The following is a 461373-nucleotide window of genomic DNA, read 5'->3' as shown; positions in this document are numbered from 1 at the left end:
TCCCGTGATTCAATGCACTCCCGTTCGCTGCATGCCGGAGTTTTTCGGCGACTGGTGATGCCGGCCAGCGGCGTACCCGAGCGGCAGCGTGCGATGTGAGATTTTTGCACCGGCCGGTTGAGCAGGGCACGCGATCCCATACCAGGCCATATCCGCATCGCCGCGCGCCAGCGACAGAACATATCAATGCATGAGGAAACCACGTGCTGAGCGGCAAGACCATTCTCGACCTTACCTGGGTGCTGGGCGGCCCTTTCGCAGGCCAACTGCTGGCGCAGCTCGGTGCCGAAGTCATCAAGATCGAGCCGATAGACGGCGACTTTGCGCGTTCGGTCCCGCCCCTGTCGGACACGCAGGACTCGGCCTTTTTCTTGTCTGTCAACCGCGGCAAGAGGAGTGTCGCGCTGGACCTGAAGACCCCGGAAGGCAACGAGGCCTTCTACGCGCTGGTGCGTACCGCCGATGCCGTGATCTATGGCTTCGCGCCGGATGTGCCGCACCGGCTCGGGTTGGACTACCCGTCCTTGAAGGCTATCAATCCGCGCATCGCGGTTGCGCAGATCGTCGGGCTGGATGACAAGGGTGCGTACGCCAAGGCGCCGGCGTTCGACCTCGTGTTGCAGGCCATGGCGGGCGTGATGGGCATCACGGGCGACGAAGGCGGCCGGCCCGTGCGGGTCGGCTACCAGGTGGCGGACCTTGCCGGCGGGCTGTACCTGGCGCTGGCGACGGTGGCGGCCATGCTGAAGGCGGAATGCACGAACGTGGGCGAACACGTGCAGCTCTCGCTGTTCGACGCACAGATCGCGATGTTGAGCTGGCAGGCGCAGGGCTTCCTGTCGTTCGGAAAAATGCCATCGGCGCTGGGCGCGCGGCACGCGATGATCGCACCGAGCGATGCCTACCCGACAGCCGATGGCCGCTATATTGCCGTGGCACCAACGGGCGAGGCGTTCTGGCAGAAGTTTTGCACCGCCATCGGCCGCGACGGCCTGATCGACGACCCGCGCTTCGCGAGTGCTTCCGCCCGCATCCAGCACGTGGAAGAACTGACGGTGGAACTGTCCAGCACCATGCGTACCCGGGCCGCCGCCGAATGGGAAGCCTTGCTCGCGGATGCGCGCGTGCCGGCAGCGGTGATCAAGCGTGTCGACGAAGCGCTGGCGCACCCCCTCATCGAAGCCCGCAGCATGGTAGAGACCGCGGCAAGCCGCAGCGGCGACAAGTCCGCCCGCCTGCTCGGCAATCCCTTCAAATATGCCGGCGCCGCGCCGCTGAGCTATCCGCCCGCGCTTGGCGAAGACACGGTCGCCGTATTGACGGAGCGGGCGGGATACAACGCCAGCGATATCGAACGCATGGAAGCAGCCGGCGCGATACGTACCGCGCGGGCGGAATCCTGATATGGACCTGACCCAGGAGTTTGACCAACTACTGGACACGAAGGCCCGCCAGTTGATCACGGCGGCCCGTGAGTTTGCCGGGGAAACCGTGTTGCCTGCCTCCCGCCTGGCGGCCGGCGCGCACGAGTGGGCCAGCGCGACGATCCGCGCGGCCTGCGGCATCGGCCTGGGCGGCATGGAAATCCCGGTAGCGCTTGGCGGGCACGGCATGCGCTATTTGGTGCGGGCCCGTGTGGCCGAGGAACTCGCACGTGTCGATTTTCCCTTCGCGTTCGCGCTGATCAACCATCACAATGCCGCAGCCCGGATCGCCGCCCACGGGACCGCGGTGGCCAAGGACCGCTTCCTGCCGCCCATGCTCGCCGGCGACTCGGTGGGTTGCACCGCAATGTCCGAACCGGAGGCTGGCAGCGATTTCGCCGCTATCACCACCACCGCGAGCCGCGTGACTGACGGTTGGCGCCTGGATGGCGCCAAGCGCTGGATCGCCAATGCCGCCCGCGCCGATGTGTTGTTGACCTTCGCCCAGACCAACCTCGCGAAAGGGGCGGCAGGTATCGCCTGCTTCATTGCCGACGGCCGGAATCCGGGTTTCACGCGCGGTCCGCTCGATCCGTTCGCCGCGATGGGTGCGGCCGGCATTGGCGGCTTCACGTTGAGCGCGTACCACGTACCGGACGACCATGTCCTGTATCCGCCGGGCGAGGGATTCGCGCAGGCGATGGCCGGGGTCAACAAGGCTCGCACGCATATTGCGGCCATGGCTTGCGGCATGGTGGCGGCCAGCCTTGATATTGCGCTGGCTTATGCGCGCAAGCGCAAGACATTCGGCAAGTCCCTGCTGGAGCACCAGGGCCTGCGCTGGTCGCTCGCCGATGTGGCTACGACGCTGGAAGCCATGCGCATGTTTACGTATCGCGCCGCCACGCTGATCGACCAGGAGCGCAAGGAAGCCATCCTGGCTGCCGCGATGGCCAAGAAGTTTGCCGGCGAGCAGTGTCTCCCGGCGATCGCCGGATGCATGCAAGCGATGGGTGCGGTCGGGATGGGCGACGACAACGTGCTGGCAAAGCATCTGCTGGCGGCAAAGGCGATCGGATTTGCTGATGGCACAACCGAAATGATGAACGAGAGAATCGGCGCGACCCTGGCGTAGCCCGCCTGAACGCTCGCGTACACCAGACCGGTCCGGCTCGGAAAAAGCCGGCCGACCCCGGGAAGATCCCATTTCAGTAGGAGAGGAGCGTAGATGTTTGATGCAATCGTCCTTGAGAAGGACAGCGGCGGCGCAACCCAGGCCGCCATTTCCCACCTGGATACCAATCGGCTTCCGCCAGGCAATGTGACTGTGAGGGTTGAATTCTCGACGATCAACTACAAGGACGCGCTGGCGATCACAGGCAAAGCCCCCGTGGTACGCAAGTTCCCCATGGTGCCGGGCATCGACTTCGCGGGCGTGGTCGAGCACAGCGACGACGAACGCTTCCGGCCAGGTGACGCTGTCGTCCTGAATGGCTGGGGTGTAGGCGAGACGCACTGGGGCGGGCTGTCGCAGCGCGTCCGTGTTAATGGCGACTGGCTGGTGCCCCTGCCCGCCGGGATGAGCACACGCCAGGCGATGTCGATCGGTACGGCGGGCTATACGGCGATGCTCTGTGTGAATGCGCTGGAGCGACATGGCCTGAGGCCGGATAGCGGGGCCGTCCTGGTGACAGGCGCGAACGGCGGCGTTGGCACCATCGCCATCGCCCTGCTTGCGCTGCGCGGCTATACCGTGACCGCTTCGACCGGCCGTCTTGCCGAAAGCACGTATCTCACCGCGCTCGGGGCCGCGCGGGTGATCGACCGGGCAACGCTCTCGCAGGCCGGCAAGCCACTGCAAAGGGAATGCTGGGCAGGCGCGGTGGACTGCGTCGGCAGCCACACGCTGGCCAATGTCTGCGCCAGCATGAAGTATCGCGGGCTGGTTGCTGCCTGCGGGCTGGCCCAGGGCATCGATTTTCCCGCCAGCGTAGCGCCCTTCATTTTGCGCGGTGTGACACTGCTGGGCATCGACAGTGTCTACGCCCCACGCGCGGAGCGCGTCGAAGCCTGGGAGCGGCTAGCAAAGGAGTTGCCGGTATCGGTACTCGCCGCCAACACCAGCGAGATATCGCTTGCGCAGGCATGCGCCGCGGCTGCGGACCTGATCAGCGGAAAGATCAGGGGACGGCTGGTAGTCAATGTCGGCGGCTGAAGACCCGCTTCGCGACCAGACAGGCCAGCCAATAGGCCAGGGCGCGCGACGTCACCACACAACAAGGAGGAGACAGATCATGAACGAGCCTGGAAAAGTCCGGATGCTGCTGGCAGCGGCCATCCTATCGTCGTTCGCTGCCACGGCAGGGGCCCAAAGCTACCCCAGCCGGCCCATCCGTTTGATCGTGCCGTTCCCGCCTGGCGGCTCGGTCGATCATGTTGCGCGGATCATTGGCCCGACGCTGTCGGAGTACCTGGGCCAGAACGTCATCATCGACAACAGGGGTGGTGCCAGCGGTACGATCGGTACCTACGAAGCGGCCAGGGCTGCGGCCGATGGTTACACGCTGCTGATGGTATTCGACTCCCATGCAGTGAACCAGCATCTCTACAGGAACATCAAGTACGATACCTTCAGTTCGTTCGACTACATCAGCCTGATGGTGAGCGCCCCCATGTTGCTTGCCACCGCGAAGAATTTCGCGCCGCAGACAGTGCCGAAGATGATTGCCTACGCCAAGGCCAATCCGGACAAGGTAACCTACGGATCCTCCGGCGTGGGGGGATCCAACCATCTGTACGGACTGGCGTTTGCCTCGCAGGCCAATTTCTCCGCCACTCACGTTCCCTACAAGGGCGGCGGCCCGATGCTGACTGCAATCCTCGGCGGTGAGATCAACTATGTGGTCACCACGCTTCCGGTAGTGATGCAATACGTTAAGAGCGGCCAGGTCAGGGCGCTCGCCATCGGCAGCCAGGCGCGCGTGCCGCAGTTGCCTGATGTCCCGACCATTGCGGAGTTCGTGCCGGGGTATGAGGCGAACTCATGGGTCGGCATGATGGTGCCCAAGGGCGTGCCCAAGGACGTGCTGGCGAAGATCGAGGCCAGCCTGCGCAAGACGCTGGAGTTCGCGGACATCAACGCGCGGCTCAAGAGTGAGGGCTTCAATGTCATTGCCAGCGACCCGGAGCAATTCCGCGAGAAGGTCAGGATGGAATCGGAGCGGCTTGGCCGGTTGATCAAGGAGAGCAATATTCGGGTGGATTGATCCGGCCGCGGCCGGGCGGGATCCATACGGCCGAACTGTAGGGCGGGGCTATCGACGATGGCCCCGCCGCAACCTATCAAACTTTGCCCGCTCGCCTCCCAATAAACTCAGCCATCACCCGCTGCGGCTCGCCATCGGCATAGCACTCGAGTTGAGCCCGGATGCCTGCCACGCAGGCTTCGTCGAAGCCCGGCTGGCTCATGGCCCGCAGGCGCTGCTTTGACATACGGATCGCCGTTGGCGGCTGTGCTGCCATCGCCTGCGCACGCGCGAGGGCGCGGGTCATCAACTGATCCGCTTCGCAAACCTCGGTGACCAGGCCGATCTCATAGGCGCGCGAACCCGAGATTAGGTCGCCTGACAGCGAAAGCTGCGCGTTATGCGTGTGCCCGACATGCAGGGTCATCAGGTAGGAGCCCACGATGCTGGCCAGGCCGGCTTTCACCTCGGGCTGGCCCAAGCGGCTTTCCGGCGTGGCGATGCGCCAGTCTGCGCACAGCGCGATCTGGAGGCCCGCGCCCGCTGCCACCCCTTGCACCGCGGCAACGCAAGGCTTGTCCAGGTCGCGGATCGCCTGGTACGTAGCCCGTTGATGGGTAAGCCAGCTGGCAATCTGCTTCCAGTCCATCGCTGCGGCCTCGTTCAGGTCCTGACCGGCGCAGAAGGCGCGCGAGCCCTGGCCGGCAAGCACCACGGCGCGCACGTCGTCGCGCCGGTTGAGGTCGCCAAGCGCTGCAATCAGCCCGGCACGCAGTTCCGCATTCACCGCGTTCATTCGCTCGGGCCGATTCAGCGTGACCAGCGCGACCGCGTCCGTCACGGTCACTTCGACGGCATTCTGTGTCATATCCTCACTCCTGCCTGGCGCGGTTGCCCCGTACCAGACTTATTTGAAAAAACCACATTAGTCCAGCGTGGCACCAGTTAGCTTGACCACCTTGGCCCATTTAGCCGTGTCGGCCTGGATCAGCCGGGTATAGTCAGCGGGTGTGCCGGGCATCGGCTGCGCGCCGAGTGCAGACAGTTTTGACTTGACTTCCGGCATGGCGAGCGCCTTCTGCAGCCGCAGGTTCAGGAGCTTGACGACTTCGGGCGGGGTGCCCTTGGGCGCGGATACGCCGAACCAGATCGTCACGTCGAAGTCCGGTAGTCCGGATTCGGCGATGGTCGGGATCTGGGGCAGGGCCTCGGAGCGGTGGGCGCCGGTCAGGGCGATCGGCTTGACTTTGCCCGAAGCGATAAACTGGACCTGGTTGGCGACGGTGTCGAACAACATGGAAATGCGGCCGCCGAACAGGTCGGTCAACGCTGCGCCGGTACCCTTGTATGGGACGTGCGTGATATCGATGCCTGCCATCGACCTGAACAACTCGCCGCTCAGATGGTTCGAACTGCCGTTACCCGCGGAGCCGAAGGTGAGGAGCCCGGCTTCTGCCTGGCAAGCGCGATCAATTCCTTGATGTTGTTGGCCGGCAGGGTTGGCGAGACGACCAGCAGATTGGGTGTCGATGCTACCGAGCCGACAGAGTCGAGGGCCTTGATCGGGTCGGTCTTGAGGTGGCGGTACAAGGACGGATTGATGGCCATCGTACCGGTGGTACCGAAGTACAGGGTATAACCGTCGGCTGGAGATGAGGCCGCCACCTCGGTGGCGATATTGCCGCCCGCGCCGCCGCGATTGTCGACGATGACGGACTGGCTCAATTGCTGTCCGAGGTATTGGGCTACGAGCCTGGCCATCGAGTCGGTCGGGCCGCCTGGCGGGAAGGGCACCACTATCCTGATTGGTTTGTCGGGATAGCTGGGCTGTGCATTGGCCAAGGGCGCTGCGGCGAGCGCACAGGACAGTACGAGAGCGCTCCGGAGTGAAGCTAAGGCATTCAAGGTCGTCTCCATGGATAGATGCTCGCCTCTCTGTGGAGGCGCGCCGGCAAGTGTAGGGATTGCCGGAGTTCAGCCATAGAGAGTGCGCGCTATATCAGATATCCTTTTTTTGCATGCACCGCCGCACTATGCGGACTCAGCCTCGGGCTCGCCGATCAGGCGACGCACGATGCGCGCCACCTCCCGCGCCGCGCGGCTGAGTGGCCGATGCGTGGTGGTGGAAAGCACAACTAGCCGCGGCAGCTCCGGATCGACAATGCGGCGCGCCTCGAACTGGCCAGCGGCAACTTCCTTGGCGACGGTCTGCGGGCTAAGCACGGCGTAGCATCCCTGACGGCTGATGATCGACTTCTGCGCCTCCAGCGAATCTGCCTCGATGACCACGTCGATCCCCACGTGCAGGCGCCGCGCCACGTCGTCGACCGCGACGCGTAAAGCGTTGGGGCTCGCCGGGAGGACCAGCGGCAGCCCGTCCAGTTCACGGAAGCGCACCGTCTTGCCACCACTCTCGCTGTTTCGCATACCTACCAGCATCAATTGCGAGACGGTCAGTACTTCTTCGACGCTCGCTTGCGCATGCCGATAGCGGCTGAGCAACGCGATGTCGGCGCGGCCTTCTGCCAGCCACTCTTCGATCTGGCCGCTGAAGCCCTCCAGCATGCGCAGCCGCACGGCCGGGTACACCCGGCGCACTACCTCGAACAGGTCGCCGGCGATGCCGCGCATCACCGAAGGCAGCAGCGCCAGCGTTACCACGCCCGATGGCGCCTGGCCCAAATCGCGCATATCTGCTACGAGCTGTTCGCCGTTGACCACCATGCTTCTTGCCCTGGGTAGGGCAGCCTCTCCCAGTTCGGTCAGCGTGACGCCGCGCCCGGTACGGTAGAAGAGCGGGCCGCCCAGCTCACTCTCCAGGGTGGCGATGATGCGGCTCAGCGACGGCTGGGTCAGCCCGAGCACGACCGCCGCCTGCGAGATATTCCCAAACTCCGCCACTTCGACAAGAGCGCGGAGCGCCTTGAGTTCCATACGCGTATCCCATTTGAATTTTGTATATCTGGTATCCCGGTGATTCTATAGGAGCATGGCGGCGCCGTTGCTAAACTCGCCGGGTATTTGCTGCCGAGAGGCGTAAAGCTCTGGCAACGCCAAACAAAAAACATATCGGAGACAACCCAAAATGAAGATTCCTCCTTGTCTGCTGCGCGCGATGGTAGTCCTTGCGGCGTTGCCCCTGGCCGCGGTGCAGGCGCACGCCGCTTATCCCGACAAGCCGATCCGGCTGGTGGTGCCCTACACCCCGGGCGGTGTGACCGACCTGCTCGCGCGGGCGGTCGCCAAGGCGCTGTCGGAGCGGGTGCAGCAGTCGGTCATCGTCGATAACCGTGCCGGCGCCGGCGGCAACATCGGTGCCGAGGTGGTCGCCAAATCGCCCGCCGATGGCTACACCTTGTTGATGGGATCGGCCGCGACCCAGGCGATCAATGCAAGCCTGTACAAGCGATTGCCCTATGACCACATCAAGGATTTCGCGCCCATCACCCTGGTGGCCGAAGTGCCGAATATCCTGGTGGTCAATCCGTTGATACCGGCGCGAAACGTGTCCGAACTGATTGCCTACGGGAAGGCAAATCCTGACAAGCTGAGTTTCGGCTCATCGGGCACGGGCGGCACCATTCACCTGTCGGGCGAGCTGTTCAAGAGCATGGCCGGCGTGAAGATGTTGCACGTGCCGTATAAAGGCAGCGCGCCGGCAGTGTCGGACCTGCTTGCCGGGCAGATCAATCTGATGTTCGACAGTTCCGTCGCACCCTATGTGAAGAGTGGCAAGTTGCGCGCACTGGCCGTCACCAGCGCCAAGCGCTCGCCGGTCTTGCCTGATGTGCCGACCATGGCGGAGGCCGGCTTGCCGGGCTATGAGGCCACCGCCTGGTTCGGCATCCTCGCGCCGGCAGGCACGCCGCCCTCCATCGTCGACAAACTGAACAAGAACCTGGTTGCCATCCTACGCGACGCGGAGATGCGCAAATGGATGCAGTCGCAAGGCGCGGATGCTATTGGTGACACTCCGTCCGAGTTTGCCGCTTACATCAAGACCGAAACCGCCAAATGGGCCTGCGTGGTCAAGGAAGCGGGCGTCAGCGCCGACTGAGCTGCGCCGACGTGGCATCACAACTAACAATGCATATGGATACCAGACCCAAGCTCTCTCGCTGCCGCACTGGCACCGAAGTCCGTTGCCATTATCGGCGCATCGGATAATCCGGACAAGGTGGGTGGCCGGCCCGTCGACTACCTCCGGCGTTTCGGCTATGCCGGCAATATCTACCCGGTCAATCCCGCCCGCAGCGTGGTGCAAGGCCTGCCTTGCTACCCCGATGTGGCCTCGCTGCCGGAGGCGCCCGATCTTGCCATCGTGGCGGTAGCCGGCGCCGCGGTGGCAACCACGGTGCGCGCCTGCGCCGCCAGAGGCGTGCGCACGGCCATCATTCTTAGTTCCGGCTTTGGCGAAACCGGTGAAGACGGCCTCCAGCAGCAAGCCGAACTGGCCCAGGTGGCTGCGCGCGCCGGGATGCGCCTGGTCGGCCCCAACTCCCAGGGTCTCGCCAACTTCAGCAACGGCGCCGTGGCCAACTTCAGCACGATGTTCACGCAACTGGCACCGCAAGACGGGCCGGTGGCTATCGTCAGCCAGAGCGGTGCCACCAGCGCTGCCCTGTACACCTTGCTGCGCGAGCGGGGTAGGCGTGCGTTATGTACTGGCGACCGGCAACGAGGCCGACACGACCGTATCGGAGCTGGCACAGGTTGTCACCGAAGACCCGGCGATCAAGCTGATCGTGCTTTACATGGAGAGCCTGCAAGATCCCGAAGTGCTGGTGGCGGCGGCCGCGCAGGCGCGCCGCAAGGGGATTCCCATCGTCATGCTCAAGGCTGGGCGCAGCGCCAGCGGCATGGCGGCGGCGCAGTCCCACACCGGCGCCCTGGTCAATGAAGATGGCGTAGTGGACGCCTTCCTGCACCGCCATGCTATCTGGCGCGTGGCCGATCCTGCGAGTATCGTCAATGTGGCCGAGTTGTACCTCAAGGGCACGCGGTCGCTCGGGCGCGGACTGGTAGTGGTGAGCAATAGCGGCTCGTCGTGCGTGATGTGCGCGGATATGGCGGACGAACTGGGCTTGCAGCTGGGAGAGCTGGCGTCGTCCACACGCGAGCGGATCAAGGAGGCGCTGGCGTCATTTGCGACGTGTTCCAATCCGATCGATCTTACTACGGCGCTGCTCGGTAACAGCGGCGCGCTGGGCGGCGTGCTACGGGCGCTGGGGGAGGATCCCGCGGGCGATCTGTACCTGATCAGCCTGCCGGTGGCGGGCGCCGGCTATGACCTAGAGCGCCTCGCCGAAGATACGGCGGCCTTCGAGGCGGCGACCGGCAAGACCGTGGTGGTGACCGCCACCCTGGCGTCGGCGCTGGCGCCATTCCGGCGGCGCGGCCTGGTCACCTTCACCAGTGAACGGCAAGCCATGCTGGCGCTGGACCAGGCCTCGCGCCACTTCGCGCTGATGCATGCGGTGCTGCCCGCAGCGCCAGATGGCGAAGGCATCGTGCTGCCCGAAGGCGCCGCGCCTTTCCTCAGCGAAGCCGACAGCCTGGCCGTAGCGGCTAGCGCCGGGCTGCCGGTGGCCGCATACCGGGTGTGCCACGACGTGGACCAAGCGCTTGCCGCCTGGCGGCAACTGGGCGGCGCGGTAGCGGTGAAAGCGTGTTCCGAAGCCCTGCCGCACAAATCCGAGTATGGGCTGGTCTTCCTCAATGCCAACAGCGAAGACGCCGTGCGCAGCGCTTTCGAATCCTGCCGCGACGGCATGGCCACGCTGGGGGTGCCGTGGGGCGGCGTGATCGTGGCGCGGATGGAGCGCGGCCGCCGCGAGTTTGCCATCGGCGGCAAGACCGACCCGGTGTTCGGGCCAGTGATCATGGTCAGCGACGGCGGCAAGTACATCGAAGCCATGCCTGACTTCTGCTTGCTGGTGCCGCCGTTCGACGCCGCGGAAGTGCGCACGGCGCTCTCCCGGCTGCGTGTGGCGCCGCTATTTGCCGGCGTGCGCGGCGAAGCCCCGATGGATGTAATGGCACTGTGCGATGCGGTGGTTGCCGTTGCAGCGGTCATGCAGCGCAGCGGTGGCGAGATCGCTTCGATCGACTTGAACCCTGTGATGGTCCGCTCCGCGGGGAAGGCGTAGTGATCGTCGACGCCCTGATCGAGCGCCAGCCGCATGCCCACTCCGTCAGCGTGAGCGGTAGCGCCCCACGCAGCAAAAACCGTTGAGGAAATGAAGCTATGAACACGATGAAACAGTACGTGCGCGTCGAACGCCGGCAAGCGATAGCCCTGGTGACGCTCGATCATCCCGAGTCGCTCAATGCCATCAGCGGCCCGATGCGCGATGCACTGATCGCCGCGCTGGAAGACCTCAATGCCGATGGCGCCATCCGCGCCATCGTGCTGACCGGATCCGGGGATCGCGCTTTCTCTTCCGGGCAAGACCTGGCCGAGGCGGCCAGCTTTAAGACCGAGGAAGTGGAAGGCTGGATGAGGCACCAGCGTGCCATGTTCCAGGCCGTGCGCAATCTTGACAAGCCGCTGGTGGTGGCTTTCAACGGCACCGCAGCCGGCACCGGTTTCCAGATCGGCTTGCTGGCCGATATCCGCGTCGGCTTTGCCGACATGTCGATCGGACAGCCCGAAGTGCGTGTCGGCCTGGCCAGCATTCTCGGCTCCTACCTGATGACGCTGTTCCTAAGCCGGTCGCACAATGTGGAGATGTCCTTGCTCGGCCGCCTGATCACGGGCGAGCGCGCCTATCAGCTTGGCATCCTCAATGTCCTGGCCGAGCGGGGGCAAGTGTTGTCCAAGGCGATGGAGATCGCTAGTGAGTTCGCCGAGCTGCCCGTCAATGCCGTGCGGCTGACCAAGGAGCGTTTCCGCGTGCTGACCCAGCCCGGATTTGACGAGGCCTGTGCCGCGGTGATCCGCTATCACCGCGACGAATATGCCACCGGCGAACCCCAGGCAATCATGCGTGGCTTCCTGGATGCTCGCGGCCGCCGTCGCCGCGAACGCGAAACCGCGGCTTAACGCCAACCGCGCGGACTGCGCCCGCACCCTGTGTGCGCAGTCCGCAGCCGGTGTGGACACTTCTTTATTCCGATTCGAGTTTCAATGCATTACTATCAGCACGCCTATATCGATGGCGCGTCGCGAGATTTTGCGCCGCGTGCGAGCCTGACCCTTCTGGACTCCTTCACAGAACAGCCACTCGCCGAGGTTGCCTTGGCCGGCGAGGGCGAAGCCTGCGCGGCGGTGAACGCGGCGAAACTGGCCTTCGAAGGCTGGTCGCGCACGCCGGTGGCCGAGCGGGCGGCCGCGCTGCGCCGCATTGGCGCGTTGCTGGCGCAGGAGGGGACTTCCTGGCCGAAGCCATCACGCGCGAGGTCGGCATGCCCTTCAAGCTGTCGCGGCGCATCCAGGTACAAGGACCGGTGGCCGCGTGGGCGACGTATGCGGACCTGGCCGAGCGCTTCAACTTCAGCAGCAAGATCGGGCATTCGGTGGTTACCCAGGAAGCCGCCGGCGTGGTGGCGTGCATCACGCCATGGAACTATCCACTGCACCAGATCACGGCCAAGGTGGCGCCAGCGCTCGCTGCCGGCTGCACGGTGGTGCTCAAGCCGTCCGAGCTGGCGCCGGCAGCCGCGTTCGCGCTGGTGCGCGCGGCCGCAGCCGCCGGCCTGCCGCGCGGGGTCTTCAACATGGTGATGGGCGAAGGCGTGGTGGTGGGCGAGACGCTTGCCGCCCATGCCGACGTGGATATGGTGTCGTTCACCGGCTCGACCGCCGCTGGCAGGCGCGTAGCCAGTGTGGCGGGCGCGGGCATCAAGCGGGTAGCGCTCGAACTTGGTGGCAAGTCGGCTTCCGTGGTGCTGCCCGACGCGGATCTTCCGTTGGCGATGCGCCATGCGCTGGGCGCCTGCTTCCTGAATAGCGGACAGACCTGTACCGCGACCACACGCTTGCTGGTACCAGCCACGCACTACGAAACCTGCGTGCAACTGCTGCGGCAGGGCATCTCCGGCTATGTCATGGGCGACCCGATGGCGCCGGCCACCACGCTCGGGCCTCTGCTGTCCGCGCAGCAACGCGAGCGCGTGTTGGGTTACATCGACGCCGCGCTTGCCGAAGGCGCCGAACTGATCGCAGGCGGGCGGGATGCCAGCGAACAACCCTCCGCAGGTTATTTCGTGCCGCCTACCGTGCTCGGAAATGTCGGCGCGCACGCCAGGATTGCCCAGGAGGAGGTGTTCGGCCCGGTACTCACATTGATGACCTACGAATCGCTGGAGGAGGCCATCGCGATTGCCAACGGCACCGTCTACGGACTGGCGGCCGCGGTCTGGTCGAGCGATCCGCAGCAAGCCATGGCGGTGGCCTCGCGCCTGCGTGCCGGCCAGGTCGACATCAACGGCGCCCGGTTCAATTCGCTGGCGCCGTTCGGCGGCTTCAAACAATCCGGTGTGGGCCGCGAGAACGGCGTCGCCGGACTCGAGGAATTCGTCGAACCGCGCGCCATCCAGCTTCCCGCCTGAACACCACAACGCGCATGCAACCACAAGGACACAGTCATGGCCTACGAGCAAGTCAAGTATGAAGTCAGCGACCTGGTCGCCAAGATCACCTTCAACCGCCCCGATCGCCTCAACGCGCTGACCCGGATCATGGAGGCGGAAATCCGCGAGGCAATGCAACAGGCCGACTGCGATCGCGACGTGCGTGCCATCGTCCTGACCGGCGCCGGGCGCGGGTTTTGCGCGGGCATGGATATGGATGAGCTGGAAGTGCTACCTCCGGGCGATATTCGGGAGGAGAAGTGGATGCGCCCCTTTGATATGAACCGCCGCGCCGATTACCAAACGCGCTATTCCTACTTCCCGGCGGTACAGAAGCCAATCATTGCCGCCGTCAACGGCGCGGCCGCCGGGCTGGGCTTGATCATGGCGCTCTACAGCGATATCCGTTTCGCCAGCGAGACTGCGGTCTTCAGCACCGCCTTCGCCAAGCGGGGCCTGATCGCCGAGCACGGCATCGCGTGGATACTGCCGCGCGTGGTCGGCCCGGGGCATGCTGCGGATCTGCTGCTGTCGTCGCGCAAGGTCACGGCTGAAGAGGCGCTGCGCATGGGACTGGTCAACCGGATCACGCCGCCCGATGCGCTCCTGGCCCAGGCGCACAGCTACGCGCGCGATCTCGCCGACAATGTGTCGCCGCGCTCGATTCGCGTGATGAAGCGGCAACTGTGGGAGACCCCGTATCAAAGCCTCGGCGAGGCGATTATGGATGCCAACCAGGAAATGTTCCTAAGCATCCAGAGCGCGGATTTCAAGGAAGGCGTGGCACACTTTCAGCAGCGGCGGCCGGCAGCGTTCACGGGGGAATAGCCGCAGCCGTTGTGTCAGCTTCCCGCAGCCAGCGCTATAGCGTGGCGGGCTGACGCCGAGGCGACGGGCCGCCTCCTGGCGATTGCCGCCGCATAGTGCCAGCACCGTCAGTGCCCGCTCGCGCGGCTGTCCGGCGCCGCCTTGGTCGGTCTGGCCAGCATTGGGGCTATAGAGTTCCGGGCAGTCATGGTGCAGTTCGTCGAAGGCGATCTTTTCCTTGTCTTCCCACTGGGAGAAGAACGCCGCCATCCGTTCGCAGATATTCTCGAGTTCGCGCACATTGCCCGGCCAGGCATAGGACGTGAGAACTGGCTGCGCCGCTGCCAGCAGCCCCGTCTCGTCCAGTTGGAAGCCCAGCCGAAAATTAGCGCAGTTCCTGCAACTGCCGCTTCAATGCCTCGGCCGGCGCTTGCCCGTCTCCTGAGGCGCCTGCGTGCTTGCGTCCGCCTTTTTTCGCGGCAAGGCCTCAGAGTGGCCGTCACACCAACGGAGGAACTAACAAAGCCATCTGATACTGTCGGTTTTGCTGCAACTGGTACTGTTTCCGACTCCACACTTAGTGCATGCCGATTGCGCCCTGGAGGCGCAAGAAACATAGGAACAGCCGCGCATCAGTTGCACATGGCAAAGCCGATACAGCGTTCGGCCGCCTGTGCGACGATCGGCTTTCGAGGCTGCGCATAGTTAAGCCCCACCTGCGTCTCATACGCTTTTTGCCCGAGGGTTTCCGCCGCTAGTGCGTCCGTCGCGCCTCGCATTCACACCTTAATATCAAACCGAACGCCATGAGACTGGAAACCTATCGGCCCGCAGCGGCTGCCGCCATCCGGCAGCGCTTGTTCATGCCCCTGGGGACCGCCATCGCACTGATTGTAGGCATCTGGGTCGCCGTAGCGTTGTGGGCAGGCTGGGACAGAGGTACCTCCATCGGCCGAATCAATGCCGATGCCAGTCGGCTCGCCTTCGCGATCGGCCAGAGTGTCGAACGAACGATGATGGAAGCGGACCAATTGACCTCACTGATCGGGGGTGCTGTGATTGAGCTAGGCCCTGAATTGCCGCTTGCAGAATGGACCCGCAACGGCGATCTCGCCACCGAGCCGTTCCTGCAGACGGCGGTCCTGGACGAGACAGGGCGCATTAGGGCTTCCACCAATCCAGCGTTTGAGCCGCTGGACCTATCCGACCGCGCGCATTTTCGCGTTCACATCGACAATCCCCGGCCGACACTGTATGTGAGCAAGCCCCTGGTCGGCCGCATCTCCGGACGCTGGGTGGTGCAGCTATCCAAAGGCATCGTCGCGCCGAACGGGCGTTTCCGCGGAGTCGTGGTGGTATCGCTCGATCCGCTCTCGCTAACCAATGTCTACAAGAGTATTTACCTCGGTAACAAAGGCGTGATCGGGGTGCTCGGCACTGAAGACTTTATATTCCGGGCGCGCTCGAGCGGGTCGAGCGCCACGCCTGGGCAGTTCGTGCCGGCAAGCTCCGAAGTCCGAAAAGCCCTCTCCGGGCCCGGAGACGCGCAAGTCATTGGTGAGAGCCCCATCGACGGCATCGAGCGCATATTCGGCATCCAACGGCTGTCACGGGGCGATCTCGCCGTGGTGGTGGGCTACAACGTGCATGAGGCCTTGGCGGCGTACCGGAGCAGACTGATGGTGATTGTCATGCTCGCGAGCGCCATTTCTGCGCTTATTGTCTACTTCCAGTTCCGCCAGGCAAAGGCCATCAAAAATCTGGCCTTGCCGGCAGACCGGGAAGCAGTGGTGACCCGCAGCCTGAATGAGAGAAAGCAGCATCTCCATGCGCTCTTTCTTGCCGTTGACGAAGGCATTGGTGTCTTCGACAGGAATCTCGTGATCGATGACGCCAATCCGGCGCTCTGCAGCTTGCTCGGCGTCTCGCTCGGGGAATTGCGCGGCGCTACACCGCAGCAATTTATCAACCACCTGTATCAGGGCCGCCGTCCCTCCCCCGATGCGACCGCTCGCGCGAGTCCAGCGCACAGCGCAGAACGATCTCCCCATTCTTCGTGACCGTGTTGAAAATCCATGCCCTGCGACCATACCAAGGGTGCCAGCGATACAGAACTTACCGTGAGTCGGTAATGTGGGCGTTGTGTTGACGGCTTGTAATCACCTACGCGGCCACACCAAGACCTTCAAGCACTGGAGCCAGCACAGCATGGCCCACGATGTGGAGGCCCGGACCTCTACCCATGAGTTCTGCGATCCGCACCTCTGTGAGCAATCCTGCCGCGCAGTCTTCTTCTATCTGCGCGCCCAATGCGGCTTTGGCCAAGACCAAAGTCGCGTCGGCCTGCCGCGACAAGCCGCTCGCCGATTGAGCATCATGGGCAATTAGACCGTCAAGCACCGGGACAATGGCCTCCAAGTTTCCCTTGATCATTGCTTCCTTCAAGCCCTGAACCACGAACGTGACCATGCGCCAAATTTGCTGCGGCTGCCCGTCGAGCACCTTGTCGATCGATGCTCGCGCCTCAAGTGGCGACATGGTCGAGCACGGCGCAAGGGTAATGCTCATGGCATGTGCGAGCTTGACGAGTTGATGTTCCGCCAAGCGTTCCAGAAGCTTCTCGAATGCACGCGTTTGTGTGCCATTGGCGAGCGCCTCCGCCAGTCCTTCGGTGGTGCGCTGAGGAACATGAACGCGACTCGGCGCGGAGAGCACGTGGTACCTCTCAATGTCATGCGGCGGATGCTCTGCTAGCGGATCGATGTCTACAACGACCTCGCGCGTTGCGGAGCCCGGCGTTGCAGTGCCGAGTCGCATCGAAAAGGTCAAGACATAGCCGAGAGCGTGGAAACCGAGGACCAGCGGGCTAGGCTTATTGCCAGGGAGTACGCCTTGCGCAGGGCCTTCTCTTCGGCCGGCCGATGGCGCATTCGTCCTTGCGCCGCTGGATGGGCGAGCGTGTGCACGGCGTGCCGATATCAAAAGCCGGATATGGAATTTTAAATGACTTTGCGGATTCCGCACCCTAATATGTTAAGGAAGCCCTAATCCCAGCCCGGAGAGGCTCATGCCCCCGGCTTCCCTCTCAATCCGCTCCGTCGATGTCTAACTATCTGGAAGGGTGAACCATGAGGAATGAAAGAGGCGGCCTGCGCAAGGATCTCGATGCATATCGGCTGCAGTGGCGCGTTCTGAGCTTCTATGAGCGCTTCGAGCAGATCGTTGCCCACATCCTGAGCGCAGTGGTTTCAGTGATCATTGTCGTATCGCTTTGGCAACTGATACGCGCGGTCGCCATGTTGCTTATGTCGGGCGCACTGAACCCGCTGGATCATGGGACGTTTCAATCGGTGTTCGGCATGGTCATGACACTGCTGATCGCAATGGAATTCAAGCATTCAATCACCAGGGTTATGGTGCGGCGCGACCACATTGTCCAAGTCAAGACCGTCATCCTCATTGCCCTGTTGGCGATAGCGCGCAAATTCATCATTCTCGACCCGGCCACGCCGCCCGCGCATATCGCCGCTCTTGCGGCTGCATTGGTTGCGCTTGGCATCGTTTACTGGCTGATGCGCCAGCGCGACGACCCGGTTGATGCCGCGATGGCTGAACAAGGCAAATCTGCGCCCATGAAGGCGGCGCATCAACGAGGCATCGAACGGGACGGCAACGATCAGGATGCGAATGCCTGAGCGACTCGTGGCCTTCTCGAAAGCGGACACCCGCGTCATGGTTCTGGTCAGCCTACTGGAAGGACTACAAACATGGGGCCGCAAGCCGGACCATGTCGCTCGCGGCCGACGAATTTCATCCGCCGCTTCCTGCTGCACGTCCTGCCCGACGGCTTCAAGCACATCCGCAGTTACGGCCTGCTGGCCAATCGCCACCGAGCAGCCAAGCTTGCCGCCTGCCGCCTGCCGCCTGCCGCCGGCTGCTCGGCGTCGTGGCCCCAGCGGACGACACCTCCAGCGTCATGGACGACTACCGTGACCGTTACCAGCGACTCACCGGCAGGTCGCTACACGATTGCCCCATCTGCGCCAAGGGTCACATGGTATGCATCGAAACGTTCCTGCCGGGTGCACTTCCGCGTGCGCCGCCCCTCACCATGTTCACTGATCTGTTGGCATTGCCCTCGACCACGTGTCCATTATTCCTGCGGGCAACGCGCCCGGGCTTGCTCCATCCAGGTCTTTCTGCATGGAAATGTCTGAAAGCTGCCCGATTCATCTCGCGATGTCCACCCTTACACTGGCATCGCACGATCGCCATCCTCACTTCACCGCAGTCCCGTGGGCGGCTTACGCGTGTGGATCGCGCCGGATCATCGCGGCGACCTTTCAATGCCCATAGACGCTACCGCCCGTGGAGCGGTTTAGCACAAACGGTTTTTTGGCTACCGGTCGCGTGCTCTCCGCAGGGGCTGTTCATACGCAGCGGCCGCGACCGCTAACCAAGGAACCTCTGCTAAATGTGGTGGACCACATTTAGTGCCTGAATTGGGCACGCCGGGATCCATTGGTATGGACGCCCCCAACTCACAACCCAATCGCGTCAGAGATGCGATAGTGGAAGGGTTGCGTAACCTACTGTAAGAAGGAGGAGCGTTCGACATGAAGATCACGACCGTTGGTATCGACTTGGCGAAAACTGTATTTCAGGTGCATGGTGTTAACGAGGCATGGTAAGACCGTGTTGAGGAAGCAACTCAAGGGCGACCGGGTCGCCGCTTCTTTTGCCAACATGCCGCTGTGTCTGGTTGGCATCATTGGTTAGGCCAGATACTGGCCGAGGTGGGAGCGCTGCATCCCGGTGCCACCGCTGGTTTCCATGATCGTCGGCGCACTGCCAGCACCAACCTTATGCGCCAGCCGGATGCGGAGATTGCCCCCTACGATGCCCGTATGACCGCGGTTCGCGCGGAGATCATGCTCTCGGGCCTGTCGACGGCGATGGCCGGTGCGGCGTGGCCCGACCGGGTCGGCCCGGTCTTCCTCGCCGGTGGCATGCACTACCGTCGGGTGATACGCGCGGCCGAGGAGCGGTGGGCGGATAAAGCCATGCTGCGCGGAGAGGATGATGACCTGGGGCTGCGCATCAGCTCGCACATGCGCGCGAAACGTTTCATACATGACGCCGCGATACAGATCCATGGCGGGGCAGGGCGGTTGAGCTTCGTGGCCGAGCAGGCCATCAGCACCAATGGGCGAGCCGGCGACCGCGCGACGGTTGCGCGAGCGATTTCATCGAAGAGGCTGAGTTGCGTGGGGTGGGCCTGCATCGGAAGCACGGGGGTGATGGAATATACATCCAATCTACAGGGGCAGGCTCGAAGTCAAGGCCGGGCAGCCGGGGGCCGTCAAATGTCCCGTCCGGCACGCTTGGCGTTGCGCGCCCCGACAAGCGAGGCCTTGCTGCGCGTTGCCAACTCGGGGATTGGCACCTGCATCATGTTTCGTGCGGCCTCGTGTATCGCGCTGGTGAGGCACTCACGTCTGCCAGCCACGTCAACATTCCCATGGTTCCGGATCAAGCGGGTCGCGTTGAAACGCCAAGCGGGAAGCCGTGCGGTGGCTCCGGCCTCGGGTGCCGCGCTGATGCCGACGGTGGCGTGGCACACGCGGTCCATTCCCAGCTGTACCGTATCGTAGTGAATCACCAGGACCGTCCCGGCAGCACTAAAAAAGCGCTCGAACTCAGTCGAAATCAGATCCTGCACGACGCCGCCGGGATCACCCACCGGCTCGTCGCCGTAGGCGAGGACGCCGAGCGCTGACGCGGGCGAGGCGGAAAAGGTGAGGGCGGCGCCGATCGCGGCGATGGTGCTAATGCGCTGCGTCAAGGGCAGTAGCTTCTCCGCATCAAAAATGAGCAATCGTCCAAGTTCGCCCTTGGGCGACCGCTTTCAGGAGTCGAACTGCCTCCCGGATGTCGAATGGTTGATGTGAGCCAATGACGGCTCGTGGCCGAACGCGGTCCCATCAAAGCGTTTTCGGCGTGCCCCGCCGACCCACCAGATCAACGAAATCAACGAAATATCACGGCCCGCAGATAGCTCGCGGTACGACTGTCCACGGCGAGCGCCACCGTCTCCGGCACGCCACTCACAACGATCCTCCCGCCGCTTTCTCCCGCACCCGGGCCGATGTCGAGGATCCAGTCGCTTTGCGCCGCGACACGCATGTCGTGCTCGACCAGCACCACAGTATTGCCGGCATCGATGAGCCCATGCAGATGCACCATCAGGCGATCGGTGTCGGCTGGATGCAGACCGGTCGTCGGCTCGTCGAGGATGTAGAGCGTATCCCCGCGTTGCGCACGCTGCAACTCGGTCGCAAGTTTGATGCGTTGCGCTTCGCCTCCGGAGAGCTCGGTGGCCGGCTGACCAAGCCGTAGATAGCCGAGGCCGATATCACGGAGCCCAGTCAGTGAGCGCATCACCTGCGCCTCGTCGACGAAGAAGTCGCATGCGGTGTCCACGGTCATCGCCAGCACCTCGGCAATATTGCGCTCGCGCCAGCGAATCTCGAGCGTCTGCGGGTTGTAGCGGCTGCCCTGACAGGTCGAGCAGGGCGCGTAGACGCTGGGCAAAAACAGCAGCTCGACCATCACGAAGCCTTCGCCCTCGCACGTCGGACATCGCCCCTGCGCGACGTTGAACGAGAACCGGCCGGCGCTGTAGCGATGCTTGCGTGCAGCGGGAGTCGCGGCGAACAGCTTGCGCACAGCGTCGAACAACCCGCAATAGGTCGCGAGATTCGAGCGCGGCGTACGGCCAATCGGCTTCTGGTCGACGCGCACGAGACGTTTGATCTTGTCCATGCCGGCTGTGATCCGCCCGTCGGTCGTGACGGGCAGGGTGGCAAAGAGCGGGTCGACTTCGTCGTCTTCGGCAAGATCGGCTGCGCGCCCGAGATGTTCCGCCACAAGCTCCGTCAGCGCCTGGCTCACGAGGCTGGACTTGCCGGAGCCCGAGATGCCCGTTACCGTGGTCAGGCAACCCAGTGGAAAATCCGCAGCAAGATTGTGCAGATTGTTGCGCGTCACGTCTTCGAGCCGCAGCCAGCCGCGGGACTCGCGGCGCGGACGGGTCGCAGCCTCGCTCGCCTGCGCCTCTAACTCGCCTTGCGCAAACAGGTAGCGGCGTGTGCGCGAGTTTTCGACATCTGCAAGGCCGGCGGGTGGTCCGCTGTAGATCACACGTCCGCCCGCCTCGCCGGCATCCGGGCCCACGTCGACGAGCCAGTCGGCGCGCCGCATCACGCCAATGTCGTGCTCGACCACGAACAGGGAATTGCCCGCAGCCTTCAGGCGCTGCAACGCTTCGAGCAACGCATCGCCGTCCGCGGGATGCAGTCCGGCAGACGGCTCGTCGAGCACGTAAACAACGCCGAATAGTTGTGACGACAACTGCGTCGCGAGCCGCAGCCGTTGCAGTTCTCCGGAGGACAGCGTTGGCGTCGCACGGTCCAGCGCAAGATAGCCGAGACCGAGGTCGATCAAGGTTTTCAGACGTTCGAGCAGTTCGATCGCGAGCCGCTGCGCTGCCACACGCTTCTCGTCGGACAGGTTAGGCGTACGGCGCACGTCAGGCGCCCCCTGGTGAGCCTGTCCGCCGGCCGCGACACGTCTGGCGGTCGCCTTGCGCCGACTGTTCCTGTCGAAAATCGCGCCGTCGGGAGATGTGCTGGAAGACGGCCACTGGCCGCGCGAGACGGGTTCGAGCAACGCGGCGAGCCGAGCGATGGGGAGCTGTGACAGCTCGCCGATATCCATACCGGCGAATGTCACCGAGAGTGCTTCCGCCTTCAGACGCTTACCGTGACACGACGGACATTCGCCGCCGATCATGAACTGCGACACGCGTTTCTTCATCAACGCGCTCTGCGTATTTGCGAAGGTATGTAACACGTACCGGCGCGCGCCGGTGAACGTGCCCTGGTAGCTGGGCTCTGCCTTGCGCCTGAGGGCGGCGCGCGTCTCCTTCGGCGTGAAGCCGGCATAGACCGGCACCGTTGGCTGTTCGTCGGTGAACAGAATCCAGTCGCGGTCTTTCTTCGGCAGATCGCGCCACGGCGTGTCGACGTCGTAACCGAGCGTGACGAGTATGTCGCGCAGATTCTGGCCGTGCCAAGCGGGCGGCCATGGCGCGATCGCGCGCTCGCGAATCGTGAGCGAGTCGTCGGGCACCAGCGAGCGTTCGGTCACGCTATATACGCGGCCGAGCCCATGGCAGGTCGGGCAGGCGCCCTGTACCGTATTCGGCGAGAAGTCCTCCGCATACAGCATTGGCTGCTTCGGCGGGTAGCTGCCGGTTCGCGAGTACATCATCCGGACGAGGCTCGACAGCGTCGTCACGCTGCCCACTGACGAACGCGCGCTCGGCGTGCCACGCTGCTGCTGCAAGGCGACCGCCGGCGGCAGGCCTTCGATCGCATCGACGTCGGGCGCACCGACCTGCTCGATCAGCCGCCGCGCGTAGGGCGCGACCGACTCGAAGTAACGCCGCTGCGCTTCCGCGTACAGCGTGCCGAATGCGAGCGACGACTTGCCGGAACCGGACACGCCGGTAAACACCACCAACGCATCGCGGGGAATGTCGACGTCGACATTCTTCAGGTTGTGCTCCCGTGCGCCGCGAACCTGGACGAAGCCGCGTGGCGCGAGCGTGGGCGACTCAGGGTGATCAACAGAATGCTTGACAGTCGAGGACCGTGAGGGCTTGGTCATGGCAGCAGGGATAGGTGCGGGGGTGACGGTCTTAAACGCACCCCTTTCAAGGTGACGAAAATTAGGGCACCCTCCGTGCTCTCGAACAGAAACCGGAGTCAATGGCGTGATAGTGGACGCAGTGGTGGAACGCTTTCTCGAACACAGCCCGATCAGCGTGATGGCGCGCCTGGGGTTGCAACGCGCCCTTGATCCGGCCTGGATCGACCAGTTGTTCGAGCAAGAGCGTGAAACGCAGTACACGCGGGAGCTATTGTTCTCGACGACGGTGGAAATCATGTCACTGGTCGCCGTGGGGCTGCGCCCGTCGGTGCATGCGGCGGCCAAGGCCAGTCCGGCGTTGCCGGTTTCCATCACCGCGCTGTACGACAAGATCAGCCGGACCGAGCCCGGACTGGTTCGTGCCCTGGTGCAAGGCAGCGCGCGGCGGCTGGGGCCGGTCGTGCAACCGATGTTGCGCAAGCAGCCGCCCTCGGTGGACGGCTATCGCCTGCGCATCGTGGATGGCAGCCATTTGCCGGCGAGCGAAAAGCGCCTGAAACCATTACGTGGGTTTCGGGGCGCGGCCTTGCCGGGGCAGTCATTGGTCGTCTATGACCCGGACACAGCGATGATCGTTGATCTGGTGCCCTGTGAAGATGCGCATGCCCAGGAGCGGGCCATCATGGAAACCCTGCTCGCATCGGCTCAGCCGGCCGAGCTGTGGATCGCCGATCGCAAGCTTCAGCACCCGGGCGATTCTTGCCGGCTGGCAGCGTCGCGGCAGCGCCTTCATCGTGCGGGAGCACGGCCGCAATCCGAGCCCCAGCGAGCTGGAGCCGTTACGCGAAATGGGCCGGGTCGAAACCGGCATCGTGTACGAGCAAGCGGTCAGCATCCCAGATGAATCGAACGCGCCGCTGGTGCTGCGGCGCATCGAGCTACATCTGGATGGCGCCACCGAGGACGGTGACACCGTCATCCGCCTGCTGACCAATGTCCCGGCCGCCCATCTGACGGCCGAGGCCGTCGCCCGGCTATACCGGCGACGCTGGAGCATAGAGAATATGTTTCAGCGGCTGGAATCGGTGCTCAACAGTGAGATTCGTTCGTTGAGCCAACCGCGCGCGGCGCTGCTGGCCTTCGGCGTGGCGGCGCTCGCGTATAACGTACTGAGCGTGATTGCGACTGCGGTGAGAATCCGGCATGAGCTGGATACCAGCGACATCGAGCTCTCACCGTATTACCTCGCCAGCGAAATCCGGGCAACTTATGCCGGCATGATGATCGCGGTGCCGCCCGAGGTGTGGCAGGCCTATGACCTCCTCACCCCAGCTCAGCTCGGTCGCGAGTTGATCAAGATGGCGACGCACGTTGATCCCCGCGCGATGCGCAAACATACGCGGGGACCGAAAGCGCCGAAGAAGAAAGGCTATGTGGCCGGATGCGTAGCACGGCGGCATGTTTCTACCGCCCGTGTCATCAAGGCTGGACGTGTCGTCTAATCACCTTGAAAGGGGTGGGTCTTAAACGTGGTCGCAAGCGGCGTGCCGCTGGGTCCCACCGTACGAGGCGGGCTTGCGATCAGACTCCTTACTCTACTGGATTTTCATGCGTAGGCTCTTGGGCCACGAAATGGTTCGCTGGTTATTTCGACCACGCTACCGTGAAGTTACTTCCTGCGATTGTGAATGTCAGTCTTCGTCCTGAGGTGGCTTGCCAGGAAGCGCCCAGATTCGCCGGCCCTCATCCACCGCGCGCTGCACCACGATGCGTGGCAGCACCGTGGCAAAACGCGTGGCCTCGACGAACTGCACGATGGTGCCGAGGATGTCGATCTCGAATTTTGGCTGCAGCGTGACGTCTTCGATCTGCGTCGCGGCGTCCAGCACGCCGCGCAAGCCATGGCGTTTGGTGGGCAGCACCAGTTCCAGCCCGGGCAGCTTGGTGAGTTCCACCGCCGCCGGCAGTTCCGGGCCATGCTCGGCGCTGGTGGCCAGCACCATTTCCTCGTCTGCTAAGTGGGTCGATTAGGTATCAACGAATCTGTGTAATGTGACTGAGCGTATCATCTTTTTTGCTGCGGCAGGTCTCGGAAAGCCTGGCCGATATATGGGGAAACCCTTATCTTTGACGTGCTGTGAGGCAACATGTGCCCACTAAGGACCGCCCTGCCTGACATCATCGAAAGTGATTAACACAATCAAAAAACAATATTAGAACTAATACCATATTCTCACTAAGCTCCTGTTCAACGTTGCATGAACCGGCGGATTCGCCCACCGGGAGCCCACGGTTTGCGCACGTGCGATGCCTTTGGGTCCGACGCGAACAGATGGCCCCAAACAAAATGGAACGACAGACTGACCCTCCCCGCCCGAAAGATGCCGGCGCCCGACAGCCTGCACCGCCTCACCTTGGTGACATGCTTGATAGCCTGAGCGATGGATTCATGTCGATAGACAGATCGTGGCGCTTCACCTATCTCAACCATACAGCTGAACGATACTTGCAGCAGGAGCGGCAAAACCTGCTGGGACGCGACATCTGGCAGTGTTACCCGGACTTGGTGGACTCCGGCTACTACCGCGTCTATCAGCAGACGGCGACAACTGGACTCCCCGGTCGGCATACTGACTATTACGCACCGCTCGACACCTGGTTTGAGGCTCGCTCATTTGCCCACGACGATGGCATTACGGTACTCTTCCGTGACGTCACGCGCGAACACGAGCACGCGGCGCTGTTGGAGTTTGAAGCTAGTCACGACTATCTGACTGGTTTGCCCAACCGGCGCAAGTGCATGGAAGCGCTATCAGGCGCGGTCGCTGAGGCTGCTTCAGCAGATTTTACGCATGGTGCTTCCCTGGCGGTGCTGTTTATTGACCTGGACCATTTCAAGGAAGTCAACGATGCGTTCGGTCATGCTGTCGGCGATGATCTGCTGCGCGGCTTTGCGAAAAGGCTAGTCGCAATTCTCGCACCTGAATTTTTCGCCGCGCGCGTAGGGGGCGACGAGTTTGTTCTGCTGTTACGCAATACGACCGAAAGCACGGCAGAAGCGTTCGCGCATGCAGTGCTCAGTGAGCTCGCAATGCCATTCGAAGCATGCGGAAGATCCGTCTCCCTGTCGGCTAGCATTGGCATCGCGCTACTGAGAGAAGCGCCGGAATCAGCCGAGGCATTGCTGAGTCGTGCCGACACGGCCATGTACGCAGCGAAGTCATCTGGCCGATTTCAGGTGCGCGCGTACGATGGCGCACTCGACCGGGGCATGCGTGACCGCCTTGCCTTGCGCATGGATCTTCGTGAGGCGTTTGCCGCGAACCAGTTCGAGCTTCATTTCCAGCCTCAGATAGCACTCGCGGATGCTTCCCCAATCGGTGCTGAGGCGCTTCTTCGCTGGCGTCATCCTGAACGAGGATTGCTGATGCCGCACGCATTCCTGGATGTGTTACTTGAGTCCCCATATGAAGGCGCCCTCGTCGAATGGCTACTCAATGCAGTTTGCCAGCATATCGGTGCATGGCGACAGCTGGGTGTATCCATACCGCGGATCAGCCTCAATCTGTCGGCTCGGCAACTTCTCTGTGGGGGACTTACAGACATGATTCTCCGTATCGCGAGGGCATACGAAGTCTCCCCCGCAATGCTCGACATTGAAGTCACGGAGGACAGTCTGGTGAGCGATATCGAAAAGGCAACGTCCGTTCTTGCCGCGCTGAAGCTAGCCGGCATATCCACATCGCTGGACGACTTCGGCTCTGGATACTCCAGTCTCGGCTATCTGGTCCGACTGCCCATCGACACTCTGAAGATCGACAAGTCGTTTGTTCGAGCGCTGGTTGATTCGGAGAAGGCGTCGGCGATCATCCGAAGCATTGTCGGTCTCGCTCGTTCGCTGGGAATGAAAACAATCGCGGAAGGCGTCGAGTGCCAACGCCAGGCGGCGGAGTTGAAGGATGCCGGATGCGATGCCATTCAGGGCTATCTAGTCAGCCGCCCGCTTGACTCGGAGGCCTTTGCGGAATTCATGCTGCGTGTGTGATAGCGCCAAACGGACATTGTTCGCGGGCCGTTGGCGCGGTGAGAGTCGCCAGCGTGAATTGATCAGCCCGATCCCCGACGCTTCACCTTGGCTGGAGGCGTCACTTCTTGGAGGGGCCTGCCATGTGCGAGGTCACCTTGATTGGCATGGATCTCGGAAAACATGTCTTTCCTTTGCATGCCCAGGATCGCGGCAGGCACGAAGTGTGGCGCAGAAGGTAACCCGGAAGCAATTGATCCTCTTAATGAGCAACTTTCCAAGTTGCACCATCGTTTTGGTGGCCTGCGCCGGATCGCATTGCCCCACGCGTGTGCCAGCACTCGGCCACTATGCGAAGCTAATCGTGTTGATTTGCATCCAAACCTGACCCAGGTAAGGCTGGTTTTTGCATCGAATGTTGACCCACATATAGAACACTGTCCTGCTCGGGAACGGGCGGGAGTTCGGAGTGATCGACGTGGCCATATTAAGCATCATTCGACGCTGGCATCTTCGTGATCAGATCTCGCTGCGCGAGATCGCCAGACCCTGGGCATCTCCAGGAACACGGTCAGGCGCTACCTGCGCGCTGATGTTACGGCACCCGCCTACCCGGCCCGCCACTGCCCGGGCCGAACCCTGTACGACTGGCGCCACTATCTGGCGGTGCTGCAGCGCAAGCCAAGGGCGCTGCGCAATGGCGCACCGTTCGGCGAGCTGCCGGAGGGCTTCCGACGCTTGCAGTCCACCTTGCTCAAGCGGGGGGGCGGCGACCGGGAGATGGTCGAGATCCCGGCACTGGTGCGGCTGCGCGATGAGCAGGCGGTGCTGACTGCGGTGGAGCTGGCCCTGGAGGCACCCTCCAAGCAGACGATCCTGCTCATCCTGAGCCGTCTGCTCGAAGGCGAGCCCGTCCCACCCATCACGACGCCTCAGGCGCTCGCCCTGCAGGTCGAGCCCCAGGCCAACGTCGGCCGCTATGAGCGGCTGAGAGATCGGGAGGCGCATCATGCAGCATGAGGTCGTGATGGAGATGCTCAAGTCGCTGAAGCTGCACGGCATGGCGCAAGCCCTCGGCGATCTGGCGGCGCAGGATTCGCCCGCCTACCAGGCTGCCGTAGCCATCCTGTCTCGCCTGCTCAAGGCTGAGCTAACGGAGCGCGAGGTGCGCTCGCTGGCCTATCAGATGAAGGTCGCCTGCTTCCCGGCCTACCGGGATCTGACCGGTTTCGACTTCAGTTGCAGCGTAGTCAACGAGGCCCTGATCCGGCAGCTACACCGCTGCGAGTTCCTGGAGTCCGCCCACAACATCGTCCTGGTGGGCGGCCCAGGTACCGGCAAGACCCATCTGGGCACGGCCATCGGCGCGCAGGCGGTGGAACACCATCATCGCCGGGCGCGCTTCTTCTCGACCGTGGAGCTGGTCAACGCGCTGGAACTGGAGCAGTCGACTGGCAAGCCGGGACATCTGGCTACGCGGCTCATGTATGCCGATCTAGTGATTCTGGATGAACTCGGCTATCTGCCGTTCAGCCAGACCGGTGGCGTCTTGCTGTTTCATCTGATCAGCAAGCTGTACGAGCGCACCAGCCTGATCATCAGCACCAACCTGAGCTTCGCCGAATGGGCCGCCGTCTTCGGCGACGCCAAGACGACCACGGCGCTACTCGACCGCCTCCTCATCACTGCCACATTGTAGAGACCGGCAACGATAGCTATCGTTTCAAGAACAGCACGACCCAACCCAAGAAGGAGAAACGCACCAGCAAACACCCATCACCAAGCGACACCTAAACAGCCTCTCGGGTGGGTCAATATTCAGTGCAAATCCCAGGTCAGGATTCCGTGCAAGTCAACAGTATGTTGCTATGGATCGACCGAACGCAGCTACGGTCGCGCTGCTCCTAACGCGCGTAGTGTTGCCAAAGGACGCTTGGCTTGCAAGCCGGGATACGAATTTAGACTGGCCAATGCATGGGCTGCCTAATTAGGGAGACCATTCAGCATTGAATGGCTGCAACCCACTCCGATCATCCTCCTATGAGATCCCGATTAGTATTACCCAGATGGAGTCGTTTCTATATCCTGGATGCGGAGAACCGGCCTGTCCAGGTGTTGGACCAGGACGAGTGGTCGCGCTGGATGGCTGAAAACGAACTGATCTTCCGCCGCACGCTGATGGAAGACTGCGGCGTCGTGGTCACTACCCGTTTCCGCGGGGTGTCAGAGCCAGCACCTAAGGACACACCGCTGTTCGTGACTCGTGTTGTTGGGAAGGTGGCGGAAGAAAACGAGAGCTACGGAGCCTGCACGCTTGAAGAGGCGCTGGAGCAACATGAACAGCTAGTGCAGAAGCTCATTCGCGCATTGCGCGCCGCTCATCGCTAGATTGAGCCAGGATGTGAGCCGGCGCGAAGGTGTTCGGAATCCGTCTCCGCTTGCCTCAACGCATTCCTGCCGCCCATGGCAAAACGGCGCACCTGAGCGGTACGCCGTTGGAAAATTCACAATCTCGTTGGAAATTCCGCGTCATGAAACGGGATGTTTTCCGTAAGCTCTTGCGCCCGGCGGAAATAAGAGGAAGGCCAGCAGGGGAGCTAGCCCTAACGCGTCCACCCGATCCGGTGACGTTCCTGCGTAGCTTCGTGCCGCGCATCGTCTTCCGTATGCAGGTAGGCGCTGGTGGTCGAGATGGACGCGTGCCCGAAATTGTCCCGCACGAAACGCAGGTCCACCTGCTGGTCCGTCATATGCGACCCCGCAGTATGCCGCAGCCAGTGCGCCGAGGCGCTGGCCAGCACCGCGGCCCGGCTTTCCCAATCCGGTCCGCGCGCGCGCAGGCGCTCGGCCGCCAGCGCGAAGATCTCCTTGAGCACCAGGTGAAGCGCGCCGCGCGACAAGGGTTTTTCCTTGCCAATGACCGGTAGCACGATGGGGCGATCCTCGCCTGGCAATGGCATCGGCGGCAGGCCGTAGGCGGCGCGATAGCGCGCCAGCTCCACCATCATTTCGTCCGTGGCCGGCACCAGCCGCGTCTTGTTGCCTTTGCCCGTCACCTCCAGCCACCAGCGCTCCAGGCCCTGGCTGTCACGCCGGCAAAAAACGCCCCCATGCGCGTGCTGGCCACCTCCGCCGCCCGCAAGCCCCCCAGGTACAGCACGGTCAGCAGCCAGCGGCAGCGCGCCGCGTGCAGGCGGTCGCGCTCGGTCGCACGTTCGAGCGTGCCCGGCATGGCGTCGATGGCGTCCTTGACCGCCTGCCACATGTCGTGACTCAGGTAGCGCGTGATGCGCGGCTTGGGCGCGCCGCGCCGGCTGCGCGCCAGCGAGAGCGGATTGCCGGCCAGGTAGCCGGCGTCGACCAGCCAGGCGAACAGGCCATTGAGGATCACCAGGGTGTGGCGCGCGCTGACCGGGGAAAGCGGCCCGGCGAACGGCCGCCACGCGGGCGCGTCGCGCGCCAGCTTCTTGCGCGACGCCATCACCCAGCGCCAGGCCGGCTGCGGATCGGCCAGGAAGCGCTCGTATCGCAGCAGATCCTCATGGGTGAGCGACGACAGCGGCTTGCCGTGCTGCATCACGGCCCACAGCAGCAGCCGCTCCACCTCGCGCCGATAGGTCTGCAGGGTGGCGGGGGTGTCGGCGTAGCGGGCGAGCCAGGCCGTCACTGCCGCCAGATCGTCGGCGGCCGCGATCTGCGGGGTGCCGCCGCGCGCCCGGTTGCTGCCGGCGGCGCCGGAGAGTTCGGCGGGCAGGCGCAGGCGCTCGAGCGGGGTGGCGGGCAGGGCGTGCAGGGCGGGCAGGGGAGGGCTTCCATCGGGGCAGCGGGCGGCATGGCGTGAGTGTAGCCATCATTATAGACAGAATGACACTTATGTCTAAAGATTTAGAAATTTACTCAAATAATTAACGTATTACGTAGTAATATTTATCGAAAGTGATCTTGTCCGCCGCCCAACCATGACCGCCAGCCCCGCATCCACGCCGCCCATGCCCAGTGAGGCCGCTCCCGACGCCGCCCTGCAGGCCACGCTCGCCGCCGACGTGGCCACGCTGCGCGCGCAGTTCCCCGACACCCGCGCGCTCTACCGCGAGGTCTGCGCCCTGTTGTTCTTCCGGTATGGCATCACGCCCACCGCCAACAAGCTCTACGGCCTGGTGCGCAAGGGCAGCATGGGCACGCCCACCGAGGTGCTGGCGCAGTTCTGGCAGGACCTGCGCGACAAGATGCACGTGACCATCGCGCACCCCGAGCTGCCGGACGCCCTCAAGGCGATCGCCGCCAATGCCGTGCAGTCGATCTGGCAGGCCGCCAACGAGGCCGCCGCCGGCGAACTGGCCGCGCTGCGGGCCGAAGCGCGGTTGCAGGCGAGCGAGGCGCAAGCGCAGCGCGACCAGGCGCGGGCCGCGGTGGTGGTGGCCGAGCAGGAGACGGCGGCAGTGCAGGCAGACTTCGATGCCGCCCAGCAGGCGCGCGCGGCGCTGCAAGGGGAACTGGAAGCCGAGCGCCAGGCCCACGCGGCCGCGCGGGCGCGTCACGAGGAGGGCGTACGCCAGGTCGAGGCGCTCGAGCGGCAGTTGCTGGAGCTGCGCACCCAATTCTCGGCGGAGCTGGAGCGCACCCGCGAGCAGGTGGCCGTCGCGCAGGAGCGGGCCAGCGCCACCGAGCGCCGCGCGCTGCGCGAGATCGACCAGGAGCGCACGTTGCGCCAGAAGGGCGAGCAGGCGCTCGCGGACCTGCGTGCTGAGCTGGCGGCGGTGCAGGCGAGGGCGCAGGACGCCGCCGTCGCCGGCGCCGAGGCGCGGGCGCGGCTGCAGGCTGAGCGCGATACGCTCAGTCGGCAACTGGCGGAGACAGAGCAGGCGCTCGGGCGAGGGCAGGCGGCCCAAGACGGGCTGCGGGCGCAACTGGAAACGGCAGTACGGCGCGCCGAGCGGGCCGATGCGCAAGCCACCGCGACGCGCCGCCTGGCAACGACCAGGCGCCAGGTGCCAGCGACCAAGACCAAATTGAAGTTCAAGGCGGGGCCCGCTTGACGGTGCGTCCGAGGACGAGGATTTGTCCACCGCGCCACGGGATAAACCTGTGGACAAATCGCGCGAGGACCAGATGCCCGGCGGGCTGCTCTGGTCCGATTAATTTTTGAGCGGCGGGGTGACCACGTGATTCCCAACTCCAAGCGAGCGGGTTGCGTTACACCAGCGATCCGCCGGAACATTGTTGAAGCCCAACGGTCTTTGAGACGACAACGCAGGATCCTGCCCCGCAGCTACCTCAAATCTGTGCACCTAGAATGATGTCGATCGAAATCGAGCGCGCCGAAGCGATTACCTGGATCCGCATCCAGATGGCCCAGCACGGCCTGACCCTGGAACATCTGCAGGCCGCCGGCTGCTTTGCCGAGTCGCCTCCGCCCCCAACGCCTGGGGCGGTGCGCTACCGCAACGGGCAGGGCTGGGACGGCCGCGGCGCCATGCCGGACGGCTGCAGCGGGCGGTCAACGCCGGGGGATGGGGGACATTTCCGCGTCGATTCGTAGAGATCAGTCGCTTGTTGACATAGTGACTACTTCCGTACGACAATTACTTATCCCGCCCTTGGCAGTAAGCCGTCCCACCCATCCTGGACGCGCCGAACCCTTGGGCGTTTTGCATTCCAGGGCCACTGTTCTGCCCGATCCCGACCGGATATAGCCATGCCGACAGCGATCCTTATCGACGGCGCCTACTTCATCAAGCGATTCCGGTCACTCGACCCGGAGCACGCCTACGATGCCGCTCGTGTTGCCGACTGCGCTCATCAGTGGGCTTGCGCTCACCTCGTGCCCCAGCGGCGCAATGGGGCGCCGGCTGGGCGCTCGCGCGAACTGTACCGGATCTTCTTCTACGATTGCCCGCCGCTGCAGAAGAAGATGCACCATCCACTCACCGGCAAGGCCATCGATTTCGGCAAGTCCAATGAGGCCGTCTTCCGGCTGGCGCTGCATGACCACCTGAGGGCGAAGCGCAAGTTAGCTCTGCGCTTAGGTCATTTGTCGACCCATACGAGTTGGACCATCAGGCCCGACAAGATCGCCGATCTACTCAAGCGCAAGATCACGTTGGACGAACTGCATCCCGACGACGTCCGCGTGGATACGAAGCAGAAGGGGTCGACATGCGCATCGGCATCGACGTCGCGTCCCTAGCGTTCAAGAAGCAGGTCGACCAGATCGTGCTCATAGCGGGCGATGCGGATTTCGTACCGGCCGCCAAGCAGGCGCGGCGCGAAGGCATTGATTTCATCCTCGACCCGATGTGGCAGGCGATTCCTGAAGGCCTGCAAGAACATATCGACGGACTGCGCTCAACCTGCCCACGACCCAATCGCGGGCGTCAAGCCTTACAGCCGGGGAAGGCCGTACCGCTGGCAGACCCCCAAGGGCCCGAGGCGGGCGAAGTCTAGGTGCTTACTCGCTCCTTTATAGGACCATGTCAGGCTGCAGCTATTACTGAGACCGGCGGCAATTTCAGCGCTCCTGCGCAAATGGAGGGTCGGCCGGTACTCGTGTTACGCCGAGCGGAACGCTTCTATGGTGCGCACGCCTGTGCTGTCGGTGCAACGCGGACGCTGGCGGGTGAGGGCGTCGTGCCGATTCTCGCGGCTGGAGCGTGCCGCAGGCGCATGTGAGCATTCCGAATGCTCTACGAGAGATGGCCGGGGTTCGCAAATATCTGAAGCTTAAGATATTTGCATTAGGCCGACCCTCGAATACTCGCCAACGCGCGCACATGAGGAATTCTGCGACGTTTTCCTCCTGCACTTAGCCGGCAGAACGATCAGAACAGGCCGAGGGAATGCTGCCAGAGGGCGGACCGCCGTGTATCCGCGCAACCGTTAAGGTGGCGGATCGATGCTGCTAGACTGCCCGCTCTGCGCAGCGGAGGAAAGCATGGAATTGGAATCGGGTGTTGTAGCGCTCGGGCGACTAATGGAAGGCGATTTCGACGTCGACGCCACACGTGCGACCGAATACCTTGCGGGGGAGTTAGTGGCCGGAGCCATCACACCCCAGGTTGTCAACGGGCTCGCCTACCAGCTCTTGGACTCCGCGAATCCAGTCGGGGAGGCGGCGGCACGCCGACTTTGGGAAACCCTTTCCGAGGGGCCTTCGCCATTTCCCGAAGCCCTCGCCAACCTGGCCATCGCCTGCCTGAATAGCGCCGGTGGGAATTGTGATGCCGCGTACGCCAATCGCCTTTTCGAGAGGATCCTATCCATTCCAAGCGCGCCCGCGCAAGTCCGTCTGACAGCACTGAGCGGTCTCGGGGACAGTCTAATGCTGGGACGCGGCGCCCAGGTGGATCGCCACCGCGCGCTGGCACTCCACGAGGAAGCCGCGGGCCAAGGGATCTCATCGGCCGCGATGAACGCCGCAGTAACTTGGGACGATTATCCCGGCCAGAGCCGGGATAATTTGCCACCGATCGACTATGAGAAGGCGGCCCATTTCTATGGCCTCGCGGCGGCCGGCGGGATTGTGCACGCGACGGCGCGATTGGCCCTACTGCATCTGCATGGGCGACACTCCGCCGCCGATGCCAATCACGGGTTTTCGCTCTTGCGAAAAGCAGCAAAGCGCGGCGATGCGGCGGCCCGGGCAGCGCTTCAGGAGATTGCGGAACGGATGATGTCATCAGCCTTCCCGTAGACCTTGATGTTGTGACGCAGGCCGGGTGATAGTAAGGCGCGTCACGCGCGCATGGCTCGTCGCGCCATGGCGCGGGCGCGAGCGGAATGGTGGTCAGCCCAGGCGATGGGGTGACCGGCTTTCCAGCTCACAGCGCTTCGAGCCGCGGGGCATCCATATTGCGGCGTCGCTGGCTTGCGGAATCCTGTTTGCGATAGTCAGCGCCTGCCCGCCACCAACCTGTTAGAGCCCGCAAAAGAAAAGCCCTCTGCCGGGCAGGCAAAGGGCTGAACGTCCAATGAAGAAATCGGGCAGCCGTCGCGAGTCTGGGCGGCGACAATCATTTTGTCCGGTCGTGTTTGTCGGCTCAACTTTAGACATTCAGGCCCGCTCAACGAGCGGGTTGGAAACGGATTCAAGAAATCGAAAAATGCTTGACATGGGGCAATGATCGTGTGGCCGCCGCGCTGCTTGCGCGGGTTTTAGCGCAAGCAGCGCGGCGGCCAATGAGGATCGTTTTCGGTCCTCTTGCGATTGCCCATGTCTTTGTCCAACCGTGTACGACTGTGTCTGTCCGAATGGATCAACCTTCTGCTTCTGGCCGTGCCAATTCGCTCTCGCGGGAGCTTTGTCGAGCTGCTGTGCGGCTGTATGGTTTCGCCAGAAGGCTGGGTGACGCGCGCTATCAGCGCCATCGCGCGACGCAGGCACTGGACGACCTACTACAAGCTTCTCGGGCGCGGCAGCTTGCGCACCGTGCGTTTGGCCCGCCAATTGTTCTTGCTGGTGCTCACAGTGCTGCCATGCGATGTGCTGACACTGGTCATCGACGATACACTGGTGCCGCGCTCCTCGGAGCAGGCGCCCGGTTGCGCGTATCGCCACGACCACAGCCGCAAGATCAATCGGCCGCAATTCATACGGGCCCAGTGCTGGGTTACGCTGGGCGTGAGCGCGCTGGGCAACGGCGGGGTCAACCTGGTGCTGCTGTTCGATTCGTGGTTCATGCGCGCCCGCCTGGTATTGCCTTTGCTGCGCAGACAAATGCACGTGATTGGACAGGCGCGCATCGACACCGCGCTGTTTCTCGTGCCGCCACCGCCAACCACACCCAGACGTGGTCGCAAGCGCATCTATGGCGAGCGCCTGAACGCCGAGGCCATCGAAGCACTGCCCGCGATCGAACTGCGCATGCCGCTCTATGGCAAAGACCAGCAGGTTCGCCTGCGCTCTGCCGAGGCCCGCGCGCGCTTCCTCAAGGGCGCGTTGGTGCGTGCCGTCTGGTGCCAGTTCTTCGATGCGAAGAAACAGGCCTGGACCAAGCCCCGTCTGCTGCTCGCGAGCGAAACGGACTTGAGCGCCCAGGAGATCGTGCAGTTGTACGCGCGCCGCTGGGGCATAGAACCGCTGTTTCACAATCTCAAGCGCTGGTTCGGCGTGAGCAATCTCTGGCAGCAATCGCGCACCGTGCTGGAGTTGTGGATGCAAATTCGCTCGATGGCCTGGACTTTGAACCAACTGCTGAGTCTGGTGCTTGTCGAGACCTTCCCGATGAACGCGGTCGCACCATGGCGCATGAATCAGCCCGTCACGGCCGGTCTGGTCACGCAGTGGCTGCGCATGGAATTTACCGGACTTGCGTTTCGCGACGGCCTGAATCGCAAGTCCCAGAAATTCCAGTGGCCAACGCCACGCAACGACACGCGACCGACCTCGTAGGATTGCCCGCTCGCGCTTCTGACGGCGTCTCATCGCTGTTTCCATTGCCAAATCGCCTCGTTGACGACCACCGTCGCAGCCGGTGAGGCAGCCATTCGCATGTCTAATGTTGAGTTTGTCGGTAAACCGGTAACATTCCTTCGTGAGGCAACACGCCCGGACATCCTGCTTGACGCTATCCACGAGCCACCACCGCCACCGGCCGTTCCCACGCATTTGCAGAGATGCGGGCGACCGTGGAGAGCGAGGCACCGATCCCGCGGCCCGTCGCTTGCGGCTGGTGACAACCTGTGGCTGTGGTCTGGCCGCTGGTAGGCCCGGGCGATCAGGGGCGGTCCGCTAATCTGGTTGGGTGGCGTTCCTTATTTTCCCTGTTCTTGAGAAGAAAGATTATCAAGAATAGGGAAAAGTGATGCATTGGCTGCAATCGAATGCCGCAATTGATTTTTGTGGCACATGAGGCGCTTTGTGAGTGTCACGTCTCAAAGTTATTGGGTTTTGTTTCGCAGTTAGTGGGTTGAATTCTCAAAGTTAGTGGGTAAAAGGAACGGCCGGCGGGGCGCCATGCCAAGTGTCACGTCTCAAAGTTGTTGAGTTTTGTCCCGAACGACACATAACCAGAAGTGCAGATGTCGGCATTTTCGTATTGCTGCGTTGGCAGGGAAGCGCTGCCCAGCGTGGTCTTGCCGGAGCCAGAGCCGCCCACCACCGCAACCACTTCGCCGGGCCGGATCGCCAATGAGACCTGGTCCACCGCCAGCTTGGCCGCTGTGCGCGAGAACAGCCGGTGGTTGCCGGGATAGCCCACCGAGACATTGCGGGCCTCGATGATCGGCGGCGCATCCGGCACGGGCGGGCGATTGTCGTCGCGCTTTGGCAGGGCGTCGATCACGCTGCGCGTAGCCGCCTCGCGCGGGTTGCGCAACACATCTTCGACCGGGCCCGATTCGACCTGGCTGCCGCGCCCTAGCACCAGCACCGAGTCGGCGTAGTGGGCGACCAGTTGCAGATCATGCGTCACCAATAGCACGGCGGTGCCACTGGTGCGCGTGAAGTCGGCCATGATTTGCATGACTTCCCGCTGGCTCAACGCGTCCAGCGCTGTGGTCGGTTCGTCGGCGATCAGCAGGCGGGGCTTGAGCAGCATCACCGAGGCCAGCATGATGCGTTGGCGCATGCCGCCCGAGAACGCGTGGGGGTATGACGCCATGCAGTTTTCCGGGTCCGCGATCTGAACGCGCCGCAGCATGGCCACGGCACGCTCGCGCGCGGCCTGCGCCGTCAGCTTCTCGTGCAACATCAAGCCTTCGCGCAGTTGAGCGCCTACCGTCATCGCCGGGTTGATCGAGACCATGGGCTCCTGGATGACCATGCCCGCCACCTGACCGCGCAACCCGCGCATGCCGCGCATGCCGCGCTCCGACAGGATAGCGATGTCGCTGCCCGCAAGCGCGATGGTGCCGCCGGTCTGGTGCACCTGCGCCGGCAAGGGGCGCATCACTGCGCGGCCGGCCATGGTCTTGCCGCTGCCGGATTCGCCGACCAGCGCCAGCACTTCGCCCGGCGCGATGTCGAACGAGATGCCGTTGAGGATCTGGGCGCCGGCCGCGCTGAGCAGCGTCAGCGCTATGCATACGCTCGGGGCAATGCCCAGCCAGGCAGCGGATTCGATATAGGGGCGGCCGGAAGACAGCATGTTGCCCCACGGATGGCCTTCACCCTGCTGATACGCTTCCCACACCTCACATTTTGGAAATACGAAACGGTTTTGTGCCAAGCACAGGGCGCAAGTCGGGGAACTGCCGTCGCAGCCTCTCAGGCGGCGCAGGGGGAGGGTGGCAGTCAGGCGAGGCGGAGGGCAGGGGCGGACGTCGCCGGATGCCGCTGGCTGCGGCGGGTAACGCCGTCCGAAACCCCACTTTCGGAAAGCGAAATTGGCACCCGCGGTGAAATCGCCGATGCTTGGAGCCTGCCAAGCGGAGCCGCCGATCCGGCGCACCGGTCCCGGTCCGCATAGAACAAGGAAGGAGACACCGTATCATGATGCAAACGCGCACCGTCGGCGACCTGAAGGTCACCCGTATCCTCGAATATGCCGGTCCCACGCACGATCCGGCCTTCCTGTTCCCAGACATCGACCGCTCGGTCCTGGATGCGAATGCCGGCCTGATGGCGCCGCACCATTGGATCCCTCACATGAACAAGCTGATCGTGACGATCCAGTTCTGGGTGGTGTACGCGGGGAGCCATATCATCGTCGTCGATACCGGCGTGGGCAACTTCAAGCCGCGCGCGGGCATCGCACGCATGAACATGCTCAACACCCTGGTGCGCGAATGGATGATTGCGGCCGGGGCGCCGCCGGAGAAGGTCACCCACGTGGTCATGACGCACCTGCATGCCGACCACGTCGGCTGGAACACCACTTGGCAGGACAACCGCTGGGTGCCCACCTTCCCCAACGCCCGCTACTACCTCCCCAAGGACGACTTCGTCTTCTGCGAGCAGGGCCGCAACAAGGAGCCGGGCGTGGTGGACGTGTTCGGCGAATCGTTCTTCGACAGCGTGATGCCGGTGGTCGACGCGGGGCTGGCCGAGATGATCGAGCCGGGGCGCGAGATCGCCGATTGCCTGCAGGTAGAGGCCGCCGCCGGCCACAGCCCGGGGCAGGTCGCGTTTCGGGTCCGTTCGCGCGGCGAGGAGGCAATCTTCTGCGGCGACATCCTGCACAGCCCGCTGCAGATCGTGCGCCCGGACGTGAACTCCGGCTACTGTATCCGCCCGGACCTTGCCCGCAGCACGCGCCTGACCTTCCTCAACCAGGCCGCAGACACCGGCGCGCTGGTGCTGCCGGTGCATTTCGGCGAGCCGTATTGTGGCTACGTGCGGCGCCAGGGCCAGGGCTTCCGCTTCGAGCCGGCGGGCTGGTAGCACAAGGCGGCCGGGCTGCGCGCCGGCGCCCGCGCCATGGCGCCAGGTTTCTCCCGCATCGGGGTTATCATTCCCCGCTACATGATTGAGCCGCGAGACCTGCTGCATGGCTATCCCCTTTGACATCACCGACTTCCGCCTTTTCGTCAACGTGGCGGAAACGCGCAGCCTGACCCGCGGCGCCGAGCGTTCGTTTCTTTCGGTGCCGGCGGTCAGCAACCGCATCAAGAACCTCGAGGACACGCTCGGCGTACGGCTGCTGGAGCGCTCGCCGCAGGGCGTGGCGCTGACGGCGGCCGGCGAGGTCTACCTGCACCACGCGCGCGTGGTGCTGGCCGAGCTGGAGCGGCTCACCGGCAACCTGCAGCCCTTCACCGCAGGCCTGAGCGGGCAGGTCAAGCTGGTGGCCAACACCACCGCCATCACCGAATACCTGCCGCCGGTCATCGGGGAGTACCTCGCCACCCATCCGGATGTGCGCATCGACGTGCGCGAGCGCCTGAGCGATGACGTGGTCCGCGTGGTCCGCGAGGGTGGCGCCGATCTCGGCATCATCTCCGGCAATGTGCCCACCGCAGGCCTGCAGGCAGTGCCCTTCGTCAAGAGCGCGCTGATCCTGGTCGCGCCGCTCGGCCATCCGCTGCTCGCGGAGCCGGCCGTGTGGTTCGAGCAGTCGCTTGAGCATGCCTTCGTCGCCTTGCTCGAGGGCAGCGCCTACCAGATGTTCCTGACGCGCGCCGCGGGCGCGCTGCACAAGCCCATGACGATCCGGGTGCACGTGGCCAGCTACGACGCCACCTGCCGCATGGTGGCTGCCGGCGCCGGCATCGCCATCGTGCCCAAGGCCGCCTTCGCGCGCCTCAAGGCCGAGCAGCGCATCGGCTGCAGCGACCTGCGCGATGACTGGGCCCTGCGCACCTTCCAGGTCTGCGCGCGGGACCTGGAGGGCTTGTCCAGCTTCGCGCGCGAGTTCGCCAACCGCCTGATCGGCCACTACGCGCCCGCCGGCGGCGCGGCCTAGCTGCGGGGGCGGCGGGCCACCTGTCGCTCTTCCCACCCACCCAGGGCGCCTTCTCTTTGCCTTCCTTTCACCGTTCGCGGTTGCCCTCGGCACAGCGCGCGAAGCCCCTCGCCGTTCGTCGCGCGGAACGTGTCAATGACTTTGCGTCACCTGGCTTCATGAATTTACTGTGCCGGACTGTGGTGTGTTTGGGGTAATGGCCTCCGATGGCGGCGGGTTGATCCAGACTGCTGTGGGCAGCCGCGGTGGTTCAGGGCGACGCCCTTTAAATCTGTTTGGGGACGCCCGGAATGCTGTGTCGAGTGCTGCCTGACGGGTGAGGTGCAACTCCTGGGCGAGCCCATAATGAACGCTGTGCGGCGTCATGAATCCGATGCCCGAGTGCCGATGCACGGTGTTGTACCAGGCGAAGAATGCCTGGCAGTGGGCGCGCGCATCCTCAATGCAGCCGAAGCGCGCGGGGAAGTCCGGGCGGTACTTCATCGTCTTGAACTGCGACTCCGAGAAGGGATTATCGTCAGATACGTGAGGCCGGCTGTGGCTTTTGGTGATGTCCAGGTCGACCAGCAACGCGGCCACCGGTTTAGAGCGCATGCTGGCACCGCGATCGGCATGAAGCGTGAGCACGCCGGGGGCGATATCGTGGCGTGCCACGCTGTCGGCGATGAGCTGTTCAGCGAGCTCCGCGCTCTCGCGCCCGGCGATCAACCAGCCCACGACATGGCGGCTGAAGATGTCCAGGATGACGTAGAGGTGGAAGCACGTCCACCTGGCTGGCCCCTTGAGTTTGGTGATGTCCCACGACCACACTTGGTTAGGCGCGCGCGCCAGCAACTCGGGCCTGGTGTAGGCCGGATGGACAAGCTGGTTGCGTCGCTCGCGCGAGCCGCCATTGGCCGCCAGCAACCGGTACATGGTGCGCACCGAGCCCAGGTAGCGGCCCTCGTCGAGCAACGTGGCGTGTAGCGCCGCCGGCGCGGTGTCGGCGAAGCGCTCGCTGTTAAGGGTGTCCAGCAGCACCTGGTTTTCCAGGGCATCCAGAGCCAACGGTGGCCGGGGCCGGGCAGTGGACCGTGGCAGTGGACCGATGAAGGCCATGCGACGCAGGTGGGCCCGCTGCCGGGCAGGCGTGCCGCGCGGCACGCCCAGGGCATGGCAGGCCGCGCTCGCGCCCAGGGCCGGAGTGAGCTCTTGCACAGCCGCCATTACGGCTTGTCGGTGTCGTCGTCGATCGGATTGCCCAGCAAGGCTGCAAGTTTTTTGGACGTCGATCACCAGCAGCGCCTTGTCGAGTCGCCTCCTGAGATTATCGCGCTCGCGCGTGAGCTGCGCGATGTGCCGCGCCTCGGCCCGAGTCTCGTCGAATTTGGGTCCGCGCTTTTGTGGGGCAAGGGCAGCCAGTTCGGCAGCCTCGCGCTGGCGCCGCCACGTGCTCAAGGATGACGAGTACACGCCTTCATGGCGCATCAGCGCGCCGATCTCTCCGGGCTTGGTGCAGCGGTCAGCCGCCTCCAGTATGCGGCGCTTGTCGGCGTTGGAAAATTGCCTGCGCCGAGCGCGAGCAACGACCTCTGAATCGGTGCCGGACGCTGACGCCAGCGTCGCCGATCCGGGCGCCTCTTCAGTCGCCCTACGGGCTCCTTGCGTTGCGCCCGGATCGGACACATTCTTGACGGCGGCCATCGTTGCCTTGGATGAGTTGTTGACGGTCATACCTACCTCGTTGCTCACTAATCTATCAGGGATAGGTGACGCACGTCATATTGGCACGGGGGCGGAATGCGCTGCGGGGTATTCCTGATCAACGTCGAAAATCCATCTGACGTTCCCGCTTTTGCTGAACCCTTCTTCCTCAACTTCCAGGCCAACTGCAAGTTCCGCATTGTGATGAGCCAGGAAGACCTGCAAAAGGCTGGTCTGGAGGCGCTAGGGAAGAAGTGGGCGTGATGAGTGGTCGGCGAAATCGGTAATGAACGGCCTCCCGACCGCCCCGTCCGAGAATGCACCGCTATCTTCCGCATAAGCCCCGGCATGAGCCGGTGAGGTTGGCGAAAGGAAGGGACCGCTACCGCGAACGTCAAGGGCAACCCATGGGCGATTGTTAATTTCATGATCATGAAATTATTCTGTTGGGTGCGTAGAGACCAACAGCACCGACGATGGGCACTGATACAAAGAGGTCCGGAGGCAAGTCTTCCTGAATGAGGGCCATGCCACAGCGTCAAAGTGCGGCCGCCCCCCAATGATTGATCGTGGCAAGCCAGTTAATCTTCGGGCCACAGGGGCGCCGGGCCATATAGTACCTAACCGATACCATATTGGTATCCAACAGATACTATTTGACTTCCCATGATGGCCGGATAGGTTGCAGCGGGCCTTCATTTCGAGCAGACGGTAGAAGATCTCCGGGTAGTTTCTCGAGGCAACAGCCGACCACTGCCGCAGCGATGGCCTTACATCGGCGCCGGAGTTGCGAAACCGCCGTAGGTGCACCGTGCAGCGCGGATTTCGTGACAAGCAGCTACGCCTAATTCGCGCCACGCTAATGGTGGGAGCTGCTATCATGCCGCGCACCGCACGCGGGTGTAGCTCAATGGTAGAGCAGAAGCCTTCCAAGCTTATGACGAGGGTTCGATTCCCTTCACCCGCTCCATCGGGCCTCTAGTTCATGCCTGGTTGGAGCAGCGGACTCATAATCCGTTGGTGCCGTGTTCGACTCACGGGAGGCGCACCATTCAAATCAAGGGGTTATCACGTTCTGCGTTGTAGTCCCTTGTCCGTTCTGGCTTCCATCTAACCGCCTGGCGGGCGGGTTCCAACAATGGCAATCCGGTCGGCACCACGACACAGACACCGTCAAAGAGAAAGCCCTCAGCCGCACAGGCTAGGGGCCAAACTTCCAAGAAGAAATCTGGCGACGCTCGCAAGTCACCCACGTTTAGTATCCGCTCGCCCCGCGCCAGCCCGCAACCTTGGTTCAGCAGGGGCACGCCCACCGAGGTGCTGGCGCAGTTCTCGCACAACCTCCGCGACAAGATGCGCGTGACCATCGACCGTCCCGGCCTGCCGGACGCGCGCGGAGGCGCAGCGCGACCACACGCGGACCGCGGTGGTCCTCCGCGACGATGGGCACGCGATGCTTGATGTGTTTGTGCGGCGCCTTGAGAAAGCAACAACCACGCAAAGTTACAGCGAACCGCAGCTCTTCCCGAAAAGAGGGAGTCTCAGTACGTACCCATATAGTCACGCTTGCCAATTTCCACACCGTTATGGCGCAGGATCGCGTATGTGGTGGTGACATGGAAGTAGAACTGGGGAAGCCCGTAACTCAGCAGGTACGACTGGCCAGTGAATTTCTTCTCCTTCGGCGTGCCCGGGCGCGTAACGATTTGGCGCTCCTCGTTGCCATCGATCTGTGCCGACGTGAAGTCTTCGATGAAAGCCAGAGTTTTGCTGATAAGCGCTTGCAACTCCGCGAAAGTCTGTTCGGTGTCCTCGTACTTGGGAACTTCCACACCGGCAAGACGTGCAGACACGCCCCTGGCGAAATCGGCGGCAATCTGCACTTGGCGGATCAAGGGCAACATATCAGGAAACAGGCGGGCTTGCAGTATTGCGCTTGGATCGATGTTCTTCGCAACAGCATGCTCTTCCGTCTTGGCCAGAATAGCGCTAACGCTGTTCAGCATTTGCTTGAAGAGCGGAACAGAGGTGGCGTACAGGGAAATGGTCATGGAACTTCCTTTAGTTGAATGTGACTCAATTATAGACAGGAACCGACGGGCCCTACTTGTGTCGACTCGCCACACCTCCTGATTGCCGAGAGGAAGAACGCTCGGCAAGGGTGGTTTGTTCCCGCCTGCGCTGCGGTCCCGCCGAAGCGGGCTGCAGCAATGTGGCGGTGGCGCTAGTACGTGCACAGGCGGGCCGCCTGTCGTGCGGAGATCGAAACGAAAGGATCTGTCGCAATAAGGAGGTTAATGCGAGTTGGATCGATGCGCTGTGGACCACTTACATCGTCAACGAGTAGAACTGGTCGGCAGCATAGCTAAACTAGAGGCCGTTGTTACCTCCAGCCACGCACCGATGCATTAAACATAACCTTTATGCGGCGAATTTCGCTTGTAGCGGCTAAGCCGCCGGACCTTGGGCCGGCGGTATCAACAGGATAGCGCCGCCGGCTTGCTGAATCGCCACCAAGGGCAACTGGCGAACAGCCGGAGACCGCCGGGCCTTGCGGCGCGGGCGCTTGGCTTGCCTTGTGACAACTATACGGACTCAGGCTCGATCCTAGCCTACGAGAGGCTGCGAGCTCCATTGCATCGGGCTGGCCAATGAGACGGTACGTAGGATGGGAATCCATCGCCCGTACTTGGATCGCCAAATGGCTTCGGTGCTACAGGCTATGTCATCATCGCGCCAAACCACTGCACGAGGCGAACAATGCATCCATCGAGCAATCCCCCGAGGGATACCCACAGCAAAGCCATCGGTTATCTGTTGTGGATCTTCGGCTTCACCGGTTCCCATCGCTTTTACTACGGCAAGCCGGTGACCGGAACGATCTGGTTCTTCACGTTGGGCCTGCTCGGGATCGGCTGGCTCATTGACCTGTTCCTGATCCCCGGCATGGACCGCGAAGCGGACTGTCGGTTTGCGTCCGGCAAGTACGACTACAACGTGGCGTGGATCCTACTGACCTTCCTCGGCATCTTCGGTGTGCATCGGATGTATACCAGCAAATGGATCAGTGGCCTGATCTACCTGTTGACCGGCGGCCTATTCCTGATCGGCGTCCTGTATGACTTCTGGACGCTGAATGAACAGGTGTCGGAGAGGAACAGAATATATCCCTAGTGACGCTCGCGTGCAGCTCTCTACCGGGGCTTGCGCATGCTGCAGGGGCGTATCGAAGCGGAGTCCGCCGAGGCGGTCCAACGGCTCCCCACGCGGCCGCGCAGAGGCGTCACGAGGAAGGCAAGCGCCAGGTCGAGGCGCTCGAGCAGGAGTTGAAGGCGTTGCGTACTCAATTCTCGAAAGATCTGGAGCTGGAGCGCACCCGCGAGCAGGCGGCGGTGGCGCAGGAACGGGCCAGTGCCACCGAGCGCCGCGCGCTGCGCGAAATCGACCAGGAGCGCACGCTGCGGCAGAAGGGCGAGCAGGCGCTCGTGGACCTGCGCGTTGAACTGGCGGCGGTGCAGGCGCGGGCGCGACTGCAGGCACACGCGCAGCCGGCAGCTGGCGGAGGCAGAACAGGCGCTCGGGCAAGGCGAGGCGGCACAGGGAGGTTTGCGAGCCGACAGGTTGACAAGACGGCCTCCACCGGGCCGTTACGTTGAGCCGTCAGACCACGCCGGAGTGAATCAAAGCTCGAGAAGAAACTCAATCAATGCGGAGTTAACGAAATCCGGCGCTTCTTGCTGTAGCCAGTGCCCTGCTCGGAGACCGCGCCAAAGCGGGGGCCAACTAAGCGGCGATGCGGTGGTTTTCTGCTCTGGCGATGGAGGGATACCATCGTTCAACGTGCGATCGGAGCTGGTCATTGAGCACGGCAGTCCGGATTTGTAGCAGTGCGTGCGCGTGCCGCGGCCGCCAGGCCATCTGTTGGCGTTTGACGAACCGCTTGCTGATCACCTGGTTGACGGCCGACTCGACGAAGCCCGATGCAATGGGCTCGCCGTGGCGGTAGCGGTCACCGTAGTTCACGATGAAGCCCCTGTTGTTATCCAGATAAATGATCAACTCCTCGAGCTTGCCAAGGAGCTTGGCCTCCTCGGGACTGGCTTCGGCGTCGAGATCCCAGCCCAGGTTTTCCAGCCGGCGCAACGCTGGATAGGGGCAGCCGTGCCACAAGTGCCACTTGGCACCTTGCAGCGCCTTGATCAATATCGCATTGCTCGGGCCATCGCTGTGTGCTGGCCGGCCCTTGATCATCTGCTCGAGGTTCTGTACCCGCATGGCGATGTGAAACCAATCGAGGATGCACTCACCGCGATCACCAAAGCCGAACTGGGCAGACCGTACGGTATCCCCGCCGTCCGAGAGAAAGGTAACCGGTTGATCCGGTTGCACACCTTCTCGCAGGAGGAAATTCAACATCCGATCGGCCGGCCGATGCTCCAGTTTGTGTACGTAGGCAAAACTGTGGCCGGCACCCTGATCCCGCATGGACTTGCCGACAATCACCTCAAACCAACCGTCCTGGCGACGCTTGCGGCCCGCCAGCCGAAGGTAGCCGCCGTCAATGCCAATCGCGCGCACCGGACTGGGTTCCGGGATGTCGGGCGAACGAATGCTCGCCGCCATCTCCACCTGCTGCCGGGCATCGGCGGCCTGTTCCGCTTCCAGCCGGCGACCGAGCACGGTGACCTGGCGCCGGATCGAGCTGGCTGCCAGCAAGTGATCGAGCGGCAACACCTCCTGCAAAACGTTGACGGTCAGGCCATAGGACATCAACGCTGCAAACTTGACCTCGAGATACTGCAGTTCTGGACTGACCCGCTCAGGCAAAAAGCCGGCGACCGGACTGAAGCTCGGTGCGTCGCCCTTGCACTGCCGGCAGGGGTACAGCCTGGGACTGTCAATCGACAGTCGCCCGAACGCACTACGGAAGACCAGGTGATGGTGGCCCTTGCAAGCCAACTGCGCACCGCACGTGGGGCAAACGCTGGTCCGGGCAACCGCCTCGGCAACCTGCTGTGCCGCGACCATCGTGCGCTGCAGCCGACCCAGCAATGATTTCGCTTCCGCCAAGTGCAGACCCAGCGAGCCGGCATCGAGGCCGGCTCGCTCGAACTGCGCAATCTCGGTGACGGTGGCAGGCGCGTCACCCTCGGTATCCACTACGACTTGCAAGCTGATCCGCATGGCGGCCTCCCACGCATGTCTGGGCAGCCAGTCTATGCCGGGATTTGTTGCAAACGTTCATTGGCGGTCCGACGGTCGAAGCGCCGGTCCAGCCAAACCAGCCATTGGTCGACCTCATCCCGCAGGTCGTCCAGCATAACTGGACCCTCGCGCAGCGACTCGAGCCAGTCGAGGAACTCGTACTCACTGCGTTCGTCCCTGGCCTCCAGATACCTCTCGATCCCGCCGATGTCCTCTGGCGGGCAAGGCCCGCAACCCGCCACGCAGCGTGGCAGCGGCCCAGGACGCTGCCGCAGCATACGCCGCTCGACGCGTATATCGTGCCGCCACCACGCGTTGAAGTCGTACACATAGACGAAGCCTTCGTGTTCTCGCAGACTAAACGCGGCCAGCGTCAGCTCGTTTGCCACCGTGGAAAATTGCAGGACGCCCTCATGGGCCTCGCCGTAACGCCTGCCTCGGATCGTGAACTGGTGCAGATGTTCGTCCGTCCAGCCCATGACTACCTGGATGACACTGTGCAAGTACGCGAGCGTCAAGTGCTCGGGAAAGATGACGCGCCGCCAAACCGGCGGGCTCAAGCCTCGCAGGCTGATTCGCAACTGGAGGACAGAGATCGCCGGTTGAAGATCGAAGGACATGAGCACATTGTAGGTGGCTCATTATGCTCTTGCGTGAAGACTGATCTCAGCCCCCGCTTTGGCGCGGTCTCCCGGTACGGCATCACGCCCACCGCCAACAAGCTCTACGGCCTGGTGCGCAAGGGCAGCATGGGCACGCCCACCGAGGTGCTGGTGCAGTTCTGGCAGGACCTGCGCGACAAGATGCACGTGACCATCGCGCATCCCGAGCTGCCGGACGCGCTCAAGGCGATCGCCGCCAATGCCGTGCAGTCGATCTGGCAGGCCGCCAACGAGGCCGCTAGCGGCGAACTGGCCGCGCTGCGGGCCGAAGCGCGGTTGCAGGCGAGCGAGGCGGAGGCGCAGCGCGACCAGGCGCGCGCCGCGGTGGTAGTGGCCGAGCAGGAGACCGCCGCCGTGCAGGCCGGGCTCGACGCCGTCCAGCGCGCGCGCGCGGCGCTGCAAGGGGAACTGGAAGCCGAGCGCCAGGCCCACGCGGCCGCGCGGGCGCGTCACGAGGAGGGCGTACGCCAGGTCGAGGCGCTCGAGCGGCAGTTGCTGGAGCTGCGTACCCAATTCTCGGCGGAGCTGGAACACACCCGCGAGCAGGTGGCTGTCGCGCAGGAGCGGGCCAGCGCCACCGAGCGCCGCGCGCTGCGCGAGATCGACCAGAAGCGCACGCTGCGCCAGAAGGCCGAGCAGGCGCTCGCGGACCTGCGTGCTGAGTTGGCGGCGGCGCAGGCGCGGGCGCAGGACGCCGCCGTCGCCGGCGCCGAGGCGCGGGCGCGGCTGCAGGCTGAGCGCGATACGCTCAGCCTGCGACTGGCGGAGACAGAGCAGGCGCTCGGGCGAGGGCAGGCGGCCCGAGACGAGCTGCGGGCGCAACTGGAAACGGCGGTACGGCGCGCCGAGCGGGCCGATGCGCAAGCCACCGCGACGCGCCGCCTGGTAGGTGCCAAGCGCCGGGTGCCGGTGACGCGCACCAAGTTCAAGCCCGGGCCAGCCTGAGGGGGTGTCAGATGGAGTTTATCCACCGCGCGAGGGGACAAGCCTGTGGACAAGCCGCGCAGGGGGGCAGAGTGCCGACGGCTTCTGCGGATTTGACTAAAATTTAAGCAGCGAGGGCGGCCGCGTCCTCCAACCGGCACCGATTCTCGCCACGGCCATCCCCAAAACAACCCTGAAATCCAACGCTGTCAGACGACAGCAAGTCGCCGGATCCGGCGTTGCCTCAAATTTCTTCACCTACACCATGTCGATCGAAATCGAGCGCGCGCAAGCGATTACCTGGATCCGCATCCAGATGGCCCAGCATGGGCTGAGCCTGGCTGACTTGCAGGCCGCCGGCTGCTTTGCCGAGCCGCCGCCGACCCCAACGCCAGGAGCGGTGCGCTACCGCAATGCGCACGGGCAAGGCTGGGACGGCCGCGGCGCCATGCCGGACTGGCTGCAGCGGGCGATCCACGCCGGGCAGACGGTGGAACATTTTCGAATCGGCAACGGGACGTCTTGAGGCGCGTCGCAGCCGGGATATCTGATAGCTATCGATTTGGTACCCGTCTGGTACCATTTTTGGCGTAGTCCTTAAAACATATATCGAAAGCAGCTGCCGATGCTGTTGACGCACGCGGCGCGCTGAGCACACGCAGCTCCAGAAGGCCGAGCCGACGCTCGCGGACCTGCGCCGGCTATGCCTTGCAAGCGTGCAACGTGGTTGAATAGCATGGCACATAGTGCTATGATTCATCATCCAATAACAGCAACGGCCTATGACGGCACTCGCGCAGCGGGTTTTCAAAACCAAATGGTTCACCAAGGCGGCAAAGGATGTCGGGATTACGGACAAAGAGTTGTGCAAAGCGGCGCGGCAACTCATCGAAGGTCAGGCCGATGATCTAGGCGGCAACGTTTGGAAGAAGCGGCTCAGCAAGAACACGCCGCGCTCAATCGTCATCAACAAGATCGGGGAATTCTGGGTGTTTGTCTTCCTGTTCGCGAAGTCGGATATGGAAAACATTGATGAGCGAGAGCTGAAAGACTTCAAGAAACTTGCCAAGAACTACGGCAAGTTAACTATGGCTGAAGTCGACGAGTTTGTTGAAGCAAAGAAGTTTGTGGAGATTTGCAATGCCTAAGACACGGTTTAAGAGCGCAGCGTCTGAAGCAATCCATAGCGCGGCGTCGGACCTCTACGACATGAAGGTCATAAGCAAGAAGACCATGCGTGAGTACGACGACCTGTGCATCGAAAAGGCTCCCGAATTCGATGCCAAGGCTATCGCACGCATTCGCAAAGACGTGAAGGTTAGCCAAGCGGTGTTTGCACACTATCTGAACACTAGTGCGTCGACGGTCCAGCAATGGGAGCGTGGCGATAAGAAGCCCAGCGGCATTGCAGCTCGACTGCTGCAAGTTGTTCAGAAGCACGGATTGTCAGTCATAGCCTGAGTGAGGGTCGGCCCCTGGCGGGGCCACTTATGGCCATCACCAGGGCCGCCCAATGTCCTTCCCGACAAGCCGGGATACGCTCCCATGCTCTGTGAGCCGCCGCCCCGGACCGCGGGCAGCCGTCAAGTCGCCTGACTCCGTGAACGAGGCCCCAATGGGAAAAGCCAGCCGCCGCAAGAAAGCTCTGCAATCCGTCGCATCAACACAGCCTGCATCGCTCAGCAACCTCCCGTTCGCTCCCGGATACAACCCGTATGGCAAGATTTCGGCAGCCTTGATTAACCTTATTGATCCATATGCCAGCGATGATCTGCCGCTCGATAGGACGCGCAAGCTGGTCGGCATGGGCGTAATCGCCTGGAACATTGCCTCGACGAGCAACACGCCGGACGAAGCAGAGGCCGATCTTGACCGGTTCATCTGCAATACCCCAGCGCTCGGTGCATCGGACGGCTCCGCTGCACAGGATTTCCGGGAGGCCACCCTGGCTCTCATCCAGCGCAAGCACATTCTGTTTCCCCAGGATAAGCGGGTCGTAACCTCATATGAAGTCAGTCGTGAGCGCTCCGGACTCCATCTGCGTGTAACTGCTGTGCAGCACGGTTAGGCTATATGCTATAGGCAGGTTATCCGGCAGTCTTGATATGGGGCCGCAGCAGTGCCGGAGTCCTACAAGGGGTAATCGTCGGCGGTTTCAAGTCCCAAGTGCAACACCCGCGTCAGTGAATTGAAGTTGGGGGTGAGAAACTTGTTTGAGCATACGAGCGAACACCTCCAGTGGGGAGTGGAACGCGTGCGTAGCACGAGGTCGCTTGTTCAAGCTGTCGGCATTTGCGTATCGCTACGTTGGCAGGGAAGAGTTGCCTGCCCGTTTGGCAGAATTTGACCTGCGGCAATTTTTTCAGCTCACTAGTGCTGACATCGCGGCAATACGGGAGCGGTTTCGGCCAGAAAGATGCGCCGCGGTCGGCCTACAGCTCGTTTGCCTCCGGGCCTTCGGTCGGCCGTTGGACCGGTTTGCTGCCGTTCCGCGCAATCTCCTTCAGTACGTGTGCGAAGCTTTCTCCGCGCAGTTGCTGTCGATCCCCGCGCGTGCTCTCTCCACCCGACCATGCCTTTCCGGTCGTCGTGGCGCTGGTGGTGGCCATCGGTCTGGGGCTGCTCGTGCGCAGCAGGTCCTAGCGGGACTTGGTCGCGCTGGCGCGTAAAGCGAGCGGCCCAGCGGGGCCGCGCACTGGCCGCGCGGGTTGTGTCATAGTTGCGGCATGCGCAATGAATACCACTTCTACATGGACGACTCGGGGTCACGCGATCCCGATCGTAACCGCAGCACCGACCCACAAGGACCTGATTGGTTTGCCCTCGGCGGATTGCTCGTCCGGGCCGACGCGGCGGAGGCCGCGAAAGCCAGCATTGCCGCCTTCCGCGAGCGCTGGCCACAAATGGCCGGCGAGCCGTTCCGCTCCTACGACATCCGCAACAAGACCGGGCGCTTTCGTTGGCTGGAGGCCTTGCCCCGGGACCAGTACCAAGCGTTCATGGGCGAGCTGACCGCGCTGATCGTCGCGCTGCCCATCCACGTACTGGCCTGCGTCATCGATCGGCCGGGGTACAACCAGCGCTACATGGCGCAGTATGGGCCACGCCGCTGGAAGCTGTGCCGAACCGCGTTCAGTATCGCGGTGGAGCGCGCCGCCAAGGTGGCGCATCACCACGGCGGGCGACTGCGCATCTTTGTCGAGCGCAGTGACCAGAAGACCGAGGCGCAGTTCAAGGGCTACTTTGACGACATGCGTCGTGTCGGTGCGCCCTTTAACACGACCACCTCGCAAAAATATGCGCCCCTTGCGGCGGAGACGCTGCACGCGACGCTCTTGGAATTCCGGACGAAGACCAAGTCCTCGGCGCTGATGCAGTTCGCCGATCTGGTGCTCTGGCCGGTGTGCCAAGGGGGCTACGACGCGAACCATCGGGCCTACACGGCGCTGGTGCAGGCCGGCAAGCTGATTGACGTGCTGTGTACCGAGGACAACGGGCTGCAGGGGATCAAGTACAGCTGCTTTGGCTGAAGCAGCGTGGTGGGCCGCGTCGTGGGCGGGGTGGCTTGACGGGGCCCAGACGCACAAAAGCCCGCTGTGTGAGCGGGCTTTAGGCGGCCACCAGTGGGACTGGGGTGACCTCGTAGGCTAGGCCTGTCGTCATTATTGACGGTGCCGCCCCGTCTGTCAAGCCGTGGCGCAGGACGTGGGGCAGGCGCCGGGGTGCGCCCCGGAAACTACTCCCGTTCCGAGATCCATTGACCGCGCCGGGCAGGGCTGTGCACTGACACGTAGTGGCTGCCGTCTCCACGCGACAAACTTACAGTTGCGGGTCTACTCGTCGGTTTGCATAAATGTGTTCCCGCTTGTCGCCCGCCAGCAAGCCGATTGCAGGGCGATGGTAACAATTTTGCTTCAAGAAACGCTGCAAAAAATTGTTCCTCCGGCCGACACTTGAAGCAATTTTGTACCTTCCCCCAACGCATCGGTCAGTCGTCGACCTGAACCCTGCCGACGGCGCGAGGCGATCCTATGGACGGGATTCGGCTGTGCAAAGCGATGACGGTCGCCATCCGGTACACCCCTGCGAGCTAGCTGAGTCACGCCGGTGGTGTCGCGCCGGCCGCCGACGCGCGCTCCCCAGAGCGCCGGCCAGGCTTGCCCATTGGGTCTGGAACAAAATTCTGCAAAAGGCGGGAACAAAATTGTGCAAACCAACGGCGCCTCGGACAGTGGTGGTGCGGGCCCACCGATTTGACATAATGCCCGGTCCGCAAAAAAATGGACTCGACTGTTGGGAGGGGGCGAAACGTACCCACGGCCTGGGATACCGCCCGACCCTCAGTTGTCCGTCGGCGAGCGGGGGGAACCGGTGCAAAGTCGAAATGGGCGGCAGCATACACGGCATTGCACGCCCATACTTCTACCCCATCCTTATAGAACGTGACCCATTTGCCGTCGCTGACGCATTGGGCGCCGGGAAAAACCTCCTCATGGCCGTTTGGACCGTCCAGCGGGAAGGTCGCGTGGGGCGTGGCCCAGTAGTGGCCGTTCGGTAAGGCCGTGATCGATTTTCGGGACATTCTCTTCAGCACCGCGCGCGATCCGACCCGCCGCGGCGAACCGGATTGTGTCAATCCCGCAACGGCGTGGCACCGTCCCGAGACATCCTCGTGTAGTCTCACTGCCAATTACCTCCTGCTATACGGTGGAAGTTCGCCATGGCGCAATACCTCCAAATTGCAGTCCGAGCCTTCGGTGTCGGCGCCATCCTTGTGATCGTCGCCGTTGCCTCCCGGCAAGTATATCTGCGGGTCGCTGCTGAGGCTGGCATTGCCGGCGGTGAAGAGGATCCCGCGGCAATGATGTTGATCCAATGCGAAGCCATGCACAGCCGCCTGCAGAATCGGCATATTTCCGAAGATGCAGCGGACGCTGACGAGGCGCCGCGTGCCCGGTGTATGGAGTCCTGAACTCGCAGAAAACCTAAGCAGTCTGCAGTTCACGCTCCGTGTCTGAGCGCGTATATGGCCGACATGCGGCTGGGCCGGGACGTCTCCGCAAGCGCCCCTCGCACGCGCCCAGCCTTGGCGAATATCCTCGCCAAGGGCGCTTACCGCAGTGGGGTTACTAGGTGAACATCAGAGGCGCGTCATGCCGAGCGGCAAGCGCATGCCGCAACCTAGGCGCGACTGGAGGCTGGGCGGGCGGAGCTGGAGGCAGCTGGTGGAGCTGCGTACCCAATTCTCGACCGAACTGGAACGGGCGCGAGCAGGTGAGCATCGACCAGGAACGCGCCGAAGCCAGCGAGCGGCGCGCGCTGCGCTCCATCAGGAGCCCACCGCGCGGCAGAAGAGCGAGCGCGCGGCCGAAGACCTGCGCACGGAACTGGCGCAGTCGCGCAGCGAGGCCCGGGACGCGGCGGTGGCCCAAGCCGAGAGCCGGGCCCGGCTCGAGGCGCAGACGGCGACGCTGGCCGGTCGGCTCGCGGCCGCCGAGCGGGCGCAGCGCCGGGCCGAGCGGGCCGGAGCCGAAGCGGCGCTGGCGCGCCAGCTACTGGCAGAATTGCGCGTGGCGCCGCGCGAGCGGACGGGCGCGCGGCGGAAGGCCGGTGGCCAAGGGCCGATCGCGAATGAAGAACCGGGTGCGACGGCGCTCCCCTCAACCCACATGACGGCAACGATGGCAACGGAAATTGAGCGGGCGGACGCGATCCGCTGGATCCGGGCGCAGATGCTCGAGTGCGGGCTGACGATGGACGAGTTGGAGGCGGCCGGGTGCTTTGCGCCGCCGCCGAGCCCGCGCTCGGTCTGTTACCGCAATGCCGAGGGGCTGAGCTGGGACGGGACGGGCGAGATGCCGGACTGGCTGCGGCGGGCGGTCAATGCGGGGCAGACGGTAGAGTTTTTCCGCGTCGGGTAGCACAAGAAAACGACCCCGCTAGTTTCGAGGCCTGCGACGGCGTCGAGAATTGGGTACGCCGAGGTGGGGTCCATGTCCGATGGCGTGAAGTTGGGGGCATGCCAAGATCCGCCCAAACCGCTTTCACATGCGCGCGTCCCTCGCGGTGTGGCGACAACTCCCGGGCGCCTGCCATGGCCGTTGTGATAGCGTGCACATCCCCTTCGCGCAGAAAATGGGCCGTGAACTGCCGGCCTAAACTTCCTTCGTGTCGAATATGAGCATGTCAACGCCGGCCTGGGCAAAATTGGCCACGTCAGCTGCTGCGGCTGCGCCCTCAGGCGAAGCCATTGCCTGCTGGAGCGCCGCCAGCGAATCGAAGCTCAGCACCGCAACCAGGTGAAATGGCGAATCGCCGGCCGGGCTTGTAACCGGGTCGCTGCTGACCTCGTAGCGTCGCAGGCCGGCGATCTTTTTGGCGATCGGAACATGGGTCGAGAAGTAATATGAATCGAACGCGGCCGTGTCCGCAGGCTTCTTGTATAACACCACTAGCTTTGCCATCGTGGTTTCTCCAAACGTGAGTTAGATAGAGCCTGAGCTTGCTAGTGTAGCTTTCCTATAGCGCGTGAACCCCATTTCTGTCAGGACACGTATCCTCCGGTGCGCTTGATGCATAACGGTACAAAACTGTGGTTCGCAGCGGGTTCCGGCGTGGGTCAGGAGGGGCACGCGCTGTGGAACGCTACAGAGTCACGCCCCCCCGCCATTCCTCGATGGACAACTAGCTACAGATATTACGGCCGCTGTGCCGAGAGCACTCCGTTTGGTCTTCGGCACAAGCTGACTGACTCTTAACGAATGCGGCGCACGGCTTCGAGCATGGAATGCCCCTGACTTGTCAGGCGGGGGTAGGCATCGCCGCTATCATGACCATGCTCCAACGTGACCAGCTTGTGAACCAACAAGGTGTCCAATTGCTCGGGTTCGAGGTCGTCGATCTCCTGCGTGTCGCCAAGCAGCAGTAGCGCGGCGATTTCATGCGGGCTTAGCATGTCGCCCTCCTTTGTCGTGGTTGGAAAAAGAACTACGACTGCTGCCCCGAGCTCGATTCCACAGTGGACGGTGGCGACGGCAGTGGGTCATCGGTGCGAGGAGCTGGGAGCGTGCACCGAACGGCCACAATAGACTTCTTTATCGCCGGCATCAAGTCGGATATATGCGGCAATGCCGCAAAGTGAAGCAGCGCCAGAGTATCGAAAGGTGGTTGACGCGAGCACGGTATCAATCTGAATCGGCTGCCCATCTCCCATCGCCAAGGAGCGAGTCCTGATCGACGCCCGGCGCAGCCACCTTTACCGCTTGGCCTGCGCTGTTCATGTCGGCTTTGTCTGGCATGACGGCGCACACCCTCGATGCCTACAGACCGCGCCAAATAGAGGGGGCGGCCGGGATTCGCGAAAAATCCGCCCACATCCCTGGCAACCCGTTGATTTATCGAGGCAATCTAGCCCGCCCAGTACCCAGATGACATCCCCTGCTTCTATGTCGCGCTAAAGCACTTTTTCTTGCGATCGCGCCCCGCAATGCCGCGCCAAGCCGTGAGCCATTGCCGCCTGAGCGTCCGGATCCCTCTTGAGGCGGAACTGAAACCCGCTAAGAGACATCTCAGCAGCCCTAGCGGCAGCAGCGAACGTGCCATCAAGGCTTTCCCTCAGCCCTCTGGGCCGCGCGGGGGCTTCTTGGGCACCGGCGCCTGGGGCTCAGGCTCCGGCGTCGTTGCTGCCGCTGGCGCTACCAGATCCAGGGTCCTGGCGAGGGTCGCTTTGAATGCCCCAAGGGCTTGCGTGTAGGCCGGGACGCGGGCAGGGTCGGCGTAGACCATGTCGCCGACGAAGCGTGCGTATTGGTCGGCCAACTCCTCGCTCGCTTTGGCGAACTCCAGCGCGCGGCGCGGTTCGCCGCCGGGGTCGGCCACGAACTGCGGGTGTTGGTTGGCGAAGTCGGCGCGGTCCTTGGCGATCGCCGATTGAACCAGCTTTGCAAGAGCCTCCGCGTCGGCCGCCAGCTCGGGGCGAGCGGCGATCAGCTGCTCGACGTCATAGAGGTGGCGGACCAAGGAGCTGTCCCAGCGATTTTCTGGCCTGAGGGCAACGCGGGGATCCGGATGCCGGCTCAGCTGCAACGCTAGGCGCCGGGGAAAGAGACGAGCTTCTCGGCGAGGGCCTCGATCGGCGAGACGCATTCGATCAGCAGCGGGTCGGGGTAGGCGCCGGTGGCGAGCTTGTCCATCAGGAGTCCCACGGGCATGCGCTGCGTGTCGCCGGCGAGCTTGGTGTGCGTGAGCTCAATGAGCAGGTGGCTGCGAAGGGCGTGCGGCTTGTCGAACGCCGACTCGTATGCGACCTGCAGCGAGATGTAGCTGTTGGAGTCGCGGGCGTTGCGTTCGATGGCGCCCTCGCCGAACCCGCCGTCCACCAGGGCGGCCTCAATGGCGCGGCCGTAGGCGCCCAGCTCTTCGCGCAGGCGCGTCCGGCTCAGATTCTTCGCCGCGGGCGTGGGCGCGATCTTGAAGTCGACGTCCTCGGACATGATCCAACACGCCGTAGGCTTTCGACAGGCACGTGCCGCCGCAGAACACCGGGCGGAAGAGCTCATTCGGAGGCATCTGCGCGATGATCCGCATCGCGTCGACCACATGATGGTCCTTCTCCAGCGCGTAGGGCGGGAGCGAGACCGCCGCTTCGGCGGAGAAATCGACGATGCGGTCAATCGCCGCCTGGGGAAGGCGCTTCATCGTTCGTATTGCAGCGTCTGCTTGCCGACGCCGATCTTGCGTGACACGCGCGAGCGGCCTACCTTGACCACGGTCGACATGGGCATCTGGGTGGTCCTGCCTTCCATGTAGGCCTTCGCGGCCGACCCGAGCTCAACCTCGACGCCGAGCTTGGCGAGGGCTTTGCGGCCGATCTCGCTCAGAGGCAAGACGGGCACGAGATTGCCGGAGAGGCTCGACTTGCGGGCCTTCACATACACTCCATAGCCGGCCTTGACGAGCAGCCCCTTGGCCAGCAGCGTGCGCAGCGCGCGGCTCACCTGGTCGTAGCCGCCGAACTTGTTGAACTCCTTGCGGACGAACACCTCATCGCCCGAGCGAGCCAGGCTCGACTCGATGCGATCCTGAATGCTCATTTTGAGCATGATGAGTCTCCAAAAATACGACATTTAAGTCTTATTTTTGCGCTGAAAACCCTTTCCTGTCAATGGATTGTGACGGATTTGGCGAGGATCCTACCCATTTGACCCCCATCCTGCTGCCAGGCGTTCGAGCAGCTCGGCGGTTTCGGCGGCCGGCGCGTCGCGCCACCTCCGAGAGAGTGATGCATGAGACATTTTTCACCAGGAGATCGATCTGCTCGGGCACCAGGGCAACGATTGCGGCGCGGTCTCCTACAGGGAGAGTTGGAGACCGAGCGCCAGGGCCCACGCAGCCGCGAAGGCGCTTCACGAGGAGGGCAAGCGCCAGGTCTAGGCGCTCGAGCGGCAGTTGCAGGAGCTGCGTACCCAATTCTCGGCGGAGCTGGAGCGCACCCGCGAACGCCATCACGACCACAGGAGGGAGGCCCCATGTCCATTGTTACCGTGGGTATCGATCTGGCCAAAGACGTGTTTGCCGTTCATGGGGTCGATGCGGCAGGCAAAGCACTTCTCGTCAAGCCGAGAGTTACCCGTGATCAGTTGGCCATGCTCCAACGCACGCGTCGTGATGAGGCATCTGGCACGGGATCGGTGCGCGGGTCGGTGCCGCCGTGCCATTTTCCTGCTCCCGCAGCCTGATGCAACTTCCGTGAGCTATGGCATAGATATTGCAAAGGCGACACACAGGCCAACGGCGGCCTTGAAACAATCTGGCAAGTCGCGATGACACGCTCCGAAAAGGAGCATCCCGGGCAACGGCGCCCCGAAGCGAAATGATCACGAACCGGACAACCGGTTTGCAGGCATCTCGCTTCGGGGCGCTTTTTCTTTGCCGGTCAGCGCGGTGCGCGTCTGCGTCGACACTACCTGCAAGGCATGGCATGAACGCTTTCTCTACTCAGTCACCCGATGCGGAAGTGTCCGCCGAAACCATCGGCGGATTGATCAACCTTTCCGGAAGGCAGCGCATGCTGTCGCAACGGATCGTCCTCCAGATATTGCTCGCTTCGCAGGGGACACTGCCGCGCTCGATATCGCGCGCAAGTGCCTGTCAATGTTCGAGTCGGCGCATTCGGATCTCGTAACGGGCAATGAGCGTTTGCCCGGCGCGTTCTCCGGCGCGTTGCATCAACTGTACTTTGGTAGTCCGCGCGCTGACGCGCGTATCCGTGAATTCATCGCCCAGGTCAGGACAGCGATAGACGCACCACTGGCCGACACCAGCCGGCGAGCGCCATCCCTCGACGTGCTGGTGGCGCAAGCCACGCCAATGCTTGAACTGCTGCAGACCGTCACGCAGGCCTACCAGGAGGAGATGCACCGTTGCGAGGTCGCTGTGCGCAAACGCCACACCGACCTCGTCGAGCGCCTCAGCGGTATTTCGATGCAGGCGAACATCGTCGCAATGAATGCGCGCATCTCGGCGGCACGGGCGGGAGAGTACGGCAGGGAGTTCTCGGTGATCACGCTGGTGCTTGCGGACATCATCAAGGAGATGGATCAGCTGATCCGACACGTCGTCGGCTCGAGCGATGCGTCCAAAGGTCCAATCAAAGTTTAACGCGGAGACGCCCTTGAAACGTTACGTCTGTTCCTTCTGCTTGATTGCCTGCAGCGTCCTGGCGCTGGCCTTGGCCGGGACCGCTTCGGCCGAAACGCTAACGATCAACGCGGCGATCAACAAGGCGGGCCGCCAGCGCATGCTGTCTCAGCGCATGGCCAAGGCTTACTGCCAGGCTGGCCTCGGTGTTGAAGTCGAACGTTCGAAGAAGGTCCTCGAACAGTCCGTGGCGCTCTTTGACAAGCAGCTCATGGAGCTGAAGGCGTCCGCGCCCACGCCGGAGATCAAGGACACCTACGCCAGGCTCGAGCAGACATGGATTCCCTATAAGCAGTTGCTGTCCGGTGGCGATCCGAATCTCGATAGCGCGAAAGCAATCGCAAGAATGAGTGAGGACGTGCTGAAGCTTGCGCAACAGGGAACCCTCCTGCTCGAGAAACATTCCGGCACCATGATGGGTAAGCTGATCAACGTTGCCGGCCGCCAGCGGATGCTCTCGCAGAGGATCGCCAAGATCAGCATGTTCCGCGCCTGGGGCATTACCTCCCCCAGATGGCTCAGGATCTGGACACGGCTACCAGGGAATTCGCAGCCGCGCAGGAACTCCTCACCGCGGCACCGCAAAACACAGAAGCAATCCGTCGCGAACTGCAGCTTGCCGGCTCTCAGTGGCTGTTCTTTGAAGAGGCACTCAATCAGACCGGGGTCAGTCGCGCGGAACAGTTGAGAAACATCGCCACGACCAGCGAGCGTATTCTTCAGGTGATGGATGACGTCACCAGCATGTATGAAGGGATGCCCAAGTAACGTGGAAGCCTGAACGAGCTATGCAAGACGCGGCTTTACAGGCAGCCACGCTTGCAATGCCTGCCAGGCGCACAGCTTTTCCGCAGCGACGGCAGGTCCACGCGGATCATATCGCCCACCAGGCGCCAGAACTGATAAGAACGACGCGGCCGATGCCGCGTCGTTCTGTGAGGCGGTGAACTGGATGCCGAGGGCCAGGCCAACTTGGCCGCGCACGCGCGTCGCGCGGAGGGCCCCCAGCTCTAGGCGCTCGAGCGGCAGTTGCAGGAGTTGCGTACCCAATTCTCGACGAAGTTGGAGCGTACCCGCGATCAGGTATCCATCGCGCAGGAGCGGGCCAGCGCTACCTAGCGCCGCGCACTGCGGGAGATCGACCAGCCAGAATGCCGAGCAGGCGCTTGCGGAAATTGCGCGCTGATCTGGCGGCGGTGCAGGCAAGGGCGCGGCGTTTGATATACTTCCACGATAGTGAAATAACCGGGAGAGCAGCCCCAGTGCTGGATCTCCCAGTCTCCCAAATCCCAGACCTCCCCCAATGCCACGACCGCTAGCCGATGCCGCGCCACCATCGCGGGCTGCCATCCGCACCATCGACCAACTGGGTGATCGCATTCGGGCGACGCGGGTTGCCGAGGGGATGCCAATTGACCAGGCGGCCAGGCATTGCGGCGTTTCCGTCGGCATGCTGTCCAAGCTGGAGAACGGCAAAGGGGTGAATCTGGAGCACGCACTACGCGCGCTGGAAGGACTGGGTTTGACGATGCTCGTTGTCCCAAAGGCGCACGCGCCCCTGCTCGAGCAGGCCGCCACCCACGCGGCCAAAGCCTCCCAGTTCGCAATGAGGGCGGATGGCACCCACATGGAAGAGGGCGAAGCCCAGTACTTTTGAGCGGTCACGCTAGAGCGAATCAAAATTCGCCCGCGGCGGGAACCCCTTCGCCGATCAGTTGGCAGTGGCGGCTTTCGCAGTGCGCGGCAATTCCCGTGCTATTGGCTGGTAGCGATGATTACAGAGCGCGCGTCCTGAAACAGCAACGCGCGCAGATATTACTCGCCGCCCTCGTTTTGTGATGCGGCCCAGTCGCGTATTGCCTCCGCTGCTCGCCTGCTTCGGCACCACCGACCCAAGTGGCTAGTTGATGACCCTTCTTGACTGGGTAGCGCCGACAACGGTAGCAAGCAGAGCCGAGGAGGTTGGGGGGCGGTGCTAGATGTGAAGAAGGTCCAAGTCGTGAATCGTCTTGTCGCCTGTCCTGCGTGAACCTGCCCACTTGCGTAAGTTTTCGATGTTGTCGCGAATATGTAGCGCTTCGTTCCGGAGAACATCTCGGCGCCAGATTTCTTCGTCGCCGCGAAACAGTTGCACCGTAAAGTGCGGGGCGTCCCAGTCGGCCATCTTGGCAGCGAGAGGGCCGTTGGCGTGGGAGTGGACTGACAATTCTAGAGGGTGAGATTCAATCTTGTATAGGATATCTGCCGCAGGCACGATTCCGCTAACGTCGACGCCGTTGTGGTGTCCCACAAGGGAAACTTGACGGCCGGGGACGGGAGTGAGCACAAGATCGTCGAGTAGCAGATGGGCCTGGACGCATAGCTTGTACCGGTTTCGCAGGGCCACAAGAAGCGAGAGCAGTGCGGCACCGATGACCGCAGCCAGTACAAGCGCCTCTATCATATCCATACCGTTTCCTCACATCGCGTTCTGGCTACACACAGCGAAGTGTAGTTGAGGACCGTGTGGTGCGGCGGGTTCTGCGCTGCTTGGGGCAGATCATGAGTCCCCCGTTGGAAATGTGCCAGTGCAGCATTGACCGTCTGGGGCGACCGTGCTTTGGATGGGCACATTTCGCTGGCTGCCTCGCTAGCCTCGACGTAACAAGGTAACGATACAAGCAGCTTCAGGGGGCGTCGACCGGCGGCCGAGCCCCTAGCAACACCACGGAATACAAGCTGGCGTGCAAGCGCCCCGGAGCGGCCGATAGCCGATGCACCTGATGGATATGGGCGAAGCAAAACAGAGAAAGGCGGAGATTGATGCGATCAAGCGAGCGTCGGTTGAATGGGGCGCGGGACTTACGCCGAGCGAGCGCTTCGTCGCCGACGTTGTCGAGCGTTTTCACCAGCGTTTGGTAGTCGAGCGCGGATTTGTAGGTGGTTGCTAGGGGCCAATCATGGCCTCCCACGCGTGGATCGAATACAACGGGAAAAAGACGGCCCTTTCCTTGTCGCGTACCGAGCATGGGGAGCATCAGGCGACCGGAGCATTCATCGTGCTCTACCACGTTGTGCGCAGAGGCGAGGCGACGTACACCTATAATCTGGAGCGCACTGCCGATGCGCTGGAAGCCTAGCGCGAATTTGCCCAGACCGACGAAGAGACCGGGCGAATTGTGGCGCACAAAGGTGCCGAACATGCGCTCATGCTGTCGCGGGCAAATGACGACGTGTTGATTCAGCGTTACCTCGCGTCGGCACCTTGGCATCTGAACTACGATGCGCTGGCCGCGTTCGCGAGATGAACGTAGCCCGTATGATCGAGAAAGACATCGGAAAAGCACCAGGCGCGCGAGCGCCCCGCACCGGTTATTCCCCCCAACTATCCATACATAGTTAGGGCTAGATAAGCGACATCTGCCCCCCAACACCCCTGAAGAGGGGTGTCTTTTTGTTCGGGAGTTTGCAAAGCTATTCCCTAAGTACACATACCATGTAGAAAGCACCGTTGTACATCACAGCACTGATTGTTTCGAGTAGCTTGGCTTTCTTTGAAAGCCGAGTAGCCGGTGAGGGTCCGGGGGAGGGACAGATGAGGCGTCGGGCTGTTGATAACTTGACTCTGGAGCGCTGGCGGACGCTAGATGCACTTGGGGTGCTGGAGAAGCTGGGGGGCTATGCGAAAGCCGATAGTACCTACGAGCCAGTCTGTGCGCACGATACGAAGCGCTACCACGTCAGCATAGGGGGACACGACTTTGAGTTGCTTCTTCGGGGTCCCAAGTTCTACGACACCCGGCTTGCCCGTGGCGGTGGTGGCGCGGTGGATTTGGCCATGCATCTGCACAACTTAGACTTCAAGGGCGCCACTGCGCTGCTGCGCAGCCTGGGGGTTTAGGTCGCAGCATGTTCGTGACCGTCAAGGCCCGCGTCTACACCGACGCCACGGGCGTCTACACGGAGCTCCCGGCACTGATAACGTCAGCCGGCGTTCTGGAGCCGTTGCTCGACTACTGCCTCCATCGCAGCCACGACCGGAGCCTGACGTGGATGTCGAAGGTGGCCCGCTCTGTGCGGATGTTCCTCGAATACGCGCAAACCAACCCGGCCGAGCGCGATAGCTTCCGCCTGTTCCAGAACTTCGCCCGGCGGCTCTACACCGGGACCTTCGACCGGGAGACTGGGCTCGACCCCAGCGGCTTGTGTTGGGCGCCACGCTCGCCGCATGATGCGGCCCACATCATCACCCATCTTTCCGACTTCTTCGATTGGCTGGGTGAGATGCGGCCGGAGGCGGCCAAAATAAATCCGCGTTATGCGGGTGGCGCCTTCGACCGACAGACCGACGAGGCTGCCTACCAGTACCGGCGCAGCAGGGCCTTCCTCGGACACACCTGGGCGGCGAACGCATTCCCCGGCGAAATCGGACACCGTGTGCGAGGTCGACGCCAGCCCAAGGTCCAACAGAGTGAACCACCGGCCTTCCCGGAGGAGCGTTTCGAGGAACTGCTGACCAAGGGATTCTGCGTCGCCGGGCGCCATAACTACCGCGGCATGCTCATCACCTTGCTGCTGCACGGCGCGGGCTTCCGCGAATCGGAGCCTTTCCACCTCTACATCCCCGACGTGTTGGCTGCGCAACTCACGCCATCGGAGCGCGAAGCCTTACAGAAAGCGGTGTCGGCTGACTTCCTCGAAGAGCGCGGCTTGCGCGAAGGCAGTCACGGCGAAATTGTCAACGCGCGCGGCCGGACGGTGTTTGAGGTGGGGTTCGCGCGGGCGATTCGAAAAGTGCTCGCGTAGGCAAAGCAACTATGAAAGGAGGACAACATGAGTGTGGCTTATTACCTTGCTTGCCTTGAATCCGGGGAGTATGTCTGGGTAGGGGCACTAGGTCCGAACCGCCAAGCTATGCCGGAAGGGCAAGCCGGCGCGATATCGCGATTTGCGCTGGCCCATCGTGGCAAGCCGCTGGTTGTGGTGAGTGATACCCATCCGATGCTTGATGATGGAGGGGAGTGGGAGGCATCGCCCGAGGCGTAACATTTAGAAAGTTGGACTTGGTCGGACAGACGATGTCAGATCGTCGGTCTCAGTTCGGCCAGGAACTGCCGTTCGCGAGGCGACGTCGAGCGCCTTAGTTACCCGAAGGTACCGCCAAACAAACATAAGCGGCTCGAGATGGCTGCTAACGAACGTCACCACTACGTCCCCCAGTTCTACCAGAACGCACGGTGTACGCATGACGGACAGTCGCAGGGGGAGCGCCACTACCGATTCCAATGGAACGCAACCGCTTTCTTGTAGAGCGCGCCCACCCTCGTTCCACGGGATGTTTAGACGGGCTCTACTCACTCGATAGCATGCCGGCCTGCCGCCAGGCCCGTCCGGATGAGTTCCGCGCGTTGCGCGCCTGAGTGGTATCCGACGGTTACGCCCGTAGCGCCGCCTTCATCATCGCGCCGACGTGATCGAAGAGGCATTCCGCAGTAGGCGCCACGCCGAGCAGGTGGATGCAGGCATGCACCATGCCCGGCAAGCGCTTCTGTTGCACGGCGACGCCCGCGTCGGCGAGACGGCGGGCATAAGCCTCGCCTTCGTCGCGCAGTGGGTCGTACTCGCAGACCAGAATGGTGGCGGGCGCCAGACCACCGAGTCGTCCTGCCTGAAGCGGCGACGCATATGGCGAGCCGTTATCCGCCGGCGCGGGCAGGTAGGCCGACCAGCAGAGTTCCATCACATCCCGCGTCAGGTAGTAGCCCTCGGCAAACTCGCTGTAGGAGTCCGTGTCCATCGCGCGGTCCAAAGCGGGATACAGCAGCAGCTGATGCGCGATGGCAGGACCGTTGCGATCGCGCGCCAACAGGGTTGCAGCGGCTGCCAGGTTGCCGCCGGCGCTGTCGCCGCCCACCGCAATCCGCTTCGGATCGATACCGAGTTCCGCAGCCTGGTCGAATGCCCACACCACCGCGCGATACACGTCCTCCAGCGGCACAGGAAACTTGTGCTCGGGCGCGAGCCACCGACAGCACCACACAGCCGGTGGCGTTGGCCAAGGCACGGCAAGGGTTGTCGTAAAGCGCCATCGAGCAGAGGACCCAGCCTCCGCCGTGAGCGAACACGATGGCGGGCAGCGGCGCGTCAGCTTGCCGCGATGCCGTCGGCCAGTAACCGCGAATCCTGATCTTGTGGCCGTCATCAGCTGTCATGCTGAAATTCTTGATCGCCGCCACTTCCTGCAAGGGGCCGTGCAGCGCAGGCAAGTCGCGTTCGGTGGCGTGGCGCATTTGCTCCAGCGACGTCTCACCGCCGCTTGCTGGTAACGCAGCCAGGAAGCGAGCGATATCCACATCAACGGGCATGCGCATGCCCTCCTGCTCCGCTTCCAGGAACGGCAGCAGTTCAGCCATGAATGCCTCCGGTGCCTCCTCCATGATGAAGTGGCCGCAGTCCGGCACTACCACGCCGCGCAGGTCGATGGCGTTGTCGCGTAGCGTCACCAGCGGCGCGTCGTTGGTCGCGTGCTCCGCGCCGATGGCCAGCACCGGCATCGCCAGCTTGCCCTTTGCGCGTTCGCGGTTCTGTCGCACCGTTTCCGGAATCGCGCGGTAGTAGGCGAAACCGCCGCGCAGACCGCCCGGCGCCGAATAGGCCGCGATGTAGGTGTCCACGGCCACACGGTCGCGGCGATGGGACCACTGGTCGAACATGAAATTCAGGTAGGCGGCCTCGCGCCCGGCTATCAGCGTCTCGGGCAAATCGGCTACCTGGTTGAACATGAAGTGCCACAGGAACTTGTTTTCAGCAGACGGTGCGAAGATGCTCGGCGCTGGCGCAAGTCCAGGGATCACGGCCTCCGTAAGCGCCAGCCGCGTGATTGCGTCGGGATGGTCGCTTGCCAGCGCGTAGGCCACCCACATACCCACATCGTGGCCGACCACCTGATAGCGATCATGGCCTAATGCCGCCATCACGCGGTGCAATGTGTGGGCAGTGGTGCCGGTGTCGTAGCCCGTCAGCGGCCGGTCGGAAATCCCCGTGCCCGGCGGGTCGACCGCGACGGCAAGGAAGCCGCGTCGCGCGAGCGCCGCCATCACATGACGCCAGGCGAACCAGGTTTGCGGCCAGCCGGGAATCAGCAGCACCGGCTGACCGCTGCCTGCGGCGACACAGTGCACGCGGTGGCCGTCAATGCGTACATAGGTGTGGGTGTATTGGAAGTCGTCTTGCATGGATGCCTTCGGTGGGTGCATTGGATGCGTTGTTAATGTCAGGCAATGCCGAGCATGCTGTCGATCTGCGCCTTGTCGACCATGGCGCCAGCAAAATCGTCGAAGATGCGCGAGGTCACGCGGATGATATGGCGGTTGATGAAATCCACGCCTTCGCGCGCGCCGTCTTCCTGGTTCTTCAGGCAGCACTCCCACTCCAGCGTGGCCCAGCCCTGGTAGTCGTATTGCGACAGCTTGGAGAAGATCGACTTGAAGTCGACCTGGCCATCGCCCAGCGAGCGGAAGCGTCCGGCACGCTCGGTCCACGACGTATATCCGCCATAGATGCCCTGCCGCCCGCTCGGGTTGAACTCGGCATCCTTGACGTGGAACATACGGATGCGGTCGCGGTACAAGTCGATGTAGTCCAGGTAGTTCAGCTGTTGCAGCACGAAGTGGCTGGGGTCGAACAGGATGTGGCAGCGCGGATGGTCGCTAACCAGACCGAGGAAGCGCTCGAAGGTGGCGCCGTCGTGCAGGTCTTCGCTAGGGTGGATCTCGTAGCAGAGGTTGACGCCTTCCGCATCGCAGGCATTCAGCACCGGCAACCAGCGTTTGGCGAGCTCTTCGAAGGCGGCTTCGATCAAGCCTTCCGGGCGCTGCGGGAACGGGAACAAGTACGGCCACGCGAACGAGCCGGAGAAGGTGCCCATCTCAGTCAGGCCGAGCCGGCGCGATGCCTTAGCGGCTAGTTGGAGACGCGTCAGCGCCCACACGGAGCGCGCCTGCGGATTGCCGCGCAGCGCGGGCGGCGCGAAGTTGTCGCACATCGAATCGTAGGCGGGATGCACCGCCACTAGCTGCCCGAAGATATGCGTGGTCAGTTCGCTGATGACCAGGCCGTGCTCGGCCAGCGTGCTTTTGACTTCGTCGCAGTATGTCTGGCTTTCCGCTGCCGTCTTCACGTCGAACAGGCGCTCGTCCCACGCTGGAATCTGCAACGCCTTGAAGCCGATGTCGGCGGCCCATTTGGCGATGGCGGGCAGCGTGTCGAACGGCGCTTGCGCGTCGCTGAACTGGGCGAGGTGGAGGCTTGGGCCTTTGATAGTTTGCATTTATTTAACCATCTATTATTTGTCGATCAGCAAAGAATAGATGGGGAAGACGAGGAAGTCAACCGTGTTCGGCGCCGCGACGGTAAAATGCACGTCGCAACAGCATTTACTCACGAGCAGAACATGGCCGGACGCCCCAGAGAATTTGATCGAGACCAAGCCCTGAATGCGGCCATGACCGTGTTCTGGAAGCGCGGCTATGAAGGCGCGTCGATGTCGACGCTGGTCGAGGCGTTGGGCCTGGCCTCGGCGCGCATCTACGCGGCGTTCGGTAGCAAGGAAGCGTTGTTCCGAGAAGCGGTGGCGCTATACGAAGCAGGCGAAGGCGGTTTCGCGGATCGCGCCATGCAGGAAGAAGAGTCGGCCAGACAGGCCATTGCCCGCTTGCTCAACGACGCGGCGCGGACCTACACCAAACGCGGTCGTCCGCATGGCTGTCTGGTGGTGTCCGCGGCCAGCAGCTGCGCACTCGAGAACGAACCGGTGGCCGACTGGCTGGCGGAACACCGCCGCCAGCGCACGCAATCCATCATTGACCGGCTGCATGCGGCGGTGGAAAGCGGTGAACTGCGGCAGGACACCGACATCGCCGCGCTTGGCGATCTCTACGGCGCGCTGCTGCACGGCATCTCCGTACAGGCCCGCGACGGCGTCAGCCGCGCCCGCTTGCAGGCGATGATCGGGCCCGCGATGCTGGCTCTGGATGCTGCCGCAGTCCCTGGCCAAGCCGTCTCCGAAGGTTGATCGGTAAGAATAGCGCGACCATGCGAATCTTCAGCTTGAAGCGCATGCGTGGACTGGCAAGCCAACAGTTTGTTTTCGATGGCCGCATGCGGCCACTTTGAGACATTCGACGTCGCCACCTGAATCGTCGACAATCACAGCCACCCGGTGTCAAGAATGGTTGCCCGTGCAGAACCTTTCGACCGAGCGGAGACCGGCAGGCCGGGATAACAATACCAAAACATGGGAATGACTGTGAAAACGACATTCGAACGAAGGTCAGCACTTGCGGTAAGCGCCGCTGCAGCGTGGTCGCGTGTGACGACGCCGCAAGGAATCAACGACGAACTGTTTCCGTGGTTACACATGACGGTCCCTGCCGCACTGCGAGGCAGGTCGATCGATCAACTCCCACTTGGGCGCTGTCTGGGCCGAAGCTGGCTCCTTGTCTTGGGCGTGCTCCCGATAGATTTCGACGACATCACGCTCGCTGAAGTGGGCCCCGGATTTCGATTCAAGGAGACGTCGCGAATGCTCGGCATTCGGACCTGGATTCACGAACGGAACATCCGCGACATTAGCGGCGGTTGTGAAGTGCACGATAAACTAACTTTTGAATTGCGTTCGCCGACGCGATGGCTGCCAGGGTGGCCACGCGTGATTGGAGGCGTGCTCAAGTTTCTTTTCCGTCATCGCCATGAGCGGTTGTCCAGGTGGGCCACCGCGCATGCTCGCTAAAACACTTCATCGCAAGATCGGCGGGCCAGGAGCGGACCGTCAGCAATGGCTGCAAATTTTTGACAATCCACAGGCTGAAGACGTGGGCGAATCGCGCTGACCGTGGTCGGCTTACCTTAAGGTGTGTGATTCACACACATCGTTTCAACTAAAATGAAGCGATGGACCGTGAGATTGCGACTCGATTGCGGTGGGTGGCGATGTATCACGAGACCGGCAACGCCGGTCTCGTGTGTGCGGTGTGGCATCTCGAGACCGACACTTCGCAAATGGTTACGACGCTACCGGGATGCTGGAGAAGAAGACCTTCGCTCTCAAAGTCGCCGCCCTCTCAACAGTCCAAACCGCAAGGTCTCCCAATCTGATCGGGCGACGATTCTCCGGCTACGCGCCGAGCACAAGGGCGCACGGCGCATCCAGAACGAGTTGCGGCTCCACGGACAAAGAGAACTGTCCCTCGCGACCATTCACAAGGTGCTATGGGAAGCGTCTGTGAAGCCGTTAGTGCGTTCAAGGAGGCCGGCACACCCCAAACGCTATAGCCGCCCGGTTGCTGGCGATCGGGTCCAGATGGACACGATGAAGATCGCGCGAGGCGTCTATCAGTACACGGCCATCGACGACTGCTCGCGCCTCCGCGTACTGGCTGTCTATCCGCGCAGAAATGCCTGTAATGCGTTGCTTTTTCTTCATCGCGTCATCGAGGAGATGCCGCTTCCAATCCAGCGTATCCAGACTGATAGGGGCGGCGAGTTCTTCGCCGAATCAGTGCAGCGGCGTCTGATGAGCGAGTGCATCAAATTTCGACCGATTCCGCCACGCTCGCCACACCTCAATGGCAAGGTCGAGCGCTCACAGCTGACTGACCTAAATGAGTTCTGGTCTCACCATGCTCCGGCCGAGGATGAGATTGACCGGCACATCGAGGAGTGGCAGTTCGACTACAACTGGCGCCGCCCGCACGGCTCACTCGGCGGCAAGACACCCGTCGACCGCATCGCAGAAGTGAGCGGAATCACGCCTCTCGCGGAGCAGGTCGAAAGTGCCTACGGCAAGCGGAAAGAGCGAATCCGGCACCGCGAATGGCGAGTCGACAAGATCCTTGCCGAACATCATCGGCGCGTGCTTGAGCTCGCGTCTTCTACCGGAGCCACGAGCTCAAGCACGCCAAGAAAACAGTCTTCAAGAAAGTGAAACGATGTCTGTGAATCGCACACTTAAGGCGGCGTCAGAACCTTCTTCATTGATGGTGCGGGGTGTAGCACATAGTTCTCTCGCTCGTAGAACGGAACGGCGTCCGGCCGCGCGTCAAGAAATATCGCGGTCATACCACGAGCACGGGCGTCGGCTTCGGCATATTCCATCAAGGATCGGCCAACACCGCTCGCTCGGCGCGTCGCTTCGACCACGAGGTCATCGATATGAAGGTGTGCCCCGCGCGCCAAGGTGTGGACGGGTCTCATGCCCATCACTCCGATAATCTGCCCATCATGGAATGCTGCCACAAGCTCATAGCCCGAATACGATTGCAGGCGGGTCCGCTCCAAGAATTCGGGTTCTTCAAGGGACCGAAGTTGAGCGATGACAGGGTATGCGTGCATCCATTCCGGCGGCGACAGCCTTCTAATTTCCAACCTTCTGCAGCGATGTTCAGTCATGGCTTAAGTCGATCCTCACTCGAAAAATCCAGATTGTTGCACGGGACCGCGTAGTAAGGTTTCTCGATGGGTTAGGGCTACGCTGAAGAAGCCGCCGTTTTCGTCGACGGCCTGTTGCTGAATTTCGGAATGCGAGATCAGCGACGCGATTGGTTCGATTTTCTTGCCCCGAAGGGCCTTGTAAGCGGGTCTCCCGACCCACTTTGGCCGCTCATGGACGCACCTGTGCCATGAGCCGCTCGCGGCTCATGTAGATGTTGCTCAACGCCAGTGCTGTGAAGGCGCGCGTGGCGTTCTTCGCCAGGCCGCGATAGCGCACCTTGACGAAACCCCATAGCCGCTTGACCACCGCAAAGACGTGCTCGACCCGCGCACGTATCTTCGACTTGTTGCGGTTCTTCGAGCGTCTGGCGTCATCGACTTCACCACTGCGCCTGCGCACACGCTGGTTGGTAAAGTCCTTCGCGTGCGGTGCCTTGCTGGCAATGAGTTCCTTCTGGCTCGCATAGGCGCTGTCGCCGTACACACGCCGCTCGGCGCCGTGCAGCAGAGCCGGCAGCGGATGCTTGTCATGCACGTTCGCAGCCGTCACTACCGCGCTGTGTGCCAGTCCCGTCTGGCTATCCACGCCGATGTGCAGCTTCATGCCGAAGTACCACTGCTGGCCTTTCCTCGTCTGATGCATTTCGGGGTCTCGCGCCTTGTCCGCATTCTTCGTGGAACTGGGCGCCCCGATGATGGTGGCATCCACGATCGTGCCGGTGCCAACCTTCAGCCCCCGCCCTTGCAGTACTTCGCCGACCTTGGCGAACAACTGCTCGCCGAGCTTGTTGCGCTCCAGCAGCCGGCGAAACTTCAACAGCGTCGTGCCATCGGGAACGCGCTCGCGCCCCAGGTCAATCCCAACGAATCGCCGCAATGCGGTGCTGTCCAGCAGCGCCTCCTCGCACGCTTCATCCGCCAGGTTGAACCAGTGCTGCACAAAGTGCATGCGCAGCATGCGCTCCAGACCAACTGGCGGGCGACCGCCTTGACCCTTCGGATAGTGCGGCTCGACAACCTCGCACAACTGCGTCCACGGCACGATCTGCTCCATCGTCTCAAGGAACACATCACGTTTGGTTGGCCGACGGTACTGTTCGAATCCGGCGCCTTGATCGGCCGCCATCGCAAGGGTCTGTTGTTTCATCCGCATTTAACGATTCACCGCCCAACGGCGTTGACCTTTTTCAGCGTAGCCTTAGGCATTCGAAGGACCGCTTCCGAGAATAACGATTGGCAGCTTCGGGTCGCATTGTGCCTTTTGCATAACTCGCGCCGTTAGCTTGCCTGCGGAGTCAACTTGTGAGGCAGAGCGCGGCCACGAACGGACATTGAACTGGCGCGTCCAAATCGACGACAATCGCGCCTCCGTAGACGTACCCGTCCGCTCTGACAACTCATCTGTCATGCCCCAGTGGCCAGCTTAAAGCCACTGGTCGTTCTCCACAGTACGCTCGCCTGTCGCGCCGTCGCCCGTGTTCACCACACCTCGCGGTTCGATCAGCAGCAGCTTGACTTCTGCGTTTGCACAGGGCTTGTGCTCGACGCCCTTCGGCACCACTGCCATCTGTCCGGCACGCAGTACGATTGAACCGTCGCCCGAAGGTCCCGCCCTAAAATCGATACGCAACTCACCTTCGAGGACAATGAACGTTTCGTCGGTATCAGCATGCCGGTGCCACTGAAACTCTCCTTCGACCTTCACGACCTTGAACTGATAATCGTTCATTTCAGCGACGACGCGCGGTTGCCAGTGACCGTTAATCTGCGCGATCTTGCCGATCAGATTGATGGTCTGGCACTGGCCGCTGGCGACCGGCACGGTGGGGTAGTTCGAGGATTGGGACATTGTTCTCTCCGTTCAAAGGTTGATGCTTTGAGGATACGCATGCTCCTAGCGGCCGTATTGAACGATCGTGGGTGTTTTCAGCCGCGCTGAAGGCCACCCGCGACTTGGAGCCAGCGCCCCGGCGTCAGTCCAAATGTCTTCGAGAAGTGTCGCGTCATGTGACTCTGATCGGCAAAACCCGCAGCCGCAGCAGCGTGTGCGAGCGCGGTGCCAGCGAGCAGCATATGGCGCACCGCATCGAGGCGCCGCATCGTCAGATAACGGTATGGGCTTGTGCCGTAGAAAGTGCGGAAGTCGTGCGACAGGCTCCAGCGATCGCGGCCTGTCGCCGCTTCGAGTTCGTCGAGCGTGACGACGCGCGCGCAGTTCACATGCAGATAGTCGCGTGCGCGCCGAGCTGCGAGGAAGTTTCCTTTCGAGCGTCGCAGGGGCGTACCGGCAACGGCGGCAAGCGCGTGCGCCAGTTCAGCAAGCGCATCGCTCTGTTCGAGCGGCTCGAGCGTGTAGCCGACGTGCTGTAGCAACGTCGCGGTTGCCGTCGCAAGGCGCGGATCGGTCGTCACGCCTCCTTCGAGGAACGGTAGCGCTCGTCCGCCGAGCACATCCTGAAAGAGGGCCGGTTCTACATAGATCATCCGGTATTGGAACCCTTCCTCGGTGCCCGCCTGGCCATCGTGAGCCTCGTCGGGATGTAGTACGAGCGTGTTGCCGGGCAGGCTGTTTCGCTGGCTGCGCCGATAGCTGAAACTCTGGACGCCGGCGAGCGTGCGACCAATCGCATAGGTGTCATGGCGGTGCATGGCATACGCGCTGCCGTGAAACTGTCGAGATTCATTGAGCCTTGAACTTTGTTCACTCAATGTTGAACCGCCTGCTTAGGCCATGCTTAGGCCGGCAGGCACGATTCACCCAACTTCTCTGGATATTCGCTTAGCGTTGAACGCCCTGCGCACAAGGCCATTTCGTATGGCCTACCCGCTAAAGGTCCCCGCCCCGGACAGTCGGAGACCGATTCTTCTCGATTTTTCAAGAGTCGAACGGCCGAGAAGGCACCTTGAAGCGGCCGTTCACCGGCAATGATGGGCGCTGCATTTGCCCGGTGGCGCGACGTGAAGGCGCTGGTTGCATACGCGCGCGGGGCGGCCGCGGCCTTTGGTCAGGACCGGGGATGTTCCACGTCCCTTGGTTATGAGTTTACAAATTATCCAGATATAGATAATATGAACAGATTGATCGCACCTCTGAGTGCCTGCAAGCAGCAAGAGCTGCTCGAGCAGGAACAAGAAAGCGGCCCGCGATTTGATTGAGGCTTTCGCACCAGTTGCAATCTGACCGACATGGCGCCGCAGGCCATGACGATGGCACGCCTACCCAGCGGCGTGCTATCGATGCTCAGGGGCCCCAGAATCCATCGGCACTGACAGCGCCTTCAATCCAACAAGACTTTAACGATGATGCTGAATCTTCCAACCTTCGATGACGTGGTAGCGGCCGCGCGCCGGATTGAAGGCTTTGCCCACCGCACTCCCGTGATGCGCTCCCAGACCGCCGACAAGGAACTGGGCGCCGCGTTTTTCTTCAAGTGCGAGAACCTGCAGCGCACTGGTGCCTTCAAGTTTCGTGGTGCATTCAATGCGCTGGCGCGCTTCGATGCCGCGCAGCGCCGCCGGGGCGCTCTCGCCTTCTCCGGCGGCAACCACGCGCAGGGCATCGCACTGTCGGCGGCATTGCTGGGGATACCGTCGACGATCCTCATGCCGCACGACGCGCCGGCTGCCAAGGTGGCGGCGACCAAGGGCTACGGGGGCAAGGTGGTGCTCTATGATCGGTACACCGACGACCGCGAGGCAATCGGCCAAAAGCTGGCGGAGGAACAGGGCCTGACGCTGATCGGGTCCTATGACCAGCCGGACGTGATTGCCGGCCAGGGAACCGCCGCCAAGGAATTGTTCGAGGAAACGGGCGAGCTCGATGCCCTGTTCGTCTGCCTGGGCGGCGGCGGCCTACTCTCCGGCTCCGCATTGTCCGCACGCGCACTGGCGCCACGGTGCAAGATCTACGGCGTAGAGCCAGCCACCGGCAACGATGGCCAGCAATCGTTCCGCTCCGGCGCGATCGTGCATATCGATACGCCGAAGACCATCGCCGACGGCGCGCAGGCGCAGCACCTAGGCCGTCACACGTTCGAGATCATTCGCCGTGATGTCGACGATATCCTTACCGCCAGCGACGAGGAGCTGGTCGATGGCATGCGTTTCTTTGCGTCACGCATGAAGCTGGTCGTGGAGCCAACCGGCTGCCTAGGCCTCGCCGCCGCACGCGGCATGAAGGCCGAACTGATGGGCAAGCGCGTGGGCATCATCGTTAGCGGCGGGAACGTGGACATTGACCGTTTCGCGGCGTTTCTTGCGGGCTGAGTTGCGTGATTCGCGCGTGTGCAACCGGTGTGCACGGCACTTGGGGTACTTGGAAAGCGGGGCGGGATTTCCCGCGATTGAAGTGACTATCTCGCAGCGCGAGATGGTTCAAGGTTCAGTGAGACAGGTCGAGAATATTCAAAGATAGGTGAGTCACAAGTTCAAAGCTGAATGAGCGGAATCGCTCCTCGCCGTGGTCGGAGAAGGGAAACCGGTTCAACGTTTAGTGACGCGCCACAGAAACCACGCTTCGATGCGCTCGACGCCTTCTATCGGCTCGGCATGCCTTACCCAGTCGGGGTACAAAGCCGGTGTTTGTCGGTTCATGATGTATGGCCCTGAATGGCCTGACGTGTCGCGGTGCGGCATGGGCGCTCAGGCGCGGCGGGTGCTCAGCCGCTACCCAAATTGTCGCACGGGACGGCCCGTGCGCGACGACGCGCTGCGGGCGCCGGACCAGCTTGAAACGCGACCGTTCGCCTGGTGCGTATTTGCGGCGGCAGCTTCGGGGAAGTTTCAATGGTCGTTCAGTCGAGAAAGGCTGCCGGATCGGACGGCTATAACCGGCCAGTTTGAGACATTCGCGGCTAAGGCCTGGATTGCTGACAATTGCCGGGTGCAGGCGCCGTGTTCACCCCAGCATTGCCGAATCGACGAACGTGGCACCTTCCTTGACCATCCAGCGCTCTCAAAGCTCGTCGAGCTTGATAGCATCGGCAAATGCGCGCAGCGCGCCCCGAACAGGATGCGCGTTTGTCGCAATCGTGCCGCGGGGCGAGCAGGGTTGAGGCGCAGTGTTCCTTTCGGAACCCAATGAAATGTTTTTCACCTTCGCCGACGTATTGACAAGGTGTCGCTATTTCTTGGATTCGTATGCCATCCGCACCGCCAGACCTGTCAGAACGCTTCCCATCAGCCAGCGCTGCACTAATAGCCACTGCGGGCGTCCTGACAGGAAGGTAGATATCGATCCGGCCGTCACGACGATAAGTGCATTCACAGCGAGGCTGATCGAAATCTGAACGCTGCCGAGCGCCAGCGATTGGGTAAGAACACTGCCGTGTCCTGCCGTAATAAATTGGGGAAGCAGAGACAGATACATGACGGCGATTTTTGGATTCGCCAGGTTAGTGATAAACCCCATGCTAAAGAGCTTCCTTGGGGTATCGACCGGTAGGTCGCGCACTGCAAACGCGGACCGTCCGCCCGGTTTGACCGCTTGCCAGGCAAGATATAGAAGGTACAAAGCGCCGCCAAAGCGAAGCGTGTCGTATGCGTAAGGTACCGCAAATACGAAAGCCGTAATTCCGAATGCCGCACAGAGCATATAAAACACAAAGCCCAGAGCAACGCCTCCCAACGAAATGAGGCCTGCGCGTCTACCTTGGCAAATTGAGCGGGAAATTAGATAAATCATGTTCGGCCCCGGCGTTAAAACCATTCCCAACGCCACAAGAGCGAACATGAGCAAATGTGCGAAATCAGGCATAACCCATCTCCAAGGATAGTAGGTAATGCCCAGGCGCGCGGCGGCTAGCAACCTCACGCTCCCCGATAGTGCTCTATCTGTATGCGCCAGTCACGTGAGTGCAGAGACTATAGCATAGGAGAAAATACTTCATGATCGGAGGAGCCGTGGTTGTGCGCTTGCAGACAACCAGCGAACATGGGACGATCACTGGTGTCCGTCGGACTGAAAAAGTGGACCAATCGGTTTTCCGGACTTCAGATTTTGTGCCGAAGAACTAGCCGAAATTGCGCGGTTCCTGCCAGAAGGGGCTGATACTAACGGTGCCCAAAACAGCGTCTTGACAACCAGAGGCGTCGACTTGCTAATCGCGGTGTACCGGTGGCTGCGGCGGTAATCGTGTGTTGTTGTCGATCTTTGGTGCGATGCCTTACCACGCTCTATTCCCGATCATCGGATCGCACGGCAAACGAACGTCCGCTAGCTGGAATGTTGAAAGGCCGTTGTGGGTCGGCTTCTGCCGGCTGGCGCCGGAGTAGCGGATCTCGGGGTCGATCGGGCGCTTGCCGGCCAGCGGACAGTTGGTAGTCGTTGCGCAAAGCGGACACTGGCGGTGTTCGTATGAATCTTGATTGATAAGGAGACCCGGTCTGGGTAATCTCTATGTCATTCAGCACCTTAGGTGCAATCAGCAATTCATTGCAGCGGACGCGCTAAAGCGTGCCGCTGAATTTCAACGGTAGGCGCCTGGAGGCCGCGTGCAAGTCGAAATCGTGACGAAAATCGAGGCGGCCTCACGACAACTGCGCGAGGCGATCCTGCTCTTCTTCGAGGAGCGCGATGCAATCGCGATACACACGATCGTGGCGTCCGCTCATCAGATCTTGAGCGACGTGGGAAAGCGCAAGGGTGTGCAAAGTGCGGTCAAGAACGCCGCGGCACGCCGGGACGATGAAGTTAAGTCGTTCCTTATGAGCGTAAACTACCCGTACAACTTCTTCAAACACGCGGATCGCGATCCAGATGCATCGATTAACGTCGGGCCGCTTCTTCAGCTGACGGCCGAATTCATCATGGATGGCGTGGTGATGCTTCAGCTTCTTGCGGGGAAGATCCCCATCGAAGCGAAAGCGTTTTGGGCCTGGTTCGTTTCCGTCCACCATGACCAATTCGACGACCTTCCGAAAGATGGCGAAATCTCGAAACTGCAAGTGCTCGAGGTCGGAAAGTGGCCCTTTCCAGAAATCGTCGCATTCGTTAAGTTCTCAAAAATCGCAAGCGATGCAGGCCCCTAGCCCCGCTGTGGATCGGACAGCCACAAGCGGGCTTCATACACTGCCGGCTGGCGCTCATCTCAAACGTTGAATGACCGCTTGCGGGAATTGCGAGTGTCTCTTGTGGGTCGGCTGCGGTCCTTCCCTTACCCGTTTCGGTGAATAGAGCGCGCTGAAATGAAGAGGCCGGTGTTTCCACCGGCCTGCTGAGTTTGTATGTATTGCGATGTATCGATACATACATTGCCAGTGTACCTAAGTCCCTTCGCTGGCAAGGCGGCCAGCAGACCATCCGCTTAACTATGCATGGTTAAGGTATAAGTCGAGCGGCCGGTAGCCGGCTCAGGGAGCGAGGCATGTTTGATGACGAGAAGACAAACTATTCCATCGTTGACGAGGGTGGCGAAAGGAGTACGTTGACTTTGGACAAATGGGCGGCCGACATTCTTCAAGCCGAGTTGCCGGACGTGCATACATGGGTGCAGAAGAAGTTCGATCTTGTGACGGCGAAGTTTCCGAATGAGACCAGAAGAAGGCGCGGAGATCTCGTCAGAGCCCTCGCCTACAGGGAGGCCGAGAAAAGTCCCCGCATCGCGGAAATCCTGACACAGCTCTAGTCTAGATTAGGGAGAAAAATCAGCGGCGCAGGGCAAGTGGGGCGCGGGAGGGGTCGCCGGGTGCTTGTTCGCGCCTCGCCTGCGGCATCGCATTCGAAAAGGTAAACTCAACCTCACAAAGCTGCACCTCAAAGATCCCACTGCGCCTGCTGTTTGGAAGGCAGTGCTTTCAGCACGATGATGGAACGGCGATTACGCCGTTTTTCGCTCGCGCCCGCAATTTGCACCAGAGCCGCGGTTGACGCCTGTGCGTGATGGGTTTTTCCACCGCGCGTCACTTCATTTGGAAATGACCGTGAAGCTCGGCACGGCGGCAACAAATGCGTGGACTCATTCTGGAAGATTGGAGAGGGGACGCTCAAGCGATATGTAGTTGTCATCCCATGAGCGATTGGTATAACCTTGCACGATGGGCTGGCAACTACCTTCTCTCGCTGCACTGCGTACCTTCGAGGCCGCGGCGCGACACCTGAGTTTCACCAAGGCGGCTTTGGAGCTGAATCTGACGCAGAGCGCGGTGAGCCGGCAGATTCGCGTCATGGAAGAGTATCTCGGTGTGCTGCTTTTCCAGCGCGTCAAGCAAAGGCTGGTGCTGACCGATGCAGGCCATACTTATGTGCGCGACATTCGCGCGGCGCTGGAGCAGATGCAGGCGGCCACGGTCAACCTGCTGGCCCATCAGGGCAAGGGCGGAATCCTGAACCTGGCGACGCCGCCCGCGTTCTGTGTCAAGTGGCTTATCCCCCGGCTGGAACGCTTCAGCAACGAGCATCCGGAAATCCTGGTCAACCTCGCCACGCGGGCGAGGCCCTTCGATTTCGATACGGATGCCGAGCCACTGGATGCGGCGATTCACTATGGCAACAACGACTGGCCCTCGGTGCTGTCGCACCGCCTGGTAGGGGATGAGGTGGTACCGGTCTGTTCCGCCGCCTACCTCGCCAGCCAGCTCCCGTTGAATGCCCCGGAGGATCTCCGTCGACATGTGCTGTTGCAGCAGACCCGTCGGCCTAACTGGTGGCGCGATTGGCTCGACGCCAAGCTCGTGCAAGACGTCAACGCCTGGGCGGGCCCGCGCTTCGAACACTTCTACATGATCATGCAGGCCGCCGTCGCCGGCCTGGGCGTGGCTCTTCTGCCGCGCCTGCTGGTCAACGACGATGTCCTGCTCGGGCGGCTGCTTGTCCCCTTCGACGAGCCGTTCACCACCGCCGACGCCTATTGCCTGGTCTATCCGGCCGCCAAGCGGAATGACCCCAAGCTGGAAATGTTGCGCCGCTGGCTGTTGCGAGAGGCCGAGGAAGCCAGGCAGGTCGTTTAGCCTGGCCGGCTGGTTCTATCGTCGAGCAGGGCGAACCTCTCGCGCGTAGCCATATCGCACCGGACAGGCCGCTATCCGGCCGGCATGCCATCTCGCCAAGGCAAGCGCGTGCGGCCTGCCTGATGCAAGCGGCGAGTGGACGCCCAGTACAGGGAACGCAAGGCAGGGTCGCGCGAGATCGCGACCTTGCTTGCGCAACGTTCAAGCAGTAACGGGGCTAGCGGCAGCGCGAATTCAGCCGCGCAAGCCACCAGCACCACTGCTTCCCGAACCGCATCGCGCTCAAGGCATCGCCGCAGGTCCAGGTGTACGGCGGCACAGTAAGCTTCCAGCGGAAAGGCAGAGTCGCGACGGGCCACGTTCCACAAGTGCCGCGACCGCGCTCTGACTTCGAGCAGCAATACGCTGCTGGGGCAAAGGAGGCGCCGCGCGCCTTCCCGCTGGCGCGTCTGTTTCATCGTGGAGTTCGCGGCAATGGCATGCGCCTCGAAGTGTAATCCGCTCCGGGCGAGCCACGCGTTTGCAACCGCTCGCATGCCTGCCTTGCTGGTAACGAGCCGCTCATGCCTTGTATATCTGGTCGCCTCGCGGGGCCTTGGATTGGCAAAGTGACGCGGTGCCTAGGCGCGCGGCGTCAGGATCGCACCCTCGCTTTCCAGCCGTGCCTGCAAGGGCTTCACCTGCACTGCCCGGGGATTGGCATCATGCGCCAGGCACATGGCAGCTGCCGTCCCGGCCGCCTCGCCCATGGCGAAGCAGGCGCCACCGATTCGCGCGGAAGCCTGCGCCATATGGGAGGCAGACAGGTTCCTGCCAGCCACAACAAGGTTGTCGGACCCCTTCACCAGCAGGCAGCCATAGGGGATGCCGTACCACTCGCCGTCGGGCAGGAAGTCCCACACGGTGTCGCGGCCGGCACCGTGTTTCTCGAGAGCCCACGAGGAACAGGCAATGCGGTCGTCCGGTTTCACGCACCCGCGCACATCGGCTTCCGTCAGTGTCATGTCTCCACGGATGCGCCGGCTCTCGCGGATGCCGACGCCGGCACCGATATCGATGACCCGGGCCTTGCCGAATCCAGGCACGTACTTGCGGAATACCTCCTCGTACATTGATACCTGGCGTCGACCGGTGCGCTCGGCCTCGGTCAGCTGGGCCGGGTCGAGCAGGTTGAACGGCAGTCCGTCGCCATCGCCCAACTTGGTCACATTGAGATGGAACACGCCGTCGATCGGGTTGATATGCATGCCGATAGTGGTGCGGGGTAGAGGATAGCCTTCGGCGACGGCGCTTTCCAGCAAGTCGCGCATTTGCGGGCGGGTCAGGCGCGCGGCGCGCGCCACGTCCACGTTGACGAAGCGGAACATCGACGATCCGAACTGTCTCTCGTCGCCTTTGCCGACTTCGAAATCCGCGCCGGCATGCGCAGCGACATCGCCGTCGCCGGACGCGTCGATCACCACGCGCGGCACGATGGCGCCGCGGCCCGCCTTGGACTCCACGATCACGGCGGTGACTCGCTGGCCGTCCTTCTGCACGCCGACGGCATAGGTGTGGAGCAGCACGTCTACGCCATGGGCCGCTGCCATGTCATCCGCGACCATCTTGAATGCGACGGATTCATACGGCGAGCCGACGATTTTTCCGTGGCGCAGCGGATCGAGGAAGCCATCGCGTTGCTTCAACCTATCTTCCAGTTCGAGATAGATGCCGCCTACCACGCGCGCCAGCCGCTGTTCGTCAACGATCATATGCGTACCGCAGATGCCGCCGAGCGTCACCGCGGCGAAAGTGCCGCCAAGAAAGCCGTAGCGTTCGATCAGCATCGTCCGCGCGCCGCCGCGCGATGCGGCGCAGGCGGCGGCAAGGCCGGCGGAGCCTCCCCCAACGACGAGGACGTCGGGTTCGGCGATGACCGGGATTTCCCGGGGAATCTCCTGAATGGTCTTGAGTGCCATGGGTCGTGCTCCTTTACTCTTGTGTAGTTGTTTTGCGGCGCCGGTCAATGAATGCGCAAGGTGCTTGCGCGGCACTTGTCCGCTAGCAATGCGTGATGTGTTTGATAACCAGGTAGCCGTCGAAACTCTCCGTACCGCCTTCGCTGCCGACACCGCTGTCCTTGACACCGCCGAACGGCGTTTCCGCCAGGGCGCTGCCGAAATGGTTGATGTTGACCATGCCGGCCTCCAGCGCGCCGCTTGCGTACGTCGCCGTCTTCAGTGATTCGGTAAAGACATAGGACGACAGCCCGAAGGGCAGGGCGTTGGCTCGCGCGATAGCGTCCTGTGGATCGCTGAAGCGCAGCAGTGGCGCGATGGGGCCGAACGGCTCGTTGGTCAGGAGACGAGCATCTGCTGGTAGGTCGGTAACGAGCCGAAGGGCAGGGCGTTGGCTCGCGCGATAGCGTCCTGTGGATCGCTGAAGCGCAGCAGTGGCGCGATGGGGCCGAACGGCTCGTTGGTCAGGAGACGAGCATCTGCTGGTAGGTCGGTAACGACGGTCGGTGCGAAGAAATGGCCGGTGTGACCTAGCCGGGCGCCGCCGGTGGCAATCTTTCCGCCGCGGGCAAGCGCGTCGTCCACGAAGGCTTCCATTTCCACCACGCGGCGGGCGTGGGCGAGTGGGCCCATCTCCACACCGCTGTCCAGGCCATTGCCGACCTTGATCGATGCCAGTGTTTCCGTAAACCGCGCGGCGAAGCGGTCGTACACTTTGCTCTGCACGAAGAAGCGGGACGGCGATACGCAGACCTGCCCTGCATTGCGGACCTTGAAGCGCGCAAGCATGGTGGCCGCGGTGTCCACATCCGCATCGTCGAAGACTAGCACCGGCGAATGGCCCCCGAGTTCCCATGTGCCACGCTTCATGTGGGCACCGGCCAGCGAGGCGAGCTGTTTGCCGACACCGACTGAACCCGTGAAGGATACTTTCCGCACGATCGGCGAGCGGATCAGGTAATCCGAAATTTCAGACGGCACGCCCCACACGATGTTGAGGCAGCCAGGAGGCAGGCCGGCATCGTGGAACAACCTCGCCAGCGCCACGACGGCGCTGGGCGAATCTTCCGGTCCCTTGAGGATCAGCGTGCAACCGCTGCCCAGCGCGGCCACCATCTTTCGCAGGGCCTGGTTGAACGGGAAATTCCATGGGGTGAACGCGGCGCAGACACCCACTGGCTCCCGCACCACGATCTGACGCACATTTGGCTGGCGAGGCGGAATCACGCGGCCGTAAATGCGGCGGCATTCCTCCGCATGCCACTCGGCATGCTCCGCGCAGCTCAGGACTTCGGCGATGGCTTCACTCAACGGCTTGCCCTGGTCTCGCGTGATGTTCCTGCCAATCTCGGAGGCCCGCTCACGCGCGAGCTCGGCGACCTTGCGCAGGATGCGCGAGCGACACAGCGGAGAGTTCTTGCTCCAGGATACGAAGGCGCGTTCGGCCGCGGACAGCGCGCGGTCGAGATCCGCACGGCTGGCGTGCGGCAAGTGCGCAAGGACCTCGCCCGTGGCGGGATTGCGCACCTCCTCAGTCCGGCGGCCATCGGATTCGACAAATTCTCCGTCGATATAGAGCGCAAGTGTTTCGTAGATATCGGACAATTTGAGTCCTTTCATCGGAGACTGGCTGAGTTGGCGGTGCCCGCCACCCGGCCTTACTGAGGGAGGCTCGCCTGAAGGTCGGCGAGAGTGCGGCGCGACGTCACCGCGCGGACATCGGTACGGACTTCGATCAGTGCTGCCTTGCCACTCGATCGTGCGCGTTCGAATGCGGCCGCGAAGTCCTGGGTGGAGGTCACGGTTTCGCCGTGCGCGCCATAGGCGCGCGCCAGTGCGGCGAAGTCCGGATTCACCAGCTGCGTGCCGGATGGCCGCTCGGGGTAGTGCATCTCCTGGTGCATGCGAATGGTCCCGAACACGCCGTTGTTAACAACAATGAAGATCACGGCAGCGTCATGCTGGATAGCCGTGGCCAATTCCTGACCATTCATCATGAAGCAGCCATCGCCCGCGAAACAGACCACGGTTCTCTTCGGCGCAGCCAGCTTGGCCGCCACTGCTGCCGGCACCCCATAGCCCATCGCTCCGTTGGTGGGCGCCAACTGGGTTCGCCAAGGCTTGTACTGGAAGTAGCGGTGGACCCAGCCGGCATAGTTGCCGGCGCCATTGGTGATGATGGCGTCTTGCGGCAGGGCTTGCGCGAGCCCCTTGACGATCAGGGCGAGGTCGACGTCAAACGGTTGCGCCTGTGGCTCGATGTCGGCCAGATACTCGCGGTTGCTGTCGAGGGTCCATTGCCGCCAGGGGCCGCACGGGATATCTTCCAGTTCGGCCAGCTGGCTGGCGAAGCGTGGCATTGCTGCGTTGATCGGCAGGGCCGGCTGGTAAAGGATACCGAGCTCTTCGGCGGCCGCATGGACATGCACGAGCGTCTGGCGCGCGTCAATGGGATCGACCAGGGTGTAGCCATTGGTGGTGGCCTCGCCCAGCCGGGCACCAACCACCAGTAGCAGGTCTGCCTGTTTCACGCGGTCGGTCAGTTGCCGACTCATGCCTAGCCCGATGTTGCCGGCATAGTTGGGATGGCGGTTGTCGAACAGGTCCTGACGGCGGAATGCGGTAGCAACGGGCAGGCCGGCCGCTTCGGCGAAGCGCTGGATGTCGCGGCAGGCTTCGGCGATCCAGCCGCTTCCGCCGAGAATCATCAGCGGGCGCTGGGCGTTGCAGAGCAGGCTGCGCAGCGTCCGCAGGTCCTTGCTGCTCGCCGATGGTTGGGCAATCTGGCATGGTGCGGTGTCCCGCACCGTGGCGCTTGCGGTCAGCATGTCTTCCGGCAGCGCCAGAACGACCGGTCCGGGCCGGCCAGACATGGCGATCTGGAAGGCGCGGTTGACGTATTCGGGAATGCGTTGCGCCGAGTCGATACTGGCAACCCATTTCGTCATCTGGCCGAACATACGCCGGTAGTCGATCTCCTGAAATGCTTCGCGGTCGACGAAATCGCTGCCGACCTGGCCAACGAACAGGATCATCGGCGTCGAGTCCTGGTAGGCGGTGTGGACGCCGATGCTGGCATTGGTCGCGCCAGGCCCGCGCGTGACAAAGCAGATGCCCGGCTTGCCAGTCAGCTTGCCGTAGGCTTCGGCCATGAATGCGGCGCCGCCTTCCTGGCGGCAGGTGACCAGGCGGATCGTGTCTTGCGTGTCGTGCAGTGCGTCCAGCACGGCCAGGTAACTTTCGCCCGGCACACAGAAGGCCATATCGGTGCCTTGCACCTTGAGGGCATCGACCAGGATTTGACCGCCGGAGCGGGTACTCGCGTTGTCAGGCATCGCTTCGATAGATAAAGAGTGGCCATCGGGCACCGCGTGGGGGCCCGGCCTGTAGTCAGGATTCGAGGGGAGAACCCGGCCGGGACGGGCACAGGTCGTGGGAGCTGTCCGGCCGCTATTCGGTTCAGTTCAGTACGGTTCAGCTCAGTTGAGGGTGATCTTGGCTTCCCGGATCACGGCGCGCCATTTCCCGATTTCGTTGCGCACGAAGGTATCGGTCTTCTGCGGCGTGCTGCGCACGGCCTCAGCGCCCAGTTCGGCAAGCTGCTTCCTGAATGCCGGCTCCTCGGCCGCCGCATTCAAGGCGGTGCTCAAGGTGCCGATCACCTGAGGCGAGGTCTTCGCCGGCGCGAACAGCCCGAACCATCCCAGCACTTCGTAGTCACGCAAGCCTGTCTCGACCACCGTTGGCGCGTCGGGCAACAGCTGCGAGCGTTTGCTGCTGGTCACCGCGAGCGGGCGCAGCGAGCCGCTTTTGATGTGCGGCAGCATCACGGCGATGTTGTCGAACATGATTGGCGTGCGGCCGGCGAGCAGGTCGGGCAGGGCGGCGGAACTGCCTTTGTAGGGCACGTGGAGCATGTCGACACCCGCCGCCTTCTTGAACAGTTCGCCGGCCAGGTGCTGGCCCGTTCCCGGGCTCGACGAAGCATAGGCCAGCTTGCCGGGGTGTTCCTTCAGATAAGACACCAGTTCGGGAACCGAGTGTACCGGCAGCTTGGGATTGACGACGAGCACATAGGGCGTGGTTGCCACCAGGCCGACCGCCGCGAAATCCTTCTCGGTGTCGAAGGGCTGGTTGGCGTAGAGCGTCGCGTTGGTCGCGTGACTGCTCGGCGCGAACAGCAGCGTATCGCCATCAGCGGGGGCCTTGGCAACCATGCTTGCGGCGATCGACCCGCTCGCGCCAGCCCGGTTTTCCACAATCACGGTCCGGCCCAGCCTGGCGCCCAGGTTATTGGCAACCAGGCGCGCGATGACGTCTGTCGTGCCGCCCGGCGGAAATCCCACGACGATCCGCACTGGCGGTTCGGCGCGAACAGGCCCCGCCACGCCAGCCATGGCAGCCATCCCAGCCAGCAAGGCAAATACCACGGCGCGTCTGGCCGCTTTGTCGATGTATCGCTTCATGTCTCCTCCTTATTCGATGGTGCCGGGCTTGCAGTTCAGGACACCGCGACCAGTGCGCTCTTGGCCGAGCCTTCCTCGTGCTCATCGGGCAGGACGTAGCCGGATTTTTCGCCCAGCATGGAGCAACGCATCATGTGGCGCGGCTGGGACTGGTCGAAATCCTTCAGCGCGATATGCAGCGTGCAGCGGTTGTCCCACATCACCACGTCGTTGAGATTCCAGCGGTGCCGATAGACAAACTCCGGCGAGGTCGCATGCATGTTGAGGAAATCGAGAATAGGCTGGCTTTCTTCCTCGGTCATGCCGACGAAGTTGCGGACCCGCTCGCTGACGAACAGCGACTTGCGACCGGTGTCGGGATGGACTCGCACCAGGGGATGGACGATGGGTGGGTTCTTGGCCTTCAGGTCAGCGACCTGGGCAGGGTCGCGTCGGTTGAAACCCTTGATCAGCGTGATGTCGTGCACAGCCTCCAGGCCATCGACGAACTTTTGCATGATCGGGCTGAGCGTCTCGTAAGCCATGTACATATTGGCAAACATCGTATCTCCCCCGACATCCGGTTTTTCCTTGCACATCAGCACGGACCCTTTAGCGGGGCGATCGGTGTAGGAGAGGTCGGCGTGCCAGTTGCGGCCGGTGTTCCGCGTCTGGGACGGCTTGCCGTTGACCTGTTTATTGGTGACCAGCAGCACCTCGGGATATTCCGGGTGTCTGTAATAGGGCACATTTTCATTGCGCTCAATGTCACCCAGCTTGCCCGTGAATTCGATCAGTTGCGGCGGCGTCAGATCCTGGCCAGGAAAGACCAGCACGAGGTGTTGGTGCCATGCGGCGTTCACCTGATCCACCTCGGTGCTTGACAGGGGCTTGCGCAGGTCCAATCCAAGAACCTCTGCGCCTGCTGCGTAGCCAAGCGGACGCACTTCGATATTGCTCATCGTTATCTCCGGGACGATTGTTCGATTCCACCTCGCTGGAGGGGTGCAGTCAGTATATTTTGTCGCCTGTCTTATGTCGACAAAAAACATTGATGAGGAGAGGGGCATTCCACAGCATTCGGGCGCGGAGGGTCTGGACGGATATACTTGGCCTCACAAATTCTTGAGCTTTCCTTATGTCCGGCCCCAATTCCTTCTTTGAATCCCAGACGGTCCAAGTCGGCCGCCTGGCCAAGTCGCTTCCCGAGCAAGTAGCGGAACAGTTGCTTGCGGCTGTTGCCGAAGGTGCGTTGGAACCAGGCGAGCGCCTGAAGGAGGAGATGTTCGCGGAACGCTTCGCCGTGAGCAGGAGCACCATCCGGGAAGCCATTGCCCTGCTGGAGCGGCGTGGCATCGTCGAGCGCGTCGCCCGCTATGGTGCCCGCATCGTGATGGTTGACGCCGGCGAGATCGAAGAGATCTTCAATATACGGGCGCAGTTGCTCGGCCTGGCTGCCCGCCTTGCCGTCGAGAAAGGATCGGATGAACTGATCACAACGCTGCAGGCGCAGGCCGCGAAACTGCGCAATCTGGCCAATGACCCGACCACGGAGCCAGCCGACTACGCTAGTACCTCGATCGAAACGCAACGCCTGCTCGTGGCTGCCAACGGGCGCAAGCGGCTAGTCTCGATCTATGAGGATCTGAGCAACCATGCGGTGTGGCGGTATGCCATCCGGGAAAAATCGATCAGCTTCCGCACCGCTCAACGCCGCATGGAGTCGGCGGACGACTGGGAGAGGCTGGTGGCTGCTATTGCTGCGCGCGACGCCGATGGCGCTGAGCGCAACGCGAAGGCTTTGCTGCAGGCGTCATACCTAGCTGTGAAAGATCAGTTGGAAGGCAATGACGCTTGAAACAGTGGGTAAGCTTGGCGCCGAGGATGCGAGCCGTCACGTTCGAGGCGCCACCCGGCGGGTAAGGAACCATGAACCGGATTGGCTGCTTGCCCGGCCATGCCTGTGCCTGCGCGGCTGCCGGGATTGCTAGCGCGGCTGTCAACGCCAGGCCGATCCTTTGCAGGATTGCCGCCTACGTCCTGTTTTTACCTCCGTGAGTCCTATGCTCAAGGGCAGTGCCAGAGCTTGGCTGCGACGCTCCGCGCAGCAGCTTTGCTTGGGCTCCTCGCACGGGCAAGCCGCTGGTGGTGAACAAGGGCTCAACCAATGTCCAGCGTGGTGGTACGGCGCAGTTCCCGGGGATACCTTGTGTCGTCGAAGGGGCGTGCGCGATGCATGGTGGCGCGGTTGTCCCAGATGACGAAATCCTCGGCGCGCCATGCATGCCGGTACACGAATTGCTGCTGGGTGGCGTGCTCGGTCAGGTCCAGCAACACCAGCCTGCCCTCGGGAACAGGCCGCTCGACGATATGGGAGGCATGCGAGGCGAGGTAAAGCGACTTCCGCCCGGAGCCGGAAATGGTACGGACCAGCGGATGAACCGCACCCTTGAGCTTCTGCTTTTCCTCCTCGGTGAAATCGAATCCGATCACATGCCGGGAGTAAGCGATAGAGTGATGGACATTCAGTCCCTCCAGGCCGGCCCGGGTGTCGGCGTCGAGGGCATCGTAGGCGGCACGCATATCGGCGAATTCCGTGTCGGCACTGACCGGCGGCACCACCCGGGCAGACAGCATGGAGTAGCGGCCCGCCGGGTTCTCGAACGATGCATCGGTGTGCCACAGTCGGTTGCTCAGCGTGCTAACGCGGCGGCGATCGTTTGCGTCCAGCAATTCGCCCTTCTCGTTGACGTTCGAGATATCGGTAAGCGCCTCGTTCCCGAAGCGGTTCTTGCCCAGGACCGACACTGAAGTCTTTGCGTGCAGCGTGCCGTCCAAGCGTTGTGCAAAAGCCAACTGCTCCTCATTGCTGAATAGCTGGTTGCGAAACACGAGCACGGCGTATTGGTCCATGCCGGCCCGGATCTGGTCCAGCAGAGCGGGATCGTATGCGTCGCGCAGATCGATAGCGCTGACTTCAGCGGAAAAATGCGGGTGAAGGCTGCGGAACGTTAAAGTCATGCTGAGTCCTTTCAGTGACTGGATGTCTCGGTTCGTCAGTGGCGATGGGAAAGGGATGGACATCGCGGGCGCCGGCATTGCGGATCTTCTCGCCGATGTCCTGTGCTTGCAGCTGGGCAACAGAAGGCTTGCGGTCTCGGATTCACTGTGTCCCCTTTCTATCTGCCCTTCCTTTTTGCCCGCAGGCGTCGCTTCAGTGGAACGCGTCGATACCGGTCAGCTTCCGGCCGATGATGAGCTGGTTTATCTGGGTAGTACCGTCCGGGATCGTCAGCATGCGGGCATTGCGAAAATGCCGTTCGACCGGGAATTCCTTGGTGATGCCGAAAGCCCCGTGGACCTGGATGGCCTTGGAGGTGATCCGCTGCGCGGCCTCGGTGGCAAACGACTTGGCGATGGCGGCTTCCAGTTCGCATCGCTTTCCTGCCGCCATCATCCACAATGCGCGATAGACCAGCAGCCGCGAGGCCTCTAGGTCGCTGGCCATTTCAGCCAGCATCGCTTGTACCAGTTGGTGTCCGGCGATCGGCTTGCCGAACTGCGTGCGCTGCCTGGCGTAATCGATGGCGTCGTCGAGCGCACGCTGCGCGATCCCCAGCGCCAGTGTGGAAACGAAACAGCGCGACCGGTCGAATCCTTTCATGGTTTCACGCAGGCCGGCACCGATGCCGCCCAGCAGGTTCTCTTCCGGCACGACCACGTCGTTGAAGAGCACCTGGCCGAGCGGCCAGCCATTCAGCCCGAGCTTGGGGATTTCCGCCGTTTCGAATCCGTGCTCCTCGCGATCGACGAGAAACATCGAGAACTCGTCGTCGCCGGTGCGGGCGACGACCACAACCATGTCGGCAATCGATGCATTCGACGTCCACATCTTCTCGCCACTGATGCGAAAGTACTTGCCATCGCGCACTGCGCGTGTGCGCATCTCGCGAACGCTCGAGCCGATGCCCGGCTCGCTGATGGCGGAGCAGCCGATCATGTCGCCGCTCATCAGTCTGGGCAGATAGCGCGCCTTGACCGCGTCGGAGCCGTTCGCGTACACCTTCAAGGCAGCCCCCTCGGCCACCCAGGCAAGACCGGCGACGTCTGGCGTTACCCGCGCCAGCGCTTCGAACAGCAGCCCGCTAGTCAGGAAATCGTAGCCCGCGCCGCCGCCGTCCTCAGGCACCCAGCCCGAGCCCACGCCATACGGCACCATGATCTTCATCAAGCGATGCGCCGCCTCTTTCGAGAATGCCTGATCGCGGAACCCAGCAGCGATCGGCGCAATGTCGCGATCGACCAGACGGGTCCAGCCGTCAAGCGCCATCCGCTGCTCTTCAGTGAATTCAAAATCCATGAGCTCTGTCTCCTCTGTTCCTATGTCTCAATGCAGAATCAAGCGATTCACCTAGCCTACTGGATCGCCATCGCTTCCTTGATCATGCGACCCTCGGCATCGCGGCGGAAGCTGGTGTGACGCAGCCAGTTGGCATCGTCGCGGGCGGGGAAATCCGTACGTTGGTGCGCACCCCGGCTCTCGGTACGCGTCAGCGCGGCATCAAGGATCATGTGGGCGGTGGTGGCCATGCGCCGGGCTTCCCCAACTCAATTATGTCGGCGAGGCTTGAGGTGCTCGCATTTGCGAGCCGGTCGGAAATGGTGTGCATTGCCTGCTGGCCCTCGACCAGCGCAGCGTGGCAGCGCCAAATGCCGGCCGCGCGCGAGAGCGTCTGCCGGATCGCTTCCTTGGTCTCGGCGGCGCTAGCGGTGCCGCTGCCGTTTCGCGCGGTGAGATCCGCCACGGCCCGCGCCTCGAATTCGCCCCAGGGACGGTCCTTGCGCTCCAGCAAGCCGGCGGCGGCGGCGGCGGCGCGTCCCGCGATCGCACCGAATACCAGTGTGTCGCTGCACCCGTTTCCCGCCACCCGGCTTGCGCCGTGCACGCCGCCCGCAGCTTCTCCCCCGACGTACAGGCCCGGCACGCCGGTCCAGCCGTTCTCGTCGATGTGGACGCCGCCCATGATGCTGTGCGCGGCCGGCGCGACCAGCGGCGCCTGCCGCGCAGGATCCACGCCTGCGGCACGCAGCCGGCTGCAGTGCGAGACGTAGCTCTCGAGTTGCTCGGTCGTAAGCCGCGTAGTATCGAACAACACGCCACCTTCGGGAAACGCGCGGCCCGCGTCGATTTCTTGCTGGATGTACAGGGCCATCCTCGCCTTCTCAATGCCGCGCTCGGCCAGCGGGGGTTGTAGTGCATCATGAAGCGCTCGCCATGGACATTGCGCAATTGGGCGCCGTCGCCCAGCATGGCGGTCGGCATTTCCATGCCGCGGCATGCTTCGGGCCAGATTGTCACTACCGGCTCGAACTGCACGAACTCCATGTCGATCAGGCGCGCGCCGGCGTCGAAGGCCAGGCCGAACGCATCGGCCCCGACATCGACGGGGTAGGTGCTGTCGGTATAGAGACGGCCTATGCCGCCCATGGCCATCACCACGGCGCGGGCCCGAACCGCGGTCAGTGTCCCGGAATGTGGCCTCCACAGCAGGGCGCCGACGACGTCCTCACCATCGCATAGCAAGTCGACCACTTTGTGGCCGCCAACTGCCTGGATGCCGTCCGCCCTCGCGCGCGTCATCATTGCTTCCAGAATCGCGCGGCCGGTGCCTGCGGGAATGTAGACCGAACGGGGATAGGTATTGCCGGAGAGATGGCGTTGCAGCGCCTTCGGCCTGGCGTCGGCGCAGGCTTGCGGGCTGTACGCGAACGGCACGCCCATCGCGGCGAGTTCCTCGTAGGCGGGGTTCGACTGGTCAGCCAGCGCGCGCACCAGGCGCCGGTCATTCAGGCCGTAGCCGCCGCGGATCATGTCGTCGAAGAAGATCTCCGGCGTATCGCGCGCGTCGGCATGCCCAAGCGGCGCATTGAATCCGATCACGTAAGGCGATGCCCCGTGGCCGCGATAAGCGATCATGACTTGCGCCCCCGCCCTGCGTGCCGCCAGTGCCGCACGATAGCCACTCATGCCGCCGCCAAGGACGAGCACATCCGTGTGCGTGTGTTCAAGCTTCAGCAGCATGGCCAATGCTCCATCGTTGTAGTTTCAAGGCGAGACGGCAAGAAGCGGCAAGGAACGGGAGTGCACATGAGCAGGGATGGAAGTTGAATGCAAGCATGGATTCCGTGGGATCGCCAGGCAAGCGCTCAAGCGATACGTAGTTGTCATCCCATGAGGAATTGGTATAACTTCGCGCCGGGGGCTGCTATCCGGCAGCCAAGCGCAACGACCCGAAACTCGAGATGCTGCGCCGCTGGCTGCTGCGAGAGGCTGAGGAAGCCGGACAGGCAGGCTGACAGCCGGCCTGTCCGGGACAGCCTCGTTCGCCGCGCCGGGCGAGTTCACTTGCGCAAGGCAGTTGCACCCCGTTTGGGGGATGCGCTGCCTGGTTCAGCCGATCAGAAGACTAGTCGACAAAGGCACGCAGATGGACGGCCGATCCCACCGTCTCGCCGCGCTGGTTGGTACAGGTGCATTCGTTGTAGATGCGCTTTTTCTCGAGATCCACCTGGATGATGGTGTACTTGGTCGTGATGGTGTCGCCGAACTTCACCGGAGCCGTGAACCGCACCCTGTCGTACCCGAGCGAGACAGTTCGCCCGATACGCATCCTGGAGGAAGCCGCCGACATGAAGCCGACCATCAACGCCCCGTGGGCGAGTCGCTCGCCGTACATCCCTTGCTTCATGTATTCCTCATCGACGTGGTTCGGCGAGAAATCGCCGGTCACTCCAGAGAACAGGTAGACGTCGCTCTCCGATACCGTCTTGGTGAAATACAAGGTCGTGCCGATTTCAACGTCTTCGAGTTTGCCGGACATCGACTGCACATACTCAATATTTTCCATCGCTTCATCTCCTCCTTCGAAAAACACGCGGCCCGCGCGGGATTCAGATCACCTTCGCTTCCCTTAGCGCGGCAATGCGTTCGCCGCTGAGGCCAAGCCATTCGCGCAACACTTCCTCGCTGTGCTCGCCGAGCAGCGGTGGCGCAGTCCAGTCCATTGCCACGTCGAATGCCGAGAACTTGGTGGCCGATCCCATTTGCGGCAGGGCGCCGTAGGCCTGGTGCTCGACGTGGCGCAGCATGCCGCGGTGCAGGACCTGCCGATGCCGAAAAACGGCTTCCATATCATTGACGGGGGCGCACGGCACTTTTGCCGCTTCGAGCGCGCCGATCAGGTCCATGGTCTTGTATTTGATGACCTCGCAGTCGAGGATAGGGTAGAGCGCCTCCCGGTTGGTGACACGGCCCGCAAGGTCGGTGAAGCGCGGGTCGTCGAGCAGGTCCTCGCGCCCCAGCACGCCGAGGAATGCCGCGAAGATATTCTGGTAGCCGGCGCCGATCACGGCCCACCCGTCCGCCGTCTCGAACGCCTTGTAGGGTGCTTGCTGTGCGTGCTCGGATCCCCATTTCCGCGGATTCGTCCCGGTGAGCAGATATTCCAGCGCGGCGTTCGCCAGGAACGCGACCTGCCCTTCGAGCAGGCTGGTCTCGACCTTTTGCCCCCGACCGGTGGTCGCGCGCTGCAGCAGTGCCGCCAGTACGGCCGACTGACAGTTCATCCCGGCGATCATGTCGAAGGCCGAGGTGCCAAGCTTGATCGGCTTGCCGTCGGGCTCGCCGGTGATGCTCATATAGCCACCGACGGCCTGGATGGTCAGGTCGAACGCGCCTTGTAGCATGTCCGGCCCGTCCGCACCTAGGCCGGAGATGGAAGCAAAGATCAGGCGCGGATTTTCGGCCGACAGGCGTTCGTAGCCCAAGCCCAGGCGCGGCATCACGTCGGGCCTGAAATTCTCCAGTACCACGTCCGCCTCCATGCAGAGTCGGTAGGCGATCTGCTTGCCTTCCGCGGTCTGCATGTCGAGCGTGAGCGAGCGCTTGTTTCGATTGGCTGCGAGGAAGGTGATGCCGATGCCATGGTGGAACGGCGGTCCCTGCGTACGCAACGGATCGCCGCTGCCAGGCAGCTCCACCTTAACCACCTCGGCGCCGAGGTCGGCCAGCAGCATAGCGCAATACGGTCCGGCGAAGACTCGGGTGAAATCGACAATCCTGATACCTGACAGCGGCTTGCTGCCCGCCTCTTGATCCATTTTGATTCCCTTAGTTGAAAGCAGGTTCGGACGCCGTCATGGCGAAGCCGGAGGGGGCGCCATGACGGATCGTTGTTGCGTTTGCGCGAGCCGCGCGCTCAGTCGAGCTTGACGTTGGCAGTCTTGGCGACTTTCGCCCACTTGGCGATTTCCGAGCCAAGGTAGGTCTGGAATTGCTCCGGTGTGCCGCCCATTGCCTCTGCGCCTACCGAAGACAGATGGTTCCTGAACTCCGCCGTGGCGAGGATCCGGTTGATCTCATCGTGCAGCTTGTCGATAATGGGCTTGGGTGTTTGCGCCGGCGCCATTACGCCGCCCCAAGAGACCGCCTCGAAGCCCGGCATGCCTGCCTCGGCAACGGTCGGGACATTGGGTAGGGCGTTGATGCGGTTGGCGGTGGTGACGGCCAGTGCCTTGAGCCGCCCGGATTGGATGTGAGGGGACGCGGCCAGCACGGTGGCGAACATCACGGCGACACGTCCGGCCATCACGTCTTGCAGGGCGGGAATATCGCCCTTGTAGCCGATTGTCTTGATATCGATACCCGCGTTCGTCTTGAACAATTCCATCGCTAGGTGGCCGGCGGTGCCGTTGCCGGAGGCGGCATAGGACAAGGCACCGGGTACCGCTTTCGCCTTGGCGATGAGGTCGCCGACCGAGTTGATGCCAACCGACGGACTCGCCACCATGACGAGGGGTACCAGGCTTGTCAGCGTGACCGGACTGAAATCCTTGACCGCATCGTAGGGCAGCTTGCTATAGACGCTGGGATTGATCGCGCTTGGCCCGATGTTGGTCATCAGGATCGTATAGCCGTCTGGCGCGGCCTTGCCGACCTGGCTCAGCGCGATGATGCCGTTGGCGCCGGCGCGATTCTCAACCACCACCGGTTGCTTGAAGGTTTCGCCCATGCGCTGGGCAATCAGCCGCGCAATGATGTCCGAGGCACCGCCGGGCGGGTAGGGGACGACGAAAGTGATGGCCTTGCTGGGGTAGGCCTCGGCGGACGCCTGCAGCGAGCTGATGGCGAGGCAGACTGCCGCAAGCAGTAACCTGATCGCACGTGACCTCGCTTGAATTTTGAACAACATACGCTCCTCCATTGTTTTCTCAGGGTGTGCTACCTTGACCATCCATCGAAGCTGCCGTAGCAGACCGGATCGTGTGCGAGGCCGGAATCCGCGGGTGAAAACCAGTGAAACATCCATTCCCCTAATGATGCTTCGGCCTCGCTTCAGAACGAAGATGTGTATGCAAAGTATGGTTTAGGGGAGCCGCCCTCACAAACGATATGAAATCGCGAGATCATGAGTAAATGTGCTGATAGCCGCTGCATCCAAGACCCGGCAATCCGTTAACTTCATGGTCGCGACCTGGCCCGATTGGGGGCGCTATCGCGGGCGTGGCCCGGCGCCGCCGAAAAGGGCGAGCTCGTGCGCGTGACTCTTGTGAAGGTTTATCCCGACGCGACACAATCGACGGCGTCCAAATACCGTGCACGATCGTGCGCCGAAGAGCCTGGCTGCCCACCGAGGGGAAGTGAACGGGAGGTCCGACAGGAGCCATTGTGGACCCTTGAATGGGCTAGATCTGGCGCTGCTGTGATGGTATCCCTGACGCGCTGTACCGGCAGCGATTTGGTACGCGGGCCGCCGGCTACCAGAGCCCGATGAAGGAGGAGGCTGGCCGATTAAATGACTACGCCCGGGACCCGCAGACCGTTGGTGCAATGAGTATAGGTCGCATGGGGCTCTCGACAAGCCCCGTTCCGCCGCGAACCAAAGCCGCAAGGTAAGCCGGGCTCCGTCCGAGTGGATGAGCGAGCGGCAAAATGTAGTTGGCAGTCGTCTCGACCAGGCCGCCGATGTCTATCTAGACTCGAGAAGCACGACAGCATCGGCGGGAAGGGTTCGACCGGCTAGCGTAGCCGAGTCTCGATCGATCGATGGCGCCGAGGCCTGCAAGCGCGTTGTCGGTTTCGCTCAGGCCGAGCGTTGGCTGCAAGACCTTCCGAGCTCTTGACGTGATGTGGCGGGGATGCGCTAGACATCCCCGCTGAGTTGTTAGGATCGCATGGCGCCCGCCGTCGCCGCACCAAGCGACAAATCCTCTCGGCGCGCAGCGGGTAGCGCGCCGAGTGCCAGGATCGGCATCGAAAGCGCCATTGGCTCGGCCAACGTGCCCGGCGCTTCACTGGATTGGCGGCACAATGCCAAGCTTTTCGGCCAGCATCCGCTCATACATGCCGAAGTGCGTGTCCACCTCCGTTTGACTGACCACCTCGACCTCCACGTTGACTTGGTCGGGCGCCAGTCCGAACATCGTGGCCAGTGCCAACTCTAGGTGGGGCGCCGCTTCTCGGTCTTTCGCGAAGGTCGTGCCGACACTGATCGTATAGGTCTTCTCGCCTTCTGCCGTGACCTCCACCAAGCGGGCCCGCGCACTCAAGTTATTCTCGATCGCAATTTTGGCCAGCTCCGCCATGCTCCGCGTTCTGTCGGTAGGGAAACCGCGGGCACACCTAAGTCGCACCCGATGTTTGCCCAGCGTTAGCCCTTCAGAATCGAATTCCGTTGAAGTCTCCATCCGGATCGTCTCACTTAACTTCGATCTTCCTGACCGCAGGCTGCGATGAGCCAGTCTTGGGTAGGCGTAGTGTCAATAGTCCTCTTTCGAATTTCGCATCAACGTGATCCACGTCGACACCATCCGGCAGAGGAATACTGCGCATGAATGCGCCGTACGCTCGCTCCAGACGGTAGCAGCCGTTCTCTTCGCTCCGAATGTCCTGCTTCTTATCACCCCGCAAGAGCAGGGCGCCATCTTCGATGGTGGTCTGCAGGTCTTCGCGGTCCATACCGGGCAGCTCAGCCGTGATCCTCAGGGCCTCGCCATCGTCGACCACATCGATCCGAGGTTGAAAGCGAGACGAACTGAAGTCGCCGAACCATCGATCCAAACCACCGAAGCCCGCGCCCGGTTCGTGCAGGAATTCTCCCATCGCTCGCCAGGGATCGCTAGAAAACAGCCGCGAAACGTCAGGCCAGTCGGGCGTGCCGTGCCTCGGCGCGGGGACGTTTGACGCATTCCCCTGTCGTCTTCCGTAGGAACTTGAAGGGGTTCCATTTGCCCAGTTCCGTTTTCATCTTACCCTCCTGCCAAATGCTCATTTGATGGGTACGAATGACTGTCGGCAACGACCGGTCGCGCCCGGCCATCGGCGACGCCGCAAGGCCCAGCCATGGTGGTGGGGCCGCCGATATGGTCATCCGCGTCTTCTTGGGGGCGACGGTGGCGCCCACCCGGACGCCACCTTTTCCAGTGCCGCGGATGGCCCTCCAGCATTCACCCGGCGGTAACCGCAATGCGACGTGGCCGCGCTTCGTCACGGCGTGGGATCGTCAGCTTCAGCACGCCATCCTGCAGGTGCGCGTCAATCTTCGACGTATCGAACTCGGGACTCAGAGAAAACGCGCGTGCGAAGTGCGGCTCGCGAATTTCCGCATGTTGCACCCGCAGGCCAGACGGTGTCGGCACCACGGCTTCCGCCTCGATATGGAGGTTGCCATCGTGGACATTCACATTGAGCTTGTCCTTGGTGACGCCCGGCAGGTCGGCCCAGACGGTGACACCATTGCTGTCCTCGAAGATGTCAACTGCGGGAAGCAGCGTGACTCTGGGCGTTGGCCTGTCTTCCTGGCGTTTTGCAACCGCGCTCTGGTCGCGTTCAACGACTTGGGTAGTGTCGCTCATGGCTTTCTCCTCACATTACTGGACGGTGATCGCCCGAGGCCTCGAGGATTCGCGCTTGCCAATGCTGATCGACAGGCAGCCGTTGGCGTAGCGCGCCTGCACCTTGTCGGGATCAGCGTTCTGCGGCAGTTCGACGACGCGCCGGAACGTGCCGACGAAGCGCTCCTGTGCGTACGGCCGTGCCTCGGGGTCATCCTCCGACTGCGCCGCTTCGCGCTCGCCGCTGATCGTCAGCAACCCCTTGTCGATCGAGACCTCAAGCTTGTCTTGCTTGATGCCCGGGGCAAACGCGACGACTTCGATCGAGTCGTCCGTCGTGCCAATGTTGACGGCTGGGAATGCCCCGAAGCGGCCGGAGCGGATGCTGGACGGGAACCCGCCGAACAAGCTCACCATCTGCCGTTGCAGGCGGTCGAACTCGCTGAACAGATCGGTTCCGAAAAAGAGATCACTCATGGTCGTATCCTCCTGATGCAGCAAGGAGGCGAACGGGCAACGCGCTCCCACCCGCCTGCCAAGCCGCTGGCAAACAAACAGAAACACGCAGCGCGCAACAACGCGACTGCCTGAGCAAAATTAAAATAGGCAATCTGTTGCCGGTTTTCAAGAGGCAAGCGTTCAAGTTTTTTCCCTTGAAGGCAAGCCGGCTATCCCTATCTTTCGTATGTGAACATCTCGCACACGTGGGCGGCCGCCATTCGGCTTGCGGGCTAGCACCGTGGCCAGTTGTGGACGAAAAGACCCTTTGGCCCTCACAGGGAAGCAACGATGATGAGGCAGAATTCGCGCCAACTCCTAGAGGCAACGGCGGGCAGCGGCGGGCAGCGGCGTTCATAGTCAGTGGCCGGCTGCCGGGTGACTACGCCAGAGGGCGACCAAGCTTGACCAGAGCTACGTCCAGGCCGGGCCTGGCGATAGAGTGAGTACCAAGGTCATTGACGTGATGGTCGAGTTCGCGCGGGCGTTGGACCTGACGGTAATAGCCGAGGGCGTGGAAACCGAGGACCAGCGGGCTAGGCTTATTTCCAGGGAGTACGCCTTGCGCAGGGCTACCTCTTCGGCCGGCCGATGGCGCTTTCGTCCTTGCGCCGCTGGCTAGGCGAGCGTGTGCACGGCGTGCCGGTATCAAGAGCCGGATATGGAACTTTAAATGACTTTGGGGATTCCGCACCCTAATATGTTAAGGAAGCCTTAAGCCCAGCCCGGAGAGGCTCATGCCCCCGGCTTCCCTCTCAATTCGCTTCGTCGATGTCTATCTATCAGGAAGGGTGAACCATGAGGAATGAAAGTGGCAGCCTGCGCAAGGATCTCGATGCATTTCGGCTGCAGTGGCGCGTTCTGAACTTCTATGAGCGCTTCGAGCAGATCGTTGCCCACGTCCTGAGCGCAGTGGTTTCCGTGATCATTGTCGTATCGCTTTGGCAACTGATACGCGCGGTCGCCATGTTGCTTATGTCGGGCGCACTGAACCCGCTGGATCATGGGACGTTTCAATCGGTGTTCGGCATGGTCATGACACTGCTGATCGCAATGGAGTTCAAGCATTCAATCACCAGGGTTATGGTGCGGCGCGACCACATTGTCCAGGTCAAGACCGTCATCCTCATTGCCCTGTTGGCGATAGCGCGCAAATTCATCATTCTCGACCCGGCCACGGCGCCCGCGCATATCGCTGCTCTTGCGGCTGCATTGGTTGCGCTCGGCATCGTCTACTGGCTGATGCGCCAGCGCGACGACCCGGTTGATGCCGCGCTAGCTGAGCAAGGCAAACCTGCGTTTATGAAGGCGGCGCATCACCGAGGCATGGAACGGGACGGCAACCATCAGGATGCGAATGCCTGAGCGACTCGTGGCCTTCTCGAAAGCGGACATCCGCGTCATGGTTCTGGTCAGCCTTCGCCAGCGATCCGCGAACGGCTTAAAGGGCCGATGGGATAGGGGTAGGAAACGGCGAGCGCCGTCCCCTCCCTCCGAATCCGGTGTGCGGTTTTCCCGCGACAAATGTGATCGATCACACTTGTCGCGATATGTGGTGTTGGCTCAAATGTGGTCTTGCGGGGACAGTACGAGGTTCGTCAGCGGTGTATGCCTATTGAAGGCCACATAAATTGGCGCCGGAGTAGTGTCGGAGATCCGAAGGTTAACTCGGAGATCCGATCATGTTCAGTACGTTGTTTCATTACCCTCGTGTACTGGCTCGTCATCGCAATGGTCCATCGGCCGATGATCGAGAACGCTATCTGGACCACTGCGCACAGGGCGGTGCAGCCCATTCAACGCTGTTGAGCCTTGCACCTGAGCTCCTGGCAATTTCCCAGCGTATCGCGCTCGACAACGGACGATTGATTCCGTCTGCGGAGGTCGAGATAGCAGCCGATCGCTGGGTTCGTTACCAGCGACGGCATCAGCGAATCCTGACGGGAAGGTTCTCGCGGGAACGGTTTATTCAGACCGCTACGGCCTGGCTTCGCTTCCTGGGACGACTGCAGGAGCAGCAACCTGAAACGCCGCCATTCGTCGATCTTGTTCAACGGTTCGACAGCTACTTGCGCGAGGAGCGCGGCCTGTCGTCACACACGATTCACAATCGATGCTGGCACGTTCAGGCGTTTTTGTCCTGGCTCAGCGAGCAAGGAAGCAGCATCGGCGAGATGCGACTCGAACAGGTCGACGCCTTCTTTGCACTGAGACGAATGCAAGGCTGGTCCCGGGTATCGATGGCCAGCCTTGCTGGCGCGGTGCGAAGTTTCCTCCGCTACGCCGGTGAGCAAACCTGGTGTTCGAAGAGACTCGCCGCCGGTATCGAAGGACCGCGTCTGTTCAGCCACGAGACGCTTCCAGCCGGGCCGAAGTGGGAAGACGTGCAGCGACTCATTCGCAGCACCGATACGGACAGTCCCCATGATATCCGGGACCGCGCCATTCTGTTGCTCCTCGCGGTCTACGGGCTGAGAAGGGGTGAAGTCGTGGCCCTGACACTGGACGACGTGGACTGGGAACATGACATCCTTCACATCAGCCGTCCAAAGCAGCGGAGCAAACAGGACTACCCGCTTGCAGCCGAGGTAGGTGAAGCAATTCTGCGGTATCTGAAACAGGTGCGACCTCATATTGGCTCGCGCTCTTTGTTTCTCACCATACGAGCCCCGTTTTGTCCACTCGCGCCTACGAGTCTGCACTACCTGGTCAACCGACGATTGCGGGTTCTGAATATCAGTTGCCGTCGTGGTGGACCGCATTCACTTCGACACGCGTGCGCGACCCATCTCGTGGCTGAGGGACTCTCACTCAAGGAAATCGGTGACCACCTGGGTCATCGCAGCGCCTATGCGACGCGCACCTATGCCAAGGTCGATCTGGCTGGCCTGAGGCAGGTTGCTGACTTTGCCCTAGGAGACTTGCTATGAAACTGCCTGAAGCGGTTGTCGCGTACGTGGCCTACAAACAGTCACTGGGGATGCGCTTTGCCACTGAGGCGCGTACCTTGAAGTCCTTTTATCGAACGCTCGGCGACATCGATATGCGCGAGATCGACGCCGATCGTGTCTATGCGTTCCTTGCCGGCAAGGGTCCCATCACGGCTTTCTGGCATCGCAAGCTCAGCGCGCTGCGCGGCTTCTACCGCTTTGCCATTGCTCGCGGCTACACCGCCAGTTCACCATTACCCTTAACGGTACCCAAGGAACCCCGAACCTTCGTGCCGTACATCTATTCGCGAGAAGAGATGAAGCGTCTACTGGCGGCGACGGCGGATCGTGAGCGCTGCAATCTGTCATCGCTAACCTGCCGGACGCTCCTGCTACTGCTCTATGGTACTGGGCTTCGCATCGGCGAGGCTGTCAGTCTGAATCTGGCGGATGTGGATCTGGACTCTGGAATCCTTTGCATCCGTGAAAGCAAGTTCTACAACTATGCCGCGTAGTTAACTATGTTCGATTTGGACATGGCGAGCTGCAATTCAAGGACAATGAACGAAACCTGATCGGCATAGTCTGATTGATATTAGACCCTCTTTTACAAGAGGCGCAGGTCATGGAGAAGTTGTACCCCAAAACGCGGTCGCACCCACTCGATACACCCGAGGGCCCCCTTGCTGAACGACTCGGTGCATTTGAAGGTCTGCTGAATGATCAAGGCTACGCGCAAGAGTCTATTCGCAGGCACTTGCTTCTCGTTGCCGATTTCAGCGTGTGGCTCAAGTGCAAGAAAATGTCGATTGAGGAAGTGACTCATGAAACCGCGCAGCGTTATCTGCGCTACCGGGCACACCACCGCTGTCATCGGAACGGCGCAAAATATGCGCTAAGACGCTTTATACAATTGCTGCAAGAAAATGGAATCGTTGCAAAGGACGCGCCCGTTGCGCAGACACCAGTTGAAAAATTGGTAAACGAATACTCTTTGTATCTGCACCAGGAACGAGGCTTGGCAGCCACGACGATCAGGAAATATCGGTGGTGTGCGCATTTGTTTTTAACAAAGCAATTCGGTGATGGGGCGACGCGGCTCTCGGATCTCCGTGCTCGCGAGATCATCGACTTTGTTCAGCATGAGGCCACTCAAAGTCCTGCGCGAGCGCAATCGATCGCAAAGGTCTTGCGCTCGTTTTTGCAGTATGCGCGTTATCGTGGATTGATCAAGCTTGACCTCGCCGCAGCGATCCCCAGGGTCGCCCACTGGTTAATGGCGTTAATCCCCAAAGCGATTTCCCCTGAGTATGCTAGGCGAGCGTTGGCCAGTTGCGACCGCCGTCGCCCCGTCGGCCGCCGGGATTATGCGATTCTGCTCCTCCTTGCCCGGCTGGGATTGCGGAGTGGCGAGGTGGTTTCCTTGACGTTGGATGACATCGATTGGGAAACGGGCACGTTGAACATTCACGGAAAAGGCGGTCAGGATTCGCCGTTGCCATTACTCGCGCCGGTGGGTGAAGCGATCGCCGACTACCTGAAAAACGGTCGCTCGGATTCTGAGAGTCGAAGTGTCTTCCTGCGTATAAACGCGCCGATTCGTGGGTTCAAGACGGAAAAAGCGGTATGCAATGTAGTCAGATACGCTCTGGAGCGGGCTGGTATCGATTCGTCGAGAAAAGGAGCCCATCAATTCCGGCATGCGTTAGCGACGCAGATGCTGCGTCAAGGATCCTCGCTGGCCGAGATTAGCGAAGTCTTGCGCCACAAAAGTCCCGACTCGACGAGAATATACGCGAAGGTCGACCTGGATTCACTGCGGACCTTGGCGCCGCCATGGCCGAGCACCCGATCATGAGTACGCTACGCAAATCAATGGAAGAATACCTGACGATGCGTCGTCGTCTGGGATTCAAACTCCATGAAGCAGGCCAACGTCTGGAAGACTTCGTCTGCTTTATGGAACGACGTCGGGCCTCTCACATCAGCGCGTCACTGGCGTTGACCTGGGCACTAAAGTCCCCGTCGGTTCAACCGGTGATCTGGGCTCAGCGATTAGGTGTGGTGCGTGGCTTTGCACGCTATCTGAGTGCCTTCGATCCGCATACAGAGATTCCACGGGCCGAATTGTTGCCGCACCGGTATCATCGGCGCGCTCCCTACCTTTACACCGATGAGGAAACCCAGAAGATATTGGCTGCCGCGCTGGCTCTTCCTCCGGCATCGGGACTGCGGCGGTGGACATATTTTACGCTGATAGGTCTGCTAAGCGTCACGGGGTTGCGCCCCGGTGAAGCGGTCAATTTGGAACTCGAAGACGTTGACTTGAAAGAAGGCGTACTGACGGTGCGGGGAAGTAAATTTGGAAAGTCGAGGTGGGTTCCTATTCATTCCTCCACTCGAGATGCACTTGCAGACTATCTTCGACGTCGCGGGCGATGTCTTGCGGGGCGCCCGGAAACCCATGTGTTCATCACTTCGCAAGGCAAGCCTCTCAGTGGAGACATGGTTTCTCATACATTTACGGCGCTCACACGGGAAATCGGTCTTCGCGATTCGTCAGCAAAGCGCGCTCCCCGCCTGATCGACTATCGTCATTTATTTGCGGTCACGACGCTGGCGAGATTAGACCGATCGGGTAAAGACCCGGTGCGTTGGTTACCGGTGCTGTCGACGTTCCTCGGGCACCAGTGGGCGAGAGATACGTACTGGTATGTCGAGCAGCACCCAGAGCTCATGAAGCAGGCGATGAAGCGCCTGGAGCGTCGCTGGAAGGATGTGTCATGAAATCTACCGTCGGTTTCCCAGCATTAGTGCAGCGGTTCTTTACGGAACGTCTCATGCAACAGCGGCAGGCCAGTCCGCACACCATCAGTTCCTATCGGGACACGTTCAGGCTGCTGCTTCGCTTTGCCTACAAGCGTCTGCGCAAACCGCCGGATCATCTGGCATTTGAGGACATCAATGCGCCGCTCGTGACAGCATTTCTGAATGATCTGGAGAAGACCCGGGCTATCAGTGTCCGCACCCGGAATCTGCGCCTGACGGCGATTCGCTCGTTCTTCCGTTACGCGGCCTTCGAGGCGCCCGCGTATTCCGCGCAGATCCAGCGCGTGCTGTCGATGCCCGGCAAACGCTACGATCGCAGGCTCATTCACTTTCTGACGCGGCCGGAAGTCAAGGCGCTGCTCGGTGCACCAGATAAGCGCACCTGGTGTGGTCGTCGCGATCATGCTTTACTCCGACTGGGTGTGGAGACGGGACTTCGTGTGTCGGAAATGACCGGCCTCACACGCGAGGACGTGACCCTCGGCACAGGCGCGCACATTGATGTTGTAGGTAAAGGTCGAAAACAGCGCGTTACCCCTTTTAGCAAGCAGACCGCCGCTATTCTAAAAGCTTGGATGAAAGAGCCTCGCACACCCAACAGTGACGCGCTGTTTCCGAGTGTTCGAGGTGGACATCTCAGTTCGGACGCGGTACAACGTCTCCTGAAAAAGTACGCTACCAAGGCTGCCAGGGGATGTCCTTCGCTGCGAAAGAAACGAGTGACGCCGCACGTGCTGAGGCACACGGCAGCCATGGAATTATTGCAAGCTGGCGTGGATCCATTCAACATCGCCCTGTGGATGGGCCATGAATCGCTCCAGACAACCCAGATGTACCTGGATGCCAGTCTGGAGCTGAAGGAACAAATTCTCGCTAATGTCGAACCACATGATGGCAAGCCCGTACGATACCGGCCTGACAGTAAGCTCGCGACGTTTCTCAAGGGTCTTTAGCCATTAAAACTATGCCGATCCGGCGACCTGAGACTGACCTCCTGCTGGGCTCTTTACAAGCATCATCGGGATCCGATCCCAGCTTGATCGGCATTGCCGTGAATTCGGCATAGTTGTGGCTACGCCGCTAGCGGCGTAGCCACAAGACACGGCTGGTGCCGACCGGACCAGATCTAACGTCGGTGCTGGTTCAGTATGCCGCCGAACGCAACAAATGGCCGCCGCTCAACCGCGACGCTGCCTTCCTGTTGACGGAACGCGGACATCGCCTGTCCAGAGCCGGCGCCGAGTATGCCTTCAAACAATTGCGTGAACGCGCACAGGTACGTCGTGACGATAGTGCACGGTATCAGCCACGACTTCATGACATTCGGCACACCTATACGGTTACCCGGTTGGTCTCCTGGTATCGCGAAGGCGCCGATGTACAACGCTTGCTGCCTCAGTTGGCAACCTATCTTGGTCACGTGCATATTGCCGCCACCCAACACTACCTGACCATGACGCCAGAGCTGCTGCAACAGGCGAGCTTACGATTCGAGCGCTACGCCCGGGGAGGTGACGATCATGCGTGACACAATGCTACTTGGCCCATGGGTCCGGCGTTTCCTGCTCGAGTACCTGATTGGCGAGCGGAACCTCGCTCGCAACACCCAGCAGAGCTACCGCGACACGCTGTGCCAACTGATCCCTTTCGTTTCAGGTCAAACCCACAAACCGGTCGACCGGCTGGCAATGACAGATGTGTCGGCCGAGATCGTCCGGGACTTCCTCTCAGACATCGAAGTCTGTCGCGGATGCAGCGTTGCGACGCGGAATCAGCGTCTGGCTGCTATCCATGCTTTGGCTCGATTCGTTGGCGAGCACAGCCCGGAACATATCCAATGGTGCACCCAGTTGCGCTGCATCCCCTACAAGAAGACTACAAGAGCGGTGGTGCCCTATCTCGACAAAGCTGAAATGGATGCGCTCCTTGCTTGTCCAGATCGACGTACATCTCAAGGTCGCCGTGACTACGCCCTGTTGCTGTTTCTCTACAATGCCGGTGCGCGGGCGGACGAGGCGGCCCACCTGACCATCGGCAACGCCGATGCGATCTCCAGCAGCGTGAGCGTTCTCGGCAAGGGACGCAAATGGCGCCAGTGTCCGCTATGGCCCGACACCGTGCAAGAGTTGTGCAACCTCGCTGGCCAACGACCACCGCAGGAACGGGTATTCCTCAATCGCTGTGGGCAACCCCTGACGCGCTTCGGTATTCACGCGGTCGTAGAGCGTTACGCTGTCAAGGCGCGAGCCAATATGCCCTCGCTCGCATCCAAGCGCGTCAGCCCGCACAGCATTAGACATTCAACTGCGACCCACCTGCTTCGATCCGGCGTCGATATCAATACCGTACGGGCGTGGCTTGGTCATGTCTCCATCGATACGACCAACGTTTACGCCGAAATTGATTTGGAGACGAAGGCTAACGCCCTGGCGCGGCTGACTATCCCTAGCGATCGAAAGGCGAATAGGCGGTGGGCCAAAGATCCCGCGCTGATGGCGTTTCTCCGGTCCTTGTAGCAGGCTTTTTATGTGGCGTTCGGCCGGCCGGATCCTGTCAGGATCGCGGCTCGGGCGCCGCAAGACCACATTTGAGCCAACACCACATATCGCGAAGGGCTCTCCAGTCAGTTGTTTGCACATCGGGATTGGCGCGCCCTCGAACATCGCAACTGGGCAAAACAGCGCCTGGACGCAGCGGCGCCGTCGAGGCCCATGCCAGCGCACGAAGGGATGCCTGACCGTCCAGTCCTGCGACAGTCCTGAACGGCCGGGTTTCCCTAACTGCGCAGTCACCCTCACTTTTCCCCAAGGCGGCCGGCGGTCTCCGGAACGATCGCCGCACCGGCCAGGTAAATGGCAGTGACCACCGCGACGAAGATCCCCAGCACTTTTGGCAGGTCGGCGGGGTGCTCGCGCACAGCGACGCAAACGTCGGCATCATGCCGCCGATGGCAAAGCCGATATTCCATGACAGGCCAGTCCCCGTGGCACGGATGCTGGTGGGGAACCGTTCGTTCAGGAAAATGAGGATCGGAGCAAAACCCATGCTGCCCAGCATCGCCAGCGCCACGGCATACATGCCAAGCGTGGTGACATCCGGTACCGCGGGCATCCATTGGTAGATCAACGGCAGCAGCACCACGTTCAAGGCGCCGATCAGCAGGAAGGATCGCTTGCGACCAATCAGCGTGCTGAGGTGACCGGCAAATATCGATGCCACGATAACGCCGACACTGCTGGCCATCAGGATGGCCGCGGATGCGCCCGCCGGAGCCTTTACCACGACCTTGAGGAAGGTCGGCAGATAGCCTGAGGTCAGGTAGTAGGCGCTGCCACCGCCGATCGTGAGCAGGATGTTGACAACAAGGACGCCGCGGTACTTGCTGGAGAACAGGACACGCAACGGGTTCTCAACCGGAGCGGCATGTCCCTTGGCCGCCTGCAACTGCTTCCACAGCGGCGACTCCTCCAGCGAATTGAAGATGAATAGGCCGAGCACCGAGCTGATGATGCCGGAGAAGAACATGCAGCGCCAACCCCAGGTGTCGAACGCATCCCCGGGAAACAGCGCAGTCATTGCCATGTAGGTGATGGAAGCCAGCAGTGCCCCGATACCCGCGCCACCGCCGCCAACCAGCCCCGAGACGGCGCCGCGCCAGGACGGCGGCACCGATTCAGTGCCGATGGTGTGGGTGGATGCCACCACGCCGCCGACAAAGATCCCCTGCACCAGCCGCAGCAGGATGAACAAGGCTGGCGCAAGCAGGCCCACCTGTCCCACCGTGGGCAGCAGCCCGAACGCCGCCGTGGACAAGCCAACGCCGGTAACCGCAACCACCATCGCGCCCTTGCGGCCGTGGCGGTCGGCATAGGAGCCGAAAATCGCCGAGCCGAGCGGCCGCATCAGCAGCGTCACGGCAAACGACGCATACACCGCAGCCAGCGACAGCATCGCGTGCTCCGACGGGAAAAACAGCCTGCCGATCACCGGCGCCACGAACAGCAGGATGAACAGGTCGAACAGGTCCAGCGCCCATCCCATGCAGGACGCCGTCACGGCACCAAACACCTGGCGATTGCTCGCCGCTGGCAGCGCCTCGCTGATCGTCTCTGTACTCTTCTTTGCTACGGCTTCCATTGTTGTCTCCTTTGATTTGGATCTCTGCTTGGATCATTACGGCAGCGATGGCGCCCGGGCGGTGCCTTGCCGGCAGGCGAGCGCTCCCCGCGATGCTTGCGCCGTGGCAGCGGGCATCGTTATCCGGTCAGTTCGTCCGGGATGCGGGCGGCCTTGCCGGCGCGCCCGCGATTTCCATCAGTTGCCGCGGAACGCCGGCTTGCGCTTGCCGTGGAAGGCTTCCACGCCTTCGCGGAAATCGTCCGAGCTGCGCAGGCGGCTATAGCAATGCCCTTCCAGCTCGATGGCGATCGACAGCGGCGCGTCCTCGGTGTCGTTGAGCAGCTTCTTGGCGGTGCGCTGCGCCAGCGGCGAGAAGCCGCGCAGTTCGTCGACCAGCGCATCGGTGGCGGCTTCCAGCTCGGCGTCGGCCACGCATTCCACCGCGATGCCCCACTCGTAGGCTTCTTTGCCCGAGATACGGCGCGAGCGCATCACGATGTCCTTGGTGCGGCCGATGCCTACCATCTTCTGCAGGCGCGCCGAGCCGCCCGAGCCAGGGATTTGCCCGAGCTTCTGCTCCGGCAGCGCGTACTGCGTGGTCTCGGTGGCGATGCGGAAGTCGCAGGCCAGCGACAGCTCAAAGCCCACGCCGAAGCAATAGCCGCGGTTGGCGGCAATCACCGGCTTGCTGCAGCGCGCCGGCGCCGCCACGTTCCAGGCCAACTGCGAGACGTGCTCGGGCGAGGCCTCCAGGAAGCCCTTGATATCGCCGCCGCTGGAGAAATGCTCGCCCTGCGAGCGCAGCACGATCACGCGCACGCGCTCGTCGGCATCCAGTGCTTCGATGACGGCGCGCAGCTGGTCGCGCGCCGCCATGGCGATCACGTTGTACGGCGGACGGTGCAGGATGATGTCCGCGCGCTCGCGCGCGGCATTGATCTCCACGGAGAAGCCGTCGAGCTGTTGCAGGCGTTGCTGGTCGGGATGGATCAGTTCGGTTCCCTGGGTCATGTCTTACTCCTTGATCGTGTCGACAGGCGTGGCGTCCGCTGCCTGGTTGGGGTTGGGGTTGGGGTTGAGATTGAGGTCAGGGTTGCCGGAATGCGAGGCTGGCTCGTACTCGCCGGCGGAGAGCTTGCGGCGCAGGATCTTGCCGACCGGCGACCTGGGGATCTCCTCCACGAAGACGTAATCGCGCGGGCGCTTGAAGTTCACCAGGTCCGAGCCGCGGCAGTAGGTATCCAGTGCCTGCGCATCGACGTTGCCGCGCGACTTGACGAAGGCCACCACCTTCTGGCCCCAGCGCGGGTCCGGCACGCCGGCCACCGCCACTTCGTCCACCGCCGGATGCAGCGACAGCACCGACTCGATATCGACCGGCGAGATGTTCTCGCCGCCGCTGATGATCATGTCGTCGACCCGGCCGCTGACGAAGAGGTCGCCCTCGGCGTCGAAGTAGCCGGTGTCGCCGGTGAAGTACCAGCCGTCGCGCAGCGACTTGGCGTTGGCGTCGTCGCGGTTCCAGTAGCCTTCGAAGGCCTCATCGCCGCGCAGGTCGGCGATGATCTGGCCTTCCTCACCGGTGGCCGCCAGATCGTCGGGCGAGCGGGCGTCCAGGCGCACCACGCGCAGGCGCGTGTTGATGCCGGCGCGCCCCGCGCTGCCGGGCTTGCGGGTGGCGCGCTGGTCGATGCTGAAGGTGTACACCTCCGATGAGCCGTAGTGGTTCACGAACAGCTCCGGCTCGAAGGCCAGCGCAAGGCGGCGCAGCAGGCCGTCGCTCATCGCCGCGCCGGCAAAGCCGAGCTTGGTCGCGGTGCGGATCGCCGAGGGATCGAATCCTGGATCGGCCAGCAGGTCGTGGTACAGCGTCGGCACCAGGTACAGGCAGGTGATCCGGTGGGTGGCGATCTCCTGGAGCGCCTGCCCGGCGTTCCAGCGCCGCACGCAGACGAACAGGCCGTCCACCAGCGCCATCGCCAGCAGCGAGCGCACGCCCATGGTGTGGTAAAGCGGCATCACGCCAAGGGTGCGCTCGCCATGGCGATACAGGTTCTGGGCCACGTGGGCGAGCGCGGCGGCGCGCTCCTGCCGGTGCCGGCGCGGCACGCCCTTGGGCTTGCCGGTGGTGCCCGAGGTGTAGAGCATCAGCGAGACAGCGCTCGCTTCGGCCACCGGGGCGTCATGCAACGCAACGCTGTCCAGCAGCGAGGCGAACGACATCGAGCCGCCCGCCGCGCAGTCCAGCGCAATGCAGGGCACGGCCTGCGCCGCCGGGCTGGCCAGCACGGCATCGGAGCTGACAGGCTCGAACACCAGCGCCTTGACGGCGGCATCCTGCACGCAATAATCAAGCTCCTCAGGCTTGGCGCGCCAGTTCAGGGGCACCATCACGATGCCGGCGAACTGGCAGGCCCAGTGCAGCGTGGCCATTTCCCAGCGGTTTTGCAATACGGCCAGCAGGCGGTCGCCCGGTTCCAGGCCAATCTCGCGCAGGCCGGACGCGACGCAACGGATACGCTCGTACCACTGCGCATAGGTGAGCATCAGGTCGCCATCGACGATGGCGGGCGCATGCGGACTGCGCTCCACGCTCTGCAGGAAGGTGCGGCCGAGATCAAGCATCGCAGGCCTCCTCGGTAACTACGCCGGCAGCAGCAGGGCGAGCCCGTGCACGGATCGCGGCTACGTCGAGCACGGCGGCCACGATGGGGGTGTAGCCCGTACAGCGGCACAGGTGGCCGGACAGCATGTCGCGCACCTGCGCTTCGCTGGGTTCCGGCACGCGCTCCAGGTAGTCCGCGCACGACATCAGAATGCCGGCCGTGCAGAATCCGCACTGCAGCGCGTGGTGGCGGCGGAAGGCCTCCTGCAGGTCGCTTAGCCCATCGGCCGGCGCCAGGCCTTCGACGGTATCGATGGTGCGGTCCTCGGCCTGCACGGCCAGCATCAGGCACGAGCGCGCGGCTACGCCGTCGACCCGCACCGTGCAGGCGCCGCAGACGCCGTGCTCGCAGCCAACGTGGGTGCCGGTGGCGCCGAGCTCGTGGCGCAGGAAATCCGACAGCAGCTCGCGCGGCTCGCAATGGCCGCTGCGTTCGCGGCCGTTCAGGGTCAGGGTGATGCGGCGCCGCTCCTGGCGCTGCATCATCTCGGCGGGCTTGCCGGATTCGGCGCCCTTGGTGGTCTTGCTCATTTTGCCTCCTCGATCACACGCATGCCCAGTTGCCGCACCAGGTGCCGGCGGTACTGCGCGCTGATATGGGCGTCGTCCTGCGCGCCCAGTTTCCAACTGAAATCGTTGATGGCCTCCTCCAGGTCCTTGCCCTGCAGGCGCGGCCAGGTTTCCAGCACCGGCCGGTCCGCCACGCCGCCAACCGCCAGCGCGATGGCGTCATCGGTCACGGTGGCCGCGCAGGCCACCAGCGCAAAATCGCCGTGGCGCGCGGAGAATTCGGCAAAGCCGTAGCGCGCCCCGGGGCGCCGCAGCGGAAAGCGCACCGCCTCCACCAACTCGTCGGGCTCGCGTGCCGTCATCAACATGCCCTGGAGGAAGCTGGCCGCCGGCAATACGCGGCGGCGCCGCGCGGCGCGCAGCACCACCTCGCCGCCCAGCGCGGTCAGCACCAGGGGCAATTCGGCGCTCGGATCGGCATGAGCCACCGAGCCGCACACGGTGCCACGGTTGCGAATCTGGAAATGCGAAATATGCGGAAAGGCCATGGCCAGCAGCGGCACCTCGTCGGCCAGCGTGGCGCGCCATTCGACGCTGCCCTGCGTGGCCGCGGCACCCACCACCAGGTGAGCGTCTTCCACCCGCACCGTGTTCAGCTCGGCGGTGCGCGAGATATCGATCAGCAGTTGCGGCTGCGCCAGGCGCATGTTGAGCACCGCCATCAGCGACTGGCCGCCGGCCAGCACGCGCGCGCCCTCGCCGCCACGGGCCAGCGCGTCGAGCGCGTGCTGCGTGGTTTCGGCGCGCAGATAATCGAAGGCGGATGGTTTCATCGACGGACTCCCAAACGGGCCAGCAGGCGGGCAAGCCAGCCTTGCGGCCGTACCGGCTTGCCGGCGGCCTGGCGGCCGAGCGATTCGAACAACTGGCGCAGCACCACCTTGGCGGCGCCTTCCAGCATGCGTCCGCCCACGGCGGCGACCTTGCCGGATACCTCGGCCTCGTAGTCGTAACTCAGGCGCGTGCCGCTGCCATGCGGGACCAGCTCCACCAGGCCGGCGCCGCGCGCGCTGCCCAGCGAGGACATGCCGGCGCCCGCCAGCCGCAGCCGGCGCGGGGGATCGAGGTCCGACAGGGCGATCTCCGCCTCGAAGCGCGCCTTGATCATCCCGACCCCTACCGTCACGTCGGCGCGGTAGTGGTTCTCGGCGGTGCGCTCCAGCGCGTGGCAGCCGGGCACCACCTTGGCCAGCGCCTGCGGGTCCAGCAGCACGGCGAAGATGGCTTCTGGCGTGGCGTCGAGATCCACCGAGCCGCGCGCGGTGAGCGCCTTGCCACTGCCCTTGCGGGCCGCGGGCACGGCGGCCTCGCGTATGGCTTCCAGCAATTCGGGGCGAGACGGTGGCGGATCGTCGAAGCCCACCATGGCCATCACCTTGGCCGGGGTCAGCGGCAGGCGGATGTCCTGCACGCCGAGCGCGTCCGCCACCGCGTTGGCGATGCAGGGGGCGTGCTCATGTTGTTGCCCTCGCCCAGGCCCTTGGCGCCGAGCGGCGTGAAGGGGCTTGGCGTTTCCAGGTGCACGATCACCGGATCGGGCACCTCGCAGGTGGTCGGCATCAGGTAGTCGGCCAGCGTGCCGGACTGGAAGCTGCCGTCGGCGCCATAGCGGAACTCCTCCATCAGCGCCGCGCCCAGCCCCTGGGCGAAGGCGCCGCGGATCTGACCATCGGCCAGCGCCGGGTTGAGCAGCGTGCCGGCGTCGTGCGCGGTCACGTAGCGATCGATACGCACGCGCCCCGTGGCGCGGTCGATCTCCACGCCGCACATATCGAAGGCAAAGCCGTAGGCGGCCGAGGTGTTGATGCGGTCGTTCTCATCCGGCGCTTCCAGGTTGGGCGGCGACCAGAACACCGTCTCGCGCAGGCCCGGCTCCTCTCCCGCCGGCAACTGCTGCGGTGACCAGTGCGGCGCATTGCTGGCCACGCGCGTGAAGGGCAAGCCGGATTCGGGCGCGCCTTTGCGGGCAATGCGGCCGTCTTCGAACACCACCTCCGCAGGCGTGCAGCCGAACTGCGGCGCCACGATGCGCGCCAGCTTGTCGCGCACCCGCTCGGCGGCCAGATGCACGGTGCCGGCCACCGCGCCGGCAAAGCGGCTAGAGTAATTGCCGGCGGCAACCGACCACGCATCCTTGTGGGTATCGAACTCGACGTTCACCACCACGTCGGCCGGGTCCACGCCAAGCACGTCGGCCACGACCTGCGCGCACACGGTCATATGGCCCTGCCCGGCCGGCGTCGAGGCAATGGTGACCACCACGCCGCCGAGCAGGTCGACGCTGACCGTGGCGCTGGCGATGGCGCCGTTCTTCGGCCCCGCCTTCTTGCGCGCCTCGGCCGGCATGGCGGTGGTGATATAGCCCATGTTGGACACGGACGGCTCGACGATGGCGGCAAAGCCTATGCCATACAGCCGGCCCTCGGCGCGCGCGGCTTCGCGGCGGCACTTCAGCTCGGAGTAGCCGCCTTCTTCCAGCGCGCGCGCCAGCGCCAGCTGGTAGTTGCCGGAGTCCAGCAACGCGCCCGCCGCGGCGCGATAGGGAAAGGCATCGGCGGCAACAAAGTTGCGGCGATACACATCGAGCGGATCGAGGCCGAGCTGCGTCGCGATGCGCTGCACCAGCCGCTCCAGGGCGAAATACACCTGCGGGCCGCCAAAGCCACGCACCAGGCCGGTGGGCGTCTTGTTGGTCATCACCACCCGGTTGCGCACCAGCAGGTTGGGGATGTCGTAGGCGCCGGTCAGGCAGCCGTGCATGCGGTAGAAGGTGGCGGGCTCCGGCGCGCGCAGGTAGCCGCCGCAGTCTTCGACCTGGTCATAGGACAGCGCCACGATGCGGCCATCGGCCTTCACCGCGGCTTCCAGCGTGGACAGCCGCGCGGTGGCGGAGGTGGCGGCGCTGAGATGCTCGAGCCGGTCTTCCACCCACTTCACCGGTGCGCCGGCCTTGCGGGACGCCAGGCACATCAGCACCGCGTAGGGAAACACGGCCTGCTTCACGCCGAAGCTGCCGCCGGAATCGCGCGGGGCTTTGTGGCGCAGCCGGTTGGCCGGCACCTTGAGCGCCATCGCCATCACCGCATGCAGCGAGAACGGCCCCATGAAATTGGAGGTGACGTCGTAGCCCTCGTCACCGGGCAGGAACTCGGCAATCACCACGCCGCATTCGATCGGCGTGCAGGTGTTGCGCGGATAGTGCGCGGTCAGCGTGACCCGGTGCGGCGCCGCGGCAAAGGCGGCTTCAGGCTCGCCGTAGCGGAAGTGGCGGTCGCTCACCACATTGGAGCCTACGCCGGGATGGAGGATGGGCGCATCGTCGGCCAGCGCGGCTTCGATCGATACCACCGGCGGCAGCACGCGGTAAGTGACGCGCACCAGGTCGAGCGCGTCTTCGGCCAGGGCACGGCTCTCGGCCATTACCACGGCCACCGGCTCGCCCACATAGCGCACGCGGTCCATGGCCAGCGCCCATTGCTCCATTGGTGACTTCACGGCGACCACGAAGGGACGCGACCAGGCCGCCAGGTCGGCGCCGGTAAGCACGGCGTGCACGCCCGGCGCGGCAAGCGCGGCGGTGGCATCGACGGTGCCAAGTTCGGCATGCGCATGCGGGGAACGCACGATGGCCGCGTGCAGGGTGCCGGGCTTCACGCCCAGGTCGTCGCCATAGCGGCCACGGCCAGTGAGGATCGCGGCGTCCTCGAGCCGCTCCATCGCGCGGCCCACGTGACGCTGGCGCCCGGCCGCAGCGGATTCAAGGTGGAGGGCCGCTGCTGCTGCCGGCAGGCTGCGCTTGTCGCTCATGACCGGTCCTCCCGCGTGGCGGGACCGGGGCGGTCCATCTGGTTAGCGGGGATTGCGGGCCGGCACGGAAAGCGTGTCGCGGCGCGGGGCAAACACCCGCTGCCGCTGTCTCCTGTGTCGTGCCGGTCATGCCGCCAGCATCGTTTGTTCTCATTCCTGACTCCGTTCTGCGCGCCGGACCCGGTGGGCGAATCCGCCGGTTCATGCAACGTTGAACAGGAGCTTAGTGAGAATATGGTATTAGTTCTAATATTGTTTTTTGATTGTGTTAATCACTTCTGATGATGCCAGGCAGGGCGGTCCTTAGTGGGCGCATGCGGCCTCACCGCATGCGAAAGATAAGGGTTTTCCCCAGATATCGGCCAGGTTTTCCGAGGCCTGCCGCAGCAAAAAAGCTGATACGCTCAGTCCCGTTACACAAATTCGTTGATACCGAATCGACCCACTTAGCATGGACCTCAGACAGATCCAGTACTTCATCGCGCTGTTCGAAGATGGCTCCGTCACACGCGCGGCCAAGCGGCTGAATATCGTGCAGCCGGCGCTGAGCATGCAGATCGCCAAGCTGGAGGAAGAGTTCGGGCAGAAGCTGTTCGATCGCATCCCGCACGGGATGGTGCCGACCGCCGCCGGCCGCATGATGTACCGGCTGTTCCTGCCGATCACGCGGGACCTCGCCAATGCGCGGCAGCAACTGATGCAACGCGAAGAGCAGGTGGCCGGCAGCATCTCCATCGGCATGGTGGCGTCGGAAACGGAAAGCGTGCTGGTGGGGTCGCTGGCGCGCTTCAACGCGCGCTACCCGAATGTGGAGGTATCGGTCGCGGACGGATTCAGCGCCACGCTGATCGACCTGGTCTCCGCCGGCCAGCTCGACGCGGCGGTGGTGCATAAGCCCCGTGGCAAGCTCTCGCTCCATGTGCAATCCCTGCACGACGAGGAAATGGTGCTGGTCACCAGCGCCGAGCATGGCCCGGAACTGCCGGCGGCGGTGGAACTCACCAAGCTGCCCGGGCTGGAACTGGTGCTGCCCACCAAACGCCATGGCTTGCGCGGCGTGCTGGACGCCGCGACGCAGATCGAAGACGTCACGCTGCAGCCAAAATTCGAGATCGACATCCTCGGCACCATCGTGCAGTTCGTCGAGGCCACGCGCTTTGCCACGGTGCTGCCACGCATCGTGGTGCAGCGCGCGGTGGATGAGGGCCGGCTGCGCATGTACCCGATCCTGGCGCCGCGCATCGTGCGCCACCTGGTGTGCGTGAGCCACCCGCAGCGCCCGCTCAGCACGGCCGCCGACGCGCTGATCGCGATCGTGGCCGAGGAGATCCGCAGGGTATCCGGAACGCCAGCCTGATCCTGGCGCAGTGGCCCTGGCTACCGCCGGCCTTCCACCGGGCTGCGCACCTCGCGCGGCGCATCGCTGCGCGTGCCGAACAGCGTGTCGCAGATCGGGAAGGTCAGGTTGAAGTTCTGCGTGGCCATCAGCTCAGGATCGTGATGCGTGACGTGCAGGCGCCGCACGGTCCCCACGAACGGCATCCGGTCCAGCAGCGGGCTATCCGTGATGTGCGACAGCGTATGCAGGCCCTCGTACATCAGGTAGTACGCCGCCATCGTCATCAGCGCGATATAGCCCGCGTTCTTCGAGAACACCACGCCGATCACCAGCGCGAACGGCACGGCCGCCAGCACGAAGGCTACCGGCGCAAAGGGCGGAAACAACAAGGCGCGCCAGTGCTTCTGGCCTTTGTACTCAAGCGTCAGATGTGTGAAGAAGCGATGATGCACCGCGCAATGCCGTTTATAGATCGCGCTGAACAAGCGCGTCGGTCGATGCAATATATAGCGGTGCGCGGCCCACTCGGCCCAGTTCCCGAGCAAGAAGATTGGCACGATCGCGAGCCACTGCGCCAGCGTCGGTGCTTGCAGTTTCATCGCGCACCAGGCAATCACCCCGCCGGTGAATAGCAGCGTGAAGGCCAGATGCAATTCGCCGCGATACCACGCAGGGGTGGCGGCGACATATTCGTCGCGGAAGCGGTAAGAGCGTGCGCGGATTTCGTCATCGTATTTCATCGTTATCTCCTCGTTCCAGCCGCCGGTGGCGCGCCATCGTGCAGCTTCGTTCTTCAGCGTGGATTTGAGCTTCGGTTTTCAACTCGGATGGGCAACTTCGCTCGATGCCAGCCGGACGGCGCGGCGCTCGGCTTGCATGGTGTCGGCAATCTTTTCCGCGAGCATGATGGTGGGGATGTTGGTATTGGCCGTCGGCAGCCGCGGCATCAGCGAAGCGTCAACGACGCGCAGCCTGCCAACATCGTGAACGCGGCCCGCCGCATTCGTCACCGCCCTCCGGTCCGCATGCTCGCCCATCCGGCAAGTGCCGCTGGCATGCCAGACCCCGAAGACGCTCTGGCGCACAAAGCCCTCCAGCGCGGACTCATCCGCCAGCAGGCTGGCCAGGTTTGCCCCGCCCGTGAAAAAGCGCGCGATCAGGCTTCTGCGCAGCGGCCCCGAGACATCAAGCAGTGCCCCCAGCAACTCTGTGAGCAACGCATTGCCGCGGCTCACGCGGCTCAGCGCCTTGACGCGCGGCGAAAACGTAGCGGGGAAGAAATCACCCGGATGCTGATGCAAGGCCGACGCACCCACGATCTGCACCAGCTTGCGTACGCCGGTCACCATGCGCCGCAGATCCCGCTCGTCGTCGAGCAGGTTGAGTTCCACCATGGGCGGCACATCCGGCTGGGCTCCCGCAAGGCTCACCTGCCCGCGCGAGAATGGCCGGTTGCACCACAGGAAGAAGAGGCCGAGCCGATTACCGAGTGCATGCCAACCCGCCCGTGTGGAACTGGACAGGTACATGTCCGACGCCTCGCCACCTGGCACCCCCGATGAGAAGCGCGCCGCCGTCATGCTGGCGCGCCGGCGCGAGAGCGGCATGCGGTACTGGGGCGCGAGGAACTGGCAGAACGTCAGCGCCGGATGATCCTGGAGATTGCGGCCAACGCCGGGCCGGTCGGCCAGGACCTCGATGCCGAGGGCCTGCAGCGCGCCGGCGTCGCCGATCCCCGCGCGCATCAGGATAGCGGGCGACTGCAAGGCGCCCGCGGACACGATGACCTCCCCGGCGTCCAGCGCCAGCCGCGACCCATCGGCCCGGATGGCGATCACCCCACGCGCTTCCCGGCCGGATACGACGAGCTTGCGCACCGTTGTCTCGGCATAGATCCGCAGATTGGCCCGCCGGCGCGTATCCGCGTCGAGATAGGCGATGGCGGTCGAAACCCGCTTGTCATCCAGGTTCGAGAAGGTGGCGGGAAACCAGCCATCGCCGAACTCCGCGTTCTGGTCGGCCAGCGCGGACAAGCCGCTGCGGCCCATCGCGTGCGCAAACTCCGTGCAGAACGGCGGCCAAGCCTGCGGCAGGATGCGGCGGATCGGCACCGGTCCGTGGCTGCCGTGCAGCGGGCTGTTGCCGTAGTCCACATCGCGCTCAAGGTTGCGAAAATACGGCAGCACATCCTGCCACGACCAGCCGGGCGCGCCCGACGCGGCCCACTCGTCGTAGTCGCGCGGCAGCCCGCGGTTTGCGGCCTGCACGTTGATGCTGGAGCCGCCGCCCATGACGCGCCCTTGCTCGTAGACCTTGGACCTGCCCCCTGCCACGGCGCGGGCTTGCAGCGATGGCCAGATATACCGGTCACCGAAGAACAAGGGCATCGGATAGCTGTCGAGGATCTCCACCGGCACAGCGTCCGGCGGTGTATCGACGCCCCCTCGATCAGCGCGACGCGGATGGCCGGGTCCTGCGACAGGCGATTGGCCAATACGCAACCGGCGGACCCGCCGCCAACAATCACGTAGTCGAAACGCTCCCTGGGCGTATCCATGCGGTCTCCCCTTGTCATGTGCGTCGTTGCTCCGTCATTGCAAGGGGATGGCCGCGTCATGCACCACCTGCTTCCACTTCGCCAGTTCCTTGCCGATAAACGCAGAGAAGTCGGCGGGGCTGCCGCCGTCGGGGCGCACGCCCTGCTCGTGGAAGATATTGCGCACATCCGCCGTGCGCAGCGCGTCGTTGATCTGCGCGTTCAGCTTTCGCACGATCTCCGGGGGCGTGCCGGCCGGCGCGACAATGCCGTGCCAGGATGACGCGTCGTAGCCGGGCAGGCCGCTCTCGGCCATGGTGGGCACCGTGGAAAGCGACGCAAAGCGGCTCCGGTCGGCGACGGCAAGCGCGCGCACCTTGCCGGACTTCACGAAAGGCAGCACATGGGGCAACGCGTCGAAGGCCACTTCGACCTGCCCGCCGGCCAGATCGGTCAGCATGGGCGTGCTGCCCTTGTAGGGAACCTGGGCGAGCGTGACGCCGGCACTGCGCTCGAACAGCGCCATGGCAAGGTGGTTGGACGAGCCGCTTCCCGACGAGCCGTAGTTGATCTTGCCGGGCGTGCCCTTAGCGGATTTGACAAGATCGTCCACGGAGCGGATCGGCGATCCGTTGGTCACCACAAGGGTCATCGGCGACTGGCCTGCCAGGATGACGGGCGTGAAGTCCTTGAGGGTGTCGTACGGCAGCGACTTATAGAGCCAGGGATTGGCACCGAAGGGGAACTGCACCACCAGCAGCGTGTAGCCATCGGGCGCGGCCTTGGCCACGAACGAGGTGCCGATGATGGTGCCCGCGCCGGGCTTGTTGTCCACCACCACGGGCTGGCCCCAGGCTGCGGTGAGCCTGCTGCCGACGATGCGGGCCAGCGTGTCGTTGAAGCCGCCGGGCGGGTAGGGCACCACGATGCGGATCGGCTTGGTGGGATAGCCTTGCGCATGGGCAAGCCCCGTCAGCAACAGCAAAGCGAGCCCGGCATGGGCGAGCCAAGTTTTCATGTCTGTCTCCTGCATGTTCAGTATTCAAAGTTCGGCCGGGATCAGCGCCCCGGTCCGCAGCGCTGGCCGTCAGCCGGCAAAGTCGTGAGCGAGGCCCGACCAGCGGCTGGCCAGCGTGTCGTGCTCGATCTGGAACAGGTCCAGGATGCGGCCCACGGTGTGATTGACCACGTCCACGATGCTGGTCGGATGCGCGTAGAAGGCGGGCACGGGCGGCATCACGATCGCGCCCATCTCGGTGGCGTGCAGCATGTTGCGCAGGTGCGCGAGGTTCAGCGGGGTTTCGCGCGCCACCAGCACCAGGCGCCGCCGCTCCTTGAGCACCACGTCCGCGGCGCGGGTCAGCAGGTTGTCGGAAAACCCGTTGGCCACCGACGCTAGTGTCTTCATCGAGCACGGCGCGACCACCATGCCCTCGGTCACGAAAGAGCCGCTGGCTACCGCCGCGCCGATATCGCGCACGTTATGCACTACGTCGGCAAGCGCCTCGAGTTCGCTGCGCTTGATGCCGAGTTCCTGGGTCGCGGTGAGCATGCCGGAAGCCGACACGATGAGGTGCGACTCGACGCCGTCCAGGCTGTGCATCGCCTTGAGGAGATTGACGCCGATGGCCGCGCCGCTGGCGCCGGATATGCCGACAATGATGCGTCTCTGGCTGGCCATGGCATCAAGCTCCATCGCCGAGATACGCTTCCCAGTGCGATGGGTCGACCGACACCAGCGCCTGTAAATCGATGGTTGACTCGCCGGGAATCCGCACGCGCGTGAACACATGCGCCGCGTACTTGACCGGGCGGGTCGCGTCCAGCCCCATCTTGGCGCAGATGCCTTGCAGGTGCGGCTCGGGATTGTCGATGCCGGCGAGGCTGGCCGCGACGGTCGTGGAGGGGTCGAGCACCGAGCCCTGCGCCCCGGCGATCACCACCAGGTCCTGGTCTGCCTGGAAGCGCGTCGCGACGGCCCATTCCACCTCGGCCGGGTCGTGGACGTCGACATCGGTATCCACCACGACCACCTGCTTGATGTCGTAGTGCGCGCCAAACGCCGAGAGAATGACGTTCTTCGCTTCGCCCTCGCGCTTCTTGTCGAGCTTTACATACAAGTGGTACCGGCATACGCCGCCCACCGACAGATGCACATCCTGCACCCCGGGATGGCTGCGCTGCAGATGCGCCAGCAAGGTCGCCTCGCGCGGAATCGCCCCGAGCAGCAGGTGCTCCATCTCCGCAGGCACGATGGTGTGATAGATCGGGCGATGACGGTGCGTGACGGCGTCGACCTGGATGACTTCGCGCGGCTCGGCGCTGCTGTAGTACTTGGGAAACTCGCCGAAGGGCCCTTCCATCTCGCGCTCGCCGGGCAGAAGCCGGCCCTCGATCACGATCTCGGCATTGGCCGGCACACGCACATCGCTGGTACGGCACTTGACCACGGCAAGCGGCGCGCCGTGCAAGGCCCCGGCGATCTCCAGCTCGTCATGGTCGATCGGCGTGATGGCCTGCGAAGCCAGCATGGTGAGAGGATCGACGCCGATGACGATGGCGATGGATAGCGCCTCGCCGCATTCTTCGGCCGCGCGGTAGAACGCATCGAGATGGCGTGGCAGCATCAGGATGGCCATGCGGTCCGGTGCATGCACCTGGATGCGGTGGATCGAGACGTTCTGCACGCCCGTGCGCGGGTTCCGCGCGATGGCCAGACCGGCCGTGATATAGGGACCGTTGTCGTGCTCGCTGTGGGTTGGGATGGGCAACAGTTTGTGCAGGTTCACCTTGTCCAGGTGGATGACCTGCTGGCATGCGGCCTCGCCCTGGGCCACCTCGCTCACCGGCAAAGGCTGCGCGGCGGCGCTGCGCAAGCGCTCGAGCAAGCCGGCCTCGGGCACGCCCATCGCCTCGGCGATCCACGCGCGGCGCGACATGAACCCGCTCACGACCGGAACGGCATGGCCGCCAGGCCGGCGGAAGAACGCCGCGCGCTCGCCATCGAGCCGCTTGGCGACGGCTGCGAGGGTGTGCTCTAGTGCCACCGGCTCGTCGATTGCAGCCAGCCGGTCCGTGTTGCCGAGGTGGCGCAGCCAGCTGCGCAGGGTCAGCGCCCCTTCGGGCAATGGTGCGGCTTGCGGCGCGCTGTTCGTCGTTTCGGCGGGTTGCCTGGGCATAGCGTGACTCCTGGGTCGTCGGTGTGCGGCCCAGGCCAGACTGGTCCAGACTGGCCCGGCCGCACTCAATGTGAGGCAAGCCTAGTCAGGAAGATGCATCAGGTCTAATACTGTTTATTGATCCGAAATATCATAGTTGCTGATATACGTGTTTGACCCGATGACAGGCGACAGGCGCTGAACGCTAATAGAGACCTGAAGCGATCTTCGCTTTAGAGGCTGCGCCCGGTGGATTTTGCACCTCAGGCCGATTGCCGGCGCTGGCATCCGCCGCCTTGGAGATCACTGATTTATATGTATTGATTTCCAAATATCATTTTTAATGATTACACAATGAGGCGACTCGGGCACATGGATTTAAAGCAGATCCAGTACTTTATCGCGCTGTTCGAGGACGGATCGGTCACTCGGGCCGCCAAGCGGCTGCATATCGTGCAGCCCGCGCTGAGCATGCAGATCGCCAGGCTGGAAGAAGAGCTGAATCTAAAACTGTTCGAGCGCGGCGCGCATGGCATGTCGCCGACCGCCGCGGGCCGCCAGATGTATCGGCTGTTCCTGCCCATCATGCGCGACATCACGCATGCGCGCGAACAACTGGTGCAACGGGACGAGGTCGTCTCCGGCAACATCACGATCGGCCTGATCGCCTCCATCGCCGAGGGCGCGCTCGCCGAAGCACTGACCAGCTTTCGTATGCGCTATCCCCAGGTCGAGGTGACCGTGGCCGACGGCTACAGCACCACGCTGATCGACTGGGTAGCGGGTGGCCAGCTGGACGTGGCCATCATCAACAAGCCGCGCGCCCAGTTGTCACTCGACTCCCGGCCGCTGCTCGACGAAGAAATGGTGCTGGCAACGAGCGCGGCCCACGGCCCGGACCTGCCCGGCTCGGTCCAGCTAGCCAGCCTCCCCGCGGTGGAACTGGTGCTGCCCACCAACCGCCACGGCCTGCGCGGCGTGCTCGACAGCGCGGCGCACCAGTTGGACATGATGCTCACGCCCAAGTACGAGATCGACGCGCTCGGCACCATCGTCAAGCTTGTTGCGTCAACCAACATGGCCACGATCCTGCCGCGCATCGCGGTGCAGCGCGCGGTGGACCGGGGCACGTTGCGCGTGCACGCCATCCTGGCGCCACGGCTGATCCGGCACATCGTGCGCATCAGCCACCCCCGCCGCCCCTTGAGCACAGCGGCCGAGGCGCTGGTCAGCATCATTGCCAGCGAGATCCAGCGTACGTCGGACGCGGCAACGCCCGCCGGCAGCCAAGACTTGAACAAGGAGAAGATGGAATGAACGCGCAACACTGGATTGCCGGCGCATGGACCGGCGAGCCTTCCGCCGATAGCGTCAACCCCGCCGACGGGACCCTGATCGGGCAGTTCGCGGACGGCGGCACCTGGCAAGCCGAAGCCGCCATCGCCGCCGCGCGCCATGTCTTCGAGCGCACCACCTGGGGCCAGGATGCCCGCCTGCGCCAGGACGTGCTGCTAGCCTGGGCTGGTGCGCTCGAGGCAGAGCGAGAGCGCCTGGCCAGTCTGCTCACCGCGGAAAACGGCAAGCCGGTCGCACAAGCCCGGGGCGAGGTCGGCGCCGCTATTTCAGAGGTCCGCTATTACGCCGGGCTGGCGCGGCACATCCCGGGTCACGTGCTGGAGCCCGAGCCAGGCACGATATCGACCATCCTGCGCGAGCCGGCCGGCGTCGCCGCCATCATCGTCCCCTGGAACGCGCCGGCGGTGCTGCTCGTGCGCTCCCTCGCGCCAGCGCTTGCCGCGCGCTGCACGGCAGTGGTCAAGTCGGCAGCGCAAACCACGCTGTTCACAGCCGCCATGCTGCGCTTGTTCGAGCGCACGGCCCTGCCGGCCGGCGCCGTCAATCTGGTCTGCGAAACGGGCTATGCGGCAGCGGACCACCTAGTGCGTTCGCACGACGTGCGACGTAGTGAGCTTCACAGGATCGACCGCAACCGGCAAGAAGATCATGATCGCCGCTGCGGACAGCGTGAAAAAACTCTCGCTGGAACTCGGCGGGAAATCGTGCTGCCTGGTGTTCGACGACGTCGACGCGCAAGCGGTCGCGAAACGGCTCGCGCTTGCTGCCACCGTCATCTCGGGCCAGCAATGCACCGCCGCGCGGCGGGTACTGGTGCACGAAGCCATCGCGCCACAGATGCGCCGGCACCTGACCGAGGCCCTTGCCGCGCTGCGCCTCGGGCCCGGCATCGAGCCCAACACGCAAATCGGCCCGCTGATCGACCACCCGACGCGCGCGATGGTGAGCGCGCAAGTCGAGCGCGCCTGCGACGAGGCGGACACGGTCCTGCTGCGCGGCACGATGCCGGGCGGCGCGCTCGCGCGCGGCGCCTTCCTCAGCCCCACACTGGTGGAACACAGCGACCCCAGTGCCTTCTTCTGCCAGGAGGAGATCTTCGGGCCGTTCGTCACATTCGAGACCTTCGCGACCGAAGGCGAGGCGCTGGCCAAGGCCAACAACACCGTCTTCGGCCTGTCCGCCAGCGTCTGGACGCAGCACGGCGAGCGCGCCATGCGCCTCGCGCGGGCGCTGCGCAACGGCACGGTCTGGGTCAACGACCACAACCGCCTGTTCGCCGAAGCGGAGACGGGCGGCTATCGGCAGAGCGGCCTTGGACGGCTCCACGGTTATGACGCCCTCGCGGACTTCACCGAATTGAAGCACATTTGCATCCAGGCGGGCCTGCCGAAAGGGATGTCGCAGGCGGGCTGCAGGCTCAGTGGTGTAGCAGCGCGCGAGCGGATGGGAGTTTCCGTCTAGCACTGACCCAGACGGCGCCAAACGGCCGGTCCCGCTAGGCAACGACGTGAAAACCCGCAGTTGGCTCCCCGCCAACGGTCGGGGACATTTCAAAGCCACGGTATGCACTGTTCCGTTGTTCTTCCATTGCGCCCTCACAGCGCTCCGGGAATCCTAACATGGTGGCCCGTGCAGCCGTCTCTCGCGGTCCACTTTGCTGGATGCGATCCTCTGTTCAACTTTGACCCATTGCTCTTGAAGAGTGGGCCGGCCTGCAGCGATGAGTCTTGCGTTGGCCCGGTCCATTGTCTCGTGCATCTTTTGGGCCAAATCAGCGGCCTGGAGAGCTGCGCCAATGCCAATGGCGTCGGCGACTTCCTGGCTGAAAAATTTCTCGATTTGCGTCATATCGGGGCGGCGGATGGGAAGCTTTGGAGCTAAAGAATGAAGGAGGGTCTGGTCGCACAGCTAAGCCATCAACAGCTTTGTGTCGATGGCTCCCCCTTGCCAAAGCCGCCGCTTCCGCTATTGTCTCCTCTGCGTTCCAGACCAGCCTGGGTTTCTGGCCATCATAGAGAAACTTGAAGGACAGGACCTCCTCCGCGCTCTCCGCTGAACTCTCAGCGCAGGGAAACGCGTAATACGTAGCGACCCAAGGGACTGTAAAGCTTCGCTCCGCAAAGGCCGTCACTTCGAAGTCGCGGTACTCGAAAAATTTGGGAGACATGTGGTGCCAGGCTGACAATAATCCGCTAGTGGGTCCCGACGGGGTACTTTCGCCCCACTGATGCCATTCACGGCTCGTCGGTCGACGCCTTACACATAGCTAAGCTTCGCGAAACTGGGGGTCGCGAAACTCATCGCGGAATTTTTCGCGAATCCGGACGAACTCATCGAGATGGCTCAATAGTAGCGCCAGCAACCTCGGATCGAAGTGGTGACCCGACTGCTCGCGCATAGAGGCCACCACCTTGTCCAGCGGCCACCCTTGCTTGTATGGCCGATCCGAGAGCAGTGCGTCGAAAACGTCACAAATGGCGACGATGCGGCCTTCCAGCGGAATATCTCTGCCGGCCAGGCGATTCGGATAGCCGCTGCCATCCCATTTCTCGTGATGGGTCAGGGCAATCGTACGGGCAAGGACGGTGAACGGCGTATCCATGCCGGAGAGAATGCGGGCACCGATCTCAGGATGACGCTCCATGATGGCGCGTTCTTCGCTGTCGAACCTGCCCGGCTTGAGCAACACATGATCCGGAATGCCGATTTTGCCGATATCGTGCATTTGGCTGGCCACCCGCAGCATGTCCACGTCCTTGTCATCCATGCCGGCAAGCCTGCCCAGGTGGGCGCAGCACAGGCTCATGCGGGATACATGCTGGCCGGTCTCATCGTCGCGGTACTCGGCCGCGCGGCCGAGGGTTCTGACGATCTCGATCTGCGTTTCGCGCAGCAGCGCCTTCTGCTCGCGAACCCTGGCTGCCATTCCCAGAAAGGAAGTCTGAAGATCGCGCACCTCCAGAATGCGATCGCTGACGCTTGTTTCCGGTAACACCTCTGTTTCGCCGAATCTCGATATCTGGCCAACCAGCGCCTGGAGCGGGCGCGTAATGGTGCGTACCGTAAGCAGGCCCAGCAGCGAGAACACCAGGCCCACTAACGCGCAGACGCCGACGATCCGCCACGTCATGCGCGTTATGCTCGCCCTGACGGCCGGTGCGGACTCGCGCAGAACAATGCGCCAGTCGAGGCCGGTAAAGACGTGCCCCAGCGGCAGGGGTGCCGCAACCAGCAGTGACGTCTGCCGCTCCGACGGCCAGGTGGCCTCGATCATCTGCCCGAGCGCGAGCTGCTTGAGCAATGCACGGGCTTCGCCGGTAGCGCCTTGCGTGTCGTAGAGAATCACCCCGTCGGCACTCACCACGGCAGCTGCAAGCGGGGAAGCGTCTGGCGACGTTTCGATGCCGTCACGTACCGCGTCCTCGATCATCCGCCAGTTCAGATGGCCGGCAAGAACACCCGTCGCCTGGCCGTCCGCATTACGCAGAGGCAGCGCGATGTCGAGCAGGCGCAGCGGCGCGCCGTCCGGATTGCGAATATGCTGCTCGAGTAGCTTGGCCGGATGAAGGTTGCCGAAAAATGCCGGGCTGTTGAGCGCGCCCTCGAACCAGTCGCGCTGCGCAACGCTACCGCCTTCCAGCAGCGTTTCAGTGCCGAGTTCGATCTGGCCATTTGCCGAGGCCACGCCCAGCCAGGAGAAGTACGCGTGGGCGGCGCGCATTCGCTCCAGAACTTCACGCTTCTGCTGGATGGTTGCGTCCGCCAGCTCGCGCTCGAACAGGTCGCGAACGGTGCGGGTATCGCGGTACCGTTCGTCGAGATCGAGCGATATCTGCCTGGCTATTATCCGGGCCGTGTCGACAAGACGCTCACTCTCCCGGCTGTGGATATCCTGCGCTCCCCATAGCGCTATGAGGCTAGCGCAGAGAATAGCGATGACGGCGGTGAGCAAGGCGATGTTGGCAATCAGTGCCGAGGTGAGCGAAATTCCCCGCGCTGGAACGCGCCCTCCTGCCATTTTGCTCCGGGGCTCATCCATGAGATCTTCCCTTGGGGCAAGACGGAAGGATAGCGGTTCTTACCCTCGCCTTAGGTCGGAGAGGTGGCCCCGTCCGTCGGCGGAGGCGGTTGCGCCATTCCATGCCAACGAACAATCGCAGCGCCAATACTCGCACCCGTAGCGCGCGGCTCGTCGAGCGGTGGGCTTGGCAGGCAACCCGGGACGACCGATGATAGGTATGCGTGCACCTAGGCTCCAGCTTCATACTCGGGAATTCCGTCATGATTAGGCAGGCCCCTTTCAGAAGGCTGAACGAGCGCCTGCGGGTGAACAACAATTTATGCCACGCTCGGAAGGCTGAGCGTTACCTTTGTGCCTTTGCCGATCTCCGACACAAGACCTACCTGGCCCTGATGAAGCAGCGCGATCTCCCGCGCGATGGTTAAGCCAAGCCCGCTCCCTGCCGAGGCGTCCAGTCGATTCCCACGATAGAACTTGTCAAACGCCATTCTGGCGCTGTCCGCATTCATGCCTGCGCCTCGATCCAGGACGCATAGCGTGACGCTGCCGCTTTCGGTCTCAGCCGTGGAGATCGCGACGTCCACTTCCTTGCCCGCGGGTGAAAAGCGGACCGCATTCTCGATCACGTTACGGAGCGCCCGGCTCAAAGCTGCATGGTCTGCCATCACAAAGAAGGGCCCTCCCTCTGACGCCAGCCTTACGCGGCCGCCATCCGAGAAATCGGTCTCGATGAGCTCTCGCACCAGACGCTCAAGGTCCACCCTGTGGAAGCTCAGTTCTGCAGCGCCGAACGCTTCGAGACGGGTCAAATCCAGCAGGTCGGATGCCAGGCGGTAGGTCCGCTGCGCCTGCGTGCGGATGGTCTGGTAGATGCCGTGACGCTTCTCGGGAGGGATCAGGTCGGCGGCAAGCAAGTCGGCGTAGCCCATGACATTGGTCAAGGGTGTCTTGAGTTCGTGCGGGGCGGCTGATATGAAGTGGGATTTCGTCCGTGCATCGCGCCTGTCCGCAGTCACGTCCCGGATGGACAGAACGCAGCCGGTGCCGCTCGTAAAGTGCACGATACGGACGCTGTACGCCGGCGACGCCGCGATATCGAACGCGATCAGCGCGGTGAACTCGTGGGACAAGGCCGTGCGGCTGAGTTCCGCAAGCAATTCCGCCGGCGCGGTCGCATCGGGGGAGGGACGGCGGCCCTGATACAGGTGGTTGATAAATTGCTGCGGTGTGGCGCCGCGCAATTCCCCGAGCGAGACGCCGAGCAAGCTGCAGAGCGCCGGATTGGCGTCATCGATCACGTGATTCCTGTCGAAGACACCAATGCCTTCGTCAACGGCAAGGAAGAGCGCATGGAGATGCTGCTTTCTCTCATTCAGGCTGCGGGTCACCACTGCTTCCCGGTCTGCCAGCAAGGCCAGATTTTTGATGGCCTTTGCCTGGCGGAACTGAAAGTAGACAATCAGCGCGGAAATGGCGCTCGCGAGCATGACAATCACCATCAGTCTACTCCGGTACGCCGCCAAGGCCTCATGCACGTTGTAGCCCACCACCACGGCGAGATCGCCCCGTGACAGCCGTTGGATGCCGAATATGCGCTCGATGCCGTCGATGGGGCTCTCATCAGTGACTTGCGCGTCTCCGGGCCCGGAGAGGGCTTTTCGGACTTCGGAGCTTGCCGGCACGAACTGCCCAGGGGTGGCGCTCGACCCGCTCAAGCGCGCCCGGAATATAAAGTCTTCAGTGCCGAGCACCCCGATCACGCCTTTGTTACCGAGGTAAATACTCTTGTAGACATTGGTAAGCGAGAGCGGATCGAGCGATACCACCACGACTCCGCGGAAACGCCCGTTCGGCGCGACGATGCCTTTGGATAGCTGCACCACCCAGCGTCCGGAGGTGCGGCCGACCAGGGGCTTGCTCACATACAGAGTCGGCCGGGGATTGTCGATGTGAACGCGAAAATGCGCGCGGTCGGATAGGTCCAGCGGCTCAAACGCTGGATTGGTGGAAGCCCTGATGCGTCCTGTCTCGTCCAGGACCGCCGTCTGCAGGAACGGCTCGGTGGCGAGATAGCCGTTGCGGGTCCATTCTGCAAGCGGCAATTCAGGGCCTAGCTCAATCACGGCTCCCCCGATCAGCGAGGTCAATTGGTCCGCCTCCATCATCGTTCGTTCGACACTCTGGCCGATCGCAAAGGCGAGCCGACTGGCATCGGCATTGATTCGGCCGATGGAGGTACCTCTGTCCCAGCCTGCCCACAACGCTACGGCGACCCAGATGCCTACAATCAGTGCGATGGCGGTCCCCAGGGGCATGAACAAGCGCTGCCGGATGACGGCAGCCGCTGCGGGCCGATAGGTTTCCAGATTCATGGCGTTCCGTTTGATATTAAGGTGTGAATGCGATGCGCGACGGACGCACAGGCGGCGGAAACCCTCGGGCAAAAAGCGTATGAGACGCAGGAGGGGCTTAACTATGCGCAGCCTCGAAAGCCGATCGTCGCTCAGGCGGCCGAACGCTGTATCGGCTTTGCCATGTGCAACTGATGCACGGCTGTTCCTATGTTTCTTGCGCCTCCAGGGCGCATTCAGCATGCACTAAGTGTGGAGTCGGGAACAGTATCAGTTGCAGCGAAACCGACAGTATCAGATGGCTTTGATAGTTCCTCCGTTGGTGTGACGGCCACTCTGAGGCCTTGCCGCGAAGAAAGGCGGACGCAGGCACGCAGGCGCATCAGGAGACGGGCAAGCGCCGCCGAGGCATTGAAAGGAACTGCGCTAATTTCTCTATGGCTTTGAACCGCACGCGATAGTAGGAATCCGGCCTGGCACTACAGCGATAGCCGCGAGACGCGAGTCTTCTGTCCGCGCCGCTATGAGCTGTCCAAGCTGCTACCCGGGTTGGTAGAGGGCTTGGCGGGGCGCCTTTTCCGCACGGGATCACTCAGGCGCAAGCGTTCCCGACCAGAGGATGGTTCAGCTCGCAGCGATGATCGCCTCCCAGGCTCTACGTGAGTACCGGCTCATGCTCGGCGCTGCGCTGAACGTCGGGGTCACCCCGGTGGAGGCCAAGGAGATTGTGTATCAGGCCGTGCCGGATGTGGGTATGGCCAAGGTCTTCGACTTCAGCCACGCCACCAACGAGGTGTTCACCGAGCGCGGCGTCGTACTGCCGCTACCGGACCAATCCACGGCCACGTTCGAGGACCGCGAGGATAAGGGCCTTGAGGTCCAGAGGCGGATCATCGGCAGCGACGTCGTCTACAGGCTCTATGCCTCCTCGCCAGAAGATCAGTCACACATCCAACACTACCTATCAGCCAACTGCTTCGGCGACTACTACACTCGAACCGGCATCGAAGCTCCCACGCGCGAGCTGCTCACCTTCAGCATGCTCGTCGCGCTCGGTGGCTGCGATCCGGAGGTCAAGGGACACGTGGCCGCGAAAGTTCACGTCGGCGACGGCCGCTCGCGTCTGATCGAGGTCGCGACCCAACTGCTGCCCTCCATCGGCTACCAGTCCCTTCGTCGACAACCATTCTGACGCGGGGGAGGTTTCGGCGGCCTCGGCTTGCTGGCGAGAAGCCAGTGCCTGGGCAATGGGAGATGAAGAAATTCCTCTAACCCTCCCGGAGGTGGCATCGGCTTGCAGCGGTCTCACCACGGATGATACTTGGAGATGTCGGTCAACCAGCCGACTGCGGAGATCCCCTGAGATGACAAACACCAAGACCCTGCAGCTTCAAGCCAACGCCCTCGCCGCCACGCTGGACGGAACACCCGGTGCCCTCTTGGCACTCGTGCATGCCGGCTACCGCCAATGGACAAAGGCCCGTCGCCTGTATTTCCAGCCCGAGCGGCGCGACGAGTTGCTGCAGGAGATCCCGCATTTCTGTGCGGACACGCATCTGCTCGAATGCCCGCACGATGACGGGTGCCGCCCGCAGGCGATAGCAGACATGCTGGACGCCCGCTATCCGCGCTACGCACGGCGCAAAGTATTGTCGTACCACAAGCGATGAGTCCTCAGCTATCCGCAGGGCCCACCCCCGCTTTCCTGGGAGAAAATGCCGCCTCGCAGAGGCGGTAACGTGTTGGGTAGGCCAGCTTTCAGTATATAAATACTGGCATACACATATCCATCCATGATATTGGACAAGAAGAGAAATGCCCTCAGCGCGAGACGCCGAGGGCACAATTTCCAGTTTTTCTCTTCCCGTTTCACTGCGGTAGGCGCATCCCCGACTTGCTGTCATGGCGCCTCGCAATGACGAACGGCCTGTAGGACAAAATCCGGCATGAAATCAGTGCGCGCCCGATAGCATTTGCGCATGGCTCGAAGGACACTGGACTACCCACCTCGGACAAGCCCATGCTGCTCTTTGTGATCGTTACCCTCGCGGCAATTGGGGTGATCGCCATTACGATTTCCCTTATGAAATAGTGCGATGCTCCAATCCAGTTCCCCAAAGACGAGACGAGGCGAACGGGGGCGCTGGGTCGGCGAGCATCGCGCCAACGGCCGGTACGCGGGTCGACTCCTACTACAGCGGGGAACCCCACAACGGCAGTCGCTTATCGCAGCCATTCGTTGTGAGAAGCTGCTTCAAGATGAAGTCGGAGTGGCTCAGTCTAAGCGCGCGGTCGCAGATCCTCCCTAGAGATGCTATGACTTTCAAATACACCTTCATTGATGTAACCAACGCCACGCCCGCCGGCGCCCCCGTTCTCGTGGCTGACCTGACCGCAGACGCGCCCATCCCGCATCTCGCTATTGGTGTGGTCATTCGCCTGCCGGACGCTGCCGGCAAGCTTTGGCTGGTAAGGGAACTGAGCCTGAGCCCGACGATCCAGACCAACGTGGTCGGCGCGGACCTGGCGGTCTTGGTCTATGTGACTGCCGAGTAAGCATACGTGTGGATTCCGGACCCCGGCGAGCAACGACTTCTGTTCGTCAGCCCTTCATTTGCCGCGCTCCTGGGCCACACGGCCGAGGAAGTTCTGGAAGATTCGAGCCGCTGTCTCGACCGCGTGCCGCCGGCAGACCGCTCGCGGGTGGAAGCCGCGTTCGCAGACATGCTGCGCGATGGCAGGATGGATATGGAATTTCAGGTGACACGGCCGAGCGGCGAGATTCGCGAAATCCGCGCGCGCGTTCCCGGTCCGCAGTACCCCCGGCCCGGATGGCCGATCGCTGCGCTTGGCAGGCATCTGCCAGGACGTCACAACGCAGAACTGGGCGTTGTGCGCGCTGCGCGAGGAGGAACGCCGCAAGGACCAGTTCCTCGCCATGCTGGCGCACGAGTTGCGCAACCCGCTGGCACCGATGCGCAGCGCCGCCGACCTGCTGCAGCATCTCTCGCCCTCGCGCGAGGACATGTTCCGCGCGCGCGACGTGATCGGGCGCCAGCTCCATCACCTGACACGGCTGGTTGACGAACTGCTCGACATCTCGCGCTTCAACCAGGTCACGCTGCGGCAGGACCTGGTGGAACTGCGCTCGGCGCTGAATACTGCCGTGGAAAGCGTGCGCCCGCTGCTTGAAGCGAACGGCCACTGGCCGGCCGTCAAACGCAAGCACGCCTGAGCTGAGCCGCAGGCCCGCACGACATCTCGCGGCACGAGAACCTCGAGGCCGGGATCGTGGCCTGAGGCTCCGCGCCGCTCAGGTGAGTCTGTCCTGCAGGGTATCCCCGGGGCAGGGCGGTTGCGGACTAGCGCGATAGGACCTTCAACTCGTCGGTCACTGAACTCACGCCCTCAACGCTACGCGTGGCATCGACTGCGAGCTGGTGCTGTTCCTTCGTCGGCACCGAGCCGCTCAGGTTGACCGTGCCGTTCTTGGTCTTCACGTGAATGCCCGTGGACTTCAGGTCCTTGGTGGCAAGCGGCTTGGTCTTCACCTTGGTTGTAATGGCGCTGTCGCTGACGGATTGCGCGGCCTTGTCGCTCATTTCAGTGGTGTCCGCAGGCTGCTGGTCGCGGTCACCCGCGACGCGGCCCGGCATGCCAGGGACCAGTTGGGTGGCGCAGCCGTGGTGGTGTCGGTGGCGACGCGCATGAAGCCGCCTGTATTGAGCGCAGACGCGCCGCCGGTAGCTGCCGCCAGCGCGGCAGCAACACAAGTCATGCGCAGGGTACGTGCAGGAATTTTCATCGCTCTCTCCTGATTGTGGTCACACGGTTCGACATGAGCCGCCGCACACGAGGTGACTTGCGGGCGATGCATGCATCGCAACCACGAGTTCTCGTGAACCGCATGAACGTGAACCGCAAGGAGCGTACCTACCAACAGGGCGCGAAGCAGCAGGCGAACGGCCATGTATATCACACCCCCGCTACGCCGTAATGTGTGAGTTCAGGGCAGGAATTTGTAATTCCGGCCAGCGCACAAACCAAGCCCACGCCGCTTCTGCACGTACACTACGACCTTGCTTGTATCGTGCCTTTTCGGGACGGGGTCCCGCAAAAGAAATACGGAATTAGTTGGACTGCCCTGAACTTGCACCGGAATTGCCCCGCACGTCTAAAAGATACGCATTTGACGCTTATGCTTCACCGTTCGTTTCCGCTCCTCAAAAAAAGCTGCCCTACGCTAGACCTCACGTCCGGCCGACGGCGGATGGCCGAAATAGCTCATGAGGCATATTTGGGAAACCGAATGGAATGCCTCCCATGTGGCTTTGCGACGGACGGCTGGTGATCTCGCCGCCGTCTATTTTTTCCGCATCGCCGCCCGGTCACCTTGGTGTACCCATCCCCCTCATCGAACAAAACGCATTACCCCTGCGCGCGGGGCGGCTCGGGCTCGGGTAACCCGATCTGAACGGCCTCTCGGCGTCCGGGATCGCCTAACTAAAACGATCGATAATATCGATCGACATTGAAATGGCGTCCGGGGGTGCTCAACCAGACCAGCACGGATCGCAACCCCGCCGCTACGTATTCGGTATGCGTAGTTAGCTGTCGACTGTCTCAAGCGCGGCATTTGTGCGAGTGGCCATGTCGTGTACCCCTGCTCCGTCGATGACTTCGATCAAGGTCTAACTGGCCTCGGTGACGTCTCGAACGTTTCGTCAATGGTTCCTATTATTTCTCGGCTAGGGCTCGGGACCGCTCGACTTTGACCTCTCCGACAGCGAGCAACCCTGTGGCAGCCATACAACGTTAGGGTTCGGGCTTTCCTATATGCCTATCAGCGCAATATTGTGGAAGCTCTTGGGCATCAGGAAATACCATGCACGACAACAAGGTGATCGAGGCAGGGACACGGGTAGGGCGACTAGTAACGCTGGGGCCCCAATACAAGGTGGGTGATGCCTATTTCTGCGACTGCCGATGCGATTGTGGCGCGCTGAAGACTATCCGGGCCTCCAACCTCAAGAGAACCAAGTCGTGTGGCTGCCTGCTGAAGGAGCTGAGAGAGGGCGCTATGCGATCAAGCGGCAACCCGGTGCATGCTCGCTGGGGCGCTCGCCTAGGCCGCTGATCTCCTACGTCGCCCCATCGTCGTGAAGCAAGCGTCGTGCTCTGTGCGCGCGACTCAAGATCAAGAATCCCGTTCAGTATCGGCGCTGGATGCCCGCGTGCCTTCATCATCCAATGCGATCCTCGGCCTCGTGGCTGAAGCGGTTTCGTCTTCTGATCCGGCCGCCACGACCGTGAACGACAAGTTCGACCCCGCTCTGCTTCGCCCTCTCTGCGCCAGCGGCAATTGCTTCTTCACGAGATGCGTGCTGTGACGGCGCCTCGTCCGCACCTTCTACCGCGACAGCCCATCGGCCCGCCTCCATGCGAACCACGTGGATATTGCATGGGGACATATTCTTGTTCTCCTGCGTTGGTTTTTTTGATCCTTGTATAGGCCAACGAGCAGGAAACGCCTATCGAATTGCGTCCGACAGTCCTAAGCAAAGATAAGTTGTTACTTACGCGAACAGCGATTGTGTCAGTGCCCTTTGGCTAGGGCGTTGAGCATATCACTGCCGCAGCTCGTGATGCTCGGGCGCTTGTGTCCGGAATCCATGCGTTCTAGGTGCACCAGTTGCCGCTCGACGAGCGCTTCGATGGCCGCGCGGTCGAGGTCGGATATGTTGGGTGCTGCTTCTTCGATCAGCATGAGTGCGGCCACTTCATGAGGTGTCAGCATCGTTGTCTCCATTGACCCGTTCTAATAGGTGTGGCGGATAAAGTCCACTCGGTTGTTCTGGGTGGCCAGGGTACTAAGGACGAGGGATCGCAAAGTTAATGCATCAGCGGCGGGGCGACCATAGGGGCGTGCCCTTACAACTTCGCCATGGGGCCCACGGCTCCTCGCTTGGTGGCTGGTGAGAAGCTGCCTTAAGACCTGCCCGTCGGAGCCTCATAGGCAACAACAGCGAAACTGGGGGGGCCGACGATGCTGAGCCATCCCTGCGATGGATAAACAGTTCGACGTGATTCGCCGTGGCGGCGATGACAGCTGCCGCTGGCTCGGGTAGTGACTGATGGGCCCGTCTCGACCGTCAACGGCCACGGCCCAGCCGCCCTGTCTATCCGAAACCACATGGATATTGGCGGGCGCGCGCTGTACTCAGAGTGCTGAATCAGCTATGCGCCGACGTCAGCTGGATTCGACAAGCGTTCCGATAAGCCGCAACAACTCCGCATGCTCTGGTCCGTGCGCGTCGCACACGAGGAAATCGCCGACGGCTGTTTCGGATGTCTGGCCGCCCGATGGCATGTTGGGCTCATGCCGGATGAACAAGCGTCCTGAATCCAGGTCGCGAACCAGCGACCAACGGTCGCCATTGGCACTCCGATAAAGATCCCGTGCTTGCTGCGTCATGAACCGCCCCTCAATTTTGGCTGGCGACATTCCAAGCATGCATCTATTCGATGCCATACACAACAAGGAGACTGAGGTTTGACCGTCTCTTACGGGTCGACTGCGGCCCGTCGCCGGTGACCTTATCCTTTGGAAACTCGCTGCCCCGCGTCGGCGGACTTTGTCGCAGCATGTGGGATTGCTTCGCGCGCTGGGCTAATGGCGGCGCGGCACTGGAAGACTGTGGACAAGCGGCCCGCTGTAGATCGGGCAAAAAAGAACTCGTAGGAAGGATGCCGAAGCGGTAAGCGAGGGGGCTTCAATAGACCGTCGCCGGCGGATACGATGCCGGCTGAGCCGGCGCCCCGTGTGCCGCTGAGAACAGCATCGTGACCACCTACGTCGTTTCGGCCATTTGCCGCTTTGAACTGAAAAAACGCCGCGCCCGGCAATGCTTAGGCCGGCGGCGAGGGAGCGCGGCCTGATGACGTAGCTATGTGCGTAGGCTCAGTAGCCACTGCTGGTAGTACTTCTTCTGCTCGACCACCGTCGCGGGGCACACGTCAGCGCCGATGGCAAAGGTCTCGACCATGTCCTCCACTACCGGCTGTCGCCCCATCATGAGTCGGTGCGCGAACAAGCCCTTACCGAGCTGCTGGGCGCCATCGATGTAGTACACATCCAGGCTCGCGCCGTAGCAACGTGGGCCTATCCCGGACAACGCCATAATGTCGCGGATCCGGCGGAGTGCCTCGAAGAAATCCGGAGCCATCAGGTCAATGGTCTGATCACGGTAGAGGGCACGCAAGCGACAGACGTCCAATTCTTCGCTCGCCTCGAACCGGATCAGTTCGTCCGGGGAGCCGCCACTGAGCGGAACTATAAGGGTGGGCATGGCAAGTGATTTTTGATTGACGGCCTCACGCAGTGGATTGGAGCCATTGCGAATAGAAATCGCGTTGCTCTGCCACAGTGGCCGGAGTTATCTGGGCGTTGCATCCAAAAGTTTCCACGACATCGAACTGAGTAACCTGCCGGCCCATGGTGAGGCGATAGGCAAGCAATCCACTATTCAGGTTTCTGCTGGAGCCGATGGAGTACACGTCGAGGCTCACTCCGTGGCACAGCGGATATAGCCCCTGCAACGCTAGCGTTTCCCGAATTTGGCACAGGGCCTCAAAAAGTCTGTCGCGGTCACGTCGATGACTCGACCGCGGTAGCAGGCGCGCAAGTGGCAAGTCGCTGACTTGCCACTTGCCTCGAACCGAACGGTCTCGTTGGTTTCGCCTCCGACGAGCATGTTATGAAAGGCTAACATCGTGTGAGCGCCGGGCAGGATGTTGCGCTTCATGTTGTCCATTGTTAACCCAAGTGTAGGGCGGCCTTTTGGACGCCACTAGTAACTTAGGGGCGCAGCGCTCGGCCAACGGGACCTGTCGTAGGTCGTGGCCATGGAAGAAGGGGAGGTCAAAGACGAAGTACTGGATGTCCTCCACCTTCGATCTATCAAACGCATTCTGCAGCGCCTGGAAGTCCGTGGTGCCCTTGTCGCTGAGTATCACGATCTCCCCATCCAGCCAGGCGCAACCGAGGCCAAGAGCGCGTATCTCCGCCGCAAGCGATTTGAGGCGTGATGTCCAGTCATGGCCATTTCTTGTGAAGAGACGGACATCGTCGCCGTCGACCCTTGCCAACAACCGATTGCCGTCGAACTTGATCTCAAAGGCCCATTGTTCGGCGTTGCGCGGCACCGCTGAAGCGAGCGTCGCAAGTTGCGGGGCCAACGCAAGCGGAAGGGGGCGGGGCGTGCTGCAGCGGGCAGTACGAGTCGGCCCTGCCCCGGGCGCGAGCGACGCTGCTTTGGCACGGCAGTCTTCGCGTTACCGCCGGCAGCCGATTTGCTGTTGCCCTGAGCCAGCACGCTGTCCGGTAGGGCCTCGGTGATGTCGTACTCGGCGGCAGAGCGCGCAAACGCATCCCGCTCCTTGATCAAGAGCCAGGGTTCCTGACGCTCGTCGCCGTGGCCGTGCATTCTGACCAAGGTCCAATGACCATGTAGCTTCTCACCTTGCAGCTCGAACTTCAACTTGCCGCTCTGGTAGCCGGCGACCGGATCGCCGACCGGCATCCACGTCCCCCGATCCCAAACGATGACTGTGCCGGCCCCGTACTCCTTGGGCGGGATCACGCCTTCGAAGCTCGCATAATCCAGCGGGTGATCCTCGACATGCACGGCCATCCGCTTCTCTGCGGGATCCAGGCTGGGTCCCTTGGGGACCGCCCAACTCTTGAGGGCACCCTCAAGCTCGAGACGAAAATCGTAGTGGAGCCGGCGAGCCGCATGCTTCTGCACGACAAAGCGCAGTGCGCCGCTGGCGGCGCTCGCGGCGGACACCTGGCCGCTCGGCTCCGTCGTCGCGGCGAAGTCCCGCTTCTGACGGTATCGCTCCAGGCTCCGCGCGTTGGTAGATGCCGACTTAGTCATGGACTGAGTTCACAAGCCGGGCGGCGCGGGCTTTACCCTTTCACGATCGCGAGGATCGTGCCCGTAGCTGTTGCGCATGCGGATCTGCCCGTCTCGCCCATGGATCATCAACTCGACGTTGTCCTGCTTTGCCTCCGTCGTGCCGGCCGCGATGGCGTCCTCTAGGTCGTCATGCGCAGAAGAGGGCTCGTGGGCGCCCTCGCGCACGACATGCCATTTATCGCCGTGTGGAACGACATGCACATTTTTGTTCGCCATGACTGTCTCCGTTTCGTCGTCCTCTGTGATCGCAGTATTTCCCCGTCCTATGCAAACGGCAATAAGCCGCTGTCCGACACTTGGTATCGCACTGGTCACCATGTAAGTCCGACAAAAATTACACGCACATGTTCTGCCACGAAGTGCTCGCCTATCCGCAAAGTGACAGTGGAACGCCGCAGGTTCGTCAGGCACGATCTAAGCTAGATCGATGTACTCCCGACCCGTACGGTGATCGCCATGGCTGCCCGTTCCATTGCCTCCCTCTCTCTCAGCTTTGGCCTCGTGTCGATCCCAGTGCAGATTTATAGCGCTACGGAAAGCAAAACGGGGGTTAGCTTCAATCTGCTACATAAGGGATGCGGCTCAAGGCTCAAACAGCAGTACGTATGCATCCGCGAGGATGTGGTGGTCGAGCGGTCCGACGTGGTCAAGGGCTATGAGTTCGAGCCGGATCACTATGCGGTGTTTGAGCCAGACGAATTGAAGGCGCTGGAGGACGAGGCGAAGCACACGGTCGATATCGTGTCATTCATGCCATCCGGGGCCATCGATCCGATCTACTTTGACAAGGCCTACTACCTGGGCCCAGACAAGCGTGGCGGCAAGCCATATAACTTGCTCGCCGAGGCTATGCGAAAGACAGGGACTTGTGCGCTCGCGCAGTGGACTTGGAAAGGCAAGCAGTACATGGTGCAGGTGCGGGCGACCGACGAGGGCTTGGTGCTACAGCAACTAATCTACGCTGACGAAGTTCGATCGATGGTGGACCTGCACGTGGAGAAGGCCCAGGTCCAGCCAGCCGAACTGGCGTTGGCCCAGCAGCTGATCGAACAGAACTCGGTGGACGGATACGACCCCACGGCATACAAGGATGAGGAGAAATACCGCATCCTGGCGGCCATCGACAAGAAGATCACCGTGAGCGAGGAGCGAAGCGAACCGCGGCAGGGCGCGGAAGTGATAGACCTGATGGAGGCCCTGCGCGCAAGCATGGCCCAGCGCAAACAGGGCGGAACGAAGGCACCGGCCTCAGCGGCTGCAGCGGAGGGCAAGAGCAAGAAGACTGGGAAGCGTGCCACTGCGGCGCCAGCGCCAGCTCCCGCCAAGCGAGCTTCAGCGGCGAAAAAGTGACGGGCCGATGCCGACGTACACCCTGAAGGACGCCGAGACGATGCTGGGCATCCCGCGTTCGGTGGCCACTAGGCTGGTCACCGAGGGGATCATCACGCCCACACGCGGGCCGCGCCGGAAGCTCCTCTTCACGTTTCAGGACATGGTGCTTCTCCGGACAGCAAATTCACTGCATGACGCCAAGATCCCAACGCGGCTGATTGTCCGCGCGCTGGCGAGGGTGAAGGCCGCTCGCGGAGCCGGCCAGCCGCTGACCGGCGTGCGGATTCGCGCGATGGGCAACGAGGTGGCGACAAGGGATGAGGGCAGAGAAGGATGGCAGGCCGTGTCTGGCCAGATGCTGATGGATTTTGAGCCCGGCGACCCGGGCGCCGCGATTGTGCAATCACTGCACGACGCGCGGCCACCAGCTGCCGACGCGCAGGATTGGTTTCTCATCGGTGCCGAACTGGAAACGGAGAAGCCGATCGATGCCGAGGCCGCATACCGGCGGGCCTTGGCGGCAGAACCAACGTTTCTGGATCCGTATCTCAACCTGGGCTGCATGATGTGCGACGCGCGCCGGTTTGGCGACGCGGCCGAACTGTACCGCTCTGGCATCTCACAGCTGCCGAGCGAGCCGTTGCTCCACTTCAACTTGGCCGTAGCGTTGGAGGATCAGGAACGCCCCGGGGAGGCACTCATCAGCTATGAGCGCTGTATCCAATTAGCGCCGGACTTTGCCGACGCGCACTTCAACGCGGCTCGTATCTACGAGACCCTCGGCAACGGGATGCGGGCGATCCGACATTTCAATGAGTATCGGAAGCTGCAGCGTTAGCGCGGGAGGTTGGCACCCTGAAGAAATGAGACAGCGGCCGCATCGTGCTCGACGTCAGTAAGGGGTCGCTTCAGAGAACGGACAATATTGCACGCCAAGCTTTCGTGAACCCGGCCAGAAGCTGGCTACCGGGCAGCAAAGGCCTGATCCATCTGACGTGAGAGGGCTGAGGGAGTAGGTAAGAGGTAAGCCAGCGGCGTTATATCCGACCGGCGTCCCCGTCGGCACAATCTCCTTCATGTTCAGCACGATGGAGATTGGTCATGAATGGGATGCTCGTAAAGCAATCGAATAAGGAAGTGGAATGGCGCCAACGGCTGGCGCGGTTTGCGTCGAGCGGTCAGCAGATCAAATCGTTCTGCCAGGCGGAGTCGGTTTCGACGGCGACGTTCTGCCGCTGGCGCAGGCAGTTGGCCGAAGTCGGCGGCGCGACGCCTTCATCGACGTCGGCGCGATGCCGCTGGCGTCCGAAACGCAGTCGATGATGCAGTGTGCGGCGCTGGAAGTTCGCCTCGACTTGGACCAACGCCTGATGCTATGGTAGCCCATCACGCTCCTCGATACACTCTACTTGTAGTGGGAATTCCTTCTATGAGCAGCACTTTGTCAAGCCCTTTGGTGAACTGGTTAGTATTTGACTGCAATCGAATCCAGCACCTCCATTGCAAACGACGCGCCAGTACCTACGTGCAGCCAGTAGTCTGAAGCCGATTGTGCGCGCGTCGGACGTGACGTCCGACCACCTTCTATCCGCCGGCGCCTGGCCGGCCTCATCCTGCATGCGCGTTACGCCGGAAACGTCGCCGGGAACATGCCCCATCTACATGAATCGGTTGCATCAGCAACCCAGGAATGCCACGGGCATGTCCACTTCAAACCGTGTCTGCTACGTACTGTCTGGCTAAACCTTACCTCCTTCCTGCTAAGCCTGAGGGCTTAGGCCGACTTCAGGTGTGCGCCTTCAGGGATGACGCCGTCCTTCAGATAGCGCCACAGCGCAATCGCGAGGCGTCGGGCGACCGCGACGATGGCGATGCGCCGCGCCCGGCGATTCGGTCCCGTGCCCTGCGTGCGCTGGATGAACCACTGTGTCAGCGCGCTGTCGGGCTGGTAGCGCAGCCAGCACCACGCCATCTCGACCAGTAGAGCGCGGACCCGTCGGTTGCCCTGTTTGCTGATGCCCTGGTCTACCTGGCTCTCGCCGCTATCGTAGGGCTGCGGCACCAGGCCTACGCAGGCACCCACCTGGCATCGGTTGCTGAACTCTCTCCAGAACAGTTCGAGGGCGAGGCGCGACGCACCCACTTCGCCAATCCCCTTTAGGCGTGCCAGGGCATCAATCCGCTTGCGCGCGGGTGCCGGCAGGATTGCTTGTCTCGTCTTCTCGAGCACGGCGAGTTGCTTCTCCGCCAGCGCCAACCGTTCGCACTCGCGCAGCAGCCGTTCACGCAACTCGGGCGGCAGCGGTTCGCCGTCGTGGCACAGCACCTCGTCACGGGCGAGGCGGTTGGCGAAGGCCTTGCTGTCGACGTCATCCCAGCAACCGAGCGTGGCCAGCAGTTTGCGCATCCGGTCGCGATGCTGCAGGACCTCCTTCTGCAGTGCCCCGCGATCGCGCATCATTTGGCGTGACGCCTCGTCCTGCGAAGACGGCACGTGAACCACATGCATGCGGTCGCGCTCGCCTCGCAGCCACGCGCGTAGGTTGATGACGAGCTTAATCGCATCGAGCCGATCGGTCTTGGCCCGTCGCTGATGGCGCTCGACCGGAATGCTGGCCGGATCGACGACATAACAGTCGATCCCTCGTGCCTGCAGCGCGCGATAGATCCAGAACGCGTCCTGGCCGGCTTCGTAGCTCACGGCGAGCCTCACGCCTGCCGGCAGCGACCACTTGCGTTTCTGGTATTCGATCAGGTCCAGCACGGCCTGCAAGCGGGTTGCCGCCTGCGGTTGGGCGACGGTGTGTATCGCCGGTTGCTCGCGCTGCCCGTCGTGTAACGCGACCTTCCACTTCGCGGTTGCCAGTTCAAGCGAGACCGCCAACACCCGCTCCTCTGTACCCGTGTATGCCTGATCTGTACGCATGATGGTCTCCTATGAGCCAAGCTCGGCACGCTGATTCTAGGCCTCGGCGTGGCGAGGCCTAGATGCTTCATAGGATCTACCCCGACGGTCACGCCCGAGATTAAATATGTTGAAAGGGGCGCACGACTCCCTTTATCAGACGATCACTAGCCGGTGCAACTGGAGCGGAGCGATTCCAAGTCCTCCCTAAGCGCTTGGATCTCTCTTGCCAAGAGCAGATTTACGGCTTTTAGGTGGCGAATTTCGTCGTCTCTTCCTCTCAGAGCTTGTCGTGACTGCGCCAAAGCGCGCCTCAAATTGGCAATTTCCTCGCTTTGGGCCAATGCCTCAGCCTCGATACCCTGCTTCATGATTGTACGAATCCGCACCGCTAGGTCTGGATAGCGATTGTGGATCGTAGCGTTTGACACAGCAGCTTCCTCCGCAACTGCGGAAATGCAAAGACGGCGCTCGCTGGCAACGCGCTTTGGCGTGCCTTGGAGGATGCGGCTGATGGCCGCTTCAATTTCGCTTCTGGTGGCTTCCGTGCCCATATAGCTTGTCTCCATCGTGCCAACCGTATTGTGCACCAACACCGGTGAGCGGTGCCTCCGTAGCGCTGCCACGGTTATCTTGTCTCGGACTCGGTTGCTCGGACTCGGTTGCTTTTGGCAGGGATCCGACAATGAGTCGATACGAGATCACGAGCCAATCCAACCGGCTGAGCGAAGGCTCGATCGATTCAACCTCGTCGAATCCGCTGTGCAGAGCGAGGAGCCCAGTCTTCGCTCTGGAGTTTCAGCGCCCCCCGGCAGCGATGCAAATGCCACATGCTTCGACAGATTCCACGGTCTAACAGGCTGCTGAAGTACCTCGGCCCCGAGTCAGCGCATCGCCATGTCGAAACGTTGATCTGAGAACTCGACACGACTCACTCTCCGACATCGCATGCGCGGCGCAGATACCTTCACCGAAAGCTTGTTCACCATGCGGCGGCTGGACGATTTTGTGCCCAAGTCCCATCCACTGTGCCCGATTCGCCACCATGGTCAATCAAGCCTTGGCGAAGATGGATCGGCTGTTCGCGGGGATGTATGAGGCCGACATCAAGGGTGGTCGCCCGAGCATCGCGCTGGAGAAGCTGCTGCGAGCGATGTTGCTGCAGGTGCTCTACAGCATCCGGTCCGAGCGTCAATTGATGGAGCAGACGCAGTACAACCTGCTGTTTCGCTGGTTCATCGGGTTGTCGATGGACGACGCAGTCTGGGTGCCCACGGTCTTCACCAAGAATCGGGCGCGCCTGATCCAGCACGATGCGGTGATTGAATTCTTCAACGAGGTGCTTGCCCTTGCGCAGAAGAAAAACTGGCTGTCGGCCGAGCACTTCAGCGTGGACGGCACGCTGATTCAGGCGTGGGCAGGCCACAAGAGCTTTGTTCGAAAGGATGGCAGCGACGGCGACAACGATAGCGGCGACTTCAGGGGGCACAAGCGCAGCAACGATACGCATCAGTCCAGGACCGATCCCGATGCGAAGCTCTATCGCAAAGGCCCGCTTCGCGACGACCTCCTCCAGTTTCAACGCCAGCGCGTTGTCGTAGAGCCATTCCCCATCGTCGACGTCCTGCACATACATCAGGCCGGCCGGCGGGTCAGCCAGCAGTTTCTGCAGGGCCGCTTTGCGTTTCATCGATAAAAAAAGTGCCGCGACCCGAGGGGAGGAGAGTCGCGGCACTGCGGGTGATCGAGGATGAGGGCCCTTCGCCACACGCAACTAAAGCATAGGAGAGGTACCGTAGGGTTGTTAATTGGCCTTGGAGTTGAAGGGGCTTTCCTACCCCATTGAAGGGACTGTCCTACCCCACTGGTTTGAGCCCGTCACGCCGGGTGAGTAGGCGCTCCTCTGCTACTGCGGCGCTAGCTTTTGCGAGCGCCGCACGCGGCGCCGCCGCGGCATCCATTAGCTCGGGCAGATAGTGCCGCATGAAACTGCGCGCCCGCTCCGGATCCCGGCAGGTCAGTCGTCTCTGTTCACCGCGGCACGGGCAAAAAATCGGGCTGCAGTGTCGGCCGCAGCCCAGGAGACCCACCCTTGGTCAATGGTCGACCGCGCTGCGGTAGTTTTGCGCAGCGGAAGCAGGGCGCGTATCGCCGATCGGGAGGGTACGCTTGTCGGTGGACAAGAAAAAACCCTCGGTCAGTGATGAGCGAGGGCAAAGGTGCAACCAGGGAAGATTGCCGGTTCATGATAGGCCGAGCTATGGAGGGCGCAATCATCCTTTGGGGGTAATCTGCGAGCAGAGGCTCGACGCAAAATCCGGTGGTGCTGGCCGTCCTGCTCGAACGACAGGTCATCGGCCGTCCGCACCATCCTCTCGATGTGGCGCGTCTCGACGCCTTCCACGCCCAAGCCGCGATCGGTGAGGGTCACGCTGTCGCACAGCAGGCGCAGTTCGGCCACGTCACCGGGCAGGAAATGGGATTTGAGGAGAATGGATTCAGTCTGGTAGTTCGTGGCGGGCATGTCCATGTGCCCGCTAGTAGACTTGTTGGCAAGCATCCATGATCGCGCTGAAAGTGATCGGCTGGGCATCGCGCCGAGTGAAATCGGCGGACTGTCGTCTTACGGATAACCGAGGATCGCCGGGCCTGCACCATCCCCAGCGCGGACTGGGGCAGCAGGCCCGTCTCCGCGACGGCGGCCAGCATCCTCTCTCGCACCGCTCGCGGCTCAGTACCACAACGCGTGCTAACCAGCGTCAGCAGTACGACAAGATTACGCCAAAAAATAAAAAAGCCCTTGAAAAACAAGGGCTTTGTTTGGCTTTCGGGTGCCTCCCTCAGGAATCGTTCCCGCGCCTGAAAGTGCTACAAGACTGCCTGTGATCGCCACTCCAGTGAGTTACCTGGCACCGTGCGCGGCGTGGGCCATGGATTTTCAAAATTTGCGCTGGCCCGGCGCCAAACCTCCCCGCGAAGCGCCCTGCCACGGACGCCGCCTCACCCCCCGTCAATCTTTTGTCGTGATGTCTTTGCTGGTGGTTTGAACCCCCTTGGCTCTGGCATCCCTGGCGTACCGTGTTCGTCTTTTCCGGTCGCTCTGATCTTTGTAACGAGGATATGAGCGACGAACGTGCCAGTGGCGTTAAGTGGTTGATTTAATTGATAATGTCATTTTGCAATTTGTAACGCAGAGATACATTTGTAACCAGATGTTTCCATGTTGGTACGAAAGACGCATGGCTTGCGTGCGCCTTAACCTGGATCCGCTTGGTGACTAAAGTAATGCTTTGTATACTTACCAGTCAGTGTTAGTGTGCAATAGGGCACATAGTTGCTTTTCGCGATCCCGCGGCTGCAGTGAATTTAGGCAACTGCACAGAGGGATTCGGGTGGTGGAGCAGTGGCCGCACGAGCGTACGAACTGTTGCAGTCGCGATACGACCCGGCGTCATTTCGTTGTGCGCCTTAATGCACGACAACTGCCGCTAGGGTTGGCATACAGGATGGGACATGCGCTAGAGGAGCGCGGCGGCGACAAAAGACGTAGCCGGATGGGGTATGAATGTTGGCCACCTCACATTGGCACAGCACACTGCTCGCCCTCTTGGATGAGTTGGGAACTTCTTACAACCCCAACCGCATACGATCGAATTGGTTGCATTCCTGATACTGTCTTGTCGCAGACTTGGCCGTTCGGCCAGTGCACTAGCCACCGGTTGCCCCGCCGAGAACCATCAAGAGAACACCCTCAACAAGGCGACATGCCAGCTTTCCCAGCCAAACATTACGCTGCCGAATTGCAGCGGCAACTGCGCAGCCTGGTCGGCCATGAGCAGATCGTCACGCAAGCCTACGGCGTCACCTGCTGATAAAAGGTCCGGACGACGAGGAGCCGACGGTGGTGGCTCGGTTGACCGAGCTCGGCCGTGATCGTTATGGCGCCGACTTCCGCGGCCAAAGGGACGTTGGGAACGTCTACCAGGCGACGGTACACTAGACGAGATTGCCCAGGCGATCGTCAAGCTCCTGCAGCCGAATTTGCAGCAAGCCTATTTAGTGGGGTGTTGGTCGGTACTGCGTAGTCGTTGAAGTACCCTTGGCACCACACGTCGCATCCATCCGCCCTGTCCCGAGACGGACCGGTGTCATCCGCGCCTCAACTCTTCCTTGATTTTCCGTAGCTTGTTGTGGTTTTCATGTCGCTACCGGCTGGGTGCTGGAGAGCGGCGATTCGGTCTGCGCCGAATGCGAGGACATCATTGCGCGGGCAAGGCTCTTAGATGATCAATCGCATTTTTTGCGACGAGGCTATCGTGGAATGCCAATCCAAGCCGATCGTTCCGTCCTTCCCCGAGTCCGCCAAATTCTGCGCTGAGCCGCCACGGCGAGATTCAAAGGAGGGACGATTCGTTCGGATCCCGATCGCCCGAAGATGAGAACAGAGCTCGGAATTGGGGGCGGCCGCAGTTCTCGCGGCTGCTGCGAGGAAACGCGAACAGTTGTCTGCATGTCGACTCAATTGCGCGAGGCTCGTATTGGTTTCTTCGTTGCGTTCCCATTTCATTGCAAAATAAATCCGGTCCAAGGCGCAAAACGGTCGCACCTTAGAGTGTAGGATAGCCAGCAAGAAGTTTCCCCTTGGTGGCCTCGCTCCTTATCCCTAGTCCGAGTGGCTAATTGCAGAGGGAACCTTTCGAAGGCAGTCTCCCTTCTTATCGGGGGGGCTTGACCATGAAGTCTGACACTATCACAGCGGTCCTTAGCTGGCAGAGCGCCGATTTCTGGCAGACAGTGGCTGCGTTCGATACACACAATATCGATTTTGTGATCGAGTCAGAAGAGGGCTGGTATGAGGCGACGTTGGTTTGGTCCCCGGTCGTCCGGCTGCATCTCGTTCCGCGTGCTACCACACGCCGGGGAGCGATTCCTGCGATGATGATCGCTGCGCCCCAATGGCTATGCGACCTTCGCGAGACCATCCCCTCACACAAGCAGCCGCGTAGTCGTCAGTAGGGTGAAGGCCGAGGAAGCACCGGGCTCCAAGTATTATGCCAAGGCCGAGTGCAATGCCAATTGCCCTCGCCGGCTCATCCGTAACTAGTGCTGTAAACCGTTCATTGCATTGGGCCTACCCTTTTTTCCATCGTTCCTGGAGCAGCCAGTTGGCCGCCGCAAGATACTCCACTGCCTGGTCGTGGTGATGCTTGCCGGGCTGCTGTCGGGTTCGATGCCTGCCGATCAATGGCGTTCGCGGATCCCACCTCGCCGGCGTGATCGGCAGTTCGCGTTGCATCAGATACCGGTCGAGCGCCGCGCGAGCCAGCGGCGGCAGCGCCACTTTGGTGGCTTTGCTGCCTTTTCCAACCAGGTGCAGCCAATGATCGCCATGCCCGTCGACCTCGATCTGGCCCTGCGTGGCGCTCACCAATTCGCTGATGCGCAGGCCCGTCGCGTATGCAAAATTGAGCACGAACCGCAGCCGCTGTGCAGCCGGCACTTCCCACTGGTGGCCCAATTCCAACCCTTCGGCCACCGTCTGGTAGCGACCATTCGCCCTCGCTGAAAACCCGAGTGGCGGCCAATGGCTCCGACCGCTGCCAACAACGACTACGAGGGGCGGTGCAGGCCTGGCTCGCGCTGCACGAGTCCGCCGCGACACAGAGGGCGTATCGCAAAGAACTCAGCGTGCAGGTCGCCGTGGGCGCCCGAAACGTCCCGCGCGAGCCGTCGACATCCTGCGGAACATAGAGCCTTTCCCAAGGCACCACGTCATGCTGAGCGCCGACCGGCACCAGCGCACGCGCTTGCGCCAGCAGCGCCCGAACACTCGGATCCATCTGCTCGAACTGAGATGATTGGGATCTCCTTCCGCGCCGTCAAGGCAGGCAAGGCTCAGGCTGGCGGTTGGCAAGCGGCTCGCCGCAACGCCCGGGTCGCAGGTGCATGACGAGAGAGCGAATCGCGTCCAGGCCATCGTGCTGGAGTGCGTGGAAGCACTTGACCAACTGCACACAGCGCTGGAACTTGAACGCGGTCGACGCCATTCGCCTCGAGCCTGAGGTCCTTGATGTGCGAGCCCCTCTGCCGCAGACAATCTCCGAGCTTCTCCGCACCTCGCGCAGCGGACTCTTGGAGGTGACGGTCGGGACGCGCCCGCTCCCGACTGCTGAACCAGCGTACGTTCACTCGGTCTAGAAGGGCTACATCCGGCGGTAGCGTGACTCGAGCATCGCGAACAGGCCGAAGGCCACGAATCCAAGCGCCACGGCCGTAAGCAGAAACCGCCCCAACGGCTGTGCCAGGATCGCATGCAGCGCGCCGTCCAGCCCCGGCGCCTTCTGCCGGTGGAAGGTCAGCGCCGCATAGCTGAGCAGGCCCCCCACCACGCCCAGTGCCACCCCTTGGCGATGTATCCGACTTGGCCCAGTCGCGCCACGCCTTTCCGGGCAACTGGGGACATCGACGAAGTGTCAATCTCCTCGTTGAAGGATTTCTTCACGCCCTTGACCATCCCGGCCACGCCGACGCCAATGATGATCAGCCCCGTGACCACGACGATCACCCGCCCGGCGGGCCACGCCAGCACACCTGAGGTTGTTTGCTGCTGGGACTGCGCGTCCCACGATCCCCAGCCGAGCACGACCGAAGCTGCGCTGACCCCCAGGGCGGCGTAGATCACGGCCTTGGCCCCGCTGGTGACTTGATTGCGGACCCGTTCGGCACCTACGCGGTTGCGATAGCCCCAGATGGCTTCACTGGCCTGCCAGAGCGCGAGCGCCACCATGCCGACCGCAACCAGCCATAGCAGGATCCTGCCAAAGGGCTGATCAGCCAATGTTCTCAGCGCCCCGGAGATGTCGGCGCTCTTGCCGGCCGGCGCGCCCCATGCGATCTGCAGCGCCAGCCAGCCGATCAAGAGGTGCACAACGCCGTAAGCGATCAACCCGACGCGGGCGAGCACCTTCAACGACGCGCTGTCGCCAGCCTGTTCGGCCTTGCCACCGGAATTGGGTGCCATCGCGGGGCCCGCCTCGTGAGTTGTCAAACGCAACCTGGGATCCAACATTTTCTACCTACAACATGTTGTTGAAAACGATCCCAGGTGGGCGAAGACTGGCATTTCGAGGGCTATCGACCCTTTGCTCGACCTGAGCAGCGTAGGTGCGCGCTGAGTCAAGATAGGCGCCGTACGTCCAAAGAAGAGATTTGAAAGTCCGCCGCTGATTCAACCTTAGCTCGGCCCGCAACCTGAGTGCAAGGACTCCTCGTACCCTTGGACTCACGCAGACCGACGCGTCGCCGTCCGGGATTGTTGTAGGAGCGCGTCCGCGTAGCGCTCCACAGGAAAGCGGAAAGTGCCCCGGAAATTGATGTGGCTGAAATGGACCGGGCCCATGCGACGCAGCCAGCCATCTTCGATGACCTGGCCTTCCTTATGCAGCGGGTCGACCACGCTCTGCATCTGGGCGGTGTTCCACGCCAGAACAATGTTGGTCAGCAGCGCATGCGATCCCGAGATTACTTTCATCTCGTCGCGGCGCCGGCCACGCTCGTGTGAGACTTTTCCATGGTAAATCGCGCGCTGAAGATGATGAATAGATTCGCCGCGATTCAACAACGTGTGGATCTCGCGCCTGAACTCTTAAATCGCGATGTAGTCACACAGGAAAGCCGTGCGCAGCAGCCTGCCGAGGCGTTCCGCCGCCCGGTGCAGCGGATCGCCCTGGGCGGCTGCGCCGAAGCGCTGCAGCGCCAGCGAAGCAGAGACACGTCCAGATCTGATCGATGCCGCCAGCCGCAACAGTTCATCCAACCGGGGGTGTCTTAGACCCGAACGGGCCAGGGAACCGGCATCTTGGCGGGGCTGTGCCGCGTCCGGAGTGGCAGCCTTCAGTCTGGTGCGGTCCCAAATATTTCCGTGATCAAGTCGTGCTCGAACTCCGCAGGCCAGAAGTCGCGGGGTCCGGCGGCATACAGCATGGATGCGCCAGTTTCAGGGCGAAGTACGCTGACCAGCCGAACGCCCAACGTGCCTTCATCAGAGGCGTCGCATACGTGAAAGTCGGCCGCAATAAAGCCGTGACGCCGGCATGCGCTAGAGAATGCGCCGCGCTCAATTGGTGAAAATGTCTCCAACTGCAATTCGGAAACCTCCGATGAGAAATCCGTACATACCCCGCCATCCGCCAGCGGACGCGACCAGTCTATGAATCGCTATTCGGCTCCGGCGGCGGCCGCTCGAAGAGCGGTCACATGCCAAAGGGGCTGATCAAAGCAGGTTTGATATTAGCGGCGGCCTTTGGCGTCCTGGACTCTGGTCTGGTCAATAGTACCCCCGCCGGTGCCTTACCGCGCCCTCCCATGCAGCCCATCCGTGTCGGCCTTCCCGGCGCTCTCCGACGCCGGCTTATGATAGGCTTACCGCCCAGTGCGCGCGGCAGCCCACCCTCCGTGTATGGCACGGCCGGCACAGTCGTGGGGATTCTTGGCAAGGCCGCCCGGGTTAGTGGGGTGGCGCCGCCAGGTGTGCTACCGGGCGGCCTGCCGGGTTCGGGAGTGAAGTTGCTTCCTTTCGGGCCCTGGTCGGTGCGCACTTCCGATGACTGGGCCATGGCCAGGCCAGACGCACCGAGCAAAGCGGGGATGATGGCCAATAACAATATGTGTCGCATATTTTCCTCCTTCGGTCGGACCGTACATTCAGCTTGCGTCTTGCAGCAGCACTTCATGACCATGATTGCCCCCGACCGACTGCGTCCTCAGCCCACGCGGCGCTACATGGGAATGCCAAGCCAGATTCCCGTGACCACTAAGACGGTGATCGGGACAGCAGGGCCTGGATAACTGGTTTCGGCAGAGAGTCCAACCACACAAGCATCGGTGCCCGCGCCAGCAGTAGGGACGTTCCCACTGCGCCAACTGCGACTAGCCCGGTGAGCGTCAGCGCGTCTGCGATCCGCATAGCGCCATAGCCCGAGGTCGGCGGCTCGATTGCGTCGTGTGAGTCCTCGAGATGGCTGTCCATCGCACTTGAACTTCAGGGGGCTGGAGCTTGAACGAGCGACCAGCAATTTACGCGCCAGAAGCTTTGCTGCAATGCTGCCGCAAACCGATGGTTATTACTTCGGTGTTGGGCCGGCGCGGCGTGCTGCTGTCGGGGCTTCTTAGCGGGTGAGTGCCTCGTCTGCTTCGGCTGTGACAGCTTCGGAGAAATCGCGTCCGAGCTACTTCCCTTCATACGGCCTGGAGTGCCCATGTCGCTCTAGCAGCAGGAGCGTTCTGGCGATGCCGGCAATGGCTCAACAAGCGCCGCAAAATGCGCCCAACCCCAGTACGCCTCCTGAAGGCTGCACTGTTGCCAGCGCCGCCCGCGGAAATCCGACCATCAATGCGTACGGGAAAGGAGAAAACCGTCTTTCATTTTGGCCTCTTGTCTTCAAAATACAAGGTCAGAAACATTCGGAATTGCGAAGGCAGCCCCCAACGACCTGCGTGAGCCCGCGCCGTGACGTTGTCGTTGGGCAGATAGCTAACGTTGTTAGCGGACGGAACTGGTACCGATGCCCGGCCCCCCGCCAGTGCCGACCTCCGTCCCCACCGGCGCGAAAGGGTCGTTCACGCTGCCGGGAGGCACGCTTCCATGTCCTGGCATTTTGCGTCGATTTCGATGATGTCATAATGGTCTCCTTCGTGTCCGGGTCCCGTGCAAGAGGCATTCCCGCCAGCACGAGGTGCGGCGCCACGCGGCCACCCCTGCCAACCTTCTCGAATTGACAGGGAATTTATGCCGACGGTGTAGAAATACCTCGGCGTGCCGAGCCATTTGCGATGGTTGCCAGAAGCTGCGGGGAACCGGTTCGTTCCGCAAGGCCGGGTGGCCGGGCAGTGGTATGGGTCTTGCGTCCGACGCTAGTGTGGCGCCGCTGTGCGACAGCGCCAATCCTTTTGCGGAGGCCACCCCAAGCTTCGTCTGTGACTACGAGATTCCCGCTAGGGCCACGCCGGCAGCACGTCTTCAATGCAGCCTGGGATTCGCTGCGCGCCATGGAGAAGGGGGCAACAAGGGCACCCCGCCACCCGCTTAGGTGGTGACCGATTTCTTCGATGTTCCCGGCCGCACCTGCCCCTGTCCGAATTCCCGATGTGGCCGAAGTACTGTGGCACGGGCGACATCAATGTGCGATCCAGCAGTTGCGCGCGCACCGCGGAAGTAGGACGCCTTATTCGCGGTAGCCGATTGCCGGTGAAATGTACCGCGATAGATCCGGCGGGCGAGCGGCGGTCGCAGTACCGGCATGTTTCGCTGAACCGCCCGCATAGGTCCAAGCGCGGAACCCGCTGCGGGGCAGTGCGATGGTTAATTTTAGAATTTCGATAGAGATAGAGATAGAGATAGAGATAGAGATAGAGATAGAGATAGAGATAGAGATAGACGTAGGAAACACTAAGATGGCGATTCGATCCCGATGCACGCCACCAAACCGAGACCATGCCATGGAACGTGAACTCAAGCTGGAACTGCGGGAAGACCAGATCGACCGCTTGCGCGACTTACGCGCACTGTCGTCACTGCGCATAGGCCGGCCGCACGATGAACTGCACGTCAACACCTACTTCGATACGGCTGATTTCGAGTTGCATCGCCACCAGTTATCCTTGCGCGTCAGCCGGAACGGCGATCGCCTCGTTCAAACGCTGAAGACGCAGGGGCGCCGGCGGGCAGGGCTCTTCGAACGCGAAGAGTACGAGTCGGAGATTGCCGGCGAGACGCCGGCACTCGATGCGCTGCTCGGCATGGTGCCGAAACAATCCGAGAGCGCCAGGCTGATTGGCGACGCTGGGCTGGCGTCGCGTCTCAAACCCGTCTTTGCGACCCATGTGCGGCGTACAGTTTCACAGTTGCGGCTGCCGCATGGCGAGGAAGTGGAACTTGCGCTGGACCGGGGAGAGCTCCTGGCGGGTCATTTGAGGGCGCCGCTCCACGAAGTCGAGATGGAGATCAAGAACGGTGAGTCGGACCGGCTCTATGGGGTCGCCATCGAGATGTTGGCAGCGGTACCGCTGCGGATCAGCCGTCTGAGCAAGGGGGAGCGCGGCTATGCGTTGATCGGGGGCGAGGAGCCAGGAGCGGTGCATGCGCAACCCTTGAAGCTTGGTAAGCGCGATTCCGTAGGAGACGCCTTCCACTGCATTGCGCAAAACTGCCTTGCTCAGGTATTCGGAAATGAACGCGGCGTGGTGGCGAACGGGCCTAATGCGGCCGCGTGTGTGCACCAGATGCGCGTGGGTCTACGCCGTCTGCGCTCGGCGTTGGATATGTTCGAGCCCAACATCGTATGCCCGGACGCGCTGCAACACGAGATCAAATGGGTCGCCGGCGAACTGGGCGCGGCGCGCGACTGGAAAGTGCTGGCGCATGCCACGTTGCCTGAAGCGCTGTCCGATGCGCCGGAAAATATCCACGCAGACGCATTGCGGGAAACTGCCAGCGAAAGGGCTGGCGAGAATCGGCGCCGTGCAGCGAAAGCGGTGGATTCGGTGCGCTACACGCGGCTCGTCATCGAACTCAACCACTGGCTTTACAACGTTGGCAAGGGGGCCGGCCTTGAGCCAGAGATGCGCGAGGCGCTCTAGGCGTCCGCGCTAAAGTTCGCGCGCAAGACATTGCGGGCGCGGCATCGCAAGCTATTGAAGCGCGGCCGCCGCCTGCCAAAGCTCGATGCGCAACGGCGCCACCGGGCGCGGATCGCCGCCAAGAAGCTTCGCTATGCCACCGAGTTCTTCGCGTCCCTCTATCCGCGGCAACGCTTGCGACGATATCGCGCTGTGCTCTCCAGCTTGCAGGACGACCTGGGCTGGCGCAATGACGTGGCAGTGGCGGATGGCCTGTTGGGCGCCCTGCAGGCGGAGCGCCCAAGAACCGCCATCGGCGCCGGCTTCGCGCGGGGTTACCTGATTGCCCGCGTAGCAGCCGACCAGAAAGCGCTGAGGCGGCTCTGGACGCGCTTCAGGAGCGCCTGCCCACCCGCGTAAGCAGCTCGCCGGGCGGATCCATGCGCCGCAGTGGACCAGAGAGGCAGCGTCTGTCGCGAAGGACGAATTCTCCATCGCCAAGATATCAGACGCGTTGTCGCCCACGCGCGGCTGCCTTCGCTAGCTAAGCGCCTGGGGCGAGTCCAATTTGCCGGATTTGGTCCCCCATCGGGTTCCAAAGCCGGAAAGGCAATGGCAATGCTCAAGCTGGACGGCCAGCGCCAGGGGCGCAGTGGCGCCTGCGGCTAGGCGGCCCCGGAGTCCTAGTTAAAAGAGGACCGCCAACATGAGGGCGGTCTGGCAAAAATCCCGTCGGGGTCAAATCACGAGATGAGTGTAAGAGCAACTTCGCCCGACTCTACGCAGCTTTTAAGATCCGATCGAATACTCGGACGCCGCCTGCCAGCTTTGCGACCTAGCAATTCAGCACCAAGAATTCAGACCTCGCGTCACCTTCCCCCGGCAATTCGCATTAGCGAGCACCACCTGGGAGGAGCACCGTGTGGGGGAGAGATATACCTTTGCTGGCGCAGGCGCTCATGCCCATCGTCGGTCCGGCAGCCGTGGCAGACGCTATGCGCCTCGCCTCGCGGCGGCCGTCAGCGCATTAGGCAAGCTGCTGCGCACTGCGTTCCTACACAAACCGAGTCGCGCCCACGCAGGCAAAACGCGTTGACGAGATGCAAGTCCTTCAATGCCGCTCGTGGCTAAGGGGCGGGGCTCGGCCGACTTCACAATCCGCCGAGCGTGGCTCGTACCCCCTTCGGCCAGCGCGTCAGATCGAAGCCGTGGTGACGCAGCAGCGCTAGCGCCATGCGTTCGATGCCGAACCCAGCGCAGCCGGTATGGGCCGGCGAGCCGTCGGCAGTGCGCAGCGCCCACACCTGGGCAAAGTGGTTCATGTGATAGTTGAAGCTCATGCACGCACTGGGCGGCGCGCCGTCGTAGATAGGCACAAGTAGCTCGAACTTCAGCTTGAGCTCGCGCTGGCTGTCGGCCACGATCTTGCCGCAGCGGCCGAAGAAGGGATCGTTGGCCAATCGCACCTCGTGCGGCAACTCGAGCAGTGCCGCGAACTGCTGGCCGCGTTCTATCCAGAGCTGACGAAACGCGATGACCTGCTCGGCATTGCCCAGACGGACGTACTCGCGCTGGCGGAACATCTGCATGCGCATCGGGTCTAGCGAAGGTTCGTGGCGAAAGCAATAGGACATCGAGTCAACCACGCACCCTTCTGGCGGCATGGCGCCGCGCCGCGCGATCACCGGGTAGATCGGATAGCATGCCGCCGGCGTCAGTACCGTGCGCGTTGGCCGTTGTTCGTCGGCCCATTCCTCGCTGTCCTCCAAGCGCGCCAGCAGGCGATGATGATCGCGATCGTTGCCGTAGAAGCTATGCACAGTGCCGGCCAACTGCGGGAAACTCTTCAAGTATTCGCTTTTCTCGAAGTCATTGCGGGACATCCCCGGCGGAAAGCGCATCACCTCAGCGTGCTGGTCAACGCCAAGCGCGGTGAAGGTAATATTCAGTCCGTCCACAATGGCCTCGAACTCGGCGCTGCGACCGTAAACGCCATCAACCCCGCCCGGGATCAGCAGTCCGGCCTCGATCAGCGCCTGTTGGAAATGATGCTGTCCTGCCTGCAAAGATTGCGGAGCGGTGGCAGCCGGGAAGTCGCCATCGACCACCGACGCGGAATTCGCGCCATCGAGCGCACTGACTTTGGTATCCATGTCATGTCCCTTCGTTGAAACGCTCACGCCGGCAGAAGCCTGACGTTATTGGTTAGATCCGCTCGTTGCAGAACATTGGCGGCGCCGACCGGAAATCGTGCAGATGACGTGACCGCGGTACGGGATGCAGTAGACTGCCGTGGCCTGCCACTCCGAAACGAAAGCGTGGACCGTCGACATGAACCTCCTCCACCAGCCAACGTGGCTTGCGATGGGGACCATGATTGTGCTGCCCGCGGGTGGGGTATGTTTGCCTGCGCACACACGGATGCGGAAGCGGGTCGTTAGTTCTGTCCCGCGTACGTGGCGCGTAGGAGGTCGACGTGGTCTCTTTGCGCAGACGCCGCCATGCCGGTCGTCGCTATGCCACGGTGATCGTCGAACCTTCGTGCAAGCGCGTGTTATGGGTGAAACGTGGCCGGTCGCGCGAGGAAATCCGCTCGTTCTTCGAGTTGGGCAGGCAAGTAACGGGACGCAGCATGGGGTGGTTCCCTATCGTCGCGGTAGGACAAGTCCGCGTTCGGCTCCAGCGGCGGCGGCGCACCCCGAAGGGGCGGAATGTGTTGCGAGATCCGTAGTGATACACCCCGCGGCACGGGAGTAGATCTCCCCTAAAAGATCGGGACCGGACGACCTAAGATTTGCCTGCATGCTGGAGCCAAGCCCAGAGCTGGAGTAGCGGAATGCATACCCATCGCGCATGCATCAGAGCCGCCATCGCCATACTATGGGCGATTGCCAGTCTTGGCCTTGTTCAGCGTACGGAAGCCAATCCGCTGTTTGCCAGACAAACCGGCTTGAACTGCTCCGGCTGCCATACGGTCTATCCGGAGCTGGCACCATTCGGACGGAAGTTCAAGCTTGCGGGTTACACCCAACCCCACCGTTCAGGACGTCTTCAACACCATCTCGGCATGGACCTTTCCGTACCGGAGCCCGGGTATCGCGGCGCCAGGCCGAGGCACCTCAACGTTCCTGGAACGCGCTCGTCATGTCCATTGGAGCAATCCAGCTATTTCGGGATTTCCGGTATTTTTCCATCCAGACCGCTTACGGTCCGGTTGACACCGATGCCTTGCGTAGCCTGCAGGACTGTTTTGATCCTGCGCATTTTGGACCCGATCAATGCAATGCGAGCCTGATTTCTACGATCAGGCGGACATTCTGATTTAGCCTTTACATCCCTTCTCCAGTACCCGCTCAAGGTTTAGCTTGTCGTCGCCAAAGCGCTTAATGTTGCTGGTGAGATAGGGGCTGACGAAGCCAACGTCGTCCACGTCGACCTTAGCGGTCCCGCGATCTCATATAGCCGCGCGTCATAAGCCCGATAAGAAAACTGTCTGCTGCGATGCGCCGGCGTGGCGCTTACGGGCCTATGCTATGGGGACGGTGCCCGGGTGACTGACCGGCGCGACGTGTTCTCCGATGGGGCCTGCACGGAGGGCGGCTGGTAGCGCGTTGGCTGGCCAGGAATTAGTGTGAATTATTGCGTAGCAATAATTATGGCTCGTCGGGGAAATCTGTGGGTGGTTTTCTTGGCCTGACTACGGTTCTTGAACCCGCATGAGGTAGCGATAGAGCTTGCGCGAAGTGGTATCGAAGGCCTTCTGCTCGGTCTCCGTGATGCGTGGCCAGATGAGCGGTCCGCCCTCGTCGTCAATCATTTGCAATAGCAGAGTTTCGGTGGCAAGGCTCGCCAAGTCGGAATCTTCATGGCGACGACGGATGATTTCGCCGCCGAGCATCCAGAGATGGTCGCGATGACGGCGCCGGGTCTTGTCGGTGATTGACTGTGTCAACAGGTCCATCAGGAAGGGTGTCAGGAGTTCAATGATGCGCTGGCCGGCAGCGATATCGGGCGCTTCAATCTGCCAGGTGGTGGGCCAGTTCGCCAGGTCCGGCACGAACGCATTGAGGTCCGCCCCCGCATCCGATGGGACAATGGGCGTCAAAGAAACTGTCTTGCGCTTACCTGCCATGCTGCTGACCCGCCTGCTCAATGCCTGCCATCACTTCCCCGGTTTTGTGTACGAAAGCGCTCGCTTGTGTCAGGCCTCTAACACCATCGAGATCGACGTGCGTCCGCGACGAGGTTCCCGACCGCACTGCTCGGGCTGCGGCCAACAGGCCCGCGGCTACGACACGCTGGCAACGCGCCGCTTCGAGTTCATCCCGATCTGGGGCTTTGCCGTGGTCTTACTGTACGCGATGCGGCGTGTAGAGTGTAAGCGCGGCTGCGGCGTCAAGGTTGAACAGGTACCCTGGGGTATTGGCAAGCACACGCTGACGAAAGCGTACATGCTGTATCTGGCCAACTGGGCACGCAAGCTGTCTTGGCAGGAAACGGCGCGCAGCTTCCATACCAGTTGGGAGAAGGTCAGTCAGGCAGTGGAATGGGTAGTGGAATGGGGGTTGGCCCACCGCACGCTGGGGCCGATCCGCGCCTTCGGGGTCGATGAGATTCAGTATGGTCGGGGGCATCAATATCTGACCCTGGTCTACCAGATCGAGGCTGGTTGCATCCGCTTGCTGTGGGTCGGCAAGGAGCGCACGACAGAGAGCTTCGAGAAATTCTTTGCCTTGATCGGCGCCGAGATCGCCGCCAAAGTCGAGTTCGTCTGCTCGGACATGTGGAAGCCCTATCTGAAGCTGATCGCCAAACATTGCCCCAATGCTTTGAATATCCTCGATCGCTTCCACATCGTCGCCAAGATGAACCTCGCCCTGGATGACGTGCGCGCCGCCGAAGCCCGACGCATGGCAAACGATGGCTACCAGCCCGTGCTGAAGAAATCCCGCTGGTGCCTGCTCAAGCGTCGGGAGAACCTCACCGATACCCAGCGGATACGGTTGCGCGATCTGCTGCGCTACAACTTGCAGAGCGTACGGGCCTATTTGCTCAAGGAGGAATTCCAGTCGCTCTGGGAATACGAATCGCCGGTCTGGGCCGGCAAGTTCCTCGACCGATGGTGCACGCAGGTCATGCGCTCGCGCATCGAACCCATGAAGAAGTTCGCCCGCACTGTCCGCACTCACCGCGAACTCATCCTCAACTACTTCCGGGCGCGAAAGCAGTTCTCCAGCGGGGTGATCGAAGGGCTCAACAACAAAGCCAAAGTCACCATGAGAAAAGCATACGGATTCCGGACCTTCCGCATGACCGAAATCGCGCTATATCACGGGCTCGGGAAGCTCCCGGAGCCAAAACTCACCCACAGTTTTTACTGACGAGCCATAATTATTGGCGCTAGATTTCGAGTGATCGAGAGGTGGCATGCGGCCCGAAGCGGGGCACGCAGCTTGCCCCCTTTCATAAATGCGGCATTCCGCCGCGCCATGGAGAGCACGATGGGACAGCAACAGCAACCCGGCCAAGGCCAGCAAGACCAAAGCAAGCAACAGCAGCAATCCGGTCAGCAAGGTGGCCAGTCCGGCAGCCAAGACCAGAAGGGCGGCCAACAACAGCAACAGGATCGTGGCCAAGGCCAACAAGGCGGCCAGCACGACAAGCAAGGGCAACAAGGCCAACGGACCGACCAGGCTGGGCAGCAGAACCAGCAAGGCCAGAAGGGTGGCCAGCAAGGCCAGCGCTAATTACCGGCTGGCATAAAGGCTAAAAGCTCGCGGCGGTATGGATTGCCGCCGCTAGGCGCCGCCTCCGCGTACACGCGTGGAGGCGGCTTTTTGTGTGCGCCCAGCATGGGCGCACTCCTGTGGGTGCAAGTCCCACCGTAAGTTGATCACAGCGATCGAAGCGAAGCGCAACTGCGAAAGGGCGACCGATCGTGGGGAGGAAGCGTGGAGCGAAGCTGCGAGCCGAGGAACACGAACCGGATAGAAGGCGGTGCCGACCAGGACGAGCGGGCATGAAACCGCGAAGTTCTCGTGATCAAGGGGAGGCGGCGTAAATCCGGCGGTTGTGCAGCGAAGGAGTGCGTTCTTACCTGGGGAGATCTCGCCTCATGCCTGAAAGGGCGACGGCGTCGAGCCGGAGCGAGAAGTCAGCAGAGGTCGAAGTAGTTGGGGGTAGCGCCGGCAAGGCTCGAATCCGCCGACGAAGGACCGAACGAGAGGGAGTGTTCGAAGCCATGTCGATACCGAAGGCATTGCGTCAGAAGCCCGCGCGAGCGGGGCGGGAGGGAGTAGCGGGCGGTGAAGCCGGCCGTGAACCCGCCTGCGACGAAGCCGGCGGTCCGCGGCGGGGACCGGAGGACACGGGGTCGGCGCTGCTGGCAGCGGCGCTGACGCGAGAGAACCTGAAGCAGGCGTTCAGGCGGGTCCGCCGCAACAAAGGCGCCGCTGGCGTGGATGGTCTGGATATTGATCAGACCGCCCGCTATCTGGTGTCGGCGTGGCCGGAGATCCGCCAGCAACTGCTCAAGGGGACGTACCGGCCCAGTCCGGTACGGCGGGTAACGATTCCGAAGCCGGACGGAGGAGGCGAGCGCGAGCTCGGTATTCCGACGGTGACGGACCGGCTGATCCAGCAGGCGCTGTTGCAGGTGCTGCAGCCGATGCTGGACCCCACCTTCAGCGAGCACAGCTACGGCTTCCGGCCTGGGCGGCGTGCGCACGATGCGGTGTTAGCCGCGCAGTCGTACGTGCAGTCGGGGCGGCGAGTGGTGGTGGACGTGGATCTGGAGAAGTTCTTTGACCGGGTCAACCACGACATCCTGATTGACCGTCTACAGAAGCGCATCGGGGACGCCGGGGTCATCCGGCTGATCCGGGCGTATCTGAACAGCGGGCTGATGGATGGCGGGGTAGTGCTGCAGCGGTACGAGGGCACGCCGCAAGGCGGGCCGCTGTCACCGCTGCTGGCTAACGTACTGCTCGATGAGGTGGACAAGGCGTTGGAGCGTCGAGGTCATTGCTTCGTGCGCTATGCCGATGATGCGAACGTGTACGTGCGCAGTCGGCGGGCGGGCGAGCGAGTGATGGCGCTATTGCGGCGCTTGTACGGCAGCCTGCGCCTGAAGGTCAACGAGGCAAAGAGCGCGGTGGCGAGCGCGTTTGGCCGCAAGTTCCTCGGCTACAGCTTCTGGGTGGCCGCAGGGGGAGTGGTCAAGCGCAAAGTGGCAGTTAAGCCGCTGCTGACGTTCAAGCAACGCATCCGCGAACTGACTCGCCGCTCAGGCGGGCGGAGTCTGCAGGCAGTCGTGGATCGGGTGAGGCCATATGTTCTGGGATGGAAGGCCTACTTCCGGCTGGCGCAAACGCCCCAGGTCTGGCGCGAGCTGGACAAGTGGATGCGCCACCGGCTGAGGGCCATCCAGCTCAAGCACTGGCGCCGTGGTCGGGTCATTTACCGAGAGTTGCGTGCGCTGGGTGCTACAGCGGATGCCGCCAGGCAAGCAGCGGCGAGTAGCCGGTGCTGGTGGCGCAACAGCGGCGACACGCTGAACCGGGTCCTGACCATCGCCTACTTCGATCAGTTGGGCATGCCCCGTCTCACTTAACCTCAACCTCTCGAACCGCCCGGTGCGGACCCGCATGCCGGGTGGTGTGGCAGGGGCGCAGCCAGTGGGCTGCCCCTATGCCGATTTGATGAGCGGCAGTACCAGACCGACCACGGCGTATAGCAGCCATGCCGGATAGTGCCGCCGGATGTTGGTGGCCAGCCCGTGTCCGCTCACCCGCCCGATCCTCGGGCTGACTACCTCGATGCCGATCATCAGCGGATAGGTGAAGAGCACCGTCCACAGCATGTTGAAGCCGAACTGCGCGCCCGCCTGTGAATAGGTGGCGATACCGCTGGGATCATCGTCGGCGGCGCCGGTAATCAGTCCCGGGCCGAGCTAGCCGAGCCAGAATCCGGCTGAGTCATTGGCGGAATCATCGGCTGGAGCTTTGGTGGTGGTTTCCATGTCAGGCACCATCGTCTGCGCAATGCACCGCTTTCAGCAGAGCATGGTTCTGGCGCTCGTTGGCATAGCGGTTCCTGGCGAGTTCGAGGATCTGGTCGCGGTGCGGTCGAAGGCCGCCAGCACTTCGGGCTCAGCCGAGCCCATTGCCAGTTCGAGATTCGCGAGCACGGCGTCATTGACCAGGAATGTGACTTCGCGCGCATTGTCGTAACCCCAGAACCATACGCAGTGCTTGGCTGCATCGAAGCTTCGGCTCGGGTTGGGAAAATTCAATGCGATGTTGCACCTCGGTTGACCGGGCACCGTGGTACCCGGAAAGTTCGCCCAAGATGCCGCAAGGAATGGTAGGGCCCGAGAGGAGACGCCACGATCGTGGCGAAACCCCGATCCGCTTGTCAGCCGCTTGCACACGCTATAGCGCCTTGGTGATGGTGCAGTCTGGAACTACTGCGTGCAGGTACCCTCGCGAAGATCCGCTATCTGCTTGCTCTGCGGATCAAATTGACCGGGTTGTGCGGTCTTGCGAGCCTCGTCGGGTTGTTCGGGCCGACGTCTTGCCGGTGCTGGCGGATGCCGCGTCCGGGCCGTAGGTGTGGTCATATAGTTCATAAGCGCCAAACGCTTGTTTGCTAGGTCAGCTATTAATGATAGGCCCTGGAGCCGGCCTACCCAACAAGCGTTACTCGACAGTGTGAGGACGCCGGCGCGATGACTTGCCGGGCGGCACCGGTCAGGTGGCCGCCAGCGCCTTGTCGCTGGCGCCGCCGCGGTCGCTCATGAAAAACAATCAGGAGAGCCCCGTGTTTCAAGGGATTTACGCGGCTGGGGTGATCTGGAAGCCGAGGGCAGTCGCGCGGCGCCGGAGCGCAACTGCCCTCGGTTTCCAGATCACCCTAACCGTTCCGCTAGCTTTGAAAGCCGTCTGATTGTTTCTCATGAGCCTACTGAAGCTACGTGTACCGCACCGCACGGGGGCGCGTCAGCAGAAATTGCGGCTGCTTGTGGCAAGGCTGCCCAACAAGGATTGATGGATTGATTGCTCAACGTGCTCGGCGCGGCACTTTTTTGCCATGTAAGAAACGGTGTTTGCTGTCCGCTTGCCTCGCTGCGAGTAACACTCCTGCTGCTCTTCTTGGTCGGACCGTGCTGTTATCTCGCCACCATGAGGTCGGGCAATCTCGCACGCGATGTACAGGCCTAGTGCAAGGCTGCCATCGGCGGTTTAGCTGCTCTCATGCTCGGGGGCCCACTTTAGAGGGTCAAAGAGCTGAGCCAGGCCTTTGCGATTCGGCAACAATGCCAACATGGCAAAAATCGAACAGCCGCCAGCAGCTTCGCTAATTTGGCATAAGCTTTATGCGGCGAAATTTTCCTGTAGCGGCTAAGCGATAATGTCTGCTTTTGGCTAAGCTCAAATGTCCGAGTTTGGCCAGCGGCCGATCAGGTCGAAAAACGGGCATCTGCCCACAGTCCGCAGCAGGCCCAGTGATTCCATTGCTCCGCGAGCCCCCTGAGCTAACTACGGCCAGATTGCCGGTAAGATCCGCCAAACGGTTCGCGCGACGACGCGAACAATGCGTTTACCCGGCGATGCCAGGGACTGGCCCACCCGTCGGTCGAGTTCAGACTGACACCTCAAATATCGAAATAGAGATAAAACTCCCACGGGTGCGGCCGCAGCTTCAGCGTATCGATCTCGCGCCTGCGCTTGTAGTCGATCCAGGTCTTGATCACCTCTTCTGTAAAGACGTCCCCTTTTAGCAGGAAGGCCGAATCGACTTCCAGCGCCGACAGGGATTCCTCGAGCGACCCGGGCACCTGGCGGATGTTTGCGGCCTCCTCACGGGAAAGCTCATAGATGTTCTTGTCGAGCGGATCGCCCGGATCGATGTGGTTTTCAATGCCGTCCAGCCCGGCCAACAGCATTGCCGAAAAAGCAAGGTAGGCATTGGCCGAAGGATCGGGACAGCGGAATTCTACGCGCCTCGCGCTCGGCGAATCGGAATACATCGGGATCCTGGCGGCGGCGGAACGATTGCGCTGTGACATGGCCAGGTTGACAGGTGCCTCGTAGCCCGGCACCAGGCGCTTGTAGGAATTCGTGCTCGGGGCGCAGAAGGCCATCAGGGCCGGAGCATGCCTGAGCAAGCCGCCGATGTACCAGCGGCACATTTCAGATGTCAGCGCCCAGCCGCTCGCGTCATAGAAAAGGTTCTCACCGCCCTTCCACAGGCTCTGGTGGCAATGCATGCCGCTTGCGTTGTCCGCGAAAAGGGGCTTTGGCATGAACGTCGCGACCTTGCCATGCCGGCGCGCCACGTTCTTGCAGATGTACTTGTACATCATTACGTTGTCCGCCATCCGGGTCAGCGGCGCAAAGCGCATGTCGATCTCATTCTGGCCCGCGGTCGCCACCTCATGGTGATGGACCTCGACCTGGATGCCGGCCTTCATCAGCGCCAGGACGATCTCGGAGCGGATGTCCTGTAGCGTGTCGTGTGGCGGGACGGGAAAGTAGCCTTCCTTGTAGCGCTGCTTGTAGCCGAGGTTGCCCCCACCATAGGCCCCCTCGTCGCGACCTGAGGTCCATTCTCCTTCGGCCGACTCCACATGGTAGTAGCCTGAGTGCTGGTCCTGTCCAAAGCGAATGGAGTCGAAGATGAAGAACTCCAGCTCGGGGCCGAAGTAGCAAGTCGTGGCGAGGCCGGTCTGCTGCAGGTACAACTCTGCCTTCCTGGCGATATGACGCGGGTCGCGGGAATAAGGCTGCCGCAGAATCGGGTCTATCACGTCGCAGATGATCGATAGCGTCGGCGTTTCGCAGAACGGATCGACAAAGGCGGTCGCCGGGTCCGGCCTCACCAGCATGTCGGACTCGTGAATCTCCTGGAAACCGCGAATTGAGGACCCGTCGAAGCCGATGCCGGACGTGAACAGATCGTCGTTGACTTCGGGCAGGGTAATTGAGAAGTGTTGCCACAGACCAGGCAGATCCGTGAATCTGAGGTCGACCACCTGGAGGTCTTGCTTCCTGATCAGGTCGATCACCTCGCCCGGGTCATTCGGCCGCTCGACGCGATAACTTCCCGGCTCCATTGAGACCATCGACATGGCTGCCTCCCTTGTCTGGTCGCAGCATAGTCCAACCTTAGTCCGTCCGGACCAGAAAGAAAAGCGCGCCACCCGGCGCGCCTTGCACCGGCTTAGCGCACCGGCCGCAGGTGTCGCCAGCGCAACTTTATGGCGCTACCACGGCTGGCGCGATATCCATCGGGGCCAACCCGGTCGGGTGACAGTAGTGGCTCAAACGGCCAGGCTGGCCGATAAGCCGCCATCCCATCTCGAAGTAGGGGGCGAGGACTTCTATCTCAATCTGCTCTACATCGTAATCGAGCTGAAGACGGGTGCTTTCAAGCCGGAGTATGCGGGACAGATCAGCTTCTACCTGTCGGCGGTCGATGCCGAAATGAAGACAGCGGCCGACAATCCTACCGTCGGGCTGCTGCTATGCCAGGAGCACAACCGGCTGGTGGTCGAATACGCACTGCGCGGCATGGGCAATCCGATTGGCGTGGCGCAGTACCAGCTGGTTGCGGAGCTGCCGGCCGAACTGCAAGCAAGTCTGCCGAGCGTCGAGGCGTCGACTCAGGAACTGGAGCATGACGCCCGACGTAATAGGGCGATTAAGCCTGTAGGCACCGCCGCGCTCGAGATCACCGCGGCCTCCCGCGCTTGCGTCGTCGGTGTCCTCCATGGGCGTCTCCAATCGTTCACAGATCATCGTTTAACATAAGGTTTATGCGGTGTTTCGCTTGTGGACTCGACTGTTTGGAGGGGCGAAACGCCCCCCGGCCTGGGGAACTGTACGACCCTCAGTTGTCCGTCGGCGAACGGTTGGTGGGAACCGGTGCAAAGTCGAAATGGGCGGCGGCATACACGGCATTGCACGCCCATACTTCTTCCCCGTCCTTATAGAAGGTGACCCAATTGCCGTCGCTGATGCATTGGGCGCCGGGAAAAACCTCCTCATGGCCGTTTGCACCGTCCAGCGGGAAGGGCGCGTGTGGCGTGGCCCAGTAGTGGCCGTTCGGTAAGGCCGTGATCGATTTTCGGGACATTCTCTTCAGCACCGCCATGCGCAGTCACGCAACGCGCGATCCCACCCGCCGCGGCGAACCGGATTGTGTCAATCCTGCAACGGCGTGGCACCGTCCCGGGACATCCTCGTGTAGCCTCACTGCCAATTCCCTCCTGCTATACGGTGCAAGTTCGCTATGGCGCAATACCTCCAAATTGCAGTCCGAGCCTTCGGCGTTGGCGCCATCCTTGTGATCGTCGCCGTTGGCTCCCGGCAAGTATATCTGCGGGTCGCTGCTGAGGCTGGCATTGCCGGCGGTGAAGAGGATCCTGCGACAATAATGTTGATTCGATGCGAGGCGATGCACAGCCGGCTGCAGAATCGGCCTGTTTCCGAAGACGCTGCGGATGCTGACGAGGCGCCGCGTGCCCGGTGTATGGAGTCCTGAACTCGCAGAAAACCTAAGCAGTCTGCAGTTCACGCTCCGTGTCTGAGCGCGTATATGGCCGACATGCGGCTGGGCCGGGACGTCTCCGCAAGCGCCCCTCGCACGCGCCCAGCCTTGGCGAATATCCTCGCCAAGGGCGCTTACCGCAGTGGGGTTACTAGGTGAACATCAGAGGCGCGTCATGCCGAGCGGCAAGCGCATGCCGCAACCTAGGCGCGACTGGAGGCTGGGCGGGCGGAGCTGGAGGCAGCTGGTGGAGCTGCGTACCCAATTCTCGACCGAACTGGAACGGGCGCGAGCAGGTGAGCATCGACCAGGAACGCGCCGAAGCCAGCGAGCGGCGCGCGCTGCGCTCCATCAGGAGCCCACCGCACGGCAGAAGAGCGAGCGCGCGGCCGAAGACCTGCACACGGAACTGGCGCAGACAGCGACGCTGGCCGGTCGGCTCGCGGCGGCCGAGCGGGCGCAGCGCCGGGCCGAGCGGGCCGGAGCCGAAGCGGCGCTGGCGCGCCAGCTACTGGCAGAATTGCGCGTGGCGCCGCGCGAGCGGACGGGCGCGCGGCGGAAGGCCGGTGGCCAAGGGCCGATCGCGAATGAAGAACCGGGTGCGACGGCGCTCCCCCTCAACCCACATGACGGCAACGATGGCAACGGAAATTGAGCGGGCGGACGCGATCCGCTGGATCCGGGCGCAGATGCTCGAGTGCGGGCTGACGATGGAAGAGTTGGAGGCGGCCGGGTGCTTTGCGCTGCCGCCGAGCCCGCGCTCGGTCTGTTACCGCAATGCCGAGGGGCTGAGCTGGGACGGGACGGGCGAGATGCCGGACTGGCTGCGGCGGGCGGTCAATGCGGGGCAGACGGTAGAGTTTTTCCGCGTCGGGTAGCACAAGAAAACGACCCCGCTAGTTTCGAGGCCTGCGACGGCGTCGAGAATTGGGTACGCCGAGGTGGGGTCCATGTCCGATGGCGTGAAGTTGGGGGCATGCCAAGATTCGCCCAAACCGCTATCACATGCGCGCGTCCCTCGCGGTATGGCGACAACTCCCGGGCGCCTGCCATGGCCCTTGTGATAGCGGCACATCCCCTTCTCAAAGAAAATGGGCCGTGAACTGCCGGCCTAAACTTCCTTCGTGTCGAATATGAGCATGTCAACGCCGGCCTGGGCGAAATTGGCCACGTCAGTTGCTGCCGCGGCGCCCTCAGGCGAAGCCATAGCCTGCTGGAGCGCCGCCAGCGAATCGAAGCTCAGCACCGCAACCAGGTGAAATGGCGAATCGCCGGCCGGGCTTGCAACCGGGCCGCTGCTGACAGCGTCGCAGGCCGGCGATCTTCTTGGCGATCGGAACATGGGTCGAGAAGTAATATGAATCGAACGCCGCCGTGTCCGCAGGCTTCTTGAATAGCACCACTAGCTTTGCCATCGTGGTTTCTCCAGACGTGAGTTAGATAGAGCCTGAGCCTGCTAGTGTAGCTTTCCTATAGTGTGTGAAAGCCATATCTGTCAGGACACGTATCGTTCGGTGCGCTTGATGCATAACGCTACAAAACCGTGGTTCGCAGCGGGTTCCGGCGTGGGTCGACAGGGGTATGGCTTGGGGCACGCGCTGTGGAACGCTACAAAGTCACGCCCCCCGCCATTCCATCCTTCGGGGTCGGGCGCTTGATAGACAACTAGCTCCAGAAATTACGGCCGCTGTGCCGAGAGCGCTCCGTTTGGTCTTCGGCACGAGCTGACTGACTCTTAACGAATGCGGCGCACGGCTTCGAGCATAGAATTCCATTGACTTGTCAGGCGGGGGTAGGCATCGCCGCTATCAAATGGTCTCTTACTGCGACGAAACCTAAAAAAACCCGCCGGGCGGCGGGCTACGACGACTGGGTCGTCGGCTTGCTTCTTGATTCTTGCCTGGCAAGCAGTGATACCAGAACGCGAATCGTTAGCGATCGATCAACGGCCGATCTGCTTGCTCACTGCGTTTTCCTGCTGGTTAAGGGCGCGCTGGTCGGCACGGGTAATGTGGCCGCCGTCATGGCTTGCCATGGTGCGTTCTTCGGCGCGGATCTGGTGATCTTCTCTGTGCAGCTTAGCTGCCTGGCCGCGGGACATTTCACCTTCCTTGACCTCTTGGTGGATACGAGCGTTCTGGTTGGCCAGACGCCCGTTGACCTGCTCGCGACGCGGGTGATTCTTCTGCCACTGGGTATCGTTTGCCATTGCGCCACCAGCCATGCCTGCCGCCAGAACAGCGATTGCCACACTTCCGATCAGTTTGCGAGTAAACACCGTGAGCTCCCTTGCTTGTTGATGCCCGGCAGGATTGGCCGCGCATGACCCAGTAACGCCGCGGAATCGGGCGGCGATGACGAGGGGCAGGGAGTGCTTTGTAACGATTTGTTGATGCTGAAGCTGATTTTGATGCGTTGATATCGATGCGTCGAGATCGAGAGTGAAGGTAGTTTTCTGTAATTTCCGGCCGCTCAGGTTCAGACCTGGAATGCCGCAAGCAGGGCGAGCACGCCGCCGAGCGCGTCCACACCGTACGAGGTGTGCATGAGGCGGGCCGAGGGGCAGCATCTTGAGCATCTGAGGCGATGCAAACTTACTTCGGATGCCTCGATTCCTGACTATCGCGAAGACTCTGCTCGTGCAACTCAATCCAAAGTCCATGTTCCAAGCGCAGTTCCAACAGATCCAGCAATTGAGCGTAGTGCAGTGTGCCATCCGCGTTTGCGACAAGAAGTAGCCCGCCAGTCCCCACCTCGCCCTCTCCCTGCACAAGCCTCAACCATCGCAGATAGGCGCCTTCCCTTTCCGCCGTTGCGATCGATCTCCCTTCGGCAATCTCCGTCGCCAGTCTCTCAATGAAGTTCTCCAACCGATCGCGCCGAGTCTGCGCAGGCGGGAACGCATTGAGGTAGAGCGCTCAATAGCGTGCCCGCCGGCGTCTGCTGGAGCAGAGGCGCTCGAGCGGCAGCTGGGTGAGTTGCGTACTTAAGGCTACGCTGAACAAGCTGGGCAAATTGAGTTACGCAGGTTGATCAGGAGCCCGTTCGGCCGGAAAAATAGCTGTGGCGACGAGAATTTGCCCTCGCGCGCCCCAATTGGGGTGTGTTGGCGGGGCGCCCGCCCCGCATTCGCCCTTTACGGGCGGACTGCTCCCATCAGATGCCCTCGACTCAAATAGAGATTGGCCAGCGCCAGCGCCGTGAAGGCTCGGCCGGCATTCTTCTTCAGGCCGCGGTAGCGGACTTTCGTGAAGCCCCACAGGCGCTTAACCACGGCGAAGACATGATCAACCCGGGCCCGGATCTTCGATTTGTTACGGTTCTTCCCGCGTTGCACTTCGTCAATCACCCCGTTTCTGCGGGTCCGCTGATTGGTGAAGTCCTTGGCGTGCGGCGCCTTCGATGCGATCAGCTCCTGCTGACTGGCGTATGCGCTGTCACCGTACACACGCCGCTCCTCCCCATGCAGAAGCTGGGGCAGCGCATGCTTGTCGTGAACGTTGGCCGGCGTCACCACCGCGGAATGGGCCAACCCGCTCTGACTATCCACGCCAATGTGCAACTTCATGCCAAAGTGGTAAGTAGACCCGGGGAACCGCCCCCCGAGCCTCTCGCAGAACCGTACGTGACACTCTCGCGTCATACGGCTCCCGCTATCCAGCCGGTTGCGTAACCACACGCCAGTGAGCGAACAGCATCGGGTTGGTACGGCGCATCCTGTCCAGCCAGTCAGCACTTCGTCGCTTGCGTCGGTGCAGACCCTTGTACTTCCGTCGGGCCCAACGCTCAAGAGCGCAGTCGATGTGCTGGAAGATGCGAAGCATCGCAGTCTTGTAGAACGCGCCATAGTAATTCCACCATCCCTGTATCACTGGGTTGTACAGTCTCGCCACATCGGCAAGCGTTACATGAGTCTGGCGATTGAGTCGCCAACCCCGCACTGCCTGCCGCATCCGCTTCAAGGCACTCTCGCTGGCGCCCGGCAGGAAGCTGGTAAAAGGCCCCCTTGCGGGCTGCGCGCCTTCCTCGGCCTGAACGTAAAACCGAGAAACGTAAAGCTCGCATGCGGATGGCGTTCGCTGCGGTTGCTGTCTCTGCAGTACACGATCTTCGATTTCTCCGGATGCATCGTCAGCCCACAAGCTGCCAGCCGTGTTGCAATGGACCGCATCACGTATTCCGCCTGCTTGCGGCTATGACAGTGAACAAACGCGTCATCCGCGTAGCGGGCAAACGGACAGTTGGGGCTGGTGCGGTGCATCCATCGGTCGAATGTGTAATGCATGAACAGGTTCATCAGGATCGGACTGACGACACCGCCCTGGGGTGTCCTCCGCGTGCGGGGCACACGTACCTCGTCCGTTGTCTCGAACGGTGCAACCAGCCACCGTTCGATGTATAACAGTATCCAGTCTTCCCTGATGTGGGTGCGCACCGCTTTCATCAGCAGTCCATGATCGATCTGATCAAAGGCTGCCTTGATGTCAAATTCAACCACCCAGTCATATCGCCAGCAGCGTTCACGAGTGATCGCCACCGCCTGCTTCGCCGACCGCCCCGGCCGGTACCCGTAGGAGTCCGGATGGAAGATCGCGTCGAGACCCGGCTCAATGACCAGTTTGACTACGGTTTGCGCTACACGGTCTGCGACCGTGGGCACCCCCAGCTTTCTCGTGCCTCCCGACGCCTTGGGAATCTCCACCTGCTTAACCGGTGGCGGGAAATACGACCCCGATGACATCCGGTTCCACAGCTTGTACAGATTCTTCGACAGGTTCTGCTCGAACTCGGCGATGGTTTCATCGTCGATCCCGGCAGCTCCACGGTTGGCCTTGACCTGCCGGTATGCCTCCCATACCGTGCGCTTCGCAATGTTGTACGGCTTCGCCGATTTCACGCCGCTCATCCCCGCAGGTTGACCGCGTTCATCGGCAGGATAACGCCGCCCCTTCGCTCCATTCCCATTACAGGAACTTCAACACTACTACGGACGGCTCCGCCCCTCACTCCAGCATCGGTATTCTTCCTCATGGTGTCTGCCATTTGTCATTTCCCTTCACATCTGGAGCAAGGTTCTCCCGTTCCGTACCAAAGCCTGCGCTGAGATCATGCCGCCTATACACCGGCTGCCACCGGGCCCGTAAACAGGTGTCGTCCCGGTTTGTCCTGAAGCAAGTGGCCAGCCTCAGTTTCGACAGCGTCCTGGCCATAACGATGCGTCATCGGACGGTTGCCGGGTCGGCCGGTGGAATTTCACCACCAGCCGCCCACAGAACCGTGCGTAAACCTCTCGATTTACACGGCTCGTCCCAGCCGTTCTCCTGCTACCTTGCGGCGGCAGATCGACGCGGAAGATCAAGGCTCATCCCGGTTTCCCGGTTGGCGGCGACCTTCTTTGAGCTGAGTCATCCCCTTCGCTCCACTCCCATTACAGAAGCTTCATCACTACTACGGGATGATCCGCCCCCTTCATGTGCATCGGTACTTTCCCCTTCGTGGTTCCCACTTATAAGGTTTTCCCTTGGCATCACATGAAGAGTTCCCAAGTTCCGTACCTAAGCCCGGATTAGATTCACGCCACCTATACACCGGACACCGCATGGCCAATAAGCAGGTTCCCGCCATGCTGCTCCTGGGAAGAAAGCACGTCCCCAGTTTTGATGTCGTTTGAAGATGAGTTTCGATGCGTGATCAGTGGTTCACTTTCGTTCGTCTCTCTAATCCATACATGACGTGTTCGACCACGCCTTTTAACCGTAACGTTCACCACCGCAGCGTTTCCGACTGAAGCAGCTTACGGCTGTTTGAAGCCTGCGCCTGCACGCCGGCTTCGGAGGGCCTTCCTCCATCTCAGGTACAGCATCGCTTTCGCACATGCGAACGCGTTCTTGGCACAATGCTTTCGCTCATCTTCTCAGCACGTACCTGCCATCCTCTGCGGATGACTTCTCCGGTCGCTCACCACCACGCCTTTTGAACGCAGCAGCACCGGGTGGTTTGGAGCCTGCTCCTGCAAGCCGACTCCGGGAGGCCTTCTCCCATCTTCAGTACAGCATCGCAGGCTCAGCCTGCGTTCGTGACACACACCACTGCTGGCCTTTGCGGGTCTGATGCATCTCGGGGTCGCGCGACTTCTCTTCATTTTTCGTCGAGCTGGGCGCACCAATAATTGTGGCATCGACAATTGTGCCGGTCTTCAGCTTCACGCCATTGGCTTGCAGGAGTCGGCCAACCTCCGCGAACAGCCGTTCGGCAAGCTGATGTTTCTCCAGCAGCCGCCGAAACTTCAATACCGTGGTGGCGTCCGGCACCGGCTCACGACCCAGGTCAATTCCTACGAAGCGGCGCAGGCTGGCGCTGTCATATAGCGCTTCCTCGCAAGCCAGATCTGCCAGGTTGAACCAGTGCTGCAGAAAGTGGATGCGCAGCATCCGCTCCAGACCAATGGGCCGCCGGCCATTGCCTGCCTTCGGATAGTAGGGCTCAATCACGGCGCACAATGCCGCCCACGGCACGATCTGATCCATCGTCGCCAGAAACCTTCACGTCGCGTTGGCAGCGGGTGCAGACAATGCGGAGAATTCGGAGCAATCAACGCGACGCGAGCTTCGGCGACGTGGGCGGCATTGTGCTCTACATCGCTGGCCGGCGGCCCATTGGTTCGGCGATGCTGCGCATCCATTCCTTGCAGCACTGGCTTGCGAGAAGCGCCAGCGCATGACAGCGCCAGCCTGCGCCGCTTCGTAGGAATTGACCTGGGTCGTGGTGCCGACGCCACCACGGTATGCATTGATGTTTCTCCAGCAGCCGCCGAAACTTCAATACCGTGGTGGCGTCCGGCACCGGCTCACGACCCAGGTCAATTCCTACGAAGCGGCGCAGGCTGGCGCTGTCATATAGCGCTTCCTCGCAAGCCAGATCTGCCAGGTTGAACCAGTGCTGCAGAAAGTGGATGCGCAGCATCCGCTCCAGACCAATGGGCCGCCGGCCATTGCCTGCCTTCGGATAGTAGGGCTCAATCACGGCGCACAATGCCGCCCACGGCACGATCTGATCCATCGTCGCCAGAAACTCTTCACGTCGCGTTGGCTTGCGGTGTTGCTCGAAACCTGCACATTGATCTGCACCCGCTGCCAACGTCATCTGCTTCATGTTCATCTCTTTGCGCTCGTGATTCTTCAAATAACGCGCCTTCTCACGAATCGGAGGACTTGATCAGCATTGCCTTAATTCTCGACGGACCTGGAGCGCACCCGCGAGCAGGTGGCCGTGGCGCAGGAACGAGCCGAGGCCACCGAGCGCCGCGCGCTGCGGGAGATCGACCCGGTTGTTGGTCACGCTGGGTGCCAAGGAGCCAGCGCCGCCCCTGCATGCTCCTGACGACCACTCGCCGGTGGTGGTGCGGGAACTGTCGGGCATGCAACCGTACGTGCTGCGGCAGGACAACGGCGTGCATGTGGCATAAGCCTCCAGGCGCTGTTGTCTATGTGGGAGGCTGCGACCGCGAACTCCCGGGGGTGACCGTTTTGCAGGAACGCTGCCCGGTCGGCAGAGTGTTTGGCCGACAGCCTCTGATCGGGCACGAGCGCTTGACTTGTATCAAGTGCTCATTCGGGGCGCCGACTAAATTGAAGTTAAACGCCGCGCAGGCCGGCGGAACACAGCCATGATCTCGATCCCGGCGCCAGCCTGGATCCCGTAGTGCTGAGTTCCACCGCGCAGGGCACATCATCGGCCCAGCGGTCCTCACGCGTGCCGGACGTGCACTTGTGCAAGGGTTAAAGAACATATTCCCGCAGGAGACTCAAGATGTACAAAGTGATCATGGTCGCGGTCGACGGCAGCAAGTGCTCGACGCTCGCACTGGACGAAGCCGTTCGCATGGCCCGGGCTTGCGACGCCGATCTGGAGATCATTCACGTCGTCGACAACAGTTACCTGAAATACGACGTGGGCTCTTTCGATGTGGGAGATCTGCGCAAGAGCTTGATCGAGAGCGGCCAGAAACTGCTCGCCGAAGCCCAGGCCACTGCCCACGCCCAGGGCGTGCGTAACAAGACGCGCCTGGTCGACAATCTCCTGGCTTTAGGCGATGTCTCTATTGCAATCGAACAAGCCGCGCAAGAATGCGGGGCCGAACTCATCGTGGTCGGAACGCACGGACGCCGCGCCATGCGGCGCGTCCTGCTTGGTAGCGTCGCTGAAGCCCTGGTGCGCGAGTGCAGCGCGCCTGTGCTACTGGTGCGCGAGCCTTCCACAGAATGAAGCCCGTCCGATGCTCTGCGCTAACCATCTTTTTAAAGCGTAGGGCGGCGGCGTGACGACTGATGCGGGGTAGGGCAGAGGCGCGACGTCAACACGGAGGGCCGCTGCGGCAAGTTCGGCCGCCGAAATACGCCTGCATCATCGTCAGTTAGTACAAATCGATGAGCAGAGACCGTCGTTTAATTAGGCCAATGCCCGTGCTCTCCCCCAAAACGTTTCCGGCATCAATAGGACGAGAAGAGAGGCCCAGAAGCAGCGATGCAATGGAAATGGCATCCATCATCGCGTGATGTCATGAGCCAAGAACAAGGCGGCCTCCTTGCGGTGCCTGACGGTAGCGCAAAACGAGATCGATCAGCAGCCGGGCATTGTGAGGATTCTCTTAGGCTGGGAAATTCGTCTCGCCTGGGGCATCAGAAGCGCGGGAGATAAAATGAGCGACGATACCCTAGTCACTCCTTTCAAGAGCAAACCGGTTCTGGACTACCCATGCGGCGAGGCGCCCGTGCCGGGGGCGGCGCGCGAGATTGCGGCAGGGGTTCTTTGGATACGAATGCCGATGCCGCTCATCCTGATGGATCATGTTAACTTGTGGGCTGTGCGCGACGATAACGGTTGGGCGGTCTTCGACGCCGGGCTGCAGACTGGCGACACGACAGAGGCATGGCGCAAGTTGTTTGCAGCCTACGGGGCTATGGCCCAAGGAGAGCTGACACGGCTGTTCGTCACGCACGCGCATCCGGATCACATCGGTTTGGCAGGGTGGCTGACGCGAAGGTTCGGCTGCCAGCTCTGGATGACCCGGACAGAATACCTCACGTGCAGGATCGTGGTGGCTTATATCGGCCGCGAGATGCCCGACGACGCTGTGATTTTCTATCGAAGGGCTGGCTGGGATGATGATGCGATCGAGGTCTACCGCACCTACTTTGGCGGATTCGGCAAATACGTGTACGCATTACCCGACAGTTACCGGCGCGTGCGCGACGGCGAAGAGTTGCGCATCGGAGGCCATGTGTGGCGCATCGTCGTTGGCGCCGGACACTCGCCGGAGCATGCCTGCTTCCATTGCCCAGAATTGAAGTTGCTGATTTCTGGCGATCAGGTACTACCTAATATCTCATCCAATGTCTCTGTCAACTTCACTGAGCCTAATGCCGATCCGACGAGCGACTGGTTGGCGTCACTCGACAAACTGCAGCAGGAGATACCAGACGACGTTCTGGTACTCCCGGGTCACAATGCGCCATTCCACGGACTCTGCCGGCGGCTCGACTATCTAAAACGCAGTCAGCACAACGCACTCGATCGCCTGCGACACGCCCTGGGTCGACCCCGGCGCGCGGTCGATGTATTTGCGCAGTTGTTCTCGCGCCCCATCGGATCCGAACCCAATCTGCTGGATGTGGCCACCGGCGAGAGCGTTGCGCACCTCAATTATTTGCTGCATCGGGACGAAGTCGAGATGGAACTCGACACCGATGGCGTTGCCTGGTACCGCATGAAATGAGCCGCGTGCCTGCGCTTCATGTCATGGCGCTCAGGTGCAGGGGTTGCTCTTCGCGGGGCAGCACGAAGTGTAGCTTTTGTGCCAGTGGAAACTGTTCAAGACGGCGCGCGCATCAATGTTCCGGTAAGAAGCGCGGAGGCGCATGACTTGAGCGACGACCAGGCTAGGGCGGATGCGCCCCATCTCCAATCGAAGTAATATGCGCCATTGCTCCAGCCACAATCCCAGCATACGGAGCCACATACATCATTGAAGGGTGAGAAGAGCGGTATTCCATTCCACTTAGGATCCTGCGCATTGATTTCCCCCAGAAGAGTTGGGGGAGCGTGGTTGCCATCGAAGGCAGTCAGAACACTAATCTCGTGCTCGGGAACAGCCCGGATAGCGGCGTCGGTAGATCAATACGTCGAATCCTGTCTGGACACTCGCGCCTCATGCGCGATCTGCATGCGTAGTGCCTTGAAGCGCTCTTGTACATTGTCCCCAAAGAGCGGATCGGGGCTAGCTGGAACGGTTGCAGCAACTTCCGCCCAGTCATCTTGTGTCAGCAGCTGCGCAGCGCGAGGCATTACGTCTCGCTCCTCAGCCGAAATGTGGCTGCGATAATACACAAGGTAAGTGGCGGTGGCCGCCTCTAGAGCCGCTCGCGGGATCATAATATCTCCCTCGGCCTCATTCAGCCGATTCAAGAGCTCTTCGCCGGCTGTGGCAATCACGCGGTGCTCTTGCAAAAGGCGGTTAACCACCAATTGCATACCTGGATCTTGCTCAACAAGCCGTGCATACGCAACATCCTCGCGGGGATGGTGAACGCGATCGCCAAAATTCCGCATGTAGTAGAGGATCGTGCTCATCAGGTCGTAATTCGGGCGCTCCCCTCGGTGGAAAGCAGCTACGTGTTCTTCCAAAAGGTCGAGTAGGCGAGCAAAATTAACGTGCTCAGCATGCCATACGGCGAGTGGTTCGGTCATGACGCGCTCCATCAAACGGGGCAAGTAAGCGATAAACCGTTAGATCCAAAACGAAGATGCGCAACTGCGCACGCCTGGTCGCGACAACGCTCAAGGGGATCTATGCGATTAATACTAGTCCTGCGTATCTAGGCAGGGACTCAACATTAGACATGCGAATGGCTGCCTCACCGGCTGCGACGGTGGTCGTCAACGAGGCGATTTGGCAATGGAAACAGCGATGAGACGCCGTCAGAAGCGCGCGCGGGCAATCCTACGAGGTCGGTCGCGTGTCGTTGCGTGGCGTTGGCCACTGGAATTTCTGGGACTTGCGATTCAGGCCGTCGCGAAACGCAAGTCCGGTAAATTCCATGCGCAGCCACTGCGTGACCAGACCGGCCGTGACGGGCTGATTCATGCGCCATGGTGCGACCGCGTTCATCGGGAAGGTCTCGACAAGCACCAGACTCAGCAGTTGGTTCAAAGTCCAGGCCATCGAGCGAATTTGCATCCACAACTCCAGCACGGTGCGCGATTGCTGCCAGAGATTGCTCACGCCGAACCAGCGCTTGAGATTGTGAAACAGCGGTTCTATGCCCCAGCGGCGCGCGTACAACTGCACGATCTCCTGGGCGCTCAAGTCCGTTTCGCTCGCGAGCAGCAGACGGGGCTTGGTCCAGGCCTGTTTCTTCGCATCGAAGAACTGGCACCAGACGGCACGCACCAACGCGCCCTTGAGGAAGCGCGCGCGGGCCTCGGCAGAGCGCAGGCGAACCTGCTGGTCTTTGCCATAGAGCGGCATGCGCAGTTCGATCGCGGGCAGTGCTTCGATGGCCTCGGCGTTCAGGCGCTCGCCATAGATGCGCTTGCGACCACGTCTGGGTGTGGTTGGCGGTGGCGGCACGAGAAACAGCGCGGTGTCGATGCGCGCCTGTCCAATCACGTGCATTTGTCTGCGCAGCAAAGGCAATACCAGGCGGGCGCGCATGAACCACGAATCGAACAGTACGCGCACCGGCTTGTTGGCCACGCCCGCCAGAGAGCGGACCAGCACCAGCGCGATTTTCAGCTTGTTGCGGTTGCCGGTGTTTGGCACCAGCCGCGAGAGAATTGGCAGCACCAGGTTGACCCCGCCGTTGCCCAGCGCGCTCACGCCCAGCGTAACCCAGCACTGGGCCCGTATGAATTGCGGCCGATTGATCTTGCGGCTGTGGTCGTGGCGATACGCGCAACCGGGCGCCTGCTCCGAGGAGCGCGGCACCAGTGTATCGTCGATGACCAGTGTCAGCACATCGCATGGCAGCACTGTGAGCACCAGCAAGAACAATTGGCGGGCCAAACGCACGGTGCGCAAGCTGCCGCGCCCGAGAAGCTTGTAGTAGGTCGTCCAGTGCCTGCGTCGCGCGATGGCGCTGATAGCGCGCGTCACCCAGCCTTCTGGCGAAACCATACAGCCGCACAGCAGCTCGACAAAGCTCCCGCGAGAGCGAATTGGCACGGCCAGAAGCAGAAGGTTGATCCATTCGGACAGACACAGTCGTACACGGTTGGACAAAGACATGGGCAATCGCAAGAGGACCGAAAACGATCCTCATTGGCCGCCGCGCTGCTTGCGCTAAAACCCGCGCAAGCAGCGCGGCGGCCACACGATCATTGCCCCATGTCAAGCATTTTTCGATTTCTTGAATCCGTTTCCAACCCGCTCGTTGAGCGGGCCTGAATGTCTAAAGTTGAGTAGGCAGGGACTGATATAGGTCAATAGATGGGCCCACAGCGATTGGCTCCGGCGGCCATTACGCCGAAAAGGATCGACGCCATGATCTTTGTCATGGCAATCAACCTCATCGGCGTGCGGCTCTGGTGCAAATCGGGGGCGGCGGGAATGTTTGACGAGCGCGAGCCCACAAAGAGTAAGCAGGGAGATATCGACTGCTTGTTCACGGGGTGGTACTTTGACCGGGAAGGTCACGGTCCTGTGCGCGTGCTGGTACCTGCGATACAAGCTCAGCTTACGAGACTTCATTGAAATGATGGCCGAGCGCGGCCTGTCGCTTGCGCACACGACGGTCATGCGCTGGGTAAAGCGGTTCACCCCGAAGTTTGTTAAGCGCTGGAATCGCACGTCTTACCCTTGGAAGGCGAAAAACACCTTACTGGCTTGAAACGACCATGAAACCGTCCTGCCTCACCAGTATGCGAACACATGTCCTGCTTCTTGCCGCGGGCATGGCGCTCACGATACCGCCCGTGCTTGCCGAGGATCGCGCCAGACTCGCGCAGCTATGCGCCACCTGTCATGGGCCGCATGGCCGCAGCGAATCGCCGATGTACCCACGGCTGGATGGGCAGACGCCTGAATACCTGCAGGCGCAGCTCAAGGCGTTTCGCGAGCAGGGCCGCGCGGAAGCCGACGCGCGCACGCATATGTGGGGAATCGCCTCGCGGCTTGACGACGCGACGATCCAGGCGCTGGCCGCCTATTACGCGAGGCAGGCCCCAACGCCGGGCGCGGCCGGCGCCCCCGAGTTGATGGACAAGGGGCAAGCCATCTTCGAGAAGGGCATCCCCGGCGGCGGGGTACCCGCTTGTGCTTCATGCCATGGTGCACAGGCCCAGGGGGCAGGCGCATTCCCGCGGCTGGCGGGGCAGCACCAGGCTTATCTGCTGCGGCAAATCGAGGTATTCAAGAACCGTTCGCGCGGCAACTCGCCCGTGATGAGCACCGTGGCACACGATCTGAGCTACGACGACGCCAGGGCTGTGGCTGCGTACCTGCAGTCCAGGTGAGCCGTGCCGCCGGCGTTGAAAACGCCCTGGAGGCCAGCTGAACGCGCGGGCTCGCCTTCCCGGCTCACAGCGCGCCCGAGCGCCGCAGCTTTGCCCTCAGCACTTCGATTTCATCCAGGGGTCCCCTGGATGGGGGCACCTTGATTTTGCTGCAGGTTACCGGGATAGCGATCCCTAGCATTCATGCGGATCCACGGGGATGTGTTAGGGAAGTATTCATTAAATCAATCGGTTGCTGTCTGCCATTTTTTGTCCGGCTGGTTGCTCAATACGGCACTTTCCTGGCCTGTACGTTGCGTCCCAGTCTCATTGTCGTTAATCTCGGCAGTCCGTCTCACGCTTGGGAGAAAGCGCGATGGACCACTGGCAACTGGCTTATCTCGGCATGCGGCAGATTCCGCGCGAACTCAATGGAGAAGCGAGCAACGCTTCACTACGTTCATGACCCCTTTTGTGGATGGTGCTATGGGCTGGCGCCGCCGGTGTCGGTAGCCGCCGAGATCCATGGCCCCGATGTGGTGCCGCATAGCGGCGGCATGTTGGCCGGAAAGGAGGCGAAGATGATGTCTCCAGAGTGGCGCGATTTCGTGCGCCCCCCCAGCCACAGATCAGCGACCAGATTGGCCAGTGGCTACCGCCGCGAGCCGTGCAAGCGAGCTACGCGCGCACGGCATCGAAACGCTGGCAGACCTGACGGTGCGCATGCCGCGCGGGCGCCGCTGGTGGGCGATCGTGCCGGGCCTGGGCCCGGCGAGCGCCCGGCAGATCGAAGGCCTTTTCGCCCAACACCCGCGGCTTGCCGAGCGCGCTCACGCCCCGATCGCCGTCGTCGATTGCGGGGTGATCGTGCCATGGGTGCATCTACGCTTGCGGCTGGGGAGCGTACCTGGCTGCTTGCGGCCATCCGGCCGACTCGGGTGCCAACCGGGTCACGGGTGCGTCGCGGTCTCGGGTTGATAGCCCGTCAGAGTGACGTAGAGCGGCAAGAGCCTGGAGATAGCAATGCATGCGCAGAAGAAGTTGTGCTGGCCGGGTGGCGTACCGGGGGCAGGCCGCGAGTGCGCAGTTGTTTCTTGCCGTCGAAAACGGGTACTCGTGAATCGAGCTGAGAAATGACGAGAGGCGACTCGAAGGCGCCTCTCGTGGCAGGGAAAGGGATGGCCCGGGCGAAGCGGCTACCCCAGACAAGATGGTTCTGAAATGACTGCCCCGGTGCACGATCAGGCGGAAACTGCAGATAGCTACTTTATCGAGGCCACACTCGTCGCTGCGTTCGCGCCAATGGTACCGCAATCTTCCGTCGAAGCCCTGCGACGCGCGCTTTTCGAGCGGCACTCAGGCGGATAGTTGCCGGAAATTCTTCTGGAAACTGACAGCAGCACCCACTGCAGTTGGCTTTCGCTGGGACGCGACCCAAATCGCACAGTGAGCTGCTGATGGCCTACGCGGCTGTACTGGCCACGGCACCTCAATGTCGGCGGCGGCCATTGCGCGCATGGTGCCGAAGTTGTCGTCCAGCGCGATCCGCGCAGATGATGAATCGCATCGCGGATGATCTGGTCTCTGCGTCCAGAAGGGAAAACTATCCACAGAAGCTACGTAAAACTAAAGACTGCAGGCGACCATAATGACGCGGATTCGGGGCACATCGCTTCCTTTATCGTCATCCTCCAGGATTATCGTTTAGATGACTTAGCTTTTGCGCCGCTGCACGGCGGTTAGTATCCCCCGCAGGATCTCGATAGGGGTAGGCGGGCAGCCAGGCACAGCGAAGTCGACGGGGATCACGTTGGCGACGCGGCCGCAACTCGCGTAGCTCTCGCCGAAGATGCCGCCCGTACAGCCGCAGTCGCCCACAGCGACCACGAGCTTTGGGTCCGGCGTCGCGTCATAGGTACGCCGCAAAGCCTCTTCCATGTGACGCGAGACCGGTCCGGTCACCAGCAGCATGTCAGCATGCCGCGGGCTGGCAACGAATTTGATGCCAAGCCCTTCGATGTTGTAGTAGGCGTTGTTGAGCGCGTGGATTTCCAGCTCACAGCCGTTGCACGAGCCTGCGTCGACCTCCCTAATCGCCAGCGCCTGACCGAGAATATCGAGGATGTCCTTGTGGATGCGTTGAATCGCGGCGCCGCCATCGGCATCGACGGCCTGGGGCGCAGGCTCGGTCACGATGCCGGTACGGGCAATTTGCTTGAGGAGGAGCCACATCAGAGGTCGTGCCCCGAATAGGAGAGATTGAAGGACTTGTTGATCAGCGGAAAATCCGGAACGATATTGCCGATGACGGCGTGTTCAAGCACTGGCCAGTTCTGCCAAGAAGGATCATGGCAGTGGCAACGCAAGATCCGGCCGTCGCCGCCGATCTCGAGGGCGACAAGGACTTCACCACGCCAGCCCTCTACCCAGCCTGCTCCGATGGAGATTTTGTCCAGCATCCGGAGGTCGCCACATATCGCGCCACCCGGCAGCTCCGAGCAGATGGCGCGAACGAGCCGCAGGGATTCAAGCGTCTCGTCGAAGCGCATCGCCACACGTGCGGCGACATCGCCGTTGCAGTGCGTGGCCATCTTGACGTCTAAACAGTCGTAGGCCGGCCATTTATGATCGCAGCGCAGGTCTGCCTCCTGCGCGCTGGCGCGCCCGGCGAGCCCCGTGAGGCCAAGCTGGGCGGCGAGTTGTGGCGCCACCCGCCCCGTGTTGAGAAAACGGTCCTGCAGGCCGGCGTGCTCGTCATATACGATCCGCAGTACGCGGACCTCGCGCTCGATGCCGTCGCACTGCTTGTGCAGACGGCCCAGCATTGACGGCGTCATATCGATGGCGACGCCACCGGGTACCACGGCATCCATCATGAGCCGGTGGCCGAAGACTTCCCCAGATAGCCGCTGCCAGTCCTCGCGCAGCCGCGAGAACTGGGCCAACCCAAAGGCCAATCCGGCATCATTGCCCAAGGCACCGAGGTCGCCCAGGTGGTTGGCCACGCGTTCGCGCTCCAGCATCATGGCACGCAGCCAGGCTGCCCTTGCCGGTATCTCGCTGCCCGTCGCGGACTCGAGCGCCATGCAGTAGGCCCAGGCATAGGCCACCGTGGAGTCGCCCGAGATGCGGCCTGCGAGCCGGTAAGCTTCGATCGGCGCAAATTCGGTGAACCGGCGCTCGATGCCCTTGTGCGTGTAGCCGAGATGTGCTTCAAGCCGCAGCACCTTCTCACCGACGACGGAGAAGCGGAAGTGGCCGGGTTCGATGATGCCCGCGTGCACCGGGCCGACGGCGATCTCATGCACGCCATCGCCATCGACACGTACGAAGGGGTAGTCCGCCGGCAGTCTGCCCGTGGCCGGCAGCGGTTGCGTCCCGTGTTGCAGGGGGAATGACCCTTGCGGCCACAGGCTATGGTCCAGCCAAGGGCGCTGGTCGCGGCTGCCTTGCACATTGATGCCCGAGAGGTCAGCCATGGCGCGCTGCATTCGCCCGGCACACGGGAAGATGCGGCCCAGATCCGGAACCCCCTGCGCCGGGTCGCCGAGCCGCAGTTCGAGCCAGACCAGTCCCTCCGGTACGGCATACGCGGCACATGCCGCCAACGTCCCTCCCACTGCGCTGCGGTCGACGCCCCACACGGAAATGAGGCGCCCTCCCGTGTCGGCGACGGTACGCGCTGCCGCGCTCCATGCAGCGGGATTGGCTAGCCCGTGCCATACCGGCAGCGTTGCCGGCAGACGATGCAGGTCGAGTCCAAGTTCAGGCCGGGCCATACGTTCAACTCCCCAGCATGGCGGCCGCCTGGCGGTACCACGCATCCAGATACGGCGGGATATAGAGACCCAGCATCAAACCGAGTGCGAGGTGCAGGAACACCGGGACCAGCGCCGGTGGGTGCGCCAGGGGCTTCAGGGTGGTCTCGCCGAAGACCATCGGCTGCACGCGACTGAACACCGACGCAAAGGCCAAGCCGAGCGCGACCAGCAGGAAGGGCGTGGCCCAGGGTTGCTCACGCATCGCGGTGGTGACGATCAGGAACTCGCTGGCGAACACGCCGAAGGGCGGCATGCCCAGGATGGCCAGTACGCCTAGCATCAGGCCCCAGCCGACCGTGGGGCTGACCCGGATCAGCCCGCAGATCTCGTCCATCACCTGCGTGCCCGCTTTCTGCGCCGCATGGCCGACGGCGAAGAAGATCGCGGACTTGACCAGCGAATGCACCGTCATGTGCAGAAGTCCGGCGAAGCTGGCGATCGGCCCGCCCATGCCGAAAGCAAAGGTCATCATGCCCATATGTTCGATGGACGAATAGGCGAACATGCGCTTGACGTCCCGCTGGCGGATGAGGAGGAAGACCGCCGCCACGACGGAAACCAGGCCGAAGCCCATCATCAGGTGGCCGGTGAGATGGTTGTTCAGCGCGCCGTCCGTCAACACCTTGCAGCGCAGGATAGCGTAGAGGGCCACATTGAGCAGCAGGCCGGACAGCACGGCGGACACCGGGGTCGGCCCCTCCGCATGCGCGTCCGGCAGCCAGTTGTGCACCGGCACCAGGCCGACCTTGGTGCCATAGCCGATGAACAGGAAGGCGAACGCCAGGGTGATGATATTCGGGTCCAGCCGGCCCTTGACCGCATCGAGGTTGGTCCACAGCAGCGCGCCGCCCTCGGGGCCAATGACCTGCTCGGCCGCCATGTAGAGCAGCACCGTGCCGAAGAGCGCTTGGGCGATACCCACGCCGCACAGGATGAAGTACTTCCAGGCCGCCTCGAGGCTGGCTGCGGTCCGATAGACACTGACCAACAGTACCGTGGTCAGCGTGGCGGCCTCCATCGCGACCCACACGATGCCCATATTGTTGGTCGTCAGTGCCAGCAGCATCGTGAACGTGAATAGCTGGTACATGCTGTGGTACAGGCGCAGTCGCGGCGGCGTCATCTTGCCGTGGTCGCGCTCCACGCGCATGTAGGGCCGCGAGAAGATCGACGTGGTCAGGCCCACGAACGCGGTCAGCGTGATGAGAAACACATTCAGGGCATCTATGTAGAACGCACGGTCCCACACGAGCGTGGGACCGTCGTCGATGATCCGTCCGGTGAGCAAGCAGGCCGCGATGAAGGTGCCCAGGCTGAACGCGACATTGACGTCGCGCGCATGATCGCGATGACCGACCAGCGCCAGCACCAGCCCGCCGGCGAGCGGGGTTGCAAGCAGGAAGGCTAGCGCAATCAACTCAGTCCTCCTTCAGCTTCTCGAGATGGCGAATGTCCAGGCTGTCGAACTGCTCGCGGATCTGGAACATGAAGACGCCCAGGATCAGCACGCCAATCAGGACGTCCAGGGCGATGCCAAGCTCGACCACCATCGGCATGCCGTAGGTCGCCGAGGTAGCGGCGAAGAACAAGCCGTTCTCCATTGCCAGGAAGCCGATGACCTGCGGTATTGCCTTCGAGCGGGTAATCATCATCAGGAACGACAGCAGTACGCAGGCCAGTGCGATGCCGAGCGTGCCGCTGGCCAGCTTCACCGACAGCCGCGAGATCGGCATGGCCAGGTTGAACGCGAAGATCACCACCAGGATGCCGATCAGCATGATGGTCGGAATATTGATCAGCGTCTCCACGTCCCAACGGATATCAAGCCGGTCGATGACGCGGTGCAGGAGATAGGGGATCAGCAGCACCTTGAGCACGAAGGTCACGCCGGCCGACAGGTACAGGTCCGGCTGCCGGGTCACATAGCCAACCACGGCCGTCGCCAATGCCAGGGTGGCGCCCTGCAGCGTGAACAGGTGGATTAGCGATAGGACGCGGCGCTGCGAGATCATCCCGAAGGCTAGGATGAGCAGCACCGCACCAAGCAGGTTGACGAACTGGGTCAGCAAGGTGCTCATGTCAGCGGGCAAGCAGCAAATGCACCAGCATGCCGATCACCGCCAGCAAGAAGGCGGTGGCCAGGAACTCGGGGACGCGGAAGATGCGCATCTTGGCACTCACCGTCTCGAGCGTGGCAAGCAGGATGCCTCCCGCGGTGAGTTTGAACAGCAACGCCGGCAGCGCCAGCAGCATGGACATCGGCGCCTGGGCCTCTGCGATGCCCCAGGGGAAGAACAACGCCAGTCCGATACAGGAGTAGGCGAACAGCTTCAGGCTTGACGCCCACTCGATGAGTGCCAGGTGGCGACCCGAGTACTCCAGGAGGAGTGCCTCATGGATCATCGTCAGCTCCAGATGCGTGGCGGGGTTGTCGACCGGCACGCGGGCGTTCTCCGCCAGCGACACCATGGTGAAGGCAACGCCGGAAAAGGCCAGCCCAGGGTAGATCGCGAGGTCACGATGGGCGAGTGTCTCGACAATGGTGGTGAGCGATGTGGACTTGGAAACTAGCGAGGCCGAGAACAGCACCATCAGCAATGCGGGTTCGGCCAGAAACCCGATCAGCATCTCGCGCCGCGCCCCCAGGGTGCCGAAGGCCGTGCCGATGTCCATCGCGGCCAGCGAAATGAAAACCCGCGCTAGCGCGAACAGGCCGACCAGCGCGATCGCATCGGCCGCGGGTGCCAGCGGGAGGTCGGTCGAGAGTGTTGGGATGATCGCGCACGCCAGGGCCATACAGCCGAACACCACATAGGGTGTGGCGCGGAACAGCGGCGACGCGTTGTCGGCCACCACCGATTCCTTGTTGAACAGTTTGTGCAACATGCGATATGGCTGCCAGAGGCCGGGCGCGGATTTGTTTTGCAGCCAGGCACGCCATTGATTGACCCAACCCATCAGTAGCGGCGCAAGGGCAATCGAAATCGCGATTTCTAGCGACTGCGACAGCAAGCCGGAGACCGTCATGGCAACCTCATCGCATCACCGCCAGCAGCGTGGCAATCAGTGTCAGGAAACTATATAGCAGATACACTGAGATGCGCCCCTGCTGCATCAGGCCGGCCAGTCTCGCCAGGTATGAAGCCAATTCGACAGTGGGTAGGTACAGCCAGCGCCAGAAGCGGTCCTCGACGGTCACCCGGTAGCGCGGCTGTTCATCGAATGGCGTTGGCAGGTCGCGCTGCATCAAAAAGAAGGGTTCGAAGATCTGACGGATTGGCTGGCCGAAACCCTCGGCGGTATCCTGCATGCGTGCGGTGCCCCAGGGAAATCCGCAGGCCCATGGTGGGCCGCGGCGCAGCCGGCCATGGTAAAGCCAGCGCACGAGCAGGTAGGCGAGCGCAAAGCTAGTCAGGATGCCGAGGAGGAAGATCACCGGCCCGTAACTGGCTTGACCCAGGCTGCTCGGCGCCAGCAGCCAGCTGCTGGTAGCCGCTCGGGCGCCCAAACCGGCGGCAACCAGCTGCTTCGTTACCGGGTCGATCAGCTGGATGAACTGCGTCGGCAGCAGGCCAAGCATCACACAGCCGAGGGCGAGCCATATCATGCCTGCGCGCTCCCAGGGACCGGCGTCATGTGCGTGGGCGAGTTTGTGCTCGCGCGGCTGGCCGAGGAAGATCACGCCGAAGAACTTGACCATCGTGTAGCCGGCTAGGGCCGCCACCAGCGCGATTAGCGCAGCGACCACCGGGATCAACATCGTCAGCAGCGGCACGGGCAGGCCTGGCGTGAACAGGAAGCCCTGCAGCAGCAGCCACTCCGACACGAAACCGCCGAGCGGAGGCAGCCCGGCGCTGGCCAGCGCGCCCAGTAGCGTGAGCCAGCCAACCCAAGGCATATACCGAATCAGGCCGCCCAGCTTGCCGAGACTTCGCTCGGCGGTGGCGTGCAATACGCTGCCCGTGCCGAGGAAGAGCAGGCTCTTGAATAAGGCATGGCTTGCGACGTGATAGAGCGTCGCCGTCAGGGCCAGTGCCGCCATCGGCCTCATGTCGTAGGCCGAGAAGATCAGGGTCAGGCCCGTGGCGACGAACAGCAGGCCCATATTCTCGATGGACGAATAGGCCAGCAAGCGCTTCATGTCGCTCTGCACCGCGGCGAAGACGACGCCGAACAGGGCAGTGGCCAGGCCGACGGCCAGAAGCAGCGCGCCCCACCACCATAGACGCATGCACAGCAGGTCGAAGGACACGCGCAACAGCCCATAGATGGCTGTATTGAGCATAACGCCACTCATCATCGCGGAGACCGGCGAGGGCGCGGCCGGGTGTGCCTCCGGCAGCCAGACATGCAAGGGCAGGACGCCGGCCTTGGCGCCGAAACCGAACACGGCAAGCAGGAAGCCGACCGAGGCCCAGAAGGGCGTCAGAGCCTGGTCACGCATGTTCGCGAAGGTGTAGTCACCGGTGTTGGCCTGCAGCACACCGAAGCAGAGCAGAATCGCGATCGCGCCGATACGCGCCATCGTGATGTAAAGGTAGCCGGCGCTGCGCACCTCTGGAATGCGGTGGTTTGCTGTCACCAGGAAGAACGACGACAGCGCCATGGTCTCCCACATGACCATGAACGAGTAGGCATCGTCGGCCAGGATGACACCGGCCATGCTGGCCAGGAACAGGTGATACTCCAGGCACAGCAAGCCTGGCGGTGTGCCCTCGCCCTTGCGGAAATATCCGGCTGCAAATATAGAGATGCCCGCCGCCGCACCACCGATCACCATTAGGAAATAGGCGGAGAGGCTGTCGAGCCGGATGTGGAAGGGCAGTGCTGGCAGTCCAATGGCTAGTACGGCGACCTCGGGCGTGCCAAGCACAGCGGCAAGTGCCAGGCCGAAAAGCGCCAGCCCAAGCAATCCGCCGAGCGGGAAAAGAACGCGAGACACCAGGGTCAGCCGCTGCAGCGCGGCAACGCCTGCGGCCCCGACGAACAACCAAGCCCCCACAACAACAAGCACCCAGTCGATATGGAGCCATTGTGCGACGGGGGCACGCTGCTCATGGCCTAGGCCTTGCGACGTGTGGCGCGCCGTCTGGTGGGGGAGGCGCTTCGGGCTGCGCCGGCGCCTGAGCTTGCGGCGGTGTTCCGTCGTCAGCAGGCTCGCTATGGCCCACGTGCAACCCGCTGGGCACGTACTGGACCCCATGTTGAGCCAGGTATTCGCGGATGAGCTGACGCACCACCTGCGATGCCGTCAGATCCTGTTGTGCGCAAAGGCGCTCGAAAGCGGCCTTCTTGTTCGGATCGATGAGCAGCGTTAGCCGAGCAGTCTTGATCTCCATGGCGCCTCAACATGCCAATACGATGGTCAGATGCGTCACATCATACATGAACGCCGTGCGACCCAAAAGTGCTTGCCGCCGCCGCGGCTCACCGTCAATGAAGCGGCGGCAAAGGTCGCTAATCGCCTGCGACAACCTAGCATACGGAATGAAGATTGCATATGCTATAGAACCTAATGTAATGCAGTAGCAGTGTAATCAACATGTTAATCTAATTAACATGTTCCGTCCCAGAATGACCTTGTGCGCAGGCGCGCCCTAGTTGGTCTTTGGAACCTTTGCTCACGTGGCATTTTGCGAGAACCCTCGCCTGCCGGAGGGGGACAAGGTGTGAGCGATAAGGAACGGTGATCGACGTTATCGATGGCCTCGAACCCTGGCAGACAAGGAGAAAGATATGTTCACGCACCTTCTGCTTGCGGTGGATGGCTCCTCTCTATCCAATGCTGCCTCTCATAAGGCGCTTGCCCTTGCGCAGCAAATGAACGCCCGGGTCACAGCACTTCGGGTTGGCCCGAATTACCATGTTCTTACCTATCACACTGAAATGCTGACGGACACCCGAGAGCGCTTCATAAAGGAATCCTGGGAGGAGGCCACGAAATATCTACAAGGCGTGGCGAGCGAAGCCGCCGCCGCAGGGGTGCCCTGTGATACGACGTATCTGGTCAACGATCACCCGTACGAAGCCATCATCAAGACGGCCGAGGATAAGGGCTGTGACCTCATCGTGATGGCGTCGCATGGGCGGCGCGGCGTGCAGGGACTGGTGATCGGCAGTGAGACGCAGAAGGTCCTGACTCACAGCAAGATCCCTGTACTGGTGTATCGCTAGGTGCCATGGCATCGAAGCGCGTGAGGCATTGGCGACAATGGGCTGGCAATGCCATGGACGTCCATTCGCCTGGAAGCAAGCGGCGACAGGACTACGAACCGACCGGGGGAGTGACCATCTCCACTGGCCGTATGGAGGACGGAGAGGCGGCCATGGAACTGCTTGTGGAACAGGTGGAGGTTTGGGTGGCAGGGATTCCGGACAAGCCAGGTGGACTGGCCGGAACGTTGGCCACCCTATGCGATGTGGGAGCCGATCTGCAACTCATCATCGCGCGCCGCAATCCGGACAAACCTGGTGAGGGCGTCGTATTTGTCACCCCACTACAGGGTGATAGAGAGATTGTGGCCGCGGCTCTGGTTGGCTTCAACGTGACACAAACGCTGCACTGCGTTCGTGTGATGGGGATCAACCAACCGGGCATCGCATCGGCGCTGACGGAGAAGCTTGCCGAAGCGAATTTGAACCTCCGCGGGTTCTCCGCTTCGGTGATCGGTACGCAGTTTGTCGCCTATGTGGCAGTCGACTCGCAAGCCGAAGCCAATAAGGTAGTTGAGGTTCTCCAGGCTGCCTGAGGTCCAGCGCTCATGCATCAAGGAGAGTAGTAGTGGGGCGCCGGAGCGCCGAGGAGACGTATTCACATGGCCCGCTTGAAGGGCATGGATCTGCGGTCCTGCGCCACCCTGCCTGTTGCCGAACCCGGCTAGTTGACGCCAGTACCACGCATGGTGGCTGATCGTAGGCTCGTCCTGAGCCCAATGCGTCGCAATAGTGTCTGAATAGCGGCCGTGGCGACGTCATCCGTCTCTTGTACATCCTTGAGTACCGCCTGAATCCGCAAGGCCAGCGCTTCAGCAAGCCTTGCCGCAGTGACGCGCAGCGGACAAGCGTCGCATCTCGCGTAAAGCGCGACATCTCTAAGCAAGGCGTCACCCCGATAGATTGCCACCAGCACCTTTGGTTGGTAGCTACCGTCATCGAGCGCTTTTGCGCGCGGCGTGACGCGATAGGTGACCGCCGGCTTGTACATGAATGTCCCCCCAGACCCTGACTCCGGTCTCGGCATGCCGTAAAGCCAAGGATGAGCTTGAGGCCAGCACCACGCATGGAAGGCCCCGATTGGGGGGTGGTAGGCATCTCGGGATGCTCGCAGTGGTCATTCTCAGTGCGATGCCGAGGCCGACCTGCAGGGTGAGGCTGGTAGTCCGCTATGCGGACATCGGTCACTCGCGGTCTTTCTTCGCAAGAACCGTAGCGCCAACCTGGGGCCGGGTGGCATAGACCACCCCATGCTGCTCCAAATAGTCGCGGATCAACTGGCGCACCACCTGCGACGGCGTCTGATCCTGCGCCGCGCACAGGGTTTCAAAGGCTTTCTTCTTCACGGGGTCGATCAACACGGTGAAACGGGCGGTCTTGGATTCCATGCGCTCTAGAATAGTGTTGTATGATAATAGCGTTATCATTATATACAACTGTGCGGCCCGGTGCAGCCTGTGGTTACATGGCTTCGTGTCCCCAAGATGTGGTCGCAGGTATTGGCCCCTGACAGAAGCCCGGAAGGCATGGAAAGCCTAGTGATGTGATCTATGGTGCGCTCGCCGGCATTGTTCGTGCATACCCAGGCGAGCTTGTTTGGCTGTTTGGCCAACGGTGGCAAGCCAGAAGGCCTAATGTAGGCAAGTTGCTTAGAGGCCGCTTTTTTATTTGAGGGCGACGTGGTAGACGCGACAATTGAAATGACCAATCGCATGGGCTTGCAAGGACGCGGCTCAGCGCGGCTAAGCTTTACCGCCGCCCAGTTCGAGTCCGAGATCCTGCTTGTCAGCAATGATTGCTCGGCGAACGCCAAGAATGTGATGGACGTGATGCGGCTCTCGGCGCGGGCGGGGACCCGGGTGCGTATTCAGGCCACCGGCCCGGATGAAGTCGCTGCCGTGAAAGTCATCGCCGCGCTGCTGACGGAGTGAGGAATTGAATACCACCACGCCTGATCGAGCTCCCCACATGGACCCCAATCGCACGTCCTTTGAAGCCTACTTAAAGTTTCTCTCCGAAGCCCCCGACGACGGCGCGCCGACGGTACTGGAAACCCCACTTGCAATTTCACTGCATTTCGATGCGCTGGCTACCCAAAGCATCATGTCGCGACGCGACCCCGACAAGCTTGTTCTTGGCTACACGCGGACGATGATGGCGTTTTTATTGCTGCAGCCGGCACCGACCAGGATCTCGATGATCGGCCTCGGCGGGGATCATTACTCAAGTATTGCTATCGGCATCTTCCGAATGCGAAGGTTGTCGCCATCGAAATCGATCCGGCGGTGATTGCACTGCGCGATACGTTTCACATTCCGCCCGACGACGAACGGCTCGAGGTGGTTTGCGCGGATGGCGCCGAGTATGTCAAGAATCAGGAAGCGCGGCCGGAAGTCATATTGGTGGATGGTTTTCTCGCACATGGCATGCCGACACAATTGGGCAGCGCGGACTTCTACGCGGCGTGCCATGCCCGGCTCGCCGACAATGGGGTATTGGTCGCGAACTTCCTCGACAGCGATTCCGATATCCCTTCCTATCTGGGCGAAGTTCGTTCGGTGTTCGGCGACTCATTTTCCATTTCCCTGTCTGAGGACAGTTGCAACTACACGCTGCTCGCTTGGAAGAGCGCGCGGGCACTTCCCTCGCTGGACGAACTGCTGATGCGCGCGCGCATACTGGAAACCACGCATCCCCTGAATCTGCGCGCGGCCGCGCGTCGTCTGAAACAGGGCAAACGGCTCGCGTCAGATCACACATTCTGGCAAAAGCTCACGGGCTGATGAGCTTGCGGGCCGATGTTGGATAGACACGGTCTGAACCGAAGGTAACGCCCACCGATGCGACCATGCCGATCCGATACTTGCGCAGACTGACTGGAAGGGAGCGCAGTCCAGAAGCCAACCGGCAACTGGCGCGTTATCTTGCCTTTGTGGCGGGCGCCACCAATGCAGGCGGATTCTTGGCGGTGCAGCAGTACACCTCCCATATGTCGGGCATCGTGTCCGCCATGGCCGACAATCTGGCGCTCGGCAGTGTCGGGCTCATTCTGGACGGCCTCGGTGCCTTGTTATCGTTTCTGGCGGGCGCGGCCTGCTCTGCGATTTTGATCAACTGGGGGCGGCGCGAGCGCCTGCACAGCGAATATGCGCTGCCGTTGATGCTGGAGGCGGCGTTGCTGGTATGTTTTGGTCTGCTAGGCAGCAATCTCGAGCATCACGAATGGCTGTTCGTGCCGGCGACGGTCATGGTGCTTTGCTTCATCATGGGGTTGCAGAATGCAATGATCACCAAGCTCTCGAAGGCCGAGATCCGGACCACGCATATCACGGGGATGGTCACCGACATCGGCATTGAACTGGGTAAGCTGCTCTACTGGAACCTGGCCAAAGCCGATGCCGCCAAGCCCATTGTGCTGGCCGACCGGAGGAAACTGCGTGTGCTCGTGACGCTGGTCGCACTGTTCTTCACCGGCGGAGTCGTTGGGGCTGTGGGGTTTCGGCATGTTGGGTTCAGCGTCACCCTCCCATTGGCCACCTTGCTGCTCGCCCTTGGCGCGGTACCCGTCATGGATGATGTGCGAATCCACATGTTGCGCTCGGATTTCCTCCCGCGGCTAGCCGCACGCGCGCGCGCATGGGCACGCGAGGTCAAGCGAGACGTCCACGCGGTGTGGTTGGCAGCGCGCGATCCTCGCACGCCTTGGTATGCGAAAGCGCTAGCCTTGCTGGTGGCCGCGTATGCCTTATCTCCCATTGACCTGATTCCGGATTTCATCCCGATCCTGGGCTATCTGGATGATGTGGTGCTGGTGCCCCTCGGTGTGTTGCTGGTGGTCCGGTTGATCCCAGCTGAGGTGATGGAACAGCATCGCGCCGCCGCAGCGCTCGCTGCGGAGCGCCCCGTCAGTCGCGTTGCGGTCGTCGTGATTGTTGCGCTCTGGCTTGGCGCGGCCGCGATGGTGGTGGCCTGGTTGGCTCGCCTGCGTGTTTGACTCGAACGCTCGAAGTAGGAGTGACGTACCCACGGTCGGCCAACTTGGTGCCAAATTGGGAACGGCGTGATGGCCTGGAGCCATCGATAACGTGCTTGGGGAGTGCTGTGAATGGGTGCGCCTCCCGTGCCCGACTTTTGTGTGTCAGATGAACGATAACCAACAAACGAACCTGATTACGCTGATCGCGCTCGGCAAGGAGCGCGGATTCCTGACCCACGGTGAAATCAGCGACCATCTTCCTGACGGCAAGGACCAAGCCAGCATTACCGACAGAATTCTGGCGATGTTGGCGGAACTTGGCATTGAGGTCGTGGATAGAGCGCCTGCCGACACGATGCTGTTAGTCGAGGACGCGCCAGTCTCAAGCTCCGATGAGGCCACATTGGAGGAAGCTACCGCAGCCATCACGCAGAGCGATAACCGATTCGGTCGTACCACCGATCCCGTGCAGATGTATCTGCGGGAAATTGGCGCCGTCCAGTTGCTAACGCGCGAGAACGAGGTAGAGATCGCAACCCGCCATGAAGAGGCAATCATGGAAATGGTTGACGCAATGGCGAGGTGTCCAACCGTCGTCTCCGAGCTCTTAGCCATGGCCGAGCAAGTCGAGCGCGACGAGTTGTCCGTAGATGAGCTCGTTGATCACGTCGTCGATGCCCAAACCGTGCCCGCTGACAATCCGGGCACGGATACAGGGTTACATCTCGACGCCAGCGTAGGTGAGGAGGATACCGAGCTCGATGATCGCGCCCAGAGTCCGAACACCGCCTCGGAGGCGACGTCGACTGCCGTTTTGAAGCGTGATGTACTTGAGTGGCTCGCCATCGTACGAACACGGTTTATCGAATCGACCGCATCCCACGGGCCTCATGAAGGTGGCACGCTCCGCGATATGCAGGCGCTGGCAGCGTTTCGATGTGTGCTCGCCAAGCTGCGCTTCAGCCCCATCGCGATTGAGCGGCTCAGCCGAGTCCTCAACGTGCATCTTGAGGACGTTCGTCAAACCGAACGGCGACTCGCTGGGATCTTGATCGATCAATGCGGCATGACACGCGATGAGTTCGCGCGGCGCTTAAAGGGTCGTGAAATCCAGTTCGACTGGCCGGAAGCGCTTGGGGCGGACTGTCCTACCCCCAACGGTTTGCCGCCGCGGCAGATTCTGGAAATCCAGGCGCTGCAGCAACAACTGCTTGCCATAGAATCTCGCGCCGCTATTCCCCTTGAGGATCTGAGGGAAGTCGGCCGGCTGGTGACAAGAGCGCAGGTCAAGGCTCGCCAAGCAAGAGCCGAGATGATCGAGGCTAACCTTCGCCTGGTCGTCTCAATCGCCAAGAAATACATCAATCGTGGCTTGCCACTGTTGGATCTCATTCAAGAGGGCAACATCGGGCTGATGCGGGCGGCGGATAAATTCGACTACCGCCGTGGTTATCGATTTTCGACCTACGCGACCTGGTGGATTCGCCAGGCGGTGACTCGCTCTATTGCTGACAAGGCACCCACCATCCGCATCCCGATGCACCTCGTGGAGGTCGTTGGAAAGATCAATCGGGCCTCGCGCGAGTGCTTCAGTGAAACCGGAGCAATGCCGACGCCGGATGTCTTGGCGGCCAAGGTGGGGATGAGCGAGAAGAAGATCAAGTCCATTTTGAACGTTGTCAAGCAGCCGGTATCGCTTGATATGCTGGTTGGGGAGAGCGGGGATGCGTTGCTGGGAGACACGTTGGCGGACGAGATCACCGCCTCTCCTCTTGATGCGGCAGTTCAAGCGGGGCTCAAGCGGGACCTGAAAGCCGTCTTGTCGACGCTGGGTGCGCGGGAGGCGAAGATTTTGCGGATGCGCTTCGGGATCGGCACGGCGACCGAGTACACGCTGGATGAGATTGGCCTGCAATTCGGCGTGACCCGCGAACGTATTCGGCAACTGGAAAGCCAAGCCCTGCGAAAGCTACGGAAGCCCGAGAGCACCGAACGCCTGAATGCCTATCGCGGCGAGTCGTGAGTGCTTCGCACGCGATGCGTTAGCAGGCCGTCAGGTCGACCAGAGGTACGCGGACAGGTCAATGGGGTTAGACGCACAAATGACTAGTCAAAAAATTAGATTCTTTCGCTCACGGATTCCCTCATTCGAGTGCCCCCCTGGATGCCATGACTGCTGTGGACCGGTGACGACCTCAACGGAAGAGATGTCGAGGCTTCCCGTCAAGAGCGATGCCGAGCACTGGAATCATGGCGGTTGAAGAGAAGTACAACTTTGTATCAATTATATGAACTGCATAGAGCTGCGTGGGTGCCGTTCCTTCCCTGGCTGCAGGCAAGTGCCAGCTTCTTGGGAGCCTTCGAGAAATCGCCGTCAGCCATCCCTACCCGCCATCTCGCTGCCGGGTGTCAACTGCTGGTGCGGCTATGGAAGCGCTATCCCAAACCGCAATTCGGTCTGACGCAAACGTTGATCGATGGCAACCGCGTTTCGGCCTCCGAAACGGTGGTGTTGGACAAGGCGTTTTGCCGCCTGCTCCACTTTGAGCGCGCGACGCGTCATAGCCATCCGGTCATCCTGCTCGTCGCGCCGCTCTCCGGCCACCACGCCACGCTGCTACGCGACACGGTGCGGGCCACGCTGCCAGACTTCGACGTCTATCTCACCGACTGGCGCGATGGCCGCCAAGTCCCGCTCGCCGAGGGCGCCTTTCATCTCGACGACTATGTCGCCTACGTGCACGAGTTCATCGATTACCTGGGACCGGACCTCCATATCGTCTCGGTATGCCAATCGACCGTGCCGGTGCTCGCCGCGGTTTCCCTGATGGCGAGCCGTGGCGAGCCCACGACGGTCGACGAGCTAGCCGTCAACAAGTCGCTCGACTGGTTTGAGCGAGAAATGATCGACACGGATCACCACCTGAGATCGCATCTGAACTATTACTTCGACGTGGCCGCAGGCAACGCCGAGGCGGCTCAGATGCATCGATATTTCTATGACGAATACAACGCCGTGCTCGACATGGCTGCTGAATACTACCTGGAGACGGTGCGGGTGGTCTTTCAGGAATGTCGGCTGGCACGCGGCACTTGGCGCGTGCGTGGCGGGCGTGTGCGTCCGGGCGATATCCGGGACGGTGCGCTGATCACGGTGGAAGGTGAGCACGACGAGATCTGCGGCCCGGGCCAGACCCGAGCCGCGCACGATCTCTGTACAGGTATCGAAGCCTCCCACAAGCATCACCTGACGGCTCGCGGCTGCGGCCACTACGGCATCTTCTCCGGCACCAGATGGCGCACTGAGGTCTACCCGCGCATTCGCGCTCTCATCTATGGGTACGCGCGTTTGCCCGCCGGCCGCAAGGCTAAATTCGTGAGGCCCTGGAGGCATAAGGGCGAACCAACTACGCGTCAGGCGGTGAATCGAAGGCAGGGAAATAAGTTCTGCCAAATGCTTTCGCTAACAGCCATTTCGTTTGCAATCAGATCAGCAACGGCTCTTGAGCCAAATAGAAATGTCATACCTGTAGGCTAACGAGAGAATGCTGGCGCTCTATCCCCTTGGATTGAAGGGCCGGCCATGCCGAAGCCCAAGATGGTGACCATGTCGATGCGTGAACTGGACCGGCTCAGGGTGATTCAGACTGTCGTGAGCATGGTCTGATGGTTTGGCGCGCGGCCGAGAAGCTGGGACTGTCCCAGCGCCGGGTGGAACGCCTGGTACTCCGATATCGCGAAGACGGTCCAAGCGGTCTAGGCTCCCGCAAGCGCGGCCACGAGAGCAACCGGCAAAGCCCGTGCCCGCGGCCGGATCCGCGACACCTACGTCGACTTCGGGCCGACTCTGGCCTGCGAGGAGCTGCGCGAGCTCCACGGCATCGACCTGGCCAAGGAGACCGTGCGGCGGATCATGATCGATGCCGGCTTCTGGGTCCCGAGGTAGCTGCGCCCGCCCAAGTCCGCCAGCCGCGCCATCAACGCGCAAGCGCTTCCGCCTGCCGGGGAATCACGCCAAGGAATGGCGCCGGGAGCCGCCAGGGTCATGCTCAGGCAGCCGAGCCAGGGGACCACTCGAACGGTTTTCCGGCAACGCGATATTGGACAGGACGTCCTTCTGACGCGTGCAGGCGCGGCACAGCATGCTGTGTTGAATATGCTATCCGACTATTTTTAACTTGGACGATTTGCCACGGCGACCCGATGGCACCAATCGTTTAGGCTCCTTAACCCATCTCCCTATTCTGACGAAGCGGATCTCGGCTGCAGTCGGCGTGAATGCCTCCTTCAGTTCGGCGACACCGAGCTCGGTCGTAGCGTCGGGTAGGCGGTATCGTGGATCGTCTGCATCCGATCGGTCCCCACCATCCCTCAGGCTGACCTCGCGTAGTTGGCGGACCTACCGGCAGTCCACCTTGTGTGGCCGCGATGGTCGCTCGTAGCCGCCCAGCGTGGTCCTCAAGTCCGCCCACTTGATTGGGCGCCGCATGGACTAAGGCAAGGCGAAGCCTGCGTACTTTATACTGCTCGTACTGCATCTTCTCTGCCTCCCTGCCATGGCTTCCTTGCCGCTGCCTCCCGACTATGCTGATTGGCTTGCCTCACTCAAATCCCGCATCGGGCGCGCGCAGCAACGCGCTGCGACTGCCGTCAACCAGACCTTGGTCACGCTGTACTGGGATATCGGCAAGGAGATCCTTGAACGGCAGGCTAAGCAGGGGTGGGGCGCCAAAGTGATCGAGCGCTTAGCGCAGGATTTGCGGCAGGCGTTTCCCGACATGGGCGGGCTCTCGCGCTCCAACCTAATGGCGATGCGCGCGTTCGCCGAAGCGTGGCCCGATACAGCAATTGTCCAACAGCTTGTTGGACAATTGCCTTGGGGACACAACCAGGTGCTGCTGCAGAAGCTCAAATCGGTCGAGCAGCGCCAGTGGTACGCACAGCAGGCGGTCGCGCACGGCTGGTCCCGCGCCGTACTGGTGGCGCAGATCGAAACTCGCCTAGTCGACCGGGCGGCACAGGCGCCAAACAACTTCGCCGCCCAGCTGCCGTCGCCGCAGTCGGATTTGGCGCGGGCCACACTCAAGGATCCCTACGTCTTCGACTTCCTGAGCCTGCGTGTCGATGCGACGGAGCGAGATTTGGAGACAGCGCTGGTCGACCACATTACCCGTTTCCTGCTCGAACTTGGGGCCGGTTTTGCCTATGTTGGCCGCCAGGTCCATCTCGAAGTGGGGGCGAGGACTTCTATCTCGATCTGCTCTTCTACCACCTAAAGCTGCGTTGTTACATCGTAATCGAACTGAAGACAGGTGCCTTCAAGCCGGAGTATGCGGGACAGATCAGCTTCTACCTGTCGGCGGTCGATGCCGAGATGAAGACAGCGGCCGACAATCCTACTATCGGGCTGCTGCTATGCCAGGAGCACAACCGGCTGGTGGTCGAATACGCACTGCGCGGCATGGGCAATCCGATTGGCGTGGCCCAGTACCAGCTGGTGGCGGAGCTGCCGGCCGAACTGCAGGAAAGTCTGCCGAGCGTCGAGGCGTTGACTCAGGAACTGGAGCCTGACACCCGGCGTAATGAGGGGGATTAAGCCTGCAGGCACCGCCGCGCTCGAGATCACCGCGGCCTCCCGTGCTGGCGCGTCGGCGTCCATGAGCCTCTCCCAATCGTTCACACGTTAACAATTTGACATAATGCGCATTATGCGACGGAAGTGAGTCAAGTTTCAGAAGCAGCAGAAGCACCAAAACCATCAGTCAAGCCCCCGGCGTCGGGGGTGGATAACGAAGAAGCCAGCCCATACCGTGCTGGCTTTTTTGTTGCCAATGCGATCAATGAACAATCCATCACGCCACTGGGCCAGCGCCGTCGAATTCGACAAACACACAAGTGGCCTGCCGCGTCAATCCCTCTGCAGGGTGTTGCGACGTTGCGACAGAACCATCCGAGACTGGCAAACCGGACGCCGGCCCATCCCGGCCTGGACCATCGACACCCTCAAGGTCTATGAGTTCGAACGGCAGCGCGCCTGGCAAGAAATGTTCGAGATCGGACCGGCCGTCGCAGAAGCGTCAACGTGGTTTCACTCTCACAAGGCGAGAAATAAGCGTAACGGCACGACGTAACGTAAAATCCCCCTTACAAAAAAAGGGAGGTCACATGCGTACCGCAGTTGCCATGATCTTGCTGATCGCAGCCACGCCGATGGCGCAGGCCTACACCGTCACCACGACGACGACCACAACGAAAAACGCTGACGGAACCGTAAGCGTGGAGACAACCCAAAGCGCCCCCTACTCTGCAGGACGATGCGCGCAACTGATGGTCGACCAAAACATGCTGATCGACCAGCTCAGGCGAACCGGATGGAAGCTGGAACAGGACCTGGCGCGAGCGCAGCTAGCGCAGGTTCAAGAGGAAATAATTCTGCGCCGGTGCTAGGTATTGGGCGGGCCAGCCGAAAGTCAAAACCAGCGGGCCGGGCGCGACGCGCGCGAAGGGCTGTGCTGCGCTCTCCAGGCTTTGCCTTACGAGCTTGTCCCCTGCGGGGATTGCTTCGCAACATTCGCCCGCGCGCCCGGCCCGTTCCACGAGACATGCCCGGAGAAAAGGGCCTGCCCGATGAAACCGATCTGATCGCAAGAACGCCCTGGCTCTCAGAGCAACGCACCAGGTGCACCAGCTCGGCGGGAGAAAAGCAGCTTTCAAAGCGGAGGGAGGAGGACCAGGCGCGGCAGCTTCGCAGGGAGCGACATCGCACAGCCCGCTACTCGGCCTGGGGAGTGCCCTTCGGGCCGGACAAGCCCGCTGCACAGATCAAGGCCGGTCGCGCTCCCCACCCTGGCCCAGCCCCCAGACACTCCTAACGCTAGGCGCCCTTTTTCGTTACGCCTTTTCGTTACGCGACTGCGCCTCACGCTTCTCCGCGTTGCGAATCATCCTTGACGTGGAATCGCCGGTGATAGCGTCCCGCAACGCTTCGCGCATCTCGTCGGTCGTCGCTACGCTGCAATTGAAGCGCTTCCACCCAACCAGGTCAAAAAGCTCATAGCGCTTACGCCAGTCCCGAGCGGAACGAACACACCTCACCACCTGGACCATAAAATCGAAGTCCACCGGATTTCCGTTACGCGTAACGGATTTTGCGGCGCGCTCCTTGACTACATCGAGCTGCTCGAGGACCTTCCGATGCTTCGCCACCAGCTCATGGTGTGCGTCGGTCAGCCCCTGGTACGCCTGGCGCTCAACATGCTCCTTCTCGAACTTCCTATATGCCTCAAACGCTTTATTGCGCTCAGCCTCGGAAAGCTTGACCTGGCGCCGTGAGCCGTCGAGCTCAGCCCGCAACGACTTCACTTGGCCAGTCATCTCATCGATAGCCTCATGCGCTTCGGCCAGCTCGGCCTTGGTCGCCTCCAGCTCAGCCCGCAACTCAGCCATCGCATCCTCCAGGCCGTCGAAACCCTGGTGCATGACCTCGCCACGGAACACGCCGGCATTTTCCGTTACCGTAACGGAAGACTTGCGCCTAGCGCGATAGGCTGCCTGGCGCTCTGCATTGCTCAAGGCATTGGCCTTCGGCGGACGACCCCGGCCACGCTTCGTCTCACCCACCGGCAGCTCCGCAGTACGATTATCCGTTACGTCACGCATATTCACCCCCTGACTGAGACTTTATTTTACGTTACGCGTAACGGATATTCAATATCCGTTACACTTTAGCCGTAACGAAAATTAGCTATCCGCGCAGATCCGAATCAACGCTTCGAGTTGCGCGGATCCTGGGCAACGCGCTCATCCTCGCCAAAACCCTCCAGATCGAGCGCAGTCAGCCTCCGAGAACCCAGACGACCCGCAGCGGCCACCGGCACCACAGCGTACTGTGGAGGCGCCTCTACACGCCTCACAGGCTCTGCAACTGGCGAAGCCACAGGCGCCGCCACAGCGGACTGCTGCACCCCCGAGGCAGGCGCGACACCGTCAGCGTCAAAGGCCATGAAAAAACCGTCCTTGACGATCTGCAGGCACTGGCCATCCGCGACCGTCAACCGCGTCCCCTGCTGGCTGTAGCAGGCGCAGCCGTGCTTGACCTTGACACAGGCCACAGGCACCGGCACCCGCTTCGGCTTGGTGAGCTCGTCGTAGACAGGCGCGGTGTAGTCCAGACCGGCCACACGCGGCGCGTACTGCTGCACATACTGCTCCGGCGTCAGCGGGCCGCCCTGCTGTTGCGTGCCAGGAGCACCAGGGCCACTGAGCACCGCGGCTGGACTCGCGCCCTTCTTCCCCTCAGGTTCAGCCGCGGCGGATTTCTCTGCCGCCGGATGAGCAAGGTTCCACAACAGCTTCCCGCCCGCACCGAGCGCAGCCAGCACCACGAACGGCAGCACGAACATCAGCTTGTACTTGAGCGGCAGCTTCTTTTTGTGGGTGTGAGCCTCGGCCGACTTGTACCACTCGAAGACATGCTTGGGATACGGGAACGAGGACCGTTGCGCACGCTTCAGGTTGGCATTGGTCGGGTCCTGGACCTTCTGCATCTTGAACACATCAGCAGCCTGCCGCCCGAACTGGCGGATCAGGTGGACATGCTCGCCGGCCAGCTTCTTGATGTGGTTGTCGACCAGCGACGGGTCTTGCGTCATGAAGAACAGGTCGAAGCCCTTGTGCCGATGCGTTTCCAGCTCCTGCACATGGACCGGGGGCGCCGACGATGACGGACGCGGCTTCATGACCTTCTGCACCTCGTCGATGACGATGATCGACTTGGGCGGGCACTCATGCCATTTGGTCGGATCCTCAAGCAGCTGCCAATCAAGCGTCAGCTCCGGAATGCCGTGATAAAAGACCGGACGGTTCTCCTGCTTCCGCATTTCCTCCACAAAAAACAGCGTGTACAGGCTCTTGCCATTGCCCGGCTGGCCCGTGATCAGGGTCAGCAGGGAAAAGCCGAAAAAGCCGGAGTGGCGCAGCCAGGACAGGACGGGGCGATGGATCATTTGGAGATAATTTTCCGCAGAGAGCCACCGGTCAGGCCATTGAGCGTGGCCCGGATCAGTAGCGTGGTGACGATCAAATTGAAGCAGTACGGCACCTGCAGCACGCCCAGGACGCCCACGATGTTCCAGGGCAGATCCCCCATCGCAAGCAGCTTGTCCTTGAACAGCTTGGTCAAGGCCCCGAGCATCAAATCAATGCCCGTGAAGCTGGCGAACCCCAGGCCAAGCGCCACCAGAACCCTGCCCACCAGAGGCACCACGGCCCGCGCCAGCATGGCGACGATGGCGGCGGCAAACGCAGTGATAAACGGCATCAGAAGGCTCCTTTCAGCATGTACGCACACAGCGCGAGCGTGCCGATGATATTGAGCGCGCCGAACAGCTTGCCCATGTCGCACAGCGGCGCGGTACTGATCGTGATGTGAGTCGGCGCAATCCAGACGATGCCCGGCAACGAGATGTCCACGTCCGGGATGCACTTGGCGACGACGCCCATACTGTCCACCGCCGCGTACTGGTCCTTCATGCTGATCGCAGTCGCCCCGCTTGGCGTCGGCAACGTACTAGCCTGCGGATCCTGCCCGGTCGTCAACTGCACCCCATACGCGGTCGCATCATCCGTCTTCTGCAGGTCGCACCGCGACTTCCACTGCTGCTGCACCATCATGCATTGGATGGCATCGCCGCTGCAGCTAGGCGGCGTATTGCAGTCATCCCCGCCGCTGGCCGTGTTGTCGAGCGACTTCTTGCATACCGGATCGCTCGGGTTCTTCGTACAGAACGAGTCCTTGCTTTCCGTGTTTGCATCCGTCTTGGTCTGCGTGGTCGGAGTACCCCCACCGGCCGGAGTATTCGTAGTTGTCGTGGTGGTAGTCGTCGTGACGTTGTTGTTGTTGACCGTCGTTTCTGTCGTAGTGCTCACCTTCGTCGTAGAGCCATCGGGATTGGTCGTCGTCACCGTACCCGCCGTAGCGTTATCGACCTGCACGCACTTCACGCAGATATCGACCCCGTTGACCGTCCCCGTGCACATGCCAGCGCTGCACTTGATCGGCGCATCCTGCACAGGGTCAGTCGCGCCAGTCCCATTGCCCGAGCAGTTCTGACCAGTCGTTTGCAGCGGTCCCATAAACTGATATGTCCACTTGCCGGTAGTCAAATCCTTGCCGCCAGCGCGCCCACTAGCCGTCATCCCACACTCCAGCACACAGAAGTTGAGACCAGCCGCCAATGGCGACGCAGACGTCACCGTGTAGTGATCGCCAGGAAGAACGGTCCCGGCAGTTGGACACACTGCCGCACACTGCTGTGCAAGCGGCTTCGACGTATCAGGACTTGAACCGTTCGCGCAAAGCGTGGAAGCGTTATAGGTGTTGCTATACGTGTTCCCGCCGTTTTGCGTTGCCCCATAGTAATAATCACACGTCGGGTCAGAACTGAGGAAATGATAATTGCCCTGCCCCTGGTCCGCACGCGTGATATACGCATGGCAAGCCGCATCCTTGCTAGTCTGCCAAGTATCGTAACTAGTGACCCGATACATCGTCTGCGGCGCCGCTGCAAAGCAATCAGAAGCCGTACTCAGGCCAAAGGCACATAGAGCCAAGGTAAGAGACATCGCACGAATCGCGCGGATGCCGAAGCAGCCCAGCGCAACCGGAAAGAGAAAGAAGAAGCGCCGCACAGATCAACCCCCGGAAAAAAGAATCCATCCCGCCCCCAACAACGCGACCAGCACGTAGTAACCCGCCATCACAACCCCTTGACGTAAACGAAAAACGGAGGCCGAAGCCCCCGTCGAACAGCAGGGGCTGACCCCCGAAAAGCCCCCGCCTTACTTGATCGCGGAACGCACCCAGGTGTAACAGGCCACCGTGGCTTTGACACCCAGGGTCGCCACGCCGATCGCAGCAACCGCCGCCACGCAGCCGACGATAAACGTCACGATCGAGGACGTGTCCGGGGGCGTGATGCCATCGGCATGAGCGGCCACCGCACCACCCGCCGCCACACCAGCGACCGCCGCTTTTTGAGCTGCACGAGCGGCCAGAGCCTTTACTGCGCTGAAGTTCTTCTTCATTTTTCAATCTCCCTGAGGTTCAAAAAGCCGACCCATCGGCCGGAATATCCACGCGGCGGCCCACACCAACATGATCGCCGCGCCAATCATCGCGCCGTCCGACATCGAAAGTGGCGGCAGCGAATGCGACAACGCCCATTCGTCCTTGGTGACCAGCAAATAGCCATCGCAGGCCAAGGCATCGCCCTGGATCTGCTGCAGCTGGCCGGAGACGAACTGAACGCACAAAGCCATTACAGACCCCTCTTTTCCCGCCACACCCGCGCTGACAACTCACGCACCTTGCGTTGATTTGCAGCGTTGATCTTTTGCGCGAGCACTTCCCCAACGTGCTCCCACACATTCTTGGTGAGGCTGTAGATAAAGCCCCCGAGCATCGCCCCCGCGATCACCGAGAACACAGACACCGTGACCAAGTTCGCCACCTGATCCCACGCCATAGGCGAGATATTCATCACCACTCCCCCATCAAACCGCCCAGCTCATCCAGCGACAGCACCAGGCTAAGCGCCACGAGCTTCGGAAACGTCGGCGCGCAAGCCGGATAGCGCTGCAACAGCTCCGCAATGTCGAGATGACAAAGCAAGCTGTTGCGCAGGCCCCGCAGATCCCACAGCGCGCTCTGCCGGTCTTGCGCATCCATCAGGCAGCAGCCTTATCCTTACCCTCAACCACACGCTGCAGCGGCTTGATACCGGTGATGATCTTCACATCGCCCTTGTCCTTGCCGTTGCTGGTCTCGATCATGGTGATCTCCGCCAGGAACGGAAACGGGTTGTTGATGATGGACTTGACCACTTCCGAGTTCTCGCACTTCACCGCCTGCGTGCAAACGCCTTTCGAGTCCTCGCCCCGCAACTCCACATCGGTGAAAACCGTGCCCGTGTCCAGCTGCTTGCCTTCCATCGTGCCCACCCAGTACTTGGCGCCACGAATCGTGACGCGTGCGATCATTTCCATCATTTACTCCTGAGACGGCGGAGGTGCGTGCCCGCCATACACGTGCCGCGCCACAGCAGATTTATGCGCTTGCGCCGGCACCCTTTGCGGGTGACACGGGTCACAAGCGCAGCAGCGTTGTGATACTTGGGATTGACCTGGGCGTAGTTAAACGCCGGCCCGTACTGATGCAGTACATGGTCAAGCGTGCGTTCCATGACGATTTCGTCCTGCACTTCCAGCGCCGTTTTCTGGTCCGTGGCCAGCCGCTTCGGATCGGCATCCAAAAAGGCTTCCAGGGCCTTGTATGCGCCCACGAAATAGCTATCGCGGTTGATCAAAATATCGTGCTCGACCTTGCGGTCCTTCGAGCGAAACTCGATCTCGATGCGCAACCACTCGCTGTCCTGCTTGCCAAGCTGCCGCCCCTTCTCATAGGCCCGCAGCATCTTGCCGTTCTTGCGACGCCCGATCTCCAATGTGCGCCCGCCACAGGCCCCAGCCCCTGCCACCCCGCTCTCGATCTTGCGATACACCGGGATGCGCCCACCGGCATTGAAGTCGCCCGCGAAATACAGGCTTTCGACCTGGTCAACCGATACTTCGCCATCGCAGAAATCCCGCGCCAAGTCGCACCGCGTGATGCGAGCATCCAGGTCCTGCAAGGTCGCGTACACCGCATCCCAGTCCACCACGGCAGCGCAACCCACGCCCGACAGGTCCAGGCACACCGTGCCGCCCACATGCTCGCCACCGGCGCCGATGATGCCCAGGCGCACCGTCTCGCCATTCACGTAAGCCATCACGTCCGAGCTGGACTCATAGCGCCGAAAGCCGTAGCCGTTGGCATTGAGCGTGACCGGCATGGAGAACCACAGATGGAAGTAGCGGCGCAGCTGCTCGAAGGCATCGCCAACGCTGCCGCAAGGCAGGAAGGTAAAGGTCAACCAGTCGCAGATCGTCTGCTGTGCCTCGCGTTGACCACTTTCCCCCGTTTTACCGGACGGGGGAAGCGGCGCTGCGCGCCGGTGCCGTCGCTGACGCTCCGTCCCCGGCCCGAGCGCCTCCCGCCACGAGGGCCTCACCGGTGTCAAGTTGCACGCGCATCGCCATCAGAAGGCCACCTCGTCAAAATCGGACTCAAGAACGCCCGAACCCTCAACCTCGACCGGGAACATGCGGCCACCGCAACCACAGACCCCGGAATCAGGCTGGCAAAGCGTCCAGCCGCAGGAAGCACAACGCATCGTGGCCATCAGAAAAGGTCCCAGTTCGGGAACGGCAGGGAAGCCGCTTGCGAGACAGCGGCGTACTGACGAGCTGCAGCTCGCTGGCGGGCGACGGCCTTCTCTTCAAGGCGTTCGGCGCGAACCTCTACGAGCCATTGGGGCGCCTGAGCGCTCTGGAAGGGGTCCACCCCTACCTTCGGTTTTGCAACGCCCCTACGCACGGTTTGACCCATCTGTTAACCCCTGCCCGGTTTACCCGTTATATTTCGCTTGACTTACCCACCAGCGAGTTACCCGCGTGTGGGTAATGCGGAACTTACCCATCGGCGGGTAACCAGGCAACAAGAGGGTTTCTATGAGCTACCAAGAGTTGATAGCCAAAGCGCTTCACGGCAGGACTGTAAATAGGGCAGCGCAAGATATGGGCCTATCGCAATCCAGCATGGATCGGTACGCACGCGGACAGAGCCTGCCCGACTACGCAACAGCGTTTTTGCTTGCGAAAGAGGCCGGAATCGACCCGCGCGACATGTTCCTGGCGCTGGTCGAAGAAGACGCTAAAAGAAAGGGGCTTTTGGAAAAAATTTCCAAGGGTTTTAAGTGGCTGGTGTCACTTGTCGAGCCGCGCGGGCATTGGGTTTCCGCGTGGTGACACCAGCTTCAAGCTTGACTTAACTTTTTAACGATTATGTGCTTTATGCATCGCATTTAGCGGGGCGCGACCAAGTGCCGCCAGTCGAGATTGCCTTGGGGCCACTGGGAACGGTACAGTTGGACTACTGGCTAGCAATTGGCCAGCAACAGAACGTTCGGAGCAGAAGCATGACATCGAGGGACGACGAGCGCAACGTCTTGGGCCGGTGCGCGGCCGCGGCGCGCGGTGACGTCACGGCAGCATTCGATCAGCGAGAAGCCAACGTCTTTCGTCTTGCCGCGATGGTGCTGCAGTCGCGTTTGCCAGTGGAATCAGGGCGCTTGATGCATGCAAGCGACCAATACTTCCGTCTGCATCCGACCGACAAGGTGTCCAGCGCTGAGGTAGTTCGGAAAGGCTGGGTATTGGGCTTGCCTCGGCTGCGCGATATGCTGACGATGCAGCTGCGGCCTCACTAAAATGGTCCGCAACATTTCCTTTCACACCCGCACGGCACTTGCCGAGGGCCTTCGCGAGCTGTTCAAACAGCTTGAGCAGCGCCTTTCCTTCGGCAGCCACTGACGGTCTACCTGGCTGGCGGGATGGCCGTGCACCTCTATACGGCAAGCCGAGTCACGACGGACGTTGATGCCGAGTTCGCTGGGCGGGTACTGCTGCCTCAGGATGTGCTTGTGGACGTGGTTTTGGAGGACGGGACGCCTCAGGTCATCTACCTGGACACCAACTACAATCCAACGTTCGCGCTGATGCACGAGGACTACCAGGAAGACTCTATACCGGTGGACCTGGGCCTGGATCAGATACAGGTGCGCGTGCTCTCCCCGTGGATCTCGCTGTCAGCAAAATCGCGCGGCTCGCCGATAACGATCGCGAAGACATTTGCGCGCTCGTTGCAGCTGGACTGACGTCGGCAGACGAGATCGAGGAACGTGCGACAAGCGCCCTTGGGGGTTACGTTGGCGGAATCGAGATGCTACGCCTCAACCTGCGCGACACTCTCGAGATCGCGCGTGAACAGGAACGCATCGCCGCTGCGGCGACTGGCACGAGGGAAGGCCCTACGTTCTAATCTAATCGCTCGCCACGCTGCGGCGGACGCCATTGGCGGCGCGAGTCGCGCCTTAGTCGATGGAGCGGGGCCACAGTTCCGGACAGAACTACGAAAACTTTGGTCGGGTACAAAGCCCACAGCATCGGATTTCATCACTTACATGGCGGCACCACCGCAATTGGATCTTGCCAAAGAGAACTATGAGGTTGCAGCCCGGCTTGAGCAGCTATCGCTTGGCGCCTTCGCAAAGGTGAACGACTTTCGGCGCAAGGACCTTGATGCCTCTGCCATCGTTCAGCTTCTTAAGGACAGCCAAATCCTGCCCTCGGCCCAACAGCCCTAGAAGTTGCTTACAGAACCCGTTCTGCACGCTGGACTAGGGGGACACGTCATCGGTCGCCGCGTACATCAATCGGACGCTGCGAATGATCGGGGTCGCGACTAGGATGTCAGCGAACTCACCCGTAGTAGTCTTGCGGGGGCAAAGCAATGGATGTCGGGATTGGCCTCGTACGCGCCGGCACCCGAAACGCGACACAAGGGTCGCACGATGGCGACCGGCAGCAGAGGGTCGAACCTAGCCCACCGAGTCAGGCAGAGCTCGACCAAAGGCCATCGTTCGTCAAGACCGAAAAAGTGACATTCGGGCATCGCGTCCTGCTCGCACCGGGCCGCTGCATTGCAGGCGTGAAACGAGAGTAGTCGTCAAAACAAGGCCGTGTCGGTGCCCGTCAATCCAGCGGAGGTACCCGGATTCGTCGTGGTCAAGAATCTTCCGTTCGATCAAGCTCATGGGATTGATTCACTCTGTTCTGGGTTGGTCTTGAATTCGTCCAGCGGTCTTCGCCGTCGCCTGATTTTTTCATAGCGAAAGTTCGATGTTCCAGCAACGCCCTCATGCCTAGCATAACGTCTATATTGCCGCCGTTCTTCGGCTTGCACGGTGGTGGTTGATGAAGGACCGCTGTACCAGAGTGCTTATAATGTGGGCAATCCACTCAGATTTATTTGTTCAATGCCTGATCTTTCAGCCTATACGGGCAAACCGCCCAATGATTTTGCTGCGAGCGTCATCGGTGCGCTGGAAGCCGAAGGCTTTGCCGTCGCTACCACGTCGCAGGGCCCTCAGCCGGATCAACGAAAAACGTTGCGCATCACGTGGCGCGGCATCTACATTGGCCTGACAAGCAAGGCCATCTGGGGGCGAAGGTCCCATATGCCTGTTTGTACCGATTCCCAAAGGACAGGCCGCCTTACTCGATCTCCAAGGCTCCCGACGGCTTCGACAAGGACGCGTTCGCCAGGGAACATGGTTGTAACCCCGACCTGCTGCATGTCCATAGTGACTCCGGCGAGTCGTATCTCTATGTCAAAGACGTGGCGACGACTCTGCTTTTGATGCAAGGCTGGGCAAGGAGGATCGACGAAGTCCTCTTCGGGGCAACGGGCAGCGAGGAACCAGATCAGATCCTGAATGACGTGCGCGACATTCTGGAAGACACGTCCAAACCTGAGACAGAGCGCTTAGCCGAGGTGGCAATTCGCCTGGGACAGGGGAAGTTTCGAGCCGATTTGCAGCAGGAATTCGGAAACGCGTGTGCGGCCACGCGGCTGGCCGTGCTGCCGGCGCTGCGAGCTTCGCATATCGTGCCGTGGAAGGAGTCAGATAGCGCGCAAAAGCTCGACCCAAAAAACGGGTTGCTACTGTCGGCCAACCTGGACGCGCTATTCGACCGTTATATGATCACCTTCCGGCCGAACGGCAAGCTTGAAGTGTCCAAGTCGGTGATGCAACGTGATCTGGAAAGGCTCGGCCCCATCCAGGATCTTCAAAGCAAGCCATGCGACCGGCGGGCAGCTTACTTAAGACAACACAATGCGGAGTTCGAGCGGCGCGAGCAGGAACGTGAAAATTACGTGATGAAGTCAGCTCGATAGCGGCGGGGCGGCGATCGGACCTGCACGCGCCCCCGTCGTCGCCGGTTAGGCCTGCGATCCGATCGTGAAGCACGAATGCTTGTGCGTCGGACATTGCCGTCGTACCCACCTTGGTTCAGTGCGTACAGTTCTGCCCCGCATAGAGTCCGAAAAGCTGGGGCGCTCACTTAGATGCATTGAGATCTCTAAAGCCCGTGGACGAACAGCGAATACTGGGCCAGCGAACAAACGTTCTTCCCTCTTCGCAATGTCGGCAACAGCAGCCACTAGTCCTGTGGGCCAACGACTCGGACGACCGAAGTACGCAGGGAAGGCGCCATTCACGATTTGCATCGCCGAGCGACCGCAAGGGGTCGGGAAGAGCCAGTTTGCACCCGATGAGGAGCAGTCCAGCTAATTCGCGTTTCTCGTCAGGGCAGTCCAGCATGCCTGGACGGCAACTAATCCCATTCCCGATCCCTGCCCCGCCCTGCGGCCTTCTAGAGGAGAGGCACGTGTTCCTTTGGGACGACCAGCATTGTCAAACCCAAGCCGTCCAGAGCGCGGAGAGCATAGTCAAGGTGAACGCCCTTCCGGTTTTCCAATTTCGACAACATTCCCACAGACACCCGGCACTTTCGGGCGCCCTGATCGATTGGTAGCCCTTGCGCGGCGCGAGTCGCGCGTACTCTATCCCCGAGATGTGAGCATATCTTGATCGTGGCGCGGGATGGCAACGTCGAATTCGGCAAAAGTCGTGGCATGTGCAATACAAAGAAAATGAGAGCCATGAGCAGAGCGGCCCCATCGTTATTTCACGAAGATGAAGGTATATAGGACGCCAGCTTGCCTCGTGCCATACCACCGCATCAGCTGGTAGCGACATTGTCGCTGGTCGCAGAAGGGGCTCTCTTACGCCCGGCGGGCAGACGCTCCAGTTTTCTGAGGAAGCCATCTCCCGCTCCAGATCGAGCCGGTTATTCAGCCGCTGCTGCTTGACGGCGAGCGACACCGTAGCCAGTCCTAGGTGCAGGCGCCCCGCCCTGAGCGGATCTCTGTCGCGTCAGGCCAGTGCCAACGCCCCAGGTGCACCCCGCGAGACAAAGCGAACGCCCGTGCCGACATTTGAATTTGGCTGGCCGTGCGACATTTCAGAACGTCCTGGACAATCGGCGAGAGACAGGCAGCAGCAGCACCAAGACATAGGGATAGGGGCCATTGCTCAAGTGCCTGCCGCCAGGATGTCCGCAACCAGCCCGGTGTGCAGACGCCCGTCGCGCCATGGCTGGTGAGCCAACGTCTTTGCCAGGAAGGGAAGATTGGTTTTCACACCGGCAATCTGTGTGGCTTGCACGGCCTCTTGCGCCAGTGCGATCGCGCCGGGGCGATCTGCAGCATGGACGATGATCTTGGCGATCATCGGATCGTAATACGGGCTGACCGTATTGGCTTGGCAATAGCCCGTCTCGACCCGGATGCCGGGTCCGGCCGGTAGCTGGAATACCTCGAGCCTGCCCGGCGATGGCATGAAACGCACCGGGTCCTCCGCGTAGACGCGCAACTCGATCGCGTGGCCACAGGCTGAGACATCGCGCGGTACAACGGCGTCCAGGCTCTCACCAGCGGCGAGCCTGACCTGTGCCTCCACCAGGTCAAGGCCGGTAATGGCCTCGGTCACCGCGTGCTCCACCTGCAAACGCGTGTTCATCTCCAGGAAGTTGTAGCTGCCATCTTCGCCGCGCAGCATCTCCACAGTGCCAATCACGTCGTAGCCCAGCTTTGCCAGCAGCCGCGCGATCCGCTCGCCCATTTCGTCAGCCTCGCCTGGATACAGGCGGGGCGCGCAGGCCTCTTCGATGACCTTCTGGTGACGGCGCTGTACCGAGCAATCGCGCTCGAACAGGTGACGCACCTTGCCGTGGCGGTCCGCCAGGATCTGGAATTCGATATGCCGGGGCCGCTCGAACAGCTGCTCCAGATACACCTCGCTACTACCGAAGCTGCGCGCCGAAAGCGAACGTGCGCGCTCCACGGCTTTCACGACCGAATCCATATCGGTGGCCGCCACCATCCCGATGCCGCCCCCGCCGCCGGCGGGCTTGACCAGCACGGGAAAGCCCACGGCCTGGGCCGCCGCGCGGATGGCCGCTTCCGAGTCTGGCAGGATCCCGGACGAGCGGCACATTGGCATGCCCTGCGCGGCCATCAACTCGCGCGCCCGCGTCTTGTGCCCCATCGCGTCGATCCAGCGCGGGCTCGGGCCGATGAAGGTGAGTCCCCTTGCCTGCACGCTGGCGGCGAACTGCGCATTTTCCGAAAGAAAGCCGTAGCCGGGGTGAACCGCATCCGCACCGCTGCGGTCGATGGCCTCGAACAGCGCAGCCTGATTCAGGTAGCTTTGCACGGCCGGAGCCGGACCGATGCAATAGGCCTCGTCTGCCTCGGCCACATACGGCAACTCGCGGTCGGCCTCGGAATAGACCGCCACGGCGCGCAGCCCCATCTTTCGCAGCGTACGGATGATTCGTGCTGAGATGGCGCCTCGATTTGCTATGAGAACTTTTCGCATGATCCCGTGCCCTCAGTAGCTGGTAGGCCAGGTGCGCATCAGATGCTGGCTAACACCGTTGCTGAGCCGAAGTCGGTGCACCTCCAGCAGACGCCTAAGCGTCTGCCGCGTGTCCAAGGGGTTGATCACCAGGTGGGCCGAGTAGGCGCCGGCCATGTCCCATGCCGAGGTGTCGCGCTCCATGCCCCTGAGCAGTTCGGCATAGCGTCCGGGATCGTCCTGTTGCTTGACGCCATGGACGATGGTAACGCCGGAACGCGGATCCATGAAGTTGACTTCGGCCGATACCCAGGCGATGACCTCATCGGCATTGCCTGCGCCGCCCATATTCAGCACCGCCTGGCCATAAGTCTTGCGCATGATGATGGAGATCTTGGGCACCGTGACCAGCGAGAGTGCGTTCATCCAATTCATGACTCTTCCTACCGCACCCCGACGCTCGCCTTCGACGCCGATCAGGAAGCCGGGCTGGTCGGTCATGAGGACGAGCGGGATATTGAAGGAATCGCACAGCACCATGAAGCTGGTGGCCTTATTGCACGCGTCGACATCGATCGCACCGCCTTTGGACATCGGGTTGTTAGCAATGATGCCGACCGTGTGGCCATCGATTCGGGCCAGCGCGGTGACGATGGATTTGCCGAAGCGAGCCTTCAACTCGAACATGCTGTCCGCGTCCACGATCAATGGGATCACCTTGCGCACGTCATAGACCTTGGTGCGTGACTCCGGAACGATCTCCAGGATGCGATGGGCCTGCTGGCCCGATCCGGCCGGCACCGGATGGACCGGCGGCGCCTCGTTGTGATGGCTGGGCAGATAGGAGAGGAAGCGCTTGATCGCATCCAGCGCCTCTTCGTCCGAATCGACAGCCATATCGACCAGCCCGGACACGCCGGTGAGCACTTCCCAGCCGCCCAGCGCCTCCGGATCCACGGCTTCCCCGATCGCCATCGAGGTGAGCTTCACACTGGAGACCGCCATGATCGCGCTCTTGCGCATTACGGAGAAATCCGCCAGCGCCGCGTACCAACTCGAGGAACCGTAGCAATGGCCTAGCACCGCCGACACCCAGGGCGTCTCGCGGGTACGCATATACTGGGTAGGCTTGTCGCCGCTGCCGATGCCGCGCGCTCCCATGGTGTCCGGCATACGTGCGCCGGTGGATTCGCCCAGGAATACCATCGGCAAGCCGCGCTTGGTAGCGACCGTCTTCATATGCCCAACCTTGCTGGCGTTCACATTGCTGCTCGACGCCCCCATCACCGTGAAGTCGTTGGAGACCACCGCGACTTCGCGGCCGTCCACTTTCGCATAACCGACGATTTTGCCGTCCGCCGGCGACCGCTCGCGATCCTCCGGGCGATATGACGTTGCCAGCAGGCCGGATTCCAGGAAGCTGCCGGCATCGACCAGGTAGTCGATGCGCTCGCGCGCATTCAGCACGCCTTCCGCCCTGCGCCCGGCCAGCTTCTCCAGCCCCCATCTGGCGGGCGCGATGTTCCCGCTCAGCTAGTTCCGCGATCAATGTCTCAAAAGCCATGTGGAGTGTCTCCGCTCTATCGTTTGAAGATACCGGCGTTCGCCTCGACGAACTTCGTGGCTGAAAGCGCGTCCTTGACCAGCAACGCAGACAGTTCGGCTGGTGTGGAGGCCTCCAACTGATAGCCTTCGAGGGCAAGACGGTGGTTTATCTGCGGGTCGTCTACGAACTGCTTCGACAGCGCTGCCATTCTGGCGATGATCGGTTCGGGCACCTTGGCCGGGGCAAACAGGCCATACCAGTTCGAGAAAACCGCACTCGACAGGCCGCTCTCGCGCAATGTGGGGACCTCCGGAAATGCTTCGCTGCGCATTTCCGAACTCACCGCGATCGCCCGCAGCTTTCCCCCTTCACCAGCGGCGCGAGCACGGGCACGTTGGCGATCACCATGTCGACCTGGCCGCCCATGGCATCCGTGGCTGCCTGGGAGCCACCCTTGTAGGGAACGTGGTTGAGGCGAATCGCCGAACCTGAGTTCAGCAGGCCCACCTGGAGGGTGAGCGAGGCGCTGGAGATCGAATATTTGTCTGGGTTCTTCCTGGCGATCTGGATCATTTCGGCAGCCGACTGGGCCGGGAAATTGACATTAGCGGCAATCAGGCAGGGAACCCGTGTCAAGAGGCTCACGGGGGCCAGGTCCTTGTGTGGATCGAAGGATGGCACCGGACCCGTAGCCTGGTTGGTCGCCAGCCCATCTATCCCAAGCAGGAAGGTATAGCCGTCCGGCTCAGCCTTGGCGACCAGTTCGCTGCCGATGTTGGTCGAAGCACCCGGACGATTGTCGACCACGATGGACTGGTTCAGCTTTTTGCGCAGGTATTCGGCGTATTCCCGCGCGAGGCGGTCCGTGGTGCCGCCGGGAGCATACGGCACTATCAATTTGATCGGCTTGGCCGGCCAGGTTTGCGCTTGCGCGGAAATTGCCGCCAGGCAAGATAGCAGGACCCCTGCAGAGCACCGGAACCACATCCTCATCAACATGTTGTCTCCTCCCAGGCTTACGGCTTCTTTGGTCCAGGAAGGCGTAAATAGCGTGCACCCCGCAAGCCGATTGACGGCTCGTCCTGTTTCGCGACAAGCAACGGGTCAAGGCCGCACCCCCATCTTCAACTTGGGCCCGAGGCTGGTCTTCAGCGAGATCTGGGCGGTGTCGATAAAGCGGCTCAGGTAATAGCGCGTTTCGCGCGGATCGATGATGTCCTCCACGCCGAAGGCTTCCGCGGTGCGGAAGGGAGAGGCAACCTGCCGCAGACGCGCCTCGATCTCGCGCTCCTTGGCGGCGGGATCGCCGGCCGCGGCGATTTCACGCCGGAACGCCGCCGCCACTCCGCCTTCGATCGGCAGCGAACCCCACTCGGCCGTCGGCCAGGCTAGCTTCAGGCCCAACCCGTTCTTGTCGGTGGCCGCCATGCCGGCCATGCCATAGCATTTGCGAATCACCACCGTGGCGATCGGCACGGTGGCCTGCAAGCTCACGAAGACGCTGCGCATGCCCTCCCGTAGGGTGCCCTGTGCTTCGGCATCCCTGCCCACCATAAAGCCCGGCACGTCCACCAGGAACACCAGCGGGATGTGAAAGGTGTCGCACAGTTCGACGAAATGGGTCTGCTTGCGCGCGGCCTTGGCGTCGATCGCCCCCCGTACGCCATCGGGTTGCTCGCCACCACCCCCACCACCTTGCCATTGAGCCTGGCCATGGTGGTGATGACCGCCTTGCCAAAAGTCGGCTGGATCTCGAAAGTGGAGTCGCGATCAAACACCCAGCGGATGATCTTCCGCATGTCATAGGCTTTGCGGCGCTCGGTCGGCACGATGGTTGCCAGGGCGTCCTCACGCCGGTCCACCGGATCATCGGTAGCAACCACGGGCGGCAACTCCCAGACGTTTTGCGGCATATAGGACAGGAAGCGCTGGATCATCTCGAAGCACTGCTTCTCGTCGCTCGCCGCATTGTCAACCGAGCCCGCGATATCCACGGCGATCCTGGCGCCGCCCAGATCCTCCTTGGAGATATCCTGCCCAAGCGAGCGCTTCACCACGGGTGGGCCGGCCGCGAAAATCTGGCTGGTGTCGTTGACCATGACCGACCAGTGGGACAGGATTGCCCGTCCCGCCGGCCCCCCGCCGCCGTCCCCGTGACGGCGCAGACTACCGGCACCTGGCCAAGCAAGGCAGTGGAGGTCTCGAAACCGTGCACTCCCGGGAATACGGTGTGACCGCGCTTCTGCGCCGATGTCACGCTACCGCCCACGCCATCGATCAGGTTAATCAGCGGGATCTTGTAGTTGATGGCCAGTTCCTCCACGAAGCCGCCCTGCCCGCCCTTCTTGCGATCTCCGCTCCAACTGGCGCCCCCCTTACCGTATAGTCTTCGCCTCCGATTGCCACCGGGCGGCCGCCAATGGTGGCCAGGCCCATGACATACGGTGCGGGCGTCACCTTGACCAGGACGCCGTGCTCGTCATACTGGCCCTGCCCGGTCAAGCGGCCGACCTCATGAAAAGACTGCGCATCGCACAAGCCGTCGATGCGCTCGCGGATGGTCAGCTTGCCGGCGGCATGGTGGCGCTCGACTGCCTCCGGCCCGCCCAGCGCGCGGCTGAACGCCCTGCGCTGCTCCAGTTCCAGCAGCCCTTCAGAGAGAATCTCTTGGCTCATGTCCATGGGTTCTCTCATTTCAAGCGGGGTTGACGATGGCGAGCACCTGTCCCTCGGACACCGGCTCGCCTTCGTTGATCAGCACTTCCGACACCTTACCGGCGTGCGTCGATTCGACCGGGATCTCCATTTTCATCGACTCGATGATGAACAGCACATCGCCCTCGTCCACGGCCTGTCCCGGCACGCATTCGCATTTCCACATGGAACCCACTACTTCCGAAATCACCTTGACGCTCATGGAATCATCCTTTCCCGTGACTGATGCAGAGAGACTGCAAGAAACTGCAGGAACCTGAAAAGCGGCCGATGGCTCAGGCCGCGGCGGTGGCGCAACCACTGATCACGCCGCGCGCCTGGAGTGTTGCGATGGTGTCGGCATCCAGGCCGAGCAGGCGTTCCAGGACCTCGACCGTGTCCGCGCCGGTTTCCTCCCCAGTTCATTGACATGGCCAGGCGTGGCGGACAGCCGCGGGGTGACGTTGGGAACTGCGACCATACCCAGCTTGGGATGCGGCAGCCTTGCGATGACCTCTCGCTCGCTGAAATGCGGGTCGCGGAAGACGTCGTCGATGTTGTAGATCTTCGCGTGCGGAATATCGAATTCGGTAAGACGCTGATGCACCGTCTCGAAAGGCAGCGAGGCGATCCAGTCCTGCATCAAGGCATCGACAGCCTCGCCATGCAGGCTGCGTTGGCGATTAGTGGCAAAGCGCGCCTCGTCCGCCAGCGCCGGCCTGTCCATGGCCGCGCACAGGCGGCGAAAGATGGGGTCGGCCAGCGCCGCAACATGGATGTAGCAGCCATCCGCGGACAGGTACAGGTTGTTGGGACTCGAACCTGGCAGCTTTGACCCGGCGCGTTCGGCGATCAGGCCGAGCTGGTCGTAGGCCATGACATGCGGCTCCATGAAGCTGAAGGCGCACTCGGCAAGCGCCGTATCGACAATTTGCCCTTTGCCTGTCTTGTGGCGGGCCTCCAGCGCCAGCATGGCGCCAAACGCCCCATAGAGGCCCGTCACGTAGTCCGACAGCGAAGTCGCCACCCGAGCCGGCGGACGATCGGGATCGCCGGTGATCGAGCGAAGTCCGCTCATGGCCTCCCCGATCACGCCATAGCCGGGCTGCTTGCTATATGGCCCGCTCTGGCCGTAGCCGCTGATCCTCACCATGATCAGGCCGGGATTGCTTGCCGAGAGTGTTTCGTAGCCCAGGCCCCAGCGTTCCAGCGTACCCGGCCTGAAGTTCTCCACCAGGAAATCGGCCTGGTCGATCAGCCGTCGCAGCAGGCCCTGGCCCTCCGGCTCGCGCAGGTCTACCGCAATCACTTCCTTGTTGCGAAATATGGACAGCGCGTAGAGCGAGATGCCCTCCTTGTGACTGCCCATGGAACGCAGGGCATCCCCTTCGGCAACCTCTACCTTGATCACGCTCGCGCCAAAGTCGGCCAGCAGCCTGCCGCAAAACGGGCCCGCCACGGTTGAGCCCAGTTCGATGACCGTGTAGCCGGCAAGGGGCCCGGCGCGATTGCTCGATTCCATAGTCCTGTCTCCTGTCCCGTGCGTTAATCGTCGACCTTGACGTTGGCGTTCTTCACCACCTGTTTCCACTGGCCGATCTCCTTATGCAGCGTGTCGCGAAACACCTCCGGGCTGCCGCCCACGAGATCCAGGCCACCGGCGGTCTGCAAACGCTGCCGCAAGTCAGCGGACTGGAACAGTTCGTTGACTTGCCGATTCAGACGCGTGACGATCTCGGCCGGCATGCCGGCAGGGCCCATTAGGCCGAAGAAGAGGCTGCCGTCGTAGTTGCGCAAACCTGCTTCCGCGAAGGTGGGAACATCCGGTGCGAGCGCGGATCGAGTCTGGCTGGATATGGCCAGGGCCCTGACGCGCTTGGTCTGGATATTCGGCGCTGCAAGCAAAATGGTGTCGGTGACCATGTCCACCTCACCGCCGAGCAGGGCGGCAATCGCCTGGGCATTGCCGCGATAGGGAACGTGGGTAAAGCTGGTCCCGGACAACGTGGCCAGGTATTCGGTCGACAGATGGGTCGAGCCGCCAACGCCCGAAGAGCCGTAGTTGATCTTCCTGGGATAGCTACGGGCATAGCTGAGCAACTCGGACAAGGACTTTGCCGGAAACTTGTTGTTGACCAGCAGCACGGTCGGCAGCCGACCAACCAGTGCAATTGGCGTCAGGTCCTTCTCTACGTCAAAGTTGAGCTTTGGGTAGACCGCGGGATTTACGGCAATCGCGCTGGAGACCATCAACAGCGTATAGCCGTCCGGGGGCGACTTCGCGGTTGCCTCGGCCGCCAGGCTGCCGCCGACGCCAGTCTTGTTCTCGACAATGATGGACTGCCCCAGCCGCTCCGACAAGTGCTGGGCGACCACGCGCGCCACAATGTCGGTAGCGCTGCCAGCCGAGAAACCGACGTACATGCGGATGGGGCGGTTAGGGTATTTCTCTTGTGCGTGAAGCGGGGATGAAACGGAAGCAAGGCCGGCAACGGCAAGCAACGCGGCCGCGCGAACGGCATGACGTACAAGCGACAGCATCTGACTGGTCTCCTTCCATTTTTTTATCTGCTGATCTGCGACAGCGGTCAAACGATGTATTTGCGATAGCGGCTGATATAGTCTGCCGCTTCCCTCAGGCTCTGCCGCCGAATGGTCTCTGCGGCTTCGCCGTCGCGCCGGCGCAATGCCTGCAGCGCGGCGCGGTGATGTTCAAGGCCCAGGCGCGCCCTCCCCGGCAAGACGATGGCCCGGCGGATCACCGCCTGCGTACGCTCAAGGATGGAGTCCAGCATTTCCTGGATCACCGGGTTATTGGCGTTCTTGAAGACACGCTGGCGGAAGTTCTCGTAGCCCTCCAGGAAGAAGTCAAAGTCGCCTCTCTCCAAGGCCTGCTCCATCGGTGCGTCGAACAGTTCGATGAGGTCGTCCCACTCGCCCGGGGGGCATGTTCGGCCGCCAGCCGCACGCTCATGCCTTCCAGCGCTTCGCGCGCCGTGTAGATCTGCAGGATCTGCTCAAAGCTGATCCGCGTGACGACTGCCCCGCGATTCGGTATGCGCTCCACCAGCCCCCGTTGCTCAAGGGCGGCCAGAGCCTCCCTCACCTTGGGACGCGTCGTGCCGAATTCCTGGGCAAGTTCGAGCTCGACGAGCTTCGTGCCGGGAAGCAAGTCGTGGCTGGCAATTCTGGCCCGCAGCTCGCCCGCGATATCCGTTGCCGCTTCCGTCTTGACGCCCTCGGGCTGACTTTTCCCCTTGGGTCCTACCCCTTCCTGATCGCTCTTACCGATGCGGCCATGTTCGCGTACCTCGTGTTGTATGAACCCAATATAGGAGCTGTTAGCAAAATAGTAAACAATTTTGTATTCTGTTTTGATGACTAGATGGGTCGCAAGATGCGTTCGCGCGAACACTCTATAAGTAACTGATATACAAAGATATTTCTTCTTGTTCGAGGTGCGACTCGGGCTCACCAAGGTACCCAGACTCCAACAGATGCAGCTGCTCCCCTGCCGTTCAGCAGGGACAGCGCTGGTCACCTGGATGCGGAAGAACAACGCCGGAAACGACCGCAGCGCTCGGCGCTGACTCGCGGTGGCGCTATCAACGTATGGGCAGATGGACAGATGGCCCGAAGCCCGATGCGATGGGCATTCCGCACGTCATGGTGCCGGCGTTCAAACCAGTCCGAACCACCCCAGCACGGCACCCGCGGCAAGCAGCCACAGCAGGTGCACCCGGAAACGCCAGATGATCAGGGCGGTGAACACCGTCAACAGCCATAGCCGCCAGTCCCGCGCCGCGTTGTCGTGAACGCTGGACAGCGTCCAGGCCGTCGCGATCAGCAGCGCGATCACGATCGGTGCCATACCCTGCCGGAACGCCTGCACGCCGCGCAAGCCGCGGTTGCGGTGGCCCCACCGGGCAGCGACGTAGGCCAGCGTGGAACTGGGCAGCAGGATGCCGGACATGGTTAGCACCACGCCTAGCAGCGCCGTGGGGATGCCGCCCGCGTTCATGCCGATGTTCCATCCAAGCAGCGCGATAAACAGCACATTGGGACCCGGCGCTGCCTGGGCGATCGTCACCGATGCATTGAATTGACCGTCGTTGAGCCAGTGCTGCTGATCCACCAGGTAGCGGTGCATATCGGGCGCGGTAGTGATGGCGCCGCCGATCGACAGCAAGGACAGCGACAGGTAATGGGAGAACAGGCTCAGCCAGTCGCCCCACCCCAGCGTCAGCATCGGTGCCCCGCTCACGGTTTGAGCTTCCGGTAGCTGAGCAGGCAGGCGATGGTGCCCAGGCCCAGCAGCACGTAGACGAGCGGCCAGCGCAGCAGCGCAACCGCGCCGAAGCAACCGGCGCCCAGTGCGATGGCAAGCGGGCGGCCCAGCGGATTGGCACGCAGCGCGCTCAGCAGTTTGAGCCCGGTGGCCGCGAACAGCCCTGCGGCCACTGCCCCAGTGCCGCGCAGCGCGCCCGCCACGCCGGGATGATCGGCAAAGCGCGCGTGCAGCAGCTCTAGCAAAACCACCACCACCAGCGGCAGTGCAAGGATGCCCGCCAGCGCAGCCATCGCACCGGCCAGGCCGAACGAACGGCCGCCGATCATCAGCGCCATGTTGACCACGTTGGGACCCGGCATGATCTGCGCCACCGCCCAGTCCTCAACGAACTCCTCGCGCGTCAGCCAGCGCTTGCGCTCCACCAGTTCCTGTTGCACCACAGCCAGGACGCCGCCGAATCCTTGCAGACCCAGCAGGGTGAAGGTCACGAACAGGTCGGCGGGGAGCGGGGCTCGCGGCGGCCGGCGCCGCCTTCCGGCTGATTTGCACACATCGCGGATACGCCCTACTGCGTCTTGATGCCAAGTTGCTTGATGGTCTTGCCCCAGCGCGCCATGTCGGCCTCGACGATGCTGGCAAACCGCTCGCGCGGCATCGCTTCCACTTCAATCCCCTCGCCGCTGAGTCTCGCCACGACTTCAGGATCGTGCAGGATCTTGTCGACAGCATCATGCAGCTTCTGCACCACTGCCGGCGGCGTGCCGGCGGGCGCGAAAAAGCCATACCAGGGCGCGTATGCGAAACCCTTGATGCCCGCTTCCTCCATGGTCGGCAGGTTGGGCAATGCCGGCGAACGCTTCTTGCCCGAAGTGGCGATCGGACGGACCATGTCGGAATTGATAAAGGGCATCACAGCGGGAATCGTCAACAGCATGGACTGGATCTGGCCGGACACGAGCTCGGTCAGCGCCGGGCCGGAACCCTTGTACGGCACGTGCTGGAGCTGGGTCCCGGTCATCATGCCGAGCACTGCCATGGGCAAGTGGCCGGCGCTGCCGATGCCGCCGGAGCCATAGTTGATCGAGCCCGGCTTGGCCTTGGCCAGCGCCAGGAAATCGTCCATGGTCTTGACCGGCAAGGTCTTAGTCACCACCAGGACGTTTGGCGTGGCGCCAATATAGGCGACCGGCAAGATGTCGCGCTTGGTGTCGTAGGGAAGATGGCTATAGAGTGAATCGCTGAAGACCAGGCCCATGTGGTGGATCATCAGCGTGTAGCCATCGGGGGCGGCACGCGCCAGCATGGCCGTGGCGATGGTGCCACCAGCGCCGCCACGGTTATCAACGACAAAGGGCTGGCCAAGCTCGTGGCCCAGTTTCACCGCCATCACGCGCGCCACCAGGTCGACGGTGCCGCCCGCGGCGAATGGCGCCAGGATAGTGACCGGCTTGGCAGGCCAGTCGGCCGCGCGGGCCGGCGGCGTGGCGATTGCGGCGAGCAGCGACAAGCCCGTGCAAAAAACAGAGAGCTTCCGTAAGGACATGCTTGTCTCCTGGTACCACTTTTGCCGTGGTTATATTTCTGCCGTGCTGCAATGGCACATGCGCTAGAAGCGCTAGAACGCAAACCGGTAGCGCTCCACCTTCTCCTCGTCAAGTTCAACCCCAAGCCCGCAGCCGGTGGGAACGGCGGCCGCGCCGCTGCTCATATCGAGCTTGTGGGTCACGATGTCGTCCGCAGTCTTCAGCGGCCCAACGCATTCCAGCCCTTCCAGCACATCGGTGCTGGTGCATGCCAGCATGATTTCCGCCGCCGTGTTCACGCCCAGCCCGAACCCGTGTCCGATAACAACCTTCATGCCAGCCGCACTGGCGGTTTCCAGCATGCGCCTGCAGGTCAGGAAGCCGCCCTGCTTCATCACCTTGAGCTTGACGATATCGGCGCAGTTGGCGCGGATCACCGCGATCAGGCTGGCATGATCGGTGATCGATTCGTCGGCCATCACCGGGATGCCGATGGCCTGCCGCACCTTTGCCATGCCGGCAAGGTCGTCCTCAGCCACCGGCTGTTCCAGCAGTTGCAGGCCGATCGGTTCCAGCAAGCGGCCCAGCGCGATCGCCTCCTCGACGCTGTACCCGGCATTCGCATCGGCGCGCAGGGTCATGGTCGGCCCGACCGCGTCGCGCACCGCCGCAAGGCGATCGCGGTCGGCCTCGATGCCCCCGCCGACTTTGATCTTGGCCGAGCGGAAGCCGCGGTCAAACCATTTGCGGGCCTCCGCGGCCGCCTCGTCGGGCGGAACAATGCCAATCCATGCATTGAAGCGCACTGTATCGACCACAGCGCCGCCCAGATACTGGTGCACGGGGATATTGAGCCGGCGCGCCAACATGTCGACGCAGGCCATCTCAATCGCCGCCTTGGCGTCCAGGAAACCCGAGCGACCCTGGTTCATGCGCTGCATCACCTGATGCGGATTGCCGGCGTCGCAGTTCTGCACCAGCGGCGCGAGTTCGTCGCGGATGGCCAGCAGCGACTGCTCGATGGTTTCCACTGAATAGCCGGGAGAGGGATCGATATTGCCCAGCCCGATCGAACCGTCTTCCGCAGTAAGGCGTACTAGCGCGCTCTTCTGCACGGTCTTGGTGACATAAGCATTGCGAAAGCCGGGGCCGACCAGGGGCACGGCCACGCCGAATACCTCGACGCGGCGAATGGGAAGGTGCAAGCCATCCATGTTCACGACTCCAGCGCCATGCCGGCCGAGGCCGGGTCGAAGGCTTCGATGGCGGGACCCTTGATCTGGGTGCGATGCATGATGCGGGAGGCATTCGGATCAAATGCGTCGCGGCGGTGCAGCGTGCATCGGTTGTCCCAGAGGATCAGATCGTGCAATTGCCACTCCTGGCGGAAGGTGAACTCGGGCCGGGTGGCATGCTCCCATAGCGTGTCCAGCAACGCATTGCTTTCGGCAAGGTCCATGCCCAGCACATAGCTGTTGCGGCGGCGGCCGAGGAACAGCGCGGGGCGGCGGATATCGGGATGCGCGATGACCAGCGGATGATGCGCGCCCGGCGCTTCGCGCGGGTCGGTCACTTCCTTCATGCCCTTGCGCATCATGCCGGCGCTGTTGTAGGTGGCGTCGTGAATGGCGCGGCGTCCCAAAATCAACGCCTTGGTATGGTCTGGCAGGGTTTCATAGGCGAGGTACATATTCGACCAGAAGGTATCGCCACCGCCGGGCGGAATTTCAAGCGCGTGCAGCAACGCGGCGCGGGGCGGCCGCTCGACATAGGTCATGTCGCAATGCCACACCGCCTCGCCGTCGCCCAGATTTCCGATCGGCACGCCATCGACTTTGACATTGGAAATCACATTGATCTCGGGAAATTCGCTCAGGAAGGGCTTGCCGTAGGGGTTCGGCCCTGGCGGATCGAGTTCGCCGAACAGCCGGCTGAAGGCCAGCAGCTCCGGATCCGACAGCGCCTGACCACGAAAGCGCAGCACGAGGTGCCTGGCCCAGGCGTCGCGAAGCGCAGCCAGGACTGCGTCTTCGACCGGCTGGCGCAGGTCGATACCGCTAACTTCAGCGCCGAGACTGGATTGGAGCGGCGTCACGGAGATGCGTGTCATGGTGGCTGTCTATCCATGGTGAGTTGGAATGGTCCCAATATAGACCTCGCCCCCGATAGCGTAAATGATATAGATTACGCATCCAGCAATGCTGATTTCGTATCCCCTCCCCGTGCTATGCCATCTCTGCCGAACAGGCCGCTGCAGCGGCGCCATATCGAAGCCCTCGTCGCCGTGGGCGATAGCCACTCCGTGCATCGCGCAGCACGCGAGCTCGGCGTGCCGCAGCCCGTTCTGTCACGTCTGCTTGCCGAGGCGGAGAACCTGCTGGGCGCCCGCCTGTTCGAACGCTCCAGTCACGGCAGCATGCCAACCGCCCAAGGCAAGGCGGTGCTTTCCCAGGCGCGATTCGTACTGCGCGCGATCGAGCGGCTGAACGACGCCATCGCCGATCCGCAGCGCCGGCCGATCCAACTCGGTTGCATTCCGCGCGCCATGCACACCTTGATGCCCGGCCTGCTCGCCCGGCTCTATCCGGCGGTGCCGATGGATACGACGTCGGCGCAGGCCGCCGACACGCCCTACCAGTTCCGCGTGGTCGAAGGCAGTTCAAAGATGCTGTTCGACCAGATCGCCGCCGGGAGCCTGGATTTCGCCATCCTGCGCAGCACCACGCGCGACGACGGCGACGACCTGGTAGTGGAGCGCCTGTACGAGGAGCGCACGGTGATCGTCTGCGCGGCCGGTCACCCTACCATCCCGGCAGGCCCCATTCACCTGTCCCGCTTGGTCGGCCAGGGTTGGGCGCTACCCGACGCCGAGACCAGCTCGCGCGTGACCTTCGAAACGTTCTGGAACGAGCATGGCCTGCCCAGGATCCGGCCGGTGATCGAGACACGCTCCTTCGAGTCCAACCTGGCCCTGGTCGCAGGCACCAGCCTGGTCTCGATCGCGCCGGAATCCGTCGCCCGCAGCCATGTGGCGTTCGGACTGCTGCGCATCGTCAAGCTGCGGCGGCCACTTCCGGCGAACCCGGTGATGCTCGCCTTTAACCGCATGGCCATCGAGGATCCTTTGCTCAGCGGCTTTCGCGAGATGATTCACCAAACCGCGCGCGCGCGAATGAGCACGGCGCGGGCGGTGGCAGAATATGCAGACCACAGTACGGCGCTACGCTGATGGCGGCCTTGAAGCGCTTTTCAAGCGCTATTTCCTTCCAAGGTGTGTAAGCAGGGAGAAATAGGCCTCGACCCACTCGGGCGTTGGCTTGTAGCAGGCTCCGACGAGGCATCCGGTGCGATGTGGAAGTGCAGCAGCGCTGCGTTGACTTCCGGCAGGCCTCTACAGATCGGGGTCTACGTTCACCGCGCAGGTCACATCGATCTCAACGCACCCCTCCCAACTCAACTTCGTTGACGAAATTGCCCATCCAGCCGTCGCTCGGTTGCCGGCTCGCCCGCTAGTTCTCATCGCGTGCTCTGCCACGAAATTCGATCGCCCTGCTCCGGCCATGGACTATATCGCGGTGTCATGTGCGAGACCTTCCGGGCTCACGTGCAGACCGATGCGCAGCCCTGGTGATCATTCTCTCAACGCAACACGGCTTCATTCGGCCCGATGCGGAGCTCGCCCCTTACGATGTCCGCATGACCGCGGAGGGCTCGGCAGCCATGCTCTGCGATCTGTCGACCGGCGCCACTTGGCCTGAACAGGCCGCCTCTTCCTCGTGGACGGGATGCACTACCGTCGGCTGATGCGCGCGGCGGTCGAGCGCTCGGCATGCTCGTCGGGTAGCCACCGTTCGCCGACGATCATGGAAACCAGCGGCGGCATCGGCATGCAGCGCTCGCAGCTGGGCCAGTATGTGGATGGCCTAGCCGTCCAGTTGTCGGAGAAAGTCGGGCGACATCCCAACGGCCGGCCCTGCTTTCGCCGCGCCGGCCGGTTGTCGGTGAACGTTTACACTTGGGGGCTGGGCTACTTGATAGTGGCCCACTTCGGCGGAATGCCGGGCAGGTGTCGATGGGAATGGATGAGTCCATTTCCAATAATTTGACATAAGATTGTGGGCATTTTAGATGTAGCGGCTAAGCGGAAATGTCTCCTTTTGGCTAACCTCAGATTAAGCTTGACGGCTTCCAGCGCCACGGAGCCGGTTATGCCAGCAGGAGCCAATACCATGACCATGCGGCAAGTCGCCTGAAGACGGAGCGGTTCGGCCTCCGTTACTCATAGCAATATCGACCGCGACTACGCGCCCGACTGGCACACCTTCACCATGGCGTCGACGACGCGATCGAGATTGCCGGTGTTCAATGCCGCAACGCAAATCCGGCCCGTATCGACGCCGTAGATGCTGAACTCGTTGCGCAGCCGTTGCATCTGCACAGGCGTCAGGCCGGTATAGCTGAACATGCCGTTCTGCCGCAAAACGAATTCAATATCTCGCGTGAACCCGGCTTCCTTGAGTTTGTCAACCAGCGCATTCCGCATCGTCCTGATGCGAACGCGCATGGCGCCGAGCTCTTCCACCCACCTGGCGCGAAGGGTCGGTGAAGATAGCACCGTCGAACCCATTGCGGCTACCGCTACTGGACCAAAGCCAGGCGCCTGCATTTCCCACCGCTGCGGCGCGAAGAGTTGCTGCTGGAGATCATGCGCTTCTGTGCAGACACAAACCTACTGGAGTGCCCCCCGACCCTGAGGACGGAGACCGCCAGCAGGTGATAGAAGAGATGCTCGACGCCCGCTATCCGCGCTATGCCCGCCTCAAGCGCAAGCCGCATCGAGCATGAGCATGGTGGCGACCTTCTTTCCAGAGCCACACGGCGGCGGCGAGCATCTGTCCACCTGGTTTCACCCCGCTAACCTGAAGGCTATGTCCGCCTCGAAGAGGCGGTAGGGGTGCGGGGAAAGCGGAATATCGCGGTAGGAATGCTCATTGCTGGGCACCCCCGCACAGATCCCGGCGTGCCCAATTCAGGCACCGGGCTCCCACCTTGGGTGTTTGACGGCGAATCTGTCGCTGGGCCACGGATGAAGAATTCGAGGTCTCGGGAGCCAGTCATCGGCGAGCCGGGTCATCCGCGCCCACGTCATGGCATCTTTCTGGCTGCGCCGCCGCAGCGAGCGCCGCCAGAGATTGGTAACGTGATAACGAAATGCCACGAGCGCCCGCGAGTTCGTAGGAACCGCGTGGTACGCAAAATAGCCGCGTACCACTTGCCTGAGCCAGTGCCCTTGGATGGGTATTGGTTCATGCATGCGCCGCCGTAACTCCTCCTTAATTTGCCTGAGTTTCGCCTGCATGCGGTCGCCACGGGTCTTCCGCTGAAGCTGGAAGGCACCGCGACGGGATTTGCCACAGATATAGACGAGGCCCAGGAACGAGAAGGTCTCCGGTCGGCCAAGACCATGCCGCTTGCGCCTGCCCGCTGCATTGCGGCCAAACTCAAGCAGCCGCGTCTTGTCCGGGTGAAGCACCAGCGAGAACTCCTCCAACCTCAGTCGCATCGCATCCCAGAAGTGCCGCGCGTCAGCTTCGTGCTCAAAGCCGACCACCACATCATCCGCGTACCGCGAGATGATGACGTTGCCCTTGGCTTCGCGCCGTCGCCACCGGTTAGCCCAGAGATCGAAGACGTAGTGCAGATAGACGTTCGCGAGCAGGGGCGAAATCACAGCCCCCTGTGGCGTGCCTTCTTCACTGACGCTCCATTCTCCGTCCTCCAGGACGCCCGCCTTGAGCCACTTGCGCACAAGGCGGATGATGCGTGGATCGCCAATCCGGTGCTCCATGAATCGGATCAGCCAATCCTGGCTGACCGAGTCGAAGAAGCTCCGAATGTCGGCGTCTAAAATCCAGTTCACCGGGGTGCTGGTGATCGCCGTTGCCAGCGCGTCCAGCGCATCGTGCTGGCTACGCCCGGGCCGGAACCCGTACGAGAAACCGAGGAAATCTGTCTCGTATATCCCGTTGAGCACGTCAACCACCGCGCGCTGGACAATCTTATCCTCCAGCGCCGCAATCCCCAACGGACGCTGCTTGCCATCCGGCTTCGGTATGTACTGCCGCCGAACGGGCAGCGCCCGATACGCTCCGCTCTGTACTTGCGCGTGCAAGCGCTGGAGATGTTCTTCCAGTCCCGCCTCGTAGTACCGCCACGTCACGCCGTCCACTCCGGGGGCCGCATTGCGTTTAAGCGCAAAGAACGAATCCCGAAGCCTGTCGATCGTGATATGGTGCATAAGCGCGGTAAACCGTTCCTTCTTCCGCTGCTTTGCCGCTTGCCGTACACGTTCCAACCCCTGTGACACGCTTGCCCGGTTCTGTGCCCGGCGCGTGTGTGGCTGACCCGTGTTCCCCTTGGTCCCCGCCCTTGGCTCCACCCACTCCGCAGCCCGTTTCCAGGCCTTGTTCGCGGGCTTCGTCGCTACTATGGCGGAGTCTGACTTCTCCCGTCCGTGCATCATCGGCTTTGGCTCCTCGCCTTCCCGATGCGGACCCGTCCGTACTGCGACTGGCCAGACGGGAGATCTCCCGGTTCCCGCACAAGGAGCGTCCGCACGTGCCAGGGTCTCAGACCACGCCGGGTCGTCGGAGCGCTCGCGAAAGCGCGCCCCGCCGTGTTGCCTTCCGCGTACTGAACCGCGTTGGCACCCGGGATATATCTATCGCGGCTCGATGGCTGGCCCATACGCTCCCCTACCGACGCTTCGCCGACGACCTCACGGTCGCCTGCGCACGGCTCGGGGCCGATGTGGCTCGCTATTCCTTCATCGTAGTGGACTTGCACCACCAACTCCTTGCCGGTCTCCCGGCGCACTCAGTATATAAATGCGGTCATGACACCCGTCGACAGCCTCTGGTTCACCAATCCCACTCTCGCCTACGCCGATTGGCAGCGCCGCGAGGCAGCCGGCGCGGACCAGCGCCCTTTCGCGGCCCGCTCGATCATCCAGCATCAGGCCATGTTCGAGCATTTCCGGCGTCATCTGCTCGACGCCGACACCACCGTGGCCACGTTCGGCCCAGACCATATCGATACCTTCTGGCAGGCGCCCGACGCGCGCGGCTACAGTACCGCCACGCGCATGCGCTATCTGAAACTGCTGGACCGGTTGTGTCGCCACTTGGTTGCCATCGGCGTGCGCAAGAGCAATCCAGCCGGTCAATTGGTCCGCGACGGTCATTGGCCGAAGGCCGAGCCGGACCCCATCTACCTGCCAGAGGATGCGGATGCCCGCCTGCAGGCTTGGGTGCAGCCGCACGCAGGGGATGATCCGGCGGCCTTGCGCAACCGCGCCATCGTGGCGCTCTTCCTCGGTACCGGCGTCACGGCATTGGAAGGCCGCACGGCTCGCCGGGAGGACCTGCAGCCCGATGCTGGCCCGCCCTACCTGCGCGTGCCAGCCCACGGCGCGCGTGATACCCGCACGATCCCCTCACCGCGTTCGCGGTGCCGATCCTGACCGAGTGGTGCGTTCGCCGGAAGACCCTTCCGGTCGTTGGCGACCTCGTGTTCTCACTCCAGGCCAGCGGCGAGGCGATCACTGATATGAGCCTTGGCAAGATCGTGCGAGCGGCGCTCCTCGCGATCGACTTCGAAGCTCAGGACATGAGCCCGCGGGTGCTGCGCAACACCTACTGCCGGCGGCTGCTACTTGCCGGGCGCAACCGCGATGAAGTCGGCAAGCTGCTTGGGCTGGCCAGCACGCGAACCTGCGACCGGATCAGGGCCACCATTGATGCTCAGTTGTAAGTGTTGGTATCCCCAAGTCCCACATACCGCATAGAGTTTGCTATTCTCGCGAACGCCTCTACGGCGACATATCAACGAGTAACCAGACAAAGAAATCCATGGCAACCAAAGCGAAAGCTGTCGTAAAGACCCCGGCCAAGCCTGCCGCCAAGAAGGCAGCGCCGGCCAAGAAGGCAGTAGCACCGGCAAAGAAGGCCGCTGCGGCTGCACCGGTGGCGAAGCCGCTGAAGGAAACCTTCACCAAGGCGAGCTTGCTGGCCCACCTGGTCGCCCAGACCGAGCTGGACGCCAAGACCGTCAAGACCGTGCTGGCACATCTGGAAAACACGGTCCTGAGCGCGGTGCACAAGAAGGGTGCGGGCGAGTTCACGCTCCCTGGCCTGCTCAAGGTCACTGCCCTGCAAGTGGCGGCGACCAAGAAGCGCTTCGGCAAGAACCCGTTCACCGGTGAGGACCAGTGGTTCGCGGCCAAGCCGGCCACCGTTAAGGTGAAGGTGCGCCCGCTGAAGAAGCTGAAGGACGCCGCCGCGCTGTAAGCCGGAACCGGCATGTAGCACGAAGGGAGCCCGCGCGGCTCCCTTTTGTATTCGACGCGGAGATGCGAATTTAGCCTCTCAGGGTTGGAAATTGGCGCCGACGGCCCAAAGCCTGGTGGCAGAGCACCACTTCTTAAGGCTCGATGCGCCTCAGGCGGCGAACAGCAGATCCTCTTGGTAGGCGTAGGCGGCAGCGTGCTTCCACGCCAACTGGGCACCCGATCCTCTTGGTGGAGCACGCGACAGGCCATTGATCACCGGCTTCGCCGTCGATGAACCGTCCCGCAACGTCGCCATCGGGGACGCCGGCCGCAGCCATCTGCGGCCGCAGGGCGGCGTCCAGATCAGTCATTCATATCGGAAATTCGGCGAAAAAAATGGCGCCCCGGAAGGAGCGCCATGCGGTGGAACAAAATAGGGCCTAGAGCGGGCTGGGTGCTGCTGGCTGTTTCGTGTGGTACTCAACAACCAGGCGTGCGGGCGAGGCCTTGGGTGGCTTGGCCGGTCTCGCCTGCGCCTGCGGAAACACTGCAGCTGCTGCTCGCAAGGCAATCAAAAGCACAAGAAGAAGGACCGGGAATTTCATGGGATCAATGGGGAGGACGGAGCAGCCCCTATGGGGCATGCCCCATCGGGTTAAACAAGCGCTTAGGCCGCGAGGGCCGCCACGTCGATCACTGCATCGGCCTCGTCGACTGAGTCGGGGGTGTGCGAGATGAAGAACTCACGCTGATACCCGCCCTGGCGAAGCACTTCGCGCTTCATCTGCATGAAGGCGCGTTTGCGACCCGGGTCCAACGGCCCGTCTGCCTCGTCGGTAAAAGGGTCTGGAAGACCTGCCCCGTGTCCCGCGCTCGGTAGAGCGCAATGCCGCGGGTCAGGCACTCGTTGATCCAGATCTTTTGGCCGCCAGACATGACAGTGAAGCTTTTCGATTCGCCGCTATCGCCATCCTGCACAGCGATTTCGAACCCCTCGCGCTTCTCGCCATTGGCCAGCGCAGTCTGCGTCTGGATCGCGATAGTGAATCGCGGTCCGTAACAAGCCAGCAACAGGTCATTCACGGTCCGCGTCAGCTCGGGACCCGCGTCATCGATGGATAGCGCGATGACGCCATCATTGCCGAGGGCTTTCGCCAACAGCTTCCATACGGCAATGCGATCGGACAGCGCTTGCGCCCTGCCCTGCGCCGCCGGCAGACCTGCCAACTCCGCCTCAAGCCGCTCCACTTCCGCCGCCAGCGTGCTTTGCTGGCGGATGAGCGCCTCGACACGGGCATCCAGGGCCGCAACAGCCTCCCGGCTGGCAGTCACTTGGCGATCCAGCTGGGCCAGCTTGCCGGTCACGTCTTCCGTGGCCAGCGTCGCCAACTCCCGCTGCACCGCAGCGGACTGCGATTCCACGTCGGCCAGATCCCGGGCATGCCGGGTCTGACGCGCCGCTTCCTCTTCAGCCAGCGTCGCAATATCACGTGTTGCCTGGGCCAAGCCCTCCCGGGCGGCCTCCAGCAATGGCAGCTTGACGGCCAGCGCCGTCAGGCGCTGCAGCTCTCGCTCCTGTTGCACCATGCCGGCCTGCAGCGTGGTGTGGGCGGCACGGGCGCTAGCCAGGGTGGCCAAGGCAAGATCCATTGGCTTCTTGGCCTCCAGCTTGGCGCGGTAGCTGCTCCGAAGGTCTGTCACCAGCACCACCTGGCGGTCCAGCTTCGCTTTCGCGTCGCGGGCCTGGCCCAGCAACGGGCACGCAGCATGCATGGGATGGTCCGCACACGGCACGGTCCCAATGACAACCGCTTGCCCCTTGAGACCCTTCGCCAGCTGCGCCTCGGTGGCGCCGCGGGCTTCCAGGCCTGCCAGCTCAGTGGAAAGGGATGCATGCGCCAGTCGTACGGCTTCCAGCTCCGTGACCGACTTCTGCAGCTTTGTGAGCTCGGCCTGACTGCGGCCGATCTCCATCTGCACGGCATCGCGCCGACCCACCGCGGCAGTGATCGCATCACCATCGGCAAGCGTCGCCGTGCGGGCGATGACCTGGCTATCCAGCTCGCGCCGGCGCGAGGCTGCGCGACTGCCGGCAGCCTTGTCATCGGCCACCAGCTGGCGGTCGCGCGACGTCAATTCGCTTTGGCGCTGCGTCAAGCTCCCGCAAGCGGGCTTCGACAGCGGCGCCGGCGGACTGCTTGGCCGCCAGCGTGGCCCGTTCCTGCAGCAACTGGCGCCGTTGGCAGTCTCGCGCTCCCGCGCTTCCCGCTCAGCACCCAGGCGTTCGCCGATCTGCCTAATCTCCCCGGCCAGCACGGAACCGCGATCGCGCTTGCCCATGAGGGCAACCACATCGCCTTGGAGGGCATCCAGATGGCGGCCAAGCAGCTTGGCCACTTCGCCGGCCTTCGCCGACAGCTCCCGAAGGTGCTCGATGCCCAGCAGCTCGGCCAGCAGCTTCTTGATCTCGCCGGTCTGGTAGCTGGCCAGCGGACGCCGGTTCTGCGCAGAAAACACGCTCGTGAAGAACGCTTCGGGCGAACCCATGACCCCTTCCAGACAACGGTTGTAGGTATCGGCCTTCCCATCGGAGACAGTCCCGTCCGGCAAGCGGAGCGGCACATCATTGCCAGCAGCGTCGCGCTCGAACAGGTAGTACTCTGCCTTGCGCGTCTTGCCAGAGTTACGGAAAGAGAATGCCGACCGGTAAGTCTTGCCGCCGTGCTCCCAGACCAGTTCCTTCTCAGCGCGCGGGGCGCAGAGATGGTCCCAGTAAGAAAACGCGTCCGCAGACATCTTAGAGGCATGGCTGGGCATGATCGGGTACGGATGGAGGTTGTCCATCAGCGTCGTCTTGCCGGCCCCGTTCGGGCCCACCAACGCGATCAAGCCGGTTGGCAGGTCGCTCAGGTCCAGGGTAACGCTATCGCGGCGCATGCCGTCGCGCACTCCATGGAATCCCGAAAGGGTCAGCTTCAGCGGGCGCATGACAGCTCCTCATCGGTCTGCATGTAGGCCATGTAGTTGCCAGGCAATTCCAGCAACCCGGACTCATCCACGGGCATTTCCGGTAACAGAGCGGACACCGGTGGCGTTTCCGCTTCCGGCAGTCCCTGCAACGCACGCTCAACCGAACCTACCGCGGCGGCGTACTGCTTGCCAACCAGGTTGGCTACTTCCGGCCAAGTGCGGCAGCCGGTCAGGATCTTCAGCTCACGCTCGCTCCACTGGCTGGTCAGCCCGTTGGACAGGGACCAGAGCAGCTGCTGCAGCGCCAGTGACGGTGCCACAGAGAACCAGCCGTGGCCACCGTCGGTATGCAATGCCATAAGCAGGATGTGGTCCCGCTGCGCAATCACGGCACCCCGTCCCGCGCCGAAAGGCTGGAACAGCGTGCTGCGTGTGAAGCCGTGGCCGTTTGTGACACGCGCGGCCATTTCCGACGCGGCGATGGCAGCGTCAAACGTATGGGTCCATTCCGGGCCGGCAGGATAGAGAATCATGATGCACTCCAAATGGGACGGAGTGCGCCCCTGACGGGAAGCACCCGTCAGGGTCAAGGGAAGAAGATGGATACAGCGGGTCGATGCGTCAAAGACGCGGGGAAAACCGGGTTTCGATAACCCCGTAGGGCTATCGGAACATGGCTTGCATGCTCAAAGGTTAGGCCGGCTCGCCGGCAAACAGATCGTCGGACAGCCAATCGAGCGCTGGCGCGGTAGCAAGCGTAGGTGCTGGCGCTGGCGGTGCGAATGCCGGCCCCGCCGGGGCAGGAGCAGCGCTCACCACCGGCACAACCGCGTCCGCCAGTTCGGCAAGCTCCAGATCCACGATGGCCTGAGCGTCCAGGCTCTCCAGCACGGGCAGATAGTCCAACAGACGGGAGGTATCAACCGCGGCGAGCTCGCCCCAGCGTTCCACCTTCTCGGCCAGCGTCGCAGCCCGGCTGATGCCCTCGGCACGGCTTCGTACCGCTGGCAAGACCCGGCCTTCCAGCTTCAGCTCGGCGGCTGCGCCGAACAGCGCGCAGATTGCGTCACGATCCACCAGTTGACGGTGCTCTTCATCGATCGTCCACCGGATGCGGATGAACTTGTCGTCGGCAGTTGCGGCCGCCAAGGCAAGCTGGTCCATGTCAGGCGGACCATTGAAGTCGATGCAGACCGTTTCCCGAGCTGGCGTCACGACCGGCGTGGCCACCGCATTGCCTGGTGCCACCGACCATTGGAGGTAGGACTTCTCACCTTCCTCTCCGTAATGAAAGCGTCCGATCGATCCCGGATACGCGACGACTCGCCCCTCCCGCTCCCATTGCTGGCAGCGGTGGATGTGGCCCAGTAGGAAGGCATCGCATTCCGCCGCGAACAGGGATCCGAGCGTGAACTCGTGATCGAAGCCTGCCATCGGCACGCCGTGCTCGGTGAGACAGCCATTCACCGTGCCATGGGACACACCGACCGTCCGGATGCCGAAGCCACGCAGCTGTTGATTCACGGCGCCGATGGCAACCAGGAACGTAGATAAATGGTCCCCCAGGGCCGTAGCGGCCGCGGCAACACCGACCACCGACGCCAGCATGGCCTTGTTGACCGTCGGGACGCAGGTAAAGACCACGTCCGGCAGTCCGCCGGCCACCAGCCGGTCCAGTTCGAGCCGGCTGAACAGCGGTCCCTCCGACGGGATGAAGACGCCCGCACGCAGCGCCACCTGGTGGATGCGATCCGCGACATAGACCGGATACCGTGCCCCGATGAGGCGGAACAGGTCCAGCGTGCCCGGCGGCTCATGACTAAAAGTCCCCTGCGCCATGAAGGCAGGCATAAAGGCCAGCGCGGTGATGATCACGATCAGGATGATCGTTGCGCGCCGATTGAAACGAGACGCGCGTTGCTGCATCAACTGCGGAGTGGTCTTCAGCAAGTCCTCCGAAACGGTATGCAGCATCTTCGACAGGTCGCTCTCGTACTCTGCGATGTCCTGAATCCGGTAGCTGGTATCCCGGTCGAATAGGCCGGTGTCGAAGACCTTGCCGCCTTCGTTGGGCGCATACTCCAGGTTGAGCTCGATGCGCTCGATGTGATACGCTAGGTACGGGTAGGCATTGGCACGCATCAGCACCAGCCCGTCCAACAGGTTGCGTGCATCCCCACCGAACTTCTTGGTCACTGCGGAAAGCCCCGCCAGGAACTGCGCGCTCTGAAAGCGGCGGAAGAAATCGAACGCGAGCATCCGTCGATCCAGCCACCCGCGATAGCGCCCCACATAGCGGGTCAGTGCCCGAACAATCCAGACGCCGGCGGCAACTTCGGCCAACACGAGCAACCACCCCCAATGCCGCAAGAAGGTCGAGGCGTGATGGAAGGTGGATGCAATGGGACCGTACTGGCTCACATCCAGCATCGCGCTGAACGACTTGTCGATGGCCGGGCCGATCAGGAGGGCCAGGGCACCGAGATAGGCGTGCAGGATCAACACCGTCATGACCACGCCGGCTAGCGTCATGGCAATGCCAGCGCGCGCCTCGCCCAAGGCACTAAGGTTGCGCGAGAGCGTCTCCAGGCCCTCCCGAATGTCGCCACCCTCTTCCGCGACGGCAAGAATGGGAATGTCCTCGTCAGGCACGGTGCCCCGGAAGATCTCGGTCAGACGCGAGCGCTGCATCTGGCCGTCGATCCCTTCGGACCGCGCAAGCCAGTGTGCCGCGAGCACCCCTACCGGCTCGCCGACGCGTCGCGCCGCATCCTTGGCGAAATGGTTGGAGACCGGCTCCCCCGGCATATGAAGAATCCGTTTCGCCAGATCGCCGTAGTACGTCGCTCGCATGCTGCGGAAGCGATACTTGGCCCAGAACAGGCGATCCATGAAGACCTGATCGCCTGCCTTCAGCATCGGGCCACCGAGCTTGCGTTGGGCCACCCCAACCAGCCACTGTGCAAGTTTGTTGAACATGCCGATCCCCTCAGTGCTTTTCGCCGCGCGCACGCTGGCGGGCAAGTCTGGCTTCGTAGGCGTCGAGCGAGCACAGACGCTCCGCCTCACGCGGGTCCACCACGCCGGCAAAGACCTTGTACATGGCGACCTCGAACACGGTTTTCCCGGTGCTGTCTGGCACGTCGAAGCCGACCTGGCGCTTGCTGCGCTGGTAAGCCGCCAACTCGATGTTCTTGGCGTCGCGGATATAGGCCAGGTCCTGCTCGTCGGGCTCGAACATCTCGGCCACCACGGTCCTGCCGCGGGCGCCGTTCAGCTCCGGCAGATTCGGACGCTGGCAAAGCTCGCACCCTTGCGGGTTCCGCAGCCGGATGCCTTCGATATCGAAGCGGAAGAGGCGCTCAATCTGCTGCAGCTTTCTCGCGCCGATCGCCTCCTTCATCGCCGTGTGCCGGAGGCCACAACTGCAGGTCTTCGGCATCAATGCCTGATAGACGTACAGATTGATGAAACCGGGCGTGGCGAGGACGCTGCGTGGAATGCGCAGTTCACCGTCCGACAGCCGGTCCGCCGCCGTCAGCGCACTCGGCGCGTGGACTGTCGTCAGCGCGCGCAGCCCCGCGCCCGCCACGTCCCGAAACAGGCCCGCCGATTCGTGGTCACGGAGTTCCCCCACCATCACAAAATGCGGGTTCATCCGCTTGATCTGGCGCTTGGCCGCGATAAAGGGATCTTCATCCCGGTTCGCACCGTCGAGCGTGCGCGACACGGAGAAGTGGTGCGTGCCCTTGGCAAGCAGCTCCACCGGATCCTCGATGGCCATCTTGTTCATCCACCCCGGCTGTCGCTGCATGATCGCGTGGGCCGTGGTGGTCTTGCCCGAGCCAACGACGCCAACGAGAACAGTGCCGCCACCGAGGTGCATCGTGTTTCGGTCCAGCAGATGGGCCTGCTGTTCGAAGTACCCCAGGTCCTTGACGAAATCCACCTCCAGCGATTGCGCTTCTTCCCGGTGCATCCGCATCACGGTCACATGGCCCGTTGCGCTCTGCATCGAGGCCCAGCGAAACACGAGAGCCTCACCGTCAATGCGGGTGCGGATACTGGTCTGTTGCGGCAGGCTCCGGCTGAACACCCCTTGCGAGCCGCCCTTGCCCTTCTGCCAGATATGGGACAGGGTATCGAGCATCACCCCCGTCTCCATCCGGAACTCTGCGGGCGCAACGAGATAGCCGTCGATGGCGAACCGGATCTGCGAATGCGTGCCCTGGTCCTCCACCTCCCAATGGATGTCGGACGCCTTTTCGCGCAGCGCAAAGCGGGCCGCGGCCTCAAAGTTGTGCCAGAGGGCGCTTGCCGGGCGCCGGCGGCCGAGCGCGTGATCGATCTCGACGCCACCTCGGGGATCAACGCTGCCCCGGGACAGGGCAACCATGACTTGCGTGGCCGCGACGTGGGTGGCGGGCGATGCCTGGTCATACAGCAGGCGCGCCTGCCGCATGATCTCCTCGGCCTCGTCCGACGTGGCCATGTCGCGGGACACCACCAGCGCGAATTGTCCACGCGAGCCGGGCCCGGCGGCGGGCTCGACCAGCACTGGACAAATGGCGTGCCGCAGCGAGGGCGCCATGTCGAGTTCGTCGTAGAGCGTCCTGACAAACACGGGAAGGTCGTCCACCGTACCAATTTCTTCCACCGCCCCATGGGGTGTGGCGGCCACGGGGGCACCTGCGCCCCCTAAGCTCGGCTCCCTCGAAGGCGACTGCGCGGCAAAGCCCGGCGCGGCGCCGGTAAGGACGGTCACACCGCCTACGCCGGCCACGTTGGCATCTGCGCGGTCGCGCCTGCTGAACAGTCCCATCACGGCGCCCCTCACCGTTGGGCCACGGACGCAGGCGCTGCCATCGGCGGCGTCGAGATCGTCGGCTGCAGTTGCGGCGCCGGCAGAGGCGTCTGGGGCGGCGGGAACCCCGGCATCATGGCGGGAACGGGTGCCGGCAGCGGCGCGGTTTGCCTGGCTTGCCCCGCCTCGGCACCCCCGTCCCGCCGGGAATCCAGCAGTACAGCCGCGTCGTCCTGCACCAACGGGGCAAACACCTTGGTTTTGCCTCGCGCGAACGTCGTGCCGGCCTCGGTGATGTCGGCAACGGTAAAGCCCCGCCAATTCGCGCCAACCCGCGCAGGGTAGACCTGATCGCCCCAACGCACGTAGCTGCGCAGGGTCACGGCGCCGCCGGCAGCGCGCCCATCGACGCCATAAAGGGCGATCGTCTGCGGGGAGCGCTCGTGTACCTTGCCGGTCGCGGCGCCAGCAGGGGCCGCAGACAGGGCCGGGGGCGGCGCCGTCTTGGCAAGGTCCTGCTCGAGTTTCTGCAGCGCAACCTTGCCGTCGGCCTCGATCAGCTTCTGGGTGAGCGACCGGTCATCATCGGCAACGGCCGCGCCGCAGGCAAGGAGAGCGACCAGCGCCGCGCTCGCGCGGCGGTATGTCATCGGATAAGCACGCATTTCAGTCTTCCTTCTCAGTTGCGCGCAAAGGCATCGCCCTTGACCGTCAACATGAATTTCGATTGCTTAATGTCAGGAACCGCGTTCAGGTTCACGGCCAGCTCAATGGTCTTCACCACGACCTGCGGGCCGAACCCCTTGAACTCACTCAGGTTGCGTAGCGGACCGGTGATTTCCCAGGCACCGGATACAACCGGATGCGCCAGGGAAGTGGCCCCTTCCGCGGGCACCGTGCCAAAAATGGCCACCTCCTTGAGTTCCGCCTTGGCCGAGACCGGCCATAGCGCCTGCAGCTGGGACCCGAAGTGAACCCTCAGGTCCATGGCCGTGGGGAGCGTCTCCAGCACCGTCGCAAGGGGTGTCCTGGCGCCCAGGGGAATTGCGCCGGCACCGAGGCCTTGGTGTCGCCAGCCAGGAAAGTCGGTGCACCAAAGTGATCCGGCAGCGCGTCCAGGAACGTCCGATTCGTCAGGCCCTTGGCGCCCTGCTGAATCTCATAAGTCAGCACGCACGGTGTCTCCGGCGTGGTCACGTCATGGCAAACGATGGTCGTAAGCGTCCAGCCCCCGATCTGCAACGGCGCCGAATCGGCAAACCAGCGATACCATGCGGCCATCGCGGCGCCGGCCGGGGCGACCGGCATCGCCGCCCGTTGGGCCAGGTCCTCGGCATAGCGCTCCGCGGGCGACTTCTGGGGCGGCGGCGGATGCAACCGGCGCTGGTAAGCGTCATACTCCGCCCTTGCCATATTTCCACCCGGCGGCGCCCACCAGCGCGAGCACCGCGAGCAGCAGCAGCCGCTTACGCTGCGAGGTGGCGCCCGGCTTCTTCAGCAGCGCCCCCGGGCCGGCTTGCGAGGCCAGGGCTTCCAGCGCGAACGGAATGTGGGTAATCCGGCGATCGTTCGGCAGCAGGGCCATCAGTTCCGGCGCGTTGCCCACCAGCTTGAAGTCACCATCGCACTTCGTCGGGAACTCGGCCGCAAGCTGGGCGAGCGTCTTCTCGTCGTGCACCACCTGATCGAAGCCCACGCGCGGGCGGCCTTTGACGATGCCGCAGACCAGATAGATCGGTGGCTGGCCAGGCGCGTCCAGGCGGAACACAAAGAACGCATTGGGCACGACGTCAGGGATGCGGGCCAGCGTGGCAGCCCCTGAGTACAGCTTGTCCTTGATCTTGGCCTGGCCGTCAGCGGCGTCCAGATAGCCCATGTGAAGCGACTGATCCTCGTGCCAGATACGCGTGGCCTTAACCTCCCGCGCAATATTGGCCGCCAGCGTCGCGGGCGCACCGCTGCCGGTCAGCGTGCGCCACTGCATGCCGAAAACCAGCTTTTTGCCGTGGATGTCGAGAATCATTGCGCTGGGGCCTCGCCCTGATCTTCAATCATCACGGTGGCCAAGACCAACGTCAGGGTGCGGGACTTCGTCGCGGTGAGCGAGCCGCCGGCGATCGTCGGGAGCAAGTCCGCGAGTGTGCGGTGCGTCATCTGCGTATCCGTCTGATCGAACGCGGTCACGATCACCGTCTGCCCGTTGCGCACAATCAAGTCCTGCGCCGGAATGCCCTTGGCAATCGTCTTTGGCACTTGCACGGACTGCTGATTCACGCCGCTGCCCGAGGTGAACGTCTGGATCGGGCCGTCGAGGGCCGACTGGTCGAATGCCAACGTCAGGTTGACGTCGTCGCGTGAAGTCGCATCCGGAAACACCGTGAGCTTGAAGCCGACGGTACCCGTGGACGTGGTGATGCCCGGTGTACCGCCGGTCCCGCCAACTGTCGATGCCGCCGGCGTGGTGGCCGACACATAGGCAAACTCGCGACGGTTGTTGTACTGCGCTGCGTGGCGGTTACGCATCGCCAGCGGAACAGCAACGGACGTCGTAACAGTGCCGTACTGCTTCAGCGCAGTCACGATCGCCTGCGTGCCATTCCATCCGCCCGAGGTGATCCCAAGGCCAAAGCTGCCGGCACTGGACGAAACCAGCGACGCTGGCGAAAGCGCACTGAAGGTGAAGCCCGGCACACGGTCCAGCGCCTTGGTGAGCACGGCATTCCAGTCCATCCCAGCCTCGCCGTTGTCGGTGATCGTGAAATCGACCGTCTGGAACTTCAGGTAGACCATCCGCGAATAGATAGCGATCTGGCGACGCACGATTTCGTCGGCCGCGTCGACGGCTTCTTTCGTATCACGCAGCGTCAGAATGCCGGTGGCTGGGTTGATCTCGGCGCTGCCCACCATCGACATGGCTGGCACGATGCTCTTCTTGATACCGTCCAGGTCATCAATGTCCTTGCTCTCCGACTTCACCGCACCGTCAATCTTCGCTGTCTGCCCGGCGCTACCCCCAGAACTACCGCTCGCGCCGCGGGCGCTTTCCTTGAACTCCGTGGTAAATGAACTGGTGCCCGACTTCATCGGCAACTGCCAGGTCTTGGTAGTAAGGCGGTAGAAGCGGATCACGCCCTTGGAGGCGCTGTATTCCCAATTGATGCCCAGGCGCGTCGCAATCAGATCGAGCATGTTGGCGAGCGGCATTTTCTCGCTGTTCTTGAATTCAACGTTCAACGCGCTTTCCACCAGCGGTGTCACTTGAGCCATGCTGGGAGTGCCGCCCAACAGGCCGGTCGGAAGCGGAGCACCAAGGGCAGGTGCCTGGCCCAGCACGGGCATCGCCTGCGGCATCGCGCCCCCGGCCTGCTGATTGCGCGACAAGCTGCCCGGCCTGCGACATCATGCTGCGCGGCAGCAACATGCTTGCCGGGAGATAGACATCCGATTCGACCTTCACCGGGATCCCGGTCGCCATCGTGATGCGCTGCCCGGCTACCGCCAGCGGCGTGACGCGCTCGGGAAAGATCACCCATGTGTCGACGTTGTTGCGCAACGCGAGCGGGAGGGTGACGTTTCGCGCTGTGGGAACCGCCCTGCCCACGAGGAAAGGCTTGGACACTTCCTGTTCAGCCTCAACGGCGGCGCGGTCGCGGCGCATCCGGGCATAGAGCGCGACTAGTCATTGCATCGCCTTGGGCCCGGGTGTCCTCGGCAGCCTGCCTGGTATCCTCGAGCAGGCGCGGCGAGACGCAACCGGCCAGTGTCGAACATACGAGCAAGGCGACGGCGGTGGGTCGAAAGATTCGGTTCATTTGCATTCTGGCCTTACTGAGTCAGGTCGCACTTGGTGGTCAGCTTCACTACGCGCACCATGTTGTTGGAGTGGAAGCACGGCTTCACTTTGTAGTCGGTGAGTTCGGTCGCCTCCAAGACGTGACGCACCGCTGCCTTAAAGTCACCTTGGAACGAGTCGTTCCCCACAATCGGAAGATCCTTATCGAGTTCCCACGGTGCGGCCGTCCACCCTGCACGGGTAGCCCACGCCTCGATCAGCTGCCGGTAGTTCCCGTCCGTCGCCGACACGGTCCAGGCGGCAGGCGCCGCAGCGTTGCTCGCCACGACAGTTGCAGCCCCTGCCGACGCCGCACCGACTTGCGACGTGGCCAAAACAGGCGGACCCGACGCGGGGGCGATATCGCTAGCGGCGGGCACCGCCGGCCCCGCCGCCTTGGAGGACTTCGCCTTCGTGTTTGCAGCGAGACGCTGCCAGCCATCGCCCTTGAGCGGCGCCGCGGGCTCGAAGTTGCCTGTCGGTTCAATGCCGAACGGCGTCGCGGACGGCACGGCCGCATGGGCACCGAGACACACGTACAACGCGCTCACGGCAAGAACAGTCCGGCTCAACCGGCGCATCTGATCAATAGGAAGCATGACTTGTTACCTTCGGTTATCTAGTGGCTTGGTTGGCCGGTGCTGCGCGCTGGAGCGTGCTGTAGATACGGTTGATGTACTTGAGACGCTTATCCGGTGAGGCCGCGTTGTAGGCTCCCACCGCATCCCAAGTTGGCCCGTATCGATCCAGGTTCTCTCGCAGAATCCACGCGCCGATATAGGCATTCGTGCAAGGCTCGAACAGCGACTGGCGGGTGATGCCGAATCGGGCGAGCCTTGGCAGATGCACCGTGTTGATTTGCATCAGACCGATATCCTCGCTGCCGTTGGTGTTGCGATTGATGGCATCGGCCCGCATCCCAGACTCGTGCTGCGCGATGCCGCGCAGTAACACCGGACTCACATGGTGGAACGCAGCGGCATCGTCCAGGCAGTCCGCCCAGCCGAAGCTCGGTCCACAGAGGGAGAGCACCAGAGCCACCAGCGGCGACACCCGCTTGAGCAGACGCGTCATGACGCCGCCCGCTCATAGAAACGGACTTCTGGCTGGCGGGTCACGTTGACCGTCTTGCCGTCAGCCGTCACCATCAGACGAGCGCTGATGCCGTTGTATTTGTAGTACCGGTCCTTGTGCTCACCATTCGACTGGTTGGCCTCATCCCGCACCGACACCGCGATCAACGATTGGCGGAAACTCAGGTAGGTGGCCCCGTCCTTCTCGAAGACGCGTTCCAAGCCAACCGCGTTATCGCGGGGGAATTGATAGGCAATGCCGGGCACCCTTGCGACCTCAACAGCCTTGCCCCCACCACGCACAGTGAACCGGTCGGCGGTGCGGAAGGACAACACCTTCTCGGCTTCATTCCAATCGGTATCGATCTCGCGCCCGCCCTCACCCTGCACCAGCAGGTTCGTCGGCTTCGCCGGGAAGCGCATCTCAATGCGACCGGCCCTGTTGTCGCGAATGGCCTCCGCGTTAAAGGCGGCGTTAAGCGCAGAGCCATCGGCCTCGCTGGCGTCGGAGGCCGCTAGGGCGAGCTCGGGCGCCGGTGCCGGCCGCTAGCCGCTGGCGCTGCCGCCGCTATTGCACCGGAACCGGCGATCTCCAGAGACTTGGGCGGCGTGGCCCGCAGCGCGATGTTCTTGCGGTCGAAATCCACTTCCGCATACAGGCCGCGCTGTGCCAACAGGCGCTCGAGCGCCTGCATCCAGTTCTCGCCGGCACGGGTCGCAAAGCGAAGTTCCTCGCTGAGCGCGATGTCCTTCTGCGCGGTCCCGGTCCAGCCGGTCGGCGCAATGGTCTTGATCATCGGCGCCAGCGCCAGGGTGGCATCGCTCTGGCGCACCAAGCGCGAGGCCGTTGTGGCCGCCGATCATCGCCAGCCGGCCACTGAATCCGGTGAAGGCGCGCGGCAGGTCGCCAGTCGGATTCGCCGGTTCGCCGGTGAATCCGTGGGCCCGCGTCCAACGCGCCGTCACCGCGCTCCCGTTCACCGTGTAGCGCACCACCTCGGGCACCCCATCGAGTACCACATACGGACCGGAAGACTGGCCCCCTTCCGCGACGACCTGTTGCCCAGGGCGCGGTTGGATGTAGGTGCTGCTGCCGTCGTTGAAGATCATGGCCGGCCGGGCGGCCGAAGCCGCCACTACCTGATAATCGAAATCGAACGGATCGGTGGGCGCTGCGGCAACGGTTCCGCAAAGCAGCAGCGCGGCGGCGAAAATAAGGGACTTGGTCATTGGGTAAGGGTCGCCGGATCGAGTTGCTTGAAGTGAGTCATGAAGCGAGCAAAGTAGGCGCCACCGCGGCTCGGATCGGCGCTGTGGTACCAGGCGACGGCCTTCATCGCGGAGCCGCTCCGTTGCAGGTTCTCCATCAGGATCGTCTCCGCCACGCGGATGTTGGTCGCTGGCGCCAGCGCCTCCCAGGGCGACGCGAAGCGTTGGCCGTGATAGCACCAGTTGATTTGCATAATCCCTACGTCGAAGTCGCATCGCCGGGCGGCGAGCAACCGGTTGACCGTCAGCGTGCGCATCCTCGCGCGTGGCGAAGAACATGCCGCGCCCGGCAACGTTGAGCGTCCAGGGCCAGGGCCGGCCGCGATAGGCAGACTCGTTCATGGCGATGCCCGCCAGAATCAGCGGGTCCACGCGACGGCTCATGGCCGCAAAGGGCGCAGCCTTCGGTGCGCAAGCCCAGCCGCCACGACGCTCGACCATCGCCTCTTGCGCGGCATCGGTCAGCTCTGTCGATCGCAGCCAACCCTCACCGGCAAACACGCTTGCAAGAGGCGTCGTCTGCCCTGCCCAGACAATCTCCGGGCCCTGCGCGCCGCCCGCCTCGATCTGCGCACCGATCAGCTGGGCCGACCAGCCTTGGAAACGCTCCAGCCCGCAGTACAGAACGGGCTTACCACCGAGACTAAGCAGCCGCGCAGCACCATCAGCACGCACGATCACTGCGGTCGGGCTGAGAACCGCCTCGATTGTCGCCGCGTGCGGCGATGGCAGGCGCCATCGCAAGCGCCGCCGCGAGGACGCATGCGCGTTCAATCACGGTAGGCCTCCAAAACCATGTCGTGCTTGACCTGCACCAGCATCTTCTGGCCCGGCTTGGTGGTGATGGTCGGCCGGATGTTCTGATTGCGGTTGAGAATGGTCTGTGCCGTCTGCGCCGCGACCTGGCCCGCGGTGTTGCCGTAGGTGGTCAGCCCGCCCGGCGTTGCCGTGGTCGCTGTCGCCGTGTTGTTGAATCGCTGCTCCAGGAAGCCGATGATCACGGCACCCGAGAAGATCTTGAAGAAGTGGTTGTCGACGTCGCCGCTGATGCCCGCGTAGCCGTTGGTATCGGCCCCCTGCATGCCCAGGAGCGGCACCACTTTTCCGCTGGGCATCTGCATCCGGATGAATGCCGCAAGCAAGCGTTCCTGCCCGATGGAAATGTCGGGGCTATACGCACCGACCATTGTCGTGCCAGCCGGGATCACCTTGCAAGTCCCGTCCACCGTGTCGTACACGTCCTGATCCACTGTCGCGCGGAACTCACCTGGCTTGTCCGAGTTATTCCCGCCAACGAAGGTAGCCGGGATCACGAACCCACGGCTCAGCGTGCACTTCGGCAGCACGCCTGAGAAGCTGGTGCGCAGGGTTCGGGTCGCCGACGTCTCGTTCAGGAACTGACGATCGCTAGACACCGACGCGGCGCTTCCTGACCCGCCGGCACGCCAAGGCCGCCAGCGCCCGCCGCAGCTGCCTGTTGCATTGCGCGCATCTGCGCGGGATCAGGCAAGCCCGATGGATTCATGCTGCCTCGATGCGCGCGCAGTCTTCAGCTGGCCAGCGCTTTTGAAGATCGGCGCGGTGAAGAGCGTGTCTTCCTTGTTCTTCCTGGACAAGATCCTCTCCGCCCTGACTCTGGGCACTGCCACCGAAAGTCCTGTGCCGTCAGCACAGGCGCCTTGCCTGCCGATTCGTGTCTGTTTGCCGGCAAGCGCCTTCTGGCGCGCAGCCTCGGCGCGAGCCTCTTCCTGCTGTTTGCGGATTTCCTGGTCAAGGCTGTTGCCTTGTTCTTGGACGCAGAGGTGCGGTCTCGCAACCGAGCGGCTTTCTGCTCTTCCGCCTTCTCTTTCATTTCCGCATGGCTGCGGCTCTGATAGTAGTACCCCAGCGCGCCAACGATCAACCGCGGCAACAGTTGCGAGGGAATAGACGATATTGCGAGGAAGCTTCCCCTTGGTGGCGCGAGCTTGCGCGTCAGTCACGTCCTCGACCTGCGTCTTCTTCACCTTTGCCCCCTTCAGAACAGACCGAGCAGCCGACGGCGGCCGCGTTGCACGGTGACCTCAGCATTGCCGGAGCGCAGTACCACGTTCTCGGCGAGACGCTGCAGCACCAGGAACTCACCACGGCGGATAAAGTTCGCCACAACAAAGTCGCTTCCGTCCTTCACTAGCGCGACGGGCCAGTCAGCGCCCTTAGGTATGCGCATCCATATCGCCTTGCCGTCGTCGAAGACCTGGTCCGGACGAAAGTCGGCGCTGCCGCCCACCGAGTACTCGAAATTCAGTTTGTCGGGCGATACACCCACCGCAGGCTGCGCAGCCTGATCCGGCTCGGCGCCGCCGATCGCTGCCGCATCTCCGCCCCGCGCCTTCACCTTCGGCATCATTGGCTCGGGCACGTTGAATCTGACCTTCTGATAGAACATGCCGCCCAGTGGCGACGACACCAGAGTGAACTCGTAGCTACGCTTGTTCGTGTTCACCGAGAGCGTATTGACCAGGCCCGGCGCGTGCGGCCGCAGATAGATATGGTTAATGCCATCGGTGTCGTAGCTCCACCGGACGTTCTCACCCCAGGCCGGCTCAGAGGCGATCGTCTCCCCCGAGGGAAACTCGATTGTCGTCGTCTTGAGCGGCGCCGACAGTACGCGGAAGATCTGGTCCTGGCTGTAGGTGAAGACCACGAGACGCGAGTCCGCCGGCAGGGCGACCGGATCGGCACCGCCGTTCAATGGATTGAACGGATTCATCGCATCGCCGATGTCGCCAACGCCGATCGGCGGCACGCCACCAGGGCCTTTGCGAGCCACCTTGTCGGCTGCGAAGCCCAACGGTGACGAGAGAACAAGAGCAATGCTGCCGGCGATGGCCAGCGACGAGAGACGGTTACGCATTAAGTAGTCCATGATGTTCAGGCGCCGGACTTCTGAAGCGTAAAGAAGACCGGGTGCACGCCGAAAGGATTCGGGCCGAGAACGGCTTCGCCCGTGGGAGGCTTGATCTGGTAACGCACGGTCAGTGCATAACGGGTGGGCTTGGGCTTGCGTCCCTCTTCCACCGTGGTCGCAACAAAGTCGACCACTACCGTGCTGTCTGGCAGTACCGAGACGTTCGTCACCTTTGGCTCACGCGTCAGGCCAGGGGATGCACTTACAGCCTTAGCGGGCTCATCGTCGACGACCCAGTCATCGAATTGGCCCCGCGCTGCACCGATCATTTGCTCTTTGACCGAACGGAGGTTCTTCGACATCCGCGAGTCCTCTATCTTCTCCGTCAGAATCGGCTCAATCGTGAACCACCGCACCACCAGAGTCCTTGAATGCAGCTTGGATCGCAACGTTGCTGGGCTGGTATGCCTCCAGCTCACGCACGACCGGCTTTCCACCGGCGTCCGCGGAGACACCGAATGCGCGCACCTGCGGATCGGGCGGCTGGCGGGTCAGGATCGCGGCCAAAGCGACCACCACCAGTCCCAACGTGGCAAGCTTCCAATGATTGCGCTCGACAGAAAGTCGCGTCGTACGGTCGAAGATCACCTGATCGCCGCTCTCTCCGGCGTACATGCCGGGGGCCGGGGACAGTGCGGTTTTGGAATCGGATCTTTCGGGAAAGCAGTCGCATGAGGCGTCCTATTGGATGCCGCTAATTGAACCAGCAATTGCCACCCCTCCGACCGTCAAAAGCTATGTGATATTCAACAGCTTTCGGGGTAATTCCATTTCCGTGCCTGCGTCGCGCTGTCCTTCGCCTTCGCCAATCCGGATACTCCCGGCACAACCAATCAGGAAAGACCAGAAAGGCGACCTGTTTGTGTGAGCTTTCTGGGGAATACTGTGAATCATGATTAACGGCAATCCTGAAACGCAACCGGGACGCCGGGGTTCGCGGTCCCGTCAGACGTTGTGAAGCCGTGCGGCCGGAGCCGTGGCCTCTCACGCAACCGGACGCGGCTCAGCCGTCCTGTTCGATATTCTGAGAAAACTCGCGAAAATCGTAGAGCTTTCGACGATCAGCCAACACGGTACCGAATCAACAATAGCGGGCATGTCTACACATGCCTTCGACCACCCCGCGCTACAACTCAGCCAACTGGAAGACAGTGCCGTCGGCATGTTCTTCGAGTCGCTCTCCCCCGTTCGGCCCTACATGGAGTCATCCGAGGTGGCGGAGGTGATGATCAACCGCCACGACAGCATATGGATTGAGCGCAAGGGCCAGCTGCTCAAACTAGACATCAGGCTCGATCCTGCCATGGTCGAAGGCGCGGTTCGATCGCTTGCGTCGTCCGTGCAAAAGTCCGCAGTCAGAGGAACGCACCAAGGGATCATCAATGCCGGTCATCAAGGCTTGCGCATCGCAGCCGTGATGCGACCGACGGCGATCGACGGCCACGCACTGAGCATCCGTAGGCACCGCGACACAAATCTGACCCTGGCCGACTACGTCAAGATGGGCGCCTTCTCCGCTGCGGTCGCAAAGAGCCGCGAAGCCGAAGCCCCGATCTTCCCGCCAAACGCGGTGGACGACGAAGTCATGCATGCACTGGCAGGCTTGGTGCGACAGCGAAAGAGCATCCTCGTCGCCGGCGGCACGTCCTCAGGCAAGACCACGCTTCTCAACGCCCTGGTCGGGGAGATTCCTGACACCGAACGCGTCATCACCATTGAGGATACGCAAGAGCTCAAGCCGAGCGTTCCCAACGTGGTACGTCTTCTCAGCAATACCGACAAGCAGGTCACGACTCAAATGCTGGTCGCGCTTAGCCTGCGGTTCCGGCCAGACCGCATCCTTGTCGGCGAAGTTCGAGGCGGCGAGGCGTTCGACTTCATCCAGGCACTGAACACCGGCCACGATGGTGGCATGGGCTCCCTGCACGCGAGCACGGCCCGCTCGGCGCTCTCCCGTCTGGAGGGCATGGCAATGCTAGGCATTCCGCCAGGGTCCCGCTGGGAACTGAACGATATGCGCAAGCTCATCGCCGAGTGCTTCCACTACGTGGTCCACATGCGCCGTACCGGCGAGCTGCGTCACCTATCCGAAGTTCTGGAGATCCAGGGCTTCGACGACAGCAACTACGTTCTCAAACGGGTCTTTTAACCAGGAGCTATTGACCTATGTCCTTCCGCAACTCCCTCATGGCAGCACAGAAGCAGTTGGCAACACCGCCTGGTGTTGCCTTGTTGCTGCTCATGGCGATCGCCACCCCTGCAGCTGCAGCGGACGCCAGCTTCTTGGGCAATCTCAGCGCCACCATCTGCGGCATTGCAACCTTCTTCAACACTACCTTCCTTTTCGTCGCAGGCGTCATCATCATCGTGCTGGCCGCCGTTGGCATCGCCAACGCCGAATCGACCATCATGAAGTTCGTCTCGTTCGCAGGCGTTGGCATCGGCATCGCCGCTGCCTCCGTGTCCATCCTGAAGAACTTCGGCATCGGCGCCGTTTGCCCCGGATTCTGACATGCGCAGCCACCATGTTAGCCGCTCGCTATCGCTTCCGCGCATGCTCGGTGGCGCGGTCCGAGGCCTTGCTATTGCCAATGGCACGCTCACTGCATTGCTGGTCTACGTCACATTTAGAGCCGGATGGCAGTTGCCCGTTGCTGCATTGATCTTCGGCATCGTGGTACATGGCCTGCTGCGCTGGATCACCTCGCGGGATCCGTGGTGGAACCAGGTCCTGAACGTCTTCAATCACTACGGCGACATTTACGAATCGATGCCTTGGCACGGTCGCATGCACGCCCGGTTCCGCCGCCCCTACGGCTTCGATAGCGACCTCCCATGCTGAAGCGCCGCCCCCTCCAGGAGATAGCCCCCTGGCTCACCCCTTTCACGCCGGAGCTGGTCTTGAACAAGGACGGCTCCCTGCTGGCAAGCTATGAGTTCACGGGTATCGACGCGGACGCGCCGAACGCCAGCGATATCAGCTCGGCACGAGATCAACTGGACCAGGCCTGCCGTTCATTCGACAGCCGGGTAACCGCCTGGTGGCGGCTGCGCCACCGTCGCACAAAGCGATACGTCGGCGGTGATTTCGCGTCTCCGTCCGATGCCCGTATTGACGAGCTGAACCGGCAGCACATGACGACCGGCAAGTACTTCTCGAACACCCACAGCCTGCATCTGGCCTACACACCGGAGAATGGGATGGACAAGGTGTTTGACAAGATGAGCTACCACATGACCGTTGGGGGTCGAAAGTTTGTTCCCGCTGCGGTCGAAACAACGAAGGACATCCTGCTAGCTCGCAATGCGTTCGCCTTCGACGTCGAGAGGATGACCGCGGATGGGAAGCGCTTCGAGTCGATGCTGGACGCCTTCAAGGGCGGCGCCGTCCGACTGGGATTGAAGCGCCTGGTCCTGCAGGACGCGCTGGCCGAACTCCACCAAACCGCCAACCCAACCGTGCCGCCGCGTCGTATCCGCTATCCGATGACGATGCTCGACACGCACCTGACCGAGTCCGAAATCACAGCCGGTGCAGAGCGTCTGATCTTCGAGTCCGCGCATGGCAAGCGCTATGGCGCGATCGTCGCCGTCAAGGAATGGCTCGGCTTTCAGGAAGCCGCCCTTGATGTGCTCACACAGATCGATGCCGAACTCGATATCTGCTTGATGTTTCGGTTCCTCGACACCGCCAAGGCGACGAAGCACATCGAGGCCGTCCGTCGCTTCTACAAGATGGCCGCCTTCAACGTTTGGTCGATCATCAAACAGTATGCGTCGAAAGAAGAGCCGGAAAACGACGAGGGCCGCGAGCAGCTCGCCACCGAAGCAGGCGCTGCACTGAGGCGTCTGACCGCGGAAGGCCAGCAGCATGGTTTCGCCAACATCTCCATCATCGTGTACGGCGACACCGAGAGCGAGCTTGAGGATTCCGTCAGCGAAGTAGTGGGCGCGCTGACGAACGCTGGATTCGGTTCGATCCGCGAGAAGGCGAACCTGATGCCAGCCTGGAACAGCACCCTGCCCGGGCGCTGGGACAAGCAGCGCCGGCTTGCAGTTCGTCGAGACGCCCGCTCTCTCCGACATCGCCCCAGTTCGAGCCGTCCACGATGGTCCGAGCATCAACGGTTGGCTCACCGACAAGGCCGGCATCGAGATCCCGCCGCTAACCTGCCTGCCTACGCGGTACCGCACCGCACAGAACCTGGACCTTCATCAGCCAGGCGGCAACGGCCACCTGCTCATGCTCGGCCCCATCGGCGCTGGCAAATCGGTGATGCTGAACTTCCTGATGTCTCAGGCCGGCCGGCAAAAGGCGCGTCGCATCCGCTTCGACAAGGACCGATCCACCCGCATCACAACCTTGCTCGGCGGCGGCAAGTTCATTGATATCACCGGCGAGACCCAAGCCGCGACGAAGGTCAATCCGCTTGTGCTGGTGTCTGATCCAGCCAATTTCTCGTACCTGGTCGAGTGGCTCGGTCTAGCGATGGAGGACGACGGGTTTCGGCTCTCCCCCAACAGCGCACCGACATATTCGAGGCCGTTCAGATCCTGTCTCGCTATCCGCGCGAGAAATGGACTCTGACCCATCTGTGCACCCTGCTGCATTCAGACCTGCGCGAGCGCCTGCAGATGTGGACCACCGGCGGCCAGTATGGGCACTTCTTCGACAACGTCGAGGATGCGTTCGATGTGAGCGACGATCTCGCCATCGAGATGGGTTCGCTCATGGAGAAGTTCCCTGCCGCAGCCGTGCTGTTTGTCGACTATGCCTTCTATCGCATCAAGCAGACGATGGACGGCATCGCGCACGTGGTCATCGAAGTCGAGGAAGCCGGCTTCTTCTTCAAGAACAAGAATGTCTATAGCCGGCTGGAGAACTGGGTCACGACGATCCGCAAGCTAAATGGTGCAATCCGCATGGCGACTCAATCGCTTCGGCAAATCATCCGTGTTGCCGACTTCGAAATTCTCAAGGACAACATCGGCTCGCTGATCTACCTGCCAAACAACCAGGCCCTGACGGACACCGATCTGTATTGCGACACCTTTGGCCTGACCCTCGATCAAGTCAAGATGATCAATGATGCCGTCCCGAACCGCGACTACCTGTTGGTGACGCGGTCGCAGACCCGCATGCTGCAAACCAATTTCTCCGACGAGATGATCGCCATGCTGCGCTCGGACGGATATGCCCAAGCCGTTCTGGACCGGCACATGGCCTCGGGCGAACCAGGCTGGCAACAACGCTATGTGCGCGAGATCCTCGCCCGCGCCGGCAAGTAAAGGAGATTCTCACCATGATCAAACGCATGACTGCTGCAGGCCTCCTGGCACTGGCTATCGGGTCCGCCTCTACTCCGGCATTCGCAAGTGGCTGGCCCGTGTTCGACGCAGCCAACTTCCTGAAGAACACACTGACGGCTGCTCAGGCCCTGAAGACCGAGGTGTACGAGAACACCAACATTGCCTACCAGTACAAGATGATGCTGAATCAACTGCTGCAGGCCACAGGGCTCGATCCCGCCGCCTTGACGGCACAGACCAATGCCATCAAGGACTGACATCACCAAACATGAGCAGTACGGCCAGGTGCTGCAGTCGCTCTATGGCGGTGTTTCCGACAATGCCGACTTTCTCGGACGCGTCCAAAGCCTTGTGGTTCAGTCTGGAAAGTCACCTGACCAATGGTTCCAAGATCAACGTACGCTGCTAACAAGCGGGGACAAGGCCGCCAAGCAGCTGTTCAATCTCGGCAATAGCATCGCCCAGAGCAACCAGACGCTGGCGAAGCGGCAGGGCAAAGATTCAGGAGGACATGCAACTGTCCCCCACCGCACAGGCGACTGCGGAGGCAGACGAATCACATGCTCGATGTGCTTGGCCAGCCAGAACAGCGACGTGTTGCAGCTGATGAGCGCGAAGGCCCAATCGGATGCCACCAAGGATCAGAAGACAGTGGCGGCGGACCCAGAGGCCACCAATGCGGCGCAGCAGATCCAGACGGGATCAGGAGGCTCAGCTCAACAAGCTTCGCCAGACGGTGTTCAAGAACTAATGCCTATCCTTCAGGGCTAAGGCCATGTTAAAACGCCTCGTGCGTATCGCTACTTCCAGCCGTCGCTGACCGTGCCTCTTCATCCTCTGTATCGCTGGAGCCGTATTATGCGCAGAGCGAGACCGTCGATATTCCGGATCGTCGGCACGTCGACGGGCGGAGGCTACGCCCGGGAAACACCACGATCCGGCAACGGCGGGCCGATCTACACATCTCGGCCCCGGGGACAGTTGGCGAAGCGCTCGGCAAGGCAGCAGCGAAGATCCAGGCTTTGCGCAACTGGTCTCGCTGCGGGCGCCCTAAGTCTCAGCGGAGTCGGTTCGATCCGAAGCGGACAAGCTGGCATTTGGCCTCGGTGTCATCACGCTAGTGCTCGCCGGCATCCGCTTTGCCGGCACTGGGGACGCCACTGCTGCCTGGACCGATCTGTTGGAGGAGCTGACGCTCATCGGGATCTTTGCCGGCGATCTACGTCGGCTATGACCAGTTCGGACCCGGCATTTTCGAGTGGTTCAACAGCCTGGCCACCAGAAGATCAACGGCGGAGCGGTCACATCCTGCGCGCAAGTATTGTGATTACGGCTGGCAAGTTCTGGGATTCATTCCTGAAGATCGCCACGAGTGCGTTCAAGCCTGTTGAACCTGTTCTGAAGTCATTCGTCGCCGCGATCATTCTGTTCCTTGGCCTTCTATTGCGTGCGCGTTCGCCGCAATCATCTTCAGCTTCTTCGTCGATGCTCGGCGAGTTGCAGGTCGCTGTAGGCGTCGTGGTCGGCCCGATCGCAGTCGCGCTCGCCTTCTCGTCCTTTACGCGGCGCTACTTCACGGCATGGCTCGACTACATGTTCAGCGGCTCGCTGTACATCGTGGTCGCGGCCATCATCTCCCGGCTCGTCACAGCGGCACATTGGACGCGACCCTCGGTGGCGTCAGTAACGGCCGGGACTGACACCGGCGGCGGCCGCCATCTACGCGCTGGCCATTTCCGTCATGCTAGTCCTGATCTCGCTCGAGATTCCTGCTATCGCCGGCAAGCTGTTCGGAACGGGCGCCGGGGCGTCTCGGGCGGCGGTGCGCTGCGCGCCGCCGGCCGCGGTGCCTGGAAGCTCGGCTCAAAGATGGTGATGTGAGCTATGCATACTCCATTGACAAACACTGGCGAGCTTCTGGCCGGCGCACCAGGCACGCACCGACCTGATCCGCCAGTACGCCAATGAGGCCGAGCCGGCGGTGTTCGCGCGAAAGTGGACATCTGTGGTTGAACGATGCGCCACCTGGTTCTCCTCGATGCCGTTGCGCCCTGATGAGCACGCGGAACCGGGTGGGGCATTCCGCGCTACGGTCGAGGTCGCCTACTTCGCCATGCGCTTGTCTGGCGGCCAGAAGTTCGCTGCGGACAAGCCCTCGGAGCAACGTCGGCGCCTTGAGCCGCAGTACCTGTACGCCCTCTTCCTCGCCGCCTGCTGCTCCAGATTGGACGAGCCATGCAGGCATTTCCAATTTCACCGCGACGGTGGACGACGCCGAATGGCTGCCGGCACTGCACGGCGCCTTTGGCCCATGGCTGGGCGACGGCGGTTACCGTGTGACACGCCGCGCGGCGGCGCTGCCAATCGAACGCATGCGGACAGCGCTTCTCGCCCGCGAGATTCTCGGCCAAGATATCCTGGCCAGCCTGGACAGCGAGGTGCTATCGGAACTGTTCGCTGCCATCAATCCGGAACCCCGCTCAGTCACGCTCGAATCGTTGCTTCACAAGGTCGTGCGACTTGCCGTAGACGCCACCACGAGCTTCGAGATGAAGGCGCGTCGGGCGGACTTTTCCCCGGTGGGAACGCCAGCACCGCCGCCGGACTTGCTCGCCGTGGGCTCCTTGCCCCAAGAACCGGTGAAATCAGGGACAGCAGATACCCAGCCCCATGCCGTGGTGCTTCCGACCGAGAGCGCCGCAGCCTCCGTCGTAAGCCTCTTTGCCGCGGCGAGCACAAAGGGGACTCCGGCATCTGAAGCCCGGGGCGCGACACCTCAGCAAGATCGCCCTGGCCCGCAAGAAGTACCACGTAGTGCTCAGCCAATGCAGCTGGATAGAGGGCGCAGCCTCCGTCGCGGCTCAGCATGAATCCGCCGCGCCCGAAGGTCTCGCAGAGGTCCTCGGGAATGCCTCCAACCTGATGCGCGAGTTCTTCCTCGCGTTGGCGCAGGACATGACAGCGGGGAAGGTTCCGGTGACCTGGGCAGGACAACCGGCTTGTCCTGCAAAAGCGGGCGCTGGGCAACTATGGGCTCACCGGCGACACACTGATCGAAAATCTGAAGAAGTTGTCCTTTCTGGCGCAAGCCCAGGGCACCGACATCGTGCTGACCGAAAAGATCAGCGTCGTTCTGGCACCGCGCCCGGCTGGTCAGGAGTCTTGAACATGCGCCACTACGTGAATCACTTTCGGCCGATCTTCGAGATGCGAGCCGCGACCGGCTGGCTCGGTGCACTCATCCTGCTGCCATGGTCTGGCATGCCGCACTGGGGATACTTCGCCCTACTCTGCCTGGCTGCATTCTCACTGCGGGCGGCGCAAATCTGGAAGGCCCTGAAGTTCCGCATGGCCATTTCCACGAAGTGGCTGACGAAGATCCGCATCGATAACCTTCTACACACCACGGCACAGATGCGGCGCGATGAAGACGCCATGTACCTTGGCACCGGGTTCGAATGGACGCAGAGACATTGCCAGATCGCTCACGACATCCTGCGGATGCCAACCAACGATATTCCCGGCTTGCCGAAGTGGCTACCCAAAGAGGTCGACCGGCTTCGTGGAAAAGCAATTCGCCCCGGGGCACGCATTACGGGACAGGTCTCCGCAGGGCAAGTCGTGGATCCACGGGATGGAGCCGAAGCAGGTGCACGTCCCTCTCCATTACAAGGCGATGCCCGGCCACACGGCTGTGGCAGGAACGACCGGCAGCGGCAAGACCCGCACCTATGAGGTAATTTGCACCCAGGTTATTCACAATCCAGACGACATTTTGATTATTGTCGACCCCAAAAATGATCGCGAGTGGAAGGAGCGCGTGGAACGCGAATGCGCGCGCGCCGGCCGGAAATTCCTGTACTGGAAGCAGGCGGCGCCATCCGAGTCGATCCGCCTCAATCCGCTGGAGAACTGGTCGCAACCGTCGGAGATCGCGAGCCGGATTGCCCAACTGCTAGAGGAAGGTCCTTTCCGGGACTTCGCATTCCTCTTCATTGATCGTGCCGTCAAGGGCGAGCTTTACGTCGGTGACAAGCCGAACCTGCGTTCGATCCTAAACTATGCGCAGAGCGGGATCAACAATCTGCTGGACCGTGCTCTGCGCCGCTTCTACGCGGAAATGGGATTCACCGCCTGGGAGGACGAGGCGGGATCCTACATGCAGCAGGTCGGGCAGCGCCCCGGCGGGACGCTCATCGAGGCAATGGTCCGTCTGTACACCGAGCGGTACTTCAACGTCGGCCGCGGCCACGAATCCATCGACGGCTTGGTCGGCACCTTCGTCCATGACCGTGACCATTACATGCGGATCATCGCCTCGGTCCTTCCGCTCCTGCAGATGCTTGCCACTGGCGAGACGGGGCTCATGCTCGCTCCCAAGGCGGACGACTTCACCGATGATCGCGAAATTTGGGATATCGACAAGGTAATCAAGCAAAAGGCAGTTCTGTTCGTCGGCCTGGACTCGCTCTCCAGCAGCATCGTCGCGAAGGCCATCGCATCGATGATCCTGTCCGACGTCGCGTCGGTGGCCGGGGCCATCTACAACTTCTACGCCAAGCCGCCCAAGGTCGTCCTGGTCATCGACGAGGTGGCGGAGGCGATCAACGAGCAGGTGATCCAGATCCTCAATAAAGGCCGCGGCGCCGGCTTCAATGCCCTGGTCGCCTTCCAAAGCCGCTCCGATTTGGAGGCTAAACTCGGAAACGCAGCAAAAATGATGCAGGTCTTGGGGAATCTCAACAACCAGATCATCTTACGATTGGAAGACACGGACACCGCCCAGTGGTTCTCGGACAAGGTCGGGGAAACGGCGATTCAGAACATCACCACCACCAGTAGCACGAGCACTGGATCCGAGGCCCATATCGGCGAGTTCAACGGGTCGGTCTCGCGGTCAACGCAACTGGAAAAGGCCCCGCTTATCCCGACTGAGCTGATCACTATGCTGCCCAACCTGCAATACTTTCTGCGCATCTCTGGTGGCTCCATCTACCAAGGCCGGATTCCCATCATCGAAGGATAGTACGCCGACATGCAATCAAGTCTGTTCCGCGCAGTGGTCAAGCAGTACAAGCTGTCGCCAAAGCTCTCGCCGGCGTTCACGGTGTCCCCCGAGCTGATCGATGCGTGCAGCCGTGTTGTCGACTACATCGGCGTCAATTTTTGCATTCGGGAAGAGCCGTTGGTCAAGGAAATGCTGGTCGATGCCATCCAGTCCTACCGCGCCGCACGCAAGGCGGGCGATGCGAACATCGCCTTTATGCGGGGCCTTTTCTCGCGCGCGCACGAGCTGTACGACAAGCGTTATGCCGCCTTCAAGGGCGAGAAGTACAACGTCTGGTATCCATACAACGAGCCGATACCGGTGTTCGAGGCGAGACAAGAGGCAGGTTATGTATGCCGTGTAGTCGACGAGCCGTGCCCCGGCGTCGTCACGCAGCGCAGCGCCGCCTTCCAACTGGCTGCCCGGGTGCTCACCGGTCACACCTTTCGTCGCTACTTCGAGGAATACGATGTCGCAAAGTTCTATGCTCGGTAGTATCGGCATGTCGATCCGCTACGGCGTTGAGAGCGTCCGCTTGTTCCCCGTCCGGCTTGCGCACACGCCTGTCCGGTCTGGACTGGGACCAGGCGGCCGGCATGCAAGCGTGGATTCGCCAAGATATCGAGGCGGAGGAGCGTGCCGCCATTCCGGATGAGTTCCGATACGGTCGTGCGGCGTTCTGCTTTTCGCTCATACGCCTATCGCTCGTGAAGCCCAGGCATTTCTGGGGTGCCGTTGGCTCGCTGGCCGCACTGCCCTTTCTCCTTCTTCGCCAGTGGGTGCTGTGATGGCAGGAAGCCGATTTGCCGGTCACATCCGCGTCTGGTTGCTCGCCGCACCGCTGATGCTCTGCGTGATCGCCCCCATGCTGCCGGAGAGCGAGCGGTTCGAGATCAGCGCCGATGAGCAGGATTCGGTCGAGGCGGTCCTGGGAGAAGCGCGCGCCTTTGAGGCCACAGGTACCGCAAACAGCCGATTTCGCGCTTGGTTCGTCGACTCTGGGTTGTTACGCTCGTCGCTGTCTGGCTCTGCAACCGACTCCGCCCTCTCGGACGCTGGGGCGTCAGACATCGGCAGGCGGTGGGTGCGGCATCTCTGGATGACCATCTATCGCGCGCTGTATCGTGCCGCCGTCGCACACACCTGGGTATTCGGCGCCATCGTCTTCCTGATCGCGATGCTCAACGATGGCGCCGTTGCCAGGCGCATCAAGGCCTCTGCCGCCGGCTTTGCCAGTCCACTCTCGTTCCACCTCGCCGCGCACGGCTTGCTGGTTACGTTCGGCATCGGCGCGTCGGCGCTTCTGGTCCCCGTGCCGCTGCTGGCTTACTGCTGGTCGGCTGCGGCACTTCTCGTCGGGGTGCTTGGCTGGCGTCTTGCAGCCTCATTCCACGTCAATCGCTAGTCAGCTTCGCCCTTTTTGCATTCATTCCGCGGAACCGATACCGCACCAACGGAGAACCCTACATGAGCACCGCAGAACAATTCGACGTGATCGACGATGCAACGTCCCTGCCGGCCGAGGCCGCCCTCTCCGGGGACCATGCCAGCACCGCTGGAATCACCGAGTTCCCCGGAGGGAGCGCGCTTGAGCCGGGTTCGGTCGAGCATGAGCTCCAGGAGATGGTCGAGGCGGCGGATTCGCTGCGCAAGGACGGGGTGATCACCGCTGCCGACGCCGAGAAGAAGAAGGCTGAAGTCGAGAAGACACGCAAGCTGTTCCGGGAGCTGCCGCCGGAGCAACGCGCGGCCATCGTCAAGCGCCGACGCGACCTGGGTCTGCAGATCCTGAACCGTGAGCTCGCCGGCGCCGCGGTGGTGGCAGTCGACCTGAAGCTGAACCATACCCGGCTCCGCCCGCTGTTTCTCCAGTCGTGGCCCTACCTGAACCGGATGAGCTTGAACCTGCAGCGCTTCGGCGCTGAGACGTTCAGCCGAAGCGAGCTGGCCACCGTCAACGACTTCCTCGAACGTGAGCTGGCCAAACTTGAGGACTACGTCGATGAGCAATTGCGGGTGGCGAAGGCCTACTGCGAGATGCGCGAGACGGAAATGAAGGCCAAGAACGACATCATCTTCCGGCCCACTGTCACCAGGCCGTCGCTGGAGATGGAGATCCAAGCGTTCTCACGCTTCTCGCTGCGCGCGCTGCAGGTCCTTGTCAACTTCGACAAGACGATGGACGAGTTCGATTTCATGGTCTGGAATGGCATCCGTGACCAGTCCGACGTCAATGACCAGGTGAACAGCTTCCTGCGCAAGTTCCAGCCGCTAGCATTGCGAAGCTATACCACCCACTTGAAGTTGATGACAACGATTCGCGGCATCTGAAGGCTGCTTGCGCTATGGCTTCCTTACTCGACCAACTCAATCCTGCCCAGCGCGAGGTCGCCGAGATCCGGCGGCATTGTCTCGCCGTCGCCGTCCCCGGCAGCGGAAAGACCAAGACGATAGCGACACGCGCAGCGCTGCTGTTGGCCGACCCGGCCAATCTGGTTGGTGCTGTCACGTTCAGCAAGGACGCCGCGGTCGAGCTGAGGGAGCGGATCTTGGCGCTCGCAACCGAAGGTGCCAAGGACCGCCTTCTGGCAACAACTTTCCACTCGCTCGCGTTCAAGCTACTTGGCAGCAAGGGCTCTAAACGCCCTGCGGTCGCAAGCGAGGGTGACCGCCTTGCCATGGTTCGCATCGCAATCAACGAAACCGGCTCCGACCTGAAGCCGGAAGATGCCATCAAGTCCATTGACACGTTCAAGTCGCGTGTTGGTGAAGTGGTAGAGGAGACGCCAGAGGCCCGGGTCTACCACGCTTACCAGCACGCCCTTGAGCGCAACGGAATGCTCGACTTCCAGGACATGATGCTCCAGGCGGTATCAGGACTCCAGCGTGGATCGATTCGCGCCTTCCCCTTCACCCACCTATTGGTGGACGAGTACCAGGATAGCGACCCTATCCAGCTTTCGCTGCTTACACTGATCGCAAAATCCACGGGCTCGCTCGTCACCGCAGTTGGAGATGACGATCAAAGCATCTACGGTTTCAGATCTGCGCTCGGCTTTCGCGGAATGGAATCGTTCATCCGGGAGTTTGACGCGACGCCTGTTGTGCTCGGAAGCAACTATCGCAGTCGTGCTGAAGTTCTGGAGGCTGCCGACCGGTTGATCCAGAAGAACCGTGACCGGATCCCAAAGACCCTGGTCGCTAGCAGAGGTCCTGGTGGCTCGGTGTCGTTCCTCCGCTTCGATGATGAATACGCAGAGGGTACAGCTGCAATTGAAGCGCTCGGACCTGTGCTACGCAACGGAGGATCGGCTGCTGTGCTGACGCGTTCAAATCGGCAACTTGATGCCGTTGAAGCCATCTGCCGATCTCATGGCCTGAAATATTATAGAGCGGCGGGGAAGTCGATCCTTGATCGGCCGGAAGGCGCATTGATGGGAACGCTCTTGGAGTTGGTTCAACAAAGCAGGACTGGCGGCCTTGACGCTGCGCTCGCGTTTGCCGGCGCAGGGGCGAAGAACTACGGGCGTTGCATGCCACCCACGGCTCCTCTATGGATCGACCTCAGAAGAAGAGCCTACTTGACCTCGGTCTGTCTGAGCGCACCACGGACCTGTATCGGACCCTGTTGAAGAGACTTGGAGAATGGAGGGCTCTGTATGGCCGCCAATTCTTCGTCCTCGTGCTGGATGGCGTGCATGAATGGATGCAGGAGCACGCAAAGACGGACTCGGCCAAAAGAGCGATCACAACAACCTACGGCGTTCTTTCGCGCCTCAACGGCCCGTTCTCGGAACGCCTTGAGTTTCTTAGGCGCAAGAACAATGAGCCGGCGCCGGATGCCTTGATCTTGACGACCGCCCACTCGTCCAAAGGGTTGGAGTGGGATTCGGTTTGGATAGCGGGGGCCGGCGAGACAGTGTTTCCAAACGAGAAGTCCACAGAGGTGGAGGAGCGGAGGCTGTTCTACGTCGCGATGACGCGAGCCCGGGACCATTTGACTATGAGTGTCTCGCGCAAGTACCCGACATCCCGGTTCGTGCTGGAAGCCGGATTTGGTTGAGCGAGCCGGAAGCGGCCTTGCTTAACTACGGCGTCGTTGTACCGTTATCCACTCCTCTGCCTCTATTTTACTTTCAATGAAATCTCGCCCTCCCCATCAGACCCGCGCTTTCGCGGACGTCATCTCGGGCTTCAGCACTCGGACCGTGGCCAGCTTGTGATGGCATGCGGGACGGGAAAGGCGCTTACTGGGCTGACACTTGTAGACTGGCTCTTTGTAAGCACTGCGAAGAAGAACCCTACGTCACGATTCGTGATCGAGGCAGGACTGGCATGACAAAGCCCCCTAAAAAACAAAAGCCAGGATGGCAGTCCTGGCTTCTGCGGAAGTTGCCGGGTCCCGAAAAAGGCGTACCAGACTGCTCCTCCCACTGAGTGCAAAGTCTAGAAAAGCCTTCGGGTCCTGTCAACGCCTTCACAAGTTTTTTTGTATAGAACGGCGGAACATGATTCGAACCATGGAAGCCGGTGGGCGGCGCTCGCCCATCGGCAGCGCGACGACGCGTCCTTGCGCCGTGGGCAGCGCACATCCTATCGCCCACGGCGCAAGCGAGTCTGGGCCACACTACCTACCAAGCAAGATTGCCAACGCGCTCGTGCGCGTCTATGAGGCGTTGCATGAGTTTGCGTTGACGCAGACACAGCGTCAGGTTCTCGCCTGCCTGGTTCGTAACGGCGTGAAACAGCAAGATCCAGTGGACTGGATCTTCATGAAGAAGGTCACGATCGCACGACGGCTTGGTCTTAGCGAGGCGACCGTCTATCGTTGCCTCGCCGCCCTGGAGGGTGCCGGCCTGATCGAGCGGGAGGAGCAAAGACAGTCCACATACAATCTGAAGGCCCTTGGTCGGATTCGGCTTTCGGTGCAAGCCATTCGGAATCTTGGCCTAGCGTCGACTCAACCGTCGCCTGAGATGGGTGCCACGGCGAGGACCCCCGACATACAGAACCAGGGAGCCACCCGCCGGATGCCCGACCTCGCACCGGTGAGAGACGTTAACGTACACCCTCAACAATCTTCTTCGAAGAAACAGTCGCCGGGGACGAGCCCATTCATTCGCGTGCTGGGCAAAGCCGTGCCTTCGGAGCTGGCCTGGCTGGTCACGCAAAACGGACTGGCGCTGACCGGCCTGTTCGCCCTCATGAAACGCGCTAAGGCCGTCGGCCACCGGCTTTCGAACGTAATTGCAGTGGTCCGCGATGCCCTGATACCGCTCAAGGGCAGGGAACTCTTCGCCTACATCCAGGCCCTGCTGTCCAAGACAGTCGACTACGCATTTGTCGCAGAACAGCAGGCAACGCAAGCGCAGGCCGAGCGGGCAAAGGCGGAAGCCGCAGCTGCTGTAACCGCGGAAATTTCAGACCTGGTCTCAAGGCTCCGTGGGGTCCAGGTAACGCGCGCCGACGGTGCCGTGCTCAGCGTTGATGAGGCATCGGTGGTGATCGAGAAGGCTGGCCGTAGGGCCGCGGCACCCCATGCGCTCGCGTTCGATCTCCTGCGGGAGATGGCGGCCTGCCAGGCGAACGACGGAAAGTCGGCTTTTGCTCGACCCTGCGTGGACCCGTTCGAACGCGGCCAGTCCTTGGCGGTGATGGAGGCGCAGTTAGCCGCCGCCCGGGGAATACTTCGTGGGCGCTCGTCGCCGGCGCACTTGACCAGGTGCGCGGCACGCCCCGCCCTTCAGAACGGCGAGGGATAGCGCGGCCTCGGTACCGGCGTAACCTTCGCTGAGGGCCGCATTTCGGTTGTCCGGATTTGCACCCTGAGGCAGCCTGGCCTATCTCCGTGAGCCGGCGCATGGCGTGTCGGACGCGCAGACGTGCTTCTCGCGCTGTTAGGAATCCTCGTCTTGTCCATCTGGATCGAGCGGGCCGCACTCCATGCATACGAGCGCATCGCACCAATCGTGTGTAATGAGCCGAGGCGCACTGGTTGGCGTACGATGCGTCACATTTCTGGCGGGCGCGAGGTGGCGTGGGAGGATAATTCGTAACGGTCATCCATTGCAGAACCGTTGACCGACAGGGTCCGGCAGCACGGTGCGATGCGCATTTATCTACATTTAGGTATAATCCTGTGATGCCGACGATGATAAAAATGCTGCGCTGGGTGGGGTCAGCGAAAAAAGACCTGGGCGCGATGCCGAAAGACGTGCAAGACACCTTTGGCTATGCGCTGCACTTGGCCCAGGTGGGTAGTAAGCACAGCCAGGCCAAACCGCTGAAGGGCTTCGGCGGGGCGGGTGTGCTGGAAGTGGTGGAAGACCACCAGGGCGGCACCTACCGCGCCGTGTACACGGTGCGCTACGCGGGAGCGGTGTACGTGCTGCATTGCTTCCAGAAGAAATCGACCAGCGGCATTGCCACACCCAAACCGGACATGGACTTGATAGAGGCTCGCCTGAAAGCTGTGACGGCCTTGGAGAAGGAGCAATGAACATGAACACGATAGCAACCATCGACGACCTTACCATTGAGCAAGGCAGCGACAATCCCTATGCGGACCTGGGCTATCCGGACGCCGACGAAATGCTGGTCAAGGCCGGACTGGCACATGAGATCGCGCAGATCATCAAGAGCCGGCACTTGACCCAGCAACGGGCGGCCGAACTGCTGGGCATGCCGCAACCCAAGCTCTCCGAGCTATTGCGCGGCAAATTCCGCGGCATTAGCCAGGCCAAGATGATCGAGTGCCTGAACCGATTGGGGCGCGACGTGGACATCGTGGTGAGGAAGGCCGGTCGCCGAACGCTGGGGCACACTCACGTAGTGGTTGCCTGACGACGAAAAAGTCCTAGGCTTACGAGCTCGGCGGGCTAATGGCGGTGGCAGCTGCAGCCCCTGTCAAGCAATCCGGCCAACCAAGGAACTCGTTGAAAACCCATCTGCGTTTACGCGCTTCCAGGCGTGGAAGCGCTCCAGCGCGTTCCCAGGCGCTCCAACGCACTTTGATGCGCTTTACCCCGTGTGGACGGCACCTTCGGAAACAGCCTGCGCCATTGAGCTCCGAACCACCAGATCGCAGGGTAAGGCTCGGGTCCAATGTCTTGGTCGCGCCTCCGGCTGACAAGGAAGGGCCCAGCAGGGGCAAGCCTGCGGAACACGCAGGCCAATCTCGCTTGATGTAGCGGTCAAAGACCATTGATGGGAGCGAGCGACCCTGTTGCTGACATACCCCCGTGGCAAGCCATCTATCCGCGGCTCATTACCCGAGCGCAGATTTGATGCGGCCAAACACATATTGACCGAGGTACCAGCCCAACTCTGACTGCGCGAGGATGTCCTGCTCTGTAACTGAGGACGGCTCGAGCTTCATACGTCGCAGCAAGAGCTTGCCCTCTCTCGATGCGAACCAAGCGCGGATCAGCTCTTGTCTCGTTCTTGCTTCTGCCGCTTTGAAGTGTTCCAGACCTTTGCGCGAGTCTTCGTTCATGCGCACACGGACCTGATCGTCGTGCGATGCGACACTACGTGCAACGGCATTCGTGGTCTCAGCCTTTGCGACCTCTTGTTGCGCATCAACTGCAAGAAGCTTCGTTTGTACCTGGACCATCGTTCGTTCAGCTTCCGATATCTTCCAGTTGTCCCGCAGGGCGCTCATCAGATAGCCTGCTGGACTCTTCTTCACCTGCCCTCGATGAAGCTTGAAGCGGGTGTATTCAACGGCCTGCATGATCCGTTCGTCGGTCCATACCTCACGGTTTTCCGATATCTCGCTGAACTGCCGGGAAGACAGATTGAACTCGTCCTTGAGAATCTTATAGAGGTGGCTTGCATCTGCCAGGCTAGCCATGACAGCGTCGGCGGTATCCTTTCGCTTGAGTAGGAACCTGATTCGGTCCACCTTCTTCGAAGAGGTAGACTCGGCCCGAGTCTCGTACGAGAGTTCGATGTCCGAGACTTTGTTGATCTCCTGGACCGCCGGTTCTAACCAGTCGCGCTTGAAGTATTTGAATATTGCCGCGTTGGCCCCCATTTTTCCGGGCCACGTACGCATTTCATTTAGCTGGATCCAGTCCGTTCGGCCGACCTGCACGCATGGCAGAACCTTATCGTAGATCGCCCGCGCCAAGCTGCGTGTGAAGGCGGTGGAAATCCTTAAGCTCAGCCAGTGGGACTTGCGCGGGTCACGGATAAGTGGGAGTAAGCGAGGATGTACGTCGAAGCTGACACGCCCCCGGAGAAAACCCACGAGACCTATTAGTTGGACTTGTACCCACAAGTCATCTTCATGGGGGTCCCGGTCCAATGGCGTATTGGTGACACGAATTTTCGCGTTCTGCGCTTCGTCGGCAATGGACCGCAGGTGCTTGATATTGCGGCTGTCATAGCGCATCAACCACTTGAAGTAGTTGAGATCAACGTCATACTGAGCTCGGGCCTCGGGTTCTTGACCGACAATAAAATACGCGGCGTCAAGGAAGCGCCGCGCTGCAAGCCCCATGTTGACGATTTCAGTAAAGACGTTATTGCGTTGAAAGCCGATCTCCCGATTGGCCTCGGTTATGGGCAAGCCCAAGTCAAACATGTCCTCGAACAATGCGAGTGCCATCTGTCGAGGCGTTGCGCTTGATTTGACCTCCTCGATATTGTCCGACGCCATAGTTTTCTGCTCGTTGTTCTGGGCTCAGCGCACTTTAGCATGCTTAGGTGAGGTGTCAACACAATGGACCTCACCTTGAGCAGCTACGAATCGCTGTTTCTTCGCGGCGTGCACAACCACTCTCACCTACCGCACAACGAACCTCACCATTTTGAGAACGCTTTTGCCGCCCAAGCCTTAACTTGTCGAGGTTTCATAGGAACGCCCTAGTGTTCGCACATCAACCCTCACCATCGATCCGCGTGCACAATGAACCTCACGTTTGTGTCTCCTATATCTCACCTAGGCGGCACAAGGAACCGCACCTTGCTGCACAAGGGGTCTCACCTTTTGCACATGGAACCACACCTTTTTGATGTTAAGACATTGATTTTAAAAGAATTTGCAATCTGCTGTTGGTTGGTTGGGTTGTTTACTTAAAAAAAGACAAACTAACTAAAAGCCACCTGCAGTCCATAGGTGAGGTTCTTTGTTCACGAGAGAAGGCTGTTTTTGTATGGTGAGGTTTCTTGTGCGGAACCGCGATTAACGGTCTTAGTTTTGCACAAGAAACCTCACCATCTCACCATCCGACGCCCCTCAAGGCGAGTGTTTGTGCGAAACCGGCCGTGAGCCGGCATGGGGTAAGGGCCCCCGAGTTGAATTGGCGCGAAGGTGTAGTCGCTGACCTTGTCAATGTGGACTGTGCGTCATTCTTAGGTGGAGGACAAAGTACGTTTCGCATTGTTCACAAAACTTCCCTGCAAGGTCAGGTATCCAAGGTGAGGTTGTTTGTGCTGATTCCCTGCGGGTTAGCAGTTGCCACACGCCACACAACAGGCCTCACCTTCGCATCATCTCTCGGCACTACCCCTTCAAGTCCCTCTTCTCTCCGACAAAGGTGAGGTCATTTGTGCGAGGTTCATAGTGAACCAGTGTTTCGCATTACTACGCTTACTGAGTTTTAGGGTACGCCAAACCTCTGGAATCGTTGCTTTATTGGAGAGTCCCTATAGAAAACAGCAATTTATGCAGCATTCCTCAGGCATTTCCTGTATTCTGAGGTTTATATATTTTTCTGGAAAAACCTCAGAATGGTGAAAATTAGCCAACTTCCTGCTGTAGACCGGACCGTCCCTCTAGAACAAATCAGCAAGTTTGCAGAGAAAGTGACAATTTTCACGAGTGAGCTGCGTGAGACGATATTGGCGCCCAGGCCCAGAAAAACTGCGCCAATCTTCAAGACAGGCGAGATTGCCGAGATGTGCAACATCTCGCACTCCCAAGTTCAGTACCTTGCGACAAAGGGTAGCGGTGAATTGCCCGCAGGCACAGCTGCAGGAACTGGCCGAACCCGCACCTTCACGCTGGAGGAAGCGCGTGTTTGGGTCCAGAGGGTTTCAGATATTTATCAGACTCCACTCGTTACTGGCATACGGGAACCGAAAGGGAAGATTATCATCACGGCCCAGCTGAAGGGTGGGTCTGCCAAGACAACAACAACTATGTGCCTCGCACAAGCGCTAACGTTGCGCGGGCGCAAGGTGCTTGTGGTTGACCTCGATCCGCAGGCGTCGCTATCGGAATTGTGCGGCTTATACGCAGAGAAAGACGTGACGCCGGAAGACACCGTACTGCCATACATCTACGATCAAGAAGTCGAAGGTGGACTGGAAGAAAGGGTTCAGTCCACCTACTGGGATGGTCTTGACGTCATCCCGGCGCACACAGAGTTGATTGGTGCGGAGTTCCATCTGCCAGCAATGCAGAAGACGAAACCTGGCTTCAAGTTCTGGACGGTGCTGCGATCGGGGCTTGAACCGCTGCGGAAGCGTTACGACTACATCCTGATGGACACGTCCCCTTCCTTGTCGTACCTAAATCTGAACGCACTGCTAGCGGCAGATGCAATGGTAATGCCGATGGTGCCTGAGAACTTGGACTTCATCAGTTCGTTGTCCTTCTGGCGCCTGTTCTCGGATGTTTCCAAGAGCTTCATCAAGTATGAAGCGGACAAGAAGTATGACTTCGTCTCCCTTTTGCTCTCCAAAGTCGACTATGGTCGTACCTCATCCGCGCCTATCGTCCGGGCATGGGCCGAAAGCGCTTATGAGAACTGGCTGCATTCAATCGAAGTACCTGCCAGTTCCGTCATGAGCACAGGCGCACTGGCTTTCTCGACTGTATTTGACGTCAGCGGCACCCACAGTGCGGCGAAGTCACTACAGCGGATTCGGAAACCCCTCATCGATTACTGCCGATGGGTGGACGAAATATTTGAAGAAAAGTGGAGGAACGCGCAATGAGCAATATGCGTGAACAGCTGCTGGCAAAGACGGCCGGCATCCGAAAGACTTCTGCGATCAAGGAGGATGAGGTCAAGCGGACCGACCGCACGCAGACCGCGCCTGGTCTAGCGGGAGCGTTGGCTGTGGCTCAAATCCGGGTACAAGAGTTGGAATCAACTGGCACTTCGTCCCAACTGCCGGTTGCGGAAGTTGTCCCGAACCCATGGCAGCCGCGAAAGGTCTTTAACGAAGCGAAGCTGGGAGACCTAGCCGAGTCAATTCGTGAAGTTGGGTTGATGCAACCCATTGTGGTTCGTAGGGTTGAGTCGGCCTATCAGATTGTGGCGGGCGAACGTCGGTGGCGAGCGCATAAAATTCTGGGGCTCGATACCATCAAGTCAGTCGTTGTGGAGTGTTCCGACTCCGATATGGCTATTCTTGCCCTGGTCGAGAATATCAGCCGAGATGACCTGTCTGACTTTGAAGTCAGCCAATCCATCCGGCGGTCTGAAAAAGAATTTCCCAACCGCAAGCGGATGGCGGAAGCGGTGGGTCTTTCCAGAACCGGCCTCTACCAATTCCTCGCATTCGACAAGCTTCCTAGCTTCATCTTGGATGACCTCCATCTTCATCCGCGACTGCTAGGTGGTAACGCAGCACATGCGCTCGTCGGGGCCATTCGCAAGCATGGAGAAGAAGGTATCGCGGCGGCGAAGGAGATCTGGCCACTTGTCGTTAAAGGAAACATGGATCAGGGGAAGGTGGCCTCAGCGATTGGGGCGCTGGCTACTCGTCGTGCAACAACGGAGTCGGCGAGCGGGCGCAGTATTGACAAGTTCTTCTCGGGAAAGGAACAGGCTGGCTCCATCACGAAGGACGTCAACAGCTTCACGGTGAAGATCAAAGCTGGCGTCCTGACTGAGGCGCAGGAGACCCAGATTCGGGAAATGATCAGCCAGATGTTTCATCACCAGCCAAACTGACTGTTTCATATTGATGAAGAGCCCGCCGAGAGCCAAGGCCATCGCTTAATCTGTTGATGGCTCGCCCGAGCCAGTGCTGATTCAAAGGCCATTCGAGTTTCGAAGGGCCTTTGTCATTTGACGCCCATCAGTTCGTCGAACTCGACCACGTGGGTGGCCAAGCCGACGTCGGCGTTCGCGCACCCCTCTGTTTTGCAGCAGGCGGCCTTGGGGCGCGTCGAGGTATCGAGCGAGTCTCACGAGTTCCTCGCCAACCCCGATATTGGTCTTGATGGGCGGGAACTCACCACACAGCAAGCACTTCAGGAGCGGAGTGCTGGTGGTATTGCCGGTCATTCCATAGTCATGGCCGCCGGTGGGGCCGCCCGGCTGTTTGGACCGTCGAGAGTACTTCTTACCTGCGGCGGGCACCCCGAAATTGGCGCAGGTAGGGTTTTTACAGAAGTTGACCTGGATAGGTCGAACGCTCCCATCCGGCAGCGTCACCTCAACGAGAGGCGGAACGCGGTCGGAATCAGATGTGAGCCGAGAGCGGGCTTTTTTGCGATGCCCGAGCGGGCGCTGCAATCCCGCAGGTGTACATACTATGTACGCGGTGGGGTAATGCCCGAACCGCCATAGATCGCTGCACTGGATCTTGAGGAACTGTGCCCTCTGTCCGTTGGCCAAAATGCCGCGAATGGCGACGTTTGTTGAACGGCAGGTTGCCGAGGCATCCGTTACGCGACAGGTCGCCATCTCCCCCGCCGCAGGGATGTCTGCCCTTGCACCGCCGTTTCCGATCTGCGCTGAGTACATACTATGTACTCGGCGCCGGGGCATTGTCGGAGCGCGTTGCCTTGAATACTCCCAACGAGTTTAGCCACGCATGCACTGGCTGGGCATCTCTTCCCTTTCGCAACTGGCAACCCTGCGCCGAGTACATAGTATGTACTCGGCATCCGATTCAGCGGTCCAATGGCGCAGGCCTGCCATCGCACCCGGCACCTCATCTGCGAGCGCAAGCTGCGTATGCTGCTAGGTGGCATCGCCACCAGGCAAAGGCCAAACCTCTATTTTGGCAACGCCTGCAATTCGGCCGTATGGCTCCGCCTGCGCTGCGATCTCGTCGGAAAAACATGGCCACACCTGGAGCACGGGCACTATGCCCGTTTTGCCAGTGTCTCGACGCAACACAGTTTATGGGGACCTTGCGCGCGACTCCCCCGCGCAACTGCACACTGCATTCCCCATATATGTACTAGGCCGTCCTTGCGCCGGACACGCGCCGGCTGCTCTGGCCGGGGAACGTTTCCGCATACGTGAACAGGGCTCGGACGGAATCACAGTGGCTGGACTAGCTGCCGGTCCGCGGCGCACCCAGCGACGCAGCAGCTTTGAGGGAGAGGCGGCGCAAACCTGCGCCGAATCCCGAAGCGGAGCCCACGGCGGTCCTGCCGCTCATGTGGAGATCGCAGCAATGGTGACACATTCTCCCGCCATCGCCGTGCGCCCACATTCTGCGCGATCACCCCGCGGGGGCGCGCGACCATTCGCCATTTATGTTCGAGCCAGGAGATGGCGGACACATTGCCCGCTGGCTTGACGCGACTGGGGGTGTGTGTCGATCGTCGTGTAGACCCATACCGACTCGGGCGGGACCGGATCGGTTGGTCGCCTTACGCCCAGGCGAGGCAAGGATGACCCAGTGGGAATGGATGTCGCCAACGGATCCGCCTCTGCGCCGTGCCGGTGGCGTCATTGCTTTTCTTCGAGATTCGATTGGAGTGGTACTGGCCAGAGGTGCCCACATAGCTGCCGCTTTTTACGCTGGTGTTCAAGCTCTTTCTCGGTGTCAGAAGTGTGCAGGAACTCGCCTACGTGGTCGCCGGCTATGACCGCGCGGCAGCGAATGGCCCCCGAGTTCTGGCTAGTCCTTTACCGCAGGACTTCCGCGGCATGGGCACCGGATTTCCGAATGACCGATCAAGCCAATGCCTCGATGCGCGCTGTGTCCGATACTCTGCCGCCGCCCGGCGCGGGCCCTATGGATTTTCCCATGAAAACTGTGGCCCAGGCCTGCCGCCACGTGTTGCCGCGCCTTGCCGGCGGTTGCATCCCCTCGTGTCACCCCGCGATTCCTGGCCGGCCATCGCCGAGGAACACGTCCACCGCATCCAGATGGCGATTCTGTCCACAACCGCGGCACACCAACGACCTGGCCAGAATGAGGCACTGAGTGTCTGATGGCAATATCCGACTTGGCACGACGGCAGCCTGCTGCCGTACGCGTCGCTATCGCTGTCTTGAGAGTGTGCGCGCTAAACCGCCTAGAAATTGCCTCGTTCAGAAAGGGGTCGGTCCGATCGGCCGGCCGTCAATGACGGAGCATTGCGGCATCGACCCCGCGGCACTAGCCGGCTGGATCGGCGAGCCTCCAGAAGCGTTCCGCCGGGGGATGCTAGATTTGCGGCCACTTGCTTGCGTGGCCACCTCCTCACGCGCTATGCGCTGTCTACCTGGAGTCGGGTTACCATGCCGCGCTGTTCTCCGTGCGGCTGTTCGCATAGCGGGCGCTTGCCGCGGGTTGCCTTCAGTCCCCCTTGGTGAGTGCAACTAACGGCCCCGAGTTCTCCGCCGACGCAAAGCTGGGGCTTCGACTCTTCTGGGAAGGGCGGATAGGACCTTTGAAACGCCACGTGGCGTTTCTGTCTGCGCCCAGGTGACACTGCCGCTGGCGCGCTTGGGCGCTATGCCTTACAGCTGGAACGGAAGCGCTTGGGGACCAAGTAGCCGCCTAAGTCGACGCCGTCAATCCCACGAACTTGCTGGTAGTCCAGATCGCGCAGTGCTCCCGCCCCGGCTGAATGTCCGGGAACGGCTGCTCGCCGGCCGAAAAGAAAACCTACCTAACCATGTTTGCGACGTTTACGCAGGCATCCCCGGAAGGGCACCAAATGTCGTAGTCATGAGCTAACGCGAGCATGCTGGCGCTCTATCTCGCCGCTGACAATTGCGAGCACGAAGCCCTCCTCGAACTGCAGCGAGAAATCGCTGGAGAAGCTAAAGGGAATCGTAGGCTTACGAGCTCGGCGCGCTAACGGCCGTGGCAACCGCACAAACAACCTCACCTTCGGTGAACAGAACGAGGACTTGAAGGGAGTGCGTGCCTAGTGATTAGGCAAAGGTGAGGCCTGTTGTGCGGTTGCGGCCGTTGGTATCCTGCTGGACATCAGCACAATTAACTAGGTGATTCGGGCAGTCGTTGCATGTTCTGGCCAACCGAGTCGACCCTGGCGAATTTCGAAGTGACGTCCCCGATATCGACTCGCTCCAAGCAGCGCGCGAGCGTGGCAAGCATTTGACCGAGCAGGAATGGGAAAAGCCGTAAAACCTGACCCTGAAGGAATGCCGCCGCAAACGCCGCGCGCTCGGACCTTATATGATCGACCAGGATCGGCAGGCGGGGCGGGTCTATGCTGTCGTCCCGCTAGGCAAGGAGAGGGGATTCCGCTACCGACGCCGGACGGTTCAAAGCAGACTTGGCCCGGCTCGAAGCTGCGCTCGCCCCGTTCGCCAAGGCCAGCGCCAGCTACTGGGTGGTCCAGAGCGAGCGGATTGCGGTCCCCGCGAAGCCGATCGAGTCCCTTGTGCGTCTTGTGGAGACACGTTGCCTCGGCGGAAAGGGCGCTGCATGACTTTCCTGCAGAGGAATTGGGCTGCCCGTCGCTGCCCCACATGATTCTTACCCAACGTCGCCGCCCCTGTGGCTCATTTAGGCATCAGCTGGAATCGGTGTGGCGGAATCGGAACCTCCTCAGCAAAATGCCCAGCGGGAGAAAAACGTTCCCCTGGGCCCTCGCCGCTTCTGCCATACCAAGCCAGCTTGGTGACGCTAACGGGACACCAGATTCATCCGCTAAGTCTTTGAAACTACACAGAAACCCTTTATCGCGAGTTGGTGCCGACCGTTTCTGCATAGTAAAAGCGAATGCCGATAATGTAGGGAGGCTGGTCGCTTGCAGGGATGGGCCAACGTTATGAGAGCATCACCCCGCTTAGCGAGCTGATGGGTTCACATCAGCCTCGCGAGATGCTGGGTTCGCCCTCGCGAGGGATGAAGTAGTCAACTGGGATCTCCACCACCCACACTACTCGCGCGGCCGCGTGTGCGTTCATGAACCCGTTCCATTGCGCCACCACCGACTGCTTGATCTGCCGTCCGATCGCGCACCCGTGAAGGCACTGTTGAGGAACAAGCTCCGTGCGAGCCATGGAACATCATGTGTAAGAGCGAGCACATTTCTGCGCATCGCCACGATTCTTTGATTTCTAAACGAAATTCGTCATTAAGTACGCTTTTCGAAAGTTGCTGAAAGGCAACGTCAGCGTCAGGCTGCACAACATTCTTGAGACTACGTCGAAACGGGCCAAAATCGTCTAATGTAAGACGAGGAAAAATCCTCCGGGGCTTTCGATGAAAAAGGAGCCCGACAAGCGCGAACTGGCAGCGGCGCAAATCTTCCGCCCCCTTGGCCAGGCGCCACTCACCCGCAAGCAGGCAGCTCTTGCAGGACAGCTATTGGGCTTGCACTGTTCTTCAGTGTACCGGTTGCGGCGACGCTTTTTAGAAGACCCGGTGACAACCTCATTGCTCCCGTCTCCGTCAGGTCCACGTCGAGGGCAATACATGCTGTCGGATGATGTGGAGGCAATCGTTCAGGACGTCCTATCCGATTGGCTTCCGCGGCAGAAGCATCTAGCCCATCCCCTTCATGAGATTTGCCGAGAGGTCCGCATGCGGTGCGCAGTTGCATGCGCCACACCACCTTCCCGGCCAACAATCTCGCGCCGATGGGCCGACTACCGTGACAAAGAATGCATGAAGCTTTCGGGCGCAGCGCCGGGCCACCTTGTGGCACAGCACCCTTTGGATATTGTGCAGATCGATCACACACTTGCCGACATCATGCTGGTCGAAGAGGTGTTTCGCCGCGCGATCGGCAGACCATGGCTTACTTTGGCAATCGACGTCGCCACACGATCGGTCGTGGCAGTCTATGTCGGTTTCGATCGCCCCAACGCGGCGACTGTCGCTCTGCTTCTCACGCGGATGGTCCTGCCCAAGGCCCCATGGTTGGCGAGCCGGGACGTCGCTGTAGATTGGCCGATGCATGGCGTGCCGAAGGTATTGCATCTCGACAACGCTGCCGAGTTCAAAAGTAAGGCACTGCGAGCGGGCTGCAATCAATACGGAATCGAGCTGATGTATCGCCCGCCTGGCCGACCCTATTTCGGGGGCCATATAGAAAGACTGAACCGCACCATGATGGAGAAGGTGCACAGTCTGCCAGGCTCGACCGGATCGTCGACGAAAGGACGAAAGGCTCGCAAGCCAGAAGCGGAGGCCGCATTGACCCTCCTGGAGTTCGAGCAATGGCTGATGTATGAAATCGGACAGACCTACCATCACAGTGCCCATCGAGGCCTAAGCGGCGCGACGCCATACTCCGCGTGGTCGACGTTGTCTGAGGCATCGAAGCCGCGGCTTCTTCCTGATTCAGCTGCTGAAGAACTTCGCTTCCTCATTCAGTTCCTGCCGATGAGCCGACGCACCATCCAGGCTGACGGCTTGACACTGTTCTATCTGCACTATTGGCATCCGATCTTCACCGCCTGGCGGGCAGCTAACCGTCGCGTCGTGGTGCGATACCATCCAGAGGACCTATCGAGAATCTTCGTCAGTGCCGATGGCAAGGAATACGTTGAGGCAAGCTTTGCCGACTTGCGGCGTGGCCGAATCTCCCTGTGGGAGCAAAAGGCGGTACTGAAGCATCTCCGGTCGCAGGGAAAATCCCACGTCACGGAGTCTGCGATATTCAACGCGATAGCCGCGCAACGCAGCATCATAGAGGGGGCAACGGCGAAGCGGCGATCCGCAGACAGACGAGGAGGAGCAGGGGAGACCTCGCCTTTCCCGGCGAGCTGGCAGTCCAGTCGGCAGGCGAAATCCCCCGATGCGTCATCGCCAACGCCGGATGTCGACTACAGCAAGCCGCCTCCAACTTATCACGTAGAGCAACTGTGAACTGGCGATGGGTGCTTCCTTGACACACCTTCTGCCGGAGGTCCGTTCTTTAGCAAAGAGCGATGACAATGTTCGCATTCTTGCCTTGGCTCGCGATCGATGGATCGACTATCCCCGCGCAACACAGGCGTTCGAGCTTTTGGACCGGTTGGTGAAGATCCCTCCACGGCAGCGTATGCCGTGCGTTCTGCTGTACGGCGAATCGAACATCGGAAAGACCCAGGTCATCGCGAATTTTGAACGGCGCCATCCTCCGGAATACGACGAAATTGCGGGCGTGGAGCGCCGGAAGGTGGTGTCTATGCAGATGCCACCCACGCCCGACCAGAACCGCTTCTACACATCGCTGCTGTTCGAGCTTGGAGCGCCGTTCAACGCATCAAAGCGAGGCTAAACGTGCTCGAGCATCTGAGTCGCGAGTTGCTTCGGAAAGTTTCACCGCGCATGCTGGTTGTTGATGAAGTTCATCACCTCTTGTCGGGAAATTATCGCGAGCAGCGCGCCTCACCCCGGACGGTCACTTCAAACTCCCCCACTTGTGGTCGGCTAAATTCCCCCAGGCAGGACGGGCAGATTATGAATCGGCCTTCTCAGAAACAGCAAGCCTGGTGGCGGCTTCTTTGAGGCGGTAGCTTTTTCCTTCGAACTCGAGAAGCTTGGATCGATGCATCAGGCGATCCAGAATGGTAGTGGCCATGGTGTTGTCGCCGAGGTATCGCCCCCAGTCCTGCACCACGCGGTTGGAAGTGACGATGATGCTGCGACGCAGTTTGTAGCGCTGATGGACCAAGGTCTGCAGCAGTTCGGCGGCGGCGTCCGGGATGCGTTTTGCCAGGAACAGGTCGTCGAGCACCACCAGTTCCGGCTCGAGCAAGGCCGTGAGCAGTCTGTCCTGATCGGCACGCGTGTCCACGGCGTAGCCGGCGAACACCGTGTCGGACTCGACGTAACGCACCTTCATGCCCTGTAGGGTAGCGTTGTACGCAATGGCCTTGGCAATGTGGCTCTTGCCGGTGCCGGGCTTGCCAATTAGCAGCGCATTGTCAGCGTCGGCGATGAACTTCAAGGTGTGCAACTCGAAGCAGGCCTGACGCGGCAGCTTCGGGTTGAACGCCCAATCGAAGTCGACCAGGGTTCGGCGCTCATCCAGGCCGGACCGCTGGTAGCGCCGCTCGAGTAGCCGGGAACGGCGGCGATCCAGTTCATCTTGCAGGATCATGGAGAAGGTCTCGAGGAAGGGTTGCTGGCCCGCCTGGGCCTGCAGCACGCGGGTCTCCAGTGTGGCGCCAACACCGGACAGGCGCAGTTCGCGCAAGGCACGATCGATTTCAGCAAAGCTCATGGTCATGGGTGATCTCCTGGGTTGGCGGCGGCGCTTGTCTGGCGCCGAGCGAGAACAGGTCGGCATAGTCGTCGCCGCCCCGAATCAAAGGATTTTCCTGGGTCAGGGGCAGTTCGCCCTGGATTGGCGTATCGAGGTCGGCCAGCGCTTGCTCGAGCAGGCGTTCGGTCAAGGCTTTGACCTGCCGGTAGCTGGGCGCACCTTCGCGCAAGGCGGTTTCGCACGCCGCGTCGATCAGCCGACGGGGATACCGCCGGACAAGACCCACGATGCCCCACAGCTTGCGCTGGCCCACACGCCCCTCGGTGTCGAACAAGAGCTGGCACAGGCGTTCGGCGGAGGACCCGATGGCTTTGGCCTGGGCAAGAATGCGCCGTGTCTCGCGCGAGGGATTAAAGAGGCGCTCGTCCTGCGGCAGCACCACCGAGCCGGGCCTGTCCGCCAGATCGTGGCTGCGCAGCAAGGCCTGGGTTTTCAGGTCACGGATTTCCAGACGATGCGCGTACTTGCGCACCAGCACCCGGCTGCCAATAGCCGCCGGCCGGGCCGCGTAGCTGCTGTGATCGACGCGAATGCACGTGTCGTCGTAGACGGTGTAGACCTTGTCGGTGAAGTACTCGAAGTTATGCACCGGCAGTGCCCGCAGATGAGGGCGTTCTTCCTCGAACATCGCCTGGACCTGACGCCGAGTGCTGCCGTGGATCCGCTTGGAGGCCCAGTTCGTCTCCCATTGTTCAAGGAAGATGTTTTGCTCTTCGATCGACTCGAAGCGGCGTCCCTTCAGGGCGGTCGCCTGGGTATGCTGGATCGCGTTCTCGACCGTGCCCTTGCGATTGGGGTCGCGCACGCGCGCCGGATCGGCCACCACGCCGTAGTGGGCCAGCATGGCCGCATACACCGGGTTGAGCTCGGGCTCATATAGGTCGGGCTTGAGGACACCTTCCTTCAAATTGTCCAAGACCACGTACTGGCTCACGCCGCCGAAGTGGCGCCAGGCCTGCTCGTGGAGTTCTGCCCAGACCTGCTGACTCGATTTCCACACCACGCGCCGGAAGCTGCGGCGAGAATATCGCAACGTCATCACGAACAGCCGCGGCTTGCGATAACGGTCCGTGCCTGGCATCCGGGTCGGAGCACCTTCACCGTAGTCGACCTGCGCCTCCTCGCCGGGCAGGAACTCCAACCGGTCGAATTGTGCCGGCGCGTGATGGCGCAAGATCCTGACGAAGCGCTTGACGCTTTCGTAGCTGGAAGCAAAGCCGAACTGGTCCACCAGGTCCTGGTAGATGGCCGTGGCGTTACGATGCAGACGCACCTGGACAAATTCCTGGTACGGCGCGCAGGCCGACAACGTGTTTCCGTTATTTGCCGGCGGTCGGGGTGGAGGAATTTGCGGCCCAGAGCCGGTGGTCACCGTGGGGGAGTTTGCCTGAGCGGCGGCAAATCGTTCTTGATATCCTCGAATCGTCTTGCGATCGATTCCGGTAATGCGTGCGATCTCCCGCTGGCCTTTGCCTGCCGCGACCAGCGTAGCAATGGTGGTTTGTAGATGTGGCTTCAAGACGTTCACTCCGGCAACCCCTCTGCTTCATGCGAGGGGAACAAGGTAACGTCCTGCCGGGCGCCTACATCACTTTCAGCGCCCCTTCAGGTGGGGGAGTTTGAGGTGACCACAGGTGGGGGAGTTTGACCGACCATCGGGGGCCTCACTGAACCTGCTCAAGTTTCTGGCCAACGATCTCCAGATGACGATTGTCCTTGTGGGGACGCACGATGCTGAGATTGCACTTCAAACCGATGCGCAAATGAGCAGTCGATTTGCGCGCTTCGAGATGCCTCGATGGCAGGAGTCGGAAGCCTTCCGGGGACTCCTGGCGGCATTCGAACGCGTTCTTCCTTTGAGACGGCCGTCAAACCTGTCGCGGCGAGAAGTTGTCACGGCGATCTTGGCGGCGAGCGGAGGTCTGACCGGCGAGGTCTCGCGGCTATTGAATTCTGCCACCGAGCTTGCGATCCGCGACGGAAGGGAGATGATCGATGTCTCTCACATCGAACACGCCCGGAACAGCGTGCTTTAACCAAGCGAGGTCGTGGCCGGTTGCCCCGCGACCGTTTGACGGAGAGGCATTTGGGGGCTGGCTTGGCCGACTCGCTGGCAAGTATTCCATGACAGTCGAGCAGCTATGGATGCACGCCGATATCGGTCCGATGCCGACCCTTACACGGAGGAAATGGCTACTGTTTCCTCCAGTGCCGCCTGAGACCTTGGAGCGTCTCTCAGAGCTGACCCACGTAAGCGTGGATCGCCTGATAGCCATGCAGACTCCAGCCGGTTGGGTCTATGAACGACTTTGCTTACGGTATTGCTACCCCTGTTTGATCCTGAACCCTGCTGATGTCTGTTCGCCATTCTGGAAACGCGAGTGGTTGGATCCGAACTTTTCAGTGTGCGTGCAACATCCTGGCAGGCTCGAAACGACCTGGCACTGGAGTCACTATAAGATTGGCAATTTCAATGATCTGCTTCGAAGAGCGTACGCAACACCCCACCGGGAGATTGTTTCGCATGGAAAAGCGACAGTCGCATGAATGATGAGCGGAAAAAGCTACGCGCGCATGAATAGTGAGCGTGGCTCGCATGAACCGCGATCTTCAACAGCGGTTCTAGATGGGGCGTACGCTCGTCGAGCGTTGATCGCCACCGTGCCCGTGCTTGGGCAGGGCTGGCCTGCCTTCCAACTCCCTATAGAGCATCAGCACTACGTCCTGAAGCGTTCTGAATCAGGGGCGGCGCATCAGTCGGAGAAGCCAGGGGCTTGGGCAGCAGGCCTTCCATTGCTACCCACTCCACGTCTGTCAGATCGCTTGATATCGCTTCGTGTTGGCCGGCATGCTCCTTGCCGCTCTCGATGTTCTTATCTCCACATCCTAGCTTTAGAATACTTCCGCAGCGAATTATCAAACAGGATCTCAGAGAGGCGTGGAAATGAGACTCGAAACGGAAGGATGACATCGACCGCCGTCGATGGAGAAGCGAAGAGGCTCGAGCCCCTACCGCGCAAGGAGCGCGACGAAATAACTCCGTCTGTTTCCCTCCCGTTACCGCCGCCTCGGGCACCCCTTGGAGGACATGCAGGGACTGTTTTGAGTTGAAATTCGCGCAAACAGATTGTGGATTGACCGACGAAGACTTTGGATCTCTGCCTGAGGTATTGACGGCCCTTGCCATAGTCTGCATTTGCAGGCTTGGCCCCATTATTCGTAGGGTTTTTCCGTCGTCCCAGGCGGCACCTTGTAGCGATTGTAGCTCCAAAGATACTGCTCGGGAATGCGGCGGATCATATCTTCCAAAGCTGTATTGATGAGTGTCGCCTGTGCCTGCGCCTCATCAGGAAGCGGCCCTGCAAGTCGAACAAAGTGGATGCGCCATCCGCGGCCTCCCCGGAGACGCTCTCCTGCAGCTACTATTACTGGCACGCCGGTTTGCGCTGCCAGCTTCCCCGGCAGTGTCATTGTGTAGGCCATGCGGCCAAAGAACGGCACCCATACTCCTTCGCCGATGCTTGGCGCCTGGTCTGGCAGCAGGCCTACCGACTCTTCGTGGCGTAGCGCTCGCAAGAATGCGCGTACCCCCTGCGTAGATGCCGGCACCGCAGTTAGTCCGGACTTCTCGCGAGCGGTCTCGAACAGCGGTCGAAGGATTTCCTTGCGAGGGAGCCGATACATGACGGTGAGAGGCAGGCGCTGCGCGGTATAGAGGGCGGTAATCTCGAAACAGCCCAGATGTGGCGTCAAGAATAGAATCCCCGGGCTCTCTGCAAGAGCCGATTCAACGACTCCCCAGTCATCCGAGATGGCCTGCGAGATACTCTCTTGACTGCGGAACCACACTCGACAGGTCTCCAGAATCATAGCCCCTGCTTCGCCAGCAGCCTTGCGGGAAAAGGCAGGTTCTGGGTAGCCAGCCTGGGCGGCATTCTCTTGCAATCGCTGGCGATACTTTCCTGGGAATAGATAGATGAGTCGCCCCAACAAGCGACCTGCGGAATGCAGAATGGGTAGCGGTAGCGCAGCGATCATTCGGATTAGAACGAGAAACCAGTCGTGCCGAGGATAGCGATCCATGAGCGATCTAAGAGGTCATTCCTTCCGTAGCCCGACTCCGGACGCCTAGAAGCGATGGACATTGTTAAATGCGGCAACTGCGTCGCCGCGCTGGATCGGCGGCCGAGCCACCGGGCGCTAGTAATCTTCCAATCGCTCAGGGCCCCAGTGGGAAAGTCGTTGCGGTGCGAGCACGCGTGGACTTGGCGTGACCAATCTCTTCAAGCCTGATCTCGACGTGCTTCGAGAACACGTATTCGGCCGGGCGCTGCTTGGTCAGGTCGATGTCCGCTGCCATCGGGCCCGAGGTGCGCACGCCGCGCAGGCTCACACCCAGCGCCTTGAGCGGGTGGGCGATGGTGTCAGCTACCGCCGTAGCCTCGAAGCCGCTATGGACCATGCAGTCGGCGCACTTCTCGTAGTTGCCCACGCCGTAGGCGTCCCAGTCGGTGCCTTCCATCAGTTCCTTGAAGGTGTCGACATAGCCTTCGCCGAGCAGGTAGCACGGACGCTGCCAGCCGAACACCGTGCGCGCCGGATTGCCCCAGGGCGTGCACTTGTAGGTCTGGTTGCCGGCCAGGAAGTCCAGGAACAGCGTGGACTGGCTGAACGCCCAGTACCTGCCGGCGCGCCCGCGTGCCAGGATGTCGCGGAACAGCTGGCGGGTCTTGCCGCGGTTCAGGAAGTGCTGCTGGTCGGGCGCGCGCTCGTAGGCGTAGCCCGGCGAGACGGTGATGCCGTCCACGCCCATGGCCTTCACGGAGTCGAAGAAGCGGGCCACTTTTTCCGGCTCGGCGTCGTTGAACAGCGTGCAGTTGATGTTGACGCGGAAGCCGCGCTTCTTGGCCGCGGCGATGGCCTCGACGCACCGGTCGTACACGCCTTCCTGGCTCACCGAGCGGTCATGCATCTCGCGGTCGCCGTCCAGGTGCACCGACCAGACGAAGTACGGGCTCGGCTCGTACCGGTCCAGTTTCTTTTCCATCAGCAGCGCATTGGTGCACAGGTACACAAACTTGCGGCGCGCAATGATGCCCTTGACGATGGTGGGCATGTCCTTGTGCAGCAGCGGCTCGCCACCGGCAATGGACACCACCGGCGCGCCGCATTCGTCGACCGCGCCCAGGCACTGCTCGATCGACAGGCGCTGGTTCAGGATGGGATCCGGATAGTCGATCTTGCCGCAGCCGTTACAGGCCAGGTTGCAGCGGAACAGCGGCTCGAGCATCAGCGCGAGCGGATAGCGCTTGTTGCCGGAGAGGTGCTGCTTGACGACATAGGCGCCCACGCGGGCAACCTGAAAAAGGGAATGGCCAAAATGTACTTCCTTGTTATTGGGGCAGCCGGGCGTCAGCCAGCGGCGGTTTGCGGGTCCGGCTGCGGCACGGCCCCGGCGGTGGCCGTTCCGGCCGCCTGCTTGCGCGGCGATGGATCGGCCAGTTCGGCTGGCAAGCGGAATTCGGCGTGTTCCTCGCGGCCATCCATGACCGACACGTCCACCGGCCCGAGCTGGCGCACCGTGGCGATCACGTCCTTGACCATTTCCTCGGGGGCGGAAGCGCCGGCCGTGATCCCAACGACTTCGACGCCACGCACCCACTCGACGTCCAGTTCACAGCCGTGTTCATATCATCCTAATTGTTCATGGGCGCGTTGCAGCGTACGCCTCGTTCCGGCTGCGCCGGGCGTTCCTCTGACGAGCGCCCCCGCGTCAGGTCGCTTCGCTGCTAAGTGGCCAGACCTCGATGCGGGGCGGGCTGGAGAGAAGTTCACTGAGCATCTCCAGATCTCCTCTTTCTTCGCGCCACCGGAAATAGGCATCGACCGCCGCAACGGTCTCGAATATATCGATGAACAGCACCTTATTGGGCTGCGCTTCCTGGCGGACCGGCCCTCGCGGCGCGCACACCAGGGAACACAGTAGTCCGCTTCTGAAGTTGCGGAAGCATTTCATTGAAGAAGCTGTCGACGTGCTTAGGTTTCAACTCAATGGAAACGGTGACAGTGACTCCGTTCGACATGGCAAGAACCTCTCAAGATTTGTGTGGACGGAGGGGGTGTATATTGCGCGGCGCCAGTTCCGTCTCGTACAACATGGACTAGCCTGGCGGAGTGCGGTAAACACTTTGAGGTGACAGCCCAGCTGATCTGTGTCTGACTCCGAACAAGCGTTTACTGCGGAGGGGATAGCGGCCGGCCCATGCCCATGGCGCATCGACGCCGCGCTCGCCGTCATATCTAAAGGACGAATTCACGCGGTGTGCTCGAGGGAGCGAGTGAGAGCAAGGCGCCTGACAATGCCAGTGGCTCGTACTTGATGGCCACAAGCGGATACGCTCGACCAGTTGCGATGCCCAATCGCGGAATGCGCGCACGTTAGGCGCAAGGGCCGGCTTCGCGGATAGGCGGCCCAGATCGGGATCGAACGAGGCCTCCAGCTTGACAGAATCTCGACCAGCGTACCCGAACGGAGGTGCTCCTGAATCATGAAGCTTGGTGGCTGAAGTATGCCATTGCCGCTCAAACCATAGGTCACATAAGCGTCGTCGTCGTCGTTGAAGCCGAAGTTGCCGATCATGGGGATCAGCTGCTGACAGACAACGTGCGGAGAACACCGAGACTTGCCAAGTAGGTTGGGCTTGCGACAGTCAGGACGCGCATGTCTTCGAGCGTGCGCGCGATGACTCTTGAGTCCTCAAATGTACCCACGCGAATCGCGCAATGCACCCCGTTACGGCTCAGGTCGGCCGGCCTGTCGCAGCCAATCAACAGATCGATGTCCGGATATCGGCTGTGAAAGGCGTGCAGTTGTGGTGTGGCGAGCAGCCTTCCTATTGATCCCACCATATTGACATACAGCTTACCCCCGGGGCCGTTTCCCGAGCATGCGAGCGTCACCTCCGACTCGGCGATTTTAGCGAGGATGTGAACGCAACGCTCGTAGTACTCGGCGCCTTCCAGAGTGAGCTTGAATCGTGGAGTTGAACAGCTTCTTGCGCGCCACCGATTCGCTGGAACTGGCACTACCTCGGCGCGAGAATTGTGAAGAGCCTGGAGGCACACCTCCGAGTCCGACTTCCGCAACGGACAACGCGCAAGCGAACGTGAGCGGCTCCATTGCCAGAGCTTATCCATTCTCCTCATCGAAGAAATGACGTCGAAGCATTCGATTTCGCGGGATTGAAATCACGCGCCGCAGCTATTCCTCCGTCGAACGTCACCTTGGGTGGCACCGAATGATGCATATGATCACCAATTCCCTCGCTGCGACAGGTGCTTTTGACGAGTCCTAGTTGCCAGATGCGCTCGGCTAATTAGCGGGCTTTTGAGGCGAACGGGACGGTGCGTCTTGGTCTGGCCTCGGCTTGGTATGTCTTTTTGATGAAGGCCTATCTGGCGCAGCCGACGAATCAACCAAAGATCCACGAGTATCCTTCCTAGCTCCCTGCGTGTACGGATCGAACTTGTCGTTAGCCCGTTGCCCATCGACGTAACCATCCTTGTTCGTCACCCGGTTGTTGGCGTCGTTTCGATCAGCGGCATTCGGTGCGTCCTTGGGGCCAGCCGAGAATGCTAGTACTGGGGCGCACAGCGCAAGGATAAAAAGAAAGTTTTTGTCCATGGTTGTTCTCCTTGATCAATTGGCGCCGTGAGCCGGAGCCCCTGCTATCTCGTCACCTCACTACCACGCGGTAATTGAGCCCGCAGAGCCGAAGCCGAGCGTCGTGTCATCTAGAATAGCTCGGAGGCTGAGGATTCGGCACGAACTCATAAAAATTAAGGTTTTGCACCCAATGCATAGCGAAGTGAGTGTGAATCTGTGCTTGCCATCGATTGGCTTTAGGACACAGGTGCCCCGCGTGCGGTAGAACCCTCATTCGATTTGGCTCATATCAGTGCGATCTGACGGCCCACAGTTGCTTCACCGATGGCATCTCCTCGGGCTGGGACCGCACGGATGGTACTGCATTTGTGGCCATAGACAGGCGCGGGACTCTATCTTGCAACCGGCGTCACGTTCGTCACACCCTTGGTTCGCGTTCGATAACCCAGTACGATGAAGCGGCCTTCCCGCGCCGCTACTTGCATGGTTAGAAGGATCATTCACGTCGGGAAACGTTGCGCGGGGAAATGTAGTTGCCCGGTTGACAGCTTACATTGCGCGGTGGTTTCTACTGCCCCCTATGGTCGCCATCGGACCATGGGGCCGCTCGTTGAATGTAATCGAGTTCGTACTATCGATCGCGATCATCTCGGTCAGAGCGTCGCCACCGCGGATCACCTGCTGTTCTCCATCGACGATCGCTTTGTACTCTTCTTCAGCCACATTCTCGGCGTAACCTAATGGCAAACGTGCGGACGACGTCACCGTCATGGGAGTGTCAGTTGCGACAGGATAAACGTTAAACCACCGAATGCCTTCGCCGTCCAGTTCCCGACGATGTGACTCGCCGAACTTTGCTATGCCGGCCTTTGCCGTGGAAATGGTCTCTACGTGGACGCCTCTCTCGCGCAATCGCGCGCGCGGCGTCAAGCGTTGCCTGCCGTTTTTCCACCATGAGGATCTTTTGCTTGCCATCCCTAGGCCTTGGCTAGCTCGATGCCGATTCCGTTCGATACCAAGCACCATCAGGATAGGGGCGCTTTTGCTCGGCACCGAGAGTGGAACAATCGCGTGTTCGAATGGGAGGTGGCATCGGGGCAGGTCGAGATGAATCGTATTCCCTATTGGACTAGAAAGAGAGTGATGCCTGAGTAATTAGCCGTACGGTGACTCTTTTGGCATTGTGCGGCGGAAGCACCTCTTTGGTGTACCGGTTTCAGAACAATTCATGAGCACAGACACGAGTGTTGATAAGCTGGAGTTCTCCCGGGCCACGTATTATTTTTTCTGTTCGTGCTCCGAGGGCCATCGTGGGCATCGCGCAGTACCGTGGCCACTTCTACTGATGCCCTCGCTGAGCATCGAACATCTCGACCAAAAGAGCGCTGTCCTGGCTGGCTATACGCGCGTAACGCTGAAGGTCTGTCCGGGATCATCTAACGGCATTTGCACGGCGGAAGCGATCAAGGCCAACACCGATCTGCTTTCTTTTCTGCAACAATGATGTCCCACGTCCGGTCCAGCATTGGCTCCGGAAGCAAGGCGCTGCTGTACAGCGGTGCCGCTTGGAAATGGAGGCCGCGATGTCGACGCCCATGCCAGTTAAGCTGAGAGACCTAAGCAGGCACGCAGCATTCTTGCGTGTCTTCGCACCAGGAAGATTGACGCTTGGATTTATTCTTCCCTTGGAGGGCTATCCCGATGGGCCAGCGCCTACGATGACCGGACACACAGAAATGGCCAAAATGGCCGATAGCTTAGGCTTCGCGGCACTTTGGGCGCGCGATGTACCTACATATGACCCCAATTTTGGTGATGTTGGCCAGATCTATGACCCCTTCACATACTTGGCGTTCTTGGCTGCCGCAACCAAACGCATAGCATTGGCGACGGGAAGTGCTGTGATCACGCTGCGTCACCCAATCTTACTCGCTAAGCAGGCGGCCTCGGTGGACCATCTGTCGGAGGGGCGTCTCCTGCTGGGCGTCGCTTCGGGCGACAGGCCGGTTGAGTACCCAGTTTTTGGCTTGACCAATGAGTTCGAGCCGAGAGGGGAGCGTTTTCGTGAGGCGTTGGCTATTTTCCGGGCGGCCACGGAACTGTCGTTTCCAGTTGCGGGATCCCCTCGCTATGGCTCATTGACTGGGCATGTCGATACGCTGCCGAAGGCGTTCGACGGGGCAATTCCTGTCCTGGTCACGGGGCGGAGCCGGCAGGATGTTGACTGGATTGCAAAGAATTCGGACGGTTGGTTCTATTACTTCGTGGGACTTGAGCACGTTGAGACGATAGCGCAATCATGGCAGGATACGGTGCGACGGACGTTAGGCGAAGGGGTGTTTAAGCCCTTTGCCCAAGGTGCCTTCTTCGATCTTCATCCCAGTCCGAACTACCCCGCGGAGCCGATTCATGCTGGAATACGAGCCGGTCGGAACGCTCTAGTGCAGTATCTTCATGCGCTGCAGGAACGAGAGGTCCATCATTTCGCGATGAACCTGAAGCCGTTACGGCGCCCAGCTGCTGAAGTCCTGCAAGAGCTCGCCGAGTTCGTGTTACCGCATTTCCCATCGCATTGAACTGCTCCGCCCTCGGTGGTCTGGTGCGCCTCAAGCATGACCTCGATGCCAAGGCCGAAGCCGGTTGCGCTGGGGGCGACTAGCCGGGGCCGCGCGCCCGGATCCACCCGCGGCGAAGCGAGCATTGCTGCGAACGAGACTTCGTTCAACTTGGCACCGACGCAGGTTACTATTTTGGGCTTTTTCACGTATGCCTCCGGTAAAATGTGCCGGTGTCGAACTCAGCACGTGTGGGCAATGGTCATGAACACGGAAGTTGCAAACGTATTGGAGCGTCTGCATTACCCGCTGGACGTGATGCCGACCTGCGTGCGCTGATACGTCCCCTATCCGCTACGCCTGCGCCATCTAGAGCAGATGATGGCCGAGCGTGGCATCTCAGTCGATCACTTGACTGTGCACCGCTGGGCAGCTCAAGCTGCTGCCGGCAACTGCGCAAGGTGTATCGTCGTCGCAAGCTCCCGGTGAGGCCACTGCGTCCGCTGCACGGCAATTCTATTCCCTTGCGACATAAGCCAGCATCACTGCCGGCTTCACCACCCTGCCGCCGTGCAGTCCCGGCGCGAGTGTCACCGCTACCGGAACTATGTCCTGCGCCTTGCTTGCTTGCTGCAGCTCACAGCAAGGTTGACGACGAGCAGCAGGGCGATGCCTCGGTGCGAGGCCGCCCAACGGCAGCGCGGGACACCGAGCGGCGGCTGTAATGAGGATGACCTTTCGCCGATGACAGCAGTCAGTGGCGCCAACAGCGAGATGCTGAGGGCACAACCCAGTTGGGTCGGGATGAGACAAATCCCACGGCGGAGCCGGAAGCGCCGATGTCTGTGCCCATGATGCCTTGGCATCGGCTGCGCGCAATAGAGTGATACGACGAAAAGTCCTGCCCCGGCGGCGACGAGCAGAGGCAGTTGCCATGAAAGGGAGCCCGAATCGACATTCTCTTCGGGTGCAGGCGCCTCCAAGCGTTGCCCAGACATGGCGTTGCCGGGGGCTGCATGTAAGAGCCTTGCGAACCCGTATTGACAGGACTAGACGGTAGAGGTGACAGGTGTCCAGCGATGTGGCAGGAGATCGGCAATGTCATCGATCTTCTGGGTAGGCAAGCGCGTGAGCGCGTCCTTCAGATACGCATAGGGATCGAGTCCGTTGAGCTTGGCCGATTATGCCGCCCGCAGAACTATGCCGATCGAGTGCGCCTTCCCCCAGATTCATCGCGAGTTTTCTACGATGGGCTCGGCATAGTTAGTCTTGTGCCTCCGCGTTCAACACCGGAGGGACAGGATTATGATTACAGAAGAGTACTTGAGCAGGAGCCGGTTGTTCCGGCGCCTAAAGAATGGACCTCAAGGAGAGCTCATCGAGCTTTACACGGCACGTCTAGTCAAGGACGGGCTGGCTGGCCAAAGCACGTGGCGATGCCTTAACATGGTCAGCGGGCTGCTGAGTTGGCTCCCCAAAGCCCACTTGAAGCTGTCCGGTCTGGACGAGCACATTCTTGATCGGTACCTCAAGTATCGTGCCCGCAGACTGGCTATCCTGCTGGGCGACCGAGCGGCGCTGAAGCGGCTGCTTGCGGTGCTGCGCGAGGCGAGCCTGATTCCACCGGTGTCACCGCCACCGATCCTGCCCGAGGAACGGATACTCGAGAAGTTCGCAGATTATCTGCGACAGGAACGCGGGCTGACGTCGAGGACCATCATCATCCATCGACCGGCTATTCGCAGGTTCTTGCGCGAGGCCTGTCCTGCCGGCGCCAGCGACCTCGGCAAGATCAAGCAGAAAGACGTCATCCGTTACATCGAGCGACACGCCTGGGACTGGAGCCCTGCAACCGGGAGGGCGATGTGCTGCGCGCTGCGGTCCTTCCTCCGATACCTCTGCTACAGCGGGTCGAACCCGCACGATCTTGCTAGCTGTGTGCCGTCCATCAAGCGATGGAGGCTTGCCAGTCTACCAACCTACATATCTTTCGAGCAGGTTCAGAAGGTGCTGGATGGCTGCGACCGAACAACGGCGTTGGGGCGGCGCGATTACGCGATCTTATTGATGCTGGCCAGGCTCGGATTACGGGCCAAAGAGGTTGTGACGCTAACCTTAGATGATCTCGACTGGCGGTCGGGGACAGTGCTCGTTCGAGCGAAGGGACGGCAGCAGGTAAGGATGCCGCTACCTCCGGACGTCGGTGCGGCCATCGCGACCTATCTGCGTGATGACCGTCCGATCTCACCTTGTCGCCGGCTGTTTCTGCGCACGTTAGCGCCACATGTTGGCTTTGCCTCAGGTAGCGCTATCACGATGATCGCCAGAACTGCTCTCGAGCGAGCCGGGGTCAGCGGCTGTGCACATCGAGGGGCACACCTCTTCCGCCACAGCCTAGCTACCGAGCTTTTGCGCTCCGGTGCGACCTTGTCGACGATCGGCCAACTACTAAGACACCAAAGCCACGACACGACGCGCATCTACGCGAAGGTGGATATCGAGGGGCTTCGGACACTGAGCCTTCCCTGGCCGGGAGGCATGCAATGATTAGCCTGAGATCTGCACTCAAGCAGTATCTGAGCATGCGCCAGGGACTCGGATACAAGTATCAGCATCAAACACGGCGACTTGCCGACTTCGTCTCTTTCATGGAGAGCCACAAAGCCACGACCATCACTACGAAGCTGGCCATAGCCTGGGCAACCTTGCCAGCAGATCGACACGCTTCCTGGACACTGCGGCTGACCGACGTGCGAGGGTTCGCGCGCCATGTTGCCAACTTCAATCCTGAGACAGAGATCCCGCCTGCTGGCATTCTGCCACCCTTAAAACGCGCCAGACCCTACGTCTATAGCGATACGGAGATTAGCGCGCTATTGGCGGCGGCGCTTGCGCTACCGCCTGCAGACGGTCTGCGGCGATGGACCTATCATCATCTATTCGGTTTGTTTGCGGTCACAGGAATCCGTCTTTCTGAAGCGATTGGGCTTCGGAACAGCGACGTCGACCTGGATGAGGGCGTGATGACAGTCAGACAGAGCAAATTTGGTAAATCGCGCATTGTTCCATTGCATCCGACGGTCAGTGCGGCTCTACGCAACTACGCTCAACGTCGGGATGCGCATCTCGGATCGCGCTGCGAGCCACACTTCTTTGTGGCCGAGCGCGGCGGCCCCTTGCTTCATCAGTATGTTCATCGTGTCTTTTGGCGATTGTCCCGTGAGATTGGGCTGCGACGTGCAGGCGACCACACGGGTCCTCGGGTTCACGACCTGCGACATCGATTCGCCATCCAGACGCTCCTAGGCTGGTATCGCGAAGGACTCGATGTTGAGCAGCGGCTCCCGCTTCTCTCCACCTACCTCGGCCACACCTGTGTGCGCGACACCTATTGGTACCTCTCGGCATGCCCACAGTTGATGGAAGAGGCTGCGCGACGCCTCGACAGGCGGTGGGAGACCAAATCATGAAGTCGAGCCCCAACGTCGCTTCGCTAATCGAGCGCTACTTTACTGTACGGCTCATGCAACAGCGCGATGTCAGCGGCAACACTATTGCCTCCTACAGGGATACGTTCCGGCTCCTGTTCAGGTTTGCGGAGGTACGGCTTCGCAAGCAGCCGTCAACCCTGGCTATCGATGATCTGGATGCTCACTTCATCAGCGCATTCCTTACTGATCTCGAGACCGCACGGGGTGCCAGCGTCACGACACGCAACCTGCGCTTGACGGCCATTCGCTCCTTCTTTCGGTTCGTGTCCTTCGAGGAGCCGGCCTATGGTGCCTTTGCCCAGCGAGTCCTCGCAATACCAAGCAAGCGGCATGACAAGCCACAGGTACAGTTTTTGACTCGGCCCGAGATTGAGGCAATTCTTGCCGCACCGGACCGAACGACATGGTTGGGACGGCGCGACCATACGTTGTTGCTGCTCGCGATTCAGACCGGTTTGCGTCTTTCGGAATTGATCAACCTCGACCAGAGTGCCATCCACTTCGGCAATGGGGCCCATGTGCGATGCGTCGGCAAGGGACGGAAGGAGCGATGTACGCCGCTGACATCGTACGCCCAACGCGCCCTTAAGGCCTGGATCAAGGAACCTGTGCGCTACGGTAGTATCGTGTTGTTTCCCAACGTGCATGGCGGTCGGCTTAGCGCCGACAGCGTTCAGGCGCTGGTGGCCAAGCACGTGCGCGTCGCCAGCGAGCGATGTCTATCACTGAGATCTAAGCGCGTATCGCCGCACGTGCTGAGGCATAGCGCCGCAATGGAGCTACTACAAGCCGGCGTCGATTGCTCTGTGATCGCGCTGTGGCTCGGTCATGAATCCATCGAAACAACGCTGACCTATCTGCACGCCCATCTCTCCCTCAAGGAGGCGGTCCTGGCCAAGCTCAAACCTTACCAGCCCACCAAGCCAAGCCACTTCCGACCGCCCGACCGGCTGCTCGCCTTTCTTGAGTCGCTGTGAGGCACAAGACTATGCCGAATGGTGCCAGGGCACCGGTCGCTCATGCCGACGCACGTACGCGACGGCGGCGGGTTGCCTCGACCACTGCTCGGCATAGTCCAGCGCGCGGCATAATCCGCCCTATGCCGTAGGCGGCATTGGGCTGATTGGATCAGGCTCATGATGGCGACCGCGGTTGGCCTCCCCGCAAGGAGCCTGCGAGCAGGCAACCGCTACGCCCAATCGCCATTCTCCGGTCATTCTGCCCATATCAGGTAGGGCTAGCACCCGTTGTATGGCCATATCGTCAGGCTCTGAGACGTGGCTCTGAGACGGCGAGCAACGCAGTACTGGCCGCGTCGAACATGTTGATGTACGCGCTGGCGTAGTCACGGTGGCGTCGGCGTGAATGCTGCACCCTGCCGCATACGCGAGCATGGAACTCGGCGACCCAAGGACTACCGCGGCGGCATTGCGCAATCTGCACCGGCCACTCCGTGAGCGAGGTTTGCGACGAAACTCGCCGGGAAGGCTCTTACATCTCCAAATGAGAGGTTTACCAAACGTCGTTGGAGCAGGCCAGCAGTCGCAGCCCTCGCCACATGAGTATGACGTTCGACACGCTGCTCCGCGCGAAAAGGGTCGTTACAACGCATGGCCTTTCTTGGGAAGTATCGATACAAGAGACACTGGGCCATACTGAGTGTACGTTCCAGCTCCGTCGTACTGCCGGCGAACCTTGCGTGGCGGAATGTATGATCGCATTTGCCGGGATCTGTTTTCTCGCGTAATTCGTGTCGTTCGACGATGCGGCGATTCGGGGGCTCGTGCAAACCTGAGTGCCCCGGTGAATTCGTTCCTCTAGCAGTAAATCAACAGAGTGCAGACCACTTCACAGCCGTGCCCAGCCCGAAGAGCGTCGCAGGTCCTTTTCGCTTCACGAGCAAGGGTTCGACAGCGACATGGCGCCATGTGGCCCGCGTGACAAGCGTATTGTGGACGTCGACCGAGGGTGTCAGGATGACCTCAATGCCACCATCCCGCCGCCGCGACCGCGAAGCGCCTGTCCGAGGTGCTCCGACTATGCGCGTCATGCCCGAAGCAACCAGGGGGCAGCGCGCTCGACAACCCAACGATATCGATTTCTATGCGTTTAGGTGCTGCAGTAGCCTAGCGCCACTTAAAGGGAGGTCCCTCAAGCGCTTACCGGTTGCGTTAAATATTGCATTGGCAATGGCGCCGGCGGTAGGTCCCATCGCGGCCTCTGCAACGCCGAGAAATGCTGTGCCAGGTCGGTCGATCAGATGAACGGCCACACTATCAGGTACGTTGGAGAAGCGCATGATGGGGTAGCTGCTCCAGTCGAAGCTGCGAAGGCGTTCGGTATCGTATAGAAGTTCCTCATACAAGGTCCACGATGCCGATTGCAGAATGCCGCCTTCTATTTGATTGCGCACGCCGTCGGGATTTACAATCTGGCCGGTATCAACGGCGGCGACCGCACGCACCAGACGTACCTCGCCGGTGCTCAACTCAACAGATATCTCGACTGCCAGAGCGACATATGCCATCAGGTTCTTGTATTTCGCGAATGCAAAGCCAATGCCGCGACCACGGGCGGGGCGGGTAGGCCAGCCAAATTCCCTTGCCGCGCGCTGGACGACATCGATGGCACGAGAGTCAGACAGATGATTTACTCGGAACTGCACGGGATCGACTCGTGCCACGGCGGCTAGCTCGTCCATGAAGCTCTCAATCGAGAAGATGTTCATGTGCGCCCCCAAACCGCGCATCGCAGAAGTCCGCAACCGCATGGTTGGAGAGAAATTGTTCATCACACGAAGATTCGGCAGCGCATAAAGAGGAATGGCATTGCGATCCCCACCGCCTTCCGGTTGCACCATGGGAACCGATGGCGCCGAAAAAAGGCCGCGCCAGTTGCCTCGCCGGCATCAGCCGGCCAGCGTTCACAATGCGCTCGTTGTGGGAGCTGCTCCATAGAGCGTAGTCCCACGCCGCGATGCGACCATCAGCGCTCAGCGAAGCCCGGACCTCAGTGACCATCGCGGGGGTATACGGCTCCCACAGGTGCTCCTGATCGCGCATCCACTGCACGCGAACCGGCCGCCCCGGAACGGCCCGTGCGATCAGTGCCGCGTGTGCAGCAACATCGTCGGCTCCGTTGTGGCCATAACATCCCGAGCCTTCGACGTGAACACAGCGCACCGCCTGCCGAGGTATTGCAAGCATTTCCGCCAACGCGTTCCGAAGCGGGTAGACGCCCTGGGAATGAGTCCATACCGTTATGCGATTGTTGTCCAGAAGCGCGACCGCACACGATGGTCCAATGGATCCGTGCATCAGGTAACGCTTCGTGTATCTCGCTGCCACTACGTCTCCAGTGTGTTCCCCGGCGTCGCTTCCGCCAGCAATCGCAATGCGCTCCGTCGCCAGCGTCTTTAGCTCGTCGTGAACTGTTCTAGGGTCAGGCAATTTGCGCCCGGCGGTCCATGTGGAAGCCCCTGCCAGCGCGCGCTGCGCGAGAATTGCCTGCCATTCGTCGGCGGCTACAACAGCTAGCATGGACCCATCTCGCACGACTTTGACAACGCCCGGAAGTGTTCTTACCTTCTGTTCGTCCAGGGCAATAAGTAACGCGTCGTACGCTGGCGGCAACACGACCCTTGCGTGCGCCATGCGAGGCAACTGAACGTCCTGTATGTAGCTGCGGCCGCCCGTTACCTTTCCCGGGATGTCCACACGTTGCAGCGGTGCACCTATGACGTTGTAGGTGCGCGGATCGCTGAGTGGTGACGCCGGGGCGGCAATACGATGGAGGTCAACGAACGGCACAATCTCGCTGAACAGCATCTCGCGGCCGTCCGGGGCGGTGATTTTAGCGTCCTTCACCGCCAGGTCGGTGGGCTCCACGCGCATCCTGCTAGCTGCCGTGGCGACGAGGAGTTCGCGAACCTGCGCGGCGGCGTTGAGCAGGGCGCCCCCGCTGTCCGCGATTGTGTGACTACCTGCCGTCAAGCCCTCATCAGGAGAGCGATCGGTGTCGGCGGTGAGAAAGTTGACGAGATGTGGCGATATATGGAGTTCTTCGCTGGCAATCTGCAAAAGGGCGGTCCGCACCCCTGTTCCCAACTCCACTTTCCCGGTGTAGACCGTCACGATGTTTTTCGCATCTATCCCGATCCATGCGTCGAGAAGGGGATTGGTCTTCAGACTGCCTGCAAGGTCTTGCACTTCCTTTCGGATGTAGACGGCGGCGCCCTCGTCAGCAATGATGTGCTGGGCTGACGCATGCGTCGACGGGAGAATCGAAAAACTTGCGATCAACACGCTTGCAGCAAGGAATTGCCGGCGGCCGTTATCGACATCATCCACGTCCCGACTCATTTTCCTGATCCTATCGGCTTGTTGGCCGGAGCGCGCGACGCGGAGCCACCACCGGCACTAGCTACATCGCGAATTGCCGCCAGTATGCGCATGTGGGTACCACACCGACAGAGGTTTGGCTCCATATGCGCACGCAGTTCCTTCTCTGTCGGGAATGGGTTTGTATTAAGCAGCGCCTGTGCTCGCATGACCATACCGGCAATACAGTATCCACATTGTGCCGCTTGATGCCGGATGAACGACGCCTGTAGCGCGTTGGGCTTCGCGGTCGATCCGAGTCCATCGATTGTGCGTACCTGTCTGCCATCAATGGCGGAAAGTGGCAAGAGACAAGAGAATACTGGTCGACCATCGATGATGACTGTGCATGCGCCGCATTGTCCGAGGCCGCATCCAAACTTCACTCCAAGAGGCCTAGGCGATTACGTAGGGCATATAACAAAGGCATTGAAGTGTCATCATCAAGCGAATGGGCGATTCCGTTGACCGTTATCTGAATCATCGCGCTCCGTTCTCCTTTCTGACCTCTGCTACGATCTCAGTGACCTCTGACCACGGTGGCCGTGTCGTCTGTGTCGCACGCAAGTAGTTTGCGAGATCGGCAATTTGAGTGTTAGTCAACTGGTCAGCAAACCGAGGCATGTAAGGCCCGGCCTTTGGCGCATGCCACGGCATGCCCTCCAGTATCATCTGAATGGTGTTGCGCGGCGAGTTTGCGCTCACCGCTGAACTCGATGCGAGCGATGGGCGATGAGCAATCATTTGCATTGGCGACGCTGCATCGTGGCAGGCTGCGCAGGCTCCGGCAAACAGGGTCGCTCCCCGAGCCACGCTCGCGATATCGCCGGCGTCAGGCTTGCTGACCAAAATAGCTGCACTAGGAGGAGGCCTCTGTATTGCCATAATGTACTTAGCAATCGCCCGTACATCTTCCTCAGGCACCATAGATAGTTCTTGCGTGACGGCGAACATGGGGCCCGCCGCTGCGCCGTGTTCACTGGAGAGGCCAGTGCGAAGATAGGTGACCAACTCTTTCTGAGTCCACGGACTTGTTCCGTGCAGGAGCTTATTAAGCGGGTAAGCATCCCACCCGTCTATTACGCCGCCATCGAGGGCGCGCCCCGACCTCTCGCCACCGATCAAGTTGAGCGGCGTGTGACAGGCCGAGCAGTGCCCGAGGCCGTCGACAAGTGCGCGGCCGCGGTTCCATTCGGCGCTTTGAGTGGGGTCGCTGTGAGTCCGCTCCTTATCCAAGTAGATTGTGTTCCAGAAGGAAATCAGTGGTCTGAACCCCAACGGAAACATCAACTGGTTATTCGGGACCACACTGTAGACCGGCTCCCGACTCATCAGATAGGCGTATGTGGCAGTGATCTCTCGCTCGGTAATGCTCGCGTAATGGATATAGGGGAAGGCCGGATAGAGCTGATGGCCGTCGCGCGATATACCTCTGCGCATGGCACGTTCAAACGCCTCTAGTGTCCACGTCCCAATGCCACTTGCTTCGTCTGGCGTGATGTTCGTCGAATAGATCGTCCCAGAAGGTGTGACCAACGGAAGGCCCCCGCAAACGGGCGCCCGCCCGTGGCGGTGTGACAGACGATGCAATCCCCGAGGGCCACTGCGCGCGCGCCCTCCATACGCAGCGCGGGCTCGATTGACAACGGCGATGGTGACTTGACGGGGATGATAGCGGGCTCCCACATCGTGAATATAACGCCTGCCGCGGCCACTGCCACGACAGCAGTCGCTCCTAGTATGACGGGCTTACGGTCATAGCGTTATACACATCTCGGCGCCGACGGCGGCCCCCAATGAAGCGTTTTACCTTCAATGACTCGCGAGCTTCGCTTGTAAACTTTGTCGAAATCCTTGGGATTACCCACATTCTTCACGCGCCAGGCAATATCCCAGTTCAATGTCAATCAGACGATGCATGCCGCGCCAGATGACCTTATTGCCCGGCGGGGGATCGTTGGCGCGTGCGAGATAGCCGCCCAGTTGTGCGAGCTTGATGAGGCTGCGTGACAAGGCAGGCGCCTGTGCGGTGCGTGCCGTATCTTTGACGAGCTGGTCAAGAAGCGTAACCTCGCTTGCGGTAAGCGCTACCTCCGGTGGGGCCTCTGGTGCAGATCGATTGATCTCAGTCAGCCAGAATACTCGCCAGGCAAGGATACAGAAGATAGCGATCAGGTTGGTCAACCGGCTGGCTGTACGCAACTGCGACTCTTCAGCCTTGCAGCCGGACTTCAGGTTCTTGTGAAACGTCTCTATTTTCCAGCGCATCGCGTACCAGTCGATCTTTTCGATAGCGTCGACACGTGAGTTCACCGACAGATCAGTGACAAGCTTCCATTCGATACGCGGTCGGCCCGCTGGCTCGCTGCGCTCCGTCGCATGAATGACGGTCAGTCTGAGCGCCGGGTAGTGCCGCTGCTTGCTGACGGGCGGCAAGATCGTAATGCGCCGATATCGGATCTCCAGTAGCGCCTGCTGGGGGCGCCCTTTGGAGTCGTGAAATTCGATCCGATGCAAGCCTTTCACTCGCACCTCTGACATTTCATCGGCAACGGTATGCTCGCCGTCGCCGGCTAACCTGTTAGTGCAGGTGCGCACCAGAAAATGTGTTCCAAGCTCATATGCAGCGCAGAATAGTTCAAAGATGTCGCTCTCCCGGTCACCGATATGCACACAGCGATCCGGATCGCCGAGTCGAGTCGTTGACTGCCGCAGATTCTCAATCCAACGAAAGCTTTCTTTTTCTCGATCGGTATGCGTGTGAAATTGACTTTGCTCCGCAACGTCGCGGTGTCTTTGAACTCCTTGCGGCTCCAGAACTTGATGGCTGTCAGCCCGAGCGGCAGTCCTTGCGGTGTCACCGCGAGGCTTGAATGCATCAGGATGCCGCATTGTGAGCTTGCCTTGTCGCGACCGTATCGCTGGGCTGCGGTCAGTGTGTTGCTTGCATAACCGATAAGCTCGGGATGTTCCCTTTCGTATGCAAACGTAGTGGTGTCCTGCAGTACAAGAATCGGGCCATCGGTCGTGGAAAAACGCTGCGCAGTTGCCTGGAAATGCCCACTCAGAATGTCCTGCTCACTGACGCGTTCATTGTCCATGAACCGATAGGCTGCCTTGGTATTGGCCCAGTCCTGGCAGGCAAGCGGAATGGTCTGCCCCATACCCTTCCACAATCGCTCCAGCAGCGTTCCAAACCGCTTGCGAAGCCTGACGTCCCGAAACTTGCTTCCTGCGATCTCCTGATCCAGCCATGACTCATCTTCTGCTTGTTCTTTTCCTGCCATTCGTCATTTAATTATTCTAAACGGCGGCAGGTTAACAGAATTTCTCGCTAAGATGTGGGTAATCGCAAGTGTCGAAATCGCGTTTACTTTCGCGCTTTGGGTAAGCGCGTGGCAGAGGCAGCAAAGCAGTGGATCGAGCAGGAGTTTGCGGGGCTGAATCTTGGCGACGCCCGCCTCAACAGAAGGGCGAAGAAATTGATAGAACGACTTGCGGCCAAACCGAAGGCCAGTATCCCTGAGGCGTGCGATAGCTGGAGCGAGACGTGCGCGGCCTACCGTTTTTTGCGCAATACGGATGTGGCTTGGGATGCCATACTGGAACCGCATTGGGCGAGCACGCAGGAGCGCATGCGCAGCCAGTCGGTCGTGCTGTGCATCCAGGACACGACCGAACTGGATTTCAATGCCCAGGACATCGACGGACTGGGGCCATTGAACTATGAAGCGCGGCGCGGCATGTATCTGCACCCGACTTATGCGGTGACGACTGAACGGGAACCGCTGGGCGTGCTCGACGCGTGGATGTGGGCACGTGAAGAGCGCGGTGCCGACGGTGTGCGCCCCGGCCAGAAAGAAAGCACCCGCTGGGTTGAAGGGTACGAGCGCGTGGCTGAAATGGCGCTCGACATGCCGGGCACGCGGCTGGTGTACGTGGCCGACCGCGAGGCGGACATGGTGGAGATGATGCGCCGAGCCGACGAATTGGGCAGGCCGGCGGATTGGCTGGTGCGCGCCAAGCATGACCGCTGCCTGCCCGAGAGCCAGGGCGTCCGGTTGTGGGCCAGCACCACGAGCACGGAGCCCTTGGGTGAGATCACCTTCGTGAGCGGCGCGCGCGAGGGCCAGAAGAGCCGCACCGTGCGCCAGCAACTGTGGGCCCGCGAGGTCGAGATCGCGGATGGCAGACAGGGAAAGATCAAGGTTCACTGCGTGATCGCGCGTGAAGTGGGAGCGCCGGCAGGTATCAAGCCGATTGAATGGCGCTTGCTGACCAACCGCGTGGTCGAGACGCAAGAACAAGCTGTCGAACTGATCAATTGGTACCGGGCGCGCTGGGAAATCGGTGTGTCCAGATAAGGACACGTTATCCAGTCGGTGTAAGTCCGACCGAGGCAAAAGACTCAAGCCTCGTAGCTCGGGAGGCGTCATGGCGCGAAAGCAAGATGACGGAGCCCTCCGACAGTATGCTCAGAAAGGAGTGTATGCAACGCACCAGGTTGCAACGTGCAGTGAACGCAGATGTAGCCTCGTCACACGAAAACCCGGTGGCTGAGACGGTCGATAACGCGCGAAAGCAGCAAGAGTTGTCCGAAACGAGTCCGATGCGGCAACTCTCACCGGCGGGGTATCAGCGGCGACATGGTGTGAAGGATAACGTGGAAACTGGAGAAGCCCTCGGCACCCGGCGGAGAAAGCCCGTCGAGGAGATGCCCGTTATAACCGCGAGTGGGAAATGCGGGCATAGGTGCCAGGGTGACGGATCGGGTCGTAGTACTGTCGATGGGCGTGCAGCAAAACGCGCCCGGAGGGAAGGGCCCGGACCGGTGAGTACTCCGTCCAACAAGGTGAGGCAGGGATGAAATGACAAAGGCATCCGGCAGTCTGCAGGAACTGAGAAGGCGGATATATCGCAAGGCGAAGTCTGACAAGACTCATCGCTTCTGGGGGCTCTTCGTACATATTGCGAAGAGTGAAACCCTCGACGAGGCCTACCGTATCGCCAAGAGGAACGGCGGTGCCCCGGGAATCGATGATCTGAGTTTTGAAGACATCGAGGCATCGGGACGTACTGTATTCCTTGCGGAGATTCAGGCAGACCTCAAAACAGGCAGGTATGAACCCAAGCCGAACCGCAGGGTAGAGATCCCGAAGAGCAATGGCAAGGTCCGCGTTCTCCAGGTTCCATGCATCCGCGACCGCGTGGTGCAGGGGGCGCTGAAACTCATCCTCGAAGCGGTATTCGAGGCGGACTTCTGCCCGAACTCCTACGGGTTTCGACCGAAGCGGTCCCCACACCGCGCGCTGGCGGAAGTCAGACGCAGTGTGCTGCGGCGCATGTCGACGGTGGTTGATGTGGATTTGTCGCGCTACTTTGACACAATTCAACATTCAACCCTGTTGGGCAAGATCGCGAAACGCATTCAGGATCCTCAGGTCATGCACTTGGTCAAGCAGGTTATCAAAGCAGCGGGCAGAGTTGGGGTACCGCAAGGTGGCCCATTCAGCCCACTCGCTGCGAACATCTACTTGAATGAGATTGACTGGATGTTCGACGAGATTCGACGCAAGACGGCACAGGGCCCTTACGAGGCAGTGAACTATCACCGGTTTGCTGACGACATTGTCATCACCGTCAGTGGCCACCACACCAAACGCGGCTGGGCTGAACGTGCCCTGCAGCGTCTGCGGGAACAACTCGTGCCGCTAGGCGTCGAGTTGAACACGGAGAAAACCATTGTGGTGGATACATTGAAGGAGGACGCCTTTGGGTTCCTGGGGTTCGACCTGCGTCGCGTGCGCAAACGAGCGGGGAACGGGTACTTCGTCCTGATGACCCCCAAGAAGAAGGCTCGCCAAGCCATCAAGGCGAGGATCCGCGACATCATCCGGCATGGAGGCTCGACCCCGGCCGTGAAGTTGGTCGCGAAACTCAACGCTACGGTGGCGGGATGGGTCAACTACTTCCGGGTCGGCAACGCCAGTCGCGCCTTCAGTGAGGTGCGCGACTATCTGGAAATGAAGGTTCGAACTCTGCTAACGCGGCGCAAGCGACGCCAGAAGACGAGCGTCGGGTGGCGACGATGGAGTAACGAGTACCTCTACGGAGTCCTGGGACTGTTCTGGGACTGGAAGACGCGCCCGCTGTCGGGCGCGGAGGGGTTCGCGTGAAAGTGGTCGCCACACCGATAGGACTCATAACCCTTGCGATGAATCTCACTGGGTGAGCTGCTTGAGGGAAAACCTCACGAGCAGTTCTTATGGGGAGGGGCTGGAAACGGGCCGGACAAGCCGAGCACCGCGCCAGTCCTTTACCCGACAAATCTATTTCCATGTGCTCAAGAACGGTTGCGAAGTGGAGTCCTTGCAGTTGGCCGCCGTTGACCGGATTGAGCGCGCCCTGGCCTTGTTCCTGGTGGTTGCATGGCGCGTGACTTATCTGATGCGCAAAGGCCGGACCTGCCCCGAGCTGGACGCCTCTTTGTTCTTCGATCCAGACGAAATTCGTGGTGCGTATCTGCTGGCCAAAAAGAAGATGCCGGCGACACCGCCTACCGTGAATGAGGTCGTGCGGCTGATTGCGCAAATCGGCGGCTTCCTCGCTCGCAAGGGCGACGGCGAACCCGGCGCCAAGACAATCTGGCGCGGACTCGATCGGGTACTCGCCGCTGCTGAAACACTGCGCGCGCTACGTGAGGGGCTCGGCTGACTTATGTATAAAGGTATGGCTTACGGTCCATCAAACGTCTCGCTGAAAACACCGCACTTGATTCTGCACACTACAGATAAGGACGAATGCAGTAGAAACTCAGAACTGATCTGCCTCGAGGCCACCTGGCGTGGACTTCTCCGCCGCGTAGGTCGGGTAGTCCGTGTAACCTGCCGCGTCACCGCCGTACCATCCGAAAGGTCTTGCCGAACTCTGCGGCTCACGATGGGCAATGCGGTCGACGAGGTCAGGGTTCGCAATATATGCTCTCGCGAATGCGACAAGATCGACGATGCCATTCGTGATTAGGGTCTCCCCTTGCTCCGTGCTAATCCCTCCGTTGACCATCAGCGTACCCTCGAAACCGCTTCTAACGATTTCGATGATTTGCGTTAGGTCTGGCTTCCCAAGCCAACCGTTGGTATCGGCAGCGTGGATGTAGGCGACGCCAAAATCCTGAAGCATGCGCGCGACAAAGCGGTAGGTGGTCGTGGGGTCCGGATCGCGCACGTTGTTGTAGAGCGCGAAGGGCGAAATGCGTACGCCGACGTTGTTCATGGGCATGACGTCGCTCACTTGTGCAAGAATCTCTTGTAGAAAACGAGCCCGATTCTCGACAGATCCACCATAATCGTCGCCGCGCGTGTTGATCACCGGCGAGAGAAACTGGTGAGGGAGGTAGCCGTTCGCAGCGTGGATCTCGACTCCATCAAAGCCCGCGGCTCGCGCTCGCTTCGCGCCAAGCTTGAAGCAGGCAACCGCTTCGTGGATCTCATTGACCGTCATTGCGCGCGATGGCGTGGCGTGTATCTTTGTGTAGTGCCCGTTCTGCAATTGTGCCCAGACCTGCAGATGTTCCAGGTCGTCGTTCACGCCAGATGGCGATAGCGGTGCCTGGCCATCTAGTAGCGTAAGGGAACTCACCCGACCCCCGTGCCATAGTTGCATGTATATGCGACCGCCAGCAGCGTGAACTCGATTTACGATAGTGTGCCACCCTTCCGCCTGTTCGCTCGTATAGATCCCGGGTGCTAACTCGAACGCCGCAGACATTGCACTTACATTTGTTGCCTCCGTGATGATGAGACCGGCAGTTGCCCGTTGCTCGTAGTACTCGGTCATAAGGGGATTGGGAATCCCTGAGACTTTCGCGCGGCAACGCGTCATCGGTGCCATGACTACGCGGTTGGGCAAAGCCAGGTCATACATCTGATGGGGTGAGAGTAGCGAGGACATACTTTCTCCTTGCAGCAAGTGACTTGCGCGTGCGAAAACGACTGTAACAACGGCGCGATACAGCCCGTGTCAAGTAAGGCGGCACTCGCGAGCTTGGCCCATCACTCTGTCTTCTCGGGATATTCTAAATGTTGACTAACCGTAGCGCACGTTAAGAGATATGAAACGGGAGCCCACGACTCGTCGCGCCTTCCAGGAACTATTAGTGCGCGGCGGCGATCTCCTGCATCCCTCGTCGGACGGATGAAACTCAAAGACGTTGTCCAACAGTCACGTAGTGGGAAAGTGCAAAGTGGGGGAAAGCTCTGCCGACCAACGCAACCGATGACAATCCGCCGTGCCCGAGCAGGCCACGAAAAATTGCCGATCCAACGACGCTAGCATCAACGGTGCTTATCATGTACAGCAAATTACGCCTGGCGCAGAGTCAGATTCGGCATGCCATCCGATATGGTCGGTTGTAACGCTTGCGTGCGGGCGGGAGAGCGGATTGCGGAGCAGCACTCCACCCAAGATTGTGCCGACAATCTGCCGCGCAATGCAACCGCCGCAAGGTGAGCCGCAAGGAGAGCGATGAGCTTTATCGCCACAGAACTGAAGCCGATGGGGAGATACAGAGCCAAGAGGATTCCGAACTGGGTGGCGATACATGCTGCCACGAGACTGATAATTGATGCGGGTGCTGTGGCGATCATCAGTTTGTGGTTCTCAAGGAGATCCCCCAACGGTACCCGGAAGAGCGGCCTGAGCTGAGTCAGCGACAATTAGGCTAGTGGGTCCACTGCCGAACGGACGCTTTGGCCATATCGGTCATGCGTAGAAATTCCAGTTACGGCACCCGTTGCTGATGAGTCCAGGCGTACCATCGCGATCGTGTGCCAGCATCGCACAGAGTTGATATGTGGGCACGCCCGCCGCGTTGCCATGCAGGCTAGCTCCCGCAAACCGCATGGTATCTGGTGACGGCTTAATTGTTCTTAAGGGGACAATCTCAGGTGGAAGGGCGCTCTATGCTCGAGACCGGGTGCCAAGCATTCTGAACGTGTACGGATGACAAGGGGCAAGGAAGAATGCTATCCGCAACGGGGAGAGTTGACAGGAGCCCCTGCGCGTCTCGATGACGGCCCTGCCGCGTCCAGAGATCTGCCAGGCCCGCCGTGGCCCGCCGCTCAAGCCAAGCGGCGCTATGCTCTCTTGCTGTAGCGATGGCGTCGGCGAAGTAGTCCTCCGCGGAAGGTTCGTCCATCCTCTTTAGTGCGACCTCGGCGCGAAGGCGATACAACTCGCTGTGATACCACCGGTTTCCCGCCTTGTCGCCCTCCGTTATTGCCTCAGTCAGAAGACTGTCGGCTTCCTCCAGAAGTCCTACTTGCAGTAGCGTCGCGGAGAGTCCGCCCACCGCCATGCTCATGTGTGCCCGAAAACCGGTTGCATCGAGTTGTTCAACAGCCTTGCGATACGTCGCGAGCGCGCCGTGGCCACCTGCTCTCTGGCTGGACAGTTGGTTCGCGAATACGCGCGCTAACGCATGCCAAACCGGAAATTCGGAGATGCTCCTCAGTCTGCTCACGCGCTCGAGCGCCTTGTTGGCGGACACATGGTCGTTCGCGAACAGCGCGAGTGGAACTATCGCCTCCACAAGCACGGCGCAAACGACCGCTTCACTGATGGAGGGCGAAAGCAAACTATTGACATGCGCAACGACTTCACCAGCACGGTGTCGTTCCCCCTGTAACCAGAGTACGCGCGCCAGCATGGCAAGTGCGACTATCCCGTCTAATTGGCGCGTCGCTGTGTAGCTGGTTTGTCCTGTGGGATCGAAATCGGAAAGGCCTTGCTCCAGTTCGTCTTTCGCGCTTCGCTGGTCACCCGAGAAATGCAAGGCAATACCGATCAGTGGCGTCCGCACGAACCGATACGGTTGATCTCGGGTTCGTCTTTGAGGGGCGAAAAGCCGAAGCGCAATAGCCAGCGCCTCGTATGGTTTGCCAGCCTGTAACGCGCAATTCCAGAGGCCGCTTAGCGCACGCTCTTCAAGTTCCCGATCGCCCAGCTTGTCTGCAAGCACCAGCGCCTCTACCCAGTAGAAACGCGTCTTGGCCGTGGGCCCTATCGCAAAGGTGCAGGCGGATGCATAGGATAGCAACAACCTCGCCTTGACGACAGGACTGTTGAGATGCCGCCGCTCATAGACGTCAAGGGCTTGTTGAGCGCGAACGCCACATTCGGCGATCAGACTGCACTCAATGAAATAGGGTAGAGCCGCTGAGGCTAGAGCAAGGCCGGCATCATCACAGTCTCCGCCGGACAAGCAGCGATCAAGGGCCTGTCGCACGTCGTCAATGTGACTTTGCAGCAGGCTTGATGGGGAAGTGTTGCGATCGGTGTATTCAGAGATGTCGTCGAAAGAAGTGCAGAGATATCTTGCGTGTCTAGCTACGTATTGCATGCCACCGTCTTGCTCGCGAAGGCGTTGCATAGCGTAGTCTCGGACGGTTTCGAACATGTAGTATGTCGTCACAGTTCCGATCGATTGCAAGACGAGAAGGGATTTCAGGCGGAGCCCTAGAACGGCTTCGGCAGCAGCGTCAGCTGAAATCCCATCGCCAGTGACAACCGCGCACGCGGCGGCAAGACTGAAGCTTCCCGCGAAGACTGCTAGGCGTTCCAACACTCTACGCTCCGTTTCGCGTAAGAGGGCGTAGCTCCAGTCGACCGATGCTTTGAGCGTTTGGTGCCGCGCTGATACGCTGCGGGGGCCACCTGTTAACGCGCTGAAGCGGTCATCCAATTCCGCCGCAACCTGCCCGAGTCCGAGCGACGCTGCCCGAGCTGCCGCGAGTTCGATGGCAAGAGGAACACCGTCCAAGCGCCTACAGATCGTCGTCACGATGTTCAGCGTATCGGCGTCCTGTGGGAAGTCAGGTTGGAGAGCGAGAACGCGCGCTAGAAAGAGCCTAATGGCGGACGACCGGACAATCAACTCAAGGCTGTCATCGGCACCCGGCACATCAAGCGGCGGTACCCAAATGAGATGTTCGCTGCTGGCACTGAGGGGTTCGCGGCTTGTTGCCAGAAAGCGAAGGGTGGGGCGCGCTCTGGCGAGGGATTCGTAGATCGCCGCAGACTCAGCGGCAACGTGTTCACAGTTGTCGAGGACGATCAATGACCCCGGGCAGTACGGTCCGCAGGGCTCATTTCGATCGGGTTCAATCATCGATAGACGCGAGACTTTGTTTAGCATGTCTACTACGCCGGAGGAAGAGCCGTAGCGCTCGAGTGAAATGAACCATACGCTCCGAGCGCGTGCCGCTTCCTGCGCTTGTGCAATTTCAAGCGCAAGGCGGGTTTTTCCGACGCCGCCTGGACCAACCAGTGTCACAAGCGAATTCGCAGCGAGGGCACGACCAATCTGCGCTAAGGCGTTCGGCCTGGCCACGCTCGCGGTGAGAATAGCTGGCAACGGCGGTGGCGTCCACTCCGTCGAGGAGGAATCGGCGTTCCCACAAGCATCGGAGGTTACCAGCCGATATCCTCGCCCGGGAACGGTTCGAATCAGGTATCTGTCAGGGCCAAGCACCTTCCTGAGCGCCGATATATGCACTTGCAGGTTGTTCTCTTCGACTGCAGTGTGGGGCCAGACAGTTCGGAATATCTGTTCCTTCGTGACCAATTCACCTCGGTTTGCGATCAGAAGTTCAAGAATTTCGAACGCTCTGGATCCCATGCGTTGACACTCTCCCTCGAAGTAGATGTGCCTTTCATTCAGCGAAATCTCAAGTCGGCCGACTCTGATCATCGCAATTCTCCCCTGGCTGCTTGGATGACCCTAGCAACATCTGTGTTCTGAACGCTGTGGTCTCTTTCGACAAGAGCATGGGTTCGACCTTTGCTCAACCGTCTACGACTCAGAGCGGCGCACCTTGCGGCAGGGCTTGATGCGAAGTCCCGGATGCCACTATTAACTACTGCGTTTGCTATCGCCGTCGGGAGTTGCGCTAGGTCACCTCGAAGATGCTGGCCGGCGCCCTTCAAAACTTTCTGGTCAAGCCAATTGTTATTGTAGGCATTTATCTACCGAGATACCTTTCAATTCTTGCTGTCGGTCGCAGACAAGATTGCGATACGTACCTGGCCCGGGTCAACACATAACCGGAGGCGTGGCTAGGTACGAGTGCTGCACGCCGTCTGGGTTTCCGAGGGTTTCGCGACGTCGCAGAATGGTTGCGCGCGGCGGATGTGAATGGAGGTGGTCCAAGGAGATCATTTTCCGTTCTGTCGATAGATTCTGGGCGGGACGCCCACCAGTCTCTTAAATACTGACGCAAAGTAGGACGAATTCGGAATACCAACCTCGACCGCCACCTCGGTGATGGAACGTTGACTCCCCATTAGGAGTTCGCGGGCACGCGAGATACGGCGCTCCAATAGAAACCTGTGAGGCGTGACGTCAAAGGATTCCTTGAAGTCACGGCAGAAGTAGCAGCTGCTCAGCCCGACAATGCTGGCGAGCTCGCCAATGGTGATAGGGGAGTCGAGGTTTGCCTCAATATACTGCAACACCGCCGAGTAGCGATGGTGGCTCGGCGGCTCGTTGGCGCCGCAGTTCCTTTCGAACGCGAATGGAGTTTTTCGCCACAGGTAGCCGACATGATGCATGGCTGCCAGTGCAACCGCTTCGGCGGCCGCGCGGCGACTTTCCCCTTCATCTCCATCCGTATAGAGGAGCAGGGTCTCCGCCGAATGTCGGAGAAACTTGTCTCGGCCGCACGAAAACGGTGTAGCTGGAAGTTCGAGCCCATCGCCGAGTCCGCTCCGTGACGAAAGCCTAGTGGAGACAGATAGAACGACGGCGTCCACGCCGCTATGGGGCGCAAGGACAAGGAGTGCGTGAAGATTGGCGGGAAAGAATGTGACATCGCCGGACCTAAGGGTGCCGATATACTGAGAAAAATTTGATGAGGCTATCGAGTTTCCCAAACGTAGGTGCACCACGACATGGTGGCGATCGCCTGCTAGCCGACCTTCCACTGGCCGGCCGGGATCGACTTTGATGAGCGTAGCGTCGACATCGGCCCATAGCGGCTTGTGTCTCGATAGTTCATCCGAGAAGAACGCGTTTGTTTCGTACCGCATCTATTCACGCTCGTAGAGGGAGAGGTCGTCGCGACGGCCAGTGTTATGCGCGATCGTGACCGCTCAACTGGAGCTGGCGGCGGCCACAAGCGCCTCGCGATTCTCCTCAGCCCATTCGGGGAACGACTTTGCCTGCCGACCAAGAACATAGGGAACGTCATCTCGGACGCCACCGATATAACCCATGCGCCCGTCATATACCTGGCAGACGAACTCGACTGCACCTTCTGCATACCAAGATTCGACCTCGATGCTGCCCGACAGGAACAGTTGCTTGAAATCCTCGGGCCTCTTGATCGCCGCACGAATATCGCGGCCGGTAACCTTTCCGATGATTGCAGCAATCGCCGGACCGTTTGCCGCTTCCGTGCTCATCCAGTAATCCTGTCCACCGTGCTTCGCGGGTCCGTCCGTTAGCACCTTCGCGGCCACGTCGGCGAGGTCATCTAGTGCAACCCAGCCAGTACGCTCAGTGCCCCAATAGACGGTTATCGTGTCAGCGCGCGGTGCAAAGAGAGTCAGCATGTTCTCCATGAACATGTTCGGATGCAGATGTGTCCACGCAATGCCGCTGGCCTCGATATACGTCTCGACTAATTGTGCCAAGTGAAGTGAGGATCTGTAGAGTCCCATTCGCCGTAAATTCCCAGATGCACAATGTGGCTAACACCGGCTTTCCTGGCGGCATCTACCAGAGTCTTGGTCTGGGTAAGCATGGCGACGGAGTACCCATTGATAATCATCAGGCGATCAATGCCGGCTAGAGCAACTCCAAAGGACTGCGGATCGTCAAGATCAAGATAAACTGCGTCCTTGCCTAAGTCTCGCAGGTGGCGAACCTGCTCTTTGCGGCGCGATGTCGCCCGCACGTGCACGCTTGGATTGGGCTCAAGCGCCTCCACAACGCGTTGTCCGAATTTAACTGTTGATCCTATGATAAGTAACGTTGTCTTGCTTTCGGTGTTATACGAACATGTTCTCCGGATTGTTCAACTTCGTCGTACCCGCTGTTTTCGGTGCAGCGACGATCTCGCAGGCGCGCGGCGAGTGCATCTCGATCGTCCGACAGTCGGATATGGCAGGATTCTATCAATCGATCGATCAATAATATGACGTCGTGGCTCGGCTTGCAAGTAACTTATCTATTGATAACTGTTGGCCCTTGAAAGGGGAGGCGCCACAGCCGCCAGGAACGCAGACGGGCAAGAATGCGACGCTGGCGGAAACGCCAGTGCTGCAGGTACTGCAAAGATGCCGTAGCGACCTGGGGACGGGACGAGTAAGGATGATCGCCCATGTGTCGCTTCGCCATACTGTTGATTGTTGATCGATGAAACAGTGAGCGCAGGGGCGCGCCAGGAGTTGGCCCGCGAGGTGCCCGGTTTGGCCGGGTGGGCTATGCGGCACTGGCGGGCAGATAGGAGGCCAGAGGTGCGTTGCAGTGCGCGCACCAACAAACTCAGGGAAGTGGAACGGCAGGCGTTGCTGACGGCGGAAAATCAGCCTGGCTACGCCAGCCTGACGCCGCACCAGATCGTGCCGAAGCCGGCGGATGAAGGGATCTACCTCGTATCGGCGCCGCTGTGGCCGAAGATACGGAGCATGCCAAATCAACGACATCAGGACAAAGCCACCAGCCCTGCTGGCACAGAGCATGGAGCTGGATAAGGGCGAGTGGACTTGGAGTGCGCAGCGCTGGGCCGCAGATATTCCTAACTGGTAATTCTGACGATCTCCCTGGTTCTGCGAGTGGTCGACAATCCGATGGAGAATGACCGCGATGCGCACAGAGTAGTGACCGTCAAAGATTAGTTTATCGACGGATTCTCAGAGAAGCGATCTATGGACATTTAGCAAGCTAGCGAGCAATGATGTCTCGCGTTCACATAGTAGTTCTGATAACTGTAGATGGTTGCACGAGATGATTCGATCGGCAGGAGATACGCATTGAGGTGGATTGGGGCTGCTGGTGCACACCGGCGTAGGTGCGTCGATAGGAGCACGGGCGCGGAAGGCCACTAGGGAAATGCGGCCCACGCAATGAAGTGCGTAGGCCTTCAAGGAGAGCGGGTGCGCCCCTCCAACCTCTGCGTTAATTCGCTATGAGAGCCACTCTTTCGCGCAGATTATGCTCTCCTCAATTGCGACGAAATAAGGCATCGGAATGAACTTCTACATCGCGTCCAGGAAGGTGTTCATGGTATAGCGAAGCCCTTTCGCTCACGCAGCGGCCGGATGGTCGATGTGTCCGCCAGCATCGCCACCAAAGAAGCTGTTTGCGTCAGGCGTGTTGAACGCGAGGCCGCCCTTCAGACGAGCTGGCAGGTCGGGATTGGCAATGAACGGACGACCAAAGGCGATAATGTCGGCCCGACCGCTGGCAAACGCTTGCTCCGCAGTTTCTCCATCGTAGCCGCCCGCCAACATCAGTACGCCGCGATAATCTGCCCGCATTAGCTCGATAATAGAATCCCGGCGTGGGTCAAAGTTCTCATCTTTGACGATGCCGACCATCGCCGGCTCAACAAGATGGAGGTAGGCTAGCTTCCAGTCATTGAGTCGGCGGGCAACATGCCCAAACGTAGCCTCTGGGGTTTCGTCGCTCATGCCCATGTACCGGCCCATTGGAGTAAGACGTACCCGAACCTTCTGCGCGCCAACTTCAGCGGTCACGGCTTCGATCACTTCTAGCAAGAAGCGAGTGCGATTCTCAATGCCACCGCCGTAGTTGTCTTTGTGCGATATAGTTATATTCTACCAATCTGTATTGGCAATATAAATTATATTAAAATAATTTAGCGTCTATATTATAAAGTTAAATATTAAATACATTATTGGTTAGTTTTGTATAGCGTGAAATTATGCTTCATTAATCTTGCGAAGATGGCCGAAAGATTTCTCAGCCGATCCGCAGCCGTTAAGAACAATTAACACCCCGTCGGAATATATGCCTCTAGACTGTACAGGGGATCATCGGTAATGCGCGCGGATCCATGCCAAGATTGTCCGAGCTTGTCATGCATTTCCGAGCGGGAACTTCGACTATGAAGACAGATGGCCCATGGCCAAAGGGCAAATTTGTCGCGCTATGCCAGGCCTTTTTGGGACGCTTGTCGACGAGCCGCGCAGCAACCTCGTCGACAAAGCACGTCGTGGATAAGTGAAAAGCACGGGCACGGTATTCTGTGGAGTCGATGCGGTAGAGATGCACCAGTTAGGGTAGTCAAGAGTAGTGTATGGAGCGTGTAAAAATGACATTCAGACTTCAGAACCCCCTCGGGCTGGGTGTCGTCGCGGTGGTGGTCGCGCTGGTTGCGGCATTCTCGTATACTCGCATCCGCGGCGATCTACCCGTCAACGGCGCTGTTGCGGCCTCTGCGGAGAAGCCGCCGCTCACGGAAGTGGATGCGGCGCTGGTGCTCCAAAAACAATCACGGACTACCAGAGCTATTCCGGGCGCATTGAGGCCATCGAAAAGGTCGACATTCGGCCACTAGTGTCGGGCACGATTGTTGGCGTGCATTTTAGAGATGGTGCGCTTGTAAAGAAGGGGGATCGCCTGTTCACCATTGACCCTCGGCTTTACGTAGCCGAGGTGGACCGAGCGGCGGGTCAGCTTGCGGCCGCGGTGGCGCGCAACGGATATACTTCCACGGACGCGGAACGTGCGGAGCGTCTGCTGAAGGACAACGCCATAGCAAAGCGTGACTATGATCAGGCACAGAATGCAGCGCGCAGTGCTGCTGCCGAACTAAAGGCGGCACGTGCGGCGCTCGAGACCGCCAGAATCAACCTCGCCTACACTGGTATTGTCGCCCCCGTTTCCGGTCGTGTCTCACGTGCGGAGTTGACACTCGGAAACATCGTTTCTACAGGGGCAAGCGCTCCGCTCCTTACTACTCTTGTATCGGTCTCTCCGATTTATGCCGCTTTCGATGTGGATGAGCACACCTACCTTCAGTATTTAAGCCGTAAGTCCACGGAGAAGGTCCCGGTTTCGTTGGGCCTCGCAAATGAACGGGGATACTCGCGCGAGGGCCATATCGATTCTGTCGACAACCGGCTAGACACCGGATCCGGAACCATACGAGTGCGCGCTCGTTTTGAGAACACTGACGCTGTGCTCGTCCCGGGCCTCTATGCGCGTGTTCGGGTGGAAGGCGGGGTGCCCCGCCCAGCGTTTCTGATTGACGATGCTGCGGTACAGACGGACCAAGACAAAAAGTATGTGCTTGTCGTCGATTCCGAAAATCGCATCCAGTATCGCGGCGTGACGCTCGGAGATATGTTCGATGGGATGAGAATCGTCGAGGGCGGATTGAACCAAGGTGATCGCATCGTCGTAAACGGAATTCAACGGGTGAAACCAACCGACGTCGTCAAGATCAAGCTAGTCGCGATGGCCGCCAATCTGTCCACATCGGCGAGCAAGGGTCAGTAGTTTATCGTCACCACCCCCACCGGGAATGAGGTCATGAACATTTCCAGGTTTTTTATTGACCGCCCTATCTTCGCCGGCGTGTTGTCGATCCTCATATTGCTGGGTGGAGTGATATCTATATTTAAGTTGCCAATATCAGAATATCCTGAAGTTGTCCCACCGTCCGTTGTTGTAAAAGCATCGTACCCAGGGGCGAATCCGAAGGTGATTGCTGCCAGCGTCGCATCGCCGCTAGAGGAGCAGATTAACGGCGTTGAAGACATGCTGTACATGGAATCACAGGCAACAAGCGACGGGAATTTGAGCATCCGAATCACCTTTAAGCTGGGTACGAATCCGAATTTGGCTCAGCAACTTGTGGAAACCCGAGTCGCGCAAGCGCTTCCACGACTACCGGAGGACGTCCAACGTTTGGGGGTGACGACCATCAAATCGTCGCCGACGCTGACGATGGTGGTTCATATAATCTCGCCGAACAGCCGATATGACCTTATCTATCTTCGAAACTACGCGCTAATCAATGTACGCGATCGGTTGCAACGTATTTCTGGCGCTGGGGAGGTTCAGCTTAAAGGCGCTGGGGACTACTCAATGCGAATCTGGTTAGACCCGCAGAAGGTTGCCCAGCGAAACATGACGGCAACAGATGTTGTGAATGCGATTCGCGAGCAGAACGTGCAAGTGGCGGCTGGTCAGATTGGGGCGCCGCCGGCCGCACCCGGCGCGGCGGTTCAGTTAAACGTCAACGCGAAAGGCCGGCTTCAGAGCGAAGAAGACTTTCAAGGTATTGTGCTCAAGACCTCGAAAGACGGCGCCGTGACGCATTTGCGCGACGTTGCTCGGGTCGAACTCTCCTCTGCTGAATACGCAGACCGGTCCCTTCTAAATAATAAACCTGCGGTAGCAATGTGGGTATTTCAGCAACCAGGTGCAAATTCTCTCGATATCTCGGAGAACGTCCGTAAGGTGATGGAGGAATTGAAATCAGATTTTCCGCCTGGAGTCGAATACAGCATCGTATACGATCCAACGCAATTTGTTAAGGCGAGTATTCACGCTGTCGTACACACGCTATTGGAGGCTATATTCCTTGTCGTTATTGTTGTGATTATATTTCTACAGACATGGCGTGCATCGATTATTCCGCTTATTGCGGTACCAGTTTCAATCGTTGGCACGTTCTCGTTGATGCTTGCATTTGGCTTCTCCATTAACGCACTTTCGCTGTTTGGTATGGTTCTGGCGATTGGGATCGTTGTGGATGACGCAATTGTTGTGGTCGAGAATGTCGAGCGAAACATCGAGACCGGTATGTCGGCAAGGGATGCTACGTATACCGCGATGCAGGAAGTGAGTGGCCCGATCATTGCAATTGCGCTAACTCTTGTCGCGGTTTTTGTCCCACTCGCTTTCATGTCAGGACTTACTGGCCAGTTCTACAAGCAGTTTGCGATGACGATCGCGATTTCCACAGTCATATCGGCGTTCAACTCGCTGACTCTATCACCGGCACTCGCTGCGATCATGCTGAAAGGTCACGATGAGCCGAAAGATTGGCTCTCTCGAGGCATTGAGCGCGCGTTTGGGGGGTTCTTCAGGCTCTTCAATAAGATGTTTCGAAAAGGGTCGGAGAATTACGGAAGGGGCGTTAGCGGGGTGATCGGGCACAGGGCGGTAATGATGGGAATTTATGCCGTCCTAGTTGGAGCAACAGTGGTGATGGGGAGAATCGTCCCGAGCGGCTTTGTACCGGCCCAGGACAAACAGTATCTTGTTGGATTTGTTCAGTTGCCGAACGGGGCATCGTTGGACCGAACTGAGCAGGTCGTTCGAAAGATGAGTGAGATCGCAATGAGGCAACCGGGCGTGCAGGACGCGGTGGAGCACCCGGGTATGTCGATCAATGGGTTCGTTCACTCTTCGAGCGCCGCTGTCATCTTCCTCTGCCTCACAGATTTCGAGAAGCGGAAAGGTAAGGACTTGTCGGGGCCGGCCATAGCCGACGCTTTGAACAAAAAGTACGCTGAAATAAAGGAGGCCCACATCGGGGTCTTTCCGCCACCCCCGGTGCTGGGTTTGGGAACCGTGGGTGGATTCAAACTGCAACTCGAGGACCGCGGGGCCCTCGGATACGTCGCACTAAACGAAGCGACGCAAAGGTTCCTTCGGCTTGCATCGCAGACGCCAGAGCTCGGGCCAGCTTTCTCCAGCTATCAGATCAATGTTCCTCAGTTGAACGTGGACCTGGACCGCACGAGAGCCAAACAATTAGGCGTTTCAATATCGGATGTCTTCGGGACCCTACAGGTATACCTCGGTTCTTTCTATGTCAACGACTTCAACAAATTCGGGCGGGTCTACCAAGTGCGCGTCCAGGCAGACGCTCCCTTTAGGTCGCATACCGGCGATTTGGGCTTTCTAAAGGCACGCAACGATGAGGGTGAGATGGTTCCCCTTTCTTCGATCGTGTCGGTTACTCATACCTATGGCCCTGATGGCGTCGTTCGTTACAATGGATACACTGCGGCTGACATCAATAGTGGTCCGGCGGTCGGCTACTCGAGCAGTGAGGCGCAGAAGGCGATTGACCGTATCGCTGAAAAGACGCTGCCGCATGGTATCCGCTACGAATGGACTGATTTGACATATCAGCAGATTTTGGCGGGAAACTCGGCAATCTACGTTTTTCCTATCAGTGTTCTGCTGGTATTCCTTGTGCTGGCCGCGCTGTATGAAAGCCTGTCCTTGCCGCTCGCAGTAATAATGATCGTGCCAATGAGCGTTTTGTCTGCGCTGGTAGGCGTCTGGTTGACGGATGGTGATAACAACATCTTTACGCAGATTGGTTTGATGGTTCTCGTTGGGTTGTCCGCAAAGAATGCCATTCTCATCGTTGAATTCGCGCGGGAGCTGGAGATGCAGGGACGCACCATTGTGGAGGCGGCGATCGAGGCTAGCCGGTTGCGTCTTCGCCCTATATTGATGACGTCAATTGCTTTCATAATGGGGGTGATACCGTTGATTGCCTCGAGCGGTGCAGGCTCGGAGATGCGCCATGCAATGGGTATCGCTGTCTTTTCCGGAATGCTTGGAATGACGCTATTTGGACTCCTGCTGATTCCAGTATTTTATATTGCACTTCGCAAGCTTGCCGGTGGCGAGGTTATGGTCGACAAGCACGGAAAGCGTCCGTCTGTCCGTGGCATCAATGCTACAGAATGATTGAGAGGAACCTGATGATGATCGTCGACATGAATCGATCACCACTTCCCCTAGCTTTATTTGCTTGGTGCGCCTTAGTGCTTGTCGGTTGCTCGTTGGCACCCAAATATGAGAGGGCTGACATAGACCCGCCCACTTCTTTCAAGGAAGCGCCTGTCGCTTTATCGGTAGACGATGAGCGCGACACTGGTTCGTTGACAATCGTGGGGACCTGGAAGATCGCGCAACCCTCAGAGCAGATCGAACGTGGAGAGTGGTGGCGAATCTTCGATGACGCAACTTTGAATGATTTGGAGAGTGTGGCACTGGCGGAAAACCAGAACCTGAAGGCGGCTATCGCGCGAGTCAAGGAAGCGCGGGCCATTAACGAGACGGTTAGAGCAGGCCTAGTTCCCGCGATTGAAGCGGGGTTCGGCCCAACCAGACAGAAGGTGTCCCCCGTTTCGCAGTTTCAACCGGATGGTAACGACATACCTGCGCACACTTTGTGGAGAGCGCAGGTCGGTGCGTCTTATGAAGTTGATCTCTTCGGTCGGGTCTCTGATTCGGTAAGAGCGGCGGAAGCCCAGGTTTCGCAGAGCGTCGCGTTGTTGCGCTCAGTTCTTTTGGCACTGCAAGCCGATGTCGCCCAGAGCTACTTCAATCTTCGGGAGCTTGATTCGGAGATCGACGTGTTCCGACGTACGGTCGTTCTACGAGAACAAGCCTTAGATTTGGTGCAGCATCGCTATCGAGAGGGTGACATCAGCGAATTGGATGTCGCTCGGGCCAATGCTGAACTGGCGACAGCACGCTCGGCTGAGATGGGCGTACGACGAATGCGCGCTGCCTCCGAGCATAGCCTAGCTGTTCTGTTGGGTAAATCGCCCGCAAAGTTTGCGATGGCTGCGAGCCCACTCAGGCCGGTCGAGATTGTCATTCCACCCGGCTTACCCTCGTCGCTGTTGGAGCGACGGCCAGACATCGCGGCAGCAGAGCGCGCGATGGCCGCAGCAAACGCACGGATCGGTGTGGCAAAATCGGCATATTTCCCTTCTTTTCTTTTAACGGGTGCTGCCGGATTTGAAGCGGAGACGATTGGCGACATTTTTAAATGGTCGAGTCGGACATTTCTTCTTGGGCCACTTGTAGGTACTGCTTTAACTATGCCGCTTTTCGACGGCGGCCGACGTAAAGGAAATCTGGCAAACGCTAGAGCGATATATGAAGAAGACGTCGCGTTATACCGGCAGCAGGTGCTTACCGCTTTTCGCGAAGTGGAGGACAGTCTTTCAGATTTGAGAATCCTGCGGGGACAAATCCAGGCGCAGGCGGAGGCAGTCCGGGCATCTAACCGCGCGGAACAATTATCGAACACTCAATATAGAGAAGGTGCAGTAAACTATCTGGATGTTATAGATGCCCAACGAACCGTTTTGCAGTCACAACGGGCCGCCGTGCAGCTCTCCGGAGTGCAGGCAGTTGCGAGTGTTAACCTAATCCGCTCATTGGGTGGTGGATGGGGCAACGCCCCATCCACCACCATAAATTTGCACGATGCTGAGGCCGTATCTGTGCGTTGATCGCCTCAGTTGAATGAGCGCTCTCGATCAGCGAGCACGGATCTACCGCATCCCCACCTCGACTTGCCTGTATCCCAGTTGCCGAGGTGGCTCGGAGTGCTACCGCAAGGATGTACACTCCGTCAAAGGGAGTAGACTTGTCCTCACATATCAGCAAGCTCTTTTGCCAATCCTCGTAAAAGGCCACCAAGATACTGGGACGTTTCACTCCCTGACTTGTCGGGATGGTTGAAACTGCAGGGCACAACGTCCTTAAGGAGACCAGCGGCCAGTGCCGTATTCACCAGCTCGACCGCTTTATTAACTGCTTCGTCTCTACTGAAAGTAGCCATTTTAAATCTCCTTGTGTTTCGGTAAACGGCATATGAGATTGTACTCGATTGCTTGATGTGGAGAAGATTAATTATTTTGAACTAAATCGAAAGATGTGTCTATACACAGCGCACCAATGGTATGGGTGTTTTTTTGATGCGGTCGATAGTCTGATGCTGGAGTTATGGGGCTTTCCGGCCTTCGCCAAGGCGCGCGCAAAGTTCTCGGGACTGAAGCGACCTGACCGGGGGAATCGGGTTGTGGCTGGGGAAGCTGGCGAACTCCGAGGTGATGGGCAGCTCAGGGCGTCTGAAACCTGCTCAAATCCGACCGGGAACTCGTAGCTACCCTTCCCGCCAAGGAAGCCCTACGGCCTCTGACTGACGTCCGTCGCAAGGTCGTGCTGGCGGCAAGTATCGGCCTGTTCGTTGCAGTTGGTCTGATGTGGACCGTAGTCCGGCACCTGTTGGCCCTACTGGGGCGGCTGCATCGTGCGATCCAAGGGGATACTGCCAACCTCGATGAGCTCATATCCACAATCGATACACCAGGGACTTCCCCAAGGACACAAACCTGCATCCGGCCTGGGCTTATTCATACGCGAGACGCACGAACTGCTGCAACAGCTCCAGACGGTGGTCTTGAACGAGCAGGTCGACCAGTTCGTTGGCGCTGCTGCTCGCTGTCGAGCGTGCGGAACCCAACTTGGCATCAAGGACACGAAGCCATTGGTCTATCGCACGACCTTCGGCAAGGAGAGCCCGCGAAGTCCGCGCTTTTACTCGCACTGCAGCGCATGCGGTTTCTGCTCGACTGACCAGGGCACGCTTTCGCCGCTTGCACAAGCGTTGCCGCAACGCGTGCATCCCCAGTGGAGCTGTCTCCAGTGTCGATACGCCAGCGTGATGTCATATCGCTTGGCGCAGATCTTTCTGCGCGATGCGTTTCCCGGCGGGCGGCAACTTCCGAGCTCCAGCGTCAAAGTGAATGTGAGGAGCGTAGGGCAGCGCCTGGTGCAGGAAGCTCAGTGCGCAACGATGGTGGCTGCAGTGGTGACCGCGCCTTCTCGACGACCGCCTCTGAGCGGTCCAACGGTCGCGCTGCAGATCGATGCGGGCTACATCAAGGCGCCGCGTCAGCTCGACGGGACGCGATGGTACCTCGTCAACTATCAGCAATGACGAGCGCAGGGGCCCGTGGTCGACTACGTCATTGGCCAGCGCATGAAGAGGAATGGACATATGCGCTGGACGATTCCGGTAGCCAATGCCTTGCTGCAGGTGAGATGTGCCGTTCTCAATGGCCATGACATACGCAATTTCAAGCTTTGGTACCCGCCTGACAGGCGAATAGAGGGATTTGCGACTGCCAGCCGCATGCGCAAGCGCTCGCCAAAACGGCGCTAGCCATGCGCTGCCGGCAGTGTCACCGAACACGCGGGCAGCAGCGGGCATGACCTCGCGGGTTATCTCGCCACGCGCATGTTGCAGTGCATCGTGGCCGCCAAAGCGCTCTGGCCTTGGTTCCTCAAGGGCCCGAGTCAGCGTACTAAGAGCAGGAAGAAGATCGTCGGAAGGATGTTCGCTGAGCAATAGCTGCAACGCACCACGCGCAGCAACCGCATCGCGGCGCTGCAGGGCGTCGGCAACATCGTTGCGTAGCATCACATCGGCTGTCAGCAAAGATATCGCCGGAAGACGGCTGGCGTGGTAACCTGCAGGTCTGGCGCGATAGCCGCCAAATGAGTCCTTCGCTGTAGTGCCGCATGCCGGTAACTGCATCGTGTGTGTCATCACTGAAAAAGAGCAAGTTAGAGCAAACGTAGTGCCCTTGTGTAGGAGACATTATGCAGCGGTACGGGCGTGGTGGTCATTAGCGCGAGCTTTAGTTTTAAAGGAAGCTTCTCGATTGGAGGCTTTCCTCATATTGCGTTTGGCCTATTGTCTTGAGCTTCCCCTGGACTGCAGGCAGCAGCTCTTACCGCTATTCTCTTGCGGGCAGAATTCGCTGTCATTTGATTTCATGAGAGCAATCCAATCAGTACCTAACGAGACATTCCGGCGTTCAAGTCGGGGCACAAACTCGGAGCCGCTGGAGGCAGCCCGTCTATTTGTATCTGGCAGCAGAGAGTCTGCCGACAAGCAAGCCGCGATCTTGTGGGTCCGAATGCAGATGGTCCGAAACAGCATTTCCTTCGACGACCTTATGCGTGCTGGGTGTTTTGAGGATGCTACCAAGCCGCAGCAGTGCGTTACCGGAATGCGGATGGTCGTGTTTGGGACGGTAAAGGCGAACTGCCAGATTGGCTGCAGAGGGCGGTGAATGCCGGGCAGCGCGTCGAGCATTTCCGAGTGAAATAGGTTTCTCGCACTCACATTAGCAATTAGTGGGCGCCGTTAGCGGAAATAGTGATCGCTCAACGGCGACTGCCTTGCGTCGAACGCGGCGCTCCGCAAGCGTTCCTCATCGTGCCGACGCAGGCATGCGATGCGAGGTCGCGCTTCGTCGGCGCACGACGCCGCGCCGCCGGCGCGACATCCCCATCACGGATCAGCTGGGCTTCGGCGCCGTCACGGGTCGAGATTGCGCGCGCGCCGCACGATGGGCTTGCAGTTGCTGCGCGCGGTTCGCATCGGCATTTGAAACGTGTCCCGCCTCCTGCCCCGCCAGATCCACGCGCGGGGCACCTTCCACCAGGCAGGTCCAGTATCGGGTGCCGCGGCACCAGGTCCGGATCGTGTCGCGCAATACCGACTCCGTCAGGCCAAGTTCCTGCGCGTGCGGGACGAGGTCCTCGAAGATGCCGATCTTGAGCGGTACCTTAGGCGCAGGATTCTTCGGAAAGGTTTGCGGGAACCGTTTCTGCAACTTCACGATGGCCTGCAGCACCGGATCGACGGGCTTAGCGGGCTCATTCACGGGCTTAGTCGGGCGGGCCGAAGCCTTTGGGGGTGCGCGACGCGTCTTGGCCCTTGACTCGGCCTTGGCTTGCTTTGTCAGTTGTTCCTTCAGTGCCGCCAGTTGTTCGAAGCCCATCGTGTCCAGCCATTAAAAGCGTCATGCGATTGTAGAGCAGACCCTCGCAATTCGCCTCGCAGCCCACGCCGCGGCGGGGCCTCGGCCAAACCAGGCATCCTGGCAGGGTGGGGCGCCGGTCATTTTTCGCGCGTCCACCCGATCCGGTGGCGTTCCTGCGTGGCCTCATGGCGGGCATCGTCCTCCGTGTGCAGGTAAGCGCTGGTCGTAGAAATCGATGCGTGCCCGAAATTGTCCCGCACGAAGCGCAGGTCCACCTGCTGGTCGGTCATGTGCGAGCCCGCGGTATGGCGCAGCCAGTGCGCCGAGGCGCTGGCCAGCACCGCGGCCCGGCTTGCCCAATCCGGTCCGCGCGCGCGCAGGCGCTCGGCCGCCAGCGCGAAGATCTCCTTGAGCACCAGGTGCAGCGCGCCGCGCGACAAGGGTTTTTCCTTGCCGATGATCGGCAGCACGATGGGGCGATCCTCGCCGGGCAATGGCATCGGCGGCAGGCCGTAGGCCTCGCGATAGCGCGCCAGCTCCACCATCAGCTCATCGGTGGCGGGCACCAGCCGCGTCTTGCTGCCCTTGCCCGTCACCTCCAGCCACCAGCGCTCCAGGCCCTCCCGGTCGCGCCGGCCGAAGAAGGCGCCCATCCGGGTCTCGGCCACCTCGGCCGCCCGCAAGCCGCCCAGATACAGCACCGTGAAGAGCCAGCGGCAGCGCGCCGCGTGCAGGCGCTCGCGCTCGGTCGCACGTTCGAGCGTGCCCGGCATGGCCTCGATCGCGTCCTTGACCGCCTGCCACATCTCGTGGCTCAGGTAGCGCGTGATGCGTGGCTTGGCCGTGCCGCGCCGGCTGCGCGCCAGCGAGAGCGGGTTGCCGGCCAGGTAGCCGGCGTCGACCAGCCAGGCGAACAGGCCATTGAGGATCACCAGGGTGTGGCGCGCGCTGGCCGGGGACAGCGGCCCCGCAAACGGCCGCCACGCGGGCGCGCCGCGCGCCAGCTTCTTGCGCGACGCCATCACCCAGCGCCAGGCCGGCTGCGGATCGGCCAGGAAGCGCTCGTAGCGCAGCAAATCTTCATGGGTGAGCGACGACAGCGGCTTGCCGTGCTGCATCACGGCCCATAGCAGCAGCCGCTCCACCTCGCGCCGATAGGTCTGCAGGGTGGCGGGGGTGTCGGCGTAGCGGGCCAGCCAGGCTGTCACCGCGGCGAGGTCGTCGGCGGGCGAGATCTGCGGGGTGCCGCCGCGCGCCCGGTTGCTGCCGGCGGCGCCGGAGAGTTCGGCGGGCGGGCGCAGGCGCTCGAGCGGGGTGGCGGGCAGGGCGGCGAGGGGCAGCTGGCTGGATGCCATGGGGCGCGTTCTCAAATTAGCCATAATTATAGACAGAACAATAATTATGTCTAACGATAAGCTCTTGTAGTCATGAATATTACGTATTACGTAGTAATATTTAACGAAATTGACAATGCCAGGCCCCCAAACATGCCCGCCAGCCCCGCGTCCCCGCCGCCCATGCCCAGTGAGGCCGTGCCCAACGCCGCCCTGCAGGCCACGCTCGCCGCCGACGTGGCCACCCTGCGTGTGCAGTTCCCCGAGACCCGCGCGCTCTACCGCGAGGTCTGCGCCCTGCTGTTCTTCCGGTACGGCATCACGCCCACCGCCAACAAGCTCTACGGCCTGGTGCGCAAGGGCAGCATGGGCACGCCCACCGAGGTGCTGGCGCGGTTCTGGCAAGACTTGCGCGACAAGATGCACGTGACCATCGCGCACCCCGAACTGCCGGATGCGCTCAAGGCGATCGCCGCCGACGCCGTGCAGCCGATCTGGCAGGCCGCCAACGAGGCCGCCGCCGGCGAACTGGCCGCGCTGCGGGCTGATGCGCGGTGGCAGGCGAGCGAGGCGGAAGCGCAGCGCGACTTGGCGCGGGCCGCGGTGGTGGTGGCCGAGCAGGAGACCGCCGCCGTGCAGGCCGGGCTCGATGCCGCCCAGCAAGCGCACGCGGCGCTACAAGGCGAACTGGAAGCCGAGCGCCAGGCCCACGCGGCCGCGCGGGCGCGTCACGAGGAGGGCGTACGCCAGGCGGAGGCGCTCGAGCGGCAGTTGCTGGAGCTGCGTACCCAATTCTCGACGGATCTGGAGCGCACCCGCGCGCAGGTGGCCGTCGCGCAGGAACGCGCCGAGGCCACGGAGCGCCGCGCGCTGCGCGAGATCGACCAGGAGCGTACGTTGCGCCAGAAGGCCGAGCAGGCGCTCGCGGACCAGCGCGCTGAGCTGGCGGCGGTGCAGGCGAGGGCGCAAGACGCCGCCGTGGCCGGCGCGGAGGCGCGGGCGCGACTGCAGGCCGAGCGCGATACGCTCAGCCTGCAACTGGCGGAGACAGCGCAGGCGCTCGGGCGAGGGCAGGCGGCCCAAGACGGGCTGCGGGCCGAACTGGAAGCGGCGCTGCGGCGGGCCGAGCGCGCGCAAGCCGAAGCCACCGCGTCGCGCCGCCTGGCAACTACCAAGCGCGGGGCGCCGGTGACGCGCACCAAGTTCAAGCCGGGGCCGGCCTGAGGGGACAAGCCTGTGGACAAGCCGCACGAGGACAGATGCCCGGCGGGCTCCTCGGGTCTGATTAATTTTTAAGCGGCGGGGTGACCACATGATTCCCAATCCCCAAGGGAGCCGGTTACTTTACACCGTCGATCCGCCGGAACAATGTTGAGGCCCAACGGTCTTTGAGACGACAACGCTGGATCCTGCTCCGCAGCTTCCTCAAATCTGTGCACCTAAAATGATGTCGATCGAAATCGAGCGCGCCGAAGCGATTACCTGGATCCGCATCCAGATGGCCCAGCATGGGCTGAGCCTGGCCGACTTGCAGGCCGCCGGCTGTCTTGCCGAGCCGCCGCCGACTCCAACGCCAGGAGCGGTGCGCTACCACAATGCGCAGGGGCAGGGTTGCGACGGCCGCGGCGCCATGCCGGACTGGCTGCAGCGCGCGATCCGCGCCGGGGGATGGGGGACATTTCCGCGTCTAGCGGGTGGCGAGCTACCACTTCGATTTCCTTTCCCGCTCCATCGGGAGCCGCTCGGTCGGTCGTCTATCCAGAGGACATTCTGATGTAGCTTAAAGACCACCTTACAGATTTGCAGATCGCGAAGATTACCGGACACAAGACGCTGACCGTCTTGCGGAGGTACGCCAACTTGAGGGGTAGCGACTTAGCTGAGCGGCTTTGGTAACATCTAGAAACAGTCCTCCCAAGAGTTAGTTAGCGTGACTCAAGGATCACTAATTTGTGTGGCAAACCGAACAAACACTAGCTGCGAATGGCTAGAAAACTCTTGCGGAACTTACCACGGTGGTAAATAATCGAAAAAACGTAAGCCAGTACGCCGGAGCAAGTCCCTCAGAGTCCGGAGGGGACCGCCAAATACAGGGGAGGACACATGCGCCACTTTACGACCCCGCCGCTCTCATTGCACTGCTCGATGAAGTAATAGCTGAGGACGAAAGCGATGCGACCATCATTTCATTCACGGAAAAGTGCGCTAAAGACGCCCAGAAGTACGAGTTGGACGACCAACAGCTAGCCGCCCTGGTCAAAGACGCTGTTCTGAAAGGCACCTACAAGGGTGCCGAGTGGTGTGAAAAGAACCCGAATGGCCCTTGGGCCGCATGTGATGTCTACGTACTGATCCGCCTGGAATGGAATAAGTACGCCTACAAAGACATCACTCAAGAGTACTACGTCAAGCTTGCCATCAATCGTAGTGGCAAAGTGATCTTACTCGTCTCAATGCATCAGTAACAGGAGATCCAGATGACTACGCATGTTCTCTGCGATGTGTGCGGGGAAGGCCATGTCGCGTCCATTCATGGACACAATGAGATCGAGCACAAGGGGGGAATGTATCAAGTGCCCTTCGTAATGTCGCGCTGCGACGAGTGCGGTAGCGACTACGCGTCGGCGGCAGACATGCGCCAAAACAAGCGCGCCGTGGTTGAGTTGCGCAAAGGGTTAGATGGCCTGCTGACGGGGCACGAAATTTTTGCTATCCGCTCCGCTGCTGGCCTGACGCAGGGCCAAGCGGCAAAGCTGTTCGGTGGTGGTCCGGTCGCATTCTCAAAGTATGAGTCGGGTGACGTGACGCAGTCCCTCGCAATGGATAAGTTGATCCGGGTTGCGGCACAGGTGCCTTCCGCTATGGCATGGCTCGCGCACTATGCCGATGAGCACGAGATTGCTACGGACCTTTGCTGCAAGGAAGTGGACCGGATATCTGCTTTGGTAGACGTCGCGCTTTGCGGGAAGAATACGAAGGCGGTGGTGCACGCCGTCCTAAGTCATGTGCTGCTCGATTCGCCTGTTTCGTGCTACGCAAAGGTGTTTGTGGACGAAGTCATCGAAGAAGGAACACTTGTAACCTCGGACCCGAATGCGACTGCGACTCCTGAGGATTCTTCCGTCTTTGGGTGGTTCAAGCCATCCGGCTACGACTTCGGATTGTCCGTGATCGATGATACTTCCAATGAGGTTCCTGTCGAGATGACCTATAGGTTGGCCGCGTAGGTATGAAAGCTAGTCCCCTGACACTCAACTCGATTAAGTTCTTGCATGTCGGCGTCTTTCCGCGTGACGAACCTGAGATCTTGACGCCTGTGCAACGAGTTGGCGCCATTGACACTAATGGTGTCAACATTAATTGTTCGTTGACACATGCCGTAGCCGACCATGCCGAGGGGCAAGAGGCGCGCGATTACATGGTTAGCTTGTCAATCCAGGTGAATGATGGCCCGGACAAGGTCATTCCATACAAGATCGACGTGGCATGCGTGGGTTACTTCTCTATCCCACACGGCCTGCCTGATCCTGTGCTGAGGGCAGATATAGCAGTTGTTAACGGAGCTTCACTCCTATACGGTGCAATCCGAGAGCAAGTGTCGAACATCACCAGTCGGTGCTGGTACGGTGAGCTTCAACTGCCGTCACTGAATTTCCGTGACGAAGGGCCGATCGCGATGGCCGAAGCTGAGAGGCAGCGCGCGGAGGCTAAGAAAGAGAGGTTACGCTAACTGAGCCGAGCCAGAAGACGATGCACGAGGACAAATAGAGGGGTGGCCGGGATTCGAAAAAATCCGCCACATCTCGGCTAAGCCGCTGATTTGACTAGAAAATCGATCGATGGATCGAGTGGCGGCACGCGCCGCTGCAAGTCGAGTAGGTAATCTCCGAACCGCTTGATATGCTCGCGGCGGTATGGCGACAGCGCCTTGAGCACTTCGGCATTCACCGGGTGCCCGCGCTCCTGCAAATCCTTGAGCTTGCGCGACATCCACTGAACGTTGTGGAGGATGACCATGTTGGCGACCAACTGGTTGTACTTGATCACCTTGCGCTGTTCGTGCCGTAGATTTTCGGCGATGATGCCGTCGCCACCAAACATCAACCACTGCGCGAAGTCATTGAACTGCTCGCTCTTGTTCGTCGCGGCATGAATGGTGCGCCGGAGCTCCGGGTCGTTCAGGTACTTCAGCAAGAACAGCGTGCGGACGACGCGGCCAAGTTCCCGGAACGCAAAGTAAAGCTTATTCTTCGTGCTCTCTGAACCCAGTCGGCGCAGGATGGTTGACGGCGTCATCTTGCCGGCCTTGATCGAGACGGCAACGCGCATCATGTCGGGATAGTGTCGTTGGATCAGGTCCCAGTCGATGGACCGGCGGCACAGCCGCTCGATATGGTCGTATCTGCGTCGCCGGTCCGCCTTGTACAGCACCAGATCTTTGATATTGCGCATGCGCGGCATTAGGTTGATACCCAGTAGGTAGGACAAACCAAACACCGGTCCGCTCTGCGCCTGGGTGTCACCGTGAATGGTATCCGGCTGAATCTCAGAGCCATTTCTGATGAGCCCGTCCAGGATGTACACCGCCTCATGCACGCCGCACGGAATGAAGTTGCTGAAGAGCGCGATGTACATGTCGGAGACATGGTAGTAGCCAATCCCGCCGTACCCGCCATAACGGATGTGATACTCCGACAGCAGATTCTGCTCATAGAGATTCCACTTCGTGCCATCCGCGGACGCGCGTTTGCCACTGCCCCAGTACTTCGGTAGCGCGAACTGATTGTACGCATTGATGACCTTCACAATGGCTTTATCGAGCCGTTCTTCGGTGACGTGACGCAGGTTCAGCCATGCAATTTGCTTGCGACTCAGCCCCTTGACGGACCGGGCCGTCTGGCTCGGCCCCAGGTTGCAACCGTAGCAGAACAGCGTGCAGATAACGCGCTTGCGAGGGTCGTCTAGCTTGCCATCGAAGCCGGACAACGGCCCGAATAGTTTATGCAGATTCAGCCATTGCTCCGTCTCGGTCAGCACGTCGAGGATGCTGATCTGCGGCATTGACGCAGTGATGGCCTGGTCGATCAGCATCATGTTAGGCGGGTCAGGCGCCTTGCCGGGCCGGTGGATGATCAGACCCTGTTCTCCGAACTCGATGCTGTCGTTCTCAGGGAAGTTTGCATCCACCTCATCGAGTGCAGTGTTCAGGCTGTCCCACAGCGTCCTGACGAAGCTCTTGCCTTCCGTTGGCAGGCCAACGATGTCACAGTAGTGCGGTAGCTCCCGCTCGAACACCTCCTCCGATACCTGATGGACGCGGAAGTCATCAAAACGGTCGCTGCCCTCCACGAAAAGATCGCCCGAACTCAGCTCACGGATGACCTGATCGAACACGCACAGCTCAAAGTACCTGCGATGGAGCAGACGAGTACTCCGGCCGTCGGGAAAGATGGCTTTCTCCCACTTGGCCGGGATCCAGTCGAGCGGAAGGTTCAGCAGATCGTCGTCGGTGAGTTGCAGATGTTCGCGGTGCGAGGTCCGGAAGCCCTGTATCCAGGCCAGTGCCACCAAGACCGTCTTGTCCCGCGAACTGGATTTGAGCGGCAGGACCTCAAGGCACTGAAAGAGCAGGGAGCGCTGCTGGCGGTACGGCGCCAGCATGAATGGCAGATCGAAGTTGCCAGCGTACGCGATATGCTCATTGCAGCGGGCAAGCGCGCCCGCTACATCGTTGCCGAGCACTTCACGCACCTTATCCAGCCGGAAGATGTCGGCAATGCCGTCATCCACCAGGACCTGCAGCACATCACGGAACTGGCCGACCAGGTCTTCCAATGTGTCCGCATGCGCGAGCTGATATTGCTGCAGCCGGGTCCTGGCGAGGGACTCGAGCTTGCGCATAACTTTGATGAAGATTTCCGCCACATCATCGAGCGCCTTCTGCAACTGCGCGCGAATGAAGAGCACTGCCAAAGTGTATCGTTTGGCTGGCTTGAGCGACCTGAGCTCAGCGATGTCAAGCGCCCGGGCCTCCGTCACCAGTTGCGTGCGTTTGCTCACGGAAAGCAAGGCCGGCGCCTGCGGCAGACCGTCGGCCAGGTTCCGCAGGGCCTGGATGTGTTTGAGGAAGCTTGCGATTTCGCGCGCGCCAGGGCGCTTGGGCTCGCGCTTGAGCTGGTCCCACCCGGATTTGCCGACCTGACCGTCAAACAACGCCTCAATCCGGGCAATCAGCGCGCCCTCGAGCGAATCCGAGATGGCACGATAGATGGCGTCATTGCACCGGCTGCGGGCCTGGGTTGCCATTCGGTGCAGGCTGGCAAGGGGCGGCAGTTCGCACCGTACCCGGATCAGCTCTTCGATCAGCACGTTGACGATGTCGGGTAATTCGACCTTGGTGTGCGCCGCATCGGTTGCGAGCGCCTCCAGCCATTTCAGCGCGTTGGCGTCTACCGGTCGAATGTGGAGATACCCGCGTAGCAACTTCTGATGCCGGGAGCGTGTGCCAGAGGCATCGTAGTGCTTGACGGTTGCACGGGACAGGGCAGGGGATCGCAGTGCGGCGCGCACGTGATCGATCACGATAGGTGGCACATCAGCCAGCATGGGGAAGTAGCCAAGGCGCTGCAGCAGTTTGAGCTGCACGAGAATCAGGACCGTCGTTGAGGCCCGACGAGACTGTCTGCGCGCGAAGCGGATCTCGGTCGGTGTTGGCGTGAACGCAGCTTCCAGTTCGGCGGCGGTAAGCTCGGCCGGCAGCGCTGGATAGGCGGTATCGTGGATCGGCTGCATCCTTAGCGCCGCACCAAGTCCAGATTGATGTGCCGCATGTACCGGACCTCGTCATCGTTGCAGATTGTCCTGTCGCCATTTCGGGGAAGCCAAGGTCTACTCCCAGTCTTCAGAAACTGCTCCGCCCCTCGAGGTCGATATCGGGCGCCCTCGAACAGCGTGCTTGCCAGGGAAAGGAATTTGCCCGCCTTTGATGACAGGTTGACGGGCTAAGCGCTCATGCCTTCGGCCTCTCTCTGGGGAAATATGCTGCTTTAGGCACTATCTGGAGCAAATTGAGTTCTTCGCTGGGGGCAGGCGATGCCATCCGGGTGCTGGAAAGGCTGAATTCTCTCGATAAATCAATGGGTTGTCAGGGATGTGGCGGATTTTTCGCGAATCCCGGCCGACCCTCAAATAGTCTGTTAGCTAGCAAAAGCGCACTATCCAAATCGGCTCGCTGCATGCGAGCCGATTTGCTTTGATGCGCTTCCTCACCAGCAATGAGGTGCTGGTCGTGTTTGAGGACGGCGCGCCAGGGACATGATGCGTGAAATGCGAACGATTGGGACCACGCGAGCCGACAACGCTTTCCAGGTATCCCGGTCGACATGGACACGACCTGATGCAAAAATACGGCGCGCTCGAAGTCCGAGAGCAGGATGAGATCAAGCAGCCCAGTTCTTAGGTATCAATTCCAGGACTTCAGCAGATCAGAACCCCGTGAAGGCGGTGGTCATACCGCGATTCCTCGCTTCGCTCGATCTCCTGTCGAATCGCCAACTGCATGATCTGCGCGTCTGCAATCTCGAGCTTACGCATGGCTGCATCCCCAAAAGAGTAACCATGCAATCATACATGCTGCAATATTTATGTCGCCATGTTTAACGCGGCGCAAGCGGCGCAAGAAGAGGAGCGTCGGGTGGCGACGATGGAGTAACGAGTACCTCTACGGAGTCCTGGGACTGTATTGGGACTGGAAAATGCGCCCGCTGTCGGGCGCGGAGGAGTTCGCGTGAAAGTGGCCGCCATACCGACAGGACACATAACCCTTGCGATGAATCTCACTGGGTGAGCTGCTTGAGGGAAAACCTCACGATCAGTTCTTATGGGGAGGGGCTGGAAACGGGCCGGGTTCGCCGCGCACCGCGCCAGTTCCTTACCCGACAGATGCTGTTCAACATCTTGAAGAACGCCTGCCGCGTTGAAGCGCTCCAGTTGTCGGCGGTCGAACGCCTTGAGCGCGCTTTGGCGCTGTTCATGGTCGTTTGTCGCGTAGCGCATCTGATGCGACTTGGACGCACTTGCCCCGATCTGGACGCTGAGTTGATCTTTGAGCCCGATGAAATACGCGGCGCCTACCTGTTGACCAGTGTCAAGCAGCCGGCCAGGCCAAGACTGAACGAAGTGCTGCGCCTGATTGCTCGCCTTGGCGGATTCCTTGGCCGCAAGGGCGATGGAGAGCCTGGCGTGAAGACGATTTGGCTCGGGCTGAAAGAGGTTCATGTCGCTGCGAGGACACTGCGCGGGTTACGAACTGCTGACGATGGGGATAGTTGTGTATAACCGCATGCCTTGAGGGGTCCCGTCAGGGACTACGAAAGTTAGCGCCTTCTTTTCCACAGATCACACCGAACGCAAACCGTGTATTCCATTCGATCAGTGCGCCTGGAACGACCTCGCGTAGCTGGGGGAAGGGTCTAGTATGGGGAATCCTCAAGGGAGATACTTGAGGAGAAAGGTTCATCCTCGCGGGCTGAGGAGGGACTATCTGAGGCGGACATGGCGGGGCCCCTTGGTGGACCACGGTTGAAAATATTAGCGCGGCCTGTGTAACGAGATCCTGGGGCCTGTACGGGATTTTGTGTGTAGGGCATAACATGTCGACAAGGAGCATGTAATGCCACGCAAACCAAAGGCCACACCCAGGGACCTTCCGACCATCCCTAAGGAGCTGATCGATCAGTTTGTTAAAGGTCCGATGACTGCTGAGGCGGTGCAAGACGCCGCCATGGCGTTCAAGAAGGCCCTGATCGAGCGGGCGATGGGCGCGGAGCTGGGCCATCACTTGGGCTACCTGGAGGGTGCTGAGCGCCCTGAGCATGCCACCAACCAGCGCAATGGCTCCAGTGCCAAGACAGTGCTTACCGACACGGGACCCTTGCGCCTGGCGATCCCGCGCGACCGCGACGGCAGCTTCGCGCCCATCCTGATTCCCAAGCACGACCGGCGTTTTACTGGCTTTGACGACAAGATCATCGCCATGTATGCGCGCGGCATGACGGTACGCGAGATCCAGGCGTTCCTGGTCGAGCAGTATGGCACTGAGGTGTCGCCCGCGTTCATCAGCTCGATCACGGATGCGGTCATGGAGGAAGTCACCACTTGGCAGGCCCGTCCATTGGAGGTCATGTACCCGGTCGTGTTCTTCGATGCGCTGCGGGTCAAGATGCGCGAGGATGGCGTCGTGCGCAGCAAGGCGGTCTATCTGGCGCTGGGCGTGCTGCCCGATGGCACGCGTGACATCCTGGGCCTGTGGATCGAAACCACCGAAGGGGCAAAGTTCTGGATGAAGGTGTTCAACGACCTGAAGACGCGAGGCACCCAAGACATCCTGATCGCGGTGACCGACGGCTTGAAGGGCATGGAGCAGGCCCTGAACGCGGTGTTCCCGAGCACGACACTGCAGACTTGTGTCGTGCATCTGATACGCAGCAGCCTAGACTACGCGAACTGGAAGGACCGCCGTGTGGTGGCGGCCGCGCTCAAGCCTGTCTACACGGCTGCCACGGTTGAGGCCGCCGAGGCGGCGCTGTTGGCCTTCGAGCAAAGCGACTGGGGCAAGCGCTACCCACCGATTGCAGCCTCCTGGCATCGCGCCTGGGACCGCGTGATTCCATTCTTTGCGTTCCCGCCGGCCATCCGCAAGATCATCTACACCACGAATGCCATCGAGAGTATCAACGCGCAACTGCGTAAGATCATCAAGACCCGCGGGCACTTCCCGAGCGATGAAGCGGCCACCAAACTGCTGTGGCTGGCCTTGCGCAACATCACCTGCAAGTGGGGCAGCGCCACGCACGACTGGAAAGCCGCCATGAACCAGTTCGCGATCCTCTATGAGGATCGCTTCACACAACCCCATCGCTGAGATAGGATCAAAGGCCTGCCTGCCGGGCAGCCTGCCCGGCAGGCAGGCCTTTAGCCTTGCACACAAAAATCCTGACACCCCCAGATCCTGACATGCGCAACGGGGACCTCCTTACTAGTCCAAGCGCCGCGTCCAAGCCCGTGAAATGATCGTAGCCCCAGATAGTCATGTTGACAATGTGGATAGTGCCTCAGACAAGCGCGTCTCTCTACATCAGCTATACGCCGGACATGAACTCCTTAGCCCGTTCGTCCGTAATGAAATCGGCATTCCCCAGCCGGTCTACCCACCAGTTCACAGCGTTGCCGGCATCTCCTGTATTCCATGCCGCATAGTACCTTTTGGCTTGCCTAGGCTCTTCCACCTCAAGTGCCTTCAACCTGCCAAGGGCTTCAAAGTGCGCGACCACGCTGCGAGGGAGAAAGCCGCATCCTAACCCAGCAAGTTGTGCTTCCAATTTTGCCTGAAGACACGGCACAATGATTCGTTCCTGATCTTCCAGGGCGCCCAGCGTTCGAGGAGGTTGGCTCCGCGATGTATCGTGTACTTCGACGATTCGATGCGCTGCGATGCACTTCGCGTTAAAGGGAGCGGCGCCATTGCCAAGGGATGGTCAGGTGCGACGGCAAAGGCCGTCTGAATTTGTCCGATTGGGCACGCCGAGAAGCCGGACACGTTAGGCGGATCGCCCAGTGCGCCGATCACCATATTGACACGCCCGCTGAGCAACGCGTCCCATGTCCCCCCCAAGACTTCGTGGGAGAACGACAAGCGGGTCGGATGCCCGGCGCGGTAAAAATCTGTCACGTGGGGAACTAGCGCGCGGAAGGGAAGGATAACATCGACTGCAATTCGCAGTTCGCTTTCCCATCCGATCTCTATTGATTGTGCGCGGCGCTCGAGTTCGCTCGCGGAGCGCAGAAGGCGGCGGCCATCCTCTAGGACTGCCCTACCTGTGCTGGTCAATTTCGCGCGCTGTCCGCTTCGATCGAAAAGCAACACATTGAGCTCTTCCTCGAGTCGGCTGATTAGGTAACTGATACTCGAGGGAACCTTGTGCAGAGACTCCGCGGCGGTAGCGAACGTTCCATAACGATCAACGGCGTCAAGCGCTTCCAGCGCCTCCAAGTTAATTCTCATGTTTTTTATTCCATGAATTCGAATATTGCAACCAGCCACATCGAAAATTTAGATCTAAAAAATCAATTATGTAGAAATCCAATAGACAAGTATGGTAAGGCACATTATCCGTTTTTATAAAGTAAACGTTTATGTTCAACTACGGTATCTGCCAAACTTCATTGGACATGGGTGTGCTGCGAAGTGTTCGTGTGCAGGAGCTAGTGCTATGGGGTGTACGTTCACGAGTGCGCATCGCCTTCCGCCCCGCTGTTTCGGAAAGACCATGAACTGCCGAAGACTTTTGCTTACAGAATGTCGTCCCGTTCCAGAAGTCCTCCTGCTCGGTCTCTTCGGGCGTCGGTTTGGGGATCACGGGGAAGCCGAGAGCGTTGAGGCACCGATACCAGGGGCTTTGCCGGGTTGGTCGTCCCCATTGGGCGGGGCGCCAAGTCCAGATGTCGGACGGCCAACTCGAGGATAGCGGTCTGCGCCGATCGGGAAGTCATGGACGGTGGAAGCGTGCGCGGCCTGATAGGCCGCGTCCTGTTGCGACCAGGCGCGTGCTACGGCGCGCACCGCCTCCGGGGTCAGGCGTGCCGGCTCGAGCTTGGTCACGATGGCTAGGCCCAGGTCCTTCAGCCGCCGATCCCAGGCACTGTCATGGCCGACGTTTGTACAGTCCTCGCGCCAGCCGTAGCCCAGTTCATGCAGCGCGGCGATGCAAATCGCCTTTACCGGCCGGGCGAACGGGTATGCGCGCCCGTCCCCCACATGTGATAGTGAGGGCTGCGGTCGAGGGGGTGGTCCGAGGCCGCCAATTGCCGAGCGGCGGCTTTCACATGCTGGCGCTCGGGGCGTTGCGGGCTGACTTTATTGAGCTTGCTGGAGGCAGTCATGATCGGTCCGGCGAACGGCAATGAGGCTTTCGGTGGAGGACGCCAGTGCCGCCAGGGGGCGCGGCTTCCAGGAAAGGGGCCCGAGGGCAGTGAAGAGCCCACCGAGGGGATCGGAGCGCGATATTATCACGTGCCCCTTACGCCCTACCGGCACAAAAGCCACTTACATCATTGCCAGAGCGGGCACCCGGTACAATCGCACGCATCGCCCGCGGGCCGCGTCCAGCTTCATCTTGATCCACGATTTACAGGCTGCCATCTCCGCGTTGCATGACGTGCCGCGGTTGCTGCGTATGTGCAAGCTACTCGCCGCACGGCTCGGTCACTAGCCCTTTGCACTATGGGTCGACCGCGAGTTTAGCGGCTACCCCACAGATACCGAGTTGCCAACTTATCGTGTTGCGGAAGCGGTTCGTATGGTCACTTCGCCGGATTGTTCGGCCGGGAAGGCCAACCCCAGATCCCGATGTCCGTTTTGCCGAAGGTGGATGCATCACTTCACACCGACTGGCCTGACGCCGGTAATTGACAGTGTATTTCCACTGCCGGAGGCATCCAGCGCGCATCGGCGCATGGAATCCAATTTGAGTGTCGGCACGGTCGTGCTTAATCTTCACGCCTTGCTTGGCCATGGTCTCAAGTGCGGCGCCAAAATTGAAGAGGCCATCGCCGATCTGCTGGTGTGCTGAATGCAATAATCGCCATCGAAGTACCCGGCAAGCTTCTCCATGCGGCTGTTGAACAGAATCTGGTCGACGAAACAGCGCCTTGTTGGCCGCAGCCTTGCCGAGGTGGGCACCTCCGTAGAGCGGCGGAAACTGGCGTGCTTGAGAATGCTGCGCGGCGTGAGGTCTTCAGTCATCATTTCGACGATGCGGGTCCCGGCGTGGTGCGCCTGCCCGATCATGTCGGAAGAGCTTGTCCAGACCGCTTCTGCAGCGTTTACGCCGGAGCAACAGAGATTGCTTTCCAATAGTGCGACGTTTATCATATGATAACCTAGGATGTCGCAGCCGCGGCCCGCAGCGAAGCTGCTACGGGGAGGCGGCTGTCTGATATGGGTCATATGCATCTGCACCAGCATGTGCTGGCCAAATTTGACTAGGTTCAGCAGGGCGGCGGCTGCTTTGGCAACTCAGTAATTGGACAACTGGTCGGTGACGATCTTGCCATGCACCTCAGAACAAGCCAGCAGTAGGCGATTGACGAATCGTATCGTCTCGGCCTTGTCTCGGCGTCTTCGAGGCAGAGTATCGAGTCACGCCGTCACGGCAACATGTTTCTTAGAGATGATAATGCCCCGCCGCAATCTCCATCGGCTTACCGTCATCTATCTGGTGCTTGGCAAACCGGTTCGAGCGTCTATGTGTGTAAAGCCAGACTACCAGCGCCTCCCCTCTGCAATCAGCTAGCGTGGATCGAAGACGCAAGATCATGCCCCATGGCGCTCTATCAAAAGAGCGTAACGCCGGGGCGACGCATGTGACGTTGGCTCCGTTGTGGGCGATCGCCTTGCGAGAAACTGTCGACGGCGTTCTGATCGTCGACGCCCGACTCGAGCACTGCCCCATCGTCTTCGCGAACGATGCCTTCCTGCAGCTAACCGGTTACGAGCGCGACGAAATATTGGGGCGTAGTTTCGATTCTTTCCAGGGCACGGACGCGGAGCAAGACGGGTTGAAAACGCTGCGACGCGCGGTTCGCAAGATGGAGGCAGTCAAGACGGTCCTGCGAAGCTATCGAAAGGACGGAAGCATGTTCTGGGCAGAGGTGTCAATTACGCCAATCAAGGACGGTCATGGCGGCGCGACTCACTTCGTCGCATTTCAGCGCGACGTGACGGAGGCGATCGAGCGGGAGGGTGCGTTATTATCCGCGCTAGCCGACAAACAGGCGATCCTGGAAGGCTCGCCGGATATCATCTGCCGGCTGAGTGACGAGGGGACCTTCGAGGAGATCGGCGCGGCAATTACGTCCATCCTCGGCTGGAAGCCCGAAGAGTTGAAGGGCCGCAGCATTCTGACGATCGTGCCGCCGGCTCGCGTGGATTTCGTCCGCGAGCAGTTGCAGCGGATCAAGGACGGCCTTAACGTGCGGGGTAGTCGGCGTGAGTATCTGACTAAGGACGGGCGAGCAGTGTCGATAGAATGGTCTGTATCGCGGATCATCGGTGGCGGCATTATGTGCGTGGGGCGCGACGTCACTCAGGAAAAGCAGTTTTCTTCGCAACTTGACTATCTTGCCTACCGGGATCCGCTGACCGACCTGCCGAACCGCCTCGATTGTCTACTGGAATTGAGCCGCCAGATACTGGGAGGGACGCAGCATCGTGGCAGGATCTCGCTGCTGATGCTGGACCTTGACCGCTTCAAGGACGTCAACGAATCGTTCGGACAGGAGGTAGGGGACAGTATTCTGTGCAAACTGGGCAAGCGTTTCAAAGCGCTGTCCGCTTCCGTCGAATTCGTAGGCCGCTTTGGGGGGACGAATTCGTGTTCATCTTGGGGGGCGAGAATCCCCAGGCAACTGAAGCGTTTGCACGGACACTACTGGAGCAAGTCGCGCAACCGTTCAAGGTCAGGGGACGGGACATTAAGCTTGGCGCCAGCATCGGCATTGCGAGTTCCGCGAACGCGACCGATTCCGAGGCTTTGCTGAGCCATGCGAACAGCGCGATGATGGCGGCGAAGGCGGTCGGCGGCTCGTTCGCGATGCTGTACGATCCGCGAGTCGCGCAAACCAAGCAGCGCGAACTGCAATTGCGCTTCGATCTGGCTGCAGCGCTGGAGCGCGATGAGTTTGTCCTGCATTACCAGCCGAAGGTTTCCCTGTCGACCAGGAATATCATTGGTGCCGAGGCGTTGATCAGGTGGCGCCACCCTACGCTCGGGCTGGTTCCGCCGAGCGAGTTCATCAGCATCGCCGAAGAGTCATCACTGATACTCACGCTGGGCAAGTGGGTTATTGACCGCGCACTGAGCGACCTCGGCCGTTGGTCGACGGAACTGGGCGATGAGTTTTCCGTGTCGATCAACGTCTCGCCGCGCCAACTTGCCGACCCGACATTTCCGGCGATGGTCGCGGCGCGCATTGGTGCACACGGGGTGCTGCCGTCGACGGTGGAGTTAGAGGTTACAGAAGGTATGCTCGTGGCCGACTTCAATGCGTCGGAGCGGGTGCTGCGTCAGGTGCAGCGAATGGGGGTGAGCATCGCCCTGGACGATTTTGGGACCGGCTATTCCAGCCTCGCCTATGTGATGCGGTTCCCGGTTAATACCATCAAAATCGATCGTTCGTTCGTGCACGACCTGGACCCGGACCCGGGGGCGCGCGCGAATGCTGGTGGGAGCGGTCATCGCGTTGTGCAAGTCGCTTGGACTGCATGCGGTGGCCGAGGGAGTGGAAACCGACGCACAACGAATGGTGCTCGATCAGGCGGGGTGCGACTCTATCCAGGGCTATCTGGTCAGCCCAGCGCTTCCAGTCGAGGCGTTCATAGATTTCGTGAAAGCGCATAACGGATAAGAGGAGGCTCTGGTGAAAATATGAACACCGATGGGTTAAGGGGACGATCCGCGAGATGCTGGCTATATCGTTCGCCGTCGTGCTATCTCGTCCGATTGGCATCCAGTGCCCCAAGAGAATTGCGGCTCTTACGACCAACTCCACGATCGGAGATCGTATTGCCAGGCGACCATGGACGCCGTTGTCCTCCGGAAGAAGCCTAGGTGCCGTCGGTACTCGCACGGACACCCGGGTGGGCCGGTGCATATGGATTAGTTGGAGGACGTGGCGCGGAGAGCCTACGCGCTGGCTCTGCGGGCGGCCTCCGCTGCATTGCACGCATGGCCCCCTGGGCAAGGCGCGGCAGGCTTACGATGTCGGGTCGTCCCGATAGGTTGGGCCAGGGATCTGCGCGAGAAAGTCGAGGAAGGCGGTGACACGCCGGGAGCCCCGCTGATTGGGCAGATACAGTGCGGAAATGGCCGAGCTGGCGCGGTTTGGGTTGACTGTCCAGTCCTCGAAAATGGACGTTAGTTGTCCGCTCTGAATATCTTCGCTGACCAGCCAGTCGGGCAGAAGAGCGATACCGCCCTCGGCAAGGGCGAGTTCGCGCAGCACTTCCGCGTTGTTGCTCTTGAAGTTGCCCGGAATGGGAACCTGCACCTCCTCTGCGTCCCGCAAGAACGTCCAGACTTGCTGGCCTCCGCCGTAGCTGAACCGTAGGCACTCATGTTCAAGCAGATTAATCGGCGCAGCCGGTAGCCCGCGCCGTTGCAGATAGGCGGGGCTTGCCACCACCTTGCGACGAAATGTGCCGATCTGACGTGCAACCACCTCATCGAACGACCCAGCACTGCCCAGTCGGATGGACAAATCGATGCGTTCGCCAAGCAGGTCAACGATCTCATCCGTCAGTGTGACCTCCAGCTCCAGCTTGGGATGACGTGTGAGGAGGGCGCCCAGGAAGGGCGCGATGCAGCGTCGTCCGAACGCAACCGGCAGGGAAACGCGAAGCTGGCCAACGGGCGTGTCTCCGCGGTCGGCAATGAGCGCATCCGCCTCTGCAACTGCGTCCAGGATTTTGCGTGCCCGCTGGTAGTAGGCAGCGCCGGCTTCCGAAACGGTGACTTGCCGGGTTGATCGGTTCAACAAGACGGCACCGAGCTCCTCCTCCAGGCTGTCCATCAGGCGGGTCACGGATGACGTGGCAAGGTTTAGTCTTCGGGCGGCCGAGGAAAAGCCCTTAGCCTCGACCGTCTCGACGAACATCTTCAATGCAAGTAACTTGTCCATGTATAACGCTCCAGCGTTAGAGGAGTATTTGGCTCTTCCAGCCGAACACCTAAGGGTATCACCTGGCCAATCGGAGATCGTTTGATGCGAGCGGAATATTGCACCCATATGGCAATGCTCCCCGGTGCCTTCGGCTTCGTGCAACGTGACAACCTGATGCTCGCACTTTAGCTCCCTTACTACCCACTTGGATCGGCCCTTTCGGACTGATCGTTCTCCGCGCTAACTACGAAAGTCACTATGCTGATCTGGCGCGTATACCAGGGCATCGTGTACCTTTGCCAGCAACGCCATCGTCACGCCGAAAGATGGCACCAGGAGTATTGACAGAGATCGATCCGATCGCTACTCCAGACCGTCCGGCTCCTTCGAATTTCCATCGAGTGCGCCAAGCGCCACTACAACGCAACCACGGCAACGAGGGAAGCGGCACCGGGAAGGGGAGCTATAGTCAAGTCGGGACCAGCTCCGGCAGCGCGATATGCGTACCCAATCGAGCCGGAGAGTGACAACGTTCGCCCGATTCATGGGTGGGAGGGAGCCTCATGGCTGAGCGGCCGGATTCCAATTTCCTGCGCGCGATCATCGATCGTGACTTGGCGGCCGGCACCTATGCGTCCAGGACGGACCCGCAGGGTGAGCGGCTCCCGGCGGTCATCACCCGCTTTCCGCCTGAGCCTAACGGCTATCCGCACATCGGCCATGCCAAAAGCATTTGGGTGAACTTCGGCCTTGCGCAGCGCTACGGCGGCCGCTGCCACCTGCGCTTCGACGACACCAACCCGGTCAAGGAAGACCGCGAGTATGTTGACGCGATTATCGATGCCGTGCGCTGGCTTGGCTTTTCCTGGGAAAGCCCGACCCGTGACGGCGCGACACGTGCATACCTGTACTACGCGAGCGACTATTTCGACCGGATCTACGCTTTCGCCGAAGCGCTGATCGAATGCAGAGCCGCCTATGTGGACAGCCAAAGCGCCGAGCAGATCGCCGCCACGCGCGGGAGCTTTTTGGAGGCCGGCATTGCCTCACCCTACAGGGACCGCACATCCGAGGAAAATCTTGCACTGTTCCGTGCCATGCGCGCCGGTAAGTACTGCGACGGCGAGCACGTCCTGCGCGCGCGCATCGACATGGGCGCGCCCAACATGGTGTTGCGGGATCCGGTCTTGTATCGCATCCGGCACGCCTGGCACTATCGGACCGGAGACGCGTGGTGCATCTACCCGATGTACGATTTCGCGCACTGCATCTCCGACGCAATCGAGAGCATCACGCACTCGGTGGCGACGCTCGAGTTCGAGAACAGCCGGCCGCTCTATGACTGGATCCTCGGACGCCTGCGGGACACTGGCGCACTGCGAGACCCCCTGCCGCATCAGTACGAATTCGCGCGCCTGAATCTCACGCATACCATTACCAGCAAGCGCAAACTGCTCCAACTCGTCACTGAGAAGCGCGTGGATGGCTGGGACGACCCAAGGATGCCGACCATTGCCGGCATCCGACGCCGTGGGTACACGCCTGAGTCGGTGCTGTTGTTTTGCGAGCGCATCGGCGTAGCAAAAACGGATGGGTGGATAGACATGAGCGTACTGGAAGGCGCCGTGCGCGACGACCTCGACGGCCGCGCCGATCGTGCATCGGCCGTGCTTGATCCGCTTAGGCTGATCCTCGACAACTACCCGGAAGGGCACGGCGAGACATGCACCGCGCCGCGGCACCCCAAGCATCCCGAGCGAGGCGTGCGCGTTTTCTCGCTGTCGCGCGAGCTTTGGATCGAACGTGAGGACTTCACAGATGACCCGCCCAAAGGCTACTTCCGCCTGTTCCCCGGAAACAAGGTGCGGCTGCGCCACGGCTACGTGATCGAATGCACGGGGGCGGAGAAGGACGCGAGCGGCAACGTAATCGCGGTGCATGCAAACTACCTGCCCGATACGAAGAGCGGAACGCCCGGCGCGGATAGCATCAAAGCTAGGGGAAGCATCCATTGGGTCAGCGTACCGCACGCCTTTATGGGCGAAGTGCGTCTCTACGACCGTTTGTTCATTGAATCGAATCCGGCCGCCGGGGAGCAAGGCATGATGGTCGCGCTCAATCCCGGCTCGAAGCGGGTGATCACCGCTTGCCTGGAAGCAGGATTACGCGAGGCCGCGCCAGAGGAACGCTTCCAGTTCGAGCGCCACGGCTATTTTGTTGCTGACCGGTTCGATTCCAGTCCAGGGAAGCCTGTTTTCAACCGCATCGTCGAATTGCGCACCGGGCGGACCGCTGGGCCATCGGTTTGACACGCCTCCGGCGGCTCTTCGGTCACGATGTCGCTGTCCTATACTGCTCAATCAACGCGGGGAACTTACCATGGAGACAGCAAAGCAAGTCAGGGTCCTGGGGGTCGCAGACAGTAAAGAGGCCTATGCGATACGTGACTTCCTGGCGCGGGGCGTGGTGGCGTACGAGTGGCGCGAAATGTCGTGCGACAGCGACTGCTTCAGTGAGCTCGGCATCGCCGAGTTCGACAATGTCCGCTGGCCCGTGGTTATGTTCCCGGACGGTACGATCCTCTACGATCCGACGTTGCCTGAGATCGCCGCCAAGCTAGGTTGGGTCGCCCGCCCTCGGTTTCGTGAGTACGACCTGTCGATCTATGGTGCTGGGCCAGCGGGGCTCTCGGCGGCCGTGTATGCGGCATCAGAAGGGTTGCGGGCAGTGGTGATCGAGCGTGCGGCCGTCGGAGGCCAGGCAGGCACCAGTTCCCTGATCGAGAACTATATGGGTTTCCCGCAAGGCATACCGGGCGCAGAGTTGGCGGAGCGTGCCAGGCAGCAGGCGGTTAAATTCGGCGTCGAGCTGCTGATGATGAAGGAAGGCGTGCACGCGACGTTCGTGAACGGGAAAATCGAAGTGAACCTTGCGGACGGGACGCTGCTAAAGGCCAAGGCAAATATCTGTGCCACGGGGGTCGAGTACCGCAGCCTGGGCGTGCCGGGCGAGGATCGTCTCCTGAATGTCGGGGTGTTCTATGGTGCCGGCGCCAGTGAGGCGCCGATGTGCACGAACAAGAAGGTGTTTATTGTGGGTGGGGAAATTCGGCCGGGCAAGCGGCGATGCATTTCGCACGCACGGCGGAATCGGTCACGCTGATTGTGCGTGGCAAGTCCCTCTCCGAAACGCTGTCCCACTATTTGGTGGAGCGCCTTGGCCAGATGGCCAATGTTGAAGTCAGATTCCAGTCCGTAGTGCAGGAAGTGCTTGGCGAAGACAAGCTCGAGGCGTTACGCCTGTCCAACGCCAAGGGCGGGCAGGACGTGGTGCCGGCGGACCGGCTCTTTGTCTGTATCGGGGGCGCACCGAACACTGACTGGGCTTGCGATACGAAGATAGTCCGCGACAGAAACGGCTACCTTGTCACGGGCGCCGACCTCAAGGATTTTCCCCAGTTCGAAGCATGCTGGCCGCTGGCACGCCGCCCGTACTATCTCGAGACAAGCGTTCCGGGATCATTCGCCGCAGGCGACGTTCGCTACGGCTCGGTCAAGCGGGTCGCGTCCGCGGTCGGCGAAGGTGCAATGGCTGTGACGTTCGTGCATCGGTACTTGTCCGAATGAGCCTACCGCGCGAGTGCCGGCGATGGCGGACGGAAGCGGCGCCGTCCCTTGGGATAGAGCGCGGTAGTCGCCGCGCGGATCAGGCGAGGGCAGGATCGCCGCTTGGACCAGTGGGCGGATGGTCGCGGGCGCGTCGGCCTCAGTTAGCCTGCGGACGCTACCGGCCGTTCTGAGGTGTCGCCTGCTGAGCCTAAGTACTTTTCAGCAATCCTTCGATATCTGTCTTGAACAGTGCGGGACGAGTGAAGTAGCGGCCCATGGGCAGGCTGTGCAGTTCTCCGCCCATCTCCAGCGCGAATGCCGGAAAGCCCTTCGCCTTCAGCGTATGCAGCATGTCGTTGCTGGCGGTGATATGCCCGTCAACCGCATTCTGCAACTCCGCGGTGAGTTCTCCGAGAAAGGCTTCGCTGTTGTACCCCAACTCCCGGGCAAGTTTGCCGATCACGGCTGGGTCGGCGATGGCCTGGCCTTCCATGAAGTAAGCGTTCTGCAAGCGCTTGAGCATCTGGATGCCGCGCCCGTCCAGCTTGTCTGCAACCAGCATAGCTGCGATCGGGGGCGATGAATCCAGCAGAACATCTTGGTGCTCCTGGACTCCGTGTACGTAGGCGTCGCCAAATTCCTGCTTGCTGAATGCATGGATTCTCGATTCATGCGGTCGGACAAAATCGCGCCATTCTGCAGACATCATCTGCGCCTTTGGTCCGGACAACATCCCGACGCCATGCGCCTGGATCTTTAGCTCCGGAATTTTTGCGCCGCACTGATCATCGGTGCCGCGCCATAGCACCAGCCGCAGAAAGGATCATAGAGATAGTGAAGGACGGGGTTCTCCATGGCAATTTTCCTCTTCAGTGTTGAGTGTGGGTAATGCCCATGATGCGGTTGCCCATGCGGATGCCCCAGTTGGTCATGCGCATGCCACCGGCGATTTGCTCCTGCTCCCAGGCGGCAAGTCTGGCTGCAAGCACATTGCTGCTGTTGGCCAGCGCTTTGGCGAGGGCGACGGCATTGCAGGCGGCCTTTGCCGTGCTTCCCGCCGTGTGGGGGCGAGGAATGAAGGCGGCGTCGCCGGTCAGCAGGACGCGTCCGAATACCAACCTGGATACCTGGAGATCCTGGATCTCCTGCACAAAGATATCGTCGGTTTTCTCGATGAGTGCTTGGAGTGCCGGATTCACGCGGTCCGCGCCGGTGCGACGGAACCACTGCTTTTGCGTGGCAGCCAATGCGCCCGGCTCCACGGCGTGCTCGCGGCGCTTTCCGTCCGCGTCGGTCAGCACGGCGTCCAACTCCGGTCCCGGCGCGACCTTGCGGTACCAAAGCCAATTGAAGCGTCGCTGGCCTTTGGTAACCGCGCCGTCGCGTCCCGGGATCATGTACTGAAGCATCATGGACGCGGGGTCATGCTGGAAGACAAAGTTCTCATACAGGTGAGGCTTGGCCGCATCCGGTAACCGTGCCTCGTCGACCAGGCCGCAGGAGAGGGTGGCTTCCGGGAGCATGAGCTTGCGTACTGTGGAGTTGCTACCGTCCGCGCCGATGAGGATGTCGGCTTCGGCCCGACGGCCATTGGCAAAGATGGCTACGACGCCGCTGTCACTCTGTTCGAGGCCAACGAGTTCCGCGCCCTGGCTATAGTGGCGTGCCGGAAGATGCCTGTGCAGCGCGCTATAGAGCTTGTTCCAGGATGTCTGGGTGTGAGGGTTATGTACCTGGCGAACCACGCTGCCTTTGTCGTTCAGGTAGATATCGTAGTGCGAACGGACTCCAAGGGCGCCGTGCGTGTGTACTCGCGCAAAGTCGAAGGCGCGCACCACGTCGAGCTGCAACACGTCGGGCCGCAACACGATGCCGCCCCCCGGCTTTCGAGGTCGGAGGGCGAGCGCTCGTAGACCTCCGCCTCCCAGCCAACGGCGCGCAGCGCCACAGCCATGAACAGGCCACCGAGAGAGCCGCCGATGATGACCGCCCTGGAGTCCTGGAGCGTCGCCGCTTGCACGGTCGCGACAGTAGCGTTTGCGTCGAGGGAGAGATAGATACTCATGAGGCGCTCCACAATTTTACTGTTCCAGAGTAAGGCATTCACGGTTTCCGCCAGTCTGGTCAGATGAAGCTTAGAAGGGAACCGCACTTGGGAGAATGGAGCCGGGATGCAAGGCTGCATTGCGCTCAGGGCAACGCGGACGTTTGTCACCAGCATACGCCGTCGGTCAAGAGAACAAGAAAATGAAATTCGCAATGCCAACGGATTCGCCCGAACGCCCTGCCAACACACTGAAGGTGACGCCATGAGCTTCGTTCTCGCACTTGCCAGCCGTCGTGCGCTTGTCACTAGCGAAACCAAATGCGTTGGCGCCGCCGTCGTGGAGGCGCTGCGGGTGTCGGCGCGCCCGAAGGGGTGCACTACGTCACGGCCGATGTCTCGACCGCAGAGGGCTGCGATGACGCGGCCAAGTCGCGCTGGCGTTGCTCGGCGGTGTCGATATCTTCGTCCATGTCTTGGGCCGGTCGAGCGCGCCGGGCGGTGCCTGTTGTGCCGCTATGGACTCTGGGATGAAGAGAAAGCGATGAAGGAAATGAACCCAAATCTGATGACGGCTGTCCGCCTCGATCGGACACTGTAGCCCTTGATAGGGGCGCAAGGCTCAGGCGTGACCACTTCACCGGCACGGAATACGTGATCGATGGTGGGGCAGTGCCAACCGCCCGATCATTCAGGTGCTTGACGGCGCTGGCACGATCCCAGCCCATTGCAGCGAGCGCAACGCTGGGTTGCTCCCGCCTCGTATTCAATCCAACTCCAATGCGGCGTAACCTACGCTCTATCACAATCTCTCTGGAGCCGAACATGAACAGCGTAGACGTGCAGTTGGCATACGACTTCATTTGCCCATGGTGCTGGGTCGGCCACCAACATCTCAAGAGCGCGCTGGAAAGCGAGAAATCGCAAGTGGCCGCCACGCTGTCCTATGTACCGTATGAACTCAATCCGAACTTGCCTTGGAGTGGCGTCGACCGGAAGGAATACCGTACCGAAAAGTTTGGCAGTTGGGCTCGTTCCCAGGCAATGGACGCGGATGTTGTTGTTGCCGGCAAGAAGGTGGGGCTGGAGTTCAATTACGAGCGTGTCGCCATCACGCCCAATACGCGGCTAGCCCACCGCCTTATGGTCTATGCCCGGCAGTCTGGGGACGGGGCCAAGGCCAATGTGCTATTCGAGAGCATCTTCGAGTCTTACTTCTCCCGAGGCGAGAACATCGGCCGGCTCGATGTGCTGGTCTCGCTGGCGGCATCGGCGGGGTTCGATGCAGAGCAGACGCGGAAGTTTCTGCGTAGCGATCGGGGCGAGGCAGAGGTTGCAGCGAAGGAGTTGCAAGCGCAGATGGAGGGCGTGCACGCCGTGCCGACGATCCGCATCGGAGCACAACAGGTTAGGGGCGCAGCCGCCTTCGATACTGGTGGAGGTGTTGCGGGCCGCCTCGGCGCGCCAGCCGCAGATCGCCGGCGAACTGCCGGCATAGGTCGGGCAGCGGCGGGGGAGCATGGCAGGACGATGCCCCCGCGCCCGCCCGCTCCCATCAGTGAAATGACGATCCGTGGGGAAGCCAGAAACCGGGTCATTGCTGAACTCGAAGTTTCCCCTAAAGCGCGAGGTATCACCATGAACACTCACTCAAGCCAGCTCAGCATTCCCGTGGACGGAAGTCCCATTCGGATCGCGCCCGACGGCACGCTACAAGTGCCGGACAATCCAGTCATTCCATTTATCGAAGGCGATGGCATCGGGGCCGACATCACGCCGGTCATGCGGCGCGTCGTCGACGCTGCGGTGGATGCTGCGTATGCCGGGGCCAGGAGGATCCGCTGGATGGAAATCTACGCGGGCGCTAAGGCCAACGAGCGCTATGGCTCCGGCGTCTCCCTGCCCGAGGAGACTCTGGACGCATTGCGGGACTACGTTGTCTCCATCAAAGGGCCACTGATGACACCCGTGGCAGGCAGTATCCGCTCGCTCAACGTGGCCATCCGGCAGGTGCTCGACCTCTACGTCAATCTGCGGCCGGTGCGCTACTTTACCGGCGTGCCATCGCCGGTCAGGCATCCAGAGAAGACCGATATGGTGATCTTCCGGGAGAACTCTGAAGACATCTATGTGGGGATAGAATACGAGGCCCGTAGCAAAAGTGCGACCCTGCTGATCGAGTTTCTCCAGAAGCAGCTTGGTGCCAGCCAGATTCGCTTTCCACTCACATCGGGTATTGGCATCAAGCCCGTGTCGCAGGAGGGCTCGGAGCGGCTTATCCGCAAGGCGCTGGCGTATGCCGTTGCCAACGATCGGCGCTCTGTCACGCTGGTACACAAAGGGAACATCCAGAAATACACCGAAGGTGCATTCAGGGAATGGGGATATGCGCTCGCGGCTCGCGAGTTCGGCGCGAAGCCGTACGGAAAGGGGCGCTGGATGACGTTCACCAACCCCGCCACGGGCGGGGAGATCTTGGTCAAGGACATTATCGCAGATGCTTTCTTCCAGGACATACTGCTGTGGCCCGAGGATTTCGATGTGATTGCCACGCTGAATCTGAACGGCGACTATATCTCGGATGCGCTGGCGGCGCAGGTGGGGGCATCGGCATCGCGCCGGGCGCCAACTTATCGGATACCGTCGCAGTCTTCGAGGCCACCCACGGGACGGCGCCTGATATCGCGGGGAAAGACTTGGCCAATCCCGGATCACTCATCCTGTCCGCGGAGATGATGCTCAGATACTTGGGCTGGCACGAAGCTGCTGACCGGCTGGTGCGAGGGTTCGAACGGGCACTCGTACTGAAGATGGTGACGTCTGACCTTGCCCGGCAGATGGGCGGCGCGAAGGCATTGGGCACTTCCGCTTTCGGCGAAGTCGTGGTTGACTTGATGCCCCAGGAAGATCTCGGAGGCTGCGTCGAGGGCGTATGTACCATCGGCGGGTAGCTCCGGCGTGTGTCAGCGCGGTTCAAGATGGCTGCATAGCGTTCTCGATGAACGCCATGACTTTAGGAGCAGAGGACTCGTCGGCGGGAGACGGCCAGAATACCGGCCGATTCCGTTTCCCTCCGCGGCAGCAGGCGGACGAGCCACACGGCTTGCCGGTGCTTGCCGTTGCGCCGGCTCAGCGAATGGAGCTTCCCGGCTGGCCCCATGCTTGGACGAACGCCGGGCTGGCAACGAGCCATTTGACTAAGCTGCCAACCCTGACCGCCGGTTGTTCGAATCGCGCAAGCGTCCACACCGGATGGCGATGTCAATCTCCCGCGCGCTAAGATCGATGTGTAACTGTCTTGGTCTTGGTTTGCATGGTCATCTTTGATCCTGTTTGGAGGAGCTAGGTTTGGAACAGGACAACCAGGGCCTGAACCCGACGGACACCGGCAAGGCCTACTACCAAGCCTGCAGGCAGATCCTCGCCACCGCGGAAGGCTCCGTCTCGAGCGAGGCAGCGCTGGATTGCGGCGGCACCAAGCTCGTCTTCCGGCAGCCAGGCGCCATCGCCATGGCGCTTTGCCAGATACACAAGAATCGCCTTGAGTAATAGAACTCGGGAACTGCGCGCGTCACCTCCAGAGCCGCAATCCCACGTTTGCGGCGCCTGCCCCCGAAACCCCGCCGGTCCACCGGAGCTGTCCGCACTCCCGCAAGCGCAGCACCTTTGTGCGCATTCATGGCACGCAGGCGCCACGTACACCCGCGACAATGCCGTCTACGTGGTTAGAAGTGGAATTTGCGCCTCCACCGAGCAAGGGCCGTGCGGAGCATGGGCGGGCGCATGTCCAAGCAAACGGTGCCCGCCCATCCACGGCGCGAAAAAGACCGGTGTCGACGTGATCGCCCCAACCTTGGCAAACCGGGCTGGGGCGATTTAGCCCACCTTCTTGCCATAGCGGGCTAAATCGGACGGCAATTGAATGATCCGGGGGACATGCCGGGCCGCTCTTGTCTTCGGCTTCTCCGGCAGTTGCCTGCCGGCGCGATCGATCATAACTGGACGCTCGCGCTCTTGCGTGAATGTACGAGGAAAGTGGTGACTAGAGCAACGAGCGCTAACCCGCTTCCGAGCCCGACGATGCCGACCCAACCTGTCTAGGCGTAGAGCAGGCTGGCGATGGCGAAGCCGCCCGCGCCACCGGCGAAGATGGTTGTCATGTAGAGCGCATTCAGCCGGCCGCGGCTGGCGGCGTCGAGCGCATAGACCGCGCGCTGGCTGTGGCCTGCGTCCGCCAGCCTGCTGGCGATGGGCGCGGCCACGGCGACCATGGCGCCCACCAGGGCAAACAAGCCGATCTGAACTTGCGACAGGCCGTGTTGCCGCGAGAGCTCCAGCGGCACGTCGGTCCGGAAAAAGCTGAATGCACCGAACAAGAGTCATTGTTAGAGCGCTCGCTGGCGCAGCAGCGGATGGCGCATGAACGAGTGCCGCAACGATGACAGCACCCGGGCATAGCTTGCGCGGTGCGCTGGAACATGGCGCGGCACGGTAGCCGCCGCGACGCCGACGGTGGCCAGTGTCATGAGCGCCGCAGCGACGAAAACCGCGCGCCATCCGAAGTGCTCCGGTAGCATACTCGACAGTGGCCGCGCCAGCAGGATCCCCAGCAGCAGCCCGCCCATGAGGGTGCCGACCACGCGCACCCACCAGGCCAACCGTGGCGGCAAGCGCAGTGATGATCAGCAGGCGCCGGTTCTCGAGCAGATCGGCAATCGGGGCGAGAAAGAAGAGACCCCGCGCGTATCCGACTCGGGCCAGCGACACGATAAGGCCGGCGCCCTGCACGGACGGTCGCTCAGGCTGCGGCCGGATAGTCGATGTAGCCGACTGCATCGCCTCCGAAGAACGAACCGGCATCGGGTGTGTTCAGTGCAAGGTTGTCCCGCAGGCGCACAGGCAAGTCAGGGTTGGCGATAAACGGCCGACCAAAGGCAATGATGTCGGCGCGGCCGCTGGCGAGCGCCCGTTCGGCGCTGTCGCGGTCGTAGCCACCGGCAAGCATCAGCACGCCGTTGTACTCCAGGCGCAGCAGGTGGATGATCGCGTCCCAACGCGGGTCGAAGTTCTCGTCCTTGACTGTGCCGACCATGGCGGGCTCGACCAGGTGGAGGTAGGCCAGGTCGCGGACGTTAAGTTGGCGGACGATATAGCCGAAGGTGGCCTCGGGCGTGTCATCGCCCATGCCCATGAAGCGGCCCATGGGCGTCAGCCGTACGGCCACGCGCGATGCACCAACTTCTGCAGCAACCGCGTCGACCACCTCGAGCAGCAGGCGTGCTCGGTTTTCGATGCTGCCGCCGTACGCGTCGGTGCGCTGGTTACTGTTGGAGTTGATGAACTGATCGAGCAGGTAGCCGTTGCCGGCGTGGATCTCGACCCCGTCCATGCCCGCGACGATGGCGTTGCGAGCGGCGCGCCGGTAGTCTTCCACGATAGCGCGAATGCCGCTCTCGTTCAGTTTCTGCGGTACAGGCACGTCGCCCCAGGCGCCGTTGCCGTTCTCGTCGATGATGAAGGTCTTGCCGGGGACGGGCAGTGCGCTTGGCGCAACGGGCAGCGCGCCGTCCGGCTGGAAAATCGGGTGCGACACGCGCCCGACATGCCAGAGTTGCAGGAAGATGGTGCCTCCTTCCGCATGCACCGCTTCGCTGACAGCGTGCCACCCCTGGACTTGTTCCTCGGTGTGGATGCCCGGCGTCCAGGCGTAGCCCTGACCTTGCTGCGAAATCTGAGTCGCTTCGGTGACGATCAGTGCTGCGCTTGCGCGCTGGCGGTAGTACTCGACGTTCATCGCGGTCGGTACGTTACCCGGCTGGCCGGCGCGGGAACGCGTCAACGGTGCCATGGCGACGCGGTGTGCCAACGTGTGAATGCCGAGGCGGATCGGATTGAAAAGGTGCTTGGTCAAGGTGGTTCTCCATCAGCTCAAAGTGGTCAACTAGCGGCAGCAGGTTGGGCGTTCTGGCAGCGCCTCGATCTCAGAAGAGATGTCCTGAAGGTTAGGTGCCAATGCAGCGGGAGAGAATCCGGTGGCGGCGCAACATTGCGTTGCGTGTGAGACAAAGCGCGCCTGCGCGTGACGGCGGCATCGCCTCTGCTCACGGTCTTGCACCGCAAGCGTGTCGATTGTTTGGGACTTCCCGAAAGCCATTCGCTCTCTTCGTTGTTTATCAAGCGAACGGTAATGGCTGGATGGCATCGATGCAGCCGTTTGGCAGCGAACGAAGAATCACATCAATGGAGTGCGAATCATGAAATCCTCGTTACGGGCGCCCGCGAGCGCCGGGCACGGCGTATTTGGCTCCGGCTCGCTGGGAAGCTGCGGTGGCGCGGCTCAGCGCAGTGCACGCGCCTTTGCCAAGCCGGACAGTTTGCCCGACGCGCCTGCCAGTGTCGACATCATCGTCAGTGCTGCCTGCGTGGGCTCCCGGCGTGGCAACGGCACGACGTTTGCACAAGATCGCAGTTCAGGCGCTGCTGTCAGCCATCGGCGCGGCGGGCAAGATGATCATCTTCCATTGATTGTGGAGCAGCAGCGGACTGATTCCATGGAAGTCATATAACCCGTGCTGAACCTGCAGGCGGAAGGCCTGCGCGGCGGCAACCGGAGAGGCGCCCAATCCGGAGCGAGCGGGGCGGGCAGGGCGTCAGGCTTTTGGCTTCCGCAAGGTACGCATCACGGCGGGAGCCCCATGGAGGAACATGTCCACCTTCTGGCGCACTGCAGCGGCGATGTCGCCGGGAACCTTGAGGCCATAGACCCACTTGCGCACGCCCAGATAGAAGATGGCCGCGTGCAAGCTCCAAATCATCTCGATCTCGGCGTCGAGTTCGGCAGCGCTGCGCGGCTCAGGGATGTCGAACTCCGCCCGTACCTCGGCCAGCACGGGCAGGAATACCTTGGTGCGAAGCTTGTTGAGGTACTTGTTGTTGATGCCTTCGCGCGTCAGGCCGGCAAAGATGAAGACCCGGATCCATTCTTCACGCAAGATGACGGACGCGTAGTCGAGGTAGAACGCATATAGGCGTTCGGTCAGCGGCGTCGATCGGTCGGTGATTTGCCGTTCCCAGCCGGGTCGCCACTGGAACACCTCGTTGTACACCCGGTCGATCAGGGCCTCCTTGCTCTGAAAGTAGCGGTACAGCAAGGGCTGCGTGACGCCTATCTGCTTTGCCAACTCCCGGGTACTTCCGGAGAAACCGTTCCGGGTGAAGTGTTCAATAGCCTTCTGGACGATCTGCTGCTCCCTTTCCTTCGGAAGCAACCGTTTTCCGGCTTTGGCCGGAGCATCGATCTTGGATGAAGCCGTGTCCCGTTCCATTCATTCACCTGTGCAGAGCATCCCGCGCGTAGCGCTTTCAGCATTGTACCAATCAGATGAAAAATTGTACGACGACGGTGCGAGATGGCCGACCGCTGAAACAGGACCGAGGCCCGGCGGTCACCCCTCATCTGCGGCCGGTCTTTTACCCCGACTTTGGCTTCCCGCTCTTGAGCGCCGCGCGGATGAACTCGAAGTCCTTGTCGACCATGCGCTTGAAATTCTCAGGACTGCGCAGTGCGGTTTTGACGTCATCGGATAGCTTGCTGACGATGGCGGGCGGCGTATGGCGGGCGATGAAGAAACCGTTCCATTGGGACGACGTAAAGCCCTTGACAACAAGCTCCTCGAAGGTCGGTACGTTTGGCGTCATCGCGGGGCGATGAGCGCCGGTGACGGCTGGGACATTGAGCTTGCCTGACGCGAGGTGCGAGGCAATGGCCCCATAGGGCTGGAAGGAGGTGGATGCCTGACCATTGAACAGGCGGGGTGTCGGCTGCCATGTTTCGCCTTACTCCGCCGCGGGCGATGCAATCGGGCGCGGCGACTTCGTGGGCGGACCGATAGCGGACCTATCCCTGTCCCGCTACCTAGTATGCCGGGTCGACCGCCCACTTAGCCTGGCCCAGATCCGGTTCGTCGAAATACTCCATGCGACCCTGCAGCGGGCTTAGCGATCCGCGCAAGGCGCGATCCGCCTTTGCTCGCCCCCTCAACGTCGTCGCCGAGGCAGGAGCGCTGAGGACGGGATGCGGCAAGAGGCCGGCTAGATATTCAAAGCACGCTTTTGCACCGCGAGCGCGGCTTCACGCATGACTTCCGATAGAGACGGATGTGGGTGGCTGATCATGCCAATGTCTTCGGATGCCGCCCTGAACTCCAGCGCCACGACCGCCTCCGCGATGAGGTCGGAGGCATTGGCCGAAATGATATGGACGCCAAGAAGCTCGTCCGTTCTGGCATCCGCGATCATCTTCACAAATCCGTCCGTCTTGCCGATACCCAGCGCGCGCCCGTTCGCCATCATGGGAAACTGGCCTGACTTGAAGCCCCGGCCTTCGGCCTTCAATTGCTGCTCCGATTTGCCGACCCAGGCGATCTCCGGGTCGGTGTAGATAACCCAGGGTATGCAGTCGTAATTCAGGTGAGGCTTCTGGCCAGCGATGCGTTCAGCCACCATCACGCCTTCGTCTTCCGCCTTGTGCGCCAGCATCGGTCCGCGCACAACATCGCCGATGGCGGAGATTCCGGGGACGGCCGTTGCACAATGCGCGTCGACTGGAATGAGACCGCGCGCGTCGGTGGCTAGCCCAACTGCATCGAGGCCGAGATTGTCCGTGTTGGGAACGCGGCCCACGGAGATGATGAGCCGGTCCGCCTCCAACGTCTGGGCGGCGCCGTCCTTGTCTATGTACTGGATCTTGACACCCCTGGGCTGGATCTCTACGTCGCCGATGACTACGCCGAGATGAATCGTTAGCCCCTGCTTTTTGAACAGTTTTGCGGCTTCCTTTGCCACCGCTTCGTCCACTGCCTCCAGGAAGGTCGGGAGCGCCTCGAGGAGTGTCACCTCGGCACCAAGGCGGCGCCACACGGAACCGAGCTCCAGGCCAATCACCCCCGCGCCGATGACAGCCAGCTTCTTGGGCACCGAGTCGAAGGCGAGCGCGCCTTCGTTGTCGGACACGATCTTGTTATCGACCGGAATATTGGGTAGGTGTCTCGCCTTCGACCCGGTCGCAATGACCACGTGCTTCGCGGTGTAAGGCTTGACGCTGTCCACTTCCCCGGCCTCGACGCGGATGATCCCGTCGACTCGCGCCAGGAACCTGCCGTGCCCCCTGATCCAGGTGATCTTGTTCTTCCTGAACAGTAACTCCACGCCACCCGTAATCCTCTCGACGATAGCTGCCTTGCGGCCCACCATCTTGTCCAGGTCGACCTTCACGCCGCCGGCCTGGATCCCGTGATCGGCTAAATGGTGGACGGCGTTTTCAAACTGCTCCGAGGAGGCGAGTAGCGCTTTGGATGGGATGCACCCTACATTGAGGCAAGTACCGCCGAGTTTCGGTTTGCCCGCTGGGTTTTTCCATTCCTCGATACATGCGACCGACATCCCCAACTGCGCCGCACGAATCGCCGCGATGTATCCGCCGGGACCGGAGCCGATCACGATCAGGTCGAAGTCAGTAGCCGCCTGCCCAGGCGCGAGGGCATGAGCGGGAGTCTGGGCAGCAACCTTCTCCGGCGCCGGTGCGGCGGGCGCGACATCCACTGCCTTGCCGCTGGGATCGATGGTCGCGATGACCTCGTCGGCGTGAACCGTGTCGCCGTCGGCCCTGACGAGCTGAGCGATGACGCCGTCGGATGGGGACGGCACTTCCAGGACGACTTTATCGGTCTCCAGCTCGACGAGTATCTCGTCAAGCACAACGCCGTCACCGGCTTTCTTTTTCCACTGCAACAGCGTGGCTTCGGATACCGATTCGGAGAGCTGAGGCACCTTCACTTCAATCGCGGCCATGTCGATTCCCCTTTTCTAATTGCCGGTTTAGCGAGACCCGTGGAACTGCCACCCTGGCCGGGGAACGTCGTGCCAACGCCCATCAGCCATGGCGTGCGTTCCATGGAGCCTACCAGTCTAGGTGAGCGAGTAAAAAACGGCCAGTTGTCTGGCCGTGTCTGTCTTGCTGTCAAGGATCGCCCGCCAGGTCATGACAACGGGCGTCCCAAAACGCGCTAATTCTGCTTGATCAGCCCGAGTTCGCAATCCACCAACTGGTTGTTGAACGCGCCGCGCTCTTGCGCACCACGCGCGGACTTGTCCGTCACGGAGAACACGTAGATGCCGGCAAATGCCACCAGCATGGAGAACAGCGCCGGATACTCGTAAGGGTAAATCGCGGTCGCGTGACCCAGCACCTGCACCCATACCGTGGGGCTCAGAACCGTCAGTACGACCGCGGTCAGCAGCCCCAGCGAGCCGCCGATGACGGCGCCGCGGGTAGTCAGGCCGCGCCAGTAGATCGACAGCAGCAGCACCGGGAAGTTGGAGCTGGCGGCGATGGAGAAGGTCAGGCTGACGATGAAGGCAATGGTCTGCTTCTCGAACAGGATGCCAAGGAGGATGGAGAGCAAGCCCAGCACCAGTGTGGTCATCCTGGAAACGCGCATCTCTTCCTTGTCGGTGGCAGTGCCTTGCCGCAGGACCTTGGCATACAAGTCGTGCGAAATGGCCGACGAGCCGGCAAGCGTCAGGCCGGCCACGACCGCGAGAATGGTCGAGAAGGCGACCGCGCAGATGAAGCCGAGGAAGATATTGCCGCCGACCGCATGCGCCAGGTGAACGGCGACCATATTGACGCCGCCGATCACTGCCCCCGAGGCGGTGTGGTAGGCCGGATCGGTTGCCACAAGCGCGATGGTGCCAAAGCCGATGATGATGATCAGCGCATAGCCGCAGCCCACGATGCCCGTCGCGTACAAGATGCTCTTGCGGGCTGCCTTGACATCGCCAACGGTGAAGAAGCGCATCAGGATATGCGGCAAGCCCGCGGTGCCGAAGATCAGGGCAAGCCCAAGGGAGACCGCAGAAACCGGATCGGATACCAGACCGCCGGGGCTCATGATCGCTGCATGCTTGCCGTGGGCCAGGATGGCCTGCGAGAACAGCGCGTCCAGGCTGAATCCGAATCGGCTCAGTACCATGAACGCCATGAACGCGGCGCCGGCGAGCAACAGCACGGCCTTGATGATCTGGATCCACGTGGTGGCCAGCATACCGCCGAAGAAGACGTAGATCACCATCAGCACACCGACCAGCACCACTGCGGCGGTGTAGCTGAAGCCGAACAACAGCTCGACCAGCTTGCCGGCGCCAACCATCTGCGAGACAAGATAGAGCAGCACGATCACGATGGAGCTCGATGCGGAAAACGCGCGGATCGGACGCTGTTGCAGCCGATAGGAGACAACGTCCGCCAGCGTGAACCGGCCCAGGTTGCGCAGCGGCTCCGCGATCAGGAACAGGATGATTGGCCAGCTAGCTAGGAAGCCGATCGAGTAGATCAGGCCGTCATAGCCGCTCGTGAATACCAGGGCCGAGATCCCCAGCAACGATGCCGCGGACATATAATCGCCGGCGATGGCCCAGCCGTTCTGCAGCGCAGTGATCTTGCCGCCGGCTGCGTAGTGGTCGGCCACGCTATGGTTGCTCTTCGCGGCCCAGCGTGTCACGATCAGCGTCGATGCGACGAACACCAGGAACATGACGATGGCGATGACGTTCAGGCCCTGGCCGACGGTGGGGGACGCTGCAAATGCAGGAACCGCAGGCAACGCCGTCAGCAGCAACGCTGCAGGAAGGATGAGTCGCTTCATTTTGCTGCCCCCTGCTTGATTTCGCCGATGATTTTGTCGTACACCGTATTGGCGCGATGCACGTACACCGCCACGAGCAGAAAGGTCACCGCGAACATGCCGAAGCCGACAGGAATGCCTACGCTCATCGGCTGGCCCGGTGTCAGTTGCTCCCCGAGAAGGGCTGGCTTGAAGGCGAGCGTAAGGATGTAGCCGAAGTACACCGCCAGCATGAGGGCCGTCAGCGTCCACGAGAAGGTGCGGCGCGCGCGGACCAGGGATTGGAACCGGCAGTTGTTGAGCAGCGGATTCGGCGCGAGAGAGAGCGAGGAAGCCGTCTCATTCCCCGTAGCCGGGTAGGTTGTGGCAGTGTGTTCCACGGTTGTCTCCATTGGGGCGGATGTTATGTTGGTTGGCAGGGCGCCTGGATATGGCGCAGCGCTGCCACGTGAGGACGGCGATGGCGGCAAACGCGATCAGGACTAGAAGCGCGTCGACACCGCCGTTTCACGCATGACGGCTTCCGGCGTGCGGTAGCGCTCTGCCATCTTGCGATCGGTCTCATTTTTGAGTTGCGCCTGCATATAGGCGCCTAGGTGACGGGCATGCTGGACGATCGCCGTGCCCACCTGCACGCGCTCGGCACTGTATCGCTCGAGCGCGGAAGGTACAGAGGCGTCTGCCTTCAATGCTTTCACCAGCGACATGGCATCGCCCGCCGCCTTGGTCACGCCCATGCCGCAGTGGGGCCGTGCCACGAAGGCCGCGTCGCCGAGTAGCGCCACGCGATCGAAGGCCATGCGCGGCACCTCGAGGTCGAAGATGGGCTGGAACAGCGGTTGCGTGGTCTTGGTGACGACTTCGCCAAACTGCGGCGCCAGCAGTGTCAGCGCGGCTTCTTCCATGTCGGCCAGCACGTCGGGCCGGATCAGCGCGGGCGGAATGCCGCCGTGCCAGCGCTTGCCGCTGGCATCGGTGAGCAGGTCAGGCAACTCGACATCTTCGCTGGTGGCTCGGTACCAAACGAAGTTGTAGCGACGCTCACCAGGCCGCGTGCTGTTGCCCTGACCGGCAACCGGATAGCCGAGGATCTGCTCGTGCGGGGGCAGGCAGAACGCGAACTTCTCGAACAGCATGTCGCGCGTGGCCTGGCTCAGTGCCATTTCGTCCACCAGGCCGCGCCAGGCGATGTAGCCCGCATACTGGAGTTTCACCTCGGGCAGCAGACGCTCCCGCAGCGCGGACCGGAAGCCGTCGGCGGCGATGACCAGATCGGCGTAGTGCACGGAACCGTCGTCGAGTGTCACGGCCGCGCGGTCAGGCTCGCTGTCCACCGAGGCCACGGTCGCGGCCGAACGATAGGTCCCGTCCGAGAAGGCGCCACGCAAGACTTGGTACATCTTGCCCCACGCCGTCAGGGTCTGCGGTAGGTCGCGCTGCGAAAGCACGTTGCCGTCCTGGGCCAGGGTCAGCCGGGATTTGACCTGGACGCCAATCGAGTCATCTACCTGGACCCCAGCCGCCGCCAGGGCTTCGAACAACTCCGGGTGCGTGACGATGCCGGCGCCACGTCCTGCAAGCTCCTCGGAAACTCGCTCGAACACTTCGACTTCCCAGCCCGCGCGTGCGAGTAGATTGGCTGCAAACAGCCCGCCCAGCGAACCGCCGACAATAATGGCCTTTGGCCGCTTCGAGTTAATGGTCATGATCAGTCTCCTGCAACTTCAAGGCTGCGCGCGGCCGTGGCGCTGCCGGGAATATCAAGACCCGCCACCTCGGCCGCGGGGTAGTTCAGTTCGATGGTGACCCCGGACGGATCCTCGATGAAGACCTGATGCAGGCCGAGGCTGGGCACGGTGCGGTCGCGCCACGCAATGCCCTCGGTCTTCAGTTTCTCCCACATGTCCTGGACGCCCGTGGCCAGGAATGCGATGTGGTCAAGGGTGCCGGTGCCAGTCGCAGGCAACGCGCGGTCGCCAAGGTAGGCGGCCAGTCCGCCAGGGTTGTTCGGATCCACGCCGATGATGTGCACCGTGCCGAAGTCGCCCTCGTCGCCGCCCATGTACAACCATACGCCGGGAAAAGCGAAGGGAGGGCGATAGCCTTGCTTGAAACCGAGAATCCGCTGGTAGAAGGCACAGGAATTATCGAGATCCGTGGTGCGGATCGAGAAATGTGCAAGCTTGGTGATGGCCATAAGTCCCTCTGCTATTTATCTAATGATTAGTGATCGTGTGATAAATTGTAGAGCAGCTACCCGGAGCAGCCAAGGGTCGGCGGGGGGTATTTACCCTGATGGTCGTGTCGGGTGATGGTCAAGAAAGTGCCTAGATTGGCGCACTGAGCGGCTGCCTGCCGTGGTCCTGCCCCACCAGGGGAGCAGGCGGTGGCCAGCCTGTATATGCCTGGCGCAGCCCGGCATATACCGTTCAGTGCTGCGCAATCCCCATGATGCGATTGCCCATGCCGATCCCCCACTGGCTCATTTGCATGCCTTGCGTCAACTGGTCTTGCTGCCAGATCCGCAGCGCGCGCGCCAGATCGGTCTCTCCGTCGAGCACCCGGGCGAGTGTAACGGCGTTGGTAGCAGCCTTGGCCGTGCTGCCGGCGGTATGGGGCCGGGGAATGGACGCGGCGTCGCCGGTAAGCAAAACCCGCCCAAACACCATGCGGGGCACCTGCAGATCCTGGATTTCCTGGACGAAGATATCTTCCGTGTTCTCGATCAGGGCCTGGAACGCCGGGTTCGCACGCTCCGCGCCGGTCTGGCGGAAGCGCATCTCCTGCTCGGCCGACAGTGCGCCCGGCGGCACGGAATGGCTGCGGCGCTTTCCATCGCGGTCCGTCAGCACGGCGTCAAGCTCTTCGCCCGGCGCGGCCTTCAGATACCACAGCCAGTTAAAGCGGCGATGGCCCCGCGCAGTCGACCCGTCTACGCCGGGAACCATGTACTGAAGCATCAGGGACTCGGGGTCGTGCTGGAATACGAAGTTCTCGTAGAGCAGGGCCTAGCGGCGTCAGGCAGTCGATTCTCTTCGATCAGCCCGCGCCAGACCACGTAGCCGGCGTAGCTGGGCGAGACGTCCGGCAGCATGAGTTTGCGCACGGTGGAGTTCGCGCCGTCAGCGCCGATCAGCAAGTCACCTGTTGCCCGGCGCCCGTCGGCAAATGTGGCATGGACGCCTTGCTCGTCCTGCTCGACTGCAGTCAACTGGGCGCCCCGATGGTAGTGCGCCTTCGGGAAATGCCTGATCAGCGTGGCGTAGAGCGTATTCCAGGAAGTCTGGGTCTGCGGCATATGCTGCCTGTTGACCACGTTACCGCTGCCGTCGAGGTACAGCCGTTCATTCGACTGCACGCCAAGGGCGCCGTCCGGGACGATGCCGGCAAAGCGAAAGGCGCGCAGTACCTCAGGTTGCAGTACGATACCGCCGCCGCGGCTTTGCAGGTCAGAGGGCGAGCGTTCGTAGACTTCCACTTCCCAGCCGACAGCGCGCAGCGCGGTGGCCGTGAACAGGCCGCCCAACGAACCACCGATGACCAGTGCCCTGCGCGGGTTGCCGGAAACGCGTGCCTGCTCGCCTGCGGCAGGTGTCACGGGCTGGAGGATTGAGGATTGGTTCGCGTCCATGTGCTGCTCCGATGTGCGATGAGATGGCCTGGATCGTAGATGGCAGAGATCGAAAGCAGAATGGAAGCGCGACGCAAGACTGCATTGCCTGGAGAGCAATGCGGAGCGCAGATGTCTTCAATTGCCGCTGCTACCTACCGGCGGCTTTGCGCAGTGGGCAACGCAGGTTTGCGCGGCTATGCTATTCAGTCTGCGCGGGTCGCGGACTAACCTTGCTCCATCATCAACGCAAGGAGCAGCCATGGAACCCGTCGACATCCAAGTCACCTACGACTTCATTTGCCCGTGGTGCTGGATCGGCCATCGGAACCTGAAGACTGCGGCGCAGCGCCTGACGTCGGAGGTCGCCCCGAACATCACCTACGCCCCGTACGAGCTCAACCCGGATATGCCCGCAACCGGCGTCGACAGGAAGGAATACCGGAGCGCGAAGTTCGGCAGTTGGGCCCGATCCAGGGCCATGGACGTGGAGGTCGCGATTGCGGGCAAGCGGGTAGGGCTGGATTTCAACTACGACGTAGTGGCGATCACCCCCAACACCCGTCTGGCCCACCGGCTGATGGCATTCGCTCAAGGTAGCGGCGAAGTGCAACAGAGTGAGGCACTGTTCGAGGCGATTTTTTCTGCCTACTTCTCGCGCGGGGAGGACATCGGTTCGATCGATGTGCTGGTTTCGCTTGCGGCGTCAGTGGGATTCGATGCGCACGCGGCCCGGGACTTCTTGTCGGGTAAGCGCGGCGAGGCCGAAGTCGTTGCGGAGGAAATGCGTGCGCACATGAATGGGATTCGCTCCGTGCCGACGATCCGGATCGGCAGCACCGATCTCAGCGGGGCGCAACCAGCCTCCGTGCTGGAAAGGGCGCTGGAAGCGGTCACCGTGTCTGCCGACAAACTGGAGAACTGAAATGGACAAGCACGCAACGCTTCACTACGTTTATGACCCTTTTTGTGGATGGTGCTATGGGCTGGCGCCGCTGGTCTCGGTAGCCGCCGAGATCGATGGCCTCAATGTAATGCCGCATAGCGGCGGCATGCTGGCCGGAGAGCAGGCGAAGATGATGTCCCCAAAGTGGCGCGATTTCGTGCGTCCCCATGAGGAACGCATCACCGCACTCAGCGGCCAGGTATTCAGTGAAACCTACCAGCAGGGAACGCAGTTCGACTATGGCGTCAACTTCGATTCGGGACCGCCGACGGCAGCCATGCTTGCCGCCGACTCGGTAGCCGGCGCCGGGCTGAAGATGCTTAAACGGCTGCAGACGGCTTATTACGTCGAAGGCCGGCCCATTGCCGAGCGGGAGGAGCTGATCCGCATTGCCGTCGAACTTGGCTTGGATGCCGAGGCGTTCTCAGATGCGTATGATCAGGCCACGCGAGCACTGGGCGAGCACTTCGAGCAGACGCAAGCGTTCCTCGAGGCCGAAGGCGGGTGCGGCTATCCGACCCTGGCAATCGAGCGGAACGGGAAGCTCACCATGCTGCATTTGGAGCAGTACTTTGGCAAGCCGGAGCTGTTCCGCAGGACGCTCACCGACTTCCTGGCACGCGGATAGCCCCGGGCGTAGCGTCACGACTCGGGGCTCTGCTACCTGGTCGCGGTGATAGCGAGCTCCGCCGCACGTCCCATCGGATAGTCACGCTCGACGATCTCGCGCACGAAGCAGACACAGCCTTGACGCGCGCTGTACCGCGGATGCTGATGGACTGCGGACCGCAGGGAGTCCAGCAAAGACTGGCGATGGGCCGCGATCACTGTCTTCATGCCAACAAATGGAGAGGCAATGCGATCGCGCATGGATGCGAGCGACAGGCGCTCCTTCGTGGCTCCGCAGTTCGTACAGATAGCAGACGCCTACGGTCAACATGCGCTACGTGACCACCGCTTTGCGTACAGCCGCTATACAACTGGATGTGTTGTAAGATGGATTAGCGCAGCGTTGGTAGAACCGGGAACAATTCGGATCAGATGCGAAGTCGGGATGGTCTCTAGCTTCTCTTACAAGTGCGATTGTCAGTCGGGAGGTCAACAATGACGGAAAAATGTGAACATCTCGTTCACGCGCCGTTGGCGTCGCCGAAAGGACGCGGTTGTGAGGAATGCATCCAGAGTGGCGGCCATTGGGTTCACTTGCGTGTCTGCCTGACGTGCGGCCATATCGGCTGTTGCGATAGCTCACCGAATAGGCACGCGACGAAGCATTATCTTGCAACAGGTCATCCGGTTGTTCAATCATTTGAGCCCGGAGAGACTTGGCGGTGGTGCTACGTCGATGAGCAGCTCTCTTCCTGAAGCGACGGACTGGCGCAGGAGGCGACGGCGTGCATAAGGTGGCTAAGAAGTAGCGGCTACGCTCAGGGCTGTGTCTACACAGTTCCCACCGTCGAGGCTGCCCAGGCGGCGCGGGGGCACTGTGAGCAAGGCGACTGGGGGAAGCAGATCCCCCCGATCGCCGCCTTCTGGCACCACGCATGGGACCAGGTTATCCTGTTCTGCGCTTTCCCGTCGGCTATCCGGAAGATCATCCCGTACCACGAACGCCACCAAAGACATCACGTGCAACAAGGCTGGTGGGCACTTCCCAGCGATCAAGCGCCCACCAAGCTGCTGTGGCTGGTGCTGTACGGCATCACCGGCAGTTGAGGCATGGATGGCCGCCAGTCGCCAGTTCACGAGCCTCGACAAGGTCGTCCTGCGTAACCCCATTGCGGAGATAGGAGCAGAGGCCTGCCGGGACGCGCGCCCGGTAGGCCTCCAGCCCTGTAAAAAAATTCTGACAGCCCTCGAAAATGTCGTCCAGGTACATGTCGAATCCTTTGCACGGGCATACTCGACCTACATAAGCGCTGTCAGTGCGCGGGTACTGCGGCAAGGATTTCGTGCGTCCCGGCGGTTCGCTGTGGCGCCTTGTGAATCATGGTGTTCGCATAGTCCACACCCATACCGTAGGCGCCAGAGTGCTCCTTTACGAGCGCCATCACGGCGTCATAACTATCGCGACGAGCCCAATCCCGCTGCCACTCCAGCATAACCTGCTGCCAGGTGACGGGGACAACACCGGCTTGGATCATGCGCTGCATGGAATAGTCGTGCGCTTCCCTGGAGACACCGCCAGAGGCATCGGCCACCACGTAGATCTCGTAGCCGCCCTCGCCCATCGCGCCAAGGACAAAAGTGTTGAGGCACACCTCAGTCCAAAGCCCTGAGACAACAACCTTCTTCCGTCCAGTTGCCGCGAGTGCGTCACGCACTTTCTGATCGTCCCATGAGTTCATCGACGTCCGATCGAGTACCTTCTGCCCTGGGAAGACATCAAGCAGCTCGGGGTAGACGTAGCCCGAGAAGTGGGTCTCCACAGATGTAATGGTCGTCGGGATGTTGAAGATCTTTGCCGCTTTAGCAAGACCGACAGTATTGTTCTTCAGCGTCTGTCGGTCGATCGACTGTACGCCGAATGCCATTTGCGGTTGATGATCGACGAAAATCATTTGACTGTTTTGAGGCGTGAGGACTTCGAGCTTGGGATTACTCATAATGGTCTCCGATGGGGGAATAAAGAAAGCGGAGGATCATGTTATCTGGCTTCCGCTTCGTATACTCACCTGAAAAATAGGTATTTCATTACTATCATGTGAAATCGTTGCGCAGAAAACAAAAACCTTCCGCATCAAAATTATCTATCATTGAAATTGTATATGTCTTAAATTATCTTAATAAAACTGAATGTATCGACAGATCAACGATATAGGTGTTAGAGAAGTAAAATGAAGTGTAATGGCCCTATGGATACCGTTCCTTAGAGCGCATTGATTGCCGAACTGTCAGCATGATTGTTGGCCGGCCATCGGGTGCGGGGTCTGGCCTGGCCGACGGACGTCACAATGTGGCTACAACGCTCGGTTGCCAGGTGACATTGAACGAAGATTCCTATAACAGACACCTCTTCGTGCTCTGGGGATTGGCGAGCCGACCTGATCAAGGTACTCTGGAGGAGGGGCGAATGACTGGCTTTTCTATGTGACTTTCAGCGCCTTAGTTTGCACCAATAGACCGAGTATGAAACTGACTAATGCTCTAACGGAGCAGAAAGCTTGCCAAACGGCCGGAGCGAATCGAGGCGCCTGACAGATGCAGACCGGTCGCGCGTTTCGGAAGTCGCGTACCAAGGGGCAGGAGCGGATGAGCCCATGGATTTTTCGCACGCATCGATCTTTTGGGTCGGCGAGTTCGACTCGAACCTCTGTCCCGATCGCACGAGAGCGAGGTCTACTGATCGCGCCAAAGGTAGCAGGCCACGCTTGAGCCACCTCGCTGACGGTATGCAGCATCGGCATCGGCTCGGATAGTGCCTTGGGGTTCCCGCCTACATTGAGTGACGCCTACGCTACACGCGGTAGCTCGAAGAGGCCGGCGTGGATCCTGCTATTTGGAGATGGCTGCCAACCGAGCATCACCAGCCGGGCATCATGAGGTCTTTCATCGACTCTGCGATTACGAAGTACGAATCTCGCAAGGCGGTACCGTTTGCGATCGTTGATCGCCTAAGCGGAACTGCCATCGGCTCGACGCGATACCATTTTATTGAACCCGACCAGCGCCGCCTCGAGATAGGAGTGACATGGATCTCGCCCGCATATCAGAGATCGCACGTCAAACCGAAACGAAACTTCTTCAACTTTGGTATGCGTTCGAGCGACTTTCTTGCCGACGTGTCGAATTCAAGGCGGATGCCGACAGTGCAAATCGCGCAGTACGATTGTTCGCCTTGGCGCGAAAGAGGAGGGCTGCTTCCGCAAACACATGATCTGATTTGCTCGATCTGGGCCACCAGCGTATGGCCATCATAGGGATTGCCGGGGAAGCTGCGGGCGCCCACGATCAGTCCCTGCTTGGCGGTGATCGCCAAGTTGACCTTCACGCCGAACTCATACGGCTGGCGAGCTTTCCCTTTGCCGATGCATTCGACCTCCGGTGCATGCAGCGCGTACAACTTGCTCTTATCCTTGGGCCGCTGCCGGCAGATGCGCCAGGCACGCTCAATCCACAGACGCGGCCCCCTGTTGTTGACTCTCGGGCTGCGCCGCCATCTTGCGCTCAATGTCGCGCAGCACACGGCCGAGCACGGTCCGTTGTCGTTTGAGCACGCGGCGCAGACGCCGGAATTGCTTCGCGTGCGCATAGCCGCCGGCACGGCGACGCAGTTGTTTGCCCTCACGCGCAAAGGTCTGTTTGAGCACCAGTCCAGCGCGTTGGGCAAGCATCACGACCTTCGCACGCGCCACTTCTAACAGACGACTATCGGTCGGGTAGGCAACGGCCTTCTCCTGGACCGTCGTGTCGACGATGATGCGAGCGAATTCGGCCGGCTTGACCGCCTTCATCTGTACTGCGGCCGCAATTCTCGCAGCCAGCAATTCCTCGACGCCGGCTTCGCCCAGCGCCTGGCGAAATCGCACAAGGTTGGTCGGCGAGCACGGCAGGCGGGCCTGGAAATATTCCTCACCGCAGAAGTACTGGAAGTACACGTCTTGTGCCCAGCGCTCACATACCGATTCATCGCTCTCGTTATAGGCGTGCTTCAAGTACAACAGGCCTACCAGCAAACGAATCGGCAGACGCGAACGTCCCGCTGCGCTCACACCGGCACCAGCCACTGCCACCGTCGGTCCGAACAGATCGGCATCCGCAACCGTTTGGCCATCGCGTGCCTTGCGCTCGAAAACCGGTGCCAGACTGACTTCAATCGCGTCCCATGGCATGCGTTTGGCCAATATCGCCAATGGGTGGCGCAGGTCGATCATGGCGTCCAGGCGGCTGCGAAAGAAGTGTGCTCATCGATTGGCCTCGAAAACTCCCAGAAAGTGAATCAGATCATATCGATTCCGGGAGTTCTATGGTCCTCTCAGAAACCCCAATCCCTTGCGTGGCGCAGCTTCACGGGATTCTGCAGGGCCGACTACGTCGCTGCGGCCCGCTCCCGCACGGAGTACCGGTCAGCTTGTCCGAACGGATTCAAACAAAAACCACGTGCGTCGCTCTGCTTCATCGATCCATTGCTCTAAAAGGCTGGCTGTGGCGACATCCCCATACTCGTCGCACAAAGAATGGGTCTCCCGCATGTACCGAGCGAGCGACATATTGTCCTCTCTCAATTCGGCGAGCATGTCAGCGGGGGTAACGAAATCTGCATTATTGTCGAGGATACGCTGTAGGCGAGCACAGTGGCCAATCGAACGAATTGTGGTGCCACCAATCTTTCTCACTCGCTCGGCGATGGGATCGGTGATTGCATAGATTTGATCGGACTGCTCGTCGAGCAAAAGGTGGTAATCTCGAAAGTATGGCCCTGACATATGCCAGTGGAAATTTTTGTCTTCAGGTATAGGGCAATTGTATCCGCTAGAAGGGCATTGAGTTCAGCAGAAATGTCTCTAGTCGCATCATCGCTAATGCCATTTGGCGTATTGAGAGATGCTTTCCTTCTATCCGCGGCATTTTTCATATCGGTCATGTGAAGCCTCTGAGTTATTAAGAGTAAGTCGACAAACGAAGTTTGCCACTTCGGACGGTGCGCCACATCAATAAACTAGCAGTGAAATCCATCTTAATAATGAATAATAAATAAACTTCCAATCTATTCTTGTAGAAAGCTATATAGCATCAACTTTAGCTGCGGACAAACCTAGTTTATGTCGCCTAGAACTAGCCGGTTGTGACCTTGTGCTTAATTGTTATTAACTGGAACGTTTTTCTGCTGTCCCCGATATACTGTCCTTTTTTCTGAAGGGGAAAGACAAGATCGTGTTAACGATTCTTGCTCAACAGTGAAGCAAGAGCCACGTCGCCGTGCCCCATCGAGTGCACTGTTTGCTGCGATCTTGCGTCGTCGATCTTTCCTTGATTCCTCTGAAGCTGTGTCAGGCCGCTCATCGCACGTAACTCGAACCAGCGAGCGCCATGCTCGCGTGCGAGCATAATCGCGTCGCGGAAGCCAGCTTCGGCGGTCCGGAGATCGAGTGCCGCAAGCGATACCTCGGCTCGCAAGCGATGGAGTTCGCTGTGATACCACCGATTGCCTGTTCTATCGCCGTCGGCGATGGCCATCGTTAGCAGCTTGGCGGCATCGTTAAGGAGACCCAAACGAAGGAACTGTCCGGCCAGTAAGCCGGATAGCATTCCGAGGTGGGCCCGCGAGCCGGTAGCTTCCAGTTGTTCGATGGATGCTAGATAGCCGGAAGCGCAATCAGGGGTTTCCACCGCCTCTAAGGCCAGGTGGTCCCGGTAGCACTTGGCGAGCGATCGCCAAGTCGCAAATTCGGGAAGACAGTGGCGTTCCTCAAGCCCTCGACCGGGTTTTGTCTCGGAGAGACCTCTCGCACTGCGATAAGAGGGGCAGCAATAGGCGCATGCAGCTTTCCGAGGCCCCGCGACACTCATCGCTCTGGAATTGCTGGGTAGGATTGGATTTGATGCAGGACGTATCCGTGCGCGGCACGGGTATCGCTCAGCTCACGTCCAAGACGCTCGGTGCACGAAGGCGTGCATGGGAAGGCGTGAGCAAAGCCCCCTGTCAGCAGAGTGGTCCCCCTACACTGCGAGGCCTCCGGTTTCGGCGCTAAGAGAGCGGGTGCTCCCTGTTTAGCAAGGATTCATATCAATTCAGTAGGATGAAGACCATGAGGTGCCTGCATATCGCAGACTACAGTAGCGTGCCATGGACGCTGCTGGTGCCTTTCGAGGCGCAGCCGAAAGCTGGATCCGGCACTCGCGTATCGCAACGGCTTGGCATTGCGCTTGGGCTCAATTGACCCGGTAGGCATGCATCCTTGCGCGTGCATGCGCAGTCTGGTCAGCCACATTGGGGCGGGCGCAGAAGAGCAGGGGCGCGACTGCAGCAATGAGGAACTTGTTACGCCCCACTCGCGTAGATTTCGCTCACTCGCATACGTATTCGAGCGGGCCGGGGGCATGCCTGCCGCATCCTCCGATGAGGTGCGACGGGTGAAGTTAAGCAGTACCTGGAATCATCAAATAGCGCAGTTGAGGTCGCAAATACAGAGTTACGAGCTCAGGACGGTCGGTTCCAACGGTGCGCGTCGGCGGCTATCAAGTGACTGGTGCCCAGCCCAGCAGTGTATTCCTTGAGATGCTATAGGCGTCCCGTACTGATGCAGGGAGACTTGAGGATAGTAGACCTGCCTAAAAACGACCGGAGCGACGACGATGAACGACTTCAACCTCGACTACAGTAGGGTTCTGGCTGCGGAACGACTGACTATCGGCCTGATGACGCCCGTAGCTCATCAGGCCGACAGGATGGCGGACGTCGATTTTGAGGTCCGCTTGGCGGCACGCGCGGACCGTCTTGGTTTTGCGGCACTCTGGGCACGGGACGTTCCCCTTATGATCCCGCAAGGGACAAGCTTGGAAGCAGTTGCTCTCGACGACCCGTTTCTATGGCTGTCGCGGTTGGCGGCTGCCACCAGTTCAATCGCGCTGGGAACCGCAGCGGCGGTGCTTCCGTTGCGGCATCCCCTTCACCTCTCGAAATTCGCCCTCTCCATGGATCGTCTCACCAAGGGCCGATTCATCTTGGGCTTGGGCTCGGGTGACCGGAAGGCCGAGTTTGCCGCATTCGGCCTTGACGAGGCGCTCCGCGGCGATGTCTTTAGGGCTCATTGGGCCATCGTTCGTTCCGCCCTGTCGCCATCCGCGACGGAGAGAGAAATCCTGTTGACAACAGCCGGAGGTTACGACCTTGCCCTTGCTCCAAAAACACGGATCCCCATGCTCGCTGTCGGTTCGGCCCGTCAAACACTGCAATGGATCGCCGAGCATGCCGAGGGTTGGGCAACGTCGGGAAGAAGAACGTCAGCGAGGGCGAATCGGCCTTTGGCACTCAGCACTCCGAGAGCGAGCGGCTGGGATACAGAAACCATTCGTTCAATCGGTTCATCTCGACCTTCTCGCGGACCCGGCCGCCCCAGCGGAGCCTATCGAAATCGGACTGCGCGTCGGCCGCTGCGCCCTGGTGGATTACTTTGCGCGGCTGCAACGTCACGGGGTCGCACACGTCATTCTGCATCTCTCGCGAAAATCGCGCCCCGTCCTGGAGGTCGTGGATGAACTCGGCCTGGACGTACTCCCCGCCTTGCGGGAGGGGGCTATGGGCAGCAAGGCCAATTCCTTTACTTAAGCCTCAATATAGAGAACATCATGGCTACCTCGAAAGTTCCGCGCGCGCTCGTCATTGGCGGCTCGCTCGGTGGGCTGTTTGCCGCAACCGCACTTCGAGCGATCGGATGGGACGTGCAGGTGTTCGAGCGCTCTGGTAAGGATCTCGATAGTCGCGGCGGAGGGATTGTCCTTCAGCCAGACATTCTCGCAGCGTTCAACTTTGCCGGAATCCGACAAGCGCAGGCCGAAGCCCTGGGTGTGCCATCAGGGGATCGCATCTATTTGGATAGCAACGGCAGTGTGATTCACCGCCATTTCATGCCTCAGACACAAACCTCTTGGAATATGCTTTATGTTGCCATGAGCCGAGCCCTGCCTGAACAACTCGTGAAGCGGGGGAGGAATTCATTAGATTCGAGCAAGTTGGCGAGAGTGTGCGGGCGCATTTCGCGAGCGGTCGCGTAGAAGTCGGTGATCTCCTGATCGGTGCGGATGGGCCACGCTCCACCTTGCGCGCACAGTTGCTGCCAGAAGTGACTCCAACTTTTTCGGGGTATGTGGCGTGGCGCGGCCTGGTGCCGGAGCTTGAACTGTCCGAGCAAGCCGTTCGGATGCTAAGGAATACCTTTGCATTCCAACAAGGCGTTGGACATCTGATGTTGGAATATTTGGTTCCCGGAGCCAATGGCTCCACAACTGAAGGGGAACGACGCTGGAATTGGGTCTGGTATCGCAAGGTCGCTGCGGGGGCGAACTTGCCGCGTTGATGACAGATAAGGATGGGCACAGGCGGAACAACTCTTTGCCGCCTGGCATGGCAAGAATGGAGTTCCTCCTCGAACTGCGCGAAGCTGCTGCCAGGCTCCTCGCGCCGACGTTCCAAGACCTCGTGGCAGCCTCGAAGGAGCCATTTGTGCAGGGGATTCTGGATCTTCAGGTAAGAAAAATGGTCTTTGGCCGCGCGGTGCTTCTCGGGGACGCCGCCTTTATCCCACGGCCACATACCGCCGGGAGCACAGCCAAGGCCGCGGCGAATGCGGTTGCGCTCGCTGAAGCTCTTTCAAGCGGCACGTCCGGCATTGATGCGAGCCTGGGTCGCTGGGAGCAGCAGCAGCTTCGCGAAGGAAAGGAAATGTTGGACGGGGGTGGCCATGGGGAACAGAATCATGGGGATTCAGGGGGCTGCTGCAACGGCTCGCCCCGCCCAGGCGCCAAGTGCGTAGAACCTCCAAAGAGGCGATAGCATCGTGAACACTTCAGATAATCGCGTGATTGTGCACACCTCTGGAAGTCCGATTCGGTCGGCACCGATGGTTGGCGTCGTCATACCTTAAAAAACCCGCCCCACACGGTTGCCCGTGGCCCTTATGAGTAGAAACTCCAGTCGAGTACACTGCATGCGCGCAGAGACTGTGGCCGTTATCTTCTTGGAGGTATGAACCCCGTCAAAAAACCTGGCCCAGGGGAAGCTGCGGACTCATCTGTGGCGGCGCCTCCGGGCGACCCCGTTTAGGAAATTGATCAAATCCGACTCCCCGTCCTGCGCCTGACTATCCAGGAGGTGGACCATGCCCAAAGAGCGTTTGAGATTCAAGCCCACTGGGCTGCCGATCATTCATCCATTCGCTGCCGGTATTGATATCGGCTCACGATTCCATGTCGTTGCTGTCAGTCCGGATCTTTGCGATGAACCCGTGCAGACATTCCAGGCGTTCACCAGCGATCTGGAGCGCATGGCCAACTGGCTTGTCGCGACGGGGGTAAAAACGGTCGTGATGGAATCGACCGGCGTCTACTGGGTCGCCGCCTACGAGATTCTTGAGTCACACGGGCTTGAGGTCGTTCTGGCGAATGCCCGCGAAGCACGCGCCGTCCCGGGTCGCAAGAGCAACGTCAACGACGCGCGATAGCGAGCTAGAGATGAAAGGTCAACCTTGCCAACAGCAAAGCCTTCCTAAGAAACTCACCCACGACTCAGCGTATCCTGCGGCTGAAGCGCAAATCCGAACTGGGCCGCACGGCGGTGAAGCCGCTTGATGACTCGGTCGCGGTATTGCTGCTCGTAATGGTCCGCACCGGGGTCCCGGTAGTCCAGATCACCGGACCCCGATGGTCGGTCAAACTCCCCCACCTGTGGTCACCTCAAACTCCCCCACCTGAAGGGGCGCTGAAAGTGATGTAGGCGCCCGGCAGGACGTTACCTTGTTCCCCTCGCATGAAGCAGAGGGGTTGCCGGAGTGAACGTCTTGAAGCCACATCTACAAACCACCATTGCTACGCTGGTCGCGGCAGGCAAAGGCCAGCGGGAGATCGCACGCATTACCGGAATCGATCGCAAGACGATTCGAGGATATCAAGAACGATTTGCCGCCGCTCAGGCAAACTCCCCCACGGTGACCACCGGCTCTGGGCCGCAAATTCCTCCACCCCGACCGCCGGCAAATAACGGAAACACGTTGTCGGCCTGCGCGCCGTACCAGGAATTTGTCCAGGTGCGTCTGCATCGTAACGCCACGGCCATCTACCAGGACCTGGTGGACCAGTTCGGCTTTGCTTCCAGCTACGAAAGCGTCAAGCGCTTCGTCAGGATCTTGCGCCATCACGCGCCGGCACAATTCGACCGGTTGGAGTTCCTGCCCGGCGAGGAGGCGCAGGTCGACTACGGTGAAGGTGCTCCGACCCGGATGCCAGGCACGGACCGTTATCGCAAGCCGCGGCTGTTCGTGATGACGTTGCGATATTCTCGCCGCAGCTTCCGGCGCGTGGTGTGGAAATCGAGTCAGCAGGTCTGGGCAGAACTCCACGAGCAGGCCTGGCGCCACTTCGGCGGCGTGAGCCAGTACGTGGTCTTGGACAATTTGAAGGAAGGTGTCCTCAAGCCCGACCTATATGAGCCCGAGCTCAACCCGGTGTATGCGGCCATGCTGGCCCACTACGGCGTGGTGGCCGATCCGGCGCGCGTGCGCGACCCCAATCGCAAGGGCACGGTCGAGAACGCGATCCAGCATACCCAGGCGACCGCCCTGAAGGGACGCCGCTTCGAGTCGATCGAAGAGCAAAACATCTTCCTTGAACAATGGGAGACGAACTGGGCCTCCAAGCGGATCCACGGCAGCACTCGGCGTCAGGTCCAGGCGATGTTCGAGGAAGAACGCCCTCATCTGCGGGCACTGCCGGTGCATAACTTCGAGTACTTCACCGACAAGGTCTACACCGTCTACGACGACACGTGCATTCGCGTCGATCACAGCAGCTACGCGGCCCGGCCGGCGGCTATTGGCAGCCGGGTGCTGGTGCGCAAGTACGCGCATCGTCTGGAAATCCGTGACCTGAAAACCCAGGCCTTGCTGCGCAGCCACGATCTGGCGGACAGGCCCGGCTCGGTGGTGCTGCCGCAGGACGAGCGCCTCTTTAATCCCTCGCGCGAGACACGGCGCATTCTTGCCCAGGCCAAAGCCATCGGGTCCTCCGCCGAACGCCTGTGCCAGCTCTTGTTCGACACCGAGGGGCGTGTGGGCCAGCGCAAGCTGTGGGGCATCGTGGGTCTTGTCCGGCGGTATCCCCGTCGGCTGATCGACGCGGCGTGCGAAACCGCCTTGCGCGAAGGTGCGCCCAGCTACCGGCAGGTCAAAGCCTTGACCGAACGCCTGCTCGAGCAAGCGCTGGCCGACCTCGATACGCCAATCCAGGGCGAACTGCCCCTGACCCAGGAAAATCCTTTGATTCGGGGCGGCGACGACTATGCCGACCTGTTCTCGCTCGGCGCCAGACAAAGCGCCGCCGCCAACCCAGGAGATCACCCATGACCATGAGCTTTGCTGAAATCGATCGTGCCTTGCGCGAACTGCGCCTGTCCGGTGTTGGCGCCACACTGGAGACCCGCGTGCTGCAGGCCCAGGCGGGCCAGCAACCCTTCCTCGAGACCTTCTCCATGATCCTGCAAGATGAACTGGATCGCCGCCGTTCCCGGCTACTCGAGCGGCGCTACCAGCGGTCCGGCCTGGATGAGCGCCGAACCCTGGTCGACTTCGATTGGGCGTTCAACCCGAAGCTGCCGCGTCAGGCCTGCTTCGAGTTGCACACCTTGAAGTTCATCGCCGACGCTGACAATGCGCTGCTAATTGGCAAGCCCGGCACCGGCAAGAGCCACATTGCCAAGGCCATTGCGTACAACGCTACCCTACAGGGCATGAAGGTGCGTTACGTCGAGTCCGACACGGTGTTCGCCGGCTACGCCGTGGACACGCGTGCCGATCAGGACAGACTGCTCACGGCCTTGCTCGAGCCGGAACTGGTGGTGCTCGACGACCTGTTCCTGGCAAAACGCATCCCGGACGCCGCCGCCGAACTGCTGCAGACCTTGGTCCATCGTAAGCGCGAAAATAAGCACACCTAGCTTTTGCTGCTGAGATGGGCAGGCTTGCGTCCGCAACCACTATTTGCGGACGCAAGCCATGATGGAATTCGAATGTGAAGTTCCGCCACTGAGGGTGATCCGGGTTCGCTCCAACGGAAAGCGAGACTTTGACCCCGGGGATAAGCGCCAACTGGTCGAAGCGTGTCTACGGCCAGGGGTATCGGTAGCTGGGATGGCACTTAAGGTCGGCATCAATACGAACCAGTTGCGCAAGTGGATTCGGCTGTACCAGGCGACAACGGAAGCCGCGGCGGCCGATAGTGGGGAACCTGCATTGCCAGCGTTCGTACCGGTCGTCGAGGTTGGCGGCGCGATGCGCGTTCCGGAATCTCCGGCATCGCTGGAATGCCTGCCGGCCCGGGCGCCTGCCTCCCCCAAACATCGCCGCGCCCACCTCTGACCGCGCTACTCACGGCGCGGCTGCCCAACGGCGTGACGGTGGAACTCGAATGTGGTGGACAGGACGTTGCGCTGGTAAAGGCGATGATCGAAGCGTTGGGAGCGCGTTGATGTTCCGGCTCGACGCTGATCTGCAGGTCTACCTGCACCGCAATGCAGTGGACTTCCGCCTCGGGATAAATGGGTTGGTTGCCTTGGTCGAGCAGTCGATGCAGCTTGATCCGTTTTCCCGCGCCGTCTACGCCTTTCATAACCGTCGGCGCAACCGCATCAAGCTTTTACTGTGGGATCGAAACGGGTTCTGGATGCTTATGAAGCGGTTGGAGGAAGACCGTTTTGTGTGGCCGCGGCGTGAGCACGCGGTGATCGAGCTCACGACCGAACAGTTGCACTGGCTACTGGACGGCATCGACCTGGACGCCGTGAAGCGGCACCCATCGCGCAAATATCAGCACACGGCTTGATGGTCGTTCGGTGTGACGTATACCCGATTGAGGGGCGGCTGCACTATCGTGTTCAGCATGAACGAACACGACCTCTCGCAATTGCCGCCGGCCGCCCAGGCCTATATCCGCGAACTCGAAGCGCGGGCTGCGGCCGACGCTCAGCACATTGCCGAGTTGAACGATCGCATCAAGCTTCTTGAGGAACAGTTCCGGCTCTCGCAGTCCAAACGCTTCGCGCCAAGTAGTGAGAAGCTCAAGGATCGCGTGTTTGACGAAGCCGAACAAATGGCCGCTGCGGAGCCGGCCGACGACGATGAGGAGGAGGAGGACGACGCGCTCGCGCCGCCGGACACAGGTCTGCCAGTGCCCGATAAGCCTGCAGGCCGCAAACGTGGCCGCAAGCCGTTGCCGGCGGAGTTGCCGCGCCAGCGCATCGAGTATGACCTGACCGAGGACCAGAAGATCTGCCCTTGCTGCCAAGGCTCGATGCACCGCTTGGGCGAGGAAGTCAGCGAGCAGTTGCACATCGAAACAAAGGTCTCCGTACTGCAGCACGTCCGCTTCAAATACGCGTGCCGGCACTGCGAGCGCAATGCCGAACGCACGCCGGTGGTGACCGCGCCGATGCCAGCGCAACCACTGCCGGGCAGCAACGCAAGCCCGGCGATGCTGGCGACGGTGACCACCGCCAAGTACGTGGATGGCACGCCGCTGTATCGCATGGAAGACGCGCTGGGTCGCGCCGGCATTGCAGTTGGCCGTGGCACGCTGGCCAACTGGATCATCCGGCCCGCGCAACTGCACTACAGCCGGCTATACGAGGCGCTGCGCCGCACGTTGCTGGCGCAGACACTAATCCATGGCGACGAGACGACGATACAGGTCCTCAAGGAGGAAGGCAAAGCCGCGCAGAGCAAATCGTACATGTGGGTCTACCGCAGCGCCGAGGATTGCGAGCATCCCGTGGTGCTGTTTGACTACCAGCGGGGGCGCGGGCAGGAGTATCCGCAGGCGTTTCTCGCAGGCTACGAGGGCATGCTAATGACCGATGGCTACAGTGCCTGGCGTACCCTCGAAGGCGTCACGCACTTCGGTTGTCTTGCGCATTCGAGACGGATGTTCGTTGATGCGCAAAAGGGGCAGAAGAAGCCCAGCTCGCGAGCGCTAAAAGCGCTCGAGTACTTCAAAGCCCTGTATGAGGTCGAGACGCTCGCCAAGGCAGAGCTGCTCGAAGGCGAAACGCGTGTCAACTACACGTACCGGCTGCGTCAACAGCACAGCGCGCCGCTGCTGAACGCCTTCAAGGCATGGCTGGATGAGCAGGCGCCACAGGTACTGCCAGAGAGCCTGCTGGGCAAGGCCATCGCCTACGCGCGCAACCAGTGGGAATATCTGAGCCGCTACGTCACCGAGGGACGGGCCCCGGTGGACAATAACGCGATAGAAAGAGACATCCGGCCATTCTGCACAGCGAGAAAGGCCTGGCTCTTCGCTGACACCGTCGCTGGCGCGAAGGCGAGCGCCATGGTCTACAGCCTGATGCTTACGTGCCGCGCCTGTAACGTCGAGCCGTATGCCTATCTGCTTCATGTCCTCACAGAGCTGCCACAGCGCGCGCCGGACTCTGACATCAGCGACCTGTTGCCGTTTAACTTCGCACGCCAGCATACCGCGCCGCCGCGCCCAGCCTGAGCGAGACTGATCGTCGCCCGAAGTCCGGAACTCCTTGAATACTCAAGGTGTGCTGGATTTAGCGCTTACGGTCCATCAGCGCTACAAACTGCGTCGCAGCATCATCGTCACTTCCAACCGCGTGGTGCAGGACTGGGGGCGATACCTCGGCGACAACACCATGGCCACTACCATTCTGGATCGCCTGATGCATCGATCCAAGCTTCTCGAGTTCGAAGGAAAAAGCTACCGCCTCAAAGAAGCCGCCACCAGGCTTGCTGTTTCTGAGAAGGCCGATTCATAATCTGCCCGTCCTGCCTGGGGGAATTTAGCCGACCACAAGTGGGGGAGTTTGAAGTGACCGTCCGGGCCGGAGGAATCGGCGCCACTGACCAACGCCGACAATCGCGCAAACCAGAGCCGGGCATTTGCCTCTTTGGAGGAGTCCGCCTTTATGGGTTTGTCTCGGGCGAAATGCTGTAGCCCGCTATATCTAGGCGCGGTAACGCAAAACTGCCCACAGTATCCAGACCCCAAAACATACCAGCAGTCCCGTCATTGCATTTAGTAGTGCCAACAGCGTAGCAATGAAGTATACAGGCAGAGCTAACAGGTAAGCTCTTCGGATATTTTTGATTACCGGATGGTCATGCTGATAGATAAGTATTGCCTCGGACTTCAGTGCGGCGTGAAGCACGACGTTGAAGCATACGTTAAGTAGCGTCCATGTGCCACAGTAGAGCGCGGCAGCAACATTCGCAGCGCTCTGATTAAGATAGTGGGCAAGTACGGCCGTCGGGAACGGGAGGAATACTACGAATAGCAGGAGCGCACCATTTGCGAACATGAACACACGCCCTGAGTGGTGCACAAGGTGGACCAGTTCATGGTGGTTTACCCACGTGATGAGAATGGCTAGAAAACTGGCCACATAAGCAATAAATGATGGCCATAGGTCGCCGAGGGCTTCCCATAGCTCGGCGTTGCTCGCGGCCGGAGAAAGAGACGGCACTTTGATTTCCAAAACGAGGAGGGTGATCGCGATGGCAAAAACAGCATCGCTAAATGCTTCCAGCCGGAACATGTCACGATCTTCCATAGCCACCTCGTCATAGAGCACCGCATGTCTGCTACATTCTGGATCGCCACGCCCGCCTTGGAATACCGTCAAAAATCATCTGCCCAGTATTGGGCGGCGTCTCTGGACCGCCGTGCTAAACGAAAGCAGCTGCCTCTTTGCCTATCGATTCGTGGCTCAACATGCTGTCTTGACTCCGAAGGGAAAGGCAGGGTCGTGTTAGCGGCTCTCGATCAACAGTGAAGCAAGAGCCACGTCGCCGTGCCCCATCGAGTGCACTGTTTGCTGCGATCTTGCGTCGTCGATCTTTCCTTGATTCCTCTGAAGCTGTGTCAGGCCGCTCATCGCACGTAACTCGAACCAGCGAGCGCCATGCTCGCGTGCGAGCATAATCGCGTCGCGGAAGCCAGCTTCGGCGGTCCGGAGATCGAGTGCCGCAAGCGATACCTCGGCTCGCAAGCGATGGAGTTCGCTGTGATACCACCGATTGCCTGTTCTATCGCCGTCGGCGATGGCCATCGTTAGCAGCTTGGCGGCATCGTTAAGGAGACCCAAACGAAGGAACTGTCCGGCCAGTAAGCCGGATAGCATTCCGAGGTGGGCCCGCGAGCCGGTAGCTTCCAGTTGTTCGATGGATGCTAGATAGCCGGAAGCGCAATCAGGGGTTTCCACCGCCTCTAAGGCCAGGTGGTCCCGGTAGCACTTGGCGAGCGATCGCCAAGTCGCAAATTCGGGAAGACAGTGGCGTTCCTCAAGCCGCGCAAGGTGACGGCGTGCCGATTGGTTGTCGCCAGTAATGATTGCAAGTGGGATCAGGGATTCCGCTAACACAAAGCAGAAGTCAGCGTCGGCCGTGATTGATTCGAGCAAGTCCTCGATCGTCCGGATGATCTCGGTCGCTCGGTTACCTTCGCCTTGAAACCAGAGTACGCGCGCAAGCGCGGCGAGTATCACTGGCCTGTCGGCATGGAGCTTCGTGCCCCCGCGGCTGAACCTATCCGCCGCTTCAAGCTGGGATAGGGTCAGCTCAAGCTCTCTTTTCGCCTCGACTTGGTTTCCCGCGAAGTGCAATGATAGTCCGATCATCTGCGCCGCTAGTGAGCGACGGTCCGAGACGGGGTCGTCCTCAGATGCCGATCGATAGCGAATCGCGAACGCTTGAGCTTCGTAAGGCCTCCCCGCGTACAGAGCACAATGCCAAAGCCCCCAAAGAGCCTTGGCCTTGACCTCTGTGTCGCCTAGCTCATCTGCAAGCAGCAGTGCCTCTACCCAGTTCGCGCGGGCGCGAGCGATGGGGCCAGAGGTGAGGGTGAAGGCGGTGGCGTACGACAATAGCAACCTGGCTTTTACGGCCGGCACCGCGAACAACATTTTGTCGTAGTTGTCCAGCGCTCGTTGAGCTCGTGCGCAACACTCAGCTACGAGGGCGGAGTCAAGAAAAAGCGGGAGTACCAACGAAGCGAGCAGCAATCCCACTTCGTCGCAGTGGGTTGCGGAGGCGCCTCGGTCGAGCGCCAAGCGTATATCATCAATATTTCTGTGAAACCGCTCTAAAGGCGAAACGGTCTGGTTGCAGCGATTGGATAGGTTGCTAAAGGACGCGCAAAGATGTCTCGCGTGCCTCGCTGCCACCGTTTGTTCCTCATTTCGCTCGCGAAGCCGCTGAAGCGCGTAGTTGCGAACGGTCTCTAGCAGGCGAAACGTCGGCTGTGCGCCAAATTCACCCACTCGAACTAGTGATTTCAAGTGCAGACCCAAAACGGCTTCGGTTGCGCTTTGCGGATTGATGTCTTCACCGGCAGCGACGGTGCAGGCTGCCTCAAGCGTGAACCCACCAGCGAATACTGCGAGGCGCTGCAGCACGCTGCGCTCGGTCTCTGTTAAAAGTGAGTAGCTCCAATCGATCGAGGCGTGGAGCGTGCGATGACGTGAGCATGCTGTCCGGAGACCTCCAGAAATGGCGTAGAGGGGGTTGTCTAACTCCGATGAGAGATGCCGAAGGCCCAGCGAAGCGGCGCGCGTCGCTGCCAGCTCGATGGCTAGGGGAAGCCCATCGAGTCGGCGACAGATCGATGTTACAGTCTCCACGCTTTGTTCGTCGCAGGGAAAGCTTGGCTCGATCGCATGCACTCGCGCGAGGAATAACTTCACTGCGGGGCTCGCCAACATACAAGCAGACGAGGCGTTACCGTCCGGTATGCTGAGTGGCGATACCCATACCAGTTCTTCTCTTGCTGCACGGAGCGGTTCGCGGCTTGTCGCCAGCACCCGTACACGGGGATGGTTGCTGGTGAGCGCCTCGCAGAGGTCGGCCGATTCGGCCGCCACTTGTTCACAGTTGTCCAGGATTATCAACAGGGGCGCGCTCGGCAAGGCACCAACAATATCCGGGAGGGCGAATTCTTTTCCGCCAGCGCAGAGATTCAGTGCTGCGCGCAGTGTCCCTAGAACATTCGCGAGCGTGGTCGCCGCCTCAAGGGACACGAAGTAGATCGCATCACCGGACAAGGATGCCCGGTTGTGTGCATATTCCAGCGCGAGCCGTGTCTTACCTACGCCGCCAGGACCCACCAATGTCACGACCGGACTCGCTTCGAGCGCGCCTTCGATCCTCTTGATTTCGTCCACCATCGCAATAATTGATGCATTGAATTGGGGCAACTGGACGGTGTGGGAAGAGGGCCGCTCTTCGAGCGGACTAACATGCTGCTCCGATGTGACGAGTCGGTAGCCACGTCCAGGAACGGTCCGGATCAGATGCCGATCGGTTCCAAGCACCTTCCTTAGCGCGGAAATGTGGACTTGGAGGTTGTTTTCCTCAACTGCCGTGTTTGGCCAGACGGCCTTGAATACGTCGGCCTTCGTTACGAGTCTTCCTCGATTGGCGATCAGGAGTTCCAAAATCTCGAATGCGCGGGATCCTATGGGTTGACATTCTCCCATCAAGAAAATCCTCTTCTCGTCTAGTGAGATATCAAACTCGCCGACCTTAACCATCGCCGACTCCCTGGATTACTATCCAGACCACAATATTGTGGTGCATCGAAGACCCCCATTTCTAGAGGTTCTCCGCTCAACTTGAGTGTCTATCTCGAATCTTTTCTGAGAAAATTCTAAGATCGGAAGACGAGGCGGAACGATGTTGCGCGGGTCGCCCATTTGAACACCGAGTGTTTCAGCATAGTCATTGCGCGGACCTCGTGCCTTTGAATTCTTACTCTGAGGCCGGACATCAAGGGCGATATGACTTATATGCTCCGCAAGCGCCATGCCATTTTTTGACGTGTGAGGTAGGCGTCTCCGTTGTCGCCAATCGAGCGACAACACCGGTTGACTCGGCTTTCGCCGAGGAAGACGCAGTTTTGCAAATCCTGTGACGTTGCCGCTCCATCGACGCTTGCCCGGCTCCAAGCTATCTGGTCATGCTCACGCAAGCGGGTCAGCCGTCCTGGTGCAGACGTTTCGACACGCAACTGGCCTGCCAGTCACGCAAGTAACGCCAGCAAGCCATGTCGCTGCCGAAGCCCAAGTCCTTCGGCGAGTCATCATGGGATGACAGTCTGCAGGACGAGCAAGGTACAGTCGAGCGCCGCCCTCGGGCGACCACCTTTGCATGGTTCGCTTGCTGCGGCCCGCAAATGAATTCGATACCATTCGATCTCTTTCGTTTGCCGAAGAGCATCGAGGTGCCCTTTCCCGGCAGGCATCTTCACGTCCGTACCGACAAAAGCCTTGTTGCGCGAGGGAACCAGTTGTTTGAATTGCGTCGTGATGAGTTGAGTGATGAAGGGAAAATCAGCGGGCAGGTTGGTCAACAGTCTCGTCTCGCAATGCCGCGCAGGCACATCGCGACATTTACGCGCGTTGCACCACGGGAAGCTCCTGCTCCAGCCCTCACGGACAGCTGCGCGGTACGCCGGATGCCGTGCGTGCCGCGTGTCGTCGTCCTAAATGGCGGTTCCCCAGACCACCGCGCGCCGGATCACCGCTCGGTCCGTGCACTGTTGTGTGTGTGTGTGTGTGTGCCAAGAGGCTAACAAGCGCGACCAGCGCCAAACCGCTTCCCGTCGCGACGATGCCGATCCATCCAGCATAGGAGTAAAGCAAGCTGGAAATTGCCGAGCCCGCTGCGCCACCAGCAAAAATGCTGGTCATGTACAACGCGTTCAACCGGCCGCGGCTAGCTGCGTCTAGCGCGTAGACTGCGCGCTGGCCAAGCACCATATTCATTTGTACGGCGAAGTCAAGGGCAATGCCGGTTAGGGCCAGCCAAAGCACGCTGTTGTCATTGGACCAGAGGCCAGGCAGGAAGCTCGCGGCGGCCACGATCATTGCAACAAGTGATGCACGCTGGCTGTGGCCGGCGTCCGCCAGCCGGCCAGCGATTGGTGCTGCTACCGCGCCCAAGGCACCCACGAGGGCAAACAAGCCGATTTGTACTTGTGACAGGCCGTGTTGTTGCGACAATTCGAGCGGGACGGCCGTCCAGAACAGGCTGAATGCGCCGAACAAAAGGCCTTGATAGAGGGCGCGCCGGCGTAACAGGGGGTGGCGCACGAAAAGATGCTTCAGCGATGCCAATAACTGACCATAGCTCGCGCGGTGTTCTGGTACCCGGCGTGGCATGGTGGCCGCCATGACGCCAACGGTTGCAAGTGTCATGGTCGCGGCAGCAACGAACACGGCGCGCCATCCGAAGTGCTCCGCAATCGTGCTCGATAGCGGCCTCGCCAATAGGATACCCAGTAGCAGCCCTCCCATGATGGTACCGACCACGCGCCCGCGCGATGGCCCTGGGGCCAGATGCGCTGCGAGTGGTATCAGGATCTGCACCGTCACGGAGCTCAGACCGACGAGCAGGGACATCAACAGAAACGCGCCTGGATGCGATGCAATGCTGGCTCCCACTAGGCTCGCCGTTGCGGCAAGCGCGCTGACGATCAGCAACCGGCGGTTCTCCAATAGATCGGCCAATGGAACGAGAAAGAAGAGACCCAACGCATATCCGATCTGGGTCAGCGACACAATGAGACTGGCACCCTGTGCAGACAGGCCAACGTCAGGGGCGATCAGCTCAATGATAGGCTGAGCATAGTAGATGTTCGCAACAATGGCGCCGGCGCTGAAAGCGAATAACGCCACCAGTGCGGAGGGCATCTCGTGCCGAGCCTCAAGGGTCGAAGTGGAAATGTTGTGCATGGTAGTGAATTCGAAAGTCTAAGTTAGTCGGCTCGCTCACGCCACGGTCGGATAGTCGATGTAGCCACCGGCATCGCCGCCAAAGAAGGAACTGGCATCGGGGACATTCAGGGCGAGGTTGTCCCTGAGGCGGGCGGGCAGGTCCGGGTTGGCGATAAACGGGCGGCCAAAGGCAATAATGTCCGCGCGGCCGCTGGCGAGGGCCTGTTCCGCGCTGGCGCGGTCGTAGCCGCCGGCGAGCATCAGCACGCCGCGGTACTGCGCGCGCAACAGTTGGATGATCGCGTCCCAGTGGGGATCGAAGTTCTCATCCTTGACTGTTCCCACCATGGCGGGCTCGACCAGGTGCAGGTAGGCCAGGCTCCGGACGTCGAGCTGGCGGACGATATAGCCGAAGGTGTCCTCGGGCGATTCGTCACCCATTCCCATGAAGCGCCCCATGGGCGTCAGCCGCACGGCGACGCGCGACGCGCCGACCTCCGCCGCGACCACATCGACAACTTCCAGCAGCAAGCGTGCGCGGTTCTCGATGCTGCCTCCATACGCGTCGGCGCGCTGGTTGCTGTTGGAATTGATGAACTGGTCGAGCAGGTAACCATTGCCGGCATGAATCTCAACTCCGTCCATTCCTGCGGCGATGGCGTTGCGGGCCGCGCGTCGATAGTCCTCCAGGATTGTGTGAATACCGCTTGTGGTGAGTTCCTGAGGGACGGGGATGTCGCCCCAGGCGCCATTGCCGTTCTCGTCGATGATGAACGTCTTGCCGGGAACGGGCAGAGCGCTAGGTGCTACGGGCAGCGCACCGTCTGGCTGGAAGACCGGATGCGATACACGGCCGACATGCCAGAGTTGCAGGAAGATCGTTCCGCCTTGCTCATGGACCGCGTCACTGACGGCCCGCCAGCCCTGGACTTGCTCCTCAGTGTAGATGCCCGGCGTCCAGGCGTAGCCTTGACCTTGCTGCGAGATCTGGGTCGCCTCGGAGACGATAAGCGCTGCACTGGCGCGCTGACGGTAATACTCGACGTTCATCGCCGTCGGGATGTTGCCAGGCTGGCCGGCACGGGAGCGTGTCAGCGGCGCCATAGCCACGCGATGTGCCAGCGTATGGTTGCCGAGGCGGATCGGGTTGAAGAGATACTTGGTCAAGGTGGGGTCTCCATCAGGTCGAACTGGTCAATCAGTGGCGGAAGGATTGTCTTCCTGCAGTACTTCAATCTCCGAAGAGATGCCCTGAAGGTTAGGTGCCAACGCATCGGGAGAGAATCCGGCCGCCGCGCAACGCTGCGTTGCGTGGGGGACAAGGAAAGTCCAAAGGGGACGCCAGGGACGCGCTGCCCTGGGTAGCTGCTGATGGGTGCGAGTTGCCGACGATTCGGTAGCTTCTCGGGAGGTATCCATTCCCTCGTTTAAGGATCGAATTTCTCGGATTCCGACAGCCTGCGCGAGGCTGCGGCCGGCGTTGACGCCATAGTCAGCAGGACCCACGCTTGGTTGCCGTGGGGGATGGCGAGGCATTTGCTCCGGTCGCGAGGCCGTTCCGGCGATATTGTCGACCATAAGTGGTTCGGGAATAACGAACAAGGCCCGCTCGAAAGCAGGATGGGAGCACGATGCAAGGCTGCGTTGCAGGGAAGGCAATGCGGAGTTTTCATGAGGTATGAACCGGTGCTACTGCCTCCAGGTGGCTTTGCGGGACGGGCAACGGAGGTTTGCGCGGGCATGCTATTCAGTCTGTGCGGGGCACGGACTAACCTTGCTTCATCGTCAACGCAAAGAAGCAGTCATGAAACCCGTCTACATGCATGCAGCGATCTTCAACGAGTCTTCCTCAACGAATCTGGAGAATTGAAATGGATAAGCAAGCAGCCCTCCATTACATATATGACCCTTTTTGCGGATGGTGCTATGGGCTCGCACCGCTGGTGTCAATTGCCGATGAGATGCCCGGCCTAACGGTGGTCCCGCATAGCGGCGGTATGCTGACTGGAGAGCAAGCGCAATTGATGTCCCCCGAATGGCGTGATTTCGTCCGTCCCCATGAGGAGCGCATTACCGCGCTCAGTGGCCAGAAGTTCGGCGACGCTTACCAACAAGGGACGCAGTTTGACTATGGCGTCAAGCTCGATTCCGGGCCGCCCACCGCAGCGATGGTAGCAGCGGAGTCCATTGCCAGTGCTGGACTGAAGATGCTAAAGCGGCTTCAGACGGCCTACTACGTCGAAGGCCGGCATATTGCCGAGCGGGAGGAACTGGTCCGGATAGCCGTCGAACTCGGATTGAACGCGGAGGCATTCTCGACCGCTTACGACCAAGCCACCCAGGAACTCGGCGAACACTTCGAGCAGACGCAGGCCTTTCTTGAGACGGTAGGAGGGCGTGGCTACCCGACCCTGGCTATCGAGCAGGGCGGGAAAGTCTCGAGGCTGCATCTGGGACAGTACTTCGGAAAGCCCGAGCTATTCCGCAAAGCGCTTAAAAACCACCTGGCGCACGGCCAAGCTTAATCGCAATTGAGGCCTGCCATTACATCGGTCTGCGGCTCACCTATGCCTTGGCGGGGGATGTGTCCGATATCCCCGCTGGCGTCCAGCTTGAACAGTTCGCCGCTCAGTTGCGTCGAACTACCGGAGCCAGCTGAGTCCAAGTCCCTCGTTCTCGGCTTTGGCCTGGCCGCCGCCATCACATGCTTGACCGCGCCCAGCTTGTTGGCTGTTCACCACCAGCACGTTGGGCACAGTGGCCACCAGTGTCACCCGGGCGGCGTCCTTGACTGTGACATTGGACAGCTAGCGCGCGGCATTGATGGGCCAGACCGATACCAGGATCGGCGTATAGCCATCAGGCGCCCCTTGGTGACCAAGCGCCGCGCGTGCCGCCGGTGCCGGGCCGGTTCTCCACTATCATCTGGAAGCTGCCCGATTTGCCTAGCCTGGCGCTGACGATGGGCAAGGATGTCGCCGGCGCCGGATGAGAATGACACCACCAGGCGGATCGGCTTGGCGGCAGGGCTTGCGCCCACTGGGACACGCCCCGGCACTCTGATGGCACCTACCGCCACATGCATTTTCGGATTATGGTTTTGTCTTCTCCACCGCCTCGTGTCCAGCCCCCGGCAGTTCGATGGTCCAGGTTCGCTGGCTTAGAAGTTATGCCGCATGCTCAGCGCGAAGGTCTGCGGATTCGCGCCTGCCGAAACGCCGAGTTGGCTGATGGCGAAGTTGTAGATGGCATTCTTCCTGCTGCTAATCCGGCCGTAGTAGGGAAAGAGCGCGGTGCGCTTCGACAGCGGATAGTCGTAGCCGATCGTGATCTGGGTGGCGCCGGTCTCCGCGCCGCTGCCGACAAAGCCGACCGTCTCGGTGGCATTGCCGGCGCCGTTGCTGGCCAGCGTGAATCCCAGCCTCACGCTGCCGGGCCCGAGCTTCTGCACCAGCGAGGCGTACTAGCCGTTGCGCGTCAGGTCGCCCGTGGCGGTGCGGTAGTGCAGGCGCTCGTACACAGCCGGGACTTTGGTGGCGGGAATCTGGTAGGACACCCATACCTTGATGGCATCGTCATTGCGGTCCGCGGTCTGGTAGTGCTGGTGCGGTTCATAGGCCGGCGCCACGTTGAGCGGCCCGCGGTCATAGGTTCCGGCGAACGAGCATAGCGCCGGGTTGCGCGGCGTGGTGAGCTTTTCCTCGGGCATGCCCCAGCGCACACTGCCACGCAGGCCGTTCCATTCGGGGCTGCGGTATTGCACTATGTTCTTCTGGCGGCGGTCGAAGGAGTTGGTGTTTTCGATGTTACTCGTGGAGCATGCGGCGCCGTTTCTGATCAGTGCCATATACCCGGCGGTGGCCGGGTAATAGGGATCGTAATCCATGGTTGCTTCGGTGTACGGCGTGGTCCAGTGCCGCATGAAAAAGGTCCCGTAGTTGCCGGTCAGGCCAACGCGCGGGTTCCGTCCGGCAATCTGTCCGGCCCCGGTATCAAGCGACAGGTTGCTCTCGATCTGCCAGATCGCCTTCAACGTCCCGTCCAAGGTCTCCTCGCCGCGCAAGCCGAAGACCGACCGGTGATTGGTCAGCCTCCCGGTGCCGCTCAGCGCAGTCCCGTCCGCCGCGGTGCTAGCCCGCGAGTATTCGATGCTGGTATTCAGGCGCCCGAAGATCGTGACCGAGGATTGCGCATGGGCAGCGGCGTATGCCGCCGCGGCGCCCGCCCCCAAACGCCAGCACAAGCCATCGGTGCCGGGTCGCCCCGTCTACCCCGCTGTCCATCCTGGTGCCCCGCCGCCTATGCCTCCAGGCTTTCCCCATGCCTTCTCCCATTGTGGAAATGGCCACGCCGCGCGGCCGCCTCGTCAATTTGAAGCATATACGAGTGGATGCGCCCCAGGCTGATAAGTTCTGAATGCCGATGCCCACGGCTGCCCGAGAATTGGTTGGAACGGCGCGTCGGCAGGAGCTGTGGAATTCCGTCTTCCGACTGGCGATAAACTCGAAAGCGTCACGCAGTCAGCATACATCCGCTGCCGGATTGCGCCGTAGTCTCCGCATTGCCGGATCGGCGTCATGACCAAAAAAGATCTGGCTCGTCCGGAAAGACTTCCTATATTAGTTAGGCTCAGCGCGTGAGGCGAACTTCGCGTCGAATCGCCCATGCGCGGTCGGTGCGCAATCCGACATGCTGATCTAGACGGGGGTCACCGCGTATTCAACCTGTCGTTTCCTGAGACCATCTTGACGAATTCAAGGCTCGATATACTGACCTCCCAGAATTGTCGGTTGATCTTGTACGCTCGAGGCGGCGGGGACCGGCACGAATAAGGACAACCGCGCGCAGGCGCGCACCAAAGCGACAGGAGTACACACCATGGATATGATCACCACGAATGACGGTACGCAGATCTACTACAGGGACTGGGGTTCTGGCCGCCCCGTGGTCTTCTCGCACGGCTGGCCGTTGAACGCGGATGCATGGGATGCCCAGATGCTGTTCCTACTTCAGCACGGCTACCGGGTGATTGCCCACGACCGCAGGGGCCATGGCCGCTCGAGCCAGCCGTCGCAGGGTAACGATATGGATACCTATGCCGACGACCTGGCGGCATTGATGGACCAGCTTGATCTGCAGGGGGCCGCGCTGGTGGGCCATTCCACGGGCGGTGGCGAAGTCGCGCACTATATCGGCCGCCATGGCACCGGGCGCGTCGCCAATGCGGTGATGATCAGCGCTGTGCCGCCGCTCATGCTGAAGACCTCGTCCAATCCGGGTGGTTTGCCGTTGGACGTGTTCGATGGCATCCGCAAGGGCGTGGCGGAGAATCGTTCGCAGTTCTACAAGGACCTGGCCATGCCGTTCTTTGGCTTCAATCGTCCGAACGCGAAGGTCTCCCAAGGCACCATCGATGCGTTCTGGGCGCAGGGCATGTCCGGTGGCATTCATGGGCAGTACCTCTGCATCAAAGAGTTCTCCGAGGTCGATTACACCCCCGACCTGAAGAAGATCGATGTGCCGACGCTGATCCTCCACGGGGATGACGACCAGATCGTTCCCATCGACGATGCCGGGAAGTTGTCGGCGCAGATCGTCAAGGACGCCACCTTGAAGGTGTATCCGGGCGCGTCGCACGGCATGTGCGTGGTGAATGCCGACCAGGTCAATGCGGATCTGCTGGCGTTCCTGTCGCGTTGAGGAGGTACCGCGCGCGCAGGCGCAAGCCTGCGCTTCAACCCCGCCAGTGCATTGTGTTGTCGCCACTGCCAGCAGGAGCCTCGCCATGAGCCAGACTACCAAGCCCGAACTGATCCTGATGAACGGGCGCTTCACGACGCTCGACCGGGCCCGGCCGGAAGCGGACGCCGTTGCCATCGCCGGCGGCAAGTTCGTTGCGGTGGGGACGCGGCAGGAGGTCATGGCGCTCGCCGACAACCGCACCAAGGTAATCGACCTGGGTGGCCGCCGCGCGATCCCGGGGCTGATCGACAGCCACATGCACATCATCCGCGGCGGGCTGAACTACAACATGGAATTGCGCTGGGACGGCGTGCGCTCGCTGTCCGACGCCATGCGCATGCTCAAGGAGCAAGTGGCGCGCACACCCGCGCCGCAGTGGGTGCGGGTGGTCGGCGGCTTTACCGACCAGCAGTTCGCGGAGAAACGGCTGCCCACCATCGAGGAACTGAACGCGGTGGCACCCGACACGCCGGTGTTCATCCTGCACCTGTACGACCGTGCCATCCTCAACGGCGCTGCGCTTCGCGCCGTGGGTTACACCAGGGATACAGCCAACCCGCCGGGCGGCGAGATCGTGCGCGATGGGCAGGGCAATCCAACGGGGCTGCTGCTGGCCAAGCCCAACGCAACGATTCTCTACGCCACGCTGGCCAAGGGCCCGAAGCTGCCGCCGGAGTACCAGAAGAACTCCACGCGGCATTTCATGCGCGAGGTGAACCGGCTCGGCGTCACGGGCGTCATCGATGCCGGCGGCGGCTACCAGAATTATCCCGAGGACTACAGCATCATCGAGTCCTTGCATGCCGAGGGCCTGCTGACCATCCGGCTTGCCTACAACCTCTTCACGCAGAAGCCCAAGGACGAACTCAGCGATTTCAAGACCTGGTCCGGCAAGGTCAAGCCAGGGCAGGGCGATGACGTCTACCGCCACAACGGCGCCGGCGAGATGCTGGTCTACACCGCGGCGGACTTCGAGGATTTCCGTGTCGAGCGCCCGGACATGGCGCCATCGATGGAGAGCGATCTGGAACCCGTGATCCGGCTGCTGGCGGAAAGCCGCTGGCCGTGGCGCTTGCACGCGACCTATGACGAGACCATTTCGCGCGCGCTGGACGTGTATGAGAAGGTCGCCCGCGAGGTGCCGTTCAACGGCCTGAACTGGTTCTTCGACCATGCGGAGACCATCAGCGACCGCAACATCGACCGCATCGCCGCGCTGGGCGGTGGCATCGCCGTGCAGCACCGCATGGCGTACCAGGGTGAGTATTTCGTGGAGCGCTATGGCGCCAAGGCAGCGGAGCGCACGCCGCCGATCAGGCGCATGCTCGAGCGGGGCGTCAAGGTGGGTGCCGGCACCGATGCCACACGGGTGGCGTCGTATAACCCGTGGGTATCGCTGTCATGGCTGGTCACCGGCAGGACGCTTGGCGGGCTGGCCTTGTACCCACAGGCCAACCTGCTGGACCGCGAAGCGGCGTTACGCCTGTGGACCGAGGCCAATACCTGGTTCTCCACCGAGGAAGGCAAAAAGGGGCAGATCAAGGTGGGGCAGCTTGCCGACCTGGCGGTGCTGTCCAGCGACTACTTCAGCATACCCGGCGACGAGATCCAGGACATTACCTCCGTGCTTACCTTGCTCGGCGGCAAGGTTGTCCATGGCGACGGCGAATTCGACAAGCTGGCGCCCGCGTTGCCGCCGCCTATGCCGGACTGGGCGCCGGTGCACGCGTTCGGCGGCTATCAGCCACGGCGTGTCGCGGGTACGCAGAAGCAGGCCATGGCGCAAGGGTGCGCCTGTGCGACTGCGTGCGGCGTACACGGCCACGCTCATGCCTGGGATGCTAGCGTGCCGGTCTCCGACCAGCGTGGGTTCTGGGGCGCGCTCGGTTGCTCTTGCTGGGCGTTTTGAGCGCAGGCGAGGATGCCGCTTCCGAAGCCGAAGCCGAAGCCGAAGCCAGTGAGGAGAGTGCCATGATGTTGCATGCGTCCAGTAGCAGCGCGCCCTTCGTTGCGTTGGCCGCGCGCCTCGCGACGCCGGCGGTGCGCTGGCTCGCGCTGCTGGGCCTGTGCGCGGCATACCTGCAGGGCGGGCTGACCAAGGCCACGGATTTCCCATCCGCGATCGCGGAGATGAATCACTTCGGACTTTTTCCCCCTGCCCCTCTTGCCATCCTCGTCATCCTGCTGGAGCTTGGCGCGTCGCTAAAGATCCTGTCCTGTTTCTACCGGTGGCTAGGGGCGCTGGCGCTCGCCGGCTTCACGTTGCTGGCCACCTTCCTGGCCAACCAGTTCTGGAGTGCGCCGATGCCGGAGCGGCTCATGCTGGAGAACTCGTTCTTCGAGCATCTCGGGCTGGTGGGCGGGTTCCTGTTGGTTGCCTGGCACGACCTTCGGGACAGGGCAGCCCAGAGCGCCGTGCCATGACCGACAACGTCGGTTCCACGGCCGACCCACTACCGGCGGGCAGCACAGGCGGCAGCTTTGCGCCCCTCCGCCAGCCGGTGTTTGCGGCGCTGTGGGCAGCGACGGTCATCGGCAACACCGGTGGCTTCATGCGCGACGTTGCTAGCGCATGGCTGGCTACCGATCTGTCCACGTCGCCCGCAGCGGTCGCGCTGGTGCAGGCAGCGGGCACGCTGCCGGTATTCCTGCTGGCCATTCCCGCCGGCGTGTTATCCGATATCCTGGATCGCCGGAAGTATCTGATCGGGATTCAGTTGGCGCTGGTGTTCGTCTGTCTTGCGCTGATGGGCCTGGCCTACACAGGCAACCTCACCATCGAGTTGCTGCTCGCCTTGACGTTTCTGGGGGCGCCGGCGCGGCGCTGATGATGCCGACGTGGCAGTCGATCGTTCCCGAACTGGTGCCTTTCAGGGACCTTAGGAGCGCAGTGGCCCTCAACTCGCTGGGCGTCAATATTGCACGCTCGGTTGGCCCGGCGGCCGGGAGGCTGCTTCTCGCCAGCTTCGGTGCCGCGTTGACCTACGGGTTCAACCTGTTGAGCTATGGCTTTGTGATCGCCGTGCTGCTGTGGTGGCCCCGCCCCGCGCGCCCCGAGAATCCGTTGCAGGAGCGGTTCCTGGGCGCTTTTCGCGCAGGCATAAGATATGCGCGGGCAAACCGGCAACTGCAGGTGATCCTCTTTCGCTCCGGTTGCTATTTCGCGTTTGCCAGCAGCACTTGGGCGTTGCTCCCCCTCGTTGCAAAAGGCGTATTGCACGCCGGCGCGGGCTTCTACGGCGTGCTGCTTGGCGCGGTTGGTGCCGGCGCCATTGTCGGCGCGCTGATGATGCCACGGCTAAGACAGCGGTTCGATGCGGACTGGCTGTTGCTGTTCTCGGCGCTGGTCACGGCCGCCGTTATGGCCATCGTGTCGATCGGGCCGTCGAAATGGCTCGCGCTGCTATTGCTGGTATGCCTTGGCGGTGCCTGGATCTTTGCCCTGACAACGCTTGGCGGTGCGGCGCAGGCGATCCTGCCGAACTGGGTCCGCGGTCGCGCACTTGCCATCTACCTGATGGTCTTCAACGGGGCAATGGCGCTTGGCAGCATCGTATGCGGCCTGGTCGCTCAGGCACTGGGCGTCCAGGCAACATTGCTGATCGCAGCCGGTGGATTGTGCGTCTCCGGTATTGCCCTTCACCGGATCAAACTTCCCGCGGGCGATGTGGACCTTATACCGTCGAACCATTGGCCGGAGCCGATGGTAACAACGCCTATCGAGCACGACCGCGGCCCGGTACTGATCCTGATTGACTACCGGATTCAAGCTCGCAACCGCGCGGCATTCATGCGAGCAGTCCAGGCGCTGTCGGGCGAGCGTCTGCGCGACGGTGCATATAGCTGGGGGTGACGGAAGACGTGGCAGATCCTGAGCAGATCACCGAATGGTTCATGGTGGAATCCTGGGCCGAGCATCTGCGCCAACACCAACGCGTGATGCGTATCGACGCAGACGTGCAGCGCGAAGTCTTGCAGTTTCACGTTGGCCCCGAGGCGCCGCGCGTGCGGCATCTGCTTGCCGTGGATGCGCGCCGCGGCGAGTAGGAAGCTTGTGCTGCTCAGCGCAAACGCGGCCATGATCCATTTGATCGGATTGGCCGTCGACTTCATGGGGTTGAAAGGCTATGAGGCCGAGTCCCGCGAACTGCTTCTGCACTGGACTGTCGTGAAGCACGAACTTGAGGCTGCCGACTAACTTGTACAGATGAATGGGTTGGAAGCCAAGCGACTGAACTAAATTCTGGTGGCAAACATCGGCGTTGGTGTGAACCACGTCACCCCAGCCTCACACTGACAGGTCAGGGGCGGCCCGGTTGACGAACGCTCCTCGAACGAACCGAAGGCTGCCTATTCAAATCAGATCCGAATAAGCCCCGGAAGTCGTAGTTTTTCCCTGTCGAATCCCACGCAGGTCCAATCCAGACTATCTGTGCGGCCTGGCTAGGCCGCTCGGCTCGGCGTCAGCCTTCAATGCGCGCATCTTTCAGCCGATAGCCATGTGGGTAGCTCCTATTGAGGGCTCCGCTATCAAGGGACATTTATGAAGAACACGGTAGCACTCTGCGCGCTTTCAATGCTGGCAGCATCGTCTATCGCCCTCGCGGCAACAACCCAGGTCGAAGTGAAAGTCGATTCGCCCAGTTTTGTTTCGGGGGTGAAGACCGTCGAGCTAGAGGACAACGTGCCGCAGACCATCACCTTCAGCGCAGCGGCGAAGCCGGCCTTCGACAAGCGCTGCGTCATTCTTGGCCTGGTCGATTCCGACGGTGGTGTGCCGACGCTTTGACGGTGAGGCCCATGTGGCGAGGAACATATGACGCAGTCCGACAGGAGCACAGGCGAAGCGAGGGATATTTCATCGCTTCCGGAATGGGTAACGCGCTCGATCCAGTGGTCGTGGTGGCGCCGTTGGCTAAGCAAGCCACCTCTCTGGGCATCTCGCCGGGCGGTGGCTTGGCGCACTCTGACAACCGAAGGCATGGCACCAACGCCGCGCTCGCGGTTCGTACGGGGTGAGGGGATATTCTTTGAGTCGGTAGCAAGGCTCGACGCAATTGACCTGTGCAGCATCGACGTGCTCAGGTATCACACTGGCACCAACCGGTTCCGGCCGACCTCAATCGCGAGCCCCCACGGCCCGCTAACGCGCTCGTTTGGCAGCACTGAGATAGAGGTCGATATCACCGAGATCGAGGGGATCAGCGCCAGCAAGTCGTCAGACCGCTATTTTGAATCCGTCCGGGCGTTCGGCCAGGATTTCGCCGACTATTTGGGCACGGCGGTCGACCCGGCCGGCCTCGCGAAGATGCTGAAGCATGGCGAGATCCGTATCATCGGCGAGCGGCGGTCAGATTCTTTCAGTCTTCGCTTGTGGGACGCGCGCCTGTTCCTCGCCAACGACGGCGGCTCGCACCACTTCGCGGCCGCGGCCTACATCGCCGGCGATATCGGGGCGGCTGTCCGATTGCGAGCGCCGCTCACCGCCCACGGACTCAACGAAGCAAGCGTCGCATGGCTTCTCCAGAGTTATGCGCCGTACCTCGTCGGACAATCGTCGGTCGCAAACGCGAAGGCTGCGATTGCACAGCTTGCCGGTGAGTGTGGTGTCATCGATTTGCCTGGCTGCTTAGCCGAAGGGGCGGCGATGCTGTTGGTGCCGACGTCCGCAAGGGACAGCCGCGAGGTCTGTTGCTTGGTCGAGCAGCAAGGTGCGCAACCGTTGCGCCAATGGATGGAGGCGAGTTTGAACCGGCAAAGGCAGCTTAGAAGCAGAGTCGCCGCTCAAACCTCGAGGGATACAGGGTATCTTGCTGTCCCGGCCGTCCGTCGCATGCTCGCTTGACATCGGTTTCGATGTGCAACGATATTCGTGGGCTTATCGCTCGCTCCTCCAAGGTTCACGATGCCACATGTCAGATTCGACCTACGCATTCGCAGCCCGCGGACTGGTAAGCCGCAGCTGCCGCCGAAGGGCTGCGCCGCAAGTGCGCCTGCTGCGCCTCGCTCACCGCCACCGGCTGGGTGCTCGAGGGCGGAGATTCGGTCTGCGCGTCGTGCGAGGACGTCATTTCCCGCGCCGAGTTCTATACGAGCGAGTCTTTCGCCCGGCCAACGCTGACCGCTTTCGCGGCGCACATGGGTCAGGTTGGACGTGAGCTGGATGACGCGATGGTCAGGTATCTCCGAGCCAAATTCGACTGGTATGCTTGAGGAAAACGCCCCGCTGGGGCACAGGAGAGAGAATGACCGGATTTCCACGCGCGGTGCCCCGTGAGCTGCGCACGCCCAATGAGATTCCCCGCGAGGCCGAAGCAGCGAGTGCTCGCGAAGGCATGGTCTATGCCGGCACGGACGGACTGGCAATGCTTCAGTCTCACATGCGCTCACTCTACCGCGAGCGCATGGAAGGCAGTGGAGAGGGGTACGGCATCGAGTATTTCCGCGGCGTGCTGCATGGCTTGGCCGTTGCTGGTGCCATGACCCCTCATGTGAGCGTGGCCATCCATGATTTCATCACGGCGCGCGGCTACGAGCGCGCCTCGGACTGACCCTGCCACCAAAAAGCCCTTAGGGTACCTAGCGCACCCGGCCCCGCACCGGGCCGGCAGCCGGAAAGAGGGCAAGACCGATGAGTGAGCGCAGTTGGGATAAGACGGATTGGAAAGAGCGGGCTGAGCCTGCTGTCGAGATTCGCTCAACTTTGAACTGTCCTTCTACGCTACTGAACTCGTGCCTGAATCATCTGCCTATTTATTGATATGACGCAATCAGCGTGGACCCGCGACGGCCGTCCGGTGGACGTGGCCACCATCCCCAGTGCTGAGTGGGAGGCGTTAAAGCGGGCAGCGCAGCTCGGCGACTTCGTGATGCCATGCTGCAAGGCGCCGGCGGTGCTCAAGACCAGCATCAACGGCCTGCCTTTCTTCGCGCACCTGTCGGACGAGTGCTCCACAGCGCCCGAGACGAGATGGCACAGAGCCGGCAAGGCGGCAGTGCTGGCCGCCTTGGACGGCATGGGCATAGAGGGCCGCGACGAGGTGCCGGGAAGATCACCGAGGGGCGACAAGTGGGAGGCCGATGTTCTTTTCTCGGTCCCCGGTCGCACCATCGTGATCGAACTGCAACGCTCCTACCAGCACCTGCGCGACTTCACGCGCCGCCAGGAGCGGTACACTGCCTCGGCCGTCGAGTGCTATTGGCTGGTCCGCAACGAGACCTTCCTGACCTTGGGCAAGGCCACCTCGCGCCTGCTCTTGAAGCGCGACTTCGGCAACGTATTCCCGCATGGCGGCATTGGTACCGGCATGCTGCCAGAGCTGCCGGTGGCGATGCTGTACCCCGAGGGCGCGCAGCCAGTCATGTTCGGCGGGCTCAAGACTGCGACGGTGCAAGCGTGGCTGGCTGGCATCCTCAACGGCAGCTACCAATACCGAGGCGGCTCATGGAACCTCGGCTGACCGCGCGAGCCAAGTCGGCTGCCCTCTGCGGGCGTCGTTCCTCGACGGCGCCGCAGGCGCCCCATCACGCGTATGCGTACTGAAAAGTTCCGACTTGAATGAACGCAGACCGTAGGAGTCCAGAGATGAATGCGCACGCGATTCAAATGTGGCTGAGCGTCCGGCGCGCAAGCTCTTGATCTAGCGCGGGTACGGCCGGAGGCCGGTGTTCGACAGCAGGATCTACGGTCCTTCGCCGCAATCACAGGCGGGCCTCCGGCTGAGGTTACTGCCGCGGGGCATGACCGCTGCTTCGTTCCGGTGAAGGAGGAGAACCTTTCTGCATGGCTTAATCCCGATCCGACGAATAAATCACGGCAGTACTCCGTTCCGGATGATCGCCGAAGTCCCTGCTACGAACATCGCAAGGCCGCATAAGAGATTGTTGATTTGATGTCGGCATATCGGATCTATTGACACCGCTAGCCGGCAGGTAGAATCGACCAAATCGCTTGCAACTATGTCGGCCCGTTGCGAGTAATCGAAAGCCAATCAATCACAGCAAAGATCGATGCGAAACCAAATTTTGCTCTGCGCCCTAGTTGGTGCAACGGCACTTGCCGGTTGCGGCAGTAAGACGGATGTCGACGTAGACGCCCTCGGAGCCGCCGTCACCAAGTACCTTGATCAAACTGGCAACCTATGTCTAGGCGTCACAGCATGGCCCGTAGATGTGAGTCCGGGCGACACGGACCTAGCTAACAGGACACCAGGTGCCGGGCCTGCGGCGAAGATGCAAGCCTTGGAGTCTCTCGGCCTCGTATCGGCCGTAGACACTGACGCGGCGCGCGAGGGCTGGGGCGGCGCCGTGCGACGTTCCAAGGTCCGGCGATATACGCTGTCGGACGCAGCGAAGCCCTATATTCGCTCGTGGGAGATCGCATCCTTCAATCCAGATGGCGGCCCACAGACAAGAACGCTCACCGACCTATGTTGGAGCAAGCGGGTCCTTGACAAAATTGATGGATGGGAGGGGCCTCATCGCGACACCGACTTCAACGTCGTTGTTGCAACTTACACCTACAAGCTTGCTCAATCTGCAGCCTGGGCTAGTGATGCCAAGCTTCAGGCCGCATTCGGCGGAATCAAGATCGCTATGGATGGTGCGGGAAAGAAGCGGGACTTTGTGAGTCTCAATCGGACCGCCGACGGTTGGAAAGCGCAGGGAACCAATTAAGGCCCCGTATAACCTGTCCGCGCACCTTGCGCTCGGCGGTGAAACAGGCAAGGCGTCACCAAGGCCACCCGCTCCCCCGTTTCGGCGCCGCGCCGAACAGGGGAGTGCGCTTAGGCCTCGGCGATCAGAAAACGATCTCGATTTTTGCCCAGCCAGGCCGGGGCGCGGCCACGGCCAGACCACGTTGCGCCAGTCTTCGGGTCCAGATATTTTGGCGGTACTTCGGAGCGGGGTGCCGCCACCTTTCCACCCGCAGCGGGCCTGCCGCGGCCGCGCTTGGGTGCCAAGTCCTCTACCGTGAGCTCGTACTCGCCCATCAGAGCGCGGATCTGCTCAATCACGCCAGCGATCTCCGCTGCGCGGACTTCGACAATCTGCGCCTCGATCTTTTCCCGCTCTGCCAAAAGCTGCTTGTATGTTGCCATTTTCTTCCTCCGAAAGTAGGTGATCGTACATTATTCTTGGCTGTGCGTGCAGCGTTAATCGACCGACTAGGGCTAAGGATTTGACGCAAGAGGCCGATATTAGATTCGCTGGAATCGTGGTGAATCTCGGCCCCTTGACTGTGGAAAATTTGACGCACAATGACATTACCCGCTGAGCAGTCTTTGGTTGCTGAAGTCGTTTCGCCGACCAGCGAAACTAGGAGTCAGTTCTTGAACGCAACGGCCCCAGCGCTCGACGCGCGGAGAGAGCTCAGAGTATCACCCAAGATGTACGAAATCCTCGAGGACGTATGGCGGGATAGGTTAAGCCCTGGAGGCATAGCTTTCACATATCTCACCTCCAGGGCTTTCAAGGTGACACGGTATCCGACTAGACCGGACCGGTCGGTCGATGGCATCGGCGCTTGGTTCGATGACGCTGTTCGCTATCTCGATAGCATCGCGGAAACGGAGTGGTGCCAACTCGAACTCGAACTAATGGACCTTCATTCTAGAACGCAGGAAATTCTACGAGCGACTTTTGGCGATTGCATCCCGTTGAAGCGGGCTATCGGCGCCTTCAACGAGGGGCCGGCAAACTATACGTTCGCGGCGCGTGAGGTGGACGAAGTTCACCACGCGCCGATGTTGGCTGTCGCGGCAAAGGCCGCGGGCCGAGATAGCGTAGAGTTTGATGTCGACATTGTGAGCGGGTGGTCGCGCTATGTTACCGGGCGCTATGGTTGCTTGCACATTTCGCGAACTTGGGCGATATCAGACGTGATCCTGGTCTCAAATCTTTTGGCTTCTCCGGGAGGCGGCTGCGGTCCGCTCGAATCGGATGAATGGCTTTGTCTCAATCGGAACCGCACAGGATTGATGAACTTTCCTACCAGTAGTCTTTGCATTTCAGGGCTCCCGCAGAGTTACGTCGCCAAAGCGTCAGAGGCCGCGCACACGGACGAGATACTGAAAGCCTGGGAGGATCATGCAAAAGACCAATCGGCGAGACGGCGAATCGCCCCGCGAATCGAGCCACGAGTGCGCGCGAGTCGCACGCGGCGCACCCTGCTAACACGGGCACTTGATTGGGCGAATGGCATTCTATTTCAACGTTGCGGATGACCTCGTTGGGCTCGTTACTGGGTCAGCTCGTGGAGCATGCAGGTCACAGACCGTTTCGGAGATTCGTTTGCAGAGTGTGTCTGTAGTGGCCGCGGCCACGCTGTTCAGCCTGTCGCCAATGGCGACGGGCAACACGATCGCAGTGGATGTGGGCCATTCGCATGCTCGCCCTGGCGCGATATCTGCGAGCGGGAGGGGAGAGTTCACGTTCAATGTGGCGCTCGCACAGGAGGTTGTGTGCGTATTTCGGGGCCCGTGATCAGCGATTTCGGCGCAACGTGATCACCTGTTTCGGCCGGAAGGTGATCGCCGGTTTCGGCTGAACGTGATCACTTTGGCGGTGACGCCGAAATCGGTGATCACGATCCCGAAACGAGTGATCACGTTGCCGAAATCGCTGATCATGCGCCGAAATGGCGCCGGGCAAGGGCTGGGGGTGGTACTGCGCATGGGCTAGATCGCCGGCGATACGCTGTTTCCTTTTTGCAAGGAAGCAAGCTGATGCCGGCCAACCGGATGACCATGCGCAAGATCAAGGAAGTGCTTCGCCTGAAGTGGGCGTGTGGCCTGTCGCACCGGCAGATTGCCAGGGCTACGGGTGTGAGTGTTGGCGCTGTCTCGCAGTACGCGGCGATGGCGAAGGCGTCGGGACTGGATTGGCCGCTGGCAGACAGTCTTGACGAGGATGCGCTGGAGCAGCGGCTGTTTGGCGCGCAGAAGCCGGCCAACAGCGCGGGCGGTCGAGTGACACCGGACTTCGCCTACCTGCATCGCGAGTTGCGCCGCAAGGGCGTGACATTGCAGTTGCTGTGGGAGGAATACCTGGAAGCGAATTCAGGTGTCCCAATCTACCAGTACACACAGTTCTGCTGTCGCTACCGGGACTGGGCGGCGATGCTCAAGCGATCCATGCGCCAGCATCACAATGCCGGCGAGAAGCTGTTCGCGGACTTCGCTGGCCCGATGGTTCCGGTTCTCAATCCGGAAGGCGGCACGGCCTTCGAGGCCAGTATCTTCGTCGCCGTGCTGGGCGCGTCGAACTACACCTACGCGTGCGCCACCCGCGGTCAGACTACTGCCGACTGGATCGGAGGCATGGTTTGCGCGATGGAGTTCATCGGCGGCGTGCCGGAATTGCTGGTGCCGGACAATCCGCGAGCGCTGGTCGCTCGGCCGGACCGATACGAGCCTGTGCTATCCCGAACCGCCGAGGACTTCGTTCATCACTACAGCACGGCCATGCTGCCGGCGCGGCCACGTAAGCCCCAGGACAAGGCCAAGGTCGAAACCGGCGTGTTGATCGTCGAGCGTTGGATTCTGGCACGGCTGCGCAACCACCGCTTCTACAGCTTGGCCGAGCTCAATAAGGCCATCAAGAAGCTCGTCGCCGACCTGAACAGCCGCCCCTTCAAGAAGTTGCCTGGCACGCGACGGGAATGGTTCGAGCGGCTGGACCGCCCGGTGCTGCGCCCGCTGCCGCAGCGACGCTATGAGGTGGCGACGTTCAAGCAGTGCCGGGTCAACATCGACTATCACATCGAGATCGACGGCCACTACTACAGCGTGCCACATGCCCTGGTTCGCAAGGCCGTGGAGGCTCGCATAACGCGCCACACCATCGAGATCCTGTCCGGCGGCAAGCGCGTGGCGCTGCACGCGCGCAATACCCGCAAGGGTAGCCACAGCACGGTTAAGGACCACATGCCCGCAGCGCACCGCGCCCACCTCGAATGGACGCCGGGCCGGCTGCTCAACTGGGCGGCTTCGATTGGCCCGAGTGTCGCTGTCATCGTCGAATATCAACTCACCAGCAGAAGTCACCCCGAAATGGGCTACCGCGCCTGTCTGGGCCTGCTCAGCCTCGCCAAGAAATACGGTAAGGACCGGTTGGAGGCTGCCTGCGCTCGAGCCGTCGCCATCGGTTCCCTCACTCGCAAGTCGGTGATCTCCATCCTCGAAAACCATCTGGACCGGCAAGCCACTCTGCCGGGATCGCAGTGCGAGTGGCATTCCCCCATGCATGACAACGTGCGTGGCCCTGACTACTACCATTAGGAAAATACATGCTGATGCAACACACCGTTGGCCAACTCAAGGCGCTCAAGCTGGATGGGATGGCCCGAGCCTTCGAGGAACAGTCCGCTCTGACCGCCAGCACCAGCCTGCCGTTCGAGGAGCGATTCTCGATGCTGGTCGATCGCGAGATCGCCTGGCGCGACACCCGGCGGCTCGAGCGGCTGCTGCGCGCGGCCAAGCTCAAGCATACCCAGGCGTGCGTTGAGGATGTGATCTATGACGGCAGCCGGGGACTTGAGCAGCGGCTCGTCGCCACCCTGGCCAGTTGCGACTGGATCCGTAATGCACAGAGCCTGATCCTGACCGGGCCGACCGGCGCTGGCAAGTCCTGGCTGGCTTGCGCTTTCGGTCAGCAGGCCTGTCGGCAAGGGTTCTCGGTGCTCTATCTGCGGGTGCCGCGGTTGTTCGAGGAACTGCAGATCGCCCACGGCGATGGCAGCTTTACCCGGCGCTTGGCGCAACTGGCCCGTATCGATGTCCTGATCCTTGACGATTGGGGCCTGCAGGAGCCTTCCGAGAGCGCCCGCGGTGATCTGCTGGAAGTCCTCGACGACCGTGTCGGCACGCGTTCGACCATCGTGACCAGCCAGTTACCCATCGAGCATTGGCACCAATGGCTCAATGACCCGACGCTCGCCGACGCCATCCTGGACCGGCTAGTTCACCAGGCCCACAAGGTGCCGCTCAAGGGCGAGTCGATGCGCAAGCGGACATCGACAGATAGCAAGAAGCGGGGATCGTGATCACCTACGCTACAATCTCCTGACCGCGCAGTACCACCTTCCTTCCCTGATCACGTTCACCGAAACGGTCGATCACCTTCACCGAAATCCGCAGGTTGTGAACTCGCTTGCCGGAATTACCGTTAGGAAGATAGGCTTCGACGGTCAGATGACGTCGTTGACCGCCCGCACCACTGGAGCTACGGACGCACAGCTTTTCCTCTCCATCCACCACGACTCCGTACAGCCGCGCTATCTGCCAGTTGCCAATCAGTTCGCTGGCTACAGCCTATTCGTGTCGCGCAAGAATGTGGACCCCAAGGGTAGTCTTGCATGTGCGCGCGCCATTGCTGACCATCTGCTCGCGCTCGGAAGGCGGCCTACACCGCATCATGCGGAAGCAATTCCTGGCGAGAACCGCCCGGTTGCCGATGCGCAGCGCGGAATCTACTGGTTTGATGACCTGGTCGTCCTGCGGACCGCGCAGCAACCAGCTGTGCTGTTTGAGGCGGGAGTGATCGTCAATCCCAACGAAGAGGCGATGCTGGCGAACGATCAAGCGCGGCGAGCGATCGCCGGGGCGGTAGCTCGTGGAGTGGAGGCTTGCCTGGGCGGCCGCGCCTTGGAGTCGCGGAGGTGAAGGGACGCGCTCCAGCTGCCACGCACCTCAACGCCGAGTGGCCGGCGGCCGCGGCCAGGTTCTACCGCAGTGCTTGTCGGAACCGGTTAGGCGGGACCGACCCTGGCCGCTTGATCTTGATCCAGTCAGATGAACGAATGCCAGCCTGGTAGGTGCTCGAGACTCGCTTCCCGACGATGCCTTCAAGCTGAAGGACGAGGGCCTGGTCAAACAACCACTGCCCGTTGGCATCATGGTCGACATAGAGAAGGCTCGCGGGCCGCTTTGAAAGCAGAGACGCCAGAGCGGCCTTTCGTCGTTCATAGGTCTGGCCGCGGATGTCCCGCCCGCTCTCCACGAGCAAGTCGAACGCGCAATAGACGACCAGGTCCGCTCCAGGATACCAGCGCCGGCGCCGCGCCCGACGGAGGATCCGATCGAAGTCACTGCGGCCAATGTCGTCTAGGCAACATACTTCGCCATCGAGTATGTGGCCAGGACCGAGCGAGGCAAGTCCTGCGGTCAGCTCTGGGAACCAAGCCGTCGCATCGGCACCTCCCTTGGTCTGCAGGCGAACAGGATCTGTTGAGGCCAGTATTCTGAATCCATCGTACTTATATAAGTAACTCCTTCGGTGTTGCGATTGACTGAGCGCTGTGGTTACAGCAATCGCTTACTCACAACTGAAAGTCAGATCGACAGTGCCCCCCTCAAAATGGCCGTAATTCTCAACTGACTTAAGTAGCCTTACAGATTTTCCAGATTCTGCGCAGTGTTTTGTTGCTTCTTCGAGCGCCATGCGTTTGGCGCCAGCACGGCCGCCAAGCTCCCAAGTTGCTCTGGTCGATACTTGATATTGATTTTCACCAACACGAAATACGCCAGAATTATTGGCACATGCCGAAATGAATGAAATAGAGGAAAATATCAGGGCTTTCCTAAGCATGTATTTCGCCGTCTTGTCATTGTTCCCACGTGCAGACTGACGCGGATTAAAGTTCCCGCTCGGGTCTTCGGGGATAGGCATAGCAACAATTTGAGCATTCCACTGAATTCTCGTTGGAGAAGCCCGCTCCGGTTGCTAATCGTTCTCTGGAACGCCATATTAGGGCGCGCTACCACCGCGATGTTTCCTCCACGAAATCGTATGGATTGAGGCTGTTCGAAAGTAGATACTGCCTAATATAATTGATGGCGTTTTCTAGAAGTTTCATGAACATGAATTCTGGATAGGCGAGAAACAGTTTCGATTCATACACATACCCATGATAGTAAGGGACTGTCCTTTCAGGGCTGATCTCCATGGATGTTCCCGGTTCCCTTGACCCATGCACTAAGTAGTTTCGATAGCGGTAGAGCAAATTATAATGTTGGCAGTCGCGCAGAGCCTTCGCTTCCAGTTCGCTACTCGCGAGTTTAATCAATGCGCCAAGTGGTTCGTCGATCTCACTAAACTCGATTGAGCCCCCGCGTCAGGGTCTATCTTGGCGAGTTTCTCGTCAATGAGGTCGCAAAGACGACCCGGCCCAATTTCTCCTCGTGTTTGCCTTTCGCTGAGAAAAGGAATGCTGACGTACTCGCCAGGTGTCCAGCACTTTCCATCCTGAATGAAACGTATGAAGCGCTCTCTGTTTCGTTTGTGTAGTTGTGGATAACGATCTTTCGAAAAGCGAATGCTGGCTAGCGTATCGACTGCATTGATAAGCAGTACCTTTCTATAAAATCGGATCTGGTACTGCGCTGGATCTCGGTTTTCATCGCGTTTAATGTGCAGATTGCGGATCGCCTCGATTTGTCCCGAGAAATACTCACAAAATCTATCGATACCGTCTTGAGTCGTCATCTTTGTCGCCATTATTGGTGCCCGGCTTGTGCGTTTCAGTAGCAGTCTGAATGAACACGATTGTCGCCTCCAGCAGCCGCGCCGTTCAAGATGATTTCACCACGGGCTTGCAGACGGTCGCAAGAATTGCAACCGACTCAATCGCAACGCCCCTCTTCGTCAAACGCAACGGCTACCATGTGGCGGCAGCGTTGGGGAAAAGCAACGGACCTGGGTGCGTATTTATACTTCAGCTCGTAGCGCCATTCATCACTGGCCGGGACATGCTTGCGCTCGCTCAGAAGCATCGGCCTCAAGTCAGCAAGGGACGGCGCAGGCGATCTGGACGGCATGGTTGCGATCAGTCGAGTCCCAAGGATGGCTGCTGAGCGGATCTTGCTCGCGAAGGGCGGGGCGCCGGCGCCGTCTCCATGCGATCAGCGGGATAGAGGTTAGGGAATGTCCTTGCGGCCTCGGGATCTCGGCAGTTCAGCCAATCATCCCAGCTCGCCACCGGCAACACAACAAAGAGCGCTTTTCCTTGGTGTTCACGTTGCAATGCAACCTGCGCGGCTTGCACCTTGCCACACGTCAGCTATCGCGTACTGGTTGTCCCTGCTGCCGGGCTGGCGCCCGCCTGGGCCAGCAGATTAGTGCCGAAGCGATCACATTCCGCCCGTGGGCCCAGTCTTGCGACCAGCTGTTCCGTCCTGCTTGCGCGATTAGCCTAACTATTAAAGCCTGTCTTGCGTGCGAAATGATCGCTGATGTGCTCGTAGTGATCTCGGGTGACGCCGCCCTCCGGCTCCAAGATCGCCATCGCCTTCGCATGACGCGCCATCAGGTGCTCGATGAGCTTGTGCGTCGAAACATTCACCGTACGGCCCGAGCTAAGTTCAGCTTGCAACAGTTCCGCGTCAGGAAAGTCCGCATGAGCTTCATAGACCGTTGCGGATTCCAAGTCGATGGCAGCATGCCTTGGGTTGCTAAGAGGCCCCTGGAGACGATCCATCGCGTGCAGGCCTGCCAAGAAATCAATCACCCGTTCTGCTATCGTTGTCATCTGTATATTTCCTTTTCCTATTCGTTGATCTCATTCCGAAGGACCTTTGACATCAGGCGCGTATCGGACTTGCCGTCGAATCCCTTAGTTGAATACCACTGTCGGAGCGTCAAGAGATCGGTGCTTTCGTCAAGCGGATGTGCTTCGAGCTCCAGGAGCTTCGCTCCATATTTCCTCGCTTCGGCTTCCGCGAGTTCCATGAGGCCGGTCCCAATGCGACGCTGCCTGAACCGCCCCAAAACAAATATCTCGTAGACCCGCGCTGTCGATGTCCGCTCGTAAAAATCGAGCATCAGTAGGCCTGATTCGCAGCCGTCTGTGAGTGCAACGAAGCCTCTCGTCCAGGCGTCACGCCATCCCTCGGTCGCCCGCGTATGCAGCACGCTGTCTTTGATGTCACCCGGGCCGCTGATCCTCGTAGTTTCGAGGCTTCTTTCCACAATGGCTTTTCCGTCCGTTAGTCAATGTTCTCGATTTTAGCTTGCACATACTCAGCCGGGCTCATGCCGTCATCGAACGACGGCCGCATGTCGCCCAGCTCGCCAACCAGCCACGTTCCCTATCGTTCATCTTTGGAAGCCTCGCTTGCGCGCCGGATCGCTTCACGGGCCAACTTCTCATGCACGAGGAGGCGATGGGCGCGGAACTCGAGATCCAGCCTGCGCTTCGCACACTCATCCAACTGCGTCATGGGGGCGTCGTACCCAGGCCAAGGCTCGTATACGTCCGCGTCTTCGCCCGGCTTCGCGAGTCGGATGAAGCCCTCGACAATCCATTCATCGGTAAGTTGAGTTGAGGACATATGGATTACCTCGTCGGATGCATTGGACGAGGTGCCACGCCGGAACAGATGCCGTAAGACTCGCCCGAATACGACTGCGATGCCGTGCGCGAAAGGCTATTGATGCACTGGTCGCGTCGGTAGCCCTCGATTTGAGCCCGCGTCGGGCCGGCCGTCGCGAACTTCTGCGCATCTTCGATCCAGCGCCGGCAATCGCCTGAGCTGGCCCAGACGGTCGCGACGTGATCTGCAGTGTCAGTGATCGTGCAATGCGTCGACGCCTTCTCAGTCTGGTAGCGGGAAGCGGTTCGAGGCAGCGGCGGGATACCGGACCATGCAGCGATGTCGCCCGGAAAATTTCGCCAATTCTGCGCGCTCTTTGCCGCAGCGTCGACCGCTTCGCGTTGCGCAATCGTGGCGTCCGATACCCACTCGCCAACGGGAGTTTGTTGCTGCTCCGAGCGGACGGCTCGCACGATACCTGACTCGACGCTGCCGCTTTGCAGCACCAGCGTTGCGTAGCAAGACAGCGCCATCGAGTGCTCGGTGTTCAAGAAAATCTCTGGACGATCTGGTCTGTCTGCGCTCAGGTTGCGTATCGACGTAACTTGGGCGGGCGGGCCGCCTGGCTGACCGACCTTTGCGTTCAGCAGCTTGGTCAATAGCGAGCCGGTCCCAGGTTTCTTACACAGGTCCCGTGCGTCCTGCGGAGAATTCGAACCGTAATAGACATTCGTTGGTGCGCAACTGCTTGTTACCACAATCGTGCCGATCAGGAGGTATTGCCTCGCCCTCATCCCCGTCTCCCTATGTGCTTTTCCTATGGTTTGGGGGTACTCCTACCGGACAGGCGGTGGTGGCACCGGCGGGCGGCCCAGCGGCGGCAGCGCCGGGCGCTGGTTGTGGATGCCGCGCGCCAGCTCCTCGACGCGTTCGCGGTACTGGAGATCGGTGGACAGGTCGACATAGGCGCGCGTGGCCAACGCCGGAATCAGTTGGCGCGGCATGGCGGTCTGGCGGATTACGGGAATGAACTTGCTGGTGCCCAATTCCTGCATGAGCTGCCCCATCACCAGCATGTGCTCGAAGCTTGCGCCGCCCATGTTGCCGAGAATCTTGCTCACATAGGGCTCGGTGCAGACCATCACGACGTAATCGCTTTGCATGACGCCGCGCCGCATGAAGAGCGCGAGATCATCCCCCGGCCGCGTGTCCCACTGGTCCAGCAACACCTCGATCCCGTAGGCCCGCAAGTCCATGCCGAGCTGGGCGACCCACGCCTTGTGCACGACCGAGTCGTGGGAATACGATAGAAACACGATCGGTGCCTTGGCTGCAAAGAGCGTCGCCGAGGGCAAGAGCAATCCCGCTTGCTGGAGCACGCTCGCCAGCGCGACGTTCTTGACCGCCCAGTGCGTGCGGTTTAGCTCGAAGCTGCGTTCGATATCGAGCGGGTGCTGCAGGGCTTCGAGCTGCTCGGGCGCGATGGGCGCGATGCCCGGATCAAACTCGAAGGCCACGCCATAGCCATCGTTACGGTGCGAGATCCCGGTGATGCGACCCACGCGTGCCGCCTTGCGGCACATGCGCTCGTATGCGAAGACCGTGGGCAGCGACTGCAGGACATGAAACGTGTCATCGCTGGGCGGCAGGAAGCGATTGCGGACGATGTCGCTGGTGTATTCGAAGAGCCGGTCCTTGTCCACGCTCCACGAAAGGCCTTCCCAAGCCTCGTTGTGGGCGCTGACCAGCAGGTTGTAGTGGGACTGGGCGATGCTCACGGTGTCTTCCTCAGAGTGCGGTGCGCTGGCGCGATGAGGATCCATTATGCCGCGCGGGAGCGCCCGCCTGCTGCGCTTCGCAGTATCGCCTACTGCGCCACGCCGGCGGCATGGACGTGCTGCAGGATCCACAGCACGTCCCGCACCGCATCGCTGGTCTCCCTGTCCAGCGCATGAAACTGCAGCGCCGTGATCTGCGCGATCGCGACCTGTCCAGCATGGTCGAACGCCTCGGGCGACGCCGGCGGCTCGCACTGCAGTAGCGCGAGCCACGTCGAGGCTTTCGACGGCCAAGGCGACATGGTCGGCGAGATCATCCCGGTCGGCGTCGCGCATCGCGCGCGTGAGCGCATGGCGGGCGCCCCGGACGGTGGAAGCAATGGCCTCGGCGCTCACGACGCGTCCGGCGTCAAATCGTCGGGCGGGCCTCATCGGTCTGCGTCTGCAGCGTGAGGAACGCCTCACTGCCGAGCTTCAGGCAATCACGAATGAGCCTAAGCACCACCGGCAGGTCGTCGATCCGCTGCTCGAACTGCAGCTCGTCGGCCGAGTCTCCAAAGCTTGCGCCGATGCTGGTGTAGTTGGCATGGGTGCCCACGAGCGAGAGTTGCCGATAGGCGACCTGATAGACGGCTGCAAGGCCACCCTTTTCGGCTGCGCCGTAGGCGCTGATGCGCAGGTTGCCCACGGGCTGCTGCAACACGGCTTCCAGTGCCGCACGCTGCTCCGCACTGACGGCGTTCCCGATGTCAGTATCGGCCAGTGCTTGGCGCACGGTATGCTGCCGTTCATATGTATCCTGATCGCGCATCCGTTCCAGCACGCCCGGATCCACCAGCAGCGCCCGTGCGTAGAACAGGTGCTCGAAGCCCGTGCGCAGGATGGAGGCCGCCTCGACCACCATGCCGCGCTCGGCCAGCAGCACCGCCGCTTGACAGGCACAGATGCTGCGCTGCCACGCGGCGAGCGCCACGCGCTGATGCGGGGGCCCGCTTATCCCCTCGCCCAGAACGGCCATGGCCGTGCGCGAGGCGATCGCGCATTCGCCGAGTAGCGCCCCGAACTGCTGCCGGATAAGCTCGCGCACCACGCTGGCCGTGCCCGACAGATAGCCGGCCTCCGCCATGGTTTTGGGGGAGGACAGGATGTATCGCTCATGGTTTGCCATACAGCGCGTGGTGCAGGGCTTCGGCTTTCTGGTCGAGCTGGCGGATGGCCTCGCCCATGCCGTAGTCCTTGAGCCCCAGATGCGTTAGCGCGGTGCGTACGTCCGGGTAACCCGAGGCTCCGGCGCGACCGGCTTGGTGTCCCCACGCGTCCAGTGCATCGAGCACGGCGCGCCCCTCGGCACCGAGCTGCGCGTCGTCCATGCCAAGCGCCACCGCTTCGGTGCGCAGCTTGCCGATCAGTTGCTTGAAGAGCGTCACGCGGAATGCTTCTTGTCTTGGGCGCCCAGCGCCCCTTCTATCGTTGCGAGCTGCATCAGCCGCCGCTGCAGGGGCGATACGTAGTAGGTCGGACGCGGCTTGCTTCCCACCATCGTGAAGGTGTCCGCTACCACCAGCCCGATACGCACCAGCGGGGCTGGCGACCGCGTCGAGGTCCTTTTCCGAATCGCTTGTCGAGTCGAAGCGACCAGCCTGGCGCCGCATCTGACCGGCGAACACCAATGACAGCACTCGACGTGGTGATCTCGACTTCATCACGCACAAGAGACCGCCGGAAACCCAGACCAACACCCAGTTCTGTCAACGGCAATACGTCCACCATGGCCGCTAACCAACGCAGAAGCGGCGATTCATCGGTATGCAACTGCCGCGTCAAATCGTCTAGGTGCCGCGTTTTCCTTTCCGCCCACGCTTGACGCTCTGGACCACACGGATTCAATGGGAGGAGCGCGCGCGAGCAAGGCAGGCCCAACCCGTCGTCACAGACCTCGAAGTCGCCAAAGAGCGTGTCGCCATCGTCGACTCGCCAGTCAGTCACGCGGGTCCAGGCTCTCCAGCCAGGACTCGCGGGCTTGCTCAAATGGACAAGGCCGACAGCCTCAATTTCATCGGTATCGTCCAGGGCCATTAGCGAGGCTACTGCCCACGCAAAGGCAGTCGGTCGATAGATGGACGAGTCAGCACTTGGTGTTGTCATCTATTTCCGATTCACCTAGGTACCACTTCATCTTTTGAAGGCTGATCAAAACCGACTTCTACTGTTCGGCTTCGTCGCTGGGTGTCGTTCGCGAAATTCTCGTTCCAGAAGCTGCGCGCCGTCGCGACATAAGTGTGATGCTTGATTTCGTTCGGAAGCTCCAAACCAAGGGTCGCTAACTCACCCGTCGTTGGGTCGATTACACGCACGGCGCAGTCTCCATTGCGCTCCATTCCGAACGGTACATGCTTAACCACGTACCGAGTCAAGAATCGAAGCCATTCATCCTGAGTGGCGAAATACCCAAACAGCCTTACATACGCTCGTCCATTGTCCTTGATCGTCGGCTTCTTGAATCCACCGTGGCTTTTCATGTCAGCGCCCCTTTTCTAGGTAGTCGGCCCGGCTTCCGGTATGGATCACTCTGTGTTTGATGGCTGTTTCCCCTCCGCGGCCTTTTCTGGGCCCTTGCTCGTCCTAGCGAAGAATTTCCGGAAATCTTCATGGGTGGGGCCGAGCTCGCCCTTTTCGTCAATTATGGTCATTTCCTCCCACGCGACCGGCTTCCCTTCAAGCGAGGGAAATTGGGTTACCTGCCAGACGCGTCCAGTCAATGTGTCGATGAGGAACGTATCAGCCCGCATATGAGGGCTGATAACCAGTTGGAAACGCCCAGTTGTCGGATGATCGCGGTTTGCAGGCTGTGGCGGGCCTTGCGATGCCGCAATGGCGCTGCTGTCGACCCTCGTGCCGGACGCTGTCGTGCTGCCAGGCTCGGGCGATCGATAATCGCAGCCAGCGATGACTAGGAGTGCGACGAGAATACACGAGAATGTTAGCCGCATTTTTACCTCACCGTGTTTGCTTTTCCACTGTGCCGTTCGATCAGTGACCGAAGTTCTTCCACTTCGGAGCAGGCGCCGACTCGGCCTTAGGGATTGGCTTGCTAGATCGCTGGGTCATCAGAGCAACCACAGCGTTGTCACAATCACCCTTCTCTTCGGAATTTGGCGGGACATCGGCCTTCTGCTTGGCCTCGCATTCCCTGTATCGGTTCTTAGCTTCATCAATATGATCCGAGTACCACTCGCGAGTGTGAGCGTGAGCGGCGTGGAACACCATTGAAGCGGCAATTCCAAATCCGATAGTCAGCGCAGGAAGCTTCTTCATTTTATCGATTTTACGGCTGCCGGCCGACATGCGGGGCGCTTCGCTGCGCCAGTTGCTTTTCCGTGGTTACAGAGAGTTCGGCGCAGGGCACGTTGCCAGATCCAGGCTCGCTCCCCACAGCGTCGCTTTCCTGCTTGACGACCAGAACCCACGCAGAGAATCGTCGTTCTCGTAGCAAGCGAGCAGATCCGGCGTCAGCAGGACCCGTTGCAGGCAGAACCGGGCAATATCTTCCGCAATGATCGTCAGTCTCATGAAAGACTTCTGCTTCGCGGTGTCGTCCGCACCAGTCACGATCGGGTCGTTCATATGCTCAACCGCACTTCGGTTGTTGTAGATGGTTTCCATGAGTTCGTGATTGCCCACACCCACGAACAGCTCGGTTCTGCTCTTGAACTGCTTCCGGGTATGCCCCGGGTCCGCGAGAATAAGACCCTCGATGACTCGACAGAACTGATGCAGGCGCTCTCGGACATCGGTCTCATGCAGACCTTTCATGAAGGCATTAAGCACTCGGCACAGGCGAAGGTACCGGCCTGACGGGAAAGCACCCAGCTTGTTCGCTAGTCGCAGTGCCGTATCACACTTCGCCTCCGTGATCGTCACTGGCGGCCTGCCTGGCGTCCACGCGAGATTATCCAGCGTCGACATTTGCCTGACACCCGTACGCCCGTCAACATTGGCCCCGGTGACGATGACGCTCTCGCCGTCCATACGAAGCGGTGTAGCAAGTAACAGTCCCTGGTAGAAACGGCCAATCCGGTCTCTGAGCGCCACATTCTCAGCATCAAGTACACCCGGTGTTCGTGAGGAGCAAGCGGTGCAAAGCCACAGTGTTGCGACAAGCAACTGTTCGGCACGGATTGAACCGATCCATTCCTTCCAGTCTTCGCTGAGGCACACGGGGGGCATCTGTGTAACCCACACGTCGTCCGCAATGCCAAACTCAGCAGGTAGATTGATGTCTACCGGAGCCCGCGTCATGGCAATGAAAGCGTACTTCTCTCCAAGCGCGGCATCGCGACGGCTAGCGTCCATTGAGCACCTTATCCCTTCTCTGAAATCCTGCGAAGCTAGCAGCGACTGGCGGACATACGCGGCGGTGGTCCTTACTGACGTCCTCAGTCAATGAGGCGAAGGGTTGCTGTGCGTTCCATTCAAGATCGCGTCAAGCTTCTTCTCCAAGCGCAGGCTGGTCGACCCAATCAGGAAGGCCAGGAAGAACATGTTAAAAATTGGGATAGCGCACAACAAGGTCCATCGCCAAACCGGACGCCCTTTGTCCTTTGCGAGGAAGTATCCCACGAGGCAAAACGCCGCGCTCAAGATGAGCAGAGGTATGAATGAAATGAGTCCACCTGCCTGAGTTTCCTGCATAGATCCCTCCGTGCTAGTTGCGTTGTCTACTTTTCCTATTCGTGGCCTTCCAGGTCGACAAGCGATGCTTCCAGCGTATCGGCTGCATCGGCATGTAGCCCCGCAGTCGCTTCGTTCAGCTCGGCACCCGACGGCAGCTTGCGGGACTCTGCTGCGTCGCGTAGCACGTTGATCGCGAGTCGCAGAGCATCGGCGGTCGTCAGTGAGGTCATGTGCTTTTCCTATGCTGATGGTGGGCGCCACGGGGCTCCCTGCACCGAATTTGTAGCTAGTTCCAGAATACTTGCCACCTGGGCCACAGTAGCCTTCGCGTTCGGCGTCGCGAACCCGTTCAGGCCCGATGGATATCGGCCCTTGTAGGGGGAAGCGTGAAGCGAGTTCAATAGGATGCACCAATCTGGCGGGTCTCCAGCAAGGAAACCTTTGTGCGTCGCTTCCTTCCACAAAGCAATTAGATCATGGCCACGAGATGGCTTTCGCAGATCGGAGACGGTGCTTCCCGCGACCCAAAGCAGAGCTTTCAGCCCGTTCTCCAGGGCTTGCGCTGAAAGCAAGGCCCCCGGCAGTTGAGCGGGAAGGTTGATGTCTGCCAAGGCTGTTGCACCCTCTAGCAACTGGCTAGCCGTAATGAGTAAGCTCTGGCCATCCGATGGCGGTCTCATCTCAAGCATCGTGATTATCCGCTTTTCCTTGGAGTCAGTCCGTGTTCGAAATGGCGTCGTACACATGCCACCACCAAGCAGTCCTCGTTTGGATCGTCTTCGTACACTTCCACGCATTTTCGTCCCCGGCCCGCATCGCACCGAACGTCCCACTCATGTTCGGGCACATCCCGACCCACAGCGCATAACGCTCGTTCTCGACTCGGACCAGGGCACGCCCCAGCACGAAAATCACAAGTAGGAGAAGCACGACGAGTGCATTGCGCATGATTTGTTTTCCGATGGTTAGATCTCAGTGACCCGCGATGGGTCTGTTCCCACAGAGCGGATGGCCAGCCGCTTGCAAGCGGCCATCTGGCTCACCGGCCCCCCGTGCAAGGTCGATCCCGAACGGCTTCACGATGGCGAACACCCCCGGTGCTATGCCGTACAGCCCGTTCACATGCCGGTCGGCACCGATGGCTTCGCGGATCTGCTGGATGAGGCGTTGGCGCTCCCATGCCACCGGAGACGCGTTCTGATACGGTAGGCTGCGCAGATGGGCAAGCGCGGTATCAAGGTCCGGCTCCGACACAACTAACGCCAGGTGGGGCTTCCTGAATATCGCGAGGCTCATAGCGTTGCTTTTCCCGGCTATGCGCTCGCAGGGACATCGAACAAGAGGCGCTGAATAGTCTCGTAGCTCTCTTGCACAAAAATCGTACGCTGAGCGCGAACGACGCCGCCCGCCTCGTCGTCGCTGTTCACGAAATCATGCGGCTCGGCGAGACTGATTCTCACGAGCGGATGCCCGCTAAATTTCTCAGCCGAAATGTCCACAAAGCTTGTGATCTGATCGGCGCGCACACTTGCTTTGCGTGCGTGCGCCAACGTGTCGGCTGAGTCGGAGACAATGGTTACTTCAATGAATTTGGTGAGCATGGCCACTCCTTCATCCATTATGATCGGCTCCCGGCCGACGTCGGGGCGCCACGCGCCAGTGCTTTTTCCGTTGAAACTGCCGGCTCGCTGATGGGCTCGCCCATGGCGCAGTATGGCATGAGGTCGTCCGAGGTGATGGCCGTCGCGCCCTGCGCAAGCAGCGGCGCGTTCACCTGCTGCAGCGTGATCCGCGCGGCTTCGTCCTTCGTGGTCGGGAAGAATGCCTCACCCGGTTCGTGATGTAAGTAGAAATCGCCTTGTTTCTCCCCGCAGCTTGCGCAGTGGTTCATGAGATAGTTGGCGTCCGCTGTGTGGCTGTAGTCGACGCGGTAGGCAGGGCAATGCGCGGCGAGCAACTTCCGCACGCTGCCGCTCAGCTCGACCAGATCGCTCAAGAAGCTGCCACACTCAGCCACCTCCCACGCGACGGCCGTGATGGGGCCATCGTCATCGTCCGGCAGAGGATACTGCGTGAGATGAGCCGGCGGCACCGCTAGACTGAACACCGGGGTCGACTCGCGGCATTGCCAGCAGGTAGTGCTCGCTGTGGCGAGAAAGTAATGTGTTGCCATGACGTCGGGCAGCCTGTTGGCCAAAGCATCCAGATCGCTGCTGGCGCCGGCGAACCAGCCGCGTGGCGCGTCGGACCACACCGCGCCGCCTGCTTTGGCGTCGACGCTACGCGAGGGGGAGAAGCAGCGGCAACTGCGCAAACCGGTAGCGGCCGTCTTCGGTGGTGGCTGGCCCGCCGAACAGGCCGGTGGCCAGATATTCCTCAAACGCGATCGTCACTGGCGCATCTCCTCAGGTGCTCTGTTCCTGCCCACTTAATCCACCGCAGGATGTAGATCAATCCCGCCGAACTCTGCTGGCCACTGCGCAGTTGGCAATCCTCCGGTACGCTTGACGCCTTTAAGTAAGTCAGCGAGCTGCTTGTACTCGAGATACTCAACCTCTTCGAGGCTGGCCGCGATGCGCATCACAACCAACCAATTTGCGCGTACATAACGCGTAACAGCAGTAAGCATCCGCTTCTTCAAAGCAACTAGCTCGCGCTTGTTGGACTCCATTTCCAGGTCGGTCTTCGGTTCCTCGAAGAACGTGACATCCGGGCGCAAGAGCAGGTATGGGATTGCCAACTCCTGCCAGGTCCGCATGTCACCGCCTGCTCCGAAACCATGGGTTCCGGTGTCGATCATTTCCGCAACCATTCCGGCAAGGCAGGTGACAAGCTTCCATTCCAGTAGCTCGAAAGAGATCTCACTGCTCTGTCCTCCTGGAAACGAAACCTGGCCCATCGCTGGTGACAGCGTGTCTGTGTCGATGTAGGCGGAAGCGTCTTCTGGGATTCGGCTTCCGAGAGCGTACATCAGGACGTGACCGGCTTCGTGAACTGCGACTTGCCGATAACCGCCTCGCCTTGGCCGAATAGCCAGGAGCTGGTGGTACGGCGTCTCAAAAGCGTAGTGATTCGCTCGAGCCCGCAGCACGAGGAATCGTGCCAACAGAGACAAAGGGTGTCCGAACACCACCACCACTGCTACAACCAGGAGGATGAAAGCGCCGAATGCTGTGGGGTTGCTCAACGCAAGAGCTGACGCGTGCCTCCACCCAAGCCAGCACAATGCGACGCACGCCATACCGTAGCAAACCGACGCAAGCACTTCCCCCAAGAGAACTGACCGATGGAACGCTGGCATCAGGAACCAGGTTCCTGCAACGAACAGAAGGGCAACCCCTGCGACTGCACCACCAAGCCGTGCCGCAGTTGAACTTGCAGTCACCGCTTCAGGCATGCCAAAAGCCGCAACTACCAACGAGGCACCGACCAGACAGAGAAGCACGTGAAAGCCGAACACTATGGCCCGGGTGTGGTCGTCGTAGGCCACCCGAAACCGGTACCGTAGCATCACATAGGTGAGCCGAAAGAACTCGATCGGGCCACGACGAATCAGGGTGCCCAAAAGCACCCGTGCCAACGAAAAGGTCACAGCCGGTTTCGGAGCTGCAGCCTCACCGCACCCAATCTCGCTCACGCCACTTTCCCCTTGCGCCGGCCCGGCCGGCCTATCCTAGTTGCAACGAACGGCCGCGCCGACCGTGTAGTTGTTGTCGATCCAACGTTTGGCCCACTCGATGGCGCGTTCGTGAGCTTGCCACCGATACACGCGGCTACCAAGGTCAACGAAGACGAAACGCTCGCCGCTCTCACGTTCAATCACCGCGCACGACTGAAAAACCCTCTGCTTCGGCACCATGATCGGTGCGGCATCAATTGTCCAACCCCTATAGGTTGCCATCCGCGCTACTCGCTTCATACGCCCCTCGCCAATCAAGCTTTTCCTTGTGCGAGCGCGCGCCTCAGATCGGCTCGTCCGCCTTGAGCGCGCTACGCATCAACTCGCGCACCGTTTTGAGATCCTTCCTCGAAACCTGCAAATCTGAAAACTCAGTCTTGCTTTGGTCTCTGAGATAAAGATTCCTTGCTCCGCCCCGGAATGTCCCGTGCTTTGCCTGGAATCGATCGACGGCCTCCAAACGCTGTGAAGGCGGCCTCCGCCCGTACAACTGGACTTCACTGGCGAAGTATCCCGCTATGTAGTCCAAAATCCCTCCCGGCGTCTGATTGACTGCGAGACGTTCAGCGGCATGTGCCCATATCGTGTTGTTGACGCGAGCCTCTTCATACGCGAGTCGTGCGGCGTCCGACAGTGAGACTTTGTTTCCCCACGCCAAATTTCGAAGCGCTGCCCACGTCCATTTATACCCGCGCGGCAGCCGTAGCCAATTTACGAGCGCATAGCTGCATAGCAGGATCGCCACAGACAGACACGCCCATGCTGCGATCCTGCTATGCCAGTCACCCAGCGATTGAGCCAAGGGCAAAAGAAAGAAGATCACGGCCCAGAATGCCGGGTGATTAAGCATGTGTGCCTCGCGGTCGATACGAGCCGAGTACAACTATCACGACGCTGGTCATCATCGCTTTCGCCTTTCCTATTGACTTGAACCAACCGACGAAGGTTGGTTGGCGGCTGCCGCACTTGGTTGGAGAATCTGTTAAGCCCCGGGCTCCCGCGCTAGGCGCGCAATCTCCTTCGCGGCTTCGGGGGAGAAGCCACCTTCTTCAACCAAGCTGTTCTCCAATTCGTCTGCCGTCGACGCCTCGACGTGCATCTTGTCGTCTGCAGATACAGGCAGACCAATCACACCAGGAAGACCATCGGCAAGGATCTGATCCTTGCCATAGTTGGTTTCCACCCGCAGGTGGCGGCCCTCGTCATCTTTCCATTCCTTAAGTGTGACCGGACGGCCGTCAATCGTACCGTCGAAAATTGGTTTCCAGTTACCCATGGGTTGTCAACTTTTGTTAGACGCTGGCTACCGGCCAGCCTCGGGCGCACGGGGCGCTTTTCAATTGTCGTCATACAGCTCACGCCGACCCGGACCAAAATGGAAATAGGTGATCAGGCCCAATTGCGTCGTCCAGGTCGGCACGACCACGATCCCAATCCACGCAGTGATCTCGGTCAAGTTCGTTTGCCAGACAGCCATCGCAACCGGGTTGACAAGACCGAACAGCATCAAGAACAGCACCACGAAGAGTCCGATCAGCGCTTTTACGGGGTGGTGCTTTGCCAGGCGGCGCATCATCCCGTACGACAACAGTTTGTGTGGCAGATGCATTGGCTGTGTCCGTTAGTGTGCGGGGTGTTTTTCCTAGGTGCGGCCGGCAACCGCTAAGCTACCCTGCGGGCCTTCCATGACTTGGAGAGGACGTGGCCATTGCGTGTGTCCACCAGCCAAACACCTTCAAGCTTGAAGCCAAGTGCATCTTTGAAGACCATGTCGTGGTCGTCCGGGCGCGAAGGGAACTCGTAACTATTTAGGGTAATTCGAGCGGGCTCGATCCTCCCGATCAGAAGCACCGTCATGGAGTCTTCCAGATCACGAGCCTGGCTTTGCCCCGCTTTCAGAAAGCCTTGCATCTCGCTGTAGCCTTTGAGGGCCGGCACTTCTACGAGAATTTGCTTTCGGAACGTGATGTCCATCCCCCTTTTGGCGAAGTAGTCGCGGTAGCTGGGGAACTCGCTTGACGGCCGGATGTCGTCGTAGACAGCTACGTAGCTGTAGCGGCTCCCCACACTTGCCGGGTTGACAATGTAACGCCACTCTTGCTTGTTGGCGTCATACTGAAACGACGCCTTGGAAATACGAAGAGCCACTATGTCGCCAATCTTGATCCCATCGAGCAGTCGTTCGCCACCAACCTCCCTCATGCGTTTGGCAAAGGCGGCGTCGCTTTCAAATTTGCCTTTCCAAGGATTGAACCGCATCAGGGCATCCCTTACCTCATCGGGCGGCAGACTGACTCGCTGTAGATCGAGATCGCTAGCTTTGAGATCGACGGGGCGATACGCCGGCTCCTGCGGTTGTGTCGGTGTGGCGGCGGGGCTAACCTCGGCAGACGACGCCGAGTTGACCTTAGCAGGCTGCACAGAACGTTCATGACAGGCGGCGAGGCCAAGGCAGGCAATGGTGACCACGAGGCTGGCTTTGATTTGCATGAGTCTGGTTCGTCTTGATGGGTGATCTTTTCCGATCCGTTAGGGCGCGGCCTGGTCGATCTTCAGACCGAGGCAGCGGCAGGACATCATGTGAAGTCAAAAAAATCGGCCAGAAGGAGCCCATTCCTATCGAGCACTCGAACATCAATGCTCATGACTTCGACTCGTTCGTCAATTGAGTGCAACTCGCTCAGGAGTTCGCGAGACTGGCCCGGTAGGAAGTCGCTCAGGTCGCCCTGTTGGTGATTCGGATGCAGAACGGCCACGCGAACGCGTTCAGGTTCGAACTCCCGAATGAATCCCTTGATGGTGGTCACAGTGTCCGGCATCCTCCTGAACGCGTCAGGGTGCAATGGTCCGGCGAAACACCAGCGTCCGCCAGCCATTTTTCCCTTAGTCTTGGTCAGGAACTCCTTAAGGCTTTCGTTCGCCTCGTGAGGCGAAGTCAGTCGAAGGTATAGCCGACGCTCGTTGCCCAATCTGTACTCGTCCGGCAACTTCGGAGCCTTTGGAATCTTGCCTGCGGTGCCAAGCCGATGGTCGCGAAACATCGATCGCAAAGTCGTGCTCTTGCCGAAGTTTCTGGGCGCAACGATGAAGAGTGCGCGTTCAACATAGGTGCTCATTTCTTTTTCCTATTCGTGGTTCTTCAGGTCGGCCAGCGATGCTTCCAGCGTATCGGCTGCATCGGCATGCAGGCCCCGCAATCGCTTCGTTCAGCTCGGCACCCGACGGCAGCTTACGGGACTCTGCTGCGTCGCGTAGTACGTTGATTGCGAGTCGCAGCGCATCGGCGGTCGCCAGTGAGGTCATGTGCTTTTCCTATCGGCCGCCAGTCATAATGTGCTCGGCTTCACCGAGCAGCTTCATCCCCCGTCGCTTTTGTTCGGCGGGTGACGCATCTCGCAATCCGGCAAAGTGGCGATCGAGGCCACCTTGAATTTCGGCCGCCGCCTGAGTATCGTGGCTCGATCCGCTATTCGTTGGAGTTTCTGTAGCCAGAAACCACACGTTGAACACCTGAACCTCTAAAGGTTGCTCTGGCCCGCACAAAACGGCACAGTCGTGACAGGCGCAGAAGAGCATGCACTTGTTGTCTTGGTCACGAAGCTCAATGGTATCGGCAAGAGATTCGCCGGGATGTTTGAAAAAGTTGCGCGCGCCGTTAAGGACATTCCATAGCTGCTTGCTGTCGTATCCTGGATTGGCTGTCTTGATGTATTCGAACATCCGGTCGATACCCTGCCTGTCGCAGTGTTGCTCGTAAATTTCACGAGCCGCACAAGCGAGCGTATGCACGGCGACCATGTCGTCATCTGCGAAGTACATTCGGATCGCCGTAGCAAGCTGGCGATACGCAGCCTCAAGCTTTGTTATAGCTGGACACATGGTGCTTTTCCTTGTGGTTCAGTCACCCTCATACTGGCCGGCCATGCGCTCAGCGGTCAGATGCCACTTCCTTACCAGTGCCGCCGCCGTCGGCTGCGCGGCCATGACTTGTGCCGCCTCGGGAAAGAGCGCCACATAGTGATTCGCGAAGTAGCCCATGAGGACACATGCAGTAGTCACAGACGTGGCGGCCATGGTGGCTTGCTGGGCGAGATCGCGCGCATCACGGATCTGCAGTATGCTCAGCCAGCTCGCATGCGAGTAGCCGCACAGATAGCTGTAGAGATCGCGGATTTGCGCGGGGTGAAACCCGGCCTGGACGCCGATCGCTGCCCACGCCCGCCCCGCGCGCCAGTCCCCATTCAGGAACGCCTTGCGGTCTTTCGCAGGATGTTGCGCCCACCTGCGATGGGCTTGCATCGCGGCGCGTAGCGTCTCGATGGCCGCCCTTTCGTCCGCCAACTTCTGCCTGTTCTCGGCCTTGCGCGCGCTCGCCCGCAGCTTCTGCCGGTCCAGCAGGCCCGCGCAATGCCACGTCAGGTGACGAAATTCCCGCAGGTCGGGATCGCTACAGCCATACACATGTGCAAACGTCAGATAGGTCTCCAAGGCTGCCCGAGCCAGAATCAGCACCGAACTATGGTCGACGTGCGACGCCGAACCCTGCGGCATCACCACCTCGACAGGCTGTACCAGCACGTGTAGCGACGCGAGGTGATAATAGAGCTTAAGCGCCAGCACCTGGGCATCGTTCATCCACAACTGGCCGACCGGGATCACCCTGTCGGCCTGAGACTCGATCAGCTGCACCGTCAGGTGCAGCAACGTCCGGGAATCGCTCGATCCCGCCTGCGTGACAGCTGCGTTGCCGTCCGCCCCCACGCGCGGTGCGGTCAGTGGATCCATGTTGTTCGCCTTTTCCTAAATGCCCACTACATGTTCGTAGAACCAGTCATCGAACGCCTGAAATCCCGGCACCTCTAGGCCTAGACGGCTAGCGTTCTCGCACGCACGAACCAGCATCCAGCAAGCTGTTTCTTCCAGGTCGACGGTTACTTGCGACTCACTCGGGTCGCCGAAGTGCTTCAGCGCATCACGAGTGCTGTTCGCCTCACGAATATAGTCCTTCTTCTTCAAAGGCGACCGATGCAAGAGTCGATGAACCTGTTCGTACTGGTCAAAATTCGAGTCCAGAACACGCTGCTGGCCGCGTCGCACAACCTCACATCCAAGCACCTCCTCCGCGGCGCCTGCAAGCGTGATCACAGCGGCGAACGCGTCATGGTCCAGAAACAGTCGAATCGCGGTTGCGAGCTGCTCAATGGCTAGATCGATGCGATGGTAAGTTTGTAGTCCCATCTTGATCTCATCTTTTCCTATGCCACCTTCACATTGACATCTTTGTCGCCGGAGAATTTCATGTGCAAGAGCAGTTCTTCTTCAGAAGTGAGATCTTGCATCGTGGTTTCGAATTCCCAAGTCGTTCCGGTCACCTTCCTCGTCGGAGCGGTCGGCTTGACGTGCCCCATGCGGTGGTAATTTAGAGCATCGATGATTCGGCTCCAAGCATCGTGCGCCGTACAAGGGTAGGTGAAGATCAACATCGTGCTTTCGTTGTTGGAACCATCAGATAACTCCGCTCACAATCGATCCTAGGCGCACAGGATCGCCCTCAATCATTCGTTTAACGGCTGAAAGGCTCGAAACTCCAATCAGCTCCTGAATCAGCTTGGAAGACAACCCCTTTCTGTGGAGGGACACCGCAAACGTGCGACGCGCAGCACTGGCGTTTCCGTTGGCGATTCCAGCCTGCTGGTGCAACCGCCGAATGATCTCTGTGAGCGATTCGCACGAATAGCTCACCGCACCAGCGGGCGTTACGCGCCGTGTGAATGCAAACGGCTGACCGTCGCCCGCAAGAAAAATCGGGCTCTGGTGATCCAGTCCACGGAATGCGGCAGGGCTCGTTGTAACGCCATGCTGAGCGGCAAGGCGATATGCGAGGTACTCATCGATGGCAGCTCGCACGCTCGCACTCGACCAATGAAGCGGCCGAGCTTTGCCGTTGAATGCAATCTCCGCGCGTACCTTCGACTCCCGTACCACGTTGCCGTCGGCACCCAAATAGTCAGAGACAAGAAGCTTGGCGCATTCATTTGGCGTGATGCCTGTGCCATAAGAAACCGTGAGCAAGGCAACATCCCGCTCTCTGTTCTGTCCTGTGACCGCTGCCACCTCGAGGGCGTGGCGGATCTCATGATTCTCAATCACTACCGGCTTTGGCATCCCGTAAATATATCCATTTTCGCTTGCATTACGAGATAGTATGAAGATCCCTTCGGACGAATGCAACGGGGAGGCACGGCTAGAGCCAAACATAGGAAAAATCGACGCCGCTTCGATTGGAGCCTGGCAAGCTAGCAGAAATTGCGGATGCTCGTGGCAAGGCTGCCCAACAGCGGCGACAGATCGACCACGCGCTGCGCCACCAGATGCCGGACCTCGCCTTCGCATTGCCATTGCCCGTAGATCCCCGCCAGCGTGGCGCCTAGCACTTCCTTGCGGAATCTCTCCATCATGGACGGCCACACGATGACGTTCACGAAGCCGGTCTCGTCCTCTAGCGTCATGAAGACGACGCCGTTGGCGGTGCTCGGGCGCTGCCGCACGGTCACGATGCCGCAGCCGCGGGCAAGTTGGCGGTTCCGGTAGGTGGCCAGCGTGGAGGCCGGCTCGAAGCGTCGAGCCGCAAGGAGAGGGCGGAGCAGGGCGAGCGGGTGGCGGTTTAGTGTGAGGCCCATCGCGCGATAGTCGCTGACGATTTCCTCGCCTTCATTGGGTGCCGCCAGGTTGGCATGTTCTTCCGGCACGTCGGCGGGCCGCAGCAGGTCCTTGTCCGGAACCGCGACGGAGGCCTGCCACAGCGCTTGGCGGCGGTCGCCTGCGAGTGTGCGCAGAGCATTGGCGCCGGCCAGGACCTGAACGTCGTGCCGGTCCAGTGCCGCGCGGCGGGCGAGGTCCGTGGCGCTGGCGAAGGGCCGCACGGCACGTGCGTCTTCAATGCGCCGCGCCGCATCTTCCCGCATGCCCTGCAGCAAGGACAGGCCGAGGCGCACGGCTGGCTCGCCCCCTTCGCGGGCTTCGAGCGTCGAATCCCAGCCGCTGGCCGTGATATCTGCCGGCAATACCTCCACGCCATGCCGCTTGGCGTCCTGCACCAGTTGCGACGGGCTGTAGAAGCCCATCGGCTGGCTGTTCAGCATGGCGCAGAGGAACGGGGCGGGCTCATGGCGCTTTAGCCAGGAACTGGCGTAGACCAGAAGCGCAAAGCTCGCGGCGTGGCTTTCCGGGAAGCCATATTCGCCGAAGCCTTGGATCTGCCGGAAGATGCTTTCGGCAAACTCGCGTTCGTACCCGCGCTCGAGCATGCCGGTGACGATCCGCTCGTAGTAGTGCTCCAGTCCGCCCTTGCGCTTCCACGCCGCCATCGCGCGACGCAGTTGGTCGGCCTCGCCGGCGCTGAAGCCGGCAGCCAGCATGGCCACCTGCATGACCTGTTCTTGGAAGATCGGCACGCCGAGCGTGCGCGACAGCGCCTTCTCCATTTCGGGGCTCGGATAGGTTACGGGTTCCTTGCCTTGGCGGCGCCGCAAGTACGGGTGGACCATGCCTCCTTGCACTGGCCCCGGTCGCACGATGGCGACCTCGACGACCAGGTCATAGAAGGTGCGGGGCTGCAGCCGAGGCAGCATGGACATTTGCGCACGGGATTCCACCTGGAACACGCCCACGGTGTCCGCGCGGCACAGCATCTCGTAGGTGGCCGGATCCTCCGCCGGGATGTCCTGCAGCTCGAACGCCTCCCCGCGCTGTTCGGAGACGAGATCCAGCGCGCGGCGGATCGCCGAGAGCATGCCCAGCGCCAGCACGTCGACCTTGAGCAAGCCGACGGCATCCAGATCGTCCTTGTCCCACTGGATTACGCTGCGATCGGGCATGGCAGCGTTCTCGATGGGCACCAGGCGCGATAGCTTGCCGCGGGCGAGCACGAACCCGCCCGAATGCTGCGAGAGGTGCCGAGGAAAGCCGAGCAGCTGCGTCGCCATGTTCGCCCATCGTTGGGTCAGTTCGGCCTCGGTATCCAGCCCGCTTTCGGCGAACCGCCGCAGCAGGTCTTCCTTCCCGTCAAACCAATGGTGCGATTTGGCCACCAGGTCCACGATAGCCGGATCGACGCCTAAGGCCTTGCCGGACTCGCGCAGGGCGCTGCGAGGGCGATACGTGGCCACTGCGGCAGCGAGCGCGGCCCGCGTGCGACCGTACTTGCCGTACAGGTACTGAATGACCTCTTCGCGCCGCTGGTGCTCAAAATCCACGTCGATATCGGGTGGTTCGCCGCGCTCCTTCGAGATGAACCGCTCGAACAGCAGATTGCCGCGCGCGGGATCGACCTCGGTGATACCAAGGCAGTAGCAGACAGCAGAATTGGCGGCTGAACCGCGGCCCTGGCATAGGATGCGGTTGGAGCGGGCAAAGGTGACGATGTCATAAACCGTGAGAAAGTACGGCTCGTACTGCATATCGCTGATCAACGTCAGTTCGTGCTCGATCTGCGCCTGCACGGCATGCGGGATGCCTTGCGGAAAGCGTCGATGCGCGCCAATGTAAGTCTCGCTGCGCAGGTAGTCTGCCGCCGTCACGCCATCCGGCACTACTTCGTCAGGGTATTCGTAGCGCAATTCGTCCAATGAGAATTGGCACAGGTTGGCGATGTGCAGGGACTCGTTCAGCAGCCGATGCGGGTAGATGTTAGCCAGCCGTAACCGGGAGCGCAGGTGTCGTTCCGCATTCGGTGCGAGTCGGTAGCCGCACTCTTGGATCGGCCTACCGACCCGGATCGCGGTCAGCACGTCGTGCAGCGGTTTGCGAGAGCGCACGTGCATGGCGACGTGGCCGGTGGCTACGATGCGCAGATGGTTGTCGGTGGCGGCCTGCTGCACGGCCGCCCGATGGAAATCGTCCATTGGGCGGTAGTGCAGCGTCAGGCTGATCCAGGCGCGGCCGGCAAAGGTAGCCGTGATCCATGCTGCTTGGGCAGCGAGCGTTTGCGCGGGTGTGCAGTAGTCCGGCGTGAAGATGATCAGGCAGTCCGGCAGGCCTTTGAGGTGTGCATACGGTCCTATTGGCGCCGCCAGGTCTCGGGGCGTCAGCAGGTACGCACCTTTTCCGGTGCGCGTGCGCGCAAGCGTGATTAGTTCGCACAGATTGCCGTAGCCTTCCCTGTTGCGGGCCAGAGCGATGAACGACAGGCCCGGCGTGCCGTCGTCATCGACGAGCCGGAAGGTGGCGCCCACCAGCAGCTTGATGCCGTGCTTCTTGGCCTCGGCATGCGCTCGCACGATTCCCGCCAACGAGCATTCGTCTGTGATGGCCAGTGCGCTGTAGCCCAACTTGACCGCGCGCTCCACCAATTCTTCGGCCCTCGAGGCACCGTCAAGGAACGTGAAGTTGGAAAGGCAGTAAAGCTCGGCGTAGTCGGGCATGCCGCCGCCGGTAAAGGGGAAGACATTGCGACGCCTCAACCGAACAAGCCATGCAGGTACCAGCGCGCCTCGTCGCCCTCGCGACTTCCCATGCGCTCGCTGTAGACCCAATAATGCGTGTGGTCGCGCCCCTCGGCCACGTAGTAGTCGCGAGTCACGAGCTCGCCGTCCCACCAGCCGCCCTCGATGCGCTCCGGCGGCGATACCAGGCGCAAGGGGGAGCCGTAGAAGGGGCGGTGGTCACGCATCAGCAGCGCGATCGGCTTATCCAGAAGCCAGGCCGGGCGCGGCAGGGAAGGTATCGGCATGACTGCGGGGGCTTGCCGACGGCCGGCACCCAGGCGTTCGCCACCTCGGGCCGATAGTCCGCCCGCAAGTCTGGCCGCAGAATGTTGTCTGCGCCTAGCCGCGCCACCAGCAGCTCCATCACGCGTGCGTGGTCCTCCGGCGTGCCGCCCGGGTCCGGGAACAACGTCTCGCTGGGCGGAGCCTTGTCCTGGACGTTGGTGACCGTGAGGCGAACCGCGATCATTGGAGCGTCGACCTGCGACTGCGCGAGCCGCTCGCGCAGCAGCCGCACCAGATGGTCCTCGCTCCAGGTCGGTTCGGCCAGCGCGATCTCAATGACGGTTGACGGTAGCGCCTCCCGCCCGCGTTCATGCTGTAGTTCGATGGAAATCCGCGTCACAGCAAGATGGAGGGCGGTCAGCCAGCCGATCATCTGCACGATCAAGCCACGCGCGTAGAGCAGGGTGGCCTCCGCATGCTCGATGCGGTCGGGTAGCTCTACTCGCGCAGAGAAGGTTGGTGGTGCTTCCAGCCATTCGAAAACCTCGGGCGCCAGGCCGAGCGCCCGGTCCATGGTCTCGTTGAGAGCTTGGCCGCAGCGACGCTGCAGGCCGGCACGGGGCAACCGGCGGATGTCGGCCAAGGTCCGACAGCCAAGACCATCCAGCCATTCCAGATAGGGGCGCGCAGGGGGCAGGGTACCGACCGGCAGTTCGGCAAGCTGGCGCTCGAGCGAATCGGCTTTCAAGGCGGTACCGCCGCCAGCGCGGGCGAGCAGCCAGGCCCCCTGCGCTGTGGGGGCGCAGCCGATCGCGGCGGTGAAGCCCAGCGCCTGAGCGGCGTCGCAGACGCGGTGACGAATCTTGCGCACGCCGCAGAACAGGCGCAGGCTGGCCGACACGTCGACCAGTACCGCGGCTTCCTCAGCCTCAGCCACGTTGGGTGAGAACCGCAGCAGCGCCATGGACAGCTTGTGCAAGGCCTCGGCCTCCTTCTGCGGGGCGCGCTCGTAGAGCAGTGTCTGCGGGGCGATGGTTTGCACGCCACCCCGGCGCATCTGTGCGCGCACGCCGGCGTCTGCGGCCAAGCGCGAGGCGAGGTGCACGCGCTCCCTCTCCAGCACGGCCACAGCCAGTTCAGTGGACCAGTTCGGCCGGAACACTTCGAGGGGAAGGGACGGCAGGTGCAGGCAGATCCAAAGGCGAAGCATGGCGGTGAAGCAGGATGGGCGAGGGGTCCAACGGGACGAGCAACGGCTTGTCCTGCTGCGGCCCACGTCGCTTGAGAAAGGTGAGTTCGACCCCGCCGGCCGCCGGCGTTACGCTGATCCGCAACGGCGCTGGGGAGGCATCACGCGCGCAGGCTTGGGGCCGCATCATGCAGAACAGCGTATCGCTGGTCTGGGCGGCTAAATGCAGGCGTCGTAGGGCGTCATTACGGGCATGCTTTTGCCAGAGCAGGAGGGCGCCACAGGTACCCGCGCGCAGCAGTTGCTCGGCGGCCCAAAGCACATCAGCGGTTCGCTCGGCACGGATCCAAAGCAGCCGTTCGGGCGGGATACCCCAGTTGGCCACGGCCAGTGCCTGGGGCGCGTGCGGGGGCGCCAGCAGCGCGATGGGGCGCTGGCCCGCGGCCAGCAGCGCGGGGCGCAGCAAGCGAAGCTCGCCAACGCCTGCTTGCTGGATTAACAACTCCACGAGCGTCCCGACCGGCCATCCGCCTCCAGGCAACTCCCGCGTCAGCGGCGCGTAGCCGGTGGCGAGGGTGCGGCCGTTCCCGCGTGCCAGTTGCGAGGCACGCCAGAGGGCAGGATGGATGGATTCTGGATTGGGCGTCGGCATGGTGATTGAGTCCTTACGATCCAGTGTACTGTATATATATACAGTGGTCACGAAAATCTTACGAGACTCGATCGGATGTGCTGCGAATCCATCCTTGTTCCGTTTAACCGGTTAAACGGAACAAATAGAGGTCACGGAAATTTTACGAAATTTCTAATAATTCATAATTTAAGTAACGTGTAACGCCGGAAAGTGATGCCTAGCGGCAACTATTGAACTATAAGTGCCGCATAAGGCGCTTTAATAGGCAAGCCGGCGGGCGGCCGGTCCAACATGCTGTTGAGCTCGGACTGCGGGATAGCGCAACCAGGGATCCGTGTAGCCAACCGCCTCGACGCGCCGCGCCGCCGTTTTGATCGTCCACTGATCGCCGGCGACTAACGCTTCCAGTTCATCCCACGCGACGGGCATCGACACACCCAGGCCCGGTCGGGCCCGAGCGGAAAAGGCGGTGACCGTCGTCGCACCGTGGCCATTGCGAAGGTAATCGATAAAAATCTTGCCGACGCGATTGCGCGGGCCGCTCTTGGCGACGAATCGCTGGGGAATGGTGCGTGCGATATGCACCACGGCATCGCGCGAAAAACGCATGACCGTCTCCCAGGAAAGACGCGGGACTATCGGCACGACCAAGTGAAGACCTTTCCCACCACTGGTCTTGAGAAAGCTCTCCAGCCCCAGTTCGTCGAGCAAGGTCTTTGTGAGCACCGCCGCCTCTTGCATACGCTGCCACGAGACACCATCACCAGGGTCCAGATCGAAGATGATCCGATCGGGCTTGTCGATGGTCCTCTTGGTGGCATTGCAAGTGTGAAACTCAATCACATTCAGCTGCGCAGCGGCAACAATGGCCGTCTCGCTGGCGATCTCAAGGAGCGGCGGATGTCCCGCCCATAGGCTGGCATCGAGGACGTTGATCCCAGGGATCTTGATGGTCTCGGCGTGCTTCTGAAAGAACAGCTCGCCATCGATGCCCGTTGGCCCGCGTACCAAGGACACAGGGCGCCCGCGGAGATGAGGCAGCAGGTGCGGCGCGATGGCTTCGTAGAAGCCGACCAGGTCGCCTTTCGTCAGCCCGGTCGACGGGTCAATCACCCGTTCCGCGTTGGATACCTTGACCGAGCGCGCCGGCCGAGGCCGGGGCTCTTCCACATCGACTGGCCGCTCCCTTGTCACGGTGCCCGCGGCCTTGTCAGCGCGCAAGGCATGGAAGACGGGATGCCGGATTCGGCCTTCTTTGGTCCATTCGGAGAACGAGATCTCGGCCACCAGCTTCGGCTTGACCCATCGGGCGACTACGCGCGGTGGTAGCTTTCCAAACGGGCAGACTGGCACTTCCAGTTCCGTCAGCATGACGAGCAACTTGGTCAGCATGCGCGAATCCAGACCGCTGCCAACTCTGCCCGCGTAGTGCAGTTTCCCGGTTTCATCGTGCACGCCAAGCAGGAGCGCGCCGAGGCCTTGTCGGCTACCCTTCGGGGCCGTGAATCCGCAGATGACGAATTCTTGCCGCTGTTTGCATCTGAGCTTGATCCAGCTAGGCGCTCGGGCGGAGACGTAGGGCGCGTCGACGCGCTTGCCAATCAGACCTTCCAGGCCCATTTGGCACGCTGCGGCAAGAAGGTCGTCAGGCGTGCCCTCAAAGGGCTCGCTGTACCTGACTCGTGTCGCTGCCGGCACGGCTATCACCTCCTTGAGCAGCGCCCTACGCGCGGCCAACGGAACCTGTCGTAGGTCGTGCTTTTGGAAGAAAGGGAGGTCAAAGACGAAGTACTGGATGTCCTCCACCTTCGATCTATCAAAGGCATTCTGCAGCGCCTGGAAGTCCGTGGTGCCCTTGTCGCTGAGTATCACGATCTCCCCATCCAGCCAGGCGGAGCCGAGGCCCAGAGCGCGTATCTCCGCTGCAAGCGATTTGAGGCGTGATGTCCAGTCATGGCCATTTCTTGTGAAGAGACGGACGTCGTCGCCGTCGACCCTTGCCAACAACCTATAGCCGTCGAACTTATATAAGTAACTCCTTCGGTGTTGCGATTGACTGAGCGCTGTGGTTACAGCAATCGCTTACTCACAACTGAAAGTCAGATCGACAGTGCCCCCCTCAAAATGGCCGTAATTCTCAACTGACTTAAGTAGCCTTACAGATTTTCCAGATTCTGCGCAGTGTTTTGTTGCTTCTTCGAGCGCCATGCGTTTGGCGCCAGCACGGCCGCCAAGCTCCCAAGTTGCTCTGGTCGATACTTGATATTGATTTTCACCAACACGAAATACGCCAGAATTATTGGCACATGCCGAAATGAATGAAATAGAGGAAAATATCAGGGCTTTCCTAAGCATGTATTTCGCCGTCTTGTCATTGTTCCCACGTGCAGACTGACGCGGATTAAAGTTCCCGCTCGGGTCTTCGGGGATAGGCATAGCAACAATTTGAGCATTCCACTGAATTCTCGTTGGAGAAGCCCGCTCCGGTTGCTAATCGTTCTCTGGAACGCCATATTAGGGCGCGCTACCACCGCGATGTTTCCTCCACGAAATCGTATGGATTGAGGCTGTTCGAAAGTAGATACTGCCTAATATAATTGATGGCGTTTTCTAGAAGTTTCATGAACATGAATTCTGGATAGGCGAGAAACAGTTTCGATTCATACACATACCCATGATAGTAAGGGACTGTCCTTTCAGGGCTGATCTCCATGGATGTTCCCGGTTCCCTTGACCCATGCACTAAGTAGTTTCGATAGCGGTAGAGCAAATTATAATGTTGGCAGTCGCGCAGAGCCTTCGCTTCCAGTTCGCTACTCGCGAGTTTAATCAATGCGCCAAGTGGTTCGTCGATCTCACTAAACTCGATTGAGCCCCCCGCGTCAGGGTCTATCTTGGCGAGTTTCTCGTCAATGAGGTCGCAAAGACGACCCGGCCCAATTTCTCCTCGTGTTTGCCTTTCGCTGAGAAAAGGAATGCTGACGTACTCGCCAGGTGTCCAGCACTTTCCATCCTGAATGAAACGTATGAAGCGCTCTCTGTTTCGTTTGTGTAGTTGTGGATAACGATCTTTCGAAAAGCGAATGCTGGCTAGCGTATCGACTGCATTGATAAGCAGTACCTTTCTATAAAATCGGATCTGGTACTGCGCTGGATCTCGGTTTTCATCGCGTTTAATGTGCAGATTGCGGATCGCCTCGATTTGTCCCGAGAAATACTCACAAAATCTATCGATACCGTCTTGAGTCGTCATCTTTGTCGCCATTATTGGTGCCCGGCTTGTGCGTTTCAGTAGCAGTCTGAATGAACACGATTGTCGCCTCCAGCAGCCGCGCCGTTCAAGATGATTTCACCACGGGCTTGCAGACGGTCGCAAGAATTGCAACCGACTCAATCGCAACGCCCCTCTTCGTCAAACGCAACGGCTACCATGTGGCGGCAGCGTTGGGGAAAAGCAACGGACCTGGGTGCGTATTTGTACTTTTATAAGTACCTGTCGATATGTTGCGCTAGACCCGTGGGGTGGTGGCGTTCAAATCTAAAGCCATGGGGTCAATAGCTAAGAAGTTGGTCCGTGAAAGTTCTTGGCGAAGTAATTAATAACGTCTGCTGCTTGGGTTCCGCGACGAAACGCCTTCTGCTCCGCAAAATCGAGGGAGGGCACCATATGGATAAATTGATCGTCCGCGTATAGGCCCAGCACTTCTTCTGGGTTGCTGACTGACCCGCGCAATCCCGCCAATGAGTTTGCCGCCTCGATTGCTGCGCCTATCAATACGTCGGCAAGTTGTACCGCCGGGCTATCCTTGGAGTCCACCTGCGTCACCGCTGACAGCTTGAGCGGGAATTTGATGCTTGCCACACTGGACTGCCTGAATTCGATCGCGTGGTCATGGGCGATGTAGCGTTCGAGCAGCGCATTGTAGTTGAGCAGATTCTTCGACCTGTCGTGCTCGACACGATAGTCCACCTCAGCCATCACTTCCATCCGGCTGATCAAGGATTGGAGAACCACAAAGGCCGCGTCTGTCGTTACACCGGGAGTAGCGATAGCGGCCAGGCATTCTGGCGCTGCGCATGCCAGCGGCTCCAGCGCTTCGGGTAGTTCGTTCCACCGGACCCTGCGAGCTGCAAGCACGAGTTCATGAATGGTCTGAGGGGTCTTGAATTTGATTGCGTGCTGGAAAGCAGCCAGTAGGGCACTGAATTCCGCCTCACCCAAGATGGCCGGACCGACGTAGTAGAGCAAAGAAGCCAGGCTGTAATTCCGCCCGTCCTCGTAGTAATTCACGCCCTGTTCATAGTAGAACGGCTCCACTGCATAATCCACGAACATGAGCAGGAGCAAATAGCGCTTGTCACAGATGTACGTCACGCACTTGTTCTGTGCCAAAACATCTCTTTGTAGCTTGAGTAGGCGTTCGCGATTGGCCGGCCGACGCGCCAGCGCTCGATACTTTAGCTCGGATGCCTGCAGCTTTGGGAAATGCTCCCGAATCAGCCGAACTGCATCCTCGTTGCTTGCTGATATAGCGGTGGCGCCTTGGAACCGCTGATCTGAGTTCAGCAGGTCGAAGCCTGTGTAGCCACTCTCATCGATAGAGAAGCGTTCCATAGTCCTATCAAGCCCGTTCACGGTCCGAAGATACCTCTGCGCGAGCGATGCAACACTGCAGCGGAGGCGGAAAGACTGACTGGTCCAGCGGCCCTATTCAAGACCATTTCATCAGGTGGGACCGACGGACGCGAGAATTCTAACAGGCCGAATCGCAACGCTTCTCTCGGTCAAACGCAACGCCAGCCACGTGGCTGCAGCTCTGGAAGATATGCAACAGGGCGATGTACGTATTTGTACTTGATCTCATAGGCCCATTGTTTGGCGTTGCGCGGCACCGTTGAAGCGAGCGTTGCCAGTTGCGGTGCCAGCGCAAGCGGAAGGGGGCGGGGCGTGCTGCAGCGGGTAGTACCTGTCGGCCCTGGCCCTGGCCCGGGCGCGAGCGATGCTGCTTTGGCACGGCAATCTTCGCGTTACCGCCGGCAGCCGATTTGCTGTTGCCCTGGGCCAGTACGCTGTCCGGCGGGGCTTCGGTGACGTCGTACTCTGCGGCAGAGCGCGCGAACGCGTCCCGCTCCTTGATCAAGAGCCACGGATCCTGACGCTCGTCGCCGCGGCCGCGCATCCTGACCAAGGTCCAATGGCCATGTAGCTTCTCACCTTGCAACTCAAACTTCAGCTTGCCGCTCTGGTAGCCAGCCACCGGATCACCGACCGGCATCCACGTCCCCCGATCCCAAACGATGACCGTGCCGGCCCCGTATGCCTTGGGCGGGATCACGCCTTCGAAGCTCGCGTAATCCAGCGGGTGATCCTCGACATGCACGGCCATCCGCTTCTCTGCGGGATCCAGGCTGGGTCCCTTGGGGACCGCCCAACTCTTTAGGGTACCCTCCAGCTCGAGCCGAAAGTCGTAATGGAGCCGGCGAGCCGCATGTTTCTGCACGACAAAGCTCAGGGCGCCGCTGGCGACGCCTGGGGCGGACACCTGGCCATTCGGCTCCGTCGTCGCGGCGAAATCACGCTTCTGACGGTATCGCTCCAGGGTCCGCGCGTTGGAAGAGGCCGACTTAGCCATGGACTGTGTTCAGAGACGGGGTGGCGCGGGCTTTACCCTTTTACGCCGCGGGGATCCTCCCCGTAGCTGTTGCGCATGCGGATCTGCCCATCTCGCCCATGGACCAGCAACTCGACCTTGTCCTGCTTAGCCTCCGCCGTGCCGGCCGCGATGGCGTCCTCCAGGTCGTCATGCGTAGAAGAGGGCTCGTGGGCTCCCTCGCGCAGAACATGCCATCGATCGCCGTGTGGAACGACGTGCACATTCTTGTTCGCCATGACCGTCTCCGTTTCCTCGTCTTCTGTAATCGCAGTATTTCCCCGTCCAATGGAAGCGACAATAGGCCGCTGTCCGACACGTGGTATGGCACTGGTCGCCATGCAGGTCCGACAGAAATTACATGCACATGTTTTTCCAGGAAGTGCTCGCCTATCCGCAAAGTGACAGTGGAACGCCGCCGATTCGGCGGGCACGATCTAAGCTAGATCGATGTACTCCCGACCTGCACGGAGATCGCCATGGCTGCCCGTTCCATTGCTTCCCTCTCTCTCAGCTTCGGCCTCGTGTCGATCCCCGTGAAGATCTTCAGTGCCACGGAAAGCAACTCGGGGGTCGGATTCAATTTGCTACACAAGGGATGCGGTTCCAGGCTCAAGCAGCAGTATGTGTGCATCCGAGAGGATGTGGTGGTCGAGCGGTCCGAGATGGTCAAGGGCTACGAGTTCGAGCCGGATCACTATACTGTGTTTGAGCCAGACGAACTGAGGGCGTTGGAAGACGAGGCGAAGCACACGATCGATATCGTCTCGTTCATGCCGGCCGGAGCCGTCGACCCCATCTATTTCGACAAGGCCTACTACCTGGGCCCGGACAAGCGCGGTGGTAAGCCATACAACTTGTTGGCCGAAGCCATGCGAAAGACGGGGACCTGTGCGCTCGCGCAGTGGGTCTGGAAAGGCAAGCAGTACATGGTGCAGGTGCGGGCGGTCGACGAGGGCTTGGTGCTCCAGCAACTGCTCTACGCTGACGAGGTCCGCTCGATGCTGGATCTGCACGTGGAGAAAGCTGAGGTCCAGCCAGCCGAGCTGGCTTTGGCTAAACAGCTGATCGAACAGAACTCGGTGGAAGGGTACGACCCCACGGCCTACAAGGATGAGGAGAATGACCGCATCTTGGCAGCGATCGACAAGAAAATCGCGGGCAAGAAGATCACCGTGAGCGAAGAGCGGCGGGAACCACGGGAGGGCGCCGAAGTGATCGACCTGATGGAGGCCCTGCGCGCAAGCATGGCCCGGGGAAAACAGGGCGGAACGAAGGCCGCAACCACAGCGGCTGCAGCGGAGGGTAAGAGCAAAAAGACTGGGAAGCGTGCCACTGCGGCACCGGCGCCAACTCCGGCCAAGCGAGCGTCATCGGCGAAAAAGTGACAGGCCGATGCCGACGTACACCCTGAAGGACGCCGAAACGATGCTGGGCATCCCGCGCTCGGTGGCCACCAGGTTGGTCACCGAGGGAATCATCACGCCCACGCGCGGGCCGCGCCGCCAACTCCTGTTCACGTTTCAGGACATGGTGCTTCTCCGGACAGCCAATTCACTGCATGGCGCCAAGATCCCAACGCGGCTGATTATCCGCGCGCTGGCGAGGGTGAAGGCCTCTCGTGGCACTGGCCAGCCGCTGACCGGTGTGCGGATTCGTGCGATGGGCAACGAGGTGGCGACAAAGGACGAGGGTAGGGGATGGCAGGCCGTGTCGGGCCAGATGCTGATGGACTTTGAGCCAGGAGAGCCGGGCGCGGCAGTCGTGGAGTCTCTGCACGATGCGCGGGCGCCGGCGGCCGAGGCACAAGATTGGTTTCTCGTCGGCGCCGAACTGGAAACGGAGAAGCCGATCGAAGCCGAGGCAGCATACCGTCGCGCGCTGGAGGCCGAGCCAACATTTCTTGATCCCTACCTCAACCTTGGCTGCATGCTGTGCGACGCCGGCCGGTTTGGCGACGCGGTGGAACTGTACCGTTTCGGAGTCTCACATCTGCCGAACGAGCCGCTGCTCCACTTCAACCTTGGTGTCGCCCTGGAGGACATGAGCCGGACAGGGGAGGCGCTCTCAAGTTACGAGCGATGCATCACGCTTGCACCGGACTTTGCTGATGCTCACTTCAACGCAGCCAGAATCTTCGAAACGCTTGGCAACAGGATGCGGGCAATCCGGCATTTCAACGCCTATCGCCGGCTGCAGGTTTAGCGAGTGCGCGGGTTAAGTGCGAGGTGCGGAGGCTTGCAGCCTGCAGCCTGCAGCCTGCGCGTACCCCCAGCTGGGCAACAGGCTGACAATCGGGAGGTGCCATTTTGACAAGCACCCGAGCCGCCGGAGAGCGCTAAGCAGGGTAGCAGGTCACCAGAGCAAAGAGGCCGGAGAACGCATTCTGGCTGTCGGAATACCCCCGACTCTGAACCTTGTTCGTTTAACTTTGAACTTCCCACCCACGGGAACATCTCGCTGGTCTACACGGGCCACACCGCAAAGAAGCGGAGAAGGTCATGCCCGCTGTGGAAGACATAAACTGCTACTGGAACATCCTACTCCACTCGTTGTCGATCCCAAGAGACCCGACAAAGGGATTCTCCGAAAGGAGCTTTTCCCGGACGGAGCTCGAATAGACGAGTTCTGCATTCCAACTACGGAAGATCCCGCTCCCGTTTGCCGCGTTGACGTGTCTGTAGTATTCGGCAAGGTCGCGCATGGTTGCATCTTCCCTAGCGATCTTTTGAAACACGGACCAAAGCAGCACGCTGACTGGCGAAAACTGCGCACACGTTTCATTTTGTTCGACCGTCGACGCTACGAACGCGGTGGCAACCGTACATTGAGATGGAGCGGCGTAAACGGGCTTGCCGCTGGCCATTGTCGGCGGTGGCATTTGCCACGACATGATTTGATTAGACCACGTGCCGACATCTGCTACGCATAGCACGTCTAGGAGCAAGCGGGGACGCTGGGCTGATTGGGAGGCACTATTGAGCTGGCACGCGACGTTTTCGGAAGGCTTGGATTTTTCAGCATTCCACGCATGTGAGTGGCAGAGCAACCCATATACGATTGGGGAATGCAACTCTCGTTGAGGTGTGCCCGTCCGAGCCTGAAAGAGGTCCTTCACCAACGAACAAGTACGCACGGCATCGCGAATATGATCAGGGCGTACCGTAATCTTGCATTCGAAGGCGGCGGCGACGCCAGCGGCTAGGTACGTCTTGGTCGAAAATAGCGCGGTGGGGTAGGAGGGTTTTAGGACGAGAATATCTATTTGCGGCGACATGCGACCGTCCACCCCGATAATCCGCCCCTTTGTGACGACCGTGTATGACTTCGGCAGCCAGCCACGTAGGAATTCAGCCCAGTTTTCTTCTCCCTGATCTCCGGCGGTTCCAGGGTCTTCCAGCACTCTACGTTGAATGCGGTTGTATTCGTCTTTCAGGGTAAGATTTGCTCGACGCAAGAAGTCTGCAAGATCGTGAATTGGAGCGTCTGACATGCATCTTCTATTCAAGTGTTGGTCTCAGCCGTATTTTAGCGGTTTGTGTTGGCACAAAATGTAGTCAGACAGCAGAATTGGCACCCTTTTGTCACAAATAGACGACCACTTCGGAGAGACTCATGATCGAACTGCCGACTGCAATCCCCGATGTCGACGTGCTACTGGCATTGGAGCCGGAAGAACTGGCCGGCAAGATGCTGCTGTTGTGGCGTGCTCGTCCAGAGAGTCACATGCTCAATACCGGCACCCTGAGAGGGGAACTCTGGGGGCAGGCGCTCTCCGGTCGCCCGCAATACCCGCAGAATCGACGCCATGAGGTCGATCTGGCGTTAGCTGAAGCGTTGGCCTGGCTTGAGGCGCAGGCGCTGATCGTCCCCGCCGAAGGTATCAACGGCCAGAATGGATGGCGGCATCTGGGTCGCCGTGCGCGCCGCTTCGAGAACGAAGCGGCGTTCATTGATTACCGGACCGCACGCCTGCTGCCGAAAGAACTTCTGCACCCGGCGATCGCCACGGACGTATGGTTGTCGTTTATGCGTGGAGCGTATCCAACCGCTGTGTTCGAAGCGATGCGGGCGGTCGAGATTGCGGTTCGCGACGCGGCTGGCTTTGATCAAGCAGAGCACGGCGTGCCGATGATCCGCCGGGCCTTCAATCCCAGGGGGCCACTTGCTGATCCTGCGGCGGACGAAGGCGAACGCGAAGCATTGGCCGCACTGTTTGCCGGTGCCATCGGCTCGTACAAGAACCCGCACTCACACCGCAACGTGCCAATCGACACGCCTCGCGAAGCCATCGAGATCATCTTGCTTGCGAGTCACCTGCTGGGCATCGTCGATGCGCGTGTATGTATTTCTGCGGCAGGGCATCAAGTGTCGGGGGCTTGATTCGGTAGCGGGGGTTGTGCGCACCGCCCGGGCCTGGCGGCCATGGCACACCGCACAATTAGTTTACATGTTAATTATTTGACATAATAAACGTTATGTGATTTATAAATCACATTGATAGGCGTGCCCCGGTTCATCCAAGAGATCCACCATGGGTTGACGGCCATTTCCCGGAGGCCTGCTAAACCGACTGCCTCCCGTAGGAAACCGGAATTGGCTGGACTGGCGTGCGGCGCAAGGCGTTCAATGCGACCGCGTAGGACCGTTGTCGGCCACGAAGCGCCACTCGAATTTTCATGGCGAACGTCAGCTTGTATGTGCGCAACAGTCCATCGAGCAAACTAGCGAATATCCGCGATGGGGCGACAGCGGGGCCTGCGGTAAACTTTACTCGCCTTTGAATATACAGGGCGCCAAATTTGACGCACTTACTGGAGCATGGCGTGGGGACGGAGATCCATCTGGAAGTAGGTGGTGTGAGCATCGATTGGTCGAAGAACAACGCGGGCACCGATCACCGCTCCTTGTTCCAAGAGGGCGACCGCGCGAGGCTCCCTTCTGAGGAAGCGGACGACGAATCTCAGGCAACGCACCCTGAGGACGACGCCCTTGTCCGTACATTGGCCCGGACTCTCCCCCGGCTAGACCTGATGGGCTGGACGCTAGACGCCGCGCGAGCTGAGTACAACGCACTCGTAGACGACCAAAGTGAGATTGCCGAAGAAATTGGCCGGGACACTTCAGGCGTAATGACGTTCGACGAATTTTGTACTTTTGCGGGTCGTTATCGCCTCGCGGATCTTGACGGTACTTACATCAACCACAGTCACGAAAGGGATGCAATTGTAAAAGGACGGTTTCATGCAGACGATGCGGAAATGGACAGGCTTCCAATGTCCTACGACTCATCGTATTGGTCAGAAAAATCTTACTTTGCATCGAGAGTCGTCCTACTCAGCCCTTATTCGATGCTGCAAGTTTTCGGGCAAAGCGAATCAAACCTGGAGGCTGAAGTTGTCTGGGAGTATGGACCACTAGTCGATGCAGGGTGGGCTTCCGTTTCGGACTTTGCGGCGGGCGCGAGTCGCCTACAGACGATCTTGGTCGCCACCGAGGGAACTACCGACTCCCGCATCCTGAAGCGAGCCTTCAACACGTTGCGCCCCGAAATAGCGGACTTTTTCCGGTTCGTCGACATTGATGAAAGACACCCGTTCTGGGGCACGGGTAACCTGGTCAAGTTCGCGGAAGGTCTTGTCCGCATCGATATCCAAAACATGGTCTTATTCATTCTGGACAATGACGCAGAAGGGGCGGATGCGCTCAAGCGCCTTAAAGATCTACAGATGCCGCCGAACATGCGTGCCATGCTGCTCCCCGACCACGGGGCATTTCGCAGCTTCCCCGCGATAGGTCCAGAAGGAACCAGGAATTCAGATATCAATGGACGTGCAGCGGCAATCGAATGCTATCTGGACCTACGTCTGCCTAATTATGGCCCCCGGTAGTTCGATGGAGTAACTACAAGAAGGATATCGACGCTTGGCAGGGAGCACTGGAGTACAAGGAAACCTACACGCGCCATTTTCTTGAGCAAGCGCCGGAAACGCTCAGAAATGGTGGCTATGACACTGCAAGGCTCGAATGGGTGTTGGATGCGATCACCATACAAGCGATGCTGTTGCAGCAACGTCAGCTTGATTAGGCGCCGTCGCGTCGAAGCGCTTGCGCTTGGCGCATAACGCGCACTGCGCCCAACAATCGTCGAGGATGCCGTGGCTGACAACTCCTATCATTTTCCAGTTCTCTTTTTGAAACCATGTTTTGAAGAGGCCGAACTTGATCTTGGCCAATTCGCTTTGTCGAAACGGAAGTGGCAAACAACTCCGTTCGATCTCGCGACTCTCGCTACAAAACACAAGGTTCATCTCCCTTACCAGGCAATGGACATTTTCTTGGCTCATTGCAATCTCGAGGTTCGAGTGTCAGGCGTGGGCACAGTTGAGGAGGCTATAGCAAAATTTCGTGCGTTGCAGGTTGCCCTATACAGAAGAGGTATATCTCCTTTTCTTTCGCCGTTTATAGCCAGCCATTCGATCAATACGTATTCGGGAATAAACAGTCGCGATAGCGGTGTGTGGTTGGACAAACTTCCCGAGGAGATGCGAACGGGCATTAAATCGGGCGAACACACCGTGGAAGTGTGGCCGTATGAGCTATCGTTCGATTGCAGGACGATCAACGATAAGCGCGACATCTCCGCCGAGTCGTTTTATGATGCTGCCAAATTCGCCGACGAATGGCTGCACGTGACCGCCAAGAATTCTGCGTTGGCGGCGCTAGAAATGGCCATGACTTACGCCCCGAAGCTTTCGTCGGTCTCACAATCGATCCTGCACATTTGGACGGCGCTTGAGTCCATCTTCCCGCGAGTCACTACTGAAGTTTCATTTCGTGTTGCGCTATACATGGCGCAGTTGAATGCCAAGGGTGGTGATCGTCGCGATTATCACAAGTGCGTTAAGAGAGCTTACGACCTCCGTAGCAAGATCGCTCATGGGGCGAGATTCGATCCGGGATTACAGGACTGGCTTGACGCATGGAGTCTGCTCACAGACTCTATCAGCGCGATTGTGGGGCGCGGGGGCTGCCGAGCGAAGATGCATTGTTAGAGGAGCTCCTGGGGCAAGACAAGCAGTGAAACATGCTCCGTCAGGTCTATTCGTCCTCGCATCGCGGTCACCTGCATTCATTTCACCGGCTAATACGCTAGTCGTGCGACCGCTTGCGCGGCAAAGCCGGCCATTCCCCGCGATTGAGCGCCCGACCGCTCCGGGTCGTAAGGCGCCTGTCGGCTCCTCCCAACTTAGTCTTCGTGACGATTGGACTTGAGCAGCCGGTTGCTCGCGGCGGACCTTGCACAACGGCCTGCATCGGGCTACCCAGCCTCGGCCGGAACCTGGGGAGGTATCGTGCGCTCCCACCATGTGCGGGACTCAATCACTTCGGAGCAACGCCGCTTTTAGTCAAGACGCGGCAACCATAGTGCGATTCGCCAGATCTTCTGCTGTCAGGGAATTTCACCCTGTACTCCTTGCCGGTTAGCCGGCGAACACTGTATATTTATACAGTTGTCGTCGCCTCCCGGAAAAACTGGCTCCTGGAGTCAAGCCCGTGCGGCGCCTGCGCTTTCTCCCCACCTCGAAAGGCAATCATGTTCGTGGACCGCACCGAAATCATCAACGCCGCCAAGGCACTGCGCGCCAGCCAGGAAGAATCCAGGTACAGCAAACTCGTCGCGCTCGCGAACAAGCAACTCAAGGCAATGCAAACGGCAATTCAGAAGGGCAAGGAAGAATTCGAGACCAGACTGGTACTCGACATCAACGAAGACAATCCGCAAGCAGCGCTGGAACCGCGCGTGCAACGGCTAGCCGACGACCTCAGAACGCAAGGCTACACCGCAACGGTGACCACATTTGCCGAGGTCAGCACCGACCGCAAGAACTGGACGCCGAATATCACGGTCGTCATCGGTCTGGGCGACATGGTTTCGGTAGACGACGACGCGATAGCGGAAAGCACGGTGACCGACGAAACGGAAGTCGCGCTGGCTGGCGAAGCTGCCAGTGAAATTGCCTGACAACAGGCGGGCAATCCGAGATAAGGGCGTGCCGGTGCAGGATGCAGCGCTTCTCGCTCGGACGTGGGTGCCTTGTATTTCACATCTGATGTGGCCCGGCGGGTTGCGGGTTGTGGGTTTCGGCCACCTACTGTGGTCGTCAGCGTCCGGCCATTGGGAGTCGCTCGATCGAGGAGGTCAGTATCAATCCAGATTGTGCCGGGCCGCAGATTGCGACGTTGGTCATCAGCGCCTAGCCCAGCTTAACGTAGACTTTCTAATCGCTACCGACACCCACGGAAGCAATGGCACTGTTCACGCACCTGGTTTTTCCTCTGCTTTGCGTGGATCTATGTCCGTAGACAGGCCACATCGACGGCACTTCTTGGGAATCCAGGTTGGATATATGAAGGGGCCAACGAATCCATAGGTGTACGCCTTACCGCAGCGCGGGCATGAGAAAAAGAACGCGTTCCAGAACGCGAACACAAAAAACAGTATGAAAATCCCAATAAGGAATGCGCCATGGACCTTCATGGCAAGAAACAATAGCAGAAAGAAAGAAGCAAAATATCCGAAGGTAAAGATATAAAATTTCCGCTGTGGGGACATTGCTGTACCTTCTGCGATTCGGCCGAACGCACTCGCGCGGGACTTGACACCCCTCTCAAGTAGTTCATCCCAAGTGGCGGCCAAAAGCAACTACCTCCATGTTGGACAGAGCACACAAGCCGTGGCAAAACGGGCAGTCCTCAATATCAGTCATTCAGACCGAGGCCCCTGGATGACCGAGAAGGGTCGGCAAGGGCCAGTTTGCACCCGATGAGGAGCAGTCCAGCCAACCAGCACCGCGCAGCACGTGTGGGAGGGGCGGTGGCACCGAGCGCGCGCTGATGCGCTCGCCGCGCACGGTCTTTGCCACTGGCTCCGCAGGGCGGCAATCTCATAGGTCTGTGCTAAGAAGCCGGATGATAGCGGTCGCACCGGTCGGTCCCCTCAGGACCACCTTTTCCAAATCGGGCGCGCAATCCCAGGCGAGGACTTCGACTCTCGCCTCGACTCTGTGCGGCGCCTTGGGGCCTTATCCAAGGCGTGGATGACAGCCGATAGTTCCTGGTCGGAAATTCGCGCCAGCTCATTGGCCCCAAAGCGTCTCCGTCGATGGGAGCGGAAACAACGCGTCTTCCTCTCCATTCGGCCGTCGCGACAAACGGCTTTCATATCGTAGTGATATAGAATACGATATGATACAGAACCCGAGAGGATACGATATGGCGCGGATTGGCATTGCCTATGAAGTTGTCGCAGCCGCGGCCGATGCGCTGCTTGCGGAGGGACGCAAAGCAACGTTGGCGGCTGTCCGGGAGCGTATCGGCAGCGGCAGTATGAATACGATTCACCGACACTGGACGATCTGGCAAGGCCGCCAGAAACCCGTGCCCCGTAAGCTATCCGAGCCAAATACGCGGCTGCTTTCCGCGCTGGGCTCTGAGCTTTCCAAAGTCGCCGAGGAGGCTGCCTCCGAAGCGGATGCAGCGTTGGCCCAGGCGATGCACGAGCTTTCCGTGTACAGCGCCAACGGCGAAGCGCTGGAGGCAGAACGAGACGCGCTCGCAGCGCAATTGCTCCAGATCACCACGGAGCGCGACACGCTCGCCGGCAAATCCGCTGGTCAATCCGCTGAGATCGAACGACTGACCCAAGATGCCGAGCGCGAGCGCGAGGATACGGCCGTCGTACGGCGTATGTTGGCTCAGGCAGAACTCAGGTTGGAAGCGGTGCCGCGCCTCGAAGAGGAGTTGGTACAGCTGCGGGCTCAGCTGGTTGCCGAGCAAACGGCACGCACGGAAGCCGAGAAGATGGCAGCCGTCGCCGAGGCACGGCGGGCCGCCGCCGAAGCCGCCCAGGCACAAGCCGAGGCACGGCTGGCCAGCGCGGAGCAACGGGAAGGTCGGGTACGCGTGGAATTGGTGGAAGCGCAGGCCGCGCATCAATCCACGCGAGAGAGGCTGATCGAGGCCGTCGGCGTTGCTGCCGGGGCTCAGGCAGAACTGAAAGCATGGCGGGAAAAACAGGCTGAAGCCGCAAAGCAGGCCGAGACCAAGGGCCATGCGGAACTGGACGCCCACGGCGCCGGTAGTGCCGCGCAGAGACCCGCCCGCAGCCGCAAACCGGTGCAGGGGAATTGACCCGTCTAGCGCCTACCGCCGACTCTTGACTTCGATGGTGGGAGGGCATCCTGACAGAAGCACTCAAGGTTCCGGCTTGGACGCCGAAGGACACTCATCTGTCAGGAGAAATACATGCGTAGCACCATCGCCGCGATCGGCGCCGCCCTCGCCTTTTCCGCCTCGCCCGCGTCGGCTCTCAGCGTCCTCGCCTACGGGGACGAGCCTGTGGGTGACCCCGGCGCCGTCGTGCAGGATTTGATCTCGACGGAGTTCGAGCGCTTCTTCAGTGCCGCCGGGACCGTCCTGGTGATTCACTACGATACGGTTCAACTGGGGATGGACCGCGTGTGCCACGCAACCGTCGGCATCAGCGCGGCACCCGAGGCCGGAGCCACCGCACGGCTTCCCGCTTGGCGCTTCAACGCGACCCGCTTGATCCGGGACCATGGGAATGTTGACCTAGTGTCATGAGTCAGAAGTTCATTGCATTATTGACGCCACGTAGTAGTCCGCTTTGAAGGCACGCAAACGGCGAGGCGTTGATGAGAGGAAGACCGAAGGCAGAACTGGTGTTGAGTGAGCTCGAACGTGAGCAACTCAAGGCGCTGACGATGCGGCGCAAGACGGCACAGGCGTTGGCCTTGCGCGCGCGCATTGTGCTGGCTAGCGCTGAAGGCCTGGACAACAAGACCGTCGCGGCAAGGCAGCGTGTCGACGTGCATACGGTCTCCAAATGGCGATCGCGATTCGTCGCGGATCGCCTGGATGGGTTGCTTGATGCTCCGCGCGCAGGGGCGCCGAGGACCATCGGTGATGCGCAGGTGGATGCGATTATTGCCAAGACGCTCGAATCCGTGCCGGCCGGCGCCACCCACTGGAGCACGCGCACCATGGCTCGCGCGGCGGATCTGTCGCAGTCGACCGTGGCGCGTATCTGGCGTGCCTTCGGGCTGCAGCAGCATCGACAGGAGACCTTCAAGCTCTCCACCGACCCATTTTTCGTGGAGAAGGTGCGCGATATCGTGGGGTTGTACCTCGACCCACCGCTCAAGGCCATGGTGTTGTGCGTTGACGAGAAGAGCCAGATCCAGGCACTGGACCGCACGCAGCCCATTCTGCCGCTGGCGCCAGGTATCCCCGAGCGACGTACGCACGACTACATGCGCCATGGCACGACAACGTTGTTCGCCGCGCTGGACATCGCCACAGGGAAAGTTATCGGTGAATTGCATCGCAGACATCGCAGCAGTGAGTTCCTGCAGTTTCTACGCACGATCGAAGCCAACGTGCCGCCCAAGCTCGATGTGCATCTCGTCATGGACAACTACGGCACGCACAAGACGCCGTCGATTAAGGCTTGGTTCGCCCGCCATCCGCGCTTCCACGTCCATTTCACACCGACCTCCGCCTCATGGATCAATCAAGTGGAACGCTGGTTTGCAACCATCACCGAACAATACATCCGCCGCGGCACGCATCGCTCAACCCGACAACTTGAGCAAGCCATCCGCCAATACCTTGACCTGAACAACGCCAACCCCAACCCTTTCGTGTGGACGAAGTCAGCCGATGACATCCTCGCCAGCATCAGGCGATTTTGTCTACGAATTTCTGACTCAGGACACTAGCTGGCAAACGTGAGTGCCTCACCAGCGCGATACGCGAGGCCGCACGGAACATGATGCAGGTGCCAATTCCCGAGTTGGCAATGCGCAGCGAGGCCTTCGCTTGTCGGGGCGCGCAACGCCAAGCGCGCCGGACGGGACATTTGAAGGCCCCCCGGCTGTCCGGCCTTGACTTCGCGCCTGCCCCTGTAGATTGGGTGTATATCCCATCACCCAGGTGCTTCCGATGCAGGCCCACCCCGCCCAACTCAGCCTCTTTGACGAAATCGCCCGCGCAGCCGTCGCACGGTCGCCGGCTCGCCCGTTGGTGCTGATGGCCTGCTCTGCCACGAAGCTCGATCGCCCCGCTCCGGCCATGGATCTGTACCGCGGCGTCATGTATGAGACCTTCCGCGCCCATGTGCGAGCCGATGCGCAGCCGCAGGTCATCATCCTCTCCGCGCAGCATGGCTTTATCCAGCCGGATGCGGAGATTGCCCCCTATGATGTCCGCATGACCGCGGATCGCGCGGAGACCATGCTCTTGGACCTGGCGACGGCGATGGCCGGTGCGGCATGGCCCGACCAGGTCGGCCCGGTCTTCCTCGCCGGTGGCATGCACTACCGTCGCGTAATGCGCGCAGCCGTGGAGCGATTGGCGCGTAAGGTTGGTGCTGGCGCCGCGCCGGCGATCATGGAAACCAGCGGCGGCATCGGCATGCAGCGCTCCCAGCTCGGCCAGTACCTGAACGGCTTGTCCTGCCAACTAACCGAAGAGATCGGGCGCTTTCCCAACGGAGTGCCCTACTTCCGCCGCGCTGGGCCGTTCACGGTGGGCGAGCGCGTCATTCACGCCTACCGCCACCTGCCCGGCATTGCGCCCCGTTGGGCAACCATCCGGGCCCTTTTCCAAGGACCCAGTGGCCTGACAGCCGAAGCCGATGTCGAAGAGGAAACGGGAAACCGCGCGCACATCGCTTCCCGTTGGATTGCCCTGAAGAATCTCCAGCCGAACCAATGACTATCACCATCACCCTGCAGTTGGAAGCCAAGGCCCTCGCTGCCAACCTCGATGGCACGCCCGACGCCCTGCTTGCCCTCACCCATCGCGGCTACCGCTACTGGACCAAAGCCAGGCGCCTGCATTTCCCGCCGCCGCGGCGCGAAGAGTTTCTGTTGGAAATCATGCGTTTCTGTGCAGATACGAACCTGCTGGAGTGCCCCCCGACCTTGAGGACGGAGACCGCCAGCAGGTGATAGAAGAGATGCTCGACGCCCGCTATCCGCGCTATGCCCGCCTCAAGCGTATGCCACATCGCGCATGAGCATGGTGGCGACCTTTTCTCCAGAGCCACACGGCGGCGAGCATCTGTCCGCCTGGCTCAACCCCGCTAACCTGAAAGCTATGTCCGCCTCGAAGAGGCGGTAGGGGTGCGGGGGAAACGGGATATCGCGGTAGGAATGCTCATTGCTGGGCACCCCCGCACAGATCCCGGCGTGCCCAATTCAGGCACCGGGCTCCCACCTTGGGTGTTTGACGGCGAATCTGTCGCTGGGCCACGGATGAAGAATTCGAGGTCTCGGGAGCCAGTCATCGGCGAGCCGGGTCATCCGCGCCCACGTCATGGCATCTTTCTGGCTGCGCCGCCGCAGCGAGCGCCGCCAGAGATTGGTAACGTGATAACGAAATGCCACGAGCGCCCGCGAGTTCGTAGGAACCGCGTGGTACGCAAAATAGCCGCGTACCACTTGCCTGAGCCAGTGCCCTTGGATGGGTATTGGTTCATGCATGCGCCGCCGTAACTCCTCCTTAATTTGCCTGAGTTTCGCCTGCATGCGGTCGCCACGGGTCTTCCGCTGAAGCTGGAAGGCACCGCGACGGGATTTGCCACAGATATAGACGAGGCCCAGGAACGAGAAGGTCTCCGGTCGGCCAAGACCATGCCGCTTGCGCCTGCCCGCTGCATTGCGGCCAAACTCAAGCAGCCGCGTCTTGTCCGGGTGAAGCACCAGCGAGAACTCCTCCAACCTCAGTCGCATCGCATCCCAGAAGTGCCGCGCGTCAGCTTCGTGCTCAAAGCCGACCACCACATCATCCGCGTACCGCGAGATGATGACGTTGCCCTTGGCTTCGCGCCGTCGCCACCGGTTAGCCCAGAGATCGAAGACGTAGTGCAGATAGACGTTCGCGAGCAGGGGCGAAATCACAGCCCCCTGTGGCGTGCCTTCTTCACTGACGCTCCATTCTCCGTCCTCCAGGACGCCCGCCTTGAGCCACTTGCGCACAAGGCGGATGATGCGTGGATCGCCAATCCGGTGCTCCATGAATCGGATCAGCCAATCCTGGCTGACCGAGTCGAAGAAGCTCCGAATGTCGGCGTCTAAAATCCAGTTCACCGGGGTGCTGGTGATCGCCGTTGCCAGCGCGTCCAGCGCATCGTGCTGGCTACGCCCGGGCCGGAACCCGTACGAGAAACCGAGGAAATCTGTCTCGTATATCCCGTTGAGCACGTCAACCACCGCGCGCTGGACAATCTTATCCTCCAGCGCCGCAATCCCCAACGGACGCTGCTTGCCATCCGGCTTCGGTATGTACTGCCGCCGAACGGGCAGCGCCCGATACGCTCCGCTCTGTACTTGCGCGTGCAAGCGCTGGAGATGTTCTTCCAGTCCCGCCTCGTAGTACCGCCACGTCACGCCGTCCACTCCGGGGGCCGCATTGCGTTTAAGCGCAAAGAACGAATCCCGAAGCCTGTCGATCGTGATATGGTGCATAAGCGCGGTAAACCGTTCCTTCTTCCGCTGCTTTGCCGCTTGCCGTACACGTTCCAACCCCTGTGACACGCTTGCCCGGTTCTGTGCCCGGCGCGTGTGTGGCTGACCCGTGTTCCCCTTGGTCCCCGCCCTTGGCTCCACCCACTCCGCAGCCCGTTTCCAGGCCTTGTTCGCGGGCTTCGTCGCTACTATGGCGGAGTCTGACTTCTCCCGTCCGTGCATCATCGGCTTTGGCTCCTCGCCTTCCCGATGCGGACCCGTCCGTACTGCGACTGGCCAGACGGGAGATCTCCCGGTTCCCGCACAAGGAGCGTCCGCACGTGCCAGGGTCTCAGACCACGCCGGGTCGTCGGAGCGCTCGCGAAAGCGCGCCCCGCCGTGTTGCCTTCCGCGTACTGAACCGCGTTGGCACCCGGGATATATCTATCGCGGCTCGATGGCTGGCCCATACGCTCCCCTACCGACGCTTCGCCGACGACCTCACGGTCGCCTGCGCACGGCTCGGGGCCGATGTGGCTCGCTATTCCTTCATCGTAGTGGACTTGCACCACCAACTCCTTGCCGGTCTCCCGGCGCACTCAGTATATAAATGCGGTCATGACACCCGTCGACAGCCTCTGGCTCACCAATCCCACCCTCGCCTACGCCGATTGGCAGCGCCGCGAGGCAGCCGGAGCGGACCGGCGCCCTTTCGCGGCCCGCTCGATCATCCAGCATCAGGCCATGTTCGAGCATTTTCGGCGTCATCTGCTCGACGCCGACACCACCGTGGCCACGTTCGGCCCAGACCATATCGATACCTTCTGGCAGGCGCCCGACGCGCGCGGCTACAGTACCGCCACGCGCATGCGCTATCTGAAACTGCTGGACCGGTTGTGTCGCCACCTGGTTGCCATCGGCGTGCGCAAGAGCAATCCAGCCGGTCAATTGGTCCGCAACGGTCATTGGCCGAAAGCCGAGCCGGACCCCATCTACCTGCCAGAGGACGCGGACGCCCGCCTGCAGGCTTGGGTGCAGCCGCACGCAGCGGATGATCCGGCTGCCTTGCGCAACCGCGCCATCGTGGCGCTTTTCCTCGGCACCGGCGTCACGGCATTGGAAGGCCGCACAGCCCGCCGGGAGGACCTCCAGCCCGATGCTGCCCCGCCCTACCTGCGCGTGCCCGCCCACGGCGCGCGTGATACACGCACGATCCACCTCGCCGCGTTCGCGGTGCCAATCCTGACGGAGTGGTGCGTTCGCCGGCAGACCCTTCCGGTCGTTGGCGACCTCGTGTTCTCACTCCAGGCCAGCGGCGAGCCGATCACTGATATGAGTCTTGGCAAGATCGTGCGAGCGGCGCTCGTCGCGATCGACTTCGAAGCTGAAGACATGAGCCCGCGGGTGCTGCGGAACACCTACTGCCGGCGGCTGCTACTTGCCGGGCGCCACCGCGATGAAGTCAGCAAGCTGCTTGGGCTGGCCAGCACGCGAACTTGTGATCGGCTAAGGGCCACCATCGTTGCTCAGTTGTAAGTGTTGGTATCCCCAAGTCCCACATAGCGCATAGAGTTTGCTATTCTCGCGAACGCCTCTACGGCAACATATCAACGAGTAACCAGACAAAGAAATCCATGGCAACCAAAGCGAAAGCTGTCGTAAAGACCCCGGCCAAGCCTGCCGCCAAGAAGGCAGCGCCGGCCAAGAAGGCAGTAGCACCGGCAAAGAAGGCCGCTGCGGCTGCACCGGTGGCGAAGCCGCTGAAGGAAACCTTCACCAAGGCGAGCTTGCTGGCCCACCTGGTCGCCCAGACCGATCTGGATGCCAAGACCGTCAAGACCGTGCTGGCCCATCTGGAAAACACTGTCCTGAGCGCGGTACACAAGAAGGGCGCGGGCGAGTTTACGCTCCCCGGCCTCCTCAAGGTCACCGCCCTCCAAGTGCCGGCGACCAAGAAGCGCTTCGGCAAGAATCCGTTCACCGGCGAAGATCAGTGGTTCGCAGCAAAGCCCGCGACCGTCAAGGTCAAGGTCCGCCCGCTGAAGAAGCTGAAGGACGCCGCCGCGCTGTAAGCCGGAACCGGCATGTAGCACGAAGGGAGCCCGCGCGGCTCCCTTTGTATTCGACGCGGAGATGCGAATTTAGCCTCTCAGGGTTGGAAATTGGCGCCGACGGCCCAAAGCCTGGTGGCAGAGCACCACTTCTTAAGGCTCGATGCGCCTCAGGCGGCGAACAGCAGATCCTCTTGGTAGGCGTAGGCGGCAGCGTGCTTCCACGCCAACTGGGCACCCGATCCTCTTGGCGGAGCATGCGGCGGGCCATTGCTCACCGGGTTCGCCGGCGAAGAACCGTCCCGCAACGTCGCCATCTGTGACGCCGACCGCGGCCATCAGCGGCTGCAGGGCGGCGTCCAGATCGGCCACCAGTGCCGCGGCATCCAGCATGGCTAGGGACACCGCTGCGGACATCGGTCGGCAGCGTGGCTGAGGGTCCTGAAAGGTAGGAGATGGGTCGCGTTTCATATGGAAATTGGGCAAAAAATGGCGCCCCCGAAGGAGCGCCAAGCGGTTGAACGAGATCGAGCCTAGAGCAGGCTGGGTGCAGCGGGCTGTTTCGCGTGGCACTCAACGACCAAGCGCGCAGGCGAAGCCTTGGGTGGCTTGGCCGGTCTCGCCTGCGACGGCGGGAACACTGCGGCCGCGGCTCGCAGGGCAATGAAAAGCACAAGAAGAAGGATCGGGAATTTCATGGGAAGAAGGAGAGGACAGAGCAGCCCCGATGGGGCATGCCCCATCGGGTTAAACAAGCGCTTAGGCCGCAAGGGCCGCCACGTCGATCACTGCATCGGCCTCGTCGACCGAGTTGGGGGTGTGCGAGATAAAGAACTCACGCTCATACCCGCCCTGGCGAAGCACTTCGCGCTTCATTTGCATGAAAGCGCGCTTACGATCCGGGTCCAACGGCCCGTCTGCCTCGTCGGTAAAAAGGGTCTGGAAGACTTGCCCCGTGTCCCGCGCTCGGTAGAGCGCAATGCCGCGGGTCAGGCACTCGTTGATCCAGATCTTTTGTCCGCCAGACATGACGGTGAAGTTCTTCGATTCGCCGCTATCGCCATCCTGCACAGCGATTTCGAACCCCTCGCGCTTCTCGCCATTGGCTAGCGCTGTCTGCGTCTGGATCGCGATGGTGAATCGCGGTCCGTAACAGGCCAGCAAGAGGTCATTCACCGTCCGCGTCAACTCGGGGCCGGCGTCATCGATGGATAGCGCGATCACGCCATCATTGCCAAGGGCTTTCGCCAGCAGCTTCCACACGGCGATACGGTCGGACAGCGCTTCCGCCCTGCCCTGCGCCGCCGGCAGACTGGACAACTCCGCCTCAAGCCGCTCCACTTCCGCCGCCAGCGTGCTTTGCTGGCGGATGAGCGCCTCAATACGGGCGTCAAGGGCCGCGACAGCCTCCCGGCTGGCAGTCACCTGGCGATCCAGCTGGGCCAGCTTGCCGGTCACGTCTTCGGTGGCCAGCGTCGCCAATTCCCGCTGCACTGCGGTGGACTGCGATTCCACGTCGGCCTGATCCCGGGCATGCCGGGTCTGACGCGCCGTTTCCTCTTCAGCGAGCGTCGCTATATCACGTGTTACCTGGGCCAAGCCCTCCCGGGCGGCTTCCAGCAATGGCAGCTTGGCGGCCAGCGTCGTCAGGCGCTGCAGCTCTCGCTCCTGTTGCACCAGCCCAGCCTGCAGCGTGGTGTGGGCAGCACGGGCGCTGGCCAGGGTGGCCAGCGCAAGGTCCATCGGCTTCTTGGCCTCCAGCTTGGCGCGGTAGCTGTCCCGGAGGTCAGTCACCAGCACCAACTGGCGGCCCAGCTTCGCTTTCGCGTCGCGCGCCTGGCCCAGCAACGGGCACACAGCATGCATGGGATGGTCCGCGCACGGCACGGTCTCGATGACATCGGCTTGCCCCTTGAGACCCTTCGCCAGCTGCGCCTCGGTGGCGCCGCGGGCTTCCAGGCCTGCCAGCTCAGTGGAAAGGGATGTATGCGCCAGTCGTACGGCTTCCAGTTCCGTGACCGACTTCTGCAGCTTCGCGAGTTCGGCCTGACTGCGGCCGATCTCCATCTGCACGGCATCGCGCTGCCCTACCGCCACAGTGATCGCGTCGCCATCGGCAAGCGTCGCCTTGCGAGCGCTGACCTGGCTATCCAGCTCGCGCCGCCGCAAGGCTGCGCGACTGCCAGCAGCCTTGTCATCAGCCACCAACTGGCGGCTACGCGACGTCAATTCGCTTTGGCGCTGGGTCAACTCCCGCAAGCGGGCTTCGACAGCGGCGCCAGCGGACTGCTTGGCCGCCAGCGTGGCCCGCTCCTGCAGCAACTTAGCGCCGTTGGCAGTCTCGCGCTCCCGCGCGTCCCGCTCACCACCGAGGCGTTCGCCTATCTGCCGAATCTCGCCGGCCAGCACGGAACCGCGATCGCGCTTGCCCATGAGGGCAACCACGTCGCCTTGCAGCGCATCGAGATTGCGGCCGAGCAGCTTGGCCACCTCGCCGGCTTTCGCCGACAGATCCCGAAGGTGCTCGATGCCCAGCAGCTCCGCCAGCAGCTTCTTGATCTCGCCGGTCTGGTAGCTGGCAAGCGGACGGCGGTTCTGCGCGGAAAAGACGCTCGTGAAGAACGCTTCGGGCGAGCCCATGACCCCTTCTAGACAGCGGTTGTAGGTATCGGCCTTGCCATCGGACACTGTCCCGTCCGGCAGGCGCAGCGGCACATCATTGCCAGCGGCGCCGCGCTCGAGCAGGTAGTACTCCGCCTTGCGCGTCTTGCCGGAATTACGAAATGAGAACGCCGACCGGTAAGTCTTGCCGCCGTGCTCCCAGACCAGTTCTTTCTCAGCGCGCGGGGCGCAGAGATGGTCCCAGTAGGAAAACGCATCCGCAGACATCTTGGCGGCATGGCTAGGCATGATCGGGTACGGATGGAGGTTGTCCATCAGCGTCGTCTTGCCGGCCCCGTTCGGGCCCACCAGCGCGATCAAGCCGGTTGGCAGGTCAGTGAGGTCCAGGGTAACGCTTTCGCGGCGCATGCCGTCGCGTACCCCATGGAATCCCGAAAGGGTCAGCTTCAGCGGGCGCATGACAGCTCCTCATCGGTCTGCATGTAGGACATGTAGTTGCCAGGCAATTCCAGCAACCCGGACTCATCCACGGGCATTTCCGGCAACAGAGCGGACACCGGGGGCGTTTGCGCTTCCGGCAGTCCCTGCAACGCACGCTCAACCGAACGTACCGCGGCGGCGTACTGCTTGCCGGCCAGGTTGGCTACTTCCGGCCAAGTGCGGCAGCCGGTCAGGATCTTCAGCTCGCGCTCGCTCCACTGGCTGGTCAGCCCGTTGGACAGGGACCAGAGCAACTGCTGTAGGGCCAGCGAGGGCGCCACCGAGAACCAGCCATGGCCGGCGTCGGTATGCAAAGCCATGAGCAGGATATGGTCGCGCTGCGCGATCACGGCACCTCGTCCAGCACCGAAGGGCTGGAACAGTGAGCTGCGCGTGAAGCCGTGAGCGGTGGTGACACGCGCGGCCATCTCGGACGTGGCGATGTCTGCGTCAAAGGTATGGGTCCATTCCGGGCCCGCGGGATACAAAATCATGATGCACTCCAAATGGGACGGAGTGCGCCCCGGACGGGAAGCACCCGTCAGGGTCAAGGGAAGAAGATGGATACAGCGGGTCGATGCGTCTGAGACGCGGGGTAAACTCGAGTTTCGATAGCCCCGTGGGGCTATCGGAACATGGCTCGCATGTTCAAGGGTTAGGCCGGCTCGCCGGCAAACAGATCATCGGACAGCCAATCGAGCGCTGGCGCGGTAGCAGGCGTAGGTGCTGGCGCTGGCGGTGCGAACGCCGGCACCGCCGGGGCGGGAGCAGCGCTCACCACCGGCACAACAGCGTCCGCCAGTTCGGCAAGCTCCAGATCGACGATGGCCTGTGCGTCCAGGCTCTCCAGCACAGGCAGATATTCCACCAGACGGGAGGTATCGACCGCGGCGAGCTCGCCCCAGCGTTCCACCTTCTCGGCCAGCGTTGCGGCCCGGCTGATGCCCTCGGCACGGCTTCGCACCGCCGGCAAGACCCGGCCTTCCAGCTTCACCTCGGCGGCTGCGCCAAACAGCGCGCAGATCGCCTCACGATCCACCAGTTGCCGGTGCTCCTCGTCGATCGTCCACCGGATGCGGAAGAACTTGTCAGCAGCGGTAGCGGCTGCCACGGCAAGCTGTTGCATGTCAGGCGGACCATTGAAGTCGAAACAGACCGTTTCCCTAGCTGGCGTCACGACCGGCGTGGCCACCGAGTTGCCTGGTGCCACTGACCATTGGAGGTAGGACTTCTCGCCTTCCTCCCCGTAGTGAAAGCGTCCGATCGACCCCGGATACGCAACAACTCGCCCCTCCCGTTCCCATTGCTGGCAGCGGTGGATGTGGCCGAGCATGAAGGCATCGCACTGCGCAGCGAACAGCGCCCCGATAGTGAACTCGTGATCGAAACCCGCCATTGGCACGCCGTGCTCAGTGAGACAGCCATTCACCGTGCCATGGGACACACCGACAGTCCGGACGCCGAGGCCCCGCAGCTGTTGATTGACGGCGCCGGCGGCAACCAGAAACGCAGACAGATGATCCCCCAGCGCCGTGGCGGCCGCAGCGACACCCGCCACCGACGCCAGCACTGCCTTGTTGACCGTCGGCACGCAAGTAAAGACCACGTCCGGCAAGCCGCCGGCCACCAGCCCGTCCATTTCGGGCCGGGTGAACAGTGGCCCCTCGGACGGGATGAAGACGCCCGCGCGCAGCGCCACCTGATGGATGCGATCCGCGACATAGACTGGATACCGTGCCCCGATGAGGCGGAACAGGTCCAGCGTGCCCTGCGGCTCATGGCTGAACGTCCCCTGCAACATCAGGACTGGCATAGCTCCAGAGAGTTGGTGGATTCGACGGCCCAGGGCACCAAGCGCCGGTGTGTGTGCGTCAAGACGGTGGTCAGTCGAATCTCCCGACACCACCCCAACGTCACACTCCGCTGCGATTGCGTCCTCCACGGCAAAGCCGAAACACCGTTCCGCCTCGGTCAAGTGCCCGGGCGAGTAATGCAGATCGGAAAAATGCGCCATGCGCAAGCGCGCGCCTTCGTGTTGCATGAGAGACCTCCAGGAATGGGAAGTGGCGCCGCGCGGGCACCAAATGAAAATGGCCACCCCAACGGGGTGACCATGAGAGGAACAGCAAAATCAATCAGGCGGTGGCACGCGCCTCACTGGCGGTGGCGTGCACACGTGCCCGGAACGAGGCCGGATCAGACAACGAAGCCTGCATCTCGTCGATCAGGCTGCTCAGATCGTTGGGACGCTTGAACCATCCCTTGCCGTAGTGGAAGTGTGCGTAGACCCTGAGGCCCTGGCGATCGTCTTCGCTCGCAAGACCCAAGCGCGCAATCAAATCCTCCAACTGATGCGCCTTGTCGTCGGGATCCCCTTCGACCAGACCAGGCTGGCCTACCTGGGCCGAGGTGCGATCCCCCGCATCGTCAGCCTGGGAAGCCGCCGCGGCCGGCGCCTCCAGTGCGCCGACAGCCTGGCTAGCCGCCTCGATGGCCTGAGGCACCTGATCGCCGCCGTCCAACAGCGCACCGAGGTCGATCTCCGCATCCAGCATAGTGAGCATCTGGTTCTGCCGGACAGGGCGCCCGTTCTCGTCGATGCGACTTATCTCGGCCTCCAGCTTGCTCAGCCAGAAGTGCACGCCCACCAGCCGGCCACCTCGCGCGAGCGAGACGGTCTGCATGGCGGCAAAAGCCTTTTGGAGGACATAAATAGAGTTCGTAGGCAGTTCGATCAAACCAAGCCCCCTAATTCCCGGGATGGCAAAGAAGATCGAGGCAGACATGTTGCACGACCTAGCTTGGTACTGCGGGCATTGTGCGGGGTCGCAGATGCCGTCCGGGATCGCATCATCCTGTCGCAGGATGATCGTCCTGCCACCGAAATTGCGCTTGACGCGGCTGGCACGGGGGTCCTTCTCCGGCGGGGCGTAGGTCTTGCAGTAGCGCCGCCCGTCAGCCCCGTATTCGGAGAAGAACTGGCGACCGCTCGTCCCCCACGCGGCGAGCTGGTTGGGCATGTTGCTCAGCCAGTCGTCGAAGGCGAATAGAACGGGGAAGCGCCAGAGTTTCAGACCATCCCCGCGATCCTCACCGTGCCGCTCCAGGATCTCGTCGGCTATGGCCGGATTCGTGAAGTCCGAGCGTCGGCAAGTGAACCAGCCGACATTCTTGGGGGCCATTGAATTTCGGAGGCCCGTCGCGCGCTCAATTTCCTTCTCGATCGTCTCGAACGATTTGCCCTGGGCGAGCAGCGAATCGTGGAGCTTGACCGCGCGCTCGTTGTCGCGGGCCTTTTTCGTCAGGACTTTGATGCCCGGACGAATTTTGCCAATGATGGGCGGCCGCGCGGGCCGCTCCTCGATCAGGCTTCGGGCTGGCCCGAACTCGCTGTAGGTGATGGGTGCATGCATGGATTGGTACTCCTTCGCTCAAGGTGCTGAACGACGGCGGCGCGAATCGACGCAGCATGCTCCCGAAGGCGCAGGGCTATGTCGGCCCCGCGCTGGGTCGTTACGTTGGAAAGGAACGCCGCGCGAGCGGGTTCGGGAAGACCGGCGACGAATGCCGCCTCACAAAGGGTGCGCCAAGCTTGTGGCTGGTCCGTGTACTGGGACCGGCGACGAGCCAGCGTTGCCGCGATAGCGGCGGGGATCTCGAATTCGACTGCGGAATTGGATGTCATCATGGGCTCCCTATCGAGGTGTCTCACAAACAAAAAAGCTCGCTCCGACATGCGGAAGCGAGCTTGCTTGCGAGAAACCTGCAGCCACGCCCCTTCCGGGGGCGTGGCTTACAGGGAGCAGACGCGCGGATGCGCGCAGCTCGAAGCGAGGACGTGAAGCCGTCCTCGTGCAGCAGGGTCACGCTGCACAAATACCCATTTTGGACAAAGTCCACCGCAGGTTCACGGATCAGCCAACGACGGCCGTTCTGCCTAGGAGGGGCCTGGAGAGAGACGCCACATGGTCCCAGGCTCGAACGGTGCCCGCTGTGCTCACTGAAGTGGCACGCTGCAAGGCGCGTTTTACAAGCTGACATGGGAAGTGCTCGGCGAAAACACTATTCAGAAAGAGATTCCACACCAGTAGCCAACTGGTCGGAGCATGCACAAGGCACGACTTGGTACAAAGAGATGGACTCGCTAGGGAGTCGGAGGTCGATGCGTCAGTGACGCGAGGTGTGATTGAATTCTGGCACAACTATCTCAGATGCGAAAAGTAGAAAGCTCGCGAATATCACATCGCTTTCTCCGAACACTGCGAATCCCACGGCCCGACAATTGCATGCGAGAGAGATACGCCGAGACATGCATATGGAAGCCGAACCGGAAGACATCGTCCCCGATGCCACCAACAGAGTAACGCAGGCCACAGGCCAGCAGCCCGATTCTGGGCTGAAGCCGATCAAGCGATTGATCAGCGACGATCGCTTGTCCCGCATCGTGCCGGAGACACAGACGACCATGGAGTTGTCGTTCTCCACTACGTTCGTGCGGGACTTCGTTCGGGCGGACTATTCCTTCTGCTCCGCAAAATTCAGCGTCTCCCGTGGCGGCAAGGTGAAGGCGATCGACGAGGCATTCAGGCATGCGGAGGCTTGGTTCGAGGGCGCGCACCGATGGGCCGACCGGCTTGAGAAGCGGACCATACCGCTCCAGTATCACAAGCAGGAGTTGCTTCTTACCCACGCGCTGTCAGGACGCCTGCTGCGCTTGCTTCGTCATTACGACACGCTCTCCGGCAAGCTAACGTTTGCCTTGATGGTTAACTCCGTAGACGGGCAATCCCGAGACAACGCGCTGGGCGCGGCCGGGCACCACATCGCAGCCATTCACGCCCTATGCATGCCCGATAACGACCAGTTCCAGCCCGACGGCGTACGCCGCGGTGCTGATCAGTAACTGCCTCGCCCTTCTTCCCATTCTGGACACGACGCTATGGACCTCCGGGACATTCAACGCCTTCACGAACACTATAACCAGCCGGCCCTCACCATCGAGATGCCAGTCACCTCCGATGCCCCGCCGACCTTCCTTGGGTTCTCAGGACCTGCGGCCGCTCCCGATGCGCCGCCTCACGGGAAGTTCGCGCTGAGCCAAGGTATGAAGCGGCTTGCCGCCAGTGTTGCCTTCCTTGCAGCGGCGGCGGCGGTCGGGATGCTCACCGCATCGATCCTTGGCCGCGGCGGACGCACAACCGAGCCTGCTGTGCCCATCATGGCGCCTCAGCCGGAAGTGGCACCGGCAGTGGCTGCATCGCAGGCAGACACGATCCATTGGCCTGCCCAGCCCGCAAGTCAGGCTGTATCGGCAGCGCAGCCGGCGGTTATGCCAGCTCCTCAGGCGTCCGCGCCGCAGACCCAACAAAGCGATGCGACCCAACCGCGCCAACAGGTGGCGCCTCAACCGATCCAAGCATCTCGCCCCGCCGTCCAACCCGCGCCGTCGCGTACCCCTCCGGCTGTCGCCGAGAAGCCGCCAACCAGCCCGAAGACCCGTGAGGCGTCGGACATCAAGTTGTTCTAAGGACCGGACATGAAGCAGCAAACGATGACAATCAGTGTCCTGCAACAAGGACTGAGCATTCATGGCCACATGGCGCTCGATCATGGCCTGACGTGCCTTGGCCTGGTGGACGGCGGCATCACGGCCAGCAACGGCCTGCTGCACATTGGACCGGGGGAATGGTCCGTGGTGCCGTCGAGGGCTACCATGTCGTGATTGACGGCACCGTCGAGGGCGACGTCACAGCAGCGGCCTCGCTGGTGGTCAACGGCCGCGTGCGTGGGGACATCTCCTATGCCGGTACGATTCGGCTAGGCCACCATGCCGTGCTCGAGGGAAAGGTGTCGCGCGTCGTCGCGTTGGCCGCCCCAGCCGACATCAAGATCGTAGAACCCGCCGAGGCGCCTCTGACGGAGAGCTAACGGTTAATCATGATTCACACTATTCCCCGATAACGCGGAAGCAAACTGATAGCTTTCGGCGTGTGTCAAGGTAGTTGTCGCCTCAGCCGTTACGCTGCTTGCTTGTAATTCTCTGCGTTTTGCTGCGCTCTCTCCGGGTTCAGATACACCGCATCTGGGAGTTCCCAGTTGCGGATGCCCGCGGTCCAACGCTGCGGATTCCGGGCGCGTGCGGCTTCATACAGCGCCGTTCTCTGCGCCAACAATGCGGTAGCTTTGCCCTGATGCCGCTGGCTTGGCGTGACGCATTTCAGGCCGCTGTGTCGGTGCTCGTCGTTGTACCAGCGCACGAAGCGCAACACCCAGTCACGCGCTTGTTCCAGGCTCTCGAACGGGCGCTCTGGCCACATCGGGCAGTACTTCGCCGTGTAGAACAACGCTTCGGCATAGGCGTTGTCGTCGCTCACCCTTGACCGGCTGTAGGTGGGCACCACGCCTAGGTCATACATCGCTGCCAGCATGGTGGCCCCTTTCATGACCTTGCCGTTGTCCGAGTGCAGTACCAGCGGACGACCCGCGGTCTGCTCCCGCAAACAGCCGTGCATCAGCAGGCGGCTGGCGTGCTCAGCCGTCTGGCTCTCATGCACCTCGTTGGCGACCAGCTTGCGGCTGTAGATATCCTTCATCATGTACCAGTAAAAGAACTTACCCTTGACCGTGGTCGGTAGCCAGGTAATGTCCCAACAC

The 461373-nt window shown here is 61.2% G+C and carries 394 protein-coding genes, 2 tRNA genes, 83 pseudogenes and 1 riboswitch (1 of these 480 only partly in view); of the genes and pseudogenes, 217 read left to right on the top strand and 262 right to left on the bottom strand.

Annotated features, from left to right (window positions below; translation table 11 throughout):
- The first annotated feature begins 203 nt into the window (after window positions 1-203).
- The 4 genes from OMK73_RS02650 (at window position 204) to OMK73_RS02635 (ending at window position 4690) form a co-directional block, all read left to right on the top strand.
- Window positions 204-1403 carry a CaiB/BaiF CoA transferase family protein gene (locus tag OMK73_RS02650; protein WP_267600567.1) on the top strand — a complete coding sequence of 400 codons (1200 nt, stop codon included), beginning with the start codon at window positions 204-206 and terminating at the stop codon, window positions 1401-1403.
- 1 nt (window position 1404) lies between these two features.
- Window positions 1405-2559 carry an acyl-CoA dehydrogenase family protein gene (locus OMK73_RS02645; RefSeq protein ID WP_267600566.1) on the top strand — a complete coding sequence of 385 codons (1155 nt, stop codon included), beginning with the start codon at window positions 1405-1407 and terminating at the stop codon, window positions 2557-2559.
- A 93-nt stretch (window positions 2560-2652) separates the two neighbouring features.
- The gene (locus OMK73_RS02640; RefSeq protein WP_267600565.1) at window positions 2653-3639 is read left to right on the top strand and encodes an MDR family oxidoreductase; all 987 of its coding nucleotides are present in this window, start codon (window positions 2653-2655) and stop codon (window positions 3637-3639) included.
- A 79-nt stretch (window positions 3640-3718) separates the two neighbouring features.
- Entirely contained in the window at window positions 3719-4690 is a 972-nt protein-coding gene (locus tag OMK73_RS02635; protein ID WP_267600564.1) for a Bug family tripartite tricarboxylate transporter substrate binding protein, read from the top strand.
- Window positions 4691-4766: 76 nt separating this feature from the next.
- On the opposite strand, the gene OMK73_RS02630 is transcribed toward OMK73_RS02635, so the two are convergent.
- The 3 genes and pseudogenes from OMK73_RS02630 to OMK73_RS02620 all read right to left on the bottom strand — a co-directional run bounded on the left by OMK73_RS02630 (window position 4767) and on the right by OMK73_RS02620 (window position 7603).
- Window positions 4767-5537, bottom strand: coding sequence for an enoyl-CoA hydratase/isomerase family protein (locus OMK73_RS02630; RefSeq protein ID WP_267600563.1), 771 nt, complete (start codon window positions 5535-5537; stop codon window positions 4767-4769).
- A 57-nt stretch (window positions 5538-5594) separates the two neighbouring features.
- Window positions 5595-6430, bottom strand: a pseudogene (locus OMK73_RS02625) (Bug family tripartite tricarboxylate transporter substrate binding protein).
- A gap of 270 nt (window positions 6431-6700) precedes the next feature.
- Window positions 6701-7603 carry a LysR family transcriptional regulator gene (locus OMK73_RS02620; RefSeq protein ID WP_267600562.1) on the bottom strand — a complete coding sequence of 301 codons (903 nt, stop codon included), beginning with the start codon at window positions 7601-7603 and terminating at the stop codon, window positions 6701-6703.
- 151 nt (window positions 7604-7754) lie between these two features.
- Here OMK73_RS02620 and OMK73_RS02615 point away from each other — a divergent pair, with 151 nt between their 5' ends.
- The 6 genes and pseudogenes from OMK73_RS02615 (at window position 7755) to OMK73_RS02595 (ending at window position 14071) form a co-directional block, all read left to right on the top strand.
- On the top strand, window positions 7755-8726 hold the full coding sequence (locus OMK73_RS02615) for a Bug family tripartite tricarboxylate transporter substrate binding protein (protein WP_420715437.1): 972 nt from the start codon (window positions 7755-7757) through the stop codon (window positions 8724-8726).
- A 33-nt stretch (window positions 8727-8759) separates the two neighbouring features.
- Window positions 8760-9167: pseudogene (locus OMK73_RS38055) on the top strand (CoA-binding protein); the annotation flags it as partial.
- A complete protein-coding gene (locus OMK73_RS02610; protein ID WP_324291641.1) occupies window positions 9091-10818 on the top strand; it encodes an acetate--CoA ligase family protein in 1728 nt (575 codons plus the stop codon). The pseudogene OMK73_RS38055 and the gene OMK73_RS02610, both read left to right, overlap by 77 nt.
- 98 nt (window positions 10819-10916) lie before the next feature.
- The gene (locus OMK73_RS02605) at window positions 10917-11714 is read left to right on the top strand and encodes an enoyl-CoA hydratase/isomerase family protein (RefSeq protein ID WP_267600561.1); all 798 of its coding nucleotides are present in this window, start codon (window positions 10917-10919) and stop codon (window positions 11712-11714) included.
- An 84-nt stretch (window positions 11715-11798) separates the two neighbouring features.
- Window positions 11799-13222, top strand: a pseudogene (locus OMK73_RS02600) (aldehyde dehydrogenase family protein).
- A 36-nt stretch (window positions 13223-13258) separates the two neighbouring features.
- Window positions 13259-14071 carry an enoyl-CoA hydratase gene (locus OMK73_RS02595; RefSeq protein ID WP_267600560.1) on the top strand — a complete coding sequence of 271 codons (813 nt, stop codon included), beginning with the start codon at window positions 13259-13261 and terminating at the stop codon, window positions 14069-14071.
- Here OMK73_RS02595 and OMK73_RS02590 read toward each other — a convergent pair.
- Entirely contained in the window at window positions 13991-14350 is a 360-nt protein-coding gene (locus OMK73_RS02590) for a helix-turn-helix domain-containing protein (RefSeq protein WP_267600559.1), read from the bottom strand. The two genes, OMK73_RS02595 and OMK73_RS02590, sit on opposite strands and share 81 nt — an antisense overlap.
- A gap of 506 nt (window positions 14351-14856) precedes the next feature.
- Between OMK73_RS02590 and OMK73_RS02585 the strand changes: the two genes are divergently transcribed.
- Window positions 14857-16110, top strand: coding sequence for a PAS domain-containing protein (locus tag OMK73_RS02585; protein ID WP_267600558.1), 1254 nt, complete (start codon window positions 14857-14859; stop codon window positions 16108-16110).
- A 103-nt stretch (window positions 16111-16213) separates the two neighbouring features.
- Here the strand turns inward: OMK73_RS02585 and OMK73_RS02580 are convergent, their stop codons facing one another.
- Window positions 16214-16879 (bottom strand): hypothetical protein, encoded by a 666-nt coding sequence (locus OMK73_RS02580; protein WP_267600557.1) that lies wholly within the window; start codon window positions 16877-16879, stop codon window positions 16214-16216.
- A 299-nt stretch (window positions 16880-17178) separates the two neighbouring features.
- Between OMK73_RS02580 and OMK73_RS02575 the strand changes: the two genes are divergently transcribed.
- Window positions 17179-17745, top strand: coding sequence for a phosphate-starvation-inducible PsiE family protein (locus tag OMK73_RS02575; protein WP_267600556.1), 567 nt, complete (start codon window positions 17179-17181; stop codon window positions 17743-17745).
- A gap of 56 nt (window positions 17746-17801) precedes the next feature.
- Window positions 17802-18155, top strand: a pseudogene (locus OMK73_RS38695) (transposase); the annotation flags it as partial.
- Window positions 18156-18825: 670 nt separating this feature from the next.
- On the opposite strand, the gene OMK73_RS02560 reads toward OMK73_RS38695, so the two are convergent.
- The 3 genes from OMK73_RS02560 to OMK73_RS02550 form a co-directional block, all read right to left on the bottom strand.
- Window positions 18826-19206, bottom strand: a complete 381-nt coding sequence (locus OMK73_RS02560) for a hypothetical protein (RefSeq protein ID WP_267600555.1) — start codon at window positions 19204-19206, stop codon at window positions 18826-18828.
- Window positions 19207-19412: 206 nt separating this feature from the next.
- Window positions 19413-19895 (bottom strand): hypothetical protein, encoded by a 483-nt coding sequence (locus tag OMK73_RS02555; protein WP_267600554.1) that lies wholly within the window; start codon window positions 19893-19895, stop codon window positions 19413-19415.
- Window positions 19896-20080: 185 nt separating this feature from the next.
- A complete protein-coding gene (locus OMK73_RS02550) occupies window positions 20081-22783 on the bottom strand; it encodes an excinuclease ABC subunit UvrA (RefSeq protein ID WP_267600553.1) in 2703 nt (900 codons plus the stop codon).
- Between the two features lie 160 nt (window positions 22784-22943).
- Between OMK73_RS02550 and OMK73_RS02545 the strand changes: the two are divergent.
- Window positions 22944-24267 (top strand): annotated as a pseudogene (locus OMK73_RS02545) (IS4 family transposase).
- 189 nt (window positions 24268-24456) lie between these two features.
- Here OMK73_RS02545 and OMK73_RS02540 read toward each other — a convergent pair.
- Window positions 24457-24783: pseudogene (locus OMK73_RS02540) on the bottom strand (LysR substrate-binding domain-containing protein); the annotation flags it as partial.
- A 404-nt stretch (window positions 24784-25187) separates the two neighbouring features.
- On the opposite strand from OMK73_RS02540, the gene OMK73_RS02535 reads away from it, so the two are divergent.
- The 4 genes and pseudogenes from OMK73_RS02535 to OMK73_RS02520 all read left to right on the top strand — a co-directional run bounded on the left by OMK73_RS02535 (window position 25188) and on the right by OMK73_RS02520 (window position 29177).
- A complete protein-coding gene (locus OMK73_RS02535) occupies window positions 25188-26810 on the top strand; it encodes an EAL domain-containing protein (protein ID WP_267600552.1) in 1623 nt (540 codons plus the stop codon).
- Window positions 26811-27416: 606 nt separating this feature from the next.
- A pseudogene (locus OMK73_RS02530) lies at window positions 27417-27809 on the top strand (IS21 family transposase); the annotation flags it as partial.
- Window positions 27799-28583 (top strand): annotated as a pseudogene (istB, locus tag OMK73_RS02525) (IS21-like element helper ATPase IstB). The pseudogenes OMK73_RS02530 and istB (OMK73_RS02525), both read left to right, overlap by 11 nt.
- Before the next feature lie 246 nt (window positions 28584-28829).
- Window positions 28830-29177, top strand: a complete 348-nt coding sequence (locus OMK73_RS02520; protein ID WP_267600727.1) for a hypothetical protein — start codon at window positions 28830-28832, stop codon at window positions 29175-29177.
- Between the two features lie 215 nt (window positions 29178-29392).
- On the opposite strand, the pseudogene OMK73_RS02515 reads toward OMK73_RS02520, so the two are convergent.
- Window positions 29393-30591 (bottom strand): annotated as a pseudogene (locus OMK73_RS02515) (tyrosine-type recombinase/integrase).
- Window positions 30592-30748: 157 nt separating this feature from the next.
- Here OMK73_RS02515 and OMK73_RS02510 point away from each other — a divergent pair.
- Together OMK73_RS02510 and OMK73_RS02505 are read left to right on the top strand one after the other, a co-directional pair.
- Window positions 30749-31825, top strand: coding sequence for a DNA-binding protein (locus tag OMK73_RS02510; protein ID WP_267600550.1), 1077 nt, complete (start codon window positions 30749-30751; stop codon window positions 31823-31825).
- A gap of 257 nt (window positions 31826-32082) precedes the next feature.
- Window positions 32083-32328, top strand: a complete 246-nt coding sequence (locus OMK73_RS02505) for an H-NS histone family protein (RefSeq protein WP_420715436.1) — start codon at window positions 32083-32085, stop codon at window positions 32326-32328.
- 207 nt (window positions 32329-32535) lie between these two features.
- Here the strand turns inward: OMK73_RS02505 and OMK73_RS02500 are convergent, their stop codons facing one another.
- Entirely contained in the window at window positions 32536-32775 is a 240-nt protein-coding gene (locus OMK73_RS02500) for a hypothetical protein (RefSeq protein WP_267600549.1), read from the bottom strand.
- Between the two features lie 62 nt (window positions 32776-32837).
- Here OMK73_RS02500 and OMK73_RS02495 point away from each other — a divergent pair, with 62 nt between their 5' ends.
- From OMK73_RS02495 to OMK73_RS02485, 3 genes are all read left to right on the top strand, one after another.
- On the top strand, window positions 32838-33233 hold the full coding sequence (locus OMK73_RS02495; RefSeq protein ID WP_267600548.1) for an NYN domain-containing protein: 396 nt from the start codon (window positions 32838-32840) through the stop codon (window positions 33231-33233).
- 487 nt (window positions 33234-33720) lie between these two features.
- Window positions 33721-34479: a tetratricopeptide repeat protein gene (locus OMK73_RS02490; protein ID WP_267600547.1), complete on the top strand. Its 759-nt coding sequence runs from the start codon at window positions 33721-33723 to the stop codon at window positions 34477-34479.
- A 519-nt stretch (window positions 34480-34998) separates the two neighbouring features.
- On the top strand, window positions 34999-36177 hold the full coding sequence (locus OMK73_RS02485) for a transposase (RefSeq protein ID WP_267600545.1): 1179 nt from the start codon (window positions 34999-35001) through the stop codon (window positions 36175-36177).
- Window positions 36178-36751: 574 nt separating this feature from the next.
- On the opposite strand, the gene OMK73_RS02480 is transcribed toward OMK73_RS02485, so the two are convergent.
- Window positions 36752-37873: an ATP-binding cassette domain-containing protein gene (locus tag OMK73_RS02480; RefSeq protein WP_267600544.1), complete on the bottom strand. Its 1122-nt coding sequence runs from the start codon at window positions 37871-37873 to the stop codon at window positions 36752-36754.
- A gap of 344 nt (window positions 37874-38217) precedes the next feature.
- Here OMK73_RS02480 and OMK73_RS02475 point away from each other — a divergent pair, with 344 nt between their 5' ends.
- Entirely contained in the window at window positions 38218-39108 is an 891-nt protein-coding gene (locus OMK73_RS02475; RefSeq protein WP_267600543.1) for an MBL fold metallo-hydrolase, read from the top strand.
- A gap of 106 nt (window positions 39109-39214) precedes the next feature.
- Window positions 39215-40129 carry a LysR family transcriptional regulator gene (locus OMK73_RS02470; RefSeq protein WP_267600541.1) on the top strand — a complete coding sequence of 305 codons (915 nt, stop codon included), beginning with the start codon at window positions 39215-39217 and terminating at the stop codon, window positions 40127-40129.
- A 156-nt stretch (window positions 40130-40285) separates the two neighbouring features.
- Here the strand turns inward: OMK73_RS02470 and OMK73_RS02465 are convergent, their stop codons facing one another.
- Window positions 40286-41842, bottom strand: coding sequence for an IS3 family transposase (locus OMK73_RS02465; protein ID WP_420715435.1), 1557 nt, complete (start codon window positions 41840-41842; stop codon window positions 40286-40288).
- 63 nt (window positions 41843-41905) lie between these two features.
- Here OMK73_RS02465 and OMK73_RS02460 point away from each other — a divergent pair.
- From OMK73_RS02460 to OMK73_RS02450, 3 genes and pseudogenes are all read left to right on the top strand, one after another.
- Window positions 41906-42076: pseudogene (locus OMK73_RS02460) on the top strand (panthothenate synthetase); the annotation flags it as partial.
- A 632-nt stretch (window positions 42077-42708) separates the two neighbouring features.
- A tRNA-Gly gene (locus OMK73_RS02455) sits at window positions 42709-42782 on the top strand.
- Window positions 42783-42784: 2 nt separating this feature from the next.
- A tRNA-Ile gene (locus OMK73_RS02450) sits at window positions 42785-42863 on the top strand.
- A 490-nt stretch (window positions 42864-43353) separates the two neighbouring features.
- On the opposite strand, the gene OMK73_RS02445 is transcribed toward OMK73_RS02450, so the two are convergent.
- Entirely contained in the window at window positions 43354-43863 is a 510-nt protein-coding gene (locus OMK73_RS02445; RefSeq protein WP_267600539.1) for a DUF1993 domain-containing protein, read from the bottom strand.
- A 709-nt stretch (window positions 43864-44572) separates the two neighbouring features.
- On the opposite strand from OMK73_RS02445, the gene OMK73_RS02440 reads away from it, so the two are divergent.
- Window positions 44573-44986 (top strand): NINE protein, encoded by a 414-nt coding sequence (locus OMK73_RS02440; RefSeq protein ID WP_267600538.1) that lies wholly within the window; start codon window positions 44573-44575, stop codon window positions 44984-44986.
- A gap of 161 nt (window positions 44987-45147) precedes the next feature.
- Entirely contained in the window at window positions 45148-45468 is a 321-nt protein-coding gene (locus OMK73_RS02435) for a hypothetical protein (protein WP_267600537.1), read from the top strand.
- 127 nt (window positions 45469-45595) lie between these two features.
- On the opposite strand, the gene OMK73_RS02430 is transcribed toward OMK73_RS02435, so the two are convergent.
- On the bottom strand, window positions 45596-46996 hold the full coding sequence (locus tag OMK73_RS02430; RefSeq protein WP_267600536.1) for an ISKra4 family transposase: 1401 nt from the start codon (window positions 46994-46996) through the stop codon (window positions 45596-45598).
- A 32-nt stretch (window positions 46997-47028) separates the two neighbouring features.
- Entirely contained in the window at window positions 47029-47637 is a 609-nt protein-coding gene (locus OMK73_RS02425) for a plasmid pRiA4b ORF-3 family protein (protein WP_267600535.1), read from the bottom strand.
- Between the two features lie 33 nt (window positions 47638-47670).
- Here OMK73_RS02425 and OMK73_RS02420 point away from each other — a divergent pair, with 33 nt between their 5' ends.
- From OMK73_RS02420 to OMK73_RS02375, 10 genes and pseudogenes are all read left to right on the top strand, one after another.
- On the top strand, window positions 47671-48624 hold the full coding sequence (locus OMK73_RS02420) for a DNA-binding protein (protein WP_267600534.1): 954 nt from the start codon (window positions 47671-47673) through the stop codon (window positions 48622-48624).
- 244 nt (window positions 48625-48868) lie between these two features.
- Window positions 48869-49129: an H-NS family nucleoid-associated regulatory protein gene (locus OMK73_RS02415; RefSeq protein ID WP_267600533.1), complete on the top strand. Its 261-nt coding sequence runs from the start codon at window positions 48869-48871 to the stop codon at window positions 49127-49129.
- A gap of 256 nt (window positions 49130-49385) precedes the next feature.
- Window positions 49386-49751, top strand: coding sequence for a type II toxin-antitoxin system RelE/ParE family toxin (locus OMK73_RS02410; protein WP_267600532.1), 366 nt, complete (start codon window positions 49386-49388; stop codon window positions 49749-49751).
- A complete protein-coding gene (locus tag OMK73_RS02405; RefSeq protein ID WP_267600531.1) occupies window positions 49744-50064 on the top strand; it encodes a helix-turn-helix domain-containing protein in 321 nt (106 codons plus the stop codon). The genes OMK73_RS02410 and OMK73_RS02405 overlap by 8 nt, the downstream gene beginning before the upstream one ends.
- A 154-nt stretch (window positions 50065-50218) precedes the next feature.
- Complete coding sequence (locus OMK73_RS02400; protein WP_267600530.1) at window positions 50219-50671, top strand: hypothetical protein; 453 nt, start codon at window positions 50219-50221, stop codon at window positions 50669-50671.
- A gap of 214 nt (window positions 50672-50885) precedes the next feature.
- Window positions 50886-51149 (top strand): annotated as a pseudogene (locus OMK73_RS02395) (DUF4158 domain-containing protein); the annotation flags it as partial.
- Between the two features lie 180 nt (window positions 51150-51329).
- On the top strand, window positions 51330-52133 hold the full coding sequence (locus OMK73_RS02390; RefSeq protein ID WP_267600529.1) for a DUF3800 domain-containing protein: 804 nt from the start codon (window positions 51330-51332) through the stop codon (window positions 52131-52133).
- Between the two features lie 1190 nt (window positions 52134-53323).
- The gene (locus tag OMK73_RS02385) at window positions 53324-53575 is read left to right on the top strand and encodes a hypothetical protein (protein ID WP_267600528.1); all 252 of its coding nucleotides are present in this window, start codon (window positions 53324-53326) and stop codon (window positions 53573-53575) included.
- A 183-nt stretch (window positions 53576-53758) separates the two neighbouring features.
- Window positions 53759-54248 (top strand): annotated as a pseudogene (locus OMK73_RS02380) (KfrA protein); the annotation flags it as partial.
- A 36-nt stretch (window positions 54249-54284) separates the two neighbouring features.
- A complete protein-coding gene (locus OMK73_RS02375) occupies window positions 54285-54524 on the top strand; it encodes an H-NS family nucleoid-associated regulatory protein (protein WP_267600724.1) in 240 nt (79 codons plus the stop codon).
- Window positions 54525-54758: 234 nt separating this feature from the next.
- On the opposite strand, the gene OMK73_RS02370 is transcribed toward OMK73_RS02375, so the two are convergent.
- The 5 genes from OMK73_RS02370 to OMK73_RS02350 all read right to left on the bottom strand — a co-directional run bounded on the left by OMK73_RS02370 (window position 54759) and on the right by OMK73_RS02350 (window position 57704).
- On the bottom strand, window positions 54759-55067 hold the full coding sequence (locus OMK73_RS02370; protein ID WP_267600527.1) for an EthD family reductase: 309 nt from the start codon (window positions 55065-55067) through the stop codon (window positions 54759-54761).
- 290 nt (window positions 55068-55357) lie between these two features.
- Window positions 55358-55558 carry a hypothetical protein gene (locus tag OMK73_RS02365; RefSeq protein ID WP_045237738.1) on the bottom strand — a complete coding sequence of 67 codons (201 nt, stop codon included), beginning with the start codon at window positions 55556-55558 and terminating at the stop codon, window positions 55358-55360.
- Between the two features lie 659 nt (window positions 55559-56217).
- The gene (locus OMK73_RS02360; protein WP_267600526.1) at window positions 56218-56622 is read right to left on the bottom strand and encodes a nucleotidyl transferase AbiEii/AbiGii toxin family protein; all 405 of its coding nucleotides are present in this window, start codon (window positions 56620-56622) and stop codon (window positions 56218-56220) included.
- Window positions 56623-56690: 68 nt separating this feature from the next.
- On the bottom strand, window positions 56691-57095 hold the full coding sequence (locus OMK73_RS02355; RefSeq protein ID WP_267600525.1) for a nucleotidyl transferase AbiEii/AbiGii toxin family protein: 405 nt from the start codon (window positions 57093-57095) through the stop codon (window positions 56691-56693).
- A gap of 201 nt (window positions 57096-57296) precedes the next feature.
- Window positions 57297-57704, bottom strand: a complete 408-nt coding sequence (locus tag OMK73_RS02350) for a DUF6088 family protein (protein WP_267600524.1) — start codon at window positions 57702-57704, stop codon at window positions 57297-57299.
- 426 nt (window positions 57705-58130) lie between these two features.
- Between OMK73_RS02350 and OMK73_RS02345 the strand changes: the two are divergent.
- The 4 genes and pseudogenes from OMK73_RS02345 to OMK73_RS02330 all read left to right on the top strand — a co-directional run.
- Window positions 58131-58253: pseudogene (locus OMK73_RS02345) on the top strand (IS110 family transposase); the annotation flags it as partial.
- Window positions 58254-58582: 329 nt separating this feature from the next.
- Window positions 58583-59262, top strand: a pseudogene (locus tag OMK73_RS02340) (methyl-accepting chemotaxis protein).
- Window positions 59263-59275: 13 nt separating this feature from the next.
- Window positions 59276-60069 (top strand): annotated as a pseudogene (locus tag OMK73_RS02335) (type IV pili methyl-accepting chemotaxis transducer N-terminal domain-containing protein).
- A 535-nt stretch (window positions 60070-60604) separates the two neighbouring features.
- Complete coding sequence (locus OMK73_RS02330) at window positions 60605-60958, top strand: helix-turn-helix domain-containing protein (protein ID WP_267600522.1); 354 nt, start codon at window positions 60605-60607, stop codon at window positions 60956-60958.
- 318 nt (window positions 60959-61276) lie between these two features.
- On the opposite strand, the gene OMK73_RS02325 is transcribed toward OMK73_RS02330, so the two are convergent.
- Together OMK73_RS02325 and OMK73_RS02320 are read right to left on the bottom strand one after the other, a co-directional pair.
- Window positions 61277-61750, bottom strand: coding sequence for a hypothetical protein (locus tag OMK73_RS02325; protein WP_267600521.1), 474 nt, complete (start codon window positions 61748-61750; stop codon window positions 61277-61279).
- Between the two features lie 217 nt (window positions 61751-61967).
- The gene (locus OMK73_RS02320; protein WP_267600520.1) at window positions 61968-62483 is read right to left on the bottom strand and encodes a hypothetical protein; all 516 of its coding nucleotides are present in this window, start codon (window positions 62481-62483) and stop codon (window positions 61968-61970) included.
- A 455-nt stretch (window positions 62484-62938) separates the two neighbouring features.
- Between OMK73_RS02320 and OMK73_RS02315 the strand changes: the two genes are divergently transcribed.
- The 3 genes from OMK73_RS02315 to OMK73_RS02305 are packed head-to-tail and all read left to right on the top strand — an operon-like array spanning window position 62939 to window position 64326.
- Entirely contained in the window at window positions 62939-63181 is a 243-nt protein-coding gene (locus tag OMK73_RS02315; RefSeq protein ID WP_267600519.1) for a hypothetical protein, read from the top strand.
- A gap of 8 nt (window positions 63182-63189) precedes the next feature.
- Window positions 63190-64086 carry a gamma-mobile-trio protein GmtX gene (gene gmtX / locus OMK73_RS02310; RefSeq protein ID WP_267600518.1) on the top strand — a complete coding sequence of 299 codons (897 nt, stop codon included), beginning with the start codon at window positions 63190-63192 and terminating at the stop codon, window positions 64084-64086.
- Window positions 64087-64113: 27 nt separating this feature from the next.
- The gene (locus tag OMK73_RS02305; RefSeq protein WP_267600517.1) at window positions 64114-64326 is read left to right on the top strand and encodes a hypothetical protein; all 213 of its coding nucleotides are present in this window, start codon (window positions 64114-64116) and stop codon (window positions 64324-64326) included.
- A 388-nt stretch (window positions 64327-64714) separates the two neighbouring features.
- Here OMK73_RS02305 and OMK73_RS02300 read toward each other — a convergent pair.
- The 3 genes and pseudogenes from OMK73_RS02300 to OMK73_RS02290 form a co-directional block, all read right to left on the bottom strand.
- Window positions 64715-65348, bottom strand: a pseudogene (locus OMK73_RS02300) (alpha/beta hydrolase); the annotation flags it as partial.
- Between the two features lie 318 nt (window positions 65349-65666).
- Window positions 65667-66536 (bottom strand): annotated as a pseudogene (locus OMK73_RS02295) (alpha/beta fold hydrolase); the annotation flags it as partial.
- Between the two features lie 17 nt (window positions 66537-66553).
- Complete coding sequence (locus tag OMK73_RS02290; protein WP_267600516.1) at window positions 66554-67609, bottom strand: sugar phosphate isomerase/epimerase family protein; 1056 nt, start codon at window positions 67607-67609, stop codon at window positions 66554-66556.
- A gap of 123 nt (window positions 67610-67732) precedes the next feature.
- Here OMK73_RS02290 and OMK73_RS02285 point away from each other — a divergent pair, with 123 nt between their 5' ends.
- The 3 genes from OMK73_RS02285 (at window position 67733) to OMK73_RS02275 (ending at window position 70264) form a co-directional block, all read left to right on the top strand.
- The gene (locus OMK73_RS02285; protein WP_267600723.1) at window positions 67733-68353 is read left to right on the top strand and encodes a TetR/AcrR family transcriptional regulator; all 621 of its coding nucleotides are present in this window, start codon (window positions 67733-67735) and stop codon (window positions 68351-68353) included.
- Between the two features lie 234 nt (window positions 68354-68587).
- Window positions 68588-69070: a hypothetical protein gene (locus OMK73_RS02280; protein WP_267600515.1), complete on the top strand. Its 483-nt coding sequence runs from the start codon at window positions 68588-68590 to the stop codon at window positions 69068-69070.
- A 153-nt stretch (window positions 69071-69223) separates the two neighbouring features.
- Complete coding sequence (locus tag OMK73_RS02275; RefSeq protein ID WP_267600514.1) at window positions 69224-70264, top strand: IS481 family transposase; 1041 nt, start codon at window positions 69224-69226, stop codon at window positions 70262-70264.
- A 23-nt stretch (window positions 70265-70287) separates the two neighbouring features.
- Here the strand turns inward: OMK73_RS02275 and OMK73_RS02270 are convergent, their stop codons facing one another.
- The 4 genes and pseudogenes from OMK73_RS02270 to OMK73_RS02255 form a co-directional block, all read right to left on the bottom strand.
- Window positions 70288-70728 (bottom strand): GNAT family N-acetyltransferase, encoded by a 441-nt coding sequence (locus OMK73_RS02270; protein ID WP_267600513.1) that lies wholly within the window; start codon window positions 70726-70728, stop codon window positions 70288-70290.
- Window positions 70729-70939: 211 nt separating this feature from the next.
- Window positions 70940-71917, bottom strand: a complete 978-nt coding sequence (locus OMK73_RS02265) for an IS5 family transposase (protein ID WP_267600512.1) — start codon at window positions 71915-71917, stop codon at window positions 70940-70942.
- Window positions 71918-72193: 276 nt separating this feature from the next.
- Window positions 72194-72619: a cupin domain-containing protein gene (locus OMK73_RS02260; RefSeq protein ID WP_267600510.1), complete on the bottom strand. Its 426-nt coding sequence runs from the start codon at window positions 72617-72619 to the stop codon at window positions 72194-72196.
- Between the two features lie 77 nt (window positions 72620-72696).
- Window positions 72697-73440, bottom strand: a pseudogene (locus OMK73_RS02255) (AraC family transcriptional regulator); the annotation flags it as partial.
- Between the two features lie 288 nt (window positions 73441-73728).
- Here OMK73_RS02255 and OMK73_RS02250 point away from each other — a divergent pair.
- Complete coding sequence (locus tag OMK73_RS02250) at window positions 73729-73926, top strand: hypothetical protein (RefSeq protein WP_267600509.1); 198 nt, start codon at window positions 73729-73731, stop codon at window positions 73924-73926.
- 144 nt (window positions 73927-74070) lie between these two features.
- Window positions 74071-75036, top strand: coding sequence for a threo-3-hydroxy-L-aspartate ammonia-lyase (locus tag OMK73_RS02245; RefSeq protein ID WP_420715434.1), 966 nt, complete (start codon window positions 74071-74073; stop codon window positions 75034-75036).
- Window positions 75037-75892: 856 nt separating this feature from the next.
- Here OMK73_RS02245 and OMK73_RS02240 read toward each other — a convergent pair.
- The gene (locus tag OMK73_RS02240) at window positions 75893-76525 is read right to left on the bottom strand and encodes a LysE family translocator (RefSeq protein WP_267600508.1); all 633 of its coding nucleotides are present in this window, start codon (window positions 76523-76525) and stop codon (window positions 75893-75895) included.
- Between the two features lie 20 nt (window positions 76526-76545).
- Window positions 76546-76629: riboswitch (ZMP/ZTP riboswitch) on the bottom strand.
- A gap of 633 nt (window positions 76630-77262) precedes the next feature.
- Here OMK73_RS02240 and OMK73_RS02235 point away from each other — a divergent pair.
- From OMK73_RS02235 to gcvA, 3 genes are all read left to right on the top strand, one after another.
- Window positions 77263-77799 (top strand): hypothetical protein, encoded by a 537-nt coding sequence (locus OMK73_RS02235; protein ID WP_267600507.1) that lies wholly within the window; start codon window positions 77263-77265, stop codon window positions 77797-77799.
- A gap of 335 nt (window positions 77800-78134) precedes the next feature.
- On the top strand, window positions 78135-78395 hold the full coding sequence (locus tag OMK73_RS02230; protein WP_267600506.1) for a hypothetical protein: 261 nt from the start codon (window positions 78135-78137) through the stop codon (window positions 78393-78395).
- 409 nt (window positions 78396-78804) lie between these two features.
- On the top strand, window positions 78805-79716 hold the full coding sequence (gene gcvA, locus OMK73_RS02225; RefSeq protein ID WP_267600505.1) for a transcriptional regulator GcvA: 912 nt from the start codon (window positions 78805-78807) through the stop codon (window positions 79714-79716).
- Between the two features lie 620 nt (window positions 79717-80336).
- On the opposite strand, the gene OMK73_RS02220 is transcribed toward gcvA, so the two are convergent.
- From OMK73_RS02220 to OMK73_RS02195, 6 genes and pseudogenes are all read right to left on the bottom strand, one after another.
- Window positions 80337-81674: an FAD-dependent oxidoreductase gene (locus tag OMK73_RS02220; protein ID WP_267600504.1), complete on the bottom strand. Its 1338-nt coding sequence runs from the start codon at window positions 81672-81674 to the stop codon at window positions 80337-80339.
- An 82-nt stretch (window positions 81675-81756) separates the two neighbouring features.
- A complete protein-coding gene (locus OMK73_RS02215; RefSeq protein ID WP_267600720.1) occupies window positions 81757-82032 on the bottom strand; it encodes an aldehyde dehydrogenase family protein in 276 nt (91 codons plus the stop codon).
- Window positions 82033-82125: 93 nt separating this feature from the next.
- Window positions 82126-83309: pseudogene (locus OMK73_RS02210) on the bottom strand (NAD-dependent succinate-semialdehyde dehydrogenase); the annotation flags it as partial.
- A 62-nt stretch (window positions 83310-83371) separates the two neighbouring features.
- Window positions 83372-85048: a thiamine pyrophosphate-binding protein gene (locus tag OMK73_RS02205; RefSeq protein WP_267600503.1), complete on the bottom strand. Its 1677-nt coding sequence runs from the start codon at window positions 85046-85048 to the stop codon at window positions 83372-83374.
- Between the two features lie 144 nt (window positions 85049-85192).
- Window positions 85193-86110 (bottom strand): tripartite tricarboxylate transporter substrate binding protein, encoded by a 918-nt coding sequence (locus OMK73_RS02200; RefSeq protein WP_267600502.1) that lies wholly within the window; start codon window positions 86108-86110, stop codon window positions 85193-85195.
- A gap of 104 nt (window positions 86111-86214) precedes the next feature.
- Window positions 86215-87120 carry a TauD/TfdA dioxygenase family protein gene (locus OMK73_RS02195; protein WP_042876312.1) on the bottom strand — a complete coding sequence of 302 codons (906 nt, stop codon included), beginning with the start codon at window positions 87118-87120 and terminating at the stop codon, window positions 86215-86217.
- Window positions 87121-87296: 176 nt separating this feature from the next.
- On the opposite strand from OMK73_RS02195, the gene OMK73_RS02190 reads away from it, so the two are divergent.
- Window positions 87297-88016 carry a GntR family transcriptional regulator gene (locus OMK73_RS02190; protein ID WP_267600500.1) on the top strand — a complete coding sequence of 240 codons (720 nt, stop codon included), beginning with the start codon at window positions 87297-87299 and terminating at the stop codon, window positions 88014-88016.
- A 302-nt stretch (window positions 88017-88318) separates the two neighbouring features.
- Here OMK73_RS02190 and OMK73_RS02185 read toward each other — a convergent pair whose 3' ends face one another.
- The 12 genes and pseudogenes from OMK73_RS02185 to OMK73_RS02130 form a co-directional block, all read right to left on the bottom strand.
- Complete coding sequence (locus OMK73_RS02185; RefSeq protein WP_267600499.1) at window positions 88319-89257, bottom strand: TauD/TfdA dioxygenase family protein; 939 nt, start codon at window positions 89255-89257, stop codon at window positions 88319-88321.
- Window positions 89258-89372: 115 nt separating this feature from the next.
- The gene (locus OMK73_RS02180; RefSeq protein WP_267600498.1) at window positions 89373-90518 is read right to left on the bottom strand and encodes an acyl-CoA dehydrogenase family protein; all 1146 of its coding nucleotides are present in this window, start codon (window positions 90516-90518) and stop codon (window positions 89373-89375) included.
- 56 nt (window positions 90519-90574) lie between these two features.
- Window positions 90575-90748: a hypothetical protein gene (locus tag OMK73_RS02175; RefSeq protein ID WP_267600496.1), complete on the bottom strand. Its 174-nt coding sequence runs from the start codon at window positions 90746-90748 to the stop codon at window positions 90575-90577.
- Entirely contained in the window at window positions 90727-91371 is a 645-nt protein-coding gene (locus tag OMK73_RS02170) for an FAD-binding protein (RefSeq protein WP_267600495.1), read from the bottom strand. The genes OMK73_RS02175 and OMK73_RS02170 overlap by 22 nt, the downstream gene beginning before the upstream one ends.
- Before the next feature lie 89 nt (window positions 91372-91460).
- Window positions 91461-92186 (bottom strand): annotated as a pseudogene (locus OMK73_RS02165) (FAD-binding protein); the annotation flags it as partial.
- 439 nt (window positions 92187-92625) lie between these two features.
- Window positions 92626-93066: a MaoC family dehydratase gene (locus OMK73_RS02160; RefSeq protein ID WP_267600494.1), complete on the bottom strand. Its 441-nt coding sequence runs from the start codon at window positions 93064-93066 to the stop codon at window positions 92626-92628.
- A 43-nt stretch (window positions 93067-93109) separates the two neighbouring features.
- A complete protein-coding gene (locus tag OMK73_RS02155) occupies window positions 93110-94318 on the bottom strand; it encodes a CaiB/BaiF CoA transferase family protein (protein ID WP_420715433.1) in 1209 nt (402 codons plus the stop codon).
- A gap of 98 nt (window positions 94319-94416) precedes the next feature.
- Window positions 94417-95409 carry a Bug family tripartite tricarboxylate transporter substrate binding protein gene (locus OMK73_RS02150; protein ID WP_267600491.1) on the bottom strand — a complete coding sequence of 331 codons (993 nt, stop codon included), beginning with the start codon at window positions 95407-95409 and terminating at the stop codon, window positions 94417-94419.
- Between the two features lie 1099 nt (window positions 95410-96508).
- Window positions 96509-96904, bottom strand: a complete 396-nt coding sequence (locus OMK73_RS02145; protein ID WP_267600490.1) for a hypothetical protein — start codon at window positions 96902-96904, stop codon at window positions 96509-96511.
- A 10-nt stretch (window positions 96905-96914) separates the two neighbouring features.
- Window positions 96915-97464 (bottom strand): annotated as a pseudogene (locus OMK73_RS02140) (Hsp20/alpha crystallin family protein).
- A gap of 199 nt (window positions 97465-97663) precedes the next feature.
- Window positions 97664-98071: an Hsp20/alpha crystallin family protein gene (locus tag OMK73_RS02135; protein WP_267600489.1), complete on the bottom strand. Its 408-nt coding sequence runs from the start codon at window positions 98069-98071 to the stop codon at window positions 97664-97666.
- Window positions 98072-98086: 15 nt separating this feature from the next.
- Window positions 98087-98527 (bottom strand): Hsp20/alpha crystallin family protein, encoded by a 441-nt coding sequence (locus tag OMK73_RS02130; RefSeq protein ID WP_267600488.1) that lies wholly within the window; start codon window positions 98525-98527, stop codon window positions 98087-98089.
- 463 nt (window positions 98528-98990) lie between these two features.
- On the opposite strand from OMK73_RS02130, the gene OMK73_RS02125 reads away from it, so the two are divergent.
- From OMK73_RS02125 to OMK73_RS02085, 9 genes are all read left to right on the top strand, one after another.
- Entirely contained in the window at window positions 98991-99170 is a 180-nt protein-coding gene (locus OMK73_RS02125; protein ID WP_267600487.1) for a hypothetical protein, read from the top strand.
- A 176-nt stretch (window positions 99171-99346) separates the two neighbouring features.
- Window positions 99347-99913, top strand: coding sequence for a phosphate-starvation-inducible PsiE family protein (locus tag OMK73_RS02120; protein WP_267600486.1), 567 nt, complete (start codon window positions 99347-99349; stop codon window positions 99911-99913).
- Between the two features lie 317 nt (window positions 99914-100230).
- Window positions 100231-101478: a tyrosine-type recombinase/integrase gene (locus tag OMK73_RS02115; protein ID WP_267600485.1), complete on the top strand. Its 1248-nt coding sequence runs from the start codon at window positions 100231-100233 to the stop codon at window positions 101476-101478.
- Window positions 101475-101993 carry a tyrosine-type recombinase/integrase gene (locus tag OMK73_RS02110; protein ID WP_267600484.1) on the top strand — a complete coding sequence of 173 codons (519 nt, stop codon included), beginning with the start codon at window positions 101475-101477 and terminating at the stop codon, window positions 101991-101993. The genes OMK73_RS02115 and OMK73_RS02110 overlap by 4 nt, the downstream gene beginning before the upstream one ends.
- 110 nt (window positions 101994-102103) lie before the next feature.
- The gene (locus tag OMK73_RS02105; RefSeq protein ID WP_267600483.1) at window positions 102104-103336 is read left to right on the top strand and encodes a site-specific integrase; all 1233 of its coding nucleotides are present in this window, start codon (window positions 102104-102106) and stop codon (window positions 103334-103336) included.
- The gene (locus tag OMK73_RS02100) at window positions 103315-104265 is read left to right on the top strand and encodes a tyrosine-type recombinase/integrase (protein ID WP_267600482.1); all 951 of its coding nucleotides are present in this window, start codon (window positions 103315-103317) and stop codon (window positions 104263-104265) included. The genes OMK73_RS02105 and OMK73_RS02100 overlap by 22 nt, the downstream gene beginning before the upstream one ends.
- Window positions 104262-105260 (top strand): tyrosine-type recombinase/integrase, encoded by a 999-nt coding sequence (locus OMK73_RS02095; RefSeq protein WP_267600481.1) that lies wholly within the window; start codon window positions 104262-104264, stop codon window positions 105258-105260. Before OMK73_RS02100 ends, OMK73_RS02095 begins: the two co-directional genes overlap by 4 nt.
- 152 nt (window positions 105261-105412) lie before the next feature.
- Window positions 105413-105835, top strand: coding sequence for a tyrosine-type recombinase/integrase (locus OMK73_RS02090; RefSeq protein WP_267600719.1), 423 nt, complete (start codon window positions 105413-105415; stop codon window positions 105833-105835).
- The gene (locus tag OMK73_RS02085) at window positions 105828-106823 is read left to right on the top strand and encodes a tyrosine-type recombinase/integrase (protein ID WP_267600479.1); all 996 of its coding nucleotides are present in this window, start codon (window positions 105828-105830) and stop codon (window positions 106821-106823) included. The genes OMK73_RS02090 and OMK73_RS02085 overlap by 8 nt, the downstream gene beginning before the upstream one ends.
- Before the next feature lie 278 nt (window positions 106824-107101).
- Here the strand turns inward: OMK73_RS02085 and OMK73_RS02080 are convergent.
- The 6 genes and pseudogenes from OMK73_RS02080 to OMK73_RS02055 all read right to left on the bottom strand — a co-directional run bounded on the left by OMK73_RS02080 (window position 107102) and on the right by OMK73_RS02055 (window position 115468).
- A pseudogene (locus OMK73_RS02080) lies at window positions 107102-108444 on the bottom strand (MFS transporter).
- Window positions 108445-108621: 177 nt separating this feature from the next.
- A complete protein-coding gene (locus tag OMK73_RS02075) occupies window positions 108622-109437 on the bottom strand; it encodes an enoyl-CoA hydratase/isomerase family protein (RefSeq protein ID WP_267600478.1) in 816 nt (271 codons plus the stop codon).
- A gap of 3 nt (window positions 109438-109440) precedes the next feature.
- Window positions 109441-111051, bottom strand: coding sequence for an AMP-binding protein (locus OMK73_RS02070; RefSeq protein WP_267600477.1), 1611 nt, complete (start codon window positions 111049-111051; stop codon window positions 109441-109443).
- Complete coding sequence (locus OMK73_RS02065; RefSeq protein WP_267600475.1) at window positions 111044-111622, bottom strand: (2Fe-2S)-binding protein; 579 nt, start codon at window positions 111620-111622, stop codon at window positions 111044-111046. The genes OMK73_RS02070 and OMK73_RS02065 overlap by 8 nt, the downstream gene beginning before the upstream one ends.
- Complete coding sequence (locus OMK73_RS02060; RefSeq protein WP_267600474.1) at window positions 111619-112434, bottom strand: FAD binding domain-containing protein; 816 nt, start codon at window positions 112432-112434, stop codon at window positions 111619-111621. Before OMK73_RS02060 ends, OMK73_RS02065 begins: the two co-directional genes overlap by 4 nt.
- Window positions 112431-115468 (bottom strand): annotated as a pseudogene (locus OMK73_RS02055) (xanthine dehydrogenase family protein molybdopterin-binding subunit). Before OMK73_RS02055 ends, OMK73_RS02060 begins: the two are co-directional and overlap by 4 nt.
- 451 nt (window positions 115469-115919) lie before the next feature.
- On the opposite strand from OMK73_RS02055, the gene OMK73_RS02050 reads away from it, so the two are divergent.
- Complete coding sequence (locus OMK73_RS02050; protein WP_267600472.1) at window positions 115920-116825, top strand: LysR family transcriptional regulator; 906 nt, start codon at window positions 115920-115922, stop codon at window positions 116823-116825.
- A 20-nt stretch (window positions 116826-116845) separates the two neighbouring features.
- On the opposite strand, the gene OMK73_RS02045 is transcribed toward OMK73_RS02050, so the two are convergent.
- The 5 genes and pseudogenes from OMK73_RS02045 to OMK73_RS02020 form a co-directional block, all read right to left on the bottom strand.
- Window positions 116846-117547 (bottom strand): sterol desaturase family protein, encoded by a 702-nt coding sequence (locus OMK73_RS02045; RefSeq protein ID WP_267600471.1) that lies wholly within the window; start codon window positions 117545-117547, stop codon window positions 116846-116848.
- 78 nt (window positions 117548-117625) lie between these two features.
- Window positions 117626-119364: pseudogene (locus OMK73_RS02040) on the bottom strand (GMC family oxidoreductase).
- 34 nt (window positions 119365-119398) lie between these two features.
- On the bottom strand, window positions 119399-120361 hold the full coding sequence (locus OMK73_RS02030) for a tripartite tricarboxylate transporter substrate binding protein (RefSeq protein ID WP_153955549.1): 963 nt from the start codon (window positions 120359-120361) through the stop codon (window positions 119399-119401).
- A 69-nt stretch (window positions 120362-120430) separates the two neighbouring features.
- Window positions 120431-121024: a UbiX family flavin prenyltransferase gene (locus tag OMK73_RS02025; protein ID WP_267600469.1), complete on the bottom strand. Its 594-nt coding sequence runs from the start codon at window positions 121022-121024 to the stop codon at window positions 120431-120433.
- Window positions 121025-121028: 4 nt separating this feature from the next.
- A complete protein-coding gene (locus tag OMK73_RS02020) occupies window positions 121029-122522 on the bottom strand; it encodes a UbiD family decarboxylase (protein WP_267600468.1) in 1494 nt (497 codons plus the stop codon).
- 351 nt (window positions 122523-122873) lie between these two features.
- On the opposite strand from OMK73_RS02020, the gene OMK73_RS02015 reads away from it, so the two are divergent.
- Together OMK73_RS02015 and OMK73_RS02010 are read left to right on the top strand one after the other, a co-directional pair.
- Window positions 122874-123818 carry a LysR family transcriptional regulator gene (locus OMK73_RS02015; RefSeq protein ID WP_267600467.1) on the top strand — a complete coding sequence of 315 codons (945 nt, stop codon included), beginning with the start codon at window positions 122874-122876 and terminating at the stop codon, window positions 123816-123818.
- A pseudogene (locus OMK73_RS02010) lies at window positions 123815-125318 on the top strand (aldehyde dehydrogenase family protein). Before OMK73_RS02015 ends, OMK73_RS02010 begins: the two are co-directional and overlap by 4 nt.
- 153 nt (window positions 125319-125471) lie before the next feature.
- On the opposite strand, the gene OMK73_RS02005 reads toward OMK73_RS02010, so the two are convergent.
- From OMK73_RS02005 to OMK73_RS01995, 3 genes are all read right to left on the bottom strand, one after another.
- On the bottom strand, window positions 125472-125705 hold the full coding sequence (locus OMK73_RS02005; RefSeq protein ID WP_267600466.1) for a hypothetical protein: 234 nt from the start codon (window positions 125703-125705) through the stop codon (window positions 125472-125474).
- Between the two features lie 418 nt (window positions 125706-126123).
- A complete protein-coding gene (locus tag OMK73_RS02000; protein ID WP_267600465.1) occupies window positions 126124-127809 on the bottom strand; it encodes an HD domain-containing phosphohydrolase in 1686 nt (561 codons plus the stop codon).
- A 386-nt stretch (window positions 127810-128195) separates the two neighbouring features.
- A complete protein-coding gene (locus OMK73_RS01995) occupies window positions 128196-130250 on the bottom strand; it encodes an ATP-binding protein (protein WP_267600464.1) in 2055 nt (684 codons plus the stop codon).
- A gap of 580 nt (window positions 130251-130830) precedes the next feature.
- On the opposite strand from OMK73_RS01995, the pseudogene OMK73_RS01990 reads away from it, so the two are divergent.
- From OMK73_RS01990 to OMK73_RS38685, 6 genes and pseudogenes are all read left to right on the top strand, one after another.
- A pseudogene (locus OMK73_RS01990) lies at window positions 130831-131007 on the top strand (carboxymuconolactone decarboxylase family protein); the annotation flags it as partial.
- A complete protein-coding gene (locus OMK73_RS01985) occupies window positions 130984-131421 on the top strand; it encodes a carboxymuconolactone decarboxylase family protein (protein ID WP_267600716.1) in 438 nt (145 codons plus the stop codon). The pseudogene OMK73_RS01990 and the gene OMK73_RS01985, both read left to right, overlap by 24 nt.
- 172 nt (window positions 131422-131593) lie before the next feature.
- Entirely contained in the window at window positions 131594-131899 is a 306-nt protein-coding gene (locus tag OMK73_RS01980) for a hypothetical protein (RefSeq protein WP_267600463.1), read from the top strand.
- Window positions 131900-132545: 646 nt separating this feature from the next.
- Complete coding sequence (locus OMK73_RS01975; protein WP_267600462.1) at window positions 132546-132785, top strand: hypothetical protein; 240 nt, start codon at window positions 132546-132548, stop codon at window positions 132783-132785.
- Window positions 132786-132791: 6 nt separating this feature from the next.
- Window positions 132792-132971, top strand: a pseudogene (locus OMK73_RS38690) (PAS domain-containing protein); the annotation flags it as partial.
- 106 nt (window positions 132972-133077) lie between these two features.
- Entirely contained in the window at window positions 133078-133464 is a 387-nt protein-coding gene (locus OMK73_RS38685) for a sensor histidine kinase (protein WP_420715432.1), read from the top strand.
- Window positions 133465-133591: 127 nt separating this feature from the next.
- On the opposite strand, the gene OMK73_RS01965 is transcribed toward OMK73_RS38685, so the two are convergent.
- From OMK73_RS01965 to OMK73_RS01920, 10 genes and pseudogenes are all read right to left on the bottom strand, one after another.
- The gene (locus tag OMK73_RS01965; RefSeq protein WP_267600461.1) at window positions 133592-133831 is read right to left on the bottom strand and encodes a BON domain-containing protein; all 240 of its coding nucleotides are present in this window, start codon (window positions 133829-133831) and stop codon (window positions 133592-133594) included.
- Window positions 133828-134034, bottom strand: coding sequence for a hypothetical protein (locus tag OMK73_RS01960; protein ID WP_267600460.1), 207 nt, complete (start codon window positions 134032-134034; stop codon window positions 133828-133830). The genes OMK73_RS01965 and OMK73_RS01960 overlap by 4 nt, the downstream gene beginning before the upstream one ends.
- 1438 nt (window positions 134035-135472) lie before the next feature.
- On the bottom strand, window positions 135473-135670 hold the full coding sequence (locus tag OMK73_RS01955; protein WP_267600715.1) for a DUF2188 domain-containing protein: 198 nt from the start codon (window positions 135668-135670) through the stop codon (window positions 135473-135475).
- A 155-nt stretch (window positions 135671-135825) separates the two neighbouring features.
- Window positions 135826-136026: a hypothetical protein gene (locus OMK73_RS01950; RefSeq protein ID WP_267600459.1), complete on the bottom strand. Its 201-nt coding sequence runs from the start codon at window positions 136024-136026 to the stop codon at window positions 135826-135828.
- Window positions 136027-136479: 453 nt separating this feature from the next.
- Window positions 136480-136704: a hypothetical protein gene (locus OMK73_RS01945; protein ID WP_267600457.1), complete on the bottom strand. Its 225-nt coding sequence runs from the start codon at window positions 136702-136704 to the stop codon at window positions 136480-136482.
- A gap of 472 nt (window positions 136705-137176) precedes the next feature.
- The gene (locus OMK73_RS01940) at window positions 137177-137578 is read right to left on the bottom strand and encodes a hypothetical protein (protein ID WP_267600455.1); all 402 of its coding nucleotides are present in this window, start codon (window positions 137576-137578) and stop codon (window positions 137177-137179) included.
- Between the two features lie 25 nt (window positions 137579-137603).
- Complete coding sequence (locus OMK73_RS01935) at window positions 137604-137798, bottom strand: hypothetical protein (protein ID WP_267600453.1); 195 nt, start codon at window positions 137796-137798, stop codon at window positions 137604-137606.
- 186 nt (window positions 137799-137984) lie between these two features.
- Window positions 137985-138434 (bottom strand): hypothetical protein, encoded by a 450-nt coding sequence (locus tag OMK73_RS01930; RefSeq protein ID WP_267600451.1) that lies wholly within the window; start codon window positions 138432-138434, stop codon window positions 137985-137987.
- Between the two features lie 284 nt (window positions 138435-138718).
- Window positions 138719-139168 (bottom strand): annotated as a pseudogene (locus OMK73_RS01925) (DNA polymerase ligase N-terminal domain-containing protein); the annotation flags it as partial.
- 9 nt (window positions 139169-139177) lie between these two features.
- Window positions 139178-139426 (bottom strand): DUF2188 domain-containing protein, encoded by a 249-nt coding sequence (locus tag OMK73_RS01920; RefSeq protein ID WP_267600449.1) that lies wholly within the window; start codon window positions 139424-139426, stop codon window positions 139178-139180.
- Between the two features lie 240 nt (window positions 139427-139666).
- Here OMK73_RS01920 and OMK73_RS01915 point away from each other — a divergent pair, with 240 nt between their 5' ends.
- The 3 genes from OMK73_RS01915 (at window position 139667) to tnpA (OMK73_RS38680) (ending at window position 141865) form a co-directional block, all read left to right on the top strand.
- On the top strand, window positions 139667-140560 hold the full coding sequence (locus tag OMK73_RS01915; RefSeq protein ID WP_267600448.1) for a Ku protein: 894 nt from the start codon (window positions 139667-139669) through the stop codon (window positions 140558-140560).
- 7 nt (window positions 140561-140567) lie between these two features.
- Window positions 140568-141380 (top strand): tetratricopeptide repeat protein, encoded by an 813-nt coding sequence (locus tag OMK73_RS01910; RefSeq protein ID WP_267600447.1) that lies wholly within the window; start codon window positions 140568-140570, stop codon window positions 141378-141380.
- A 263-nt stretch (window positions 141381-141643) separates the two neighbouring features.
- The gene (gene tnpA, locus OMK73_RS38680) at window positions 141644-141865 is read left to right on the top strand and encodes an IS66 family insertion sequence element accessory protein TnpA (RefSeq protein ID WP_420715431.1); all 222 of its coding nucleotides are present in this window, start codon (window positions 141644-141646) and stop codon (window positions 141863-141865) included.
- 451 nt (window positions 141866-142316) lie between these two features.
- On the opposite strand, the gene OMK73_RS01900 is transcribed toward tnpA (OMK73_RS38680), so the two are convergent.
- The gene (locus OMK73_RS01900; RefSeq protein WP_267600444.1) at window positions 142317-143468 is read right to left on the bottom strand and encodes an IS110 family transposase; all 1152 of its coding nucleotides are present in this window, start codon (window positions 143466-143468) and stop codon (window positions 142317-142319) included.
- A 146-nt stretch (window positions 143469-143614) separates the two neighbouring features.
- The gene (locus OMK73_RS01895) at window positions 143615-144001 is read right to left on the bottom strand and encodes a hypothetical protein (protein ID WP_267600443.1); all 387 of its coding nucleotides are present in this window, start codon (window positions 143999-144001) and stop codon (window positions 143615-143617) included.
- 394 nt (window positions 144002-144395) lie between these two features.
- On the opposite strand from OMK73_RS01895, the pseudogene OMK73_RS01890 reads away from it, so the two are divergent.
- Window positions 144396-145017, top strand: a pseudogene (locus OMK73_RS01890) (IS5 family transposase); the annotation flags it as partial.
- Between the two features lie 627 nt (window positions 145018-145644).
- Here the strand turns inward: OMK73_RS01890 and OMK73_RS01885 are convergent.
- Window positions 145645-146007, bottom strand: coding sequence for a hypothetical protein (locus OMK73_RS01885; protein WP_267600442.1), 363 nt, complete (start codon window positions 146005-146007; stop codon window positions 145645-145647).
- A gap of 2 nt (window positions 146008-146009) precedes the next feature.
- Between OMK73_RS01885 and OMK73_RS01880 the strand changes: the two genes are divergently transcribed.
- Entirely contained in the window at window positions 146010-146333 is a 324-nt protein-coding gene (locus OMK73_RS01880) for a hypothetical protein (RefSeq protein ID WP_267600441.1), read from the top strand.
- A 2245-nt stretch (window positions 146334-148578) separates the two neighbouring features.
- Here the strand turns inward: OMK73_RS01880 and OMK73_RS01875 are convergent.
- From OMK73_RS01875 to OMK73_RS01860, 4 genes and pseudogenes are all read right to left on the bottom strand, one after another.
- Window positions 148579-148983, bottom strand: a complete 405-nt coding sequence (locus tag OMK73_RS01875) for a tyrosine-type recombinase/integrase (protein ID WP_420715430.1) — start codon at window positions 148981-148983, stop codon at window positions 148579-148581.
- 667 nt (window positions 148984-149650) lie between these two features.
- On the bottom strand, window positions 149651-149848 hold the full coding sequence (locus OMK73_RS01870) for a DUF1206 domain-containing protein (RefSeq protein WP_267600439.1): 198 nt from the start codon (window positions 149846-149848) through the stop codon (window positions 149651-149653).
- The gene (locus OMK73_RS01865; RefSeq protein WP_267600438.1) at window positions 149803-150468 is read right to left on the bottom strand and encodes a DUF1206 domain-containing protein; all 666 of its coding nucleotides are present in this window, start codon (window positions 150466-150468) and stop codon (window positions 149803-149805) included. The genes OMK73_RS01870 and OMK73_RS01865 overlap by 46 nt, the downstream gene beginning before the upstream one ends.
- Window positions 150469-150729: 261 nt before the next feature.
- A pseudogene (locus OMK73_RS01860) lies at window positions 150730-151287 on the bottom strand (Tn3 family transposase); the annotation flags it as partial.
- A gap of 2516 nt (window positions 151288-153803) precedes the next feature.
- Between OMK73_RS01860 and OMK73_RS01855 the strand changes: the two are divergent.
- Window positions 153804-155483: pseudogene (locus tag OMK73_RS01855) on the top strand (CHAD domain-containing protein).
- A gap of 731 nt (window positions 155484-156214) precedes the next feature.
- On the opposite strand, the gene OMK73_RS01850 reads toward OMK73_RS01855, so the two are convergent.
- The gene (locus tag OMK73_RS01850; RefSeq protein WP_267600437.1) at window positions 156215-157216 is read right to left on the bottom strand and encodes an amino acid--[acyl-carrier-protein] ligase; all 1002 of its coding nucleotides are present in this window, start codon (window positions 157214-157216) and stop codon (window positions 156215-156217) included.
- Between the two features lie 1544 nt (window positions 157217-158760).
- Window positions 158761-159195, bottom strand: coding sequence for a hypothetical protein (locus OMK73_RS01840; protein WP_267600436.1), 435 nt, complete (start codon window positions 159193-159195; stop codon window positions 158761-158763).
- Here OMK73_RS01840 and OMK73_RS01835 point away from each other — a divergent pair.
- Entirely contained in the window at window positions 159194-160444 is a 1251-nt protein-coding gene (locus OMK73_RS01835; RefSeq protein ID WP_267600435.1) for an ISL3 family transposase, read from the top strand. The genes OMK73_RS01840 and OMK73_RS01835 overlap by 2 nt on opposite strands.
- Here the strand turns inward: OMK73_RS01835 and OMK73_RS01830 are convergent.
- Complete coding sequence (locus OMK73_RS01830; protein ID WP_267600434.1) at window positions 160388-160798, bottom strand: hypothetical protein; 411 nt, start codon at window positions 160796-160798, stop codon at window positions 160388-160390. The two genes, OMK73_RS01835 and OMK73_RS01830, sit on opposite strands and share 57 nt — an antisense overlap.
- 506 nt (window positions 160799-161304) lie before the next feature.
- Here OMK73_RS01830 and ltrA (OMK73_RS01825) point away from each other — a divergent pair.
- Window positions 161305-162675, top strand: a complete 1371-nt coding sequence (gene ltrA / locus OMK73_RS01825) for a group II intron reverse transcriptase/maturase (RefSeq protein ID WP_267600714.1) — start codon at window positions 161305-161307, stop codon at window positions 162673-162675.
- Between the two features lie 96 nt (window positions 162676-162771).
- On the opposite strand, the pseudogene OMK73_RS01820 reads toward ltrA (OMK73_RS01825), so the two are convergent.
- The 3 genes and pseudogenes from OMK73_RS01820 to glnA all read right to left on the bottom strand — a co-directional run.
- Window positions 162772-162966: pseudogene (locus OMK73_RS01820) on the bottom strand (divalent metal cation transporter); the annotation flags it as partial.
- Between the two features lie 118 nt (window positions 162967-163084).
- Window positions 163085-163362: pseudogene (locus OMK73_RS01815) on the bottom strand (DUF1488 domain-containing protein).
- A 1356-nt stretch (window positions 163363-164718) separates the two neighbouring features.
- Window positions 164719-166194 (bottom strand): type I glutamate--ammonia ligase, encoded by a 1476-nt coding sequence (gene glnA, locus OMK73_RS01810; RefSeq protein WP_267600712.1) that lies wholly within the window; start codon window positions 166192-166194, stop codon window positions 164719-164721.
- A 226-nt stretch (window positions 166195-166420) separates the two neighbouring features.
- Between glnA and OMK73_RS01805 the strand changes: the two are divergent.
- Window positions 166421-166747, top strand: a pseudogene (locus tag OMK73_RS01805) (PDDEXK nuclease domain-containing protein); the annotation flags it as partial.
- 208 nt (window positions 166748-166955) lie between these two features.
- Here OMK73_RS01805 and OMK73_RS01800 read toward each other — a convergent pair.
- Window positions 166956-167219: a hypothetical protein gene (locus OMK73_RS01800; protein WP_267600433.1), complete on the bottom strand. Its 264-nt coding sequence runs from the start codon at window positions 167217-167219 to the stop codon at window positions 166956-166958.
- A 573-nt stretch (window positions 167220-167792) separates the two neighbouring features.
- On the opposite strand from OMK73_RS01800, the pseudogene OMK73_RS01790 reads away from it, so the two are divergent.
- Window positions 167793-168270 (top strand): annotated as a pseudogene (locus tag OMK73_RS01790) (KfrA protein); the annotation flags it as partial.
- Window positions 168254-168493: an H-NS family nucleoid-associated regulatory protein gene (locus OMK73_RS01785; protein ID WP_267600431.1), complete on the top strand. Its 240-nt coding sequence runs from the start codon at window positions 168254-168256 to the stop codon at window positions 168491-168493. The pseudogene OMK73_RS01790 and the gene OMK73_RS01785, both read left to right, overlap by 17 nt.
- Window positions 168494-168726: 233 nt before the next feature.
- Here the strand turns inward: OMK73_RS01785 and OMK73_RS01780 are convergent.
- From OMK73_RS01780 to OMK73_RS01755, 6 genes and pseudogenes are all read right to left on the bottom strand, one after another.
- Window positions 168727-169030, bottom strand: a pseudogene (locus OMK73_RS01780) (EthD family reductase).
- A gap of 527 nt (window positions 169031-169557) precedes the next feature.
- Window positions 169558-169839 (bottom strand): hypothetical protein, encoded by a 282-nt coding sequence (locus OMK73_RS01775; RefSeq protein ID WP_267600711.1) that lies wholly within the window; start codon window positions 169837-169839, stop codon window positions 169558-169560.
- A 912-nt stretch (window positions 169840-170751) separates the two neighbouring features.
- Window positions 170752-171204 (bottom strand): annotated as a pseudogene (locus tag OMK73_RS01770) (IS5 family transposase); the annotation flags it as partial.
- A 64-nt stretch (window positions 171205-171268) separates the two neighbouring features.
- Window positions 171269-171568, bottom strand: coding sequence for a group II intron maturase-specific domain-containing protein (locus OMK73_RS01765; RefSeq protein ID WP_267600707.1), 300 nt, complete (start codon window positions 171566-171568; stop codon window positions 171269-171271).
- 5 nt (window positions 171569-171573) lie between these two features.
- Entirely contained in the window at window positions 171574-172521 is a 948-nt protein-coding gene (gene ltrA, locus OMK73_RS01760) for a group II intron reverse transcriptase/maturase (RefSeq protein WP_267600430.1), read from the bottom strand.
- A 1180-nt stretch (window positions 172522-173701) separates the two neighbouring features.
- Window positions 173702-174157 (bottom strand): annotated as a pseudogene (locus OMK73_RS01755) (IS5 family transposase); the annotation flags it as partial.
- 101 nt (window positions 174158-174258) lie between these two features.
- On the opposite strand from OMK73_RS01755, the pseudogene OMK73_RS38675 reads away from it, so the two are divergent.
- A pseudogene (locus OMK73_RS38675) lies at window positions 174259-174400 on the top strand (IS5/IS1182 family transposase); the annotation flags it as partial.
- Between the two features lie 4 nt (window positions 174401-174404).
- Here OMK73_RS38675 and OMK73_RS01750 read toward each other — a convergent pair.
- Window positions 174405-174767 (bottom strand): annotated as a pseudogene (locus OMK73_RS01750) (transposase); the annotation flags it as partial.
- A gap of 175 nt (window positions 174768-174942) precedes the next feature.
- Here OMK73_RS01750 and OMK73_RS01745 point away from each other — a divergent pair.
- The 3 genes from OMK73_RS01745 (at window position 174943) to OMK73_RS01735 (ending at window position 177390) form a co-directional block, all read left to right on the top strand.
- Window positions 174943-175080 (top strand): hypothetical protein, encoded by a 138-nt coding sequence (locus tag OMK73_RS01745; RefSeq protein WP_267600429.1) that lies wholly within the window; start codon window positions 174943-174945, stop codon window positions 175078-175080.
- 344 nt (window positions 175081-175424) lie between these two features.
- The gene (locus OMK73_RS01740) at window positions 175425-175880 is read left to right on the top strand and encodes a universal stress protein (RefSeq protein WP_267600428.1); all 456 of its coding nucleotides are present in this window, start codon (window positions 175425-175427) and stop codon (window positions 175878-175880) included.
- A gap of 433 nt (window positions 175881-176313) precedes the next feature.
- Window positions 176314-177390 (top strand): MBL fold metallo-hydrolase, encoded by a 1077-nt coding sequence (locus tag OMK73_RS01735; RefSeq protein ID WP_267600426.1) that lies wholly within the window; start codon window positions 176314-176316, stop codon window positions 177388-177390.
- Window positions 177391-177788: 398 nt separating this feature from the next.
- On the opposite strand, the gene OMK73_RS01730 is transcribed toward OMK73_RS01735, so the two are convergent.
- On the bottom strand, window positions 177789-178361 hold the full coding sequence (locus tag OMK73_RS01730; protein WP_267600425.1) for a hemerythrin domain-containing protein: 573 nt from the start codon (window positions 178359-178361) through the stop codon (window positions 177789-177791).
- A gap of 253 nt (window positions 178362-178614) precedes the next feature.
- A complete protein-coding gene (locus OMK73_RS01725) occupies window positions 178615-179901 on the bottom strand; it encodes a transposase (protein WP_267600424.1) in 1287 nt (428 codons plus the stop codon).
- A gap of 321 nt (window positions 179902-180222) precedes the next feature.
- Between OMK73_RS01725 and OMK73_RS01720 the strand changes: the two are divergent.
- From OMK73_RS01720 to OMK73_RS38670, 4 genes and pseudogenes are all read left to right on the top strand, one after another.
- A pseudogene (locus OMK73_RS01720) lies at window positions 180223-180428 on the top strand (hypothetical protein); the annotation flags it as partial.
- Between the two features lie 105 nt (window positions 180429-180533).
- Window positions 180534-181127, top strand: coding sequence for a c-type cytochrome (locus tag OMK73_RS01715; protein ID WP_267600423.1), 594 nt, complete (start codon window positions 180534-180536; stop codon window positions 181125-181127).
- A 595-nt stretch (window positions 181128-181722) separates the two neighbouring features.
- Window positions 181723-181997, top strand: a pseudogene (locus OMK73_RS01710) (phage integrase family protein); the annotation flags it as partial.
- A gap of 420 nt (window positions 181998-182417) precedes the next feature.
- Window positions 182418-182689 (top strand): annotated as a pseudogene (locus OMK73_RS38670) (hypothetical protein); the annotation flags it as partial.
- 130 nt (window positions 182690-182819) lie between these two features.
- Here the strand turns inward: OMK73_RS38670 and OMK73_RS01705 are convergent.
- From OMK73_RS01705 to OMK73_RS38040, 7 genes and pseudogenes are all read right to left on the bottom strand, one after another.
- A complete protein-coding gene (locus tag OMK73_RS01705) occupies window positions 182820-183338 on the bottom strand; it encodes an NADH-quinone oxidoreductase subunit B family protein (RefSeq protein ID WP_267600422.1) in 519 nt (172 codons plus the stop codon).
- A complete protein-coding gene (locus tag OMK73_RS01700; RefSeq protein WP_267600421.1) occupies window positions 183338-184885 on the bottom strand; it encodes an NADH-quinone oxidoreductase subunit C in 1548 nt (515 codons plus the stop codon). The genes OMK73_RS01705 and OMK73_RS01700 overlap by 1 nt, the downstream gene beginning before the upstream one ends.
- Window positions 184886-184889: 4 nt before the next feature.
- A complete protein-coding gene (locus tag OMK73_RS01695) occupies window positions 184890-186344 on the bottom strand; it encodes a hydrogenase 4 subunit F (RefSeq protein ID WP_267600420.1) in 1455 nt (484 codons plus the stop codon).
- Window position 186345: 1 nt separating this feature from the next.
- Window positions 186346-187005, bottom strand: a complete 660-nt coding sequence (locus tag OMK73_RS01690; RefSeq protein WP_267600419.1) for a formate hydrogenlyase — start codon at window positions 187003-187005, stop codon at window positions 186346-186348.
- Between the two features lies 1 nt (window position 187006).
- Entirely contained in the window at window positions 187007-187954 is a 948-nt protein-coding gene (locus tag OMK73_RS01685) for a respiratory chain complex I subunit 1 family protein (protein WP_267600418.1), read from the bottom strand.
- 7 nt (window positions 187955-187961) lie between these two features.
- Complete coding sequence (hyfB, locus tag OMK73_RS01680; protein ID WP_420715429.1) at window positions 187962-189917, bottom strand: hydrogenase 4 subunit B; 1956 nt, start codon at window positions 189915-189917, stop codon at window positions 187962-187964.
- 199 nt (window positions 189918-190116) lie between these two features.
- A pseudogene (locus OMK73_RS38040) lies at window positions 190117-190266 on the bottom strand (ribbon-helix-helix protein, CopG family); the annotation flags it as partial.
- A gap of 397 nt (window positions 190267-190663) precedes the next feature.
- On the opposite strand from OMK73_RS38040, the gene OMK73_RS01670 reads away from it, so the two are divergent.
- Together OMK73_RS01670 and OMK73_RS01665 are read left to right on the top strand one after the other, a co-directional pair.
- Window positions 190664-191101: a universal stress protein gene (locus OMK73_RS01670; RefSeq protein ID WP_267600416.1), complete on the top strand. Its 438-nt coding sequence runs from the start codon at window positions 190664-190666 to the stop codon at window positions 191099-191101.
- Window positions 191102-191253: 152 nt separating this feature from the next.
- Window positions 191254-191676 carry an ACT domain-containing protein gene (locus OMK73_RS01665; protein WP_267600415.1) on the top strand — a complete coding sequence of 141 codons (423 nt, stop codon included), beginning with the start codon at window positions 191254-191256 and terminating at the stop codon, window positions 191674-191676.
- Between the two features lie 128 nt (window positions 191677-191804).
- Here OMK73_RS01665 and OMK73_RS01660 read toward each other — a convergent pair whose 3' ends face one another.
- Both OMK73_RS01660 and OMK73_RS01655 read right to left on the bottom strand, forming a co-directional pair.
- A complete protein-coding gene (locus tag OMK73_RS01660; RefSeq protein WP_267600414.1) occupies window positions 191805-192131 on the bottom strand; it encodes a hypothetical protein in 327 nt (108 codons plus the stop codon).
- A 193-nt stretch (window positions 192132-192324) separates the two neighbouring features.
- Window positions 192325-192528 carry a CopG family transcriptional regulator gene (locus OMK73_RS01655; RefSeq protein ID WP_267600412.1) on the bottom strand — a complete coding sequence of 68 codons (204 nt, stop codon included), beginning with the start codon at window positions 192526-192528 and terminating at the stop codon, window positions 192325-192327.
- Between the two features lie 312 nt (window positions 192529-192840).
- Between OMK73_RS01655 and OMK73_RS01650 the strand changes: the two genes are divergently transcribed.
- The 10 genes and pseudogenes from OMK73_RS01650 to OMK73_RS01610 all read left to right on the top strand — a co-directional run bounded on the left by OMK73_RS01650 (window position 192841) and on the right by OMK73_RS01610 (window position 201563).
- Window positions 192841-193071, top strand: coding sequence for an HPr family phosphocarrier protein (locus tag OMK73_RS01650; RefSeq protein WP_267600411.1), 231 nt, complete (start codon window positions 192841-192843; stop codon window positions 193069-193071).
- A 37-nt stretch (window positions 193072-193108) separates the two neighbouring features.
- Window positions 193109-193923, top strand: a pseudogene (locus OMK73_RS01645) (fused MFS/spermidine synthase).
- A 65-nt stretch (window positions 193924-193988) separates the two neighbouring features.
- Complete coding sequence (locus OMK73_RS01640) at window positions 193989-195134, top strand: DUF1275 domain-containing transporter (protein WP_267600410.1); 1146 nt, start codon at window positions 193989-193991, stop codon at window positions 195132-195134.
- A 148-nt stretch (window positions 195135-195282) separates the two neighbouring features.
- Window positions 195283-197139, top strand: coding sequence for an RNA polymerase sigma factor RpoD (gene rpoD / locus OMK73_RS01635; protein WP_267600409.1), 1857 nt, complete (start codon window positions 195283-195285; stop codon window positions 197137-197139).
- A 79-nt stretch (window positions 197140-197218) separates the two neighbouring features.
- Window positions 197219-197356 (top strand): annotated as a pseudogene (locus tag OMK73_RS38665) (YkgJ family cysteine cluster protein); the annotation flags it as partial.
- A 71-nt stretch (window positions 197357-197427) separates the two neighbouring features.
- Window positions 197428-198654, top strand: coding sequence for a polyhydroxyalkanoate depolymerase (locus OMK73_RS01630; protein WP_267600407.1), 1227 nt, complete (start codon window positions 197428-197430; stop codon window positions 198652-198654).
- A gap of 45 nt (window positions 198655-198699) precedes the next feature.
- A pseudogene (locus tag OMK73_RS01625) lies at window positions 198700-199103 on the top strand (helix-turn-helix domain-containing protein); the annotation flags it as partial.
- A 569-nt stretch (window positions 199104-199672) separates the two neighbouring features.
- A pseudogene (locus OMK73_RS01620) lies at window positions 199673-200712 on the top strand (PDDEXK nuclease domain-containing protein).
- A 214-nt stretch (window positions 200713-200926) separates the two neighbouring features.
- The gene (locus tag OMK73_RS01615; protein WP_267600406.1) at window positions 200927-201247 is read left to right on the top strand and encodes a hypothetical protein; all 321 of its coding nucleotides are present in this window, start codon (window positions 200927-200929) and stop codon (window positions 201245-201247) included.
- A 34-nt stretch (window positions 201248-201281) separates the two neighbouring features.
- A complete protein-coding gene (locus OMK73_RS01610) occupies window positions 201282-201563 on the top strand; it encodes a hypothetical protein (protein ID WP_267600405.1) in 282 nt (93 codons plus the stop codon).
- A gap of 444 nt (window positions 201564-202007) precedes the next feature.
- On the opposite strand, the gene OMK73_RS01605 is transcribed toward OMK73_RS01610, so the two are convergent.
- From OMK73_RS01605 to OMK73_RS01560, 10 genes are all read right to left on the bottom strand, one after another.
- Window positions 202008-202775, bottom strand: a complete 768-nt coding sequence (locus tag OMK73_RS01605) for a hypothetical protein (protein WP_267600404.1) — start codon at window positions 202773-202775, stop codon at window positions 202008-202010.
- A gap of 104 nt (window positions 202776-202879) precedes the next feature.
- Window positions 202880-204121: a zonular occludens toxin domain-containing protein gene (locus OMK73_RS01600; RefSeq protein ID WP_267600403.1), complete on the bottom strand. Its 1242-nt coding sequence runs from the start codon at window positions 204119-204121 to the stop codon at window positions 202880-202882.
- Window positions 204118-204435, bottom strand: a complete 318-nt coding sequence (locus OMK73_RS01595; protein ID WP_267600402.1) for a DUF2523 family protein — start codon at window positions 204433-204435, stop codon at window positions 204118-204120. The genes OMK73_RS01600 and OMK73_RS01595 overlap by 4 nt, the downstream gene beginning before the upstream one ends.
- The gene (locus tag OMK73_RS01590) at window positions 204435-205805 is read right to left on the bottom strand and encodes a virulence factor TspB C-terminal domain-related protein (protein WP_267600401.1); all 1371 of its coding nucleotides are present in this window, start codon (window positions 205803-205805) and stop codon (window positions 204435-204437) included. Before OMK73_RS01590 ends, OMK73_RS01595 begins: the two co-directional genes overlap by 1 nt.
- A 150-nt stretch (window positions 205806-205955) precedes the next feature.
- Window positions 205956-206201: a major capsid protein gene (locus tag OMK73_RS01585; protein WP_267600400.1), complete on the bottom strand. Its 246-nt coding sequence runs from the start codon at window positions 206199-206201 to the stop codon at window positions 205956-205958.
- A gap of 3 nt (window positions 206202-206204) precedes the next feature.
- Window positions 206205-206435 carry a phage coat protein gene (locus tag OMK73_RS01580; RefSeq protein ID WP_267600704.1) on the bottom strand — a complete coding sequence of 77 codons (231 nt, stop codon included), beginning with the start codon at window positions 206433-206435 and terminating at the stop codon, window positions 206205-206207.
- On the bottom strand, window positions 206435-206656 hold the full coding sequence (locus OMK73_RS01575) for a hypothetical protein (protein ID WP_267600399.1): 222 nt from the start codon (window positions 206654-206656) through the stop codon (window positions 206435-206437). The genes OMK73_RS01580 and OMK73_RS01575 overlap by 1 nt, the downstream gene beginning before the upstream one ends.
- Window positions 206656-206844 carry a hypothetical protein gene (locus OMK73_RS01570; RefSeq protein WP_267600398.1) on the bottom strand — a complete coding sequence of 63 codons (189 nt, stop codon included), beginning with the start codon at window positions 206842-206844 and terminating at the stop codon, window positions 206656-206658. The genes OMK73_RS01575 and OMK73_RS01570 overlap by 1 nt, the downstream gene beginning before the upstream one ends.
- Window positions 206844-207161 (bottom strand): hypothetical protein, encoded by a 318-nt coding sequence (locus OMK73_RS01565; protein ID WP_267600397.1) that lies wholly within the window; start codon window positions 207159-207161, stop codon window positions 206844-206846. The genes OMK73_RS01570 and OMK73_RS01565 overlap by 1 nt, the downstream gene beginning before the upstream one ends.
- Window positions 207161-208087, bottom strand: a complete 927-nt coding sequence (locus tag OMK73_RS01560; protein WP_267600395.1) for a replication initiation factor domain-containing protein — start codon at window positions 208085-208087, stop codon at window positions 207161-207163. The genes OMK73_RS01565 and OMK73_RS01560 overlap by 1 nt, the downstream gene beginning before the upstream one ends.
- A gap of 637 nt (window positions 208088-208724) precedes the next feature.
- Between OMK73_RS01560 and OMK73_RS01555 the strand changes: the two genes are divergently transcribed.
- From OMK73_RS01555 to OMK73_RS01535, 5 genes are all read left to right on the top strand, one after another.
- Window positions 208725-209021 carry a hypothetical protein gene (locus tag OMK73_RS01555; RefSeq protein WP_267600394.1) on the top strand — a complete coding sequence of 99 codons (297 nt, stop codon included), beginning with the start codon at window positions 208725-208727 and terminating at the stop codon, window positions 209019-209021.
- A gap of 170 nt (window positions 209022-209191) precedes the next feature.
- Window positions 209192-209482, top strand: coding sequence for a hypothetical protein (locus OMK73_RS01550; protein WP_267600393.1), 291 nt, complete (start codon window positions 209192-209194; stop codon window positions 209480-209482).
- 123 nt (window positions 209483-209605) lie between these two features.
- Window positions 209606-209929 (top strand): hypothetical protein, encoded by a 324-nt coding sequence (locus tag OMK73_RS01545; protein WP_267600392.1) that lies wholly within the window; start codon window positions 209606-209608, stop codon window positions 209927-209929.
- Between the two features lie 306 nt (window positions 209930-210235).
- Complete coding sequence (locus OMK73_RS01540; protein ID WP_267600391.1) at window positions 210236-210418, top strand: hypothetical protein; 183 nt, start codon at window positions 210236-210238, stop codon at window positions 210416-210418.
- A gap of 815 nt (window positions 210419-211233) precedes the next feature.
- The gene (locus OMK73_RS01535; RefSeq protein WP_267600390.1) at window positions 211234-212013 is read left to right on the top strand and encodes an HNH endonuclease; all 780 of its coding nucleotides are present in this window, start codon (window positions 211234-211236) and stop codon (window positions 212011-212013) included.
- 1201 nt (window positions 212014-213214) lie between these two features.
- On the opposite strand, the gene OMK73_RS01530 is transcribed toward OMK73_RS01535, so the two are convergent.
- The 15 genes and pseudogenes from OMK73_RS01530 to OMK73_RS01460 all read right to left on the bottom strand — a co-directional run bounded on the left by OMK73_RS01530 (window position 213215) and on the right by OMK73_RS01460 (window position 226704).
- The gene (locus tag OMK73_RS01530; protein WP_267600389.1) at window positions 213215-214561 is read right to left on the bottom strand and encodes an acetyl-CoA carboxylase biotin carboxylase subunit; all 1347 of its coding nucleotides are present in this window, start codon (window positions 214559-214561) and stop codon (window positions 213215-213217) included.
- A gap of 12 nt (window positions 214562-214573) precedes the next feature.
- Window positions 214574-216007 carry an acyl-CoA carboxylase subunit beta gene (locus OMK73_RS01525; RefSeq protein ID WP_267600387.1) on the bottom strand — a complete coding sequence of 478 codons (1434 nt, stop codon included), beginning with the start codon at window positions 216005-216007 and terminating at the stop codon, window positions 214574-214576.
- A 113-nt stretch (window positions 216008-216120) separates the two neighbouring features.
- Window positions 216121-217073 (bottom strand): annotated as a pseudogene (locus OMK73_RS01520) (Bug family tripartite tricarboxylate transporter substrate binding protein).
- Window positions 217074-217190: 117 nt separating this feature from the next.
- A pseudogene (locus OMK73_RS01515) lies at window positions 217191-218185 on the bottom strand (acyl-CoA carboxylase subunit beta).
- Window positions 218186-218372: 187 nt separating this feature from the next.
- A complete protein-coding gene (locus OMK73_RS01510; RefSeq protein ID WP_267600386.1) occupies window positions 218373-218768 on the bottom strand; it encodes a carboxyl transferase domain-containing protein in 396 nt (131 codons plus the stop codon).
- A 13-nt stretch (window positions 218769-218781) separates the two neighbouring features.
- Window positions 218782-219003 carry an acetyl-CoA carboxylase biotin carboxyl carrier protein subunit gene (locus OMK73_RS01505; protein ID WP_267600385.1) on the bottom strand — a complete coding sequence of 74 codons (222 nt, stop codon included), beginning with the start codon at window positions 219001-219003 and terminating at the stop codon, window positions 218782-218784.
- A gap of 102 nt (window positions 219004-219105) precedes the next feature.
- Entirely contained in the window at window positions 219106-220302 is a 1197-nt protein-coding gene (locus OMK73_RS01500) for a CaiB/BaiF CoA transferase family protein (protein WP_267600384.1), read from the bottom strand.
- A gap of 23 nt (window positions 220303-220325) precedes the next feature.
- Window positions 220326-221204 carry a tripartite tricarboxylate transporter substrate binding protein gene (locus tag OMK73_RS01495; protein WP_267600383.1) on the bottom strand — a complete coding sequence of 293 codons (879 nt, stop codon included), beginning with the start codon at window positions 221202-221204 and terminating at the stop codon, window positions 220326-220328.
- A gap of 164 nt (window positions 221205-221368) precedes the next feature.
- Window positions 221369-221668, bottom strand: coding sequence for an FCD domain-containing protein (locus tag OMK73_RS01490; RefSeq protein WP_267600382.1), 300 nt, complete (start codon window positions 221666-221668; stop codon window positions 221369-221371).
- Window positions 221584-222195, bottom strand: coding sequence for a GntR family transcriptional regulator (locus OMK73_RS01485; RefSeq protein ID WP_267600701.1), 612 nt, complete (start codon window positions 222193-222195; stop codon window positions 221584-221586). The genes OMK73_RS01490 and OMK73_RS01485 overlap by 85 nt, the downstream gene beginning before the upstream one ends.
- 264 nt (window positions 222196-222459) lie before the next feature.
- Window positions 222460-223044: a chromate transporter gene (locus OMK73_RS01480; RefSeq protein ID WP_420715428.1), complete on the bottom strand. Its 585-nt coding sequence runs from the start codon at window positions 223042-223044 to the stop codon at window positions 222460-222462.
- The gene (locus OMK73_RS01475; protein WP_420715427.1) at window positions 223041-223559 is read right to left on the bottom strand and encodes a chromate transporter; all 519 of its coding nucleotides are present in this window, start codon (window positions 223557-223559) and stop codon (window positions 223041-223043) included. Before OMK73_RS01475 ends, OMK73_RS01480 begins: the two co-directional genes overlap by 4 nt.
- Window positions 223560-223636: 77 nt before the next feature.
- Window positions 223637-224614 carry a Bug family tripartite tricarboxylate transporter substrate binding protein gene (locus tag OMK73_RS01470; RefSeq protein WP_267600379.1) on the bottom strand — a complete coding sequence of 326 codons (978 nt, stop codon included), beginning with the start codon at window positions 224612-224614 and terminating at the stop codon, window positions 223637-223639.
- A gap of 72 nt (window positions 224615-224686) precedes the next feature.
- A complete protein-coding gene (locus OMK73_RS01465) occupies window positions 224687-225808 on the bottom strand; it encodes a mandelate racemase/muconate lactonizing enzyme family protein (RefSeq protein WP_267600378.1) in 1122 nt (373 codons plus the stop codon).
- A gap of 2 nt (window positions 225809-225810) precedes the next feature.
- Window positions 225811-226704 carry a TauD/TfdA dioxygenase family protein gene (locus OMK73_RS01460; RefSeq protein ID WP_267600377.1) on the bottom strand — a complete coding sequence of 298 codons (894 nt, stop codon included), beginning with the start codon at window positions 226702-226704 and terminating at the stop codon, window positions 225811-225813.
- Between the two features lie 117 nt (window positions 226705-226821).
- Here OMK73_RS01460 and OMK73_RS01455 point away from each other — a divergent pair, with 117 nt between their 5' ends.
- Window positions 226822-227823: a LysR family transcriptional regulator gene (locus OMK73_RS01455; RefSeq protein WP_267600376.1), complete on the top strand. Its 1002-nt coding sequence runs from the start codon at window positions 226822-226824 to the stop codon at window positions 227821-227823.
- Window positions 227824-228894: 1071 nt separating this feature from the next.
- Here the strand turns inward: OMK73_RS01455 and OMK73_RS01450 are convergent.
- Together OMK73_RS01450 and ltrA (OMK73_RS01445) are read right to left on the bottom strand one after the other, a co-directional pair.
- Window positions 228895-229212: pseudogene (locus tag OMK73_RS01450) on the bottom strand (aminotransferase class I/II-fold pyridoxal phosphate-dependent enzyme); the annotation flags it as partial.
- Window positions 229213-229623: 411 nt separating this feature from the next.
- The gene (gene ltrA, locus OMK73_RS01445) at window positions 229624-231114 is read right to left on the bottom strand and encodes a group II intron reverse transcriptase/maturase (RefSeq protein ID WP_420715446.1); all 1491 of its coding nucleotides are present in this window, start codon (window positions 231112-231114) and stop codon (window positions 229624-229626) included.
- 375 nt (window positions 231115-231489) lie between these two features.
- On the opposite strand from ltrA (OMK73_RS01445), the gene OMK73_RS01440 reads away from it, so the two are divergent.
- The 3 genes from OMK73_RS01440 (at window position 231490) to OMK73_RS01435 (ending at window position 232942) form a co-directional block, all read left to right on the top strand.
- Entirely contained in the window at window positions 231490-232116 is a 627-nt protein-coding gene (locus OMK73_RS01440) for a hypothetical protein (protein ID WP_324291639.1), read from the top strand.
- Window positions 232104-232406 (top strand): hypothetical protein, encoded by a 303-nt coding sequence (locus tag OMK73_RS38035; RefSeq protein ID WP_324291638.1) that lies wholly within the window; start codon window positions 232104-232106, stop codon window positions 232404-232406. The genes OMK73_RS01440 and OMK73_RS38035 overlap by 13 nt, the downstream gene beginning before the upstream one ends.
- A 98-nt stretch (window positions 232407-232504) precedes the next feature.
- On the top strand, window positions 232505-232942 hold the full coding sequence (locus tag OMK73_RS01435) for an HU family DNA-binding protein (RefSeq protein WP_267600375.1): 438 nt from the start codon (window positions 232505-232507) through the stop codon (window positions 232940-232942).
- A 648-nt stretch (window positions 232943-233590) separates the two neighbouring features.
- Here the strand turns inward: OMK73_RS01435 and OMK73_RS01430 are convergent.
- The 9 genes and pseudogenes from OMK73_RS01430 to OMK73_RS01390 form a co-directional block, all read right to left on the bottom strand.
- Window positions 233591-235911 (bottom strand): annotated as a pseudogene (locus OMK73_RS01430) (SMC family ATPase).
- Complete coding sequence (locus OMK73_RS01425) at window positions 235899-236426, bottom strand: hypothetical protein (RefSeq protein ID WP_267600374.1); 528 nt, start codon at window positions 236424-236426, stop codon at window positions 235899-235901. The pseudogene OMK73_RS01430 and the gene OMK73_RS01425 overlap by 13 nt, the downstream one beginning before the upstream one ends.
- 160 nt (window positions 236427-236586) lie before the next feature.
- Window positions 236587-237744: pseudogene (locus OMK73_RS38660) on the bottom strand (metallophosphoesterase family protein); the annotation flags it as partial.
- A gap of 1138 nt (window positions 237745-238882) precedes the next feature.
- Window positions 238883-240715 (bottom strand): ATPase, T2SS/T4P/T4SS family, encoded by a 1833-nt coding sequence (locus tag OMK73_RS01415; RefSeq protein WP_267600373.1) that lies wholly within the window; start codon window positions 240713-240715, stop codon window positions 238883-238885.
- Window positions 240716-240726: 11 nt separating this feature from the next.
- On the bottom strand, window positions 240727-241362 hold the full coding sequence (locus OMK73_RS01410; protein WP_267600372.1) for a hypothetical protein: 636 nt from the start codon (window positions 241360-241362) through the stop codon (window positions 240727-240729).
- 14 nt (window positions 241363-241376) lie between these two features.
- Complete coding sequence (locus OMK73_RS01405) at window positions 241377-241709, bottom strand: hypothetical protein (RefSeq protein ID WP_267600371.1); 333 nt, start codon at window positions 241707-241709, stop codon at window positions 241377-241379.
- Window positions 241676-242110, bottom strand: a complete 435-nt coding sequence (locus OMK73_RS01400) for a hypothetical protein (protein WP_267600370.1) — start codon at window positions 242108-242110, stop codon at window positions 241676-241678. Before OMK73_RS01400 ends, OMK73_RS01405 begins: the two co-directional genes overlap by 34 nt.
- Complete coding sequence (locus OMK73_RS01395) at window positions 242091-242720, bottom strand: hypothetical protein (protein ID WP_267600369.1); 630 nt, start codon at window positions 242718-242720, stop codon at window positions 242091-242093. The genes OMK73_RS01400 and OMK73_RS01395 overlap by 20 nt, the downstream gene beginning before the upstream one ends.
- Complete coding sequence (locus tag OMK73_RS01390) at window positions 242717-244048, bottom strand: protein PilN (RefSeq protein ID WP_267600368.1); 1332 nt, start codon at window positions 244046-244048, stop codon at window positions 242717-242719. Before OMK73_RS01390 ends, OMK73_RS01395 begins: the two co-directional genes overlap by 4 nt.
- Window positions 244049-244067: 19 nt before the next feature.
- Here OMK73_RS01390 and OMK73_RS01385 point away from each other — a divergent pair, with 19 nt between their 5' ends.
- A complete protein-coding gene (locus OMK73_RS01385; protein ID WP_267600367.1) occupies window positions 244068-244376 on the top strand; it encodes a hypothetical protein in 309 nt (102 codons plus the stop codon).
- 146 nt (window positions 244377-244522) lie between these two features.
- On the opposite strand, the gene OMK73_RS01380 is transcribed toward OMK73_RS01385, so the two are convergent.
- The 10 genes and pseudogenes from OMK73_RS01380 to OMK73_RS38020 all read right to left on the bottom strand — a co-directional run bounded on the left by OMK73_RS01380 (window position 244523) and on the right by OMK73_RS38020 (window position 250436).
- The gene (locus OMK73_RS01380; protein WP_267600366.1) at window positions 244523-245128 is read right to left on the bottom strand and encodes a toxin co-regulated pilus biosynthesis Q family protein; all 606 of its coding nucleotides are present in this window, start codon (window positions 245126-245128) and stop codon (window positions 244523-244525) included.
- Window positions 245129-245144: 16 nt separating this feature from the next.
- Window positions 245145-245603, bottom strand: coding sequence for a lytic transglycosylase domain-containing protein (locus OMK73_RS01375; protein ID WP_267600365.1), 459 nt, complete (start codon window positions 245601-245603; stop codon window positions 245145-245147).
- Window positions 245600-246025, bottom strand: a complete 426-nt coding sequence (locus OMK73_RS01370) for a hypothetical protein (RefSeq protein ID WP_267600364.1) — start codon at window positions 246023-246025, stop codon at window positions 245600-245602. The genes OMK73_RS01375 and OMK73_RS01370 overlap by 4 nt, the downstream gene beginning before the upstream one ends.
- 92 nt (window positions 246026-246117) lie before the next feature.
- Window positions 246118-246438 (bottom strand): hypothetical protein, encoded by a 321-nt coding sequence (locus OMK73_RS01365; RefSeq protein WP_267600363.1) that lies wholly within the window; start codon window positions 246436-246438, stop codon window positions 246118-246120.
- Window positions 246439-246828: 390 nt separating this feature from the next.
- Window positions 246829-247615 (bottom strand): annotated as a pseudogene (locus tag OMK73_RS01360) (lytic transglycosylase).
- Window positions 247616-247641: 26 nt separating this feature from the next.
- Window positions 247642-248286, bottom strand: coding sequence for a TrbI/VirB10 family protein (locus tag OMK73_RS01355; RefSeq protein WP_267600362.1), 645 nt, complete (start codon window positions 248284-248286; stop codon window positions 247642-247644).
- Window positions 248287-248373: 87 nt separating this feature from the next.
- Entirely contained in the window at window positions 248374-248877 is a 504-nt protein-coding gene (locus OMK73_RS01350) for a hypothetical protein (protein WP_267600361.1), read from the bottom strand.
- Between the two features lie 11 nt (window positions 248878-248888).
- Complete coding sequence (locus OMK73_RS01345) at window positions 248889-249767, bottom strand: TrbG/VirB9 family P-type conjugative transfer protein (RefSeq protein ID WP_267600360.1); 879 nt, start codon at window positions 249765-249767, stop codon at window positions 248889-248891.
- 17 nt (window positions 249768-249784) lie between these two features.
- A complete protein-coding gene (locus OMK73_RS38025; RefSeq protein WP_324291636.1) occupies window positions 249785-250123 on the bottom strand; it encodes a type IV secretion system protein in 339 nt (112 codons plus the stop codon).
- A gap of 34 nt (window positions 250124-250157) precedes the next feature.
- Entirely contained in the window at window positions 250158-250436 is a 279-nt protein-coding gene (locus OMK73_RS38020) for a VirB8/TrbF family protein (protein WP_324291635.1), read from the bottom strand.
- A 481-nt stretch (window positions 250437-250917) separates the two neighbouring features.
- Between OMK73_RS38020 and OMK73_RS01335 the strand changes: the two genes are divergently transcribed.
- From OMK73_RS01335 to OMK73_RS01250, 17 genes and pseudogenes are all read left to right on the top strand, one after another.
- Window positions 250918-251970 carry a CpaF family protein gene (locus OMK73_RS01335; RefSeq protein WP_267600699.1) on the top strand — a complete coding sequence of 351 codons (1053 nt, stop codon included), beginning with the start codon at window positions 250918-250920 and terminating at the stop codon, window positions 251968-251970.
- Between the two features lie 17 nt (window positions 251971-251987).
- A complete protein-coding gene (locus tag OMK73_RS01330; protein ID WP_267600359.1) occupies window positions 251988-252332 on the top strand; it encodes a prepilin in 345 nt (114 codons plus the stop codon).
- 1 nt (window position 252333) lies between these two features.
- Window positions 252334-252663: a VirB3 family type IV secretion system protein gene (locus OMK73_RS01325; RefSeq protein ID WP_267600358.1), complete on the top strand. Its 330-nt coding sequence runs from the start codon at window positions 252334-252336 to the stop codon at window positions 252661-252663.
- Window positions 252657-255110: pseudogene (locus OMK73_RS01320) on the top strand (VirB4 family type IV secretion system protein). Before OMK73_RS01325 ends, OMK73_RS01320 begins: the two are co-directional and overlap by 7 nt.
- 14 nt (window positions 255111-255124) lie before the next feature.
- Entirely contained in the window at window positions 255125-255388 is a 264-nt protein-coding gene (locus tag OMK73_RS01315; RefSeq protein ID WP_267600357.1) for a hypothetical protein, read from the top strand.
- Window positions 255372-255902 (top strand): hypothetical protein, encoded by a 531-nt coding sequence (locus OMK73_RS01310; protein WP_267600356.1) that lies wholly within the window; start codon window positions 255372-255374, stop codon window positions 255900-255902. Before OMK73_RS01315 ends, OMK73_RS01310 begins: the two co-directional genes overlap by 17 nt.
- 459 nt (window positions 255903-256361) lie before the next feature.
- Window positions 256362-257012, top strand: a complete 651-nt coding sequence (locus OMK73_RS01305; protein ID WP_267600355.1) for a type IV secretion system protein — start codon at window positions 256362-256364, stop codon at window positions 257010-257012.
- A gap of 383 nt (window positions 257013-257395) precedes the next feature.
- Window positions 257396-258001, top strand: coding sequence for a hypothetical protein (locus tag OMK73_RS01295; protein ID WP_267600739.1), 606 nt, complete (start codon window positions 257396-257398; stop codon window positions 257999-258001).
- Between the two features lie 298 nt (window positions 258002-258299).
- Window positions 258300-260157 (top strand): annotated as a pseudogene (gene traD / locus OMK73_RS01290) (conjugative transfer system coupling protein TraD).
- A gap of 9 nt (window positions 260158-260166) precedes the next feature.
- Window positions 260167-260673 carry a hypothetical protein gene (locus OMK73_RS01285; protein ID WP_267600353.1) on the top strand — a complete coding sequence of 169 codons (507 nt, stop codon included), beginning with the start codon at window positions 260167-260169 and terminating at the stop codon, window positions 260671-260673.
- A 56-nt stretch (window positions 260674-260729) separates the two neighbouring features.
- Window positions 260730-260966, top strand: a complete 237-nt coding sequence (locus OMK73_RS01280) for a hypothetical protein (protein ID WP_267600352.1) — start codon at window positions 260730-260732, stop codon at window positions 260964-260966.
- A complete protein-coding gene (locus OMK73_RS01275; RefSeq protein WP_267600351.1) occupies window positions 260966-261583 on the top strand; it encodes a DUF4400 domain-containing protein in 618 nt (205 codons plus the stop codon). The genes OMK73_RS01280 and OMK73_RS01275 overlap by 1 nt, the downstream gene beginning before the upstream one ends.
- Window positions 261584-261645: 62 nt before the next feature.
- A complete protein-coding gene (locus OMK73_RS01270) occupies window positions 261646-262509 on the top strand; it encodes an ATPase (protein WP_267600350.1) in 864 nt (287 codons plus the stop codon).
- Between the two features lie 14 nt (window positions 262510-262523).
- A pseudogene (locus OMK73_RS01265) lies at window positions 262524-264241 on the top strand (ATP-dependent helicase).
- A gap of 457 nt (window positions 264242-264698) precedes the next feature.
- Window positions 264699-265940: a helix-turn-helix transcriptional regulator gene (locus tag OMK73_RS01260; RefSeq protein ID WP_267600349.1), complete on the top strand. Its 1242-nt coding sequence runs from the start codon at window positions 264699-264701 to the stop codon at window positions 265938-265940.
- A 380-nt stretch (window positions 265941-266320) separates the two neighbouring features.
- Window positions 266321-266677, top strand: a complete 357-nt coding sequence (locus OMK73_RS01255; protein WP_267600348.1) for a type II toxin-antitoxin system RelE/ParE family toxin — start codon at window positions 266321-266323, stop codon at window positions 266675-266677.
- Window positions 266678-266679: 2 nt separating this feature from the next.
- Complete coding sequence (locus tag OMK73_RS01250; protein WP_267600347.1) at window positions 266680-267021, top strand: helix-turn-helix domain-containing protein; 342 nt, start codon at window positions 266680-266682, stop codon at window positions 267019-267021.
- Window positions 267022-267445: 424 nt separating this feature from the next.
- On the opposite strand, the gene OMK73_RS01245 is transcribed toward OMK73_RS01250, so the two are convergent.
- Window positions 267446-268843, bottom strand: a complete 1398-nt coding sequence (locus OMK73_RS01245; RefSeq protein WP_267600346.1) for a replication initiation protein — start codon at window positions 268841-268843, stop codon at window positions 267446-267448.
- A 1073-nt stretch (window positions 268844-269916) separates the two neighbouring features.
- On the opposite strand from OMK73_RS01245, the gene OMK73_RS01240 reads away from it, so the two are divergent.
- The 5 genes from OMK73_RS01240 to OMK73_RS01215 all read left to right on the top strand — a co-directional run bounded on the left by OMK73_RS01240 (window position 269917) and on the right by OMK73_RS01215 (window position 278784).
- Entirely contained in the window at window positions 269917-271128 is a 1212-nt protein-coding gene (locus OMK73_RS01240) for a ParA family protein (protein ID WP_267600345.1), read from the top strand.
- Window positions 271125-272093, top strand: a complete 969-nt coding sequence (locus OMK73_RS01235; RefSeq protein WP_267600344.1) for a ParB/RepB/Spo0J family partition protein — start codon at window positions 271125-271127, stop codon at window positions 272091-272093. Before OMK73_RS01240 ends, OMK73_RS01235 begins: the two co-directional genes overlap by 4 nt.
- Before the next feature lie 4861 nt (window positions 272094-276954).
- Window positions 276955-278160 carry a Mu transposase C-terminal domain-containing protein gene (locus tag OMK73_RS38015; RefSeq protein WP_324291634.1) on the top strand — a complete coding sequence of 402 codons (1206 nt, stop codon included), beginning with the start codon at window positions 276955-276957 and terminating at the stop codon, window positions 278158-278160.
- Between the two features lie 19 nt (window positions 278161-278179).
- Window positions 278180-278554, top strand: coding sequence for a TniB family NTP-binding protein (locus OMK73_RS01220; RefSeq protein ID WP_267600343.1), 375 nt, complete (start codon window positions 278180-278182; stop codon window positions 278552-278554).
- A gap of 50 nt (window positions 278555-278604) precedes the next feature.
- Window positions 278605-278784, top strand: coding sequence for a hypothetical protein (locus tag OMK73_RS01215; RefSeq protein WP_420715448.1), 180 nt, complete (start codon window positions 278605-278607; stop codon window positions 278782-278784).
- On the opposite strand, the gene istB (OMK73_RS01210) is transcribed toward OMK73_RS01215, so the two are convergent.
- Together istB (OMK73_RS01210) and istA (OMK73_RS01205) are read right to left on the bottom strand one after the other, a co-directional pair.
- The gene (istB, locus tag OMK73_RS01210) at window positions 278735-279508 is read right to left on the bottom strand and encodes an IS21-like element helper ATPase IstB (RefSeq protein ID WP_267600341.1); all 774 of its coding nucleotides are present in this window, start codon (window positions 279506-279508) and stop codon (window positions 278735-278737) included. The two genes, OMK73_RS01215 and istB (OMK73_RS01210), sit on opposite strands and share 50 nt — an antisense overlap.
- Complete coding sequence (istA, locus tag OMK73_RS01205; protein WP_267600340.1) at window positions 279489-281072, bottom strand: IS21 family transposase; 1584 nt, start codon at window positions 281070-281072, stop codon at window positions 279489-279491. Before istA (OMK73_RS01205) ends, istB (OMK73_RS01210) begins: the two co-directional genes overlap by 20 nt.
- 106 nt (window positions 281073-281178) lie before the next feature.
- Between istA (OMK73_RS01205) and OMK73_RS01200 the strand changes: the two genes are divergently transcribed.
- Together OMK73_RS01200 and OMK73_RS01195 are read left to right on the top strand one after the other, a co-directional pair.
- The gene (locus OMK73_RS01200; protein ID WP_267600339.1) at window positions 281179-281580 is read left to right on the top strand and encodes a TniB family NTP-binding protein; all 402 of its coding nucleotides are present in this window, start codon (window positions 281179-281181) and stop codon (window positions 281578-281580) included.
- Entirely contained in the window at window positions 281540-282091 is a 552-nt protein-coding gene (locus tag OMK73_RS01195) for a TniQ family protein (protein WP_267600338.1), read from the top strand. The genes OMK73_RS01200 and OMK73_RS01195 overlap by 41 nt, the downstream gene beginning before the upstream one ends.
- Window positions 282092-282757: 666 nt before the next feature.
- Here OMK73_RS01195 and OMK73_RS01190 read toward each other — a convergent pair.
- The 8 genes and pseudogenes from OMK73_RS01190 to OMK73_RS01160 all read right to left on the bottom strand — a co-directional run bounded on the left by OMK73_RS01190 (window position 282758) and on the right by OMK73_RS01160 (window position 288185).
- Window positions 282758-283627, bottom strand: a complete 870-nt coding sequence (locus OMK73_RS01190) for a lysophospholipid acyltransferase family protein (protein ID WP_267600337.1) — start codon at window positions 283625-283627, stop codon at window positions 282758-282760.
- A gap of 136 nt (window positions 283628-283763) precedes the next feature.
- Complete coding sequence (hpnH, locus tag OMK73_RS01185) at window positions 283764-284960, bottom strand: adenosyl-hopene transferase HpnH (protein WP_267600697.1); 1197 nt, start codon at window positions 284958-284960, stop codon at window positions 283764-283766.
- Window positions 284957-285226: pseudogene (locus OMK73_RS01180) on the bottom strand (4-hydroxy-3-methylbut-2-enyl diphosphate reductase); the annotation flags it as partial. The pseudogene OMK73_RS01180 and the gene hpnH, both read right to left, overlap by 4 nt.
- Window positions 285227-285317: 91 nt before the next feature.
- Window positions 285318-285467, bottom strand: coding sequence for a hypothetical protein (locus tag OMK73_RS01175; protein WP_267600336.1), 150 nt, complete (start codon window positions 285465-285467; stop codon window positions 285318-285320).
- A gap of 390 nt (window positions 285468-285857) precedes the next feature.
- On the bottom strand, window positions 285858-286184 hold the full coding sequence (locus tag OMK73_RS01170; protein ID WP_267600335.1) for a hypothetical protein: 327 nt from the start codon (window positions 286182-286184) through the stop codon (window positions 285858-285860).
- A gap of 5 nt (window positions 286185-286189) precedes the next feature.
- Window positions 286190-286741 (bottom strand): LysR substrate-binding domain-containing protein, encoded by a 552-nt coding sequence (locus tag OMK73_RS38655; RefSeq protein ID WP_420715426.1) that lies wholly within the window; start codon window positions 286739-286741, stop codon window positions 286190-286192.
- A 175-nt stretch (window positions 286742-286916) separates the two neighbouring features.
- Window positions 286917-287228 (bottom strand): hypothetical protein, encoded by a 312-nt coding sequence (locus OMK73_RS01165; RefSeq protein WP_267600334.1) that lies wholly within the window; start codon window positions 287226-287228, stop codon window positions 286917-286919.
- A gap of 531 nt (window positions 287229-287759) precedes the next feature.
- Complete coding sequence (locus OMK73_RS01160) at window positions 287760-288185, bottom strand: hypothetical protein (protein WP_267600333.1); 426 nt, start codon at window positions 288183-288185, stop codon at window positions 287760-287762.
- Window positions 288186-288438: 253 nt separating this feature from the next.
- Here OMK73_RS01160 and OMK73_RS01155 point away from each other — a divergent pair, with 253 nt between their 5' ends.
- From OMK73_RS01155 to OMK73_RS01145, 3 genes and pseudogenes are all read left to right on the top strand, one after another.
- Complete coding sequence (locus OMK73_RS01155) at window positions 288439-288714, top strand: hypothetical protein (protein WP_267600332.1); 276 nt, start codon at window positions 288439-288441, stop codon at window positions 288712-288714.
- Between the two features lie 67 nt (window positions 288715-288781).
- Window positions 288782-289786, top strand: coding sequence for an LLM class oxidoreductase (locus tag OMK73_RS01150; RefSeq protein WP_267600331.1), 1005 nt, complete (start codon window positions 288782-288784; stop codon window positions 289784-289786).
- 237 nt (window positions 289787-290023) lie between these two features.
- A pseudogene (locus tag OMK73_RS01145) lies at window positions 290024-290253 on the top strand (IS6 family transposase); the annotation flags it as partial.
- Window positions 290254-290814: 561 nt separating this feature from the next.
- On the opposite strand, the pseudogene OMK73_RS01140 reads toward OMK73_RS01145, so the two are convergent.
- Window positions 290815-290946, bottom strand: a pseudogene (locus OMK73_RS01140) (transposase domain-containing protein); the annotation flags it as partial.
- 265 nt (window positions 290947-291211) lie between these two features.
- Between OMK73_RS01140 and OMK73_RS01135 the strand changes: the two are divergent.
- From OMK73_RS01135 to OMK73_RS01125, 3 genes are read left to right on the top strand one after another with little or no spacing between them, the layout of a single operon-like run.
- A complete protein-coding gene (locus tag OMK73_RS01135) occupies window positions 291212-292312 on the top strand; it encodes a site-specific integrase (protein ID WP_267600330.1) in 1101 nt (366 codons plus the stop codon).
- On the top strand, window positions 292309-293235 hold the full coding sequence (locus OMK73_RS01130) for a tyrosine-type recombinase/integrase (protein ID WP_267600329.1): 927 nt from the start codon (window positions 292309-292311) through the stop codon (window positions 293233-293235). The genes OMK73_RS01135 and OMK73_RS01130 overlap by 4 nt, the downstream gene beginning before the upstream one ends.
- Complete coding sequence (locus OMK73_RS01125) at window positions 293232-294233, top strand: tyrosine-type recombinase/integrase (protein WP_267600328.1); 1002 nt, start codon at window positions 293232-293234, stop codon at window positions 294231-294233. The genes OMK73_RS01130 and OMK73_RS01125 overlap by 4 nt, the downstream gene beginning before the upstream one ends.
- A 1124-nt stretch (window positions 294234-295357) precedes the next feature.
- On the opposite strand, the pseudogene OMK73_RS01120 reads toward OMK73_RS01125, so the two are convergent.
- The 5 genes and pseudogenes from OMK73_RS01120 to OMK73_RS01100 all read right to left on the bottom strand — a co-directional run.
- Window positions 295358-297617, bottom strand: a pseudogene (locus tag OMK73_RS01120) (molybdopterin cofactor-binding domain-containing protein).
- Window positions 297614-298119 (bottom strand): annotated as a pseudogene (locus OMK73_RS01115) ((2Fe-2S)-binding protein). The pseudogenes OMK73_RS01120 and OMK73_RS01115 overlap by 4 nt, the downstream one beginning before the upstream one ends.
- Window positions 298116-299377 (bottom strand): annotated as a pseudogene (locus OMK73_RS01110) (c-type cytochrome). Before OMK73_RS01110 ends, OMK73_RS01115 begins: the two co-directional pseudogenes overlap by 4 nt.
- Window positions 299378-299495: 118 nt before the next feature.
- Window positions 299496-300527, bottom strand: a complete 1032-nt coding sequence (locus tag OMK73_RS01105) for an IS4 family transposase (RefSeq protein ID WP_267600326.1) — start codon at window positions 300525-300527, stop codon at window positions 299496-299498.
- Between the two features lie 251 nt (window positions 300528-300778).
- Window positions 300779-300922: pseudogene (locus OMK73_RS01100) on the bottom strand (transposase DNA-binding-containing protein); the annotation flags it as partial.
- Between the two features lie 132 nt (window positions 300923-301054).
- Between OMK73_RS01100 and OMK73_RS01095 the strand changes: the two are divergent.
- From OMK73_RS01095 to OMK73_RS01085, 3 genes and pseudogenes are all read left to right on the top strand, one after another.
- Window positions 301055-301984 (top strand): annotated as a pseudogene (locus OMK73_RS01095) (IS4 family transposase); the annotation flags it as partial.
- A 519-nt stretch (window positions 301985-302503) separates the two neighbouring features.
- Window positions 302504-303811, top strand: a complete 1308-nt coding sequence (ltrA, locus tag OMK73_RS01090; RefSeq protein WP_267600325.1) for a group II intron reverse transcriptase/maturase — start codon at window positions 302504-302506, stop codon at window positions 303809-303811.
- 148 nt (window positions 303812-303959) lie between these two features.
- Window positions 303960-304349 (top strand): annotated as a pseudogene (locus OMK73_RS01085) (IS4 family transposase); the annotation flags it as partial.
- A 99-nt stretch (window positions 304350-304448) separates the two neighbouring features.
- Here the strand turns inward: OMK73_RS01085 and OMK73_RS01080 are convergent.
- The 5 genes from OMK73_RS01080 to OMK73_RS01060 form a co-directional block, all read right to left on the bottom strand.
- Window positions 304449-305585: an alkene reductase gene (locus tag OMK73_RS01080; RefSeq protein ID WP_267600324.1), complete on the bottom strand. Its 1137-nt coding sequence runs from the start codon at window positions 305583-305585 to the stop codon at window positions 304449-304451.
- A 991-nt stretch (window positions 305586-306576) separates the two neighbouring features.
- Window positions 306577-309384, bottom strand: coding sequence for a winged helix-turn-helix domain-containing protein (locus tag OMK73_RS01075; protein ID WP_267600323.1), 2808 nt, complete (start codon window positions 309382-309384; stop codon window positions 306577-306579).
- 464 nt (window positions 309385-309848) lie between these two features.
- Entirely contained in the window at window positions 309849-310721 is an 873-nt protein-coding gene (locus OMK73_RS01070; RefSeq protein WP_267600322.1) for a helix-turn-helix domain-containing protein, read from the bottom strand.
- A 63-nt stretch (window positions 310722-310784) separates the two neighbouring features.
- Window positions 310785-311261: a hypothetical protein gene (locus OMK73_RS01065; RefSeq protein WP_324291633.1), complete on the bottom strand. Its 477-nt coding sequence runs from the start codon at window positions 311259-311261 to the stop codon at window positions 310785-310787.
- Between the two features lie 53 nt (window positions 311262-311314).
- On the bottom strand, window positions 311315-311656 hold the full coding sequence (locus OMK73_RS01060; RefSeq protein ID WP_267600696.1) for an SDR family oxidoreductase: 342 nt from the start codon (window positions 311654-311656) through the stop codon (window positions 311315-311317).
- Between the two features lie 496 nt (window positions 311657-312152).
- Here OMK73_RS01060 and OMK73_RS01055 point away from each other — a divergent pair, with 496 nt between their 5' ends.
- Window positions 312153-312389 (top strand): hypothetical protein, encoded by a 237-nt coding sequence (locus OMK73_RS01055; RefSeq protein WP_267600320.1) that lies wholly within the window; start codon window positions 312153-312155, stop codon window positions 312387-312389.
- 552 nt (window positions 312390-312941) lie between these two features.
- Here OMK73_RS01055 and OMK73_RS01050 read toward each other — a convergent pair.
- Window positions 312942-313466 carry a hypothetical protein gene (locus OMK73_RS01050; RefSeq protein WP_267600694.1) on the bottom strand — a complete coding sequence of 175 codons (525 nt, stop codon included), beginning with the start codon at window positions 313464-313466 and terminating at the stop codon, window positions 312942-312944.
- 506 nt (window positions 313467-313972) lie between these two features.
- On the opposite strand from OMK73_RS01050, the pseudogene OMK73_RS01045 reads away from it, so the two are divergent.
- The 3 genes and pseudogenes from OMK73_RS01045 (at window position 313973) to OMK73_RS01035 (ending at window position 319946) form a co-directional block, all read left to right on the top strand.
- Window positions 313973-315162 (top strand): annotated as a pseudogene (locus OMK73_RS01045) (efflux RND transporter periplasmic adaptor subunit).
- 33 nt (window positions 315163-315195) lie between these two features.
- Window positions 315196-318384, top strand: coding sequence for an efflux RND transporter permease subunit (locus OMK73_RS01040; RefSeq protein ID WP_267600319.1), 3189 nt, complete (start codon window positions 315196-315198; stop codon window positions 318382-318384).
- Between the two features lie 14 nt (window positions 318385-318398).
- Entirely contained in the window at window positions 318399-319946 is a 1548-nt protein-coding gene (locus OMK73_RS01035) for an efflux transporter outer membrane subunit (RefSeq protein WP_420715425.1), read from the top strand.
- A 143-nt stretch (window positions 319947-320089) separates the two neighbouring features.
- Here the strand turns inward: OMK73_RS01035 and OMK73_RS01030 are convergent, their stop codons facing one another.
- Both OMK73_RS01030 and OMK73_RS01025 read right to left on the bottom strand, forming a co-directional pair.
- Window positions 320090-320278, bottom strand: a complete 189-nt coding sequence (locus OMK73_RS01030) for a hypothetical protein (RefSeq protein ID WP_267600318.1) — start codon at window positions 320276-320278, stop codon at window positions 320090-320092.
- Between the two features lie 888 nt (window positions 320279-321166).
- Window positions 321167-321940 carry a hypothetical protein gene (locus OMK73_RS01025; protein WP_267600317.1) on the bottom strand — a complete coding sequence of 258 codons (774 nt, stop codon included), beginning with the start codon at window positions 321938-321940 and terminating at the stop codon, window positions 321167-321169.
- Between the two features lie 564 nt (window positions 321941-322504).
- Here OMK73_RS01025 and OMK73_RS38650 point away from each other — a divergent pair.
- The gene (locus OMK73_RS38650) at window positions 322505-322618 is read left to right on the top strand and encodes an H-NS family nucleoid-associated regulatory protein (protein ID WP_420715424.1); all 114 of its coding nucleotides are present in this window, start codon (window positions 322505-322507) and stop codon (window positions 322616-322618) included.
- A 190-nt stretch (window positions 322619-322808) separates the two neighbouring features.
- Here the strand turns inward: OMK73_RS38650 and OMK73_RS01015 are convergent, their stop codons facing one another.
- Entirely contained in the window at window positions 322809-323294 is a 486-nt protein-coding gene (locus tag OMK73_RS01015; protein WP_267600316.1) for a ProQ/FinO family protein, read from the bottom strand.
- 119 nt (window positions 323295-323413) lie between these two features.
- A complete protein-coding gene (locus OMK73_RS01010; protein WP_267600315.1) occupies window positions 323414-324631 on the bottom strand; it encodes a tyrosine-type recombinase/integrase in 1218 nt (405 codons plus the stop codon).
- Between the two features lie 132 nt (window positions 324632-324763).
- Between OMK73_RS01010 and OMK73_RS01005 the strand changes: the two genes are divergently transcribed.
- The 5 genes from OMK73_RS01005 to OMK73_RS00985 all read left to right on the top strand — a co-directional run bounded on the left by OMK73_RS01005 (window position 324764) and on the right by OMK73_RS00985 (window position 328340).
- Window positions 324764-325834 carry a DNA-binding protein gene (locus OMK73_RS01005; protein ID WP_267600314.1) on the top strand — a complete coding sequence of 357 codons (1071 nt, stop codon included), beginning with the start codon at window positions 324764-324766 and terminating at the stop codon, window positions 325832-325834.
- A 220-nt stretch (window positions 325835-326054) separates the two neighbouring features.
- Window positions 326055-326384, top strand: coding sequence for an H-NS family nucleoid-associated regulatory protein (locus OMK73_RS01000; RefSeq protein WP_324291632.1), 330 nt, complete (start codon window positions 326055-326057; stop codon window positions 326382-326384).
- A gap of 241 nt (window positions 326385-326625) precedes the next feature.
- Window positions 326626-327075 (top strand): hypothetical protein, encoded by a 450-nt coding sequence (locus OMK73_RS00995; protein WP_267600313.1) that lies wholly within the window; start codon window positions 326626-326628, stop codon window positions 327073-327075.
- 12 nt (window positions 327076-327087) lie between these two features.
- Window positions 327088-327837, top strand: coding sequence for a type II toxin-antitoxin system MqsA family antitoxin (locus OMK73_RS00990; RefSeq protein WP_267600312.1), 750 nt, complete (start codon window positions 327088-327090; stop codon window positions 327835-327837).
- A gap of 2 nt (window positions 327838-327839) precedes the next feature.
- Window positions 327840-328340: a protein-export chaperone SecB gene (locus tag OMK73_RS00985; RefSeq protein ID WP_267600311.1), complete on the top strand. Its 501-nt coding sequence runs from the start codon at window positions 327840-327842 to the stop codon at window positions 328338-328340.
- 77 nt (window positions 328341-328417) lie between these two features.
- Here the strand turns inward: OMK73_RS00985 and OMK73_RS00980 are convergent, their stop codons facing one another.
- The gene (locus OMK73_RS00980; RefSeq protein WP_267600310.1) at window positions 328418-331402 is read right to left on the bottom strand and encodes a Tn3 family transposase; all 2985 of its coding nucleotides are present in this window, start codon (window positions 331400-331402) and stop codon (window positions 328418-328420) included.
- 1155 nt (window positions 331403-332557) lie between these two features.
- On the opposite strand from OMK73_RS00980, the pseudogene OMK73_RS00975 reads away from it, so the two are divergent.
- Window positions 332558-332947, top strand: a pseudogene (locus OMK73_RS00975) (IS4 family transposase); the annotation flags it as partial.
- A 334-nt stretch (window positions 332948-333281) separates the two neighbouring features.
- A complete protein-coding gene (locus tag OMK73_RS00970; protein ID WP_267600309.1) occupies window positions 333282-334532 on the top strand; it encodes an IS256 family transposase in 1251 nt (416 codons plus the stop codon).
- A 217-nt stretch (window positions 334533-334749) separates the two neighbouring features.
- Here the strand turns inward: OMK73_RS00970 and OMK73_RS38010 are convergent, their stop codons facing one another.
- The 3 genes from OMK73_RS38010 to OMK73_RS00960 form a co-directional block, all read right to left on the bottom strand.
- The gene (locus OMK73_RS38010) at window positions 334750-335010 is read right to left on the bottom strand and encodes a LysR substrate-binding domain-containing protein (RefSeq protein ID WP_324291631.1); all 261 of its coding nucleotides are present in this window, start codon (window positions 335008-335010) and stop codon (window positions 334750-334752) included.
- The gene (locus OMK73_RS00965) at window positions 334965-335660 is read right to left on the bottom strand and encodes a LysR family transcriptional regulator (RefSeq protein WP_324291630.1); all 696 of its coding nucleotides are present in this window, start codon (window positions 335658-335660) and stop codon (window positions 334965-334967) included. Before OMK73_RS00965 ends, OMK73_RS38010 begins: the two co-directional genes overlap by 46 nt.
- 363 nt (window positions 335661-336023) lie before the next feature.
- A complete protein-coding gene (locus tag OMK73_RS00960; RefSeq protein WP_267600308.1) occupies window positions 336024-336425 on the bottom strand; it encodes a hypothetical protein in 402 nt (133 codons plus the stop codon).
- A gap of 541 nt (window positions 336426-336966) precedes the next feature.
- On the opposite strand from OMK73_RS00960, the gene OMK73_RS00955 reads away from it, so the two are divergent.
- Window positions 336967-337239, top strand: a complete 273-nt coding sequence (locus OMK73_RS00955) for a zinc-binding dehydrogenase (protein ID WP_324291646.1) — start codon at window positions 336967-336969, stop codon at window positions 337237-337239.
- Here OMK73_RS00955 and OMK73_RS00950 read toward each other — a convergent pair.
- A complete protein-coding gene (locus OMK73_RS00950; protein WP_267600738.1) occupies window positions 337164-337634 on the bottom strand; it encodes a hypothetical protein in 471 nt (156 codons plus the stop codon). The genes OMK73_RS00955 and OMK73_RS00950 overlap by 76 nt on opposite strands.
- Window positions 337635-337984: 350 nt before the next feature.
- On the opposite strand from OMK73_RS00950, the pseudogene OMK73_RS00945 reads away from it, so the two are divergent.
- The 3 genes and pseudogenes from OMK73_RS00945 to OMK73_RS38645 all read left to right on the top strand — a co-directional run.
- Window positions 337985-339189, top strand: a pseudogene (locus OMK73_RS00945) (sensor domain-containing diguanylate cyclase); the annotation flags it as partial.
- 36 nt (window positions 339190-339225) lie between these two features.
- Window positions 339226-339873: pseudogene (locus OMK73_RS00940) on the top strand (EAL domain-containing protein); the annotation flags it as partial.
- A 13-nt stretch (window positions 339874-339886) separates the two neighbouring features.
- Window positions 339887-340075, top strand: coding sequence for an EAL domain-containing protein (locus OMK73_RS38645; protein WP_420715423.1), 189 nt, complete (start codon window positions 339887-339889; stop codon window positions 340073-340075).
- A gap of 348 nt (window positions 340076-340423) precedes the next feature.
- Here OMK73_RS38645 and OMK73_RS00935 read toward each other — a convergent pair whose 3' ends face one another.
- Window positions 340424-341347: a LysR family transcriptional regulator gene (locus OMK73_RS00935; RefSeq protein ID WP_267600304.1), complete on the bottom strand. Its 924-nt coding sequence runs from the start codon at window positions 341345-341347 to the stop codon at window positions 340424-340426.
- Window positions 341348-341892: 545 nt separating this feature from the next.
- On the opposite strand from OMK73_RS00935, the gene OMK73_RS00930 reads away from it, so the two are divergent.
- Both OMK73_RS00930 and OMK73_RS38640 read left to right on the top strand, forming a co-directional pair.
- Entirely contained in the window at window positions 341893-343638 is a 1746-nt protein-coding gene (locus OMK73_RS00930) for a glutamine--tRNA ligase/YqeY domain fusion protein (protein WP_267600303.1), read from the top strand.
- Window positions 343639-343708: 70 nt separating this feature from the next.
- Window positions 343709-344955, top strand: a pseudogene (locus OMK73_RS38640) (NAD(P)/FAD-dependent oxidoreductase).
- A gap of 190 nt (window positions 344956-345145) precedes the next feature.
- On the opposite strand, the gene OMK73_RS00920 reads toward OMK73_RS38640, so the two are convergent.
- Window positions 345146-345745, bottom strand: coding sequence for a DsbA family protein (locus tag OMK73_RS00920; protein ID WP_267600302.1), 600 nt, complete (start codon window positions 345743-345745; stop codon window positions 345146-345148).
- Window positions 345746-345806: 61 nt separating this feature from the next.
- Window positions 345807-346805 (bottom strand): FAD-dependent monooxygenase, encoded by a 999-nt coding sequence (locus OMK73_RS00915; RefSeq protein WP_267600301.1) that lies wholly within the window; start codon window positions 346803-346805, stop codon window positions 345807-345809.
- Window positions 346806-347761: 956 nt separating this feature from the next.
- On the opposite strand from OMK73_RS00915, the pseudogene OMK73_RS00910 reads away from it, so the two are divergent.
- A pseudogene (locus tag OMK73_RS00910) lies at window positions 347762-348403 on the top strand (DsbA family oxidoreductase); the annotation flags it as partial.
- A 216-nt stretch (window positions 348404-348619) separates the two neighbouring features.
- A pseudogene (icd, locus tag OMK73_RS00905) lies at window positions 348620-349932 on the top strand (NADP-dependent isocitrate dehydrogenase).
- A 496-nt stretch (window positions 349933-350428) separates the two neighbouring features.
- Here the strand turns inward: icd and OMK73_RS00900 are convergent.
- The 4 genes and pseudogenes from OMK73_RS00900 to OMK73_RS00890 all read right to left on the bottom strand — a co-directional run.
- Window positions 350429-350521, bottom strand: a pseudogene (locus OMK73_RS00900) (glutathione S-transferase); the annotation flags it as partial.
- 557 nt (window positions 350522-351078) lie between these two features.
- Window positions 351079-351357 (bottom strand): hypothetical protein, encoded by a 279-nt coding sequence (locus OMK73_RS38635; RefSeq protein WP_420715422.1) that lies wholly within the window; start codon window positions 351355-351357, stop codon window positions 351079-351081.
- Between the two features lie 9 nt (window positions 351358-351366).
- Window positions 351367-351621: a hypothetical protein gene (locus tag OMK73_RS38630; RefSeq protein WP_420715421.1), complete on the bottom strand. Its 255-nt coding sequence runs from the start codon at window positions 351619-351621 to the stop codon at window positions 351367-351369.
- Between the two features lie 158 nt (window positions 351622-351779).
- The gene (locus OMK73_RS00890) at window positions 351780-352892 is read right to left on the bottom strand and encodes an alkene reductase (protein ID WP_267600300.1); all 1113 of its coding nucleotides are present in this window, start codon (window positions 352890-352892) and stop codon (window positions 351780-351782) included.
- 343 nt (window positions 352893-353235) lie between these two features.
- On the opposite strand from OMK73_RS00890, the gene OMK73_RS00885 reads away from it, so the two are divergent.
- Complete coding sequence (locus OMK73_RS00885; RefSeq protein ID WP_267600299.1) at window positions 353236-353547, top strand: hypothetical protein; 312 nt, start codon at window positions 353236-353238, stop codon at window positions 353545-353547.
- An 84-nt stretch (window positions 353548-353631) separates the two neighbouring features.
- Here the strand turns inward: OMK73_RS00885 and OMK73_RS00880 are convergent, their stop codons facing one another.
- The 9 genes from OMK73_RS00880 to OMK73_RS37990 form a co-directional block, all read right to left on the bottom strand.
- Window positions 353632-354306, bottom strand: coding sequence for a TetR/AcrR family transcriptional regulator (locus OMK73_RS00880; RefSeq protein ID WP_267600298.1), 675 nt, complete (start codon window positions 354304-354306; stop codon window positions 353632-353634).
- 145 nt (window positions 354307-354451) lie between these two features.
- Entirely contained in the window at window positions 354452-354745 is a 294-nt protein-coding gene (locus OMK73_RS00875; protein ID WP_267600690.1) for a tripartite tricarboxylate transporter substrate-binding protein, read from the bottom strand.
- A gap of 327 nt (window positions 354746-355072) precedes the next feature.
- Window positions 355073-356830, bottom strand: a complete 1758-nt coding sequence (gene lpdA, locus OMK73_RS00870) for a dihydrolipoyl dehydrogenase (protein ID WP_267600297.1) — start codon at window positions 356828-356830, stop codon at window positions 355073-355075.
- Between the two features lie 215 nt (window positions 356831-357045).
- A complete protein-coding gene (gene actP / locus OMK73_RS00865) occupies window positions 357046-358686 on the bottom strand; it encodes a cation/acetate symporter ActP (protein WP_267600296.1) in 1641 nt (546 codons plus the stop codon).
- Entirely contained in the window at window positions 358683-359045 is a 363-nt protein-coding gene (locus tag OMK73_RS00860) for a DUF485 domain-containing protein (protein ID WP_267600295.1), read from the bottom strand. The genes actP and OMK73_RS00860 overlap by 4 nt, the downstream gene beginning before the upstream one ends.
- 102 nt (window positions 359046-359147) lie before the next feature.
- Window positions 359148-360371, bottom strand: a complete 1224-nt coding sequence (locus tag OMK73_RS00855) for an FAD binding domain-containing protein (protein ID WP_267600294.1) — start codon at window positions 360369-360371, stop codon at window positions 359148-359150.
- A gap of 2 nt (window positions 360372-360373) precedes the next feature.
- Window positions 360374-360862, bottom strand: coding sequence for a VOC family protein (locus tag OMK73_RS00850; RefSeq protein ID WP_267600293.1), 489 nt, complete (start codon window positions 360860-360862; stop codon window positions 360374-360376).
- A 232-nt stretch (window positions 360863-361094) separates the two neighbouring features.
- On the bottom strand, window positions 361095-361625 hold the full coding sequence (locus OMK73_RS37995; RefSeq protein ID WP_324291627.1) for a hypothetical protein: 531 nt from the start codon (window positions 361623-361625) through the stop codon (window positions 361095-361097).
- Window positions 361625-362296, bottom strand: coding sequence for an FAD-dependent monooxygenase (locus OMK73_RS37990; protein WP_324291626.1), 672 nt, complete (start codon window positions 362294-362296; stop codon window positions 361625-361627). The genes OMK73_RS37995 and OMK73_RS37990 overlap by 1 nt, the downstream gene beginning before the upstream one ends.
- A gap of 241 nt (window positions 362297-362537) precedes the next feature.
- On the opposite strand from OMK73_RS37990, the gene OMK73_RS00840 reads away from it, so the two are divergent.
- The 4 genes and pseudogenes from OMK73_RS00840 to OMK73_RS38625 form a co-directional block, all read left to right on the top strand.
- Entirely contained in the window at window positions 362538-363200 is a 663-nt protein-coding gene (locus OMK73_RS00840; RefSeq protein ID WP_267600292.1) for a DsbA family oxidoreductase, read from the top strand.
- A gap of 1 nt (window position 363201) precedes the next feature.
- Entirely contained in the window at window positions 363202-363849 is a 648-nt protein-coding gene (locus OMK73_RS00835; protein WP_267600291.1) for a DsbA family protein, read from the top strand.
- 476 nt (window positions 363850-364325) lie between these two features.
- Entirely contained in the window at window positions 364326-364586 is a 261-nt protein-coding gene (locus OMK73_RS00830) for a UBP-type zinc finger domain-containing protein (RefSeq protein WP_267600290.1), read from the top strand.
- Window positions 364587-364658: 72 nt separating this feature from the next.
- Window positions 364659-364931 (top strand): annotated as a pseudogene (locus OMK73_RS38625) (transposase); the annotation flags it as partial.
- Here the strand turns inward: OMK73_RS38625 and OMK73_RS00825 are convergent.
- Window positions 364924-365100: a hypothetical protein gene (locus tag OMK73_RS00825; RefSeq protein ID WP_267600289.1), complete on the bottom strand. Its 177-nt coding sequence runs from the start codon at window positions 365098-365100 to the stop codon at window positions 364924-364926. The pseudogene OMK73_RS38625 and the gene OMK73_RS00825 overlap by 8 nt on opposite strands.
- 43 nt (window positions 365101-365143) lie before the next feature.
- Window positions 365144-365827: a hydrolase gene (locus tag OMK73_RS00820; protein WP_267600288.1), complete on the bottom strand. Its 684-nt coding sequence runs from the start codon at window positions 365825-365827 to the stop codon at window positions 365144-365146.
- Between the two features lie 933 nt (window positions 365828-366760).
- On the opposite strand from OMK73_RS00820, the gene OMK73_RS38620 reads away from it, so the two are divergent.
- Entirely contained in the window at window positions 366761-367141 is a 381-nt protein-coding gene (locus OMK73_RS38620; protein ID WP_420715447.1) for a GNAT family N-acetyltransferase, read from the top strand.
- On the opposite strand, the pseudogene OMK73_RS00815 reads toward OMK73_RS38620, so the two are convergent.
- The 3 genes and pseudogenes from OMK73_RS00815 to OMK73_RS00805 form a co-directional block, all read right to left on the bottom strand.
- A pseudogene (locus tag OMK73_RS00815) lies at window positions 367099-368095 on the bottom strand (IS5 family transposase); the annotation flags it as partial. The gene OMK73_RS38620 and the pseudogene OMK73_RS00815 sit on opposite strands and share 43 nt — an antisense overlap.
- A gap of 192 nt (window positions 368096-368287) precedes the next feature.
- Window positions 368288-368805, bottom strand: a pseudogene (locus OMK73_RS00810) (Dps family protein).
- A 293-nt stretch (window positions 368806-369098) separates the two neighbouring features.
- Window positions 369099-369551: a hypothetical protein gene (locus tag OMK73_RS00805; protein ID WP_267600287.1), complete on the bottom strand. Its 453-nt coding sequence runs from the start codon at window positions 369549-369551 to the stop codon at window positions 369099-369101.
- Between the two features lie 966 nt (window positions 369552-370517).
- Here OMK73_RS00805 and OMK73_RS00800 point away from each other — a divergent pair.
- The 10 genes and pseudogenes from OMK73_RS00800 to OMK73_RS00760 form a co-directional block, all read left to right on the top strand.
- Window positions 370518-371420 (top strand): LLM class flavin-dependent oxidoreductase, encoded by a 903-nt coding sequence (locus OMK73_RS00800; RefSeq protein ID WP_324291625.1) that lies wholly within the window; start codon window positions 370518-370520, stop codon window positions 371418-371420.
- Between the two features lie 90 nt (window positions 371421-371510).
- On the top strand, window positions 371511-371936 hold the full coding sequence (locus tag OMK73_RS37985; RefSeq protein ID WP_324291624.1) for a hypothetical protein: 426 nt from the start codon (window positions 371511-371513) through the stop codon (window positions 371934-371936).
- A pseudogene (locus tag OMK73_RS38615) lies at window positions 371906-372714 on the top strand (hypothetical protein). The gene OMK73_RS37985 and the pseudogene OMK73_RS38615 overlap by 31 nt, the downstream one beginning before the upstream one ends.
- Before the next feature lie 325 nt (window positions 372715-373039).
- Window positions 373040-373381 carry an IS110 family transposase gene (locus tag OMK73_RS00790; RefSeq protein ID WP_267600286.1) on the top strand — a complete coding sequence of 114 codons (342 nt, stop codon included), beginning with the start codon at window positions 373040-373042 and terminating at the stop codon, window positions 373379-373381.
- A 327-nt stretch (window positions 373382-373708) separates the two neighbouring features.
- Window positions 373709-375277 (top strand): IS21 family transposase, encoded by a 1569-nt coding sequence (istA, locus tag OMK73_RS00785; protein ID WP_267600285.1) that lies wholly within the window; start codon window positions 373709-373711, stop codon window positions 375275-375277.
- Window positions 375274-375846: pseudogene (locus tag OMK73_RS00780) on the top strand (ATP-binding protein); the annotation flags it as partial. The gene istA (OMK73_RS00785) and the pseudogene OMK73_RS00780, both read left to right, overlap by 4 nt.
- A gap of 79 nt (window positions 375847-375925) precedes the next feature.
- Window positions 375926-376288, top strand: coding sequence for an IS66-like element accessory protein TnpA (tnpA, locus tag OMK73_RS00775; RefSeq protein ID WP_267600284.1), 363 nt, complete (start codon window positions 375926-375928; stop codon window positions 376286-376288).
- A 109-nt stretch (window positions 376289-376397) separates the two neighbouring features.
- The gene (gene tnpB / locus OMK73_RS00770; protein WP_267600283.1) at window positions 376398-376751 is read left to right on the top strand and encodes an IS66 family insertion sequence element accessory protein TnpB; all 354 of its coding nucleotides are present in this window, start codon (window positions 376398-376400) and stop codon (window positions 376749-376751) included.
- A gap of 57 nt (window positions 376752-376808) precedes the next feature.
- Window positions 376809-378425: an IS66 family transposase gene (gene tnpC, locus OMK73_RS00765; protein ID WP_267600282.1), complete on the top strand. Its 1617-nt coding sequence runs from the start codon at window positions 376809-376811 to the stop codon at window positions 378423-378425.
- Between the two features lie 58 nt (window positions 378426-378483).
- Window positions 378484-378708, top strand: a pseudogene (locus tag OMK73_RS00760) (ATP-binding protein); the annotation flags it as partial.
- A 189-nt stretch (window positions 378709-378897) separates the two neighbouring features.
- On the opposite strand, the gene OMK73_RS00755 reads toward OMK73_RS00760, so the two are convergent.
- From OMK73_RS00755 to OMK73_RS00735, 5 genes and pseudogenes are all read right to left on the bottom strand, one after another.
- Window positions 378898-379575, bottom strand: coding sequence for a TMEM175 family protein (locus OMK73_RS00755; protein WP_267600281.1), 678 nt, complete (start codon window positions 379573-379575; stop codon window positions 378898-378900).
- Window positions 379576-379701: 126 nt separating this feature from the next.
- Window positions 379702-382479 carry a winged helix-turn-helix domain-containing protein gene (locus OMK73_RS00750; RefSeq protein WP_267600280.1) on the bottom strand — a complete coding sequence of 926 codons (2778 nt, stop codon included), beginning with the start codon at window positions 382477-382479 and terminating at the stop codon, window positions 379702-379704.
- A gap of 377 nt (window positions 382480-382856) precedes the next feature.
- A pseudogene (locus OMK73_RS00745) lies at window positions 382857-383093 on the bottom strand (IS5/IS1182 family transposase); the annotation flags it as partial.
- 283 nt (window positions 383094-383376) lie between these two features.
- The gene (locus OMK73_RS00740) at window positions 383377-384681 is read right to left on the bottom strand and encodes an MFS transporter (protein WP_267600279.1); all 1305 of its coding nucleotides are present in this window, start codon (window positions 384679-384681) and stop codon (window positions 383377-383379) included.
- 36 nt (window positions 384682-384717) lie between these two features.
- Window positions 384718-385830: an alkene reductase gene (locus OMK73_RS00735; protein WP_267600278.1), complete on the bottom strand. Its 1113-nt coding sequence runs from the start codon at window positions 385828-385830 to the stop codon at window positions 384718-384720.
- A gap of 704 nt (window positions 385831-386534) precedes the next feature.
- Between OMK73_RS00735 and OMK73_RS00730 the strand changes: the two genes are divergently transcribed.
- A complete protein-coding gene (locus OMK73_RS00730) occupies window positions 386535-387188 on the top strand; it encodes a DsbA family protein (RefSeq protein ID WP_267600277.1) in 654 nt (217 codons plus the stop codon).
- A gap of 635 nt (window positions 387189-387823) precedes the next feature.
- Here OMK73_RS00730 and OMK73_RS00720 read toward each other — a convergent pair.
- Window positions 387824-388894 (bottom strand): annotated as a pseudogene (locus OMK73_RS00720) (porin).
- A gap of 647 nt (window positions 388895-389541) precedes the next feature.
- Here OMK73_RS00720 and OMK73_RS00715 point away from each other — a divergent pair.
- The 10 genes and pseudogenes from OMK73_RS00715 to OMK73_RS00670 all read left to right on the top strand — a co-directional run bounded on the left by OMK73_RS00715 (window position 389542) and on the right by OMK73_RS00670 (window position 399081).
- Window positions 389542-390363 (top strand): alpha/beta fold hydrolase, encoded by an 822-nt coding sequence (locus OMK73_RS00715; protein ID WP_267600275.1) that lies wholly within the window; start codon window positions 389542-389544, stop codon window positions 390361-390363.
- Window positions 390364-390448: 85 nt separating this feature from the next.
- Window positions 390449-392314: an amidohydrolase gene (locus OMK73_RS00710; RefSeq protein WP_267600274.1), complete on the top strand. Its 1866-nt coding sequence runs from the start codon at window positions 390449-390451 to the stop codon at window positions 392312-392314.
- 65 nt (window positions 392315-392379) lie between these two features.
- The gene (locus OMK73_RS00705) at window positions 392380-392829 is read left to right on the top strand and encodes a DoxX family protein (protein WP_267600687.1); all 450 of its coding nucleotides are present in this window, start codon (window positions 392380-392382) and stop codon (window positions 392827-392829) included.
- A pseudogene (locus tag OMK73_RS00700) lies at window positions 392826-394452 on the top strand (MFS transporter). The gene OMK73_RS00705 and the pseudogene OMK73_RS00700 overlap by 4 nt, the downstream one beginning before the upstream one ends.
- A gap of 7 nt (window positions 394453-394459) precedes the next feature.
- Window positions 394460-394603: a hypothetical protein gene (locus OMK73_RS00695; protein ID WP_267600273.1), complete on the top strand. Its 144-nt coding sequence runs from the start codon at window positions 394460-394462 to the stop codon at window positions 394601-394603.
- Between the two features lie 345 nt (window positions 394604-394948).
- On the top strand, window positions 394949-395194 hold the full coding sequence (locus OMK73_RS00690) for a hypothetical protein (protein ID WP_267600272.1): 246 nt from the start codon (window positions 394949-394951) through the stop codon (window positions 395192-395194).
- Between the two features lie 192 nt (window positions 395195-395386).
- Complete coding sequence (locus tag OMK73_RS00685; RefSeq protein WP_267600271.1) at window positions 395387-396250, top strand: DUF6685 family protein; 864 nt, start codon at window positions 395387-395389, stop codon at window positions 396248-396250.
- 400 nt (window positions 396251-396650) lie between these two features.
- Complete coding sequence (locus OMK73_RS00680) at window positions 396651-396956, top strand: hypothetical protein (protein ID WP_267600270.1); 306 nt, start codon at window positions 396651-396653, stop codon at window positions 396954-396956.
- A gap of 210 nt (window positions 396957-397166) precedes the next feature.
- On the top strand, window positions 397167-397865 hold the full coding sequence (locus OMK73_RS00675) for a competence protein CoiA (protein WP_267600269.1): 699 nt from the start codon (window positions 397167-397169) through the stop codon (window positions 397863-397865).
- A gap of 772 nt (window positions 397866-398637) precedes the next feature.
- Window positions 398638-399081, top strand: coding sequence for a hypothetical protein (locus OMK73_RS00670; protein ID WP_267600268.1), 444 nt, complete (start codon window positions 398638-398640; stop codon window positions 399079-399081).
- 110 nt (window positions 399082-399191) lie between these two features.
- On the opposite strand, the gene OMK73_RS00665 is transcribed toward OMK73_RS00670, so the two are convergent.
- Window positions 399192-399506: an H-NS histone family protein gene (locus tag OMK73_RS00665; RefSeq protein ID WP_267600267.1), complete on the bottom strand. Its 315-nt coding sequence runs from the start codon at window positions 399504-399506 to the stop codon at window positions 399192-399194.
- Between the two features lie 1450 nt (window positions 399507-400956).
- On the opposite strand from OMK73_RS00665, the gene OMK73_RS00660 reads away from it, so the two are divergent.
- The 4 genes from OMK73_RS00660 (at window position 400957) to OMK73_RS00645 (ending at window position 404069) form a co-directional block, all read left to right on the top strand.
- Entirely contained in the window at window positions 400957-401088 is a 132-nt protein-coding gene (locus tag OMK73_RS00660; RefSeq protein ID WP_267600266.1) for a hypothetical protein, read from the top strand.
- A 44-nt stretch (window positions 401089-401132) separates the two neighbouring features.
- Window positions 401133-402686 (top strand): IS21 family transposase, encoded by a 1554-nt coding sequence (gene istA / locus OMK73_RS00655; RefSeq protein ID WP_267600265.1) that lies wholly within the window; start codon window positions 401133-401135, stop codon window positions 402684-402686.
- 8 nt (window positions 402687-402694) lie between these two features.
- Entirely contained in the window at window positions 402695-403450 is a 756-nt protein-coding gene (istB, locus tag OMK73_RS00650; protein WP_267600264.1) for an IS21-like element helper ATPase IstB, read from the top strand.
- Window positions 403451-403598: 148 nt separating this feature from the next.
- Window positions 403599-404069 (top strand): N-acetylmuramoyl-L-alanine amidase family protein, encoded by a 471-nt coding sequence (locus OMK73_RS00645; RefSeq protein ID WP_267600263.1) that lies wholly within the window; start codon window positions 403599-403601, stop codon window positions 404067-404069.
- A gap of 61 nt (window positions 404070-404130) precedes the next feature.
- Here the strand turns inward: OMK73_RS00645 and OMK73_RS00640 are convergent, their stop codons facing one another.
- The 40 genes from OMK73_RS00640 to OMK73_RS00450 all read right to left on the bottom strand — a co-directional run bounded on the left by OMK73_RS00640 (window position 404131) and on the right by OMK73_RS00450 (window position 432634).
- Entirely contained in the window at window positions 404131-404718 is a 588-nt protein-coding gene (locus tag OMK73_RS00640) for a hypothetical protein (protein ID WP_267600686.1), read from the bottom strand.
- 3 nt (window positions 404719-404721) lie between these two features.
- Entirely contained in the window at window positions 404722-405075 is a 354-nt protein-coding gene (locus tag OMK73_RS00635; protein WP_267600230.1) for a hypothetical protein, read from the bottom strand.
- 393 nt (window positions 405076-405468) lie between these two features.
- Complete coding sequence (locus OMK73_RS00630) at window positions 405469-405891, bottom strand: hypothetical protein (RefSeq protein WP_267600262.1); 423 nt, start codon at window positions 405889-405891, stop codon at window positions 405469-405471.
- A gap of 706 nt (window positions 405892-406597) precedes the next feature.
- Entirely contained in the window at window positions 406598-406933 is a 336-nt protein-coding gene (locus tag OMK73_RS00625) for a hypothetical protein (RefSeq protein ID WP_267600261.1), read from the bottom strand.
- Window positions 406934-406950: 17 nt separating this feature from the next.
- Window positions 406951-407373, bottom strand: coding sequence for a GNAT family N-acetyltransferase (locus tag OMK73_RS00620; RefSeq protein WP_267600260.1), 423 nt, complete (start codon window positions 407371-407373; stop codon window positions 406951-406953).
- A gap of 119 nt (window positions 407374-407492) precedes the next feature.
- The gene (locus OMK73_RS00615; protein ID WP_267600259.1) at window positions 407493-407735 is read right to left on the bottom strand and encodes a hypothetical protein; all 243 of its coding nucleotides are present in this window, start codon (window positions 407733-407735) and stop codon (window positions 407493-407495) included.
- 5 nt (window positions 407736-407740) lie between these two features.
- Window positions 407741-408268: a hypothetical protein gene (locus tag OMK73_RS00610; protein ID WP_267600258.1), complete on the bottom strand. Its 528-nt coding sequence runs from the start codon at window positions 408266-408268 to the stop codon at window positions 407741-407743.
- Window positions 408269-408553: 285 nt separating this feature from the next.
- Window positions 408554-409495 (bottom strand): toll/interleukin-1 receptor domain-containing protein, encoded by a 942-nt coding sequence (locus OMK73_RS00605; RefSeq protein ID WP_267600257.1) that lies wholly within the window; start codon window positions 409493-409495, stop codon window positions 408554-408556.
- Window positions 409496-409584: 89 nt separating this feature from the next.
- The gene (locus tag OMK73_RS00600; RefSeq protein ID WP_267600256.1) at window positions 409585-409812 is read right to left on the bottom strand and encodes a hypothetical protein; all 228 of its coding nucleotides are present in this window, start codon (window positions 409810-409812) and stop codon (window positions 409585-409587) included.
- A 92-nt stretch (window positions 409813-409904) separates the two neighbouring features.
- A complete protein-coding gene (locus OMK73_RS00595) occupies window positions 409905-410663 on the bottom strand; it encodes a DUF5677 domain-containing protein (protein ID WP_267600255.1) in 759 nt (252 codons plus the stop codon).
- A complete protein-coding gene (locus OMK73_RS00590; RefSeq protein WP_267600254.1) occupies window positions 410650-410922 on the bottom strand; it encodes a hypothetical protein in 273 nt (90 codons plus the stop codon). The genes OMK73_RS00595 and OMK73_RS00590 overlap by 14 nt, the downstream gene beginning before the upstream one ends.
- Window positions 410919-411071 (bottom strand): hypothetical protein, encoded by a 153-nt coding sequence (locus OMK73_RS00585; protein WP_267600253.1) that lies wholly within the window; start codon window positions 411069-411071, stop codon window positions 410919-410921. The genes OMK73_RS00590 and OMK73_RS00585 overlap by 4 nt, the downstream gene beginning before the upstream one ends.
- A 580-nt stretch (window positions 411072-411651) precedes the next feature.
- A complete protein-coding gene (locus tag OMK73_RS00580) occupies window positions 411652-412014 on the bottom strand; it encodes a hypothetical protein (RefSeq protein ID WP_267600252.1) in 363 nt (120 codons plus the stop codon).
- A gap of 511 nt (window positions 412015-412525) precedes the next feature.
- Entirely contained in the window at window positions 412526-412840 is a 315-nt protein-coding gene (locus OMK73_RS00575; RefSeq protein ID WP_267600251.1) for a hypothetical protein, read from the bottom strand.
- 36 nt (window positions 412841-412876) lie between these two features.
- A complete protein-coding gene (locus OMK73_RS00570) occupies window positions 412877-413848 on the bottom strand; it encodes a hypothetical protein (RefSeq protein ID WP_267600250.1) in 972 nt (323 codons plus the stop codon).
- Window positions 413849-413935: 87 nt separating this feature from the next.
- The gene (locus tag OMK73_RS00565) at window positions 413936-414187 is read right to left on the bottom strand and encodes a hypothetical protein (RefSeq protein ID WP_267600249.1); all 252 of its coding nucleotides are present in this window, start codon (window positions 414185-414187) and stop codon (window positions 413936-413938) included.
- 35 nt (window positions 414188-414222) lie between these two features.
- Window positions 414223-414399, bottom strand: coding sequence for a hypothetical protein (locus OMK73_RS00560; protein ID WP_267600248.1), 177 nt, complete (start codon window positions 414397-414399; stop codon window positions 414223-414225).
- A gap of 484 nt (window positions 414400-414883) precedes the next feature.
- Complete coding sequence (locus OMK73_RS00555; protein ID WP_267600247.1) at window positions 414884-415117, bottom strand: hypothetical protein; 234 nt, start codon at window positions 415115-415117, stop codon at window positions 414884-414886.
- Between the two features lie 24 nt (window positions 415118-415141).
- Window positions 415142-415465 carry a hypothetical protein gene (locus tag OMK73_RS00550; protein WP_267600246.1) on the bottom strand — a complete coding sequence of 108 codons (324 nt, stop codon included), beginning with the start codon at window positions 415463-415465 and terminating at the stop codon, window positions 415142-415144.
- Between the two features lie 17 nt (window positions 415466-415482).
- Entirely contained in the window at window positions 415483-415770 is a 288-nt protein-coding gene (locus OMK73_RS00545) for a hypothetical protein (RefSeq protein WP_267600245.1), read from the bottom strand.
- 17 nt (window positions 415771-415787) lie between these two features.
- Complete coding sequence (locus OMK73_RS00540) at window positions 415788-416423, bottom strand: hypothetical protein (RefSeq protein ID WP_267600244.1); 636 nt, start codon at window positions 416421-416423, stop codon at window positions 415788-415790.
- A gap of 174 nt (window positions 416424-416597) precedes the next feature.
- On the bottom strand, window positions 416598-417806 hold the full coding sequence (locus OMK73_RS00535; protein WP_267600243.1) for a metalloprotease: 1209 nt from the start codon (window positions 417804-417806) through the stop codon (window positions 416598-416600).
- A 36-nt stretch (window positions 417807-417842) separates the two neighbouring features.
- Window positions 417843-418088 (bottom strand): hypothetical protein, encoded by a 246-nt coding sequence (locus OMK73_RS00530; protein WP_267600242.1) that lies wholly within the window; start codon window positions 418086-418088, stop codon window positions 417843-417845.
- A gap of 43 nt (window positions 418089-418131) precedes the next feature.
- Window positions 418132-418698: a hypothetical protein gene (locus OMK73_RS00525; RefSeq protein ID WP_267600241.1), complete on the bottom strand. Its 567-nt coding sequence runs from the start codon at window positions 418696-418698 to the stop codon at window positions 418132-418134.
- Window positions 418699-418830: 132 nt separating this feature from the next.
- On the bottom strand, window positions 418831-419124 hold the full coding sequence (locus OMK73_RS00520) for a hypothetical protein (protein WP_267600240.1): 294 nt from the start codon (window positions 419122-419124) through the stop codon (window positions 418831-418833).
- A gap of 60 nt (window positions 419125-419184) precedes the next feature.
- Window positions 419185-419457, bottom strand: coding sequence for a hypothetical protein (locus OMK73_RS00515; protein ID WP_267600239.1), 273 nt, complete (start codon window positions 419455-419457; stop codon window positions 419185-419187).
- A 53-nt stretch (window positions 419458-419510) separates the two neighbouring features.
- Complete coding sequence (locus tag OMK73_RS00510; protein ID WP_267600238.1) at window positions 419511-420338, bottom strand: hypothetical protein; 828 nt, start codon at window positions 420336-420338, stop codon at window positions 419511-419513.
- 86 nt (window positions 420339-420424) lie between these two features.
- The gene (locus OMK73_RS00505) at window positions 420425-420964 is read right to left on the bottom strand and encodes a hypothetical protein (RefSeq protein WP_267600237.1); all 540 of its coding nucleotides are present in this window, start codon (window positions 420962-420964) and stop codon (window positions 420425-420427) included.
- A 196-nt stretch (window positions 420965-421160) separates the two neighbouring features.
- Window positions 421161-421667, bottom strand: a complete 507-nt coding sequence (locus OMK73_RS00500) for a hypothetical protein (RefSeq protein WP_267600236.1) — start codon at window positions 421665-421667, stop codon at window positions 421161-421163.
- Between the two features lie 78 nt (window positions 421668-421745).
- Window positions 421746-422633, bottom strand: coding sequence for a hypothetical protein (locus OMK73_RS00495; protein ID WP_267600235.1), 888 nt, complete (start codon window positions 422631-422633; stop codon window positions 421746-421748).
- A 15-nt stretch (window positions 422634-422648) separates the two neighbouring features.
- Window positions 422649-423086 carry a hypothetical protein gene (locus OMK73_RS00490; protein ID WP_267600234.1) on the bottom strand — a complete coding sequence of 146 codons (438 nt, stop codon included), beginning with the start codon at window positions 423084-423086 and terminating at the stop codon, window positions 422649-422651.
- A gap of 17 nt (window positions 423087-423103) precedes the next feature.
- The gene (locus tag OMK73_RS00485) at window positions 423104-423331 is read right to left on the bottom strand and encodes a hypothetical protein (protein ID WP_267600233.1); all 228 of its coding nucleotides are present in this window, start codon (window positions 423329-423331) and stop codon (window positions 423104-423106) included.
- 22 nt (window positions 423332-423353) lie between these two features.
- Window positions 423354-424013, bottom strand: a complete 660-nt coding sequence (locus OMK73_RS00480) for a tyrosine-type recombinase/integrase (RefSeq protein WP_267600232.1) — start codon at window positions 424011-424013, stop codon at window positions 423354-423356.
- A 131-nt stretch (window positions 424014-424144) separates the two neighbouring features.
- The gene (locus OMK73_RS00475; RefSeq protein WP_267600685.1) at window positions 424145-427270 is read right to left on the bottom strand and encodes an error-prone DNA polymerase; all 3126 of its coding nucleotides are present in this window, start codon (window positions 427268-427270) and stop codon (window positions 424145-424147) included.
- 35 nt (window positions 427271-427305) lie between these two features.
- On the bottom strand, window positions 427306-427518 hold the full coding sequence (locus tag OMK73_RS38610; RefSeq protein ID WP_420715420.1) for a hypothetical protein: 213 nt from the start codon (window positions 427516-427518) through the stop codon (window positions 427306-427308).
- A complete protein-coding gene (locus OMK73_RS00470) occupies window positions 427518-428768 on the bottom strand; it encodes a Y-family DNA polymerase (protein WP_420715419.1) in 1251 nt (416 codons plus the stop codon). The genes OMK73_RS38610 and OMK73_RS00470 overlap by 1 nt, the downstream gene beginning before the upstream one ends.
- A complete protein-coding gene (gene imuA, locus OMK73_RS00465; RefSeq protein WP_267600231.1) occupies window positions 428695-429399 on the bottom strand; it encodes a translesion DNA synthesis-associated protein ImuA in 705 nt (234 codons plus the stop codon). The genes OMK73_RS00470 and imuA overlap by 74 nt, the downstream gene beginning before the upstream one ends.
- Before the next feature lie 240 nt (window positions 429400-429639).
- Window positions 429640-431460: a DNA ligase D gene (gene ligD, locus OMK73_RS00460; protein ID WP_267600683.1), complete on the bottom strand. Its 1821-nt coding sequence runs from the start codon at window positions 431458-431460 to the stop codon at window positions 429640-429642.
- Window positions 431461-431463: 3 nt separating this feature from the next.
- Window positions 431464-431817: a hypothetical protein gene (locus OMK73_RS00455; RefSeq protein WP_267600230.1), complete on the bottom strand. Its 354-nt coding sequence runs from the start codon at window positions 431815-431817 to the stop codon at window positions 431464-431466.
- Between the two features lie 88 nt (window positions 431818-431905).
- Window positions 431906-432634, bottom strand: coding sequence for a hypothetical protein (locus OMK73_RS00450; RefSeq protein WP_267600229.1), 729 nt, complete (start codon window positions 432632-432634; stop codon window positions 431906-431908).
- A 50-nt stretch (window positions 432635-432684) separates the two neighbouring features.
- Between OMK73_RS00450 and OMK73_RS00445 the strand changes: the two genes are divergently transcribed.
- The gene (locus OMK73_RS00445) at window positions 432685-432870 is read left to right on the top strand and encodes a hypothetical protein (protein ID WP_267600228.1); all 186 of its coding nucleotides are present in this window, start codon (window positions 432685-432687) and stop codon (window positions 432868-432870) included.
- 70 nt (window positions 432871-432940) lie between these two features.
- Here the strand turns inward: OMK73_RS00445 and OMK73_RS00440 are convergent, their stop codons facing one another.
- The 3 genes from OMK73_RS00440 to OMK73_RS00430 form a co-directional block, all read right to left on the bottom strand.
- Window positions 432941-433996, bottom strand: a complete 1056-nt coding sequence (locus OMK73_RS00440; protein WP_267600227.1) for a DUF3800 domain-containing protein — start codon at window positions 433994-433996, stop codon at window positions 432941-432943.
- A 139-nt stretch (window positions 433997-434135) separates the two neighbouring features.
- Window positions 434136-435014: a DNA polymerase ligase N-terminal domain-containing protein gene (locus OMK73_RS00435; RefSeq protein WP_324291622.1), complete on the bottom strand. Its 879-nt coding sequence runs from the start codon at window positions 435012-435014 to the stop codon at window positions 434136-434138.
- Window positions 435015-435046: 32 nt separating this feature from the next.
- Complete coding sequence (locus OMK73_RS00430) at window positions 435047-435271, bottom strand: DUF2188 domain-containing protein (protein WP_267600226.1); 225 nt, start codon at window positions 435269-435271, stop codon at window positions 435047-435049.
- Between the two features lie 240 nt (window positions 435272-435511).
- On the opposite strand from OMK73_RS00430, the gene OMK73_RS00425 reads away from it, so the two are divergent.
- Both OMK73_RS00425 and OMK73_RS00420 read left to right on the top strand, forming a co-directional pair.
- The gene (locus tag OMK73_RS00425; RefSeq protein WP_267600225.1) at window positions 435512-436420 is read left to right on the top strand and encodes a Ku protein; all 909 of its coding nucleotides are present in this window, start codon (window positions 435512-435514) and stop codon (window positions 436418-436420) included.
- Between the two features lie 7 nt (window positions 436421-436427).
- Entirely contained in the window at window positions 436428-437237 is an 810-nt protein-coding gene (locus OMK73_RS00420) for a tetratricopeptide repeat protein (RefSeq protein WP_267600224.1), read from the top strand.
- Between the two features lie 322 nt (window positions 437238-437559).
- Here OMK73_RS00420 and OMK73_RS00415 read toward each other — a convergent pair whose 3' ends face one another.
- Complete coding sequence (locus tag OMK73_RS00415; protein ID WP_267600223.1) at window positions 437560-438525, bottom strand: DUF6602 domain-containing protein; 966 nt, start codon at window positions 438523-438525, stop codon at window positions 437560-437562.
- A gap of 122 nt (window positions 438526-438647) precedes the next feature.
- Between OMK73_RS00415 and OMK73_RS00410 the strand changes: the two genes are divergently transcribed.
- The 9 genes from OMK73_RS00410 (at window position 438648) to OMK73_RS00370 (ending at window position 448069) form a co-directional block, all read left to right on the top strand.
- A complete protein-coding gene (locus OMK73_RS00410) occupies window positions 438648-439415 on the top strand; it encodes a TIGR02391 family protein (protein WP_267600222.1) in 768 nt (255 codons plus the stop codon).
- Between the two features lie 443 nt (window positions 439416-439858).
- Window positions 439859-440923: a HEPN/Toprim-associated domain-containing protein gene (locus OMK73_RS00405; protein WP_267600221.1), complete on the top strand. Its 1065-nt coding sequence runs from the start codon at window positions 439859-439861 to the stop codon at window positions 440921-440923.
- Window positions 440924-441190: 267 nt separating this feature from the next.
- The gene (locus tag OMK73_RS00400) at window positions 441191-442087 is read left to right on the top strand and encodes a HEPN domain-containing protein (RefSeq protein WP_267600220.1); all 897 of its coding nucleotides are present in this window, start codon (window positions 441191-441193) and stop codon (window positions 442085-442087) included.
- A 542-nt stretch (window positions 442088-442629) separates the two neighbouring features.
- The gene (locus OMK73_RS00395; RefSeq protein WP_267600219.1) at window positions 442630-443058 is read left to right on the top strand and encodes a hypothetical protein; all 429 of its coding nucleotides are present in this window, start codon (window positions 442630-442632) and stop codon (window positions 443056-443058) included.
- A 1250-nt stretch (window positions 443059-444308) separates the two neighbouring features.
- On the top strand, window positions 444309-445226 hold the full coding sequence (locus OMK73_RS00390) for a DNA-binding protein (protein WP_267600218.1): 918 nt from the start codon (window positions 444309-444311) through the stop codon (window positions 445224-445226).
- A gap of 114 nt (window positions 445227-445340) precedes the next feature.
- Window positions 445341-445679 carry a hypothetical protein gene (locus OMK73_RS00385; RefSeq protein WP_267600217.1) on the top strand — a complete coding sequence of 113 codons (339 nt, stop codon included), beginning with the start codon at window positions 445341-445343 and terminating at the stop codon, window positions 445677-445679.
- 71 nt (window positions 445680-445750) lie between these two features.
- Window positions 445751-446836, top strand: coding sequence for an IS630 family transposase (locus OMK73_RS00380; protein WP_267600216.1), 1086 nt, complete (start codon window positions 445751-445753; stop codon window positions 446834-446836).
- 310 nt (window positions 446837-447146) lie between these two features.
- Window positions 447147-447833: a DUF6884 domain-containing protein gene (locus OMK73_RS00375; protein WP_267600682.1), complete on the top strand. Its 687-nt coding sequence runs from the start codon at window positions 447147-447149 to the stop codon at window positions 447831-447833.
- Entirely contained in the window at window positions 447830-448069 is a 240-nt protein-coding gene (locus tag OMK73_RS00370; protein WP_267600215.1) for a hypothetical protein, read from the top strand. The genes OMK73_RS00375 and OMK73_RS00370 overlap by 4 nt, the downstream gene beginning before the upstream one ends.
- 249 nt (window positions 448070-448318) lie before the next feature.
- Here the strand turns inward: OMK73_RS00370 and ltrA (OMK73_RS00365) are convergent, their stop codons facing one another.
- Entirely contained in the window at window positions 448319-449809 is a 1491-nt protein-coding gene (gene ltrA / locus OMK73_RS00365) for a group II intron reverse transcriptase/maturase (RefSeq protein ID WP_420715446.1), read from the bottom strand.
- Window positions 449810-450184: 375 nt separating this feature from the next.
- Between ltrA (OMK73_RS00365) and OMK73_RS00360 the strand changes: the two genes are divergently transcribed.
- Together OMK73_RS00360 and OMK73_RS00355 are read left to right on the top strand one after the other, a co-directional pair.
- Complete coding sequence (locus tag OMK73_RS00360; RefSeq protein WP_267600681.1) at window positions 450185-451102, top strand: tyrosine-type recombinase/integrase; 918 nt, start codon at window positions 450185-450187, stop codon at window positions 451100-451102.
- A 98-nt stretch (window positions 451103-451200) separates the two neighbouring features.
- Window positions 451201-451638, top strand: a complete 438-nt coding sequence (locus tag OMK73_RS00355; protein ID WP_267600213.1) for an HU family DNA-binding protein — start codon at window positions 451201-451203, stop codon at window positions 451636-451638.
- 738 nt (window positions 451639-452376) lie between these two features.
- On the opposite strand, the gene OMK73_RS00350 is transcribed toward OMK73_RS00355, so the two are convergent.
- The 5 genes from OMK73_RS00350 to OMK73_RS38605 all read right to left on the bottom strand — a co-directional run bounded on the left by OMK73_RS00350 (window position 452377) and on the right by OMK73_RS38605 (window position 458404).
- The gene (locus OMK73_RS00350; protein WP_267600212.1) at window positions 452377-454698 is read right to left on the bottom strand and encodes an SMC family ATPase; all 2322 of its coding nucleotides are present in this window, start codon (window positions 454696-454698) and stop codon (window positions 452377-452379) included.
- On the bottom strand, window positions 454686-455213 hold the full coding sequence (locus OMK73_RS00345; protein WP_267600211.1) for a hypothetical protein: 528 nt from the start codon (window positions 455211-455213) through the stop codon (window positions 454686-454688). The genes OMK73_RS00350 and OMK73_RS00345 overlap by 13 nt, the downstream gene beginning before the upstream one ends.
- Before the next feature lie 161 nt (window positions 455214-455374).
- Complete coding sequence (locus OMK73_RS00340; RefSeq protein WP_267600210.1) at window positions 455375-456760, bottom strand: metallophosphoesterase family protein; 1386 nt, start codon at window positions 456758-456760, stop codon at window positions 455375-455377.
- 94 nt (window positions 456761-456854) lie between these two features.
- The gene (locus OMK73_RS00335) at window positions 456855-458132 is read right to left on the bottom strand and encodes a hypothetical protein (protein WP_267600209.1); all 1278 of its coding nucleotides are present in this window, start codon (window positions 458130-458132) and stop codon (window positions 456855-456857) included.
- Window positions 458084-458404, bottom strand: coding sequence for a DUF7696 family protein (locus tag OMK73_RS38605; RefSeq protein ID WP_420715418.1), 321 nt, complete (start codon window positions 458402-458404; stop codon window positions 458084-458086). The genes OMK73_RS00335 and OMK73_RS38605 overlap by 49 nt, the downstream gene beginning before the upstream one ends.
- Before the next feature lie 630 nt (window positions 458405-459034).
- Here OMK73_RS38605 and OMK73_RS00330 point away from each other — a divergent pair.
- Genes OMK73_RS00330 through OMK73_RS00315 form a run of 4 tightly spaced genes read left to right on the top strand, consistent with a single transcriptional unit; the run spans window position 459035 to window position 460647 of the window.
- Entirely contained in the window at window positions 459035-459622 is a 588-nt protein-coding gene (locus tag OMK73_RS00330; protein ID WP_267600208.1) for a hypothetical protein, read from the top strand.
- A 36-nt stretch (window positions 459623-459658) separates the two neighbouring features.
- Window positions 459659-460246, top strand: a complete 588-nt coding sequence (locus OMK73_RS00325; RefSeq protein WP_267600207.1) for a hypothetical protein — start codon at window positions 459659-459661, stop codon at window positions 460244-460246.
- A gap of 24 nt (window positions 460247-460270) precedes the next feature.
- Window positions 460271-460441 carry a hypothetical protein gene (locus tag OMK73_RS00320; RefSeq protein ID WP_267600206.1) on the top strand — a complete coding sequence of 57 codons (171 nt, stop codon included), beginning with the start codon at window positions 460271-460273 and terminating at the stop codon, window positions 460439-460441.
- Window positions 460405-460647 carry a polymer-forming cytoskeletal protein gene (locus OMK73_RS00315; protein ID WP_267600205.1) on the top strand — a complete coding sequence of 81 codons (243 nt, stop codon included), beginning with the start codon at window positions 460405-460407 and terminating at the stop codon, window positions 460645-460647. Before OMK73_RS00320 ends, OMK73_RS00315 begins: the two co-directional genes overlap by 37 nt.
- Window positions 460648-460736: 89 nt before the next feature.
- Here the strand turns inward: OMK73_RS00315 and OMK73_RS00310 are convergent, their stop codons facing one another.
- Window positions 460737-461373 carry the 3' portion of a DDE-type integrase/transposase/recombinase gene (locus OMK73_RS00310; RefSeq protein ID WP_267600204.1) on the bottom strand. It continues 158 nt past the right edge of the window, so only the last 637 of its 795 coding nucleotides appear in the window; its start codon lies beyond the right edge, outside the window; its stop codon occupies window positions 460737-460739.

It is taken from the genome of Cupriavidus sp. D39 (assembly GCF_026627925.1).
Taxonomy (GTDB): domain Bacteria; phylum Pseudomonadota; class Gammaproteobacteria; order Burkholderiales; family Burkholderiaceae; genus Cupriavidus; species Cupriavidus ulmosensis.
This window is presented reverse-complemented; position numbering and strand designations above follow the sequence as displayed.

Excerpts from the sequence above, each read along its gene's own strand:
- OMK73_RS00410 (WP_267600222.1), top strand. The coding sequence starts at position 438,648 with ATGATCGAACTGCCGACTGCAATCCCCGATGTCGACGTGCTACTGGCA.
- OMK73_RS01850 (WP_267600437.1), bottom strand. The coding sequence starts at position 157,216 with ATGGATACCAAAGTCAGTGCGCTCGATGGCGCGAATTCCGCGTCGGTG.
- OMK73_RS00330 (WP_267600208.1), top strand. The coding sequence starts at position 459,035 with ATGGAAGCCGAACCGGAAGACATCGTCCCCGATGCCACCAACAGAGTA.
- imuA (WP_267600231.1), bottom strand. The coding sequence starts at position 429,399 with ATGCCGACGCCCAATCCAGAATCCATCCATCCTGCCCTCTGGCGTGCC.
- OMK73_RS38025 (WP_324291636.1), bottom strand. The coding sequence starts at position 250,123 with ATGTCGAAGAACCTCCGTTCGGTCAAAGAGCAAATGATCGGTGCAGCG.
- OMK73_RS02240 (WP_267600508.1), bottom strand. The coding sequence starts at position 76,525 with ATGCCTGATTTCGCACATTTGCTCATGTTCGCTCTTGTGGCGTTGGGA.
- OMK73_RS00435 (WP_324291622.1), bottom strand. The coding sequence starts at position 435,014 with ATGGCTAAGTCGGCCTCTTCCAACGCGCGGACCCTGGAGCGATACCGT.
- OMK73_RS01640 (WP_267600410.1), top strand. The coding sequence starts at position 193,989 with ATGCCGATCCGATACTTGCGCAGACTGACTGGAAGGGAGCGCAGTCCA.
- OMK73_RS02260 (WP_267600510.1), bottom strand. The coding sequence starts at position 72,619 with ATGTCCCAATCCTCGAACTACCCCACCGTGCCGGTCGCCAGCGGCCAG.
- OMK73_RS02230 (WP_267600506.1), top strand. The coding sequence starts at position 78,135 with ATGTTTGATGACGAGAAGACAAACTATTCCATCGTTGACGAGGGTGGC.
- OMK73_RS00420 (WP_267600224.1), top strand. The coding sequence starts at position 436,428 with ATGCCGACGTACACCCTGAAGGACGCCGAAACGATGCTGGGCATCCCG.
- OMK73_RS01125 (WP_267600328.1), top strand. The coding sequence starts at position 293,232 with ATGAAGTCGAGCCCCAACGTCGCTTCGCTAATCGAGCGCTACTTTACT.
- OMK73_RS01250 (WP_267600347.1), top strand. The coding sequence starts at position 266,680 with ATGAACACGATAGCAACCATCGACGACCTTACCATTGAGCAAGGCAGC.
- OMK73_RS02445 (WP_267600539.1), bottom strand. The coding sequence starts at position 43,863 with ATGACCATTTCCCTGTACGCCACCTCTGTTCCGCTCTTCAAGCAAATG.
- OMK73_RS01650 (WP_267600411.1), top strand. The coding sequence starts at position 192,841 with ATGACCAATCGCATGGGCTTGCAAGGACGCGGCTCAGCGCGGCTAAGC.
- OMK73_RS38610 (WP_420715420.1), bottom strand. The coding sequence starts at position 427,518 with ATGCGTGACCACCGCCCCTTCTACGGCTCCCCCTTGCGCCTGGTATCG.
- OMK73_RS01315 (WP_267600357.1), top strand. The coding sequence starts at position 255,125 with ATGATCAAACGCATGACTGCTGCAGGCCTCCTGGCACTGGCTATCGGG.
- OMK73_RS02390 (WP_267600529.1), top strand. The coding sequence starts at position 51,330 with ATGCGCAATGAATACCACTTCTACATGGACGACTCGGGGTCACGCGAT.
- OMK73_RS00680 (WP_267600270.1), top strand. The coding sequence starts at position 396,651 with ATGACCGGATTTCCACGCGCGGTGCCCCGTGAGCTGCGCACGCCCAAT.
- OMK73_RS01960 (WP_267600460.1), bottom strand. The coding sequence starts at position 134,034 with ATGAAAATTCCTGCACGTACCCTGCGCATGACTTGTGTTGCTGCCGCG.
- OMK73_RS00840 (WP_267600292.1), top strand. The coding sequence starts at position 362,538 with ATGGAACCCGTCGACATCCAAGTCACCTACGACTTCATTTGCCCGTGG.
- OMK73_RS00505 (WP_267600237.1), bottom strand. The coding sequence starts at position 420,964 with ATGAGCACCTATGTTGAACGCGCACTCTTCATCGTTGCGCCCAGAAAC.
- OMK73_RS00950 (WP_267600738.1), bottom strand. The coding sequence starts at position 337,634 with ATGCTGGTGCAGATGCATATGACCCATATCAGACAGCCGCCTCCCCGT.
- OMK73_RS00370 (WP_267600215.1), top strand. The coding sequence starts at position 447,830 with ATGACTATCACCATCACCCTGCAGTTGGAAGCCAAGGCCCTCGCTGCC.
- OMK73_RS01955 (WP_267600715.1), bottom strand. The coding sequence starts at position 135,670 with ATGGAGGCGGGCCGATGGGCTGTCGCGGTAGAAGGTGCGGACGAGGCG.
- OMK73_RS00545 (WP_267600245.1), bottom strand. The coding sequence starts at position 415,770 with ATGCTCACCAAATTCATTGAAGTAACCATTGTCTCCGACTCAGCCGAC.
- OMK73_RS01910 (WP_267600447.1), top strand. The coding sequence starts at position 140,568 with ATGCCGACGTACACCCTGAAGGACGCCGAGACGATGCTGGGCATCCCG.
- istB (WP_267600264.1), top strand. The coding sequence starts at position 402,695 with ATGCTGATGCAACACACCGTTGGCCAACTCAAGGCGCTCAAGCTGGAT.
- OMK73_RS01035 (WP_420715425.1), top strand. The coding sequence starts at position 318,399 with ATGATGATCGTCGACATGAATCGATCACCACTTCCCCTAGCTTTATTT.
- OMK73_RS01470 (WP_267600379.1), bottom strand. The coding sequence starts at position 224,614 with ATGTCCTTACGGAAGCTCTCTGTTTTTTGCACGGGCTTGTCGCTGCTC.
- OMK73_RS01540 (WP_267600391.1), top strand. The coding sequence starts at position 210,236 with ATGGCGGCACCACCGCAATTGGATCTTGCCAAAGAGAACTATGAGGTT.
- OMK73_RS01550 (WP_267600393.1), top strand. The coding sequence starts at position 209,192 with ATGACATCGAGGGACGACGAGCGCAACGTCTTGGGCCGGTGCGCGGCC.
- glnA (WP_267600712.1), bottom strand. The coding sequence starts at position 166,194 with ATGTCGATGGTCTCAATGGAGCCGGGAAGTTATCGCGTCGAGCGGCCG.
- OMK73_RS01915 (WP_267600448.1), top strand. The coding sequence starts at position 139,667 with ATGGCTGCCCGTTCCATTGCCTCCCTCTCTCTCAGCTTTGGCCTCGTG.
- OMK73_RS00970 (WP_267600309.1), top strand. The coding sequence starts at position 333,282 with ATGCCACGCAAACCAAAGGCCACACCCAGGGACCTTCCGACCATCCCT.
- OMK73_RS02285 (WP_267600723.1), top strand. The coding sequence starts at position 67,733 with ATGGCCGGACGCCCCAGAGAATTTGATCGAGACCAAGCCCTGAATGCG.
- OMK73_RS01305 (WP_267600355.1), top strand. The coding sequence starts at position 256,362 with ATGACCAGTTCGGACCCGGCATTTTCGAGTGGTTCAACAGCCTGGCCA.
- OMK73_RS02400 (WP_267600530.1), top strand. The coding sequence starts at position 50,219 with ATGGGAAAAGCCAGCCGCCGCAAGAAAGCTCTGCAATCCGTCGCATCA.
- OMK73_RS37995 (WP_324291627.1), bottom strand. The coding sequence starts at position 361,625 with ATGCTTCAGTACATGGTTCCCGGCGTAGACGGGTCGACTGCGCGGGGC.
- OMK73_RS00575 (WP_267600251.1), bottom strand. The coding sequence starts at position 412,840 with ATGTCGGCCGGCAGCCGTAAAATCGATAAAATGAAGAAGCTTCCTGCG.
- OMK73_RS01150 (WP_267600331.1), top strand. The coding sequence starts at position 288,782 with ATGGAGGCCGCGATGTCGACGCCCATGCCAGTTAAGCTGAGAGACCTA.
- OMK73_RS01605 (WP_267600404.1), bottom strand. The coding sequence starts at position 202,775 with ATGCGTGACGTAACGGATAATCGTACTGCGGAGCTGCCGGTGGGTGAG.
- OMK73_RS02015 (WP_267600467.1), top strand. The coding sequence starts at position 122,874 with ATGGATTTAAAGCAGATCCAGTACTTTATCGCGCTGTTCGAGGACGGA.
- OMK73_RS00320 (WP_267600206.1), top strand. The coding sequence starts at position 460,271 with ATGACAATCAGTGTCCTGCAACAAGGACTGAGCATTCATGGCCACATG.
- OMK73_RS01240 (WP_267600345.1), top strand. The coding sequence starts at position 269,917 with ATGGTGAAAATTAGCCAACTTCCTGCTGTAGACCGGACCGTCCCTCTA.
- OMK73_RS01415 (WP_267600373.1), bottom strand. The coding sequence starts at position 240,715 with ATGGGACTGTTCAGCAGGCGCGACCGCGCAGATGCCAACGTGGCCGGC.
- OMK73_RS01835 (WP_267600435.1), top strand. The coding sequence starts at position 159,194 with ATGCTGCTGACCCGCCTGCTCAATGCCTGCCATCACTTCCCCGGTTTT.
- OMK73_RS01510 (WP_267600386.1), bottom strand. The coding sequence starts at position 218,768 with ATGGACATGAGCCAAGAGATTCTCTCTGAAGGGCTGCTGGAACTGGAG.
- OMK73_RS01270 (WP_267600350.1), top strand. The coding sequence starts at position 261,646 with ATGAGCACCGCAGAACAATTCGACGTGATCGACGATGCAACGTCCCTG.
- OMK73_RS00855 (WP_267600294.1), bottom strand. The coding sequence starts at position 360,371 with ATGACCATTAACTCGAAGCGGCCAAAGGCCATTATTGTCGGCGGTTCG.
- OMK73_RS01555 (WP_267600394.1), top strand. The coding sequence starts at position 208,725 with ATGAGCTACCAAGAGTTGATAGCCAAAGCGCTTCACGGCAGGACTGTA.
- OMK73_RS02505 (WP_420715436.1), top strand. The coding sequence starts at position 32,083 with ATGATGTCGATCGAAATCGAGCGCGCCGAAGCGATTACCTGGATCCGC.
- OMK73_RS01945 (WP_267600457.1), bottom strand. The coding sequence starts at position 136,704 with ATGACGCAGCAAGCACGGGATCTTTATCGGAGTGCCAATGGCGACCGT.
- OMK73_RS01995 (WP_267600464.1), bottom strand. The coding sequence starts at position 130,250 with ATGAATCTGGAAACCTATCGGCCCGCAGCGGCTGCCGTCATCCGGCAG.
- OMK73_RS00690 (WP_267600272.1), top strand. The coding sequence starts at position 394,949 with ATGAAGAACACGGTAGCACTCTGCGCGCTTTCAATGCTGGCAGCATCG.
- OMK73_RS01195 (WP_267600338.1), top strand. The coding sequence starts at position 281,540 with ATGTCTCTCACATCGAACACGCCCGGAACAGCGTGCTTTAACCAAGCG.
- OMK73_RS00985 (WP_267600311.1), top strand. The coding sequence starts at position 327,840 with ATGAAAGCTAGTCCCCTGACACTCAACTCGATTAAGTTCTTGCATGTC.
- OMK73_RS02575 (WP_267600556.1), top strand. The coding sequence starts at position 17,179 with ATGAGGAATGAAAGAGGCGGCCTGCGCAAGGATCTCGATGCATATCGG.
- OMK73_RS00455 (WP_267600230.1), bottom strand. The coding sequence starts at position 431,817 with ATGCCTATCCCCGAAGACCCGAGCGGGAACTTTAATCCGCGTCAGTCT.
- OMK73_RS01530 (WP_267600389.1), bottom strand. The coding sequence starts at position 214,561 with ATGCGAAAAGTTCTCATAGCAAATCGAGGCGCCATCTCAGCACGAATC.
- OMK73_RS02045 (WP_267600471.1), bottom strand. The coding sequence starts at position 117,547 with ATGAAATACGATGACGAAATCCGCGCACGCTCTTACCGCTTCCGCGAC.
- OMK73_RS01655 (WP_267600412.1), bottom strand. The coding sequence starts at position 192,528 with ATGGAATCCAAGACCGCCCGTTTCACCGTGTTGATCGACCCCGTGAAG.
- ltrA (WP_267600430.1), bottom strand. The coding sequence starts at position 172,521 with ATGAGCGGCGTGAAATCGGCGAAGCCGTACAACATTGCGAAGCGCACG.
- OMK73_RS02070 (WP_267600477.1), bottom strand. The coding sequence starts at position 111,051 with ATGCTTGATCTCGGCCGCACCTTCCTGCAGAGCGTGGAGCGCAGTCCG.
- istA (WP_267600265.1), top strand. The coding sequence starts at position 401,133 with ATGCCGGCCAACCGGATGACCATGCGCAAGATCAAGGAAGTGCTTCGC.
- OMK73_RS00550 (WP_267600246.1), bottom strand. The coding sequence starts at position 415,465 with ATGAGCCTCGCGATATTCAGGAAGCCCCACCTGGCGTTAGTTGTGTCG.
- OMK73_RS38655 (WP_420715426.1), bottom strand. The coding sequence starts at position 286,741 with ATGGATAAGCTCTGGCAATGGAGCCGCTCACGTTCGCTTGCGCGTTGT.
- tnpB (WP_267600283.1), top strand. The coding sequence starts at position 376,398 with ATGTTCCGGCTCGACGCTGATCTGCAGGTCTACCTGCACCGCAATGCA.
- ltrA (WP_267600325.1), top strand. The coding sequence starts at position 302,504 with ATGACAAAGGCATCCGGCAGTCTGCAGGAACTGAGAAGGCGGATATAT.
- OMK73_RS01425 (WP_267600374.1), bottom strand. The coding sequence starts at position 236,426 with ATGATTCTCTATCCTGCCGGCCCGGAATGGACCCATACGTTTGACGCT.
- OMK73_RS01950 (WP_267600459.1), bottom strand. The coding sequence starts at position 136,026 with ATGCTGACACCTCATGAAGTGGCCGCACTCATGCTGATCGAAGAAGCA.
- OMK73_RS00530 (WP_267600242.1), bottom strand. The coding sequence starts at position 418,088 with ATGAAGCGAGTAGCGCGGATGGCAACCTATAGGGGTTGGACAATTGAT.
- OMK73_RS02065 (WP_267600475.1), bottom strand. The coding sequence starts at position 111,622 with ATGAGCAAGACCACCAAGGGCGCCGAATCCGGCAAGCCCGCCGAGATG.
- OMK73_RS00730 (WP_267600277.1), top strand. The coding sequence starts at position 386,535 with ATGGATAAGCAAGCAGCCCTCCATTACATATATGACCCTTTTTGCGGA.
- OMK73_RS01465 (WP_267600378.1), bottom strand. The coding sequence starts at position 225,808 with ATGGATGGCTTGCACCTTCCCATTCGCCGCGTCGAGGTATTCGGCGTG.
- OMK73_RS01670 (WP_267600416.1), top strand. The coding sequence starts at position 190,664 with ATGTTCACGCACCTTCTGCTTGCGGTGGATGGCTCCTCTCTATCCAAT.
- OMK73_RS02550 (WP_267600553.1), bottom strand. The coding sequence starts at position 22,783 with ATGACCAAGCCCTCACGGTCCTCGACTGTCAAGCATTCTGTTGATCAC.
- OMK73_RS02350 (WP_267600524.1), bottom strand. The coding sequence starts at position 57,704 with ATGCTCAAAATGAGCATTCAGGATCGCATCGAGTCGAGCCTGGCTCGC.
- OMK73_RS01370 (WP_267600364.1), bottom strand. The coding sequence starts at position 246,025 with ATGCGCTTCCCGGCGAAGCCGACGAACCTGCTGGTGCAGGGTGAGGGC.
- OMK73_RS02410 (WP_267600532.1), top strand. The coding sequence starts at position 49,386 with ATGACGGCACTCGCGCAGCGGGTTTTCAAAACCAAATGGTTCACCAAG.
- OMK73_RS01325 (WP_267600358.1), top strand. The coding sequence starts at position 252,334 with ATGCGCAGCCACCATGTTAGCCGCTCGCTATCGCTTCCGCGCATGCTC.
- OMK73_RS02585 (WP_267600558.1), top strand. The coding sequence starts at position 14,857 with ATGAGACTGGAAACCTATCGGCCCGCAGCGGCTGCCGCCATCCGGCAG.
- OMK73_RS01375 (WP_267600365.1), bottom strand. The coding sequence starts at position 245,603 with ATGACGCGTCTGCTCAAGCGGGTGTCGCCGCTGGTGGCTCTGGTGCTC.
- OMK73_RS00715 (WP_267600275.1), top strand. The coding sequence starts at position 389,542 with ATGGATATGATCACCACGAATGACGGTACGCAGATCTACTACAGGGAC.
- OMK73_RS02490 (WP_267600547.1), top strand. The coding sequence starts at position 33,721 with ATGGAATTGGAATCGGGTGTTGTAGCGCTCGGGCGACTAATGGAAGGC.
- OMK73_RS02020 (WP_267600468.1), bottom strand. The coding sequence starts at position 122,522 with ATGCCCAGGCAACCCGCCGAAACGACGAACAGCGCGCCGCAAGCCGCA.
- OMK73_RS02180 (WP_267600498.1), bottom strand. The coding sequence starts at position 90,518 with ATGGATTTTGAATTCACTGAAGAGCAGCGGATGGCGCTTGACGGCTGG.
- OMK73_RS02245 (WP_420715434.1), top strand. The coding sequence starts at position 74,071 with ATGATGCTGAATCTTCCAACCTTCGATGACGTGGTAGCGGCCGCGCGC.
- OMK73_RS00395 (WP_267600219.1), top strand. The coding sequence starts at position 442,630 with ATGTTCGTGGACCGCACCGAAATCATCAACGCCGCCAAGGCACTGCGC.
- OMK73_RS01460 (WP_267600377.1), bottom strand. The coding sequence starts at position 226,704 with ATGACACGCATCTCCGTGACGCCGCTCCAATCCAGTCTCGGCGCTGAA.
- OMK73_RS01610 (WP_267600405.1), top strand. The coding sequence starts at position 201,282 with ATGCGTACCGCAGTTGCCATGATCTTGCTGATCGCAGCCACGCCGATG.
- OMK73_RS02270 (WP_267600513.1), bottom strand. The coding sequence starts at position 70,728 with ATGACTGAACATCGCTGCAGAAGGTTGGAAATTAGAAGGCTGTCGCCG.
- OMK73_RS00635 (WP_267600230.1), bottom strand. The coding sequence starts at position 405,075 with ATGCCTATCCCCGAAGACCCGAGCGGGAACTTTAATCCGCGTCAGTCT.
- OMK73_RS01730 (WP_267600425.1), bottom strand. The coding sequence starts at position 178,361 with ATGACCGAACCACTCGCCGTATGGCATGCTGAGCACGTTAATTTTGCT.
- OMK73_RS01380 (WP_267600366.1), bottom strand. The coding sequence starts at position 245,128 with ATGCTTCCTATTGATCAGATGCGCCGGTTGAGCCGGACTGTTCTTGCC.
- actP (WP_267600296.1), bottom strand. The coding sequence starts at position 358,686 with ATGAAGCGACTCATCCTTCCTGCAGCGTTGCTGCTGACGGCGTTGCCT.
- OMK73_RS00375 (WP_267600682.1), top strand. The coding sequence starts at position 447,147 with ATGGCCTGCTCTGCCACGAAGCTCGATCGCCCCGCTCCGGCCATGGAT.
- OMK73_RS02290 (WP_267600516.1), bottom strand. The coding sequence starts at position 67,609 with ATGCAAACTATCAAAGGCCCAAGCCTCCACCTCGCCCAGTTCAGCGAC.
- OMK73_RS01775 (WP_267600711.1), bottom strand. The coding sequence starts at position 169,839 with ATGGCTGGTGGCGCAATGGCAAACGATACCCAGTGGCAGAAGAATCAC.
- OMK73_RS00385 (WP_267600217.1), top strand. The coding sequence starts at position 445,341 with ATGCGTAGCACCATCGCCGCGATCGGCGCCGCCCTCGCCTTTTCCGCC.
- OMK73_RS02175 (WP_267600496.1), bottom strand. The coding sequence starts at position 90,748 with ATGGCCACCACCGCCCACATGATCCTTGATGCCGCGCTGACGCGTACC.
- OMK73_RS02645 (WP_267600566.1), top strand. The coding sequence starts at position 1,405 with ATGGACCTGACCCAGGAGTTTGACCAACTACTGGACACGAAGGCCCGC.
- OMK73_RS00350 (WP_267600212.1), bottom strand. The coding sequence starts at position 454,698 with ATGCGCCCGCTGAAGCTGACCCTTTCGGGATTCCATGGGGTACGCGAC.
- OMK73_RS00625 (WP_267600261.1), bottom strand. The coding sequence starts at position 406,933 with ATGACAACGATAGCAGAACGGGTGATTGATTTCTTGGCAGGCCTGCAC.
- OMK73_RS38620 (WP_420715447.1), top strand. The coding sequence starts at position 366,761 with ATGAGGTCTTTCATCGACTCTGCGATTACGAAGTACGAATCTCGCAAG.
- OMK73_RS01985 (WP_267600716.1), top strand. The coding sequence starts at position 130,984 with ATGGCCAAGGTCTTCGACTTCAGCCACGCCACCAACGAGGTGTTCACC.
- OMK73_RS02155 (WP_420715433.1), bottom strand. The coding sequence starts at position 94,318 with ATGGATCAAGAGGCGGGCAGCAAGCCGCTGTCAGGTATCAGGATTGTC.
- OMK73_RS00835 (WP_267600291.1), top strand. The coding sequence starts at position 363,202 with ATGGACAAGCACGCAACGCTTCACTACGTTTATGACCCTTTTTGTGGA.
- OMK73_RS02635 (WP_267600564.1), top strand. The coding sequence starts at position 3,719 with ATGAACGAGCCTGGAAAAGTCCGGATGCTGCTGGCAGCGGCCATCCTA.
- OMK73_RS02470 (WP_267600541.1), top strand. The coding sequence starts at position 39,215 with ATGGCTATCCCCTTTGACATCACCGACTTCCGCCTTTTCGTCAACGTG.
- OMK73_RS00645 (WP_267600263.1), top strand. The coding sequence starts at position 403,599 with ATGACGTCGTTGACCGCCCGCACCACTGGAGCTACGGACGCACAGCTT.
- OMK73_RS01155 (WP_267600332.1), top strand. The coding sequence starts at position 288,439 with ATGAGCACAGACACGAGTGTTGATAAGCTGGAGTTCTCCCGGGCCACG.
- OMK73_RS02320 (WP_267600520.1), bottom strand. The coding sequence starts at position 62,483 with ATGTTCGGCACCTTTGTGCGCCACAATTCGCCCGGTCTCTTCGTCGGT.
- OMK73_RS01705 (WP_267600422.1), bottom strand. The coding sequence starts at position 183,338 with ATGTGGCTCCTCCTCAAGCAAATTGCCCGTACCGGCATCGTGACCGAG.
- istB (WP_267600341.1), bottom strand. The coding sequence starts at position 279,508 with ATGACCATGAGCTTTGCTGAAATCGATCGTGCCTTGCGCGAACTGCGC.
- OMK73_RS00525 (WP_267600241.1), bottom strand. The coding sequence starts at position 418,698 with ATGCTTAATCACCCGGCATTCTGGGCCGTGATCTTCTTTCTTTTGCCC.
- OMK73_RS01455 (WP_267600376.1), top strand. The coding sequence starts at position 226,822 with ATGCCATCTCTGCCGAACAGGCCGCTGCAGCGGCGCCATATCGAAGCC.
- OMK73_RS38645 (WP_420715423.1), top strand. The coding sequence starts at position 339,887 with ATGCTGGTGGGAGCGGTCATCGCGTTGTGCAAGTCGCTTGGACTGCAT.
- OMK73_RS01030 (WP_267600318.1), bottom strand. The coding sequence starts at position 320,278 with ATGGCTACTTTCAGTAGAGACGAAGCAGTTAATAAAGCGGTCGAGCTG.
- OMK73_RS01880 (WP_267600441.1), top strand. The coding sequence starts at position 146,010 with ATGATCGCGCTGAAAGTGATCGGCTGGGCATCGCGCCGAGTGAAATCG.
- OMK73_RS01545 (WP_267600392.1), top strand. The coding sequence starts at position 209,606 with ATGGCCGTGCACCTCTATACGGCAAGCCGAGTCACGACGGACGTTGAT.
- OMK73_RS00580 (WP_267600252.1), bottom strand. The coding sequence starts at position 412,014 with ATGAAAAGCCACGGTGGATTCAAGAAGCCGACGATCAAGGACAATGGA.
- OMK73_RS02220 (WP_267600504.1), bottom strand. The coding sequence starts at position 81,674 with ATGGCACTCAAGACCATTCAGGAGATTCCCCGGGAAATCCCGGTCATC.
- OMK73_RS00670 (WP_267600268.1), top strand. The coding sequence starts at position 398,638 with ATGCAAGCCTTGGAGTCTCTCGGCCTCGTATCGGCCGTAGACACTGAC.
- OMK73_RS01975 (WP_267600462.1), top strand. The coding sequence starts at position 132,546 with ATGACTTTCAAATACACCTTCATTGATGTAACCAACGCCACGCCCGCC.
- OMK73_RS00570 (WP_267600250.1), bottom strand. The coding sequence starts at position 413,848 with ATGGACGCTAGCCGTCGCGATGCCGCGCTTGGAGAGAAGTACGCTTTC.
- OMK73_RS02075 (WP_267600478.1), bottom strand. The coding sequence starts at position 109,437 with ATGACCCAGGGAACCGAACTGATCCATCCCGACCAGCAACGCCTGCAA.
- OMK73_RS00710 (WP_267600274.1), top strand. The coding sequence starts at position 390,449 with ATGAGCCAGACTACCAAGCCCGAACTGATCCTGATGAACGGGCGCTTC.
- OMK73_RS00885 (WP_267600299.1), top strand. The coding sequence starts at position 353,236 with ATGAAATCCTCGTTACGGGCGCCCGCGAGCGCCGGGCACGGCGTATTT.
- OMK73_RS00490 (WP_267600234.1), bottom strand. The coding sequence starts at position 423,086 with ATGGGACTACAAACTTACCATCGCATCGATCTAGCCATTGAGCAGCTC.
- OMK73_RS00510 (WP_267600238.1), bottom strand. The coding sequence starts at position 420,338 with ATGCAAATCAAAGCCAGCCTCGTGGTCACCATTGCCTGCCTTGGCCTC.
- OMK73_RS02060 (WP_267600474.1), bottom strand. The coding sequence starts at position 112,434 with ATGAAACCATCCGCCTTCGATTATCTGCGCGCCGAAACCACGCAGCAC.
- OMK73_RS02370 (WP_267600527.1), bottom strand. The coding sequence starts at position 55,067 with ATGGCAAAGCTAGTGGTGTTATACAAGAAGCCTGCGGACACGGCCGCG.
- OMK73_RS02425 (WP_267600535.1), bottom strand. The coding sequence starts at position 47,637 with ATGTCCTTCGATCTTCAACCGGCGATCTCTGTCCTCCAGTTGCGAATC.
- OMK73_RS37985 (WP_324291624.1), top strand. The coding sequence starts at position 371,511 with ATGGCTACCTCGAAAGTTCCGCGCGCGCTCGTCATTGGCGGCTCGCTC.
- OMK73_RS00315 (WP_267600205.1), top strand. The coding sequence starts at position 460,405 with ATGGTCCGTGGTGCCGTCGAGGGCTACCATGTCGTGATTGACGGCACC.
- OMK73_RS02510 (WP_267600550.1), top strand. The coding sequence starts at position 30,749 with ATGACCGCCAGCCCCGCATCCACGCCGCCCATGCCCAGTGAGGCCGCT.
- OMK73_RS01500 (WP_267600384.1), bottom strand. The coding sequence starts at position 220,302 with ATGGAATCGAGCAATCGCGCCGGGCCCCTTGCCGGCTACACGGTCATC.
- OMK73_RS01080 (WP_267600324.1), bottom strand. The coding sequence starts at position 305,585 with ATGTCCTCGCTACTCTCACCCCATCAGATGTATGACCTGGCTTTGCCC.
- rpoD (WP_267600409.1), top strand. The coding sequence starts at position 195,283 with ATGAACGATAACCAACAAACGAACCTGATTACGCTGATCGCGCTCGGC.
- OMK73_RS02560 (WP_267600555.1), bottom strand. The coding sequence starts at position 19,206 with ATGGATCTGTATCGCGGCGTCATGTATGAAACGTTTCGCGCGCATGTG.
- OMK73_RS00930 (WP_267600303.1), top strand. The coding sequence starts at position 341,893 with ATGGCTGAGCGGCCGGATTCCAATTTCCTGCGCGCGATCATCGATCGT.
- OMK73_RS00425 (WP_267600225.1), top strand. The coding sequence starts at position 435,512 with ATGGCTGCCCGTTCCATTGCTTCCCTCTCTCTCAGCTTCGGCCTCGTG.
- OMK73_RS01685 (WP_267600418.1), bottom strand. The coding sequence starts at position 187,954 with ATGACGGTCTCCGGCTTGCTGTCGCAGTCGCTAGAAATCGCGATTTCG.
- OMK73_RS02305 (WP_267600517.1), top strand. The coding sequence starts at position 64,114 with ATGAGTGTGGCTTATTACCTTGCTTGCCTTGAATCCGGGGAGTATGTC.
- OMK73_RS00475 (WP_267600685.1), bottom strand. The coding sequence starts at position 427,270 with ATGCCCGACTACGCCGAGCTTTACTGCCTTTCCAACTTCACGTTCCTT.
- tnpA (WP_267600284.1), top strand. The coding sequence starts at position 375,926 with ATGATGGAATTCGAATGTGAAGTTCCGCCACTGAGGGTGATCCGGGTT.
- OMK73_RS02365 (WP_045237738.1), bottom strand. The coding sequence starts at position 55,558 with ATGCTAAGCCCGCATGAAATCGCCGCGCTACTGCTGCTTGGCGACACG.
- OMK73_RS01065 (WP_324291633.1), bottom strand. The coding sequence starts at position 311,261 with ATGTTCATGGAGAACATGCTGACTCTCTTTGCACCGCGCGCTGACACG.
- OMK73_RS00430 (WP_267600226.1), bottom strand. The coding sequence starts at position 435,271 with ATGGCGAACAAGAATGTGCACGTCGTTCCACACGGCGATCGATGGCAT.
- OMK73_RS01005 (WP_267600314.1), top strand. The coding sequence starts at position 324,764 with ATGCCCGCCAGCCCCGCGTCCCCGCCGCCCATGCCCAGTGAGGCCGTG.
- OMK73_RS01395 (WP_267600369.1), bottom strand. The coding sequence starts at position 242,720 with ATGATTCTCGACATCCACGGCAAAAAGCTGGTTTTCGGCATGCAGTGG.
- OMK73_RS02620 (WP_267600562.1), bottom strand. The coding sequence starts at position 7,603 with ATGGAACTCAAGGCGCTCCGCGCTCTTGTCGAAGTGGCGGAGTTTGGG.
- OMK73_RS01260 (WP_267600349.1), top strand. The coding sequence starts at position 264,699 with ATGGAAGCCGGTGGGCGGCGCTCGCCCATCGGCAGCGCGACGACGCGT.
- OMK73_RS00935 (WP_267600304.1), bottom strand. The coding sequence starts at position 341,347 with ATGGACAAGTTACTTGCATTGAAGATGTTCGTCGAGACGGTCGAGGCT.
- OMK73_RS02475 (WP_267600543.1), top strand. The coding sequence starts at position 38,218 with ATGATGCAAACGCGCACCGTCGGCGACCTGAAGGTCACCCGTATCCTC.
- OMK73_RS02100 (WP_267600482.1), top strand. The coding sequence starts at position 103,315 with ATGGCCGAGCACCCGATCATGAGTACGCTACGCAAATCAATGGAAGAA.
- OMK73_RS02135 (WP_267600489.1), bottom strand. The coding sequence starts at position 98,071 with ATGAGCGACACTACCCAAGTCGTTGAACGCGACCAGAGCGCGGTTGCA.
- OMK73_RS00955 (WP_324291646.1), top strand. The coding sequence starts at position 336,967 with ATGGTCACTTCGCCGGATTGTTCGGCCGGGAAGGCCAACCCCAGATCC.
- OMK73_RS00830 (WP_267600290.1), top strand. The coding sequence starts at position 364,326 with ATGACGGAAAAATGTGAACATCTCGTTCACGCGCCGTTGGCGTCGCCG.
- OMK73_RS01785 (WP_267600431.1), top strand. The coding sequence starts at position 168,254 with ATGGCAACGGAAATTGAGCGGGCGGACGCGATCCGCTGGATCCGGGCG.
- OMK73_RS01410 (WP_267600372.1), bottom strand. The coding sequence starts at position 241,362 with ATGCGTGCTTATCCGATGACATACCGCCGCGCGAGCGCGGCGCTGGTC.
- OMK73_RS00850 (WP_267600293.1), bottom strand. The coding sequence starts at position 360,862 with ATGGCCATCACCAAGCTTGCACATTTCTCGATCCGCACCACGGATCTC.
- OMK73_RS01275 (WP_267600351.1), top strand. The coding sequence starts at position 260,966 with ATGGCAGGAAGCCGATTTGCCGGTCACATCCGCGTCTGGTTGCTCGCC.
- OMK73_RS02520 (WP_267600727.1), top strand. The coding sequence starts at position 28,830 with ATGAGATCCCGATTAGTATTACCCAGATGGAGTCGTTTCTATATCCTG.
- OMK73_RS00345 (WP_267600211.1), bottom strand. The coding sequence starts at position 455,213 with ATGATTTTGTATCCCGCGGGCCCGGAATGGACCCATACCTTTGACGCA.
- OMK73_RS01285 (WP_267600353.1), top strand. The coding sequence starts at position 260,167 with ATGCAATCAAGTCTGTTCCGCGCAGTGGTCAAGCAGTACAAGCTGTCG.
- OMK73_RS00325 (WP_267600207.1), top strand. The coding sequence starts at position 459,659 with ATGGACCTCCGGGACATTCAACGCCTTCACGAACACTATAACCAGCCG.
- OMK73_RS01390 (WP_267600368.1), bottom strand. The coding sequence starts at position 244,048 with ATGCCGCAGGCGATGCCCGTGCTGGGCCAGGCACCTGCCCTTGGTGCT.
- OMK73_RS02265 (WP_267600512.1), bottom strand. The coding sequence starts at position 71,917 with ATGAAACAACAGACCCTTGCGATGGCGGCCGATCAAGGCGCCGGATTC.
- OMK73_RS02110 (WP_267600484.1), top strand. The coding sequence starts at position 101,475 with ATGAAACTGCCTGAAGCGGTTGTCGCGTACGTGGCCTACAAACAGTCA.
- OMK73_RS02440 (WP_267600538.1), top strand. The coding sequence starts at position 44,573 with ATGCATCCATCGAGCAATCCCCCGAGGGATACCCACAGCAAAGCCATC.
- OMK73_RS01660 (WP_267600414.1), bottom strand. The coding sequence starts at position 192,131 with ATGTACAAGCCGGCGGTCACCTATCGCGTCACGCCGCGCGCAAAAGCG.
- tnpA (WP_420715431.1), top strand. The coding sequence starts at position 141,644 with ATGAATGGGATGCTCGTAAAGCAATCGAATAAGGAAGTGGAATGGCGC.
- OMK73_RS01700 (WP_267600421.1), bottom strand. The coding sequence starts at position 184,885 with ATGGCCCGGCCTGAACTTGGACTCGACCTGCATCGTCTGCCGGCAACG.
- OMK73_RS01440 (WP_324291639.1), top strand. The coding sequence starts at position 231,490 with ATGACACCCGTCGACAGCCTCTGGTTCACCAATCCCACTCTCGCCTAC.
- OMK73_RS01130 (WP_267600329.1), top strand. The coding sequence starts at position 292,309 with ATGATTAGCCTGAGATCTGCACTCAAGCAGTATCTGAGCATGCGCCAG.
- OMK73_RS01435 (WP_267600375.1), top strand. The coding sequence starts at position 232,505 with ATGGCAACCAAAGCGAAAGCTGTCGTAAAGACCCCGGCCAAGCCTGCC.
- OMK73_RS01310 (WP_267600356.1), top strand. The coding sequence starts at position 255,372 with ATGCCATCAAGGACTGACATCACCAAACATGAGCAGTACGGCCAGGTG.
- OMK73_RS02615 (WP_420715437.1), top strand. The coding sequence starts at position 7,755 with ATGAAGATTCCTCCTTGTCTGCTGCGCGCGATGGTAGTCCTTGCGGCG.
- OMK73_RS02640 (WP_267600565.1), top strand. The coding sequence starts at position 2,653 with ATGTTTGATGCAATCGTCCTTGAGAAGGACAGCGGCGGCGCAACCCAG.
- OMK73_RS01865 (WP_267600438.1), bottom strand. The coding sequence starts at position 150,468 with ATGGCACCCAATTCCGGTGGCAAGGCCGAACAGGCTGGCGACAGCGCG.
- OMK73_RS01330 (WP_267600359.1), top strand. The coding sequence starts at position 251,988 with ATGTCCTTCCGCAACTCCCTCATGGCAGCACAGAAGCAGTTGGCAACA.
- OMK73_RS01000 (WP_324291632.1), top strand. The coding sequence starts at position 326,055 with ATGATGTCGATCGAAATCGAGCGCGCCGAAGCGATTACCTGGATCCGC.
- OMK73_RS00470 (WP_420715419.1), bottom strand. The coding sequence starts at position 428,768 with ATGCTTCGCCTTTGGATCTGCCTGCACCTGCCGTCCCTTCCCCTCGAA.
- OMK73_RS00800 (WP_324291625.1), top strand. The coding sequence starts at position 370,518 with ATGAACGACTTCAACCTCGACTACAGTAGGGTTCTGGCTGCGGAACGA.
- OMK73_RS02025 (WP_267600469.1), bottom strand. The coding sequence starts at position 121,024 with ATGGCCAGCCAGAGACGCATCATTGTCGGCATATCCGGCGCCAGCGGC.
- OMK73_RS01965 (WP_267600461.1), bottom strand. The coding sequence starts at position 133,831 with ATGAGCGACAAGGCCGCGCAATCCGTCAGCGACAGCGCCATTACAACC.
- OMK73_RS00515 (WP_267600239.1), bottom strand. The coding sequence starts at position 419,457 with ATGCATCTGCCACACAAACTGTTGTCGTACGGGATGATGCGCCGCCTG.
- OMK73_RS38605 (WP_420715418.1), bottom strand. The coding sequence starts at position 458,404 with ATGACATCCAATTCCGCAGTCGAATTCGAGATCCCCGCCGCTATCGCG.
- OMK73_RS00990 (WP_267600312.1), top strand. The coding sequence starts at position 327,088 with ATGACTACGCATGTTCTCTGCGATGTGTGCGGGGAAGGCCATGTCGCG.
- OMK73_RS02095 (WP_267600481.1), top strand. The coding sequence starts at position 104,262 with ATGAAATCTACCGTCGGTTTCCCAGCATTAGTGCAGCGGTTCTTTACG.
- OMK73_RS00980 (WP_267600310.1), bottom strand. The coding sequence starts at position 331,402 with ATGCAGCCGATCCACGATACCGCCTATCCAGCGCTGCCGGCCGAGCTT.
- OMK73_RS02130 (WP_267600488.1), bottom strand. The coding sequence starts at position 98,527 with ATGAGTGATCTCTTTTTCGGAACCGATCTGTTCAGCGAGTTCGACCGC.
- OMK73_RS00600 (WP_267600256.1), bottom strand. The coding sequence starts at position 409,812 with ATGATCTCGCCGACCATGTCGCCTTGGCCGTCGAAAGCCTCGACGTGG.
- OMK73_RS00355 (WP_267600213.1), top strand. The coding sequence starts at position 451,201 with ATGGCAACCAAAGCGAAAGCTGTCGTAAAGACCCCGGCCAAGCCTGCC.
- OMK73_RS01135 (WP_267600330.1), top strand. The coding sequence starts at position 291,212 with ATGGTCAGCGGGCTGCTGAGTTGGCTCCCCAAAGCCCACTTGAAGCTG.
- OMK73_RS00825 (WP_267600289.1), bottom strand. The coding sequence starts at position 365,100 with ATGTACCTGGACGACATTTTCGAGGGCTGTCAGAATTTTTTTACAGGG.
- OMK73_RS01040 (WP_267600319.1), top strand. The coding sequence starts at position 315,196 with ATGAACATTTCCAGGTTTTTTATTGACCGCCCTATCTTCGCCGGCGTG.
- OMK73_RS02330 (WP_267600522.1), top strand. The coding sequence starts at position 60,605 with ATGCCACGACCGCTAGCCGATGCCGCGCCACCATCGCGGGCTGCCATC.
- OMK73_RS01800 (WP_267600433.1), bottom strand. The coding sequence starts at position 167,219 with ATGGCGGTGCTGAAGAGAATGTCCCGAAAATCGATCACGGCCTTACCG.
- OMK73_RS02005 (WP_267600466.1), bottom strand. The coding sequence starts at position 125,705 with ATGACGCAAATCGAGAAATTTTTCAGCCAGGAAGTCGCCGACGCCATT.
- OMK73_RS02325 (WP_267600521.1), bottom strand. The coding sequence starts at position 61,750 with ATGGATATGATAGAGGCGCTTGTACTGGCTGCGGTCATCGGTGCCGCA.
- OMK73_RS02115 (WP_267600485.1), top strand. The coding sequence starts at position 100,231 with ATGTTCAGTACGTTGTTTCATTACCCTCGTGTACTGGCTCGTCATCGC.
- OMK73_RS02405 (WP_267600531.1), top strand. The coding sequence starts at position 49,744 with ATGCCTAAGACACGGTTTAAGAGCGCAGCGTCTGAAGCAATCCATAGC.
- OMK73_RS01725 (WP_267600424.1), bottom strand. The coding sequence starts at position 179,901 with ATGTCTTTGTCCAACCGTGTACGACTGTGTCTGTCCGAATGGATCAAC.
- OMK73_RS02195 (WP_042876312.1), bottom strand. The coding sequence starts at position 87,120 with ATGAGCAATATCGAAGTGCGTCCGCTTGGCTACGCAGCAGGCGCAGAG.
- OMK73_RS02535 (WP_267600552.1), top strand. The coding sequence starts at position 25,188 with ATGCTTGATAGCCTGAGCGATGGATTCATGTCGATAGACAGATCGTGG.
- OMK73_RS01940 (WP_267600455.1), bottom strand. The coding sequence starts at position 137,578 with ATGCCCACCCTTATAGTTCCGCTCAGTGGCGGCTCCCCGGACGAACTG.
- OMK73_RS02485 (WP_267600545.1), top strand. The coding sequence starts at position 34,999 with ATGTCTTTGTCCAACCGTGTACGACTGTGTCTGTCCGAATGGATCAAC.
- OMK73_RS02595 (WP_267600560.1), top strand. The coding sequence starts at position 13,259 with ATGGCCTACGAGCAAGTCAAGTATGAAGTCAGCGACCTGGTCGCCAAG.
- OMK73_RS01665 (WP_267600415.1), top strand. The coding sequence starts at position 191,254 with ATGGAACTGCTTGTGGAACAGGTGGAGGTTTGGGTGGCAGGGATTCCG.
- OMK73_RS00480 (WP_267600232.1), bottom strand. The coding sequence starts at position 424,013 with ATGCCAAAGCCGGTAGTGATTGAGAATCATGAGATCCGCCACGCCCTC.
- OMK73_RS00500 (WP_267600236.1), bottom strand. The coding sequence starts at position 421,667 with ATGTACTTCGCAGATGACGACATGGTCGCCGTGCATACGCTCGCTTGT.
- OMK73_RS00740 (WP_267600279.1), bottom strand. The coding sequence starts at position 384,681 with ATGCACAACATTTCCACTTCGACCCTTGAGGCTCGGCACGAGATGCCC.
- OMK73_RS01070 (WP_267600322.1), bottom strand. The coding sequence starts at position 310,721 with ATGCGGTACGAAACAAACGCGTTCTTCTCGGATGAACTATCGAGACAC.
- OMK73_RS01765 (WP_267600707.1), bottom strand. The coding sequence starts at position 171,568 with ATGCGGCAGGCAGTGCGGGGTTGGCGACTCAATCGCCAGACTCATGTA.
- OMK73_RS02150 (WP_267600491.1), bottom strand. The coding sequence starts at position 95,409 with ATGTTGTTCAAAATTCAAGCGAGGTCACGTGCGATCAGGTTACTGCTT.
- OMK73_RS00450 (WP_267600229.1), bottom strand. The coding sequence starts at position 432,634 with ATGACGACTCAAGACGGTATCGATAGATTTTGTGAGTATTTCTCGGGA.
- OMK73_RS01400 (WP_267600370.1), bottom strand. The coding sequence starts at position 242,110 with ATGGCAAGGGCGGAGTATGACGCTTACCAGCGCCGGTTGCATCCGCCG.
- OMK73_RS00595 (WP_267600255.1), bottom strand. The coding sequence starts at position 410,663 with ATGGCAAACCATGAGCGATACATCCTGTCCTCCCCCAAAACCATGGCG.
- OMK73_RS01715 (WP_267600423.1), top strand. The coding sequence starts at position 180,534 with ATGCGAACACATGTCCTGCTTCTTGCCGCGGGCATGGCGCTCACGATA.
- tnpC (WP_267600282.1), top strand. The coding sequence starts at position 376,809 with ATGAACGAACACGACCTCTCGCAATTGCCGCCGGCCGCCCAGGCCTAT.
- OMK73_RS00440 (WP_267600227.1), bottom strand. The coding sequence starts at position 433,996 with ATGGAACGCTTCTCTATCGATGAGAGTGGCTACACAGGCTTCGACCTG.
- OMK73_RS02170 (WP_267600495.1), bottom strand. The coding sequence starts at position 91,371 with ATGGCCCTGTACATCCAGCAAGAAATCGACGCGGGCCGCGCGTTTCCC.
- ltrA (WP_420715446.1), bottom strand. The coding sequence starts at position 449,809 with ATGCACGGACGGGAGAAGTCAGACTCCGCCATAGTAGCGACGAAGCCC.
- OMK73_RS01505 (WP_267600385.1), bottom strand. The coding sequence starts at position 219,003 with ATGAGCGTCAAGGTGATTTCGGAAGTAGTGGGTTCCATGTGGAAATGC.
- OMK73_RS02085 (WP_267600479.1), top strand. The coding sequence starts at position 105,828 with ATGCGTGACACAATGCTACTTGGCCCATGGGTCCGGCGTTTCCTGCTC.
- OMK73_RS02190 (WP_267600500.1), top strand. The coding sequence starts at position 87,297 with ATGTCCGGCCCCAATTCCTTCTTTGAATCCCAGACGGTCCAAGTCGGC.
- OMK73_RS00360 (WP_267600681.1), top strand. The coding sequence starts at position 450,185 with ATGACACCCGTCGACAGCCTCTGGCTCACCAATCCCACCCTCGCCTAC.
- OMK73_RS00750 (WP_267600280.1), bottom strand. The coding sequence starts at position 382,479 with ATGGTTAAGGTCGGCGAGTTTGATATCTCACTAGACGAGAAGAGGATT.
- OMK73_RS01980 (WP_267600463.1), top strand. The coding sequence starts at position 131,594 with ATGACAAACACCAAGACCCTGCAGCTTCAAGCCAACGCCCTCGCCGCC.
- OMK73_RS00390 (WP_267600218.1), top strand. The coding sequence starts at position 444,309 with ATGGCGCGGATTGGCATTGCCTATGAAGTTGTCGCAGCCGCGGCCGAT.
- OMK73_RS00675 (WP_267600269.1), top strand. The coding sequence starts at position 397,167 with ATGACGCAATCAGCGTGGACCCGCGACGGCCGTCCGGTGGACGTGGCC.
- OMK73_RS02430 (WP_267600536.1), bottom strand. The coding sequence starts at position 46,996 with ATGCGGATCAGCTTGCAAGTCGTAGTGGATACCGAGGGTGACGCGCCT.
- OMK73_RS38015 (WP_324291634.1), top strand. The coding sequence starts at position 276,955 with ATGAAGCTTTCGGGCGCAGCGCCGGGCCACCTTGTGGCACAGCACCCT.
- OMK73_RS01900 (WP_267600444.1), bottom strand. The coding sequence starts at position 143,468 with ATGCGTACAGATCAGGCATACACGGGTACAGAGGAGCGGGTGTTGGCG.
- OMK73_RS01215 (WP_420715448.1), top strand. The coding sequence starts at position 278,605 with ATGCTGGTTGTTGATGAAGTTCATCACCTCTTGTCGGGAAATTATCGC.
- OMK73_RS01565 (WP_267600397.1), bottom strand. The coding sequence starts at position 207,161 with ATGGAAATGATCGCACGCGTCACGATTCGTGGCGCCAAGTACTGGGTG.
- OMK73_RS01580 (WP_267600704.1), bottom strand. The coding sequence starts at position 206,435 with ATGGCTTTGTGCGTTCAGTTCGTCTCCGGCCAGCTGCAGCAGATCCAG.
- OMK73_RS01335 (WP_267600699.1), top strand. The coding sequence starts at position 250,918 with ATGTCTACACATGCCTTCGACCACCCCGCGCTACAACTCAGCCAACTG.
- OMK73_RS01740 (WP_267600428.1), top strand. The coding sequence starts at position 175,425 with ATGTACAAAGTGATCATGGTCGCGGTCGACGGCAGCAAGTGCTCGACG.
- OMK73_RS02050 (WP_267600472.1), top strand. The coding sequence starts at position 115,920 with ATGGACCTCAGACAGATCCAGTACTTCATCGCGCTGTTCGAAGATGGC.
- OMK73_RS02480 (WP_267600544.1), bottom strand. The coding sequence starts at position 37,873 with ATGCTGTCTTCCGGCCGCCCCTATATCGAATCCGCTGCCTGGCTGGGC.
- OMK73_RS00560 (WP_267600248.1), bottom strand. The coding sequence starts at position 414,399 with ATGACCTCACTGACGACCGCCGATGCTCTGCGACTCGCGATCAACGTG.
- OMK73_RS00485 (WP_267600233.1), bottom strand. The coding sequence starts at position 423,331 with ATGTTGATCTTCACCTACCCTTGTACGGCGCACGATGCTTGGAGCCGA.
- OMK73_RS01495 (WP_267600383.1), bottom strand. The coding sequence starts at position 221,204 with ATGTACGTCGGTTTCTCGGCTGGCAGCGCTACCGACATTGTGGCGCGC.
- OMK73_RS02415 (WP_267600533.1), top strand. The coding sequence starts at position 48,869 with ATGTCGATCGAAATCGAGCGCGCGCAAGCGATTACCTGGATCCGCATC.
- OMK73_RS02605 (WP_267600561.1), top strand. The coding sequence starts at position 10,917 with ATGAACACGATGAAACAGTACGTGCGCGTCGAACGCCGGCAAGCGATA.
- OMK73_RS00520 (WP_267600240.1), bottom strand. The coding sequence starts at position 419,124 with ATGGGTAACTGGAAACCAATTTTCGACGGTACGATTGACGGCCGTCCG.
- OMK73_RS02355 (WP_267600525.1), bottom strand. The coding sequence starts at position 57,095 with ATGTCCGAGGACGTCGACTTCAAGATCGCGCCCACGCCCGCGGCGAAG.
- OMK73_RS02160 (WP_267600494.1), bottom strand. The coding sequence starts at position 93,066 with ATGGAAAATATTGAGTATGTGCAGTCGATGTCCGGCAAACTCGAAGAC.
- OMK73_RS01075 (WP_267600323.1), bottom strand. The coding sequence starts at position 309,384 with ATGATCAGAGTCGGCCGACTTGAGATTTCGCTGAATGAAAGGCACATC.
- ltrA (WP_267600714.1), top strand. The coding sequence starts at position 161,305 with ATGTCGATACCGAAGGCATTGCGTCAGAAGCCCGCGCGAGCGGGGCGG.
- OMK73_RS00380 (WP_267600216.1), top strand. The coding sequence starts at position 445,751 with ATGAGAGGAAGACCGAAGGCAGAACTGGTGTTGAGTGAGCTCGAACGT.
- OMK73_RS02275 (WP_267600514.1), top strand. The coding sequence starts at position 69,224 with ATGAAGCGATGGACCGTGAGATTGCGACTCGATTGCGGTGGGTGGCGA.
- OMK73_RS00495 (WP_267600235.1), bottom strand. The coding sequence starts at position 422,633 with ATGGATCCACTGACCGCACCGCGCGTGGGGGCGGACGGCAACGCAGCT.
- OMK73_RS01015 (WP_267600316.1), bottom strand. The coding sequence starts at position 323,294 with ATGGGCTTCGAACAACTGGCGGCACTGAAGGAACAACTGACAAAGCAA.
- gcvA (WP_267600505.1), top strand. The coding sequence starts at position 78,805 with ATGGGCTGGCAACTACCTTCTCTCGCTGCACTGCGTACCTTCGAGGCC.
- OMK73_RS00565 (WP_267600249.1), bottom strand. The coding sequence starts at position 414,187 with ATGCAGGAAACTCAGGCAGGTGGACTCATTTCATTCATACCTCTGCTC.
- OMK73_RS00820 (WP_267600288.1), bottom strand. The coding sequence starts at position 365,827 with ATGAGTAATCCCAAGCTCGAAGTCCTCACGCCTCAAAACAGTCAAATG.
- OMK73_RS02030 (WP_153955549.1), bottom strand. The coding sequence starts at position 120,361 with ATGAAAACTTGGCTCGCCCATGCCGGGCTCGCTTTGCTGTTGCTGACG.
- OMK73_RS02500 (WP_267600549.1), bottom strand. The coding sequence starts at position 32,775 with ATGCAGCGCCAGCCGGAAGACGGCCTCATTGGACTTGCCGAAATCGAT.
- gmtX (WP_267600518.1), top strand. The coding sequence starts at position 63,190 with ATGTTCGTGACCGTCAAGGCCCGCGTCTACACCGACGCCACGGGCGTC.
- OMK73_RS02630 (WP_267600563.1), bottom strand. The coding sequence starts at position 5,537 with ATGACACAGAATGCCGTCGAAGTGACCGTGACGGACGCGGTCGCGCTG.
- OMK73_RS37990 (WP_324291626.1), bottom strand. The coding sequence starts at position 362,296 with ATGGACGCGAACCAATCCTCAATCCTCCAGCCCGTGACACCTGCCGCA.
- OMK73_RS00340 (WP_267600210.1), bottom strand. The coding sequence starts at position 456,760 with ATGCAACACGAAGGCGCGCGCTTGCGCATGGCGCATTTTTCCGATCTG.
- OMK73_RS00685 (WP_267600271.1), top strand. The coding sequence starts at position 395,387 with ATGGCACCAACGCCGCGCTCGCGGTTCGTACGGGGTGAGGGGATATTC.
- ltrA (WP_420715446.1), bottom strand. The coding sequence starts at position 231,114 with ATGCACGGACGGGAGAAGTCAGACTCCGCCATAGTAGCGACGAAGCCC.
- OMK73_RS01010 (WP_267600315.1), bottom strand. The coding sequence starts at position 324,631 with ATGGCATCCAGCCAGCTGCCCCTCGCCGCCCTGCCCGCCACCCCGCTC.
- OMK73_RS01735 (WP_267600426.1), top strand. The coding sequence starts at position 176,314 with ATGAGCGACGATACCCTAGTCACTCCTTTCAAGAGCAAACCGGTTCTG.
- OMK73_RS00445 (WP_267600228.1), top strand. The coding sequence starts at position 432,685 with ATGAACACGATTGTCGCCTCCAGCAGCCGCGCCGTTCAAGATGATTTC.
- OMK73_RS01920 (WP_267600449.1), bottom strand. The coding sequence starts at position 139,426 with ATGGCGAACAAAAATGTGCATGTCGTTCCACACGGCGATAAATGGCAT.
- OMK73_RS00880 (WP_267600298.1), bottom strand. The coding sequence starts at position 354,306 with ATGGAACGGGACACGGCTTCATCCAAGATCGATGCTCCGGCCAAAGCC.
- OMK73_RS01165 (WP_267600334.1), bottom strand. The coding sequence starts at position 287,228 with ATGGACAAAAACTTTCTTTTTATCCTTGCGCTGTGCGCCCCAGTACTA.
- OMK73_RS01575 (WP_267600399.1), bottom strand. The coding sequence starts at position 206,656 with ATGAATATCTCGCCTATGGCGTGGGATCAGGTGGCGAACTTGGTCACG.
- OMK73_RS01345 (WP_267600360.1), bottom strand. The coding sequence starts at position 249,767 with ATGCGTAACCGTCTCTCGTCGCTGGCCATCGCCGGCAGCATTGCTCTT.
- OMK73_RS02200 (WP_267600502.1), bottom strand. The coding sequence starts at position 86,110 with ATGGCTGGCGTGGCGGGGCCTGTTCGCGCCGAACCGCCAGTGCGGATC.
- OMK73_RS01170 (WP_267600335.1), bottom strand. The coding sequence starts at position 286,184 with ATGATCGGCAACTTCGGCTTCAACGACGACGACGACGCTTATGTGACC.
- OMK73_RS02465 (WP_420715435.1), bottom strand. The coding sequence starts at position 41,842 with ATGACCGTCAACAACTCATCCAAGGCAACGATGGCCGCCGTCAAGAAT.
- OMK73_RS01190 (WP_267600337.1), bottom strand. The coding sequence starts at position 283,627 with ATGGATCGCTATCCTCGGCACGACTGGTTTCTCGTTCTAATCCGAATG.
- OMK73_RS00415 (WP_267600223.1), bottom strand. The coding sequence starts at position 438,525 with ATGTCAGACGCTCCAATTCACGATCTTGCAGACTTCTTGCGTCGAGCA.
- OMK73_RS02375 (WP_267600724.1), top strand. The coding sequence starts at position 54,285 with ATGGCAACGGAAATTGAGCGGGCGGACGCGATCCGCTGGATCCGGGCG.
- OMK73_RS01105 (WP_267600326.1), bottom strand. The coding sequence starts at position 300,527 with ATGCGGCATCCTGATGCATTCAAGCCTCGCGGTGACACCGCAAGGACT.
- OMK73_RS02185 (WP_267600499.1), bottom strand. The coding sequence starts at position 89,257 with ATGCCGGCGCCCGCGATGTCCATCCCTTTCCCATCGCCACTGACGAAC.
- OMK73_RS01585 (WP_267600400.1), bottom strand. The coding sequence starts at position 206,201 with ATGAAGAAGAACTTCAGCGCAGTAAAGGCTCTGGCCGCTCGTGCAGCT.
- lpdA (WP_267600297.1), bottom strand. The coding sequence starts at position 356,830 with ATGGCCGCGATTGAAGTGAAGGTGCCTCAGCTCTCCGAATCGGTATCC.
- OMK73_RS01245 (WP_267600346.1), bottom strand. The coding sequence starts at position 268,843 with ATGGCGTCGGACAATATCGAGGAGGTCAAATCAAGCGCAACGCCTCGA.
- OMK73_RS02105 (WP_267600483.1), top strand. The coding sequence starts at position 102,104 with ATGGAGAAGTTGTACCCCAAAACGCGGTCGCACCCACTCGATACACCC.
- OMK73_RS01570 (WP_267600398.1), bottom strand. The coding sequence starts at position 206,844 with ATGGATGCGCAAGACCGGCAGAGCGCGCTGTGGGATCTGCGGGGCCTG.
- OMK73_RS00665 (WP_267600267.1), bottom strand. The coding sequence starts at position 399,506 with ATGGCAACATACAAGCAGCTTTTGGCAGAGCGGGAAAAGATCGAGGCG.
- OMK73_RS01160 (WP_267600333.1), bottom strand. The coding sequence starts at position 288,185 with ATGGCAAGCAAAAGATCCTCATGGTGGAAAAACGGCAGGCAACGCTTG.
- OMK73_RS00615 (WP_267600259.1), bottom strand. The coding sequence starts at position 407,735 with ATGTCCTCAACTCAACTTACCGATGAATGGATTGTCGAGGGCTTCATC.
- OMK73_RS01600 (WP_267600403.1), bottom strand. The coding sequence starts at position 204,121 with ATGATCCATCGCCCCGTCCTGTCCTGGCTGCGCCACTCCGGCTTTTTC.
- OMK73_RS00555 (WP_267600247.1), bottom strand. The coding sequence starts at position 415,117 with ATGCGCAATGCACTCGTCGTGCTTCTCCTACTTGTGATTTTCGTGCTG.
- OMK73_RS01885 (WP_267600442.1), bottom strand. The coding sequence starts at position 146,007 with ATGCTTGCCAACAAGTCTACTAGCGGGCACATGGACATGCCCGCCACG.
- OMK73_RS00790 (WP_267600286.1), top strand. The coding sequence starts at position 373,040 with ATGCCCAAAGAGCGTTTGAGATTCAAGCCCACTGGGCTGCCGATCATT.
- OMK73_RS01840 (WP_267600436.1), bottom strand. The coding sequence starts at position 159,195 with ATGGCAGGTAAGCGCAAGACAGTTTCTTTGACGCCCATTGTCCCATCG.
- OMK73_RS00705 (WP_267600687.1), top strand. The coding sequence starts at position 392,380 with ATGTTGCATGCGTCCAGTAGCAGCGCGCCCTTCGTTGCGTTGGCCGCG.
- OMK73_RS38020 (WP_324291635.1), bottom strand. The coding sequence starts at position 250,436 with ATGTACGCCGGAGAGAGCGGCGATCAGGTGATCTTCGACCGTACGACG.
- OMK73_RS01895 (WP_267600443.1), bottom strand. The coding sequence starts at position 144,001 with ATGGGCACGGAAGCCACCAGAAGCGAAATTGAAGCGGCCATCAGCCGC.
- OMK73_RS01255 (WP_267600348.1), top strand. The coding sequence starts at position 266,321 with ATGCCGACGATGATAAAAATGCTGCGCTGGGTGGGGTCAGCGAAAAAA.
- OMK73_RS01595 (WP_267600402.1), bottom strand. The coding sequence starts at position 204,435 with ATGCCGTTTATCACTGCGTTTGCCGCCGCCATCGTCGCCATGCTGGCG.
- OMK73_RS02385 (WP_267600528.1), top strand. The coding sequence starts at position 53,324 with ATGGCGCAATACCTCCAAATTGCAGTCCGAGCCTTCGGTGTCGGCGCC.
- OMK73_RS02145 (WP_267600490.1), bottom strand. The coding sequence starts at position 96,904 with ATGGAGACTTCAACGGAATTCGATTCTGAAGGGCTAACGCTGGGCAAA.
- OMK73_RS00335 (WP_267600209.1), bottom strand. The coding sequence starts at position 458,132 with ATGCATGCACCCATCACCTACAGCGAGTTCGGGCCAGCCCGAAGCCTG.
- OMK73_RS01235 (WP_267600344.1), top strand. The coding sequence starts at position 271,125 with ATGAGCAATATGCGTGAACAGCTGCTGGCAAAGACGGCCGGCATCCGA.
- OMK73_RS00630 (WP_267600262.1), bottom strand. The coding sequence starts at position 405,891 with ATGACGACTCAAGACGGTATCGATAGATTTTGTGAGTATTTCTCGGGA.
- OMK73_RS01690 (WP_267600419.1), bottom strand. The coding sequence starts at position 187,005 with ATGAGCACCTTGCTGACCCAGTTCGTCAACCTGCTTGGTGCGGTGCTG.
- OMK73_RS02205 (WP_267600503.1), bottom strand. The coding sequence starts at position 85,048 with ATGCCTGACAACGCGAGTACCCGCTCCGGCGGTCAAATCCTGGTCGAT.
- OMK73_RS02120 (WP_267600486.1), top strand. The coding sequence starts at position 99,347 with ATGAGGAATGAAAGTGGCAGCCTGCGCAAGGATCTCGATGCATTTCGG.